Here is a 448732-nt window from a genome sequence, read left to right on the forward strand (position 1 = left end):
CCGCACGCCCAGGTCAAAGCTGACGCGGGTGCGCGTGGACGGCTTTTCGAAGATCAGCGCGACCATGCGGTTCTTCAGCGGCTGTTCGGCATCGGGCGTGCCCTTGGTCGCGCCGTTGCGCGCGTCCTTCATGGCGCGCGCGCCGTCGATGATGGCCCGCAGGTCGGTTTTCGGCGTGGTGTGGATGTCGAGGAAACTGTTCATGATCTGCCTGTGGTGTCGCGTCCGGGGATGAGGGGGGTCGATCCGCTCAGGCTCGTCGATGCGCGCGCGTGCCGCGTTCGGCCGCACAGGGTGCCAGCGACAGGGTCAGGGGTCCGGGTCGTGCAAGCGTCACCATGATCGCGGCACTTGACCGGGCCGCGCCCGCCGGGTCAACCCCCCTGGCGGCAGGACGGCGGGCCGTCGGGCCAGCCCGCGAGGGACTGGCCCTTGCCCGCAGTGAGACCAAGCACCCTGAGCAAGAGTGTCATGGAACAATCGACCAATCGTTTCCGACACAGACTGTCTAAAAAGCCCGCCAGTCTTGCCGCTCACCCCGACCGCGTGGGCCGGTCGAACACCTTGCGGCCCATCAGGCTGCCGACCAGATCGACCATCATCCGCGCGGTGCGGCCCTTTTCGTCCAGGAACGGGTTCAGCTCGACCAGATCCAGCGAGGTCATCAGCCCGCTTTCGTGGATCAGCTCGCACACCAGATGCGCCTCGCGGAAGGTGGCGCCGCCGGGAACCGTGGTGCCGACCGCCGGCGCGACCGAGGGGTCGAGGAAGTCCACGTCCAGGCTGACGTGCAGCATCCCCCCCGCCGCCCGCACCGTGTCCAGGAACGCGCGCATGGGCACGGCAAAGCCGAACTCGTCCAGCACCCGCATGTCGTTGACGACGATGTCGGTCGCCTCCAGCGCGGCATGCTCGGCCGGATCGACGCTGCGGATGCCGAACAGGCAGATGTTGGCCTCGGGGACCGGGGCGGGAAACGGCGGAAACGCGTCGAACCCCGCCCGCCCCGCCAGATAGCCGACGGGCGTTCCGTGCAGATTGCCCGATTCGGTCGTCTCGACGCTGTGGATGTCGGAATGGGCGTCCAGCCACAGCACGAACAGCGGACGCCCGGCCTGCGCCGCATGTGCCGCCGCCGCCGCGGTCGAGCCCAGCGACAGCGAATGATCGCCCCCCAGAAAGATCGGCAGGCCCCGCGCCAGCGCGGCGCGCCCCTCGCCCGCCAGCGCGCGCGTCCAGCCCAGCACCTCGGGCAGGTGATGCACGCGGGCGTTGACGCTGGCCTCGGACCCGAGCGGGCCGGGGTCCAGATCGCCCAGGTCCTCGACCGTGTGGCCCAGCGCCGCCAGCGTCTGCGGCAGGCGCGCCACGCGATAGGCCGCCGGTCCCATCAGGCAGCCGGGCCGCTGCTGGCCGCTGTCAACCGGCGCGCCGATCAAGATGCAATGGGTCATGGTGGTCCTCCTGCGGGTGGTGCGGGCGGCGGGACTTGAACCCGCACGGCCTGCGGCCCAGGGAGTTTAAGTCCCATGCGTCTACCGTTCCGCCACGCCCGCGCCGCGTCAGGGGTAAGCGGCGGCGGGCGGCGCGGCAAGCCCCCCGTTGTCCCGGCGCGGCGGCGCCCCTGCGTGATGCGGCACCGGCGCCGGTTCCCCTGCCCGCGGCAAGGCGCTAGAACGCCGCCATGACGCTGCGGTCCGCCCTGCCCTTCTGGATGTCGCTGGCGCTGGTGCCGCTGGCGGTGCTGGCCGCCCTGCGCGGCGGCTGGTGGTGGGCGCTGATGCCCGCCTGTGCGTGGTACCTCGTCACCGCGCTGGACGCGCTGCTGGGCCTGAATACCGACAACCCCAACCCCGACACGCCCACCGCGCAGCTGCGCTGGCACCGCGCGATCACCGTGATCTGGGGTCCCGTGCAGGCGGCGGTGCTGTTCTGGGCGATCTGGTACGCCACCCGCGCGCCGCATCTGGGCGGCTGGGAAACGCTGGGGCTGTTTTTCGGCCTGGGGGTGATGTCGGGCACCATCGGCATGGTTTATGCCCACGAGCTGCTGCACCAGAAACCCGCGTGGGAGCGGGCGCTCGGCGACCTGCTGCTGGCCATGACGCTGTATTCGCATTTCCGGACCGAGCATCTGCTGGTCCATCACGCCTGGGTGGCGACCCCGCGCGACGCGGTCTCGGCGCGCTACAACGAGGGGTTCTTCCGCTATTTCGCGCGGGTTCTGGCGGACTGCCCGCGATCGGCGTGGCGCGCGGAAACCCGGCTGCTGGCGCGCGCCGGGCGGCCCTGGTGGGACCGGCGCAACCCGTTCTGGCGCTACGGCGCGCTGCAGGGCGCGATGCTGGCGCTGGCCGCGGGCTTGGGCGGCTGGCTGGGGGTGGCGTTGTTCGTGTTCCAGGCCTTCGTCGCCGTCTGGCAGCTGGAACTGACGAACTATGTCGAGCATTATGGCCTGACGCGGCGGCACCTTGGCGGGGGGCGGTACGAACACGTCCTGCCGCGGCACAGCTGGAACGCGGGCCACAGGGCGTCGAACTGGCTGCTGATCAACCTGCAACGCCATTCGGACCACCACTACAAGCCCGACCGCCGGTTTCCGCTGCTGCAGACCTATGGCGCCGACCAGGCCCCGCAACTGCCGCAGGGCTATCCGGCGATGACCTTCGTGGCGATGGTGCCGCCCCTGTGGCGGCGGCGGATGAACCCGCGCGTACGGGCCTGGCGGCGGCAGTTCTATCCCGACATCGCGGACTGGGGCCCCTATAACCGCGGCGAGAACCCGGTGCCGCGCAAGGCGCTGTAGCCATAAGAATGCCCCGCGCAGGCAGACCCGGCGGGGCAAGTTCGCGCCCCGGGCGGCCGGGGCTTGCCCCCGCGCGCCCGAGACACCGGCAAAGCGGTCGTCAGCCCGCGGCGGCCAGTTCCGCGCGGATCTGCTGGCGAAGGATGTCGATCGGGATCATCTGCCCGTCGCGGCGGAAATGCCAATAGGTCCAGCCGTTGCACGACGGCGCGCCTTCCAGCGCGGCGCCGACCTGGTGGATGGACCCGCGCACGTCGCGCCCGACCAGCGAGCCGTCGGCGCGCACCCGCGCGCTGTGGCGGGCGTTGATGGACACCAGCTCCTCGCCCGGGCGCAGCATGCCGCGTTCCACCACCTGGCCAAAGGGGATGCGGGGTTCCGCGCGCTTGCTGCCGGTCGTGGCCAAGGCCGCGGCGTCCAGGCGGCGGACGCGCGACAGGCGGCGCTCGGCGACGGCGCGATAGCTGTCCTCGCGCTCGATCCCGATCCAGTCGCGGCCCAGCATCTTGGCGACGGCGCCGGTGGTGCCGGTGCCGAAGAACGGGTCCAGCACCACGTCGCCGGGGTTGGTCGTGCCCACCATGATCCGGTGCAGCAGGCTTTCGGGTTTCTGCGTCGGATGGGCCTTGGCCCCGTCCTCGCCCTTGATTCGCTCGGCCCCCGTGCAGATCGGCAGCGTCCAGTCCGAGCGCATCTGGATGCCCTCGTTCAGCGACTTCAGCGCCTCGTAGTTGAAGGTGTATCGCGCGCCTTCGGTCCGGGACGCCCAGATCAGCGTCTCGTGGGCGTTGGTCAGCCGCTTGCCGCGAAAGTTCGGCATCGGGTTCGACTTGCGCCACACCACGTCGTTGAGCAGCCAGAACCCCTGGTTCTGCAACTCGGCGCCCACGCGGAAGATGTTGTGATAGCTGCCGATCACCCAGATCGCGCCGTCGGGCTTGAGCAGCCGGCGCGCCGCCGCCAGCCAGGCCCTGGTGAACGCGTCATAGGCCGCGAGGCTGCCGAACTGGTCCCAGTGGTCGTCCACCGCATCGACCTTGGAATTGTCGGGCCGGTGCAGGTCGCCGCGCAATTGCAGGTTATAGGGGGGATCGGCAAAGATCAGGTCGACCGAGCCTTCCGGCAGCCCGTTCATCACCTCGATGCAGTCCCCGCCCAGGATGGTGTTGAGCGGCAGGGCCGCGGCGGGCCGCGCCGGGCGGGTGGTCAGGTCGGTGTTCATGGTCTCTGCCTCGGGTCCCGGCCGGCGGTTCTTGTGCCGGTCCTGTCGAGGCCAAGATGAGTCATGACCGATTCGCCGTCAAATACTATTTTGAATCAGCCGTTTAGGTTTAGCTGTGGACACAATATCTTGTTGATGGACGGAAATCCCCGCCTATGGAGGGGAGTGACGCCCCGTTCCACCAGCGCCCGTTTGTGCGCGGCGGTGGGATAGCCCATGTTTTTCTCCCACCCATAGCCGGGATGCTGTTGCGCCAGATCCATCATGATGCGGTCGCGCGTCACCTTGGCGACGATGCTGGCGGCGGCGATCGACAGGCTGATCGCATCGCCGCCCACGATGGCGCGCGCCGGGCGGTCGAGGCCGGGGGGAATGCGGTTGCCGTCCACCAGCACGACGCAGGGCGGCCGGCGCAGGGCGGCCACGGCGCGGCGCATCGCCAGATGCGCGGCGTGATGGATGTTCAGCGCCTCGATCTCCTCGACGCTGGCGTGGCCGACGGCCCAGTCGGCGCAGACCATGATCCGCGCGGCCAGCCGGTCGCGGGCGGCCGGGCTCAGCTTCTTGGAATCGTCCAGGCCCCGCGGGATGCCGCGCGCGGGCAGGATCACCGCCGCCGCCGTGACCGGCCCGGCCAGCGGGCCGCGCCCGACCTCGTCCACGCCGCAGACCAGCGTCGCCCCCTCGGCCCAGCAGGATTTCTCGTGGTGCAGGGTGGGACGCCGGGCGCGCGACCGCCGCGGCGCGCGCCCCGGGGCCGGCGGCAGGGTGTCGGGAAACAGGTCCGTCATGGCGTGATGGTGACGGGGTCGATCGCCACCTCCTCGAGGTTGCAGCCCCCGCCTTCGCGGTCGATGACCAGGAAATCGGCGGCGCGGTCCAGCGGCGTCAGCACCCCGTGCCAGACGCCCGCGCGCAGGTTGACGCCCATGCCCGCCGGCACCAGGAAGGCCAGCGGCGCGCCCGGCCGGCCGCCCGCGTCGGGGGCCACCACCGACAGCCACGGGTCCGGCCCCAGCGGCATGAACGCCTGCGACCCCAGCGGATGGCGTTCCAGCAGCGCGCAGTCGTAAGGCAGGCTGACCGGTGCGCTGCGAAAGATCGAGATCGCCGCCTCGCCGCCGCCGCGTTCGACCGTCGCCAGCGCATGGTGGCGTTCGCAGCGCCCGGCGTTGATCAGCCGCGTGGGCGCGTCGCGCGGGGCCAGCAGGTCGCCGAAGGGCGCGAATGCGCGGGCGCTGATCGGGACGGCGCGGATCGTGGTCATGGGTGCCCCCTAGCCGGCAGGCTGCGGGGTGCGGGGCGGCGCGCCGCGGCGTCGGGGCGGGCCGTCACCGCCCGGCCCCGCCCGCCCCGAACCACAGCGGCGCGTGGCGGTTCACGTCCTTGTAGAGCAGATAGCGGAACCGCCCCGGACCGCCCGCATAGCAGGCCTGCGGGCAGAAGGCGCGCAGCCACATGAAGTCGCCCGGTCCCACCTCGACCCAGTCGCGGTTCAGGCGATAGACGGCCTTGCCTTCCAGCACGAACAGCCCGTGTTCCATGACATGCGTCTCGGCAAAGGGGATGGACCCGCCGGGGGCAAAGGTCACGACCGTGATGTGCATGTCGTGGCGCAGGTCGTCCAGGGGGACGAAGCGCGTCGTGGCCCAGCTGCCCTCGGTCTCGGGCATGGGGCTGGGGGGGATGTCGTTTTCGTTGGCGATCACGGGATCCGGGGGCGTCAGCCCGGCGGCGGGCTGCCACAGCTTGCGAAACCAGTGGAACCCCGCATTGCCGGGCGTCGCGTTGCGCACCCCCCAAGGCACGCCCGGGGGGATATAGGCAAAGCCGCCCGGCGTCAGGCGATGGCGCGCGCCGGCGAGGGTCACGTCCATCTCGCCCCCGGTGACGAACAGCGCGTGCTGCACGCGGGGGTCGTCGTCGGGGGCGTTGCAGCCGCCGCCCTCGGACAGTTCCACGACATACTGGCTGAAGGTTTCGGCAAACCCGGTCAGCGGGCGGGCCAGCACCCACATCCGCATCCCCGTCCAGCCGGGCAGATAGCTGGTCACGATGTCGCGCATCACGCTGCGCGGGATGACGGCATAGGCGTCGGTCAGGACGGCCGTGTCGGTGGTCAGGCCGGTCTGCGGCGGCAGCCCCGCCACCGGCCCCGCATAGCGCGAGGGGGGCGGCGCGGCCGCGGCCTCGCCCGGAATGGGCGCGGGGTTGCCGCCGGGTGTGGTGTCGTCGATCATCCGTCTTTCCTTTCCGTCGCAGCCGCGGGGCCGTCCCGCGGGGGCCGTCCGCCCCCGCACCCCCGAGGATAGTTCAGCAAGGAAGACAGCCTGGTTCTTCCTTGCCCAAATATCCCGGGGGGGAGCCGTCCGGCACGGGCGGCGGGGGCAGCGCCCCCCTTACCCCAGGGCCGATGTCAACCGCAGGTCCGCGATGCGCATGACCTGCCGTTCCGCCTCGGCCCGTTCCGTGGCGCTGTCGTTGTCCACGCGGGCGGCCATCGCGCGCATGATTCCCGCCCTGTCGTGATCGCGCACCGCGATGATGAAGGGGAACCCGTGGCGCGCCACATAGGCCGCGTTCAGGCGCGTGAAGTCCGCCCGCTCCGCGTCGGTCAGCGCATCCAGCCCGGCGCTCGCCTGCTCGGCGGCGCTGTCGGCCGTCAGCCGCCGTGCCGCCGCCAGCTTGCCCGCCAGGTCGGGGTGGGCGCGCAGCACGCCCAGCCGTTCCTGGTCGGACGCGGCGCGGAAGACCCGCGCCATCGCACCGGCCAACCCCGCGGCGCTGTCATGCGCGGCGCCCATCTCGCCGTCCCAGACCCGTTCCGCGATCCAGGGCGAATGCTCGTAGATCCCGCCAAAGCGCGCCACGAAATCGTCACGCCCCATCTGCGAGGGCCGTTCGGCCGCGCGGAACGGATGCGCCCCGGCCCAGTGCCGCGCGATGTCGAGCCGGGTCGCGAACCAGACGCCGTCGTGGGCGCGGGCGTGGTCCAGAAACCGCCGCAGCCCCTCGGCCCGGCCCGGGCGGCCCGCAAGCCGGTTGTGCAGCCCGATCGACAGCATCCGCGGCCGCCCCTCGCCCCCTTCGCGGTACAGGCAGTCGAAGCTGTCGCGCAGGTACAGGAAGAACTCCTCGCCGTTGGTGAAGCCGCCGTTGGCAAAGCGCATGTCGTTGGCGTCCAGCGTATAGGGCACCATCAGTTGCGGGCGGCCCTGGTGGACGTGCCAGAAGGGCAGATCGTCGGCATAGCTGTCGGCCAGGTATTCGAAGCCCCCTTCCTCGCAGCCCAGTGCCACCGTGTTCATCGACGCCCGGCCCTGATAGAATCCCAGCGGCCGCGCGCCGGTGACGTGCGTGTGCAGCGCGACCGCCTGCCGGATATGCTCGGCCTCGATGTCGCGGGGCACGTCCTTGTAGTCGATCCACTTCAGCCCGTGGGTCGCCATCTCCCACCCGGCGTCGATCATCGCGCGGGTCTGCTCGGGGTTGCGCGCCAGCGCCGTCGCCACGCCATAGCAGGTGACGGGGATGCCCTCGAGCAGGCGCAGCAGCCGCCAGAACCCCGCGCGCGCGCCATAGTCGTAGATCGTTTCCATGTTCCAGTGGCGCTGGCCCGGCCAGGGCTGCGCGCCCACGATTTCCGACAGGAACGCCTCGGACGCGGCGTCGCCATGCTCGACCGAGTTCTCGCCGCCTTCCTCGTAGTTGACGACGATCTGGACGGCGATGCGGGCCCCGCCCGGCCACTGCGGATCGGGGGGGTTCGGGCCGTGGCCTCGCATGTCGCGGCTGTATCGCATCGCTCGTCCCTTTTCCTCGCGCCGCCGCAGGGTCACGCCGGGCGCGCCGCTTGTCCAGCGGGGGCGGCGGCGCTTTCCGGCAGGCGGAACGCCTAGGCCCGAACCAGATCGCGGCCCCGCGGCAGCGCCGCCGTCAGCAGCCCCAGCACCGGCAGCACCGAGCAGACGAGGAAGACGAAGCGGATGCCCTGCGCGTCCGCGACCTGCCCCAGAACCGCCGCGGCGATCCCGCCCATGCCAAAGGCAAAGCCGAAGAACAGGCCCGCGATCAGCCCGGTGCGGCCGGGCACCAGTTCCTGCGCGAAGACGACGATCGCGGGCGCGGCCGAGGCCATGATGGCGCCCACCAGCACCGACAGGATCGCCGTCGGCACCAGTCCCACATGCGGCAGCAGCAGCGAAAACGGCAGCACGCCCAGGATCGAGAACCAGATCACCCGGCGCGGCCCCACCCGGTCGCCCAGGATGCCGCCCAGCATCACACCGGCGGCCGACCCGAACAGCAGCAGGAACAGCATCAGCTGCGCCCCGCGCGCGCCCAGCCCGAACTTGTCGATCAGAAAGAACGTGTAATAGCTGGTCAGGCTGGCCATGTAGAAGGCCTTGGTGGACGACAGCACCGCCAGCACCCCGATCGCCGCGACGATGCGGCGCCGGCCCAGCAGCGGCCCCGACGGCACCCGCAGCCCGCCCGCGCGGCGGCGCCCCTCGGCCCAGCGGCCGACCTGCCACAGCACCCCAGCGCCGGCCAGCGCGATCAGCCCCAGCCAGCCCAGCACTCCGCGTCCCAGCGGCCCGACCAGGAACGCCGCCAGCAGCGGCCCCAGCGCCTGCCCGCCGTTTCCGCCCAGCTGGAACAGCGACTGCGCCGTGCCGAAGCGCCCGCCGGACGCGGTGCGCGCCACGCGCGAGCTTTCGGGGTGAAAGATCGACGATCCCAGCCCGATCAGCATCGCCCCCGCCAGCAGCCAGCCATAGGCCGGCGCCAGGGCCAGCGTCACCACCCCGGCAAAGCTGGCCAGCATCCCCACCGCCAGCGACCTGGGCATCGGGTGGCGGTCCGTGACGATCCCCACTGCCGGTTGCAGCAGCGAGGCCGTGACCTGGAACGCGAATGTCATCATCCCGATCTGGGCATAGGTCAGCGCGAACTCGGCCTTGAGCAGCGGATAGATCGCCGACAGCAGCGATTGCAGCACGTCGTTGACCATGTGGCACAGGCTGAGCGCGCCCAGCACCAGCCAGTGGGGGCTGTCCGCGCGCGGCGCATGGTCCGTCGTCACTGCCGCCATCGTCGTCCCTCCCCTGTGCGCCCGCCTGCCCGCCCGATCCGCGCAGATCAGGCCTGCGCCGGGGCAGAGTCAACCGCTGCGGCCAGCCCGCCGCCGCCCGCGGCGGTGCCGGACTGGCCAAATGGACAAGTTCACCGGGCGGATTCGGCGTGCCTATAAGCGGTTAACCAGCAGCGGAACAACACACGATGATAAGGAAGGAACCGGACAGGGCCGGGGCGGCGCTGAACGGTGGCGCGCGCCCGAGGGGATTGCTGGCGCGGCGCGCGCTGACCTGGCAGTCGGTGCAGGGCGAGATCCTCGCGCGGATCAAGAGGGGGGTCTATCCGCCGGGCGACCTGATCCCGACCGAGGAGCAGCTGGCTGCGGAACTGGGCTGCGCGCGCGCCACGGTGAACCGGGCGCTGACCGACCTGGCCGACCGCGGCGTGGTCGAACGCCGCCGCCGCGTGGGCACCCGCGTCGCGCTGGCGATGGCGCGCGGGTCGGACATGGCGCGCCCGGTCCTGCGCGCGCTGATCGAGGGCGAGGGCCGCCGCTACGGCTATCGCTTTCTCGGCGGCCGCACGGGCACGGCCCCGCGCGCGATGCTGATCCGGCTGATGGCGCAGGACGCCGCCTGCGTGCGCGAAACGCAGGCAATGTTTCTGGCCGACGACGAGACCTTCTGCCACGAGCGGCGCTTTACCAACATGGCGCTGGTGCCGCAGATGACCGATGCGGTGCTGGCGGGCACCTGGGCCAGCGACTGGCTGTCGATGCAGTCGCGCCTGACCCACGCCGAGACGCGGGTGTCCGCGTCCACCGCCGGTCAGGAAGACGCATCGGCCGCGCTGGCCTGCCCGCAGGACGCGCCGGTGATCGTCTATGACACCTGTTCGTGGAGGGATGCCCAGCCGCTGACCACCGCACGCGTCGTCTTTCACCCGCAGGTCGTGGTTCGCAATCCGCTGTTCTGACGGCCGCCCGGCCTGATTGTCCGGCCGGCGCCGGCAGAGCGTCTTGGCTTGCGCGCCGGCCCGCAGCCGCGACCCCCGAGGTCAGCGCACGCGTCGGGCGGAATGGCGGGCTTTGCGCGCGGGCAGGGGCGCGGGCTTTGCGCAGGGGCGCGGGCGGATCGGCCCTGCGGCCATCGCGTCCGGCAGGGTCGGCAGGGCTGTCGCCGCCGCCCGGACGACGCCGCGATCCGTGGCCGTGCGCGCGCCCCGGACCCGGCGGCCGCCCCACCCGTGCCCTGTCCGGCGCTTGCCGCAGCCCCGCTCAGCCCCGGCGCAGCGCCGCGAAATCCGCGGGGCGCTTGGCCAAAAAGCCGGCGATGCCCTCGGCGGCCTCGGGCGCGGCCAGGGCGCGGGCCATCGCCGGCACCTCGGCGGCAAGCTGGCGGTCCATCAGCGCGCGCCGTGCGCCCACGATCAGCGCCTTGATCGCGGCCTGCGCCTGCGCGGGGCCCTGGGCCAGCCGCGCCGCCAACGCCTCGGCCGCGGCCTGCGCCTGACCGGGCGGGGTGGTCGCGTTGATGGCCCCCAGGGCCTGCAGGCGGGGCGCAGGCACGGGCTGGCCGCCCAGGCAAAGCTCGGCCACCAGCGCCGGCGGCAGCGCGGCGGTCAGGCTGCCGGTCAGCCCGCCGTCGGGGATCAGCCCCGCGTTCACATAGGCGGCGGTGAAGGTCGCGTCCTCGGCCGCGACGATCAGATCGCACGCCATCGCCAGCGAGAAGCCGGCCCCCGCCGCGCCGCCCTCGACCGCGGCGATGACGGGGCGGGGGCAGTCCATCACCGACCGGATCAGCGACTGCAGGTCCTCGATCGCGTCCCGGCGCTCGGCCTCGGTCATGTGCTGGCCCTGGATCAGCAGCGTCAGGTCGCCGCCCGCGCAAAAGAACCCCTCCGCCCCCGTCAGCACCACCGCGCCCAGGCGCGGCTGCGCGGCGGCCTGCGCCAGCGCACGGCGCAGGCCCGCATAGAACCCCGCCGACAGGGCGTTGCGGCGCGCGGGGTTGCGATTGACGACCAGCAGGTGGGTGCCCCGGTCGATGATGTCGCAGGTGTCGCTCATGGGGCATCCTTTGTGCAGGTCAGGGGCCGCGGCGGCCGGGGGACCCGCGGGCGTTCGGTCCGTTGTCGCGGCTGGCCGGTCCGGGCGCAAGCCGCGCCCCGCCCGCGCGGGCAGGCCGCGCCCCGACGTCACGCAACCCCGATGCCACGGGTCAAGCATTCTTGACTCCCGCAGGGTTGGCGGCACCGGCCACAATCGTCATGGTTGTGCCTGATGTGAATCGGAGACCTTGATGCCTCGCGCGCCCCTGATGCTGACCGCCGCCCCCCTTGCCCTTGCTGTGGCCTTGGCCGTGGCCGCAGCCCCCGCCCGGGCGCAGTCGGCACGCGCCATCATCACCGCCGCCGACATCGAGGCGGCGACGTTTTCCGGCGTGGGCGAACTGCCGCCCGGCCAATCGGCGCTGACCGCGCGGGTTCAGGTCCTGCTGGACCGCGCGGGCGTCTCGCCCGGCGTCGTGGACGGGTTCCGCGGCGGCATGTCCGAAAGCGCGCTGAGCGCGTTCGAGCGCAAGAGCGGCCTGCCCGTGGACGGCCGCCTCGACCCGCAGGTCTGGGCGCTGCTGCAACCCTTTGCGGCCGCTCCGCTGACCGCCGACTATACCATCACCGACGCGGACGCGCAGGGCCTGGTCGAGGCCATCCCCACCGACTATGCGAAAAAGGCCGAGATGGAGTCGATGGGCTACACATCGGTCGCGGAACGGCTGGCCGAGACGTTCCACATGGACGAGAAGTTCATCCTCCAGCTGAACCCGGGCGTCGCCCTGGAACCAGGCGCGACGATCAAGGTCACGGTCCCGGCAAAGCCGATCAGGACCAAGGTCGCCCGGATCATCGTGGACAAGGAGGCCGGGCGCGTCGCGGCCTATGACGCGGCGGGGCGGATGGTGGTGGACTATCCCGCCACGGTGGGGTCCAGCGACAACCCCTCGCCGCACGGGACCCACACGGTCACGGCCGTGGCGAAGAACCCGGACTATACCTACAACCCGAACACTAACTTTAAGCAGGGCGACAACGACAAGGTGCTGCGCGTGCCGCCTGGGCCGAACGGTCCGGTGGGCAACATGTGGATCGACCTGAGCGAGCCGACCTATGGCATCCACGGCACGCCCACGCCGTCGCGCCTGTTCGTCAGCGAATCGCACGGCTGCGTGCGCCTTACGAACTGGGACGCGACCGAACTGGCGGGGATGGTGACGCTGGACCAGACCGTGGTCGAGTTCCTGGCCCCCGGCGTGCGGATCGCCGACGTGACACCGGCGGTGCCCCCGGCCGTGGTGCCGGTCGCGGCGCCGGTTGCGGCGCCGGTTGCGGGGGGCCTGTCCGCGCCCGGCACCGGGGACGGCATCGTTGCGGGCGCACCGGCGGCGCTGTCGGTGGCCGCGGGCAAGCCCCTGCCGCGGCCCGCGGGCCTGGGCGGCGCCACCGCGCCCCTGCCGCCGCTGGCCGTGCCGGTCGCCGTTGCCGCGGACGGCATGACAGCGGGGGGTGTCGCGCCGGCCGGCGTGGTCGCCGGGGCGGCACCGATGGGGGGTCCCGCCGCAGGGCCGGCGGCCGGGGCCATGACGCCCGCGCTGGACGCGGCCGCGGTCGCCGCAGGCGTTCCTGCCCCCGCGGCCGACGATTCGCTCAGCCAGGCGCTCAGCACCGCCAGCGGCGGGATGCTGCAGGCCGCACCCGCAATGCCTGCTGTGCCGCCCCAGGATGTGCCCGCCGCAGGCACGGTGCCGGCCCCGGCCGCAGGTCCGGGGACGTGATCCGGGCCGCGGCGACGATCCTGGTGCTGGCGGCCGGCACCGGACCCGCCGCGGCGCAGCCGGTGCCCCGCGCCCCATCCCCGGCAGAGGCGCAGAGGGCCGAGGCCCCTGCCCGCCGCCCCTCGCCCGCCGCGCGCGGCCTGGCCGAGCCGCCCCGCGCCAAGCCGGCCCCGGGTGTCGCAGGCGGACCGCCCTCCCCCAAGGGGCAGGCGACCGGACCCGAGGCGGAACCCGGCCCCGCGAATGCCACCGCCCGGCCACAGTCCGCGCAGCCGCCGCTTGCCCCCGCCGGAGAGGATGCGGGGGCGACCCCGCCCGCCAACGACGGCGCGGGCGGCGTGCCGTTCGCCCCGCCGGGCGGGCCTGCGCCGGTTCATCGTGGGGCGCTGATCCCGCCGCCGTCCGACTCCGCACCCAACTCCCGTCGCCCTGGGGCGCCCCCCGTGCCCCCTGACGGCGGCGTCGCGGCACCGGGCAACCCCGCGCCTCCTGTTCCCGCCCCCCCGCCCGAGCCGTTGCCGTCCCCCGCGCCCGAGGCGCTGCGCGAGGAGGACTTCGCCTATTCCGTCTGCCGGCTCGAACTGTTCCTGCTGGGGGCTGCGGTCGCCGAGGTCGCGCCCGTGACCGACCCCGGCCAGCGCGACTGCGGCATCGCGCGCCCCGTTCGGGTGGACCGGCTCTTGCCCGGCGTCGCGATGGAGGGCGATGCAGTCCTGCGCTGCGACACCGCCCGCGCGCTGGCGCGCTGGATGGACCGGGTCGTGCTGCCTGCCGCCGGGCACCTGCCCGGTGCGCCGCGTGTGACGGGGGTGGTGCCGGGTTCCGCCTATCAGTGCCGGCCCGTGGTGGGCGACGGCGGCGCGCCGCGCCTGTCGGAACACGCGACGGGCAATGCCATCGACATCGCGGGGTTCCGGCTGGACGACGGCACGACCTTGGCGGTCGCGCCCCGCACCGGCCGGGGCGACATGACCGAGGCGTTCCAGAGCGCCGTTCAGGGATCGGCCTGCCTGTTCTTTGCCACCGTGCTGGGGCCCGGCAGCAACGACGCGCACGACGACCACCTGCATCTGGACATCAAGGCCCGGCAGGGCGGGTTCCGGCTGTGCCAATAGACCGGGCAGAGGTGGCCCGAAGGGAGCGTCAGCGGCGGCGGCGTTCCAGTTCAAGGTAGACCGGATCGAACCGGGCCAGCCGGCACAGCCCGGCCCAGTCCAGGATGTGGATCTCGGTCCCCGTCCACGTCACCAGCCCGCGGTCGCGCAGGTCGCGCACCGCGCGGTTGATGTGGATCGAGGAATACCCCAGCACATCCGCCAGTTCGCGCTGCAGCAGCGGCAGGGTCAGGCGCATGTCGCGCGCCGCGGCCGCCCTGGACAGGCGCGTGTAGATCTCGCACAGCAGATGGGCCAGCTGCGCGCTGGAGCGCAGCGCATTCGCCGCGACCAGCCAGCGCCGGTGGATCGCCCCGTCGAGGGCGGTGGACATCCACAGCAGCCGGGTCAGGTGCGGATGGCTCTCGGTGATCTCGGCCAGGTGAACATGGTCGATGAACTCGACCTCGGACGGGCCGACCGAGACGACGGAGTATTCCAGTTCGTTCAGGACGAAGTTGAGCAGGTCCATGAACTCGCCCGGGACATGCAGCGCGGTCACGACGCGCTGCGTCTCGCGTCCCGGCAGCAGGTGCTGGCGCGCCGCCATGCCGCGCAGCAGCAGCCCGCTGCGGGTGTGGCCGCAGCCGGCCTGAACGATCGTCTCGCCCGCCTCGTACCGGGCCGAGGTCGTAGGGATGTCGCGCAGGCGCGCAAGATCATCGGGGCTGAGGTCGCCGCAGCGCTGGAGATAACGGATGAAGAAGTCGATCACCGCCATGTCGCACCATGCCTGTCGTCAGGACCGGACTTTGCAAAGCCGCAGACCCCCGACAAGGGGGGCCTCGCAGACATTTGTTAAGCGTAGGCTGTCAGGCGCGGGAACGAAGACAGGGCAGCCTGCGCCGCCCCGTCCCCTTCCCAGTCGCCGCGGGTCAGCGGCGGGTGGTGTCGTCGGTGCGGCCAGCAACGGTGCCGCGCTCGTCCTCGATCTCGACCTCGGTCTTGCGGACGGTGTCGCGGACCGTCTCGACATGCGTCTCGACGTTCTTGTTCAGCGCGATCTCCTCGACGACGCGGGCTTCCTTGTGGACCACGGGGGTCTCGCTGTATTCGCGCGCCTCGATGGTCTGGTCGGTGAAGGCCGCCGCGTCGGCCGGGCGATCCACGGCGCGGCGCTCGACGTTGACGCGCTCGGAGCGCAGCTCGACATCCTGCTCGACCGGGGTTTCGGTGACATAGGACCGCACGCGGACGCGGCCGCCCTCGGTCTCGCGCTTGGCGACCATCACGCGCTCCTCGACCACGTCGATGACGCCGTCGGCGTTGGTGTCGCCCTCAAGCGCGGTGCGCTCGGTGCCCGCGCCCAGTGCGGTGCGGTCGGTGCTCTCGCCGCCGGCCAGGCTGTCGCGGCCATAGCCGGTCCAGCCTTCGGACCGCCACTCCTGCTCGCGCGCCTCCATGTCCACGGCGCCCTCGTCGTCGAGGATGTCCAGCGCGGTGTCGTACTGTTCCGCGGGAATGTTGCGCACGGTCACCAGATAGCCGCCGCGGCCCAGGCCCTCGGCATAGCTGTAGCGGTCCTCGTCGGGGAAGAAGAAGTCCCCGATGGATTCGAAGAACCCGCGGTTGTCGTCGCGGCCGGCAGCGGTGCGATCCACCGCGCCATAGCCGGGATTGTCGTTGCCGGTCAGCACCACATCGGCGATGCCCGCCGCGGCCAGTGCGGCGACGGCGCGGTCGGCCTCGGCCCGGTTGTCGAACATCGCCGACAGGGTCCGCGACGAGCCGGCGCTGGAATAGCTCTGATAGTCGGTCATGGGGTCTTCCTCTGCGTGAACTGTGAATGAGGGCCGGGCCAGAGGCCCGCTCAGGTCGCGTCTGGCTCGTCCAGCCGCGAGATGACGGCGCGCTGGCGTCGCAGCGTCACCGGAACGGCATCGTCGCTGGTCTGGACGACGCGCCGGATGTGGATTTCTTCGGTGACCACCAGCCGGGTGGTCAGGACGGCCTGCTCCTCGACGACGGGGATGATCGTCACGTCGCCCTCGGTCCGGGTTTCGGGCGCTGTCTCGACCACCCGGTTGACCGGGTGGCGCGTGACCTCGACCGTCTCAAGGCGGGTGGTGGCCGGAAGCGACGTCTCCTCGGTCTCGGTCACGAGCTGCACCCGCACGCCGCCCGTCTCGCGGCGCACGATCCGCACCTCGGCGGTCTCGGCCAGAACATCGATGACCTGCGCGCGGTCGTCGGCCCGCGCGTCCGCCGCCTGCCCGGCGGCAGGCAAGGGGCTGTCGGTCCGTGCCGCGGCGCGCGCGGCCGGGGTGTCCGGCGTGTCGGTCATGGTCGTTTCCCTGCGGGCAGCGGGGCGTCGTGTCGCCCGTGCTGCGGTTCGCCGAATCAACTTGCGACACGCCCATCGGTTCCCGCCCGTTCCGTCGGGTCGGTCCCCCTGGCCCCCGCCCTGCCCCGGTCCCTTCAGGCCGGTGCGCGCGCCGGACCGGGCGGGCGGCCCCGCGCGGCCAGCGCATCGGCCAGCAGGCGAAAGCTTTGCGCGACGCCATCGGGCGCGGCCCGGGCGACAAAGGCGTCCAGGGCGGGAAACAGCCGCACGGCCTCTTCCAGGCGGGGATCGGACCCGGCGGCGTAAAGCCCCGCCCTGATCATCAGCTCGGATTCCGCATAAGTCCCCAGCGCCGCCCGCGCCCGCTGGATCAGCCCGTTTTCCGCATCGCTGGCCGCGTGGGGCAGCGACCGCGACACCGACCGCAGCACGTCGATGGCCGGGAATCGCCCGCGCTCGGCGATGGCGCGGTCCAGCACCACATGGCCGTCCAGCACGCCGCGCAGGATGTCGGCGACCGGCTCCTCCATGTCGGACCCGGCGACCAGCACGCTGAAGATGGCGGTGATGTCGCCCCCGCCCTCGGGGCCCGGCCCCGAGCGTTCGGCCAGCGCCATGATCATCTGCGAGGTCGAGGGCGGAAATCCGCGATAGCTGGGCGCCTCGCCCGAGGCGAGGGCGATTTCCCGGTGCGCCTCGGCAAAGCGGGTGATCGAATCGGCCAGGAACAGCACGTGCCGGCCCGCATCGCGGAAATGTTCCGCCACCGCCATGGCCGCCCAGGCGCAGCGGCGGCGCGTCAGCGGCGACTGGTCCGACGTCGCCGCCACGACGACCGCGCGCGCCATGCCGGCCGGGCCAAGCACCGTCTCGACGAACTCGCGCAGCTCGCGCCCGCGCTCGCCGATCATGGCGATCACAACCACGTCCGCCCGGACCCCGCGGGCCAGCGACGACAGCAGCGTGGACTTGCCCACCCCCGACCCCGCAAACAGCCCGATCCGTTGCCCGCGCACCAGCGGCAGCAGCGTGTCGAAGACGGCAAGCCCGGTGTCGAGCCGCGCCCCCAGCCGCTTGCGCGACGCGGCCGGCGGCGGCGCCGCACGATAGGGGCGGTCGGCCGGTCCCGGCGTCAGCGGGCGGCCGTCCAGCGGCTGCCCGAACGGATCGACGATGCGGCCGACCCACGAATCGGCCGGGGCGATGGTGGGCGCGAACAGCAGTTCGGCCTGCGCCCCGATGGACAGCCCCTCGGTCGCCCCCTCGGGCAGGACATGGGCAGCATCGGGGGTCAGGCCCACGACCTCTCCGGCCAGGGCACCGGCCAGGAACACCACGCGATCGCCCAGGCTTGCCGAATGATTGAGGCCCGCGACCTCGACCACGCCGGCGCGGATGGCGCGGACGCGGCCGAAATGGCGGGCCACGCGCAGGCGGCGGATGCGGGCGGCAAGCGAGTCGATGTGGTCCAACGAGGGTCCCCCGGCTGATGCGGAAATCGCTCCGCTGGAAACGGTTTCTAAACCTTCGGGGGTTAAGACCCGGTTTATCGACGCAGGGGAGAAGCCTCTTTGTTTGGACAGATCGACACGATTCGGATGGCCCGCGACCTGGGCGCCCATGCCACCGCCCGGCAGCAGACCGTGGCGCGCAACGTCGCCAACGCCGACACGCCCGGCTATCGCGCGGCCGACCTGCGCGACTTTGCCCAAGTCTGGCGCGACCAGCCGCACACCGGCCTGCGCGCGACCCGCGGCGGGCATCTGCCGGCCGCCGGCTGGGGCACCGCTGCGGGCCGTCCCGTCGATGCGGGGGGCGAGCCCGCGCCCAACGGCAACACCGTCTCGCTCGAGGACGAGATGATCCGTGCCGCGGGCGCGCGGCGGTCGTTCGACCTGTCGCTGTCGGTCTATCAGTCGGGCCTGTCGCTGATGCGCACGGCCATCGGGCGGCGGGGCTGACCGTGGGGGATCTGTCCGCCGTCGATCTGGCCGCCTCGGGGCTGCGCGCGCAGGCCGTGCGCCTGCGCCATATCTCCGAGAACATCGCCAACGTGGACACGCCCGGCTATCGCCGCAAGCTGGTCGCGTTCCGGCCCGACCGCGATGTCGGGCGCGAGACGGGGGCGGTCGCCGCCAGCCGCACCCTGCCCGACCGGACCGAGCTGCCGCGCGTCCACGACCCCAGCCACCCGATGGCGGGCCAGGACGGCTACTACCTCGGTTCGAACGTCGATCTGGTGGTCGAGGTGGCCGACGCCCGCGAGGCCTCGCGCAGCTACGAGGCCAACCTGAAGATCTTCGAACAGTCGCGCCAGATGTCGTCGGCGCTGCTTGACCTGATCCGCCGCTAGAAAAGGGGCCCGCCATGATCTCGCTCACCTCTGCCGCACTGCAATCGGGCGGCCGCGTCGCCAGCGCCTATGCCGAGGCGCGCGCCCATGCCGGCCCGGCCCCGGGCGCAGGTCCCGTGACCGCGGCCGCGCAGGATTTCGCCCGCGTCATGGACCAGGCCGACGCCGCCGCGGTGGGCGCGATGACCGGCCGGTCCGACACCCAGACGCTGGTCCAGTCGATCGCCGAGGCGCAGATCGCGCTCGAGACGGTGGTGGCGATCCGCGACAAGGTCGTCGAGGCCTATCAGGACATCCTGAGGATGCCCGTGTGATGGACGAGACCCTGATCTTTGACGTGACGCGCCAGGCGCTTTGGATCGCGGTCCGCATGTCGGCGCCGCTGCTGGTGGTCGCGCTGGTCACCGGCGTGGCGATCGGCCTCTTCCAGGCGCTGACCTCGGTGCAGGAGATGACGCTGACCTTCGTGCCCAAGGTCGGGCTGATGCTGGCCGTGTTCTGGGTCACGATGAGCTTCATGACCTCGACGCTGGCGGGATTCTTTTCCGACCAGGTCCTCCCCATTGTCGCGGGGATGTGATGGACAACGCGATCTATGCCGCGCTGACCCGCCAGTCGGGCCTGATGCGCGAGATGCGGACCGTGGCCAACAACATGGCCAACGCCTCGACCCCCGGGTTCCGGGCCGAGGGGGTGGTCTTTTCGGAACACATGACGGCGCTGGACGGCCGCGGCGAGACGCTGTCGATGGCGAACGCCCGCGGCCGCCGGATCGACCTGACCCATGCCGCGCTGACGCAGACCGGCGGCACCTGGGACCTGGCGCTGGAGGGCGAGGGGTTCTTCATGGTGGCGACGCCCGAGGGCAACCGCCTGACCCGCGCGGGCGCGTTCCTGGCCTCGGCCGAGGGCGAGCTGATCAACGCCGACGGCCACCGCCTGCTGGACGAGGGCGAGGCCCCGATCGCCATCCCGCCCGGCACGCGCGGCATCGGCGTGGCGGCCGACGGCACGATTTCGGCCGACGGCCAGCCGGTCGGGCGCGTGGGCGTGTTCGCCCAGCCCGACCCGTCGCGCCTGACGCACGAGGGGGGCACGCTGTTTGCCGCCGAGGGCGCCGAGCCCCTGCCCGAGGCGACGGTGCGCCAGGGTTTCCTTGAGGAGTCCAACGTCAACCCGGTGATGGAAATCGCCCGCATGATCGAGGTCCAGCGCGCCTACGAGCTGGGCCAGTCCTTCCTGGACGGCGAGGACCAGCGCATCCGCGCGGTCCTGGTCGCCACCACCCGCTGAGAAAGGCCCCGCAGATGAGAGCATTGCAGATCGCGGCGACCGGCATGGCCGCCCAGCAGACACGGGTCGAGGTGATTTCCAACAACCTCGCCAACATGTCCACGACCGGCTACAACGCCCGCCGCGCGGAATTCGCCGACCTCGCCTATCAGCAGGCGCAGCGGCCCGGCACGATTTCCGGCGCGGATGGCACGATGGTGCCGGCGGGGGTCCAGATGGGCCTGGGGGTGCGGCCGACCGCCGTCACCTTCATGCCCGCGCAGGGCTCGCTCAGCCAGACCGGGGGCGATCTGGACGTGGCGATCGACGGCCTTGGCTATCTCGAGGTGACGCTGCCGTCCGGGGCCTCGGCCTATACACGCGACGGCGGGTTGAAGCGGTCGGCCGAGGGGCAGATCGTGACCTCGGACGGGTTCCCGCTGGCCGCCGGCATCACCCTGCCGCCCGAGGCCCGCAGCGTGTCGATCAGCGCCGCCGGCGAGGTCTTTGCCTATTTCAGCGACCAGGTCGAGCCGCAGAACCTGGGCCAGATCACGCTGGCGGGCTTTGTCAACGAAAAGGGGCTGGAGGCGACGGGATCGAACCTGTTTCTGGAAACCCCGGCCTCGGGCGCGCCCAACGTCGCGGTGCCGGGCGAGCAGGGCCTGGGGATGCTGCGGCAGGGCTATCTCGAGGACAGCTCGGTCGATCCGGTGCGCGAGATTGCCGAGCTGATCAAGGCGCAGCGGGGATACGAGCTGAACTCCAAGGTCATCACCGCGGCCGACCAGATGCTGGGCGCCACGGTGCAGGTGCGCTGATGGGCTGGCTGGTCCTGATCCTTGCGCTGTGGCCGCTGGCCGCCGCCGCCGACGAAAGCGTGGCCGCGCGCACCCTGCCCGCGGGCACCATCCTGACCGCCGCGGACGTGGCGCTGGCGCCGACGTCCCGCGCCGGCCCCCTGCCGCCCGACGTGATCGGCCGCCAGACCCGCGTGGCCATCTATCAGGGCCGCCCGATCCTGGCCGCGCAGCTGGCCACGCCCACGCTGGTCGCCCGCAACCAGCTGGTCACGCTGGCCTATGAAAGCGCCGCCCTGCGGATCGAGACCGAGGGCCGGGCGCTGGGCGCCGGGGGCGCGGGCGACGTGATCCGGGTGATGAACCTCTCCTCGCGGGCGACGATCAGCGCCCGCATCAATCCCGACGGCACCGTGACCGTCGCCAGCCGCTAAGGACCCCTCATGCCCCGTTTTCCGTCCCGTCTCGTGATCCAGACCCTGTGCCTGGGGCTGACCGTGGCCGCCTGCGGCCGCGTCCAGCAGATCGGCCAGGTCCCGCAGATGAGCGAGCCGCACGCCACCGCCGAGTTCCAGGCCATGGCCGAGCCGGTCGTCCCGCTGTCGGACATGCCGGCCCGGCCCGACAGCGGCGCCTCGCTGTGGGCGGGCCAGCAGATGTCGCTGGTCGGCGACCGCCGCGCCCGCGCTCGCGGCGACATCCTGACCGTGGTGATCGAGATCGACGACCGGGCCGAGATCCAGAACAGCTCGGGCCGCTCGCGCGCGGCGTCGGAAAAGGTGGGCATCCCGTCGATGATGGGCATTCCCCAGCGCATCGACGAGCTGCTGCCCGAGGGCGCGAGCATGGACGAGCTGGCCGAGGCGAAGTCGGCCTCGACCTTCAAGGGCCAGGGCAACATCTCGCGCCGCGACAAGCTGACGCTGCGGGTCGCGGCCACGGTGATCGAGACGCTGCCCAACGGCGTGCTGCACATCCAGGGCACGCAGGAGGTGCGCGTCAACTTCGAGGTGCGCGAGCTGACCGTCAGCGGCTTCGTGCGCCCCTCCGACATCTCGCGCGAGAACGAGGTGGCCTACGACCGCATCGCGGGCGCCCGCATCAGCTATGGCGGGCACGGGCAGATCAGCGATGCCCAGCAGCCCCGCTATGGCCAGCAGCTGGCCGACATCGTCCTGCCGTACTGAGGGGGACGCGCGATGATCGGCAAGATCCTGAAGCTGCTGCTGCCCGTGCTGGCCTTTGCGGGCGGCGCGGTGGGGGGCGACCTGCTGCGCGGCGGCCCGGCGTCGCAGGCCGAGGCGGCGGCAGGGGCCGAGGGCGCTGCGGGCGCAGGGGCCCAAGCCGGCCACGGCGCACCCGCCGCGGAAAAGCCGGCGAACGGCCACGATGCCCCGGCACCTACGGCACCGCACGCGGCCCCCGCCGCGGCGGGCGGCGGCCACGGCGCGCCGGCGGCGGGCGCGGGCGGGCATGGCGGCGGGGACGGCGATCACGGCGCCGGGGGCGACGCGGCGGCGTGGTTCAAGTTTCCGCAGCAGTTCTTCGTTCCGGTGCTGCACGACGGACGGCTGGACAGCACCATGGTGCTGAGCCTGACGATTGAGATGCCGCAGGCGGTCAGCGAGACGGTCTATGCCCATGAACACAAGCTGCGCGACGCGCTGCTGCGGCAGTTGCTGATCCAGGCCAACACCGGCGGCTTTGACGGCAACTTCACCGCCGACGCGCATCTGCGGGCCCTGCGCGCGGCGCTGCTGGCGGCCGCGCAGGCGGTCGTTCCCCAGGTCGGCGACATCCTGATCGGCGACATCGCCCGCCAGGAGCGCTGAGGCACGGCCGCTGGCGCGGCGGGATCGCAGGCGCTAGGCCGGGCGCATGCTTGCGGCGCATCCCCGAATCGCGATCCTGATGGCGACCTTCGACGGGGGGCGGTTCCTGCGCGCGCAGCTGGACAGCCTGGTGGGCCAAAGCGTGACCGGCTGGCGGCTGGTGGTGTCCGACGACGGATCGCGCGACGACACCCGCGCCATCGTCGCGGCCTTCGCCGCCGCGAACCCCGGACGCGAGATCGCGCTGATCGAGGGACCGCGCCAGGGGGCCACGCGCAACTTTCTGCATCTGGCCGGACAGGTGCGGGCCGGGGAATGGCTGGCATGGTGCGACCAGGACGACGTGTGGCTGCCCGACCGGCTGGCCCGCGGGGTCGCCGCGCTGCCGGCCGACGGGCCCCCGGCGCTGCATGTCTGCCGCACCATCCTGTGCGCCGAGGATCTGACGCCGCTCGGCCCGGCGCCGCTTTATGCGCGCCCCGCGTCGTTCCGCAACGCGCTGGTCCAGGCCTGCACGCCCGGCAACACGACGCTGGTGAACCCGGCGGGCGCGGCGTTGCTGGCATCCGCGGCGCAGGCCGCGGCGCAGGCCGGCGTCGTGTCCCACGACTGGTTCACCTATCAGCTGATCGCGGGCGCGGGCGGGGCGGTGATCCGCGACCCGGCACAGACCGTCCTCTATCGCCAGCACCCCCGGAACGTGATGGGCCGCAACGACACGCTGCGGGCCCGGCTGGCGCGGGCGGCCCTGCTGGGGGGGGGCGACTACGGCTTATGGCTGGCGGCCAATACGGCCGCGCTGCGGGCGGTGGCGGACAGGCTGACGGCCGCGAACCGGCAGGTGCTGCGGGACTTCGGCAAGGCGCTGGCCAGTCCCGGGCCGGTCGCGGCGGCGCGGCTGGCGCGGCTTGGGGTCTATCGCCAGACGCGCACGGGCACGGCCGCGCTGCTGGCGGCGGCAGCGGCCGGGCGGCTGCGCCAGCGCACCAGCGGCTGACGGCGCGACCGGCAGGACCGCCGTGTTGCGGGCCGTTGCGAACCGGTTGATCCTGCAGGACTGCGGCAGGGTGCAGACTGATGGGGGTCAGGCGCGGCTGGCGTGGATCGAGTCTGTGGCCAGACCTGCGCGGGCACGGCCACGCCAGCGCACCAGCGGCTGACGGCGCGACCGGCAGGACCGCCGTGTTGCTGAGGGCCGCGAACCGGTCGGTGTGTCTCGATATCAGACAGGCGCCGGCCGATCCCGGGCTGGTCACGGCGGCGCGGCGGGGGCTCTAGGGCCGGACGCGCAGGCACCGCCGCCCGGCGCGCAGCGGCGGCCAAGCCGATGACGACGTGCAATGGGCCAAGGGCGCCGCGCTGCCCGCGGCCGCCGATCCGTCGATGCTGAAGGCGTCCAACACACCGCAGGCCGATTCGGGAGGCACGTCGCGGCGGCTGAACCCATCGCCAGACGCTCGCGCACCGCGCGGTTGCGGGACGGCGGCACCACCCTCGGCGCCCCCCGACCCCGCGCGGTCGTGCGCCCTGCTGGTGGTGCCGCGGTTCAGACCAGCCGGCCGTGGCAGGCCTTGAACCGCTCGCCCGACCCGCAGGGGCAGGGGTCGTTGCGCGCGGGATCGCCCCAGGTGGTCGGGTCGTCGGCGTCGAAGCCCGGGATCGCGCCCGCCACGTCGGCGACCTCGGCGTCCTCGTGAACCGCGACAGAGGTTCCGGCCTGCTGGGCCATCTGCGTCTGGAACTGGCGCATCATCTCGTCGCGCTCGGCCTGGGTCAGCGGGCGGATGCGGGCCAGCTGCTGGGTCACGTCGCCGCGCAGCCCGTCCAGCAGGGTCTGGAACAGCTGGAAGCTTTCGGTCTTGTATTCCGACAGCGGGTCGCGCTGCGCATAGCCGCGAAAGCCCACGACCGACCGCAGATGCTCGAGCGTCACCAGATGCTCGCGCCACTTGGCGTCGATGGCTTGCAGCAGCACCTGCTTTTCGATCTGCGCCATCTGCTCGGGGCCGAACTGCTCGGCCTTCTGCACCATATAGCTGTCGGTCGCGGCGGTGATGCGCTCGCGCAGCGCGGCCTGGTCCACGCCGTCCTCGGCGCCCCATTCCTCGATGGGCAGGTCCATGTTCAGCCGCTCGATCACGGCGGCCTTCAGCCCCTTCAGGTCCCACTGCTCGGCATAGGCGCGCTCGGGCATGAACTGCGCGGCCAGGTCGTCGATGACCTGGTGGCGCATGTCGCGGGTGATGTCGGCCACGTCGTCGGACTGCATGATTTCCAGCCGCTGCGAGAAGATCGCCTTGCGCTGGTCGTTCATCACGTCGTCGAACTTGAGCAGTTGCTTGCGGATGTCGAAGTTGCGGCCCTCGACCTTGGCCTGGGCGCGCTCCAGCGACTTGTTCACCCATGGGTGGATGATCGCCTCGCCCTCTTTCATGCCCAGGCTGGACAGCACCTTGTCCAGCCGCTCGGACCCGAAGATCCGCATCAGGTCGTCTTCCAGCGACAGGAAGAACAGCGACCGCCCCGGATCGCCCTGGCGGCCCGACCGGCCGCGCAGCTGGTTGTCGATGCGGCGGCTTTCGTGGCGCTCGGTGGCCAGCACGTACAGCCCGCCCGAGGCGAGGACCGCCTGCCTGTCGGCGGCGTGCTCGGCCTCGATCCGGGCGCGCAGCGCGTCGGGGTTGGCCTCGGGGTCGGCGGCCAGCGCCGCCATCACCTTCATCTCGACGTTGCCGCCCAGCTGGATGTCGGTGCCGCGGCCGGCCATGTTGGTGGCGATGGTGACGGCGCCGGGCTTGCCGGCGTCGGCCACGATCTGGGCCTCCTGCTCGTGCTGGCGGGCGTTCAGAACGTTGTGGGGGATGCCCTCGGCCTCGAGCATCCGCGACAGCATCTCGGATTTCTCGATCGAGGTCGTGCCGACCAGCAGGGGCTGGCCGCGGCCGTGGGCCTCGCGGATCGCCTCGATCACGGCGGCGTATTTCTCGGCCGCGGTGCGATAGACGCGGTCGTGGTCGTCGATGCGGGCGACGGGGCGGTTGGTCGGCACCTCGACCACGCCCAGCTTGTAGATCTCGGCGAACTCCTCGGCCTCGGTCACGGCGGTGCCGGTCATGCCCGCCAGCTTGTCGTACAGGCGGAAATAGTTCTGGAAGGTGACGCTGGCCAGCGTCACGTTCTCGGGCTGGATCTCGACGCCCTCCTTGGCCTCGATCGCCTGGTGCAGCCCGTCCGACAGGCGGCGTCCGGCCATCATGCGGCCGGTGAACTCGTCGATCAGCACCACCTCGCCGTCCTTGACGATATAGTTCTGGTCGCGGTGATACAGCTTGTGGGCCCGCAGCGCCTGGTTGGCGTGGTGCACGATGGTGGTCGATTCCGGGTCGTAGAGGGTCTGGCCCTCGGGCAGGATGCCGGCGGCGTGCAGGCGCTGCTCCATGAACTCGTTGCCATCCTCGGTGAAGGTGGCGTTGCGGGTCTTTTCGTCCAGCTTGAAATGCTCGGGCCGGATCTCGGGCACGATCTGGTCGAGCAGCTTGTACAGCTCGCTGCGGTCCTGCGACGGCCCCGAGATGATCAGCGGCGTGCGCGCCTCGTCGATCAGGATCGAATCGACCTCGTCCACGATGGCGAAGAAATGCCCGCGCTGGGTCATCTCGTCGATCGAGCCCTTCATGTTGTCGCGCAGATAGTCGAAGCCCAGCTCGTTGTTGGTGGCATAGGTCACGTCGGCGCGGTACGCGGCGCGCTTTTCCTGGTCGCCCTGGAACGGATAGACGACGCCCGTCGTCATTCCCAGCTGCGCAAAGACCTTGCCCATCCACTCGGCGTCGCGCTTGGCCAGATAGTCGTTGACCGTCACGATGTGGACGCCCTTGCCCGCGAGCGCGTTCAGATAGGCCGGGAAGGTGGCGACCAGGGTCTTGCCCTCGCCGGTCTTCATCTCGGCGATGTTGCCCTGGTGCAGGAAGATGCCGCCCATCAGCTGCGTGTCGAAGGCGCGCAGGCCCAAGGCGCGGCGCGCGCCCTCGCGGCAGGTGGCGAAGGCCTCGGGCAGCAGCGCGTCCAGCGACTCGCCCGACTGGGCGCGGCCTTGCAGGGTGCGGGTGCGCCCGATCAGGTCGGCGTCCGACAGCGCCTGGATCTGCGGTTCCAGCGCGTTGATCTGGCCGACCAGAGGCCGGACGGACTTGACCTTGCGGTCGTTCGGCGTGCCAAAGACCTTTTTCGCGAGATTGCCGATGCCGAGCATGGTGTCCTTGTCGGGTCTGTGGCGCCGCGGGCGCGCTGGCCCACTTGCCCCGACCGATGGCCTTGCCCTATCACAGGCCGGAAAATCGGCGGCGGGCGCGCATTTTCGGTTGCGCCGGATGTAGGCCCCGCCTTCACCACTGTCAACGCTGCCGCCCGGTCAACAGACCGTCATGCGCCAGCCCGGAAAGGGAATCCCCATGAAGCCTGCGACCCGTTCGACCGCCCCGTTCCCGGGGCTTTCCGCCGCACTGGTCGGCTTGCTGGCCTGCGCCGCGCCCGCCTTCGCGCAGACGCCGGCCCCGGCTGCTGCGCCCGCCGAAGCCGCGCCGACATCGGCCCCGACCCCTGCCCCGGCCGCGGGCGCGCCGACCGTGACGACCGCCGCGCCCGCGACCGGCCCTGCCAGCGCCGAGACCGTCGTGGCCACCGTCAACGGCGAGGCGATCACCCTGGGCCAGATGATCGCCATGAAATCGGGGCTGACCGACCAGCAGACGCAGGGCCTGCCGCCCGCGGCGCTGTATGACCTGATGCTGGACCAGATGATCCGGCAGACCGCCGTGGCCCAGCTTGGCCAGGGCCAGGTCACCGCCCGCGACAAGGCCGCGCTGGAGATCGACCGGCGCGCCTATCTGTCGGGAGCCGCCATGGAACGCATCGCCGCGGCCGAGCCGACCGAGGCCGAGCTGCGCGCGATCTACGACAAGGCGTTCCCCGCGCAGGCCGAGCCGAAGACGGAATACAGCGCCGCCCATATCCTGGTCGAGACCGAGGAGGCCGCCAAGGCCATCGCCGACGAGCTGGCCAAGGGCGCCGATTTCGGCACGCTGGCCGAGGAGCGGTCCACCGACAACAGCGGCCCGAACAAGGGCGACCTGGGCTGGTTCACGGCCGACATGATGGTCAAGCCGTTCGCCGACGCCGTGGTGGCGCTGGACAAGGGCCAGGTTTCCGCCCCCGTGCAGTCCCAGTTCGGCTGGCACATCATCAAGCTGAACGACAGCCGCACCCAGACGCCGCCCGCCTTCGACGAGGTCAAGGACCAGCTTGCCCTGCAGGTCCGCCGCGACCGCGTCGAGGCCGCGATCCAGGCCGAGGTCGGCCGCGCCGCCATCGAAAAGGTGCCGGGCGTCGATCCCGCCGCGCTGGACAACGCCGCGCTGCTGGAGAAGTGAGCATGGCCAGGGGCACCCGGACCAAGGGCCGCAAGGCGGCCGGCAAGGCAGAGGCCGGGCAAGACCCCGGGCACGAGCACGCGGAGGCGGGCGGCACGCCCGCCGGGCAGGCCCCCACGGCCGAGGACCGGGCGGCCCGCAAGACCGCCCGCGCCGGAAAGGGCGCCGGGAAAGCCGCCGACAAGGCCGGCAAGGCCGCCGCCAAGGCCGTGGGCAAGGCTGAAAAGGCGGCCGCCAGGGCCGCTGAACGGGCCGACAAGGCCGCGGCCAGGTCCGACAGGATGGCCGCGCGCGCCGCGGCCCGCCCGGACAAGTCGGGCGGCGCGGGCAAGTCGGGCGGCGGGGGCAAGGCTGCCCGGGCCCGGGCGGACGCCGCGCCTGCCCCCGCCCCTGCCGCAGCGGCGGCGATGCCCGCGGCCAAGCGGTTCGCCGTCTCGCCGCTGGCGCCCGCGCGCTTTCCCGACCTGCCCGTGATCGCGGGGGTCGAGTTCGCCGTCGGCGCGGCCGGCATCAAGTACCAGGGCCGCCCCGACGTGATGCTGGTCCGCCTGGCGCCCGGCACCGCGATCGCGGGCGCGTTCACGCGCTCGTCCACCCGCGCGGCCAGCATCCTCGACTGCCAGGACAAGCTGCAGGGCGCGCAGGACACCGACTCGGGCGCGGCCATCGTGGTGAACTCGGGCAACGCCAACGCCTTCACCGGGGCCGAGGGGCAGCGCGGCGTCGATGTCGTGACCGGCGCGGTGGCCCAGGCGCTGGGGGTGCCTGCGCGGCGGGTGTTCTCGTCCTCGACCGGGGTGATCGGAGAGCCGCTGCCGGTCGAGCGGATCGTCGCCATCGTGGACGACCTGCGCGCGCGCCTGGATGCGGGCGGCATCGCCGACGCGGCGCGCGCCATCATGACGACCGACACCTTCCCCAAGGGCGCCGCGGCCGAGATCGCGGGCAACGGCGGGCCGATTCGCATCGCGGGCATCGCCAAGGGCTCGGGGATGATCGCGCCCGACATGGCCACGATGCTGGTCTATCTGTTCACCGACGCCGCGATTGCGCCCGACGCGTTGCAGCGGATGCTGCGCCGGCACATGGACCGGACCTTCAACGCGATCACGGTGGACAGCGACACCTCGACCAGCGACGCGCTGATCCTGGCGGCGACGGGACAGTCCCGTGCGCAGCCCATCACCGACACGCGCGACAAGGTGGCGCGCGATTTCCAGGCGGCGCTGGGACGGGTGATGCTGGACCTGGCCCAGCAGGTCGTCCGCGACGGCGAGGGGGCGACCAAGTTCGTCGAGGTCGCGGTGACGGGTGCGGCCAGCACCGGCGACGCGCGCAAGGTGGCGATGGCCATCGCCAACAGCCCGCTGGTCAAGACCGCCCTCGCCGGCGAGGACGCGAACTGGGGCCGGGTCGTGGCCGCCGTCGGCAAGTCGGGCGCAAGCGCCGACCGCGACCGGCTGACGATCCGGTTCGGCGACATGGTGGTGGCCGAGAACGGCTGGCGCGCGCCGGGCTATGACGAGGCCGCCGCCAGCGCCTACATGAAGAGGCCTGAGCTGGTGATCGGCGTGGACCTGGGGCTGGGAAGCGGCGCCGCGACCGTGTGGACCTGCGACCTGACGCACCGTTATATCGACATCAACGCCGATTACCGGTCGTGACGCTGCTGCTGGTCGCGGCGGTCGCGCTGATCGACACGGAGGGGCGGGTGCTGCTGGCGCAGCGCCCGCCCGGCAAGTCGCTGGCCGGCCTGTGGGAGTTTCCCGGGGGCAAGGTCGATCCCGGCGAGACGCCCGAGCAGGCCCTGATCCGCGAACTGGACGAGGAACTGGGCATCCAGACTTGGAACAGCTGCCTGGCGCCGCTGACCTTCGCCAGCCACGCCTATGACGCGTTCCACCTGCTGATGCCGCTGTTCGCCTGCCGCCGCTGGCAGGGCGTGCCGCAGGGGCGCGAGGGACAGGCGCTGGCCTGGGTGCGCGCGGCCGACCTGTCCCGCTATCCCATGCCCCCCGCCGACCTGCCGCTGATCCCGATCCTGCGCGACTGGCTTTAGGCGCAGCCCGGCCCCTGGGGTGGTCGGCTGTAACAGATCTGCGTCATTTTCGCTCAATACGAAAAGTTCCGCCTCATTTTATGGCGTGTTAATAAATTATGACATATGTTAGGCCTTACCCCTGCAGCGGGTGCTTGCAGGCGCAAGGAGGGTCGCAAGTTGATTCGCACGATTACGGTCGGCAGCTGCATCTCGGTCCAGGGCATGTTCGAGCGCGACATGGGCGATGGTCACATCGCCGTGCGCGTCGGCGACCAGACCTATGTCGGCAAGCCGGTAAAGCGCTGACGCCCACAGCCAAGCGGTGGCACAGGCGGTGACACTCGGGGCGTCCCTCGCGGGGCGCCCTTTCGCATGGCACCGCCGCATCCGGGGCGGTGGCCGGTCGCCGCCGCCATGACAAAGGGCCGCCCAAGGGCGGCCCCCAGTCGCGCGGCGGCGCGGATCACAGCTGGCGCTGCACTTCCTCGCGCTCGAAGATCTCGATGACGTCGCCCTTGCGGATGTCGTCATAGTTCTCGAACGCCATGCCGCATTCCTGGCCGGACGTGACCTCCTTGACCTCGTCCTTGTAGCGTTTCAGCGTCTTGAGCGTGCCTTCGTGGATGACCACGTTGTCGCGCAGCAGGCGCACCCCGGCCGACCGGCGGGCCACGCCCTCGGTGACAAGGCAGCCCGCGACGTTGCCGACGCCGGTGACGCGGAACACTTCCCGGATCTCGGCATAGCCGATGAAGGTCTCGCGCACCTCGTTCTTGAGAAGGCCCGACGCCGCCGCCTTGATGTCGTCCACCAGGTCGTAGATGATCGAGTAGTAGCGGATCTCGACCCCCTTCTGGTTGGCGGCGTTGCGCGCAGGCGCGTTCGCCCGGACGTTGAAGCCGATCACCGGCGCGCTGCTGGCCTCGGCCAGGCCCACGTCCGATTCGGTGATGGCGCCCACGCCGGAATGCAGCACGCGGACCCGCACCTCGTCGTTGCCGACCTTTTCCAGCGCCTGCACGATCGCCTCGGCCGATCCCTGCACGTCGGCCTTGACGACGACGGGCAGTTCGGCGACCGATTCGTCGGCCTTGGCCTTGGCCATCAGCTCCTGCAGCGTGGTGGCGGCCCCGGCGGCGGCGCGCTTGTCCTTGGCGGCCGAGATGCGGTAATCCGCGATTTCGCGGGCCTGTGCCTCGGTTTCCACCACGTTCAGCACGTCACCCGCCTCGGGCGTGCCGTTCAGGCCCAGCACCTCGACGGGAACCGACGGACCGGCCTCGCTCACGCGCTCGCCCTTGTCGTCGATCAGCGCGCGGACCTTGCCCCACTGTTCGCCGACGACGAAGATGTCGCCCTGGCGCAGGGTGCCGTTCTGGACCAGCACGGTCGCGACGGGACCGCGGCCCACGTCCAGCTTGGCCTCGATCACCGCGCCCAAGGCGGCGCGCTCGGGGTTGGCGCGCAGTTCCAGGATCTCGGCCTGAAGCGCGATGGCCTCCAGCAGCTCGTCCAGGCCCTGGCCGGTATGGGCCGAGACCTCGACGTCCTGCACCTCGCCCGACATCGCCTCGACGACGACCTCGTGCTGCAGCAGGTCGGTGCGGACCTTCTGCGGGTTGGCCGAGGGCTTGTCGATCTTGTTGATCGCCACGATCATCGGAACGCCCGCGGCCTTGGCGTGGGCGATCGCCTCGACCGTCTGCGGCATCACCGCGTCGTCGGCGGCCACGACCAGCACCACGATGTCGGTCACGTTCGCGCCCCGCGCCCGCATGGACGTGAAGGCGGCGTGGCCGGGCGTGTCGAGGAAGGTCAGCACCGCCCCCGAATCCGTCGTCACCTGATAGGCGCCGATGTGCTGGGTGATGCCGCCCGCCTCGCCCGAGACGACGTTGGCATGGCGGATCTTGTCCAGCAGCGAGGTCTTGCCGTGGTCCACATGGCCCATGATCGTGATGATCGGCGGGCGCGACTGCAGATCCTCGTCGCGGTCATCGACGGTGTCGATCACCTGCTCGACGTCCGAATCGCTGACGCGGACGGCCTTGTGGCCGAATTCCTCGATCACCAGCTCGGCGGTGTCGGCGTCGATGGACTGGTTGGCCGTGACCATCATGCCCATCTTCATCAGCGACTTGATGACATCCGCGCCGCGCTCGGCCATGCGGTTGGCAAGTTCCTGCACGGTGATCGTCTCGGGCAGCTGGACGTCGCGGACCTGCTTTTCGGCGCGATGGGCCTGGCCCAGCGCCTTGGCGCGGGCCTTTTCCTGCTTGCGCTTCATCGCCGCAAGGCTGCGGACCCGGCCGCCGTCGCCCGACAGCGCCTGGGTCAGCGACAGCCGGCCGGTGCGGCGGCTGTCCTCGGCCTTGGCCTTGGCCTTGGCGTCGCTGTCGCCGCCGACGTCGCGGCGGTCGCGGTCGGTCCGGCGGGGTGTGGTGACGGCGACGCCCTTGGTTTCGGCGCGCGCGGCGGCGGCCTCGGCGGTCGCGCGGTCGGTCGATGCCGTCTGCGCGGGCTTCGCCGTGACCTCGGCTTTCTTGGCGGCGCGCAGCGCCTCCTCGCGCAGCTTGCGGGCCTCTTCCTCGGCGCGGGCCTTCAGGGCCTCTTCGCGCTCGCGCTCCTCGCGCTCCTTCGCCTCGATCTCGGCGCGGCGGCGCTCGCGCTCTTCGTCGCGGGCCTTTTCCTCGGCGGCGCGGCGGGCATTGTCCTCGGCCTCGCGCGACTTGGCGGCGGCCAGCGCCTTCAGGCGCCGCTCCATCTCGGCCTCGGTGATGCCGGCGGGACGCTTCGAGGGGTCGGAGGCCACGGCCGCCGGAGAGTTCGGACGCGGCGGCACGGCACCCGCGGCACCCGCGGCACCGGGTTTCGGCACCACGACGCGCTTGCGCTTGGTCTCGACGACCACGTTGTGCGTGCGACCGTGGCTGAAGCTCTGCTTCACCTGCCCCGCACGACCCGTTCCGCCGCCGCCCAGACCCAGTGGTTTCTTTCCGTCTTTATCGCTCATCCGCTCTCGAATCCTTCTCGGCAGCCAAACTGCCGTCATGCCCACGCAGACCGTTCAGTCTGCTGGCGTCCCTGATCACCTTTTCGGTCAGGCCCCCACGCGCGAGCGCGCTGTGTATGACATGATCGCGCCCGAAAGCCAAACCGATTTCGGACGCCGTAAGGCATCCGAACCAGCGGCCGCCGGGCGGCGTCCACAACTTGCCCTTGCCACGGTCCGACCCGTCGCTGGCCTGCAGCAGGACCTTGGCCTTGCCGGCGGCCAGCCAGTCCTTGACCTTCTCGAACCCGGCGACGGCGACCCCGGCCTTGCGCGCCAGCGACACCAGGTCGACGACGCGGCGGGCCAGTCCCGCCTCGATGCCGTCCACCAGGTCCGGCTCTGCCCTTACTTGGGCCTTGGCACCGCGGGAAAACAGACCCTTGGCGACAGCTTTTTCCAGCGACGCACGGTCACTGGCCACCCAGAAGCCGCGGCCGGGCAGTTTCTCGGCCAGATCGGGCACCACCGTGCCGTCGGGACCGGCGACAAAGCGGATCAGCCCGAACTTGGGCTGGACCTCGCCGGTGACGATGCACCGCCGTTCCGGCGTCTCGCGGTCCTTGGGCCGTCCCCCGCGCGTCAAGCGGCGATCCGGGGCGTTACACCCCGGCCTCCTGGCTGTCGGCGCCGCCGGTCTCGGCGGGCGCGGGGTGCAGCTCGTCGGGGTCGACCCAGCCCAGCATCACGCGGGCGGTCATCACCATGTCCTGCGCCTGTTCCAGGTTGATGCCGAAGGGCTCCAGCAGGCCGTCGTCCTTGACGCGCTGGCCACCTTGGGTGGTCCAGCCGCCGGCCAGCTCCCAGTCGGCGCAGGTGGCGAAGTCGTCCAGCGTCTTGACGCCGTCCTTGGCCAGCGCCTCGACCATCTGGGGGGTCAGGCCCTCGAAGGCGATCAGGCTGTCCTCGGCGCCAAGCGCGCGGGCGGCGTCCAGCGCGCGGCGGTTCGCGGCCTCCAGGTGGTCGCGGGCGCGGGCCTGCAACTCCTCGGCCGTGCCCTCGTCCACGCCATCGATGGACAAAAGCTCGTCCAGATCGACATAGGCCACCTCCTCGAGATTGGTGAAGCCCTCGGCCACCAGCAGCTGGGCGAAGAACTCGTCCAGGTCCAGCGCCTCCATGAACAGCTGCGTGCGGCTGTTGAACTCGGCCTGCCGGCGCTTGGATTCCTCCTCCTCGGTCAGGATGTCGATGTCGAGGCCCGTCAGCTGGCTGGCCAGCCGCACGTTCTGGCCGCGCCGGCCGATGGCCAGCGACAGCTGCTCCTCGGGGACGACGACCTCGATCCGGGTGGCGTCGGGATCGACGACGACCTTGGCGACCTCGGCCGGTTGCAGCGCGTTCACAAGGAAGGTCGCCTGGTCCTCGGACCACGGGATGATGTCGATCTTTTCGCCCTGCAACTCGCCCACCACGGCCTGCACGCGGCTGCCGCGCATGCCCACGCAGGCGCCCACCGGGTCGATCGAGCTGTCATAGGAGATCACGGCGATCTTGGCGCGCGAGCCGGGATCGCGGGCCACGGCCTTGATCTCGATGACGCCGTCGTAGATTTCCGGCACCTCCATCTTGAACAGCTCGGCCATGAACTGCGGGTCGGTGCGCGACAGGAAGATCTGCGGGCCCCGCGCCTCGCGGCGCACGTCCTTGACATAGGCGCGGATGCGGTCGTTGGGGCGATAGCTTTCGCGGCCGATCTTCTCGTTGCGGCGCAGGATCGCCTCGCCGCGGCCCACGTCCACGATGATGTTGCCGTATTCCTCGCGCTTGACGATGCCGTTGATGATCGTGCCGACGCGGTCGCGGAACTCTTCGTACTGCTGGTCGCGCTCGGCCTCGCGGACGCGTTGCAGGATGACCTGCTTGGCCGACTGCGCGGCGATGCGGCCCAGCTCGACCGGGGGCACCTCGTCCACGATCTCGTCGCCGACCTTGGGGTCGGGCAGATAGGGGCGGGCCTGCTCGACGGTCAGCTGCGCCTGATAATTCTCGACGGCGTCATCCTCGACCACGGTGCGGACGCGGGTAAAGCGCGCGTTGCCGGTCTTGCGGTCGATGGTCACGCGGATGTCCATTTCCGCGCCATAGCGCGACTTGGCCGCACGGGCGAGGCTGTCCTCCATCGCCTCGATCACCAGACCGGGGTCGATCATCTTTTCCCGCGCGACCGCCTCGGCGGTCTGCAACAGTTCAAGCTGGTTGGCAGAGGTGATCGCCATCACTCACTCCTTGTCGTCGGCGTCGTCGCCGGGCTGTTCCGTTTCAATCTCGTCGAAGGCGGCTTCGTCCAGCTCGGCCCCCCTGCCGTTGCCGATCCCCGCCCCGGCTTCGGCCCCCGGCGGCAGGGTGCCCGCCTCCTTGCGCTCTTTCAGCATCAGGGCGATCAGCTCGTCGGTCAGCACCAGCTTGGCATCCGACAGCCAGTCGAAGTTCAGGCCGATGGTGTGCACCTCGCCCCGCTCCTCGATGTTCAGCAGCACCTCGTCGCCGCCCTCGCCCGTCTCGACGCCCGCCAGAACCCCCTTGAAGCGCTTGCGCCCGTCGATGGGCTGGTTCGTCTCCAGCCGGGCCTCATAGCCCTCGAAGGTGGCAAAGTCCTTCAGCCGGGTCAGCGGCCGGTCGATGCCGGGGCTGGACACCTCAAGGTGATAAGGGTCCTCCAGCGGGTCCTCGACGTCCAGCGTGGCGCTGACCGCGGTCGAGATGTCGGCGCAGTCGTCCACGTTGATCCCGCCCTCGGGGCGGTCGGCCATGATCTGCAGCGTGGCCGTGCGCCCGCCCTGAAGGCGCAGGCGCACAAGCTCGAAGCCCAGGTCCTCGATCACCGGCTGGATGATCTCGGCCAGGCGCCGGTCGATGGCGGTCTTGGCGATGAGGTCGGTCATGTCCGATCCCTGAAATGAAAAACGGGCCGTCTGGGCGGCCCGTGCAAAAGCGTCCGGTGGGCAGGGTGTGGACGCCTGCGCCGCTGTCGAGGGGGATATAGCGGGTCGCCTGCCCCGATGCAAGGGGCTTGGCGGCCACGGCCGCAGGCCGCGCGGGTGGGGCGGACGGGGACCACGCCGCGTCCCCGGCCGGGGCGACGCCCCGCTGCGCCCACCGTTCTGCATCGCGCCCGCCTGCGCGGGTCCGCCTGACGCGCCCGCGCGGCCTAGCTGGCGGTGCCGTCCTGCGCCGCGCGGCCCGGCGTGCGGTCGGAATCGCGCGGGATCAGGTCGGCCTCGGGGGCCAGTTCGTGGGTCGCGGCGGCGGCCTCCTCCATGGTGTCGGCCTTTTCGCCCTCGTCCACCAGTTCGCGGGCCTCGTCCTCGTCCTCGTCCTCCAGCTCGGGCGGGTCCTCGCCGGCCAGGAAGTTGCCGAATTTTTCCAGCCCCGGGATATGGTCGGCCAGCACCCGCAGCACGACCAGCACCGGCACCGCGACGACCATGCCCAGGATCGACCACAGCCAGGCCCACAGCGCCACGGTCAGGAAGACCACGACCTCGTTCAGCTGCAACCGGCGCGAGACGAAATAGGGCGTGACGAACTGGCCCTCGATCGCGGTCAGGCCCAGAAAGGTCAGCCCGACCATGATCGGATACCACAGGTCGTCGAACACCAGCAGCGCGACCATCGCCGACACCACCGTCCCCAGGATCGCGCCGATGTACGGAATATAGTTCAGCACGAACCCCGCGACGCCGAACAGGATCGGGCTGGGCATTCCCCAGGCCCACATCGCCAGCCCGATGGCGACGCCCAGGCCCAGGTTGACCATGGTGATCGCGCCCAGATAGGTGCCCAGCCGGTCCTCGATCTCGCGCAGCGCCAGATAGGCGGCGCGCTTGTCCTTCATCGTCTCGAAGCTCTGCACGATCTTGAGATACAGAAGGTCCCCGGCGCTGAGCATGAAGAACAGCAGCACCAGCGTGAACACGATCTGCCCGGCGATGTCGGGCCCCAGCGTCAGCGCCTGCTGCAGGGTGGACGGGCCGTTGGTGCTGTCCACCTCGACCCGGATGTCCTGCGTCGTCGTCACGGGTGCGGCGCCGCCGGGTGCGGTGGTGGTCGTCATCGTGGCGGTCGCCGCAGCGCCCCCGGGGGCCGCGACCGCGGTGGTCCTTGCATCGCCGTCGGCCGCCGTCTGCACCGACACATCGCCGGGCAGCGCGGTCGTGACATCCGCGGGCGGGGCGCCCGCCGCCGGCGCGTCCACGGCCACCTCGCCCGACGAGATCTCGTCGATCTTGGCGGCCGCCTCCTCGATGCCGCGAAAGCTTTCGCGGATCGTCTGGAACCGCTCCTCGAGCCGGGTGGAGATGGTGGCGCTGTTGTCCATCAGGTTGCTGACGGGGCCCGAGACGAGATAGCCCAGCACGGCCATGCCCAGCACCAGCCCGACGACCACGATCCCGGCCGTGGCCGATGCCCCCACGCCCCGGCGCGACATGAAGCGGCGGAACGGCACGAACACGAAGAACAGCAGGAACGCCAGCGTCACCGGCATCAGGAAGCTGCGGGCCTCGGCGATGAAGCCGAAGCCCAGGATCAGGAAGATCCCGATGACCGGCCATCGCGGAAAGCTCCCGCGCTCGCCCTCGGGGCGGACATGGGCGGGAAAGCGGTGGCTGGTCACAAGGTCGCGCGGCGGCATGATGTCTCCGGGGGTGGGCGCGTCCGAACGCCCCCGCTCGCCGCCGGTTCCGCGCGCCCGCCCGGACCGGCCGCGCGCCCCGTCGCGCCGAACGGACGGCGCCCGCGCCCCGACAGGGCGGGGCCGCGCGCGCCGCGCCCGTCAGATCGGATGATCGCCCGTGGCGTCGATGACCCGCGTGGGCAGGCCCATGTCGCCCAGCAGCTCCAGGAACGGGCGCGCGGGCAGGTCCTCGACGTTGACCATGCGCTTCACGTCCCAGACGCCGCGGGCGATCAGGATCGCCGCCGCGACCGGGGGCACGCCCGCGGTATAGCTGATGCCCTGCGATCCGACCTCGGCATAGGCCTCGGCGTGGTCGGCGACGTTGTAGATGAACACCTCGCCCGGCTGGCCGTCGCGGGTGCCGCGCACCAGATCGCCGATGCAGGTCTTGCCGGTATAGTCGGGCGCCAGCGACGACGGGTCGGGCAGCACCGCCTTGACCACCTTCAGCGGCACGACCTGCTGGCCCTCGGCGGTGGTGACGGGCTGCTCGGACAGCAGGCCGAGGTTTTTCAGCACGGTGAAGACGTTGATGTAATGCGCGCCGAAGCCCATCCAGAACCGCACATCGGCCTGGGGATAGCGCGCGGACAGGGAATGCACCTCGTCATGGCCCGACAGATAGGCGGTCTGCTTGCCGACGACCGGCAGGTCCCATTCCCGGCCGACCTCGAACATCGCGTTCTCGCGCCATTCGCCGCCCTGCCAGGAATAGACGGTGCCGGTGAACTCGCGGAAGTTGATCTCGGGGTCGAAGTTGGTGGCGAACCAGCGGCCGTGGCTGCCCGCGTTGATGTCGACGATGTCGATCGACTCGATCGTGTCGAAATACTCGTCCTCGGCCAGTCGCGCATAGGCGTTGACGACGCCCGGGTCGAACCCCGCGCCCAGGATCGCGGTCACGCCCGCGGCCTCGACGGCCTCGCGGCGTTTCCATTCGTAGTTGCCGTACCAGGGCGGCGTTTCGCAGATCCTGGCCGGGTCCTCGTGGATCGCGGTGTCGATATAGGCCGCGCCCGTGTCGATGCAGCCCTGCAGAACCGTCATGTTGACGAAGGCGGACCCCACGTTGATGACGATCCGCGCGCCCGTGCGCCGGATCAGCGCGGCCACGGCCTCGGCGTCCATCGCATCCAGCGCATGGGTGGTGATGGTGCGCCCGTGCGCGGTGCCCTTGTCCCGGATCGTGCCGACGATCGCGTCCGCCTTGGCCTGCGTGCGGTTGGCGATGTGCAGGTCGCCGAACTCGTCGGCCCACTGCGCGACCTTGTGGGCGACCACCTGGGCCACGCCGCCGGCGCCGATGATCAGGACATTGGGTTTTTCCAAGGCGTTGTTCCCTTACGAAAGCGAGGCGCGAAAGTCGTCGTAACCGAAGCTGCGAACCGTGGTGATCGTTCCGTCCAGTTCGCGGATGCAGATGGCGGGCATCGCCACGCCATTGAACCAGTTCTTCTTGACCATCGTGTAACCTGCCGCGTCCTGCACGCTGATGCGGTCGCCGATTTTCAGGGGCGCGGGAAAGCGCGCGTCGCCGAAGATGTCGCCCGCAAGGCAGGACTGGCCCGCGATCTGATAGGCGTGCGCGCCATCCTGCGGCAGTTTGGCGTTTTCGCGATAGATCAGCAGGTCCAGCATGTGCGCCTCGACGCTGCTGTCCACCACCGCGACCTGCTTGCCGGTGTCCAGGATGTCCAGCACCGTCACCTCCAGCGTGGTGGTGCCGGTGATCGACGCCTCGCCGGGTTCCAGATAGACCTGCACCCCGAAGCGGTCGGCGAACGCCCGCAGCCGGTCGGCCAGCGCGTCCAGCGGATAGCCCTCGCCGGTGAAATGGATGCCGCCGCCCAAGGACACCCAGTCGAGCTTTTCCAGAAAGCCGCCGAACTCGGATTCGATCCGGTCGAGCTGGCCCGAGAACAGGTCGAAGTCCCGGTTTTCGCAGTTGTAATGGATCATCACGCCCGAGATGCGGTCCAGCGCGCGATCCAGCCGCGCCCTGTCCCACTCCCCCAGGCGCGAGAAGGGCCGCGCCGGGTCGGCCAGGTCAAAGCCCGAGGTCGAGAACCGCGGGTTCAGCCGCAGCCCGCGCGCGATCCCCTGCGCCCGATCGGCGAAGCGGTCAAGCTGGCCCAGGCTGTTGAAGATGATCTTGTCGGCATAGCCCACCGCCTCGTCGATCTCGTGATCGGCCCAGGCGACGGAATAGGCATGCGCCTCGCCCGCGAATGTCTCGCGCCCCAGCCGCAGCTCGTTCAGGCTGGACGAGGTGGTGCCGTCCATGGACTGCGCCATCTGGTCGAACACGCTCCAGGTCGCAAAGCATTTCAGCGCCAGCAGCGTCCTGGCCCCCGACCGTTCACGCAACCGGTCCATCTTGGCCATGTTGGCGGCAAGCCGCGCACGGTCGATCAGATAAAACGGCGTCTGCGGCGTGGTCATGCTGGTCGAACCCCGGCTTGAAAAGGCAAGGACGCGATATAGGTCCGCCCCCCTGCCGTGACAAGCGCATGCGGCAGGGGCATGACGGAACGGGGGCGGGGCCGGTGCGTTCGCCGAGGGGCGCCGCCGGGCGGACTGGCGATGGCAATCCGCCATGCCTAGATTGTGACGACCACAATGACCGCGAGGAGGAGACTGAATGTCCGAGAGCGTGACCAACGACCTGCTGCATGAGTTGATGAAGGCCATGCACCAGCGGTTCGACCGGCTGGAGCACACCCTGCGCGAGCAGGCCGCCGCTGCTGCCGAGGAACGGGAGCATCTGCGCCTGCTCATGCGGACCACGGGCCGGCACGAGGACGCCTTCGCCAGCGTAAACACGCGCCTTGATCGCATCGAGCGCCGCCTTGATCTGGTGGGTCAGCCATGAACAACAATACATTGGCGCGGAGAATCCGATGACTGCCCGTGTCGAAATCTATGCGACCCAGAGCTGCCCCTATTGCCACGCGGCCCGCGGACTTCTGTCGCGCAAGGGCGTTGACTACGACCTGATCGACGTCGGCCGCGATCCCGCGCGCCGGGCCGAGATGACGCAGCGCGCGAACGGACGCCGCACGGTGCCGCAGATCTTCATCGACGGCCAGCCGGTCGGCGGGTCCGACGACATCCACGCGCTGGACCGCGCGGGCAAGCTGGACGCGCTGCTGGGGCTGTGACGATCCGCGCGGGCCTGGTCCAGCTGTCCGTCGGCGACGATCCCGACGCGAACCTGCCCGTCACGCGCGGGCTGGTCGAGGCCGCGGCCGCGCAGGGCGCGACGCTGGTGCTGACGCCCGAGGTGACGAACCTGCTGACCCCCGACCGCGCCCGGCAGGCCGCCCTGCTGCACCGCGAGGGGGACGACCCCACGCTGGCCGCGCTGCGCGCGGACGCCGCGCGGCTGGGGGTGTGGCTGTCGATCGGATCGCTGTCGCTGCTGTCGGACGACGCGGGCGAGCCGCGATTCACCAACCGCAGCCTGCTGATCGCACCGGACGGGCGGATCGCCGCGCGCTATGACAAGATCCACATGTTCGACGTCACGATCTCGGACACCGAGGCGTATCGCGAAAGCGCGGCGTTCCGGCCTGGGCGCCGCGCGGTGCTGGCCGATGGCCCGGCGCGGATCGGGATGACCGTCTGCTATGACGTGCGTTTCCCGCAGCTTTACCGCCGGCTGGCGCAGGCCGGCGCGCAGATCCTGACCGTGCCCGCCGCCTTCAACGACACCACCGGCGCCGCGCACTGGCAGGTGCTGCTGCGCGCCCGCGCGATCGAGACGGGATGCTTTGTCCTGGCCGCCGCGCAGTGCGGCACGCATGAGGCGCGCCATTCGCCGGGCGCGCGCCCGCGCCGCAGCCACGGCCATTCGCTGGCGGTGTCGCCCTGGGGCGAGGTGCTGGCCGACGGCGGCACGGACACCGGCGTGACCGTCGTGGACCTTGACCTGGCGCAGGTGGACCGCGCCCGCGCCCGCATCCCCGCCTGGGGCGTCGAGACGGGGTTCACCGGACCATGAGCGACGACCCCGCCACCGAATCGCTGGCCGCAAGCCTGTTCGCCGAGGTGCTGATCTCGGAGCAGCTGGCGCGGCACATGGTCACGCGGGCGCTGCCCAAGGGGATGCAGCTGTCGCATTTCTCGGTGCTGAACCTGCTCGCGCATCTGAACGAGGAACGCACGCCCGCGCAGCTTGCGGCCGCGTTCCACGTCAACCGCAGCGCGATGACGAACACGCTGGCGCGGCTGCAATGGGCCGGGCAGGTCCACATCCGTCCCGACTGGGACGATGCGCGGCGCAAGTTCGTGTCGATCAGCCCCGCCGGGCGCGCGGCCCGCGACGCGGCGCTGGCGTCGTTCATGCCGCGCATCGCGGACGTGGTGCGCGACCTTGGCCCAGCGCAGGTCCGCGCCGCCCTGCCCGTCCTGCGCCGCCTGCGCGAGCGGCTGGAGGAGGAGAGCTGAGCAGGCGCGCTGACCGCCGGCCGCGGCCCTGTCCTGACGCCGACCGCCTGCGCCCCAACCCCGGCCCGCCCCAGCCAGCCTGCCCCAGCCAGCCTGCCGCGGCCCCTTTTCCGCCGCGGCCCCGGCCCGCTGCCGGCCCCTGTCAGCGCCGCAGCCCGGTGATGGCGTAGTTCACCGACACATCGTCCTTGGACAGCGACCACGACCAGCGCAGCGGGTTGAACACCATGCCCGTGCGGTCCACGACGGTGATGCCCGCCGCCTCGGCCATCGCGGCCAGGTCGTCCGGGCGGATGAAGCGGCGCCAGTCGTGCGTGCCGCGGGGCAGCCAGCGCATCACCCACTCTGCCCCCACGATCGCCGCGGCAAAGCTTTGCGGCGTGCGGTTCAGCGTGGACAGGATCAGCATCCCCCCCGGCCGCAGCAGGCGCGCGCAGGTGGCGACGAACGCGGCGGGGTCGGCCACGTGCTCGACGATCTCCAGCGCCAGCACCACGTCATAGGTCGCGCCCTCGTCGGCCAGGGCCTCGGCGGTGGTGGCGCGATAGTCGATGTCCAGCCCCGACTGCTGCGCGTGCAACTGCGCCACCGCGATATTCTTCGGCGCGGCGTCCGCGCCGGTCACAGCCGCGCCCAGGCGCGCCATCGGCTCGGCGATCAGCCCGCCGCCGCAGCCAATGTCCAGCAGCCGCAGCCCGTCCAGCGGCCGCAGGCTGCGCCGGTCGCGCCCGAACTCGGCCGAGATCTGGGCCAGGATGTGGTCCAGCCGCACGGGGTTCATCATGTGCAGCGGCTTGAACTTGCCCTGCACGTCCCACCATTCGTCCGCCATCGCGTGGAACTTGGCGATCTCGGCGGGGTCGATGCTGCTGGGTGGGGTCATCGCGCGCTCCGGGGTCCTGGGGCCCGTATGGTGACGGGCGGGCAAGCGGTGTATAACCGCCTGATGGACCGGGTGGCAGCGCAAAACGCAGACGTGACGTCGCAGGGACGGGTGCAGGGGGGAACCGGCGGGCGCCTGTTTCCCCCGGTCGAGCCCTTCGACCGCCGCATGATCGACCGCGGCGACGGTCATGCGATCTATGTCGAGCAATGCGGCCATCCCGCGGGACGCCCGGTGATCGTGCTGCACGGCGGCCCCGGTGGCGGCTGCAGCCCGGTGATGCGGCGCTTCTTCGATCCCGACCACTGGCGCATCGTGCTGTTCGACCAGCGCGGCTGCGGGCGCAGCCAACCCCATGCCAGCGTTCAGGCGAACACCACCGCCCACCTGATCGGCGACATCGACGCGATCCGCGCCGGGCTGGACCTGCCCCCCGCGGTGCTGTTCGGCGGCAGCTGGGGGGCGACGCTGGCCTTGGCCTGCGCGCAGGCGCGCCCCGAGGCGGTCAGCGCGCTGGTGCTGCGCGGCGTGTTCCTGGGGCGTCGGTCCGAGCTGGACTGGTTCTATGGCGGCGGCGCGGGGCGATTCTGGCCCGACCTGTGGTCGCGGTTCGTGGCCCCGATCCCCCCTGACGAGCGTCACGACCTGATCGCCGCCTATCACCGCCGCCTGTTTTCCGGCGAGCGGGCCGAGGAAACACGCTTTGCGCTGTCCTGGATGGCGTGGGAAAACGCGCTGGCCGGGCTGGACAGCACCGCCAGCGGCCATGCGCCCCCCGATTATGCCCGCGCCTTTTCGCGGCTGGAAAACCACTATTTCGTCCACCGATGCTTTCTGGACGAGGGCCAGCTGCTGCGCGACCGCCGCCTGATCGAGCATATCCCGGCAGTCATCGTGCAGGGCCGCTATGACATGGTCTGCCCGCCGATCAGCGCCCACCAGCTGGCCGAGGGCTGGACCCGCAGCGACCTGCGGATCGTGCCCGCGTCGGGCCACGCCCTCAGCGAGCCGCGCATCGCGGCCGAGCTGGTGCGCGTCATGCAGACCATGGCCGGGATCGACTGATCCCTGTCCCCGGCCCGCCGCATCCTGGCCAATCAGCCCGCCAGCACGTCTCGCCAATCGGGGTGGCGGTCGAACTGCGCCGCGGCAAAGCTGCATTGCGGTACGATGCGCAGCCCCTCGGCGCGGGCATCGCCGACCGCGCGGGCGACCAGCGCCGCGCCGACCGACCGGCCGCGCAAGGCCTCGGGGACGAAGGTGTGGTCGATGACGATGCGGCCATGGCCTGCGCGCGCATAGGTCATCTCGGCCTCGGCCCCCTGCACGGTGGCACGATAGCGTCCGCCGTCAGCGGTGTCGTGGCGGTCGATGGTCAGGTCGTGGTCCGTGTCGGTCATGCCAGTGTCCCCGGGCTGTGGCGGTTTTCACCCCCCAACGCGCCGGGCGCGCAAACGGACGCAGGCGTCCGCCAGTCTCCGGATTAGGCAGTCCGACAGCGGGTTGGTCTGGTGACCCCGGAGGGACTTGAACCCCCAACCTGCCCCTTAGGAGGGGGCTGCTCTATCCAGTTGAGCCACGAGGTCGCCGGCCCCTTTCTGCCCGCACGCGCGCCGCTTGGCAAGGTTGCGGGCGGCGATGTCATGCGCTAACACGGGTCGTCCCGCATTGGTTGTGCCCATGACCCCCCCTCGTCCCCGCCGCCCCCTGACCCTGCGCGACGTGTCGCTGGCCTCGGGCGTCAGCGAGATGACGGTCAGCCGCGTGCTGCGCAACCGCGGCGACGTGTCGCCCGCCACGCGCGAAAAGGTCCAGACCGCCGCACGGGCGCTGGGCTATGTTCCCAACAAGATCGCGGGCGGGCTGGCCAGCCAGCGGGTCAACCTGGTCGCCGTGGTCATTCCGTCGCTGTCGAACCTGGTCTTTCCCGAGGTGCTGGGCGGCATCTCGGCCGAGCTGGACGACACCGGCCTTCAGCCGGTGGTCGGCGTCACCCATTATGGCCCCGCGCGCGAGGAGGCGGTGCTGTATGACATGCTCAGCTGGCGGCCCTCGGGGGTGATCCTGGCGGGGCTGGAACATTCCCGCGCCGCCCGCGCCATGCTGGAAAACGCGGGCGTGCCGGTGGTCGAGATCATGGACATCGACGGCGACCCCATCGACACCGCCGTCGGCATCAGCCACGACCGCGCGGGGGCCGACATGGCGGCCCACATCCTGGCCGCGGGATACCGCCGCATCGGCTTCATCGGCACCCACATGCCCGAGGATCATCGCGCCCGCAAACGCCTGGCCGGGTTCGAGCGCGTGCTGTCGGACGCGGGCGTGCCGCTGGCGGCGCGCGAATACTATCAGGGCGGATCGTCGCTGGCCAAGGGGCGCGAGCTGACCGAGCGCATCCTGGCGCGCGAGCCGGACCTGGATTTCCTGTATTATTCCAACGATCTGATCGGCGCGGGGGGGCTGATCTGGGCGCGCGAACAGGCCATCGACATTCCCGGACGGCTGGGGCTTGCGGGATTCAACGGGGTCGATCTGCTGGACGGACTGCCGATCCGGCTGGCCACCACCGACGCCCGCCGCCTAGAAATCGGCCGCCGCGCCGCCCGCATCGTCGCAGGCAAGGACCCCCGCCCCGACAGCGGGGTCATCGCGCTGGCGCCGACCTTTCTGCCGGGCGACACGATCCGCGCCGCGCGCTGACGCTCGACAAGGGGCGAAAGGCCCCTGCCCCGGCGGTCAGCCGCGCAGCGTCAGCCGGGTCATGGTGATGATCTCGCGCATGCGGGCGCGGGTCTCGGGCGGCTCGGCGGCGACGGCCGACAGCATGGCGCGCATCTCTCCGCGCAGGCCATGCACCTGGTCGATCAGCGACAGGACCAGCGCCAGCGCGTCGGCGTCCAGGTCATAGGCGTCCTCAAGCTCCATCGCCAGGGTCAGGCGGGCGACGTCGATCGGGCGGAACCGCGGCCCCGCCTCGGACTGGACGGGGCGCACGATGCCGGCCCGCGTCAGCGCGTCCAGCGCGGCGTCGGTCAGGCCGGGCAGCGCGGCCAGCAGCTCGTTCCGGGTCATCATGGCTTGCCCCCCCGCCGCGTCCCCCGCGGATCATAGGCGTGGTTCTCGCGCCAGCGTTCCAGGAACGCGGCCAGTTCGTCGTCGATCCGGGGCGGCAGCACGATCCTCAGCTCGACGTGCTGGTCGCCGCGCACGCCCCCGGGTCCGGTCAGGCCGCGTCCGCGCAGCCGCAGCTTCTGCCCGCTGGACGCGCCGCGCGGCACCGTCAGCTTGACCGGCCCGTCCAGGGTCTGCGCCTCGACCTTGGCGCCCAGCACGGCCTCGTCCAGGGTGATCGGCAGGACCGTGGTGATGTCGTCACCGTCGCGGCGCCAGTCGGGATCGTCCGCAACGGTGATCGCCAGCAGCGCGTCGCCCGGCCCGCCCTCGCCCATGCCGGGGCCGCCCTTGCCGCGCAGGCGGATGGTCTGGCCGTCGCGCGTGCCGGCGGGGATCTGCACGTCCAGCGAATGACCGTCGGGCAGGGTGATGCGGGTCGTGCCGCCCCGCGCGGCGGTCAGGAAATCGACCTCGAGCGTGTAGCGGTGGTCCTGCCCGCGCACGTCGAAGCTGCGCGCGCCCCCGCCTGTGCCCCCGAAGCCGCCGAACCCCCCTGCGCGGGTGCGCCGCGCGCCCCCTTCGCCGAACAGGTCGGCAAACACGTCCGAGAAATCGCCGTAGTTCGCCTCGGGCCGATAGGGATTGCCGGGGCCTTCCGAAAAGTCGCGGTAATAGCGGCGCTGCGGGCGTTCCTGGCCCTGTGCGTCGATCTCGCCGCGGTCGAACCGGGCACGCTGGTCGGGGTCCTTCAGCAGGTCATAGGCCGCGGACGCCGCCTTGAAGCGTTCATGCGCGGCGGGGTCGTCGTTCAGGTCCGGGTGGTCGGCCTTGGCGATGCGCCGATACGCCTTCTTGATCTCGGCCTCGGACGCGGTCTTGGCAACGCCCAGCGCGGCATATGGATCATTGGCCATCGTCAAACCCCTTTCGTCGCAGGCAAAACGTCCCGGACGTCCGCCGGGTTTCCCATAACGCCGGGGCGGCGGCGGCACCAGATCCGCAGGCGGACGCAGGGCGCGCAGGGGCTTTGCCCGTCGCCGGCCCTGACAACGCCGCGGGGCGTCCAACGCGCGGGCGTCCGGCGCGCGGGCGTCCGGCGCGCGGGCGCAGGCGGCCAGGGTCCGCCGGGCCGCGGCCCCTGCCTGCCGGCCCCGCGCGGCGCGCCCGGCCCTCACCGTGCGCCCAGCCGCTCGTCCGCCAGGGCGCCGCCGGGCAGGAACTGCGCCCGCAGCGGCAGGGCCGCCGCGCCCATCGCCCGGGCCGGGCGGCCCAGCGTGCCGGTCACGACGCGGGGCACCGCGATGCCGGCGCAGGGCAGCGTGGGCAGCGCCTGCGCCGTGGCGGCGGCCAGCCGGTCGCGCAGCGTCCCCGGCATCGCGCCGTCGACCACCACCAGCCCCAGGTCCGCCACGGCGGCCCCGGCCAGCGCCGCCTGCGCCAGCGCCCGCCCGGCCTCGCCGATCCAGGCCGCCGCGACCGTGTCGGGGATCTGCCAGGCCGCATCGTCGGCGGGCAGCCGCCGGCCCATGCGCCGTTCCAGCGCCGCGACCGCGGCGTGGTCCAGCACCTGCCCGCCGCCCCGCAGGCACAGCGACCCCATGGCGGCGGCGTTGCCGGTGGGACCGGACCGCAACTGCCCGTCCAGCACGATCCCGCCGCCCGCGAAATGCGCGACATAAAGGTAAAGAAAGTCCCGCGGCAGCGGTCCGCCGGTGCCGAACAGCAGCTCTGCCGCGCAGGCGCAGGTGGCGTCGTTTTCCAGCCAGACCGGCATGTCCAGCGCCGCCGCCAGGTCGGCCCGCAGGTCGCGTTCGCGCCAGGGCTGCATTTCCGGGCCCCAGTCCCACAGGCTGAACGGGATGCCCACGCCCAGACCCGCCAACCGGCCGCGCAGCGCGGGCGCCAGCGGGTCGAGCAGGCGGGCCGCCCGGGTCTGCGCAAAGTCCAGGATCGCGTCGGGATCGGGGTGGGCATGGTCGCGCAGAAACCGCGCGCGCACCGTCCCCGCGAAATCCATCAGCACCATCTCGGCCCGCCGGCGCCCGACCTTGAGGCCGAGAAACAGCGCCCCGTTCGGGGCCAGCGCCAAAGGCGTGCCGGGCTGTCCCACCTGTCCGCGCTGCGGCTCTCCGGGGTCGAGATACCCGGCGTCGATCAGCGCGCGGGTGATCGTGCCCACCGATTGCGCCGACAGCCCCGTGACCTGCGCCAGCGCCGCGCGCGACAGCGGGCCGGACCGGCGCAGGATGGCCAGGATCAGCCGTTCGTGGTGGTTGCGCAACCCGCCCGGCGTGGATGCCCGCATGCCCGTCCCCCCTTGGTTCATCCGCGTCCCGGCGTCACCTGAGCGGCGCCGTCGATGGGGCGTGGAACTTTTCCTCGACCAGTTCGGATCGCAGCGCGGCGTTGATGCGGCGCTTGATCGCCGCCCGCTCGTCGTTGGTCAGATAGACCGCGCGGGCCAGCGCCACGAAGGCGTCGTCGAACTCGGCCAGGGCTTCCTTTTCGCGGATGTCATCCTCGATCCGCCACAGGGCCAGGTTGACGGCGCGCAGGCGGTCCACCAGCGCGGCAAGCCCCGGCTGGTCGCCGACCGGGGCGGCCACCTCGCGCAGCAGCGCCAGTTCGCGCGCGACATTGGCCCGCGCGGCGGGTTCGGCGATGCGCTCGGCCTTGATCTCAAGGATGGTGATCTTGTCGATCAGCTCGCCCCAGGACACCGGGGCCATCGGCAGCGTCGGGGTGGCGGTCATGCCGTTCTGCGCCCCGCCGAATCGTCCAGGGCCGTCGCCACCCGGGCCATCACGCTGGCCCAGTCGCCCGGCGCCGGCTGTCGCCAGACCCGCATGGCGGGATACCAGGGCGTGCGGTCCCCCGCCACCGGCCAGCGCCAGTCGGGGTCGTGGCGCGCCAGCAGCCAGACCGGCCGGCCCAGCGCGCCGGCCAGATGCGCGACCATGGTGTCCACGGTCACGACCAGCGCCGCGCCCGCGGCCAGCCGCGCGGTCCGCACCATGTCCAGCGGGCAGCCCTGCGGGTTCAGCACCGGCAGGTCCGTCGGCGCGGCGACCAGCGTCACCGCAGGCCCCGCGCACAGCGGCGCGAACAGCGCCGGGGGCACCGAGCGGCCGGTGTCCCAGTCGCCCGCCTGCCAGCACAGCGCCAGCGTGCCGTGCGGCAGGTCGTCGGGGGCCACGCGCAGATAGGGGGCGGGCGCGTCCTGCGGCCGCGCGCGCAGGGCAAGCGGCAGCTCCATGATCTCGATGTCGCAGTCCTGCGGCGGCGCGGGACGCGCGGGGTCAAAGGGCACCAGCCGGTCGATGCCGGCGAAACCGCGGAACAGCGGGATCAGCGCGGGCTGCATCTCGACCGTGACGCGGGCCGCGCGGCGGACCAGCAGCGGCAGGAACCGCGCGAACATCAGCGTGTCGCCCAAGCCGTGATAGCAGCGCACCAGCACGGCGCGGCCGTCGAAGCCGCGCCCGTCCCAGACCCAGCGCAGGTGATAGGGCAGGTTCGGGTCGTCGCGGCCGCGCGGGTCGCGCGCGGCGAGGCTCGTCGCCGCGATGTCCCACGCCGCGGCAAAGTCGCCGCGCCGCATCGCCGCGGTCCAGGGATCGGGGCGGCCTGTCATCGGGTCGGTGAGGCCTGCGGGCGGCGCCATCGCACCGCGGCTATTCGGCGGCCTGCGCGGGCCGGGCCTTGAGCTCGCCCTGCAGCTCGGCCGCGAACCACGCCCAGGTCTGCGCCAGCCCCTCGGACAGGGGCACGCGCGGCGCCCAGCCCAGAAGCTGCGCGGCGCGGTCCAGGTCGGGGCGGCGGCGGCGGGGGTCGTCCACCGGGATCGGCCGATGGACGACGCGCGCCTGCGTGCCCGACAGCGCGACCACCTGGTCGAGCAGCTCGCGCACCGTGATCTCGGCCGCGTTGCCCAGGTTGACCGGCTGCATCCCGTCGAACTCGGCCTCCATCAGCGCGAGCAGTCCCGCGACCAGATCCGCGACATAGCAGAAGCTGCGCGTCTGGGTGCCGTCGCCATAGATCGTCAGCGCCTCGCCCCGCAGCGCCTGGCAGATCAGGTTGGACACCACGCGCCCGTCGCCCGGGTCCATGTTGGGGCCGTAGGTGTTGAAGATGCGGGCGACGCGGACCTGCGCGCGCCCGGCGCGGCCGTAGTCGAAGACCAGGCTTTCCGCCGCGCGCTTGCCTTCGTCATAGCAGGCGCGGGGGCCGGTGCAGCTGACATGGCCGCGGTACTCCTCGGGCTGGGGATGGACCTCGGGGTCGCCATAGACCTCGCTGGTCGAGGTCAGCAGGAACCGGGCGCCCGCGCGTTCGGCCAGCCGCAGCAGGTGGTTGGTGCCGACCACGTTGGTCAGCATCGTGTGTTCCGGGTCCATCTGATAGAGGGGCGGCGAGGCGGCGCAGGCCAGGTTCCAGACCCGGTGGATGCGCGGCACCTCGGCCAGCACCGACGCGGGCAGCGGCGCCGTGATGTCGTGGCGCACGAAGCTGAAGCCGGGATGGCCGGTCAGCGCCGCCAGGTTGGACGGGCGCGCGGTCTGCAGGCTGTCGATGCACAGCACCCCTTCGCCCCGGTCCAGCAGCGCGCGGCACAGATGCGATCCGATGAACCCCGCCCCCCCTGCCACGACGTTCAGCCGCCGTCCGGCGTCGCGGTGCCGCGGCAGGGCGGTGATCCTGGTCGGTTGGGTCATGGCGCTGTTCCCCCTGTGATGCGGCCGCTTATGCCGTGGCCGTGCGTGTTTCGTTGATGGCCTTGGGCTGCGCGGCACGCGCCGCGGCGGCTTCGGCCAGATGCGCGTCAAGCTCGGCCGCGCGGTGGTCGGATGAATGGGCGGCCTCGATCCGGGCGCGGGCCGCCTGCCCCATCGGCGCGGCGTCGCGGTCCAGCGCGGCCAGCACGTCGGCGGCGCTGTCGGCCAGCACGATGTCCTGCCCGGGCTGGAACAGCGTCTCGATCCCGTCCCAGCGGTCCGAGATGATGGGCGTGGCGCAGGCCCCGGCCTCGAACAACCGGACCGACGGCGACCAGCCCGCGCGGATCATGTCGGCCCGCGTGACGTTCAGGGTGAAGCGGCTGGCGGAATAGAACGCGGCGTGGTCCGCGGGCGGGCAATGCTCGATCCGCTCGACATTCCGGGGCCAGTCGATGGTGGCGGGATACTGCGGCCCCGCCACGACGAACCGCAGGTCGGGGCGCTGCCGGGCGGGGTCCAGCAGCAGCCGGTCCAGCGTCGGCTGGCGGTCGTCGCTGTAGGTGCCCAGATAGGACAGGTCCCAGCGTTTGGACACCGTTCGCGGGCCATACAGGTCCAGGTCCACCGAGCAGTAGAGCGCCCGCGCCCTGGGCGAGCCGTAGCGGCGTTCGATATGCCGCAGCGTCGGGCCGCCGGTGAAGGACAGGTAGACGTCGAAGCCGGGGATGACCTCGGGCGAGAGATATTCGTAGTCGCCCCGGTCCAGCTTGGCCAGCGTCACCGGCGTGTCGATGTCGTAGAACGCGGTCGTGCCGCGTGCCCAGGACTGGACGCGGCGGGCGACCTCGACCCCCTCGGGGACGTAGCTGCCCACGATCACCGCATCCGCGCCTGCGATCTCGTCGCGCCAGCGGTCAAGGCCGGGCAGGTCGGCATAGAACTCCAGCCGGCACCAGTCGGGGTCGGTCAGGTCGCGCTGGCTGGCGTACCAGGGCACGTCGCGCTCCAGAAACAGGATCTCGTGCCCGCGCCGGGCAAAGGCCTTGAGCAGGGCGCGGAAGGTGGTCGCATGGCCGTTCCCCCACGAGGAGGAGAGCGACAGCCCCAGGACAACCAGCTTCATGCCCGGGCCTCCTCGGGTTTGCGGGCGTGCGCCTTGAACAGCGCATCCACCTGCGCGCCGCGCAGGGCATAGGTGTGGTCCGCCTTGACCCTCGCCAGCGCCGCCTGCCCGATGTCTCGCGCGCGCTCGGGCGTCAGCGCGGCCAGATGGTCCGCCACGTCCTGCCCGTCGCGGGCGACCAGCACCTCGCGGTCGGGGGTCAGGAACAGCTCGATCCCCTCCCAGGCGTCGGTGATGAGGCAGGCGGCCGCGCCCGCCGCCTCGAAGACGCGGGTCGCGGGCGAAAAGCCCACATGCGCCATGCTGTCGCGGGCGACGTTCAGGACCGCCAGCGGTGTGCAGTTGAAGGCGTTGTGCTCATGCGTATAGACATGGCCCAGATGGCGGACATTGCCGGGCATCTGCTTGGTTTCCCAGCCGTTTCCGCCGATCAGGAAGCTGCGGTTTGCCAGCATCGCGGCGGGGCGCAGGAAGAACTCCTCGACCCGCGCCTCGCGGTCGGGCAGGCGGTTGCCCAGAAAAGCCAGGTCCGCGGCGAAGCGCGCATCCGCCGGCGCGGGATGGTGCGTGGCGGGGTCGAGCGCATTGTAGACCGGCTCGCACAGCTTGGCGCCGAAGCCGCGATATGCGTCCACCACCGGCGGGCCGCCGCCATAGGTCAACACCATGTCCAGACCCGGCAGCGCGCGGCGCACCGGATGGCTGTCGTCGGCGCGCATCTCGTCCAGCGTCGCCGCCGCGTCCACGTCCCAGAAGATCTTGAGCGCGCCGGGCTTGGCCTGGGCGATCACCCCGTCCAGCAGTTCGCGGTCGAAGACGCCGACGCCGTTGGCCTTGACCACGATGTCGGCGTGGGCCGCCTCGGCCAGCACGCCGCGCATGGCGTCTTCCGTCGCGGGATAGACGACGGACCGGCACCAGTCCGGCGGGTCGATGTCGCGGTGCTTTTGCCGGTCGAAGGCGTCGGGCTCGTAGAAGGTGATGTCGTAGCCGCGCTTGGCCAGTTCCCCCAGGATGCCGCGGTAATAGGTGGCGGCACCATTCCAGTAGGACGACAGCAGGCTCGATCCGTAAAAGGCGATCTTCATGCCGCAGACGCTCCGAGGTTGAGGCCGAGCGTTGCGGCGATGGAGAGGAGTTCCTGCGCGCGATGGGCGCAGGTGTGGCGGGCGCGGATGGTCTCCAGCCCGTGGGCCACAAGCGAGGCGCGCAGGGCCGGATCGTTCGACAGGTCGCGCAGGTGGGTGGTCATCTCGGCGCCGTCGCGGGCGAACAGGAAATCGCCGGGGCGGAACAGCGTCTCGCTGTCGTCCCACGGGGCGGACACCAGGGGGATGCCGCAGGCCAGCGCCTCGAAGACGCGGATGGTCGGGATGCCGGGCAGCATCGTCGTGTAGAACCGGCGCGGCACGTGGACCGTCGCCAAGTGGCGGGCGAAGATGTCCGGCGCCGCGGCATTGGGCGCCCAGCCGTGATAGCGCACGCCGTAAGCCGCCAGCGTCGCCAGCGCCTCGGCCGGATAGCGCACGCCGTAGATGTCGAGCGGCAGGCCCGCGTCGCGGCCTGGGCGGAACAGAAAGCGTTCCAGCTCCTCGGTCCGCTCGCCGTCGCCCCAGTTGCCGATCCAGACGAGCCCCTCGCGGTCGCCTTCCTGCGCCGGGGGATGGAACAGCCTTGTGTCGGCGGCCTCGTGCCAGGTCCAGACGCGGTCGCCCCAGCCCCAGCGGCGATAGACCTCGCTCAGCGTCTCGCCAAAGGCCAGCACGCCGTCAAAGCCCGACAGGTCGAAGGCGCGGATGGCCTCGGGGTCGCTGACGGCGCGGTGGTGGGTGTCGTGGAACAGCAGGCGAAAGCGCGCGCCCTGCTTGCGCGCCTGCCCCAGACGCGCGGCCAGCGCCGGGTCGTTCCATTCGTGCACGATGACCAGGTCGGCAGCCCCCGCCAGCGCCGCCGGGTCCGCGTCGGCGGCATAGGTTTCGACCCTCAGGTCCGGGTAATGCTTGCGGAATGGGTCCAATCCTGCCTCGCCGTGGTCACGCAGCAGGTTCTCAAGACTCCACGCGCCGTCCGGTTCCAGCGCCCGCACAGGGTGGCCCAGCGCGGCCAGTTCCCGCAGCACGCCGCGCAGGAAATGGGCGTTGCCGTGGTTCCAGCAGGACTGCAGCGAATGGGTGAAATAGACGATGTTCATGCGGCCCGGGTCCGTGTGGTCATTGCATCGCGGTAGAGGGCGGCCATCGCGGCCGCCATCGCGTCGGGGGTGTGGCGGGCGGCGCGGTCGCGCGCGCGCGCGCCCTGCGCCGCGTGCCGCGCCGGGTAGGCCAGCAGCGCGGCGATGGCCGCGGCAAAGCCCGGTGCGTCGTCGGCAGGGACGAAATCGGCCGCGCCGTCCCACAGTTCGCGGAACGTCGGGATGTCGGACAGCACCAGCGGGCAGCCGGCCTGCGCGGCCTCCAGCACGGCAAGGCCGAACGGCTCGAACCGGGCGGCGCTGACAAAGACGGGGCGGCGGGCCAGCCAGTGCGCCAGTGCCTCGGGCGGCAGCGGCCCGGTGGCGCGCAGGTGGCGCGGGGCGACGGTGGCGCCATGCGGCGCGCGCATCGCGCCGACCGCCACGAAGGGCGCATCCAGCAGGGCGGCGGCGGCGTCCAGCGTGGCGGTGTTCTTGACCTCGTCCCACAGCCGCCCGACGGTCAGCGCGCCGGCAAGGAGCGCCGCCTGCGGCAGCGGCATCGGGCGGCGGCCGTTGTGCACGCAGGCGGGCGCCGCCGCCAGCCCATAGCGGCGCGCGGTCGCGTCCGCATAGGCGCGGGTGGGCGCGACGGTGCGGGTGGCCGCGCGCAGCCCCTGCCCGATCAGCTCGGGCAGCCAGGCCAGCGCCGGGTCGAGCGCCCCTTTGCCCGCGGCGTCCCACCAGGTTCCCAGGCAGCCGTGGTTGACCGCGACCACCGGCAGGCCCAGCCCCGCCGCGGCCAGCGCGGGGCCGTTCAGATGAACAAGGTCGGCGTCCATGTCCGCGGCCAGCCGCGCCACCGCCCGCCCCGCCGCCAGCACCGGGCCCGGCCCGTCGCTCAGCCAGTCGAGCGGCAGGCCGGTGTCGATCAGGCGCAGCCCCGGCACCCGCGCGGCCGCGGCGCGCTGGCCGGCGTCGGGGGACGGGCCCAGCACCGCCAGCGTGACCTGAACGCCGCGCAGCGCGCCCGCCAGGTCCAGCGCATAGGACCAGACGCCCCCGACCGCATCGGCCGTCATCAGCAGGCGGGTGGTCACGACCGGCCGTTCATGCGCGCGCCCATCCCCGGTCTCATGCGGACTGGGCCAACTGCGGGCGGCCCACGGGCAGGTTGATCCCCCCCTCGGCCGCCAGCCACTGCGCCAGCCGCGTCACGCCCTCCTGCCAGTCCACCTTGGGCGACAGGCCCAGCGCCTGTTCGGCGGCCCGCGTGTCGGCCACGAAATACGGCTGGTCGCCCGCGCGCCAGTCAGAAAAGGCGACCTCCACGGGGCGGTCGATGATCCGGCCGACAAAGTCCAGCAATTGCCGCAGGCTGACCGCGTTCTGCGGGCCCCCGCCCAGGTTGAAGACGCGGCCCGAGACCTGCTCGATCCGGTCCCAGGCGGCCAGATAGGCCTCGACCGCGTTCGACACGTCCAGGATGTCGCGGACCTGGCAGCCGTCGCCATAGAGCGTGATCGGCTGGCCCCTCAGCGCGCGGATCAGGAAATGGGCGACCCAGCCCTGATCCTCGGTCCCCATCTGGCGCTGGCCATAGATGCAGGACATCCGCAGCACGCAGGTGGGCACGCCAAAGCTGCGGGCATAGTCCAGAACATACTGGTCCGCCGCGCCTTTGGAGCAGCCATAGGGCGTGTGGAAGTCCAGTGGGCGGGCCTCTCCGATCCCATGGGCGCGCACCTGCGCGTCGGTGGGCTGGTAGGCCTCGCCCGCCAGCGCGAAATCAAGGTCGGCGAGGTCGCCATACACCTTGTTGGTGGACGCAAAGATCAGCGGCGTGCCGTCGGCCTTGGCCCGCAGCGCCTCCAGCAGGTTCATCGTGCCGATCAGGTTGATCGTCATGTCCTCGACCGGCTCGACCATGCTGGTCGTCACGGCGACCTGGGCGGCCATGTGGAAGACGACCTTCGCCTCCTGCACGGCCGCGCTCAGGCGCGCGGCGTCGCGGATGTCGGCCCGGACAGGCTCGATCCGGTCGCCATGGCGCTGTTGCAGCCACGACAGGTTGCGTTCCACGCCGGGGCGGCTCATCGCGTCATAGACGATGACGCGGTGCCCGTCGCCCGCCAGCCGGTCGGCCAGGTTCGAGCCGATGAAGCCCGCGCCGCCCGTGACCAGCACCGGGCGCGGATCGGCGGCAGGTGAACTGCGCCCCGTCACGCGACCAGCCCCCGCTTTTCCAGCTCGGTCCGCGCCTGGTCGACCCGGTCCACGGCGGTCTGGCTCGCAACCCACTCGGCCAGTTCCGCCAGCCCCTCGCGGAAGTCGGTGTCGGCGCGGAAGCCCAGCGTTTCCGCCGCAAGCGTGGTGTCGCAGAAGCAATGCCGGATGTCGCCGATGCGGGCCTTGCCGACGATCAGCGGCTCCAAGTCGTTGCGGCCCATGGCACGGCCCAGTTCCTGCGCGACCTCGGTCACGGACCGGTCGTTGCCGGACCCGATGTTGAACGTCCCGCCCGCCGCCTGCGGCAGGGACAGCGCCTCGGCAAAGGCGCGGGCCACGTCGGACACATGGACGAAATCGCGGCGCTGTTCGCCATCCTCGAAGATCATCGGCGCCTGCCCGTTCAGGTAACGCGAGGCGAAGATCGCGAGAACCCCCGTGTAGGGGTTCGACAGCGCCTGGCCGGGGCCGAAGACGTTGAACAGCCGCAGGCACACGCCCTCGATCCCGTAGGGGGCGGACATGATATGCGTGGTGCGTTCCTGCACGAACTTGTTCAGCGCATAGATCGACGCGAGGTTCGGGCGCTTCCATTCGGGCGTGGCGACCGGCACCAGCGGGCGGCCCTGCGCGTCGGTCGGGTCCCACTGCTTCAGCCCGTCGCGGATGCCCTGGCGCTCGGCGTCCTCGACCATCTGGCCGTCGGCGTCGCGGTAAAGCCCCTCGCCATAGATCGACATGGAGGACGCGGTGACGACACGGCGCACGGGGTTGTCGATCAGCTTTTCGAACAGCACGGCGGTGCCCACGTCGTTGGTCGAGGTGTAGCGTTCCACCTCGTACATGGACTGGCCTACGCCCACCTCGGCCGCCAGGTGGATCACGCTGTCCACGCCCCTCAGCGCGCGGGCCACGGCGTCCTTGTCGCGCACGTCGCCGTGGATGAACTCGGCCTCGCTGTTCAGCGCCTCGGGGCGGGCCGCGGCCTCGCCGTGGACCTGCGGGATCAGGGCGTCCAGCACGCGGACCTGATGGCCGCGCGCCAGCAGCTCGTCCGCGACGAAGCGGCCGATGAACCCTGCACCCCCGGTGATCAGAACCTTTTCCAAATGCGCCTCACTTGCTTTTTACGAAATTGAAACCACGGGCTTGTTCTGTTGTTAAGCAGCTATGTTCCGGCTGTGCCATCATCATCTTCATCAACTTAGCCAATGTTTGGCCGTCCCTTGCAATGGGGTTAGCCGGTCATGAGCGTGCTGGTCGGCCTGGTCCGCCACGGTGCCCATGACGACCTGGGCCGCATCCTGAGCGGCAGGACCAGCGACATCCCCCTGAACGCCGCGGGGCGCGATCAGGTTGCCGCGCTGGCCGGCAGGCTGGCCGGACGCGGCATCGCGCAGGTGGACACAAGCCCCCGCCGGCGCACCGCGCAGACGGCCGCGATCATCGGGGGTGCGCTGGGACTGGCGCCGCGGACGGCCCCGGCGCTGGACGAGATCGACTTCGGCGCGTGGTCGGCCCGCGCCTTTGCCGACCTGGAGGGCGACCCGGCCTGGCGGCACTGGAACGCCGCGCGCGGTCGCGCGCCCACCCCGGGGGGCGAGACGATGGCCGCGGCCGTCGCGCGCGCCGTCGCGCATCTGGACGGGCTGGCGGCGGCGGGGGCAGCGGGCCCGGTGCTGTGCGTCAGCCATTGCGACGTCATCCGGGGCATTGCGGCCCATGCGCTGGGCCTGGACCTGGACCACATGCTGCGCTTTGACATCGACCCGGGATCGGTCAGCTGGCTGCGGGCGCATGGACAGGGTTCGTTCCATGTCATAACCCTCAACGGCCCGCATTGATGGACAGCACCGTGACAGCTTCGCAGATCGCCCGCGACGTGGACCGCATCGGCCCGTGGTTTCACAACCTGGACCTGAACGGCGTGCAGACCGCGCCTGCCCATTTCCTGGGCGACTATCCGGCCGACAAGTTCGCCCGCTTTGCGCATCTGCTGCCTGCGGACCTGACGGGAAAGACCGTGCTGGACATCGGCTGCAACGCCGGGTTCTACAGCTTCGAGATGCGGCGCCGGGGCGCGGCCCGCGTGCTGGGCATCGACGCGGACGACCGCTACATCGAGCAGGCGCGCTTTGCCGCCCGCACCCTGGGCGTCGCGGATGTCGAGTTCCGCAATCTGTCGATCTATGACGTGGGGGCGCTGGGCGAACGCTTCGACCTCGTGATCTTCATGGGGGTGCTTTACCACCTGCGCCATCCGATGCTGGCCCTGGACCTGATCCGCGAACATGTCGCGGGCGACCTGATGCTGTTCCAGACGCTGACCCGCGGTCCCGACAGCGTGGCCGAGGTCGCCGAGGATTACGATTTCGCCGAGGACGCGCATTTCCAGGCGCCCGACCATCCCCGGATGGCGTTCATCGAACGCAAGTGGGCGCATGACTGGACGAACTGGTGGGTCCCCAACCGCGCGGGGGTCGAGGCGATGCTGCGCGCGACGGGCTTCGCCATCCTGCGCGGCCCCGCCGACGAAGTGTATCTGTGCCGCACCGCCGCGGTGCCCTTTGCCGAATACGGACCCGCGGTCGTCTATCCCGCCCGCCCCCCCGCCCATCCCGACGAGGAGCCTGCGCGTTGATCGAAGCCGCGATGATCTGGAACGAGCCGAACAACAAGTCCCATTGGGACCCCGAACTCGACCCGGACTGGTCGAGCTTCGGCCAGTGCGTGCGGCTTGCGGGGCAGGCGATCCGCGACGTGAACCCCGCCGTGACCCGCGTGCTGGGCGGCATGTCGCCCATCGACCCGCTGTGGGTGCAGCGGATGGCGGGCCACGGCGCGCTGGACCATGTGGACGTGGTGGCGGTCCACGGCTTTCCGCTGGACTGGAACCTGTGGTCGATCCACGACTGGCCCGCCAAGGTGGCCGAGATCGAGGCCGTGACGGACAAGCCCGTCTGGGTGACCGAGGTCGGCGTCGGCAGCTTCGGCGCGGAAGAGGTGCAGACATTCGGCGTCCAGAGGACCGCCGAACTGCTGGTCGGCCGCGTGCCGCGCATCTTCTGGTATTCGCTGTTCGACCTGCCGCAGGAATGGGGCGCGACGACGCGCCACCGCGAGGCCGAGGGGTCGTCCTATTACCGCCATTTCTACATGGGCCTGATCCGCGCCGACGGCACGCCCAAGCCCGCGCTGGACGCCTATGCCCCCCACGCCGCCGACATGGGCCTGATGCAGTGGTTCCACTACCAGGACCCGCGCCTTGACGACGCCGTGGCCTGGATGAAGCGGCTGGGCGTGCGCCACCTGCGCACGGGCCTGTCGTGGGCCGACAGCTTCCGCCCCGACGCGCTGGGCTGGTTCGACCGGCAGATGGAGGCGCTGGCCGATTTCGACACCACCGTGACCTTCTGCTTCACGCCCGAGCATCTCGGCCCCGGCGCGCATCACACCAGCCCGCCGCACGAGCCCCAGCAGTTCGCGGATTTCTGCGCCGCGATGATCGAACGCTACGCTCCGGCCCGCGCCGTCCTGGCCCCCGCCGCCCCCGAGGCTGCCCTGACGTGAAGGACGCCATGACCGACGCCCGGAAACCCATCAACATCGCCCTCATCGGCGTCGGCAACTGCGCCAGTTCCCTTGTGCAGGGGCTGGCGCATTACGCGGGCCGGAACGACGCGTCGGGGCTGATGCACCAGGACCTTGGCGGCTATCGCGCGGGCGACATCCGCGTGGTGGCGGCCTGGGACATCGACGCGCGCAAGGTCGGCCGCGACGTGGCGCAGGCGATCTTCGCGCCCCCGAACTGCACGGCGGTCTTCGCGCCGGACGTGCCGGACACGGGCGCCGTGGTCCGCATGGGCCGGCTGCTGGACGGCGTGGCCGAGCACATGGCCGACCACCCCGAGGCGCGCACCTTCGTCCCCTCGGACGCGCCCCAGCCCTCGCGCGAGGACGTCGTGCAGGCGCTGCGCGCGGCGCAGGTGGACGTGCTGATGAACTATCTGCCCGTCGGCAGCCAGCAGGCGACCGAGTTCTATGCCGAATGCGCGCTGGATGCGGGCGTGGCCTTCGTCAACAACATCCCCGTCTTCATCGCCTCGGACCCGGTCTGGGCCGAGCGGTTCCGCGCGGCGGGCGTGCCGATCATCGGCGACGACATCAAGGCCCAGCTGGGCGCGACCATCGTGCACCGCGTGCTGACCGACCTGTTTGCCAAGCGGGGCGTCAAGCTCTGCCGGACCTATCAGCTGAACACCGGCGGCAACACCGATTTTCTGAACATGGCCAACCGCAAGCGGCTGGAAAGCAAGAAGATCTCCAAGACCGAGGCCGTGCAGGCCGTCGCCGCCGAACGCATCGCGGACGAGAACATCCACGTCGGCCCGTCCGATTACGTGGCCTGGCAGAACGACAACAAGGTCTGCTTCCTGCGGATGGAGGGCGAGCTGTTCGGCGGCGTCCCCATGAACCTGGAACTGCGCCTGTCGGTCGAGGACAGCCCCAATTCCGCCGGCGTCGCCATCGACATGATCCGCTGCGCGGCCATCGCGCTGGACCGCGGCCTTGCCGGCCCGGTCGAGGCGCCGGCGGCGTGGTTCTGCAAGCACCCGCCGCGCCAGATGACCGACGACCAGGCCTATGAGGCGGTCGAGGCCTTCATCGGCGACTTGCCCGTGGCCGCGCCCGCATCGTGAGTGCCGGGATGACCGGGGGCGCCGCCGTCCTCACCGCCGATGTCCTCGAGCGCGTCAAGGACCTGCTCGGGATCGACGTTCTTCTCGACCTCCTCGGCCGCGTCCCGGTCGATCTGCACGTCCAGCTTTTCGGCCATCGCGTGGATCACGGCGGCAAGCTTGGTCAGCTCGTCCTCGGTCAGCAGGCTGACATGCAGGGTAAAGTCGGCGCGGGCGTCGGCGCGCTGTTCCTCGCGCCGCTGGTTCATCAGCACGAACAGCGACAAAAAGATCGCCTCGGTGGACGCGACCGAGCCGATCATGCCCAGCCCCTCGCCGAAGGGCACGGGAAGGGGGATCAGGTCGGTCAGCACCAGCAGCAGGCCGCCGTAAAAGACGATATGCAGGACGATGAAGGTCATCGAGCCCGCGATGCGGGTGATGGCTTCGGCGACCTTGTCGCTCAGCGGGGCTTTCGCGTCCTCCTGCCGGCGGCGGGCGACCATCCGGGCGATGTTGCTGGTCAGTTGCTCCTTCATGCCGTCGCCGGCGGGAACGGGGTCTTCTCGGTCCATGACAGCCTTTCCAATCCTGCCTTGCACAAGGAACCGCCAGGCCGGTCGGTTCCGGGAGACGACAGATGACACAGACCATGCGCGCGGCCGTCCTTGAGGGACCGCAGCGGTTTTCCGTGACGCGGGTGCCGGTGCCCGCGCCCGGCCCCGGCGAGGTGCTGATCCGGCTGGAAGGCTGCGGCGTCTGCGCCTCCAACGTCGAGCCGTGGCAGGGCCAGCCCTGGTCCACCTGGCCGGGCGCGCCGGGCGGCATGGGGCACGAGGCCTGGGGGCGCATCGCCGCGCTGGGCGAGGGGGTTAAGGGGCTGTCGGTGGGCGACCGCGTGACGGCGCTGACCGAACGGTCCTATGCGGACTATGACGTGGCGCCCGCCGACAGGGTGGTGGCGCTGCCCGGCGGGCTGGACGGGATGCCGGCTCCGGGCGAACCCGTGGCCTGCGCCTTCAACATCTTCGCGCGGTCCGACATCCGCCCCGGCCAGACGGTGGTGATCGTCGGCATCGGCTTTCTCGGCGCGATCCTGACGCGGCTGGCGGCCGACGCGGGCGCGCGGGTGATCGCCGTGTCGCGGCGGGCCGAGACGCTGGAGCTTGCCCGCCGCATGGGCGCGGCCGAGACGATCCCGATGGATGACCACTGGCGCATCATCGAGGACGTGCGCGGCCTGACCCAAGGCCGCATGGCCGAGCGGGTGATCGAATGCGTGGGCAGGCAGTGGCCCTTGGACCTGGCCGGGGAACTGGTGGCCGAGGGCGGGCGCCTGGTGATCGCGGGCTATCACCAGGACGGGCCGCGTCAGGTCAACATGCAGATGTGGAACTGGAAGGGCATCGACATCGCCAGCGCCCACGAACGCGACCCGGCCGTCCGCATGGCCGGCCTGCGGGCGGCGGTCGAGGCGCTCGCCTCGGGCCGGCTGGACCTTGGGCCGCTGCTGACCGGCCCCTACGCGCTGGACGATCTCGACGAGGCGCTGGCCGCCACCCGCGACAAGCCGGGCAGTTTCGTCAAGGCCTGGGTGGCGCTGTGAGCGGCCCGCGACTGGGGTTCCTCGGCACCGGCTGGATCGGGCGGCACCGGATGGCGGCGGTCGCCGCGACCGGCCGGGCCGACATCGTCGCGGTCGCCGAGCCGGACGACGCCAGCGCGGCCGAGGCGCTGGCGCTGGCGCCCGGCGCGCGCCGCGTGGACGGGCTTGACGCGCTGCTGGCGGCCGGCGTCGATGGGGTGGTGATCGCCACCCCCAGCGCCGCGCACGCCGCGCAATCCATCGCCGCGCTGGACGCGGGCTGCGCGGTGTTCTGCCAGAAGCCGCTGGGCCGCACGGCGGCCGAGGTCGCGGCGGTGGTCGCCGCCGCCGAGCGGGCCGACCGGCTGCTGAGCGTGGACCTGTCCTATCGCCACACGGCGGGGATGCGGGCGATCCGCGACCTGCTGGCGCAGGATGCGCTGGGGCGGGTCTTTGGCGTGGACCTGCTGTTTCACAACGCCTGGGGGCCGGACAAGCCGTGGTTCTACGACCCCGCGCTGTCGGGCGGGGGCTGCGTGATCGACCTGGGCGTGCATCTGGTGGACCTTGCTTTGTGGGCGCTGGACTGGCCCGAGGTGACAGGCGTCCACAGCCGGCTGCTGGCCAAGGGCGCGCCGCTGGCCGACCCCGACGCCCAGGTCGAGGATTACGCCATCGCCACGCTGGACCTTGCCGGCGGCGCCGTGGTCCGGCTGGGCTGTTCCTGGGGGTTGCAGGCCGGGCGGCAGGCGGTGATCGCGGCCGAGTTCTTCGGGACCGAGGGCGGGGCCAGCCTGCGCAACGTGGACGGCTCGTTCCACGATCTGATCGCCGCGCGCCACCGCCACATCCACGAGGAGCCGCTGTCGTCCCTGCCCGACGACTGGGGCGGGCGGGCCATCGTGGACTGGCTGGGCACGCTGTGCGATGCGCCGCGCTTTGATCCGCAGGCGCGGCGGCTGGTGGACGTGGCGCGGGTCCTCGACCGCATCTACGGGCGCGCATGACGAAAGCCCGGCGCGACGGCCGGGCTTTGCAGGGTCGCGGTGGGCGGCGTCGCGCCGACGGGTCAGCTTGCCTTGCGGTTCAGCCGCGCCTCGGCCACCTGGGTCAGCTTGGCGTCGGTGGCGTGCTCTTCGTCCAGCGTCTGCTGCAGAAGGGCGGCCGCGTCGGTGCGCCCCAGTTCCTTGGACCAGGCGATCAGGGTGCCATAGCGGGTGATCTCGTAATGCTCGACCGCCTGGGCCGAGGCGGCCAGCGCCGCGTCCAGCACCGACTTGTCGGCGATGTCGCCCGCGATCTCGTTCGATTCCTTGACGATGCCGTCGATGGCCGGGCACTCGGCGCCCTTGGGCGCAAGACCCAGCATTCCGAACACCTGCTCAAGCCGTTGAATCTGGCCAAGGGTCTCCTGCAGATGCTGCTCGAACCCCTGCTTCAGCATCGGCTCGGTCGCCATCGACGCCATCTGCGGCAGCGCCTTGGCGATCTGGTTCTCGGCGTAATAGATGTCCTGCAGGGTGTGGACGTACAGATCTTCAAGCGTGGAAATATTCTGGAACAGCGCCATGATTCACTCCTCTGGGCCATGTCGGGCGGATACGGGGGGCCGCCCGGTCGCCCCCCTCAACGAGGCCGCTGCCCGATGGTTTCCGGCGGTTAACAAAAGTGGACCTGCCGCAATCGGCTGGACGCGGGGGCCGGGGACTGGTTCAAGTCGCGGCACACGCCCCGCGACGGACGAGGATTCATCATGCGCGTCGGCGTCCTGACATTCCACCGCTGCATCAACTATGGCAGCTACTGGCAGGCCCGCTGCCTGGTCGAGGCGGTGGCCGCCCGCGGCCATGACGCCGTGCTGCTGGATCACCAGTCCTGCGCCGTCACCTCGCGCGAGTGGCGCTATGCGTTCAATCCGCACGCCCCCGACCGCAGCGGCCGCGCCGACCTGCGCCTGTACGGGGCCAAGCTGCGCCGGTTCCTGGACGCGCAGGCCGCCCTGCCGCTGTCGGCGCCCTTTCCGCTGGACGATCCCGGCCGGATGCCCCCGGTCGATCTGGCCCTGATCGGCAGCGACGAGGTCTTCAACCTGCGCCACCCCTGGTACGGCGGAAAGCCGCTGTTCTGGGGCGCGGGGCTGAACGCCGCGCGGGTCGCCAGCTATGCCGCAAGCTTTGGCAGCCACGATGCCGACTGGGGCATCGACGGGCACTGGGCAGGGCTGCTGCGCGGGCTGGACCGCATTTCGGTGCGCGACGACAACAGCCTGCGGCTGGTCCGCGCGGCGGCGGGGCTGGACCCCGCGCTGGTGCTGGACCCGGTGCTGCTGTCGCCCCCCAGGGTCGCGCCGGCCCCTGATGCGGGCGGCTATGTGCTGGTCTATGGCCACCATCTGCCGGACTGGTTCGCCGCGCGCGTGCAGGCGGCGGCGCGACGGCGGGGGTTGCGCACGCTCAGCGTGGGCTATCGCGCCGACTGGGCGGACGAGAACCGGCTGGACGCCGGCCCGGTCGAGTTCGCGGCCCTGGTCGCCGGGGCCGAGGCGGTGGCCACGACCTATTTCCACGGCTGCTGCTTTGCGCTGGTGAACGGCAAGCCGCTGGTCTGCGCGCCGTCGGATTACCGCTGGAACAAGGTCCGCGACCTGACCGCGCTGCTGGGGGCGGAACGGCACCTGACATTCGCCGAAAGCGATCCCGCGCAGGTGGACGCGCTGCTGGGCGCGCCGCTGTCGCCGGCGGTGACAGGGCGGCTGGCCAGCCTGCGGGCGCAGTCGGCGGCGTGGCTGGACGGGGTGCTGGCCGCATGACGCCGCCCCCTGCCCGCCCGCCGCGCGCTGCCCCGGCCGACACCGGCACGGTTTGCGCCCGTGGGGGCCAGGCCTGCCCCGCCCCCGTCGGCCCTGCCCCCGCCAGCCCCCCTCCGGTCAGCCCGCGCCAGATCAGGCGCGCCGGGCTGTGCATCGGCTGCGGGTCCTGCGCGGTGGGACAGGGCGCGCGCGGCGTGGGCATGGGCTGGGACGCGCTGGGGCAGATCAGGCCGCACGGCCCCGCCGGGTGGGACCGCAGGCCCGACCCCGCCTTCTCGGCCCGCTGCCCGTTCTCGCCCGCCGCCGCGAACGAGGACGCGATCGCCGCCGTCCGGTTTCCCGACGCGCCCCGGCACGACGACCGCATCGGGCGGCACATCGCCTGCCATGTCGGCGCGGTGGCCGAGCCGCCGTTCCGCGACCGGGGCAGCTCGGGCGGGCTGACCAGCTGGGTCGCGGCCGAGCTGATGGCGCGGGGCGACATCGACGGCGTGCTGCACGTCCATCCGGGCGCGCCCGGCGAGCCGTTCTTCGGCTATCGCATCGCCCGCACGCCCGAGGCGCTGCTGGACGGGGCGCGGTCGCGGTATCATCCCGTGCATCTGGCGCAGGTTCTGGACGAGGTGCGGGCGGTGCCGGGCCGCTACGCCGTCGTGGGCATCCCCTGCTTCATCAAGGCCGTGCATCTGGCGCGCGCGCAGGACCCGGTGCTGGCCGAACGCCTGACCGTCACGCTGGGGCTGTTCTGCGGCCACATGAAAAGCGCCCGCTTCGCCACCAGTTTCGCCTGGCAGATGGGCGTCGATCCCGCGCGGGTGCGCGCCGTCGAATACCGCCGCAAGGACCCGGCGCGGCCCGCCAATGTCTATACCGCCGAGCTGACGCTGGACGACGGCAGCACGGTGATGCGCGACTGGTGGAACCTGGCCGACGGCGACTGGGGCGCCGGGTATTTCCAGAACAGCGCCTGCAACTTCTGCGACGACGTGGTGGCGGAAACCGCCGATGCCAGCTTTGGCGACGCCTGGGTCGAGCCCTATTCCTCGGACGGACGCGGCACCAACGTGATGGTCGTGCGCGCGCCCCGCATCCAGGCGCTGGTCGAGGCGGGGCTTGCGGACGGCCGGCTGGACCTTGCGCCCGTGGACGCCGCGTTCATCGTGGCGACCCAGGCCGCCGGGTTCCGCCAGCGGCGCGAGGGGCTGGCCTATCGCCTGACCTGGTCGCGCCGCGGGCTGCGGCCCGTCAAGCGGGTGGCGCCGTCCCGCGCGGGCCTGTCGGCGCGCCGTCGCGCGGTCTATCGCAGCCGGGCCGCGATCAGCGCCTGGTCGCACCGCATGGCGCGGCTGGCCGCCGTGACGGGGCGGCCGGGCCTTTATGTCGGCTGGGCGCGGCGCGCCTATGCCGTCTACGAGGCGTTGACCTATCGCCGCGGCCCGCTGGCCCCCCTGTTCGACCGCATCGAGCGGCGGCTGGGTCTGCGGCCGGACCCGGACTGAATCGCCGGGCGCGCGGCCGCCTCCCGCTGTGCGGCCGGCATGTCGGGACCCCGGGCGGCGTCCGGGTGCGGGCGCCGCAAGCGGACGCCGTCCCCGGCCCCATGGGCGACCCGCCCCGGCCCTGCCCGTCCGCCCGTCCGCCCGTCCGCCCGGCCCCGGGGCGCGTGCCACAGGTCCCCTTCGCCGGTCGCGCGGCACGGACAACCGTGCAGGCCGGCCGGAATGACACAGCCGGGCACGCGGTGTGCTCGCTCAGGTTTGATAGGCCTGCGCCGGTCTCTATATGGCGCCCAGGCCGCCGATGGCCGAAATCCCTGTTCGGACCCCCTGCCGCATCCACGTGCCACGCGGCCGGCGGCAGCACGGGGGCCTGTCGAATGGGTTTATACGGGGAATGACCATGGTGATTGACGCCTTCGAGGTTGATGGCTTCGCGGTCGCCTGTCACGGGACCATGTCGGGCATCGCGGCCCCGGACTGGGATGCCTGCGGCACCACCGACCATCCGCTACTGCAACATCGCCACCTGCGTATCCTTGAAGACTGCGGGCTGGCCGTGCCCGCGGCCGGGTTCCATCCGCACCACCTGCTGCTGCGCGACGCGGACGGCGCGGTCGTCGGGGCCGTGCCCGCCTATCTCAAGACCAGTTCGCTGGGTGAGATGGGCGTGGACCTGGGCCTGCCCCTGGCGCACGGGCGCGCGGCCGGGCCGTACTATCCCAAGCTTCAGGTCGAGGTGCCGATGATTCCGAACCCCGGCCCCCGCCTTCTGGTCCGCCCGGGCGCGGACGAGCACCGGGTCCGGGCCGCGCTGCTGGCCGCGCTGCGCGAGACGGCGATGCGCACCGGCGCAGCCTCGGTCCAGATCGCCTACATGACCGGCCCGGACCAGGGCGCGGCCCTGGCGGCGGACTTCATCCCCGCCGAGGGCAACGTGTTCGTCTGGCACCGTCGCGGCAAGGCGACCTTCGAGGCGTTCGTCGCCTCGATGACCCAGAACGGCCGCGTGCGCGTCCGAAAGGAGCGGCAGCAGGCCGCGGCCCTGGGCTTGCAGTTCGAGCGGCTGAACGGCGACGCGATCACGGCCGACCTCGCGCCGCGGATGTTCGCCTGCTACAAGGCGACCTATGACCGCTACGGGACCACGCCGGCGCTCAACCCCGCCTATTTCGAGGCGACGTTCCGCGAGATGCCGGACGCCGTCAGCCTGTCCGTGGCCCAAAGGGGCGAGCATTGGGAGGCCGTCCTGATGAGCATCGCGGGCGCGCGCTGCGTTCATGCCCAGTACTGGGGGGTGGCCGCCCCGCAGCAGGGATTGCTGTTCGAGATGTATTACCGCGAGATGGAACACGCGCTTTCCCACGGCATCGAGGCGATCGACTTCGGCAGCAGCGGGCACCACAAGATCCTGCGCGGGATCGGCATCGAGGCCACGCGCCACGCCCTGTGGTTCCGCGACGAGGATTTTGCGCCCGTCGCGGCCCGGGCCTGCGCCCGCCGCAGCAACGCCGCCGCCGAGGAGCGCGAGGCCGAGATCAGGAAGCTGCCCTTCCCCGACAAGCTGGCCCGCCGGGGGGTCGCCGCATGAACGCCCGTCCCACGCCGACGCGACTGCCGCCCACGCTGGTGCGGCTGACGGGACCCGCGCCCGCCGGCACGCTGGTCTTCATGCACGACCTGGGCGGCAGCGTGTTCTATGCCCGGTCGCTGGTGCAGCAGATCGCCGACCGGGTGGGCTGCGTGGGCACGCGGCTGGACGCCGCCCTGTCCGCCGACCTCGGCCAGCTGACCGTGCCCCAGCTGGGGCGGCGGCTTGCCGAGGACATCGCGCGCGCCGGCCTGCCGGGGCCGCTGCACCTTGGCGGATTTTCCTTCGCGGGCTACGTCGCCTTCGAGGCCGCGCGCCACCTTGCCACGCTGGGCGTGCCGGTCGGGACGCTGTGGCTGTTCGATTCCGAGATCCTGCGCAAGGTCCCCGGCTTCAGGCCGTGGAGCGCGCCCCTGGCCGAGACGCGGCGCGTGCTGGGCTTTGTGCGGCGCAACTGGCGGGTCCTGCTGGGCGGCGCGCCCGACCCGGACGTGCTGCACGTCTACGGCGACGTGCCGATGTATCTGCGCGAGCATCCCGCCGGGTGCCGCGACATCATCCGCGGCCTTTACCCGGCCATGATCGCGTATCAGCCCCAGCCGTGGACGGGAACCGGGCATCCGGGCCGCACCGTCGTGATCCGCGGGGTGCTGGAACGGCGCCATCGTGGCTTTCCCCCGGACCTCGGCTGGTGCCAGCTGTTGCCGCACTGCGACGTCGTGGACGTCAGCGGCAAGCACCTGAGCATGATGACCGACCCCGATGCCGTGTCGCAGGTGGCGACGGCGGTGCGCAGCGGCCTGGCCGCGGGCACGCAGGACAGTGACGAGAGGACCAGCCCATGACCACGCTTCATCCCATCCAGACCGGCGGCCACGACCGGCTGCGCCGGCAGATCGAGGCGCATCTGTCCACCCTGGGCGGCCAGCCCTTGGCCGTCCTGCACGACGGGGTCCTCGACTATGCCCAGGTCGGGCAGGCGACCGACCGCCTGCTGGCGCGGTTCCGGGCCGCGGGGCTGCGGCCGGGGGACCGGGTCGCGCTGTTCTGCGGCGACGACCGGCGGCTGATCCTGCTGGTGGTGGCGGCGCTGCGGGCCGGGATCGCCTTTGTCGTGGGCGACCCGCAGGCCAGCCGGGGCGAGGCGGACAGCCTGCTGGCGGTGTGCCGGCCCGCCGCCGTCCTGACCGACATCGAGGCGCTGGCCGAACCGGACCGGGCCGGAACGCAGCCCGACCTGCGGGTCATTCGCGTGGACGCCTGGGAGGATGCGGGCGCAGGCGACAGGGGCGCGGATGACGCGGACGCGGGCGCACGGCCTGCCCCGTCGGCCGGTGCGGCGGACACGGCCATGCTGATCTTCACCTCGGGCACCACCTCGTCGGCCAAGGCGGTCGAGATCACCTACGACAACCTTCTGGCGCAGCTCGACATCTTTGCGGACGCCTACGGCTTTGACGCGGGCATCCGGCTGTTCAACCTTCTGCCCCTGCACCACACCGACGGCCTGACGCGGGGGCCGATCTCGGCGCTGTGGTTCGGCGGCACGCTGGTGCGGCCGTTCCCCTTCTCGGTCCAGATCGTGCCGCCGCTGCTCGACCGGCTGGCGGCGGACGGGGTGACCCACCTGATCGCCGTCCCCGCGATCCTGCGCATCATCGAGCGCGTGGGGCGTGACCGGCTGGACGCCTTCCGCTTTCCGGCGTTCCGCTTTGTGCTGTGCAGCGCGGATTATCTCGACGCCGGGCTCTGGACCCGTTTCGAGGCGGCGTTCGGGGTGCCGGTTGCGAACGCCTATGGCCTGAGCGAGGTGGTCTGCGACGCGCTGTTCGCAGGACCGGGCGACGACACCCGGATCGTCGGCACCATCGGCCGCCCCGTCGGCGTGACGGCCCGTGTCGTTGACGAGGACGGAACCCCCGTCGCCCCCGGCGCGACGGGCGAGCTGGTCCTGGCCGGCCCCACGGTCATGCGCGGCTATTTCGGCGCGCCCGACCTGACCGCCGAGGTGCTGCGGGACGGCGCGTTCCACACGGGCGATCTTGTCCGCGCCCGACCGGACGGGCTTTACGAGTTCGTCGGACGCCGCAAGACGGTGATCGTGTCGGCCGGGGTGACGATCCACCCCGAGGGCGTCACGGCGGTTCTGTCCACCATGCCGGGGCTGGCCGAGGCCTATGCCTTCGGCCAGGCCGACCCCGAGCGGGGCGAGCGGCTGGTCGCCGCCGTCGCGCCCGCGCCGGGCGCCGAGGTCACGGTCGAGCAGGTCTGGGCCTTCTGCCGCGAGCATCTGTCGCCGGAACGGGTTCCCGTCGAGATCGCCGTCCTCGACCGGCTTCCGCGCACCGCGTCGGGCAAGGTGATCCGGTCCGAGCTGACCCGCGCCCCGGCCGCGCCATCCGCCCCGCCCGCCGGCGTCCCCGCCAGCGTCTATGACGTGGCCGCCCGCAGCCTGCGGCTGAACGCCGGGACGCTGTCGCCGGACTCCTCGCCCTTCAACACGCCGGGCTGGGATTCGCTGGCCCACCTGACGCTGATCACCGACATCGAGGCCACCTTCGACGTCAGGTTCTCGGCCGACGACGTGATGGACTTTGTCACGCTGGGCGACGCAGAGGACATCCTGGCACGGATGCGCGGGGGCCAATAAGGGCGCGGTGAACCGGCGCAAGGTCGGATGCGGCGGGGCGCGCCGCGTGTGCGCCCCGGTGCGCGCTCACGCGGCCGGGACATCCGGGGGCGATGGCCCGTCCCCCCGGCGCTGGTGGCCAGCACGTCCTCGGCCAGGACCGCGCCGGTGGCGTCAACGGCGCGGCGGTGCAGGCCAGGCGACCCACGCAGGTGTCGAATACCGGACATCCCGCCGGGCGATGCGCGAACCCGCATCCGAAGACCGTGCCGGTTTCGGAAGGGTGGTAGCGGAGGAGGGATTTGAACCCCCGACACGCGGATTATGATTCCGCTGCTCTAACCAGCTGAGCTACTCCGCCCCAGAACCGCGTCCTCGGGTGCGGGGGATTTAAGGCCGCCCGCGCAACGCGTCAAGCCGATTCCGACGCAGCCGCCCTGCGCGGCCCCCGGCCCCCTTTCACGTCCTGCCGTTTGCGGGCAATCAGCGGCAAGGCAAGGGGGGCGACGTGATGCGGACCATGCTGCGGGGGCTGGCGCCCGCGATGCCCGCGCCCGCCTGGCGCGAACTGCTGCGCGCCTCGGTCGGCGCGGCGGCGGGACTGGCGCTGGCCGGGCTGCTGGCGCATGCGCTGGGGCTGGACCGGGCGCTGGTCGCGCCCCTGGGGGCGACGGCGGTGCTGGTCTTTGCGGTGCCCAACAGCCCCCTGGCGCAGCCCTGGTCGGCCCTGATGGGAAGCCTGGCCGCGGCGATGGCGGCCGTTCCCGTGGCGATGGTCCTGCCCGCGCCCTGGGCCGCGGCCGCGGCGGTCGGGCTGGCCATCGGCGCGATGATCGCGCTGCGCGCCCTGCACCCGCCGGGGGGCGCGGTCGCGCTGCTGACGGTGCTGGCCTTTGAACCGGCCCGGCCGCTGGCGATGGTCGCGCCGCTGATGCTGGGCACGACGCTGCTGGTCCTGGGGGGCGTGATCTGGAACCGGCTGACCGGCCGCGTCTATCCGCTGCGCCAGCCCGAGATGGCGACGGGCGCCGTGGCGCGGCTGGGCCTGACCCGGCGCGAGCTGGACGACCTGCTGGTCCGCTTTCGCCAGGGGCCGAACCTGGGGGCGGCCGACCTGGGCCGGCTGCTGGCCGCGGCCGAGGCCGAGGCCGCCCACCACCGGTTCGAGGGCACGACCTGCGGCGACGTGATGACGCGGCCGCTGATCGCGGTCGGGCCCCAGGCCAATGTCCACGAGATTTCCGAACTGTTCGGCGAGAACGCGATCAAGAGCCTGCCGGTCGCCGATCCGGCCGGGCGCCTTCTGGGGGTGATCCAGCAGAGCGACGTGATCGCGGCGCTGCTGGCCGCGCCCCAGCGCCGCCACCGGCTGACCGCCGCGGACATGATGCGCACCGGCACGCCGCGCGTGCCCACCGCCCTGCCGGTCGGCGCGCTGCTGGACCGCCTGGCCGTGCAGGGCGCCCAGATCGTGGCGGTGATGGAGGGCGAGCGCATCGCGGGCGTCATCACCCGGTCCGACGTGATCGCGCTGCTGATGGCCGAGGCCGAGGCCCGCGCAGGCCGCGCGCCCCCACCTGATTCCAGTCCCCGCGTCCAGCCGCGCGCGCGCCCTCAGGCGCCGCGCACCACCTGAAGCAGCGGCATCAGCTGCGCCATCTCGGGGCCGTGGTCCATGCCGGTCAGCGCCTTGCGCAGCGGCATGAACAGCGCCTTGCCCTTGCGCCCGGTGGCGGCCTTGACCGCATGGGTCCATTCGCCCCAGGTCGCGTCCGTCCACGGGCGCGGCGGCAGCATGGCGATGGCCTGCGCCACGAAGGCGGCGTCCTCGGGGGCGATGGCCGGGTCCGCGCCGTCGCGCATCAGCGCCCACCACGCATCGAGGTCGTCAAGGCGGGTGATGTTGTGGCGCGCGACCTGCCAGAAGGGTTCTGCAAGACCCGCGGGCACGCCCAGCGCCTTGATGCGGTCGGCCACCGCGTCGAACGGCAGGGACTGGTTGCGCTCGCGCGTCAGGGGCCACAGGTCCTCGGCGTCGAACTTGGTGGGCGAGGCGCCGAACTGCGACAGGTCGAAGCCTTGGGCCAGCTCGTCCAGGCTCATCCGCAGCGCGACGGGCTGGTTCGACCCCAGCCGCGCCATCAGCGACAGCAGCGCCTCGGGGGCGACGCCCTGTTCGCGCAGGTCGCGCAGGGACAGGGTGCCCAGGCGCTTGGACAGCTCCTCGCCCCCCGGGCCGGTCAGCAGCGAATGGTGGGCAAAGCGCGGCGGCGTGCCGCCCAGCGCCTTGATGATCTGGATCTGGGTCGCGGTGTTGGTCACGTGGTCGGCGCCCCGCACGATGTCGGTCACGCCCATGTCCACGTCATCGACCGACGAGGCAAAGGTATACAGCACCTGCCCGTCGTGCCGGATCAGCACCGGGTCGCTGACGCTGGCCGCGTCGATCGACACGTCGCCGATGATGCCGTCGGGCCACTCGATGCGTTCCTGGTCCAAACGAAAGCGCCAGTAGCCCTCGCGCCCCTCGGCCCGCAGGCGGGCGCGGTCCTCGTCCGACAGGGTCAGCCCGGCGCGGTCATAGACCGGGGGGCGCCCCATGTTCAGCTGCTTCTTGCGCTTGAGGTCCAGCTCGGTCGGCGTCTCGAAGACCTCGTAGAGCCGCCCGGCCGCGCGCAGGCTGTCGGCGGCCTCGGCATAGCGGTCCAGCCGGTCGGACTGCCGCTCGATCCGGTCCCAGGTCAGGCCCAGCCACTCCAGGTCGCGCTGGATGCCGTCGGCGTATTCCTGCTTGGACCGTTCGCGGTCAGTGTCGTCCAGCCGCAGGATGAACGTGCCGCCCGCCTTGTGCGCGATCAGCCAGTTCATCAGGGCGGTCCGCAGGTTGCCGACGTGGATATGCCCCGTGGGCGAGGGCGCGAAACGGGTCGTGGTCATCGGCGGCTCCTTGATCGGCCCGCTCTTTCATAGGCAGCGGTTTTTGTCCATATCGGCCCCAGCCACAGGAGGGGGCGGCCATGACCGACTGGACCGAACGACAGGCACCCGACTGCGCCGCGATCGAGGCGATGGCGCGCGAGGTCTTCGCCGGGCTGCCGGCCGAGTTCGCAGGCCATGCCCAGGACGTGATCTTGCGCGTCGAGGACCTGCCCGGCGACGACGTGCTGGACGAATTGCAGATCGACGACCCGCTGGAACTGACCGGCCTCTACGACGGCATTCCCCTGACCGAGAAGTCGATCAGCGAGCCGCAGCCTTTCCCCGACACGGTCTGGCTGTTCCGCCGCGCGATCCTGGACGAATGGGCCGACCGCGGCGACGTCACGCTGGGCGCGCTGGTGGGGCACGTCGTCGTGCACGAACTGGCCCATCACTTCGGCTGGTCCGACGACGACATCGCGCGCATCGACCGGTGGTGGGAATGACGGCCCATTCCGGCACGGCCCAGCCCGGCCCGGCGCAGGCGCCGATCCTGACCGTCACGCTGAATCCGGCGCTGGACATCGCCACGGCAACCGATTCGGTCGTGCCCGAGATCAAGCTGCGCTGCGACGCGCCGCAGGTCGATCCGGGTGGCGGGGGCATCAACGTCAGCCGGGCCATCGACCGGATGGGCGGGCGATCGACCGCGCTGGTCGCCCTGGGCGGCGGCACCGGCGTGCGCCTGGCCACCCAGCTGGCCGAGGCGGGGCTGGCCGTCCTGCGCCTGGAGGCGCCGGGCGACACGCGGTTTTCCCTGTCCGTGACCGACCGCGGCACCGGCCAGCAGTTCCGCTTCGTGCTGCCCGGGCCGCAGTGGGGGCCGCTGGACGTGCGCGCGGCGCTGGATGCGCTGGGAACGTCCGCGCCCACGGGCGGGCTGGTCGTGCTGTCGGGATCGAACCCGCCCGGCGTGCCGCCCGCCTTCGCGGCAATGGCCGCGGCGCGGCTGGCCGGGACCGGCAGCCGGCTGGTCGTCGATACGTCGGGCGCGGCCCTGGCGGCGGTGGCGGCGGCGCGCGACGCGCCGGTCGAGCTGTTGCGCATGGACGACGCCGAGGCCGCGTTTCTGGCCGGCGCGCCGTTGCCGACCCGCGCCGACACCGCCGATTTCGCGGCGCGCCTGGCCGCCTCGGGCGCGGCGCGGACCGTCATCGTGGCGCGGGGGTCCGACGGCAACATCATCGCCACGCCCGAGGGGCGCTGGCATGTCGCCGCCCACAGGGTGCCGGTGGTCAGCAAGGTCGGCGCGGGCGACAGCTTCGTTGCGGGCTATGTGCTGGGACTGGCACGCCACTGGTCCGTCGCGGATGCGCTGGGCCTGGGCGCGGCCGCGGCCTCGGCCACGGTGATGACGCCTGCAAGCGACCTGTGCCACCCTGCCGACGTCGAGCGGCTGTTTGCCGAACGCGAGGTCACGCCGGTCTGATCCCCGGCGAGGCGTCCTTTCCGCCCGTGCGGCGTCATCCGCCCGCCGGCCCGCCCGCCCCGCGCCCCTGGCCGCCGCTGCTGCGCGCAGGGGCCGCGGAACCCGCCCCGACCCCGCCCGTGCGGCGTCATCCGCCCGCCCGACCCTGCGCCGCCTGCCCCGACGGTGCCCTGCATCGTACCCCGACCTGCCCTGCGCGCCCGGCCGCCGCTGCCGCCCGCAGGGGGACCCTCGGGACGCCCCCGACCCCAAATTCGCTTGACCTTTGCAGGGGGGTCCGGTCAAAGCGGCCCGACATCGAACAGGGGTCCGGGTATGGACGACAACAATCGCAACCTGATCCTCGCCATGGTGCTGTCGGCGCTGGTGATGATCGGGTGGTATGCCTTCTTCGCGCCCGAGCCGCCGCCGGCCCCCGCGCCCGAGGCTGCGACGCAGACGGTCCCCGGAACGGCGACCCCGGCCGGAACCGCCGCGGTGCCGGCGGGCACTGCCGCGCCCCCCCTGGCCACCGGCGCGCCCTCCGCGGTGACCGGCGCGGCCGACGATCCGGTCCTGGCCGCCCCCCGCGTCGCGATCAAGTCGCCCGCGCTGGAGGGATCGATCTCGCTGGCCGGCGGTCGCGTGGACGACCTGCTGCTCAGCGGCTACCGCGAGACGCTGGACCCCGGCTCCCCCTTCGTGCGGCTGCTGTCGCCCACCGCCGCGCCCCGCGTCACGGCCGAGGGCAGCCCCGTCGCGCCCGGCGGGGACGCCGCGCTGGTGGTGCACAAGCCGTATTACGCCGTCTATGGCTGGATGCCCGGCCCGGGCGTCGATCCCGCGCTGGTCCCCACGCCCGCGACGCTGTGGTCGGTGGAAAGCGGCACGACCCTGTCGCCCGGACAGCCGGTCACGCTGGCCTGGGACAACGGCGCGGGCCAGATCTTCCGCCGCACGTTCGAGCTGGACGACCATTTCCTGTTCACCGTCACGCAAAGCCTGGAAAACACCGCCGCCACCCCGTTCCAGGCCGCGCCCTACGGCATCCTTGCCCGCCACGGCCAGCCCGACACGCAGAACTTCTTCGTGCTGCACGAGGGCGCGGTCGGCATGAAGGACGGCGAGCTGGTCGAGGCGAAGTACAAGGACATCGCGGCCTTCGACCCGGCGGGCGCCGAGGGGCCGGCCCTGGTCACCGAGGTCGCGCAGAACGGATGGGTCGGGTTCACCGACAAGTACTGGATGACCACCCTGGCCCCCGCGCCGGGGCAGGCCTTCACCTCGGTCATCAAATACGCGCCGGGTGCGGACATCTTTCAGGCCGAGACGCGGTTGCCGATGCAGACCGTGGCCCCCGGCACGGTGCTGTCGTCGGCCAGCTACCTGTTCGCCGGCGCCAAGGAATGGGAACAGATCAACCGCTATCAGCGCGATTACGGCATCGACCGCTTTGTCGATTCCATCGACTGGGGCTGGTTCTATTTCCTGACCAAGCCGATCTTCCGCGTGCTGCACTGGCTGCATGGCGTGATCGGCAACATGGGCTGGTCGATCATCGCGCTGACCTTCGTGCTGAAGCTGCTGGTCTTTCCGCTGGCGCGCAAATCCTATGTCTCGATGGCCCGCATGCGCGAGATGCAGCCCCAGATGGAGGCGATCAAGGAGCGGACCGGCGATGACCGCGCCAAGTACCAGCAGGAGGTGATGGCGCTCTACAAGCGCGAAAAGGTCAATCCGGCGGCCGGCTGCCTGCCGATGCTGCTGCAGATCCCGATCTTCTTTGCGCTCTACAAGGTGATCTTCGTCACGCTGGAACTGCGCCACGCGCCCTGGATCGGCTGGATCCGCGACCTGTCGGCGCCCGATCCGTCGTCGCTGATCAACCTGTTCGGGCTGCTGCCCTTTGCGGCGCCGGCGCAGGGCACGTTCCTGCACAGCTTCTCGCTGCCGGTGCTGGCGATCGTGCTGGGGATTTCGATGTGGGTGCAGCAGAAGCTGAACCCCGCCCCCGCCGATCCGGCGCAGAAGATGATCTTCGGGTGGATGCCGTGGATCTTCATGTTCATGCTGGGCGGCTTCGCCTCGGGGCTGGTGCTGTACTGGATCACCAACAACGTCATCACCATCGTGCAGCAGTACACGATCATGAAGATGCACGGCCACCCGCCCGACCTGTTCGGCAACATCCGGTCCAGCATCCCCAAGCGCGGCGCCCGGAAGTGACCGCGCGGCTGGCCCGCATCCGCCGCCATCCGGTCAAGTCGGTGGGCGGCGAGACGCTGGACAGCGTGACCCTGACCGCCGGGCAGACCCTGCCCGGCGATCGCCGTTTCGCGGTGCTGCACGCCGACGCGGCGCACCACCTGGACGGCCCGGCCCTGCGGACATGGCTGCCGAAGTCGGCGTTCCTGCGCGGCGCGGCGGCGGCCTCGCTGCAGGCCGTGCGCGGCGGCTGGGACGGCGACGCGCTGGTGCTGACCCATCCCGACCGGCCGCCCTTGCGGTTCGATCCCCAGGGCGGCGACGATGCGCCCCTGCTGGACTGGCTGGCGCCCCTGTGGGCCGACAGCGGCAAGGCCCCGCCCCTGCGCCTGGTCGAGGGGCCGCAGGCCCTGTCGGACGTCCGGCAGCCGTGGCTTTCGGTGCTGTCGCTGTCCTCGCTGGCCGATCTGGAACGCCGCCTTGGCCGGGCGCTGGGCACCGACCGCTGGCGCGGGAACCTGTGGATCGAGGGCTGGGAGGCCTTTGCCGAACACGACATGCGGCTGCACAAGCTGCGGATCGGTCCGGTCGTCCTGAAGCTGACCGACCGCATCGAACGCTGCGCCGCGACCAGCGTGGACACGGCGACCGGGCGGCTGGACGGCGACATGCCGACCGAGCTGCACCGGCTGTTCCTGCACCGCAACTTCGGCATCTATGCGCAGGTTGAAACGGGTGGCACCATCCGCCCCGGCGACGAGGTGACGGTGCTGTGAGGGTACTATCGTGAAGGTTGCCTTTCCCCCCGCCCCCGAGCCGGGCGATGATGCCGCCGAGCGTGGCCGGCTGCTGTTCGCGGGTCCCGTGGATTTCGTCAAGGGCGTGGTCAGCATGGAGGCCCTGCCCCCCGCCGACCGCCCCGAGGTGTGCTTTGCCGGGCGGTCGAACGTCGGCAAGTCCAGCCTGATCAACGCGCTGACCGGGCGCAAGGGCATCGCGCGGGCCTCGAACACGCCCGGCCGGACACAGGAAATCAACTATTTCGCCCTGGCCGACCACAGCTATCTGGTGGACCTGCCCGGCTATGGCTATGCGCAGGCGCCGGTCGCGGTGGTGGCCCGGTGGCAGGCGCTGCTGAAGCGCTATCTGGCGGGGCGCCCCACGCTGCGCCGGGCCTTCGCGCTGATCGACGCGCGCCACGGCGTCAAGCCGGTGGACCACGAGATCCTGACCCTGCTCGACCGTTCGGCGGTGCCGTTCCAGGTGGTCGTCACCAAGGCCGACAAGATCGGCGCGGCCGCGCTGGACGAGACGCTGGCGCAGGTCGAGGCCGAGTTGCAGCGCCACCCCGCCGCCTTTCCCGAACTTGTCGTGACCTCGTCGGAAAAGGGCCGCGGCATCGCCACGCTGCGCGCGATCATCGCGGGCCTGGGCGACGTCTAGGCCTGTTCCAGCAGGTCGCGATAGCGCCGCCACAGCAGCAGCAGGCCGAACAGGAACAGCCCCACCGACAGCGAGACGACATACAGCACGCTGACATAGTCGGCCGGATAGACGCCATAGACCCCGCGCCGCAACAGGCCGATCAGATGGACCAGCGGGTTCCACCACAGGATGCTCTGGGCCACGTTCGGCATCGATTCGAACGTATAGAACACCGCCGACATCAGAAACAGCGGCCGGGTCAGGATCGACCAGGCGCGCTCCCACACGGGAAAGCGCATGATGAGAAAGCAGTTCATCGTGCCCAGGCCCGCCGCCAGCAGCCCGATCAGCGCCAGCGCCTGCATCACCGTGCCGACGTCCATCACCAGCGGCAGGCGATAGAACAGGGCGATGCCGCCGACGACGATGACGAAGACGATCAGGTGCGTGACGACGTTCAGCAGCCAGCGGGCGACCAGCGCATCCACGAAGGTGACGGCGGGATAGGCCAGCAGCGGCCGGGAATAGCGCAGCGCATGGGCCATCTTGCCGGCAATGTCGTTGTACATCGCGAACGGAATGTAGCCGGTCGCGTAGAACAGCGGAAAGTTGGTTCCGATCATCGGATTTCTCGCGCCCAGTGCGCCCTGGAACACCACCGTCAGCAGGGCGATGCCCAGGATCGGGTCCAGCAGCGCCCAGGCATATCCGCCGACGGACCGCCCGTAGGTCGTGGAAATCTCGCGCAGCATCAGCGCCACGATGGTCCGCAGCATGCGAAAGCGCGGCCTGCGGGCGGGCTGTCCGCGGCGCTGCGGCGGGGCGGAAAGATCGGGTGACGTCATGTCGGACATTTGATCGCTGAGGCTGGCCTTGGCGCCTGCGGCTCTGTATCAACGGCGATCAGGAAAAACCAGCGAAAGCGATGATGTGAGCGACAGGCCCGACCCGGCAGCCCCCCGCCAGAGCGCGGGACAGACGGGACCGGCGCAGCCGGCCGCCGCCTCTCCGTTCACCGCCGCGCCGCCGCGGCCGGTGGGGGGCGCAAGCGGAACGCCCCCGCCCGGCCATCCCGCCAACGCGCCCCGCGCCAGCGCGGTGCCTTCCGCTCAGGGTGCGGCCCCTGCCGTCGCCCCGGCCCCCACCCCGCCGCAGGGCCGCCTGACCCCGGCCGACGCCACGACGGCCGCCGCGGCCGCGCGCGCCGCGGCGCAGGCGCCGGGCGCGCAGCCCGCGCCGGGGCCGCAGGCGGTGCCAAAGGCCGCGGGCGCGGGTGCCAGGACAGCCGCCGCCGGACGCGCCGCGGCCGCAGGCGTCCCGGCCGCGGCCCCCGGACCCCGGCCCGTGCAGGCCGGCGCCGGTGCCGGCGCGCCTGCGGTGCGGGCAAGGCCGGGCGGCCCGGTGGCGCGCCCGGCCAGCCCGCCGCCGCCCGCGCTGCCGCCGGGGCATGTGTTCACGCCCGTGCGCCCGCCGGTGCCGGTCGCCACGGCCCGGCGGCGCCATTGGGGCGTTCTGGCCGCCTTCCTGCTGGTAGTGATGATCCCGACCGCCCTGTGGGGCTGGTACCTGTGGACCCGCGCCACTGACCAGTATGCCTCGACCGTCGGATTCTCGGTCCGCAAGGAGGACCAGGCCCCCTCGCTCGACATCCTGGGCGGTCTGAGCAGCCTTGCCGGCGGCAGCGGCACGGCGTCGGACACCGACATCCTCTACGACTTCATCCGCTCGCCCGACCTGGTCAGCAGGGTGGACCAGACGCTGGGCCTGCGCGAGATGTTCTCGCGCCCCTGGCCCCGGGATTTCGTCTTCGCCTTCGACCCGTCCGGGACCATCGAGGATCTGACCCGGTTCTGGCACCGGCAGGTCCGCATCTATTACGACGATTCGTCGGGCATCATCACCGTCAAGGCCAGCGCCTTCGCCCCGCAGGAGGCGCTGGCCATCGCGCAGGAAATCTTTTCCGAAAGCGAGCAGGTGGTGAACAGCCTGTCCGAAAAGGCGCGTGCCGACGCGACCCGGCTGGCCGAGGCCGAGCTGGACAAGGCCCGCCGCGTGCTGACCGAGGCGCGGCAGGCGATGACCGCGTTCCGCGTACGGTCCCGCATCGTCGATCCGACCGCCGACCTGGGCGCGCAGATGACCGTGATGACCTCGCTGCAAAGCCAGCTGGCCGAGGCGCAGGTGGTGCTGGACCAGCTGCGCCAGAACGCCCGCCCGCAGGACCAGCGCGTGATCCAGGGCGAAAAGCGGGTCGCCGCGCTGGAGGCGCAGATCGAGGACGAGCGCGCCAAGTTCGGCGGCGACACGCCCGAAGGCGCGAATTATGCCCTGCTGGTCGCCGAATACGAAAAGCTGCTGGTTGACCAGGAGTTCGCCGAAGCCGCGCACCAGACCGCCCGAATCGCCTATGAGGGCGCGTTGCAGGCGGCCCAGCGCCAGTCGCGGTATCTTGCCGCCCATATCGCGCCGTCCGCGGCCGAACGCTCGCTCGAGCCGGCGCGCTGGTGGCTGCTGGCGATGGGCGCGGCGCTGGCCATGGCCCTGTGGTCCATCGGGACGCTGGTCTATTACAGCGTGCGCGACCGACGCTAGGCGCGGCATGATCCAGCTGGAGAACCTGACCAAGATCTATCGCACCCGCGGGCAGCGCAGCGTCGTGGCCGACCGGCTGAACGCCGTCTTTCCGACCGGCGCGTCGGTCGGGCTGCTGGGCCGCAACGGCGCGGGCAAGTCCACGCTGCTGCGGATGATCGCGGGAACGACGCTGCCCACCTCGGGGCGCATCCGGTCGGATGGCACGATCTCGTGGCCCGTGGGCTTTGCGGGCAGCTTTCACCCCGACCTCAGCGGGTCGCAGAACGTGCGTTTCGTCGCCCGGGTCTATGGCGTGGACAGCGACGAACTGGTCGATTACGTCGCCGATTTCGCCGACCTGGGGCCGCGGTTTCACGCGCCGTTCGGCACCTATTCGTCGGGGATGCGATCGCGGCTGGCGATGGGATGCAGCATGGGCATCCGCTTCGACACCTATCTGGTGGACGAGGTGACCAGCGTCGGCGACTCCGAGTTCCGCGAGAAGTCGCAGCGCGTCTTTGCGGACCGCATGGCGGCCTCCTCGGCAATCGTGGTCAGCCATTCCATGCCGATGATCCGGCGGCTGTGCACGATGGGCGCGGTGCTGGACCGGGCCCATCTTTACGTCTTCGACAGCGTGGACGAGGCGATCGCCTATCATGAATATGTCATGGGCGTGCCCGACACGGTCGGGGACTGACCGCTCAGCCGGTCAGCAGGCCGGAAATCTCGGCCACCTTGTCCGCGACCAGCGCCGCGTCGCCGCGGCTTTCGACGTTCAGCCGCACCACTGGTTCAGTGTTTGAGCGGCGCAGGTTGAACCGCCATCCGGGGTATTCCAGGCTGATCCCGTCGGTGTCGTCGCGCCCCAGCGCCCCGGGCGCGAAGCGGGCGATCACGCGGGCCAGCGCCGCATCGGGGTCGTCCAGGCGAAAGTTGATCTCTCCCGACGAGGGAAAGCGCGCCATGCGGTCGCCCACCAGCGCAGCCAGCGGCTGCCCCGCCGCCGACATCAGCGCCGTGACGACCAGCCACGGGATCATGCCGCTGTCGGCAAAGGCGAAGTCACGGAAATAGTGATGGGCCGACATCTCGCCGCCATAGACGGCATCCGCCGCGCGCATGGTCTGCTTGACGAAGGCGTGGCCGGTCCTTGACTGCACCGCCTGCCCGCCCGCGGCCGCGATCACGTCGCGGGTGTTCAGCACGACGCGCGGGTCGTGAACGATGCGCCCGCCCGGTTCGCGCGCCAGGAACGCCGCCGCCAGCAGGCCCACCACATATTCGCCGGGGATGAACCGGCCGCCCGCGTCGAACAGAAAGCAGCGGTCGAAGTCGCCGTCCCAGGCCACGCCCATGTCCGCGCCCGCCGCCCGCACCGCGTCCGCGGTCACAGGCTGGTTCTCGGGCAGCAGCGGGTTGGGGATGCCATTGGGAAACGCGGGGTCGGGCTGGTGGTGCAGCCGGGTGAACCGCAAAGGCGCGCCGCGCCGGGCCAGCGCGTCCGCGATGGCGTCGAAGCCCGGGCCCGCGACGCCGTTGCCGGCATTGACCAGGATGTGCAGCGGCGCAAGCCGCCCCGCGTCCACGAAATCGCACACCGCCGCGGCATAGGCGGCGCGGGTGGCGCGCGCGTCGATGACACGCCCCGGCGCGGCGGCGGGGGGAAATGCCCCCGATCGCGCCAGGGCCGCCAGCGCCGCAAGGTCGCTGTCGGGGTCCAGCGGCGCCGCGCCGGGTCCCACCAGCTTCATCCCGTTGTAGTCGATGGGATTGTGCGAGGCGGTGACCTCGATCCCGCCGCCCGTGCGGTGGTGGGCGGTGGCGAAATACATCTCCTCGGTGCCCGCAACGCCCAGGTCCAGCACCTCGGCCCCGCCCTCGGTCAGGCCCCGGATCAGGGCGGCGGCCAGAGCCGGGGAGCTCGCGCGCCCGTCGCGGCCCACCACCACGCGCGCCGCGCCGGGACGCGCCGCAAAGGCGCGGCCGACGCGCCAGGCCACGTCCTCGTCCAGTTCGGACCCCAGCCGCCCGCGGATGTCGTAGGCCTTGAAACAGGTGATCTCGCGCGCGCTCATGATGCCCCCGGCTTGCTGCCCGACAGGCTTGCCGCGCCGCGGCGCGGGCCGCAAGCCTCAGCCCTTCGGCGGGTGGGCGGCCGGATGGGGCTGACGGCCGCGCGACCCTGCGCTAGACCGGGCCGTTCACAGACCGGAGCCGCCGCCATGACCCCCGCCCAAGCCCCCGTCCAGCCGCCCGTCAACGGCGCCGGCGCAACCGCCGCCGAAAGCCGCGCGCTGATCGCCGCCTATTACGACGCGTTCAACCGCGGCGACAGCGCCGCGATGCTGGCGCTGGTCCACGACGACCTCGAGCATCACGTCAACGAGGGCGAGATCCGGCGCGGCAAGGACCGCTTTGCCGCCTTTGGCGCGCATATGGCCGCCAGCTATCGCGAGACGCTGACCGACATCGTCGTCCTGACCAGCGAGGACGGCACCCGCGCCGCCGCCGAGTTCGTGGTGAACGGCGAATACCTGCGGACCGACCCCGGCCTGCCCGAGGCGCGGGGCCAGCGCTATGTCCTGCCGGCGGGGGCGTTCTTTGCGCTGCGCGACGGGCGGATCGCGCGGGTGACGACCTATTACAATCTGGCCGACTGGATGCGGCAGGTCTCATGAGCCTGATCCGCACCCTGACCGGCCCGGACGTGGCCGCGGCGCTGGACGACCTGGCGCGGCTGCGGATGGCGGTGTTCCGGGACTGGCCCTATCTCTATGACGGCGACGCCGCGTACGAGCGGGACTATCTGCGCGCCTATCAGGAACCGGGCGCCGTGGTGATCGCGGCCTATGACGGCGACCGCATGGTGGGGGCCGCGACCGGCGCCCCGATGGAGCACCACGCCGCCGCCTTTGCCGTCGCGTTCGAGGACCGGCCCGAGCGGCTGCAGGATATCTTCTATTGCGCCGAATCGGTGCTGCTGCCGGACTGGCGTGGCCGGGGCCTGGGGCACGCGTTCTTTGACGGGCGCGAGCATCATGCCCGCAGGCTGGGCCGGCGCTGGTCGGCCTTTTGCGCGGTGATCCGTCCCGACGACCACCCGGCGCGGCCCCCCGATTACCGCCCGCTGGACGAGTTCTGGCTGCGGCGCGGCTATGCCCCCCTGCCGGGCGCAGTGGCCCGGTTCAGCTGGCGCGACCGGGGGGATGCGGCGGAAAGCGAAAAGGCGATGCAATTCTGGATCAAGGCGCTGTAGCGGGCGATGACGCGCGGGCGCAGACGCCGCGCGGGTCCGCGGCCCCCTGCCGGCGTGGTCGCCCATTCATGCGCCTGCCAACCCCTGCGCCCCTGCCCGTGCACTGCGTCCCCTGCCCGGTTCCCTGCCCGCCCCGTGCCCCTGCGTGCCCCGCCCGTGCTGCGTGCCACCCGTCCGCACCCGCTCTGAAAGGCCCCTGCCATGACCCGCATCGTCCGCATCGCCGCCGCCGCCTATCCGTTCGACTGGCTCGACGACTGGGCCGCCTATGCCGCCAAGATCACCGCCTGGGTCGCGGACGCGGGCGACTGCGACCTGCTGGTGTTTCCCGAATACGGCGCCATGGAGCTGGCGTCGCTCGGCGGCCGCGTGATCGCGGGCGACCTGCAGGCCTCGCTGCACGAGGTTGCGCGGCAGGGCGCGGCCCGCGACGGCCTGCACGCCGAACTGGCGGCGCGGCACGGGTGCCACATCCTCGCGGCCTCGGGGCCGGCCTTCCAGGGCGCGCGGCCGGTGAACCGCGCCGTGCTGTTCGGCCCGCAGGGCCGGATCGGGCACCAGGACAAGCAGGTCATGACACGGTTCGAGCGCGAGGACTGGGACATCGCGCGGGGCGAGGGGCTGCGGCTGTTCGACACCCCGGTCGGCCGGCTGGGGGTGGTGATCTGCTATGACAGCGAGTTTCCCCTGCTGGGCCGCGCCCTGGCCGAGGCGGGGGCCGAGATCCTGCTGGTGCCCAGCTGCACCGACACCGTCGCGGGCTTTCATCGCGTGCGGATCGGGGCGATGGCGCGGGCCCTGGAAAACCAGTGCGTGGTCGTTCAGGCGCCCACGGTCGGGCCCTGCGACTGGAACCCCGCCATTGACGAGAACCGCGGCCGCGCCGCGATCTATGCGCCGCCGGATGGGCTTTGGCCTGACAGCGGCATCCTTGCCCAGGGCGACATGGACGCGCCCGGCTGGGTCAAGGCCACGGTCGATCTGGACCGCGTGGCCGAAAGCCGCCGCGCGGGCCGGGTGCTGCCGTTCGCCCATTGGCCCGAAAGCGCGGGCGTCCCAGTAAACGACGCCTGACGCGACCCCGCCCGCAGCCGGTGCACGGAAGCGGCCGGCGCGCGGCGCCGAGTGGGAATCAGGCGCGGCGCGGGGTCAGGCGCGGCGCGGGATCAGGCGCGGCGCGGGGGTCAGGCGCGGCGCAGGCGCGGCAGGTCCTCGGCCACGGCGCGGCGGCGGGTCAGGAACGCGTCCGTCCGCTCCAGCGGCAAGGGCGGGGCGATCGCAAGGCCCTGGACATGGCTGCAACCGATCTGTGCGGCAAAGGCGTGCTCGGGTCCGGTGTCGGCACCGCAGGCCAGCGTGTCCAGCCCAAGGTGGTCGGCCAGCGCCAGGATCGCCAGGATCATCCGCTGCTGCCCCGGGTCGTGGTCGCACCCCAGCAGAAAGCTGCTGTCGATCTTGACCCGCCGCACGCGCAGGCGGCGGATCGCCTGAAGGCTGGCGTGGCCCGTGCCAAAGCCGTCCAGGTCAAGGCGGCATCCGGCCTCGGTCAGGCGGTGCAGGTTGGCCGCGACAGGACCCGCGCCCTCCAGCGTGCCGGCCGTCTGCTGCAGCGCGATCACCAGGCGCGAGGGCGCGACCTCCTGCCGGTCCAGCTCCCACAGCAGGGTTTCGGCCAGGCGCGGCTGGCACAGTTCGGCCTGCGCCAGATCCAGCGAGACCGTGCCGACGTCGTGACCGGCGCGGTCCCAGTGCCGCAGCGCGCCCAGCCCCTGGGCCAGCACCGCGCCGGCCAGGGCCAGCCGGTCGGACGAGGTCAGCGCGGGCCGCGCGTCGGCGGGGTTGAGCAGCCCGCGCAGCGGGTGGCGCAGGTGGGCCGACGCCTCGAACCCCGTGACGGCGCCGGTGTGACAGCAAAGCTGCGGCTGGAACCGCACCTCGACCCCCGCGGGGTCCAGCGGCCTTTGCGGCGCGGCCGGTTGCGGCGGCGCCAGCCGGCCGGGTTGCGGCTGCGCGGGGGCGGCGCGTCCGGCCAGGACCGGCGCGATCCAGTCGATCAGGGGCACCGCCCCGTCGGGCGCGGCGCCGGCCAGATGGCGGCGGCCGCAGTCGAACAGCGCGGCCGGGCCGACATGGGCCGGGCCGCGGACCAGCACCGCCGCGATCACCGGCGCGACCGGCAGCACGGGCAGGCCGAAGCCCGCGCCGCACAGCGCCCGGACCCTTGCCGCCTGCCGGACGGCGTGCCGGCACTGGCGCGGCGACAGCAGGGCGCACAGATGCCCGCCGTTGTCCGATTGAAGGGTGGGCGCCAGCCGGAAGTCGGCCGCAAGCCGCGCGGCGATCTGCGCCAGCACTCCCGCCACCGCCACCGGGCCCAGGCAGCGCGACAGCGCCGCCCGGTTCTCGATCCGCAGGACCAGCGCCAGACGGTTCCGGTCCCCGCCCCGCACGCCCGGCGCCCACGCCGCCAGCAGCCCCAGAAACCCGCCCATGATCGCCCCCGAATCCCGTTCTCGTCAGGGCGTCCTAGCAGCATTCCCTTTTCGTTCGGTTAAGGCCTCAGCGCAGAATGGGGATGGCCCCCGCCGTTTCGCCATTGCCCGTTTCGCCATTGCCCGTTCCCCCATCCGCCGGCGTCGTGGCGAGCGCCGCGAAATCGAACAGCGCCGGGTCAGGCAGGTGCGAGGGGCGCACATTGGTCAGCGCCCGGAACATCACCTGACGCCGGCCGGGGCTGCGGGCCTCCCACTCGTCCAGCAGCTTCTTCACCTGCATCCGTTGCAGGCCTTCCTGGCTGCCGCACAGGTCGCAGGGAATCACCGGATAGGCCATCGCGCGGGCAAAGCGGTCGCAGTCGGCCTCGGCGACAAAGGCCAGCGGGCGCAGCACGGTCAGGTCGCCGTCCTCGTTCACCAGCTTGGGCGGCATGGTCGCCAGCCGGCCGCCGTGGAACAGGTTCATGAAAAAGGTTTCCAGGATGTCGTCGCGGTGATGGCCAAGAACCACCGCGCGGCAGCCTTCCTCGCGCGCGATGCGGTACAGGTTGCCGCGCCGCAGGCGGGAACACAGGCTGCAATAGGTGCGCCCCTCGGGGACCTTGGCCTTCACGATGGAATAGGTGTCCTGATAGTCGATCCGGTGCGGCACCCCGCGGTCGGTCAGGAACGCGGGCAGCACCGTCGCCGGAAAGCCCGGCTGGCCCTGGTCGAGGTTGCAGGCGAGCAGATCGACCGGCAGCAGCCCGCGCCATTTCAGCTCGTGCAGCACGGCCAGCAGCGTATAGCTGTCCTTGCCGCCCGACAGGCAGACCAGCCAGCGGTCGCCGGGGGCGATCATGTGATAGGTGTCGATCGCGGCGCGCACCTCGCGCACCAGGCGCTTGCGCAGCTTGCGAAACTCGGTCGAGGACGGGGCGCCGCGGAACAGCGGGTGGATCTCTGCGGTCGCGGCGTCGTCGTCGGGATCGTCCAGCATCTCGATGTCCTTTGCAGGCGTCACGGCGCAAGCCCCGTAGCGCGGAAGACGAACGCCAGCAGGGCGATCAGCGCCACCGCGGCGGCCAGCGTCAGGACGAGGCCCGCCACCACCCGGCGGGGGCGGCGGCTCATCGTCCGCTCGCCTTGTCGCGGGGCGGCACCGGGTCATAGCCCGATCCGCCCCAGGGATGACAGCGCCCGATCCGGCGCAGCATCAGCGCCGTGCCGCGCACCGCCCCGTGACGCTCCAGCGCCTCGAGCGCATAGGCCGAGCAGGTGGGCTGGAACCGGCAGCCGTGCCCGATCCAGGGGCTGAGCAGAAGGCGATAGCCCCGGACCGGCAGCGCCACGATACGCGCCAGGGGCGTCATGCGCGCCCCCGCCGGGCTGCGGGTGGACGGCTGCGGGTCGCGTCGTCGGCGTGGACCCGCGACAGCGCCTGCGCCAGATCCTCGCGCAGGGCGGCGAAGTCGCGGCTGGCCGTGGCCTCGGGGCGGCCGACCAGCACATAATCCCAGCCGGGGCGGCCCGCGCGGGGCAGGATCTCGCGCGCCAGCGCCCTCAGGCGCCGCTTGGCGCGGTTGCGCGCGACGGCGTTGCCCAGCTTCTTGGAACAGGTGAATCCCACCCGCAGCGCGGCGGGTCCCGCAGCCTCGCCCGGCGCGCGCGGGCGGGCCTGCAGCAGGAAACCGGCCGTGCCCTGCCGGCGGGCCGAGGCCGCGCGCAGGAAATCGGCCCGCTTTTGCAGGATGGTCAGCGCGACACGCGGCGGTGCGGCCGCCGGCAACGACAAAGACCCGGCCGGGCCCGCGTCGGGGCCGGTCGGGTCGGTCTGCGGCAGGATCGACGTGCCGGCCATGGGGCCAGCCAGGACTGCGACCCGATCCGACGGGATCAGGCCGACAGAACCTTGCGGCCCTTGGCCCGGCGGGCGTTCAGGACGCGGCGGCCGCCCTTGGTGGCCATGCGGGCACGGAAACCGTGCCGACGCGCGCGAACCAGGTTCGACGGCTGGAATGTGCGTTTCATCGTCTTGCTCCGTGACGTGCGCGCAGGGTATGGGCAGACAGCCCACCGCAAACGCGCCGGTGATGCGAAGCCAGCCCATTAGGCGCACGATCCGGCCGAGTCAACCGCCTCGTGGGGGCGGCGGCATCGAAGGGCGCGCATAGATCGGCGCGCGCAGGATCGTGGCAGGGAACCGGCACCTGTTCACGTTTGTTTGAACAGACCAAGCCGGTCGGCCCGCCGCGTTTCCCGGCGGGCGGCAGTGCGGCGATACGGGACGTCATGAACTTCAACACCCTCTCTGGCCGCTTCGCTTTCCTGACGGTCGTGTTCGTGCTGTTGGCCGAGGTGCTGATCCTCGTGCCGTCGGTCACGAACTATCGCCGCGACTATCTGGAAACGCGGCTGGAACGGGCGCAGATCGCCAGCCTTGCGCTGCTGGCGACGGACGAGTCGATCGCGGCCGAGCTGGAAAGCGAGCTGCTGGAGAACGCGGGCGTCTTCAACGTCGTGCTGCGCCGCGACGACATCCGGCAACTGGTGCTGTCGTCGCCCCTTCCGGGGCCGATCACCGCGACCGTGGACCTGCGCGACGCAAGCTACTGGACGGCCGTGCGCGACACCATGCACCGGCTGCGCAACCCTGCGCCCGAAATCATCCGGGTGATCGGCGCGCCGGTCCGCCAGGGGGGCCAGCTGATCGAGATCACGATGGACACGGCCCCGATGCGCGCTGCCATGATCGAGTTCGCGCTGCGGCTGCTGGCGCTGTCGGCGGCGTTTTCCGTGCTGACCGCGCTGCTGCTGAACCTGGCCGCCCAGCGGCTGATCGTGCGCCCGATCCGCCGCGTCATCGGCCATATGACCGCCTATGCCGCGGCCCCCGACGACGCGCGCACCATCATCAGCCCCGCGGCCTCGATGGCCGAGGTCCGGGCGGCCGAGACCGCGCTGGCGGCCATGCAGCGCACCGTCACCGCCTCGCTGAAACAGCGCGAGCGGCTGGCCCAGCTGGGGCAGGCGGTGGCCAAGATCAGCCACGACCTGCGCAACATGCTGACCACGGGGCAGATCCTGGCCGACCGGCTGGAATCCAGCGCCGATCCGGCGGTGCGGCGCGCGGCGCCCAAGCTCGTCGGCTCGATCAGCCGCGCCGTGAACCTGTGCGAGACGACGCTGGCCTTCGGCAAGGCCGAGGAGGCGCCGCCCGCGCTGTCGCTGTTCCACCTGTCGCCGCTGGTCGCCGACGTGATCGAGGCCGAGCAGCTGGCCGCCGAGGCCGCCGATTCCGACGCGCGGGTCGAGTTCATCACCGACATTCCCGCCGGCCTGACCATCCGCGCCGACCGCGACCAGCTGTACCGGGTGCTGGCGAACCTGTCGCGCAACGCCCGCCAGGCGATCGCGGCCACCCGCCGGCCGGGCACCATCGAGATCGGCGCCGGCGAGGACGAGGCGCACTGGTGGCTGCGCGTCGGCGACACCGGCCCCGGCCTGCCGCAGAAGGCGCTGGACAACCTGTTCAAGCCGTTCACCGGCGGCATCCGCAAGGGCGGCACTGGCCTGGGCCTGGCCATCGCCGCCGACCTGGTGCGCGCCCACAACGGCCGGCTGGAGCTGGTCCGCACCGGAGACGACGGGACCGAGTTCATGGTCCACCTGCCCCGCGGCATGGCCGCCTGATCCTGCGGCGGCGGCGTTCGCCGGGACCGCGACTTTTCCCCTTGCGGTCGTGGGGCGTCTTGGATAGTTAGCCGCCCTACGATGGACCCGTAGCTCAGCTGGATAGAGCACCAGACTACGAATCTGGGGGTCGGGCGTTCGAATCGCTCCGGGTCCGCCATCTCTTCCCCCTGTCCTTGCGCTGCCTGTCCGGCGCCGCCCCTCGGGCGGGCGGTTGCGGGCCGGGATGTCGGTCGCGCGCGGCACCGGCCCGTTGTCCCGGCGCGGACGGCGCGGCAGGTTGGCGGCCCTGGCACACCATCGGAAGGGTCCACCATGACCACGCACAGCGCCCGTCACGACCCGCCTGCCCCCATCCCGGCCCGGCCCCGCCACGGACGGCGTGGGGCGTTCGCACCGGATGCCGTGGCCCGGGCCGGCACGACGCACCCGCGGGCCGCGCGATGAGCGCGCCGATGCGCGACCATCGGCTGGGGGTTGCTGCGGTCCTGTTCGCGGCGCTGGTCTGGGGCACCACGGGCACCGCGGCGACGTTCGCGCCCTCGGTCGGGGCTGCCGCCATCGGGGCCGCCGCCATGGGCCTTGGCGGGTTGATGCAGGCGGCGTGGGCGGGCCGAGGCATCCGGGACAGCCTGCCCCGTCTGGCCCAGTTGCGTGGGCTGGTCCTGCTGGGCGGGGTGGCCGTCGCCGTGTATCCGCTGGCGTTCTATGGCGCGATGCGGCTGGCCGGCGTCACTATCGGCACCGTGGTCACGATCGGGTCCGCCCCCCTGCTGTCGGCGTTGATCGAGGTGCTGTTCGACCGGTCGCGCCTGTCCGCCCGCTGGGTGGCGGGGGCGCTGATCGGCCTGTCGGGCCTGCTGCTGCTGGTGGCGTCCCAAGGCGGCGCGCCGCCCGGCGGGGCGGCCGGTCCCGCGGCGACCCGGGGCATCCTTCTGGGGCTGCTGGGCGGGTTCACCTATGCGCTGTATTCCTGGACCGCGCGCCGGGTCATGCTGCGCGGGGTGCGGTCCGACGTGGCGATGGGGGCGACCTTCGGCGTGGGCGGGCTGCTGCTGCTGCCCGTGCTGCTGGCCACCGGGGCGCCGTTCCTGCTGTCGTGGACCAATGCGGCGGTGGGCCTCTACATGGCGGTGGTGCCGATGTTTCTGGGCTATCTCAGCTTCGGCTTCGGCCTTGCGCGCATTCCGGCAAGCACGGCGACCACCCTGTCGCTGATCGAGCCGGCGGTGGCCGCGGTGCTGGCCGTTCTGATCGTCGGCGAACGGCTCAGCGTGCCGGGGTGGCTGGGCGTCGGCCTGATCGTGTCCTGCCTTGCGGTCGTCACCGCGCGGGTCCCGCCGCCCTGGCTTTGGGCGAGGTTCGCGGCCCGGCGATGATCCCCGCCGGCGCCGGGCGCATCGGCGCGGCCAGAGGGGCCGCGGCGGGTCCGATCCGCCGCGGGTGCGCCGACGGCGGCCCAGGGGCTGGGCGGCCGGCAGGCAAGGGGCCCGGCCTAGTCCCTGGCCGTCTTGGGCACCGGCATGGGGGGCGTGCCGTAAAGGCGCGGATCGACCGGGCCCAGCGCGCCCACATCCTCGGACAGGGGGCGGGGGTCGGCCAGATACTCGAACGCGCCCTTGCCGTCCGGCGTGGTCCCGGCGGCCCAGCGCCCCTGGCTGCTTTCCGTCCCGCCCGAGCAGTTCCAGAACTGATAGCTGACGCGCTGATCCTCAAGCGACTGCGGAAAGTTCGACGGGCATGGCGTCTCTTCCAGCCCGTCGGCCTGCAACTCCTCGATGGCGGCCAGCCACTGGTTCTGGTGCATGGTGTCGCGCGCGATCATGAAGGCCAGCATCCTCTTGACGCCCGGATCGCTGGTCAGGTTGAACAGGCGCGACACCTGCAGCCGTCCCTGGCTTTCGGCCGTCACGTTGAAGCGGAAATCGGCCAGCAGGTTGCCGCTGGCGATGGTGTATTTCGCGTTCCACGGATAGCCCACGCTGTCGGCCGGCATCGCCCCCGATCCCGACACGATCGCGTGCTGGGGGTTCATGCCGGCCATGATCACGTCCTCGATGCGCGATCCGCCCATCACCGCGCCGACCAGGCTGTTGCGGGCCGCATCCTCCTGCGCCTCGACGGGCGAGTTCTCCAGCAGGCGCGCGATCATGGTGGCCAGCATCTCGACATGGGCGATCTCCTCGGTGCCGATGTCCATGATCATGTCCTTGTATTTGGCGGGGCCGCGGCAGTTCCAGCCCTGGAACAGATAGGTCATCATCACGCTGATCTCGCCCCACTGCCCGCCCAGAGGCTCTTGCAGCATCTTGGCAAACAGCGGGTCGGGCCGTTCCGGCCGTGCGTCGAATTGCAGATGGTTGGTGCGGAAGAACATGCGCAAGCTCCTTTGCCTTGCAGATCGGGATGTGCCGGCGGACGCGCGGGTGCGGCCGCGCAAAAAAGCGCGGCGCGTGCAAGGTCCCGCGCGGCCGTGACGACGACCCAACCCGCACAGGGCGCCAGGGTTGCGGCGGCTGACATGTGTTAAGGACGCCCCACCGCGGCGCAGCCCGGCCTTGTCCGCGAGCGACCGCCCCGCGGGCGGGGATCGCCCCGCACGGGCGTCCGTCCGGCCCTGCGCGCCGTCAGCTGCAGAACATGTGGCGCATGACGTGCAGCCCCGGCCCGGCCGGGGCCGGCGGGGCCAGCGTCTGTTCCATCGCCGCCGCGCCCGCGCGGCACCGCCGGTTCATCGCCGTGGGCGAAAAGTCGAACGCCTTGGCGCCGATTTCCCAGTCGCCGCCGTCATAGCCCAGGTGATGCACCGCGACCGCCACGCCGGCCTGTTGCAACGCAGGCGACAGCGTTTCGACCAGCCGTTCCAGCGCGTGGCGGCCCTGGGCCGCGAACAGCAGATCCTGCGACCTGCGGGCCACCGTGTCGGGCGACACCGCCCGCTGGGCGGTGGGCGGCCACAGGTCGATCGCCCAGCACAGCGTGTCGCGCGCCGGCGCCTCGCGGAACAGCGCCCGGATGGGCAGGTTGGCCGACAGGCCCGGATCGACCAGCAGCCGCCCGCCGATCTCGACCGGGGGGAACAGCACGGGCAAGGCGGTGGTGGCCATCAGGTGGTCCACGGTCAGCCGGGTCTCGGCGCTGTCGAAGACGACGTCCTCGGCCGTCTGCTGGTCCAGCGCGTTGACGATCAGCCGCGTGCCGCCATCGTTCAGCCGGTCAAAGTCGATCAGGTCCAGCAGCGCGCGGCGCATCGGTGCGGTCGAATGGATGTGGTCGTCGTCGGGGGCCAGCGGGTGCATGGCCCACAGTCCCGGCAGGGTGGGGCCGAACAGCCGCGGCCGCCCCCCCAGCAAGGCGCGCATGGCCGCGGCCTGCCGCAGCGCGCGCAGGTCGGACAGGGCCGACCTGTCCGTCGCGCGCTGCCAGAACGCGCCGATGCGGTCAGGGGCCGTCTCGGGCGGCCCCCCCAGCCACAGGCCCGCCATCACGGCGCCGATGGACGCGCCCGCGACGCGGCTGACCGGCACCCGCGCCCGCACCAGCGCCTCGATGGCGCCCATGTGGAATGATCCCAGGGCATTGCCGCCGGCAAGACAGACCCAATGGTCCGGGCTGGGATGGTGTGCCATCGTCGATCCTTGCGTGTTGATCCTGCACGGGCGCAACCCGCAAGGGGCGATCGGGTTCATTCGGGCGGGTCGGGATGGCGCCGGTGCGGTGCCGAGGCCGGGCCGCCGGGCGTCGGGCGCCGGCAGCCCCGCGGTGGCCTGCATGTTCTTTGCGCGATGGAACGCTTGAGGCTTTCCGTCGCACCCGGGATGCCACATATTCTGGTGCAAGTGTCAGATCGCAGAACGGTAGAGGTCGGATGGACGAACAGGGCAGTCGCAATGCCTCCGGCATCGTGGGATGGCGCCTGGTGGTGGATGCGCGGCTGGCGGACATCGCCGCCGGATTCGGTCTGGCGTCCCCGGCACTGGGCCGCGCCATGTCCGAGGCGGCGCTGTCGCCGGGCAAGCGGTTCCGCGCCATGGTGCTGCTGATCGCGGGCGAGGCGACGGGCGGCGTGACGCCCGCCCTGATCGACGCGGCCTGCGCGGTCGAACTGGTGCACACCGCCTCGCTCGTCTTCGACGACCTGCCCTGCATGGACGATGCGCAGGCACGGCGGGGCCGGCCCGCGACCCATGTGGTCCACGGCGAATCGCGCGCGATCCTGGCCGGGATCGCCCTTGTGACCGAGGCGATGCGGCTGTTGACCACGGCACGCGGCGCGGATGCCGAAACGCGCGTCCGGCTGGTCGCGGCCCTGTCCGGGGCGCTGGGCCCCGCGGGTCTGAGTGCGGGCCAGGACCTGGATCTGCACGCGGCCAAGAACGCCTCCGGCGTCCAGCGCGAGCAGGACCTGAAGACCGGCGCGCTGTTCACCGCCGGGTTCGAGATGCTGGGCGTGATCCAGCGGCTGGGCGCAGACGACTGCGCGACCCTGGCCGCGCTGAGCCGGACGCTGGGCCGGGCGTTCCAGTCCTATGACGACCTGCTGGACGTGCAGGCCGAGGCGGGCGCGCTGGGCAAGGACACCGGCCGCGACGTGCAGGCGGGCGGACCCGCGCGCGGCGTTCTGGCCGTGCGCAGCCTGCCGCAGGCGCAGGCGCATTACGACGGCCTGCGCGCCGAGGTCGAGGCCCTGCTGGGCCGCTGCGGCTTTGACAGCCTGTCGCTGTCGCGGCACATCGCCCAGGTCCTGCCGGTCCGCGCCAGCCGCGCCGCCTAGGCGCGGGGCCGGGTCCACAGCCCGTCGCGCGGGGCCGCGCGGGGCCTGGCGCGCGAAAGGCCCACATCCGCCAGCCCCCGCAGCGCAAGCCCCGCCTTGGCCGTGCCCGAGGTGCCGATGCGCTGGCGATAGGCCTGCGGCCCGCCGCGGCGGATGCGGGTGCCGATGGCGCGATAGATCCGCGCCGCCGCCGCGATCGACCAGGCGCAGCGGGCGGGCAGCGCAGGCAGGCCGGCAAAGGCGGAGGCATAGTAAGGCTCGGCCGCATCCAGCAGGCGCAGGATGACGGCGTAAAGCGCGGGCGAGGGGATGTCGCCCTCGACGGTCGCCCCGGCCTCCTCCAGCCAGTCGCCGGGCAGATAGACGCGCCCGATCCGGGCGTCGTCGATCACGTCGCGGGCGATGTTGGTCAACTGGAACGCCAGACCCAGGTCGCAGGCCCGGTCCAGCACGCCTGGGTCGCGCACGCCCATGACGCGGGCCATCATCACACCCACGACCCCCGCGACGTGATAGCTGTAGTCGAGCGTGTCGTTCAGCGTGCGGTAATTCCGCCCCGCCACGTCCATCGCAAACCCGTCGATCAGGTCCAGCGGCCAGCGGTCGGGGAAATCGTGCCGCCGCGCCACGGCCCGCAGCGCGGCGAAGGGCGGGCTGAGCGGCCCGGTCCCATGCAGCGCCTCCAGCGTCTCGGCCTTGAGGCGCGCAAGCCGCTCGGCCGGGTCGCCCTGCGCTGCGGGCGCGCTGCCAAGCTCCTGCCCGTCCACCACGTCATCGGCGTGGCGGCACCAGGCATACAGCATCACCGTATCCTCGCGGATGCCCGCCGGCATCAGCTTGGCCGCCGCCGCAAAGCTTTGCGAGCCCGCCGCGATGGCGGCCTGCGATTCGGCGACAGGCACCGTCATGCCGCGCCCGCGTCGGCCAGCATCACGCCGGCCGTGGCCTTGGCCGACCCCACGACGCCGGGGATGCCGGCGCCCGGATGGGTGCCCGCGCCCACGATGTAGAAGTTGCGGATGCTGCGGTCGCGGTTGTGGGGGCGGAACCAGGCGGATTGCCGCAGGATCGGTTCCACCGAAAAGGCGCTGCCGTGATGGGCGTTCAGTTCCGACGCGAAATCGGCCGGCGAGAAGATGCGCTTGACCCGCAGGTTGGCGCGCAAACCGGGGATCAGCCGGTCTTCCAGGCTGGCCAGGATGCGGTCGGCATAGGCCTCGCCGTCCGCCGCCCAGTCGATCGCCGCGCGGCCCAGATGCGGCACGGGCGCCAGCACGTAATGCGTGGACATGCCGGGCGGCGCGAGGCTGTCGTCGGTGACGCTGGGCGAATGAAGGTAGAGCGAGAAGTCCTCGGCCAGCTTCGGACCGCGGAAGATCTCGTTCACCAGCGCGCGATAGCGGGGGCCGAACAGGATCGTGTGGTGGGCCAGCCCCTCGGGGCGCTGCGACAGGCCGAAATGGATCACGAACAGCGACATGGACCAGCGCTGGCGCTTGAGCAGCGCGGCCTTGGCCCGGCCCCGCCGGGTGCCGCCCAGCAGGTCGCGATAGCTGTGCATCACGTCCGCGTTGCTGGCGACCATGTCGGCGGTCAGGCGGGTGCCGTCGGCCAGCGTCACGCCAGTCGCGCGCGACCCGTCCGTCTCGATCCGCGCGACCTTGGCGTCCAGGCGCAGCGTGCCGCCCAGGCGTTCAAACAGCGCGACCATGCCCGACACCAGCGCATTGGTGCCCCCCTTGGCGAACCACACGCCGCCGCGCCGTTCCAGCGCGTGGATCAGCGCATAGATCGAACTGGTGGAAAACGGGTTGCCCCCCACCAGCAGCGTGTGAAACGAGAACGCCTGCCGCAGATGCGGGTCCTTGATGAAGCGCGCAACGATGCCGTGGACCGAGCGATAGGCCTCCAGCCTGACCAGCGCGGGCGCGGCCTGAAGCATCTGCCCCAGTTTCAGGAACGGAACCGTGCCCAGCCGGACATAGCCTTCCTGATAAACCTTTTCGGCATAGTCGTGGAACCGGCGATAGCCCTCCAGGTCGGCGGGGTTGAAGGCCGCGATCTCGCGTTCCAGCGCGTCGCCGTCGTTGACATAGTCGAAGCGTTTCCCGTCGGGCCAGAGCAGGCGATAGAACGGGTTGACCGGCAGCAGGGTCACGTCGCGGCTCATCTCCTGCCCCGACAGGGCCCAGAGTTCGCGCAGCGCATCGGGGTCGGTGATGACGGTGGGGCCCGCGTCGAAGACATGGCCCTCCTCGCGCCACACATAGGCGCGCCCGCCGGGCTTGTCGCGCCCTTCCAGCAGGGTGGTGGCAAGGCCCGCCGATTGCAGGCGAATGGCGAGCGCGAGCCCGCCGAAGCCCGCGCCGATGACGATGGCGGTGCGAGGAGAGGTCACGCGGTGTCCTTCAGCAGCGGCGCTTCGCGCAGGCAGGGCCAGGCGTCGCGCAGGGGAATGGGCGGCTTGCCGGAGACGATCCGCAGCCGGTCGAGGGGCGTCAGCCGCCCGGCATAGAAGCGTTCGATCAGCGGCTCGGGCAGGCGATAGAAGCGGGACAGGACACGGTGGCGTTCCCCGGGCGCGCAGCCGCGGAACAGCATCCGGTTCAGCAGGCGCAGGAAGCGGTCGTCCGCCGCGCGGGCCAGCGCATGCGCGCGCACGGCGGCAAAGACGGCGGCGGTGGTGGGCTCAGTGGCGGCGACCACGTCCGCCACCCGCGCGGCGACCGGCAGGGAATAGCCGGTGACGGGATGGAACAGGCCCGCGCGCAGTCCGACGGGCACGGCCCCGCCCCGCGCGTCGGCCCACAGGCCACGGGCGTCATGGGCCAGCGCGATGGGCAGGACGCCCCGCTCGCGCCGAACCTCGCGGCTGGTCCAGCCCTTGTCCCTAGCATAACCGGCGATGGCGCGGGCCAGCGCCGCCTCGTCCAGCGCCGCGCCGTCGCTGTAGCGGGTGTCCTCGACCAGCAGGCGCGTGGGGGAAAAGGGCAGCAGATAGACGAAGCGATAGCCGTCCTGCTGGGGCACGGTCGCGTCCATGATCAGCGGGCGGGTGACGCCGTGCGGGGCGTCCATCTCGAACTCCAGCCCGACGAACTTCTGGTAGCCGGTGACGAGATGGCGCGAGGGCGCTGCGCCGCGCCCGTCGATGACACAGGGGGCCTCGATCCGCTCGGCCCCAAGGGTCGCGCTGCCCGCGTCCAGCGCGGTGATCGCGGCATTCCAGCGCAAGGTGACGCCGGGCGTGTCCGCGAGAAGCCGTGCCAGCCCCGCGCCGCTGACCGAGGCATAGCCCGCGCGCAAGGCGCGGGCGTGGTCGGGAAAGCGCACCTCCTGCCCGTCCCAGCGGCAGCGGATCGCCGGGGCAAGGCGGCGGTGCCAGGCCAGCCGCAGGTCGGGGTCGTGAAAGGACCAGGTGTGCGCGTCGGACGGGCCGGCTGCGCGGTCGAGCATCAGGATGCGCGTGCCGGGCCGCGCCTCGGCCACGGCCAGCGCAATCAGGGCGTTGGCAAGGCCCGCGCCTGCAAGGATCAGGTCGGGCCTCATGCGGCGGCCCGATGCGACAGGCGCGCCTCGACCAGGTCGGCGGCGCGGGCGACGCCGCCGGCCGCGGCGATCTCGGCGGCCGGGGTGGCAAGCGCCGCGCGATACGAGGGATCGGACAGCACCGCCGCCAGCGCCTCGCGGATCGCGGCGCGGGTGGCGCGGCGCGGGGGCAGGACGCGGGCCGCGCCATGAAAGGCCAGACGCGCGGCGGTGGCGGGCTGCTCGAACGCCAGCGGGATCGCCAGCATCGGCACCTGCGCGGCCGCGCAATCCAGCACGGTGTTCATCCCGGCATGGGTCACGCAGGCGGCGGCCCGCGCAAGCACCGCGCGCTGGGGGAAGAAATCGCGGATGATGGCGCGGCCGGGCAGCGCCGCTGCCTCGGCGTGGGTCAGCCCACCGCAATGGGCCAGCGCCAGGCAGACATTCAGGTCGTCCGCCGCCCCTGCGATGGCGGCCAGCAAGCGCCGCCGCCCGCCCTGCAACGTGCCCAGCGAGGCAAAGACCAGCGGCCGGCCGCCGGTATCCAGCCTGAATGCGCCCGGCGCGCCGTCCCGCAGCGGCCCGACCGCCCGCGCCCCCGGCCCGGGCGCATGGGGGAAATCCAGCGAGGACACCATCTGCCGCAGGTCCAGGTCGGGCGAGATCCAGTCGTCGATCCGTTGCCGCACGGCCAGGCGGTGGTCGCGGCAGCCCTGCGCCAGCGCCCGCGATTGCAGCACCATCAGCGCGTCGGCCACGCGCCAGCCGCCGCGGTTGCGCCGCCTGCCCTCCTCTCCGGCAAGCCAGGGCCAGTCCACGAAGGGCGGCGGGATCGCCTCGTCCCGGTCCAGCGGCAGGGCCGAGGCCAGCGTCACGCGGGGGAGGCCCGCCGCCTCGGCCGCAAGGCTTGCGCCCGGCTCGGCCTGATCGGCGACGACAAGATCGGGGGCCATGCGGCCCAGCGCGTCCGGCCCCTGGCGGACAAAGCCGCGCGTCGCCGCTGCCGTGGCGCGCAGCGTGCGGATCAGCCCCGCCCCGCGCAGGTCGGGATCGCGGGTGCCCAGGCTGACAAAGCCCACCCGCTCGTGCGCCGCCAGCGGCTTCAGCCCCTCGCCGCCCAGCATGCGGCAATCGTGTCCGCGCGCCGCCAGCATCCGTGCCAGCACCCCGTGAACGGCGGCGTGGCTGGGCAGGGCGGGCAGGCAGAACGCGATGCGGGCCATGGGCGGCCTAGTCCTCGGCCCGGTCGGCGCGCCAGGCGTCGCGGTGCTGCGACTGCCGCTTTGCCAGCACGCCCGACGCCCTGAGCCGCGCCTTGAGGTCGTCCACCGGCGGCGCATAGACAAAGCCGAAGGACACGCAGTCGTCGCGCCCCTCGACCGCGTGATGCAGCCGGTGCGCCTGATACAGCCTGCGGAAATAGCCGCGGCGGGGCACATAGCGGAACGGCCAGCGCTGGTGCACCAGCCCGTCGTGGACGACGAAGTAGATCACGCCATAGACGCTCATCCCCACCGCGACCCACCACATCCACGGCCACCAGCGGCTGCCGATCACGAACAGCACGATCGACAGGGCCGCAAAGACCACGGCGTACAGGTCGTTCTTCTCGAACGGGCCGTGGCGATCCTCGTGGTGCGACTTGTGCCAGCCCCAGCCCAGGGGGCCGTGCATGATCCAGCGATGGACGGAATAGGCCACGCCCTCCATCAGCGCGACGGTCAGCACGACGATCAGCAGGGGGCCGAGGACGCTCATGCCCGGCGCCGGCGGGTCGAGGGCAGCCGCCACCAAGGGACCGAGGGGTGCAGGTGATGCTCGTGGTGATAGCCGCCGAAGTGAAAGCAGGTCAGCAGCGACAGCGGATCGCTGAGACGGGTGGACCGCGCGTTGTGGCGGTCGGGGAATGCGTCCTGGCCGGGCCGGTGCGGCAGCCAGGTGCCGAAGACGAACAGCTGCATGGACGCGAGGATCGAGGGGACCGCCCAGAACGCCACATAGGCCCAGCGCGGCCCCAGGATCAGCGCATAAAGGATGGTCGCGCCGCCCAGCACCCAGAACTCGCGCCAGCCGAAATAGGTGCGCACGAACTGCGCGTACCAGGTCACCGGCCCGCCCCGGCCAAAGTCGGGGTCGTCGTCGGTGCCCGCGTGCCGGTGATGGGCCATGTGCTTGACGATCAGCTTGCGCCAGGAAAAGCCGGCATAGAGCAGCAGCGACAGCGACCCGATGGCCCTGTTGAGGCGGGGATGGCCGGGCGCCACGGCCCCGTGCATGGCGTCATGCGCCACGATGAACAGGCCGACCGACAGCCAGGTCAGCCCGACAAGGCACAGCAGCGCCAGGCCGGGTGCTGCGGCGGCGTCCAGGCGCCAGACCGCAAGGGCGTGCAGGGCCAGCCACGCGCCGATCACGCCCACGGACAGCGCAAGGCCAGCCAGGGTGCCGGCACCGGGACGGCGGAACGCTTCGGGCATGCCGGTCTTACCTCGGTCGCTGTGTTTCGCCTGTTCCAATCTATGTCATCGCGCCCGCGGTTTCCAGACGAGGCGCCGGTTCGCCGAGGGTTGCCCCCTCGTCCAGTGGCGCCCGACGCAGGGCGGTCAGGTCGGCCGATCCGGTGCAGAACATCGCGATCCGAAGCTGTTCGATCACGCCGCCCAGATGCCCGGCCAGCGCCTCGGGCCCGCTTTGCGCGGCAGGCAGGGCGCCGGCCGCCTGCCCGGCCAGTTCCGCGCCCAGGCGGATCGCGCGCGCCACGTCCAGCCCGTGGCGCACCCCGCCCGAGGCGATCAGCGTCGTGCCCGGCCCCATCAGCGGCGCCATGCCGGCGACCGCCCGCGCGGTCGGGATGCCCCAGTCGAAGAACGGTGCGCCGATTTGCCGCAGCCGGTCGTCGCCGCGTTCCGCCTCGACCCGCGCCCAGCTTGTGCCGCCGACGCCCGCGACGTCCAGAATCACCACGCCTGCGTCCAGCAGCCGCCGTCCCACCGCCGCGGACAGTCCCGCCCCCACCTCCTTGACGCCCAGGGGCACCGGCAGGGCGCGGGCCAGCGCCTCGATCCGCGCCAGCAGGCCCGAAAAATCGCGGTCGCCGCCGGGCTGGATCGCCTCTTGCAGGGGGTTGAGGTGCAGCATCAGGCCGTCGGCCTCCAGCATCTCGACCGCGCGCCGCGCCTCGTCGGGCCCCATGCCGCGGTTCAGCTGCACCGCGCCCAGGTTGCCCAGGATCGGCACGTTCGGGGCCCGCGCGCGCAGTTCGCGCCCCAGCCCGCCCGCGCCCCGCCCCTCGATGGCGATGCGCTGCGATCCCACGGCCAGCGCCAGCCCCAGCGTGCCGCAGGCCTCGGCGATCGCCAGGTTGATCCGCGCCGCCTCGGCCGTGCCGCCGGTCATCGCCGACACCATCAGCGGCGCCGACAGCGCGCGCCCCAGGAACACGGTGCCGGTGTCGATGGCGTCAAAGGACAGTTCGGGCAGCGCGTCGTGGACAAAGCGCACAGCGTCGAACCCCGTGCCGCGCGTGCCCTGCACGCCGCGCCCGTCCGCGACGATCGCCAGATGCTCGGACTTCCGCTCGCCGATGCCGTCCATGCGTTCCCCGTTGCCCTAGTGCACACGATACGCGCGCACGAACCCCTGCACCACATGGTCAAGAAAGGCATCGCCGTCGAGCGGGTAGAGCGCGGCGCCCCCCAGTTGCGTCTGGTGCAGGGCGCCCATCAGCAGCGGCGAGGCCAGCGCCAGCGCGGCCATGCGGGTGTCCACGGCGCGCATCTCGCCGCGCGCGACATGCGCGTCCAGCCGTTCGGTCAGCGCGATCACGAACGGCTCGAACATGGTCTGGATGAACGCAGGCCCCAGCAGGTCGTCGCGTATCCCCTCGACCATGCCCATCGCCAGAACGCCGGCCACGCCATGCCGGGTCAGGACGGTCCAGGACAGCGCCGCCGCATCACGCACCGAGGTCGCGAAATCGGGGCCGGGCACGCGGGTCGCCTCGAACTGGCCCTGCCCGCGCTCGCCCGATTGCTCGAACACGGCCAGCACGATGTCGTTTCGCTTGCCGAAATAGTGGTTGAGGGTCGAGACGCTGCAATCCGCGGCCAAGGCCAGTTCGCGCAGGGTCGGGCGCATCGCACCCGGCTGAAGCAGGCGCGTCTTGATGCGGTCGAGCAACTCGGCCCGCCGCTGGTCAAAGCGTGCGTTGCGCGCCCCCTTCGTCCTCACTGCCCGTCTCCTCTGTCTGTCCCGGCGCGCCGGCCCCTCAGCGCAGCACGAGCCTGGCGGTGCCAAGGACCAGACCGTCGCTGATCACCAGCGCCCCCGCAATCTCGACCAGCACGCCGGCGGTGATGACGAGCCAGCGCGGACAGCCGTGCGCGGCAAGACTGCCCCCCAGCACGAACGCGCAATCGCTCAGCGCATTCACGATGCTGTCCCCGCGATAGACGGCGGGCCCTTGCGGGGCGTTGAACAGCGCGATGACCGCCGGGGTGTTCTCGACGATCTCCCACACGCCGCTGCAGGCGATCACCAGCAGCAACCGGCGGTGCAGCGGCCAGTGCGGCCGCAGCGCCGTCGCCGCAAGGTATAGCGCGGCACCCGAGACCGCGTGAAGCGGCGAATAGAAATCCATCACATGCTGCGAGTTGTGGGCCGACAGCAGGCTGCCGTTCCACCACTCCAGCGGCACCGCCGCAGGCAGCGCGTCGCGGCCCAGCACGACCAGCCACGCCGCGACCAGGCCATTGACCAGCACAAACCCCAGGCACAGCGCGGCCACGGACCGCGCGGCGGGCGGCAGGGTCCGAACGCCAAGGGATGGTGACGGCATCAGCCCCGCCCGGCCGTGGGTGTGATCGCAATGCACGTCGGACGGCTCTCCGGTTCGGGCCCGCCCGCATTGGCCGCTCAGTCGGCCCTCAGCACGGCGGCGGGTCTTACGGTCAACGCCCGCAGCGCGAAGAAAAGTTCCGCCGCCAGCGTGGCCAGCACCCCGCCCGCGACCAGACCGACCGCGTTGGACCAGATCACCGCATGGTCGATGTCCAGCACGAACCGCGCCACCGCCCAGCCGCCCGTCACCCCCGCGGCCAGCGCGGTCAGGCCCGCCACAAGGCCCAGGATCGCCGCGCGCAGCGCAAGGCTGGCCAGGATCACCGCCCGGCTGGCGCCCAGGGTCTTGAGGATCGCGGCCTCATAGCGCCGGGCGCGCGCGCCCGCCAGCGCGGTCCCGACCAGAACGGCAAAGCCCGTGACCAGCGTGGCGGCGGCCCCCCAGCGCACGGCGACGGCGATGCCGGCCAGCAGGTCCGACGCGCGGTCGATCGCCTCGGCCACGGGGATGGCGGTGACGTTGGGCCAGCGGTCGGCGACGGCGCGCAGGATCGCGCCCTCGGTGCCCGGGGCGGCATAGACGGTGGCGATCCAGGTGTGCGGCGCGCCCCGAAGCGCGGCGGGGTTCATCGACATGACGAACCCGATGCCTGCGTTGCGGAAATCGACCTTGCGGAACGAGGCGACGGTTCCGGTGATGTCGCGCCCCATGATGTTGACGGTCAGCGTGTCGCCCAGGGCCAGCCCGATCTCGGCCCCCTCGTCGGCGGAAAAGCTGATCAGCGGCGGGCCGTCATAGTCCGGCGGCCACCAGTCGCCCGCCGTGATGGTCGTGCGGGCGGGCGGGTCGTCGGAATAGGTGACGCCCCGGTCGCCCCGGATCACCCAGTGATCGCCCGCGACCTCGGCCGCGGGACGGCCGTTGATCTGCGCGATGACGCCGCGCAGCATCGGCGCGGCCTCGACGCGGGTGACGGCGGGATGGCCGCGCACCAGCGCGTTGAAGCCGTCGATCTGGTCGGGTTGCAGGTCCACGAAGAAGAAGGACGGCGCGACGCCCGGCATCTCGCGCGCGATGGCGGTGCGCAGCGTGCCGTCGATCTGCCCGACCGTCGCCAGCACCGCCAGCCCCAGGCCCAGCGACAGCACGACCGCCGACGCCTCGGCCCGGCGGGTCCGCACCGCGCCCAGCGCCAGCCGCAGCGCGGGACGGGTGCGGGCCAGCGGCATCAGCGCCCGCGCCAGCAGCGGCGCGGTCAGGGCCGCGCCCGCCAGCAGCGCCAGCGTGGCCGCGATCGCCCCCAGCGTCCACCACGCCAGCCGCCCGTTGCCCGAAAACGCGACCGCCGCCCCCAGCAGCGCCGCCCCCGCGGCGCCGATCAGCATCAGATAGCGCGCCCCCGGCAGGCGGCGGGCGGGCGCCACGGCCGAGCGGAACAGCACGGCCGCCCGCGTCTCGGCCGCCCGCGCCAGCGGCCACAGCGTAAAGACCAGCGCCGCCAGCACGCCATAGACGGCCGCCTCGGCCAGCGGGCCGGGATAGACGCCGAAGGCCGCGGGCATCGGCAGGCGGGTCTGGATCAGCGGGGCCAGCGCCAGCGGCAGGCCCGCGCCCAGCACCAGACCCGCCGCGACGCCGATCGCCGTCAGCACCCCGACCTGCAGCAGATAGATCAGGAACACCGTGCCCCGGCTTGCCCCCAGGGTCTTGAGGGTGGCGATGACGGGCACCTTTTCGTCCAGATAGGCGCGCACCGCCGCCGCGACGCCGACCCCGCCAACGGCCAGGCCCGACAGCCCGATCAGCACCAGGAACGCGCCCAGCCGGTCCACGAAGGTGGACAGCCCCGGCGCGCCGTCGCGCGCGTCGCGCCAGCGCGGGGCCGCGCCCTCCAGCGCCTGCGTGACCTGCGCCTGCGCCGCGTCCAGGTCGGTCCCGGGCGGCAGGCGCAGGCGGTACTGCGTCTCAAACAGCGTGCCCGGCCCCAGCAAGCCGCTTTGCGCCAGATCGGCGGTCCGCACGATGGTGATCGGCCCCAGCGCCAGGCTTTCGCCCGCGTTGTCGGGGAAGCGGTCCAGGATCGCCGTCAGGGTGAAGTCCTGCACGCCGAGCCGAAAGCGGTCCCCGACCGACAGCCCCAGGCGATCCGCGAGCGCAGGTTCCATCACCGCGCCGGGCAGGCCGCCGCCCGGCGCAAGCGCGCGGTTTAGCGCGATGGGCGGTGACAGCGCGACGGTGCCGACCAGCGGATAGGCGTCATCCACGGCCTTGACCTGCGTCAGCGCACGCTCGGCCGCGCCGCCCTGCCCGACCGTGGCCATCGACCGGAACTCGGCCGTCTCGGACACCGCCTGCGCGATGCCCTCCAGCGTGGCGCGTTCGGCGTCGGTGGCAAAGCGATAGGTCAGCTCGACCTCGGCGTCGCCCCCCAGCAGCGCCGCGCCGTCGCGCGCCAGCCCCGCCTGGATGGCCGCGCGCACGGTTCCGACCGCCGCCAGCGCCGCCACCGCAAGCGCAAGGCAGGTCAGGAAGACGCCAAAGCCCCTCAGCCCGCCGCGCAGTTCCTGCCGCGCGATGCGCCAGCACAGGCGCAGGTCCCCGCTCATCCTGCCGCGCCCTCGAGCCGGCCGTCGCGCAGGCGGATCGTGCGGGCGCAGCGGGCGGCCAGGTCCGGGGCGTGCGTGACCAGCACCAGCGTCGTGCCGGCGTCGCGCACCATGCCGAACAGCAGGTCGGCGATCTGCCGGCCGGTCGCCTCGTCCAGGTTGCCGGTCGGCTCGTCGGCCAGCAGGATCGCGGGCCGGGGCGCCAGCGCCCGGGCCAGCGCCACGCGCTGCTGCTCGCCCCCCGACAACTGCGCGGGATAGTGATGGGCGCGCTCGCGCAGGCCCACGGCCGCCAGCCCGGCCATCGCCTGCTGCTCGGCGTCGGGGCGGCGCGCCAGTTCCAGCGGGATCGCCACGTTTTCCAGCGCGGTCATGGTCGGGATCAGGTGAAAGCTCTGGAACACGACGCTGAGGTGGTCGCGGCGGAACCGCGCCAGCGCATCCTCGTCCAGCGCCGTCAGGTCGCGGCCCAGCGCGCGGACCCGCCCGGCGGTCGCCTGTTCCAGCCCCCCCATCAGCATCAGCAGCGACGACTTGCCCGACCCGGACGGGCCGACCAGGCCGACCGTCTCGCCCGCCGCCACGCCCAGCGTGATGCCGCGCAGGATCTCGACGGGGCCGGCGCTGGACCCCAGCGTCAGGCGGACGTCGTCAAGGGACAGAACAGGGTCCGGCATGGCAGGTCCTTTGCGCGGGCGGGTCATGGACGGCAACGTTTCATCCGGCCCCCCGGTGCCATCGCGGCCGCGCGTCACTAGATCATGGGAAACGGAAAAAAGGGACCCGCCATGTTCGTTCGTGTTCTGGGTGCGATGCTGGTCGCGGCGCTGCCGGCCGTCGCCATCGCCCGGCCGGTGACGGTCGCCGCGCTGGGCGACAGCCTGACGCAGGGATACGGCCTGCCGCAGGATGACGGGCTGGTCCCGCAGTTGCAGGCCTGGCTGCGCGGGCGGGGGGCCGACGTGACCATCGTCAACGCAGGCGTGTCGGGCGACACCACCGCGGGCGGGCTCAGCCGCGTGGACTGGACCCTGACGCCGGACGTGGACGGGCTGATCGTGGCGCTGGGCGGCAACGACCTGCTGCGCGGCATCGACCCGGCGGTGGTCCGCGCCAACCTGGGCGGCATCCTTGACGCCGCGCGCAAGGCCGGGGTGCCGGCGATGCTGGTCGGGATCGCGGCCCCCGCGAACTATGGGCCCGAGTATCGGGCGGCGTTCGACGCCACCTTTGCCGACCTGGCCGACAGCCATGACGTGCCGCTGATTGCGTCGCTGCTGGCGCCGATCCTGGCCGCCCCCGATCCGCGCGCGGTCATGCAGGCCGACGGCATCCACCCCGATGCGGACGGCGTCCGGCTGATCGTCGAGGCGGCGGGGCCGCAGGTGCTGGGGTTCGTCGCGGCCCTGGGCGCCTGCCCGGCGGGATGCGCCGCCGCGCCGTGACGCCACGGGGCCGGTCAGGCCGACGCGCGGGCCAGATACTCCGTGACGACGGGGCGCAGGTTGCAGGCGCCCTCGTCGCGGGCGGCGTCGATCAGGCCGCGCAGCGCGCACAGGTCGATCCGCCGGATCAGCGCCTTGACCGGCCCCACCGACGCCGGCCGCATCGACAGCCGCCGCAGCCCCAGCGCGGCGAATGTCGCGGCCTCGGCCGGGCGGCCCGCGTCCTCGCCGCAAAAGCTCAGCGGAACGCCCGCCTGGGTGCAGCGGTCCACGATCTGCGCCAGCAGCGCGACGAAGGGGGTGCTGAGCGTGTCATAGCGGCGGCGGACGCGCTCGTTCTCTCGGTCGGCGGCAAAGAAGAACTGCTTGAGGTCGTTGCCGCCGATCGACACGAAGTCGCAGGCCCGGAAGAACGCCGGCGAGGCGAAGGCCAGCGACGGGGTTTCCAGCATGGCGCCCACCTTGATCCCGCTGGGCAGCGCATGGCCCATCGCGCCCTCACGCTCCAACTGGTGCATCAGCATGGCGCGGGCCTGCGTGAACTCGCTTTCCTCGGCGATAAAGGGGAACATGACCTGCAGTTCCCGCCCGGCGGCGGCGCGGATCAGGGCCTGCAACTGCATCTGCAGCACGCCGCGCTTGTCGAGGCCCACGCGGATGGCGCGCCACCCCATGGCGGGGTTCGGCTCGTCCTGAGGCTTCATGTAGGGCAGGACCTTGTCGGACCCGATGTCCAGCGTGCGGAACACCACCGGCTTGCCGTGCGCGTTGTCCAGCACCCGGCGATACATGGCCGCCAGCTCGTCGCGGCGGGGCACGCGGGTGCGGGTCAGGAACTGCAGCTCGGTGCGGAACAGCCCCACCCCCTCGGCGCCCGAGCCTTCGAGGCTGGGCAGGTCGCCCATCAGCCCGGCGTTCATGTGCAGCTCGACCCGGCAGCCGCACAGCGCCGTCGCCGGCAGGGTGCGCAGGTCGGCATAGCGGCTTTGGGCTGCCGCCTGCATGGCGATCTTGTCGCGGAAGGCGGCGGCCACCGACTCCTCGGGGCGCAGGTGGACGATGCCCGTGTCGCCGTCCACCAGGATGGTGTCGCCGTTCAGCGCCTCGGCGGTGATGCGGGTCGCGTGGATGACCAGCGGGATGGACAGCGCCCGCGCCACGATGGCGGCATGGCTGCCGACGCTGCCTTCCTCGAGGACGACGCCGCGCAGGCGGCGGCCATAATCCAGCAGCTCGGCGGGGCCGATGTTGCGCGCGACCAGAACCGGGTTGGGCGGCATCTCGGCCCCGGTGTCGCGCCCCTGCCCGGTCAGGATGCGCAGCAGCCGGTGGGCCAGGTCGTCCAGGTCGTGCAGCCGGTCGCGCAGATAGGGATCGGGCGAGGCTTCCAGCCGCGCGCGGGTCTGAAGCTGTTCCTTCTCGACCGCCGCCTCGGCGGAAAGGCCCCGTTCGATGTCGTCCATCATCCGCCGCAGCCAGCTGCGGGACTGGGCGAACATCCGGTAGGTTTCCAGCACCTCGGCGCCCTCGCCCTTGGGCATGGCGTTGGTGCTGAGCATCTCGTCCAGCGACCGGCGCAGCATCGCCATCGCCTCGGTCAGGCGCGCGCGCTCCTTGTCGGGATCGTCGCCGACGGGGTTGGTCACCACCACCCGCGGCTCGTGCAGCCAGACCTGACCCTCGGCCGCGCCCTCCTGCCCGGCCAGGCCGCGGATCATCGCGGGAAAGCGGTGGGTCGAGGGCTGGGCGTCGTTGCCCACGAAGGCGCCCAGCTCGGCCATCTCGGCCAGCACCATGGCCACGACCTCAAGGCCGTAGATCTCGTCCTCGGTGAACTCGCGCGCCGCGCGCGACTGCACGACCACGACCCCCAGCTTTTCCCCGACGCGCTGGATCGGCACGCCCAGGAACGACGGGAACACCTCCTCGCCGGTTTCGGGCATGAAGCGGAAGCCGGGTTCGGCCGGCGCGTTGGCGGTGTTCAGGGGGCGGCCGGTGCGGGCCACGCGGCCGACCAGCCCCTCGCCCAGCCGCAGGCGGGTCTTGTGCACGGATTCGGGGCGCAGCCCTTCGGTCGCACACAGTTCCAGCGTCTGGGGATCGCGGAACAGATAGATCGAGCACACCTGCGTGCCCATCGAATCGGCTATGTGGTGGGCAATGCTGTCCAGCCGCGCCTGCCCGTCGCCGGGCGCGGCCAGCGTGTCGCGCAGTCGGCCCAGCAGCTTGCGAGAGTCGCTTTCGCCCCGGTTCGGCATCGGCCCGTCAACCCTTCCTGGTCAACCTGATGTGACGGCAGGCACGGCCCTGCGGCCACGTCCCGCCCGCCCCGCGGTCCTCATCCGGCGCGCTCAGGCCTTGTCCAGGTCAAAGGCATCATGCAGGGCCTGCACGGCCAGTTCCATATAGCGCCGGTCGATCAGCACCGAAATCTTGATCTCGCTGGTGGCGATGACCTTGATGTTGATGTTTTCGTCGGCCAGCGCCTTGAACATGCGCGCGGCGACGCCCGCATGGCTGCGCATCCCGATGCCCACGACCGACACCTTGGCCACGTCGTCGTCCACGCTCAGCTCGTCATAGGCGATCAGCCCAGCGGCGCGGGCATCCTCCATCGCGCGGCGGGCGCGATCGACCTGGTTGACGGGGCAGGAAAAGGTCATGTCGGTGACCGCGCCCGGATGATCGTCGTAGTCGCGTTCGGAAATGTTCTGGACGATCATGTCCACGTTGACGCCGGCCTCGGCCAGCGGCGCGAAGATGGCGGCGGAAATGCCGGGCCGGTCCTCGACCGTGACCAGCGTGATCTTGGCCTCGTCGCGCGAATAGGCCACGCCGGAGACGACCTTGGATTCCATGATCTCATCCTCATCGCAGACCAGCGTGCCGCTGGTTTCATCGGTATCCTCGAAGGACGACAGCACCCGCAGGCGGACGTTGTAGCGCATCGCCAGCTCGACCGAGCGCGTCTGCAGAACCTTGGCGCCCAGGCTGGCCAGCTCCAGCATCTCCTCGAAGGCGATGCGGTCCAGCTTGCGGGCCTTGCGGCTGATGCGCGGATCGGTCGTGTAGACGCCGTCCACGTCGGTATAGATGTCGCAGCGCTCGGCCCCGAAAGCGGCGGCAAAGGCCACGGCGGTGGTGTCGGACCCGCCGCGCCCCAGGGTCGTCACGCGCCCGTCCGGGCCGATGCCCTGGAACCCGGCGATGACGGCGACCTTCATGCCTTCGGCAAACTTCTGGTCGATATTGGCGCGCGGGATCGACACGAAGCGCGCCGATCCGTGCTGCGCGGTGGTGTTTATCGGCACCTGCCAGCCCTGCCAGCTGCGCGCGGGCACGCCCATCGCCTGCAGGCGCAGCGCCATCAGCCCGGCGGTGACGTTCTCTCCGCTGGCGACGACGGCGTCGTATTCGCGCGCGTCATACAGGCGCGAGGTCCCCTCGACCCAGCCGACCAGCTCGTTGGTCTTGCCCGACATGGCGCTGACGATGACGATCACGTCATGGCCGCGCTCGACCTCGCGCTGCACCTTGCGGGCGGCGTTCGCGATGCGGTCCAGGTCGGCCACCGAGGTGCCCCCGAATTTCATCACCAGAAGCGGCATCGACGGCCCCCTGCCAGGATCAACCGGACGGCTTCTAGGGCCGGCGCCCGCCATTCGCAAGTGGCGCCGCAGGCCGGTTCAGTTCACCCGGCGCTTGCGCAGGAACGGCAGGGGGGTGATCGGCACGCCCTCCTCGAGCAGGGCGCGGGCCTCCTCCAGCGGGGCCTCGCCGTGGATGGCGCGCTCGGGCTTGCGGCCTTCGTGCATGTCGCGGGCCTCGGTCGCAAACGCATCGCCCACATAGTCCGAGGTTCGCTCGACATGGGCGCGCAGCTCGGCCAGCCGCTGCTCGACGGTGCTGGCGGGGGCCTTCAGCGGATGCGCCTCCTCGTCGGCGGCGCGCACGGGCACCGCCGGGGCCATGGGCGCCTTGGCGATGCTGGTCGAGCCGCAAACCGCGCAGCTGACCTGCCCCCCCGACAGCAGCGCGTCAGAGCCGCTGGCCGACCGGAACCAGCTGTCGAAGTCGTGCCCCTTGTCGCAGCGCAGCGCATAGCGGATCATCGTGACGGAAACTCCTGTCCCTGGCGGCAAATATCGGCCCCGCGCGGCCGCCGTGCAAGGGGCCGCGGGGTCGCACGGGGTCACGCGGGGTCGCGGGCCGCGCGGCCGTCAGCGCCCGAGCAGCGCCAGCAGCCGGGCCGTCAGGGCGGCGGGATCGGGCGCCTCGCGGTCCAGGGTCGCGCGGGCGGCGGCCCCCATGGCGCGCGCCGCGGCGGGATCGTCGGCCAGGGCGCCGACCGCCGCGGCCAGGGTCGCCCCGGTGATCGCGCGGGCCGCCCCCGCGGCCGCAAGCCGCGCGAAATCCTGCGCAAAGTTCGACACGTCCGGTCCGTGCAGCAGCGCGCAGCCGCAGGCCGCCGGCTCCCACGGGGTATGGCCGCCGCGATCGCTGAGCGATCCCGCGACAAGGCAAAGGCCCGCCGCCGCGGCCGCGGGCCGCATCACCCCCAGCCGGTCGATCAGCGTCACCGCGGCGTCCGGGTCCGGCCCGTCGCGCCAGCGCGCCAGGGACAGGCCGCGCGCGCGCGCCAGCGCGGCCACGGCGTCGGCCCGTCGGGGATGGCGCGGGGCCAGGATCAACCGCAGCCGCGGCCGCGTCGCGCGCAGGGCGGCATGGGCGTCCAGGACGATCTCGTCCTCGCCCTCGTGCGTCGAGGCGGCCAGCCACGTCGCGTCGCGCCGCGCATCGGGCGCGACCGGCGGCCAGGCGGCCGGTCCCATCAGCTTGAGGTTGGTGCGCGGCGCCAGCGCCTGCGGCCGCAGCCCCAGCGCGGCCAGCCGCCGTTCGGTCGCGGCGTCCTGCGCCGACAGCAGGTCCAGCCCGCCCAGGACGGGGGCCACCAGCCCGCGCATCCGCGCCCAGCGCGCCGCCGAGCGGGCCGACATCCGGGCCCCCACCACCGCCTGCGCGATCCCGCGCCGCCGGGCCGAGGCGGCGCGATTGGGCCAGATCTCGTTCTCGATCGTCACGACCAGGGCGGGCCGGGCCGCGTCCAGGAACCGCTCGACCGCCCCAGGCACGTCCAGCGGCGCCAGCCGTGCGGGCAACCCCCAGCCCTGCGCCACGGCCCGCCCGGTCACGCTGTTGGCCGTGACCAGCACCGGCACCGCGGCGGCAAGATGCGACGCCAGCACCCGGGCCGAGTTCAGCTCGCCCACCGAGGCCCCGTGCAGCCAGACCCCGCCCGAGACATCGGGCGGGCCTGCGTCCAGCACCATGCGCTGCCGCGCCTCGGGACCGGCAAGCGGCGCGGCCCCGCGCAGCACGGCACCCGCCAGATACGTTGCTGCGCGATAGATCATGCGGGGGTTCCAGGCTGTCGGGCGATCGGTGCGACCAGGGGATGCGCCAGGATGGCCCGGGTCGCCGCGCCCGCCAAGCCTTGCGGATGTCGCGGGTTGATGGTGGAGGCGGGTACCGGAATCGAACCGGTCTTCACGGATTTGCAATCCGCTGCGTAACCTCTCCGCCAACCCGCCGCCGTGAGGTGCGCGACAGATAAGGCAAAGCCCAGGGCCGCGCAAGCGGATCGCATGAGGTGGCCGGGCGCGCGGCGTTGGCGCGGACAGCCGCTTGCGCGCGGGCGCACCAGGGCCGGACCGTCCTGGACGCCCCTCGCCAGCGCCCCCGCCCGCAGCCCGGCAAAACCGGACCGGGCAGGCCTGCAAGACAGGCGCGGTGTCCCCGCGGCCTGCCCCGCGTCGGCGCGCGCGGGTGGCCTCAGCGGCCCCGGACCCGCGCGTTGCGGTTGCCGATCAGCTTCAGCCGCAGGGCGTTCAGCTTGATGAAACCGGCCGCGTCCTTCTGGTCATAGGCGCCCGCGTCGTCCTCGAACGTGACATGCGCCTCGGAATACAGGCTGTGGTCCGACCAGCGGCCCACGCAACTGACCGAGCCCTTGTAGAGCTTGAGCCGGACGGTGCCGGTCACGTGCTCCTGGCTCTTGTCGATCAGCGCCTGCAGCATCTCGCGTTCCGGGCTGAACCAGAAGCCGTTGTAGATCAGCTCGGCATAGCGCGGCATCAGGCTGTCCTTGAGGTGGCCCGACCCGCTGTCCAGCGTGATCTGCTCGATGCCCCGGTGCGCCTCCAGCAGGACGGTGCCGCCCGGCGTCTCGTAGATGCCGCGCGACTTCATCCCGACGAAGCGGTTCTCGACGAAATCCAGCCGGCCGATGCCATGCGCGCCGCCCAGTTCGTTCAGCCGCGTCAGGATCGTCGCCGGCGACAGCGCCTGACCGTCGATGGCCACGGCGTCGCCCCGCTCGAACGCGATCTCGACATACTGGGGCCGGTCGGGCGCGTCCTCGGGGCTGACGGTGCGCTGATAGACATAGTCCGGCGCTTCCTCGGCGGGATTTTCCAGCGCCTTGCCCTCGGACGAGGTGTGCAGCAGGTTCGCATCGACGCTGAACGGCGCCTCGCCGCGCTTGTCCTTGGCAATCGGGATCTGGTTGGCTTCCGCGAACTCGATCAGCTTGGTGCGGCTGGTCAGGTCCCACAGCCGCCACGGCGCGATCACCTTGATCGCCGGGTCCAGCGCATAGGCCGACAGCTCGAACCGCACCTGGTCGTTGCCCTTGCCGGTGGCGCCGTGGGCCACCGCATCGGCGCCATGCTCATGCGCGATCTCGACCAGCCGCTTGGCGATCAGCGGCCGCGCGATCGAGGTGCCCAGCAGGTAAAGCCCCTCATAGACGGCATTGGCGCGGAACATCGGGAAGACATAGTCGCGCACGAACTCCTCGCGCACATCCTCGATGTGGATGTTCGAGGGCGCGATGCCCAGCATCTCGGCCTTGGCGCGCGCGGGCTCCAGCTCCTCGCCCTGGCCAAGGTCGGCGGTGAAGGTGATGACCTCGCAGCCGTATTCGGTCTGCAGCCATTTCAGGATGATCGAGGTGTCCAGCCCCCCGGAATAGGCCAGGACTACTTTCTTGGGCGCCTCGGTCATGGCGGTCTCTCCGTGCGGACATGATCGCCGGCGGGGATAGGGCGTTTTGCCCAGCGTCACAAGGGCAGGCGGCGGACGCCCCGCCAGCGGCGGATGCCGCGGCGCGGGCGCGGGCGCGGGCGCGGGACCGGGCGGGACGGGGCGCGGCCCCGCGCCGGCTTGCCATGCGGCCCGGATGCGCGCACATCAAGGCGATGCAGACGCCCGCCCCGATCCCACCGCACGCCGGTTCCGGCCCGTTCGCCGACGCCGTGGCCGATGCGGCGGCCGCTCTGCGGCCGCTGTTCGAACCCACGCCCCTGCAGCGCAACGCCCTGTTGTCGGACCGCTACGGCGCCGACATCTGGCTCAAGCGCGAGGACCTGACCCCGGTGCGCAGCTACAAGCTGCGGGGCGCGCTGACGGCGATGCGCAAGGCGCTGGCGCTGCGGCCCGGCGCGCGTTTTGTCTGCGCCAGCGCGGGCAACCACGCGCAGGGCATGGCCTATGCCTGCCGCGAGTTCGGGGCGCAGGGCACGATCTTCATGCCCGTCACGACGCCGCAGCAGAAGATCCAGAAGACGCGGATGTTCGGCGGCGATTCGGTGCACATCGAGCTGTTCGGCGACTATTTCGACCAAAGCCTGCGGGCCGCGCAGGCGATGGCGCAGGACAGCGGCAGCGTGTTCCTGTCGCCTTTCGACAATGCCGAGGTGATCACGGGCCAGGCCACCGTCGGCCACGAGATCCTGGACCAGGGTCCGCCGCCCGATCTGGTGGTGCTGCCGGTCGGCGGCGGGGGCCTGTCAGCCGGCATGGCGCGGCTGTTGTCCGAACGCGCGCCCGCGACGCGCTTTGCCCTGGTCGAGCCTGCGGGCGGCGCCAGCCTGCACGCCGCGCTGGCGGCGGGGCAGCCGGTGACCCTGCCCACCGTGGACAATTTCGTGGACGGCGCGGCGGTCGCGCGGATCGGCGACCTGCCGTTCGCCACCCTGTCGCGCTTTGTCCCCGCCGACCTGGTGCTGGCCCCCGAGGACCGGGTCTGCGCCACCATGCTGGAGATGCTGAACGTCGAGGGGATCGTGCTGGAACCCGCGGGCGCGCTGGCCATCGACGCGCTGGCCGAGCTGGCGGCGCGCGGGCAGCTTTCCGGGCGGCAGGTGGTCTGCGTCTGCTCGGGCGGCAACTTCGATTTCCAGCGCCTGCCCGAGGTGCGCGAGCGCGCCCAGCGGCACGCGGGCGTCAAGAAATACTTCATCCTGCGCCTGCCGCAGCGGCCCGGCGCGCTGCGCGAGTTCCTCAACCTGCTGGGGCCCGACGATGACATTGCGCGGTTCGAATACCTCAAGAAATCGGCCCGCAACTTCGGCTCGGTCCTGATCGGGATCGAGACGACGCACCCCGCCAACCTTGCCGCGCTGAACGACCGGCTGCGGCAGGCCGGGCTGGACTGGCGCGACATCACCGGCGACGTGGTGCTGTCCGAATTCCTGATCTGACCGCGCCTCAGGCCACCGCCGCGCCGGCCTGGCCACCCAGCACGCGGTCCAGGTCGCGCATCAGGATCTGCCTTGACATGGCATAGCTGTCGGTCAGCGCCGCCGTGCGGACCTGATCCGCGCGGCCCCGCATGACCTGCGTCTCGCACGACTGGCAAAGCCGGCCGAGCTCGGCCAGGCCGATGGTCTAGGCGCTGCCCTTGATGACATGCAGCCGCGTCCCCAGCCCCTCGGGCGGGACCGTGTCCAGCCGCATCACGGCGTCCTCGATCTCGTCCAGAAACAGGTCCAGGATCGCGCGGAAGTCCGGGTCCCCCAGGTCGCGATGCATCTCGCACAGTCGTTTCCAGTCGATCATCGCAGGCCCCGCACCAGGTCTGCCCCGCTCTAGCAGCGCCGGGTTGACGCAAGGTTAACGCAGGCCCGGTCGCCCCTTAACCGCCGGTTTACCCGACCCGGCTAATGGTTGCGCATGAGTCCGTCGAATCGCCCTGTCCCGCCTGCCGCACGCGATCCGGGCCGCCCGCCTCCGGCCCGGCGGCGGCTGGTGCTGGTGGTGGACGACAGCCGCGCGCACCGACGCCTGCTGTCGGTGCTGCTGACCCGCGCGGGCTATGACGTGATCGAGGCCCGCGACCCCGATCACGCGCTGGACGTGTGCCGCACCCGAAAGCCCGACCTGATCGTGTCGGACTGGATGATGAACGGCATGGCCGGGCCCGACCTGTGCCGGGCGCACCGCGCGATCGACCGGCCCGGCTATGGCTATTTCGTGCTGCTCACCTCAAGGACCGACAGGGCCGACATCGCCTTGGGCCTGCAATCGGGCGCGGACGATGTCCTGACCAAGCCCGTGTCGGGGACCGAGCTGCTGGCCCGCCTTGCGGCCGGCGAGCGCGTGATCGACATGCAGGACCGGCTGGAGGCCACGAACCAGGCCCTTCAGACCACGCTTGCCGACCTGCGCCAGGCGCAGGAGGTGATGACCGGCGACCTGCGCGAGGCGCGCAAGCTGCAGCAGGGGCTGGTCCGGGAACGCCAGCGCCGCTTCGGGGCCATGCGGGCGTCGCTGCTGTGGCGGCCGGCGGGGCTGATCGGGGGCGATCTGGTGGGCTTTCGCCAGCTGGACGACGACACCGTGGCGCTGCATGCGGTCGATGTGTCGGGCCATGGCGTCACCGCGGCGCTGTTCACCGCGCGGCTGGCCGCGCAGCTGGACGGGCTGGACCACCCCGACCGCCCGACGATCCCGCCCCCGGCCGAGGTGGTGCGCTCGCTGAACGCCATGATCCTCGACAGCCTGCGCACCGACGCCTATGCGACGATCGTCTATGCCCAGATGCAGCTGTCCACCGGCGCGGTCCGGCTGATCCAGGCCGGGCATCCGCATCCGATGCTGCAACGCGCATCCGGCGCGATCGAGCGGATCGGCCAGGGCGGCATGCCCGTCGGCCTGTTCGAGGACGCGCAGTTCGACGAGGTGACGCTGACGCTGGCCCCCGGCGACCGGCTGTTCATCGCCTCGGACGGCATCACCGAGGCGATCAGCGCCCGCGGCCAGCAACTGGGCGAGGAGGGGCTGCGCGCCATGCTGCAGATCAACGCGCCCCTGACCGGCGAGGCGCTGCTGGAATCGATCGCGTGGTCGGTGTCCGAGTTTTCGGGCGGCCAGCGCGCCGACGACGTCTCGGCCATCCTGGTCGAGCATCTGTCGGGCGCGCAGCTGATCTCGCTGGCGCGCGAGGAGGGCGGCGCGGGCTGACCGCGCGACCCCCGGGCGGCCGGGCCGCGTCAGATCAGCAGCACCTGGGTGCCGATCTTCGTCAGGCCGAACAGCTCCTGGATATGCTCGTTGTAAAGCCCGATGCAGCCGTTCGACGACTTGCGCCCGATCTTGCGCGTGTCATGGGTGCCGTGGATGCGATAATACTGCCAGCTCAGCCACAGGGCGTGGGTTCCCAGCGGGTTGTCCGGCCCCGCGGGGACAAAGTCCGGCCACTCGGGGTTGCGCTTCTTCATCTCGGGCGTGGGCGACCAGGTGGGGCCCTCGACCTTCTTGATGATCTCGGTGCGGCCGCGGCGGGTCAGATCCTCGCTGACCGGAATCGAGGTCGGGTACAGCCGGAAGGTCGCCCCGTCCTCGGACCAGTAGCTGAGCGCGCGCGACGTCAGGTCGACCAGAACCGCGCCGTTGGTCAGGTCGGTGAAATAGGGGCGCCAGTCCTGCACCCGAAAGCTCGAGATGTTGCGCCGGCTGTCCTGCTGCGAATCGTACTGGACCACGCCCGCATCCGGGGTCGCGCCCGCGACCGGCGCACCCGCCAGCGGCTGACCCGTATAGGGGTCGATCGCCTGTGCCGAGGCCGCGCCGGCAAGACCGGCCGCGCCCATTGCGACCGAGGTGGCAAGGAAGGCCCGCCGGTCAAGGGCGGGCGGCGTCGTGTGGCGCATGGCTGTCTCCTGTAAGCCGGGCCGCCTGGCGCGGCCTTCTGGGCATCTCTGGCTGGCGGATTAGGACCGCTTCGTGGGCGGAGCAAATCAAACCGCTGTCATGTCCGCAGATCCCCCGACGCTGTTGCGCGACAGCCAGAGCTGCCGGTCCGGGGCGGCACGCGGCGGACCGAGTAAACCCGCCGCCTGCAACTGGCAGTTGCCCGCCGCGTTCGCCGCCCGGCGCTTGCTGGTGGCGCTTACGGGCGGCCGTCCAGCCGCACGAAGTCGAGAACGCTGCCCTGGCCCTCGGCGACCTGAGACCAGTCGTCCGCCTGGAAATCCACCACCAGCGTCGCCCCGGTCGGATAGCGGCGAAAGTCAGGGTCCAGCGGCGGGCGGGCGGGCAATTTCTGTGCAAGCGCCGCGATGCCGGGGTTGTGGCCGATCATCATCACCGTGGGCGCGCGCGCGGTGCGCAGCACCTCCAGCATGGTGTCCGGCGCGGCGAGATACAGCCGCCGGTCGGCGTGGACCGCCGGGCGCGTTTCGAACACCGCGCCCTCGACCAGTTCCCACGTCTCGACGGTGCGGCGGGAATCGGAACACAGCACCTCTTCGGGGTGATGGCCGCGGCTGGCCAGCCAGTCGCCCAGGGCACGGGCCGTCCGGCGGCCGCGCGCGTTCAGCGGGCGATCGTGGTCGGGAACCGTGGGGTCGTCCCAGTCCGACTTTGCATGGCGGGTCAGGATCAGGCGGCAGTGTCCGTTCGGCGTCATCACTACCCTTTCTGGGTCCAACTGCGGCAAGACTGCCATCGCCCCCGCAGTGCCGCAAGCGCCGCGTGTGCGCGCGCGGCCCTTGCGGTCAAAGCCCGCTGTCGCCCTGGCGCAGCCCGTGCGGCTTGACGCGCGCCTCGCTGGACCGGATCAGGCTGCCCGCGCCCTGTTCGGTGAACAGTTCCAGCAGGGTGGCGTTCGGCACGCGCCCGTCCAGGATGACGACGGCGCGCACGCCATCCTCCAGCGCCTTCAGCGCGGTCTCGGTCTTGGGGATCATCCCGCCGGCGATGGTTCCGTCGGCGATCATGGCGCGCAGCTGGTCGGGATGGATCTGCGTCAGCACCTGCCCCGAGGCGTCCTTGACCCCCGACACGTCCGTCAGCAGCAGCAGCCGGTCGGCCCGCAGCGCCCCCGCGATGGCCCCCGCGGCGGTGTCGCCGTTGACGTTGAACGTCTCGTTGTCGGCCATCCCCGTCGCCACCGGCGCGATCACCGGGATCAGCCCGGCCAGATAAAGGTCGCGGATGATCTGCACGTTCATCTCGATCGGGCGGCCCACGAAGCCCAGTTCGGGGTCGTCGGCCTCGCACACCATCAGGTCGTCGTCCTTGCCGGAAATGCCGATGGCGCGCCCGCCCGCATCGTTGATCGCCTGGACGATGCGCTTGTTGACCAGCCCCGACAGGACCATCTCGACCACCTGCACGGCCTCGGCCGTGGTGACGCGCTTGCCGCGGACAAAGCGGCTTTCGATCCCCAGCCGGTCCAGCAGGTCGTTGATCATCGGTCCGCCGCCGTGGACGACGACGGGGTGGATGCCCACCTGCTTCATCAACACGATGTCGCGGGCGAATTCGGCCATCGCCGCGTCGTCGCCCATGGCGTTGCCGCCGAACTTGACGACCACGACGGCGCCCGCATAGCGCTGCATGTAGGGCAGCGCCTCGGACAGGGTGCGGGCGGGGGCGGCAAAGTCTCGGTCCATGTTCTGCTGTCTCATCCGGCGTCCCTGATGGGTTCGCGGGGCAGGCTATGCCGCATGCCCGGCAAGGTCCAGCCGCAGCGGCGCCCCAGGCCCGCGCCGGTCAGCCGAGCACGTCGTCGCCGGTCAGCCGCGCCAATCCCTCGATCCGCACGATCAGGTCGGCCAGCCGGTCGCCGTCCAGGTCCGCCAGCACCTGAACCCCGCCCGCGACCGCAAGCCACCGCCATTCCGCGCGCCCCGCGCCAGAGAACGCCGCCTGGTCCAGCCAGGCGCCCCAGATCGCCGACAGGTCCAGCCTGTCGCTGCCCGACTGGAAATCGGCGATCCGGTCGGGGTGCGGCGGGTTCCCTGGGCCCGGCGCGGGCGGCAGAAAGCGGAACGCGTCCGCGCCCTCGCCCCCGTGCAGCACATCGCCGTCGCCGCGGGCGAACAGCAGGTCGTCGCCGGCGCCACCCTGCAGCAGATCCGCGCCCGCCCCGCCCGACAGGCTGTCCGCCCCCGCGCCGCCGTACAGCGAATCGGCCCCCTGCCCGCCCGACAGCCAATCTGCGTCAGCCCCCCCCAGGATCACGTCGTCGTCCATTCCGCCAAACAGCGCATCCTGACCCGCCCCGCCGTCCAGCGCGTCACGGCCCCATTCCCCCAGCAGCCGGTCGTTGCCCTCGCCACCGAACAGGCGGTCGTCGCCGGTGTTGCCCCACAGGCTGTCGTGACCGACAGCGCCGCCGAGCGCGTCGTTTCCCGCGCCGCCCATCAGCCGGTCGTCGCCCAGTTCGCCGTGCAGGGCATCGTTTCCGGACCCGCCGTCGGCCGCGTCGTTGCCCGCACCCCCGTAGACCCTGTCGTTGCCCTGGTGCGCGCGCAGCGTGTCCGCGCCGCCATCGCCCGACAGGACGTCGCCGCCCAGGCCCCCGCCCACAAGGTCGTTGCCCTCGCCGCCCGCCAGCGTGTCGGTTCCGGCCCCGCCCAGCAGCGTGTCGCCGTCATCCCCGCCAAACAGCCGGTCCCCCCCTTGGCCCGCCGACAGCAGGTCAGCGCCTTCCCCGCCAAACAGCGTGTCCGACAGCTCGCCCCCCCGCAGCACGTCGGTCCCCCAGTCGCCCGCCAGCATGTTGCGCCCGCCCTGGCCGTGCAGCGTGTCGTCGCCCAGGCCCCCGCTCAGCCGGTCGTGGCCCGCGCCGCCGCCCATCAGGTCGTTTTCGGAATGGCCCCGCAGGGTGTCGTCCCCGTCGCCGCCCAGGATCGTGTCCTCGCCGGCGCCACCAAGGACAAGATCGTTCCCGCCGCCCGCCTCGACCCGGTCCCGCCCGGCCCCGGCCGAGACGTGATCGTTGCCCCCGCCGGGCCGCAGCGTGTCGGCACCCGCGCCCGCGGCCATCACGTCGCGCAGCAACCCGCCGATCATCAGCGTGCGGCCCGTCAGGTCGATGAACACGTTGCGCCCCAGCGCGTCGATCAGCACGTCGTCGCCCGCGCCGCCCTGCAGCCGGTCGTCGCCCGCCCCGCCCGCCAGAGTGTCGCGGCCCTCGCCGCCGTCCAGCAGGTCGGCGCCGTCGCCGCCGTTCAACTGGTCGTTTCCCGTGCCGCCCAGCATCGTGTCGTTGCCCGCGTCGCCCATCAGCCGGTCGTCATCAGCCTCGCCGAACAGCTGGTCGTGGCCGTCGCCCGCAGCCATCACGTCGCCGCCGGCGCCGCCGCGCAGCGTGTCGTTGCCGGAATTGCCCTGCACGGTGTCCCCGCCGCCATCGGCCGTGATCCGGTCGGCGCCCGCCCCGGCCATGATGCGGTCGCCCGAGGCGCTGCCCAGCACCGTGTCGTTGCCATCCATCCCCCAGACCGTCGCGCCCCCGCGTGCGGCCAGAACGTCGGCGCGGGGCGAGCCCACCAGTTCCAGCGCGATGGCCGGCGGGGCATAGTGGGCCACGGGAAACAGGGAATTGTCGAACAGCCCGGGCAGCAGCGTGCGCCCGTCGCCGGAATAGACGTCGATCACCGTCTCGCCGAAGCGGATCTTGATGCCCCAGGTCTGGGGCGTCATGCGCAGCTGCAGGGTGGACCGGATCATGCCCAGCATGGACAGGTCCAGCCGGTCCACGCCCATCTCGAAGTCCTTGACCGCGACACGGCCGTCCACCGGCAGCGGGACGAACAGGTCGGCGCCGCGGCCGCCGTACATCGCGACCGACTCTGCCCCCGCGATCAGGATGTCGTCGCCGTCCAGGCCCTTGATGATGGTGGTGCCGGCCCCGCCCTGGATCAGGTCGTCCCCCGCGGTGCCGTCGTGGCGCCCCTCTCCGACGGAACGGGTCTGTCCGCTCTCGCCGGGGTCGATGACGAACTGCGTCAGGCCTCGTTCCGTGGCAGAGCCGGCAAAGACCACGATCCGGCCGTCCACGACCTGCGCGGCCAGCGCCGAGACGTCCGCCAGCGCAAGATCGGCGCGGTCGGCGATGGTCTGCAGGTGCAGCAGCCGCCCGTCGGGTGTCACGGTGAACAGGCTCAGCCCGTCGTCGGCGCCCCCCGCGATGACGAAGGCACGGCCGTCCAGCGACACCGCCTCCAGCACCGTGGCGGCCTCGAACCGCGTCGTGCGCTCGTCCAGCACGTGATCGACCGGGACCAGCCCGCCGCCGGGCGTGACGCGCAGGGTGGTCAGCGACGAGCTTCCGGCGCCGCTGACCACCAGGAAATGCTGCCCGCCCACCTCGACATGGGCAATGTCGCGCGGACCGTTGAAGCCGGCGCCGCGCGCGGCGCCCAGGAATTCGCCGTGCCCCAGCGTGCCGTCGGGCAGGATGCGGTGCAGCGCGATGTAGTTCCCGCGAGTCGAGGCGGTGGCGATCAGGTCCAGCGAGCCGATGCGGATCGCCACCACGCGGTCGACCTGCGCATCGGCCGGCAGGCCGTGGGGCGCGGCAGCCCAGTCCACCCGCCCCAGCCGGCCGTCGTCCAGTTGCCGCCAGATCGAAAAGGCCGCCAGGTCATGGCAGGTCACGGCCAGCATCGACAGGCCGGACAGGGTGGTCAGGCTGTGTGCGGTCAGCACGTCGGCCGGCAGCGACGCCAGGTTCAGGGCGTCGTCCGCCGACCCCAGCGCGCCGTCCTCGCGCAGCTGGCGCACCGCGGCAGGGGCGCCGTACAGGCCGGCGGTCAGCAGGCTGATGCCGCCGGGGCGGTCGATCAGCACCGCCTCGGGGTCGGCCTGGTGGCGCAGGCCGGAACCAAAGGGGTGGCTGGCCACCGTGACCACCTGCCGGTCGGGATCGGCCACCCACCAGACGGTCTGCCCGCCCCCGGCATGGGTCACGCCGTACAGCATCGTCCGCCCGCCCACGACCCCCAGGGTCAGGTCGGTCAGGTTCTGGACGAACCCCGCGCGGGGGCCGCCCAGAATGGCCACAAGGCGAACATCGACCATTCCCGTCCCCCAACGTCATCGGTCCGGGGTGCAGAATGCGGCCAAGGTCTTTCAGGTCCATGAGTTTCTGCCCACGAAAGGCCGCAAAGTGCCGGGGATTTTAACGGTCGCCCAATCCCTGACTCTCAGGCCCCGCGGCCTCGCGGCGATAGGGGCCGAAGGCCGCGGTCTCGGCCATGTCGTCGCCCACCGCCGCCGTCTCGTGGCGCAGATAGTCGGCGATGGCCGCGCGAAAGCCCGCGTCGGCGATCCAGTGGACCGAATGGATCTCGCTCGGCAGATAGCCGCGGGCCAGCTTGTGCTCGCCCTGCGCGCCGGCCTCGACACGCGCCAGCCCGTGCGCGATCGCCCAGTCGATGGCGCGGTGATAGCACAGCTCGAAATGCAGGAACGGGTGATCCTCGACGCAGCCCCAGTAGCGGCCGTACAGCGTGTCCCGCCCGATCAGGTTCAGCGCCCCGGCGACGGGGCGTCCGCCGCGTTCGGCCAGAACCAGCAGGCAGTCGTCGCGCATCGTGTCGTGCAGCGCGTCGAAGAACGCCCGCGTCAGATAGGGCCGCCCCCATTTGCGCTGCCCGGTATCCTGATAGAAGGTCCAGAACGCATCCCAATGCTCGGGGCGGATGTCGTCGCCGCGCAGGCTGCGGATGGTGCCGCCAAAGGCCTGCGCGCGGTCGCGTTCCTTGCGGATCACCTTGCGCTTGCGGCTGGACAGCTGCGCCAGAAAATCGTCGAAGCTGCGATAGCCGCGGTTTTCCCAGTGATACTGGGTGGTGGTCCGCGACAGCCAGCCCTGCGCCTCGGCCAGCGCCCGCTCGGGCGCGGTGCAGAAGGTGACATGGGCCGACGACAGCCCGGCCTGGTCGGCCACCTGCGCCATGGCGGCCAGCAGGGCGGCCCGGACGCGCGCGTCCTGCGCGATCAGCCGCGGCCCGGTGGCCGGGGTAAAGGGCACCGCGCATTGCAGCTTGGGGTAATAGCGCCCGCCCGCGCGGTGCCAGGCCTCGGCCCAGGCGTGGTCGAAGATGTATTCGCCCTGGCTGTGGGCCTTGAGATAGCACGGCGCCACCCCGACCACGGCACCGTCCCTGCGTGCGACCAGGGGACGCGGCAGCCATCCCGTCCGCCCGCCCACGGACCCCGAGCGTTCCAGCGCCAGCAGGAAACGATGGCTGGTGAACGGATCGCCCCCGTCCCCGCAGGCGTCCCAGTCGGCCGCGGCGATATCCTGGATCGAGGGCAGCAGGGTGACGGTCAGTTCGGCCATTGTCGTCATCTAGGCACGCTTTGCCCGATCGCAACGCCCGGCGGGCGCACGGTTCCCCATGCGCCCGCGGGTCCTGTCCCGGCTGCCCCCGCGGGGGCAGGCCGCGGGCCCAAGGGGCGCGCGGCCCCCCGGCCGTGCCTCACGCGCGGACCAGCGCCTCGTAGTCCTCGGCGATCTTTCGGGTGGTCGCGCCGACCTGGAAGTTCCAGTCCTCGCCGATCTGCGCCACCGGCGTCACCTCGGCCGCCGATCCGGTCAGGAAGCATTCCTGGAAGGTCGCGACCTCCTCGGGCAGGATGTGGCGTTCGTGGACCGGGGTGCCCTGCTCCTTCAGCATCGCGATGATGCTCTGGCGGGTCAGCCCGTTCAGGAACACGTCGGCCAGGGGGGTGTGCACCTCTCCGTCGCGGACGAAGAAGACGTTCGCGCCCGTCGCCTCGGCCACGTAGCCGCGATAGTCCATGAACAGCGCGTCCGAGCAGCCCTTCTTCTCGGCCGCGTGCTTGGACATGGTGCAGATCATGTAAAGGCCGGCGGCCTTCGCGGCCGCCGGGATCGTCTCGGGGCTGGGGCGCTTCCACTTGGCGATGTCCAGCTTGGCGCCCTGCCATTTGGCGTCGCCGTAATAGCTGCCCCATTCCCAGGTGCAGATCGCCAGCCGCACCGGGTTGTGGCTGGCCGCGACCCCCATGTCCGGCCCCGCGCCGCGGAAGGCCAGCGCGCGCACATAGGCGTTGTCGAAGCCGTTGGCGTCCAGCACCTGCCGCTTGGCGGCGTCGATCTGGTCGGCGGTCCAGGGGATGTCCATGTCGATCAGCTGGCCGGATTTCAGCAGCCGTTCCGAGTGGTCGTGGCCCCTGAAGATCTTGCCGTCATAGCAGCGCTCGCCCTCGAACACGGCGCTGGCGTAATGCAGGGCGTGGGTCAGCACATGCACCTTGGCGTCGCGCCAGTCGACCAGTTCGCCGTCCATCCAGATCTTGCCGTCGCGGTCTTCATAGCTGCCTGCCATGTCGCGGTCCCCCTGACCTTCTTTGCGATTGTTACGCAGCCCCGCCAGAAACACGGCAGAAAGTTGCGCTCTGCGGGCAATCGGTAACGATTGATTCTTGGAAAGTCAACAAGACTGCCCTATTACTTGGTGGCATCGGAAAAGGGCGGCTGGCGGCCGCCGGTGGTGGACCAAGGGGGACCGGGGGCAATGCAGCAGGCAGGCGCGGGACGAAGCTTCGGGGCGGGCCAGGGCAGCAGGCTGGCCGCCGGGCCGGGGGGCGAGACGCTGCTGTTCCTGACCGACGAACAGCTGCGCCGCGGGATCGAGGCGATGTACTTCGCCTATCGCGCCTTCACCTCGGACCCCGACCTGATGCTCGAGGAAATGGGCTATGGCCGCGCCCACCACCGCACGCTGCATTTCATCAACCGCGATCCGGGGCTGACGGTGACGGCGCTGCTGGACGTGCTGGGGGTGACAAAGCAATCGCTGAACCGCGTGCTGCGCGGGCTGCTCGACGATGGGCTGGTGGAAAGCCGCGTCGGCCGCCGCGACCGGCGCGAACGCCAGCTCTACCTGACCGACAAGGGCGCGGCGCTGGAAAAGCGGCTGTCGGAATCGCAGCGCGCGCGGATGCGCGCGGCCTATCGCGCGGCGGGGCCGCAGGCGGTGGCGGGGTTCCGGCAGGTGCTGGAATCCATGATGGACCGCGACACGCTGCGCCAGTTCCAGTCGCTGCGCGACCTGCCCGAGGGCAAGGCATGACCGGCGCCCCCGACAGCCACATCCTGGTGGTGGACGACGACGAGCGCATCCGCACGCTGCTGCGCCGGTTCCTGGTGCGCAACGGGTTCCTTGTCACCACCGCGCGCGACGCCGCGCAGGCGCGCAGGCTGCTGGCGGGGCTGGATTTCGACCTGATCGTGCTGGACGTGATGATGCCGGGCGAGGATGGCTTTGCGCTGACCCGCGACCTGCGCAAACGCGCGTCCACCCCGATCCTGCTGCTGACGGCGCGCGGCGATACCGACGACCGCATCACCGGCCTGGAATCGGGCGCCGACGATTACCTGCCCAAGCCGTTCGAGCCGCGCGAGCTGCTGCTGCGGATCGCCGCCATCCTGCGGCGCGTGCCCGCGGCCGAGGCGCGGGGGCCCAAGTACCTGGCGCTGGGCCCGCTGCGCTATGACGCGGGCAAGGGCGAGCTGATGCAGGGCGACAGCCACATCCGCCTGACCGGCAGCGAGCAGACGCTGATGCGCCGCCTGGCCGACACGCCGGGCGAGGCCGTCAGCCGCGCCGCCTTGATCGAGGAACTGGGCCGCGACCCCGACGAGGGCGGCGAGAACAGCGAGCGCGCCATCGACGTCCAGATCACCCGCCTGCGCCGCAAGATCGAACCCGACCCGCGCGAGCCGCGCTTTTTGCAGACCGTGCGCGGCACCGGCTACATGCTGGTGCCGGACTGAGGCCACAGCCCCCAACCCTCTGCGCATCCCTGGCCTGTCGCCCCTGCGGGTGCGGCCGGACGCTCAGGCGTCCAGCAGGCGGTGCAGATAGTCGCCGTACTCGTTCTTGGCGAACATCCTGGCACGGGCGGCCAGCTGGTCGCGGCCGATCCAGCCCTTGTCGAAGGCGATCTCCTCGGGGCAGCCGGACTGCATCCCCTGGCGGTTTTCCAGCGTGCGCACGAAGTTGCCCGCGTCCAGCAGGCTGCCGTGCGTGCCGGTGTCCAGCCAGGCATAGCCGCGGCCCATCTTCTCGACGACCAGCGCGCCCTCGTGCAGATAGGTTTCCAGCAGGGACGTGATCTCCAGCTCGCCCCGCGCCGAGGGGCGGACGCCCCGCGCCCGTTCGGGGGCCGTGCCGTCCAGGAAATAAAGGCCCGTGACGGCATAGTTCGACGGCGGGACTGCGGGTTTTTCGATGATCTGCACGGCCCGGTCCCGGTCGTCGAAGGCCACCACGCCATAGCGTTCGGGGTCGGCCACCCGATAGCCGAAGACCGTGCCGCCGCCCGTCCGCGCGCCGGCGGCCTCCAGCAGCTCGGTCAACCCGTGGCCAAAGAAGATGTTGTCGCCCAGCACCATCGCGGACGGCGCGCCGGCCAGGAACTCCTCGGCCAGGATATAGGCCTGCGCCAGCCCGTCGGGGCGGGGCTGGACGATCCAGGTGAACGCAACGCCCCACTGGCTGCCGTCGCCCAGCAGGCGCTGGAACTGGGCCTGGTCGTCGGGCGTGGTGATGATCGCGATCTCGCGGATGCCCGACAGCATCAGCACGCTGATCGGGTAGTAGATCATCGGCTTGTCGTAGATCGGCAGCAGCTGCTTGGACAGCCCCATGGTGATCGGGTAAAGCCGGGTGCCCGACCCGCCGGCCAGGATGATGCCCTTGCGCTGGGTCATGCAGAAAGCTCCTTGATGACAGGGTCCAGGCTGACGCGCCAATCGGGGCGCGCGATGCCGAAGTCGCGGGTGATCGCCGCGCAGTCCAGCCGCGAGTTCAGCGGCCGGCGTGCGGGCGTGGGATAATCGGCGGTCGGAATGTCCACGACCTCGGCCGAAAGGCCGGACCGGGCCAAAATCGCACGGGCGAACTCGGCCCATCTGACGTCCGGCGCCCCGGCGAAATGGTAAAGCCCGCCCTTGGCAGGGTCGGCCGTCATCTGTTCGGCCATCGTCAGCACCGCGCGGGCGATGTCGCGGGCGGCGGTCGGCCCGCCGACCTGGTCGGCCACGACGGTCAGGCGGGGGCGTTCCGCGCCCAGCCGGCGCATCGTCCTGACGAAATTGCTGCCGTGGGCCGAGAAGACCCAGCTTGTCCGCAGCACCGCCCATTGCCCGCCCGCGGCCGCGATGGCGCGTTCGCCGTCCAGCTTGGTGGCGCCATAGACGCCCAGCGGCGCGGTCGGCGCATCCTCGGCCCGTGGCGCCTCGCCCGAACCGTCGAAGACATAATCGGTCGAGATATGGACGAACGGCACGCCCAGGTCCGCGCAGGCCGCGGCCATCGCACCCGGCGCGTCGGCGTTGACCCGGCGCGCCGCATCCGGTTCCGCTTCGGCCCGGTCCACGGCCGTCCAGGCGGCGGCGTTGATGACGGCGCGGGGCCGCACGGCGCGGATCAGCGCGGCGCAGGCGGCGGGGTCCGAAAGGTCGGCGTCCTCGCGCCCCGCGAACCGCGCGCCGGGCGCGAGGCGCGCCAGTTCGCGCGCGACCTGCCCGGTGCGGCCGAAGACCAGCAGCCCGTCCATCACGCGACCCCCAGCCGCTGGCCCACGCCCTGCCGGTCCAGCAGCGGGCGCCACCAGCCGGGGTTGGCCAGATACCATTCGACGGTCAGGCGCAGCCCCTGTTCCACCGTCACCGACGGCCGCCAGCCCAGCTCGGTGCGGATGCGGGTCGGGTCGATGGCATAGCGGCGGTCGTGGCCGGGCCGGTCGGGCACGAAGGTGATCAGCCGGTCGTGGGGCGCGCCCTCGGGGCGCAGGTCGTCCAGATGCGCGCAGATGGTGCGGACCAGGTCGATGTTGCGGGCCTCGTTCTCGCCCCCGATATTGTAGCTGCGCCCGACCGTGCCGCGGTCCAGCACCGTCAGCAGGGCATCGGCGTGATCCTCGACATACAGCCAGTCGCGCACGTTGCCGCCGTCGCCGTAGACCGGGATCGGCTGGCCCGCCAGCGCCCTGAGGATGACGACCGGCACCAGCTTTTCGGGGAAGTGATAGGGGCCGTAGTTGTTGGAACAGTTGGTCAGCACGACCGGCAGGCCATAGGTTTCGTGCCAGGCGCGCACCAGATGGTCGCTGGCCGCCTTGGAGGCCGAATAGGGGCTGCGCGGGTCATAGGGCGTCGCCTCGGTGAACTGGCCCGTCTCGCCCAGCGAGCCGAACACCTCGTCGGTCGAGACGTGGTGAAAGCGGAACCCCTCGGGCCGGCCCTCGCGCGTCCACCAGGCACGCGCGGCCTCCAGCAGGTTGTAGGTGCCGGTGACGTTCGTCTCGATGAAGGCGCCGGGGCCGTCGATGGACCGGTCCACATGGCTTTCCGCGGCCAGGTGCAGGATGGCGTCGGGCCGGTGCCGGTCCAGCACCCGGTCCAGCGCCGCCCGGTCGCGGATGTCCACATGCTCGAAGGCATAAAGCGGGCTGCCGGCCACGCTGGCCACGTTCTCGAGGTTGGCCGCATAGGTCAGCGCGTCGAGGTTCACGACCGCATGGCCGCGGGCCACCGCCTGCCGCACCACGGCCGAGCCGATGAACCCCGCGCCGCCGGTCACAAGGATCTTCATGCCGTCACCTCGAACGGGGATTGCCAGTCGGCAAAGGCCGGGGCCGCGCGGTCCTTGTCCGACAGGATCGGGTCGGGGACGCCCCAGTCGATCCCGACGCTGTCCCAGCGGACCCCGCCCTCGGACGCGCGGTCGTAATGCGCGGTGCATTTGTAGCAGATCTCGGTGTCGTCCTCGCGGGTGACGAAGCCATGCAGGAATCCCGGCGGAACCCAGATCTGGCGGGCGTTCGCAAAGCTCAGCTCGACGCCCACCCAGCGGCCATAGGTCGCGTACCCGCGCCGCGCGTCCACCACCACGTCATAGAGGCTGCCGCGCCCGCAGCGCACCAGCTTGCCCTGCGCGTGCGGCGGGGCCTGGTAATGCAGCCCGCGCAGCGTGCCGGCGCGTGCCGACAGCGAATGGTTGTCCTGCACGAACTCGGGCAGGTGGACCCCGGCCTCGGCCAGGGTGCGCCGGTTCCAGCTTTCCGCGAAAAAGCCGCGCGCGTCGCCGTGGCGGGCGGGCGTCAGGATCAGCACGCCGGGAAGGGAGGTGGTCTCGATCTGCATCTCGGTCCCTCGGATTCGTTTCGCGTCTGTTGGCATTTTTCGCGGCCAAGGAAAAGCGGCGGCTGTGCAAGTCCCTGCCAGCGCGCTAGTTTCGCCCGTGGATTGAGCGGAAGGGACGCAGCCATGCGGATCGTGGGCGGCAGGTTGCGCGGACTGAGGCTGGCGGACGTGGGCGCGGGCGACCCGGCCGGCCACCTGCGCCCGACGACCGACCGCGTGCGCGAAGCGATGTTCAACCTGATCCAGAACAGCCATGGCATCGCGCTGGACGGCGCGCGCGTGCTGGACCTGTTCGCGGGCACCGGCGCGCTGGGGCTCGAGGCGCTGTCGCGCGGCGCCGGCCGCGTGGCGTTCGTCGACGACGGCACGGCCGCGCGCGCCCTGCTGCGCGCCAACATCGAGAAGGCCCGCGCGATGGGCGCGACCGACATCTGGCGGCGCGACGCGACGGCATTGGGGCCGAACCGGGGCGCGCCCTATGACGTGGTGTTCCTGGACCCGCCTTATGGCGCGCGGCTGGGCGAGGCGGCGCTGGCCTCGGCCCTGGCGGGCAGCTGGATCGCCCCCGCCGCCCTGATCGTGTGGGAGGAGGACACGCCCCCCCTGCCCCCGGCCGGGATGATGCCGCTTGACCAGCGCCGCTATGGCGACACGCTGGTTACGCTGCTGCGGGCCGCGGGCTGAGGGCGCCAGATGAAACGGCCCCCGCCGCGATGGCAGGGGCCGTTTCCTGAACCTGTCCGGCTCGCGTGCGCCCAGGGGCGCACCGTCTCACGATTCCAAGGATCCGCGGGGCGGGTCCTCAGAGTGCGCCTTCGCGCTGTGCCTTTTTACGGGCCAGCTTGCGGGCGCGGCGGACGGCCTCGGCCTTTTCACGGGCTTTCTTGACCGACGGCTTTTCGAAATGCTGCTTGAGCTTCATTTCACGAAAGACCCCTTCGCGCTGAAGCTTCTTCTTCAGGGCACGAAGCGCCTGTTCGACGTTGTTGTCGCGAACGCTTACCTGCATGTGGTTGTCACCACCTTCCTAGGTTAGAGTTGATCTTGATTGCAGGACGGGGCCGCTTACACCATCAGGCCCCGTCCTGTCCAGCCCGGAGACCTGAGCATGACCGACGACCGCGACCGGCTGATCGACGCCGCCCTGACCCATGTCCCGTTCGAGGGGATGAACCAGCGCGCCATCGCCGCGGGCGCGCGCGACCTGGGCCTGTCGCCGGATCTGGCCCGCGCGCTGATCCCGCAGGGCGGCGCGGGGCTGGCCGCCGCCTATCACCGGCGCGGCGACGCGGCCCTGCGCGAGCGCCTTGCGTCCGCGCCCGTCGCGGGCCGGTTCCGCGACCGGGTGGCGGCGGCGATCTGGGAACGGCTTGCGCTGTCGGACCCCGAACTTGTGCGCGCGGGCGCGGCGGTCATGGCGCTGCCGCAGAACGCGGCGCTGGGCGCGCGGCTGACCTGGGAAACCGCCGACACGATCTGGACCGGGCTGGGCGACACCTCGGCCGACGTGAACTGGTGGACCAAGCGCGCGACGCTGGCCTCGGTCTGGGCGGCGGTGGTGCTGTACTGGCTGGGCGACCATTCGGACGGCAAGGCGGACACCCGCGCCTTCATCGACCGGCGGATCGAGGGGGTCATGCGGATCGAAAAGCTGAAGGCGCGGGCGCGCAAGCTGCCGGGCGCGGCGGCGCTGGCCGATCTGGCGACCGGCTGGATCCGCAAGCCTGCCCCGTCCCGCGCCCCGGGCCGGTGGCGCGCGCGAAAGGACCGCGCATGAGCGGCGAGGCGATCAGGCTGGGCCTGCCGCCCGAGATGGACGTGATCGAGATCACCGGCCCCGGCGGCCCCGAGGTCCTGACCCCCGCCCGCCGCCCGCTGCCGGCGCCCGGCCATGGCCAGATCCTGATCCGCGTCGCCTTCGCCGGGGTGAACCGGCCGGACGTGCTGCAACGCATGGGCGCCTATGCCCCGCCCCCCGGCGCGTCCGACCTGCCGGGCCTGGAATGTTCCGGCCATGTGGCGGCCATCGGTCCCGGCGTCACGCGCTGGCGGCCGGGCGACGCCGTCTGCGCGCTGCTGCCGGGCGGGGGCTATGCCGAGTATGCGCTGACCGCCGCCGACCACGCCCTGCCGGTCCCGACGGGGCTGTCGCTGCGCGAGGCGGCCTGCCTGCCGGAAACCTGCTTCACCGTCTGGTCCAACATCGTGATGCGCGGGGGGCTGCAGGCGGGCGAGCGCTTTCTGGTCCACGGCGGGTCGTCGGGAATCGGCACCACCGCGATCCAGATCGCCCGCGCCCTGGGCGCGCGCGTCTGGGCGACCGCCGGCAGCGCCGAGAAATGCGCGGCGGTCGAATCGCTGGGCGGCACCGCCATCCACTATCGCACCGAGGATTTCGTCGCGGTGCTGCGCGCCGAGGGCGGGGCCGACCTGATCCTGGACATGGTGGGCGGCGACTATATCGCGCGCAACCTCAAGGCGCTGGCCGACGACGGGCGGCTGGTCTTCATCGCGTTCCTGGGCGGCCCCAAGGCCGAGGTGAACTTTGCCCCGGTGATGACGCGGCGCCTGACGATCACCGGATCGACGCTGCGCCCGCAGTCGGACCTGGCCAAGGCCCGCATCGCCGAGCAGCTGCGCCAGCACGTCTGGCCGATGGCCGAGACGGGCCGCCTGCGCCCCGTCATGGACCTGGAGTTTCCCCTGGCCGACGCCGCCGCCGCCCACGCCCGGATGGAAGGCGGCGCGCATATCGGCAAGATCGTCCTGCGGGCCGGGGGCGCGTGAGCCAACGGCGACGACAGGCGCGGCTGATGATCCCGCACCACCGGCCCACAGCCGCGCCCGGTCTGGTGCGGCGTGGTCTGCCACGCTCAACGGCGGTCCCGCCTGTTGCGTGACCCCGCCTGTCCGGACAGATCCTGACCCTTGGCCAGGGCGCGTCGCCTGCCGGCAAGCCTGCGGGGACGGGGCACGGCCCAGGTCAGGGGACGCCTTCAGCGGCGGCGGCTCAGCCGGGCGCCTCGACCAGCATCCGGGCGCCGCAGTCGCGCCGGATGTCGGGGGCACAGGCGCGCGGGTCCATGGCCCGCGTCAGGCAGATGCGGACCTCGTCCAGCCGGCCGTCGTCGCAGGTCACGGTGATCGCGTCGCGGGTCAGGCGGGGGTTCACGTCGATGAACGCGTCCTCGATCACCGCGGCGTCCAGCCGCACGTCGCGCGGCAGCATCGCCAGCACGGGCGGGATGCGCACGCCCCCGGCGGCCGCGCGGACCGTGCGATAATAGCCGGCCGCCGACAGGCCCGAGCAGCGGCCGTGCTTGCGCCACTGGTGCCAGGCCAGCCCGCCCGACCCCATGATGTCGGCCATCGCCTGGCTTTCGCGCCGCGAGGGGTCGCGCTCGGCCGTGTCGCAATCGGCGGGCCAGCCGCGTTCGTACTGCGGCCACAGCCCATGCACGACGAACCCCGTCCGCCGCGCCGGATCGCACTGCGCCGCCTCGCCTGCCCGGCCCGTGGTCGCGCACCACGAGGGCGACCAGCTGAGCGCCAGCACCTGATAGTCGAACACCCCCGCGCGGTCGGCCGGCTGCGCCGGGGCCGCGCCGGGCGTCAGTGACAGGGCAAGGGCAAGCGCCAGGGCTGCGATGCGGATCATGGGCGCCACCCTAGCCGCCGGTCGGGCGGCGAAAAAGGGGGTTTGAAACCGGCCGCCATGGCCGTATATGAACAGCCAATTCCCCCGAAATTGAGGAATGGCACCCTGCCGCCCCGGTTTCCCGGACGTGAGAGATATTGCGAAGGAGCAATCGATGAACAAGCCGCTGATGGCCAAGGCCACCGCCGTCTGGCTGGTCGACAACACCACCCTCAGCTTCAAGCAGATCGCGGATTTCTGCGGCATGCACGAGCTTGAGGTGCAGGGCATCGCCGACGGCGACGTGGCCGCGGGGGTCAAGGGGTTCGACCCGGTGGCGTCCAACCAGCTGGACGAGAGCGAGATCGCGCGCGGCCAGAAGGACCCGACCTATACGCTCAAGCTCAAGCACAACCCCGCCGCCGAGGGCGAGGAGCTGCGCCGCGGCCCGCGCTATACGCCGCTCTCCAAGCGCCAGGACCGGCCGGCCGCGATCCTGTGGCTGGTCAAGTTCCACCCCGAACTGGCCGACGCGCAGATCAGCCGTCTGGTCGGCACGACCAAGCCCACCATCTCGGCCATCCGCGACCGCAGCCACTGGAACATCAGCAACATCACGCCCATCGACCCCGTGGCGCTGGGGCTGTGCCGCCAGTCGGAACTGGACGCCGCCGTGCAGAAGGCCGCCAAGTCCAAGCCCGAGGTGATGAGCGACGACGAGCGCCGCAAGCTGGTGTCCACCGAAAGCAGCCTTGCCATGCCCGACGAGCCGCGCCTGCCGTCCTCGATCGCGGGGCTGGAAAACTTCAGCCTGACGCGCGACGAGACCCGCCCCCCCCGCGACCTGGACGCCGACAGCTTCTTCAACCTGCCCGAGGCGGACGACGAGGACGAGGACGACGAGAAGTGAGGGGCAAGGGCGGTTGTGCCTTGCCTGTGCTTCGTGTCTAAGTTGCGTGACCTGTGACGGAGGGGTGCTGCCGGCAATGCCCGCTGGCGTGACCTGACACGCAAGACGGTGGTGCATGCAATGACCGGCCGCATGATCTCGGAACCGCTTCCGCATGAGGGCTGGTCGCGCCAGGTCCTGTCGATCCCGGACGCGATCATCGTTCCGCCGGTCGAGAACGCGCAGGAGTTCGGCGTCTGGGGTCCGGGCGGCGACTGCGCCCAAGCCGCCACGTGGCGGAACGACAAGCGGCTGGCGCTTCCCTTGTCGCGTGCGCCGGACCCCGCCAGTCGCCTGAAAGGCCGCCATCTCTGGGGCGGGATATTCTACGGCCACTTCGGGCACTTCATCGTCGAATCGATCTCTCGTCTCTGGGCGCTGGAAGGCGCCGACGTGCAAAGCGTGATCTTTGCCCCGCGCCACGAGGCCTTGAAGGATTTCCGGGGCTACCAGGCCGGTATTCTGGAATTGCTTCAGTTGGATGTTCCCGTCGCCATCCTGAGGCAGCCGACGCGCGTCGAAGAACTTCTCGTCTCGGGACAGGGATTCGGACTGGGCAAGATTTCCGTCGGGACGCCCGAGTTCAATGCCATGATCAGGGCAATGGCGGATCGCATCGAGCCGGATGGTCCCACCCACGTCTATGTGTCGAGGACCCGGTTCAATGGAAACGGCGGCGTTCTGGCCGAAGCGGCCATAGAACGGAACATGGTCGCGAACGGATACACGCCGGTCTATCCCGAGAAGATGTCCGTGGAACAGCAGCTCAAGCTTTTCAAGGCGGCCCGGAAAGTGGTCGGGCTTGATAGTTCCGCGTTTCACATGTTCGGATTTGTCGCCCGCCCGGATCAGGAGGCGGCAATCATCCTTCGCCGCAGCCATGACGCCTATCTGCACCTCGTCGCGCAGCTTGAAAGCGTGATGGGCAAGCCGCCCGTAATTGTCGCTGCGGTTCTGGCGGACTGGATGACAGAGCGGCAGAAGATGGCGAACCATGTCACATGGGGCGAAATCGACCACGCGGTCCTTGCCCAGAGATTGGAGCAGGACGGGTTCATCGCGTCCGCCAAGGACTGGACCGCGCCGTCTGCCGATGAACTGCACGCGGCGATAGAAGCAGCCTCGACCAAAAGCCAATCCTGTGTTGTCCGCCGCGCGGCGCGCACGTGATGGAACCCAAGGGAAGCAACCGATGCAGATAGTTGGCGTTTGCCGTTTTTCGATGCTGGGCCGGGGCGACTGGAAAGCATACCGCAATCAGCCCGACGAGGCGCTGGAAACCATCTATGCGGAAAAGGCTGCCGAGCTTTTCACGCCGGAAAGGATGGAGGCGCGGTTCGCGACATTCCTCAACCTGACCCTGGCGTCGGTCGCGGCGCAATCCGATCAGGACTTTCGATTCCTCGTGATGTCCTCCGATCGGATGCCGGCACCGTATCAGGATCGCCTGCGGGCGATGTGCGCGGCCTTTCCGCAGGTGGTCCTGCGCTTTCTGCCGCCGATGCACGTTTCCGAGGCGCAAAAGCAGATCATGGCCGAGGAAGGTATCGAGCTGGCCGACTGCTTGCAGTTCCGTCTGGACGACGATGATTGCGTCTCGCGTGAATTCGTTCGCCGCCTGCGCCGGGTGGGCCGGATGAACGAAAAGCAGGCCATTCTGGGCGTCAGCTTCAGCCAGCAGTATTACTGCGTGACGGACGGCCCGACCCGCGGCGTTTACAACTGGTATAGCCCCTTCTTCAGCGCGGGCGCGACGATCAGGCACCCGCGGCACACGGTCTTCGACTATGGCCATTTCCAGATTCCGCGCCGGATGTATGCGATCACCGACCCGCATTTCCCCAATCTCGTGACGCACCGTGGCGACAACGACACCCCCCGGCATGCGGCTGAAATCCTCAAGAAACGGGGAATGTACCCGGCCCCCGCCGATGAGGTTGCCGATGTGTTCGCCAAGCATTTCACCTTCATCACGCCCAAGGGACTGGCCGCATGCGGCCTTGACCACCTGATCCAACTGGATGGATCGCCCCAACGCGAGCGTCGCGCCGCATCGGCGTAATCGCCCTGACTGCCACCGGCGACCATCCGTGCCGGTCACGGCCTGCGGACGGCGCAGGGCTGATCTGACAGGCGCGTCGGCAAGTCCCCAACGCAACCGCAAGGCGGTGTGGCCTCAGCCGGCGTCCGCCGGGCCTGCCATCCTCACCAGCTCATACACCAGGTCCAGCGCCTCGCGGGCGCTCAGGCTGTCGGGGTGGACGGCCCGCAGCCGGGCCTCGACGGCCGAGGGGCGGGGCGGGGGCGCGGGGGCGGCGGCGGCGGCGCGGAACAGCGGCAGGTCGTCGATCAGCGCGGCGGGGCGGGCGCCGCCCTCGCGCGCGCCCGATTCCAGCGCGGCCAGGATCGTCCGGGCGCGGTCCACGACCGAAGGCGGCAGGCCCGCCAGCCGCGCCACCTGCACGCCATAGCTGCGGTCGGCCGCGCCGCGGCGGACCTCGTGCAGGAAGATGACCTCGCCCTGCCATTCGCGCACGGCGACGGTGGCGTTGTCCACGCCGTCCAGCCGCGCGGCCAGCTGGGTCAGTTCGTGGTAGTGGGTCGCAAACAGCGCCCGGCAGCGGTTGGCGGCGTGCAGATGCTCCAGCACCGCCCAGGCGATCGACAGCCCGTCCCAGGTCGCGGTGCCGCGCCCGATCTCGTCCAGGATCACCAGCGCGCCCGCGTCGGCCTGGTTCAGGATCGCCGCGGTTTCCACCATCTCGACCATGAAGGTTGACCGCCCCCGCGCCAGGTCGTCGGCGGCCCCCACCCGGCTGAACAGCTGCGTGACAAGGCCGACATGGGCGTGCGCGGCCGGCACGAAGGCCCCCGCCTGCGCCAGCACGGCGATCAGCGCGTTCTGCCGCAGAAAGGTGGACTTGCCCGCCATGTTCGGCCCGGTCAGCAGCCAGATCGCCGGGGTGTCGCCGGTCGTCAGGGCGCAGTCGTTGGCGACGAAGGGCTGGCCCTTGCGCTTGAGCGCGCGTTCCACGACCGGGTGGCGGCCGCCCTGGATCACGAAGGCGCGGCTGTCGTCCACTAGCGGGCGCGTCCACCCCTCGCCCGTCGCCAGATCGGCAAAGGCCGCGGCCACGTCGATGTCGGCCAGCGCGCGCGCGGCCTGGCCCACGGGACCGGCCGCGTCCAGCACGGCGCGGGACAGGCGAGCAAAGATCGCGCGCTCGATCTCCAGCGCGCGGTCGCGGGCGTTCAGGATGCGGGTTTCCAGTTCAGACAGCGCGACCGTGGTGAAGCGGATCTGGTTGGCCGTGGTCTGGCGGTGGATGAAGCGGTCCGACAGGGGCTGTGCCAGCATCCGTTCGGCGTGGGTCGCGGTCGTCTCGATGAAATAGCCCAGGACGTTGTTGTGCCGGATCTTCAGCCCGGGGACGCCGGCCTGCTCGGCATAGTCGGCCTGCATCCGGGCGATGACGCCGCGCCCCTCGTCGCGCAGGGCGCGCGTCTCGTCCAGGTCGGCATCAAAGCCCGCGGCGACGAACCCGCCGTCGCGGGTCAGCAGCGGCGGCTCGGCCACCAGCGCGTCGTCCAGCAGGCCGATCAGCGCATCGTGGCCCACAAGGTCGCGCGCGGCGTGGGCCAGCAGCCCCTCGGCGCCCTCCAGCAGCGCAGCGATCTGCGCCGCCGCCGCCAGGCCTGCGCGGATCGCGCCCAGATCGCGCGGCCCGCCCCGGTCCAGCGCCAGCCGCGAGATCGCGCGGTCCATGTCGGGCACCCGCGCCAGCGCCGCGCGCAGGTCGGCCGTCAGTCGCGGGTCGTTCACCAGCCACGCGACCGCCGCCTGCCGCGCATGGATCACCGCCAACTCGCGGCTTGGCGCGCTGATCCGCCGGTCCAGCAGCCGCGCGCCCGGTGCCGTCACGGTGCGGTCGATGGCGGCCAGCAGCGACCCCTCGCGCCCGCCCGACAGTGCCTGCGTCAGTTCAAGGTTGCGCCGGGTGGCGGCGTCGATCTGCACCACGCCCGCGCCGCTTTCGCGCACCGGGGGCAACAGCCGCGGCATCCGGCCGCGCTGCGTCAGCTCGAGATAGTCGGCGATGGCCCCCATTGCCGCCAGCTCGGCCCGCGAAAAGCTGCCGAAGCCGTCCAGCGTGTCCACGCCATAGGCCGCGCACAGCCGCCGCACCGCCGCGGTGCTGTCAAAGCTGCCGGCGGCCAGCTCGGTCAGCGCGACGCCCGCGTCGGCCGCAAGGTCCTCCAGCCCGCTGCCCTCGGCCACCAGCAGCTCGCGCGGGGCGTGGCGGGCCAGCTCGGGCGCCAGCCGCGCCAGCGGACAGGGGGACACCCGCAGCGCCCCGGTCGAGATGTCCACCCACGCCAGCGCCGCATCCCCGCGCAACGTGGCGAAGGCCGCCAGAAAGTTGTGGCGCCGCGCCTCGAGCAGCGATTCCTCGGTCAGGGTGCCGGGCGTGACCAGCCGCACCACGTCGCGGGCGACGACGGATTTCGCGCCCCGCCTGCGCGCCTCGGCCGGGTCCTCGATCTGCTCGGCGATGGCCACGCGAAAGCCCTTGCGGATCAGCGTCAGCAGATAGGATTCGGCGGCATGGACGGGCACGCCGCACATCGGGATCGGCTGGCCCAGATGCGTGCCGCGTTTCGTCAGCGCGATGTCCAGCGCCGCGGCGGCGGCCACCGCGTCGTCAAAGAACATCTCGTAGAAATCGCCCATGCGATAGAACAGCAGCGCGCCGGGGTTCGCCTGCCGGATCGCAAGATACTGGGCCATCATGGGGGTCGGCTGGTCGGTCATCGGGGGCCTTGGATCGGGCTTGTCGGGCGCGGGACGGTTCTTTCTAGTGGCACCCGGACGCGATGGAAACCAAGGGGACGGCAATGGGACACGGCTATGACACGGGGCGGCTGAACCTGCCGTTCGTCGGGATCTCGACCTTTGGCAAGCGGCCCTATGTCGGGGACTGGTCGGCCATCGACGCGGACGCCGCGATCCTGGGCGCGCCGTTCGACTTCGGCACGCAGTTCCGGGCAGGCGCCCGCTTTGGTCCCCGCGCGGTGCGCGAGGCCTCGACCCTGTTCAGCTTCGGCCACGCCGGCGCCTATGACCACGAGGACGACGCGACCTATCTGGGCGCGGACGTGCGGATCGTGGACATCGGCGACGCCGACATCGTCCACACCGACACCGAGACCAGCCACGCCAACATCGAGACGGGCGTGCGCGCCATCCTGGACGCGGGCGCGCTGCCGGTGGTGATCGGGGGCGATCATTCCATCAACATCCCCTGCATCCGCGCCTTCGAGGGGCGCGGCCCGATCCACATCCTGCAGATCGACGCGCATCTGGATTTCGTCGACGTGCGCCATGGCGTGCGCCACGGCCACGGCAACCCCATGCGCCGGGCGGCCGAACGGGGCCATGTGACGGGCCTGACCCAGCTTGGCATCCGCAACGTCAGCTCGACCGCCCGCGACGGGTACGAGGCCGCGCGCGCCATGGGCAGCGACATCCTCTCGGTGCGTCAGGTCCGCGCGCTGGGGACGCAAGGGCTGCTGGACCGCATCCCCGCGGGCGCGCGGCTGTACGTCACCATCGACATCGACGGGTTCTGCCCATCCGTCGCGCCGGGCACCGGCACGCCCTCGCACGGGGGGTTTCTCTACTACGAGGTGCTGGAGATCCTGCAGGGCGTCGCCCGCCGCCACGACATCGTGGGGGTGGACCTGGTCGAGGTCGCGCCCGACTATGACCATTCGGGATCGACGGCGATCCTGGCGGCGCAGGTCCTGCTGAACCTGTTGGGCTTCATCTTCCACGCGCGGGCGATCCGTTAGGGCACGCGCCGTGGCCCTGCGGCGGTGCCGCGTCCGGGCGCCGCCGCAGGGCCACGCGGCGGCAGCATGGCGCAGGCGGGCCGCGGCCCTGCCCCATGAAAAAACCCGCGCCCAAGGCGCGGGTTCATCCGGTCCGAAGCGGCCTGAGGATCAGGCGGCGGCGGGGGCCGCGGCGGGCCGGGTCCCGGCGGCGGCTTTCGCCTGGGCCACGATGGCGTTGAACGCCTCGGGCTCGTGCACGGCCAGGTCGGCCAGCACCTTGCGGTCCACCTCGATTCCGGCCTTGGACAGCGCGGCGATGAAGCGGGAATAGGTCATCTCGGCATCCACCGCGCGGACGGCGGCGTTGATGCGGGCGATCCACAGCGCGCGGAAGTTGCGCTTGCGCACCTTGCGGTCGCGGGTCGCATATTGCAGCGCCTTGTCCACGGCCTGGGTGGCGGTGCGGAAGTTGCGCGAACGGTTGCCGTAATAGCCCTTGGCGGCGTCAAGGACCTTCTTGTGGCGGGCATGGGTGACCTTGCCTGATTTAACGCGGGACATGGTTCAGATCCTCTCAGCGGTCATAGGGCATGTATTTCTTGACGATCTTCGCGTCCGGCTCGGACAGGATCATCGTCCCCGTCACGTCGCGGATGAATTTCGTCGAACGCTTGATCATGCCGTGGCGCTTGCCCGCCGGACCGGCCTTGACCTTGCCGCTGGCCGTCATCGAGAACCGCTTCTTCGCGGCCGACTTGGTCTTCATCTTCGGCATTTTCGTCTCCTTGTCAGAGTGATCGTGCGACTCGGCAATGCCAATCGGCCGGCCGCACGGGGTCGAAGCGCGCGCTATAGCGGCGCGCAGCGGCAAAGGCAACCGATTACAGCTGGATCTGGCCGCCGACCAGCCGCTGCCAGGCCAGGCCCAGGTCCTGGACCCGGAACGGCGTGGGGTCCATCCACGCGCCCCACAGCATGGCCGCAAGCCCCGCGACAAAGGCGATGGCCGCCGCGCGCGGCGGTTCCGTGCGCGCCAGGGCGGCAATCGCCAGGATAACGGACAGCGCCATCAGCGCGGTGCCGGTCAGAATCAGGATGTCGGACATGGGACCACCGAATACGTCGTTTGTCCTGCGGCCTTATTCCGGGTCGGTGCTATAGATCAACCGCTCGTCGCACGGAGCGACCCTAAGTATGTTGGTCGATCCGCTGGTGTTGAACGGAACCCCGGCCAGAACGACGATCTGGCGGGTCTCGTCGGCGAACTCGAACTCGCGCGCGGCCTTGGCGGCGTTCACGACGGCCTGCTTGAACCGGCTGAGCTCGGGGACCAGCACGCAATGCGTGCCCCAGACCAGGCACATGCGCCGCAGAACGCCGGGCAGCGAGGTCAGCGCCAGGATCGGCACGCGCGGCCGCTCGCGCGCGGTCAGCCGGACGGTGGTGCCGGACTGGGTATAGGCGCAGATCGCGGCGATGTCGGTGGTCTCGGCGATCTCGCGCGCGGCGACGGCGATGCTGTCGGCGACGGTCTCGCGGTTGTGGATGCTGCGGGTGCTGTCGATGATCGTGCGATAGGTCGGATCGCCCTCGACCGACCGGGCCACCGCGTCCATGGTCAGCACCGCCTCGACCGGATAGCGGCCGGCGGCGGATTCGGCCGACAGCATGACCGCGTCGGCGCCCTCGTAGATGGCATTGGCGACGTCGCTGACCTCGGCCCGCGTGGGCATCGGGCTTTCGATCATGCTTTCCAGCATCTGCGTCGCCACGATCACCGGCTTGGCACATTGCCGGCATTCGGTGACCAGCCGTTTCTGGATCGGCGGGACCGAATGCACCGGCAGTTCCACCCCCAGGTCGCCGCGCGCCACCATGATTCCGTCCGACACCTTCAGGATCTCGGCGAAGGCCTGCACCGCGGCGGGCTTTTCGATCTTGGACAAAATCGCCGCGCGCCCGCGGGCCAGGTCGCGCGCCTCGATCACGTCCTCGGGGCGCTGCACGAACGACAGCGCCAGCCAGTCCGCGCCCAACTCGCAGGCGAACTCCAGGTCGGCGCGGTCCTTGTCCGACAGCGCGGCCAGCGGCAGCACGACGTCGGGCACGTTCACGCCCTTGCGGTTCGAGATGGTGCCCCCGGCCGTGACCACGCAGTCGGCGAAGGCGGGACCGCAGGCCTGGACGCGCAGCCGGATCTTGCCGTCGTTGACCAGCAGCCGCGACCCCGGCGACAGCGCCGCGAAGATTTCCGGGTGCGGCAACTGCACCCGCGCCCCCGTGCCCGGCGCGGGGTCCAGGTCAAAGCGAAAGGCGTCGCCCTCCTCCAGGTCATGCGCGCCCGCGGCAAAGACCCCCACGCGCAGCTTGGGGCCCTGCAAATCGGCCAGCACCGCGATCGGGCGGCCCGTCTCGGCCTCGACCGCGCGGATGATGTCATAGCGCGCCCGCTGCTCGGCATGGGTGCCATGGCTCATGTTCAGGCGGAACACGTCGGCGCCGGCGTCGAACAGCGCCCGGATGGTGGCGTGGTCGCCCGACGACGGGCCCAGTGTCGCCACGATCTTGACGTTGCGGTGTCGTCTCATCCCGTCCCCCATCGGCTGCGGCCCGTTAGCGTTAACCTCTCCGCGTTATGTCGGAAAGCGCGCCACGCGGCAACTGGCGCCGGGCCGGGCACGCGACTATAGCAGGGGCGCAATGGATGACAGAGCCATGACGGATCAGGCGTTTGTGATCGCGGGCGGCGACCGGGCGGGGCGCTGGCTGGTCACCTGCGACCACGCCAGCAACCATGTGCCCGACTGGGTCGGCGGCGGCGATCTGGGGATCGCGCCCGACGACATGGCCCGCCACATCGCCTGGGACGTGGGGGCCGAGGGACTGGCGCGCGCGCTGGCCGACCGGCTGGACGCCCCGGCGATCCTGTCGCGGTTCTCGCGGCTGGTGATCGACCCCAACCGGGGCGAGGACGACCCCACCCTGCTGATGCGGCTTTACGACGGCACCGTGATCCCCGCCAACCGCCGCGCGGACGCAGCCGAGCGGGAACGCCGGCTAGACCGGCTGCACCGCCCCTATCACGCGGCGCTGGCGGGGCTGGCGGCGGCGCACCCGGCGCGGGCGATCTGCGCCGTCCACAGCTTCACGCCGCAGCTGCGCGGCCGCCCGCCGCGCCCCTGGCTGCTGGGCATCCTGTATTCCCACCGGGATGAACGCCTGGGACCGGCGATGGTGCAGGCCTGTCGCGATCAGGGCTGGGTGACGGGCGCCAACGAACCCTATGCCGGTCATCTCCAGGGCGATTCCATCGACCGCCACGCGCTGTCCCACAGCCGCCCCAACCTGCTGATCGAGGTCCGCAACGACCTGATCCGCGACGCGGCGGGCCAGACCCTGTGGGCGGACCGGCTGGCGCCCCTGCTGCAACGGGTGCTGGCCGACAGCGGGCTATAGCACGCGGGCGTTCTTCCTTGCAAAAAATATCCCGGGGTCCGGGGCAGCGCCCCGGTTCGGGACGGCCGGGATCGCGCCCCCGCGGTCAGGCGGCCTTGACGTCCTGCGCTGCGGCCAGCACGGCGTGCAGCGCGACGGGGTCGTCGTTGGCGCGCAGCTTGGCGCGCAGGTCGGCGTCGCGCAGGGTGCGGCTGACCAGCGCCAGCGCCTTCAGATGCTCGACCCCCGGCGAGTCGGGGGCCAGCAGCGCGAACACCAGATCGACCGGCTGGCGATCCACCGCGTCGAAGTCCATCGCCTTGTCCAGCCGCAGGAACAGCCCCGCCACGCGGTCCAGCCCCGGAATGCGCGCGTGCGGCAGCGCGACACCGTGACCCACGCCGGTCGCCCCCAGGCTTTCGCGTTCCTGCAGGGAATCCAGCGTCCGCGCCGCGTCCAGCCCATAGGCGGCCGCGGCCATGTCCGCCAGATCGTGGAACAGGCGCTTCTTTGAACTGACCTGAGCCTGCGACCGCACGGCCGCAGGGGAGAGAATGTCACTGATGCGCATCGTGGCCTTGACCTCATCGCCCCCGACGGGCGGCTTGACGGCCGGCCGCGGCAGGGCGGCCGGCGTTTCATTCATGCGGCGCGGGTTCCCCGTGCCGCAGGGCCGGGGTCACGCCAGGTTGCGCGGGTCGATCCAGCCCACATTGCCGTCGTCACGGCGGTGGACGACATTGACGCCGCCATGCTTCTCGTTCCGGAACACAAGCAGGGGCGCGCCCGCCAGTTCCATCTGCATCACCGCGTCGCCCACCGACAGGGTCGGCACCCGCGTCTCCATCTCGGCCACGATGATCGGCTGCAACCCGGTCTCGCCCTGCGATTCCCAAGTTTCCTCGTCGGCGTCGAGCACATAGCTGGCTGCCCCCGCGTATTCAACCGGCTCGGTCCGGTCCTGGTGGTGGTCCTTCAGCCGGCGCTTGTAGCGGCGCAGCTGCTTGTCCATGCGCTCGCGGCACTTCTCGAACGCGGCATAGATGTTGTCGGCGTCCTGACCCTTGGCCTGCACGGTCAGGCCGGTGGACAGATGCACCACCGCATCGCAGATCAGATTGTGCGCATCGCGCGAAAAGATCACCATGGCGTCGGTGGGCCGCTGCGAATACTTCGCCACGGTCTCGTCCACTTCGGTCTTGACGTGCGACTGCAGCGCCTCACCGACATCGATCTGCTTGCCACTGATCTGATAGCGCATCTTGCATCCTTTCCCTGCGCCGCGGGGCCGGCGCCACGGAATGCGGCGCGCTGCTGCGGCCCGGCAGCCTGGACAGCGTGGCGCATCGCGCGGGATGCGGGATGCGCCCGCATCTGTGCAGTTGAGTGCAGCGCGCGAAGGCTGTCAACGCCTTGACGTGGCGCCCGATCCGACAGGTGGCGACCCGCCCCCGCAGCGTGCCCCGGACCCGCGCATTCCGGCCCGCCGCGGCCTGCGGCTCAGCCCATCGAGAAGCCTTCGCCCAGATAGACCTCGCGCACCTGGGGGTCGGCCACGATCTCGGCCGCGGTGCCCGAGCGCAGGACATGGCCGTCGTGCAGGATATAGGCGCGGTCCACGATCCCCAGTGTCTCGCGCACGTTGTGGTCGGTGATCAGCACCCCGATGCCGCGGGTCTTCAGGTCGTGGACCAGCACGCGGATCTCGCTGACCGCGATCGGGTCCACCCCGGCGAAGGGTTCGTCCAGCAGCAGGAACGCGGGGTCCGAGGCAAGGCAGCGCGCGATCTCGACGCGCCGCCGCTCGCCCCCCGACAGCGCCAGGGCGGGCGCGGCACGCAGATGGCCGATCGAGAAATCGCCCAGCAGCTCCTCCAGCCGGTCGCGGCGGCGATGCGCCTGCGGCAGCACCACCTCCAGCACGGCCATGATGTTCTGCTCGACCGTCAGGCCGCGAAAGATCGACATTTCCTGCGGCAGATAGCCGATGCCCATGCGCGCGCGCCGGTACATCGGCAGCCGCGTGGCGTCCTGGCCGTCGATCAGCACCTGCCCCGCGTCGGGCACGTTCAGCCCCGCGATGCAGTAAAAGCAGGTGGTCTTGCCCGACCCGTTCGGACCCAGCAGCGCCACGACCTCGCCCCGCGCCAGCGTCAGCGACACGTCGCGGATCACGGGGCGGCTGCGCCATGCCTTGCGCACCCGCAGGACCGCAAGGCCGGCGCCGGACTGGGGTGCGGCCATCAGTTGCCGCCGGGCTGCAGAACGCTGCGGACGCGCCCCTGCACCTGCGCGGTGCCGTCCGACAGGTTGACCTGCATCCGTTCGCCCGACAGGACATTCTGGCCCTGCGTCATCACCACGTCCCCGGTCAGCGTCACGGTGCCGGTGGCGACGTCATAGACCGCCTCGGCCGCCTCGGCCGCGTCGGGGCCGTTGACCAGCGTGACGCCGCCGGTGGCGGTCAGCGACTGGATCGTCTGCTGGCCGCCCGCGGCATAGGTCACCGTGACCTTGTCGGCGCTGAGCCGCATGGCCCCCTGCCCGATCAGCACATTGCCGGTGAACACCGCCTGCCCGCTGGACTGGTTCACCGTCAGCGTGTCGGACGTCATCTCGACCGGGGCCGAGGTGTCGGCCCGGGTTCCGCCAAAGGCGATGGTCTGGGCCGCCGCGGGACCCGTCAGCGCCAGCACGGCGGGCAGGGCGAAAAGGGTGATGATACGCAGCATGGCGGGCCCCTGACCGGATCACGGCTGGTATAGCAGACGGACGCCGCCGTTCAATTCAAGAACATGCGCGCCCTCCGGGCCCCGCGACAGCACCATGCCCCCTGCCGTCAACCGGCCGAACGGGGCCAGCGCCGCGACCTGCGCGGGCGCCGACAGCCGGTCGGTCGCGGTGTCGGCGGTCATGGCGGGGGCGGTCAGCACCCAGCCCGACGACAGCGTCGCCCGCACCCCCTGCGCCAGGGTGATGCGCCCGGTGTCCAGCGTCGCGGCCCCGGCCGTCACCGACGCGGCCAACCCGTCCGGCGCCCGCCAGTCCAGCATGACCTGGCTGGCGCTGCCGCTGTCGCCCGCCGGGTCCGCGCGCGCCGCCCGCAGCGTCAGCGTCGCGCCGCCCGCGGTGACGCCGGCATAGTCGGGCGCGGTCATGCCCGGCCGGGCGGTGCGGTCGCCCGCGGCGCCGTCCGCGTAGGGGATCGCCCTTTCGGGGTCGGGCGAGCGGCCCAGCAGGAACAGCCCCGACAGGATCGCCAGCGCCGCCAGCGGCAGCAGCACGCGCAGCCAGCGAATGACCCGCGTGTGGTCCATTCAGACGATGCCGGCGCGCAGGCAGTCGTGGATGTGCAGGATGCCCGCGGGCCGCTCGTCCCGGACCGCGAACAGGCAGGTGATCTTGCGGTCCTGCATCTGCGCCAGCGCGGTTTCGGCCAGCGCGTCGGGGGCGATGGTGCGCGGGTCGCGGGTCATGACCTCGGCCGCGCTGCGGTCGAGCAGCCCGTCCATGTGGCGCCGCAGGTCGCCGTCGGTGATGATGCCGACCAGCCGGCCGTCCGCGTCGGTCACGCCGGTCACGCCAAAGCCCTTGGCGCTGATCGTCAGCAGCGCGTCGGCCATGGGGGCGTCGCGGTCCACCAGCGGCATGTCGGCGTGCATCAGGTCGCCCACCTTCGCCAGCCGCGCGCCCAGCTTGCCGCCGGGGTGAAAGGTGCGGAAATGCTCGGGCGTGAACTTGCGATGCTCCATCAGCGCGACCGCCAGCGCGTCGCCCAGGGCCAGCGTCATGGTGGTCGAGCTGGTCGGCACGATTCCGGTCCCGCAGGCCTCGGGCGCGGGGGGCAGCAGCAGCGCAACATCGGCCTGGCGCAGCAGGGTGGACCCCTCGCGCCCCGCGATCCCGATCAGCGGGATGGAAAAGCGGCGGGTGTGGGCGACGATGTCGGCGATCTCGGGCGTCTCGCCGCTGTTGGACAGCACCATCGCCACGTCGCCCGCCGTCACCATGCCCAGGTCGCCGTGGCTCGCCTCGGCGGGGTGGACGAACTGCGCGGGCGTCCCGGTGCTGGCCAGCGTGGCCGCGATCTTGCGTCCGACATGGCCCGACTTGCCCATGCCCGACACCACGACGCGCCCGGTGGCGTCCAGGATCAGCCGCATGGCGTCCACGAAGGGCTGCCCCAGGCTGTGTTCCAGCAGGGTCAGCGCCTCGGCCTCGGTGCGGACGACGCGGCGGGCGGTGGCCAGATAGGCGTCCATCTCGGCCGGCCTAGTGATGGAAGATGTCGTGGTCATCGCCCCAGCCCAGCAGGTCCAGCCGGGCGCGGGTGGGCAGGAAGTCAAAGCAGGCCTGCGCCAGTTCGGTCCGCCCCTCGCGCGCAAGGCGCTGTTCCAGCGCCAGCATCAGCGGATGCAGATGCAGCACGTCCGACGCGGCATAGTCCAGTTGCGCCGGGGTCAGCACCTCGGCCCCCCAGTCGCTGGTCTGCTGCTGCTTGGAGACGTCCACGCCCACCAGTTCCGACAGCAGGTATTTCAGCCCCTGCCGGTCGGTGAAGGTCCGCACCATCTTGGACGCGATCTTGGTGCACCAGACCGGCGCGGTCAGCACGCCGAAGGCGTTGTAAAGCACGGCGATGTCGAAGCGGCCGAAATGGAACAGCTTCAGCACCGCCGGGTCGGCCAGCATCCGTTCCAGGTTCGGGGCGGACCGCTGGCCCTTGCCGATCTGGACCAGATGCGCGTGGCCGTCGCCCGACGACAGCTGCACCAGGCACAGCCGGTCGCGGCGCGGGTCCAGGCCCATCGTCTCGGTGTCGATGGCCACGACCGGGCCAAGGTCCAGCCCCTCGGGCAGGTCGTGCTGGTGCAGGTGAACGGTCATCGCGGTCCTTTCGGGGTTGCGCCGGGTTAGCCCCGCCGGCGCCCCCCCGTCAAGGAATCGCGGCGGGGAAGAAGGGGACGGGGCGACGGCTCACGTCCCCTCGCCCCCGGTCGCCCCCCAGCATTCGCCGGTCACATAGGATGCCTCGTCGCTGGCCAGCAGCACATAGAGGGGCGCGATCTCGACCGGCTGGCCGGCGCGGCCCAGCACGGAATCGGCGCCGAACTCGGGCAGCTCGTCCTTGAACTGGCCGCCCGACACCTGCAGCGCGGTCCAGAACGGGCCCGGCGCCACGGCGTTCACGCGGATGCCCTTGGGCGCAAGCTGCTTGGCCAGCGCCTGCGCGAAGGCCCGGTTGGCCGCCTTGGTCTGGGCATAGTCGAACAGGTGCGAGGACGGCGAGAACGCCTGCACCGACGAGGTGATGATGATCGAGGCGCCCTTTTTCAGATGCGGCAGCACCTGCTGGGTGATCCAGAAATGGGCGTAGATGTTGGTCTTCATCGTGTCGTCGAACTGCTTGGACGTGATGTCGGCGATGGACTTCTGCGCCTGCTGCATCCCGGCGTTCAGCACCAGCACCTCCAGCCCGCCAAGCTGGCGGACGGCCTCGTCCGCGACCGCGCGCGCCGCCGCCTCGTCGCTCAGGTCTGCGGGCAGGGCGACAGCCTTGCGGCCCTCGGCCTCGATCAGCCGGATCACGGTCTGCGCGTCCTGTTCGTCCTTGGGGTGATAGGCGATGGCCACGTCCGCGCCCTCGCGCGCAAAGGCGATGGCGGCGGCGCGGCCGATGCCGCTGTCGCCGCCGGTGATCAGCGCGCGCTTGCCCGTCAGCCGGTCGCGGCCCTTGTAGCTTGTCTCGCCGTGGTCGGGCTGCGGCGTCATCTTTTCGGCCAGCCCCGGCCAGGGCTGCTGGTCGTCGGAATACGGGTTCAGCGGCAGGTCCGGGTTCTCGATCGCGCCGGCGCGGTGGGGGGGCAGAACGGGATCGGTCTTTTCCTGAGACATGGGAGGGGGCCTTTCGCGCGGGGGTTCGGCGATCAACGTCGTGCCCCCGCCTGCGTTCCCTCGTCCGGCCCGGCGCAGGGGGGCGTTGCCGCCCCCTGCCGGACAGTGGGATGGGATGAGTTCGTCATCCCCCCGGGCGCCATGCCAATGTCGCCGCCCTGATGATCAGGTTGGAACACATTCGTGTGGCTTGGATCGCTTATTTGCGAATGTCGATCACGCTGACCGCTTTGTCGCTATCGGTCACAAGCCAACCGCCGAACGTGCTATTGCTGACGGACAGATCGAACGGAAGGCCGTTGAATACGAGGATCACGGTTCCTGATTCGCAACTGCTGGTGCCGACAATTATCGGCCTGCCGTCCCTTTCGGTCACGCCCTGCGAGGTGACAGTGCAGGGCCGCGGCCCCTGGAAACCACGGATAGCTGCGCCCATGCCGAGAATGACTGCGGCGGCGCTGATGACGATGGTTCGGACTTTCACGGGGGCGCTCCATGGAAGCAACGGCAGGTTTCTACGAGCTAGCCTCGTGGATGATTGATACCACAAGAGGGGAACGCGCCCCCGCCTGCGTTCCCTCGTCCGGCCCGGCGCAGGGGGCGCTGCCGCCCCCTGCCCGCCTATTCCGCCGGCACCGCCGCCAGGTCGCCCGTGTCGGCCAGCGGATGCTTGAGATGCGGCAGCATCTCGCGCGGGCAAAGCTGCAGGAAATGCCCGCGCTCGCGCTCCCAGTCCGACAGGATGTCGGCGGCGCGCCGGCTGCCCGTCTCGGCCAGGTGCCGCTCGATCAGGCCCTTCAGCTGCGTCTCCCAGTGGGCCTGGGTGACGGCGCAGGTGACCAGCGTCTCGTCGTTCAGATACGAGGGCGCCACCCCGTCGGGGTCATAGAGATACGCCATCCCCCCCGTCATCCCCGCGCCGAAGTTCGCGCCGATGCGGCCCAGGATCACCGCGACGCCGCCGGTCATGTACTCGCAGCCGTTGCTGCCGCAGCCCTCGATCACCACCGACGCGCCCGAGTTGCGGACCGCAAAGCGTTCGCCCGCCCGGCCGGCGGCGAACAGGAACCCGGCCGTCGCCCCGTACAGCACGGTGTTGCCGATGATGGTGTTGTCGGCGGCCACCAGCGGGCTGTCCATCGGCGGGCGGACGGTGATGATGCCGCCCGACAGGCCCTTGCCCACATAGTCGTTGGCGTCGCCCGTGACCTCGATCTTCAGCCCCGGTGCTGCAAAGGCGCCCAGCGACTGCCCGGCCGATCCGGTCAGACGGACCGTCAGGTGGTCGGGCTGCAAGCCGTTGCGCATCCCGTATTTCTGCACGATCAGGCTGGACGTGCGGGTGCCGATGGTGCGGTGGGTGTTGCGGACCGCATAGGACAGCTGCATCTTCTCGCCGTCCTCGAAGAACCGCGCGGCGTCGCGGGCGATTTCCGCGTCCAGCGTGTCCAGCACCGCGTTGCGCGGGCGGGTGCGGTCATAGACGATCTTGTCGGACCCATCGACGGTGATCAGCAGCGGGTTCAGGTCCAGATCGTCCAGATGCGCCGAGCCGCGCGACACCTGCGTCAGCAGGTCCGCCCGCCCGATCACCTCGTCAAGCGACCGCGCGCCGATGGACGCGAGGATCTCGCGCACCTCCTGCGCGTAGAAGGTGATGAGGTTCACGACCTTGTCGGCGGAACCCGTGAACATCGCCCGCAGCCGTTCGTCCTGGGTGCAGACGCCGACCGGGCAGGTGTTCGACTGGCATTGCCGCACCATGATGCAGCCCATGGCGATCAGGGCGGCGGTGCCGATGCCGTATTCCTCGGCCCCCATCATCGCCGCCATGACCACATCGCGGCCCGTCCGCAACCCGCCGTCGGTCCGCAGCGTGACGCGGTCGCGCAGGCGGTTCATGGCCAGGACCTGATGCGCCTCGGTCAGCCCCATCTCCCACGGCAGGCCCGCGAACTTGATCGAGGTCGCGGGGCTGGCCCCGGTGCCGCCGTTGTGGCCGGAGATCAGGATGATGTCGGCCTTGGCCTTGGCCACGCCCGCCGCGATGGTGCCGACGCCCGACCCCGCCACCAGCTTGACGGTGATCTTGGCGCGCGGGTTGATCTGCTTGAGGTCATAGATCAGCTGCGCCAGATCCTCGATCGAGTAGATGTCGTGATGCGGGGGCGGCGAGATCAGCGTGACCCCCGGCGTCGAATGGCGAAGCCGCGCGATCAGGCTCGTGACCTTCATCCCCGGCAACTGCCCGCCCTCGCCGGGCTTGGCGCCCTGGGCCACCTTGATCTCCAGCTCCTCGCAGGCGTTCAGGTATTCGGCGGTGACGCCGAAGCGCCCCGAGGCCACCTGCTTGATCTTGGCGCAGGGGTTGTCGCCGTTGGGCAGCGGATGGCTGTGCGCCGGGTCCTCTCCGCCCTCGCCCGAATCGGACTTGGCGCCGATCCGGTTCATGGCGATGTTCAGCGTCATGTGCGCCTCGGGCGACAGCGCCCCCAGCGACATGCCGGGCGTCACGAAGCGCTTGCGGATCGAGGTGATCGATTCCACCTCCTCGATGGGCACGGGCTTGCCCAGCGCCTTGATGTCCAGCAGGTCGCGGATGTGGATCGGCGGGTTCGCCCGCATCGCGCCGGAAAACTGCTTCCAGATCTCGTAGGACGCCTTTTCGCAGGCGACCTGCAGCAGGCGCATGGTGTTGGCCTCCCACGCATGCTTTTCGCCGGTCCGCCGGGCCTTGTAGAACCCGCCGATGGGCAGCAGATCGCCCGCCGGCGCGTGCCAGCCCTTGTGGTGGATGTCTTCCAGCTTGGCTTGCAACCCGTGCAGACCGATGCCCGAGATGCGGCTCTGCATGCCCGGGAAGAACTCGGCCACCATGGCGCGGCTCAGGCCCACCGCCTCGAAGTTCAGGCCGCCGCGATAGGACGACAGGACGGAAATCCCCATCTTCGCCATGATCTTCAGCAGGCCGCCGTCGATGGCGTCGCGATAGCGGCGCATCGCGTGGATCAGGTCGCCCTTCAGCAGGCCGCGCTCGATCCGGTCGGCGATGGTGTCCTGCGCCAGATAGGGGTTCACCGTGGTCGCGCCGCAGCCGATCAGCACGGCGAAATAATGCGGGTCGATGCATTCGGCGGACCGCACGTTCAGCGAACAGAAGGTCCGCAGCCCCTTGCGCGTCAGCCACGAATGGACCGCGCTGGTCGCCAGGATCATCGGCAGGCCGATCCGGTCGGGCCCCTGATGCTCGTCGGTCAGCACGATCTGGCCCGCGCCCGAGCGCACCGCGTCCTCGGCCTCGGTGCGGATGCGGGCCAGCGCCTCGGCCATCGCCTCGGGCCCGGCGCCGTCCGGGAAGGTGCAGTCGATCCACGTCACCGCGTCGCCGAACATCCGCACGACCTCGGCCAGTTCGCCACTGGCCAGGAACGGCGTCTCCAGCAGCGTGATGTCGGTGTGCTTGGACGATTCATCCAGCACGTTCTTGAGGTTGCCGAACCGCGTCTTGAGGCTCATCACCCGCGTCTCGCGCAGGCTGTCGATCGGCGGGTTGGTCACCTGGCTGAAGTTCTGGCGGAAGAAATGGCTCAGCGGCCGGTACTGCGCCGACAGCACCGCGGGCGGCGTGTCGTCGCCCATGCTGGCCAGCGCCTCCTTGCCGTCCTCGACCATGGGCGCCAGCACCGTCTCGATCTCCTCGACGGTATAGCCGGCGGCGATCTGGCGGCGGCGCAGCGCGTCGCCGCGGTGCGTCACGGGTTCGGGCAGGTCGGCCAGCATCGCGCCGGGCTGGACCACCTTTTCCACCCAGTCGCCAAAGGGCTGGCTGGCGGCCAGGCGGTCCTTGATCTCGCGGTCGTGGTAAAGGCGGCCGTCCACCATGTCGACGGCGATCATCTGCCCCGGCCCCAACGCGCCCTTTTCGCGCACGGTGGATTCCGGGACCGGCACCATCCCCACCTCGGAGCCCGCGATCAGCAGGTTGTCGGTGGTCACGACATAGCGCATCGGGCGCAGGCCGCTGCGGTCCAGCCCCCCGCAGACCCAGCGCCCGTCGGTCATCGCCAGCGCGGCGGGGCCGTCCCACGGCTCCATGATGGAATTGCAATAGGCGTACATGTCCGCCCAGGCCCTGGGCATGTCGGTGGTGGCCTTGGACCAGGCCTCGGGGACCATGATCGACTTGACCATCGGCGCGTTGCGGCCGGACCGGACCAGAACCTCGAACACGGCGTCCAGCGCGGCGCTGTCGGACGACCCGCCCGGCACGATCGGCTTGATGTCCTCGGCCATGTCGCCGAACGTCGCGGACGCCATGCGGATCTCGTGGCTTTTCAGCCAGTTGAGGTTGCCCTTCAGCGTGTTGATCTCGCCGTTGTGGGCCAGCATGCGGAACGGCTGGGCCAGCCACCACTGCGGGAAGGTGTTGGTGGAATAGCGCTGGTGATAGATGGCGAAGGCGGACTCGAACCGCGCGTCCTTGAGGTCGGGATAGAACTCGGCCACCTGCTCGGCCAGCATCATGCCCTTGTAGATGATCGACCGGCAGGACAGCGTGCAGATGTACATCCCCGCGATCTGGGCGGCGACGGCCGCGCGCTCGATCCGGCGGCGGATGATGTACAACTCGCGCTCGAACGCCTCGTGGTCGATGTCCTTCTCGCAGCGGATCAGGATCTGCTCGATCTCGGGGCGGGTGGCGTTGGCCTTTTCGCCCAGCACGGCGGTGTTCACCGGGACGTGGCGCCAGCCGTAGATGTAATGGCCCATCCGCAGCACCTCGGTCTCCACGATGGTGCGGCAGCGTTCCTGCGCGGAAAAATCCGTCCGTGGCAGGAACACCTGGCCCACGGCGATCAGCTTTTTCGGATCGGGCCGGTGGCCGGTGCGATGGACCTGGTCGTAAAAGAACGGCACCGGGATCTGGACGTGGATGCCCGCGCCGTCGCCGGTCTTGCCGTCGGCGTCCACCGCGCCGCGGTGCCAGACCGCCTTCAGCGCGTCGATGCCGTTGTCCACCACCCGGCGCGAGGGCCGGCCGTCGATCGACACCACCAGCCCCACCCCGCAGGACGAATGCTCGTCCTCGGCCCGGTAAAGCGAGTTCTCGGACATCCACGCGCGGCGGATCTCTTCCTGCTGCTGCCAGTCGGTCATGTCGCGGCCTTTCGGGTTGCGCGCTGCGTCATCAGCATGTCGCAGTCATATTCGGGGGTGGTCGATCCAAAGCCCGGCTGTCCGGGCGCGATCAGGCGCATGGGCGTGTCGTTGCTGTCCTGCGTCTCGCCGGTCCAGTCGGTCGCCGTCTCGATGCCGCCGTAAAAGCGGCCCTGCTGGCGGTTGACGAACTGGCTGCCGTGGCGGTCGATCAGCAGGTCGCCCGTCTCGGAAAAGGTCTTCAGCGTGAAGGTCGTGACATCCAGGGCCACGCCGGAAATCGTCACCGTCTCGCCGGTCAGGCGATCCTCGCCGATGTGGCGCAGCCGCTCGCCCGTGTCGGACCGCGTCCAGAAATCGAAATCGTCGCGTCCGGTGCGCAGCAGCGTGGTCAGGCTGGCGTGGTCGGCCGCCTCCTCCTCCAGCCGGTCGGTCACGCCCGACACCAGGTCGGTGCTTTCCAGCCACCGCGTCTCGGCGTCGATGTGCGACTCCAGCACGCGGCCCTCGCGGGTGAAATACGTCACCCGCTGGTCGCCCGGCGCATCGCCGTCGCAGCGGTAATGCTGCGCCACCATGCAGGATCGCTGCTGGACGGTCAGCTCAAGCCGGCAGCCGGCCGGCGGCGTCCACGTGGCCGCGGCCGCCGGGCTGCCAAGCGCCATCGCCAGCGCCGCAAGGATGACGCCGGGCTTCACTGCGCCGCCATGCGCCCGGCGGCGCCCAGTTCGGCGGCGATGGCGTCGGCCGCCTCGCGCCCGTCGCGGATGGCCCAGACGACCAGGCTTGCGCCCCGCACGATGTCGCCCACGGCCCAGACACCGGGCAGGCTGGTCCGGTGGCTGCGGAAGTCGGCCTTGATGGTGCCCCAGCGCGTCACCTCAAGCCCGTCCACGCCCCACAGCTTCGGCAGGTCCTCGGCCTCGAACCCCAGCGCCTTGATGACCAGGTCGGCGGGCTCGTCATAGTCGGCGCCCTCGATCGGCTCGGGCGTCTGGCGGCCCGACACGTCCGGCGCGCCCAGGCGCATGCGCGTGACCCGCAGGCCCGCCACCGGCCCGGTCGAGCGGTCGGTGTCCGTCACGATCCGCGCGGGCGACAGCTTGGGGTTGTCGCCGATGCCGTCGCCGTCCACGTCGCCGCCGGCGTTCGCGACCTTGGATTCGTCGGCCACCGCCGCCTCGCCCGGGACATGGCCGGTGAAGGCGTTCGGGGCGGACAGCCAGACGAACTCGACGCCCTCTTCCTCGGCGTTCTGCACCTCGCGCTGCGAGCCGGGCATGTTGGCGCGGTCGCGGCGGTAGAGGCATTTCACGCTGGTCGCGCCCTGCCGGATCGCGGTGCGCACGCAGTCCATGGCGGTGTCGCCCCCGCCGATGACCACGACGCGCTTGCCGGCGGCGTTCAGCTCTCCGTCGGCAAAGTCGGGCACCTCGTCGCCCAGGTCGATCCGGTTGGAGGCCGTCAGATAGTCCAGCGCCGCCACGACCCCGCGCGCAGGCGCGTTGTCGAGGTCGAGGTCGCGGGTCTTGTAGACGCCGGTGGCGATCAGCACCGCGTCGTGCTTGCCGCGGATCGCGTCGAAGCTGATCGTGCGGCCGACATCGGCGTTCAGCACGTATTCGACGCCGCCCTCCTCGATCCAGCGGGTGCGGCGCTCGACCACGGGTTTCTCCAGCTTGAAGCCGGGGATGCCATAGATCATCAGCCCGCCCGCGCGGTCGTGGCGGTCGTAGATCGTGACCTGGAACCCCTGGCGGCGCAGCCGCTCGGCCGCGGACAGCCCGGCGGGCCCTGCGCCGATGATGCCGACGCTTTCGGGGCGCTCGGCCAGCGGGCGGATCGGCTCGACCCAGCCTTCCTCCCACGCGGTGTCGTTGATGTATTTCTCGATGGCGCCGATGGTGACGGTGCCGTGGCCCGACTGCTCGATGACGCAGTTGCCCTCGCACAGCCGGTCCTGCGGGCAGATGCGTCCGCAGATTTCCGGCAATGCGCTGGTTTCCTGGCTGCGCAGATAGGCCTCGTGCAGGCGCCCCTCGGCGGTCAGGCGCAGCCAGTCGGGGATGTTGTTGTGCAGCGGGCAGTGCGACTGGCAATAGGGCACGCCGCACTGCGAACAGCGGCTGGCCTGCTCGGCGGCCTTGGCGTCCGCGAACTCGCGGTAGATCTCGTGGAAATCCTCGGCGCGCTCGTCGGCGGCGCGCTTTTCGGGCATCTCGCGACCCAGGGTCACGAACTTCAGCATCGTCTGCATGGCCATCGGCTGCGTCCCCCGGTCGAATCGCTCGGGACGGCATTAAACCACGGCGTTAGGGGGATAAAGTCAGCTCGGCTGACCTATTGTGCAGAAAGTTCCGGCCCCTCAGCATTTGCTGGCGTGGCGCCGCCCAGAATTGGGTCAGCACTATTTACCAACCTGCCGAAAGCGCCAGCAAAACCACGCTGCCCACGATGATGCGCCACCACGCGAACAGGCCATAGCCATAGGCGGACACATAGCTCAGCAACACCCGCACCACCACCAGCGCGGACAGGAAGGCGCAGACAAAGCCAATGGCCACGTTCCCCGCCGCCGCCGCGTCCAGAAGGTCCCGGTTGATCATCAGGTCATAGGCAAAGGCGCCGGCCATGGTCGGCATCGACAGGAAAAAGCTGAACTCGGCCGCCGATCGCTTGTCCGCGCCCAGCGCCAGCGCCCCCACGATCGTCGCGCCCGACCGCGACACGCCGGGCACCATGGCCAGGCACTGGATCGCCCCGATGCCCAGCGCCATGGACAGCGGGAAATCCTCGGCCGCGCGATAGCGGGGATTGACGGCCAGCCGGTCGGCGAACAGCAGAACGATCCCGCCCAGGATCAGCATGACGGCGATCAGCACCGGCGTCTCGAACAGCACGCGCTTGATGACGTCATGGGCCAGCACGCCAACGACCATCGCGGGCAGGAACGCGATCAGCACCGCCGCGATGAAGCGGCGCGCGCGCGGGTCGCGGGGCGCCGCCGCAAAGATCGACCACAGTCGGCCCGCATAGACGAACAGGATCGCCAGGATCGCGCCGAACTGGATCAGCACCTCGAACGCGCGGCCGGGGCTGTCAAAGCCCAGGAAATGCCCCGCCAGCAGCACGTGCCCCGTCGAGCTGACCGGAATGAACTCGGTCAGCCCCTCGATCACGCCGAGGGCTGCAGCAACCAGCGTGTCCGAGGACATCAGTGTTCGCGCAGGTTCTTGGCCGATGCCTTGATGGCGTCGTACTGCCCCGACGGCCGGAACCGCCAGAGATACCCGGGCACCACCGCCGAGGCGGCGACCGGCTCGATCCCCAGGTCGGCAAAGCCCTTGACCCCGGTCCCGACCCTGTTGGGCACCCGCAGCAGCCGCGCCTGGTCGCGGGTGATGATGCGGTTGGTGACCAGCCCGCCCGTGACCCATTGCACCGCGTCGAAGACGCCGCCCATGATCCCGGCCATCCAGTTCGGCAGGCCCAGGATCGCGCGCCGGCGTCCCGTGGTGTCCACGACCAGCCGGGCGATCTCGCGCATCGTCATGACATCGGGGCCGCCCAGCTCGTAGATGCCGGGCTCGGCCACGCCGCTGGCCGCCTTGAGCGCGGCGCAGGCCACGTCCTCGACATAGACGGGCTGCATCTCGGCACTGGCGCCGGGCAGCGGCAGGATCGGCCCCAGCCGGGTCATGCTGCCGATCCGGTTGAAGAACTTGTCGTCCGGCCCGAAGATCACCGAGGGGCGCAGGATCACCGCGTCCGGCCGATGGGCCAGCACCGCCGCCTCGCCCCGTCCCTTGGACGCGGCATAGCGGCTTTTGCTGTCGGGATCGGCGCCGATGGCCGAGACATGGACGAAATGCGGCACGCCGCGCTGCGCCGAGATGCGGGCGATGCGCCCCGCGGCCTCGTCCTGGACGGCCTCGAAGGTGTTGCGCCCCTGGCGCACCATGATGCCCACACAGTTGATGACCGCGTCCGCGTCCATCATGGCCGCCGTCACCGACAGATCGTCGCGGACGTTGCAGGGAACAGGCTCGACCTGGCCCACGTTGCCATAGGTGCGGACCACGCCGGCCAGGTTGGGGCGGCGGCACGCCACGCGCACCCGCCAGCCGTCGCGGGCCATCAGCCGCGCAATCTGACGGCCGAGAAAGCCCGAACCGCCATAGATGGTGACCAGTCTCGACATGCCCTGCCCCCGGTCTGGCGCCGCGCCGACGCCCGGAATGGAAATACACCGCGGTGATAGCGGACGCCCCGCCCGGCAGCAAGCCGCCGCGCCGCGCCAGGGCCTGCCCGGCGGCGGCCCGCCGCCCGCGGGCTGCGCGACCGGTGCGCGACGGCGGCGATTTTCTTGTGCGGGGCTGTTGACACCCCCCGCCGACCTCTCTAAATCCCCGCCTCACGCAACCGGCCCAGGTGGCGGAATTGGTAGACGCGCACGGTTCAGGTCCGTGTGCCGCAAGGTGTGGAGGTTCGAGTCCTCTCCTGGGCACCACGACTGCGATACAAAGTGCCGGATTTCATCCCGTTGGATGGTCCGGCTCTTTTTTTGTCTTCCACGTGATTTCCCCGGCCGCGGGACCCTGGCGGGATTGACGCCTTTCTCGTTTGCAGGAAGCGGCTCGATTTGCCGGGAAAGGCCTTGGGGCTGCCTGGACGTGGCCTGCCCCACCAAGAGGGTCCATTTTCGATGTCCGTGTGCGACGGGTCTGGACTTCATCCCGCCTTTGGTCCGCGGGGTCATGGGGCCTTCCGGTCTGGTTTCGCTTCGGCCGCAGAGGCGCTCGACGTCGAGCCTCCACGCGCTGAGTGCGGTCGCACCTCGGTCTGGCCGATCTTCGATCACCGATCCGGCTTCTGCCTGAGTGCACGCAGGTCCACCTTCACTACAACCCGGGACGTCACCCGTCGCCGGACCACCATCCGCCGGGCCCGTTCCTGCGTCCTGACACGTCGTGCAGACGCTACTTTTGCATCAGTGGCACTCTTACCCTTCAACTGGGGCGAGAGTTCCGTTAACAGTTCTGCCGGGCTGGACGTGCTGCATCCTTTCCGAGGTATAGATTCGATCCCATGATTACGTTCGTCGTCGATGAGCGCGTGCGCGGACTCGCACACGACCTTCTGCCCCGCGACGTTGATGTCGAGTTCATCGATCTGGCGGATGATGCGGTCAGATTTGATCACCTCATGCACCGGCCCCTTCTGGCTGCGGTTGCGCTTGCCGGCCATGGCAAGGCCTTGCGTGCCGCGCTGGCGGCGTGCGTGCCTGCACGGCTCGCCGTGGTCGAGCTGGACCCCGAGCAACCCAAGGCCGGTGGAACCGAGTTGGTGCGGTTGCTGATGGCTGAGGTTGCGGCCTCCTGTCGTCAGATCGGCGAAGCGCGTGCGGTCGCGGCGCAGATGCGCCTGGAAAGCATGGACCTCGCAACGCGCCTGCGCGAGATCGAGGCCCTGCTTCATGGCCTCGGCAGCCCCCAGTTCTCAAAGGCGCTGAGCTGGCAGCCCGGTGGCTCCCTGCTGACACTGACCCCCGGACAATCGGTCGGGCAGGTCCTGCCGATGAGTGCGGTCAGCCTGACCGCGATCGACCTGTGGTTCCCGCAGGTGGTGATGCCGGTGGTCGACGATCTGGCCGTGACCATAGAGGATGCCGCGGGACAGGTTTATCCGCTGCAGCCGGTCAACCCGGACATGGGGCTTGAAACCGGCTGGTTGCGTTTCGGGCTGGCCGAGCCGATCCCGGGCGTGGGGCGAGATTGTCGGGTGACGCTGACCTGGTCGGGTGAGGGCAGCATCTCTCTGGGTCTGAGCCAGGCGGTTCCCGATCCGCGTTTTCGTGCCACGCCCAGCGCGGGACGCGGCCCTGACGAGACCCTGGCCCTTTGCGCCTGGCAATCCCTGGGGGGTATCCGGCTGCCTGCCTGTGCCCCGGCCTTTTCCAGCGGCCGCGCCGTCTCGATCCTGAAGGCAGAGTTCATCAGGGCCTCGGCCCTGCCGCGCCCCCAGCTTCTCGCCATGCCTGTGCTGGCGACCGACCATGTCTCGACCGCCTTCTGGGAAAAGGAGGATGCCATCCTGGTCCATCCGTCCCGCAGCGGTCCAGCCTGTGCGATCATCCGCGGGGTCGATCTGGCCGGCCTGTCGCATCTCTCGGCCCTGGTGAATGTGGGGCATGCCCGGGCGCCCAGCCTGAACTTCGCTCTCGGCGTCGCGCCGCAGGGGGCCGTCGATGAGGACGGCCACTGGCAGCGTCGTCTCGGCCCCTGGCTGACCGGGATGCCCGCGCAGAGCTGGGGTCAGGCGCATTGCCTTCCGGTCGAGCCGATTACCGGCAAGGCCGATATCCTTCTGGCGACATCGCTGGCGACGGATGTCCCGAACGATCTCAGCTGGGGCCTGTTCCGGGGCTTTCGCTTTTCACACGGCAACGGGGCGGCAAGTTGCGCGGCTGCCCGAGATGAGGCTGCCGCGGAGGACAGGGCGGTGCAGGCGTGAGCAAGGGCAACCGCGTCTTCACTTCGGTCAGTGCGGCAAAAGCCCGCAGCACGCGCCTCCGGCCGATCAGCGTCGTCATTCCGATCAAGGGTCATCCCGTTCTGCTGGACGATGCCATCGCCTCGGTCCGGCGCGAGATGCAGGCCGGTACGATTCAGCGCCTGATCGCCGTCAATGATGGGTGCAGCTATGCTGAAACGATTGAAAGCCTGACCGCCTGGCAGGCCCTTATGGGGGACGGCCTGCGGGTTCTGCATTGCAAGAACGCCGGGCTGAGTGCCGCCCGCAACCGCGGCATCGAGGCCGCATTGAAGGCCGATCCCACGCTTGAGGCGGTCTTTCTGCTGGATGCGGACAATATCCTGGCGCCGGGTGCCGGCGCAGCCATGCGCCGGCTGATCGACACCCAGCCGCAGGCCGACTGGTTCTATCCCGATTTCGACTTCTTCGGACAGAACGGGCATTACATCACGGATCGCCAGCATGAGTTGCTGTTCCACGCCCACATCAATGTCTGCGAGGCCGGGAGCCTGATCCGCCGGCGGGTCCTGGATGCCGGAATCCGCTTCGACGAGACCATGAGGCGCGGCTACGAGGATTGGGATTTCTGGCTATCGGCCGCGCAGGCGGGCTTTCGCGGCCAATCCGCGGCCCAGCCCCTGCTGCTGTATCGCAAGCGCCCCGCCAGCATGCTGAGCAATTCGCATGACCTGGATCGCGAGCTGCGCAGCTATCTGGAACTAAAGCACGGCTGGCTGTTCAACACGCCAAAGCTGCTCGAGCTGGAGGCATCACGGTTCCCGCGCTTTGCGGTGATCGAGGGAGACGGAAACACGGTCCGGCTTCAGACCGATCCGGGACAGAGCCGCGAGATCACCTTGCAGGAACTCGAACGCCAGATCATGGCGCACTTTGCCGAGCCCTTCGCCAACCATGCCCCTGCCTATCTGGTCTTCCTGCGCGAGGGCGTTTCAGCCCGGCTGAAGGACCATCGCCTGCTGCACAGCTTCTTCTGGAATGCAGAGCGCCGCTGGGTCCGCGCCGAGGACCGGTCGGACTTCGATCTGTTCTATCTGGACGCCTCACCAGGCGGTCACACGATAAGCACGGATTGCGGCAATCCCGGCCGGCTTGCGGACGGCGTCGTGATCGACCTGAAGGCCGTCTTCGACCTGGCCACGGTCTCGGACGAGGAGGCGCTGCGCCGCATCGACAAGGCGCCCTCGGGCTTTCGCGTACGCAGCTGGGCCATGGCGCTGGAGGGCCTGGCGCGGCTTGACCGCAGGACGGCCAGCGGGCCCGAACTGCTGCGCAGCTTCGTTCTGCAACTGAGCCGCAGCCCGTTCCGCGCCGCGTTGAGCCAGCGCTGGGAATGGCGCGACCAAGGGGGTGCCGTGGATCGCGCCATGGCCGTCCGGATCCCGCGCAAGATATCGGGCGGAGGCGTGGTCCTTCCGATGCTGAAAACGCCCGGACAGCGCGACATCGCCTTTGTCCTGCCGATCTTCGATTTCGGCGGGGTCGAGAAGGTCGTGGCCTCGATGGCACGAGAACTGGCGCATGACGGTTATCGTTGTCACCTGGTCGTGGTCAGTGACCGGCCGATCCATCCCGATGGCTGGGCGCTGCAGGCCTTCACCACGGTGAACTGGATGCCCGATCCCAGCGCCATCGACTGGACAGGGCCCGAGTTCATGGGCACCGCCGAACCGAGTTGGGGCAACTGGCATGAAAAGGCCGACCTCATCGGACTGCTCTCGTCGATGGATGTTGTGATCAACGCCCATTCGGGCGCGCTGCACAAGGTGGCCGATCACCTGCGCCGCCGCGGGATCACCATGATCGGTCACGAGCATCTGCTGGAGCGCAGCACCTATGGCCGGAATTACGGCCCGCCGAACCTGGCCCTGGCGTATGAACATGCCTATGACCTGATCCTGACCTGTTCCGAGACGCTGCGGATCTGGATGCATGGCCATGGCATTCCCCGCGAGAAGCTTATGGCGGTGGTCAATGCGCCCGGCTATCCGCTGCCCGCCAGCACCGCCCGCAGGGTGATGGACGAACGCGCGACGCGCGACCCTGCCGCGCCATTGCGCGTCCTGTTCCTGGGACGACTGGACCCGCAAAAGGGCGTGCACCGGCTTTCTGCGATCTATCACGCGCTGGCGCTGCGGGCGCCACAGATCAGCCTGACCATCGCCGGTGGGTCGGTCGTGGATGCCGACGGAGCGGCGTTCTCGTTTCCCCGGGAAACCCGGAGGCTGGGCCCGGTCCGGGGCGCGGACGCGCTGACCCGCCTGCTGGCGGAATCGGACGTGATGGTCCTGCCCTCGCATTACGAGGGGCTGCCGCTTTCCGTTCTCGAGGCGCAGCGATGCGGTGTCGTGGTGCTGGCGACGGATGTCGGTGCCATGCACGAGGCGATACAGCACGCTGAAACGGGGTTCATCCTGCCGGAAGCTGCATGCGAGGACAGTTTCGTCCAGATGATCACGGCCCTGGACAAGGACCGCGCGCGTCTGGCGCAGGTTTCGCAGAATGCGGCCCGCAGGGCCCGCGACTGGTCGCTGGCTGTCACGCCCTTGTTGGCGTGGCTGGATAGACTCGACGGTGCCGTGGTCGCTGAAAAGATCAAGACCAAGCCATTACATGTGCGTAGGAGCATGACGTGACGACTTTGTATGATGCCGCAATGCGTAATTTCCAGGCGGCAGCCGATATTCTGGTATCCCTCCAGTCCAGCCGTCTTGATTTGATCGGAGAGGCCCGAACCGGGCTGATCAGCCGTCCCCGCCTGTCCATCAGAGCGGGTTACAACGACGTGACGCCTTTCTTCGGCGTCTGTCTGCCGACAAGCGGCCAGGCAGAGATCATCGCCGGTGAAAGCGGAAAGGGAATCGAACTGCGCTGCAGCAGCGCAGATTGGATGACGTTCGAGGGCACATTGCCGCGCAGTCTGAGCACTGAATCCTGCTACGTCGAGATTCAGGCCTCTTCTGGTCGACCGATGGTGGCCGACGTCTTTGTCCGCGACTTTATCGAAGATGGGGCCACCAGAGATTCGGGGCATCGGGAATGCCATATCGCCATGGACGCGGTGACGATCTGCAAGCTGGAGCTCGCGGAAAAAGCCGATGACGTTACCGGGCGTCGCGTGATCCTTCACCTGCGCCACCCGACGTCTCGCCTGGTCCTCGATCGCCTTGCAATTACCATGATTTGATGAGGCCGTGTTGTCATCGACAGCGGTTTTTCTGCAATCCGAGCCCTTTGGACCATATGGATGAATATTGATTTCTACTTTATGGACAAGGCTGGAATTGTTGCGGTTGCGGGCTGGACAACAGAGCTCAGGCCCACACTGCGCCTGCATGTTGATGGCGACGTCCTGATCCCCCTCGCGGTCACGCGCCATGTGCGACGCGACCTGCGCAGCAGCGAACCCATGGGGTTGATCGCGCTTTTCGATCTTTCCGGTCTGGACGGCCATACAGATCCCGAACAAGCGACGATCCATCTGGCCGATGGCGCCGAGTTCAGCGAACTGCACAATCATCGCCTGCGCGAAGATGGGGGGCGCCTGGTCGAGATCGGCGTCGACGAGGTGTTCTTTGCGCTGCTGCGTCTGATGGCCCAGCGCCGTCTGGTCCTCTCGGACGCGCGCATCGGACGTGAGATTCAGGCCCGCCTGCGCCTCGCTCCCTCGGCTGCGCGCGAGACCGAAAGCCACGGTCTGGCCGTCGACAGCTGCCAGATGGCAGCGACCGGCCAAGGCGCCGTGATCGGCTGGTTCATGCCCGCGCAAGCCTCGGCCGAGCCGCTCTGCGCGCTGGCCGTTGCAGACGAGTCGATCGTGCCCGTCGAGATGCTTGCCGACAGCATGGCGCGGGCCGACCTGTCGGGCTATGCGCCCCGCTATCGGTTCACCGGCCACGATGGCTACTGCGGCGGATGGCGCTTTTCCGACCCGCCCAAGGGCGCTGCGCGCCTGTTGCTGATGATCCCGGGCGACGATTTCCGGCCCGGCGTCTGGGTTCCGGTCGAGACCGTCCCGGCCGCCGATCTGGCCCGGCAGGTCACGCGGGCGACGCTGGGGATCGAAGACGTCGCGGACCGCAGCCGGCTGCGTCGCGCCATGCTGCCCCCCATCCTGCCCGTCCCGCGCCTGGCCGCGCCAGGCGAGACAGCGCACCAGCGCGGCGACACGCTGCTGATCCTTGACCATGATCTGGCGGACAGCGATCTGCGCGATGTCCTGCGCCACGTCGAGCCGCATCTGCCGGGTCGTTTGTCTCTGCAGCTTCTGCGCGCCCGCCTGTCGCCGGTTCTGCAGAGCGCCGTCGATGGTGCCGCGCGCGAGGCCACGGTCGGACTGCACCTGCATGGCGTCTCGCTGAGCATGACGCAGCCCGAGGTCATGCCGGACCGGGTCATCTTCGCGCGCAGTTCCACGCTGTTCCAGTTCGACCCCGGACCGATCTTTGCGCCCCGATCCGCGCGGCCCCGTGTCACGTTGCTCGATCCAATCGGCACGGTCCTGGCGACCCCGGACGCCCAGGCCGAGCGTTTCGTCCGCGACCTGCTGCCTTTCGTTCTGTCCATGCCGGCCGCGCCCTTCTTCGCGCTGCTGGACCAGGTCCCGGACTGCTTCCTGACCGAAGAGGCCCGCCTGCGCCTGCTGGCCGAGGCCCTGATCCTGCAAGGAGCGGCCGAGTTGGACCGGGCCGATATCCATTGCTTCTTCGAGGGCAGGACCGGTCCCCATTGTGAAAGCTTTCCCGACGGCCGCGACTGGCATGCCTTCGACGCCCAAAGCCGCCAACTCATCGAGGAGGCCAGCGCATGAGCCGCACTGTCATCGTGTCCCATTCGCACCCCAATCTGCGCTATGGCGGGGGTGAGGTCGCAGCCTATCGCCAGTTCAGGTATCTGCTGGCGCAAGACGAGGACGTCTTCTTCGTGGGCTCGACCATCGGTCCCGAGGACAGCGCGAAGTTCTTCGGCTCCAGCCAGCAGGTCATCAGCTTCGGTCCACGCGATTTCTGCCTGCGCGGGCGCGGCATGGATGCCTTCACCATGGAGCATCCCGAGATCCGGGACGAGGACTGGATCTTCGAATTCCTGCTGGCCCTGCAGGGGGACGTCTATCACTTTCACCATTTCTGGAACATCGGGGCCGGCACCATCCGCCGTCTGCGTGCGGCCCGGCCCAATGCGAAATTCATCTGCACCCTGCATGAGCTGACGGCGATCTGCGCCAATCACGGCCAGATGGTGAAACGCTCGGGCGAACTCTGCTACGCCGCAAGCGAGGTGGCCTGCGCAGCCTGCGTCGCCCGTCCGCCGATCGATTTCGTGCTGCGCAAGACCCGCATGATCGAGATGCTCGCCCTGTTCGACCACCTGCTGTCCCCCAGCGAGTTCCTGCGGATGCGGTTCGAGGACTGGGGGATCGCTCCGGGCCGGATCGCGGTGATCGAGAACGGCCTTGACCATCACGGCAGCTTTCCCCCGGAAACCGAGGCCGAGCTTCTGGCCAAGTCCGGCCGCTTTGCCTTTTTCGGCCAGGCGACGCCGACCAAGGGCCTGGACGTGCTGATCCGCGCGGCCGCGCTGATCGAGGCGAGTGGCGCGTCCTTCGATCTGCCCTTGAGCATCGAGGTTTACGGCGTCGACAAGGACGGCTTCACGCGCCTGTGGCCCGATCTGGACGTGCCGGCCTGCGTCCAGTTCCGCGGCCGCTATCGGCCCGAGGATTGCGTCGGCATCATGCGCACCTATGGCTGGATCATCATCCCCTCGGTCTGGTGGGAGAACTCGCCCGTCGTGATCCAGGAGGCGCGGGCGGCCGGCACGCCGATGATCGCCTCGGACATCGGCGGCATGGCCGAGAAGACGGCCGGTTGGGGGCTGCAGTTCCGGGTCGGAGACCCCGCCGCGCTGGCCGCCGCGATCCTGTCGGTGCATGGACGGGCGGATGTGCTTGCGGAGCACAAGGCTCGCATTACGAAGCCAATTAATCTTCGGGATTTCGACGCAGAGCGGTCGAGGATGTGCGAGATTCAGAAAAAACCATTCCCCAGCGTGCAGGCAGAAACAATGAAGGCATGTTGAGTTTCATCCGGTGTGACGCATCGCCTCTTCTATCTTTGACGCGAAGAAATTGGTGCTGCTAAATTTATCCCGCCCATAGCAAGGTTCTGCCACCACGCAGGACAGACGCTCTAGGCAGTTAAGTCGACATATAGGTAAAAGATGCGTGAGCTAATTATAATCCGAACTCACTTCTATTGCGAAGCAACAGAGAGATTATACAACTACCTGAAAAGCACATCGGATCGCGATGTGGCTTTCATCTGCGACGAGACAAATGGGGCGGTTGAAGTTGGCACTGGTAAGTTAAAAATTTCTATTTCAGAAAAATCTTCCAAGGACATGAAGTTACATGTCCCCCAAAAATTTGGATGGCTTTGCGGTGATTATTCTCTTTATGCGGCATCTCATCTTCTGGGTGCTTATGACAGATACTGGCTCATCGAATCAGACGTAAGGATTGGCCTCGATTCAAGCGCAGAATTTTTTGATAGATTTAATGACGAATCAATTGATTTCCTGGCATTTCACATGTTCAAGGCTAAACAAGATTGGTTCTGGCATAGTCCGATGTGCTATTTTGAGCCGGATGTGTATGCGTGCCTGTTTCCCGTCGTGGGAATAAGCAAGCGCGCTGTTCGGTTCGCGTATCAAGCCCGAAAGGAAATGTCAGAGACATTCGAGGACATCGTTCCGCCAGATGAAATTCGCCGGTGGCCTAATGACGAGTCGTTCCTGATGTCGACCCTTATGGCAAATGGATTTAACTGCAAAAGCCTGGACGCGGGGTCAGTCAAGTACAGGACAAATGACTCCTTCAATGTCGGCCTTCCAAAGTCTGAAAAGAAAATTTCAGAACAGGCGCCATCTGGGTTGTTTTATCATCCAGTGCACTCAAAGGTCAGGTTTGTCTCCAAAGCGAACACATGGCTTGATACCTATACCCACAACAAAGCGACAAAAAAACGGCTTAAGGATGTTTTCCATTCTGACTTTCTCCAAGATTTGAGAGTGGAGGCGTCAGACGACGAATTTCTCAAATTTGAGAGACGGCTTTTGGAAGCCATCCAGAATGCTTCTGGCTAACCCAGTTCTGCCATCATACTGCAGCGGCAACATTTGCTATACCTTCGGGGATGCAAACTTTCGGTCTAAACTAAGATAACCGTCAGGACGCACCAGAATAGTTCCGCTCTGCAGGCGGGCATCCCCGAATGTTGTGGGCGATAGTACAAATTCCGAAAAGCTCAACTGAGGCACATCACCTGGGTACCAGAGGAAGAGTGCCTCTCTATTCTCATCAAGATAACGCTGACCAGCAAGCAAGGCTGCGCGTGTTGGGACATGCTTCGCTGACAGGTGGGTGATTGCAAGATAGGTAGGCTCAGGTGAGCCATCGAATACCTTGGATCGGATTTCTCCAACTTGTGCGGAGAACTGTTGTGCCGTGCGGGCCTCAGTTTCCTGAACTGCAGTCACTGTATCTTTTAAGAATACATGGGCAGGAGACATCATTCTAGATACGCGAAAATCTCCGCGCACCTGAACTCTATCATCGATAAGGTGTGTTGGAAACGCTGCTTTAAGCTCAGATTTGCTCGAATGGCAGCTTCGCAGCTCTGCCATGCCAATCATGCTGTCCAAAGAAGCATCTAGTAGAACCGGTGCGCCCTGCCCGTTTTCGCAAGTGCTAAACCAATCGAGGAATTTCCAGTTCCAGATTTCGCTGCTATGCCCGGATATCCAGAGATATGGCTTTCCTAGTGCCGCAGCAAAGATAAGCCCATGCAGGCTTTGCGAGAGGACAACCTCAGCCTCAGCTATTTGCTGCAAAGGCGCAAGGCTGTCATCCATCATATCAACAACACAAAACTCTTTGCTGCCGCGGGCGCTATCCCACTTTTTGCTGTGAAAGCCTGTGTGATGCGGTACAATCGCTGCTCGGTATTTGGGATTCAGGGGAGTATCGATCAAATCGCCCACGAGAATGCCAGGATCGCCCAGTGGAACCTCGGGAAGCTTGTACCCCAATCCACGCAGGTGCTCTACTGTCTTGCGCCCGCGAAGTGCGTGGATCTTTGCCGGATCGATTTCAGGAATATGTGCTTTGGGATCAAGAACTCCAGACCCCCAAATGGTCGATTTTCTATTGGCCATGAAGAAAATACTTCCTATGGCCAAGAGATGCTCTTCCCTAGCTTCGCCGATTCGCCCGGTAAGACCAAAGCTCTTGTTTAAGATATAGCTTGTGACAGCATCTCCGCAGTTGCGGATCACATTATAATACCTGAAGGGTATGGTCCGCTGATCGGCGGGTGCATCCAGGCTGGTCAACGGGTCTCTTTCTTGGGGATGGTTCTGCATGTCACGTAGTACCCTTGCTGGGTGGTTCACTGGGCGGATCACAACCAAGGGCTGTACCGAGAGTCATGGCGAGAAGACGCTACCTTGCTTAGGAGGGCGTTTCAAGATGATTACTGGAGAGAGCTTGGCTTCGGCTTCTGACCTGTGTCCGGTCCACTGGGCCTAGCCTAGAGCAACGGTCAAGTCATGGACACAGCCCTTAAGATATCATGCAGGCCTTCGATCAAGCAGCAAACAAAAAGGATAACAAATGAACCCCCACCTCTACCCGTCCCTGCATATCCCCAGGGATGGTTACGTGTTCGTTGTAACGTATGGCCGCTCAGGCTCCACGCTGCTGATGAAGTTGCTGAACTCCATTCCGGATGCGTGCATTCGGGGCGAAAATGGCAATACTCTCACCCCCCTTCTCAGATCCATACATGACCTGCGGCACAGCCACAACGTGAACGTTCGCCGTGCCCAGATGAAAAAACCACCGGAAGAGAGGACCCATTACTGGGCAAGACTCATCGGGACCGTGGACGATCCCTGGTATGGCGCAGAGAACATCAATGTGGGCGTCTATGCCAGATCGATCCTGGATGCATTTGTCAGAACGGTCCTGTGCCCGCCGCAGCAAGTCTCCCTTCTCGGCTTCAAGGACATTCATTTCTACAAGGCGGGCGAACACTTTGAGCCGGCAATGAGCTGCATGCTGAAGTTTTTCCCAAGAAGCAGGATCATCTTCCTGACAAGAGACCTGGATGAGGTGTCGAATTCCGGGTGGTGGAAAGAGATGGACAAAGACGCCGTCCTGGGAGAGCTTGGGGGCGCCAATGATCGTTTCCGTTCCTTCCACAGGTCCAACAAGGAGGAAACGATGATCTTCGATTACAAGGAATTCTCCGATCCGGCTGGGGGCGTCGAAAGGATCTTTGATTTTGTGGGCGCAAGGTTCGACAGAGACAAGGTGGACAGAATACTGGATGTCCGCCTGAATCACCTGAAATAGACGCGCTCTCTTTCGCAAGGTTTCTGACCATCGCTCTGCCCCGACCATGGCCTGTCCCGGGCGCGCCGTTCTGACGCACGGTGCGGCCGAATTGGGTCCTCGCGCTTACGGTGGTCTTCCGCCAGTCTTGGCCCGGTGCGTCCTTCGGCGTCAAAGGGGGGCGACAGACGGTCCCCGCCCGCGCTTACAACCTGCGGCGGGTTCACGTGGCTGCCCCGGTCTGCGGTCGAGAAGACCGCGATGTGCAAGGTCCCGTTCAGCCGCATCGCGGCAAGAGGCGCCGAGCGAAGCCGCCCCGGCGCCCGATCCCTTCAGCCGGGCGATCTCAGCAGTTCGGCAAGCTACGGCGCCCCCCTTCCTCCTGCCGCTGGCACCTGCCCGGTTCCCCCCACTCCCGGAAAGTGGCCCCAGCCTCAGCCAAGTGAGCGCCGGAGGTCGCGGCACCCGGCTCCATCGAGGCGTCACAATGCTGTGTCCTTCGCAGCCGCAGGCCGCCAACACAGCCACTCCCGCGCGGATTCTACCTCAAGAACCAGAAAACAAGGGTTGCTCAACTAAAAATTGTTGACCGAATCAGGCCGCCCTCGTATCGCGGCCTCACACGTCTACCCCATCCCGAACTGTGTCCATTCCTCTGTCGATGCGCCAGATGCTCTCCGGCAAAGGGGGGAGGGCTGGTGGGCGACAAGATGTTGAAAGTAGGTAGCAATGCCCATCACCGACCAGTCCGTCAACTACTTCAAGGCGCGGGGTCCGATCACGATCGGAACCGGGACGACAGGCGCCAACACCACCACCTCCGGGGGCTTCAATCCGGGGCAGGTGAAATACGACGACTCTAACGGCAGCAAGAATGGCAACACCATCCTGTCAAGCCCTGACGCCAACAATGACGGCATCCTGGCGGTCGGGGATCTCTTCACCGTCAGCTCGACCGCTCCTAACGGGAACACGGAGTCCATCCAGCTGACCCTGTCCGGATCCGGGACCTATACGACCACCATCAACGGCAGCACCGTGACAAGGAACGTGCTGATCGGAACGACCACCACCGGGACGCCGACGTAATACGTCGTCTTCCCCAATGCTGACGCCCCGACTGTGAACGGCCAGCTCACGTCCAACATGACGATCTACTCGGGCGGCTATAACAGCCTGACGGGCCAGGTGGGGCTCGTCTGCTATCTCAAGGGAACGAAGATCCTGACCGATCATGGTCCTGTCGCCGTCGAGGATCTGCGCGAAGGGGACAGCGTCGTCTGCCGGTTCGGCGGTCTGCGCCCGATCCGCTGGATCGGACGGCAGCAGTTCGCAGGCCCCCGCGCCGCCGGGCGTGAGGCGATCCGCTTCGCCCCCGGCTCGATCGGCAATGGCATGCCGCAGGAGGACCTCTTCGTCTCTCCGGGTCATTCGATGCTGGTCGGCGAGACGCTCGTCCTGGCCTCCACTCTCGTCAACGGACTGTCCATCACGCGCGAGACGCCGCGCGACGAATGGTCGTATTTCCAGCTTGATCTGGGCGACCATGGCCTTGTGCTTGCCAACGGCACGTGGTCGGAAAGCTTTGCGGACTGCGGGGATTTCCGAAGCATGTTCGACAATGTCGCCGAGTTCCGCGAGCGGTTCCCGGATCATTGCGCCCCCGATACGCCCGCCCTGTGCGCCGAGCGCCCCGCCGGAGGGGTCAAGCTGCACGCGGCGCTGGACGTGACCGCCCGGCGGGCCCTGGCCCTGCAGCAGCCGGTGGCCCCCGGACGCCTCGAGGGCCGGATCGAGGCCGTCGCCGCGGCCTGCCATGTGACCGGATGGGCGATGGATGCTGATCATCCGGGCAGGCCTGTCCTGCTGGAGGTGGTCCTGGACGACGAGGTGATCGGCGAGACCTGCGCCTGCGGCCCGCGGCCGGGCGCCAGGGATCAGGGCCGCATGGGCTTTGTCTTCGACGGACGCCGCCGCCTGTCCGCGGATGAACTGCTGCGACTGGTCGTCAGGCGCAAGCAGGACGGGCAGGTCCTGGCGCCTGTCACCAGCACCCCGGCCGGTCCGTTGCACGGTCATCTGGATCTCATCACCGACACGGGCCGGCTCTCGGGCTGGGCGCGGGACAAGGCCGATCCGCAACGCCCGGTGATGCTCGAGGTTGTCCTCGGCGACGAGGTTCTCGGGGCTGTTCTCGCCTGCCGTCCCCGCACTGACCTTGAAAAGGCCGGTCTGGGCGACGTGGCCTTCGTCTTCGATGCGAACAGGACCCTGGCGTCCGAGGAGATCGGCGCCCTCTACCTGCGGCGGGCCGGCGACGGGGCACGGCTGAAGCAGTCCGAAGGAACGAAGTTCGCGCCGTCCAAGGTGGCTTGATCCAACAAGACCGCCTGTCAATCGGTCGGGCCGCCAAGAGCATTCCCCGCGGGGTGGCGGCCCGCCCCCAGGCATCCGAAGCGTGCGCGTCGGGCAGACCCGCAGCCGCGTTGCCTGCGAAGGGGCGCCATCGCCCGCACCGCGGCGCCCCTCCGCAGCAGTGTCGCACGGCGCGGGCGGACCCAAAGCGGCCGTCCGGGGGTTGTGGCGGGATCACCAGATACAGGAGCGATCCATGTCACAACTGATCGTCATCGGGTTCGACCGAGAGGCCGACGCCTTCGAACTGCGCCAGGAGCTGATCAAGGCCCAGGCGGAATACCTCATCCGGCTTGAGGACGCGGTCGTCGTCACGCGCCCCACGCAGGGCGAATACCAGTTGCACCAGGCGGTCAGCCTGACCTCGGTCGGGGCGCTGGGGGGCACGTTCTGGGGCGGGCTGCTTGGGCTCTTGTTCCTGAACCCGCTGCTGGGGGCGGCGGTCGGCGCGGCGTCCGGAGCCGTCGCGGGCAGCCTGTCGGATTACGGAATCAACGACGACTTCATCCGCACCATCGGCAAGACCGTCCCCCAGGGCAGCGCCGCCGTGTTCATCCTGGCGCGCGATCTCAACGCCGACAAGCTGCTGCCGCGGCTGCAGAAATACGGCGGAAGCGCGCGCGTGATCCAGACCTCGCTGAGCGACGCCGACGAGGCGAGGCTGCGCCAGACGATGCAGGGCACCGCGTCGCAGGCGGGCGCCGGCAACCCGCAGGCTGACGCGGGTCAGACCGGCACCGCGGGCGCTGCGGCCGCCGTCGCGCAGGGTGGCGCGCAGGGGGGCGCGCAGTCCCCCGCCGCGCCGGTTGCAGGCGGCGGCGCGCCCGGCGCGGCGGGTTCGGACGTGAACGACACCACGTCCCGCCACTGACCGGGCGACAGCGCCACAGACCCGCGCCGCCGGCACCCCGCCGCGGCGCGGTTTCTTGACGGAATGCCCGGCGCCGTGACACTGGGCGCCATGACCGCGCCCGCGACGATGCCCGCCCCGGCCGACGCCCCCGCCGCCCGCCCCCTGCGCCGGCGGTGGCGGCTGGCGCGCCGCGTGCTGCGGGGCCTGCGCTGGCTTGCCTGGCGGTTCGGCGCGCTGATGCTGGCGATGGTGGTGCTGTTCTGGATGGTCAATCCGCCGACCACCTGGACGATCATGACCGAGGCCAGCCCCGCCGGGCCGGGCGACGCCCCGCGCCGCTGGACCCCCGCGGCGCAGATCGCCCCGGTCATGCTGCGCGCGGTCGTCGCGGCCGAGGACGCCAATTTCTGCGGCCACTGGGGGTTCGACATGGCCGAGATCCGCCGCGTGATCGCCCGCGGCGAGGACCGCGGCGCCTCGACCCTGACCCAGCAGACGGCCAAGAACGTCTATCTGTGGCAGGGGCGCAGCTGGGTCCGCAAGGCGCTGGAAACGCTTTATACCCCGATGATCGAGATGGTCTGGTCCAAGCGCCGCATCCTCGAGGTCTATCTGAACGTGGCCGAGTTCGGCCCCGGCGTGTTCGGCATCGACGCGGCCGCCCGGCATCATTTCGGCACGACCCCCGACCGGCTGACCGCGCCGCAGGCGGCGGCGCTGGCGTCGGTGCTGCCCGCGCCCAAGTCGCGCCGCCCCCGCCCCGGATCGGGCCAGGCGCGCGCCATCGCCGACGGGGCCGAGACGATCCGCCGCGACGGGCGCGCCGCGTGCTTTCAGGCCACCGGCGACTGACCGCCGCCGGGGCCACGCGCTGCGGTTGAACAGCCGGTCCCGCTTGCGTATGACCGCACGGACCCATCGCAGGCAGTTCCCATGAATACCCCCACGACCCCCCGGCTGTACCACGTCGCCCTGTCGCCCTATTGCCGCAAGGTGCGGCTTGTGCTGGCCGAAAAGCGCATCGAGGTCGAGCTGGTCGAGGAACGCTGGTGGGAGGCCGGGTCCGAGGTCCTGCGCCGCAACCCGGCCGGCAAGATCCCGGTCCTGCGGATGGACGGACGGCTGATGGCCGAAAGCCAGGCGATCTGCGAATATCTTGACGAGATCGCCCCGACGCCGCCCCTGATGCCCGTCGCGGCGCTGGACCGCTATGAGGTGCGCCGCCTGTGCGCGTGGTTCGACGACAAGTTCAACGCCGAGGTGACGCGCCCGGTGCTGTCGGAACGGGTGTGGAAAAAGGTGATGAAGGCCGGCTATCCCGACAGCAAGCTGGTCAAGTCGGGGCTGCGCGCGGTCAAGGATCACATCGACTATCTGACCGGGCTGCTGGAAACCCGCAAATGGCTGGCCGGCAGCACGCTCAGCCTGGCGGATTTCACCGCGGCGGCGCATCTGTCCTGCCTCGACTACATCTCGGACGTGGACTGGGACCGCTCGGCCACGCTGCGCGACTGGTATGCGACGGTGAAATCGCGCCCCGCCTTCCGGTCGCTGCTGGCCGACCAGGTTCCCGGCATCACCCCCGCGCCGCATTATGCCCAGCTTGATTTCTGATCCGGCCGCGGGGTCGCGGCGGGCGCCCTCGCCCGACGACCCCGCCACCCTCAAGCAGGCGTTGCAGGCGCAGGCCCGGACCGAGGGCTTTACCGCCCTGCGGGTCACGACCCCCGACGCGATCCCGCAGGCGGCGGCGCGGCTGGCCGCCTTTGTCGCGGCGGGCCGCCACGGGCAGATGGGCTGGATGGCCGAGCGCATGGGCTGGCGGGGCGACCCGTCCGCGCTGTGGCCGGGCGCGCGATCCGTGGTGATTCTGGCCGAGGCCTATACCCCGCCCCACGACCCGCGCGAGGACCTGACCCGCACCGACCGGGGCGCGGTCAGCGTCTATGCCCAGGGCCGGGATTACCACGACATCGTCAAGGCGCGGCTCAAGCGCCTGGGGCGCTGGCTGATCGACCGCGCGGGGGGCGAGATCAAGGTCTTCGTGGACACCGCGCCGGTGATGGAAAAGCCGCTGGCGCAGGCGGCAGGCCTGGGCTGGCAGGGCAAGCACACCAACCTGCTGTCGCGCGACCTGGGCAGCTGGTTCTTTCTGGGCGCGATCTTCACCACCCTGCCCCTGCCGCCGGACGCGCCGGAACCCGACCATTGCGGCAGCTGCACCGCGTGCCTCGACGCCTGTCCGACGCAGGCGTTCCCCGCGCCCTATCAGCTGGATGCGCGGCGCTGCATTTCCTATCTGACGATCGAGCACAAGGGCCCGGTCGATCCCGCGCTGCGTCCCATGCTGGGCAACCGCATCTACGGCTGCGACGACTGCCTGGCCGCCTGCCCGTGGAACAAGTTCGCCGTCGCCGCGTCCGAGATGCGCTATCACGGGCCGCATCGCGCGCCGCCGCTGGCCGACCTTGCGGGCCTGGACGACGCGGGCTTTCGGGCGCGGTTTTCCGGCAGCCCGATCAAGCGCATCGGCCGCGACCGGATGGCGCGCAACGTGCTGTATGCCATCGGCAACAGCGGCGCGCCGTCCCTGCGCGGCGTGGCGCAGGGGCTGACGGATGATCCCGACGCGGGCGTCGCCGATGCGGCGCGCTGGGCCGCGGCGCGGCTGGCATGAACCCGCTCAGGGGCGTCCTGCTGAAGCTGGGCAGCGTCTTTCTGTTCACCCTGATGGCCGCGATCCTGAAGGCCACGGCCGTCAGCGTGCCCGCGGGCGAGCAGGTGTTCTTCCGGTCCCTGTTCGCCATTCCGGTGATCCTGGCGTGGCTGGCCTGGCGGGGCGAGCTGACGACCGGCCTGCGCACGCGCGATCCCATGAGCCATGCCTATCGCGGCATCGTCGGCTCGATCGCGATGGGCACCAGCTTTGCCGGGCTGGGGCTGCTGCCCTTTCCCGAGGCGACGGCGCTGGGCTATGCCATGCCGCTGCTGACGGTCATCTTCGCGGCGATGTTCCTGGGCGAGACCGTCCGCGCCTTCCGGCTGGGGATGGTCGCGGTGGGCCTTGCGGGGGTGCTGATCGTGCTGTCGCCGCGCCTGTCGGCCGCCGCCGACGGCGTGTCGCTGGCCGAGACGCTGGGCGCGGTGCTGACGCTGATCGGGGCGGCCTTCGGGGCGCTGGCGCAGATCTTCATCTCGCGCATGGTGCGGACCGAGGCGACGACGGCGGTGGTGTTCTGGTTTTCCGTCACGGCGACCGTGCTGTCGCTGGTCACGCTGCCCTTCGGCTGGGTGCTGCCCGACGCGCGCACGGCGGCGTTGCTGATCGGCTGCGGCGTGCTGGGGGGCGCGGCGCAGATCATGCTGACCTCGTCCTATCGGTTCGCGGACGCCTCGCTGGTCGCGCCGTTCGATTACGCCTCGATGCTGATGGCGCTGGCGATCGGGTGGTTCGTGTTCGGCGAGGGCGCCTCGCCGCGGATGCTGGCGGGGGCGGCGGTCATCATCGCGGCGGGCGTCGCCATCATCCTGCGCGAGCGTCGCCTGGGGATCGAGCGCGCCCGCCGGGCGGCGACCCCGCGCTAGAGCGCCCTCAGGGCCGGTCGGCAAAGCCGAAGGCCACATAATCGCGCAGATAGGCGGCCTTGGCTGCCTTGCGCAGGCCGGGGTCGTCCAGCACCGCTGGCAGCGGCGCGGGGCGCGGCCCGTCGGCGTCCAGACCGACCGTGCGGGCCAGAAAACCCAGTTCGGCCGTCATCCGGTCCTCGCGCACGACAAGGTCGGGGGCGGCGAAGCGGGCGAACCCCGCCAGCACCTCGGACTGCGTGGCCCAGCCGGGATGCGTGGCCAGCGTGGTCTGGCCCAGCAGGGTGCGGCGCAGGACATCCAGGAACGGCGCGAACAGGGCGGCGCGGGCGGCATCGTCCAGCCCGCCCAGCGCGTCGTCCGGGGGCAGCGGCACCCGGTGGATGTCGCGCAGCGTCTGCCGCAGGTCCGGCGCGCGCGCCGCCAGCACCGCGCCAAAGGCGTCCCAGGCGCGCGGCAGCGGATGGCGCAGCACGGTGAAGGCGCGGTGGCCGGGATGGGCGCGCTTCCACTGGCGCAGGCTGTTCTGGGTCAGATCGCCCGCCGTTGCGCCCAGGCCCGCCAGCCAGTGCCCGACGGCGTCGGTGGGGCCGCCCCGGACCGGCATGAACAGCAGCCCCGCCCCCGCCTCGGCCGTCTGGAACGACGGAACGGCGGGACCGCGGCGCGGCTCGAAGCTGGGGATTCGGTGCAGCTGGAACGGGTCCGCGGCCATCAGCTCGGCCTGCATCTCGGGCAGGTTCGTGACCTTCTCGGCCATCTCGCGCGGGTTCTGGGGCACCTGGTCCTGCGCCGGCTCGACCCGCTCCAGGTCGGTGCGGCCCAGCCAGTGCGCCAGCCCGGTCATCACCGCCGGGTCGCGCAGATCGTCATAGTTCAGCCAGAACGCCGTCTGGCCACGGCGTTGCAGCCCGTGCTGGATGCGGTCCAGGAACCCCTGTGTGGCCGCCAGCGACTGGCGGAAATCCGCGGCGTCGAACTCGACCCGGGCCGGGGTGGGGGTTTCGGACTGGTTCAGCTTCCACTGGTTCGTGGCATAGGCCAGCCGGGTGGACACCCAGCTGTCCACGGGATTGCGGGTCAGCACGATCTTGGCGCAGGTCGGATCGTCCATCACCGGCTCGAACACGCGCGGGTCGTGGTCGTGGAAATAGCGGAAGCCCTTGACCTTGCGGGCCGCGACCATGTGGCGCCACAGCCGCAGCGGGTCGGCGTCGCGGTCGGCCAGCGTCATGCCGTACAGATCGCCCTGGTCGGGCCAGCCGACGAAATAGGGGTTATACGCCTCGCCGAAGCAGGCCAGGTCGTGGGCGTTCAGCGTCGCTTCCAGCAGGTTGGACCCGGTCCGCATGCCGGCGAAGATGACGAAGCTGCGGAATGTCATGGACGCTCTCGCGCGGCCGAACGGGCGCTGCGGCGGGGCGATGCGGTTGCCGCGGTGGCCGGTGTCGGGACTGCGGCCGGGCCGGGCGGCGGGCAGGCCGATCCAGGGGGGCCGGCGGGGATGGCGGCGGGCGGGCACCGGCCGGACGCACCCCCGGGCATCGGCACGGCCGCGGCCTGCGCGTCGCGCGTGCCCGAGGTCACCGCCCGCAGCGTCCGCAGGTCGCCCATGCGGCGCGGCCGCAGCCCGGCGTTGGCCAGCCGCCGCAGCAGCGGCACCACGCCCGCGACGTTGCGCATGGCCGGCAGCGGCAGGCCGGGCGTGCCCTCGACCGCGGTCAGGCCGTGCACCATCTGGCGCAGCGGCACCTGTGGCTGGGCTATGACATCGGCCAGGTTGAAGCGGCTGACCCGCGCCTTGACCCAGACCGAATCCAGCACCGACAGGAACTCGATCTCGGCGCGCTGGATCAGGGCGGCGGCGCGGCGGATGTCGTCGAACGGCATCCCCGAGTTCAGCATCGGCACGATCCAGGCGCCTGTCGCCACATGGATGCGCGCGTTCGGGTCGGTCGCCATGAACCAGTTCAGCGACTGCCTGTCGCGGGGCGAGAACAGGAACCCGATCTCGGTCGGCGAGGACCGGATCAGCGAGGTCAGGAACCCGCGCGGATCAAGGTCGCGGACTGCGGCGCTGTCCGACAGCGCCCCCGGCCCGATCGCCTCGTCCTGAGCGAACTCGACCTGGTCGGGGGCCAGCAGGTGGCGGTGCATGGTCAGCCCGGTCCCGGCCTCCAGCCACTCGGCCAGGCCGGGGAACAGGTCGCCGAAGCCGTAGATGACCGCATAGGGGCGCGCCGTCTTGCCGTTCTCGGCGTCCTTGCGGGGAAACCGGCTCTGCATGTAAAGCCCCGGCCGCCCGCGCAGCCGGCGGTCCGCGGCGCGGTCCAGCAGCGCCTCGAGCCGGTCGGTGTGGGGCTCGTGGTCAGCCACCTCGCCGGGCGAGGCGACCGGGAAATGGTCATACAGCGCCTGCGCGCCGGGCCAGATCTTGCGGGCGACAAAGGCGCGCGACCCCACCAGCAGCGGCAGGTGGTCATCGTAGAACACATAAGGCTTGCCCTGGGTGTCGAACTTGGCCAGCGTCAGCGACCGGCTTTCCACGTCGATGGAATGGCGGCGCACCAGCGTCTGGAAATAGCTTTCGTCAGGCACCCAGACGCGGCGGAAATAACGGTCCCACTCGGGTCGTCGCGGATCGCCCAGGATCGCACGCAGCGTTTCGGCCGTCAGGCACCACCACTGAGAGCCGAGATGCGGCACCAGCCCCCGGGGGATGGGGCGGCTGACCTTGAAGCGGCGCTGCAGCGCGACATAGCGGTCGAACAGCCGGCGCTGGCGGCGATAGGAAAACGGGAACCGCAGGGTAAAGCGTTCCTCGTTCAGCCCGCCCACGGTCCAGCCCACGTCCCGCGCCGTCACGCTTTCGATGAAGTCGCGCCCCTGGTGCCGGGCCAGAAAGCTGCACAGTTCTGACACCGGCCGCAGCGGCAGGCAGGCGCCCGAGACGGCCATGACGTGGGTCAGGTCGGGGTGGTTGTCCAAAAGCAGCCGGGCTGCGTCCAGCGTCGCCTCGACCAGGCTGAAGGTGCCCCATTCGCACGGCCGCCTGCGGGCATAAAGCGCGCCCGTGCCGTCCAGCGCCGCCTGCATCCCGGCCACGGCGCCGGGCGGGGCCTTGGCGTCCACGTGGATGGCGATGCGAGCGCCGCCATCCGTCCACAGCCGCGCCATGCGGGCGGCCAGTTCCAGGTTGTCGTGGCACAGCATGGTCACGCCCAGCCGCACGGGCGCGGGCCGGGCGGAAGGGGGTGCCGTCACAGGCTGAGGCATGATCGTCACACCCAGTTCCCGCGAGAGATCAGCCCCAGATCCTCGAGCTGTCGCCAGTTCTGGAAGCGCTGCGACTGGTGGGTCCAGAAATCGGGGTCGTCCTGCAACCCGCGATGATAGGCGCGGTATTCCTGCCCGTCGGCGTAATGCTGGCCGCGCTGCAGCTCCTCGGCGGACTTGTCCACGAAGGTGGACAGGAACTTGGCGTGCAGCAGGATGCCCGAGGCGCGCTCGCCCCCGTCCTCGTCATAGACCATGTTCAGCGCGCGGGGCAGCAGCATATGGGTCGAACTGACATAGACGAAGGGGCGTTCCCACCGCACCAGCGGGATCTTGTTCAGCGCCGGGGCCTGTTCGGGGCGATCCCCGAAGAACGCCCGCGTCCGCGGCCCGCCCTGGATCCACAGATTGCCGTACAGGCCGTTCTTGCGGATCGTGTAGTTCGCCGGATCGAACCAGGCCGCGATGTCGAAGGGGTTGGCGCCTTGCGGGTAAGGCTCGGCCGTGACCGGGCCGCGCGGATACATGTCCAGCAGCATCGCCGGAAACGACTTGACGGCAGAGCTGTCCAGCCAGTCCGTCAGCGCCCGCAGCGGGCGCGTGTCGCAATGCGGATAGACAAGGAATTCGTCGGGATCGACGGTCAGGCACCAGTGCCCGCTGCCATGGCGAAACAGCAGCCAGGCGATCCAGTCCATTCCAAAGCGCGACGCCTTGTAGCTGTCGGTCGTCATCCACAGCGAGACGTCCGGCTGCGCCGCCAGATACGCGCGGCTGCCGTCGTCGCTGTCGTTGTCCACGAACAGGAAATGGTCGATGCCCAGCCTGCGGTAATAGTCCAGGAAATAGGGCAGGCGCACGCCTTCATTGCGCTGGGTGACAAAGGCCAGGATCGAATCGGGCCCGATCGCGCTGGTGCGGTCGGCCACGGGCGTCAGCCGGCCGCGGCGGCGGATGGCGCGGCCCAGGTACCACTGCCGGCGCGCCCGAAGGCGCAGCTTGCGTCGATAGGACTTCCACCACCTCGGCACGTTCGCGTCCCTTTCGGCCAGTCTTCATGCCCGTGGGGACACGGCACCGATTGCCTGCCAGGCGCGGGCAAAATGATCGTTCCATGTCGGAACCGCAAGGGGGGACAAACGCTGCGGTTGACCCGCCGACATTTCTGCAACCGCCAAGGCCCAGTCCTGCGCATCGTCCGGGGCCAGCCAGCGGGCCGCGTCGCCCAGGATTTCGCGTGCCGCCGGCAGCGGCGACGCAAGGACCGGCACGCCGCGCGCGCCCGCCTCGGTCAGCGGCAGGCCAAAGCCTTCGGCCCGGCTGGGCATCAGCAGCGCATGGGCCCGGTCCAGCAGCGCCGCGACCGCGCCGTCGGGCAGGCCCGACAGCTCGCGCACCGGGCCGCCCCGCGGCAGCGCGTCCAGGCGGGCAAAGGTCGCCTCGTTCCGCCAGCCGCGGCGGCCGACGATGAACAGGCGCGGCATGGCCTCGGGGGGGCAATGCCGGGCCAGCAGGTCCCAGGCGTCCAGCAGCAGCGCGTGGTTCTTGCGCGGCTCGATCGTGCCCAGCGCGACGAAGAACGGGCGCGACAGGTCCAGATCGGGCGGCAGGGCGCCGGGGTCCGGGGCGGCAAGGCTGGTGCCGATGGGGGCCACGGCCAGTGCCGCGCGGTCGGCCAGGCCCAAGCGGGCGCGCCAGCGGGCGATGTCGTCACGCGCCGCGGTCGAGATCGCCAGCACCAGATCGGCCTGCCCGACGCCCGCGGCAAAGCGGTCGCGGAAGGCGCGCGACTGCCCCTGCCGGGTGAATGCGGGATGATCCAGCGGGATCGTGTCGTGGATCAGCACCACGCGCCGCGCCCAGCCCAGGTTCGCCCACAGCGCCGCCGACAGGTTGGCGTGCCCGACGCTCAGATAGACCGGCTGCGCCCGGGGCGGGGGGGCCTGCGCGGCGCGGGGGGCCAAATCGGCCCTGGGGTCTGGGCCGGCCCGGCCCGCCGCCAGCGCCCGCCGCACGGCGCGCCCCAGGCCCCGCCCGGCGGGGCCCCTGCTGGCCAGCGCCATGCGGGCCAGCGCCGTTTCGGCCTGCGCCCGCGCGCCCGTGCGCCCCAGCAGCCGGTCCAGCGCGCCCGCGGGCGGCAGGGCCGCGCCGCCGGTCCAGTCCAGCAGCGCCGCACCCGCCGCGGGCGGCAGCAGCCGCTGGCGGCGCCGGATGCGGGCCAGCAGCAGGTGCGGACGGTCCTGCAGATGCGCCAGCCATGCCGCCTCGACCCGGTCGATCCCGGTCAGCGGCCCCTGCCCCAGGCGCGAGATCAGGCGGGTGACGTCAAGGACGACGGCCGGGTCAGCCGCCATACCCGCCGGTCTGGTGCCAGCGCCAGGCGTCGCCGATCATCGCCGGCAGGGTCGAGCGGTCGGGCCGCCAGCCCAGCACGCGCCCCGCCTTTTCGCTGCCCGAGACCAGCTTGACGGCATCGCCGCCGCGGCGCGGCCCCTCGGTCACCGGCACGGCGCGGTTGGACACGTGGCGGGCGTTGTCGATCACCTCGCGGACCGAGAACCCGTTGCCGGTCCCCAGGCAGAACACCTCGGTCCCCCCGCCCTGCGGGCCACGGCCCGCGCGCAGCCAGTCCAGGCCCAGCACATGCGCGTCCACAAGGTCCATGACATGGACATAGTCGCGCACGCAGGTGCCGTCCTGCGTCGGGTAATCGCTGCCGTGGATGGTCAGCGCCGGCCGCTTTCCGTCGATCGCGTCCAGGATCAGCGGGATCAGGTGCGTCTCGGGCTGGTGGAACTCGCCCACCTGCGCGTCGGGGTCGGCGCCCGCGACGTTGAAGTAGCGGAAGATGACCGAGCGCAGCCCGTCGGACGCGCCGAAGTCGCGCAGCATGTCCTCGATCGCGCGCTTGGAGGCGCCATAGCTGTTCAACGGCTGCTGCGGCGTGTCCTCGTCCAGCACGACGCCGTCGTGGTCGCCATAGGTCGCGCAGGTGGACGAAAAGACGAAATCGCGCACGCCCGCGGCCAGCGTCGCCTCGATCAGGGTCAGGCTGGCGCAGACATTGCCGCGCCAGTACTTGCCGGGCTGCGCCATCGCCTCGCCGACCTGGCTCAGGGCCGCGAAATGCATCACGGCGACGGGGCGGTGCTGCGCGAACACCTGATCCAGCCGCGCGCGGTCCATCAGGTCGCCCGGCTCGAAGGGCCCGAACTTCACCGCCTCGGCCCAGCCGGTGCAGAGGTTGTCATAGGTGACGGGGACATAGCCCGCCGCCGCCAGCGCCTTGCAGGCGTGCGAGCCGATGTAGCCCGCGCCCCCGGTCACCAGAATCCGGTCGGTCATGATTATTCGGCGGCCTTGCTCATCGCCAGCACGTCCTGAAGGTAATCCAGGAACTCGGCCCGCAGCTCTTCGCGCGCCAGGCCAAAGGCGACAGTGGCCTGAAGGAAGCCCGCCTTGGACCCGCAGTCGAATCGCTGCCCGCGGAAGCGCAGGCCATAGACGGCGCGCCCGGCGTCGATCTCGTCGGCGATGGCGTCGGTCAGCTGGATCTCGCCGCCGGCGCCCTGCTTGAGCTTGTTGAGGTTCTCCATCACCGTCGGCGCCAGGATATAGCGGCCGATCACCGCAAGGTTGGACGGCGGGTTCTGCTTGGGCTTTTCCACCAGCCCGCGGACGCGGACGATGGCGCCCATGTCCTCGGCCACGTCCAGCACGCCGTACGAGCTGGTCTTGTCCGTCGGCACCTCCATGGTCGCGACCATGCTGCCGCCGGTCTCGGCATGGGCCTCGATCATCTGCTGCAGGCAGGGCGGCTCGCCCTGGATCACGTCGTCGGTCAGCAGCACGGCGAACGGCTCGTCCGCGACAAGGCGGCGGGCGCACCAGACCGCGTGGCCCAGGCCCATCGCCTTGTGCTGGCGGATATAGGCGATGGCGCCGGATTCCATGTTGGTGTGGCGCAGCAGCTCCAGCAGGTCGTCCTTGCCCGACTTGCGCAGGGTGTTTTCCAGCTCGTGCGCGTGGTCGAAGTAATCCTCCAGCGCGCCCTTGCCGCGCGAGGTCACGAAGATGAACTCCTTGATCCCGGCCGCGCGCGCCTCGTCGATCGCGTACTGGATCAGGGGGCGATCGACGAGGGTCATGATCTCCTTGGGGATCGACTTGGTGGCCGGCAGGAACCTGGTCCCCAGGCCAGCGACTGGGAAAATGGCCTTGGTGACCTTGCGCGTCATGATATGCTCCGACTTGAATGGGGCCGTACGGAAACGCGCCGGCCGCGGCAGCATTATCCACGCCGGGCAGGCGGCTTCAAGCACGCCGGGGATTTCCGCTCAGATGATGCGCGCTTCCTGGGCAAAGTCCAGCCTGCGCGGCACCCCGCGACCAGCGGTCATCGGCCGATCCGGTCGAGGCGCGCGAACTCGCGCGCGGCCCGGCCCGCCAGGCGTCCGGGCATCACGGGGGGATCGCCGCGGCAGGACGGCCCCCACAGCCCGCCGCGCTGTTCCCACCATCCGCCCGGCGTCAGGCCGCTGCGGTGCGGCAGAACCGTGGGGGTCAGCAGCAGCAGCGTCACGATCTGCCCCTCGGCGGCGGCGGCGCGCGCCCGGGCCCGCAAGGCGCGCGCGTGCCAGTGCCAGCCCACAAGGCGCAGGCACGCCCGCGGCCGCCCCGACAGCCGCGCCGACAGCCGCCCGTCCGCCGCCTCGTCCCTGCCCTGCGCGTCGTCCGCGGCGGTTTCCTGCGGCAACGGCCCGACCGGCAGGGGCGGCGCCCCGTCCGCCGCGGCCAGGGCCAGCCCCCGCCGCCAGCCCGCCATCAGCGGCCCGACCGCCAGCGGGTCCAGCCGGCCGGCAATCATGTGACGGACCAGCCGCGCGCGCTGCGCCCGTTCGGCGGGACCGGCCGTGCCGCCGTGTCGCGCGACGAACAGGCCCTGCGACCGGCCCAGCTGCGTCAGGTCGCGGGGCACCGCCTGCGGCCCCCGCGCCGAATCGGCGGCCAGGCCGTGGACGACCTCGGCCTGCGGCACAATGGCGGTCAGCGCCTGCGGCCAGCGCACAGCCATCCGCAGATTCACGTCGCTTTCGTCCAGGTGATAGGGAAAGGCCGGATCGAACCCGCCGATGTCGGCCAGCGCCGCAGCGCGAAACGCGCAGTTGGTGCCGATGGTGCCGACCGGGCCGGTGGCATCCGGGGCCAGCAGCATTGCCCCGTCGTCCCGCGCCGCGACCGGCGCGCCCAGGCCGTCGCGGGACATGCGTTCCGCCCGCAGCTGCCAGGCCAGCCCGTCCGGCCCGCGGGTAAAGCCCGCCGCCGCGATCACGCGGGGATCGGCAAAGGGGGCGGCCAGCGCCGCCAGCCAGCCCGGCTCGGCCACCGCGTCGTCGTCGATGAACGCCACCACCGGGCTGCGCGCCCGCGCCAGCCCCAGGTTGCGCGCCTGCGAGATGTTGGGCCGGTCGAATGCCACGCGGCGGACGGGCAGGTCCGGGCGCTGGCGCAAGCTGGCCGGATCGGCGACCAGCACGATCTCGAAATCGGGATGCGATTGCAGCGACAGCGCCGTCAGGCACAGCGACAGCTGTGCCGGCCGATGCCGCGACACCACGATGACCGAGACGGCAGGGGCAGCGGCGGGGGCCGCCGCGCAGGGCGCGCGGCCGTCGCCGGCCGTCACGCCATGCCCATCTGCCGCATCATCGATTCCAGCCGCGGCACGTCGCTGGGGTTGTTCAGCTCCCAGAACTGGCGGCCGCGCGCCTCGACCTCGACGCACAGCACGCGGCGGCCCTGTTCCAGAAAGCGCAGCTGCTCCAGGCCCTCCAGCCGCTCCAGCGTGCCCTCGGGCCAACCCGGATAGGCGGCCAGCGCGTCCGGGCGATAGGCGTAGACGCCGACATGGTGAAACACCGGGCTGGGCGCGTCGGGCGCCACCGCGTCGGGAACGAAGGGAATCACCTCCTTGGAGAAATACAGCGCCCCGTGGTCGGCCCCGAACACCGCCGTCGTGCCGCCGACCCGGCCGGCGGCGCGGTCGGCCAGCAGGTCGGCGCGCATCGCCCCCGAACAGCGCAGCACCGGGGTCGCCACCTCGGCGCCGGGGGCCGCGCGCAGGCCCGCCACCAGATCCTCGACGAACCAGGCGGGCGTCAGCGGCGCGTCGCCCTGCAGGTTGACGACGATCTCGGGGGGCCGGGGCAGCTGCGCCAGCACCTCGGCGCAGCGTTCGGTGCCGTTGCGGCAGCCGGTCCCGGTCATCGCCACCTCGGCCCCGAAGCCCGCGGCGTGGTCGGCGATGCGGGCGTCGTCGGTCGCGACGATCACGCGGTCCGCGCCCGCGACCGCCATCGCCGCGTCCCAGCTGCGCCGGATCAGGGTCCGCGCCTGCCCGTCCGCGCCGGTCAGCGCCACCAACGGCTTGCCCGGATAGCGCTGCGAGGGATAGCGCGCGGGGATGACGATGACGACCGACACCCCCGGTCAGCCCTGCGGATGCAGCAGCACGCCCGGCGCATAGGCGATGAAGAACGGGTTCTCGAAGCCGGGTTTGCCGTAGGTCAGCGGGCTGTGGTCGTCCAGCCGGACCACCTCTCCGCCCGCGCCGCGCAGGACCGCGTCGCCCGCGGCGGTGTCCCATTCCATGGTCCGCCCGAGCCGGGGATACAGGTCAGCCTCGCCCGTGGCCACAAGGCAGAACTTCAGCGACGATCCCGCGCTGGTCATGTCGCGCACGCCGTATTGGGCGATATAGTCGTCGGTGGCCGCGTCCCGGTGCGACTTGGAGGCCACGACCATCAGCCCCCGGTTGTCGGGGGTGGGGTTCACGCCGATCGGGTGGACCTCGCCCGGCTGGGCGCCGAACGGCCCCCGCTCCTCGACCGAGCGGCCGTCGGCCAGGGTGTAGAACAGCCGGCCCCGCGCCGGGGCATAGACGACCCCGTGCAGGGGCACGCCGTCGCGCACATAGGCGATGTTGACGGTGAAGTCGCCCCGGCGCTGCACGAACTCCTTGGTGCCGTCCAGCGGATCGACGATCAGAAAGGTCGAGAGCGTCTGCCCGTGGGTGTCGGCCTGTTCCTCGGTCACCAAGGGCACGCCGGGGAAGGCGGCGCGCAGCCCGGCCGCGATCAGCGCGTCGGCCGCCTCGTCGGCCTCGGTCACGGGCGAGGCGTCCGATTTCGCCCGCACGTCGAAGTCGGGACCGTCATAGACCTGCATGATCCGGGCCCCGGCCTCCAGCGCCAGTCGCCGCATCTCGGGGACGAGTCGATCGAATTGCATTGGTTTTTCCTCGCGGTTCCGGTCGGGCGCGCCCGCCAGGACGGCAGCGGCGATTGAATCGGGGCGTCAGGGAACTTATGGTGCGGGGCGGCGCGATCGGCAAGCCGGCGGCCGCCCGCCGCCGTCCCCGCCGCCCGCCACGAAGGTGCCCTGCCCCATGTACGCCCCCCAGCGCCGCAACCGCACCCTGGCCGACGCCGCCTTCACCACGCTGGCGCTGATCTATCACCAGGCGGTCCACAACGTCCGCAAGACCCACCGCAGCGCCGTCATGGCGATCGTGATGGCGATCGTGCAGGCGCTGATCATGGTGATGGGCTTTTACGCGATGTTCTGGATCATCGGCGTCAGGCGGTCGCCTCTGCGGGGGGATTTCATGATCTACCTGATGTCGGGGATCTTCCTGTTCATGGCCCATGTGCAGACCACCGGGGCGGTGGCGGGCGCCGGCAGCGCGACGCAGGCGATCATGAAGCACGGGCCGATGAACACCGCCGTCACCATCTGCGGCGAGGCGCTGGGCGTGCTGTACCTCAAGCTGGTGTCGATCCTGACGATCCTGGGATTCTATCACCTGGCCATCACCCCCGTCGAGATCGAGAACTGGCGCGGGGCGCTGGCCATGCTGATCCTGGCCTGGTTCACCGGCGGCTGCATCGGGTTGATCTTCCTGTCGATCCGCACCTGGTGGCCCGAGGCGGGCAAGATCGTCACCCAGATCTTCCAGCGGGTGAACATGATCGCGTCGGGCAAGATGTTCGTGGCCAACGCCATGCCGGGGTTCCTGATCGGGATGTTCGACTGGAACCCGCTGTTTCACATCATCGACCAGGCGCGCGGCTTCATCTTCATCAACTACTCGCCCCACCACACCTCGGTCGCCTATCCGGTCTGGGCGGGTCTGGGCCTGCTGATGATCGGCCTGATGGCCGAGTTCGTGACCCGCAACGCCGCCTCGGTCAGCTGGTCGGCCGGACGCTGAGCCGGACTTCCCCCGCGCTCAGGCGCCCGCCACCCGCAGGGTCAGGTTCACGCGGCCGCCGCCCGGCACCAGATCGCTGCTGCCGGGGCGGATGCGGTCGATGCCGTGGTGGATCAGCCGCGCGTCCCCCGAAAGCGCCAGCACGTCGCCCGACCGCAGCCACAGGCTTTCGGTGCGCCCGCCGCGCGCCACGCCGCCCAGCCTGAACAGCGCCTCGTCGCCCAGGCTGACCGACAGCACCGGCTGGGTCAGGTCGGCCTCGTCCCGGTCCTGGTGCAGACCCATCCGCGCCGCGCCGCGATACAGGTTGACCAGGCAGGAATCCGGCGGCCGCGCCTGCGGCAGCAGCCGCGCCCACAGCGCCAGCAGGGCCGGCGGGATCGGCGGCCAGGGCCGGCCGTCGTCCTGCGCGGGGGCGTAGCGATAGCCGCGCCGGTCGCTGGTCCAGCCCAGCGCGCCCGCCGCGCTCATCCCCACCGACAGGGGTCGGCCCCAGCGGGTGACCGGATGGCGCGGGGGCGCCGCGGCCCAGATCGCCTGCACGTCGCGCATCAGCGCGGCCTGCGACGCCGCATCCAGGCAGCCCGGCCAGACCGTCGCGCCGCGCACCGTCAGCGGGTCCGCCCCGCTCACGGCCTGAGCCCCCCGCCACACGCAATCGCACCCGGCGTCATCATCTGCCCCCCTTGCCCGCGCGCCACGCCGCCGCGCCAAGCCCTAGCCGCGCGGGCGGTGGCTGTCATCCCGCCACGCATGGGCCGACAGGGCGGGACGACGCGGGCCCGGCTTGCCGGAACTTCCCGATCGGCCCGCTTGCACGCCCAAAACCGCACCCTATATACGCTGCGAAGCCGGCCGGGGCTGCCCGGTCATCCACCACCCACGGGATTTGGGCGCGGGGGCCGCGGACGGACCCGCATCCGACCATCGCCGCAAGAAAGGTTTACGCATGGCCAAAGTCATCGGCATCGACCTCGGGACCACGAACAGCTGCGTCGCCATCATGGACGGCAGCCAGCCCCGCGTGATCGAGAACTCGGAAGGGGCGCGCACGACGCCCTCGATCGTCGCCTTCACGGAAAGTGAACGCCTGGTCGGCCAGCCGGCCAAGCGCCAGGCGGTCACCAACCCCGAAAACACCATCTTCGCCGTCAAGCGCCTGATCGGCCGCCGCGTCACCGACGCCGAGGTCGAGAAGGACCGCAACCTCGTCCCCTACAAGATCGTGGACGGCGGCAACGGCGATGCCTGGGTCGAGGTGCGCCGCGAGAAATACTCTCCCGCGCAGATCAGCGCGATGATCCTTCAGAAGATGAAGGAAACCGCCGAAAGCTATCTGGGCGAGACCGTGTCGCAGGCGGTCATCACCGTTCCGGCGTATTTCAACGACGCCCAGCGTCAGGCCACCAAGGACGCGGGCAAGATCGCAGGCCTCGAGGTGCTGCGCATCATCAACGAGCCGACCGCCGCCGCGCTGGCTTACGGCCTGGACAAGAAGGACAGCAAGACGATCGCGGTCTATGACCTCGGCGGCGGCACCTTCGACATCACCATCCTGGAAATCGACGACGGGTTGTTCGAGGTGAAATCGACCAACGGGGACACGTTCCTCGGCGGCGAGGACTTCGACATGCGGATCGTCAACTACCTGGCCGACGAGTTCAAGAAAGAGCATGGCGTCGACCTGACCCGCGACAAGATGGCCCTGCAGCGCCTGAAGGAAGCCGCCGAAAAGGCCAAGATCGAGCTGTCGTCGTCGTCGCAGACCGAGATCAACCAGCCGTTCATCAGCATGGACAAGAACAGCGGCACGCCGCTGCACATGGTCATGAAGCTGACCCGCGCCAAGCTGGAATCGCTGGTGGGCGACCTGATCAAGGCCACGATGAAGCCCTGCCAGGCCGCGCTGAAGGATGCCGGGCTGGCGAAAGGCGACATCGACGAGGTGGTGCTGGTCGGCGGCATGACCCGGATGCCCAAGGTGATCGAGGAAGTCACCAGCTTCTTCGGCAAGGAACCCCACAAGGGCGTCAACCCCGACGAGGTGGTGGCGCTGGGCGCGGCCATCCAGGCGGGCGTGCTGCAGGGCGACGTCAAGGATGTCGTGCTGCTGGACGTGACGCCGCTGTCGCTGGGCATCGAGACGCTGGGCGGCGTGTTCACCCGGCTGATCGACCGCAACACCACGATCCCGACGAAGAAGTCGCAGACCTTCTCGACCGCCGAGGACAACCAGAACGCCGTGACGATCCGGGTCTTCCAGGGCGAGCGCGAGATGGCCGCGGACAACAAGATGCTGGGCCAGTTCAACCTCGAGGACATTCCGCCCGCGCCGCGCGGCATGCCGCAGATCGAGGTGACGTTCGACATCGACGCCAACGGGATCGTGTCGGTCAGCGCCAAGGACAAGGGCACGGGCAAGACCCAGAACATCACCATCCAGGCCTCGGGCGGACTGTCGGACGAGGACATCGAGAAGATGGTGCGCGACGCCGAGGCCAACGCCGAGGCCGACAAGTCGCGGCGCGAGCTGGTCGAGACCCGCAACCAGGCCGAAGGCCTGATCCACTCGACCCGCAAGTCGCTGGACGAGCATGGCGACAAGGTGGACAGCTCGACCGTCGAGGCGATCGAACTGGCCGTGGGCGCGCTGGAGGAAAGCCTCAAGTCCGAGGACGTCGGCAAGATCAAGGGCGGCATCCAGAACCTGACGGACGCCTCGATGCGTCTGGGCGAGGCCATCTACAAGGCCAGCCAGTCGGGGGCGGACGCGGCGGACCGCGACACCGGCGCGCCGCGCGATGTGGACGACGACATCGTGGACGCCGACTTTGAAGACCTGGGCGACAACAAGCGCAAGTAAGTCGCGCCCCTGATGCGACCGGCCCGCGTCCGCGTGGGCCGGTTTTTCTGTGATGGCGCGTGACGCGCCGAACCGGACACCGTGATTCCCATGGCAAAACGCGATTTCTATGATGTTCTGGGGCTGTCGCGCGGGGCGACCGCCGACGAGATCAAGAAGGCCTATCGCGCCAAGGCCAAGGAGCTGCACCCCGACCGCAACAAGGACTGCAAGCACTCCGAGGCCTCGTTCAAGGAGGTGAACGAGGCTTACGAATGCCTCAAGGACCCCCAGCGCAAGGCAGCCTATGACCGCTTCGGCCATGCCGCCTTCGACGGCGGGATGGGGGGACCGGGCGGCTTTGGCCGCCAGCCGCAGGGCGACTTCGGCGCGGCGTTTTCCGACATGTTCGAGGATCTGTTCGGCGAGTTCGTGGGCGCGCGCGCCCATGGCGGCGGACGGGCGCGGGCCACGCGCGGGCAGGACCTGCGCTACAACCTTCGCGTCTCGCTCGAGGATGCCTACAGGGGGCTGGACAAGACGATCTCGGTCCCCGGCTCGCTTGCCTGCAGCGACTGCAACGGCACCGGCGCCGAGGGCGCGGTCGAGCCGACAAGCTGCCCGACCTGTTCCGGCATGGGCAAGGTCCGCGCCAGCCAGGGGTTCTTCACCGTCGAGCGCACCTGTCCGACCTGCAACGGCCAGGGCCAGATCGTCAAGAACCCCTGCAAGTCCTGCCACGGCGCCGGGCGCGTCGAGCAGGAGCGCAGCCTGCAGGTGACGATTCCCGCCGGGGTCGAGACCGGCACCCGGATCAGGCTGGCGGGCGAGGGCGAGGCCGGGATGCGCGGCGGGCCGCCCGGGGACCTCTACATCTTCGTCGAGGTGGCCGAGCACCCCATCTTCATCCGCGACGGCCGGACGCTGGCCTGCCAGGTCCCCGTCGGCATGGCCACCGCCGCCCTGGGCGGAGAGGTCGAGGTGCCGACGATCGACGGCGGCCGGTCGCGCGTCAGGGTGCCGCCCGGCAGCCAGACCGGCCGGCAGATGCGGCTGCGCGGCAAGGGCATGCCCCCCCTGCGCCACGGGGCCGGCCTGACCGGAGAGCCGGGCGACATGCTGATCGAGCTGACCGTCGAGACGCCGGTGAACCTGACCGCCCGCCAGCGCGAGCTGCTGCGCGAGTTCGAGGCGATCGAGGCCGACAACAACCCGCAGACCGACAGCTTCTTTACCAAGATCAAGAGCTTCTGGGACGGCTTGGGCGGCTGAACGGTGCCGCGGGCGCCGGGCTGGGCGCGCAGGCGCCCCCCCCCCCGCGGCCTGATCGCGCCGGCCGGGCGTTAACGCCTGCTTAACCCGGCCGTGCCACGCTGGCCCCATGTCCGGGAATCACGCCTTTCACGAAGCCTCGCCCTCGCTCTTCGGTTTCGCGCCGGCCGAGGACGACGTGGTCGAGGCGCCGGCCGCGGCCCATCCGTCGCGGGCGGGCCGGGCCCCCAGCTATATGGCCGACCACCGGGCGCGCCTGCGCGAGCGGTTCCTGCAGGGCGGCGCTGCGGCGATGCCGGATTACGAGCTGCTGGAACTGGTGCTGTTCCGGGCCGTCCCGCGCCAGGACATGAAGCCGCTTGCCCGTCGCCTGCTGGACCGCTTCGGCGATTTCAACCGGGTGCTGTCGGCCGAACCGGCCCGGCTGTTGCAGGTGGAGGGCGTGGGCCAGGCCGTCGTGACCGAGCTGAAGATCGTCGAGGCGGCCGCCCAGCGGCTGGCGCGGTCGCGGGTCATCAACCGCCCCGTGCTGACCAGCTGGGACGCGCTGGTCGATTATTGCCACACGGCGATGGCCCATGCCGCGATCGAACAGGTCCGGGTGCTGTATCTGGACCGCAAGAACGTCCTGGTCGCGGACGAGGAACAGGCCCGCGGCACCGTCGATCACGTCCCCGTCTATCCGCGCGAGATCGTCCGCCGCGCGCTGGAACTGAACGCCAGCGCGCTGATCCTGGTCCACAACCACCCGTCGGGCGACCCGACGCCCAGCCCCGCCGACATCGCCATGACGGCGCAGATCGTGGCCGCCGCGGGCACCATGGGCATCGTCGTCCACGACCACCTGATCATCGGCAAAAGCCGCGACCTGAGCTTTCGGTCGCAGGGCCTGCTGTAGGCGCGCGGTTCCCGTGCGGGCGGCGCCCGCTCAGCCCTCGCCTTTGCCGCGGCGGTCTGCCACGCTGAACCAGCCGCAGGGGATGCCATGACCGACCTGATCGCCGCCCTCGACCTGCGCTGCCCGGTGTTCCAGGCCCCGATGGCAGGAACCTCGACCCCCGCCCTGGCCGCGGCGGTGTCGAACGCGGGCGGGCTGGGGAACCTGGGGCTGGGGGCGATGACCGCCGCGCAGGCGGCGCAGGCGATGGCCGACACCGCCGCGCTGACCGACCGCGCGTGGGGCGTCAACCTGTTCTGCCACCGCCCCCCTGTCCGCGATTCGGCGCGCGAAGCGGCGTGGCTGGACCGCCTCGCCCCCCATTTCGCGCGATTCGGCGCGCGGCCCCCCGCCACGCTGCGCGAGATCTACGTCAGCTTTCCGCAGGACGACGCCATGCTGGCGGCGGTGGTCGCGGCGCGTCCCCGGCTGGTCAGCGTTCACTTCGGCCTGCCGCGCCCCGACCAGATCGCGGCGCTGCGCGCGACCGGCGCGGTGCTGGCCGCGACCGCCACCAGCCCGGCCGAGGCGCGGGCGATTGCGGACGCAGGCCTGGACGCCATCGTGGCCCAGGGCTGGCAGGCGGGCGGGCATCGCGGCATCTTCGACCCCGACGAGGCCGAGGAGGCCGACGAGCGGCTGGACACGCTGGAGCTGGTGGCGCGACTGGTCCCGCTGGGGTTGCCGGTGATCGCGGCGGGCGGGATCATGCAGGCGTCGGACAGCCGCGCGGCGCTGGCCGCGGGCGCGGTTGCGGTGCAATGCGGCACGGCCTTTCTGCGTGCGCCCGAGGCGGCGACCCCGCAGGCCCACCGCGACGCGCTGGCGGCGGGCAAGACGGTAATGACCGCCGCGATTTCGGGCCGGCCGGCGCGCTGCTGCGTCAACGACTTCACCCGGATCGGCGGGCGTGGGGCGGGGTATCCGATGACCTATGACGCCGGCAAGGCGCTGAACGCGGCGGCGCTGGCCGCGGGCCACGGCGGATACGGCCCGCACTGGGCGGGCACCGGCGCGGCCCAGGCGGTGGCGCGGCCCGCGGCCGAAACGCTGGCGGCCCTGCGCCCCTAGGGCCGGACAGGCCGTGCGTTCGCGGGCGCACCCGGTCGGCCCTGACAGGGCGGCAGCCGGACCCGCCTGTGCTTGCGCGTTCGCGGGCGCACCCCGTTGCGTAGCCCTGCCCCGCCGCGCGCTCGCGGGCGCATCCTGCGCCGGGATGACCTGCGCCCCTGCCCCGTTGCGTCCCTGCCGCCCCGCGCCCCTCAGCGCGCGACGAACTCGTCCACGCCATAGCCCTGCAGATACAGCAACGCCGTCAGGTCGCCGTGGTTGATGCGGATCGGGGCTTGCGCCGCGACCACGGGCTTGGCGTGCAGCGCGACGCCCGCGCCCGCGCGTTGCAGCATGCCCAGGTCGTTCGCCCCGTCGCCCACCGCCAGCACGTCGTCCGGAGTCAGGCCGCGCCGGGCGACGATGGCGTCCAGCGCCTCGACCTTGGCCTCGCGCCCCAGGATGGGCAGCGCGACCCGGCCGGTCAGCCGGCCCCGGTCGTCCGACAGCAGCACGTTGGCGCGCTGCTCGTCAAAGCCCAGCCGCTCGGCGACCGGCCCGGTGAAATCGGTGAACCCGCCCGAGACCAGCGCCGTCCACGCGCCCTGCGCCTTCATCGTGGCGACCAGCGTGCGCCCGCCGCGGGCCAGGGTGATGCGGCTGTCCAGCACCTCGGCCACCACCGAATCGGGAAGCCCCTGCAGCAGGGCGACGCGCTCGACCAGCGCCTCGTGAAAGTTCAGCTCGCCGTTCATGGCCCGCGCCGTGATCGCGGCGACGCGTGGCCCGAACCCGGCGACGTCGGCCAGTTCGTCGATGCATTCCTGGTCGATCATGGTCGAATCCATGTCGGCCAGCAGCACCGCCTTGCGCCGGTTCGCGGTCGGCTGGAGGACCAGGTCAAGACCGCGGGCGTCCATCTCGGCCCAGACCGCCCCCAGGTCGGCGGGACGTTCGGCCACGGGGAATTCCGCCGCGATGCCGGGGTCCAGCCACAGCGCCCGGCCACCGTCCCAGCGGCGCTGCAGGGCGGTCACGGTGTCGTCGTCCAGATCGGCGCGCTCGGGCGCGGCAAGGATGCTGACGGTGTACATGGCCCCCCCGAGAAGATGTCGCCGCCCGCTTACGGGCAAACGCGCCGTGCCGCCAGCCGTGCGGCGCGTCCGCATCCCGTCGCGCGCGCAATTTCGCACTTGCGGCGAATCACGCGCGGCATTACCCCCGCGGGTGGGACACACCGCCCCAACGCGGTGCTTTTTAGCTGGAAGGCTAACCATGCTCGATTCGACCACACCGGCAACGCGGCCGGCAAACCCGCGTTTTTCCTCGGGCCCCTGCGCCAAGATCCCCCATTTCACGCTGGACATGCTGGCCGACGCGCCCCTCGGGCGGTCGCATCGCGCCGCGATCGGCAAATCCAAGCTGGCCCGCGCCATCGACCTGACGCGCGATGTGCTGGGGGTTCCCGCCGATTACCGCATCGGCATCGTGCCCGGATCGGACACCGGCGCGGTCGAGATGGCGATGTGGACGATGCTGGGCGAACGCCCGGTCGAGATGCTGGCCTGGGAAAGCTTTGGCGAGGGCTGGGTCACGGACGCCGTCAAGCAGCTGAAGCTGGACGCCACCGTTCGCCGCGCCGACTATGGCCGGATCGTCGATCTCGCGCAGGTGGATTTCGACCGCGACGTCGTCTTCACCTGGAACGGCACCACCAGCGGCGTCTGCCTGCCGAACGGCGACGCGATTCCCGCCGACCGCGCCGGGCTGACGATCTGCGACGCGACCAGCGCCGCCTTTGCCATGGACCTGCCGTGGGACAAGCTGGATGTGGTGACCTTCAGCTGGCAGAAGGTGCTGGGCGGCGAGGGCGCGCACGGTGTCCTGATCCTGTCGCCGCGCGCGGTTGCCCGGCTGGAAAGCTATGTTCCCGACCGCCCGCTACCCAAGATCTTTCGCCTGACCAAGGGCGGCAAGCTGATCGAGGGCATCTTCACCGGCGAGACGATCAACACGCCCTCGATGCTGTGCGTCGAGGATTACATCGTGGCCCTGGAATGGGCGCAGTCGGTCGGCGGACTGGACGGGCTGATCACGCGGTCGCAGGCCAATGCGCGCGTCGTGGCCGAGTTCGTGAACGGGCGCGACTGGATCGAGAACCTGGCAGCGGACCCCGCGACGGCCTCGACCACCTCGGTCTGCCTGCGCTTTACCGATCCGCGCATCCGCGACGCCGCGGCGTTTGCCAAGGCCGTCGCCAAGCGGCTGGAGAAGGAAGGCGTGGCCCTTGATATCGGCGCCTATCGCGACGCCCCGCCGGGCCTGCGGATCTGGTGCGGATCGACGGTCGAAACGGCCGACGTGGCCGCGCTGATGCCGTGGATCGACTGGGCGTTCCAGCAGGAACTGGCCGCGCAGGCCTGACGCTGCCGGGGGCGCTGCCCCCGGACCCCCGGGATATTTCCACAAGAAAGAACAGGGCAGACGAGCGCGTGGCGCCCTGCCGTTCACAGGAGCATGACAATGGCACCCAAGGTTCTGGTTTCCGACGCGCTGAGCGAAACCGCCGTCCAGATCTTCCGCGACCGCGGGGTCGAGGTGGACTACATGCCCGACCTGGGCAAGGACAAGGACAGGCTGGCCGAGATCATCGGCAACTATGACGGGCTGGCGATCCGGTCCGCGACCAAGGTCACCGAAAAGCTGCTGGAGCGGGCGACGCGTCTCAAGGTCATCGGCCGCGCGGGCATCGGCGTGGACAACGTGGACATCCCGGCCGCGTCGAAAAAGGGCGTGATCGTGATGAACACGCCCTTCGGCAACAGCGTCACCACCGCCGAGCACGCGATCGCGCTGATGTTCGCGGTGGCGCGGCAACTGCCCGAGGCGTCCTTCAGCACCCATGCCGGCAAATGGGAAAAGAACCGCTTCATGGGGGTCGAGCTGTTCAACAAGACCCTGGGCCTGATCGGGGCGGGCAACATCGGGTCCATCGTGGCCAACCGCGCGCTGGGGCTGCACATGAAGGTCGTGGCCTATGACCCTTTCCTCTCCGAGGACCGCGCCCGCGAGATCGGCGTCACCAAGGTCGAGCTGGACGAGTTGCTGCGGCGCGCCGACTTCATCAGCCTGCACGTGCCGCTGACCGACAAGACCCGCAACATCCTGTCGGCCGAAAACCTGGCCAAGACCAAGCCCGGCGTCCGCATCGTCAACGCCGCCCGCGGCGGCCTGATCGACGAGGCCGCGCTGGCCGAGATGCTGAGGTCGGGCCATGTCGCCGGCGCGGCGCTGGACGTGTTCGCCGAGGAGCCCGCCACGAACAGCCCGCTGTTCAACCTGCCCAATGTCGTGGTGACGCCGCACCTGGGCGCCTCGACCAGCGAGGCGCAGGAGAACGTCGCCCTGCAGGTGGCCGAGCAGATGTCGGATTACCTGCTGACCGGGGCGGTCCAGAACGCCCTGAACATGCCCAGCGTGACCGCCGAAGAGGCCGCGATCATGGGCCCCTGGATCAAGCTGGCCGGCCATTTGGGCAGCTTTGTCGGGCAGATGACCGACGAGCCGATCAAGGCCGTAAACATCCTGTACGACGGCGTCGCGTCCACCATGAACCTGAACGCGCTGAACGCCGCGGTCATCGCGGGCGTGATGAAGGCCGCGAACCCCGATGTGAACATGGTGTCCGCCCCGGTGATCGCCAAGGAACGCGGCATCCACATCGCCACCACCACCCAGGACAAGTCCGGCGTCTACGACGGCTATATCAAGGTCACGATGGTGACGGGCGACCGCGAGCGGTCCATCGCCGGCACGGTCTTCAGCGACGGCAAGCCGCGCTTCATCCAGATCCGCGGCATCAACGTCGATGCCGAGATCGGCGAGCACATGATGTACACCCGCAACCGCGACGTGCCGGGCGTCATCGGCACGCTCGGGATGACGCTGGGGGGCCTGGGCGTGAACATGGCGAACTTTACCCTGGGGCGGGCGGCCAACGGCGGCGACGCCATCGCCATCACCTATCTGGACGAGCCGCTGCGCGACGACGTGCGCGCGGCGCTGCTGGCCACGGGCAAGTTCGAGCAGGTGCGGCCGCTGCGCTTTCAACTGTAAACACTGGACAATCACAAAACCCCCGGCCCACTCTGCCGGGGGTTCGGGCACGGGGGAACGCCATGCGGATCTATGCCATCGGCGATATCCACGGCCAGCTTGACCTGCTGCGGCAAGCCCATCGGCGCATCGCCGACGACGGCGGCGAGGATGCGACGATCATCCATGTCGGCGACCTGATCGACCGCGGCCCGCAATCCTGCGGCGTCGTCGACCACCTGATCGAGGGGCAGGTTCGCGGCCGCGACTGGGTGGTTCTCAAGGGCAACCACGACCGCATGCTGCCCGCCTTCCTGCGCGATCCCGACTGGGTCGATCCGGGCATCAGGTCGGGCCGGCCCTGGATTGCCCATGACAACATGGGCGCAGCCGCGACCCTTGCGTCCTATGGAATCGCCGACGCGGGCCAGCGCGAAGTCGCCGCCGTTCACGCCGAGGCGCTGGCCCGCGTTCCTGCGCATCATGCGCGCTGGCTGGACGCGCTGCCGGCCTGGCACCTGACACCGCGGGCGCTGTTCGTCCATGCCGGGCTGCGCCCCGGCGTCGACCTGCGCGACCAGGTCGAGGACGACCTTCTGTGGATCCGCCAGCCCTTCGTCGAGGACCACCGCGACCATGGCGTGCTGGTCGTGCATGGCCACACGCCGGTCCGGCGGCCCACGCACTATGGCAACCGCCTGAACCTGGACACCGGCGCGGCCTATGGCGGGCCGCTGAGCGCCGTGCGGCTGGACGCGGACGGGATCTGGTGGCTCAGCGACGCGGGTCCCCGGCCGGTCGTCCCGGGTGCGGACGACAGGGCCGATGGCGGGGAAATGTGACTCAAGGTTGAGTGATCCTGCGCGCCCGACGTGGACGCGCGTAGACTTTCGACAACGATTGGCCTATCTACCTCAGCCATCACGAATGCAGGGCGCGCAAGATGCGACAGGCGAAATACAACATCGGGCAGGTGGTCCGCCACCGGCAGCATCCCTTTCGCGGCGTGATCTTCGACGTGGATGCCGTCTTTTCCAACACCGAGGAATGGTATCAGTCCATCCCCGAGGACTGCCGCCCGTCCAAGGACCAGCCCTATTACCACCTGTATGCCGAAACCGAGGCGACCTATTACGTCGCCTATGTCTCGGAACAGAACCTGGTCGCCGACCCCTCGGGCGAGCCGCTGGAGCATCCCCAGCTGATCGGCCTGTTCGGCGAATTCGACGACGGCCGCTATACGTTGCAGCACGGGCTGAACTGACGGCGCGCCACCGCGCGCCGCACGTCCCCGCGCCATGTCCCGCACACCCCCGACCCTGCGCGTTCGTCGCGGCCCGGCCCTATCGTGCTGACCGCCGAGGTCGTGGCGCTGCTGGTGGCAGCCGCGGGCGTGGCGGGGTTCGTCGATTCCATCGCCGGCGGCGGCGGGCTGATCACCGTGCCCGCGCTGATGCTGGCGGGCCTGCCGCCCGACCAGGCGCTGGCCACCAACAAGGTGCAGGGCAGCTTCGGCGCGGCCACCGCCGCCGCCAGCTATGCCCGCAGCGGGCTGGTCGACCTGCGCGCGCAACTGCCGACCGCCGCGCTGGCGTTCGGCGCCCGCGTCGCGGGCGCGGCGCTGGTCACGGCCATCCCGACCGGGGCGCTGCGCGTGATCCTGCCCGTGGTGCTGATCGCCGTCGCGCTGTTCTTCGCGCTCAAGCCCGGGCTGGACGACACCGACCGCGCGGCCCGGCTGACGCGCGGCGCGTTTGCGCTGACGGCGGTGCCGGTCGTGGGCTTTTACGACGGGCTGATCGGGCCGGGGGCGGGGGCGTTCTACATGCTGTCGTTCGTGATGCTGGCGGGCTTTGGCGTGCTGCGGGCCACGGCGCACACCAAGCTGTTGAACTGTGCGTCCAACCTGGGCGGGCTTGCGGCCTTTGCGCTGACCGGGCAGCCGCTGTGGCTGGTCGGCCTGGCGATGGGCGCGGCGCAGATGGCCGGGGCCTGGGCGGGATCGCGCGTGGCGATGCGGATCGGCGCGCGGGTGATCAAGCCGCTGCTGGTCGTCACATCGACCGCGCTGGCGCTGCGCCTGTTGTGGCAGATGGCCTGAAGGGGCGGCGCCCCGCCTGCCAGCGGGACGCCGAATCGTCGGGGAACGGCAGCGGCGGCCGGGGTCGCGCGCTGGAACAAGACTGGCATGGCAAGGTGACAGCGCCGTGACGCGGCGCGGGCGCCGGACGGCGTGGGCCGGACGGGGGGGACCGGACGGGGGCGGGCCTTCAGGCCGCGAACCCCGGGGCCTGCCGCAGCTCCGCGACCGCGGTGCCGCGCCAGTTCCGCAGCGGCCCGGTCAGGCACTGCGCGACCACCGGATGATCGGCCGCCAGCAGCCCCAGGCGGACCAGCAGCGCGGTGATCGCGGCCTCGGACCCGCGGGTGCCGCCGTCGGCGACCTTCAGCGCGATGCCCAGGCCCCGGTCGGGGGCGATCGCGACGAACACCGCCTCGGCCCCGGTCTTGACGGCGACCCGCCCGCCCATCGCGCGCATCAGGGCAGTGCAGGCGCGCCCTTCGCCCGCGACCAGTTCGGGGTGCGCGACCATCGCCTGCACCAGCCGGGTCATCGCCTGCCCGCGCAGGCCGGTCCCGGGATTGGCGAACGCGGCCATCGCGCGGGCCAGCCCGGCGACCGTGGTGGCAAAGTTCGGGGCCGAGCAGCCGTCGATGCCGTAGCCCGCGACGGGCGCGCCGGTCACAGCCTCGGTCGCGTCCAGGACGGCCTGCTGCACGGGATGGTCGATCTCGTGATACTCGGGGCCCGCGCCCAGGTGCCGGGCCAGCGTCAGGAACCCCGCGTGCTTGCCCGAACAGTTGTTGTGCAGCTGGCACGGCGCGGTGTCCGAGCAGGTCAGCCGCTTCGCCTCAAGCCGGTCGTTGGGCATGTGGACGCCGCAGCGCAGGTCCGGCTCGGCCAGGCCCAGCGCCGCCAGCCAGCCGCCCACGCGCGCGACATGATCGGCCGCCCCCTGGTGGCTGGCGCAGGCCAGCGCCAGATGCGCGGGCGTCAGCCGCGCGGCATCGGCCGCGCCGCTTTCCACCAGCGGCAGGGCCTGGATCATCTTGCACGACGAGCGCGGGAAGATCACCGCATCGGGGTCGCCCCAGGCCTGCACGACGCCCGCACTGTCGCAGATCACGACATGGCCGCGATGCACGCTTTCCAGCAGGCCGCCCCGCCACAGCTCGATCAGATCCGCCGCCGCCATCCGGTTTTCCTTTGACATTCGCGCGATTTCCCTCTTGCAGGTCTTTTGCCCTGCGGGACTTTTCGCTTATCTTCGCGCCGGGCGGTCGACAAGACCACCACCAGACGCGACACCCGCGATCAGACGGGGCAGGAGGCAGAGAGCATGACCATCCATACGATCCGCAGATTCGGCTTGGCGGCGGTGACGCTGGCGGCCCTGGCCTCGCCCGCGCTCGCGGCCGAGCCCAAGGTGCTGGGCAGCGAGGGGGACTGGACCGCTTTTGGCGGCGACGCGCCCAAGGAATGCTGGGCGGTGTCGCCTCCGAAATCGAGCCGCAACACCGACGCCGAGGGCAACCCCAAGGAGGTCACGCGCAGCGACATCCGCCTGTACATCGCCTATCGCCCCGGCCAGAACGGCGAGGTGTCGTTCCAGGGCGGCTATCCCTTTGCGCCCGACAGCACCGTCGAGGTCGATGTCGGCGGCACCAAGTTCAAGCTGTTCACCGAGGGCGAGAACGCCTGGACCGGATCGCCGGACGAGGACGCCAAGCTGATCAGCGCCCTGCGTGCGGGGTCCAGCGCGGTCATCTCGGGCCGTTCGGCGCGCGGCACGCGCACGGCCGACACCTTCTCGCTGTCGGGCATCACCGCCATGACCAACACCGCGCGCGAGACCTGCAAGTAAGACGATGCGCCCGCACCCTGCCCAAGGGCGGGGACTTGTGCTATGGCAGGGGCCGCCCCAGATCAGGGCGGCCCCGACTTTTTTCCCGCTGACCCGGACCATGCCCATGACCCCGCCTGCCCCCCGCGCGACCCATCCCGGCGCGCCGGCCACCCAGACGCCGGCAATCGACGCGGCCCGCGCGCAGGTGCCGATCACGCAGGATGTCCTGACCCTGCCCCGCGCCCTGCCCCCGGCCGAGCGGATCAACATCGTCGGGCTGACCCGCGACGGCCTTCGCGCCGCGCTGATCGCCGCCGGGACGCCGGACCGCCAGGCCCGGATGCGGGTCGGCCAGATCTGGCAGTGGGTCTATCACTGGGGGGTGCGCGACTTTGCGCAGATGACCAACCTTGCCAAGGAGTATCGCGCCTTCCTGGCCGCCCGATTCGAGGTCGCGCTGCCCGAGGTCGTCACCCGCCAGGTCAGCGAGGACGGCACCCGCAAGTACCTGCTGCGCATCGCCGGCGGGCACGAGGTCGAGACGGTCTACATCCCCGAGGACAACCGCGGCACGCTGTGCGTGTCCAGCCAGGTGGGCTGCACGCTGACCTGTTCGTTCTGCCACACCGGCACGCAGAAGCTGGTCCGCAACCTGACCGCGGGCGAGATCGTGGGCCAGTTGATGGTCGCCCGCGACGACCTGGGCGAATGGCCCGAGCCGGGCGCCCCCAAGGACGAGACCCGGCTGGTCAGCAACCTTGTCCTGATGGGCATGGGCGAGCCGCTCTACAATTTCGAGAACGTGCGCGACGCGATGAAGGTGGTGATGGACGGCGAGGGGCTGAGCCTGTCGCGCCGGCGCATCACCCTGTCCACGTCCGGCGTGGTGCCCGAGATCGCCCGCACCGCCCAGGAAATCGGCTGCCTGCTGGCGGTCAGCTTTCACGCCACCACCGACGCGGTGCGCGACCGGCTGGTGCCGATCAACAGGAAATGGAACATCGACGACCTGCTGGGGGCGCTGCGCGACTATCCGCGCCTGTCCAACAGCGAGCGCATCACCTTTGAATACGTGATGCTGGACGGCGTGAACGACAGCGACGACGACGCGCGCCGGCTGATCCGGCTGATCCGCGGCATCCCGGCCAAGATCAACCTGATCCCGTTCAACGAATGGCCCGGCGCGCCCTATCGCCGCTCCTCGTGGGAGCGGATCGAGGCCTTTGCCGACATCATCTACAAGGCGGGATACGCCAGCCCCATCCGCACGCCGCGGGGCGAGGACATCATGGCCGCCTGCGGCCAGCTCAAGTCCGCCACGGAACGCGGCCGCAAGTCGGCGGCGCAGGTCGCGGCCGAGGCAGGGATCTAGCGCCGCGGGACCGCGGCCGCGTCCTGCCCCGGCGGGACCGGGCCAACCGCGCGGTGCGCCCCAGTTCCGCTGGCCTCACGGCCGCTTGCCTTGCCCCCTGTCCCCGCGGGGCGTAGAACCCGCCCGGACCGATCAGGCACAGGGACCGTCATGACCCATCCGAAACCCGTCGTGCTGTGCATCCTGGATGGCTGGGGCCTCTCGGACCGGCCCGAGCAATCGGCCCCCGACGTGGCCCATGTCCCGAACTTTCGCCGGCTGATGGCGCAGGACCCGAATGCCACGCTGGTCACCCATGGGCCCGACGTGGGCCTGCCCAGCGGGCAGATGGGCAACTCCGAGGTGGGGCACACCAACATCGGCGCGGGCCGGGTGGTGGCGATGGACCTGGGCCAGATCGACCTGGCGATCGAGGACGGCAGCTTTTTCGACAACCCGGCGATGCGCGCCTTTGTGGACCGGATCAAGGCGGCCGGCGGGGTTGCGCATCTGATGGGCGTGGTGTCGAACGGCGGCGTCCACGGCCATATCGCCCATGTCGTCGCCGCCTGCCGCGCGGCCGCGGCGCAGGGCGTGCCGGTGGTGCTGCACGCGATCACCGACGGGCGCGATGTGCCGCCGCAATCCGCGCTGGGGTTCGTGACGGAACTGGCGGGCGCCCTGCCCGCGGGCGTCACCGTGGGCACGGTCATCGGCCGCTATTACGCGATGGACCGCGACAACCGCTGGGACCGGGTCGAGCGCGCCTTTGCGGCGATGGTGCGCGGTCAGGGGCTGACGGCCCCAGACCCCGCGCAGGCGGTGGCCGACGCCTATGCCCGCGGCGAGACGGACGAGTTCATCCAGCCCACCGTCCTGCCCGGCTATGCGGGCGCGCGCGACGGGGACGGGTTCTTCTGCCTGAACTTCCGCGCCGACCGCGCGCGCGAGATCATGGCGGCGCTGGCCCAGCCCGGCTTTGCCGAGTTCGACGTGACCGGCCGACCGCGCTGGTCGGGGGTTCTGGGGATGGTGGATTATTCGGCGCGCCACGACGAATACATGACCGCCGCCTATCCCAAGCGGCAGGTGGCCAACACGCTGGGCGCCTGGGTGGCGGCGCAGGGGCTGCGCCAGTTCCGCCTGGCCGAGACCGAGAAATACCCCCATGTCACCTTTTTCCTGAACGGCGGCAAGGAAGCGCCGGAACCCGGCGAGGACCGCGTCATGCCCGCCAGCCCCAAGGTCGCGACCTATGACCTGGCCCCCGAGATGGCGGCGGCCGAGGTGTCCGACCGGCTCGTCGCCGCGATCGGGCAGGGCTATGACCTGATCGTGGTCAACTATGCCAACCCCGACATGGTGGGCCACACCGGCAGCCTGCCCGCCGCCGCCCGCGCCTGCGAGGCGGTGGACCGGGGGCTGGGGATGATGCTGGACGCGCTGGACCGCGTGGGCGGCGCCGCCGTGGTGATCGCCGACCACGGCAACTGCGAGACGATGATCGACCCCGCGACCGGCGGCCCGCACACCGCCCACACGACGAACCCCGTCCCGGTGATCGTCCATGGCGGCCCGGCGGGGGCAACCCTGCGCGCGGGCGGGCGTCTGGCCGACGTGGCGCCCACGGTGCTGGACCTGATGGGCCTGCCCCTGCCGCCCGAGATGACCGGCCGCAGCCTGATCCAGCGCCCCCTGTTCCCGCGCCGGGACCTTTGCCGTGCGGCGGCGCTGGCGCTGATGGCGCTTGCGGGCAGCGCGTCCGCGCAGGCGGTCGTGACCGAGGGCGGGCACCAGGCCGTGACCACCGCCGCCGGCCAGCCGGCCGAATCGCCGACCCCCGCCGAGGCCGCGGCCCGCCAGGCCGCCGCCGCCGCCGACCGGCTGCGCGCCGCGATGGGCCAGCTCGACCAGGCGCTGACCGCGGACGATCAGGTGGTGGCCCTGACCGAGGTGATCCGCGCCTATGAGCTGGGCCAGGCCGCGCTGCGCGACGGGCTGCGCCGCGCCGCCCTGCGCGAGGCGCAGGTGCGCGCCGAATTCGACACCCGCCGCGACCGGCTGTCGCGTGTCCTGGGCGTGATGACCGCCATGCAGCAATCGCCTGAAACCCTGATGCTGCTGCACCCTGCGGGTCCCGCCAGCACCGCGCGGTCCGGCATGGTGCTGGCGGCCGTCGCCCCCGCCCTGCAGGCCGAGGCCGACAGCCTCAAGGCCGGGCTGGCCGAGATCGCGACCGTCCGCGCGATCGAGCAGGCCGCCGCCGACACGCTGGCGCAGGGCCTGTCCCAGGTGCAGGAGGCGCGCCGCCTGCTCGCCTCGGCCGTGACGGACCGCTCCAGCGTGCCGGTCCGCTTCGGCGAGGACCCGGCCGAACTGACATCGCTGGTGCGCTCGGCCGAGACGCTGGACAGCTTTGCCGAAGGCATCGTCGGGATGGAGGAGGACATCGGCGCCCCGATGGCCGATTTCGAGGCCGCGCAGGGCAACCTGCCGCTGCCGGTGCTGGGACAGGTGGTGCGCGGCCACGATGACCCCGACCCGAACGGCGTCCGGCGGCCGGGGCTGACCATCGCGACGCAGCCGGCGGCGCTGGTCACGACGCCCTGGCCCGCGACCATCCGCTATCGTGGGCCGCTGCTCGATTACGGCAATGTGATGATCGTCGAGCCCGCGCGCGACTATCTGTTGGTGGTGGCGGGCCTGGCGCGGGTGTTCGGCGAAACCGGCGACGTGCTGGCCGCGGGCGAGCCGCTTGGCCTGATGGGTGGCAACGAAGGCCCGGCGGCCGAGTTCGGCGCGGGCTTTGTCGCCTCTGCCGCAGGCGACTCGCCGCCCACGGATGCGCCGCAGCTGTATGTGGAACTGCGGCACGGCAAGGAAACGCTGGACCCCGCCGAGTGGTTCGTGATGAATCCGGTGATCACCGCCGATGCGGCCGCGGCCGGGAACGGTTCAGACGAGGTCAGGACAACCGAATGAAGAACTATCTGATGGCCGGGATCGGCGGAACGCTGGCCGGCATCCTGGTGACGACCCAGCTGGCCGGCCCGCTGATCGCGCAAGAGGCGGGCAAGAACGTCTCGATCTATGAGCAGCTGGACCTGTTCGGAAGCATCTTCGAGCGGGTGCGGCAGGATTACGTCGAGCAGGTGGACGACAAGACCCTGATCGAGGCCGCGATCAACGGGATGCTGACGTCGCTGGACCCGCACTCGTCGTTCCTGTCGGCCAACGACTATGAGGACATGCAGACCCAGACCCGCGGCACCTTCGGGGGCCTGGGGATCGAGGTCGGGCAGGAGGACGGGCTGGTCAAGGTCATCTCGCCCATCGACGGCACGCCCGCCGCCGAGGCCGGCGTCAAGCCCGGCGATTTCATCACCCATGTCGATGGCGAGCCGCTGATGGGGCTGAGCCTGGACGAATCCGTCGAGAAGATGCGCGGCCCGATCGGGTCGGAGATCACCATCACCATCCTGCGCGAGGGCGAGACCGAGCCGTTCGACCTGAAGATCACCCGCGACACCATCAAGCTGACCGTCGTCAAGACGCGGGTCGAGGGGCAGGCGGTCGTGCTGCGCATCGCCACGTTCAACGACGAGACCTATGACACCCTGAAGGCCGAGATGGAAAAGGCCATCGCCGAGGCCGGCGGCATCGACAAGGTGACGGGCTTTGTCGTCGACCTGCGCAACAACCCCGGCGGGTTGCTGGACCAGGCGATCCAGGTCAGCGACGCGTTCCTGGACAAGGGCGAGATCGTGTCCACCCGCGGCCGCAAGCCCGAGGACAGCGAGCGCTGGAACGCCGAGGCCGGCGACCTGGCGCAGGGCAAGCCCATGGTCGCGCTGATCAACGGCGGCTCGGCCAGCGCGTCGGAAATCGTGACGGGCGCGTTGCAGGACCACCGCCGCGCCATCGTCGTGGGCACCAAGTCGTTCGGCAAGGGCTCGGTCCAGACGGTGATGCCGGTCACGTCCGACAGCGCGATCCGCCTGACCACCGCGCGCTATTACACGCCGTCAGGCCGGTCGATCCAGGCGATGGGCATCAACCCCGACATCATCGTCGAACAGCCCCGCCCCGATCCCGAGGCGGCCGAGGAGGACGCGCCGAAAAGCGCGTCGAACTTCAACACCTCGGAAAGCGACCTGCGCGGCGCGCTGAACAACGATTCGATCAGCGACGAGGAAAAGCGCCAGATCGAGGAAGAGGCCAAGCAGGTCGAGGCGACCGCCAAGCTGCGCGAGGAGGATTACCAGCTGGCCTATGCCGTGGACATCCTCAAGGGTCTGGCCGCGGTCGAATACCGCGCCGCCGCCGTGCCCGAGGCGGCCAAGCCCGCCGTCACCGGCGAGGACGCGACCAGCGAGGGCGCGCAGGCCGACCCCCCGGCCACGGACAAGCCCGCGGCCGACAAGGCGGACGCTGCAGGCGAGGACGAGGCGCCGGTGACGGATCCGGTTGACGCCAGCGCCCCCGCCACGGACGCGCCTGCGGCCGAGACCGCCGCGCCCCCCGTGCGCCCCGCCGAATCGCGGCCATGAGCGGCGCGGCCTTCGACCCCTCGGAACTGGGACCGGCCGGCCTGCCCTATCGCCCCTGCGCGGGGGTGGTGCTGGTCAACGGCGTGGGGCAGGTGTTCGCCGGGCACCGCATCGACAACCCCTCGGATGCCTGGCAGATGCCCCAGGGCGGCATCGACCCCGACGAGGACCCCCGCGCCGCCGCCCTGCGCGAGCTGCGCGAGGAAACCGGCATCGATCCCGCCTGCTGCGAGGTCCTGGCCGAGACGCCCGACTGGGTGCGCTATGACCTGCCCGACGAGCTGGTCGGCCGCATCTGGAACGGCCGCTTCGGCGGGCAGCGGCAGAAATGGTATCTGATCCGGTTTGCCGGACCCGACGACCAGATCGACATCGCGACCGAGCACCCCGAGTTCGATTCCTGGCGCTGGATGACCCCCGCCGAGATCCGCGACCGGATCGTGCCGTTCAAGCGCGACGTCTATGACCGGGTCTTCGCGGCCTTTGCGCCGTGGCTGGACGCCCCGCGCGGGTGACCCGGCCAAGGTCGCGCCCTGCGCGCCCTTGATCCCCCGCCGCCGGGCGCTAGGCTGTGGCCGATCACGCCCTTGGGGGGACAGACATGCTTCGTTTGCTGATGACCGCCGCCGCCGTCGCGGCCCTGACCGGCCCCGCGCTGGCCGCATCGGACGCGATCCGGCTGGGGATGGTGCTGGAGCCGCCGAACCTGGACCCGACCGCCGGAGCCGCCGCCGCCATCGACGAGGTGGTCTATTCCAACCTGTTCGAGGGGCTGACCCGCTTTGCCCCCGACGGCACCATCGTGCCGGGCCTGGCCGAAAGCTGGCAGGCGTCGGACGAGGGCAAGACCTATGACTTCAAGCTGCGCAGCGGCGTCACCTTCCATGACGGGCAGGCGTTCGACGCCTCCGACGTGGTGTTTTCGCTGGACCGGGCGCGCGCGCCCGGCTCGACCAACGCGCAAAAGGCGCTGTTCGAGGGCATCGCCGCCGTCGAGGCCGTGGCCCCCGACCATGTGCGCGTCACGCTGGCCGCGCCCGACGGCAACTTTCCGTGGAAGATGGCCTGGGGCGACGCGGTGATCCTGGACCCGGCATCCGCCGCGACCGCCGCCACCGCCCCGGTCGGCACGGGCCCGTTCCGCCTGGGGGAATGGATGCAGGGCGACCACATCACCCTGACCGCGTTCGACGGCTACTGGGGCGACAAGCCCGCGCTGAAGACCGCGACCTTCCGGTTCATCTCGGACCCGACGGCGGCGTTCGCGGCGCTGATGGCGGGCGACATCGACGCCTTCCCGCAGTATCCCGCGCCCGAGACGCTGGAGCAGATCAAGGCCGATCCGCGCTTCAAGGTGATCGTGGGCACGACCGAGGGCGAGACGATCCTGTCGATGAACAACCGCAAGCCGCCGCTGGACGACCCCCGCGTGCGCAAGGCGATCGCGCTGGCCGTGGACCGGCAGGCGATCATCGAGGGCGCGATGTTCGGCTATGGCACGCCGATCGGCAGCCATTTCGCGCCCCATCACCCCGACTATGTCGATCTGGTCGCGGCCTCGCCCCACGATCCCGACCGCGCCCGCGCCCTGCTGGCCGAGGCGGGGGTCGCGGACCTGACGCTGCGACTGGCGCTGCCGCCGCCGCCCTATGCCCGCCGCGGGGGCGAGATCCTGGCCGCGCAGCTGCGCGACGTGGGCATCCAGACGCAGACGACGAACATGGAATGGGCGCAGTGGCTGGAGACCGTGTTCAAGAACGCGGATTTCGACCTGACCATCATCAGCCATGTCGAGCCGCTGGACATCGGCATCTATGCCCGCGACGGCTATTACATCGGCTATGACAACGCCGAGTTCCGGGCGCTGATGGCGCGGCTGGATGCGGCCATCGACCCTGCCGAACGCAGCGCCCTGCTGAAGCAGGCGCAGGAAAAGCTGGCCGCCGACCACCCCGCCGCCTATCTGTTCCAGATGGCGCGCACCGGCGTCGCCGATGCCCGGATCCAGGGGCTGTGGCAGGATGCGCCCTCGCCAGCCAACGACCTGACGCAGGTGCGCTGGACCGACTGACCCTCAGCCCGGCCGGCGCCAGCCCGCCGGCCGGGCGAACAGCACCAGATTGCCCGCCAGGGCAAAGGCCAGTCCGACGAACCCCGTCCAGTGCCAGCGATATCCCTCGACCACGGTCGAGATGGTCAGCGCGATGACCGGAAACAGCACCGTCGCATAGGCCGCGCGTGACGACCCGATCCGCGCCACCAGCATCAGGTAGGTCGTGAACCCGATCACCGACGCCGCCACCGCCAGATAGACCAGCGCCATCAGATAGCGCCCGTCCGGCGGCGCCACGACGGGCGTGCCGGTGGCCGCGATCAGCGCCCCCAGGATCAGCACGGCATAGCCCATGCCCCAGGCGTTGGCCGACATCAGCGGCACCCCCGCCATGCCGTTGCGCCGCGACACCATGTTGCCCCAGGAAAACAGCAGCGTTCCCAGCATCGCCAGCCCGACGCCGTGCAGCGCCGCCGGGTCCGCGGCCCCCATCAGGTCGCGCGCGAACAAAAGCCCCACCCCCGCCGCGCCCAGCGCCGCCGCCAGCGCCACGCGGCCGGTGATCCGCTCGCCGAAGAACAGGCGCGCGTTCACGGCGTTGAAGATGGTGGCCAGCGAGAAGATCACCGACACCAGCCCCGACGGGATCCGCCCGGCCGCGGCGTAAAAGCACAAGAAGTTCAGGCTGAACAGGCACAGCGCCTGCAGGATCAGGAACGGATGGTGGCGCGCCGCCGGCCAGCGCAGCCGGCCCGACAGCGCCAGCGCCCCCAGCAGGATCGCCGCCGCCAGCAGGAATCGGTACAGCACCGACACCAGCACCGGCACCGGCCCGACCTGCATGCGGATGCCGATCCAGGTCGTGCCCCAGACCAGCACGGTCGTGGCGAACAGCAGGGCGTTGGTCATGCGTGCGTCGGGCCGTCAGTTCTTCAGCACGATGCAGCGGCCCCCGACCGACTTGAGCCGGTTGCAGAACGCGAACGCCTCGGTCCGGGACGAATAGCCGACCTGCGCGGTGTAGATGCGGCGCGTCCCGCCGCTCAGCGACTTGCGGACATAGCTGACGCGCTTGCCGCCAAGGATCGGGCGCAGCTGGCGGTTCAGCCGGCTGACCTGCGCCTGTGCGCCAGACTGCTTGGGGTGAGAGGCCACGATCACGCCCCACGGCCACACGCGCGACGGCGTGCCGAATTCCTTCAGCGTCCGCTTTGCCGCCAGCGTCACGCAGGCATCGCGGAACGGCTTGTCCTTGTCCAGCCGCAGGTCCAGCGAGGCCGCATCGGGCGGGTTGTCGCGCCAGGCCCAGGCGTTGTGGCCGGTGATCGCCTCGACGTAATCCTGCGTCTCATAGGGCAGCACATGGCCGCCGTTGCTGAACCGCGCCGCCCGCGCCTCGCCGCCGTTATAGGCGATGGCGGCCAGGCCCATGCTGCCGAACCCGTCGATCAGGTCGCGCAGGTAATCGGCCGAGGCATGGATCGCCTTGGCCGGGTTCATCGGATCGTCCAGCTTGCGCAGGCGGGCCGTGCCCGGCATGAACTGCGCGATGCCCAGCGCGCCCACGGGCGAGATCGCCTCGGGCTCGAACAGGCTTTCCTTCCACAGCAGGCGGGCCAGGAAATTGGGGTCCAGCCGGTTCTCGGTCGCGGCGCGCTCGATGGTGGTGCAGACGTCCGCGACGTAGCTGGCCGCCTGGATGCAGCTGCGCCCGTCTGCGGTGCAGCGGCGGGTGGTGCTGTCCTGGGATGTGCCCGCTTTCACAGCGTCGGGATCGGGCGCGGCGGCGGCGGACGGTTGGGCCTTGCCGGGCGGATCGGAGTCGGGCTGATCGGGGGCGGGCTGATCGGGGGCGGGCTGATCGGCAACCGCTGTGCCCGCCTCGGCCGGGGCGGCCGGATCGGCGGCGGCAAGCGCCTGACCGCGCCCCGGGTCCGGCAGGGCCGCTGGCGCGGACCCCGCGGGCAACACCGCGCCTTGGGGACCGGCGGCGCCCGAGCGTTCGGCCCACGCCGGCGCGGCCAGCGCCAGCGCCATACAGATCAACGCAATCGCACGCACGCCTGCCCCCACGCCACTGTCCCGGCCCAGCGTTAGCAACTGCCGGTCAGGTTGTTAACCCTCGCCGCGCAGCACCATCGTCTGCGACCGCGCGCGCCGCCGAGGCCTTGCGGGCCGCCCGCGCAGGAGCGGTCCGGTTTCGCGCCCCGGCTCAGCCGGCCGGCACGGCGCTTTCGACCGGAGAGGCTGTGGCAGGCAGCGCCGCGGGGATGGGCTGCGCCGCCGCGGTGGGCTGCGGACCGGCGGGCAGCAGATAGCCGTCGGGCGTCTCGACAAGCGGCCCTTCCAGCGCGGCGCTTTCGGCCGGGGTGCGCACGCGCACCTGGGTGCCCATCGGCGTCTGCTCGAACAGGTCCATGATGTCCTGGTTGAACAGCCGGATGCACCCGGCCGAGGTCGCCTTGCCGACCGACGACGGGTCCATCGTGCCGTGGATGCGGTACATCGTGTCGCGGCCGCCCTGGTACAGATACAGCGCGCGCGACCCCAGCGGGTTGCCGATGCCGCCCGGCAGGCCGTCGCGCACGGCGCCGTACAGCTCGGGCTCGGTCCGCACCATGTTGGCGGTGGGTGTCCAGGACGGCCACTGGGCCTTGCGCCGGATGGTGGCGTTGCCGGCAAAGCCGGTGCCCGCGCGGCCCACGGCGATGCCGAAGCGCGTCGCCTCGCCGCCCTCGTGGACCAGATACAGCACGCGCGCATAGGGATCGACGACGATCGTGCCGGGCGCATCGCCGCCGTTGTAGACGACGCGCTGACGGCGGTTGCGTTCGGTCAGATAGGCGGGCTTGACGGCCGCGATCTCGATCGGCTCTCCCCCGGGGCCGGTGTCGGTGCGGGCCTGATAGATGGCGGGCACGGTCCCCGACGCCGAGGGCGGGGCGACGGCGGTCGTCGGCGCACAGGCCGCAAGGCCCAGCGCAAGCGCCAGCATGACGGGTGCGAAACGCATCGGGATTTCCTTCAGACGGTCAGGACCGCGGCCGGCAGAGCCTGCGGCCCGAGGGGTGGCAGCGTGAAACGCCGGCAGCGGACGGGGGCAGGCCGCGCGCGCCGACTCGGATGGGTTCGTTACGCCGCGCCGCCGCCGCAACGTCAAGCAAAGCAGCGCAAAAAACGCGCCGCGTGGCAGAAATGCGTCAAGGGCCCACGACACCAGTTCAGCGCATAAGGCCATGCGGGACTGGATGAAAGTGACCAAAATGTCGCGGGCCGTCCAGCGCATCAAGTTCCCGTGCGGCCTGCCGGAACCGGGTCGGGCACCAGAGGTTGTCTGCGCAGGACGGGCGTGCGGGATCGGCGCCCTCGCAATCGAAAGGACAGCTTTCATGGGCTTCATCATCGCCATCATCATCGGCGCCATCGCGGGCTGGCTGGCCGGCCAGATCGTCAAGGGCCACGGCCAGGGGGTCGTGATGAACATCGTCGTCGGCATCGTCGGCGCGCTGATCGCCAACTTCCTGTTCCCCGCCTTCGGCTGGAACATCGGCGCCGCGCCCGCCACCGCCGACAACGCCGTCGTGGGGACCAGCATCCTCGGCTCGATCATCTTCTCGACCATCGGCGCGGTGATCCTGCTGCTGATCCTGCGGCTGTTCAACCGGTCCTGATCGCCCCGCAGCGCGACCCCGGCCGGGCCTCTGCGGACCCCTTGGCCCCCGCCCGACCGGCGGGGGCCCTGGCATGGCGGCAAGTGCGCACCTGCGCGTGGGCCTTCCGCCGCCGGACCTCAGGACTGCCCGATCTGGCGCAGGATGTCCGGGCCGATGTCGATGGCGTGCCGGGGGGCCAGCGCGGCCTGCATCGCGGCCCGGTCCTGCTCGGTCAGGCAGTCCCCCTGATAGCCCACCGCGCGGCCCCGGCCCACGATCCCCGCAACGCCCGACCACAGCGTGGCCCGATCGCTGCCGCTGACGGGCAGGCTGGCACGCGCAGTCACCACCAGCGCGCCGGGCCGCGGCAAGGCGCCGGGCAGGCCCGCCCCGTAGCATCCGATCGCCTGGTCAGAGGTCAGCACGACCGCCTCGACCCCCCGCCCGTCCATGATCGCCCTCAGCCCCAGCAATGGCGCACCGCCGCGCGCGTCGCTGCCCGCAGCCCCCTTGCCGTGATGTCCCGCATCCGTCATCGGCGCCCCCCTTTGGACCCCGCGCGGCCCAGGGCCCAGCATGCGCAGGCGCGGGACCGCGTCAATCCGGCCCGCCGCCGTCGGACCTGCGGCTGCGCGCGGGCCTTGCCGGCGCGCAGCCACATGTTTCCCCCTCGCCCCGTTGTCGCCGCCGTCGCTGCTGCTAGGGTGGCGCCATGCCGCCGCAGTCCCCGACCCTCGCCCCGTTCCGTCACAAGGCCTTCCGCACCCTGTGGGCGGCGACGCTGGTGTCGAACTTCGGCGGGCTGGTGCAGGCGGTGGGCGCGGCGTGGCTGATGACGCAGCTGACCCAAAGCGCCACGCTGATCGCGCTGGTGCAGGCGTCCAACACGCTGCCGATCATGCTGTTTGCGCTGGTGTCGGGGGCGCTGGCCGACATCTTCGATCGCCGCCGCCTGCTGCTGGCGGCGATCGGGATCATGGCCGCGGGCTCGCTGCTGCTGGCGGTGGTGGCGTGGCTGGGCTGGCTGGCCCCGTGGAGCCTGCTGGCCTTTACCTTCGTGATCGGCGTGGGGCAGGCGCTTTACAACCCGCCCTGGCAGGCCAGCATGGGCGACCTGGTGCCCCGCGCCGACCTGCCGGCGGCGGTGACGCTGAACTCGGTCGGGTTCAACCTGATGCGGTCGGTGGGGCCCGCGGCCGGCGGGCTGATCATCGCGGCCTTTGGCGCGGCGGCGGCGTTCGCCGTCAACGCCGCCAGCTATCTGCCCCTGCTGGGCGCGATGCTGCGATGGACCCCGCCGCCCCGCCCCGTCCCCCGCACCGCCGCGCCCGAGCCGCTGGGCCCGGCGCTGGCGGCGGGGCTGCGCTATGTCGCGCTGTCGCCCAACCTGATGCGGGTGCTGGCGCGCGCGGCGCTGTTCGGCGTCTCGGCCGTGGCCGTCCTGGCGCTGCTGCCGCTGATCGCGACCAGCCACCCCGAGGGCGGCTCGCTGATGCTGGGCCTGCTGCTGGGCTGCTATGGCGTGGGGGCGATCGCGGGGGCGGCGCTGAACACCCGCATCCGCGCCACCCTCAGCAACGAACGCGTGGTGCGCCTTGCCTTCGCGCTGTTCGCGCTGTCCTGCTTGGTGCTGGCGCTGACTGACAACGTGTGGCTGCAGGGCCTGGCCCTGATGCCCGCGGGGGCAAGCTGGGTCATGGCGCTGTCGCTGTTCAACGTGACGGTGCAACTGTCCACGCCGCGCTGGGTGGTGGCGCGCGCGCTGGCGCTCTACCAGACGGCGACCTTTGGCGGCATGGCGGCGGGGGCGTGGCTGTGGGGCGCGGTCGCGGGCGCGCGGTCGGTGGACGAGGCGCTGCTGGGCGCGGCGGCGCTGCTGGTGCTGGGGGCGCTGGCCGGGCACTGGTTCAGCCAGCCGGAATACGGGATGCTGGACCTGGACCCGGTGAACCGTTTTCGCGAACCCTCGCTGGCGCTGGACCTGCGCGGGCGGTCGGGGCCGATCATGGTCATGGTCGATTACCGCATCGCGGCGCAGGACACCCCGGCGTTCCTGCGGCTGATGGCGCTGCGGCGCAACATCCGCCGCCGCGACGGGGCGCGCAACTGGGCGCTGCTGCGCGACCTGGAAAACCCGGAACTGTGGTCGGAATCCTATCACATCGCCACCTGGGACGATTACGTCCGCCACAACCTGCGGCGCACCAAGGCCGACAACACCGTGACCGAGGCGCTGGGCGCCCTGCACCAGGGCGAGGGCAGCCCCCAGGTACACCGCATGATCGAGCGTCACAGCGTCAGCCCCGCCGACGACCTGCCGCTGATCGGCAAGATCGAGGTTCCGGGGTCATGACCGAGCCTGCCGCCCGCGTCCCCGCCCGCGTCCCCGTCCCCGCCCTCGCCCGGCCCGCGTCATGCGCCCGTTGATTCGCCGCCTGATCTCGCTGGCGGTCAGCCTGCTGGTCGCCTCGGCGGTGATCTTTGCGGTCGTGGACCTGGTGCCGGGCGATCCGGCCAGCTTTGTGCTGGGAACGGGGGCGCGGCCCGACACGGTCGCGGCGCTGCGCGAGCAGATGGGGTTGGACCTGCCCTGGCCCGTTCGCTATGCGCGCTGGCTGGGGGGCGTCGTGACGGGGGACCTGGGCACCAGCCTCGCCTACAAGACGCCGGTGGCGGACATGATCGCGGACCGCGTGCTCGTGTCGCTGCCGCTGGCGCTGATGGCGCTGGTGCTGGCGGTCGCAGTGGCCTTTCCGGCCGGGATGTATGCCGCCAGCCGCCGGGGCCGCGCGGGGGATGTCGCGGTGATGGGCGGCACGCAACTGGGGATCGCGCTGCCGAACTTCTGGTTCGCCATGCTGCTGGTGCTGGTGTTCGCGGTCCGCCTGCGCTGGCTGCCGGCCGGCGGGTTTCCCGGCTGGGGCCATCCCCTGGCCGCCCTCAAGGCGCTGATGCTGCCCGCCATCGCGCTGGCGCTGCCGCAGGCCGCGATCCTGGCGCGGGTGCTGCGGTCCGCCCTGATCGAGACGCTGGAGCAGGACTATATCCGCTCGGCCCGCGCCAAGGGCCTCAGCCGTGGGCAGGCGCTGCGCCGCCACGCCCTGAGGAACGCGCTGATCCCGGTGCTGACCATCCTGGGGATGCAGTTTTCCTTTTTGCTGGCGGGCGCCATCATCATCGAGAACGTGTTCTATCTGCCTGGACTGGGCCGGCTGATCTTTCAGGCGATCAGCCAGCGCGACCTGGTGGTGGTGCAGTCGGCGGTGCTGGTGCTGGTCGCGGCCGTGATCCTGGTGACGTTCCTGGTCGACCTGGCCTATGCCGCCGTGGACCCCAGGCTGCGCGGCCGATGAGGGCGGGGCTGATCCTCGGCGCGGTGCTGACCGCCCTTGCCATCGCGGCGGCGCTGCTGTCGTTCGTCTGGACGCCCTTCGACGTGACCGGCGTCAGCATCGCGGACAAGCTGCGCCCGCCCTCGGCCGCGCATCCGTTCGGGACCGACCACTTCGGGCGCGACATCCTGTCGATGGTGATGGTGGGGGCGCGCACCTCGCTGGCGGTGGCGCTGCTGGCGGTCGGGATCGGCATGGGCGCGGGGGTGCCCCTGGGCCTGCTGGCCGCGGCGCGCGGCGGCTGGGTGGACGAGGTCGTGATGCGCGGCAACGACCTGGTGTTCGCCTTTCCCTCGCTGGTGATCGCGATCCTGATCACGGCGGCCTTCGGCCCTTCGGCGGTCAACGCCATCCTGGCCATCGGCATCTTCAACATCCCGGTGTTCGCCCGCGTCACCCGGGCCGTCGCCCTGCCGATCTGGACGCTGGACTATGTCCGCGCGGCGCAGGTCGCGGGCAAGGGCCGGGCGCGGATCAGCGCGGAACACATCCTGCCCAACATCGCCAGCCTGCTGATCGTGCAGGGCACGATCCAGTTCAGCCTGGGCATCCTGGCCGAGGCGGGCCTGTCCTATGTCGGCCTTGGGGCGCAGCCGCCCACGCCCAGCTGGGGCCGGATGCTGGCCGAGGCGCAGACGATGGTCACGCTGGCCCCCCATGTCGCCATCGTGCCGGGCGTCGCCATCGTCCTGACCGTCCTGGGGCTGAACCTGCTGGGCGACGGGCTGCGCGACGCGCTGGACCCGCGGCTGAAGGCGCGGCTGGCATGATCGGCGTGAACGGGCTGTCGGTGCGGCTGGGCGGGCGGGCGGTGCTGGCGGATGTGGACCTGTCGCTGCGCCCCGGCACGATCACCGGGCTGGTGGGCGAAAGCGGGTCGGGCAAATCGATGACGGCGCTGGCGATCATCGGGCTGCTGCCCGACGGCGCGAAGGCGTCGGGCGCGGTCATGCTGGACGGCCGCAACCTGCTGGACCTGCCCGAGCCTGCGCTGAACGACCTGCGCGGGCGCCGGATCGGGATGATCTTTCAGGAACCCATGACGGCGCTGAACCCGCTGATGACCATCGGCGACCAGGTGGCCGAGGTGCTGGTCCGCCATCGCGGCCTGGACCGGGCGCAGGCGGCCGCGCGGGCGCGGGACCGGCTGGACCGCGTGGGCCTGCCCCTGCCCCGGTTTCCGCTGGGGCTTTATCCCCACCAGCTGTCGGGCGGGCAGCGCCAGCGCGTCGCCATCGCCATGGCCATTGCGCTGGCCCCCGACCTGTTGATCGCGGACGAGCCGACGACCGCGCTGGACGTGACCACGCAGGCGCAGATCCTGGACCTGCTGCGCGGCCTTGTGCGGGACGAGGGGATGGCGCTGCTGCTGATCACCCATGACCTGGCCGTGGTGGCGGGCATCGCCGATCGGGTCGCGGTCATGCAGGCGGGCCGCATCGTGGACGAGGGCCCGACCGAGGCGCTGTTTCGCGCCCGGACCCACCCCTATACGCGCGCGCTGTTTGCCGCCGCGGCCCACCAGCCCGACCGCGTCCAGGCCGCAGCCGGCGCAGCGCCCATCCTACGGGTGACCGGGGCCGTGCGCGACTATACCCTACCCCGCCGCGCCCCGTTTGCGCCGCATCCGGTGCTGCGGGCGGTGGACGGGGTCAGCCTGACCGTGGCCGACGGCGAGGCGGTCGGGCTGGTCGGCGAATCGGGCTGCGGGAAATCGACGCTGACGCGCGCGATCCTGGGGCTGGACCGGCTGCAGGCGGGGCGGATCGAACTGGACGGCGAGCCTATCAGCGACCGGATGCCCGCGCGGCTGCGCGCCCGCGTGCAGGTCGTGTTCCAGGACCCGCATGGCAGCTTTGACCGGCGCTGGCGGGTGGACCGGCTGGTGGCCGAGCCGTTCCACCTGACCGGCCGGCCGCACGACTGGCGCGACCGGGTGGCCGACGCGCTGGATCAGGTCGGGCTGTCCCCCGACGCCATGGCCCGCCACATCCACGAGTTTTCGGGCGGCCAGCGCCAGCGCATCGCCATCGCGCGCGCGCTGATCATCCGCCCGCGCCTGATCGTGCTGGACGAGGCGGTCAGCGCGCTGGACGTGCAGGTCCGCGCGCAGGTGCTGGACCTGCTGGCGCGGCTGCGGGCGAGCCACGGCCTGGCCTGGCTGTTCATCAGCCATGACCTGTCGGTGGTGCGGGCCATCGCCGACCGGGTGCTGGTCATGGACCGGGGCCGGATCGTCGAGGACGGGACCACGGCGCAGGTCCTGTCCGACCCGCGCCATCCCACGACCCGGCGGCTTGTCGCCGCGACGCCGGTCATTCCGCCGGACTGGGTCGCCTGACCCTTGCGGATCGGCGGCCGCCGCCTACCTGAAAGACAACAGGAACGGAGGACAGCCATGCAATGCCCGGTGGACGGCGAAACCCTGGTGATGAGCGAGCGCAGCGGCGTCGAGATCGACTATTGCCCCAAGTGCCGCGGCGTCTGGCTGGACCGCGGTGAACTGGACAAGATCCTGGCCCGCGCGACCGCCGATGACCAGCGCCCCGTGGTGATGCAGGCCCCCGGCGGCCCGGCGATCGACCCCACCCATCAGCCCCCCGCGCCCCCCTCGGCCGCGCCGGTCCTGCATGGCACGCCGCCGTTCGCGTCGGGCGAGCCCGACCGCCGCAGGGATGACGACGACCGTTACCGCGGCGAGCGCCGGCGCGACGATGACGACCGCCGCCGCCATGAGGACGACCGCCGTCGCGACGACGGCTATCGCGCGGATGACCGGGGATACCGCCGCGACGACGATGACGACTATCGCGGCAAGAAGAAAAAGCGCGAATCGTTCCTGTCGGACCTGTTCGATTTCTAAGGGGGCGTTGCGCGTCGTCGGTGTGGGTCCACGCCGGCCGCGCGCCTCCAAATCGACAGGCCCCGGCCGTGGGCACGGGGCCTGCCTCTCCTCCCCCGATTGACGGCTGGGCCTCCCCGCCTGGCCGTCCGGGTGTTTCGTGTCAAGGATGCGAGGCGATCAACTCTGCCTGCCGCACGATCACTTGTGCCTGACGGACAGACGCGATGTCAACCAGTCTACCTTTGTATACCGCGGCGCCGGCGCCTGTGCGCTGGGCATGCTCCATCGCGGCCAGGATCTCGCGCGCCTCGGTGACGGCGCTTTCGCTGGGCGAGAACACCTCGTTGGCCAGCGCCACCTGGCTGGGGTGGATGGCCCACTTGCCCACCATGCCCAGCGTCGCCGACCGCAGCGCCTGCGCCCGGAACCCGTCCTGATCGCTGAAATCCCCGAACGGGCCGTCCACCGGCAGGATGCCATGGGTGCGGCAGGCGGCGACGATGGCGGCCTGCGCCCAGTGCCACGGGTCGGACCAGTATTTCTGCCCCGCACGCGCCATGTAATAGTTTTCCTGCGTGCCCCCGATGCCGGTCGTGGCCATGCCCATGCTGGCGGCGAAGTCGGCCGCCCCCAGGCTCATCGCCTGCAGGCGCGGCGATCCGGCGGCGATCTCCTCGACGTGGCTGATGCCGGCGGCCGATTCGATGATGACCTCGAACGCGATGGGCTTGCTGCGGCCGCGCGCCCGCTCGATGGCGGTCACCAGCGCGTCCACGGCGTAAAGATCGGCGGCGTTGCCGACCTTGGGGATCATGATCTGGTCCAGCCGGTCGGACGCCTGCTCTAGCAGGTCGACCACGTCGCGGTACCAGTAGGGCGTGTCCAGCCCGTTGATGCGCACCGACAGCGTCTTGGTGCCCCAGTCCACGTCGCCGATCGCCTCGATGACGGTCTTGCGGGCCTGTTCCTTGTCATCGGGGGCGACGCTGTCTTCCAGGTCCAGGTTGATCACGTCGGCGGCCGAGGCGGCCATCTTGGGAAACAGCGCGGGGCGAGAGCCGGGCCCGAACAACTGGCAGCGGTTCAGGCGGGCCGGTGCGGGCGGCTGAAGGCGAAAGGACATGGACGGCTCCCTGGAAGGATGTTTCGCGTGATCTGCGTCCGCTGATAGATTGTTGCCGCACCTGCATCAAGCCGCGGATGCGGGCGCAGCATGGTCCCGGGCCCGTGGGCGGTTGACCGCCCCGCCGGTTTCGCGCAAGCCCGTGCCACCACCGTCACAGGAGCGTCCGCATGACCCGCACCGTCTTTGTCAACGGCCAGTATCTGCCCGAGGATCAGGCCACCGTCTCGGTCTTTGACCGCGGGTTCCTGATGGCGGACGGCGTGTATGAGGTCGTCAGCGTCCTGGACGGCAAGCTGCTGGATTTTGACGGACACATGAGGCGGCTGGCACGTTCGCTGGACGCGCTGGAGATCGCCCACCCGATGAGCGACGCCGACTGGCTGGCCGCGCACCGCCGGCTGGTCGCCGAGAACGGGGTGACGGACGGGCTGGTCTATCTGCAGGTCACGCGCGGCAATCCGGGGGACCGCGATTTCGCCTATCCGCCCGCCGGCACGGCGCCGACGGTGGTGATGTTCACCCAGTCCAAGCCGGGGCTGGCCGACAACCCGCAGGCCGCGACGGGGCTGCGCGTCGTGACCGTGCCCGACATCCGCTGGCACCGCCGCGACATCAAGACGGTGCAGCTGCTGTATCCCAGCATGGCCAAGATGGAGGCCAAGGCCCGCGGCGCCGACGACGCCTGGATGGTCGAGGACGGGTTCGTGACCGAAGGCACGTCCAACAACGCCTATATCGTCAAGGGCGGCGCCATCGTCACGCGGGCGCTGTCGAACGACATCCTGCACGGCATCACCCGTGCGGCGGTGCTGCGATTCGCGCGCGAGGCGCAGATGACAGTCGAGGAGCGCAGCTTCACTGTGGACGAGGCCAAGGCCGCGGACGAGGCGTTCATCACCTCGGCCAGCGCCTTTGTCATGCCGGTCGTGGCCATCGACGAGGCGGCCGTGGGCACCGGCGCGCCCGGCCCGGTCGCCCGCCGCCTGCGCGAGATCTATCTGGAGGAAAGCCGCCATACGGCCATATGAAACGACAAGGGCCCGCCGATCCGGCGGGCCCTTTTGCCAAAAGGTTTCAGGAATCAACCGATGATCGTAGGGCCGGAGGGACCAACGACCCCACCCGTCAAACCCGCTGGCCCGCCGACAACGCTGCCTATGACGGCTCCCGTCGAACTGCTCCGGGCCACGAGGTCGATGTTCCCGACATCATTCGCATCGGTGTCCTGCAGCACGGCCAGAACTTGGCCGTTCACGACCAGTTGGGCATTCGCGCCCGCTTGCACGACCTCGACATCGGGGGGACTGTCGGTCGTGCCGACATAGTTCACCACGATCCGGTCGTCGCCCTGCCAGTCCGCAATCCGCGCGGCGGACTCCAGTCCAGCGTCCATCACGAAACGGTCGGACCCGTCGCCGCCGTCGCCGCTGTCGCCCGCGCCCAGCGTCAGCTCGTCGTCGCCATCCCCGCCATACAGCACGTCCGCCGCGTCCGAGGTGTCGTCGAAGGCGGCCATGGTGTCGTCGCCCTGCCCGCCCCGGATCGTCACCTGGCCGCCGTTCGCGGTCAGCAGGTCGTCGCCTTCCCGGTCATCGTCCTCGTCGTCGCCCCACAGCTCATGGGTGCCGCCGTTGACCGTGATGGTGTCGTCGCCCGAGCCGCCCCACAGCGTGTCGCTGCCCTCGTCCGCGCCGAGGTCGAGGTCGCCGTACACGTCGTTGCCGGCGCCCAGGAACACCTCGTCGTCGCCGTCCTGCGCAAGGACGAGGTCGTCGCCGGTGCCGCCATAGATCGCGTCGTTGCCGCCGCCGCCGCTGACGGTGTCATCCCCCTCCCAGGCGCGGATGACCTCGTCCGCGGCGGTGCCGGTCAGGGCCTCGTCATCGGCGCTGCCATCGATCACGTCGCGCCCGCGGATCGGATCGTCGGGAAGCGGCTCAAGCTCGTCGTCGTCCGACGACGACAGCAGGCTGCCGATCCCGGCCACGCCCAGCACCCCAATCATCAGCAGAAACATCTGGTTCATCGGTCCGTCCCCGTTGCCGCGCCTTGCGGATCAATGCCCCAGAATCTGGCTGAGGAACAGCTTGGTCCGTTCGGATTGTGGATTGTTGAAGAACTCGTGCGGGGTGTTCTGCTCGACGATCTGGCCCTGGTCCATGAAGATCACGCGGTTGGCCACCGCCTGCGCAAAGCCCATCTCGTGCGTCACGCACAGCATGGTCATGCCGTCCTCGGCCAGTTCGATCATCGTGTCCAGAACCTCCTTGATCATCTCGGGGTCAAGGGCGCTCGTCGGTTCGTCGAACAGCATGACCTTGGGTTCCATGCACAGCGACCGGGCGATCGCCACCCGCTGCTGCTGGCCGCCCGACAGCTGGCCGGGATACTTGTGCGCCTGTTCGGGGATGCGGACCTTTTCCAGATAGCGCATTGCCGTGGCGACCGCCTGCCGCCGCGGCACTCGCCGCACCCAGATCGGCGCCAGCGTGCAGTTCTCCAGCACCGTCAGGTGCGGGAACAGGTTGAAGTGCTGGAACACCATCCCGACCTCGGACCGGACCTGGTCGATGTGCTTGAGGTCGTTGGTCAGCTCGATCCCATCCACCACGATGCGGCCGGACTGGTGCGCCTCCAGCCGGTTGATGCAGCGGATCAGCGTCGACTTGCCCGACCCGGACGGGCCGGCGATGACGATGCGTTCGCCCTTGTGGACGGTCAGGTCGATGTCGCGCAGGACGTGGAACGTGCCGAACCACTTGTTCATGCGCTGGATCTCGATGGCCACCTGGTCGCTGACCGTCAGCGGTCGGCGGTCGGCGCTGCGGTCCGGGTGCGGGTCGGTCATGGCAGTCCCCCTCAGCGGTGGTCGCGCTTCAGCCGCTGTTCCAGATACATGGAATACCGCGACATGCTGAAGCACAGGATGAAGAAGATGGCGCCGGTGAAGATATACGGCTCCCAGTAGGCGCCCTTCCAGGCGAAGGTCGCGCGGATCGTGTCGGCCATCTGCTTGAGCGGGTCGAACAGGCCCACGAAGGTGACCAGCGTGGTGTCCTTGAACAGCCCGATGAAGGTGCCGACGATGCCGGGGATGGAGATCTTCAGCGCCTGCGGCAGGATGATCAGGCGCTGCGCCTTCCAGTAATCGAGGCCCAGCGCGTCGGCGGCCTCGTACTGGCCGACCGGCAGGGCGGCCAGACCGCCGCGGATCACCTCGGCCATGTAGGCGGCGGCGAACAGCGTCACCATGATGATGACCCGCAGGATGATGTCGAAGTTCGTGCCCGGCGGCAGGAAATAGTTCAGCAGCAGCGAGGCCACGAACAGCAGCGTGATCAGCGGCACGCCGCGGATGAACTCGATGAACATGACCGCGAAGGCCTTGACCACCGGCATGTCGGACCGCCGCGCCAGCGCCAGGATGATCCCCAGCGGCAGCGACATCACGATGCCCGCGACCCCGATGGTGATCGCCAGGACAAAGCCGCCGAAGGCACGCGATTCGACCTGCGGCAGCGCCACCGGCAGCACGCCCTGAAGGACGCCCGCCACGGTCCCCGATGCAAACATCCACCATCCGGCCGCCGCCAGCACGCCCGCGGCCACGGCGAACAGGCCGAACCGCGCCAGCACCCGCCAGACGGCAAAGCCCACGACGAAGCCCGCCAGCACGCAGGCCGGCCCCCAGGCCGACCCGCCCCACAGCAGCCACACGGCTAGGAACGGAAACAGCAGGCTGAACACCAGCGCCCCGCGGTGGGCGTATTCGTTCAGCGCCGTCAGCCCGACCAGTGCGGCCGCCAGAACCGCCAGCACGCGCGGGGGCGCCCCCAGCAGGACGCAGAACGCAAAGGTCAGCACCGCCGCGACCGCCATGACCGTCCAGCGCAGGCCCCGGCTTTCAGTGAACAGCACCGGCGCGATGGCAAAGAACATCAGCCCGAACGCCGCCGTCGGCCGCCAGTATTCCGACGGCGGGAAGAAGCCGAACAGGAACTGGTTCCAGCGTTCCCGGATCACCGCAAAGCAGCCGCCGGTCGCGCCCTCGCCCCAGCGTTCGGCGATGATCTGGCGACACTCGGCCATGCTGGAGGCGTTCCAGACCGAATGGCTGAACCACGGCCAGAAATGCGACACGAGGAACCACACGACCGCCAGTCCCAGCAGGGTCAGGATCGTGTTCAGCGGGCCCGAGAACAGGTTCTGGCGCAGCCACAGCACCACGCCGGACTGGCGCATGGGGGGTGCGGCCTGCGGCAGCATGGTGTCGCGGACATAGGCCACGGTCTGGGCGTGAAGCTCGCTCATCTCACCGCTCCTTCAGCCGGACGCTGGCGTTGTAGACGTTCATCACGCCCGAGATGACCAGGCTGAGCGCCAGATAGATCGCCATCATCAGCAGCATCGATTCCATCTCGCGCCCAGTCTGGTTCAGGGTCGTGCCGCCCAGCGTGGCACGCAGGTCGGGATAGCCGACCGCGATCGCCAGAGAGCTGTTCTTGGTCAGGTTCAGGAACTGCGAGATCAGCGGCGGAATGATGACCCGCAGCGCCTGCGGCAGCACCACCAGGGCCATGATCGGCCGGGCGCGCAGGCCCAGGGCCGCGGCGGCCTCGGACTGGCCGCGGCTGACGGCCATGATGCCCGCGCGCACGATTTCCGCGATGAAGGCGCCGGTGTACAGCGACAGCGCCAGCAGCAGCACGACAAAGCCGTTGTCCAGGTTCATGCCGCCGGCAAAGTTGAAGCCGCGCAGCTCGGGCGTGACCAGGTGCAGCCCGAACAGCCGCGACAGCGCGATCAGCGGCACCAGATACAGCGCCAGCGTGATCCACCAGGTCACCGGGCGGATGCCGGTCGCGTCCTGCCGCGCCTGCGCCCGCGCCCGGACCCAGCGGTGGATCAGCCAGGCCGCGGCCAGCGCCACCAGGAACGCCAGCAGCGGCGCGCTGAGGCTGAGCGGCCCCAGCACGACCGGGCCGGGGTCGTGGTCCACCCGCAGCGCGGGGACCGAGGTATAGCGGTTGGTGGGCGCCACGCTGTCGAACAGGATCATGCTGGCGCTGGCGGTCCCGTCCGCGGCGGGCCGGTAATCGCGCGGCGCGGGCATCGCCTCGGTGAACACGGCCATGATCACCAGGATCCACAGCAGCAGGGGGACGTTGCGGAACACCTCGACATAGACGGTCATCAGGCGGCTGACCAACCAGTTGCTCGACAACCGCAGGACGCCCACCAGCACCCCGATGATGGTGGCGAACAGACAGCCCAGTGCCGACACCAGCAGCGTGTTCAGCAGGCCCACCCCGGCGGCCCGCAGATGCGTCGAATCAGAGCTGTAGGGGATCAGGCTGAACGGGATGTCATAGCCCGACCGATTGCCCAGAAAGCCGAAGTCGAAGGTCTTGCCCATCCGGGCCAGGTTCTCGACCGTGTTGCTGACCAGCCAGGCCGCGAACAGCATGACCAGGATGAACACGCCCGCCTGAATGGTCAGCGACCGGTATCGTCGGTCGCGGACCAGCATGGACAGCCGGAAGGGGGGATCTTGCCCGGCGGGCAGGTCGGTCATGCAGTCGCTCCCTGTTGCCGTCGCGCGCGGGCTTTGCGCCCGTCATCGTTCCGCCCGTGCCCGCCACGGCGGACGCGGGACCGCTGCCGGCGCGCGGGGGCGATCCCCGCGCGCCCGCGTGCCTTACCGGAAGGGCATCGCGTACATCAGCCCGCCCTGCGTCCACTGGGCGTTCAGGCCGCGCGCCAGCCCGATCGGGGTCTGCTCGCCGATCGTCGCGGCGAAGATCTCGCCATAGTTGCCGGAGGCGGCGATGGCGCGCTTGGCCCAGTCCTTGTCCAGCCCCAGCATCTTGCCATAGTCGTCCGAGGCGCCCAGCAGGCGCTGCACCTCGGGGTTGGTCGAGGATTTCGCCAGTTCCTCGAGGTTGGCCGAGGTGACGCCGTACTCCTCGGCCGCGATCAGCGCATAGAGCGTCCAGCGCACCACGTCGCCCCAGTTGTTGTCGCCGTGACGCACCGCCGGCCCCAGCGGCTCTTTCGAGATGATCTCGGGCAGGATGATGTGGTTTTCCGGGTCGGCGAAGGCCGCCCGCGTCGCCGCCAGCCCCGAGGCGTCGGTGGTGTAGGCGTCGCAGGCGCCGGCCATGTACTGCTGCTCGCCCTCGGCGTTCGAATCGATGTTGACCGGCTGATAGGTCATGTTGTTGTGCTTGAAATAGTCGGCCAGGTTCAGCTCGGTCGAGGTGCCGGTCTGGATGCAGATCGTGGCCCCGTCCAGTTCCTTGGCGCTGGTCACGCCCAGATCCTTGCGGACCATGAAGCCCTGCCCGTCGAAGTAGTTCACCCCCACGAAGTCCAGCTTGAGGTCGGTGTCGCGCTGGAAGGTCCAGGTCGAGTTGCGCGCCAGCACGTCCACCTCGCCCGACGCCAGCGCGGTGAAGCGCGTCTGGCCGGTGGTGGGGATGTATTTCACCTTGGAGGCATCGCCCAGCACGGCGGCGGCCACGGCCTTGCAGACTGCGATGTCGAAACCCGACCAGTTGCCGTTCGCATCCGGCGCGGCGAACCCGACCAGTCCGGTGTTGACGCCGCAGTTCAGGACGCCGCGCGCCTTGACGTCGGCCAGGGTGTCGGCTGCGGCCATCCCGCCGATCAGCGCCGCCGCGGCGACAGTGCCAAGGAATACCGTGGTTTTCATGTGAACCTCTCTGTTTCCCGACTTCTTGGGTCGGTGTCTGGACCGTCAGGCGGCCCGTTGGACCCGCCGCCATGCGTGGCGGGCATAGGCGGTATGATGCTGATCGCATCCCGTGCGTCAAGGGCGACGCAGCCGCGCCGCCCTGCGCTGCCCCGCGATCAGTCCCCCGATGCCTGCGCGCGCAGCAGCATCAGCAGCCGTTCGGCGGACTGCATCGCCGCGCGCCGGGCGGCGGCGGCAGCCTCGGCCTCGTCGTCGGTGCCCCATTCCTCGGTCTGGAACACCTCGTCCAGGCGGGACAGGTCATGCGCCTCGGCCGCGGTGATCCGGCCGTCCAGCACCGCCAGTCCCAGCACCAGCGAGCCGGGCAGCGTCACAAGGTCATGCAGGGCGGTCAGTTCCCACGCCGACAGCGCGGCGAGGCGGGCGCGCAGCGTGGCCAGGGCGGCGGCGTCCTGCGGAACGGGAATCACGCCCTGCGTGACCCTCAGGGCCGCGCCCTGTGCCGCGATCCAGTCCAGCAGCGGGTCCCACGCGGCCGCCTGGCGCGCGGCCAGTCGCTGCTGATGATCCGCGCGATAGCACAGAAGATCCGTCGCGCCGTACTCGGCCAGCATGTCGGCCACCGCGTCCACCTGCGGCCCCACCTTTTCCAGCGCCGCGTTGGCGGCGCGGGTCAGCGGCATCGAGAGGGGGTCGATCACGTCGGACTGCGCGTCCCATTCGGCGACGATCGCCTCCGCCAGCGGGCGGCTGGGCAGGACCAGCGGCTGCTTGCCGGGTGTGCGGACGGGCCGCCCGTCCAGCGTGACCTGCCAGCCGCCGGCCACCGGTTCCACGGCCGCGGTCGTCCAGAACCGGCGCGCTTTCCATTCGCTCATGCGCTTACCTCGCGATTGGCCTCATGCGTCCTCGAAGGGGTCGGCGGGCATCTCGTTCTCGTGCCAGCCCAGCGTCTTCCAGGTCCGCGCCATGTGTTCGGGCAGGGGCGCGGTCAGGGTGATGCGCTTGCCGGTGATCGGGTGGTCAAAGCTGATCGAGCGCGCGTGCAGGTGCAGCTTGCGGCTGATCTCTCCGCCCAGTTGCGCGCCCCAGCCGTCGCCCAGGTTCTCCTGCCCCGAGCCGCCGTATTTGCCATCGCCGATGATCGGGTGGCCGAGTTCCGCCATATGCGCGCGCAGCTGGTGCGTGCGGCCCGTCACCGGAACCAGCGCGCACCAGCTGACGCGGCTGCCCAGGCTGTCCAGCACGGCATAGTCGGTCGTCGCGCGCTTGGCGCCCTCGGTCTGCTCGACGCGGGCGGGGTGGACGCAGATCATCTTCTCGCCTTCGCCGCCGCGCCCGTGACCGGCCGCCTTGACCAGCCCGAAGCGCACGGTTCCCATGCGGGGCGAGGGGACGCCCGCCACCGCCGCCCAATAGATCTTGCGCGTGGTCCGCCCCCGAAAGGCCTCGGACAGCCGCCGGGCCACCCGATCGGTGCGCGCCAGCAGCAGGACGCCCGAGGTGTCCTTGTCCAGCCGGTGCACCAGCTTGGGCCGGTCCTTGTAGCCGAACATCAGCGCCGCGGTCAGCCCGTCCACATGGCGGTCGCCCTGCCCGCTGCCGCCCTGCGACGGCAGGCCCGCGGGCTTGTTCAGGGCGATTATGTGCTCGTCGCGCCACAGCACCGCGGCCTGGATCATCTCGGCGTCCGTCTCGCGCAGCGACGGGCGCTCGGCCGCGGCGGGGGCGGCGTCCGGCAGCGGCGGCACGCGCACCTCCTGCCCCGCCTCGACGCGGCTCGCGGGCTTGACGCGGCCGCCGTCCACGCGCAGCTGGCCCGTGCGGCACAGCTTCTCGATGGCGATCTGGTTCAGTTGCGGGAACTTGCGGCGCAGCCAGCGGTCCAGCCGCTGCTCGCCCTCGTCGTCGCCCACGCGGATCGTCTGCACGCCGCTCATCCCGCGATCCCCCGCCCGATGGAAAGCCCCGCCGCGACCGCCGCCAGCGACAGCCCGACCGAGACCGCGACATAGGCCGCCGCGCCTGCGTGCTGCCCCCGCTGCCACAGCCCCAGCGCATCCAGCGAAAACGCCGAGAAGGTGGTGAACCCGCCCAGCACGCCCGTCATCAGCAGTGGCGACCAGGCGGCGCCCCGCCCGGCCAGCAGCACGGCCAGCAGGCCGATCAGGAACGATCCTGCGACATTGACCGCCAGCGTCGCCACCGGAACGCCGGGGCCGAACGCCGCCAGCGCCGCACGATTGACGCCGTGGCGCGCCACCGCGCCCACCGCCCCGCCCAAGGCCACCTGAAGAGTTGGGTTCATCATGCCGCTGACCTGTAGGCGCGGCCCGCCAAAGTCAACCGCCGCGCCGGGCGCGCTGGCTGACGAACCAGTCCAGCCGCTTCTTCAGCTCGCGCTCGAACCCGCGTTCGACCGGGATGTACAGGACCGGGCGCTTCATGCCCTCGGGGAAATAGTTCTGGCCGGAAAACCCGTCCTCGGCGTCGTGGTCATAGGCATAGCCCGCCCCATAGCCTTGGTCCTTCATCAGCGCGGTGGGCGCGTTCAGGATATGGGCGGGGGGCGACAGGCTGCCCGTCCGCTTCGCCTCGGCCCGCGCGGCCTTGTAGGCGGCATAGCCCGCGTTCGATTTCGGGGCGAGCGCCAGATAGATCACCGCCTGCGCCAGCGCCAGCTCGCCCTCGGGGCTGCCCAGCCGCTCGTAGAGCGCCCAGGCGTCCAGGCAGTGGCGCTGGGCGGCCGGATCGGCCAGCCCGATGTCCTCGATCGCCATGCGGGTGATTCGGCGGGCCAGATAGCGCGGGTCCTCGCCCCCCTCCAGCATCCGCGCCAGCCAGTAGAGCGCCGCGTCCGGGTCCGACCCCCGCACTGATTTGTGCAGGGCCGAGATCAGGTTGTAATGCTCGTCCCCCGCCTTGTCGTATTTCGCCGCGCGCCGCATCAGCCGGCGGGCCAGCTCGTCGGGCCCCAGCGGCGCGGACACCGCCCAGGCCATCACCTGCTCGATCAGGTTCAGGGCGGCGCGGCCGTCGCCGTCGGCCATCTCCAGCAGCGCATCGCGGGCGGGGCCGGTCAGCGGCAGGGGGCGGCCCAGCGCCTGCTCGGCGCGCTGCGCCAGACGCTCCAGATCGGCCAGGTCCAGCCGGTTCAGCACGATCACCTGCGCGCGGGACAGAAGGGCTGCGTTCAGCTCGAAGCTGGGGTTCTCGGTCGTGGCGCCGACCAGAAGGATGGTCCCATCCTCCATGTGCGGCAGAAAGCTGTCCTGCTGCGCCTTGTTGAAGCGGTGGATCTCGTCCACGAACAGCAGCGTTCCCCGGCCCTGGCGGTGGCGCAGGCCGGCTGCCTCGAACAGCTTGCGCAGTTCAGGCACGCCGGAAAAGATGGCCGAGATCTGGACGAAGACGCGGTCGGTCTGGTCAGCCAGCAGCCGCGCGATCGTGGTCTTGCCCACGCCTGGCGGGCCCCACAGGATCAGCGACGACAGGCTGCCGGCCGCCAGCATCGCCCCCAGGGGGCCGTCGGGCCCAAGCACATGGGCCTGACCGATCACGTCGGACAGGCGGCGGGGCCGGATGCGGTCGGCCAGCGGCCGATGCGCGGGTCCGGGCGCATCGGGTGGCGGCGGGATGGTATCGAACAGGTCTGCCATGACGGGCGGATGGTACGCCGCCCGTCGCTGCGATGGTATCCCCTGGCTTGCCCACGCCGGCGCCGGTCAGTGCAGCTTGCCGGCCAGGTTGATCGAGACGCACTGGTTCTGCTCGCCCTCGATCGACATCACCCGGCCGATGGCCTCGGCATCCAGCCCGCAGCGCCCGTACCACCGCGGCCAGGTCGCGCCCGTCAGCGCGATCAGCCGTGTGGCGCCCATCTCGCGCGCGGTCCGGGTCATGGCGCCGGCCATCTGCATGTGCACCTTGCGGCGGATCGCCATGGGGGTCGCGTGGTTGACGAAGACGCGGGTGCATTCCCAGACTTGGGGATCGACGGGCGCCTCTGCGTACAGCAGGTCCTGCGGGATGGTGCCGCCCAGCACGCCGCGCTGCGCGTCGCGGATCATGTAGGAATAGACGCCGCACTGCGCCGTCGTGGGCGTCAGGCGGAATCCGCCCAGCACCTGGCCTGCGCCGTCATGAACCGCCACCCAGCGGCTGGCCGGGGTGTCGTACTGGTCGAACTCCATCCCCTCCGACTGGGGCAGGTCCCAGTTCTTCTGGACAATGAAGCTTTGGCAACGGGCACGGAACAGGTTGGCGAACAGTTCGCCGTGGTTGTGAAGATTGCTGAACGAAAGCGTGGTGGTCTGCATGGGTCTTCTCCTGGGTTGGGGGGTTGCCCTCCGGAGCGACCGCGGTATCCAGGGCGAGTCCTATAGCAGACGGTATTCCTTGGCCCTTTGCAGCGCCTCGGCCGTGGTCTTTGCCATCAATCGCTCGCGCGCGGAGATGAGACGAGCCTTGAACGCGCTTTCGGTGATGCCAAGCTTGGCAGCCGCTGCCGCATGACGATCGCCCTCCGCGATACACCGAAGGGCTTCTTGCTGAGCCTTCGTCAGGCTCTCCGGCGGCTCGGTAATGTCATGGAGCCGGCGTACGTGGGCCGAGATCGTCTCGATCTCGTCATCCGTGAACTCGCGCGCGTTGTGCGCGAAGCTGGAAATCGTGCGCGACTTGATCGGCCCGCAAGAGACGGTGATGCCGTAGGTCAGTCCAAACGATGCAGCGTCCTTCATGATGCCGAACGGGTCGGGGATCGGCATGGTGGACCAGCGCGTCGCGCCGGTCGTGGAAAACCCCCAGGCGATCGTGGGGTCGCGCAGCGCGTAGGCGTTTGCCGAATAGTGGTCCGACCATCCCTTGGGGTAGGTCTGGAACTGCATCAGGGGTGCTGCGAACCGGATGTGCATGCCCACGAAATATCCCGACGGCGCAAGCTTGCGCATGCGGGCTAGGATGGCGTTTATCTCGGCTCGTCCTGACATGGCTTTTTAGACAAATTGCCTGATCTATGGTCAACGCGGTAAAAGGGACTGCGGTACTATGTGCGCCGAAGAATCTTACCGCCCACCGTTAACACGAAAAAACCTGCCATGGCAAAGCCGTGGCAGGTTCTGGTCCTAGCGTCGAAGCGTGAAGATGTGGTTAACGGATCACGCGGTCGTAAAGTCCTCGGCCTCGGCTTCGGCCTCGACACGGGCGCGATCCGCCGCGCCCTTGGCCGAGACGTCGCGATCGACGAACTCGATGATCGCCATCGGCGCCATGTCGCCATAGCGGAACCCGGCCTTCAGGATGCGGACATAGCCGCCCTGCCGGTTCTGATAGCGCGGGCCGAGAATCTCGAACAGGCGCGCGACATACTGGTCCTGCTTCAGCTGGGCGGCGGCCTGGCGGCGGGCGTGGATGTCGCCGCGCTTGGCCAGCGTGATCAGCTTTTCGATGATCGGACGCAGTTCCTTGGCCTTGGGCAGGGTCGTTTTGATCTGCTCATGCTCGATCAGGCTGCCGGCCATGTTGGCAAACAGCGCCTTGCGATGTTCGTGGGTGCGGTTGAGGCGGCGATAGCCGCGGGCGTGGCGCATGGGTGACTCCTACAGTGTTTTGCTTTGTCCGGCGACCGTGCGTGGCGGCCGCTCTCCTTGGGGCGGAATGCCCGGGTCCTTGGGCAGGGCGGGACGAATCCCGCCCTGCCGAATGTCGAGGGGCGGGGGTCCGCCCCGCCGCGACCTCAGAACTGGTCGTCGAACCGCTTGGCGAGGTCCTCGATGTTCTCCGGCGGCCAGTCGACCACGTCCATGCCCAGGTGCAGGCCCATGCCTGACAGCACTTCCTTGATCTCGTTCAAGGACTTGCGGCCGAAGTTCGGGGTCCGCAGCATCTCGGCCTCGGTCTTCTGGATCAGGTCGCCGATATAGACGATGTTGTCGTTCTTGAGGCAGTTGGCCGACCGCACCGACAGCTCCAGCTCGTCGACCTTCTTGAGCAGGCGCGGATCGAACTCCAGCCCGCTTTCGGAATCGAGGCGGTTCGCCGCTTCCGGCTCGTCGAAGTTCACGAATACCGACAGCTGGTCCTGGATGATCCGCGCGGCATAGGCCACCGCATCCTCGGGCGACAGCGAGCCGTCCGTCTCGATCTTCATGGTCAGCTTGTCATAGTCGAGCACCTGCCCCTCGCGGGTGGGCGTGACCTCATAGCTGACGCGCTTGACCGGCGAAAAGATCGCGTCGATCGGGATCAGGCCGATGGGCGCATCCTCGGGACGGTTCTTGTCGGCGGCGACATAGCCCTTTCCGCTGGCGACGGTCAGTTCCATGCTCAACTCGGCGCCCTCGTCCAGGTGACAGATCACGTGGTCGCGGTTCAGCACGGTGATGCCGGCCGTCTCGCTGATCTGGCCGGCCCTGACCTCGCCCGGGCCCTTGGCCGACAGGGTCAGGCGCTTGGGACCGTCCACGTCCATCTTCAGCGTGACGCCCTTGAGGTTCAGGACGATATCGGTCACGTCCTCGCGCACGCCGGCGACGCTGCTGAACTCGTGCAGCACGTTGTCGATCTGGACGCTGGTGATCGCCCCGCCCTGCAGCGACGACATCAGCACGCGGCGCAGCGCGTTGCCGAGGGTCAGACCGAAGCCCCGCTCCAGCGGCTCGGCCACGACAGTGGCGACCCGCCCGGCGTTCGCGCCCGGACGGATGTCCAGCTGCGCGGGCTTGATCAGCTCGGCCCAATTCTTGTGGATCATGCGATTGCCTCCATTCCAGTTTCCGGCCCCATGTCCAGCGGCCGGAAACGCCCGAGGTAAAATGCGAAATCCGGCCCGCGCAACGCAGCGCACGGGCCGGCCAAAGGCGGTCCGGTCAGACGCGCCGGCGCTTGGGCGGACGCACGCCGTTGTGGGCGATCGGGGTCACGTCGCGGATCGCGGTGATGTTGAAGCCGACGGCGGCCAGCGCGCGCAGCGCCGATTCGCGGCCCGAGCCGGGGCCCTGGACCTCGACCTCGATGGTACGGACGCCGTGTTCCTGCGCCTTCTTGCCGGCATCCTCGGCGGCCATCTGGGCGGCATAGGGGGTCGACTTGCGCGAGCCCTTGAACCCCATGGTGCCGGCCGAAGACCAGGCAATGGCGTTGCCCTGCACGTCGGAAATCAGGATCTTGGTGTTGTTGAACGAGCTGTTCACATGCGCCACGCCCGTGGCGATGTTCTTGCGTTCCTTGCGCTTCATGCGCGTCTTGTCGCGTGCCATGGTCCTGACCCCTTATTTCTTCTTGCCGGCGATCGGCTTGGCCGGGCCCTTGCGCGTGCGCGCGTTGGTGTGGGTGCGCTGGCCGCGCACCGGCAGACCGCGGCGGTGACGCAGGCCGCGGTACGAGCCGAGGTCCATCATGCGCTTGATGTTCATCTGCGTCTCGCGGCGCAGGTCGCCCTCGACCGTCAGGTTGGCGTCGATGTACTCGCGGATCTGCAGGACTTCGGCGTCCGACAGGTCGTTGATGCGGCGGGCGCGGTCGATGCCGACGGCCTCGCAGATCTGCTCGGCGAACATCGGGCCGATGCCGTGGATATACGTCAGTGCGATGGGGACCCGTTTCCCCGTCGGAATGTTTACGCCAGCAATACGAGCCACGCGTCTTTCCTTTTCGTTGCGGTTCCGTCACGCCGGAACCTTTTTTCACAACCAATGGCCCGAAGGCTGCGCCATCGGGCCAAAGCCTCACCCCGCATGGGTGATTCTCAGATGAGATGCTTGCCGGTATAGGATCGGACGGGCAAGGTCAACCGCCCGACCGGGCGGCCGCCGCGGATCAGCGTCCCAGCCCGTCCATGATCGCGGCGACCTGTTGGCCCACCTCGGCCATGTCGGCCATGCCGTCCACCGGCCGCAGCTGCTTGCGGGCATAGTAATAGCCGATCAGCGGCGAGGTCTTCTTGTAGTATTCCAGAAGCCGGGTTTTGAGAGACTCGGCGTTGTCGTCGGCCCGCCGCTTGAGGTCGGTGGACCCGCAGTGGTCGCAGACGCCGGGCGCGGCGGTCGGCCGCGTCGTGTCGTGATAGACCTCGCCGCAGTTGCCGCAGGTATAGCGGCCGCTGATGCGATCGACCAGCGCCGCGTCATCGACCTGCATCTCGATGACCGCGTCGATCGACTGCCCCATTCCGTCCAGCAGCTCGGTCAGCGCGTCGGCCTGCGGCAGCGTCCGGGGGAAGCCGTCGAAGATGAACCCCGCCGCGCCGCCGGTCTCCAGCCTTTCCCGGATCAGCCCGATGACGATGTCGTCGGTGACCAGCTGGCCCTTGTCCATGACCTCGGACACGCGGCGCCCCATCTCGGTGCCCGAGCTGCGCGCCTCGCGCAGCATGTCGCCTGTGGACAGCTGCACCAGGCCCCGTTCCTCGACCAGCGTGCGGGCCTGCGTGCCCTTTCCGGCGCCGGGCGGCCCCAGCAGGATGATGTTGATCGTCAAAACCGTCACTCCCCCTCGGTTTGTCGTACGCCGCCCGTTGCGTCAGCGGCGTGCGGGCGCCTTGCGTGGCTTGGCCTCGCCGGGCTTGCGCTTGCCCCGCAACTGCGACCGCTCGATCAAAGACTCATACTGATGGGCAAGCAAGTGGCTTTGGATCTGGTTGATCGTGTCCATCGTCACCGACACGATGATCAGCACCGAGGTTCCGCCGAAATAGAACGGCACGCTGAACTGGCTGCGGATCACCTCGGGCAGCAGGCAGACGGCGGCCAGATACAGCGAGCCGATGACCAGCACCCGGTTGACGACATAGTCCAGGTATTCCTCGGTCCGCTTGCCGGGGCGGATGCCGGGGATGAAGCCGCCCTGGTTCTTGAGGTTCTCGGCCACGTCGTCGGACTTGAAGGCCACGTTCTGCGTGTAGAAATACGAGAAGAAGACGATCATCGCGGCGAAGAATAGCAGATACAGCGGCTGTCCGGGACCGAAATAGGCCAGGATGGTGGACATCACCGGCCCCGTCTCGTTGCCCGAGAAGGTCGAGATCGTCACCGGCAGCAGCAGCAGCGAGCTGGCGAAGATCGCCGGAATGACACCGGCCGGGTTGACCTTGATCGGCAGGTGGCTGGACTGGCCGTCATAGATCTTCATGCCGACCTGGCGGCGGGGATACTGGATGCGGATCTTGCGCAGCGCGCGTTCCATGAACACCACGAACGCCATGACCACGATCACCAGCGCGATGATCCCCAGCACCACGGGCGTCGAGATCGCCCCCGACCGCCCCTGGGCAAAGAACTGCGCCAGCGAGCCGGGGATCTCGGCCAGGATGCCGACATAGATGATCAGCGAGATGCCGTTGCCGATGCCGCGGGCGGTGATCTGCTCGCCCAGCCACATCAGGAACATCGTGCCGCCCACCAGCGTGACCACCACGCTCAGTCGGAAGAACATGCCCGGATCATGGGCCAGCCCGCCCGCCTCGAGGCTGACGGCCAGGCCCCAGGCCTGGAACAGCGCCAGCGCCACGGTGGCATAGCGGGTGTACTGGTTGATCTTCTTGCGGCCCTGCTCGCCCTCTTTCTTCAGCTGCTCCAGCGAAGGGACCATCGAGGCGAGAAGCTGCACGATGATCGAGGCCGAGATATAGGGCATGATGCCCAGCGCAAAGACGCCCATGCGCCCCAGCGCGCCGCCGGTGAACATCGACAGGATGCCGCCGATGCCGGCCTGCGCGTCGGCCATGAAGTTGCGCAGCGCCGCGCCATCGATGCCGGGGACCGGGATATAGGTGCCCAGGCGATAGATGATCAGCAGGCCGAGGGTGAACCAGATCCGCTGGCGCAGTTCGGTTGCCCTACCCAGCGAACCCCAGGACAGGTTCGCGGCCATCTGTTCAGCGGCTGACGCCATGACGGACCCTCGTTCATCGCGCGGCGATGCGGCGCGGAAATCGTGACAGCGCCGCCGGACCGTCTTCCGGTCGGCGGCGCTGGGAAAACTCAGTCGCTATCTATGGGGCACGCGCGCGCCCTTCAACAGCTATTCCGAGGCTTCGGCGGCTTCGCGCACCGGGCGGGTCAGGGTCAGCGTGCCGCCGGCCTTCTCGACCGCCTCGGCCGCCGCCTTCGACGCACCGGCCAGCGTCAGGCGCAGCGGCGACGTCAGCTCGCCCTTGGCCAGCAGGCGGATGCCGTCCAGCTTGCGCTTGGTGGCGCCCGCGGCGATCAGCGCGTCCTCGGTCACGTCCGCGCTGGCGTCCAGCCGGCCGGCATCGACCATCGCCTGCAGCTGGCCCAGGTTGACCACGGCGAATTCCAGCCGGTTCGGCTTGGTGAAGCCGCGCTTGGGCAGGCGGCGATACAGCGGCATCTGGCCGCCCTCATAGCCGCCCAGCGCCACGCCCGACCGCGAGGTCTGGCCCTTGATGCCGCGGCCGGCGGTCTTGCCCTTGCCCGAGCCGGGGCCGCGCGCCACGCGCTTTTTCTTGCGGTTGGCGCCGTCGTTGTCGCGCAGTTCGTGCAGTTTCATGTCGCTTCTCCTTGGCCGGACGCGCCCCCGAAGCGATCTGGGCGGACACGGCATGTCGTGTGGATGAGTCGCGCCGCCATGCGGCAACGCGCGTCCTTATACCGCACCCTGCCAGGCGTCAAGCGACACGGCCCCGCCGGGTCAGAACTCCAGCCAGGTGCCCAGCTTGACGGCGGTCTCGCCCGGGCCCGACAGCGGCGCGATCACCCCGACCTCGACCTTGGCCGGACCCGCCAGATCCCGCACGACCGAGATCGCGAACGCGCTGGCAAAGCCCGTGTCCTTGCGGTCCTCGACGCGCAGCTGGTTGACCAGCATCATCGCCGAGGTGGCGCGCCAGCCCAGCGTCAGCGCGGCCTTGGCCTCGGTCTCGGCCGTCAGATAGGCCAGCCCGGTGGCGCCCGCCGCCGCCAGCGCGCGCACCTCGGCCTCGTCCCTCAGGGTGCCCGTGACCTTCAGCCGTGCCTCGAGCGCCAGCCAGCCGCCACCGGGAATGCGGCGCAGGACCGGCACGGCATCAAGGCCCCGGCCCCAGGCGGCGGCGACCAGCCCGACGGGCGCGACCGTGCCATTGCGCGTGATCGCGCCGGCGCCCAGCGACACGGTCCAGCGGTCCGGCCTGTCCGTCCGCCCCAGCGCGCGCTGCATCCACATCAGCGCGCCGGTCTCGCCCGCGTTGCTGCGGCCCCCCTCGATCCCCAGCGTGCTGCGCGGCGTCAGCCCGTATTCACCGTAGAGCCCGGCATAGCTGTTGCCGTCACGGTCGCGTTCGGCCGCCAGCGACAGGAACACGCCCTTGACCTCGCGCGGCCAGGGGCCGGCCGCGGCAGGACCCCCGATCAGCACCGTCAGCAGGACAAGGCAAGTTGCGGCGCGCACGGCAGGCCCATGCAAGGAAGATACCGCCGTGATGCTGCCAGCGAAGGGTTAGCGAAAGGTTAACGCCGGCTGGTCCGTGGCAAAGGAAAACGCCCCGGATCATCTCCGGGGCGCGTGCGTTGTTCTGCGAAGGGGCGCTGCGCTCAGCCGCGCTCTTCGACGATGACCGCTAGGTGCGGAATGGCCGCCACCATGCCGCGCACGGCCGGGGTGTCCTCCAGCTCGCGGGTGCGGTGCATCTTGTTCAGGCCCAGGCCCTTCAGGGTGGCGCGCTGCTCCTTGGGCCGGCGGATCGGCGAGCCGATCTGCTTGACGACGATGGTTGCCATGCTCAGGCCTCCACGGTTTCGGCGACAGGTGCGGCCGGCTTGTCCTGCGACGGCAGGATGTCGGCGACCTTCTTGCCGCGGCGCTGCGCGACCGACCGGGGCGAGGCCTCGGCCTTGAGCCCGTCGATCGTGGCGCGGATCATGTTGTAAGGGTTCTGCGACCCCAGCGACTTGGCCACGACGTCCTGCACGCCCAGCATCTCGAACACGGCGCGCATCGGGCCGCCGGCGATGATGCCGGTCCCCGGAACGGCCGTGCGCATCACGACGCGGCCCGCGCCATGGCGGCCCTCGATGTCGTGGTGCAGGGTGCGGCCATCGCGCAGCGGCACGCGGATCAGGCCGCGCTTGGCCTGTTCGGTCGCCTTGCGGATCGCCTCGGGCACCTCTTTGGCCTTGCCCTTGCCGAAACCGACGCGGCCGCGCTGGTCGCCGACCACCACGAGCGCGGCGAAGCCGAAGCGCTTGCCGCCCTTGACGGTCTTCGAGACGCGGTTGATGGCGACCAGACGGTCGGCGAATTCCGGGGTCTCGTCCCGATCGCGACGGTCGTCACGGCGACCTCCGCGGTTGTCACGTTCTGCCATGCGGCATTCCTCTTTCGATCTGGCGCAAAGCCCGCGCCGTGTTGTGCCGATCCCGGTGGGCGGTCCGGCATTGGGCCCGCCCCCGGATCATCGGGGTGGCGTCACCGCCACCCGCAGTCATCAGAACTTCAGCCCGGCCTCGCGGGCCGCGTCGGCCAGCGCCTTGATCTTGCCGTGGAACAGGAAGCCGCCGCGGTCGAACACGACCTCCTCGACACCCTTGGCCCTGGCGCGTTCCGCGATGGCCGCGCCGATCTTGGCGGCCGCCTCGACGTTGTTCTTGCCCACGACGCCCAGATCCTTCTCCAGGGTCGAGGCCGAGGCCAGCGTCAGCCCTTGCGCATCGTCGATCAGCTGGACCGAGATGTTCTTGGACGAGCGGTGGACGGACAGGCGGGGACGGCCACTGGCCATCGCCCGCAGTTTGTTCCGGACGCGCAGACGGCGCTTCTGGAACAGCTCTCGTTTGTTCAGTGCCATGTGCGTGATCCTTACTTCTTCTTGCCTTCCTTGCGGAAGACCTGCTCACCCTTGTAGCGGATGCCCTTGCCCTTGTAGGGCTCGGGTTTCTTCCACTCGCGGATGTTCGCGGCGACCTGGCCGACGGCCTGCTGGTCGATGCCTTCCACAATGATTTCGGTCTGCTTCGGCGCGTTGACGCTGACGCCGTCGGGCGCGTCGAAGATCACGTCGTGGCTGTAGCCCAGCGCCAGCTTCAGGGACTTGCCCTGCATCGCGGCGCGGTAGCCGACGCCCTGGATCTCAAGCTCGCGCTTGAAGCCCGTGGTGACGCCGGTGACGAGGTTCGCCACCATCGACCGCGACATGCCCCACTGCTGGCGCGCCCGCTTGGACGTGCCCCGCGGGGTCACGGTGACCATGTTCTCGGCCACCGCCAGCGTCACGTCGTCGGTCGCCGTGAACAAGCGGGTGCCTTTCGGCCCCTTGACCTCGATCGTCTGACCCTTGACCTCGGCCGTCACGCCCTGGGGCAGTTCGACCGGCTTCTTACCAATCCGAGACATTCTGCCCTCCTTAGAACACGGTGCAGAGGACTTCGCCGCCGACATTGGCGTTGCGAGCCGCTGCATCCGACATCACGCCCTTGGGCGTCGAGACGATGGACACGCCCAGTCCGTTGCGGACCGAGGGCAGTTCCCGGGCGCCGGCATAGACGCGCCGGCCGGGTTTCGACACGCGCGCCAGTTCACGGATGACCGGCGTGCCCTCGAAGTACTTCAGCGAGATCTCGAGCTCGGCATGGCCGGCCGTCGAGGTCACCGGCTCGTAGCCGCGGATATAGCCCTCGGCCTTGAGGACATCCAGAACCCAGGCGCGCAGCTTGCTGGCCGGGGTGCGGACGGTGGATTTCCCGCGCATCTGCGCGTTGCGGATGCGGGTCAGCATATCGCCGAGCGGATCGTTCATCGACATGTCGGCCCCCTTACCAGCTGGATTTCACAAGGCCGGGGATCTGACCGAACGAGCCCAGCTCGCGCAGCATGATCCGCGACAGTTTCAGTTTGCGATAGTAGGCCCGCGGACGGCCCGTCAGCTCGCAGCGGTTCTTCAGCCGCGTCGGCGACGAGTTGCGCGGCAGTTCGGCCAGCTTCAGCGTGGCCTTGAACCGCTCTTCCATCGGCTTGGACTGGTCGTTGATGACGGTGTTCAGAGCAGCGCGCTTGGAGGCGTATTTCGCCACCATCTGCTGGCGCTTCTTCTGACGTTCGATCATGGATTTCTTTGCCATATCAGATTCCTCGCGCGATCAGCTGGTGAAGGGCATGTTGAAGTGCTTCAACAGCGCCTTGGCTTCGGCGTCGGTCTTCGCCGTGGTCGCGATGATGATGTCCATCCCGAGAACCTCGTCGACCTTGTCGAAGTTGACCTCCGGGAACACGATGTGCTCCTTGAGGCCCATCGCGTAGTTGCCGCGCCCGTCGAAGGACGAGCCCTTGACGCCGCGGAAGTCGCGGACGCGAGGCAGAGCCACGTTGATCAGGCGGTCGAGGAACTCGTACATGCGGTCGCCGCGCAGCGTCACCTTGCAGCCCAGCGGCATCTCCTCGCGCACGCGGAAGCCGGCGATCGACTTCTTGGCGTGGGTGATGACGGCCTTCTGGCCGGCGATCAGGGACAGCTCCTCGGAGGCCTGCTTGACCTTCTTGGTGTCCTTGACCGCTTCGCCGACGCCCATGTTCAGGACGATCTTGTCCAGGCGCGGGATCTGCATGTCGTTCTTGTAGCTGAACTCTTCCTTCAGCGCCGCGCGGATGCGGTCGCGGAACTCGGCCTTCAGACGCGGGGTATAGGTCGCTTGATCCAGCATCAGATCACGTCTCCCGTGGTCTTGGCGAAACGCACCTTCTGGTCGCCTTCCATGCGGAAACCGACGCGAGTCGCCTTGCCGTTCTTGTCCATCAGCGCCAGGTTCGACAGGTCGATCGGCATGTTCTTGGGAACGCGCCCGCCCTGGCTGGTCTGCGACTGCCGGGTGTGACGCAGCGCGATGTTCACGCCGTCCACGATGGCCTTGTTGACCTTGGGCATGACCTGGGTGATCTCACCGGTCTTGCCCTTGTCCTTGCCGGTCAGCACGACAACCGTGTCGCCCTTTTTCAGCTTGGCGGCCATCACAGCACCTCCGGCGCAAGCGAGATGATCTTCATGAAGTTCTTGGCGCGCAGCTCGCGCACGACCGGCCCGAAGATGCGGGTGCCGACCGGCTCGCCCTGGTTGTTCAGGATGACGGCGGCGTTCGCGTCGAAACGGATCGAGGTGCCGTCCTCGCGCTTCACTTCCTTGGCGGTGCGCACGACGACGGCCTTGCGGACGTCGCCCTTCTTCACGCGGCCGCGCGGAATGGCTTCCTTGACGGAGACGACGATGATGTCGCCCACCGACGCATAGCGCCGGTGCGATCCGCCCAGAACCTTGATGCACTGCACCCGGCGTGCGCCGGAGTTGTCAGCGACATCCAGATTGGTCTGCATCTGGATCATGGTATGCTCCCGACCTTTGGGGACCGGTTGCAGTCCCGGCCCCAGGGTTTCGATATGTCACGACCGGGCCACCGACTGCGGCCCGGTCAGGGTCTTGGTGTCAGGCTTCGGCCTGCAGCGCGGTCTCGTCGGTCAGGACGGTCCAGCGCTTGGTCTTGGAAATCGGCGCGCATTCGATGATGCGGACCGAATCGCCGACCTTGAAGGCGTTGTTGACATCGTGCGCCCGATATTTCTTGGACGAGCGGACGATCTTGTGCAGCACCGGATGCTTGAAGCGGCGCTCGACCAGGACCGTGACGGTCTGTTCGTTCTTGTCGCTGGTGACCTTGCCCTGAAGAATGCGTTTCGGCATGGCGGCCCCCTCAGTTCGACTGCGCCGCGGACGCGGCTTGCTGGTTGATCACGGTCTTGACCCGCGCGACGTCCCGGCGCACGGCGCGCATGCGGGCGGTCGATTCCATCTGGCCGGTGGCCTGCTGGAAGCGCAGGTTGAACGCTTCCTTCTTCAGCGCGACCAGCTGCTCGCGCAGCTGCTCGGGCGTCTTGTCTTTCAGTTCCTGCGCTTTCATGGCGCGTTCCTTTCAACATCACCGGAGAGCCCCAGTCGCCTGGGCCACCCTGATTCCCGGTGGAGTTCGAGATGAAGGACGTCCCATACAGGGGGCGGGCCGGCATGGCAAGGGAAAACCCGGCCCCGCAGGTCCATGGAAAAGGCCCCGCCGTTGCCGGCGGGGCCTGATGCAGGCGGGTCGTTCGCGCGACCTTACCAGTCTTCGCGGTGCACGATGCGGGTCAGGACCGGCAGCTTCATCGCGCCGAGGCGCAGCGCCTCGCGGGCGATCTCGTCGTCCACGCCGTCGATCTCGAACATGATGCGGCCGGGATGGACGCGGGCGGCCCAGAAATCGACCGAGCCCTTGCCCTTGCCCATCCGCACCTCGGTCGGCTTGCCGGTGACCGGCAGGTCCGGGAAGATCCGGATCCAGACGCGGCCCTGGCGCTTCATGTGGCGGGTGATCGCGCGGCGGGCCGCCTCGATCTGCCGCGCGGTGACGCGCTCGGGTTCGGTCGCCTTCAGCGCGAAGCTGCCAAAGTTCAGGTTGAACCCGCCCTTGGCCTCGCCGTGGATGCGGCCCTTGTGCTGTTTGCGGAACTTGGTCCGTTTCGGTTGCAGCATTTCCCTGACTCCTTAGCGCGCGTCGCGGTCGCGGCGCGGGGCGCGCGGCGACGGACCGTCCTGCGCCTCGCTGGCGCGGCGATCATGGGCCTGCGGATCATGTTCCATGATCTCGCCCTTGAAGATCCACACCTTGACGCCGATGATCCCGTAGGGGGTCTTGGCCTCCGACAGGGCATAGTCCATGTCGGCGCGCAGCGTGTGCAGCGGCACCCGCCCCTCGCGGTACCATTCGGTCCGCGCGATCTCGGCGCCGCCCAGGCGGCCGGCGACGTTCACGCGGATCCCCAGCGCGCCCATCCGCATGGCGTTCTGCACCGCGCGCTTCATCGCGCGGCGGAACGACACCCGACGCTCGAGCTGCTGGGCGATCGACTCGGCCACCAGCTGCGCGTCCATTTCCGGCTTGCGGACCTCGACGATGTTCAGGTGCAGCTCGCTGTCGGTGAAGTTCGCCAGCTTCTTGCGCAGGGTCTCGATCTCGGCGCCCTTGCGGCCGATGATGACGCCCGGACGGGCGGCATGGATCGTCACCCGGCACTTCTTGTGCGGACGCTCGATGATCACGCGGCTGACGCCGGCCTGCTTGGCTTCCTCGTGGATGAACTCGCGGATCTTCAGATCCTCGAGCAGCAGGTTGCCATAGTCCTTGGTGTCGGCGAACCAGCGGCTGTCCCAGGTGCGGTTGACCTGCAGGCGCATCCCGATGGGGTTGACCTTCTGTCCCATTACGCGAGCTCCTCGGCAGCAGCTTCAGGGGTGGTGGTGGCCTCAGTCTGGCGGTTCGACGCGGTCCGCCGGGTCGCCGCGGCCTTCTTGGCGGCATCGGCGGCGGCGACGTCGATCTCGCGCACCTTGATCGTGATCTCCGAGAACGGCTTCATGATCTTGCCGAACCGGCCGCGGGCACGCGGACGGCCACGCTTCAGCACCAGGTTCTTGCCGACCCACGCCTCGGCGACGACCAGGCTGTCGACGTCCAGGTTGTGGTTGTTCTCGGCGTTCGCGATCGCGGACTGCAGGCACTTCTTGACGTCGCCGGCGATGCGGCGCTTGGAAAACGTCAGGTCGGCCAGAGCCTTGTCCACCTTCTTGCCGCGGATCATCGCGGCCACCAGGTTCAGCTTCTGCGGCGAGGTGCGAAGCATCTTGGTCTTCGCCATCGCTTCGTTCTCCGCCACGCGGCGCGGATTTTGTTCCTTACCCATGGGGATTACTTCCTTTTCGCTTTCTTGTCGGCGGCGTGACCGTAATAGGTCCGGGTCGGCGAGTACTCGCCGAACTTCTGCCCGATCATCTCCTCGGTCACGTTGACCGGGATGTGCTTGTGGCCATTGTAGACGCCAAAGGTCAGGCCGACGAACTGCGGCAGGATGGTCGAGCGGCGCGACCAGATCTTGATGACGTCCGAGCGGCCCGAGTCGCGTGCCTTTTCCGCCTTGCGCAGGACATAGGCGTCGACGAAGGGGCCCTTCCAGATAGAACGTGCCATGGATTAACGCCCCTTCTTCTTGGCGTGGCGCGACCGCAGGATGTACTTGTCGGTCGACTTGTTCGAACGGGTCTTGTTGCCCTTGGTGCCCTTGCCCCAGGGCGTGACCGGATGACGGCCGCCCGAGGTCCGGCCTTCGCCGCCACCGTGCGGGTGGTCGATGGGGTTCATCGCGACACCGCGGACGGTCGGACGAACGCCCATGTGCCGCTTGCGGCCGGCCTTGCCGAGGTTCTGGTTGGAATGGTCGGGGTTCGACACGGCGCCGATGGTCGCCATGCATTCCTGACGCACCAGACGCAGCTCGCCCGAGGACAGGCGGATCTGCGCATAGCCGCCGTCACGGCCGACGAACTGGGCATAGGTGCCCGCGGACCGCGCCAGCTGGCCGCCCTTGCCGGGCTTCAGCTCGACGTTGTGGACGATCGTGCCGATCGGCATGCCGCTGAACGGCATCGCGTTGCCCGGCTTGATGTCGGCCTTTTTCGCCGCGACGACCTTGTCGCCCACGGCCAGGCGCTGCGGCGCCAGGATATAGGCCTGCTCGCCGTCCTCGTACCTGACCAGCGCGATGAAGGCCGTGCGGTTGGGATCGTATTCGATCCGCTCGACGACTGCCGTCACGTCGAACTTCGTCCGGCGGAAATCGACGATGCGGTAGAGCCGCTTGGCCCCGCCGCCCTTGTGCCACATGGTGATGCGTCCGGTATTGTTCCGGCCGCCCGTCTTGATCAGACCCTGGGTCAGGGTCTTGACGGGGCGGCCTTTCCAAAGCTCCGAACGGTCGATCAGTACCAGCCCGCGCTGGCCAGGCGTCGTCGGTTTGTACGACTTGAGTGCCATGGTTTCTGTCTTCCGTTGCCTTGGACCGATGGTCCGTTTCAGTCAAAAGGACCGGCGGCCCCGTCGCAGGGGCCGCCGGTGTGTCGCGCGCTCAGAGGCCGGTGTTCACGTCGATGCTGTTGCCAGCCTCGAGCATCACATAGGCCTTCTTCACGTCGTTGCGGACGCCGGGACGGCCGCGGAACTTCTTGACCTTGCCCTTGGTCACGACGGTGTTGACCGCCTTGACCTTGACCCCGAACAGCGCCTCGACGGCGGTCCTGATCTCGGGCTTGGTGGCCGACATCGCCACCTCGAAGGTGACGGCGTTGGCCAGCTCGTTCGCCATCGTCGCCTTTTCGGTGATGATCGGCTTGCGGATCACGTCATAGTGCTCCGGCTTGGCAGTGGTGGTGGTCTGGGCGCTCATTTCAGGCGGGCCTCCAGGGCTTCGACACCCGCGCGCGTGATCACCAGCGTGTCGCGCTTGAGGATGTCATAGACGTTGGCGCCCATCGAGGGCAGCACATCGACGCCGTCCAGGTTGCGGGCGGCGCGGGCGAAGTTCTCGTTCACGTCGGCGCCGTCGATGACCAGCACGCGCTTCCAGCCCTGTTCCTTGACCGCACGCGCCAGCACCGCGGTCTTGGCGTCCGCCAGGTCCAGGTTGTCCAGCACGACCAGTTCGCCCCGCGCGGCCTTGGCCGACAGCGCGTGCTTGAGGCCCAGCGCGCGGACCTTCTTGGGCAGGTCGAACGCATGGCTGCGCGAAACCGGACCCTTGTAGGTGCCGCCCTTGCGGAAGATCGGCGCCTTGCGGGACCCGTGGCGTGCGCCGCCGGTGCCCTTCTGGCGATAGATCTTCTTGGTCGAGTAGCTGACATCGGACCGGCCCAGGGTCGAGTGGGTGCCGGCCTGCGCCTTGGCGCGCTGCCAGCGCACCACGCGCTGCAGGATGTCGGCCCGCGGCTCCAGCCCGAAGATGTCGTCGGCCAGCTCGATGTCCCCGGCCTTGCCCGAGGCGAGCGAAATCACGTCGAGTTTCATTTGCTCTCGTCTCCGTCAGAGGCCGTGGCTTCACCCTCGGCGGCGATCGACGCATTGGCCTCGGCCAGCGCGGCGTCCTGCGCGGCCGCCTCGGCCTGCGCCGCGGCCAGACGCGCGGCTTCTTCCTCGGCAGCGGCCTGGGCCGCGGCTTCGTCCGCCAGGCGCTTGGCCTCGCGTTCGGCCGAGCGCAGCGCGGCGGGATAGATCACGTTCTCGGGCGTGGCCTTCTTGACCGCGTCCTTGATCGTCACCCAGCCGCCCTTGGACCCGGGAACCGAGCCCTTGACCATGATCAGGCCGCGCTCGCTGTCGGTGCGCACGACCTGCAGGTTCTGGGTGGTGACGCGCACCGCCCCCATGTGGCCGGCCATCTTCTTGCCCTTGAACACCTTGCCCGGGTCCTGGCACTGGCCCGTCGAGCCGTGCGAGCGGTGGCTGACCGACACGCCGTGCGAGGCGCGCAGGCCGCCGAAGTTGTGCCGCTTCATCGCGCCGGCAAAGCCCTTGCCGATCGAGGTGCCGGCGATGTCGACGAACTGCCCCGCGAAGTAATGCGCGGCGATGATTTCCTCGCCCACCGGGATCAGGTTGTCTTCAGACACGCGGAATTCCGCGATCTTGCGCTTGGGGGCCACGTTCGCCTTGGCGAAATGGCCGCGCATCGGGGCCGACACGCGCTTGGCCTTGGCCTCGCCCGCGCCAAGCTGAACGGCGACATAGCCGTCGCGGTCGGTGGTGCGCTGCGCGACGACCTGAAGGTTGTCGATCTGCAGCACGGTGACGGGCACCTGGCGCCCGTCGTCCAGGAACAGCCGGGTCATGCCCAGCTTCTTGGCGATGATACCTGTCCGCATGATCGCCCCCTCAGACCTTGATCTCGACGTCCACGCCGGCGGCGAGGTCGAGCTTCATCAGGGCGTCCACGGTCTGCGGCGTGGGATCGACGATGTCCAGCAGACGCTTGTGCGTGCGGATCTCCCACTGGTCGCGGGATTTCTTGTCGATGTGCGGGCCGCGCAGGACGGTGAATTTCTCGATCTTGTTCGGCAGCGGAATCGGGCCGCGCACCTGCGCGCCGGTCCGCTTGGCGGTGTTGACGATTTCCAGCGTGCTGGCATCCAGCACGCGGTAATCGAACGCCTTGAGCCGGATACGAATGGTCTGGCTTTGCATCAAAGCATCCCTCGGTCGGGGATTTCAGTCGAGAGGCTGACCGCGCACCACGCGAGGCCAGCGTCGGACCCTATAGAAAAACTGCAAGGCCGCCCCTGTGGCGGGCGGCCTGCGCAGGTACAGCCGATTCTGTGTGTCCGGCAGCGATGGGGGCTTATGCCGGGCAGGCGCGGTCCTGTCAAGCTATCCTGGGGCTTCCCTGTTGCGCCGTGCTGCCTCTCTGCTCTGTTTTGAAAAGCCGTGACGCAAACGCTGCAAACCATCCCACTCCGTCGGCTCGGGTAGCCGCAAGCGCGGATCCGATAGCCCCAGTTGCCGCAATGTGTAGCCGTGCTTGCCGAAGTTGCAAAGGCCGCAGGCGATGACGACGTTTTCGGCATTGGAGCGCCCGCCGTGACTGTGCGGCACGACATGGTCATATTGCAGCCATAAAGCGGCAAAGCCCGCGTGCTGACGCCGCAGGTCGCGGCTGTCCCACGGAACGGCGTCAGGATAAAGCGCGTGCGCAATCTTGCGGATTGTCGCGTCGATCACGGGCAGGCCGCAGTACCTGCATCTATAGCCGTCACGGGCGAGAACTTCGGTGCGCACGGCGGCCGCAATGCCGCGATCGCGGTCGCGCTGCTCTTTGGGAACCACGCAGCTGTCGCCCGCCGGCGCGGCATCGACGACATTCTTCTCGACGTCATACCAGCAAGGATTGAGCCAGAAGAACACGGCCAGAGTGTCCGCTGCCCGAAATCTGCGCCGGGCTTTGTCGGGGTCACCGGCAAGATGCGCGTCCACCGCGGCGGCAAGGTTGTCGCGTGCTGCGAAGACTGCCGGAACCGGATCCTTGATGCAGGTTTTCATGCATGTCCGCAGTGTTCCAATTCCGCCGCAAGTCAATCCGGAACACAGCCGTCGTGCAATGCGAAGCGCGTGTTCATCAATTGGAAGTGCCGCTGATCACGGCGCAGGGCCCTATCTTCCTGCCTCACGCAAAAGGCCCGCCCCTCTGCGGGACGGGCCTTGTGGTTTGAGTCAATCGGGGGTGCACCCCACTCTACGGGCCTCGTCGAGCGGGGCCGAAACCCCGCCCCCGCCCCTTGCCTCACTCGAGGATCTTGGACACCACGCCTGCGCCGACGGTGCGGCCGCCCTCGCGGATGGCGAAGCGCAGCTTCTCCTCCATCGCGATCGGCGCGATCAGTTCGACCTCGAACTTCAGGTTGTCGCCCGGCATCACCATCTCGGTGCCCTCGGGCAGCTTGACGGTGCCGGTCACGTCCGTCGTGCGGAAGTAGAACTGCGGCCGGTAGTTGGCGAAGAACGGCGTGTGGCGCCCGCCCTCCTCCTTGGTCAGGATATAGGCCTCGGCCTCGAACTTGGTGTGCGGCTTGACCGACTTGGGCTTGCACAGCACCTGCCCGCGCTCGACCCCGTCGCGGTCGATGCCGCGCAGCAGCACGCCCACGTTGTCGCCCGCCTCGCCCCGGTCCAGCAGCTTGCGGAACATCTCGACGCCCGTGCAGGTCGTCTTCTTGGTGTCGCGAATGCCCACGATCTCAAGCTCGTCGCCCACGTTCACCGCGCCGCGCTCGATCCGCCCCGTCACCACCGTGCCGCGGCCGGAAATCGAGAACACGTCCTCGATCGGCAGCAGGAACGGCTGGTCGATCGCCCGCTCGGGCGTCGGGATGTAGGCGTCCACCGCCGCGATCAGCGCCCGGATCGAGTTCTCGCCGATCTCGGGATCGCGGCCTTCCAGCGCCGCCAGCGCCGAGCCCTTGACGATCGGGATGTCGTCGCCGGGATAGTCGTAGGACGACAGAAGCTCGCGCACCTCCATCTCGACCAGCTCCAGCAGCTCCTCGTCGTCGACCTGGTCGACCTTGTTGAGGTAGACGACCATGTAGGGAATGCCCACCTGGCGGCCCAGCAGGATGTGCTCGCGCGTCTGCGGCATCGGGCCGTCGGCCGCGTTCACCACCAGGATCGCGCCGTCCATCTGCGCCGCGCCCGTGATCATGTTCTTCACGTAGTCGGCGTGGCCGGGGCAATCCACGTGCGCGTAGTGGCGCGCCTCCGATTCGTATTCCACATGCGCCGTCGAGATCGTGATCCCGCGCGCCCGCTCCTCGGGCGCCCCGTCGATCTGGTCGTAGGCCTTGAACTCGCCAAAGTACTTCGTGATCGCCGCCGTCAGCGTCGTCTTGCCGTGGTCAACGTGACCAATCGTCCCGATGTTGACGTGCGGTTTCGTCCGTTCGAATTTTGCCTTTGCCATCGCAAAGCTCCTTTGTCGTCACGGTGCGTGCCAGCACGCACCCTACAGGGTGGGTAGGGTGCGGGGTTTCCCCCGCACCGCCGATCAGGCGTATTTCTTCTGGATCTCGTCCGAGATGTTCTGCGGCACGGCCTCGTAATGGTCGAACTGCATCGTGAACACCGCGCGGCCCGACGACATGGAGCGCAGGTTGTTGATGTAGCCGAACATGTTGGCCAGGGGCACCATCGCGTCGATGACATTGGCGTTGCCGCGGCTGTCCTGCCCGCGGACCATGCCGCGCCGGCTGGTCAGGTCGCCGATGATCGAGCCCGTGTATTCCTCGGGCGTGACCACCTCGACCTTCATGATCGGCTCCAGCAGCTTGGCGCCGGCCTTCTTCAGACCCTCGCGCATCGCCGCACGGGACGCGATCTCGAACGCCAGCACCGACGAGTCGACGTCGTGATAGGCGCCGTCCACCAGCGCGACCTTGAAGTCGATCACCGGGAAGCCGGCCAGCGGACCCGAGTCCATCACCGACTTGATCCCCTTCTCGACGCCCGGGATGTATTCCTTGGGCACCGCGCCGCCGACGATCTTGGATTCGAACGAATAGCCCTCGCCCGGCTCGGTCGGGGTGATGATCAGCTTGATGCGGGCGAACTGGCCCGTGCCGCCGGTCTGCTTCTTGTGGGTATAGTCGATCTCGGCCTGCTGGCTGATCGTCTCGCGATACGCCACCTGCGGCGCGCCGATGTTCGCCTCGACCTTGAACTCGCGCTTCATGCGATCGACCAGGATGTCGAGGTGAAGCTCGCCCATGCCCTTCATGATCGTCTGGCCCGACTCCAGGTCGGTCTCGACGCGGAAGGACGGGTCCTCGGCGGACAGGCGCTGAAGGGCGATGCCCATCTTTTCCTGGTCGGCCTTGGACTTCGGCTCGACGGCGATCTCGATCACCGGCTCGGGGAAGGTCATGGTCTCAAGGACCACCGGCTTGGCCGGGTCGCACAGCGTATCGCCCGTGGTGGTGTCCTTCAGCCCCGCCAGCGCGATGATGTCGCCCGCGAAGGCCTCGTCGATTTCCTCGCGGTTGATGGCGTGCATCATCATCATGCGGCCGACGCGCTCGCGCTTGCCCTTGGTCGAGTTCATCATCTGGTCGCCCTTCTTCAGCGCGCCCGAGTAGATGCGCGTGAAGGTCAGCGAGCCGACGAAGGGGTCGTTCATGATCTTGAACGCCAGCGCCGAGAAGGCTTCGGAATCGTCCGCACGGCGGATGATGTTGCGCGTCTCGGTCTCGTCATCGGGCGAGAAGCCCATCAGGTCCGGCACGTCCAGCGGCGACGGCAGGAAGTCGATGACCGCGTTCAGCAGCGGCTGGACGCCCTTGTTCTTGAACGACGACCCGGCGGTGACCGGGAAGAACGTCAGCGACAGCGTGCCCTTGCGGATCAGGCCGCGCAGGGTCTCCTCGTCGGGCTCCTCGCCCTCGAGATACGCCTCCATCGCGGTGTCGTCCATCTCGACGGCCAGCTCGATCATCTTGCCGCGCCATTCGTCGGCCAGATCCCTGAGCTCGTCGCGGATCGGCTGGCGAACCCAGCTTGCGCCCAGGTCCTCGCCCTTCCAGACCCATTCTTCCATCTTGATCAGGTCGATGATGCCTTCCAGCTTGTCCTCGGCGCCGATCGGCAAGGCGATCGGGCAGGGGGTGCCGCCGGTGCGCGACTTGATCATCTCGACGCACTTGAAGAAGTCGGCGCCGATCTTGTCCATCTTGTTGACGAACACGATGCGCGGCACCTTGTAGCGGTCGGCCTGGCGCCAGACGGTTTCCGTCTGCGGCTCGACGCCGGCGTTGGCGTCCAGCAGACAGATCGCGCCGTCCAGAACCGCCAGCGACCGCTCGACCTCGATGGTGAAGTCCACGTGGCCGGGCGTGTCGATGATGTTGAAGCGGTACTTGGTCTGGTTCGTGCCTTCGGTGGTCGGATCCTCCTGGCGCTGCCAGAAGGTGGTGGTCGCGGCGGAGGTGATGGTGATGCCGCGTTCCTGTTCCTGCTCCATCCAGTCCATGGTCGCGGCGCCGTCATGCACCTCGCCCAGCTTGTGCGACTTGCCGGTATAGAACAGGATCCGTTCCGTCGTCGTGGTCTTGCCCGCGTCGATGTGGGCCATGATCCCGAAGTTGCGGTAGTGGTCGAGTGCGTAATCGCGCGCCATGATCAATCCTTACCAGCGATAATGGCTGAACGCCTTGTTGGCGTCGGCCATCTTGTGGGTGTCTTCGCGCTTTTTCACGGCAGTGCCGCGGCCGTTGACGGCATCGGCCAGCTCGCCAGCCAGACGCTCTTCCATGGTGTTCTCGTTGCGCTTCTTGGACGCGTCGATCAGCCAGCGGATCGCCAGCGCCTCGCGGCGCACGGGGCGCACCTCGACGGGAACCTGATAGGTCGCACCGCCGACGCGGCGCGAACGAACCTCGACCGACGGCTTGACGTTGTCCAGGGCCTCGTGGAACACCTCGATCGGCTCGCGCTTCAGCCGGCCCTGAACCCGGTCGAGCGCGTTGTAGACGATCGTCTCGGCGACGGACTTCTTGCCGTCAACCATCAGGTTGTTCATGAATTTGGTCAGCACGCGATCGCCATACTTGGCGTCGGGCAGAACTTCGCGCTTTTCAGCGGCGTGACGACGGGACATTGTTCAAACCCTCACTTCGGACGCTTGGCGCCGTATTTCGAACGACGCTGACGACGATCTTTGACGCCCTGGGTATCCAGAACACCGCGCAGGATGTGATAGCGGACGCCGGGAAGGTCCTTGACCCGGCCGCCGCGGATCAGCACGACGCTGTGTTCCTGCAGGTTGTGCTTTTCGCCGGGGATATAGCTGATGACCTCGAACCCGTTGGTCAGCCGCACCTTGGCGACCTTCCGCATGGCCGAGTTCGGCTTTTTCGGCGTGGTGGTGTAGACGCGCGTGCAGACGCCGCGCTTTTGCGGGCAGGACTGCAGGTGCTGCGATTTGGATCGCTGCACTTTCGGCTGCCGCGGCTTGCGGATCAGCTGTTGGATCGTCGGCATTCGGTTCCCCGTCTTGCTTTGCGATACTCGCACCCGGGCCTTGGTGCGCCACTTCTCGACAGCGTTCGCGCCCATCGCGAAACGCCAAACCCATCCAACCCCATCAAAGGGCAGGACGGGTTGAATTCCCAAGGATCGGGGCAAGGCTCGGCCCGGATCGTGACCCTGAAGGTTCTGGGCCCCGGACGGTTTCCCGGCGGGTGTCGGCGCGTATAGGCAGAATCGCGCCGCCTGTCAACGCCACGCCCCCGGCCCCGCGCCGCGCTGCCGCCGCACGCCCCTGCCCGTCCGTCAGCGGCCCCAGTTCGGGCGGGCCGCGCCGGGCAGGGCGGCCTGCCGCGCCGCCGCGTCCAGCGCAGGCAGGTCGATGCGGAACCGGCGGCGCAGCAGGCCGGCCATGTCGCCCGGCGGCTGCGCCCAGGGATAGTTCGGCCCCAGCGCGCCGGAATCGTTATCGTGGTGGACGACGCGCACGAACATCGCCCGGTCGTGCAGTCCCACGCCGTTCATATAGGTCCCCATCCGCCAGTGTTCAAAGTCGATGGCCGATTCGGCGGCGTCGGGGCGCACATAGGTCAGCAGCGCGACGCCCGTGTTGTGGACATGGCGCGGCAGCGCGGCCACGCCGGTTTCGGTCGCCTTCAGGATGATGCCCTTCATGTAGTCGCAGGACACCCGCCCGTCGCGATTGAACAGGGGCCGCACCAGCCGCAGGTCGCGCCGCGCCGTGGCGATGAAATCGACCGACACCGCGTCGTCGTCATCGTGCTTGAAATAGCCGATCGCGTCGGCCGAGGCGTCCACGTGCGGCCGCGTGGCGCGGTTGCAGGCGGCGCGGTGATGCTCCAGCGGCGGCACCAGCGCAATGCGGATCTGCGGCATATGCGCGGCGACGGCGTGCAGGCGCGACAGATACGGCTCGGGCAGGTCCGGGCCGGTCATCACGACCAGCGTGAAATCGGGATCGGTCTGCGCCTGCCACGCGGGCAGCGCCACGCGTTCGAACCAGAACCAGCGCCGGGCCAGCCGCTCGGCGTCGTACAGAAAGGCGCGCCGTTCCGCGAGGGAGGCGTGGTCCACCTGAAAGCCGCGCCCGCCCAGATAGGAAAACCGGCACAGGCCCAGGAACTGCACGCGGGTCATGGCCGCTGCGCGCGCAGCCGCGCCTCGCGCAGGATGGAATAGATGCCCGCCCCCACGACCAGCGCGGCCCCGATCCAGGTCCAGCGGTCCGGCCATTCGCCGAACACCACCATCCCCAGCACGATGGCCCACAGCAGCGAGGTATAGCGGAACGGTGACACGAACCCCACGTCCCCCACCCGCATCGCCGCCACCGCGGTCAGATAGCCCACCGTCAGGAAGGTCACCGACAGGCCCAGCGCCGCCGTCTCGGCCGCGGTCGGCCAGCGCCAGCCGGTCTCGGCCGGCATCAGCGGCGCGCCCAGCGTCACGATCAGCGCCGCATAAAAGGCGATGGTCCCCGACCGCATCGCGGGGCTGAACCCGCGGGTCGCCATCTCGCGCACGACGATCAGCAGGACCGAGGCCAGCGCGACCAGCGACCACACGGTGAAGGCCGAGGTGCCGGGCCGCAGGATGATCAGCACGCCGGCCAGGCCCACCGCCACCGCCGTCAGCCGCCGCCAGCCCAGCCGCTCGCGAAAGACCAGCGCGGCGGCCAGCATCAGCAGCAGGGGCAGCGATTGCAGGATCGACGAGATGTCGCCCAGCGCCAGATGCTGCAGCGCCATCAGATACAGCAGCGTCGAGGAGATTTCGGCCGCGCAGCGCAGCGCCAGCAGCCGGCGGTCGCGCCGGGCGGCGGGCCACCAGTCCACTCCGCCCTCGCGCCGCGCCATCAGCCACAGGATCGCAGTGACCATCACCCCGCGCAGGGTCACCGTCTCAGCCAGCGACAGCGTCTGGGTGACGTATTTCATGGTGGCGTCGTTGCACAGGAACGCGGCCATCGACAGCATCATCAGCCCGGCGCCGCGCAGGTTCTCGGCCCCCGAGCTTTCCGCGGGCGCAGCGCGGGTGGCGCGCCCGCGTGAGAGAGAGGGCGCAGGCTGCGTCGCAGGCAGGGGACGGGTGGGCATGGCGGTCCGGGCTACGGGGGGCCGCCCAGCCTTACGGCGCGCCGCCGCCGAAGGGAAGCGGCGCGCGCAAGGCGGCCGCGGGTGTCAGGACCATGACCCGCGGTGCGCTGGGGTCCGGGTCAGGCGTTGTCGCTGCCGCGGCCGGCCACACGCTCCTCAGGGTCGGGCCGCTCGTCGGCCAGCTTCTCACGCCCGACCGATCCGGCCTCGCCCGCGCCGGGACCATGGTTGGCGACGTGCTGGTGGCCCTGTTCGTTCTGGACATGGCGCGAATCGAGGCCCCGCTGGTCCGAATGGCGCGAGGTGTCGCGGTTCGACAGGATCTCGGTGGTCAGCACGGTGTCGCTTTCGGCCGGGGCCATGCCGCCCGAGCCGTCGCCCTTGCCCTGATCCTGCTGACCGGCGCCGAACTTTTTGCTGCTTGCGTTCGCCATGGGCTTTCCCCTGCCTGGGTCCGCGCGTGCGCGGAGGTTCGCAGGCCCAACGATCCGCGCGGCGGGGACGTTCCCGCCCCCTGCGCGGCGGCGGCGCGTCAGCCCAGGAAGTCGCCGATCAGCCGGGCCACGTCCTGCGGGCGTTCGGCGGGGGCGAGGTGGCCCACCTGCGCCAGGATCTCGGCCCATCCCCTGCGCACGCTCCGGGCGATGTCGTGCTGCAACGCCGGCGGGGTGGCCACGTCGGCCTCGCCCCCGATAACCAGCACCGGGGCGGCGATCTCGCCCAGCCGGTCACGCAGGTCGAACCGCGCCAGCGCACCGCAGACCTGCCGATAGCCCGCGTCCTGCGCGGCGCAGAGCGAGTCGAGCAGCGCCGTGGCCGTGGCGGGGTCGCGGTCCAGGAACCCCGGCGCGAACCAGCGGTCCGCCGACGTCTCGCGCAGGGCGCCGACGCCCTGACCCGCGACCAGCGCGGCGCGGTCCCTCCAGCCCTGCGGCTCACCAACCTTGGCCGCCGAGTTCAGGATCACGGCGCTTGCGATGCGATCCGGTGCATCCACCAGCAGTTGCAGGCCGATGCAGCCCCCGACCGAGACCCCGGCATAGTGGAACGCCGCGCCCGGATCGCCGCGCCCGGCCTGCACCGCGTCGGCGGCCGCAAGGACGCCGCGCGCAAGATCGGCCATGTCGATGTCGCCGTCCGCGACCGGCGAGCGGCCGTGGCCGGGCAGATCGACGCCCACCACGTCGAGCCGGTCGGCCAGCCGCCGCGCCGCGTCCGCCCACAACGCCTGCACCGAGGTGCCGAGCGACGGCCCGACGACCAGCAGGGGCCGCGCGGCCCCGTCGGTGGATCGGTCGCCCAGGCGGGTGGTGACAAGCGTGGGGGTCATCGGATGTCCTTTCCTGCGGTCCGCCCTGGGCGGTCCTGTCGGGGATGGGTCAGCGTCGGCCATGGCGCGCGCGTGTTCAAGGTGGCGCGGCGGCCGCGCGCGGCAGATCACCGGCGGCCCAACGCGGGGTCGGCGGCGGCCGACAGGGCCTCTGTCTGGTCAGCCCTGACCGCCTGCGCCCCGGACCCGGCGCGCCTGCAAGGCCCGCCCGCCACGCAGGCGCAGACACGCTGCGCTGCTGCCCGTGTTGGACATGAAAAGGCCCAGCGCAGCGGCCGGGCCTCTCCCATCATCGGTTCCGGATCACTCCTCGGGCGAGGTGATGATCTCGTCGCCCTCGGCCATCGCCGGTTCGGGCGCGGGCTCGGGGGCGGCCAGGGCCGCCGCGGCCTCGGCCTCGGCCCGGCGGGCCTCGATGACCTCGGCGTCGCGGTCCTCGGCGATGCGCTTGATCCGCGCGGTGGCCCCGCCGGTGCCGGCCGGGATCAGCCGGCCGACGATGACGTTTTCCTTCAGGCCCACCAGCTTGTCGCGCTTGCCCTGGACGGCCGCCTCGGTCAGCACGCGAGTCGTCTCCTGGAACGACGCCGCCGAGATGAAGGACCGCGTCTGCAGGCTGGCCTTGGTGATGCCCAGCAGCACCGGTTCCCCGGTCGCCGGACGGCCGCCGCGCCCCACGATCTTGGCATTTTCCTCGACGAACTCGTCGCGGTCCACGTTCTCGCCCTTGAGCAGGGTCGTGTCGCCCGAGTCGAGGATCTCGATCTTCTGCAGCATCTGGCGGACGATCACCTCGATGTGCTTGTCGTTGATCTTCACGCCCTGCAGCCGATAGACGTCCTGCACCTCGTCGATCAGATAGTCGGCCAGCGCCTCGATCCCCATGATCCGCAGGATGTCATGCGGGGCGGGGTTGCCGTCCATGATGTACTCACCCTTCTGCACGAAGTCGCCTTCCTGCACCGGGATGTGCTTGCCTTTCGGCACCATGTACTCGACCGGCTCCAGCCCCTCTTCCTTGGGCTGGAGGATGATGCGGCGCTTGTTCTTGTAGTCCTTGCCGAACTTCACCGTGCCGTCGATCTCGGCGATGATGGCGTTGTCCTTGGGACGGCGCGCCTCGAACAGCTCGGCCACGCGGGGCAGACCCCCGGTGATGTCCTTGGTGCGCGCGCCCTCGCGCGGGATGCGCGCGATGACGTCGCCGGCCTTGATCTCCTGCCCGTCCTCGATCGACAGGATCGCGTCCACCGACATCGGATAGCTGACCGGGTTGCCCGCCTCGTTGCGGACCGGCTCGCCGTCCTCGCCCATGATGATGATCTCGGGCTTGAGGTCGTTGCCTTTCGGCGCGGACCGCCAGTCGGTCACGATCTTCTGGGTCATGCCCGTCGCTTCGTCGGTCTCGTCGCGGACCGACAGGCCCGACAACAGGTCGACGAAGCGCGCGATACCCGCCATCTCGGCGATGATCGGCAGGGTATAGGGGTCCCATTCGAACAGCTTGCCGCCCCGCGCGACCTTGTCGCCGTCGCGGACCATCAGCTTGGACCCATAGAACAGCTTGTGGCTGGCCAGCGCGGTCCCCTGGTCGTTCATGATGTGCAGCTGCATCGAGCGGCTCATCACGATCAGCTCGCCGTTGGCGTTTTCCAGCACCGCCTCGTTCTCGAAGCGCACGGTGCCGTCCTGGTTGGCCGCGATGAACGACTGCTGCCCGCCCTGCGCGATGCCGCCGATGTGGAAGGTCCGCATCGTCAGCTGCGTGCCGGGTTCCCCGATCGACTGCGCGGCGATGATGCCCACCGCCTCGCCGATGTTGACCAGCGTGCCGCGCGCCAGGTCGCGACCATAGCACAGCGCGCAGACCCCGTCGTCCGCCTCGCAGGTCAGCGCGGACCGGATGCGGACGGACAGGATGCCCGCCGCCTCGATCTCGTCGGCCTTGCGCTCGTCGATCAGCTCGTTCTCGCGGACCACCACCTCGTCGGTGCCGGGGGCCAGCACGTCCTCGGCCGCGACGCGGCCCAGGATCCGCTCGGCCAGCGGTGCGATGACCTCGCCGTCGTTGATCGCGGCGGACGCGGTGATCGCCCGGTCGGTGCCGCAGTCATGCTCGCGGATGATGCAGTCCTGCGCCACGTCCACCAGACGCCGCGTCAGATAGCCCGAGTTCGCGGTCTTCAGCGCGGTGTCCGACAGGCCCTTGCGGGCGCCGTGGGTCGAGTTGAAGTATTCGAGAACGGTCAGGCCTTCCTTGAAGTTCGAGATGATCGGCGTCTCGATGATCTCGCCGCTCGGCTTGGCCATCAGGCCGCGCATGCCGCCCAGCTGCTTCATCTGGCTGACCGAGCCCCGCGCGCCCGAATGCGCCATCATGTAGACCGAGTTCGGCTCCATCTCGGCGCCGTTCTCGTCGCGCTTGCTGGACGAGATGGTGGCCATCATCGCCTCGGTCACGCGGTCGTTGCACTTCGACCAGGCGTCCACGACCTTGTTGTACTTTTCGCCCTGGGTGATCAGGCCGTCCAGATACTGCTGCTCGAACTCCTTCACCTGATCCTGGACCTCGCCCACGATCTCCCACTTGGAATCGGGCACGACCATGTCGTCCTTGCCGAACGAAATCCCGGCGCGGAATGCCTCGCGGAAGCCCATCGTCATGATCTGGTCGCAGAAGATCACCGATTCCTTCTGGCCGCAGTAGCGATAGACGGTGTCGATGACCGTCTGGACGTCCTTCTTGCGCAGCAGGCGGTTGACCATCTCGAACGGCGCCTTGGCGTTGCGCGGCAGCAGCGCCCCCAGGCGCAGCCGGCCCGGCGTCGTCTCGTAGCGCTTGATGACCTCGTTGCCGTCCTCGTCGATCTGCGGAACCCGCGCGGTGATGCGGGCGTGCAGATGCACGGCGCCCGCGGCCAGCGCGTGCTCGACCTCGTCTACCGAACCAAAGGCCATGCCCTCGCCCACCATGCCCTCGCGCTGCATGGTGGTGTAGTAAAGGCCCAGCACCATGTCCTGCGACGGCACGATGATCGGCGCGCCGTTGGCGGGCGACAGCACGTTGTTCGTGGACATCATCAGGACGCGCGCCTCAAGCTGCGCCTCGAGGCTCAGCGGCACGTGCACGGCCATCTGGTCGCCGTCGAAGTCGGCGTTGAAGGCCGAGCAGACCAGCGGGTGCAGCTGGATCGCCTTGCCCTCGATCAGGATCGGCTCGAACGCCTGGATGCCCAGGCGGTGCAGCGTCGGCGCGCGGTTCAGCAGCACGGGATGCTCGCGGATCACCTCGTCCAGGATGTCCCAGACCTCGGGGCGTTCCTTCTCCACCAGCTTCTTGGCCTGCTTGACGGTGGACGAATAGCCCTTGGCCTCAAGCCGCGAGTAGATGAACGGCTTGAACAGCTCCAAGGCCATTTTCTTGGGCAGCCCGCACTGGTGCAGCTTCAGCTCCGGCCCGGTCACGATGACCGAGCGGCCCGAGAAGTCCACGCGCTTGCCCAGCAGGTTCTGGCGGAACCGGCCCTGCTTGCCCTTCAGCATGTCCGACAGCGACTTCAGCGGGCGCTTGTTGTTGCCCGTGATGACGCGGCCGCGGCGGCCGTTGTCGAACAGCGCGTCCACCGACTCCTGCAGCATGCGCTTTTCGTTGCGCACGATGATGTCGGGCGCGCGCAGCTCGATCAGGCGCTTGAGGCGGTTGTTGCGGTTGATGACCCGGCGATACAGGTCGTTCAGATCCGACGTGGCAAAGCGGCCGCCGTCCAGCGGCACCAGCGGGCGCAGTTCCGGCGGGATGACCGGGATCACGGTCATAACCATCCATTCCGGGCGGTTGCCCGATTCCAGGAAGGATTCGACGATCTTCAGCCGCTTGATGATCTTCTTGGGCTTCAGCTCGCCTGTCGCTTCCTTCAGGTCCTCGCGCAGCTGATCGGCGGTGGCCTGCAGGTCGATCGCGGCCAGCATCTCGCGGATGGCTTCCGCGCCGATGTTGGCGGTGAAGGCGTCCACCCCATACTGGTCCTGCGCGTCCATGAACTCTTCCTCGGTCAGCAGCTGACCATAGGAGAGGTCCGTCAGACCCGGCTCGATGACGACGTAGTTTTCAAAGTACAGGATGCGTTCCAGGTCGCGCAGCGTCATGTCCAGCATCAGGCCGATGCGCGAGGGCAGCGACTTGAGAAACCAGATGTGCGCGACGGGGGCGGCCAGCTCGATATGGCCCATGCGCTCGCGGCGCACCTTCTGCAGCGTGACCTCGACGCCGCATTTCTCGCAGACGAGGCCACGATACTTCATGCGCTTGTACTTGCCGCACAGGCACTCGTAGTCCTTGATCGGTCCGAAGATGCGCGCGCAGAACAGCCCGTCGCGCTCCGGCTTGAACGTGCGGTAGTTGATGGTTTCCGGCTTCTTCACCTCGCCGAACGACCAGGCGAGGATCTCCTCGGGCGAGGCCAGCGAGATCTTGATCTCGTCGAACTGCCGCGGCGGGGCGACGGGATTGAAGGGATTGTTGGCGAGTTCCTGGTTCATCTTCAGTTCCTATGAATGACGCGAATGGCGAAGCGGTGCGTGGAAACCGCGCACCCTACGGCGGGTAGGGTGCGCGGCCCGCGCAGCGTTATTCCCCGTCCTCCGCATCCAGGAGTTCCATGTTGAGGCCCAGACCCCGGACCTCCTTGACCAGCACGTTGAACGATTCCGGCACGCCGGCCTCGAAGTTGTCCTCGCCCTTGACGATCGACTCATAGACCTTGGTGCGGCCCGCCACGTCGTCCGACTTCACCGTCAGCATTTCCTGCAGGGTGTAGGCGGCGCCGTAGGCTTCAAGCGCCCAGACCTCCATCTCGCCCAGGCGCTGGCCGCCGAACTGGGCCTTGCCGCCCAGCGGCTGCTGGGTGACCAGGCTGTAGGGGCCGGTCGAGCGGGCGTGCATCTTGTCGTCGACAAGGTGGTGCAGCTTCAGCACGTACTTGACGCCGACCGTGACCGGGCGGGTGAACCGCTCTCCGGTGCGGCCGTCGAACACCACCGACTGCCCCGAGGTGTCGAACCCGGCGCGGCGCAGCGCGTCGTTCACGTCCGCCTCCTTGGCGCCATCGAAGACCGGCGTCGCGATCGGCACGCCGCCCCTGACGTGCTCGGCGTGCTCGATCATCGCCTCGTCGCCGATCTGGCCGAACGCGGCGTCGAACGTCTCGTCGCCATAGCCGTTGCGCATCGCCTCGCGCACCGGGGTCATGTCGCCGTTCGCCCGATAGGCCTGCAGCGCCTCGTCGATCTTTATCCCCAGGCCGCGCGCGGCCCAGCCCATGTGGGTTTCCAGGATCTGGCCCACGTTCATGCGCGAAGGCACGCCCAGCGGGTTGAAGACCAGATCGACGGGGGTGCCGTCCGCCAGGAACGGCATGTCCTCCATCGGGACGACCTTGGACACGACGCCCTTGTTGCCGTGACGACCGGCCATCTTGTCGCCGGCCTGCAGCTTGCGCTTCACGGCGACGAACACCTTGACCATCTTCATCACGCCCGGGGGCAGGTCGTCGCCCTGGCGGACCTTCTCGACCTTGTCCTCGAACCGGGCCTCCAGCGCGCGCTTCTGCACGTTGTACTGGTCCTGCAGCGCCTCGACCTCGCGGGCGGTCTCCTCGTCGGACACCGCCAGCTGGAACCACTGGCCGCGCGACAGCGTGTCCAGCAGGTCCTGCGTGATCTCGCTGTTGGACTTGACGCCCTTGGGACCCTTGACCGCCTTCTGGCCGAGGATCAGCGACTTCAGGCGCGCATAGATGTTGCGGTCCAGGATCGCCATCTCGTCGTCGCGGTCACGCGCCAGGCGCTCGACCTCCTCGCGCTCGATCTGCAGGGCGCGCTCGTCCTTGTCGACGCCGTGGCGGTTGAACACCCGGACCTCGACAATGGTGCCATAGGCCCCCGGCGGCAGGCGCAGCGAGGTGTCGCGCACGTCGCTGGCCTTTTCGCCGAAGATGGCGCGCAGCAGCTTTTCCTCGGGCGTCATCGGGCTTTCGCCCTTGGGGGTGATCTTGCCCACCAGGATGTCGCCGGGCCCGACCTCGGCGCCGATGTAGACGATCCCGGCTTCATCCAGATTGCGCAGGGCTTCTTCGCCCACGTTCGGGATGTCGCGGGTGATCTCCTCGGGCCCCAGCTTGGTGTCGCGGGCCGCCACCTCGTATTCGTCGATGTGGATCGAGGTGAACACGTCGTCGCGGTGGATGCGCTCGGAGATCAGGATCGAGTCTTCGTAGTTGTAGCCGTTCCACGGCATGAACGCGACGATCACGTTCCGGCCGATGGCCAGCTCGCCCTGGTCGGTGGACGGGCCGTCGGCGATGACCTGGCCCTTCTGCACCTTTTCGCCGACCTTGATCAGCGGGCGCTGGTTGATGGTGGACGACTGGTTCGACCGCTTGAACTTGCGCAGGCGATAGATGTCCACGCCCGCGTCGCCCGCGCCCAGGTCCTCGGTCGCGCGCACCACGATGCGGCTGGCGTCGACCTGGTCGATCACGCCCCCCCGGCGCGCCATGATGGCGGCCCCGGAATCGCGGGCGACGATCGCCTCCATGCCGGTGCCGACGAACGGCGCCTCCGCCCGCAGCAGCGGAACCGCCTGACGCTGCATGTTCGACCCCATCAGGGCGCGGTTGGCGTCGTCGTTTTCCAGGAACGGGATCAGCGCGGCGGCCACAGACACAAGCTGCTTGGGCGACACGTCGATCAGATCGACCGCCTCGACCGGGTTCAGCATGAAGTCGCCGGCCTGCCGGGTCGAGATCAGCTCGTCGACGAAGTTGCCCTCGGCGTCCAGCGTCGCGTTGGCCTGCGCCACCGTGTGGCGCATTTCCTCGGTCGCGGACATGTAGATCACCTCATCGGTGACCTTGCCCTCGACCACGCGGCGATAGGGCGTCTCGATGAAGCCGTATTTGTTCACGCGGGCGAATGTCGCGAGGCTGTTGATCAGGCCGATGTTCTGGCCTTCCGGCGTCTCGATCGGGCACATCCGGCCATAGTGGGTCGGATGCACGTCGCGCACCTCGAAGCCCGCGCGCTCGCGCGTCAGGCCGCCCGGCCCCAGCGCCGACAGGCGGCGCTTGTGCGTCACCTCGGACAGCGGGTTGGTCTGGTCCATGAACTGCGACAGCTGCGAGCTGCCGAAGAACTCGCGCACGGCGGCGGCGGCGGGTTTCGCGTTGATCAGGTCCTGCGGCATGACGGTGTCGATCTCGACGCCCGACATCCGCTCGCGGATCGCGCGCTCCATCCGCAGCAGGCCGATGCGGTACTGGTTCTCCATCAGCTCGCCCACCGACCGCACCCGGCGGTTGCCCAGGTGGTCGATGTCGTCGATCTCGCCCTTGCCGTCGCGCAGCTCCACCAGCCCGCGGATGCAGGCGATGATGTCGTCGTGGCGCAGGGTGCGCTGCGTGTCCGGCGCGTCCAGGTCCAGGCGCATGTTCATCTTGACCCGGCCCACGGCGGACAGGTCATAGCGCTCGGAGTCGAAGAACAGGCTGTTGAACAGCGTGCTCGCCGCCTCGACGGTCGGCGGCTCGCCCGGACGCATCACGCGATAGATGTCCATCAGCGCGCCGTCGCGGTTCATGTTCTTGTCGGCCGCCATGGTGTTGCGGATGTAGGGGCCGACGTTGACGTGGTCGATGTCCAGCACGGGCACGTCGGTGATGTCGTTGTCCAGCAGCACCTTCAGCACGCCGCCGGTCAGTTCGCCCGCCTTGTCGTACTCGGCCGTGATCTCGTCGCCGGCCTCGGCATAGATCAGGCCGGTCTCCTCGTTGACCAGGTCCTTGGCGATGAAGCGTCCGATGATCCGCTCGAACGGGACCAGCAGATGCGTCACCTCGCCCGACTCGATCATCTGCTTGACCTGGCGCGGCGTCACCTTGTCGCCGGCCTTGGCGATCACCTCGCCGGTGTCGGCGTTCACCAGGTCATAGGTCGGCCGGGTGCCGCGCACGCGCTCGGGGAAGAACCGCGTGACCCAGGCGCCGGCGTCGCCGCGCTTGCCCTTCTTCAGGCTGTAGATGACCGTCTCGTAGAAGGCATCCATCATGCCCTCCTGGTCCATTCCCAGCGCATACAGCAGCGTCGTCACCGGCAGCTTGCGGCGGCGGTCGATGCGCGCGAACACCAGGTCCTTGGCGTCGAACTCGAAGTCCAGCCACGACCCGCGATAGGGGATGATCCGGCAGGCAAAGAGCAGCTTGCCCGAACTGTGCGTCTTGCCGCGGTCGTGGTCGAAGAACACGCCGGGGCTGCGGTGCATCTGGCTGACGACCACCCGCTCGGTACCGTTCACGATGAACGTGCCGTTCTGCGTCATCAGGGGCATGTCGCCCATGTAGACGTCCTGCTCCTTGATGTCCTTGACGGACTTGGCGCCGGTGTTTTCATCGACATCGAACACGATCAGGCGCAGCGTCACCTTCAGGGGCGCGGCATAGGTCATGTCGCGCTGCTGGCATTCCTCGACGTCGTATTTCGGACGCTCCAGCTCGTACTTGACGAACTCCAGCGTCGCGGTCTCGTTGAAGTCCTTGATGGGGAACACCGACTGGAAGACGCCCTGGATGCCGTCGCCGTCGTTGTGGCCCTCGCCCTCGCCCGAGGACAGGAACAGGTCGTAGGAGCTTTTCTGAACCTCGATCAGGTTCGGCATCTCCAGCACTTCGCGGATATTGCCGTAATAGCGCCGGATGCGCTTCTGGCCGACATAAGCTTGCGCCATGGGATCTGCTGCCTTTCGTCATCGCGGGCGGCGGATCGTCGGGGCACGATCCGTGGCACGCTTACGAACATCAGGGGTTGCGGTTCCATTCGTGCCGCGCGTCCCACCGCGCCGCTCCCGAACCGCGAACTCGCCCTGAAGGATACTCGGCCTGCCACCCCCGCGCCCTGCCGTGCAGGGTCAAGATAGGGGCTTCCAAGCGTCCTTCAAGACGGGTTCGGCAGGGACCGGGAAACCCGAACCCTGCCTGCATCTCGTGCAATCCCGCAGGGGGATTACTTCAGTTCGACCTTTGCGCCGGCCGCTTCCAGCTTTTTCTTCATCTCTTCGGCGTCGGTCTTGTTGGCGCCTTCCTTGACCTTGCCGCCGGCCTCGACCAGGTCCTTGGCCTCTTTCAGGCCCAGGCCGGTGATCGCGCGCACTTCCTTGATCACGTTGATCTTGTTGGCGCCGGCTTCGGTCAGGACGACGTCGAACTCGGTCTTTTCCTCTTCGGCCGGGGCCGCGGCGCCCGCGGCGGGACCGGCCATCATGACGGCGCCACCGGCGGCCGGCTCGATGCCGTAGTCGTCCTTCAGGATGGTCTTCAGTTCCTGCGCTTGCAGCAGGGTCAGACCAACGATTTGTTCGGCGAGTTGCTTCAGATCAGCCATTTTTCCGTTCTTTCCAGATGTTGTTCCAACGTCGCGGCACGGGACCGCTCGACGGGACGGGATTGCCTCAGGCGGCCTCGCGCTCTTCCAGAGTCGTGAGGATGCCCGCGATGTTGCTGGCAGGTGCGCCGATCGCGCCTGCGATGCTGCTGGCCGGGGCGCCGATGCAGGCGACGATCGAGGCGATAAGCTCCTCGCGCGACGGCATCTGGGCCACGGCTTTCACACCGGCAGGATCAAGGGCCGAATCGCCCATCGCACCGCCCAGGATGACGAACCTGTCGTTCGTCTTGGCGTATGCGTCCGCAACCTTGGCCGCAGCCACGGGGTCGTCGGAAAAGGCGAGAACGGTCATCCCCGTCAGGTAATCGGCGATCGAGGCCGACGGCTTACCCTCCAGGGCGATCTTGGCGAGCCTGTTCTTGGCAACGCGGACCGCAGCCCCCGCTTCGCGCATCTGCGCGCGCAGGGCCTGCATCTGGGCAACCGTCATCCCCTCGTAGCGGGCAACCACCACGACGCCAGAGCTTTCAAAGATCTGGCCGAGTTCCTCGACCACCTGTTCTTTTTGGGCTCTATCCACGGTTCACTCCACGTTGGGGGTTTCCCCCCGGCTCTCTTGGCCGGTCGCCGGGTGGCGGCCGGTCGGGTCCTTGGGCGATGGACCCGAGATCGCCCGAAAGGTGGAACCTCACGGAAAAACTCGACTTCCATCTCGGGAAGGACTTAGCGGCGTTCACGCGCCGGCCCTCCGTCTCGGACAGACATCCCGAATCGCGTTCCGGGATGGAACCGGCCTGTTACGACAGCACGACGGGAAACCCAAGGGCTTTCTGTCCCGCGCCCCAGGGCCGGGCGAGGGGCGGCCGCGAGAGGCCGCCCGACGGTCGTCAGCCCTGCGCGGTCGCAGAGGCCAGGTCCAGCGACACGCCCGGACCCATGGTCGAGCTGATCGAGACCTTTTTCAGATAGGTGCCCTTGGCGCCCGAGGGCTTGGCCCGGTTCACCGCGTCCACGAAGGCGCGGATGTTCTGGGCCAGCTTGTCGGTGTCGAACGAGGCCTTGCCGACGCCGGCGTGGACCACGCCCGCCTTTTCGGCCTTGAACTGGACCTCGCCGCCCTTGGCGTTGCCGACGGCGCCGGCCACGTCCATGGTCACCGTGCCGACCTTGGGGTTCGGCATCAGGTTGCGCGGGCCCAGGATCTTGCCCAGGCGGCCGACCAGCGGCATCATGTCGGGCGTGGCGATGCAGCGATCAAAGTCGATCTTGCCGCCCTGAATGGCCTCCATCAGGTCCTCGGCGCCCACGATGTCGGCGCCGGCGGCCTTCGCCTCGTCGGCCTTGGGGCCGCGGGCGAACACGGCGACGCGGACGTCCTTGCCGGTACCGTTGGGCAGCGTCACGACGCCGCGGACCATCTGGTCGGCGTGGCGCGGATCGACGCCCAGGTTCATCGCGATCTCGACGGTCTCGTCGAACTTGGCGGTGGCGTTGGCCTTGACCAGCGTCAGCGCCTCCTCCAGCGGCAGGTTCGACTTGCCCTCAAAGGCGGCGCGGGCGGCGGCCTTGCGTTTTGCGATCTTTGCCATGGATCAGCCTTTCACCTCGATACCGATCGACCGGGCCGACCCGAGCACGATCTGCATCGCGGCCTCGACGTCGTTGGCCGACAGGTCCTTCATCTTCGCTTCGGCGATCTCGCGCACCTGGGCGACGGTCACCGTTCCCGCGGTCGTGCGGCCCGGCTTGTCGGACCCCTTGGCGCGGTTGCGCTTGCCCACCGGCTTCAGGCCGGCGGCCTTCTTCAGCAGGAAGGCCGCGGGCGGCGTCTTGGTCTCGAACGTGAACGACTTGTCGGCGTAATAGGTGATCACGGTCGGAACCGGGGAACCGGCTTCCATCTCCTGCGTGCGGGCGTTGAACGCCTTGCAGAATTCCATGATGTTGATCCCGCGCTGACCCAGCGCCGGGCCGATGGGCGGGGACGGGTTCGCCTGCCCCGCCTTGACCTGCAGCTTGAGGCTGCCGACGACTTTCTTGGCCATCTGGCCTTCTCCTTCTCATCACGCCCGCGCGTCGCGGGCCGACTTAGCGGTGCGGTCCGGGCCGTGGCCCTCGCCTCCCGCGGCTAGCTCACGAAGCCTTGGCGACCTGCGTGAATTCCAGTTCCACCGGCGTGGGCCGGCCAAAGATCGACACGGTGACCTTGATGCGGCTGCTCGCGTCGTCCACCTCCTCGACCAGGCCCGAAAAGCCCTCGAACGGGCCGTCGGTCACGTTCACCTTCTCGCCGACCTCGAAGCGGATCAGGTTGCGCGGCGCGACCTCGCCGCCGTCCTTGCCGGTCCGGTTCAGCATCGCGTCCACCTCGTCGTCGCGCATCGGCTGGGGCTTGCCGTGCGCGCCCAGGAATCCGGTGACGCGGTTGATCGAGTTCACCAGGTGGTGGGTGCGGTCTGACAGTTCCATGTGAACCAGCACATAGCCGGGCATGAAGCGCCGCTCGGACGTGACCTTCTTGCCGCGCCGGATCTCGATCACTTCCTCGGTGGGGACCACCACATCGTCGATCAGGTCTTCCATGCCCTTTTCGGCGGCGGCCTGACGGATCGCCTCGGCCACCTTCTTCTCGAAGTTGGACAGGACGCTGACCGAATACCAACGCTTTGCCATCGCCTGATCGTCCCCTGCATTACCTGCGCGGACCCGGACGGGCCCGCCTGCGCCATGCCGCGGGCCAAAATTCAAACGGCGCGCATACCGAATCGATGCACGCCGCTGGCCGGGCAGGTCGGGCGGGCATAGCCCCCCCGCACCCTGATTGCAAGCGTCAGCCGACCGCGTTCAGAACCGCCGCCAGCCCGCCGCGGATCAGCAGGTCCACGATGAAGAAGAACAGGCTGAACACCGCGGCCATGACAAAGACCATGATGGTCGTGGTCGTCACCTCGCGCCGGCCCGGCCAGGCGATCTTGGCGGCTTCGGCACGGACCTGGCTGATGAACTGGGCGGGGTTGGTCATGGTCATCCCTTGCGTTGCAGCGCGTCAGATAATCGCTGCGCCCTGCGATGGCAAGCGAAACGCCCCCGGCCGCCGCACCCGCCCGGCGGGGCGCCGCCTGCCCCACGGACCGCCGCGGCCGCGGTCAGGGCGGGGTCAGCAGATCGACGCCCGCCATCGCGGACAGGCGCGCGCAATCCTCGGCATAGGCGGCGGCGCACAGGCGCGCGGTGGCGGGGTCCACCACCTGCAGCGCGCGCTCTCCGGGCTTGCGGGGGAACTGGCGCGCGGCGCGGCGGGCCATGCGCGTCAGGTCGGCATCGGTGTCGTACATGGCGCGCTGGCGCACCGCATCGAAGGCATCCTGCGACATCGAGACGTTCACGGCCGGCAGGTCCGGGGCCGCCTGCGCCAGCCCCGGCGGCAGAAGCCGCTCGAAGATCACCGGCCGGATCGCCGGATAATCCTCATAGCGCCATACGGTCAGTCCGGCCACGCCCGGCACCGACAGCAGCCGCTCGGCCAGCCCCGACCACGACAGCGCCTCGGGGCGAAAGCCGTTCAGGTAATCCTCGAACAGAAGCTGCCGCCCGCCCATGACCTGCATCGCAAAGGCCGAGGTCAGGAAAGCCGACGGCTCGCGGATCGACAGGCACAGCCGGACGGGCCGCCGCCGCAGCATCAGGGCCAGCGCGTCGATGCGCGCGTGCGCGTTGGGATACAGCACGCTGCCCGGCCCGAACAGCCGGTCCGACCGGATGCCGCCCAGGATGTTTTCCTCGGACAGCAGGACCTGCGGCCAGATTTCCACCATGCGGTCGATCACATGCGCGATCGCCTGCTGGTCGCCGCGAAACGGATTGCCCCTGCGCCCGCCAGCGCCCGCCCCCTGCCCCGCGCGAAAGGGGCTCGGCGGGGTGGCAGCCTCGTGCCGGGCCGCCATGCGGGCCGACATTCGGCTGAGGCCGCCGGCCAGTTCGCGCCGGCCGCGCCAGTGCGCCACGTCGCTGTAGACCATCCCGGCCGCCAGCAGCGCCGGGATCATCGCCCGCAGGGTCGATTGCAGATGCGTCGTGGCGGTCTTGTGTGCGCCGACATGGACCGTCAGGGACATGAATGGCGTCCGCCTTGTGCGCTGTCGGGATACGCGGGCCTGGCAGGGGCAGGGGGACTCGAACCCACGACCCTCGGTTTTGGAGACCGATGCTCTACCAACTGAGCTATACCCCTAGGCCGCGGTCCCGATTACGGCAGGACGAGCCGCCGCGCAAGGGGCATGCGCGGCGACCAGCCGTTCAGCGTGCAAAGCGGATGTTGCAGTTCTTCTGCATGTTCGCCTGTTCGATCGCCTGCATCTCTCCCTTGAGCCGGGCCACCTCGGCAGCCTGCGCGCCGTCGCCCTTGATGAAGAACAGGGCGGGCCAGAACAGGACTGCGCCGACGCCCACGGCGACAGCGTCATTGCTGGCCTTCTTGTCCTGGGCGACGGCGGCCGCGGCCGCGCGGTTCGCGACGCTTTGCGCCTCGACCGCCAGTTGCTGGCAACTGAGTCCCTGATACAGGGACGGCGACACGAAACTGGCCGCGATCTGATCCGATTTGCCCGCGCACGCCGCGGTCGACAATGCCGTGGCAGCCACCATGGCCGCCTTGCCTGGCTTGAACCTCATGAAACCCTCCGTCGCTGATGAACGACCCAGGTCCTAGCGGAGTGACGTTTCGATGCGCTTAACGGGCCGGCTGGAAATAGTCTCGATCTGTACGGCATTTGACCCAATTCGGCGACGGACGAACGGCGACAGACCCGCCCGCCTTATTCGGCCGCCTCCGCCTCGTCCGCTTGCACCAGGAACCCGCCCGACTGGTGGCGCCACAGCCGCGCGTAAAGCCCGCCTTGCGCCAGCAGCGCATCGTGGGTCCCCATCTCGACGATGCGGCCGGCGTCCAGCACGACCAGCCGGTCCATGGCCGCGATGGTGGACAGCCGGTGCGCGATGGCGATGACGGTCTTGCCGGCCATCAGCCGTTGCAGCTGCGTCTGGATCGCGGCCTCGACCTCGCTGTCCAGCGCGCTCGTCGCCTCGTCCAGCACCAGGATCGGGGCATTCTTCAGCGCGACGCGGGCAATGGCGATGCGCTGGCGCTGGCCGCCCGACAGCTTGACGCCGCGTTCGCCCACATGCGCGTCCAGCCCCCGCCGCCCGTCGCTGTCGCCCAGACCCGGGATGAAGCCACTCGCCTTGGCGGTGTCGGCCGCGGCGGCGATCTCCTCCTCGGTCGCCTCGGGACGGCCATAGGCGATGTTGTCGCGCACCGAGCGGTGCAGCAGGCTCGAATCCTGCGTCACCACCCCGATGGCCGCCCGCAGGCTGTCCTGCGTGACGGCGGCGATGTCCTGCCCGTCGATGGTGATGCGGCCGGATTCCACGTCGTGGAACCGCAGCAGCAGGTTGACCAGCGTCGATTTCCCCGCCCCCGACCGGCCCACCAGCCCGATGCGCTCGCCGGGCGCGATGTCCAGCGTCAGCCGGTCCAGAACCGCCAGCGGCCGGTCGGCGGCATCCGCGTCATAGCGGAACGTCACGTCCTGGAACCGCACCGCGCCCGCCGTCACCGCCAGGGGCGCGGCGCCGGGCCGGTCCACCACCATGCGCGGCAGCGAAAGGCTGCCGATGCCGTCGCGCACCGTGCCGATGTTCTCGAAGAGCGCCGCGAACTCCCACATGATCCAGTGGCTCATGGAATTCATCCGCATGGCCAGCGGCACGGCGACGGCGACCGCCCCCACATCGACCGACCCGCGCGACCACAGCCACAGCCCGATGGCGGTCGTGGCCGCGACCAGCGCCGCGTTCAGCAGGTTCAGCGTGATGTCCTGCGCCGCCGCCAGCCTCATCTGGCGATAGACGGTGGCCAGGAACGCCTGCATCGAGGCGCGGGCGAACGCCTCCTCTCGGGCGGAATGGCTGAACAGCTTGACCGTGGCGATGTTGGTATAGGCGTCCACGATGCGCCCGGTCATCTCTGCCCGCGCACCCGCCTGCGCCTCGGCCGCACGGCCAAGGCGCGGGATGATGACCCACAGCAGCACGCCGTAGCCCGCCCCCCAGGCCACGAAGGGCAGCGCCAGCCGCCAGTCCTGCCCGCCCGCCACCACCAGCGCGCCGATGAAATAGACCAGCACATAGACGGCGACGTCCATGACCTTCATCGCCACCTCGCGCACCGCCAGCGCGGTCTGCATCAGCTTGGTGGCGATCCGGCCGGCGAACTCGTCCTGGAAATACCCCATCGACTGGCGCAGCAGATAGCGGTGCGCCTGCCAGCGGATGCGCTGGGGAAAATTGCCCAGCAGCGTCTGGTGCATGATCAGCGCGGTCGCGATGTTCAGCACCGGCAGCACGACCAGCAGCACCGCCGCCATCAGGGCCAGCCGCGGCCCCTCGGCCGCCCAGAACCCCGTCCGCCCGGTCTGCGCCAGCCGGTTCACCAGATCGCCCAGATAGCCGAACAGCATCACCTCGAACGCGGCGATCAGCCCGGACCCGACCGCCAGCGCCACCAGCCACGGCGTCGCGCCCTGTGCATAATGCAGCACGAACGCCGCCAGCCCCCGCGGCGGCATCCGGGGCGGATCGTCGGGATAGGGGTCCAGGCGGTGCTCGAACCAGCCAAACATCGGCGCCTCGGGGGCATGCAACGCGGTCAGGCGACAGGCCTCGCGCGCACCGGGGGCGATGTCAAGTTCGCCGGGAACGGCGCGCGGGGTGCCGCGTTGGCTGGGCGAACCTGATGTGACATGCGACGAAAGGACAGCCCATGGCAGAGATCAAGAACCTCAAGGACCTGTATCTGGACGGGATCAAGGACCTGTACAGCGCCTGCAAGCAGTCGATCCCGGTCACCGAGGACATGGCCCGCGCCGCGAAGAATGCCGATCTGAAAAGCGCGCTCGAGGCCAGCGTCAAGGGCACGCGCGAGGGCATGGCGTCGATGGAAAAGCTGGCGGCCGCCCACGGCGCGGACGTGGCGGGCGAGCATTGCCGGGGCATGGAGGGGCTGGTCGAAGAGGCGCGCAAGCACGCCCTGCAAGGCCAGTTCGCCGACGAGGACGTGCAGGACGCCGCGATCATCGCCCAGTACCAGCGCCTCGCGCATTACGCGATCACCGGCTATGGCACGCTGAAGGCCTGGGCCAAGCGGCTGGACCTGTCCGACGACGCCAAGGTGCTGGATAAGGCCACCGCCTCGACCTACGAGGGCGACGAGCACATGACCAAGATCGCGGTCAAGGGCGGCGTGAACAAGGCCGCCGTCTGAGAGGCCTTGCGCCGTTCGGCAGACAGGGGCGCGCCGTTGGTCACGCAGGCCGGGGCGCGCCCCTTTTCGTCAGGGCCTGAGGTATCTGGCGAACGCGTCCAGCGTGCGCTGCCACGCCAGTTCGGCGGCCTGCGCGTCATAGCGGGGCGTGGTGTCGTTGTGAAACCCGTGGTTGGTGCCGGGATACACATACGCCTCGTAGGTCTTGCCGTGCTGCTTCAGCGCGGCCTCAAAGGCCGGCCAGCCCGCGTTCACCCGCTCGTCCACCTCGGCGTAATGCAGCAGCAAGGGGGCCTGGATCTGCGGCACCTCGGCGGCCTCGGGCTGGCGGCCATAGAACGGCACCGACACGGCCAGATCGGGATAGGCCACCGCCAGCGCGTTGCATACGCCCCCGCCATAGCAAAAGCCGACGCAGCCCACCTTGCCCGTCCCGTCGGGATGGGCGCGCAGGAACTCGTAGGCGGCGAAGAAATCCTCCATCAGCTTCTCGGGCGGCAGGCTGGCCTGCATCTCGCGGCCCTGGTCGTCGTTGCCGGGATAGCCGCCCAGCGACGTCAGCCCGTCCGGCCCATAGGCCAGGTAGCCGGCCTTGGCGACGCGCCGCACCACATCCGCGATATAGGGGTTCAGGCCCCGGTTCTCGTGGATCACCAGCACGGCGGGCAGCGTGCCGGTGGCGTCCGCCGGGCGCGCCATCAGCCCCTCGATCCGGCCGGTCCCCTCGGGGCTGTCATAGCCGGCGGTCTCGGTGCGGATGGCGGGGTCGTCGGGCGCGACCTGGGCGGCCAGCGCATAGTTGGGCGACAGCGCGTCCAGGATCATCGTCGCCGTCACGCCGGCCGCGGCATACTGGCCCGCCTGCTTCAGAAAGTCCCGCTTGCTCATCTTGCCGTGGACATAGCCGTCGAAGATTTCCAGGATCCGCGGATCGAAATCCGCGGCGCGCTTGCGTCCGTCACTGCTCATGGCGTTCCTCCGTTCACGTGCGGACCAGCGTAACCCGCGGGCGCGCCGCGCAGCCTCACGAAGGCGTCATCCGTGCGGGCACCCAGCGGCGCGGGCGGCAGCGGGGGCGAAGGATCACCGGCCCCGCCCGCCCCCCGGCGTGATCTGGCGGCGCGGGGCGCGCGCCCTGCCCGATCGTCAGCCGCCCGCCAGGTCGCGGGCGATCGCGGCCATCCGGTCGTCGGGCAGGCGCGGCGGGACGGAATAGCCACCGGGGCCATCGGCCAGATAGGCCTGCGAGGACACGTCGTGGACCTCGTGCATGGGCACGACATGGGCATGGGCGTGGGGGACGTGGATGCCGGTGAAGACCATCGCGACCCGCTCGACCCCGTAAAGCGTCTTCATCCGCCGGGACAGGGCCTGACAACGCTCCATGACCCGGGCGGCGAGCGGCGCGGGAATGTCCTCGAACCAGACGTGGTGGGCCTTGGGGATGACCAGTGTATGGCCCGGCCGGATCGGATGCAGGTCCAGAAAGGCGATGATCTCGTCGTCCTCATGCACGACATGGGCGGGCAGTTCGTGCCGCGCGATCCGGCAGAACAGGCAGTCGTGGGTCATGGCAGCATCCTTTCGCCGCAGGTCGGGCGTCGAACCGCAGACTGGGTCATCGCTGCGCGGGGCACAATCCGCTGCGTCGCGGCACGCGCGCGCCCCACCCCGACGCATCGCGCGGACGCGGCCGGTCCGCTGCCGGCCCTGCGCGTCCCGCCTTCACCGGCTGTCGGCGGGTGCGGTGGATCACGCGCGCGTCCGCCGGATCAGCGGAAACAGTGCAAAAACAAGCTGCGCCGCCAGCCCAAGCACCCCTGCGGCCGTCGCAAGCGAGCGCAGGAACGCGCCCGGCGTCATGCCCAGGACCACCGCCACCCCGGTTTCGGCCAGCCAGAGCAGCGCAAGCGCGGTCGCGCCCATCAGCAGGCGGTCCCCGACGCCTTGGCCAACGGCGATCCTGCCCAGCACCGCGCCGCAGATCAGCCACGCGGCAGCCAGCATCACCGGCACCTCGACAGCCACGGCAGCGGTCGCGCCGATCGCGGGCACAAGGACCAGAATCCTGACCACGCCCAGGACGCTGCCGACGGCAAAGACCGCCGCCGCATAGATCAGGCCCGCACGCATTGCCGTCATCGCCGTCATTGCCGCCTTGCCTCGGATTGCAAAAGGGCCCCGACAGGGACCCTTCCTTGCGGTGTCACCACCGTCCTTGCCCCATGGCGCAGGGCCTGGACCGTGCATGCAGACAGCAGGCGGGGCCGAAACCCCGCCCCCGCCCCTTGCCTCACTCGAGGATCTTGGACACCACGCCTGCGCCGACGGTGCGGCCGCCCTCGCGGATGGCGAAGCGCAGCTTCTCCTCCATCGCGATCGGCGCGATCAGCTCGACCTCGAACTTCAGGTTGTCGCCCGGCATCACCATCTCGGTGCCCTCGGGCAGCTTGACGGTGCCGGTCACGTCCGTCGTGCGGAAGTAGAACTGCGGCCGGTAGTTGGCGAAGAACGGCGTGTGGCGCCCGCCCTCCTCCTTGGTCAGGATATAGGCCTCGGCCTCGAACTTGGTGTGCGGCTTGACCGACTTGGGCTTGCACAGCACCTGCCCGCGCTCGACCCCGTCGCGGTCGATGCCGCGCAGCAGCACGCCCACGTTGTCGCCCGCCTCGCCCCGGTCCAGCAGCTTGCGGAACATCTCGACGCCCGTGCAGGTCGTCTTCTTGGTGTCGCGAATGCCCACGATCTCAAGCTCGTCGCCCACGTTCACCGCGCCGCGCTCGATCCGCCCCGTCACCACCGTGCCGCGGCCGGAAATCGAGAACACGTCCTCGATCGGCAGCAGGAACGGCTGGTCGATCGCCCGCTCGGGCGTCGGGATGTAGGCGTCCACCGCCGCGATCAGCGCCCGGATCGAGTTCTCGCCGATCTCGGGATCGCGGCCTTCCAGCGCCGCCAGCGCCGAGCCCTTGACGATCGGGATGTCGTCGCCGGGATAGTCGTAGGACGACAGAAGCTCGCGCACCTCCATCTCGACCAGCTCCAGCAGCTCCTCGTCGTCGACCTGGTCGACCTTGTTGAGGTAGACGACCATGTAGGGAATGCCCACCTGGCGGCCCAGCAGGATGTGCTCGCGCGTCTGCGGCATCGGGCCGTCGGCCGCGTTCACCACCAGGATCGCGCCGTCCATCTGCGCCGCACCCGTGATCATGTTCTTCACGTAGTCGGCGTGGCCGGGGCAGTCCACATGCGCGTAGTGGCGCGCCTCCGATTCGTATTCCACATGCGCCGTCGAGATCGTGATCCCGCGCGCCCGCTCCTCGGGCGCCCCGTCGATCTGGTCGTAGGCCTTGAACTCGCCAAAGTACTTCGTGATCGCCGCCGTCAGCGTCGTCTTGCCGTGGTCAACGTGACCAATCGTCCCGATGTTGACGTGCGGTTTCGTCCGTTCGAATTTTGCCTTTGCCATCATGGCCTCCTGGTCGTCGGGCGGCCGGCTGGACGACGCCCTGTCAAAACATCGCCGCGACTTATAAGGGCGGGGGTGAAAAATCAAGGCAGGGCGCAGGGGAACCGGGGAAATGGATGGACCGCGTGAACAGACCCGACCGTGATCCCGAAGCCTTTCTGCGCGGCCTGTTCGCCGCCGCCGTGGCGGCCGCCGATCCGATGCGGGTCGTGCCCGCCGCGCTGCCGCCCAGGCCGCCGGGCCGCGTGCTGGTGGTCGGCGCGGGCAAGGCCAGCGCCCGCATGGCCGAGGCGGTCGAATCCGCCTGGGGCCCGTGCGAGGGGCTGGTCATCACCCGCACGGGCCACGCCCGGCCCACCCGACGCATCGAGATCGTCGAGGCCGCCCATCCGGTGCCCGACGCGGCCGGCGCCGCGGCCACGGCGCGGATGCTGGACCGGCTGGCGGGGCTGTCGGCGGACGATCTGGTGCTGGTGCTGATCTCGGGCGGCGCGTCGGCCCTGCTGGTGGCCCCTGCGCCGGGCGTGACGCTGGACGACAAGATCGCGCTGAACGCCGCGCTTCTGGCCTCGGGCGCGCCGATCGACCGGATGAACACCGTCCGCAAGCACATCAGCCGCGTCAAGGGCGGGCAGCTGGCGGCGGCCGCCGCGCCCGCCCGGGTGCTGGCGCTGCTGATTTCCGACGTGCCGGGCGACGACCCGGCGTTCATCGGCTCGGGCCCCACGGTGGGCGACGCCTCGACCCCGGCCGAGGCGCTGGCCGTTCTGGACCGCTGGCGGGTGCCCGCCCCCGACGCGGTGCGCGCCGCGCTGTCGCGGCCGACCGGCGTGGTGGCGCCCGGCGATCCGCGACTGGCCCGGGTCGAGAACCGCATCGTCGCGGCCCCGGCGCTGTCGCTGGCCGCCGCGGCCGGGCTGGCGCAGGCGGCGGGCGTCGTGGTCGAGTCCCTCGGCGATCGGGTCGAGGGCGAGGCCCGCGACATCGCCGCCGTCCATGCCGCCCGCGTGCTGGCCCTGCCCCGCGACCGGCCGCGGCTGCTGCTGTCGGGGGGCGAGCTGACCGTGACCCGGCGCGGCGACGGCGTGGGGGGACCGAACGCCGAATACGCGCTGGCGCTGGCCTTGGCGCTGGACGGGGCGCCCGGCCTCCATGCCCTGGCCTGCGACACCGACGGCATCGACGGCGCGGCCGAGGTCGCAGGCGCGGTGATCGACCCCGGCACGCTGGCGCGCGCGCGGGCGGCGGGGGTGGACCCGGTGGCGGCGCTGGCGCGCAACGACGCGCATGGCTTCTTTGCCGCGGTCGGCGGGCAGGTCGTCACCGGTCCCACGCTGACCAACGTCAACGATATCCGCGCCATCCTGGTCCTGCCGGGCTGACCCGGCCGCAGGCCCGATCAGGCGCAGGGAACCACACCCCTTGGCGCGGCGTTCTGTTAACGGCGGGGTGCGCCCCTGCGCCCCAAAGCCCTTCGGAGGAAACCCATGTCGATGATGAAATCCCTCGCCCGCGTTGCGGCCGGCGTCATGCTGGCCAAGGGCGTCGGCACCATGATGCGCCAGGCGCAGCAATCCGGCGGCCGTCCGGCGTCCACGCGCCAGACCGGCGGCGGCATCCTGGGCGACCTGCTGGGTGGCGCGGGGGGCACCGCGGGATCGTCCGGCGGCATGGGCGGCGGCCTTGGCGGGATGCTGGGGCAGGTGCTGGGCGGCCAGGCTGGCGGTGCGGGCACGGGCCGGCGCTATGGCGGCCCGCAATCGACGGGCGCCAGCGGCGGGCTGGGCGGCATCCTCGATCAGCTGACTGGTCAGTCGGGGACCGCGCGCACCGGATCGGCCACCGGCGGAATGGCCGGCGGCGGCTTGGGCGGCCTGCTGGGCGGTCTGGCCGGCGGCGCGGCGGCGGGGTCGCTGGGCGGGATGCTGGGCGGGCTGATGAACGGGCCGGCGCAACGCGGCGCGCAGCCGCAGAACGACGCCACCTTCGGCGAGCTGTTCAACGACGCGCTGGCCCGCGGCGACGAGCCCGAGGTCGCCCCCACCCCGGAACAGAACGCCATCGCCGGGCTGATGCTGCGCGCGATGATCCAGGCGGCCAAGGCCGACGGCAAGATCGACGAAAGCGAGAAAGAGCGGCTGATGGGCCAGCTTGGCGATCTGGACGAGGCCGACCGCGCCTTTGTCCGCGAACAGATGGCCGCCCCCGTGGATGCCCAGGCCCTGGCGCGCGAGGTGCCCAAGGGCATGGAGCCGCAGGTCTACATGATGTCCCTGATGGCCATCGACTTCGACAGCCGGGCCGAGGCGGAATACCTGCATGGGCTGGCAGAGGCCATGGGCCTGGACCAGCAGCAGATCAACGCCATCCACGAGAAGGTGGGCGTGCAGAACCTCTACGCCTGATCGCGGCCCGATCGCCAAGGCCGGCCGGTCCCCCACGGGGCCGGCCGTTTGCCGTTTCCCCCGCCAGACCGCTGGTCTAGCATCCCCGCCGAACGACACCGGAGGGGACGATGAAGCGCCGCACTTTCCTGACCACCGCAACCTTGGGCGGGGCCGCCGCCACGCTGGCCGCGCCGGCCCTGGCGCAAGCCCAGCCGCAGGTGAACTGGCGCTTGACGTCGAGCTATCCGAAAAGTCTGGAAACGCTCTACGGCATCTCGGCGCACCTGTCGAAACGCATCGCCGAGATGACGGACGGCGGCTTCCAGATCCAGGCCTTCGCCCCCGGCGAGATCGTGCCCGGGCTGCAGGCCATCGACGCGGTGGGCGAGGGGACGGTGGAATGCGCCCATTCGCTGGGCAGCTTCAAGATCGGGGCCGACCCGACCTGGGCCTTTGACACCTCGCTGCCCTTCGGGATGAACTCGCGCCAGCATGTCTCGTGGCTGTACTATGGCGGCGGACGGGAACTGGTGAACGACTTCATCCGGTCGGCCAATGTCCTGTCGATCCCGTCGGGCAACACCGGCGCGCAGATGGGCGGCTGGTATCGCAAGGAGATCAACTCGATGGCCGACCTGCAGGGGCTGAAGCTGCGGATCGCGGGCCTGGGCGGCACGATCCTGTCGCGGCTGGGGGTCGTGCCCCAGCAGATCGGCGGCGGCGACCTTTACGCGGCGCTGGAACGGGGCACCATCGACGCGGCCGAGTTCAGCGGCCCCTATGACGACGAAAAGCTGGGGCTGAACAAGGTCGCGCCGCATTACTATTACCCCGGCTGGTGGGAGGGGACGGCCAACGTCGGGCTGTTCGTCAACCTGGACAAGTGGGCCGCGCTGCCAAGGCATTATCAGGCCGCGCTGGAGGCCGCCTGCGCCGAGACGATGGCGCACTGCCTGGCCAAGTACGACGCCTACAACCCCGACGCGCTGATCCGCCTGATCGGCGCGGGCGCAAAGCTGCACGCCTTCCCCGACGACGTGCTGCAGGCGGCATTCGCCGAATCGCGCAAGGTCTATGAGGAATTCGCCGCCGCGAACCCGGCCTTCAGGACGATCTACGACCAGTGGCTGCCCTATTGGCAAAAGCAGCAGCAATGGTTCCGGGTGGCCGAACTGCCGTTCGACTATTTCACCTCGGGCAAGGCGCAGATGTAGGGCTGCGGGTTCGCGCGAAGGATCAGGCCCGGCGGGCGGCGCCGTGTTCCCGCGCGCCCCCTCAGGGCGCGAGACGGTTCACGCAGGCCACGACCCAGCCCGCAGGGCGCGCCTCGATCACCGTCAGCGACAGGGGCGCGATGCGGAAGGCAAGCGCCCCGGCCATGCTGCCGGTGGCGCACGCAAGGGCCGCGCGCACGGTGCCCGCGTGCGCCACGACCGCGACGCGCCCGCCGCGGCGGGCCAGATCCTGCAGCGCGGGGATGGTCCGGTCGCACAGCGCGGCGAAGCTTTCGCCCCCCGGTGGCGCCGTCCGGGCCAGTTCGTCCGCGCCGATCGGCCCCAGGTCGGGCAGATGGGCATAGGCCGCCCCCTCCCACGCGCCGAAGTCCTGTTCCCACAGGCGCGGGTCCTGATCGACATCCGCCCCCGGCCACAGCGCCGCCGCAGTCAGGCGGCAGCGCAGCGCGGGACTGGCGACGATGCGGTCCACCGGCCCGGCCAGCGCCGCCAGGGCCGCGGCAGCCCCCGCATCCACCACCGCCGTGACATCGGTGCGCCCCGTCAGCCGGTTGCGGTCGTCCGCGGGCGCGTGCCGGATCAGCAGCAGCGTCGTCCCCTCGCACGGGGACGCAGCCTTCGGATCGGCGGCGGGGTCGGCGGAGGGGGCCAAGCAAAGTCCTTCGGTCGTCGGCGTGCCGCGTCTTGCGGGACCGCGACGCCGGGAACAAGGGCCGCGCGCCGCGGTCGCGGCCGAGCGGGCCAGGCCTTGCCACGGGCGCGGCGCGCGGATGCGCGGCCCTAGCGCGCCTGCGTGCGTCCCGCCTGCGTGCGTCCCGCCTGCGTGCGCCCCGCCTGGAGGCGCAGCCAGCTGTCCGCCACCAGCCACAGCGCAGCCATCACCCACAGATCCACGGCCAGCAGACGCGGCCATCCCGCGCCGGGCGGCGTCATCGCCATCGCATCGCCCACCACCGACAGCAGCACGCAGGCCACAAAGCTGACCAGCCCGCCGCGGCCGATGACCGCCAGCGCCCGGCCCAGCCGCGTCGCGGCCAGCCGCCCCAGCACCCCCGCCAGCGGCACCGCGACCAGCCAGCTTGCGGCGACGATGGCGACGACGCGCACCGCATCCAGCCGCCACTTGTCCACCGGGCCGCTCAGTCCCCACAGCGCGTCGCGCAGCGGCTGCAAGGGCGGCACGGCATGGCCCCAGCGCGCCGTCCAGCCCAGCAGGGTCCCATACAGCATCACCACCGCCGCCAGCACCGTCAGCAGGCGGGCATGGCGGCGCAGGACCGGCATGAAGCGGTGGCGGAACGCCCCCATCGCGACGCCGGCGTGAAACAGCAGCTGCCAGCCGAAGGGGTTGAACAGCAGCCCGCCCTCGACCCGCTGGTTGGGCAGGGCGGCGTTCAGCGGGATCGCGACGGCCCACAGCGCCAGCGATCCGGCGGCAAACCGCCACGGCCAGCGCAGCAGCAGCGGCACCGTGACCGGGGCCAGCGCCAGCAGGATGACATACAGCGCCAGCACGTCCAGCAGGTTCGGTTGCATCCACAGCAGCCCCAGCGTTCCCAGATAGCCCAGCGGGTTGTCGATCACCCAGTTGCCGTATTCGAACCAGACGGCGGTGTGGACCAGCCCCGCCTCGCGCAGGACGCGCGACAGCAGCGCCAGCAGGACGCCGCCCGCGATCAGCGCCAGCCACACCTGGCCCGCGCGGCGCAGGAACCGCCATTGCGCGGCGGCCAGCCCCTGGCGCGCCTGCACCTTGATCCAGACCATGCCCACCAGGAACCCCGACAGCAGCACGAACAGCTCGGCCGCATCGAAGATGGCATAGTTCGTCAGCGTAAAGCGGCGCAGCACGCCGATCGGCATGTGGTCCAGCATGATGCAGACCAGCGCATAGCCCCGCAGCATGTCCAGCGCGGCGATCCGTCCAGGGCCCTGCGTCATTCCGGCAGGGCGGCCCAGCGGTCCAGCAGCGCAGGCTCGCTCAGCAGCGCCGCGCGCTCGGCGCGGTCCAGAAAGTCCAGCGCCTGGCGCTGCGACACTGCGGCGTCGATCTTGGCGGCGGCGGCGATGGCGGGCAGGCGCTGCGCCGCGGGCCGGTCGGGCAGCGGCGGCAGCAGCGCGACATGGGCGGCGCGCACCGCCTCGTCGCGCCCCAGGGCCAGGGTGGCGTCGGCGGGCGGCCGCAGGCGGCGGGCGTGGGCCACGGCCGCGGACAGGATGGGCGGGGGGCTGCGTTCCTCGGGCGTCACCAGCAGGCCCGCCAGCCGCGCCCAGCGCCCCAGCACCGCCGACGCCGACCAGCGCGAGGTCAGCGGCGCCAGGATCAGCCCGGCCAGGATCGGCGCCAGCCAGATCAGCTGGCCCGGCGACAGCAGCGCCAGGATCACCAGCGTGACCAGCCCCACGGCGACGTGCAGCCAGTGGCGGCGCAGCACCAGCGGCCACGGCGGCATAGAGCCCTTGCGGACCTGGCTTTCCCAGCCCGAGTTCCGCCCCTGCAGGATTTCCAGGATCTGGCGGGTCTGGATCAGCATCTGGACAGGCGCGATCAGGGCCGACATCACCGTCTCGAACAGGGCCGAGGCCAGCACCCGCGACCGCCCGCCCGAGGCCGCGGCCAGCGGCCGGCGCCAGGCCCGGCCGATGGCCAGGACCTTGGGCAGCAGCAACAGCGCCATGGCCGCGGCGAACAGCCATTTCATCCGCGCGGCGTCAAAGGTCGGCCAGTCGGGAAACAGCTGAAAGGTGGACGGGAAATACTGCGGCTGCGACAGGATCACATTGGCGGTCAGCGCCATGCCGACCAGGATCATCGCCAGCCAGACCGGCGACATGACAAAGCCCAGCACGCCGATGACGAAATGGACCCGGCTGACCCAGGTGAAGCCGCGCGCGCCGATCAGGCGCAGGTGCTGCAGGTTGCCCTGCGCCCAGCGCCGCTCGCGCACGGCCATGTCCAGCAGCGTCGGCGGGCTGCCCTCGTAGCTGGCGCGCAGGTCCCAGTCCAGCCGCACCGCCCAGCCGGCCCGCGCCAGCAGCGCGGCCTCGACGAAATCGTGCGACAGGACGGTGCCGCCCCAGGGCGGATCGCCCGGCAGGTCCGGCAGTCCGCAGCACTGGGCGAATGCCGCGACGCGGATCATCGCGTTGTGGCCCCAGAAATTGCCGTTGTCGCCCGACCAGGCGGCGACCCCGCGCGCGATGGGCGGGCCGTAGAAGCGGCCGGCGAACTGGGTCACGCGCGAAAAGATCGTCTGCCCGCCGGTCAGCATCGGGATGGTCTGGATCAGCGCCAGCGCGGGATCGGCGGCCATCCGCGCGCTCATCGCGGCGATCACCTGGCCCGAGACGACGCTGTCGGCGTCCAGCACGACCATCTGGTCATAGCGCCCGCCCCAGCGGCGCACGAACTCGGCGATGTTGCCCGCCTTGCGGCCCGTGTTCTCGATGCGGCGGCGATACCAGACCGGAACCGGGGCGGCGGCGCGCAGGGCCGCGACGGCCAGCGTCTCGTCGGCGAAGAACGCGGGGTCGCGGCTGTCGGACAGAACGAAGATCTCGGCCCGCGCGCCCAAGCCCGCCGCCGCAAGCTCGTCGGCCAGCGCCGCCAGCAGGCCCATGCAGTCGCCCGCATCCTCGTGATAGATCGGCATCACCACCGCGACACGGGCATCGCCCGGATCGTCCGGGGTCTGCGGCTGACGCGCCACGAGCCCCGCCAGCATCGAGCAGAAGCTGAAGCCCACCCAGGCGAAGGTCAGCGTGAACAGCCCCAGCAGGGCGTATTGCAGCGGCTGGATGCGGTCCCCGAAGACCAGCAGCATCTGCCAGCAGCCCAAGCCCGTGACGACCGCGGTGCCGCCAAAGGCGATCAGCCGCGCCGCGCGTACCGCAGGCGCGGCGGGCTGGCGCGCGGGACCCTGCGGCGGGTCGGCGCGGAAATCCTGGACCGGCATCGACAGCGGCGATTCAGGCGGTACCGCGGGCGGGGGCGCCGGCGGGGGCGGGACCGCATCGGCCATGCACGACGGGGCCGCGGACAGGGCCGCAGGCGCCGTGGCAGGCGCGGCCGCTGTCACCGGCGGCTGCGGGGGCGCGCTGTTCATCCGTTCACCCCCGCGTCCAGCGCGCCAGCCACGTCTCGCTCAGCGCGCCGGTGGGACCATTGAGCACCGCCGACAGGTCGGCCAGCTCGGCCCCCTCGTCGCGGAACTCGAACGCCAGCCGCAGGACGCCCTGGTCGGGCAGGCGCATCAGATAGGGATGCTCGATCGTTCCCGCCGAGGCGGTGACGGCCGCGACCGGATCGTCGACCCCCTCGAACAGGATCAGGTCATAGTCGATGACATAGCTGCGCGCGCCGCGGCCGTTCACCGAAACCCCGGTGCGGGTCTGGCGCACGCGCGCCAATGGCGCGTCGTCGGGCGGCAGCGCGCCGAAGATCAGGTCATAGGCGACATCGTGGCGCTGGCCCGCGACAAGCGGCGCGGCCGGCTGCCAGAAGCTGACGATGTTGTCGTTGAACTCGTTCTGGACCGGGATCTCGACCAGGGACACGGCCCCCTTCCCCCACAGCCCGCGCGGCACGACCCAGGCCGAGGGCCGCAGCTCGTAGCGCGCCTCGGCGTCCTGGTAATCGGCAAAATCGCGCATCCGCTGCGCAAGGCCAAAGCCGCGCGGGTTGTCGTCCACGAAGGCCGACATCTGCAGCGTGGGCGGGTTGATCAGCGGGCGCCACAGGCGCTGGCCGGTGCCGGTCACCATCTGCAGCCCGTCGGTGTCGTGGACGGCGCTGCGATAGTCGTCCTCGCCCGCCCCGTCGCCCGGCCCGAACCAGAACATCGACGTCAGCGGCGCGATCCCGACCTGCGGCAGATCACGGCGCGGGAACAGCGCGGCGCGGGTGGCGATGACGGTGTCCTGGCCCGGCGTGATGATGAATTCATAGGCGCCGGCGACCGAGGGGCTGTCCAGCAGCGCCTGGACGGTCACCGCCCGGTCGCGGGGGCCGGGGCGATGGATCCAGAACTCGCGGAAGGCGGGAAACTCCTCGCCCTCGGCGCTGCCGGTGCCCAGCGCAAGGCCGCGCGCCGACTGTCCATAGCGCGCGCCCCGCGACAGGGCGCGGAAATAGCTGGCCCCCTGGAACACGGCCAGTTCGTCCAGATGGTCGGGCCGGTTCAGGTTCGCGCGCAGCCGGAACCCCGACCAGCCCATGTCGCCGGGCGCGGCCGCCGCCGCATCGGGCGGGAACGAGATGGTGTCGAACTGAAAGACCGACGGGTCGAAGGGCAGCGCCCGGACCGTCCCGTTCTCGACCAGGTTGATCGCGACCGGATCGGTGTACAGCATCCCCGGCGGCAGCAGGTCCAGCCCGAAGCCGGGCAGCTTCCAGGGATCGGCCTCGCGGCGGAACCGGATGCCCCGATAGGCGTCATAGCCCAGGTCCGCAAAGGGCGCGGTCAGGTTTGCGACCGGCCGCGCGTAATCCTTTCCCGCCAGTTCGGCCGCGCGCTCGGCCACGCGGTCAAAGCTCCAGGCGGGGGCCACCTCGGCGGGGTCGGTCGGGGGAATCGCGGGGGGTGCGGCGTCCTGGGCGAACAGGGGACGGGCGCCGCCGGGCGTCAGGCCCAGCGTCGCGGCAGCGGTCAGTGTACCAAGGAACAGGCGACGCTTCACGGGCAGGTATCCGACGGTCGGGAAACGCGCCAGCCTTAGCGCAGGTCCCGCAGCGCGGCAACAATCTTGCTGCCGTCCGTGGGCATCGCCCCGCCTATGCCAGCAGCGCCGGCAGCGTGGCCCCCAGCAGCGCCAGCCCGCCCGGCCGCCACCCCAGCGCCGCCAGCCGCGCGCAGCCCATCACCGACAGCGCGCGCGCGTCGGCACGGGGCGGCGGGGGATGCGGACAGCCTGTCAGCCGCTGCACCCGGGCCAGCAGGTCGTGGCGGTCCAGGACAAGGTCCGACACGTTGAAGACGCCCGTGGCCGCGCGCTCCAGCACCAGCAGCGCCGCATGCGCAAGGTCCGCGCCATGCACCTCGGTCGCGACGCGGGGCACGACGGGGCGCCCGGCGCGATAGTCCGCAAACAGCGGCGCCCATTTGTTGGCGCGCCCCGGCCCATAGACGCCCGTCGCGCGCAGCGCCGCGCCGCCCGGCGGCAGGGCGGATTCGGCCTGTGCCTTGACCTGCCCGTACAGGCTGTCCGGCCGTGCCGGCGTGCCGTCGGGCAGCGCCGTGCCGGCGGGCCAGCCGTCATACACGGCGCGCGAGGACAGGAACACGACGCGCGCGCCTGCGCGCTCGGCGTCCTCGAACAGCCGCAGCGTGCCGTCGCGGTTGGCGGTGACAAACGCCGCCGGATCGTCCCCCTCTCCGCCGCGGTACCGGCCGGGCGCGTGGGCCAGCGCGGCATGGATCACCGCGTCGCAGCCGTCCAGGGGCGCGGGCTGCCCCAGCCGCCAGCCGGGCAGCGGATCGACCGCGTGGCCCGCGGCACGCGCCGCCTGAACCATGACGCCGCCCACGATGCCGGTCGCGCCGGTGACGGCGATCCTCATGGGGCAGGATCGGGCAGGCCGCGGCTGTCCGGCACCGGGCCGTCGCCGGCATAGGCGCGCCACAGCGCGATCAGCGGGCGCAGCCGGTCGGCCTTGGCGTGGTCCTGCCACGGTTTTTCGTATTGGAAATGCAGGATCTTCACGTCGCGCCAGCGCCACAGTTCGGGCATGGCGAACCAGACATATTGCAGCATGTTGCAGAACACCGGCAGCCCGTGCCAGTCGGGGAAATACTGTTCCAGAAAGGTCTGGTCGGTCCGCCGCCAGAAGGCGCCGGGCATGTCCAGCCGCGCCAGCATGTCGTCAAACGTCGCCTGCGACGGCCGCGCGGTGAACACGCCCGAGTTCAGGCGGTGAAAATCGGCCAGGCTTTCATAGACGTTCGGCGCGGCGCAGAACTGCGGATAGTCGAACAGCCTGTCCACGGTCTGCAACACCAGCGCGTCGGCGTCGATGAACACCACGCGCCCGTAGTCCAGCTGCCACAGCCGCAGCTTGGCGAAATTGTCCAGCGGCGTGTGGAAGGGGGGCTTCTCCCCCTTGGTGAAGGCCGCGCGGCCGTGCAGCGCGTCGCGGGCGTGGGCGGCGTTGAAGGCGGCGCTGGTCGGCAGCAGGTCGCAGCGCACCAGCCGCGCGCCCAACGCCGACAGCGGCGCAAGGTCGGCCGCCGCCACGTCGGTGTGCAGCACGCAGATGTCCGCGTCCGTGCCCGACAGCACGATCGACCGCACCAGCGCCCGCGCGCCCAGCGCATAGTCGGCGTTCGTGACCAGCGTGACATAGGCGCGGTCGGACCGCGCGGGGCGGTCCGGGGTCAGGCCCTGCAAGATCAGACCGCCTTCAGCCGCTTGCCCTCGGGGTCGTGATCGACGCGGCGGGCGATGTCCTTGGTCCAGGCGCTGACGGCGGGCACGCGCGAGCGGTCGATGCGATGGGCGTATTTGCGCGCCACGTCCACGACCTCGGACAGCAGCCCTTCCTGCAGGGTGGTGGGGTTCAGGCCCAGCGACAGGAACTGGTCGTTCCGCACGATCAGGTCGTTCTCGTCGGCCTCCTTGCGCGGGTTGGGCAGGAACTTGACCTCGGCCCCGGCCAGCTTTGCCACCAGATGCGCCAGGTCGCGGACGCGGTGCGTCTCGGTCATCTGGTTGAAGATGCGGACCCGCTCGCCCGCCTGCGGCGCATCGCCCAGCGCCAGTTCCACGCAGCGCACGCTGTCCTGGATGTGGATGAAGGCCCGCGTCTGCCCGCCGGTGCCGTGGACCGTCAGCGGATAGCCGATCGCCGCCTGGATCAGGAAGCGGTTCAGCACCGTGCCATAGTCGCCGTCGTAATCGAAGCGGTTGATCAGCTGTTCATGCCGGCGCGTCTGGTCGGTGTGGGTGCCCCAGACGATCCCCTGGTGCAGGTCGGTGATCCGCAGGCCGTCGTTCTGGGCATAGAACTGGAACAGGATCTGATCGAGGCTTTTCGTCATGTGATAGACCGATCCGGGCCGCGTCGGATACAGGATCTGCTGCGCCCGCTTGCCCGCAGGCGTGTCGATCTCGATGTCCAGATACCCCTCGGGGATCGGCGCGCCGACGCTGGAATAGCCATAGACCCCCATCGTGCCCAGGTGGACCAGATGCGCGTCGATGCCGGTTTCCACCAGCGCCGCCAGCAGGTTGTGCGTGGCGCTGACGTTGTTGTCCACGGTATAGACCTTGTGGCGGTCGGTCTTCATCGAATAGGGCGCGGCGCGCTGCTCGGCGAAATGGATCACGGCGTCGGGGCGCACATCGGCCAGCCATGCCTTCAGCCGCTCGTATTCCTTGGCAAGGTTGAGCAGGTGGAAATGGATCGTGTTGCCGCTTTCCTGCCGCCAGATGCGGCAGCGTTCCTGGATCGAATCCATCGGCGTCAGCGACTGCACGCCCAGTTCGGTGTCGATCCAGCGGCGCGACAGGTTGTCCACGATGTGGACCTCCTGGCCCAGGTTGGACAGGTGCAGCGAGGTGGGCCAGCCCACGAAACCGTCGCCGCCAAGAACCGCGATCCGCATGTCGATCTCCTTCATCCAGGTGCGCGGGCGGGGTTAGCCTGCCGGCGCGCGGCTGTCGAATGAAGATATGACGACAGCCTGACGGTTTGGCGACAGCTTGCCTGCATCACAGCGCAACGTGCCACGCGCGCACGCGTTCCCGCCGCCCGGTGCGACCGTCCGGCGGGCGTGGGGCGGGTCAGTAGTCGCGTTCGTAGAACACGCCGATGGTGCTGCCGCCATCGCTGCCGACCGCGCCGCGCGCGGTGATGGCGTCGCTGATGTCCAGGTTCAGGTTGATCGTGGACTTGCCCTCGGCATCCACGGACAGGTCGGTATAAACGTTGCGTGTCAGGTACTTGCCCGCCCGGACCGAGACGTTGCCCTGGTCGTCGGTGGCCAGGTCCAGATCGTCCAGCCCGACCGAGTTGCGAAGGCGTCCCACGATACCCTCGCCGCCGCGCCCGGCCAGGACGGCCAGCGCGTTGGCCAGCTGCGCGGCCTGCAACGGGCTGATCGTGTCCAGGCCGCGGCCGAACAGCATCTGTGACAGCACCTCCTCCTCGGGCAGGTCGGGGACCGATTCAAAGGTGATGTCGGGATCGCGGATCTCGCCGTCGATGATGATGCGGGTGACGATCCCGTCCTGTTCGGTCTCGGCCACCAGGCGCAGCACGGGGATCAGGCTGCCCTGCAGCTCGACCAGCCCCTCGGTCATGTCGAAGCGCTTGCCCAGCAGGTCCACCCGGCCGCGGATCAGCTGGAACTGCCCGACGGGCACGACGGCGTTGGCCCGCCCGGTCAGGCGCAGCGCGCCGCCCAGTTCGGCGTCCACGCCGCGGCCGCGCACGAAGATCTGGTTGGGCGCGGTGATCGTCAGGTCCAGCCGGGCCGGCACCGCGGGCGGCGTCGCCGCGGGCGCCTGCATCCCCGCCAGGCGGCTGTCCACCGACGGGAACGGCAGCAGCCCCGCCTTGGCGCGGGTCGCCCGGACCGGGGGGCGGTCGTTCAGGTGGGTGATGTCGGGAATGGCACGCGCGCCCCCCAGCCCTGTCGAGGGGATGCGGATCTCGGTCGTGCCCAGGCGGATTGCGCCCGCGATCAGCGCGCCCTCGGCGGTGGCGCCACTGACCGTCAGCTCGCCCGAGGCGACGGTCTGGTAGAGCGTCGGGTCGCGCAGCACGACGCCGTCCAGCCGGACGCGCAGGTCCAGCCGCGGCGCGCCGCCGCGCAGGTCGATGGGGCCGGTCACGGTCAGTTGCCCGCCGGCCGCAATGGCGCCCCTCGCGTCCACCCGGATCAGCCCGCCGTTCAGGTCGGCGGTCGCGGCCAGACGCTCGATCCGCAGGCCCAGCTTGGGGTCCGACAGCCGCGCGTCGGGCAGGCGGATCTGCCCGGTCAGGTTTTCCAGCGCCGGCGCGCCGCGCAGCCGCAGGTCGAAGTCGACCGCCCCCTCGACCGAGCGGACGCGCAGCAGCGGGTTGACCAGCGCCGCATTGCTGACGCCCGACACGCGCAGGTCCGCGGTCGAGAAATCGCGCGCCGCCGTTCCGGCGATCTGCGCGCGGGTGCCCCCCGGCGCCGTCGCCGCCAGGTCGAAGCCATAGTCGCGCGCGCCCTGCCGCACCGTGCCGGTCAGGGTCGCAGGCCCCGGAAAGCCGGGCGCCAGCAACGCGAGGTTGCTCAGCCTGGCGTCCACCCGCAGTCCCGTGGCGGGGTCGCCGCCCGCGGTCAGGCGCAGCTGCCCGTTGCGGGCGTCCAGCCGCTCGACCGTCAGCGCGCCCGAACCCGCGCGCCGCGCGGCCAGGTCGAACTGCGTCTGCCCCGCCAGCAGCGCGTCGGCCGTGGGGTTGCCCACCCGCAGGCCCGACGCGCTGCCCTGCGCCGACAGGCGCAGGCCGGTGCCGTCGCTGCGGGCGCGCCCGCTGGCGTTGATCGCCCCGCCGAAGCCGCGGCCCAGAAACGCGATGCTGTCGGCCCGCAGGTCGGCGGTGACATCGGTGCGCCCGCCGCCCACCCTGCCGCGGGCCACCGCGTTCAGCCGGGCGTTGGCGATGGTCGCGGCGTCGATGGTCACGACGTCGCCGCGCTGGATCGCGCGGACGGTCAGCCGCGTCTCGCCCGCCAGCGCGGCGTCGGCCTGCGCCTGGCCCAGCGACAGGTCGCGCGCCACCCCGTCCACGCTGATCCGGCGCGCGCCCGTGCCGTCGCCCACGACGCTGCCGCTGGCCCGCAGCGACCCGCCCCAGCCCAGGCCCAGCGAGGCCAAGTTCCTCAGATCTGCCTGCCCGCGCAGGTCGGTCTTGTCGGGACCGATCACGCCGGTCGCCAGGATCTCGGCCTGTTGGTTGACCAGCCGCAGCGTGTCCAGCGTGATGCGCTGTCCCTGCTGGCTGCCGCGCAGGCGGATGTCGGTGATGCCGGTCAGCGCGCCATCGACCTGCGCCTGGCCCAGCGACAGGTCGGTGCCGCGCCCCGACAGATCGAAGACGCGCTGCCCGCTGCGGTCGCTGACGCTGCCGTCCAGCGTCAGCCCGCCGCGCCAGCCGCGGCCGAACGCGGCCAGCGACCGGATCTCGGCCATCCCCGTCAGGTCGGTCACGCCCTCGCCGACCACGCCCTCGACCGTGGCGGTCATCTGCTGGTTGGTCAGGTCCAGGTCGCGGATGGTGACGACGCCCGACGTCTCCTCGGCCGACAGAACCAGGCGGGTGGTCCCGGTCAGCGCCCCGTCCACATCCTGCTGGCCCAGGCGCAGGTCCTCGCCGGTGCCGGTCATCTCGATGAAGCGCACGCCGTCCGCCTGCCGCGCCGTGGCCTCGGCCTTCAGCGCGCCCGACAGGCCGCGCCCCAGCGCGCCCAGGTCGGGGATGTCCAGGCTGAGGCGCGCATCCAGCGCCTCGGCGCCCAGGACGCCGGTGCCGTCGGCGGTGATCTGCGGGTTCGCCACCCGCAGCGTGTCGATGACAAAGGCGCCGTCGCGTTCCTGGGCGATGGCGGTCAGGTCGGTGCGTCCGCGCAGCAGGCTGTCCAGTTGCGCGACGCCAAGGGCAAGGTCCGTCGCCTCGCCCGAGACGGTGACGCGGCGGCTGCCCGGCGCGCCCGTCACCGCCGCCTCGGCGGTCAGGCTGCCCGCCATCGCCGGGTCGGCGTCGGTCAGGCTGGACAGGCGCAGGTCGGCGCGCAGGTCGGTGGCGGCGCTGCTGATGACGCCGCGGGCGGCGGCGGTCAGGCGCCGGGCATCGACGGTCAGGTCGCGGATCTCGATCCCCTGGTCATCGCGGCGCACGCTGGCGGTGATGGCCGCGTCGCCCGCGAGCAGGCGGTCGAGTTGCTCCTGTCCCATGGTGATGTCGCTGCCGGTCACCTCGGCCTCGACGTCGAAGCCGCGGCTCAGCACGGTATAAAGCCCGGCGACATGGGCGCTGGCCTGCCCGGTCAGCGGCCGCCCGGCCAGGGTGGACAGGTGCGACAGCTGCTCATAGGCGGCGTCCAGCTCGCCCGAGAGGGTGATTCCCGACCGCAGACCGTCGGCCCGGATCGTGCCGAAGACGCCGAAGTCGCGTCCCCCCAGCGTGAACCCGGCCAGTTCCAGCGCGTTGCCGGGTGTCAGGTCGAACCCCGTCTCGCCGCTGATGGTCGTGCCCAGCGCGTCCTGCAGGCCCTTGTCGGCCAGGGCCAGCCCGTCGGCGGCAAAGCGGATCTGGCCCAGGACCTGTTGCAGGTCGCCGCCGTCCAGCTGCACGCTGCCCGATCCGTCCAGCGTCAGCGCGCCGATGCGGTCGCCGTTCTGGACCAGGTCGCCGACCCGCCCCTTCAGCGTCCAGCCGTCGCCCTGCGCGGCGTCATAGCTGATCTGCAGGCTGCCCGAGCGCACGTCCGTCGCCTCTCCGCCGAACGGCAGGCGCACCGGCAGGCGGGTCGCGCCCGCGTCCTGTCCCAGCGTCAGCAGCACGACGACCGACTGCGGCGCCCCCGCGGGCGTGGTGGTGACGGACCCGGTCAGGTTCAGCGCCTCGGTATCGACCAGCAGCACCGGCAGCGACAGCCGCCCGTCCTGCCCGCGCCAGCCCTCGGCCAGCAGCTGCGAGCGGGCGCCGAAGAAATTGCCGTGGTCGGGCGGCAGCAGGCTGGCCACGTCGCCCGACAGTTCCAGCCGGAAGCCGGTGCCGGGGGTGCCGTCCTCGCCCGCCTGCGCGCGGGCCGAGGCGCGCCCCGTCACCCGGTCCTGCCCGTCGGTGGCCAGCCGGATGCCGGCCGCGAAATCGGCCAGCGGCCCCTCGCCCTTGATCTCGGCCGCGACCGAGGGGCGGCCGTGCAGGTCGATGGCATTAGCAAACAGCCCGCCCTCGGCCTCGTCCAGCGTCAGGTCCAGCTTGAGGGTCGTCGTCGCGTTGGAATAGGCCGTGTCCAGCGCGAACACGCCCCGCTTGCCGTCCACGCGGTCGATCGCCAGCTGCGCGGACCCCTCGCCGCCCGCCAGGGTCATCCGGCCGTCGATCGACACGACCGCCGCCTCGCCCAGCACCGGCTTGCCCAGTTCGACCCGCGCGGCGGCGATGCGCGCGATGTTGATGCCGACCGGCAGGGTCGGCAGGGCAAAGTCGCGCACCTCGGCGCGGGGGCCGGCCTGCTCCTGCCGGGGCAGGCGCGGCAGCAGGATCTCGGCGGCGGACAGTTCCTGGATCTCGATGCGGCGGGCAAACAGCGCCGAGCGGTTCCACTGGATCGCGCCGTTCCGCAGGGTGATCCAGACGCCGTCGGCGTCCGCGATGGTCAGCTGCTGAAACGTCGCGCGCGACGACAGCGCCCCCCTGAAGCCGGTGATCACCACCTGCCGGCCGGCCGAGGACAGGTTCTTTTCCAGAAAGCGGGTGATGAAGCCGCGGTCGTCCTCGACCTCGGCCGACAGTTCGGCCGTGGCGTCGGCGATCCCCCCGGTGGGGGCGGCGTCGGCCTTGGCCCAGGGGGCGGGGACCAGCCCGCCTGCCCACGCCAGCACAAGCAGCAGGATCAGGGCGGGGGCCAGCAGGCGGGTGAGCCGTCTCATCAGAATGCCTGCCCCAATCCCAGATAGACCTGAACGCCGCTGCCGGTGTCGCCCTGCACGGGGGCTGCCACGTCGAATCGCAGCGGGCCGATGGGCGTCGTATAGCGCACGCCGACGCCCGCGCCCGCGTGCCAGTCGCTGTCGTCGCCGAATCCGCTGTCGGCCCAGACCCGGCCGGCATCGGCAAAGGCGGCCAGCCCGATGCGCTGGCGCAGCTGGACGCGCAGCTCTCCGGTCAGGTTCACGATGCTCATGCCGCCCGTCTGGATCGGGCCGTTCGGGCCGGGGATGACCGCGACCCCCAGCGATTCGAAGGGCTGGCCGCGGACCGACCCGCCGCCGCCGGAATAGAACAGATAGTCGCGGGGGGTTTCGGCAATGTCGGGCCCCCAGACCGACCCGGCGCGCGCCCGCCCGGCCAGGGTGAAGCGGTCGTCCGCGCCGAAGCTGCGGTATCCGCGCGCCTCGGCGTCCGCGCGCAGGCCCGAGCCGGTCGTATCCTCAAGCCCGGCAAAGGGGGTCAGCGTGCCCGACAGCCACGTGCCCCGCTTGGCGTCGGTGGGCTCGTCCCGGCGGTCCCAGGTCAGCCGCGTGGGCAGCGCGACCACCGTGAAGTCGGTCGTGCCGGTGTCGTCCGTCACCCGGGATCTGCGGTATTCCAGCGAGACGTCGCCCGTCAGCCGCTCGCTGGGCAGCCAGGTCACGCCCGCGCCGATCACGCCCAGGTCCTGGTCGTAATCCTCCTCGCGCAGGCGCTGGGCCTGCAGCAGCCCATAGGCGGTCAGGTCGGGCCGGAAGGTCGCCGGCCGGTCCAGCCGGACCGAGAACTGATAGTCCCGCCCCGAGGTGCCCGAGCCGATGTCCTTGGACTGGGCGTCCACCCGCAGCCGTTCGCCCCCGCCCAGCAGGTTGCGGTGCATCCAGTAGCCCGACACCAGCGCGCCGTCGGTGCTGGAGATCTCGAACCCCGCGCCGATGCGCCGGGGCTTCTGCTCGACCACGGTCAGGGTCACGTCCAGCGTGTTGCCGGGGCCCAGCGTCTCGGCCTCGTCCAGGGTGATGGCGGAAAAGACGCCCGAGCGTCGCAGGCGGCGGCGGACCGTCTCGATCTCCTCGGGGTCATAGCGCGCGCCTGACGGAAACCCCGCCATCGCATACAGCCGCTGGGTTCGCAGGCGGCTGTTGCCGGTGGCCCGCAGGGTGCCGAACGTCACCGCGGGGCCGGGCGCCAGCGCGATGCGGCTGTCCACGGCCAGCGTGTCGTGATCGGCCACGATGTCGGTCGCGGCGACATCGGCCTTGGCATGGCCCACGTCGCGCCAGCCCTCGACCCCGGCGGTGGCGGCGGCCTTCATGTCCGACGTGCGGGCGACCTCGCCCCGGCGATAGCCGTCGGGCAGCCTGGTGCCCGGCGCGACCGGGGCGATGTCGGCGCGGGCATAGCGGAACCGCGGCCCCGTCTGGATGTCCACCACCACCTGCCGCACAACCGCCGGGGCATCCAGCGGCGCGATGCCCGCGGCCTCGGCCCCGTCCAGGCGGATGTCGATCACCGCGTCGTACAGCCCGGCGTCGTACAGCGCGCCCAGGATGCGGGCGTAATCGGCGCGGGCGGCGGCCAGGATGTCCTGGCCGGTGATCCGCCCCTCGGTCAGCGCCTCGGTCAGCAGCGAACTGTTGCGGATCTGGCGTTCCAGCGCGGCGTCGCCGTTCGACAGCCTGAACTGCAGGTCGATGGGCGAATTGGCCACCGGATCGCCGCCGCCGAACAGCCGCGCCAGCGGCGCCAGCGGCGAGGAGGCCGCCGAGCCTGCGCTGCCTGCGCTGCCCGACCCCGATCCGCCCGAACCGGACTGCGCCAGCGGCGCGCCGGCCGCCAGGCAGCCCGTGGCAACGACCGCTAGTCCTGTGGCAAACCGCCCCGCCATCACTGCCCCGCCCGCCGTCTTGTTTTGCCGCAGTCTTGCCCAGAGCGGGTGGGGAATCCAGTGGGCGCTGCAGGGGACAGGCGTTTGTGATGGGCCGCCCGCGCCGCGCGGCTGACGCAGGGTCAGGTTCAAGACCTCACGCCATTGTCAAGCCCTCACAGGCAGGCTGCGCCAGATTTCCGGAACCCGCAGCGAAAATGCCGCGTTGGCCCGGTGAACCGCGACGAGACACCGTCGCAGACACCCTGCGAAGACGAAGGGACAGTGCCATGAAACCGCTGCGCGTCGCCCTTGCCGCCCTGCTTGTCGTCCTGCCGGTCAGCGCGGCGCAATCCGGCATCGAACAGCCGGCCCCGCAGGCCCAGCCGGTCAAGGGCTGGTCCGCCGTCGCCGGGATGAGCGGGGCCGAGGTGCTGCACATGGCGCGCGGCCTTCCCAAGGGGGCGGACGCCGCCGCCGATCAGCCGTGGTGCGACAGCGCCGCCGCCGTCCAGCAGTCCCTGAACGCCGAGTTCGACGAGCGCATGGTGACGCGCCGCGCCGATGGCACCCAGCTGTGGGGGTCGGACCTGATGGGCACCTGGACGGTCGTGCTGGCGCGCGCCGACCAGACGAACTGCATCATCGCCTCGGGCATCGGCTATCAGGACGGCGCGAACCCCGGCACCTACTACGCCCAGGTGGGCCTGAGGGGGTAAGCGGGACCGATGCCGCGTTGCTTTTCGGGGCGGCCTGTGACAAGGCCGGCCGCGACACCTTCCCCTTCCCTGCAGGCTGACCGATGACCTCGACCCCGACCGACGGCGATTTCCTGGTGCGCGACCTCGCCCTGGCCGAGTACGGCCGGAAAGAGCTGGACATCGCCGAAACCGAAATGCCCGGCCTGATGGCGCTGCGCGCCGAATACGGCGCGGCCAAGCCCCTCGCGGGCGCGCGCATCGCAGGCTCGCTGCACATGACCGTGCAGACGGCCGTGCTGATCGAGACGCTGGTGGCCCTGGGCGCGGACGTGCGCTGGGCGTCGTGCAACATCTATTCCACCCAGGACCACGCCGCCGCGGCGATCGCCGCCGCCGGCATTCCCGTCTTTGCCGTCAAGGGCGAGACGCTGGAGGACTACTGGGCCTATACCGACCGCATCTTCCAGTTCCCCGAGGGCGCGAACCTGATCCTGGACGACGGCGGCGACGCCACGCTGTACATCCTTCTGGGCGCGCGCGTCGAGGGCGGAGAGACCGCCCTGATCGCCGCCCCCCAGTCCGAGGAGGAGGAGGCGCTGTTCGCGCAGATCCGCACCCGCATCGCGCAGACCCCCGGCTGGTTCGCCCGCCAGCGCGACGCGATCCGCGGCGTCAGCGAGGAAACGACGACCGGCGTTCACCGCCTGTACGACCTGCACAAGCAGGGGCTGCTGCCGTTCCCGGCGATCAACGTCAACGACAGCGTCACCAAGTCCAAGTTCGACAACAAGTATGGCTGCAAGGAAAGCCTGGTGGACGGCATCCGCCGGGCCACCGACACGATGATGGCGGGCAAGGTCGCCGTCGTCTGCGGCTACGGCGACGTGGGCAAGGGCTCGGCGGCGTCCTTGCGCGGCGCCGGCGCACGCGTGAAGGTGACCGAGGTGGACCCGATCTGCGCCCTTCAGGCGGCGATGGACGGGTTCGAGGTCGTGCGGCTGGAAGACGTGGCCGCCAGCGCCGACATCTTCGTCACCACCACCGGCAACAAGGACGTGATCCGCATCGAGCACATGCGCGAGATGAAGGACATGGCCATCGTCGGCAACATCGGCCATTTCGACAACGAGATCCAGGTGGCGGCGCTGCGCAACCACAAATGGACCAACGTCAAGGACCAGGTGGACCTGATCGAGATGCCGTCGGGCAACCGCATCATCCTGCTGTCGCAGGGGCGCCTGCTGAACCTGGGCAACGCCACGGGCCATCCGTCCTTCGTCATGTCGGCCAGCTTCACCAACCAGGTGCTGGCCCAGATCGAGCTGTGGACCAAGGGCGACGACTATCGGCCCGGCGTCTATATCCTGCCCAAGGCACTGGACGAAAAGGTGGCGCGCCTTCATCTCGACAAGATCGGCGTCCGCCTGACGGAACTGCGCCCCGAGCAGGCGGACTATATCGGCGTTCCGGTCGGCGGGCCGTTCAAGTCGGATCATTACCGGTACTGACATGCTGATGCTGTGGCGCTGCGCGGGAATCCTGTCGGTCGGGCTGGCGCTGGTCGGCACGGTGCTGCCCGTGATGCCGACGGTTCCGTTCCTGATCGTCGCGGCCTATGCGTTCGACCGGTCCTCGCCCCGGTTTCACGCCCGCCTGATGGCGCATCCGGTCTTTGGCCCGCAGATCGGGAACTGGCGCCGCCACGGCGCGATCGCCCGCAACGTCAAGATCGTGGCGACGCTCAGCATGGCCGCGGGTCTTGCCGTGACCTTCTTCATCCTGCCGCGGCCGTTCTGGCTGGTGCAGCTGGCCGTGATCTCTGCGGTGGCGCTGTACGTCGTCAGCCGGCCCGCGCCGCCGCCCACGGCCTGACCGGCCCTCAGCCCATCCGGGCCTTGATCGCCGCGACATGTCCGGGCGCCGCGCCCAGCGCGGCGGCGGCCAGCGCCTCGGCCGTGTCCATCAGCACCTCCGCCCCGGCCAGCCGGTCCACCAGTCCCCAGCTCAGCGCCTCGGCCGCGTCGATGCGCTGACCCGCCATCAGGATCATCCGCGCCCGCGACGGCCCGACCAGCGCCGCAAGACGCGGCGGATCGGACGGCTGCGGCAGGAAGCCCAGCGCCATCACCGGATAGAAGAACCGCGCCTCGGGCACCGCGACGCGCAGGTCGCAGGCCAGCACCATGCCCATCGCGCCGCCCGCCGCCGTGCCGTTCAGCGCGGCGATGGTCAGGCAGGGGGCCGCCGCAATGGCGCCCGACAGCCGTTCCCAGGCGGGCGACAGCGCAAGCCCCGCGCGCGCCGCATCCAGGTCGGCGCCCGCCGAGAACACCCGGCCCGTCCCGGTCAGGATCACCGCGCGCGCGTCCCCGGCCGCATCGAACGCCTGCGCCAGATCGTCCAGCATCGGCTCGGTCAGGGCATTGGCCTTGTCGGGGCGGTCTAACGAAATCGTGACCAGGCCGTCACGGGGATGGTTCACGCGGATCATCGTTCACTCCTTGGACGCGCAGCCCCGCTGTGGCAAGTGTTGCGCACCCCTGTTGCCGGAAAGGTATCGAGATGTTTCTGCGGATGACAAGCTCTGCCGCCGCGCTGCTGGCGCTGACCGCGCCCGCATTCGCCGATGTGACGCCGGCCGAGGTGTGGCAGAACTGGGTCGCGTACTATCAGGCCAACGGCTATGTCGTGACCGAGGGCAGCCGCGAACAGGCGGGCGAGACGCTGACGATCCGCGACGCCACCCTGGCCTATGCCGCGCCCGGGGATGAGGGCGCCATGACCGTCACCATTCCGCAGGTGACGCTGCAGGCCACCGGCGACGGCCGGGTCCGCACCACGGTGGCAGAGCAGTCGCGGGCGATCATCCGGTTCAGGAACGACAAGGACCAGCCCGTCACTGCCGAGGCGACGGCCACGCTGAAGGGGGCCGAGGTCGTGACCGGCGGCACCGCCGCCGACATGACCCACGACGGCAAGGCGGCCGAGGTTCTGGTCGCGCTGGACAGGCTGGTGACGCCCGAGGGCGACAAGACGGTCCCGCTGACGCTGACGCTGCTTAACACCACCTATCGCCACCGCGCCGTGGACGGGTCCAGCCTGGCGATCACCGCCTCGGGCGCGACCGAGCGGGTCGCGCTGGCCGGGACCTTCACCGACGAGGGCCCCGAGATGCCCGGGACGACGCGCTTTTCGGTCAGCTTCGACGGCGTGCAGGGCTCGGGGCAGGCGACGATCCCGAAGGGCGTCCAGATGGGGGCGGGCGGCGACATGAACGCGGCGCTGAAAGCCGGGCTGGATGTCGCGGGCACGCTGACGATGGCGGCCATGGACCTCAGCTTCGATCATGCCGGCAAGGACGAGACGGGCGCCGACCAGTCCGTCGCCGGAACGACCAGCGGCAAGGGCATCGACGCCGCCTTCGGGCTGTCGGCGGGGGGCATCAGCTATCAGGCCAGCGGCGATGCGCTGCAGGCCAGCATGACCTCGGGCGATCTGCCGGTCCCGCTGGGCTATGCGATCAACAGCGTCAGCACCGACATCCAGGTCCCCGTGATGCAGTCGGACACGCCGGCGCCGTTCAAGTTCGCCTATTCGCTGGGCGGCCTGACCCTGGACGACGGGATCTGGGGGATGCTGGACCCCAAGGGACAACTGCCGCGCGACCCCGCATCGCTGGACATCGACGTGACCGGGCTGGTCCGGGTGATGGCGGACCTGTTCGATCCCGCGACGCTGAACGCCTCGGATGACGCGGACGACGGCGCCGCGGCGGATGGCGGGACCCAAGCGCCCGCCAGCGGCGCAACCGGCGGCACCGCCGACGGCGCGGCCCCCGATGCCGCACCCGGCACGCAGGATGGCGGCGCGCAGGACGCTGACGGGGACGACGCCTCGTCCGAGCCGTCGCCGATCCAGCCGACCGAGGTCACGATCAACAAGCTGGGCGTTCAGGCGCTGGGCGCGCGCATCGACGCCTCGGGCGCGCTGGCGGCCACGGCCGGCGGCAGCATGGACCAGCCGGTCGGCACCATCACCGCCCGGATGGAGGGGCTGAACGCCCTGCTGGACAAGGCGGTGGCGATGGGCCTGGTCGAGCAGGACCAGGTCGCGGGCTATCGCATGATGCTGGCCGCCTTCGCCAAGCCCGCGCCCGAAGGGGGCGACGCGCTGGTCAGCGAATTCGAGTTCAAGGAAGGCGGCCAGATCTTTGCCAACGGCCAGCAGGTCCAGTAAGACCGCTGGACGGACGCATTCGCGGGGCCGGGCGCAGTCTGGCCCCCCTTTTTTCATTTCCACGGCCGCCGGTGGCGGCAAGGCGGGCCCATGACCGGCGCATCCTCTGACCTGCAGGCGCTGACGCGGGCGCTGCTGGACGCGGCGCGCGCGGCCGGCGCGTCCGAGGCGGACGCCATGGCGGTCGAGGGCGAATCGCTGTCGGTCAACGTGCTGGGCGGCGCGCTGGAACACGCCGAGCGCGCGCAGGGCGTGGAAATCGGCCTGCGGGTGCTGATCGGCGGGCGGCAGGCCAGCGTCTCGGCCAGCGAAGTGTCGGAGCGCACCATCGCGGAAATGGCGGCCCGCGCCGTCGCCATGGCGCGCGAGGCGCCGGTGGACGACAGCCTGGGGCTGGCCGACCCCGACCAGCTGGCCGGCACGACCGACATGGCCCGCGGGCTCGAACTGGACGACGACAGGCCGCCCCCTGCCCCGCCCGAGCTGCTGGACCGCGCCCTGCGGGCCGAGGCGGCGGCCCTGGCCGTCGCGGGGATCAGCATGGTCGAATCGGCCAGCGCCGCCGTCAGCCACCGCCGCCTGTGGCTGGCCGCGACCAACGGGTTCTCGGGCGGCTATGGCCGCAGCGGCCATTCCCTGTCCGCCGTCGCCATCACCGGCGAGGGCCTGGGGATGGAGCGCGACTGGGCCGGCGAAAGCCGCGTCTGGGCCGCCGACCTGCCCCCGCCCGAGGAGATCGGGCGCCGCGCGGGCGAGCGGACCGTGGCCCGCCGCGGCGCGCGCAAGCCGCCGACCGGGGCGTTTCCCATCCTTTACGACGAACGCGTCGCCTCGTCGCTGATCGGGCACCTGCTGTCGGCGGTGAACGGGGCGGCGGTGGCGCGCGGGGCCAGCTGGCTGCGCGATGCACTGGACCAGCCGGTGCTGCCGCCCGGCCTTGACCTGACCGAGGACCCGCTGCTGCCGCGCTATCCGGCCTCGCGCCCGTTCGACGCCGAGGGGCTGGCAACGCGCGCGCGCGCCATCGTGGCGGACGGCGTGTTGCAGGGCTGGACGCTGGACCTGGCGACCGGGCGCAAGCTGGGGATGGCGTCCACCGCCAGTGCCGTGCGCGGGATCTCGTCGGCGCCCTCGCCGGGGGTCAGCAACGTGACGCTGTCGCCGGGCAACGCCACGCCGCAGGCGCTGGTGCGCGACATGGGCCGCGGGCTGGTGGTGACGTCGATGCTGGGCGCATCGGTCAACCCGACGACCGGCGACTATTCCCGCGGGGCCGCGGGGTTCTGGGTCGAGAACGGCCAGATCGCCTATGCGGTGAACGAATGCACCATCGCGGGCAACCTGCGCGACATGCTGATGCGGATGGTCGCGGCCGACGACCTGCCCGAGTGGCGGCCGCACCGGGTGCCGTCGCTGCTGGTCGAGGGGATGACCGTTGCCGGCGACTGACCTCGCCCTGCTGGTCGAGGCGGCCGAGGCTGCGGGCCAGGTCGCGCTGCGCTATTGGCGGGGCGCGCTGAAAAGCTGGGACAAGGGCGGCGGCGCCGGTCCCGTCAGCGAGGCGGATCTGGCCGTCAACGACCTGCTCGAACAGCGCCTGCGGGGGGCTCGCCCGGCCTATGGATGGCTCAGCGAGGAAAGCGCCGACGATCCCGCGCGGCTGGATGCGGCGCGCTGCTTCATCGTGGACCCGATCGACGGGACCCGCGCCTTCATCGCCGGGCAGGACGGGTTCGCCGTCGCGCTTGCCGTGGCGCAGGGCGACAGGGTCACGGCCGGTGTGGTGCATCTGCCCGCGCGCGGCGTGACCTATGCCGCGCGCGCGGACGGGCCGGCCACCCGCAACGGCCACAGCATCGCCCCGCGCCCGGCGGCGCTGGAGGGCGCGACGGTGCTGACCAGCAAGGCGGCGCTGGACCCCGTCCACTGGCGCGGCGGCCTTGTGCCCCCGATCCGGCGCGAGTTCCGCCCGTCGCTCGCGTGGCGGCTGTGCCTGGCGGCCGAGGGGCGCTTTGACGCGGCGCTGTCGATGCGCGCGGCGTGGGAATGGGACATCGCCGCGGCCAGCCTGATCGCCGAGCGCGCAGGCTGCGCCGTGACCGACCGGCGCGGCGGCGCGATGCGATTCAACCAGGCAAGGCCGCTGGTGGACGGGCTGGTCGTCGCCGCACCCGGCCTGCACGCCGGCCTGCGCGCGGCCATGGCCGCCGACGACAGCACCCCGGCCACCGCCGCCGACGCCCGCGACGCGGCCCGCGAGGCGGGGGCCGAGATCGCCGCCCCCGCCGGCCCGGCGCCGGCGACACCGACCAGGCCCGCCCCTTCGGCAAAGGACCCGCAATGAACCGGCTGCCCCCCGAAACCCGCGACCGTCTGGCCGACGCGATCACCTTTCACCCCGCCACGGCCGAGGCGCGGCTGTTCCGCGAGGCGCTGGGCCGCTTTGCGACCGGGGTCACGGTGGTCACGGTGCAGGGACCGGACGGCCCGCTGGGGATGACGGTCAACAGCTTTACCAGCGTGTCGCTGAACCCGCCGCTGGTGCTGTGGTGCCCGGCCCGCGCCTCGTCGCGCCATGACGCGTTCGTGGGCGCGCGGGCGTGGTCGGTGCACGTGCTGGGGGCCGAGCAGCTCAAGATGTGCCTGCGATTCACCCGGGGCGGCGCGCAGTTCGCCGGGCTTGACCCCGCCGTGACCGAGGACGGCGCGCCGGTGCTGGCGGGCGTGGCCGCGCGGTTCGACTGCCGCGCCCATGCCAGCCACGACGGTGGCGATCACACGGTGCTGATCGGGCAGGTCGCGCGGGTCACGGTTGCGGGGCCCGACGACCATCCGCTGGTCTTTGCCGCCGGGCGGTTCGGCGCGTTCCATCCCGACATCGGCTGACCCTCAGCCCACGGGCTCAAGCTCGATCGCGGGCAGCGGCTCCAGCGGCGGCAAGGGGTCCAGCGGGGCCGAGAAGATCGGGTCCAGCCGCGGCGCGGTGGTGGCGACGGTGGCGCCCGGCCCGCCCAGAACGGCGATCTGGCGCGCAAGCTGCGCGATGGCCTGGTTCTGCGCGGCGGCGATGGCGCCGGGCGCGGCGACGGCCGTGGTGCCGCGCCCGCCAAGCCCCCCCAGCCCCGCGCTGCCTGACGCGCGCTGTGCGACCGGCAGCGGCACTGCGATGTCGAAGCGGCGGGCATGGTTGGCCCCGCCCGCGGCGTCGTTGGCGACGTAATAGGCCCCGCTCAGGCGATAGACGCCGTCGCGCTGCGCCAGGGCCTTCTCGACCCGGACCTCAACCCGCCGCCGGGGCGGCTCGGCCAGCGGCCACGGCTCGGCAATGACGGTCGCGCCCGACAGGTCCGAGATCGCGCGGGCCAGCGTCAGGGTGAAGGCCCGTTCCGGCGTGTCGGCCCACAGGTTGCGGGGGTTCGACCGGATGGCCCCGTCGGCGGTCTGCCACGACACCTCGCCCGCCGCGGCATATTCGGGCAGCGACACGTCCTTCAGCTCGGCCGTGCCCAGGGCGTTGCTGACCTGCGGGCCGGCGCTGGGCGGGTCGATCAGCCAGCGGCCGGTCTTTTCCGGGTTGGAACAGCCCGCCAGCAGCGCGGCGGCCAGGATCAGGGGCAAGGCGTGGCGCATGTCTATCGTCCCAGCAGGAAGGCGCGCGGATTGCGCTCGATGGTGGTGGCAAGGCTGCCGAGGCTTTCGGCCGCCCGGCGCAGGCCGCGCAGCGTGTTGACCGTTTCGGTGTTGAACGCGCCGCGCTCGCCGTAGGTGGCGATCACCGCCTCGGCCCGCGCGGCCAGTTGCTGGAACCGCTGCGACAGCTGCGGCAGGGTGTTGGCGGCGCGGGCGATCTCGTCCATGGCGCGCCGGGCCGAGGCGAGCGCCGCGTTCAGGCTGCCGGCGGCGTTGCCGTCGCGCAGGTCGTTCAGCAGGCCGGACGCCGCCTGAAGCGTGTCCGACAGGTTGCGCGGCAGCTGTGCGGCGTCCTCGGTCCCCAGCATGGCGCGCAGATCGTCCACCACGCCCTTGCCCGCCTCGCTGATGCCCGACCAGTCGAACGTCTCGACCGCAGCGGCGGCGGCGTCGATCCGGTCCACCATGGCCGGCACGTCGGCCGCAGCCTGCCGGATCGAGGTGGCGGCGGCGCCCGCGTCATCGACGAACTGGCCGATGCGCGCGCCCACCTTGTTCCGGGCCAGGTCGGCGGCGACCGTGCCGATGTCGGCGGCGGCCGTCCCCACGCGGTCCACCGCGGTGCCCAGCTTGCCGGGAAGCGCCTGCGCGGCCTCGGTCCCGATCAGGCCGCGCACGTCGGCCAGCACCTGCTGGGCCTGCGCCCCGATCGCGGCGAAATCCACGCCGCTGACCGAGGTGGCGGCGCTGTCAAGCCGGTCGATGATCCCCGGCAGCTTGTCGGCCGCCCCGTTCAGCTTGTCGGCGATCTGGTCGGCCTTGTCGGTCGCACCCGCGATGTTGGCCACCGCGCCCGAGGCGCGCAGCTCCTGCACGGCCGTGCGCAGCTCGGTCATCGTCACCTGCGCCTCGTCGATGGTCTGGCGCAGCGATTCGGGGATCGCGCGTGTGTCCTGCGAACTGGCGATGGCGGTCACGCTGTTCATCATGTCGGTGGCCGACTTCAGCAGTTCCTCGAGCTTGAGGCTGCCCAGGCGGTTCACCAGCCCCTGCGCGGTGGTGGCGATGTCCGACAGGTCCGGCGGCGCGGACGGCAGGACCGGGAACGGCTTTGCGTCGGCGTCGATCTGCGCGGGCGGCGCATCGGGCAGCTCGATCAGCTCCACCATCAGCGAGGTGCCGAAGATCCCCGCGCCGGTCACGCGCGCGCGCAATCCCTGCGCCACGCGTCCGGCCAGGAAGGTCAGCGCGTCCGAGGGGCCCGCGTCCTCGGGCAGTCCCAGGCGCTGCGGCGACAGGGCGATGGTGATGTCCTGCAGGACCTGCCCCGCCTGCCCTTCCTCCCCCGGCACGACGCGCACCGACAGGCCGCTGACGCGCCCCACCGTCAGCCCCTGGAACTGCACGTCCGCCCCCTCGGCCAGACCGCGGACGGCCTCGTCCATCAGGACCGTCAGGCGCAGCTCGTCGCCGGGCGCGGTGGCGAACAGGCTGTTCTGCGCCGTCTGCCGGTCGGGCTGCAACTGGAACACATGGCCCTGGGCGACCGGCTGGCCACCCGACGACAGGGTCGCGAACTCTGCCCCGCCCTGCACCAGCGAGGACACGGAATTGACGTTCAGCGACACGCCCTGCGGCCCCAGCGACACCGAGAAGCCTGCCGTGTCCCAGAACACCGTCGCGGTGGTCAGGCGCTGGTCGTGGGGCGCTTCGATGAAGACATCGGCCTGGACGCTTTCGTCGGTGTCCGACAGCCGCAGGTTCTGCATCCGCCCGACCTGCAGGCCGCGATAGAAGATCGGCGCGCCCTCGGTCATGCCCTTGGCGTCGGCCGAGGACAGGACGACCCAGGTGCCCTGTTCGTTGCTGCGGGTCAGCGGTGCGCGGTCCAGCCCCTCGTGGACGACCAGCTCGGCCGGCCCGGGCCGGGCGTCCCAGTAGCCCTCGATGAAGGCGCCGGTCAGCACCGTGTCCAGGCGCGAGATGCCCTGCGCCGACACCTGGGGCCGCACGATCCAGAACTCGGCGGCGTCGTCGATGAACTGCGCGACGTCCTTGTCCACGCGGATCGAGACCACCACCCGCTGAAGATCCTGCGTGAAGCGCACGGCCTCGACATTGCCCACGGTGATCTCGCGGAACTTCAGCGCGGTTTCGCCGGGGGTGATGCCGGTCGCGTCGGCAAAGGCGACCTGGACCAGCGTGCCGCGCCCGGCATAGGCGTTCCAGGCCAGCGCCATCGTCACCAGCAGCGCGATGATCGGCACCGCCCAGATCACCGACACGCCGGCGCGTGCGGCGCGGGCCGCGGTGCGCCGCACCGGGCTGGCCGGACGCAGGGTGCCCGGACCCGAGGGGGGGCGGGGGCTGTCGCCGTCGGGGCCGGACCCCGCGCGGGGGTCGGTGACGGGCGGCGGTCTGTCGGTCATGCGGCGGTCCTGTCCCTGCGGGTCCGCAGCGGCAAGCCGCGCCAGATCAGCCGCGGGTCAAAGCTTTGCGCGGAAAGCATCGTGAAGGCAACCGACAGCGCAAAGCTGACCGCCGCCGGCCCCGGGTGGACGGTCGCGACGAACCCCAGCTGCACCAGCGCCGCCAGGATGGCCACGACGAAGACGTCGATCATCGACCAGCGCCCGATGAACTCGATCGCCTCGAGCGCGCGCAGCCGCGTGTGCGCGGCCTCGACCGAGGCGGGACGGCCGGCGACGTGGGCCAGCCAAGCGATGACCACGAACTTGCCGATCGGCACGACGATCGAGGCCACGAACACGATCGCCGCGACCCCGTAGCTGCCGTGATGCAACAGCTCGATCACGCCGCCGATGATGGTGGCTTCCGAACTGCCGCGCAGCCCGGCGAAGGTCTGCGTCTTCAGCATCGGCAGCAGGTTCGCCGGGACATAGAAGATCAGCCCCGCGGCCAGCCACGCCCAGACCGCCTGCAGGCTGCGCCGGTCGGGGGGGGTCAGCCGTGCCCCGCAGCGGCCGCAGGTGGTGGCGTCCTCGGGCCAGACCCGGCCGCAGCCCCGGCAGCCGACCAGCCCGGCGCGGTGGGCGGTCAGGACCGGCGCGTCCTCTCGTGCGGCCAGGGCGTCGCTGGCGGGCGCGGCCGGTCGGGGTGGGGTCGGGGCAGGCGCGGCCGGGGCGGGCGCGGTCATAGGGCGCCGCCCCCCTGGACGGCGGCGTCGCCCGTCTGGGGCCGGGCGGCGTCGGGGATCGCAGGACCGTCCCGCCGCTCGGCGCCAGCCCCCTCCTCGCCTTCGACCAGGGCGCGCCGGGCCGCCGTCCGGGCCGTGTCGGGGACGACCTCGCGGCCGTCGGTGAACGCGCCGCGATCCTCCAGCGTGTCCCAGATCGTCGTCGAGCAGGTGAACACGTCACTGGCCGCGCCGACCACGATCAGCGCGCAGAACGCCCAGAACGCCGGCCCCAGGCTGACCGTGGCCAGTCCCGCCACCTTGACCAGCGCGACCGACGTGCCGATCACGAAGATCTCGGCCATGGACCAGGGGCGCAGGATCTCGGACAGGCGGAAGGCCGCGCCGGCATGGCGCGCGGGCAGCCCCTGCCCCCGCATCGGCAGCAGCACATAGACCAGCAGCGCCGCCCGCAGCGCCGGCAGCGCCACGATGAAGCCCAGCACCGCCACGGTCAGCGGCATCAGCCACCCCTGCGAGAACGCCAGCGCCACCCCGAAGATCGACGTGGCGTTGCCGAATCCCATGCGCGAGATTTCCAGGAACGGAAAGAACACCGCCGCGACCATCAGCACCATGGACGTGACCGACAGCGCCACGATCTGCGTGAACGCGCCCTCTCGCGGGCGGGCCAGCACGCTGTGGCAGCGCACGCAGCGCGCGGTCTCGCCGGGCGTCAGCTCGGTGTCCACATGCAGCGCGTCGCAGCGCGGACAGGCGATCAGCCCCGCGCCGGTCTGCACGTCATAATGCCCCGCCTCGATCATGCCCCGCAGGATAGGGCCGGGCCGCCGCGGCGCAAGGGCGGCCCCGCGCAAGGCTGCGTGAAAGGGCGCAGCCGCCCCGCTTGCGACTGGCGCAGCCTCTGCTAGCGTCGGGCCAAGTGAGGGGGAGCGCCATGACCCATGACGTCATCATCGCGGGCGCGGGCAGCGCGGGCTGCGTTCTGGCCGCGCGCCTGTCGGAGGACCCGCGCCTGCGCGTCCTTCTGATCGAGGCGGGCGGGCGCGACAACTATCACTGGATCCACGTGCCGATCGGCTATCTCTACTGCATCGGCAATCCGCGCACCGACTGGATGTACAGGACCGCCCCCGAGCCGGGTCTGCACGGGCGGTCGCTGCTCTACCCGCGCGGGCGCGTTCTGGGCGGGTGCAGTTCGATCAACGGGATGCTGTATCTGCGCGGGCAGGCCGCCGACTATGACGGCTGGCGGCAGATGGGCTGCACGGGCTGGGGCTGGGACGATGTCGAGCCGCTGTTTCGCAAGTCCGAGGATTACTTCGCAGGCCCCTCCGAGCATCACGGCGCGGGCGGCCCCTGGCGGATCGAGACGCAGCGGCTGCGCTGGGACATCCTGGACGACTGGGCGCGTGCCGCGCAGGCCGAGGGCATCCCCGCCAGCGACGACTTCAACACCGGCGACAACGAGGGCGTGGGCTATTTCAAGGTCAGCCAGAAGGGCGGCTTCCGCGTGTCCGCCGCCCGCGCCTTTCTGCGCCCGGCAAGGCGGCGGCCGAACCTGACCGTGATGACCGACCGCCAGGTCCGCCGCGTCGTGTTCGAGGGCGACCGCGCCGTGGGGGTCGAGGTCTTTGCCGACGGTGTCGCCGAGGTACTGCGCGGGCGCCAGATCGTGCTGGCGGCCGGGGCCATCGGATCGCCCCAGATCCTGCAGCTGTCGGGAATCGGACCGGGCGCGCTGCTGGCCGACATGGGCATCGCCGTGCGCCGCGACGCGCCCGTAGGCGAGAACCTTCAGGACCACCTGCAGCTGCGCTGCGCCTGGAAGGTGTCCGAGGCGCGCACCCTGAACCAGCTGGCCCGGCGCTGGTGGGGCAAGGGCATGATCGGCGCCGAATACATGCTGCGCCGGACCGGCCCGATGAGCATGGCGCCCAGCCAGCTTGGCGCCTTTGCGCGGTCCACCCCCGACGTGGCGACGCCGGACCTGGAATGGCACGTCCAGCCGCTGAGCCTTGAGGCCTTCGGCCAGCCGCTGCACGACTTTCCCGCCATCACGGCCAGCGTCTGCCACCTGCGCCCGGAAAGCCGGGGCCATGTCCGCATCGCCTCGCCCGACCCGATGCGCCACCCGGTGATCCAGCCCAACTATCTGTCCACCCCGGGCGACCGGCTGACCGCCGCCCGCGCGATCCGCATGACGCGCCGGATCATGGCGCAGGACGCGATGGCCCGTTATCGCCCCGAGGAGTTCAAGCCCGGCCCGGCCGCGCAGACCGACGCCGAGCTGGCCGATGCCGCGGGCCAGATCGGATCGACCATCTTCCACCCCGTCGGCACGGCCCGGATGGGCGCCGACGACGGCGCGGTCGTCGATCCGCGGCTGCGGGTGCGCGGGGTGCACGGGCTGCGGGTGGTGGACGCCTCGGTGATGCCCGTCATCACCTCGGGCAACACCAACGCGCCCACGATCATGATCGCGGAAAAGGCCGCCCTGATGATGGCCGAGGATTTGCGCGGCATTTGACCCGTTAACCCCTGCCCCCCGGCCCGCCTGCTAAGGTGCGGATGGGCGACGTGGGACGGGGGGTGGCTGATGGCCGCGGGCAAGGGCAACTCGCCCATCATCATCAAGCGGATCACCGTGTCGGGCGGCGGCGGGCACCATGGCGGCGCGTGGAAGGTGGCCTATGCCGATTTCGTGACGGCGATGATGGCGTTCTTTTTGCTGATGTGGCTGCTGAACGCCACCACCGAAAAGCAGCGCCAGGGGCTGGCCGACTATTTCGATCCCACCATCCTCAATTCCCCGTCCGGTGCGGCCGGGGGAATCGACGGCGACGGACCCCCGCAGACCCCCACCGAGGCCGCGCAGACCCAGGATTTCGAGGCGACGGCCCGCGCGATCCAGAACCGGCTGACCGGCAGCGGCGCCGAATCGATGCAGCGGGTGAACCTGCTGCGCCACGTCGTGACGCGGATGACCGACGAGGGGCTGGTCATCGAACTGGGCGACATCGTGGACGAACCCCTGTTCGTGGACGAAACCGCCGAGCCGACGCCCGCGCTGCGCGAGCTGACGGCGATCCTCGCCGCGGTGCTGGGTAATGTCCGCACCCCGGTCGCGGTCGGCGGGCACGTGCGGGCCTATCCCGAGATGATGGTGGACAATCCGTCGTGGCCGCTGTCGGACGGGCGCGCGCATGGCGTGCGGCAGTTGCTGGCGCAGGGCGGCATGGACCCGGCGCGCATCAAGCGGGTGACGGCCCATGGCGACCGCCGCCCCCGCGACGCCAATCCGATGGACCCGTCCAACAACCGGGTCGAGGTCATTTTACTGAGATAGGCGGACAATCCGCTGGCGCGTTAGGGGGATGTTAAGCCCTGCCGCGCACTCTGGCCGCACCAACGAACCAGTCAGGGTGACGTGCATGTCGATCTCTTCGTCCCTCAACGCCGGTGTCGCCGGATTGGCCGCGAACGCCACGCGCCTGGCGGGCATCGCCGACAACATCGCGAACTCGGGCACATTCGGATACAAGCGGGTGAACACCGAGTTCGAGGGGATGGTGGTCACCGCAGGCCCTGCCTCGGGCACCTATTCGGCGGGCGGCGTCAGGGCGATCTCCTCGCGCGTGGTGGACGAAAAGGGGGGGCTGGTCACATCGGCGAACGCGCTGGACCTGGCCACGGCGGGGCGCGGGATGCTGCCGGTGATGCCGTCGGTGCTGCTGGGGGCCGGGCTTGGCGACCGGCCGATGATGATGACGTCGACCGGATCGTTCCGCCCCGACGCCGAAGGCGTGCTGCGCACCGATTCGGGCCTGGTCCTGCTGGGCTGGCCGGCGAATGCGGACGGCACGATCCCGACCAGCAACCGCGATTCGGTGGGGGCGTTGCAGCCGGTGATCCTGAACGGCAACCAGACCTCGGCCGACCCGACCACGACGATCAGCCTGGGCATGAACCTTCCGGCGGTGGACACGCGATTCGGCGCGGAGGGTGACGCCCTGAGCACCCGGGTCGAGTATTTCGACAATCTCGGCGCGCCCGAATCGCTGGACATCACCTTCACGCCGACGGTCGCCGGCGCGGTGGGGCAGTCGAACACCTGGACGATGGTGATCCGCGATTCCGCCATGGACCCGGCCTCGAACGTCATCGGGGAATACACGCTGGTCTTCGACGACAGCCCCGCGCTGGGCGGTACGCTGGCGTCGGTCACCTCGGTCAGCGGGGGCGCGTACGATCCCGCCACGGGAACGATGGCGCTGACCGTCGCGGGCGGCCCGATGACGGTGGGGATCGGCCTGCCGGGGGACCGGGACGGGATGACGCAGCTGGGCGCCAGCTTCAAGCCGACCAACGTCACCAAGGACGGCTCGCCCGTCGGCAACCTGACCACCGTCGAGGTTGACGAGAACGGCTATATGCACGCCACCTACGACACGGGCTTTGTCCGCACGATCTATCAGATCCCGCTCGTGGACGTGCCCAACCCGAACGGCCTGGTCGCGCTGAGCAACCAGGCCTATCAGGTCTCGCCCAGCTCGGGGTCGTTCTTCCTGTGGGACGCGGGCGACGGCCCCACCGGCGCTGTGATGGGTTACGCCCGCGAGGGATCGACCACCGACGTCGCGGCCGAGCTGACCGACCTGATCCAGACGCAGCGCGCGTATTCGTCCAACGCCAAGGTCATCCAGACCGTGGACGAGATGCTGCAGGAAACCACCAACATCAAACGCTGATCGGGGGGCCGCAGTCGCGCGGTGTAATCGGCCATGAGCCTGTCGAACGCACTCTCGGTCGCCCTGTCGGGGCTGACCGCCGCCTCGCGCGGGACCGAGGTGGTGGCCACCAACCTCGCGAACGCGATGACGCCCGGATTTGCCCGGCGCGAGCTGCACCTGTCGCCGCAGGCGCATGCCTCGGGCGGCGGCGTGCAGATCGACGGGGTCGCGCGGGTGATCCGCAGCGCCGTCCTGGCCCAGACCCGGATCGCAGACGCCGGAACCGCCCGCGCCGATACGCTTGCGGCGTTCCACGCCACGCTTGCCGGCGCCTACGGGGTTCCGGGCGACGCCGGGGCGCTGACGGCCCGCCTGGCGGATCTGGACGCCGCCCTGATCACCGCCGCGGGCCAGCCGGAAAGCGAGGTCCGGCAGTCGCAGATCCTGTCCACCGCGCAGGCGCTGACCGGCACGATCAACCGCATCTCGGACCAGATCCAGCAGGCGCGCGGGGCGGCCGACCAGGCGATCGCCGCCGATGTCGACCGCCTGAATCAGGGGCTGACCCGCGTGGCCGCGCTGAACCGGCAGATCGCCGTGCAACTGGCCAGCGGCAACGACGCCAACGCCCTGCAGGATGCCCGCCAGACCGAAATCGCCGCCATCGCGCAGATCGTGCCCGTTCAGGAGGTGGCGCGCGAGGGCGGGCGCGTGGCCCTGTTCAGCACGTCGGGCGCGGTCCTTCTGGACAGCTCGCGACCCGTGAGCGTCGGATTCGCGCCGGCCGGGCCGATCACCCCGCAGATGACGGCCGGCACGCCCCCGCTGTCGCGCCTGATGCTGGACGGGGTCCAGATGACGGCGGGCCAGATGCGCCTTTACGACGGCGGGCGCCTAGGGGCCAACTTCACCATCCGCGACGAGGCTGCCCCCGCGGCGCAGGCGGGCTTGGACGCGCTGGCCCGTGACCTGCACGACCGCCTGGCCGACCCTGCCGTGGACCCGACGCTGGTCGCCGGCCAGCCGGGACTGCTGACCGACGACGGGCAGATCGCCACGGCCGCAACCGAGGCGGGCCTTGCCGGTCGCCTGCGCCTGAACGCCGCGGTCCAGCCGGACCGCGGGGGTGCCCTGTGGCGGCTGCGCGATGGGCTGGGCGCGGCCGCGCCGGGCCTTTCGGGCGACTCGACCCTGCTTCAGGGGCTGCGGGGGGCGCTGGCCGGTGCCCGCACGCCCGCGTCCGCCGCGCTCTCGCCGGTGGCGCGCACCGCCGCGGCCTTGGCCGGAGAGCTGACATCGGGCGCGGCCAGCAACCGCCTGGCGGCCGAAGCGCGGCAGTCGGCGGCAGGCGTTCAGTCCGCCGCGTTCGAGGCGATGATGCAGCAGGACGGCGTTGACAGCGACCAGCAGATGGAAAGCCTGCTTCGGCTCGAGAACGCCTATGCCTCGAACGCCAAGGTGCTTCAGGCCGTCGACGAGATGCTCCAGACGATCCTGAGGATGCCATGACCCCCAGTTCCATCGGCGACCTGACGCGCGCGACCTCTCTGCGGCAGGCCAATGTCCTGCTGAAGTCGCGCCTGAACACGCTGACCCAGGAGGCCACGACCGGGGTCAGGTCGGACATTCCCGCCGCGCTGAACGGAAACCTGGGCCCGCTTGCCCAGATCGAGACGCGGCTGACCAGCATCGCCGCCTGGCGCCAGAACGCGACGGGCGCGGCGGCAGAGCTTGCCGGGCTGCAAGAGGCGCTGGGTGCGATCCAGGACATCACGTCAGAGATGGGACCGGTGCTGCTGGGCGCGGCAGGCAGCGCGGATGCCGCGACGCTGGACCTTCGCGCGGGGCAGGCCGCCGCGGACCTGCGGGCGGTGGCAGGCTTCATGAACGTCGACCTGGGCGGCCGGTACCTGATGGCGGGCGCGGCGGTCCGGTCTGCGCCGATCGTCGATCCGGGCCGGATCCTGGCCACGGCGCGAACCCTCGTGTCGGGCCAGCCCGCGACGGCGGACGTCGTCGCGGCGGTGGATGCGTGGCTGGACGCGCCGCCGGGCGCCGGCGGATTTGCGGACGCGCATGTCCCGGGCGGGCTGGGTGGCCCGGCCCCGGTCGCGGTCGGGGCGGACACGATCGTTGCGAACCCTGTCACCGCCCTTGATCCTTCGCTGCGCGACACGCTGAAGGGGCTGGTCCTTGCCGCCCTGGCCGGGGATGCGGGGCTGGGCTACACGCGCCAGCAGAAGGCCGACCTGATGGCCGCGGCGGGGCAGCGGCTGTCCGGGGGCAACCATCACCTGACCCTGTTGCGGGCGTCCGTGGGCCTGACGCAGGACACCGTCGAGCAGGCGGACACGCGCAACGGGGCCCAGCAGACCGCCCTGTCGCTGGCGCGCTCGAACCTGGTGGCGGCCGACCCGTACGAGACGGCCTCGGCCCTGACGCAGACCGAAGGCAACCTGCAGACCCTTTATGCCCTGACCGCGCGGCTGTCGCGCCTGTCGTTGACGGATTACCTATGACCCGCATCCTCCGCCTGACGCTCATCCTGCTGATGCTTCCTGCCCTGGGTCTTGCGGCCCCGGTCCGCATCAAGGACCTGGCGACGATCGACGGCGTGCGCGGCAACGACCTTGTGGGCTATGGCCTGGTCGTCGGCCTGAACGGCACCGGCGACAGTGTCCGCAACGCCCCCTATACCGGGGAGATGCTGGCCGGCATCCTGGAACGGCTGGGCGTCAACGTCACCGACGAAACCTTTCGGCCCAAGAACGTGGCGGCGGTCATGGTGACCGGCACGCTGCCCCCCTTCGGCCGCGCCGGCAGCCAGATCGACGTGACCGTCTCGGCCATCGGCGACGCGAAAAGCCTGCTGGGCGGCACGCTGGTGATGACGCCGCTGAATGCCGCGGACGGGCAGGTCTATGCCGTGGCCCAGGGCTCGATCATCGCGGGCGGGGTCTCGGCCCAGGGGGACGGCGCCAGCGTCGTGCAGGGGGTGCCGACCGCCGGCACCATCCCGTCCGGGGCGCGGGTCGAACGCGAGGTCGATTTCGATTTCTCGACGATGGCCAGCTTTCGCATCGCGCTGCGCTCGGCGGATTTCACGACCGCGGCGCGGATGGAAAAGGCGATCAACGACGATCTGGGCGACGGCGTCGCGACGCTTCTTGATTCCGGCACGATCGCGATCGACTCGGCCAGCCTGGGGCGGGTCAACCCGGCCCGGCTGGTGGGCCGGATCGAGAACATCGCCGTGGAGCCGGAAAGCAAGGCGCGCGTGGTGGTCGACCACAAGTCGGGCACGATCGTGATGGGAGAGGATGTCCGCATCTCGCGCGTCGCGGTGTCGCAGGGCAATCTGACGCTGCGGGTCCGCGAGACGCCGATGGTGTCGCAGCCGAACCCGTTCGCCCCGGGAGACACGGTGGTGGTGCCGCGCACCGATGCGTCGGTGACGCAGGAACCCGGGATCGGCTTTGCCGAGGTCAGCGGCGAATCGTCGCTGTCCGACGTGGTCGCGGGGCTGAACGCGCTGGGCGTCAGGCCGCGTGAACTGATCGACATCCTCAAGGCTGTGCACGCCGCCGGGGCGCTGCACGCAGAGTTCGTTGTGAACTGAAGGGCCGCGCACCAGCCGGCGTGCCACCCCCCCGCGTCGAACCTGCACGGCGGGGCGGCGCTGCGGGCGGGACCGGCGCTATGCCTGCACCGTCTCGCCCGGTTGCACAGGCCGGCCGTCGACGGTCAGCGCGATCTCGCCCGAGGGGACACGCACCGCCGCGATCTGCCAGCTGCGTCCCGCCAGCCGCAGCCGCGCGGTAAAGCCGGGCCAGTCCTGCGGCAGGCGGGGATCCAGCACGAATCCCTCGGGGCGACGGGTGATGCCCAGCAGCCCCTCGACCGCAGCGCGATACATCCAGCCCGCAGAGCCGGTGTACCAGGTCCAGCCGCCGCGACCCAGCTTGTCGCGGTCGGCATAGACGTCGGCGGCCACGACATAGGGCTCGACCCGATAAGTTTCGGCCGCGGTCGGGTCCAGCGCATGGCTGATCGGGTTGATCGCGTCAAACAGCCGGTGCGCGCGCGTGCCGTCGCCCGACCGGGCCAGCGCATAGACCATCCAGGCCGCCGCATGCGTGTACTGCCCGCCGTTTTCCCGCACGCCGGGCGGATAGGACTTGATGTATCCCGGCTCGGCCGGCGTGTCGCGGAAGGGCGGCGTGAACAGCCGCATGACCTGGGCCCCGCGCACGAACAGCTGGTCCAGGGCCGCATCCACCCCCTGGCGGGCGCGGTCGGCCCGCCCTGCGCCGGAAATCAGGGCCCAGCTTTGCGCGATGGAATCGATCCGGCACTCGGCGCTTTCGGCCGAACCCAGCGGCGTGCCGTCGTCGAAATAGCCGCGGCGATACCACGCGCCGTCCCACCCGTGGGTGTCGAGGGCGCGCACCACGTCCTTGCGGTGGGCCAGCCACGCCTCGGCGCGCGCCGTGTCGCCGCGCAGGCGGGCCAGCGGCGCAAAGGCCGCGATGGTGTCGCACAGGAACCAGCCAAGCCAGACGCTCTCGCCGCGACCCTGTTCGCCCACGCGGTTCATGCCGTCGTTCCAGTCTCCTCCCAGGATCAGCGGCAGGCCCCGTTCGCCGGTCCGTGTCACCGCCAGATCGAGGGCTCGCGCGCAGTGGTCGTAAAGCGCCGCCACCTCGCCCGAGGGCTGAGGCGGAAAGAAGCGGTCGTGCTCGCCGGGCTCCAGCGCGGGGCCGTCGATGAACGGCACCGCCTCGTCTAGGATCGCGCTGTCCCCGGTGGCGCGGACATACAGGGCGGTGATGTGCCCCAGCCAGACCACGTCGTCCGAGATCATCGTCCGCACCCCGGCGCCTCCGCGCGGCAGCCACCAGTGCTGGACATCGCCCTGCGGGAACTGGCGCGAGGCGGCGTTCAGGATCTGGCGGCGGCACAGCGCAGGGTCCTGCAGGATCAGGGCGCTGGTGTCCTGCAACTGGTCGCGGAACCCGAAGGCGCCCGAGGCCTGATAGAACGCCGTCCGCGCGCGAATCCGGCAGGCCAGCGCCTGATAGGGCAGCCAGGTGTTGACCATCAGGTTCAGCCGCGGGTCGGGCGTGTGCACCTGCAGCGTGCCCAGCGTCTCGTCCCAGTCCTGCCGGGCCGCCGCAACCGCCCGCTCGGGCGCCTGCGGCGCACGCGCGGCCTGCAGCACCCCCGCCAGATCGGCTGCGGGCGCGTTGGCCAGGATCACGGTCGCCTGCGCCGTTTCCCCGGGGGCCAGGGCCATCGCCCAGCGGATCGCAAGGCAGGGGTCGCCCTCGGCGTGCAGCCCCTGGGCACTGCCGGGCGTGTGGTCGCGCTCGGTGGGGCCGACCGGATCGGCCGGCGCGCCGACGGGCCAGTCGGCCAGCGCCGCAGGGCGCCCCACCGGGCCGCCGCGTCCCAGGAACCCGGTGCGCGAGCCGCAGAACCGCTGGAGCGGCCGGTCGCAGGCCAGCGCCGTCACCCGGTCGCCGAAATCCGTCGAAAAGGTGTTCTGTCCCAGCAGCGCGTCCAGGTCGCGGTCGAACCGCGTCTGCACCATCGGCGCGGTGCGGGTCCGGTCGCTGCCCAGCACCAGCTGGGCATAGGCGATGCCTTGCAGGTTCAGGCGCCGATTGGTGCGGTTCGTGACCGCCAGCCGCGTCAGCCGCGCCGGCCCGTCCGGGGACAGGGTCATCACCGCCTCGACCGCGACCCAGCCGTAATCGGCGCTGAAGCGGGAATAGCCCAGCCCGTGGGCAGCCTCGTGCACGGCCGTGGGGTCGGTGGACAGGGCCAGGAACGGCGTCGCCACCGCGCCGGTGTCGGGATCGTGGATCAGGATCGCCTCGCCCGGCGGGTTGCTGACCGGGTCGTTCGACCAGGGCGTGACCTGATAGTCGCGCGAGTTCACCGCCCAGGTGAAGGCCGCGCCCTCGGCCGAGACGTGAAAGCCGAAATCCTCGCGCGCGACGACGTTGATCCAGGGGTGCGGGGTCTGGCGGTCCTGCGTCAGGCGCAGCACGTATTCGCGCCCGTCCGGCGCGAAGCCGCCAAAGCCGTTCCAGAACTGCAACGGCGAGGTCGAGGGCGGCAGCGGCGCGGGCACCACGGCCGGCGGTCGGGAACGCGGCAGCGCCGCCTGGGGCCGGCGGGGGGGCGAGGCCTCGCGCAGCCGGTCCATCTGCTCGGACAGCTTGCCGTTGCGGGTGTGCAGCATGATGCGGGCCGCCGACACCAGCGTGTCGAAGCTGGCCTTGCTGATCTGGTCGCGGCGCACGGCATGGACGTGGCGCGGCGCGGACGGGCCTGCGACCTGCTGGGCGGCGTCGCACAGCGCGCGGATCGCGTGCTGCAGGTCCTGCACATAGGACGAGGCGCGTTCGTTCAGGATCACCACGTCATGGGCCACGCCGCGGGCGCGCAGGAAGGCGTGCATCCGCAGGGCCTGGCGGACGATGGGCAGGTCCGCCTCGTCGTCGATGCGCAGCAGCAGGATCGGATCGTCGCCCGAGATGCCCATGGGCCACAGCTCGGCCTGCGTCCCCAGCTCGGTCCGGCGCTTGGGGGTCGCGGCCATCCGCAGGTCGGGCCAGATCAGCAGCGCGGCATAGGCGCGGAACAGCTTGGCCTCGTCCAGCGTGACGTCCAGATGGCGCAGCTGGACCTGCGAATAGGTCCAGGACAGGCGCAGCTCCTGGTCGAAGACCGCCGGACGGCTGTGATGGGTGGCCAGGCGGTCGCGGTCCTCGGCCGTCTCGGCCACCAGCGTCCAGAAGGTCAGCGCGACCGACTTGCCCGCCGGCACGCGCACCCGGCGCCGGATGGCGAAGATCGGGTCCAGCGTGTGGCCCTGCGCGCCCGACAGGGTGGCGCCGGGGGCAAAGGCGGCGGGATCGGCCAGCGTGCGGCCGCGGCCCAGAAACGCGCGGCGATCCGTCTCGGCCTCGGCGGCGGGAACGATGGCCTCGTCCGAGGCGGCGACCAGGTGGGCCAGGTAATAGGCCTTGCCGTGCGGATCGCGCGGCCGGCGCTCGGCCACGATCAGCGAGCCGCCGTCGCGGATCTGGGTGTGGACGAACATCTTGGAGAACGCGGGATGCGCGCGATCGGACGCGGGCTTGTCCAGCACGATTTCCCCGTACGACGTGACCTCGATGGTGCGGTCGCTGCCCGAGCGGTTGCGCAGGGTCAGGCGGCGGCCGTCGGCGTTGCCCTCGGCCGCGGCGATGACCTCCAGCCGGCTTTCGATGGCGTTGGCGGTCTTGAAGAACTCGGCCTTGTGGTCGGAAAACACGGCCGAGCTGCGCTCGTCGTGCCCGCCGCCCGGGGAATGGGTCGCCGACCACCATTCGCCGGACTTCACGTCCCGCATGAAGATGTGGATGCCGCCGTCGTCGGTGGTGGCGTCGGGCGTCCAGCGGTTCAGCGCGATGGCGCCGAACATCGACCCCCCCGCCCCCGTGGACGAGATGATCGTGGAGAACGCGCCGTTCGACATCAGCGCCACCTCGCGCGGGGCCTGGCCGGGTTCGTCCACGGCGGTCTGGGTGTCGCCCGCCCCCAGCATGGACCCGCGCCCCAGGCCCTTGGTGGACGGCGCGCGGGTGACGGGGGTGATGTCGCGCGGCGATTTTTCCTGCAGCAGCAGCTCGGACGCGCGGACCACGGGATCGGCATGGAACCGGTCGCGGTGGACGCCGTCCAGCACGGTGTTCGCGATCGCCATGATCGACATGCCGTGGTGATGGGCCATGACGTTGCGGACGATGGAATGGGTGGCGGGCGCGCGCAGCCGGTTGGGCGCGAAATCGACCGCATCGTAGAACCCGTAGGGCCCCTCGGCCCCCATGGCGCGCAGCCGCGCGAGGTTGCGCACGGCGGCCTGCGGGCGGATCTGCGCGGCCAGGATCGAGGCATAGGGCGCCACGACATAGTCGCCGCCGGTCCGCTTCAGCGCCAGGGTCGGCACGCCGAAGGCATAGTACTGATAGTTCATGTCCCGGTCGCGGGCGTTGAACGCGCTTTCCGACAGGCCCCAGGGCAAGTTGTGGGCGCGCCCCCAGTCGATCTGGACGTCCACCGCCATCTGGTTGGAATGGTTCAGGATACCCCCCTGCCGTTCCTTCAGCAGCAGGGGCGGCATCAGGTATTCGAACATGCAGCCCGACCAGGACAGCAATGCCCCCTGGTGGCCCACGGTGGCGAAGGGGCGGCCCAGCCGGGCCCAGTGTTCCTTGCGGATGTCGCCCTTGGCGATGGCCAGAAAGCTGGTCAGCCGCGCCTCGGACGCCAGCAGGTCATAGCTGGATTCGTCGAGCTGCTCGTCGTGGGGACGATAGCCGATCGACAGCAGCATCTTTTCGGGATGCACGAACAGCGTGAAGTCCATCTGGAACGCCAGCAGCCGCGCCCGCTCGGCCAGCAGCGCGACGCGGGTGGCAAAGCTGTCCATCGCCACGCGGCCCTCGGGGGCGGGGGTCAGCACGTCGGCGCTGTCGCGCACCAGCGCCTGCGCCCAGGCCAGCACCTCGGCCGCGGCGCCATCGGGGGTGGCGCCGTCCAGCTCGGTGGCCAGACGCAGGATCTCGGCCGCGCGGCTGTGCATCTGGTCGATCGCCACGGGGTCCGACAGCGGCCCGCCCGCGGTCTGGGCCAGCGCCGCGGCAAACCCGCCGATGGCGCCGTCCAGCGCGCCGCGCAGGTCGCGCAGCGCGCGGCGGTCCTGCGGCAGGACGGCCAGTTCCATCTGCAACAGCCCCAGCGTGTCGCCGAGGCCCCCCGCCCGGCGGCGCCGGATCGAGGGCGCGTCGCTGGCCCAGTCGCGCAGGCCCGCCGCCAGCGCCACCAGCAGCCCCGCCAGGTTGCCGCTGTCCACGGCCGACAGATAGGGCGCGGGCAGCACCGCCAGCGTGCGGGTGCTGTACCAGTTGAAGAAATGGCCGCGGAACCGCGCCATGCGTTCCATCGTGGTGATCGTCGCGTCGATGCGCGTCAGCGCCGTGTCGAGACCGATCCAGCCCATGTCGTGGGCCGACATCACCGACATCAGGTAAAGCCCGATGTTGGTGGGCGAGGTGCGCTCGGCCAGCTTCGGCTCGGGCGTTTCCTGCCAGTTGTCGGGCGGCAGGTGGTGGGTGTCGGGCCCCACGAACGTCTCGAAATACCGCCAGGTCCGGCGCGCCACGCGGCGCAGGTCGGCGGCGTCCGCCGCGTCCAGCACCAGCCGGTCCTCGGTCTCCAGCGGGCGCGAGGCGCGCGCCATGATCCACGGCGCGGCGATCCAGATGCCGCCCACGACCAGCGCCACCGGCAGGGCGGTCGGGTTCAGCGCCGCCGTGGCCAGGATGCCCGCCCCCCCGATCAGCGGCGAGGCGATCATGTGGCGATAGGCCGCCCCCAAGCCCCCGCCGGCGCGGCCCGCGTCGCGCGCCGTCGTCCATTCCAGCAGGTGGCGCCGGCTGACCCCCATCCGCCACAGGGTGCGCCCGATGGCGTCCAGCGCCGACCAGGCCCGGAACGCCACCGTTGCCAGCCGCAGCGCCAGCTGCGTGACATAGGTCAGCGCATCGCCCAGCATGTGGCGCAGGTGATAGTCCCACGACACGCCGTACTGCGGCCGGAACACGCGCAGGTCCACTTGCAGGATCGGCACCAGCGCCGCCAGCAGGATCAGCGCCGCTTGCCAGACCATGGCGTCCCCCCCGCGCAGGACCAGCCAGCCCGTCACCGACGCCCCTGTCCAGCCCACCGCCACCAGCGAGCGGCGCAGGTTGTCCAGCATCTTGAAGCGGGCCAGCCCGTCCAGGCCGTTGCCCGGCGTCAGGATCATCGGCAGCAGCTGCCAGTCGCCGCGCATCCAGCGATGCTGGCGGCTCGCCTCGGTCGCATAGCGGATCGGGAAATCCTCGACGACCTCGACGTCGGTGACCAGGGCCGCGCGCGCCAGGCTGCCTTCCAGCAGGTCGTGGCTGAGCACGGCGTTTTCCCGGATCCGCCCGGTGACGGCGGATTCGAAGGCATCGACATCGTAGATGCCCTTGCCGGTGAAGCTGCCGCGGTCGAACAGGTCCTGATACAGGTCCGACACCGTGAACACATACGGGTCCAGCCCCCGGTTGGCCGAGAAGATGCGCTGGAACACCGAGGCGTCGGCCCCCGTCGTCAGCGACGGCGTGACCCGCGGCTGCATGATGCCGTGGCCGCGCACGACGGTGCCGTCGGGCCCCAGCACCGGGCGGTTGACGGGGTGCGCCATCTTGCCGGCCAGCGCCGACACGGTGTCGCGCGGCAGGCGGGTGTCGCTGTCCAGCGTCACGACATAGCGGATGCCCTCGGGCGGGGTGGGGCCGGTGGACAGGAAGCTGGTGCCGAAATGGCCCCGCAGCAGCATGTTCAGCTCGGTCAGCTTGCCGCGCTTGCGTTCCCAGCCCATCCAGACGCCCTCGGACGGGTTGAACTGCCGGCGCCGGTGCAACAGGAAGAACCGCCGCACGCCGCCGTGGTCATAGCGGTCGGCCAGCGCGTCGATCCGGTCGCGGGCGTGGTCCAGCAGCCGGCGATCGTCGGGCATGGTCTCGGCGGGCGCGTCGCGCCAGTCGGTCAGCAGCGCAAAGCTGACATCGCCCAGGGGATTGGCCAGATAGTGCGATTCCAGCATGTCGGCCAGTTCGTCCACGGCGTCCAGGCTGGTGATCATGCCGGGGATCACGACAAGGGTGCGCGCCTCGGGCGGGACACCGGCGCGAAAGTCATACGAGGGCAGCCGCTGCGGCGGCACCGTCCGCGCCGCCAGGAACCCCAGCGCCTGCATGGCGGTGTCGGACGCGGGCAGCACCGTCAGCCCCAGCAGCAGCGCGACCTGCCAGCCCGCAAGGCCCCCGTCGGGCAGCAGCCAGCCCATCGCCGCCACCAGCGTCGCGGTGATGGCGATCAGCGGCAGGACCAGCATCCACAGGCCGACGCGGCGCAGGCCCGCCAGCCGGTCGCGCCAGGTTGGCCCGTAGCCCGCCAGCGCGCGGAACGCGACCTGCTCCTCTCCGACCAGCAGATGCCCGACCTCGACCCGCTCGCCCGCGGGGGTGCCGGCGCGGCGCCCGGCCTCGTCCAGGGCGCGCTGCGCGACCTCGAGCTCGGTCAGGTCGGACCGCCGCGCGATGCGCTCGATGGCCGAGCGATAGCCGGTGCGCGTCCCCTGGTCGAGCCGGGGGTATTCCGAGCCGGCGGCCAGCAGGGCGTCGACCACGCTGACGCCCTCGAACCAGTCCAGCCAGTCCACTTCGCCCATGCGGCGCAGGCTGCGGACGATGTTGCCCACGGTGACGTTGCCGCTGGACTGGCGGGCGTATTCCGTCTGGATCGCGCGTTCCGCCGCCTCGGGGCCGCCCAGCCTGCGTTCCAGCGCGGCCAGCGCCGCCTGCGCGTCCGGGCCGCCGTCGCGCAGCCGGTACAGCAGCTGCGCGGCCACCGTCTCGTCGCCCACGCGGCCGGCGTGGCGGTCGATCACGGCCGCGGCGGCCCCGGGACCGATGGCCTCGGCCAGCTCGTCGGCGATGGTGTTGGCGGCATTGCGCCGGGCGCGGGCGGTGGACACGCGGTCGGCCAGCCGCCGCAGGTTTTCCACCAGCACATAGCGCAGGAACGTGGGCACCGCCCACAGTTCGGCGATGTCCAGAACGGCGACCGACTGATAGCCGCGCAGAAAGGCGGTCAGGTCGTCGCGGTCCACGTCGGAGTTCGTCAGCGCGACGAAATACCACGCGATCAGCAGGCTGCGGGGCGCACTGCCGCCGCCAGACAGCGCCACCCCGGGCAGGCGACGCAGGAAGTTGCGGTTGAACCCCTGGCGCAGCTGGCGCAGGTTTTCCTCGACCATGTGGTGGTTGTCGATCAGCCATTCGGCCGCCGGCGTCACCGTCTCGCCGCGCTCGGCGGCAGCCACGGCCTCAAGGTAGTTCGTGCGGATCGCCTGCTGGTTGTCGATCAGCCGCTGGATCGGGCGCGCCGGCGCGTCCGCAAAGTCGGGGCGCGGGGTCAGCGCCAGCTCGCGCCCGGCCTCGTACATCGACCGTCCGGTCCACAGGTCGAAGCGGATCGGCTTGAGCGTCGGGGTCCAGTCCGAGCCCCGCATCCCCTTGCCCGACCCGCCCTGGCGGCGCGCGGCGCGGCGCCTGCGCGGCGACAGACGGCGGCGGGGCGAAGAGGGGAATGAGTTCGACATCTGGACGTCCGCCTTCGTTGGCCCGGACCTGCGGGCGTGCAAGGAAAAGCACAAAACCCCGCCCGCGCCAACGCCCCAGCCCGCGGTTCGTGCCCGGCGGTCCGGCGTGCCCCCTGTCGCAGGCGCCCCGCTTTCGCTATGGCCGCCTCAGGACAGCCAGCGACAGGGCCCGCCATGACCCAGACCACGACCATCCCCACCACCCCCATCGAGGGCCAGAAGCCCGGCACATCGGGACTGCGCAAGAAGACCCGCGTCTTCATGCAGCCGCACTATCTGGAAAACTTCACGCAATCGGTCTTCGACGCGATCGGGGGGATCGCCGGCAAGACGCTGGTGCTGGGCGGCGACGGTCGGTTCTGGAACGACCGGGCCGCGCAGGTGATCCTGCGCATGGCGGCGGCCAACGGCGCGGCGCGGGTGATCGTGGGGTGCGGCGGCCTGCTCTCCACGCCCGCGGCCTCGCACCTGATCCGGCTGCGCGGCGCGGACGGCGGCCTCATCCTGTCGGCCAGCCACAACCCCGGCGGCATCGACGAGGACTTCGGCTGCAAGTTCAACGGCCCGAACGGCGGCCCCGCGTCCGAGGCCGTGACCGACGCGATCTTTGCCCGCAGCCTGGCGATCGACCGCTATCGCATCACCGAGGCGCAGGACGTGGACCTGTCCACGCCGGGCGAACGCCGACTGGCCGGCATGACGGTCGAGGTGGTGGACCCGGTCGCCGATTACGCCGCCCTGATGGAACGGCTGTTCGACTTCGACGCGATCCGGGCGCTGTTCGCGGGCGGGTTCTCGATGCGCTTCGACGCGATGCACGCCGTGACCGGCCCCTATGCGGTGGAGATTCTGGAACGCCGCCTGGGCGCGGCGCCCGGCACGGTGGTCAACGCGAACCCCCTGCCCGATTTCGGCGGCGGCCATCCCGACCCGAACCCGGTGTGGGCGGCCGATCTGGTCGCGCTGATGATGGGCGAGGACGCGCCCGATTTCGCCGCCGCGTCGGACGGCGACGGCGACCGCAACATGGTGCTGGGGCGCGGGGTCTATGTCACGCCGTCCGACAGCCTGGCGGTGCTGGCGGCCAACGCGACGCTGGCCCCGGCCTATGCCGGCGGGCTGGCGGGGGTCGCGCGCTCGATGCCGACCAGCCGCGCCGCCGACCGCGTGGCCGCGGCGCTGGGGATCGAACGCCACGAGACGCCGACCGGGTGGAAGTTCTTCGGCAACCTGCTGGACGCCGGCCGCGTCACCCTCTGCGGCGAGGAAAGCGCCGGCACCGGGTCCGACCATGTGCGCGAAAAGGACGGGCTGTGGGCGGTGCTGCTGTGGCTGAACATCCTGGCCGCCCGCCGCCAGTCGGTGGCCGAAATCCTGGCCGAGCACTGGGCCCGCTTCGGCCGCGACTATTACAGCCGCCACGACTACGAATCGGTGCCCACGGCGGGCGCGAATGCGCTGATGGACCGGCTGCGGGGGATGCTGCTGGCGCTGCCCGGCCAGACGGCGGGGGGGCTGACGGTCGCCGAGGCCGACGACTTCACCTATCACGATCCGGTGGACGGCTCGGTTTCAAGCCGTCAGGGGGTGCGCGTGACCTTCACCGACGGCAGCCGTGTCGTCTTTCGCCTGTCGGGCACGGGGACCGAGGGCGCGACCCTGCGCGTCTATCTGGAACGCCACGCCCCGCCCGGCCAGCCGCACGACCTGGACCCGGCCAAGGCGCTGGCCCCGGTCATCGCGGCGGCCGAGGCCCTGGCCCGCATCGCCCAGCACACCGGCCGCACCGCGCCGGACGTGACGACCTGATGGACGGCGGATTGCCCGCAGGCGATGGCCCGGCGGGGCCCGTTCCAAGGCCCCGCGCCGGCGCCGTCCTTCCGTTGGACGGGGTCGGCTCCGACGCGGGGGGCGTCGTCCGGCGCCGGGTCCGGCGCGCCGCGATGATCCGGTGCAGTCAGACGCCGCCGCCGGCGCGATACGCACCCGCGTCCGAAGGGTGCACGGACCTTCCCGATGCCGCCTTTGTGCAGGGAGCGGGCGGAGCGAACATCCTCCGGGCCAGCGAGCTCTGCTCGCGCAAACAGGCCGGACATCCGAGAGCACGCGATCGGGTCGAAAGTCTGCTACCATCCTGACAAGAGGGGGGCCGTCCACATCTGCAATCTCTACAGCCAGACCCGCGCGCAGGACGCGATCCGTCAGTTGTTCGGCGGCTCGGCCTTCACCGACACGACCGGCAACCTTCAGCCCGGCAGCGTCTGGCCCGACCAGCTTGCGCCGGTCGTGCGGCACACGGACGGCGGGCTGGAGCTGGCCCGCGCCCGTTGGGGGATGCCCTCGCCGCCCTCGGTCCTGAAGACCGCGCGCGATCCTGGCGTGACGAACGTGCGCAACACGGCCTCTCCGCACTGGCGGCGCTGGCTTGGCCCCGCGCATCGCTGCCTTGTGCCGCTCACGTCCTTTGCCGAGCCGCAAGGGGCTGGACGGGGCAACCAGTGGTTCGCGCACGCGGACGACGCGCCCATGTTCTTTGCGGGGATCGAGGTCCGTGGCTGGACGTCCCTGCGCAAGGTGAAGGACGGCGAGACGACCGACGACCTGTTCGCGTTCCTGACGACCGAACCGAACGCCGAGGTGCGCCCGGTGCATCCCAGGGCGATGCCGGTGATCCTGACGCGGCCCGAGGACTGGAACACCTGGCTGACCGCGCCCTTCGACATCGCCGGAATGCTGCAACGGCCGCTGCCCGACGGCACGCTGAGGCTGACCGAAGCCCCGGTCTGAGGCAGCGGCAGGGCGGCGACCCGGGGCCGTCCGTTGGGCGGTTCCTGGCCCCAGGGCGGTCCCGCGCCCTGTCCTGACGGCGCGGCATAGGACGCCCGTGCGAGCGACCGCAGGCGCGACAAGGGCGAGCAGCGGAAAGGAGTGTCACGGGGAAGACTGGTGGAGCCGAGGGGAATCGAACCCCTGGCCTCATCATTGCGAACGATGCGCTCTACCAACTGAGCTACGGCCCCACAGGCGCGCTGTTTGGCGCGCGCGCGGGGGGTTGTCAAGCGGGACGGCGGTCATTCACAGCCGATCCCGCCGCGGTCCAGGGGGCGACCAGAGCCGATCTCGCGCGCGCAGCCGCCCGACCCCGCTTTCAAGCCGTCGCGCCGCGCACCCAGTCGGCCAGCTGCGCGGCCGGGCGCGCGCCGGCCAGCCGGGCGGCCTCGCGCCCGTCGCGGAACAGGATGAACGCCGGGATGCCGCGGATGTCGAAGCGGACCGTTGCGTCGGGATGGCTCTGGGTGTCGATCTTGGCCAGCCGCGCCTGACCGGCCAGCAGCCCGGCGGCGCGCTCGTACTCGGGCGCCATGGCGCGGCACGGGCCGCACCACGGCGCCCAGAAATCCACCAGCAGCGGCAGGCTGTCGCGCCGCGCGGCCTTTTCCAGCGTCGCGAGGTCGATGGCCACCGGCGCGCCCGGCATCAGCGCCGCGCCGCAGGTGCCGCATCGGGGCGACTGGCCCAGCCGGTCGGCCGGCAGGCGGTTGCCCTGCCCGCAGGACAGGCAGGTCAGGGTGTGGGACGACGTGTCGGAGGAGGGCATCGGGGCGCGCCTTTCACATCACTTTGCGTGAACATGATAGGCGCGCCCCAAGCGATCAAGTCACTCGGCCGCCTGGGCGTAAACCTCAAGCGGAGGGCAGGTGCAGATCAGGTTGCGGTCGCCCGCCACGTTGTCCACGCGGCCGACCGGCGGCCAGTACTTGTCCACCCGGAACGCGCCGGGGGGAAAGCAGCCCTGCTCGCGCGAATAGGCGCGATCCCAGTCGGCGACCAGATCCTCGACCGTGTGGGGGGCGTGGCGCAGCGGGCTGGCGGCGGCCTCGATGCGGCCCTCGGCGACCTCGGTGATCTCGTCCCGGATCGCCATCATCGCGGTGATGAAGCGGTCCAGCTCGGCCTTGGTCTCGCTTTCCGTGGGCTCGACCATCAGCGTGCCGGCGACCGGCCAACTCATGGTGGGCGCATGGAAGCCGTTGTCGATCAGCCGCTTGGCGATGTCGTCCACGGTCACGCCGTGTTCGGCAAAGACGCGGGTGTCCACGATGCATTCATGCGCCACCCGGCCGCGGTTGCCCATGAACAGGATCGGATAGGCGCCAGCCAGCCGCGCGGCGATGTAGTTGGCGTTCAGGATCGCCACCTTGGTCGCCTGCGTCAGCCCCGCGCCGCCCATCATCAGCACATAGGCCCACGAGATCAGCAGGATCGAGGCCGACCCCCAGGGCGCCGCGCTGACCGCCCCCGTCCCGTCGCGCGGGTCGGCCGGCAGGTGCGGCGCCAGATGCGCCTTGACGCCGATCGGTCCCATGCCCGGCCCGCCGCCGCCATGCGGGATGGCAAACGTCTTGTGCAGGTTCAGGTGGCTGACGTCGCCGCCGATCTCTCCGGGCTTTACCAGGCCCACCAGCGCGTTCATGTTCGCGCCGTCGATATAGACCTGCCCGCCATGCTCGTGCGTGATGCGGCAGACGTCGCGGACGGTGTCCTCGAACACGCCGTGCGTGCTGGGATAGGTGATCATCACGGCGGCCAGCCGGTCGCCGGCCTTGGCCGCCTTGTCCGTGAAATCCTCGAGGTCGATGTCGCCGTTGGGGGCGGACTTGACCACCACGACCTTCATCCCCGCCATCTGCGCGGAGGCCGGGTTGGTGCCATGCGCGCTGGTGGGGATCAGGCAGATGTCGCGATCCTCGCCGTTGGCCTTGTGATAGGCGGCGATGGTCAGCAGGCCCGCGTATTCCCCTTGCGCGCCGCTGTTGGGTTGCAGCGAGAACGCATCATAGCCGGTGATCGCGCACAGCTTGTCGGTCAGGTCCGCGAACATCCGGTGATAGCCCGCGGCCTGGTGGGGCGGCGCAAAGGGATGCAGCGCGCCGAACTCGGGCCAGGTGAGGGGCATCATCTCGGCGGCGGCGTTCAGCTTCATCGTGCAGGACCCCAGCGGGATCATCGCCCGGTCCAGCGCCAGGTCGCGGTCCGACAGCCGCCGCATATAGCGCATCATTTCCGATTCCGCCCGGTTCATGTGGAACACCGGATGGGTCAGATAGTCGCTTTCGCGGATCAGATCCTCGGGGATCGCGGGGTCGGTCGCAGGCTCGGCCGCGTCAGAGATGCCGAAGGCGTCCAGCACGCGCGCGATCACGTCCGGGTCGGTCGTCTCGTCCAGCGAGATGCCGACGCGGTCGCGGCCCACCCGGCGCAGGTTGATCCCGCGCTGTTCGGCGGCGGCCAGGATGCCCGCCTGGCCCACCCCCACCCGCACGGTGATCGTGTCGAAGAAGGCGTCGGGCTGCACGTCCGCCCCCGCCTCGCGCAGGGCGCGGGCCAGCGCGACGGTATGCAGATGCACCCGCTGGGCGATGGCGCGCAGGCCCACGGGGCCGTGGAACACCGCGTAGAACCCCGCCATGACGGCCAGCAGCGCCTGCGCCGTGCAGACGTTCGAGGTGGCCTTTTCGCGGCGGATGTGCTGTTCGCGCGTCTGCAGCGCCAGCCGATAGGCTTGCCGCCCCGCCGCGTCGACGCTGACGCCGACGATGCGGCCGGGCATGGCGCGCTTGAGCTCGTCCTTGCACGACATGAAGGCCGCGTGCGGCCCGCCATAGCCCATCGGCACGCCGAAACGCTGGGACGTGCCGACCGCGATGTCGGCCCCCATCGCGCCCGGCTCCTTCAGCAGGCACAGCGCCAGCAGGTCGGTCGCAACGATCGCCACCGCGCCCGCCGCGTGCAGCGCGGCGCAGTCGGCGGTCAGGTCGCGGATATGGCCGAAGGTGCCGGGATACTGGAAGATCGCGCCGAACACCTTGCCCGGCTCGCAGTCCTCGGGACGGCCGCGGACGATCTCGATCCCCAGCGGCTCGGCCCGCGTCTGGATGACCGCGACGGTCTGCGGGTGCAGGTCGTCGGCGACGAAGAACGCGGTCGCCTTGGACTTGGCCGACCGGTGCGCCATCGCCATGGCCTCGGCCGCGGCGGTCGCCTCGTCCAGCAGGCTGGCGTTGGCGACCGGCAATCCGGTCAGGTCCGAGATCATCGTCTGATAGTTCAGCAGCGCCTCGAGCCGCCCCTGGGCGATTTCCGGCTGGTACGGGGTATAGGCGGTGTACCAGGCCGGGTTCTCGAAGATGTTGCGCTGAATGGCGGGCGGCGTGACCGTCCCGTGATAGCCTTGCCCGATCAGGCTGGTCATCACCCGGTTCTGGGCCCCCACCTGCCGCATCAGGTCCAGCAGCTCGCGTTCCGACAGCGCCGGCCAGTCCAGCCCGCCGTCCTGGCGGATCGAGGCCGGGACGGTCTGCTCGATCAGCTCGTCCAGCGTCCGGCAGCCGAGGGCCGCCAGCATCTCGTCCATCTCGGCGGGCGAGGGGCCGATATGGCGGCGGTTTGCGAAATCGTCGGGATCATAGGTGGTGGGGGTCCAGCGGGTCATTGCGGGCTCCGTCAGGCGTCGTGGGAAAAACAGGTCAGCCGATCAGCGCCTGATAGGCCGCCTCGTCCATGAATCCGTCCATCATCGAGGCGTCGGTCGGCTTGATGCGGAAGAACCAGGCCGTCATGGCGTCATCGTTGACCGCGCCGGGGCTGTCGGCCAGCGCGCTGTTGACGGCCGTGATCGTGCCCGCCACCGGGGCGGTGATGTCGGACGCCGCCTTGACCGATTCGATCACGACGATCTCTTCGCCGGCCTCGACCTCGCGCCCTTCCTCGGGCAGTTCGATGAACACGACGTCGCCCAGCTGTTCGCTGGCATGGGCGGTGATGCCCACGACGATCTCGTCGCCGTCAGCGCGCAGCCATTCGTGGTCCTCGGTGAATTTCAGCATGGGCCGACCTTTCAGCGTTTGTAGGTTTGGGTGACAAAGGGCATGGGCGCGATCCGCGCGGGCAGTCGCTTGCCGCGCAGTTCGGCATAGACGGTCGCGCCCTCGGGCAGATCGACGGGCAGGATCGCCATCGCCACCGGGCCGCCGACGGACGGGCCGAACCCGCCCGAGCTGACGGTGCCGATCGGCTCGCCCCCTTGGGCGTCTGCGAACAGGGGCGCGCCCTCGCGCACGGGGGCGCGGCCTTCGGGACGCAGGCCGCGGCGGGCGCGGGTGGCGCGGCCCAGTTCGGGCAGGATCACGTCGTCGCCGGGGAACCCGCCCGCGCGCGCGCCGCCGGTGCGGCGGACCTTGGGGATCGACCAGCCCAGCGCGGCCTGCGCGGGGGTCACGGTCCTGTCCATGTCGTGGCCGTACAGGGGCAGCCCCGCCTCCAGCCGCAGGCTGTCGCGGGCGCCCAGGCCGATCGGCGCGACCTCCTCCATCGCCAGCAGCGCCTGCGCCACGGTGATGGCCGCGTCGGCGGGGATCGAGATCTCGAACCCGTCCTCGCCGGTATAGCCCGACCGCGAGATCCACAGGTCGCGCCCCTGGAAGGATACGTCGCAGACATCCATGAACTTCATCGGCGGCATGTCGGGCAGCAGGCGCGCCAGCGCGCCTTCGGCACCCGGACCCTGCAGCGCCAGCAGCGCGCGGTCGGCGACCGGTTCCACCGTCACGCCGTCCAGCGTCCGCAGATGGGCGATGTCCTGGTCGGCGCAGCCCGCGTTCACCACCAGCAGCAGGTGGTCGCCCTTGTTGGCGATCATCAGGTCGTCCAGAACGCCGCCCTGCGGCGTGGTGAACAGGCCATAGCGCTGCCGGCCCTCGGGCAGGCCCACGATGTCGGCGGGCACCAGCGTCTCCAGCCGCGCCGCCACGTCCGGCCCGCGCAGGATCACCTGGCCCATGTGGCTGACATCGAACAGCCCGGCGGCGCTGCGGGTGTGCAGATGCTCGCCCATCACCCCCATGGGATACTGGACCGGCATCTCCCAGCCGGCAAAGGGCACCATGCGCGCGCCCAGCGCCAGGTGCAGGTCGTAAAGCGGCGTGCGTCGCAGATCTTCGGTCACGGCATCCTCCCGGCGGCCCAAACGGCCGCGTTTGCGATGCCCCCTCTGTCCTTACCCCGGATGGGGGCGCCTGAGATCGTTATCCCTTCGGCGGGCCTTGCGGCCACTCTTCAGAGTCTGTCGCGGAAACGGTCTTTTTGCCTGAGAGTTTACCGGGGCGGTTGCTCCTTCGGCCCTGAACGACGCCAGCGTCTCCCGGTTTCCGCCTTTCGTCGTAAAGGGGCGCGCCCCCGGTTGGCAAGAGGCTTGTTCAGCCCGGGCGCGGAAACACGAAGGCGCGGTCACGGCGCAGCATCAGCCACATCGGCGTGCCGGGATCGGGCAGGAACACCGCCGGGACCGTCGCGCGCAGGGTCGAGCCGTCGTGGTCCATGCGGAACTCGACCAGCGATTCGCGCCCCAGGAACCGGGCGCGCTGGACCACACCATGCGCGGCCGTGCCGTGTTCGGGCGTCGGCGCCGGACCCCGGCCGCTGCGGTCGAAGTCGATTCGCAGATGCTGGGGGCGCACCACGATCTCGACCGGGGTGCCGTCGGCCACGCCCGGCGTCAGAAAGTCGCCAAAGGGCGTGTCGGTCAGCGCGCCGTGCACCGTGCCGGTCAGGATGTTGACGTCGGAAAAGAACGCCGCCGCCTCGCGGTCCACGGGGGCGTTGTACAGGTTGTAGGGCGCGCCCCGCTGCACGATGCGTCCGTTCCGCATCAGCAGGATCTGGTCGGCCATCCGCATCGCCTCGTGCGGCTCGTGCGTGACCAGCAGCACGGCCGTGCCCTCGTCCTTCAGCAGCGCCAGCGTCTCGTCGCGGATGCCGTCGCGCAGCCGCTCGTCCAGGCCCGAGAACGGCTCGTCCATCAGCAGGATGCGCGGGCGCGGGGCCAGCGCGCGGGCCAGCGCCACGCGCTGCTGCTCGCCCCCCGACAGGGCATGGGGATAGCTGTCGATGTGGCTGCCCATGCGGACGCGGTCCAGCAGGTCGACCACCCGCGCCCGGTTCGCCGCCGCCCCGCCCCTGAGCCCGAAGGCCACGTTGTCGGCGACCGACAGATGCGGAAACAGCGCGAAGTCCTGAAACATCAGCCCGATGGCGCGGCGTTCGGGCGGCACGCGGAACGCCGTGTCGCAGACCAGACGGCCATCGACGAAGATGCGCCCGCGGTCCTGCATGTCCACGCCCGCGACGATCCGCAGCGTCGTGGACTTGCCGCAGCCCGAGGGGCCCAGCAGGCAGGCGACCTGCCCGGCCGGCACGTCGAACGAGACGTCGTCCACGACCGCCTGCCCGTCGAAGACGCGGCTCAGGTTCTCGACGGCAAGGCGCGGAGGAGAGGGGGGCTGGCTGTGGGGCACCGGCAATCCGATCCATTCGGTCGGGTATGCCTAGCAGCCTATGGCGGAGGGGTAAAGATTTGCGCCGCGATCCGTTACCCGATGCGACCTGTGAAGGTCAGGTGGAAGCCGCCGTCTTCCTCTACCTCGAACCCTTCATAGGTAAAGACGCCGACATAGCCGGCGCGGTCGAGGCTACCGGGCGCGTCGCGCTGAACAATGGCGCGATTGCCGCTCGAAAGCGCAGCAATCAGTTCCCGATAGCGTTTCCCGTCACGCTTCACTCCCTGCATTGAATCTCGATAAAAGCTGCTACCCACTCGCCACGACGAATGCAGAACAGGCAACCGCTCGCCCTTCCACTCGGCAAACCAGTTGCCCCTGGATCCTCTGATATCCTTCAAGCCTGCCGCCCTTCAGATCGTGACGTTCAGCGCGCCGCCGTCCAGCAGCAGGTTCTGGCCCACGATGAACCGCGCCTGCTGCGAGCACAGGAAGGCGCAGGCGGCGCCGAAATCCTCGGCCCGGCCATAGGTCCGGGTGGGGATCGTCGCCTCGCGCTGGCGGCGGGCCTGGTCGGGGGAAATGCCCTGGACCTGCGACACGCCCGCGTCCAGCGCGGTGGCGCGGTCGGTGTCGTGGATGCCCGGCAGCAGGTTGTTCACGCAGACGCCCTTGTCGGCCACCTGCCGCGCCATGCCGGCGACAAAGCCGGTCAGGCCGGTGCGCGCGGTGTTCGACAGCCCAAGCTGCCCGATGGGCGCGCGCACGGCGGCGCTGGTGATGTTCACGACCCGGCCCCAGCCGCGGTCCATCATGCCCGGCACCAGCGCCTGCATCAGCGCGATCGCCGACAGCATGTTGCCGTCCAGGGCGCGGATGAAATCGTCGCGGTCCCAGTCGGTCCAGTGGCCCGGAGGCGGCCCACCGGCGTTGGTCACGAGGATGTCGGCCGCGCCGTCCAGCGCCGCCAGCACCGCCTGGCGCCCCTCGGCGGTGGTGATGTCGGCGGCGACGGGGTGCACCGCGACCCCGTGGCGCGAGGCGATCTCCTGCGCGGTCTGCATCAGGGCATCGCGGCCGCGCGCGTTGATGACCAGATCGACGCCCTCGGCCGCCAGCGCCTCGGCGCAGCCGCGGCCCAGCCCGCGGGAGGCGGCGCAGACCAGCGCCCTCTTGCCCCTGATGCCCAGATCCATCGCCCGTCCCCCCTGCATGCCGCCCCGCGCAGGCAATCGCGCGGGGTTGCAAAGGTCAAGCGGGCTCGTGCCGCGATGCCCTTGCCGGTCAGGCCCCGCGCGCCGTCAGAAGCACAGGATCTCGGCCTCGGCCTCGGCCCGGCGCAGGGTCGCCAGAATCCCCTCGGACGTCGCGCCCGAGCGGAACAGGCCGGCGCGGTCGCCGGTGACCTGCCGCATCCGCAGCACGGTTTCGGCCGCGACATAGTCGTCATGGCTCAGCACGTCGGCGATGGCGTCGATGGCGCACGAGCAGCGTTGCAGCATCTCGGGCGTCTCGCCGTTGGTGCCCATGCAGATCAGCACGTATTCGGCCCGGGTCGCGGTCGGATAGTCGTTGACCGCCTGCGCAAGGGCCGGACCCGCCAGCAGCGCGGCCAGCGCCGCCCCCGCAAGGACCGCCCCCCTCATTGCAGCGCCAGCGCGTGGACATAGGGGGCGGGCGCGATGGGCGCGACGCCCGGCGGCGCAGGCTGGGGCATGGGCACCGCCACGGGTGCCGCGGTGCGCGCCACCATCTCGGGGATCGGCTGGCGGGGGTCCGCGCCCATGCGGAACCGGATCTCCAGCGTCTCGAACCCCTGCATGCGGGCCCTGTTCGGATCATCCGCAAACGGGCGCAGCACGACCTCGCGCGCGCCCTCGGCACCCGTCACCTCGCCGCCGCGGAACACGGCGTCCTTGATCCGGTTGCGGATGTAGTCCGGGCTGCCCCCGGTCAGCGCCGCCATGTCGCGCGCGGTGCTTTCCAGGAAGAACGTGACCACCGGGTCCCCGCCCGAGGTCGGGAACGGCCCGATCCGGCGGCTGCGCTGGGTGGATTTCTGGTCCAGCTGCAACACCGGCTTGCCGTCGGACGGGTCGAGCGCCTGCGACAGCGTCAGCGACCCCCGGTCCTGGGCGGCAAAGCCCGGCACGGCAGGGCCGTCGTGGGTCATCGACCAGACCAGCGTCCGGTCGCCCAGCGCCCAGGGTCCCCGGTCGGCAAAGACCAGATCGCCCGCCTCTCCGGCGCGGGCGGCGCCCGTCGCCAGCACACCCGCCAGCACCAGCGCCGCAGCGCCGATCCAGGAATATCGCATCGTCATCCCTTCCCTCCCGCGCCCTGCCCGGGCGCCCCTCTCGTGCGGCCGCCGCGGGGGCGGCCGGTCAGTCCATCACCTGCAGCAGCATGGCGCGCAGGTCGTCGGGGCGCACGGGCTTTTCCATCAGCGGCACCCCCGCGGCGGCACAATTCCGCGCGATGGCGGGATCGCGCTGCGCCGTGACCATGATCGCCGCGACGCACTTGCCCGCGGCGGCGCGCAGGGCCGCGATCGCGTCCAGTCCCGTGTCGCCCCGGTCCAGGTCGTAATCGGCCAGGATCACGTCGGGGGGGTCGTCCTCGCCCATGGCGGCCAGCGCCTCGGCGATGCCGCCGGTCGCCCGCGCGACCATGCCGAAGCGGTCGGCGAGCAGCAGCTCGTAGGCGCGGCGCATGGCCGCGTCGTTTTCCACGACCAGCGCCACGCGCGAGCGCAGGCGGCGCGCGTCGTCGGCGCCGGATGCGGGGGCGCGCTCGGCCTGACCGTCCGCGGGCGGCAGGCCCACGCGGAACACCGCGCCGCGGCCGGGCTGGCTGTCCACGGTGATCGGGTGGCCCAGCTTGGCGCAGGCGCGGCGCACGATGGACAGCCCCAGGCCCATGCCCCCCGGCCCCCCCTCGCGGCCGACGCGCTGGAATTCGTCGAAGATGCGGCCGCGGTCGGCGGCGGCGATGCCGACGCCGGTGTCGCGCACCTCAAGCCAGAGCCGTCCGCTCCGGCGGCGCACCCCGACCAGGACGCCGCCCGTCTCGGTGTACTTGATGGCGTTCGACACCAGGTTCTGCGCGATGCGGCGCAGGAACACCGGGTCGCTGTCCACCATGGCGGTCGTCGGCGCAAAGCTCAGCCGCAGGCCCTTGGCCCCGGCCATGGGGGCGTATTCGATGGCCAGGCGGCGGAACAGCGCGTCAAGGTCCACGGGCCTGCGCTGAAACTCGATGCGCTGGCTGTCCAGCCGGCTGATGTCCAGCACGGCGTGCATCAGCTCCCCGACCGATTCGAAGGCGCCGGCCAGATGCGTCGTCAGCTCGCGCTGGACGGGGTCCAGGTCGGTGTCGCTCAGCGCCGACAGAAACAGCCGCGCGGCCGACAGGGGTTGCAGCAGGTCATGGCTGGCGGCGCGCAGGAACCGCGTCTTGGACCGGTTCGCCTCCTCGGCCGCGGCGCGGGCGACGGCCAGGTCGCGGTTCTTTTCCGACAGGTCGGCCAGCGCGCGTTCAAGGTCGCGGGTCCGCGCCAGCGCCTCGCGTTCCAGCGCCAGCGCGGCCTGGAACATCGACCAGGCCGAGCCGCGCGACTCCTCCAGCCGGTCCACGCGCCCGATCAGCACCTGGGTGATGCGGGCCAGCTTTTCGGCCTGCCGGGCGGGGCTGTCGTCAGGACGCAGCATCGCCCCCGCCCCCGCGCGCCATCAACGCCAGCCCGACGAAGGTCTGGTTGACGTGCATCCCGGCGTGCTGCTCGCCATAGGTGTTGAAGCCGGCGACGCGGTAGCGGGCGAACAGGCTGCCCATGCGGTCGGCCATGCCCGCGCGTTCGACCGCCAGCCGGCGCAGGATGCAGTCGAAGCCCAGCACCATCAGCGGCGGCGCCGGCAGGCCGTCCAGCACCGCGCCGAAGCCCTGCGTGACATCCTCGGCCCGCCCCAGCGTCAGCACCGTGCCCGCGTCGATCGAGGCGAGAAGCTTCAGCCCCCGCGCCGCCGTCGCCTCGCTGATCGCGCGGACATGGTGACGCCGCCCCATCCGCAGCAGCAGCGGGTGCGAGGCGAAGTCCGCCGGTTCCAGCGCGGCAGGGTCAAGCCCGGCCAGGCGCGCGTATTCGTCGGCCGCGGGTTCGGCGTTCAGCTCCAGGATCGTGCCGGTGCAGGGGTCCGCCGCGGTGACGACCGCGCGTTCGGGCGTGGGGCTGAAATGGGCAAAGCTGACCTCGGCCACCGCCAGCGTCGTTTCGACCAGCACGAACACCGCCCCGCCGGGCACCGGCTGGCCGTTCAGGATCTGCGTCGTTGCCCCGAAATCCAGCCCGTCGCCCGCGGACCCGCCGACGATGGGGACATCGGGCAGCGCCGCATCGAGGGTCGCGGCCAGCACATCCTCGTGCCGCGACAGGCCGTCGGCCAGCAGGACGCCGAACAGCGCGCGGCGCGGATCGGGCGCAAGGTCCGCATGCAGCATCCGCAGCGTGGCCAGCCACGCCGACACGGGAATGTCGCCCTGGTTGCGAAGGGCCACGGCCGCGGCCCGGAACGTGGCGCGGGGAAAGCCGATGGCCAGCACCGTTCCGCGCTGGTACCCGCCCGGCCCGATCTCTCCCGCCGACGAGCAGCCCGCGATCGTCACCCCCGGCAGCGCGGCGTGCAGCCGCGCGGCCATCGGCGCCAGCGCCCCGCGGGGCGAGCCGAAGAGCAGCACCAGCGCCGGATCGCAGGGGGCAAGCCCCGCCCGCAGCACCTCGGCCCCTTCGGGGGCGTCGGCCTGCACCGTGACCGACACGGGCCCCGCGCCAGGCGCGGCGGCGTCGCCGCCTGTCGGGCCCAGGGCGTCGGGGGGACGTGTCACACCGCCTCGAACAGCCGGGCGCTGTTGGCCAGCAGCACCGCCTGGGTGCGGCGGCGGGCGTTGATCTTGGACATGATCGCGGTGATGTGCGTCTTGACCGTCGCCTCGGCGATCGACAGCTCGTAGCTGATTTCCTTGTTCGCCTTGCCCTGGCAGATCAGCCGCAGGATCTTCATCTGCTGGGGCGTCAGCGTGGCAAAGCGGCGGGCAAGCTCGGCGCGCGCCTCGCTTTCGTCCCCCGCGGCCTCGGGCTCATAGCTCTCGGGGGTGACGCGCTCGCCCTCCCACATGCGGCGCAGGCTGTCCACCAGCGCCTCGCGGCCCAGCGCCTTGCTGATATAGCCCTGTGCCCCCGCCGCCATCGCGGCCGAGATCATGGCGTTTTCCAGATCGGCCGAGATCATCGTGATCGGCACGTCCGGCAGCTGCCGGCGCAGGGTGACGATGCCTTCGGCGCCCCGCGCGTCGGGCAGGTTCAGGTCCAGGATGACCGCGTCGGGCGCGCCCTGGCTGCGGATCTGTTCGACTGCGGCGGCCAGGCTGCGCGCGGTGCGGATCGTCTTGCGGCCAAAGCTGATCTTCAGCGTCAGGGCCAGCGCGTCGCACATCAGCGGATGATCGTCCACGATCAGGATGTCCTTGACGCGGTCCGCCGACAGCCGGGGCAGCGCCGCCGTCCCCCGGTCGGGCGCGGACGGGCGGTCGGGCGCGGGTCGGACGCGTGCGGCGCCTTCGCCCGCACGCGGGTCCTGCGTGGCACGTGTGGTCATGGTGTCCTCCTCGTGACCGGCGCCCACCCTCCCGCGGGGCCGTCACGCCCGACAGTCTAGAGCCGCCACCGCCCCGCGCAAGACCTTTGGCCGATGACGGGCGCGCTGGTGCTGCGGCCTATGTCGCATTGATCGGCGCCCCGCCCCATGCCAGCCTGCATCCGGTTTTCCCGAGGACATCCCCATGACCCTGTTCCGCCGCCTTGCCGCCGCCGTCGCGGTGGCGCTGACCGCCACCGCCGCCACCGCCCAGACACCGCCCCCCGCGCCCACGATCACCGTCGGCACGCTGGAAAACGGCACCGTCGCCTGGGAGCTGGAGACGATCCGCGCCCGCGGGCTGGACGCCGCGAACGGATTCGCGCTGAAGGTCCTGCCGCTGGCCGGCAATCCGGCGACGCAGGTGGCGATGCAGGGCGGAGAGGTGGATACGATCGTCTCGGACTTCCTGTGGGTGGCGCAGCAGCGCGCGCAGGGGGCGGACTTCACCTTCCTGCCCTATTCGACCTCGGTCGGCGGGGTCATGGTCAGGGGCGACAGCCCCGTCCGGACGCTGGCCGACCTGAAGGGCGGAAAGATCGGCATCGCGGGCGGGCCCGTGGACAAGAGCTGGCTGATCCTGCGCGCCTGGTCCCGCCAGCAGACCGGCGAGGACATCGGCGCCGTGACCGAGCAGGTGTTCGGCGCGCCCCCCATGATCATGAACGCCGCCGAGACGGGCGAGGTCGATGCCGCGATCAACTTCTGGCACTTTCAGGCCAAGATGGCGGCCCGTGGCATGCGCGAGATCGTCAGCGTGAAGGACGCCGCCCGCGACCTGGGCCTGGACCCTGCGACGCCCTTGCTGGGCTATGTGCTGCGCGACGGCTGGATCGCCGAAAACCCGGCGCTGGCGCAGGGACTGGCCCGCGCCTCGGCCGAGGCCAAGGCGATCCTGGCGCGCGACGACGCCGCGTGGGACGCGCTGCGCCCGATCATGAACGCAGACGACGACGCCGAGTTCGCGGCCCTGCGCGACGGCTGGCGGGCCGGCATCCCGCCCTCGCAGACGGTGGACCCTGCGGCGGCGCAAAAGCTGTTCGCGGTCATGGCCGAACTGGGCGGGGACGAGCTGACCGGGGGGCTGACGGAGCTGCCCGCGGGACTGTTCTGGTCGGGCCGCTAGGGCGCGCAGTCGCGCCATGCCACCGCCCGGACCCCGCGCCGTGACCTTGGCGCCCCCCTCTGCGCCCCCCTCTGCGCCACGGGGGGCGCAACCGCACGCCGGGGCGCGGCGCGGCCGGGTGCCGGGGCTGGTGCCGGGCCTTGTGTCCTTGGGCGCGCTGCTGGCGCTGTGGGCGGTCGCGGCGGCGCTGACCGGCAACCCCCGCCGCCTGCCCGGCCCTTGGGCCGTGGGCCATGAGCTGTTCGCCATCGCCGCCAGCGGCGAGCTGTGGTTTCACGCCGGCATGACGCTGTTCCGCGTCGCCCTGGCGTTCGTCGCGGCGATGATCCTGGGCGGCGCGCTGGGACTGGCGATGGGCCGGTCGCCGCGGCTGGACCGCTGGCTGGACCCGACGCTGGTCATCCTGCTGAACATCCCCGCGCTGGTCATCATCGTGCTGGCCTATATCTGGATCGGCCTGAACGAGACGGCGGCGATCCTGGCCGTCGCGCTGAACAAGATCCCCGTCGTGGCCGTGATCCTGCGCGAGGGGACGCGCGCCCTGCGCCCCGACCTGGACGACATGGCGCGGGTGTTCGCCATGTCGGGGCCGGCGCGGCTGCGCCATGTCGTGCTGCCGCAGCTTGCCCCGCATCTGGCCGCTGCCGCCCGCACCGGCGTCGCGCTGATCTGGAAGATCGTGCTGGTGGTCGAGTTCCTCGGCCGCTCGAACGGCGTCGGCTTCAAGATCCACCTGCTGTTCTCCAGCTTCGACGTGGCGGGCGTTCTGGCCTGGTCGCTGGCCTTCGTCGCGGTGATGCTGGCCATCGACGCCGGGCTGCTGCGCCCGTGGGAGGCCCGCGCCAACCGCTGGAGACAGGATGCGCCTTGAGCTGACGTCCAGGTCCTTCGCCGGCCGCCCCGTGCTGGGCGCGCTGACGCTGGAGGTGCGGCGAGGCCAGCGGGTGGCGATCCTGGGCCCGTCGGGGATCGGCAAATCGACGCTGCTGCGGATCGTCGCGGGGCTGGACCGCGACTTTCAGGGACGGCGCGCGGTGCCCGAACGGCTGGCGGCGGTGTTTCAGGAACCCACCCTGCTGCCCTGGCGGCGGGCGCTGGCCAATGTCACCATCCCCACCGGCGCGGACCGCGCGGCGGCGCTGGCGCTGATGGATCAGGTCGGGCTGGCCGGCAAGGACCGGCACTTTCCCCGCCAGCTGTCGCTGGGCCAGCAGCGGCGGCTGTCCCTGGCGCGCGCCTTTGCCGCGCGCCCCGACCTGCTGCTGATGGACGAGCCCTTCGCCTCGCTGGACGCGGACACGGCGGGGCGGATGCTGGACCTGACGGCGGCCCTGCTGGACGCCAGCGGGGCCGGGCTGATCCTGGTCACCCACGACCCGGCCGAGGCGGCGCGGCTGGGCGCGCAGCCCCTGACCCTGTCGGGAACGCCCGCGCGACTGGCCTGAGGGGCGAGCGGTGCGCCGGCCCTGCGCCGACGGCCGGGCAGGCCGCGACCCCGGACCAGCCGGAAAGCGGCGCGCCTAGAGCGCCGTCCAGCCCCCGTCCACGCTGATGGTGGTGCCGGTCAGCTGGGCTGCGGCGTCGCTGCACAGGAACACGGCCGTCCCGCCGATCTGCTCGACCGTCACGAACTGCCCCGAGGGCTGGCGGGCCAGCATGACCTTGGCGATCACGTCCTCGCGGCTCATGCCGTGGGTCTTCATCTGGTCGGGGATCTGCTTTTCGACGATGGGCGTCAGGACATAGCCCGGGCAGATCGCGTTGCAGGTGATCCCCTCGCCCGCCGTTTCCAGCGCCGTGACCTTGGTCAGCCCGACGACCCCATGCTTGGCCGCGACATAGGCCGCCTTGTAGGGGCTGGCCGTCAGCCCGTGGGCCGAGGCGACGTTGATGACCCGCCCCCATCCCTGCGCCCGCATCATCGGCAGGGCGACGGCGGTGGTGTGGAACGCGCTGGACAGGTTGATGGCCAGGATCGCGTCCCATTTCTCGGCCGGGAACTCGGGGATCGGGGCGACGTGCTGGATGCCGGCGTTGTTGACCAGGATGTCGCAGCGGCCGGCCTGCGCGATCAGCGCGCGGCACTGGTCCGGCTTGCTCATGTCGGCCTGAAGATAGCGCACGGCGACGCCGTGCCCGGACGCCAGCCGCCGGGCCAGGTCATGGTCCTCGGCCGCGTCGGTGAAGCTGTTGATGACCACGTCCGCCCCGGCGGCCGCCAGCGCCTCGGCCACGCCCAGGCCGATGCCGCTGTTCGATCCGGTCACCACGGCCAGTTTTCCGGCAAGAATCCTGTCGCCCATGCCCTGCACCCCTTGTCGTTGCAGCCGCAGCATAACGCCAACAAGCACGCCGGCCAGCCCTCATGGGGGCTGGTCATGCAACCGCAAAGTGAGTAAGGAAAAAAAACGCCCGCACGAGGCGGGCGTCAAGTCATGAGGCAGGTTTCATACAGGCAAGAAACCTATCGAGCAGTGGCTTCGATATACGCCTTTCACACTCTGAGTCCAAGGGGTCCGTTTGCCAGGCGGTTCGCCCGTGGATAGGGATGGTTAATGACCCGGCGTCAGACCGGGCCGGGCGGGGGCTGGCATGGCGCGAATCCACATAAATCTTAACGATTACGCGATCACTGTTGCTCTGCGCAGGGTGGTTTTGCTTGTCGCATGTGTTGCAGGGATGCCGCTGGCAAGCCTTGGCGCGCCGGCCCATGCCATTGCAATGTATGGCGAACCCGGTTTGCCACAGGGCTTCTCTCATCTGCCCTACGCCAACCCCGAGGCCCCCGGCGGAGGGGTGATTCGGCTGGCCGAGCCCGGAACCTTCGATTCGCTGAAGCCCTGGGTTCTGAAAGGCAACCCCGTCTGGGCGGTCGGCACCCATGTCGTGGAAACGCTGATGTTCCGGTCCATCGACGAGCCGTTCACCCTGTACGGCCTGCTGGCCGAAAGCGTCGAGACGGACCCCGACCGCACCTGGGTCGAGTTCACGCTGCGCCCCCAGGCGCGGTTTTCCGACGGCACGCCGGTCACCGTCGAGGATGTGATGTGGTCGTTCGAGACGCTGGGGACGACCGGCCACCCGCGCTATCACGGGGCCTGGAAGAAGGTCGCCCGCATGGAGCAGACCGGCCCGCGCAGCGTGCGCCTGACATTCGCGGTGGCCGACCGCGAACTGCCGTTGCTGATGGGGCTGCGGCCCATCCTGAAAAAGGCGCAGTGGCAGGGGCAGGACTTCGGCGCCTCGGGGCTGGAGCCGCCGATCGGGTCCGGTCCCTATGTCGTCGAGCATGTCGATGCGGGGCGGTCGATCACCTTTCGCCGCGATCCCGACTACTGGGGCAACGACCTGCCGGTGAACCGCGGGCTGAACAACCTGGATGTGATCCGCTACGACTATTTCGGCGACACCGCCGCCATGTTCGAGGCGTTCAAGGCCGGCGACGTGACCCTGTGGCGCGAGCTGAACGGCGCGCGCTGGGCCGGCGAGTACAATTTTCCCGCGGTGACGGACGGGCGGGTGGTCAAGGACGAGATTCCCCACCGCCGCCCCTCGGGGATCATGGGGCTGGTGATGAACAGCCGCGCCCCGGTGTTCGCGGACTGGCGCGTCCGGCAGGCGATGATCGAGGCGTTCAACTTCCGCTTCATCAACAGGACGCTGACCGGGGGCACCGATCCGCGCATCACCAGCTATTTCTCGAACTCGCCTCTGGCGATGCAGCCGGGTCCGGCGACAGGCCGGGTGGCCGAGCTGCTGGCGCCGTCCGCCGCCGACCTGCCGCCCGGCACGATCGAGGGCTATGCCCTGCCCGAGGGCGCCGAGCGGTCGCTGGACCGCAAGGGCATCCGCGCCGCCATGGCGCTGCTGGAACAGGCCGGCTGGACCGTCCGGGACGGCCGGCTGGCGAACGCCGCGGGCGAGCCGTTCCGGTTCGAGATCCTGCTGAACCAGTCGGGCAGCGCCATGCGGTCGGGCAGCGAGGTCCAGAAGATCGTCGACATCTACCTCGAGGCGCTGAAGCCCCTGGGCATCACCCCGCGCGTCACGCTGCTGGACAGCGCGCAATACGTCCAGCGGACCAACAGCTTCGCCTTTGACATGACCTGGTACGAACGCGGCCTGTCGCTGTCGCCGGGCAACGAGCAGGCGCTGTACTGGGGGTCGGCCAGCGCCACCGAGCCGGGCAGCAAGAACTGGATGGGCCTGCAAAGTCCTGCCGTGGACGCGATGATCGAGGCCATGGTCAACGCCACCTCGGCCGAGGATCACGCGGCGGCCGTGCAGGCGCTGGACCGCATCCTGACGGCAGGGCGCCATGTCATCCCGGTGTCCTTCTCGCCCGTCAGCCGGATCGCCCATGCGGCCAACCTGCACCACCCGGCGCGCCTGCCCGCCTATGGGGACTGGCCCGGCTTCATGCCCGAGACCTGGTGGGCCGACCCGCCCCGGTGACAACGCAGGCCGATGGGCGCAGGCTGGCAGGCGGGAACCACCACACGCAGCCGTTGTTTCCGCCATGGACGATGGCCCGCCGCCATCAGGGACACAAAGGGGATGACCGCCGATGAAATGGGCGCATGTGCAGCAGAACTGGTCCGCCTTCTACGAGGCGATCAAGGAGAAATGGGACGCCGTGGACGAGGCCGACCTGGACGAGATCGACGGCGACCAGCGCGCCTTCGTCGCCTATATCGCCGAGGTGAGCGGGCTTGAGCCGGCCGAGGCGCGCGACGAGATCCGAGAATGGCTGACCGGCGAGATCCCGTCCGATGTCGTCATGGACCCCATCCACGACAACCACTCGATCGCGCTGTCGTCCAAATACGTGGGCGAGGGCGAGGACGAGTTTTCCGACGATGCCCGCTTCGGCGACGACGACGACTATCCCGACGACGGCGACCGCTAGGGCCGCCACCAGACCGCCGCGCAGGCGCCGGTCAGACGGGACGGATCAGCTTGCGTTCCAGAACCCGCAGCACGACCCCCAGGTCGTGCCCGCGGCGCAGGATGCGCCCGTCCATGCCCACCACCGCATACATCCCCTGCGCCCCGCGCAGGCGGGGCCGCTTCTCGATGCGATAGATCGGGGTCTCGGCGGCGCGGCGAAAGACCGAGAACACCGCCACCTCGCGCAGGAACGACAGCCCATAGTCGCGCCATTCCCCGGCGGCGACCATCCGGCCATAGACCGACAGGATCACCCCCAGCTCGCGCCGGTCAAAGGCCACAACGTCAGGGGCATCAGGGGCGGGCGCGGGCGTGACAGGCGGCTGGATCGTCATGACGCGATGGTGACAGGCTCGCGCGCGTCGATCAACCGGCCTGTCGCGGGGCCTGCAACCGGCCCCGCGGCGAACTCAGTAGCAGCCGACCTTGGCGATGCGGCCGTCCGCGCCGACCTCGACGTTCAGGCGTTCGGGCCGGAAATCCATCGTGACCGGATCGCTGGGGCCGATCACCCGGCTGCCGGCGGGCAGCAGCATGCTCTGCAGCACGGATTGCGGCTGGCCGACCAGCCCTTGCAGGGCCTGCGCCTTGCACAGGTCGGCCTCCTCTGGCGGGGTCGCGGGCGGCGGCGGCACGCAGGCAGCCAGCAGGACCAAGGGGATAACGGCAAACAGTCGGGTCATGGCGATCATCCGCAATCGATGTTCTGGATACGGCCCGCGGCGTCCAGCCGGAACACGATCCGCAGCGGGTCGTATTCCTGCGGCTCGATCCCGCGGTATTCGACGACACGGTACTGGCGCGTGATGCCCAGCGTCGGGATGACGGTGCCCGGCTGGCCCAGGGCCGCGACATAATCCCCGGCGTGGCAGGCATCGGGTTCGCGCGACTGCAATCCCGCGACACCCGTGACGGGCATGGCGACCGGGGCGGGATCGACCACGACCACCGGATCGGGAGAGGGCGCGGGCACGCAGGCCGCAAGCGACGTTGCCGCCAGGGTGACTAGGATCAGGGTCTTCATGGGTCTATCGTTCGTCCGTCGGCGGATTCTGGTGTTCTGATCTCATAGCAGGGCCGCGCGGGCGGCGGAACGGGGCGCGGACGCGCGGCCCGCGACGCGCCGGGGATGTTGCGCCCGTGCATCGGCCCGGGGGCGCATTGCCCGCGGTTGGCAATCCGCGGCGACTGTGCATGATGGCTGCGATCCTTGTCGCACAGCATTGTGGGGTTATCCATGTCGTCGTTCCGCGCCTCTGTCGAGCAGATGTTCACCCACGCAGCCAGTCTGCTGGACCTGCCGCCGGGGCTCGAGGAAAAGATCCGGGTCTGCAACTCGACCTATACCGTCCGCTTCGGGGTGCGGCTGCGGGGCGCGATCCACACCTTCGTCGGCTATCGCTCGGTCCATTCCGAGCATCACGAGCCGGTCAAGGGCGGCATCCGTTATGCGATGAACGTCGATCAGGACGAGGTCGAGGCGCTGGCCGCGCTGATGACGTACAAATGCGCGCTGGTCGAGCTGCCCTTCGGCGGGTCCAAGGGGGGGTTGCGGATCGACCCGCGCGCCTGGGACGAGGACGAGCTGGAACGCATCACCCGCCGCTTCACCTACGAGCTGTCGCGCCGGTCGCTGATCTCGCCCAGCCAGAACGTGCCCGCCCCCGACATGGGCACCGGCGAGCGCGAGATGGCCTGGATGGCCGACGCCTACAAGCGGCTGCACCCCGAGGACATCGACGCGCGCGCCTGCGTGACGGGCAAGCCGATCGGCTTCGGCGGCATCGCCGGGCGCATCGAGGCGACGGGGCGCGGCGTGCAGTACGCGCTGCGCGAGGTCTTCCGCACCCCCGCCGTGCTGAAGCAGGCGGGCCTGGACGGCACGCTGGACGGAAAGCGCGTCGTGGTGCAGGGCCTGGGCAACGTCGGCTTTCACGCCGCACGGTTCCTGTCCGAGGAGGACGGCGCCCGCATCATCGCGGTGGCCGAACGCGACGGGGCGGTGATGAACCCGGCCGGGCTGAACATCGCCGACCTGCAGGCGCACCTGCGCGCGACCGGCGGCGTGCGCGACTTTCCCGGCGCCACGTTCGAGCCGGACGGAACCCGGGCGCTGGAACTGGACTGCGACATCCTGATCCCCGCCGCGCTGGAGGCGGTGATCCACGAGGGGAACGCCGCCCGCATCCGCGCGCCCCTGATCGTCGAGGCCGCGAACGGCCCGATCACGGCCGAGGGCGACGCGATCCTGCGCGAGGCCGGCAAGGTCATCGTGCCCGACATGTACGCCAACGCCGGCGGCGTCACGGTCAGCTATTTCGAATGGGTCAAGAACCTGTCGCACATCAACTTCGGCCGCCTCGAACGCCGGCAGGAGGAGGCGCGCCATCACCTGCTCGTCGCGGAACTGGAACGCATGTCGGACGACCACAGCCTCGGCTGGACCCTGTCGGAAGGGTTCAAGCAGCGCTACCTGCGCGGCGCGGACGAACTGGAACTGGTGCGCTCGGGCCTGGACGACACGATGCGGGCGGCGTTCCAGCACATGGTCACGATCTGCGACGCCGACGCGCGCGTGCCCGACCTGCGCACCGCGGCCTATATGGTGGCGATCCGGCGCATCGCGGCGACCTATCAGGCACTGGGGCTGTAAGGGCGGGCCGCCGCGCCGCTTGCGCGCCCCGCCCCGGATGCCCTATAGCTGCGGGCAGCGCGGGTGTAGCTCAATGGTAGAGCAGCAGCCTTCCAAGCTGAATACGTGGGTTCGATTCCCATCACCCGCTCCAACCGCGCGCCGGAACAACCGCCTGGCTTGGGGGGTTGAGCGCGCGGATGGCTGCGCGCATCGCGCAGGACCAGTGAAAGGGTGCCGATGTCCCGCAATGCCCGCCAGCGCCTGTCGTTCTTTCTTCTGATCGGCGTGACGCTCTATGCTTCTCTCGTCGGCGGCTGAGGGGCGGCGCATGGCACGACGTTTCCGCGGCCCCTTCTCGCCCGAGCCAGCGTCGCTGGACGGATCGCGCGACGCGGGGCCACAGGCCCTGCCGCGCCCCGCGCCCGGCGACCTGCGCCATCCCCACGAATCCCGCACCCGCTGGATCACGGCCGCCGCGGTGCCGTTCCTGCTGGGCGCGTTCTTCCAGGGCGACGCGATGGGGATGGCCACGAACCTGGCCGGATTCGGCATCACCGCCGCCGCGATGTGGCTGACGCGCGAGGGGTTGCAGGCCGAGGCCGCCTATGACGCCCGCCGCGTGGCCCGCCGCCCGGCGATCCCGCGCAAGCTGTTCGGCGGCATCCTGACCGGCCTGGGGCTGGCGGTGGGCGCGGCCGAGCCCGGGGCCTTCGCCGGCGCGGCGGTGCTGGGGCTGACCGGATCGGCGCTGCACTGGCTGGCCTTCGGCCCCGACCCCAGGCGCGACAAGGGGATGGAGGGGGTGGACGCCTTCCAGCAGGACCGTGCCGCCCGGATGGTCGCCGAGGCCGAGACGCGGCTGCGCGCCATGTCCGACGCCATCCTGCGCGTCGGCGACCGCCGCCTGGAAGCGCGGGTCGCGATGTTCGCCGCCACCGCGCGGGCGCTGTTCGACCGGGTCGAGCAGGACCCCGGCGACCTGACCGCTGCGCGCCGCTATCTGGGGGTCTATCTGCAGGGGGCGCGCGACGCCTCGGTCAAGTTCGCCGATCTGTACGTCCAGACCCGCGACGAAAAGGCCCGGCGGGATTACGAGCTGCTGCTCGACGACCTGGAGCGCAGCTTTTCCGCCCTGACCCAGCGGCTGCACGCCGGCGGGCGCACCGACATGGACATCGAGATCGAGGTCCTGCGCGACCGCCTTGCGCGCGAGGGCGTGCGCCCCGCCCTGGAGGATGACCGGGACCCGACCGCGGACGATCTGTTCCGCACCATCCTGCGCGACCCGACGCCGCGCTGAATGCCCCGCTTTGCGCTGCGGATCGAATACGACGGGGGACCGTTCGCGGGCTGGCAGGCGCAGGCCGACCTGCCGTCGGTGCAGGGTGCGGTCGAACGCGCGCTTGCGGCGCTGGACCGGGGCTTTGCCGCGGGCGCGCGGATCGCGGCCGCCGGGCGCACGGATGCGGGCGTCCACGCCACCGGACAGGTCGCGCACGCCGATCTGGTCCGCGACTGGGACCCGTTCCGGCTGGCGCAGGCGCTGAACTGGCACCTCAAGCCCGCGCCGGTCGCGATCCTGACGGCCGCGCGCGCGCCCGACACGTTCCACGCGCGCTTTTCGGCCATCGCGCGGCATTATCTGTTCCGCCTGCTGGCCCGGCGCGCACCCGCCACCCACGACCGCGGGCTGGTCTGGCAGGTGGGCCAGCCGCTGGATGTCGCGGCCATGCGGCAGGGCGCGGCGCATCTGATCGGGCGGCATGACTTCACCACCTTCCGGTCGTCGATGTGCCAGTCGGCCAGCCCGGTCAAGACGCTGGACCGCATCGCGATCACGGCGCATGCGGTTCCCCACGGCACCGAATACCGCTTTGCCCTGTCGGCGCGGTCGTTCCTGCACAACCAGGTCCGGTCGATCGTGGGCACGCTGGAACGGGTGGGCGCCGGGGCCTGGCCCGCCGACCGCGTCGCGCAGGCGCTGGCGGCGTGCGACCGTGCGGCCTGCGGGCCGGTCTGCCCGCCGCAGGGTCTGTACCTGACCGGCGTCGATTACCCCGACGATCCGTTCGGGGTCAGCGACGAATAGAATAGCGGAAACTAGCTGGTCGCTTCCTGACCTGTCATCGACGACCAAAGACTACGCAAGCCAGTTTCAATATCTATCAGGGTCGAAAAGCCTAGATGCGTCCTTGCCAGACGCAGGCATCCATACGACAGCATGACATCACCATGTCGCGCAGCAGCGTAATGAATCTCATTCTGTTCCCGCCCGGAGATAATATCAAGAATATCCGCGACTTGCCGGACGGTAGTCGCTGTGCCAGTGCACAGGTTGAACACAGCCGGCCTTCGGGATGTTCCCAGATAACTTCCCGCCCGGATTATTCCTTCGACAATGTCGTCGACATGAATGAAATCCCGGCTTTGCAATCCCTGGCCAAAGATCGTATGTGGAGAATTAGCAATGCGGTTCGCCGTGAATTTAGTAATGACGCCCGCGTAAGGAGACGTTAAATCCTGTCGCGCACCATAGACATTGAAGAATCTAAGGCCAACGGTTGGAAGTCCGTAAGCTTCAGCCATCGCGCGGGCCTGATGCTCGCAACCAAGTTTATCGGCGGCATAGGCGGACACGGGCATCGGCGTACAAGTTTCCTGACAGAAACCGTGCGGCTGGTTTCCATACACCGCCGCTGACGAGGCATAGACAACGGGAATATTGCCGGCCCGCGCTGCCGCGTGAAATACATTCATCGCGCCAATCAGATTGACCTTGTGACTTCCGAACCAATTTAGGGTGCATTCCTGCACTGAAACAATCGCTGCAAGATGAACAATACTGTCCACCTGCGCAACGACATCAGCCAAAAGATCGGTATCCAATATGTCACCGACAATTAGCCTTGCGCTCTTGTCAATATTCGATCTTTTCCCGGCAGAAAGATTGTCATAGACAATGACATCTTCGCCGTCTGCCACAAGGCGGTCGACAAGATGGCTGCCGACGAACCCGGCGCCACCCGTCACCAGTACCCTTCTGGTCAAGCGTTTCTCCACATTCCTATAAGCGGCTGTCTGACTCGATGCAGATCAACTGCGGCCCCTGCGACGGATGCGCTCGTCCTTTTGCGTTATCACGATCAATAGGGTCCTCCACATGATCCATAAATCCAACGGCAGAGACTGGTTTCTCTGATAAATCATGTCAAGTTTCAGTTTGGTCGGAAGGCATCGCCGCGAATACGCCGCCTCGGTCGCGTCAGCTGTCTTGCACCGGGCCAGAATGCGCGCCTCGTGTCGATGATAGATCAGTGTTGCCAGTCCAGTGACGCCGGGGGGACACCTTAACACCTGACCGTAAGCTTCGGGAAAGCGATCTACATATTCCCGAATGGTGGGGCGTGGTCCGACAAAGCTCATATCGCCTTTCAAGATGTTGAACAGCTGCGGCAGCTCGTCGATCCGGCTGCGTCGCAGGAAATGACCAAGAGGTGTGATCCGCCAGTGTTTGTGCGCGCCTGTCACCCCGGAATCGTCGTCGATCAGCGTCATGGTGCGGAACTTGAGCAGGCGGAACGGCTCGGACGGCGCGCGCATCCGATCGGACACGTAGAGCACCGGCCGCCCCTGCGCCACCGCCAGCGCGATCGCGACCGAAAGCATCACGACGGACAGCGGGATCAGAAGGCACAGCGCAAGGGTCACGTCGAACAGCCGCTTTCCGGCCGTCATCCCGATGGCGCGGCTGCCCGGGCGCGCCGACCAGAGTCCACGCGGGCGGGCCAAGCGGTGAAGCTCGCTCGCCTCCAGTGTTTCCCAGTCGTGGTGAATCGTCACTCGTTGCACCTGCTCTGCTGCGCGCACCGGCGATCTCGCGACCGTCCGGCTAACACGATATGTCCGCCAAGCCAACGACAGGGCTGCGGATTTTCTTTTTCCTTGTTGCTTTTCCGCCGATCGGACAGTCTGCGCGGGCCTGCGCCGGATGCAGGTGTTGCCGGGATGCGACATGCGGAAATTTCTGGTCGTGCTGGACGACAGCAAAGAGTGCCTGAACGCGATCCGTTTCGCCGCCCTGCGCGCTGCGCGCACCGGCGGCGGGGTGCAGGTGCTGGCCGTCATTCCCGCCGACGAGATCCAGCACGGCTTCGGCGTGGCCGAGGTCATGCGGGCCGAGGCGCGCGACCGCATCACCGCCCATTTCGAGGTCTTCGCCAAGTGGATGCGAGACCGCCCCGGCGTCGAGCCGGAACTGGTCGTGCGCGAGGGCGATCCCGGGACCGAGCTGATGGCCCAGATCGCCGCCGACCCCGAGATCGGCGTCGTGGTCCTGGCCGCCTCGACCGAGACGACCGGACCGGGGCCGCTGATCACCCGCCTGATGCGCGACCTGTCGTCGCTGCCGTGCCCGCTGACCATCGTGCCGGGCGACATCTCGCGCGAGCGGCTGGAGCAGATCACCTGACGCGCGGGCCGCGCACCTTGACTTTGCACCCCCCGGGCAACCATATCACTCGGGTATCAGGAGCGTGCGATGTTCATCCAGACCGAGACGACGCCGAACCCGGCGACGCTGAAATTCCTTCCGGGCGACACCGTGCTGGACAGCGGAACGGCCGATTTTCCCACCCCCGAGTCGGGGGCCGCAAGCCCGCTGGCATCGCGGCTGTTCGCCGTGCCCGGGGTGGCCGGGGTGTTCCTTGGGTCCGATTTCGTCACCGTGACCAAGACCGACGCGGCGCTGTGGGACCAGATCAAGCCCTCGATCCTGGGCGCCATCATGGAACACTATCAGTCGGGCGACCCGGCCCTTGCGACGGGTGGCACGGCGCAGGCCGCGGGCGGCCATGCCGCGCACAGCGGCCCCGACGCCGAGATCGTGGACCAGATCAAGGAACTGCTGGACACCCGGGTCCGCCCCGCGGTGGCGCAGGACGGGGGCGACATCACCTTCCACGGCTTTGACCGGGGCGTCGTCTATCTGCACATGCAGGGCGCCTGCGCGGGTTGCCCCTCCTCGACCCTGACGCTGAAGATGGGGATCGAGAACCTGCTGCGCCACTATATCCCCGAGGTGCTCGAGGTGCGCCCTGTCGCCTGAGGCAGGCGCGGCCCCGCCCGGCGTGCGTGGATCGCTGACCCTTGGCTTCGACACGTCGGCCGCGCATTGCGCGGCCGCGCTGGTTTCCGGCGGCCGGGTTCTGGCGCAGTGCTGCGAGCCGATGACCCGCGGACAGGCCGAGCGCCTGTTTCCCCTGCTGCAGGATCTGCTTTCGTCGCAGGGATTGGGCTGGTCCGACCTGACCGCGATCGGCGTCGGCGTCGGTCCGGGCAATTTCACCGGCATCCGCATCTCGGTCGCCGCCGCGCGCGGCCTGGCGCTGTCGCTGGGCATTCCCGCGGTGGGGATCACCACGACCGAGGCCGCCGCCCTCGACCTGCCGCGCCCGTGCCGCGTCGTGGTCCCGTTGCGCGGCGACGAGGTGCTGTGGCAGGATTTCGGGCATGCGCCCGAGGGGCCGGTCCCGGCGCCCCTCGGTGCCCCGCCCGCGCAGGGTGACGCTGCCGCGCTGGGCGAGACGCTGACCGCGACGGGCCAGGGCCGTCGGGGTGGGGCCGGGGCGCAGGCGCTGACGGGCACGCACGCCGCACCCGCCCCCGGGCCGCGGCCGGATTTCCCCGCGCAGTCCGCGCCGGCGCCTCGGGGGTCAACGCCGAATGGCGGGGCGCAGGCCGGCCCGGCGCAGGGCCTGCGCGACGCGCTGCCCCCCGGCCCGCCGGTTGCCGAACCCCTGTGGCCGCAGGCCGCGGCCATCGCCCTGCTGGCCGAGCGGCGGGCTGCTGCGGGCAGCGCGCTGCCACGGCCTGCGCCCGTTTACCTGCGCCCTGCCGACGCGGCACCGCCCCGCGACGCAGCCCCGGCGCTGCTGCCATGACGCCCGAGGCGCTGGCCGCGCTGCACGCGCGCTGCTTTGTCCGTCCGCCGCCCTGGACGGCCGGGGCCTTCGCTGCGCTGCTGGCAAGCCCGGGCGTGTTCCTGCTGACCCATCCGGCGGGCGATCCCCCGGCCCCGGGCTTTCTGCTGGGCCGGGCCGTGGCGGGCGAGGCCGAGGTGCTGACGCTGGCCGTCGATCCCGCCGTCCGCCGCGCCGGGGCGGGCCGGACCCTGATCGCCGCGTTCCTGGTCGAGGCCCGCCAGCGCGACGCGCGGGAGGCGTTCCTGGAGGTCGCGTCCAACAACGACGCCGCGCTTGGCCTTTATGCGGCGACCGGCTGGCAGGCTGCGGGACGCCGCCCCGGCTATTACGGCCCCGGGATCGACGCGCTGGTCCTGCGACACGCGCTCGCCTGAGCGCAGGGATCGCCGCGGCGCGCACGGCGCTGGGCCGGGTGGGCAGCCGCCTGTCAACCGGCAAGTCCGGTCTCAACGACGCGCTGTGTCCACTCGGTGCAAGTGCCGTAACGAATTCGCCCGGCCCTCTGGCCACGGCCGAAATCGGCCCCCGCTCCGACCCGGCGGCTCACCCGTCCTTCCGCTCGGCGTCGCGGCGGGCCTGCGCCTTCAGCGTCTGCCCCAGGGCGCCCAGCGCCTCGGCGCGGCCGAACGCGCGCGCGGCGGTTTGCCGGGCCGCCTCGTATCCGGGGCGCATCGCGTCCAGGTCGACCTGCGCGCGCGTCAGGGCCTCGGCACGATAGCCCACCAGCGCGTGCGCCACCCGCCACTCGTCCAGGCTTGCCCCCGGACTGCTGCTGGCGGCGGCGGCCAGGTCCTGGCGTCCGGCCTCGAGGCGCTGTTCGGCCGCGACCACCTGGCTGCGATACACCGAAAAGCGCCGCAGTTCGATGTCGGCCTTCAACCGCGCCATGGCCTCGAGCTTGCCGAGCGTCGCGATGGTCCGGCTCATCCGCGGCCTGCCCCTCTCCGGCCGCCCGGACGGGACGTTCCCGCGCCGCGGGCTTGGCCCCGTGCTGCGCCCGAGTCCGCCTGGGGGGCCCGGCATCCTTGCGGCCGGGCGCGCCCGTGCTGTCCCCTCACGACTCGGTCCCTCCCTCGGGCGAGCCGCCCCAGCCCTGCCGCGCCTTGACCCGCATGGCCTCGGCAAAGCGGATCGCGGCGGCGACCGGGCCGAACTGATCGCGCGGGATCTCGTCGCCGATGCGCACCCCCGCGTGCAGCGCGCGGGCGCAGGGCGGGTCGGACCAGACCGGCACCTTGTGGCTGCGCGCGCGCTCGCGGATGCGGGCGGCGACCTCGTCCACGCCCTTGGCCAGGCACACCGGGGCCCGGCCGCTGCCGCGCTTCCATTCCAGCGCCACCGCATAATGGGTCGGGTTGACGATGACGACATCGGCCCGCTCGACATCCGCCAGCATGGTGCCCAGGGCCAGGTCCACCGCGCGCTGGCGCCGCGCGGCGCGCAGGTGGGGGTCGCCTTCGCTCTCCTTGTACTCGTCCTCGACCTCCTTGCGGGTCATGCGGTTGCGGCGCCGGAACTCGAGCCATTTCCAGACCAGGTCGATGCCCGCGAAGGCGGCCGCCACGCCAAGCGCCAGCACCAGCGCCTGTCGCACCACCACCGGCAGGGCCGCGATCCAGGCGCGCGGGTCGCCCTGCGCGGACTGCATGATCCGGTCCGTCAGGTCCGAAAAGATCATCCAGCCACCCAGCGACACCGCCGCCACGCGGGCCACCGACATCAGAAAGGCCAGCAGGGCCTTGCCCCCGAACTTCTGGCCGAAGTTCGCGACCGGGTTGATCCGCTTGATGTCGGGCACAAGCCGCGACGGGGTGAAGACCAGGCCGCGCTGCAGCACCAGCCCGACCAGCACCAGCCCGGCAGGCACCGCCGCAACCGCAAGGACGCCAAGGGCCGCGTGGCCGGCCAGCGCCAGCGCGGGCGCGCCCGCGTCTGCGGGCCACGGCTCGGCCCCCAGCAGCCGGGCGCCCATCGCCATCCCGCCCGGCAGCAGCATCCCGCCGCCCAGCGTCAGCGCCAGGACAAGCCCCAGCCAGGACAGCGCCGTATTCACCTCGGCAGACCGCGGGATGTCGCCCTTTTCGCGCGCCCGCCGCAGCTTCTGCTCCGATGGCTCGTGCTGGCGGTCGGCGTCGTCCTCGCTCATGCGCCCTCCCCCAGCGAAAAGCCCAGGACGTGATCGGCCCACAGGCCCAGGACCGAGGGGGTCACGATCGCCAGCGCGATCAGCGCCACAAGGATGGCCGCCGGGGCCAGCAGGAACACGATCGGCAGCGCCGGCATGACCCGCGCCACGACCCCCGACAACAGCTGGAACAGCAGCCCGCCCAGGATGAAGGGCGAGGCCAGCACCATGGCCAGCGCAAAGCTGTCGGCCAGCAGCGGCACGATCATTCCCACCACGTCGCCGGCCTGCGGCCAGGCGCCCGGGGGGCGCAGCTGGAAGCTGTCGGCCAGCAGCCGGCAGACCATGACCGGCAGACCCAGCGCGAACAGGGTCGCCAGCCCGGCCAGGTGCAGCAGGTTGCCGATCGGATGGGGCGGCATGTCCTCGGAGATGCCCAGGATCTGCGACAGCGAGGCGTTTTGCGCCAGCGCCGTGGCCGCGATGTCCAGCGCAAAGGCCAGCAGGCGCACGAACAGCCCCAGCATCGCGCCCGTCGCCATCTCGGCGGCGACGGCCACGATCGGCAGCCCGTCCGGCACGGCCGCCGGCTGCGCGAACAGCGGCGTCAGCGCCATGGCCACGGCCACCTTGACCCGCGCGGTCAGCAGCCGTTCCCCGAAGCCCGGCAGGGTCAGCAGGCAGGCCTGGATGCGCGCATAGGCAAGCGCAAGCCCCAGCAGGACGCCGGGCGCGGGCAGCGCGGCGGCCGCGTCGGCCAGCCCCGCCGGGCTCACGGCTCGACCGTGGCGACCAGGCGGACCTGCGCCGCCGGATCGACCTCGTCCATGCCCAGCACCGGCCAGCCAATCCCGGCCGAGGCCACCACCGCGCGCACCATGCGCCGGCGATGATCGGGGACCACCAGCGCCGGCTGGGTTTCCGCCGAGAGCGACGCCGCCGCGTGGCGCAGCTGGTCGGCCAGGCGGCGCACCAGCGGCGGCGTCAGGGCCGAGGACCCGCGCGGCGCCTCGGCCTCGGCGCGCTGGAACTCGGCCTCCCACTGGGCCTGCATCTGCACCACGTCCAGGCGCGCGTCCGGGCCGCCCAACTGCTCGGTGATCTGCCCGCGCAGGCGCCGGCGGACCACGTCGCAGGCCAGGTCGGGGTCGGTCGAGCGGCTTTCGTAGATCGCCTCGATGATCAGGGGCAGGTTGCGCAGCGAGACGCGGTCCTCGAGCAGCTGGCGCAGCACCGCCAGCAGCAGGTCGGGCGAGACCTTGTCGGGGATCATGCTGTCGAACACCCGCTGATAGCCCTGCGCGCGGGTCTCGTCCGACAGGCCGCGCAATTCCTGCATCAGGCGCTGCATGGCGGCCAGGGTGAACAGCGCCGGCAGCTGCGCCTTGACGGTTTCCATCAGGTGGGTGGACAGCACCTCCATCGGGGTGACGACCGTGGCGCCGGCCATGGCCGCCTGGTCCTGGCGGCCCGGGTCGATCCAGCGGGCGGCGCTGTCGTAGACGGGCTCGCGCGTGGGCTCGCCGCCCAGCGGCTCGAGCACGGGGTCCGCGCCGAGCGCCAGCACCTGCCGGGGATGGAGGGACCCGCGCGCCCGCACGACCCCGTGCACGCGGATGACATAGTCGCCGCCGCCGAACCCCGCGCCGTCCGTGATGCGGACGTCGGGCAGGATCACCCCATAGCTGCGCGCGATGTGGATGCGCAGGTTGTTGATGCGGCTGCCCAGTCCCTTGCCGGGGTCCAGCGCGCTGGCAATCAGGTCGGGGCCGATCTCGACGCAGATCTCGTCGGTGTCCAGCACGTCGCCGATCCGGGGCCGGCGGTCGGGGCTGTCGGCCGCGGCGGCGGGCGCGGGCGCTGCGGGCGGCGGGCGGGTCGCGTTGCGCCAGGCAAACCCCGCAGAGACGCCCGCGATCGCCAGAAAGATCAGGGTCGGCATGCCGGGCACCATCGCCATCACCGCCATCCCCCCCGCCACCAGTGCGGGCGCGTGCCAGCCGTCGGTGAACTGGCGCGAGATCAGGTCGGCGGTCGGCTCGCTCGCCCCCCCCCGCGACAGCAGCAGCGCCGCCGCCATCGAGGTGATCAGCGACGGAACCTGGCTGACCAGGCCGTCGCCGATGGTCAGCTGCGAATAGGTGGCCAGCGCCTCGCCTGCGGGCAGGCCGTGCGACACGATCCCGATGCCCAGGCCCACGAAGAAGTTGATGGCGGTGATCGCCAGCCCCGCCACGGCGTCGCCCTTGACGAACTTCGACGCGCCGTCCAGCGAGCCGTAGAAGCTGATCTCGCGCTGGTCGTTCAGGCGGCGGCGCTTGGCCTCGTCGTGGTCGATTGCGCCCGAGTTCAGGTCGCCGTCGATGGCCAGCTGCTTGCCCGGCAGCGAATCCAGCGCGAAGCGGGCCGAGACCTCGGCCATCCGTCCCGAGCCCTTGGTGATGACCATGAAGTTCACGATCGAGATGACCGCAAAGATCGTCAGCCCGACCATCAGCGAGCCCCCGGCCACAAAGGTGGCAAAGCCGTTGATGACCTCGCCCGCGGCATCGGAGCCGGTGTGGCCCTCGGTCAGGATCAGCCGCGTGGACGAGACGTTCAGCGACAGGCGCATCAGCAGCGACACCAGCAGCATCACCGGAAAGGCCTGGAAATCGGTGGGCTTGTCCACGATGCAGGCCATGACCAGGATCAGCATGGCCGTTGCGATCGACAGCGAGATGCCCATGTCCAGCAGGCCCGCGGGGATCGGCACGACCATCGACATCACCACCCCGACCAGCGCCGCGGTGATCGCCAGTGGCCGCACCTGTCCCGCGCCCGCAGCACCCTTGGCGGGCCGGACGGCGGTCATGGCGCCCCCTGCGGTGCGGTGGGCGTGGCAGGCACGGCGGGATCGGGCGGGGCGCGGCCGGGCACGGCGGGCGCCGTCACCCAGTCCACCGGGCGCGCAGGGTCCTGCAGCAGACCGCTGCGGCGCAGGTGCACCAGGACCAGAAGCCGCTGGTCGGGCGGCAGGGCTTCCAGCTGCAGCAGATAGCCCGGCGGCAGGCCTTCGCCCGCCAGCAGGCGGCCGGTGGCATCGTCGATGATCGCGGCGGCCCCGGGGGCGATCGCCTGCGACAGCGCAAGGACGAGCGCGGCGATCATCATGCGGCCTTCTTCATGTCGCGCAGGGCGTTCTCGACCTCGGCAAAGCTGGGCCGCAGGTGGTCGGGCGCGGCCTGCCTGCCGACCTCGACGCACAGGTTCGTCGCATGCTGGTGAAGCCCCGCGATCAGCACCGCCTTGATGACGTCATAGAAGGCCAGGTCCTGATGCTCGGCGGCGGTCAGGCGCTGCGCCAGCGGGGCCACCAGCCCATAGGCCAGGAACACCCCCAGGAACGTCCCGACCAGCGCGCCGCCGATCATGCCGCCCAGCACCGCGGGCGGCTGGTCGATGGCGCCCATGGTCTTGATGACCCCCAGCACCGCGGCCACGATCCCCAGCGCGGGCAGCGCGTCGGCCATGTTCTGAAGGGCGTGGGGAACGTGCATCGCCTCGTCCTTCATCGACGCCATGCGCCGGGTCAGCATGTCCTCGACCTGATAGGGGTCGTCATAGTTCAGGCTGGCGGACCGCAGCGTGTCGGTGATCAGCGTCACGGCGCTGTCGTCGGCCAGGATGCGGGGATAGGCCGCGAAGATCGTCGAGCCGTGGGGGTTCTCGATATGCTCCTCCAGCTCGACAGGGTTGGTGCGCGCCAGCTTGAGCAGCTGGAACAGCAGGCAAAGCAGGCGGGTGTTGTCGTCCTCGTGCCAGCGCGCGCCCTTGAAGGCGCGGATCAGCCCCGGCAGCGTGTGCTTCAGCGTCGCCCCGTCGTTCGACAGCAGGTACGACCCGACCGCCGCGCCGCCGATCATCATCATCTCGAAGGGCAGCGAATGGGTGATGACGGCCATCTTGCCGCCCGCCAGGATATAGCCGCCGAAGACCATGGCGAAGGTCAGCACGATTCCCACGATCCCGAACATCGGCTACTCCGTCTGCAGGCGGCGCGCGCCCATGTGCGTGGTCAGGATCGCGGCCTGTCCGGGCTCGATCGCGGCGATGATGCGGGCGCCCGTCTCGGGCTGGACCCGGATCAGGATCTCGGCGGCGAAATCGGGCGGCAAGGTGGCCAGCACCGCCGCCGCCTCGGCCGGCTTCATGGCGTCATAGACCGCGATCAGCCGCTCGATCCCCTGCTCGACCCCCGCGCGCCGGCTGGCGGTTCCGTCGGCCGCCGCCGCCTTGGCGTCACGCAGCTGCACCAGCCGGGCCTTCAGCCGCTGCTCGGCCGCCGCGATCTCGTCCTTGCGGCGGTCGAGGTCGGCCAGCGCACGGTCGATGGCGATGCCCCGCAGCCGCAGGGTGTCGGCCAGGGCCACCGCCTCGGGCACGTCGCCGCAGCCGTCCAGCAGCGCGGCCGGCGCAGCGACGGCCGTCATGCCGGCGTCGAGGTCGAGCACGCGGGCGGCCTGCACGCCCACGGCGGCCGCCAGGGCAAGGCCGGTGACGATCAGGATCGGCCTAGACATCGGCGGCCTCGGACGGCTGGGGCAAGGGGGCCTGGGCCGACCTGCGGCGGCGCAAGGGCCGCCGCTCGGGCGGCTGCTGGTGCAACGCCCACAGCGCGCGTTCGGTCCGGGCACGCTCGATCTGGGTCGCCAGCGCCCGCGTCGCGGCCGTCGCCTCGGCCTTGGCGCCGCCAATCGCGGCCTCAAGGCGGTTGACCTCGGCGGTCATGACGGCAATCGCCCCGCCCAGGCCGGTTTCCAGGTCGTTCAGCCGGCGCAGCCGCGCCGACAGGACGAAACAGAACGCGGCCAGCACCGCGCCGAACGCCGCAAGGGCGATGTCCACAGCCAGGTCCAGTGTCATTGTATCCTGAACTCCGTGATCAGCAGGTCGCGCAGCGCCGCATCCCCCAGGACAAAGCGGGCCCGGGTCGCCAGTTCGAGACGGATGATCTCCAGTATCCCGCGCCGCTCGAACGCGGCGGGCTCGATCTCGGACAGGAAGCTGTTGAAGGCATCGCTGATCCGGGGCATCAGCGCGCGGGCCTGCGCCTGGGACGCGGGCTCGACCTCGATCATCGCGGTCAGCGCCAGGCTTTTTTCCTGCGGCCCCGGCAGGGTCAGCACGATCCGTGGCACGTCCACGAAGACGACGCCGGGTCCCGCGGGGGCGGCGTGCCCGGCCGGGGGGGACGCGCCGCCGACCAGCGCCAGTGGCGACCACAGGCCCAGGTACGTCGTGGCCAGCCCCCCGGCCAGCGCGCCGCCCGAGATCAGAAGCGGCAGCAGCCGTCCCATCCGGGAAGGGCGCGGCGCGGCGTCGCTGGTCTGGCTGATGTCGGTCATCTGATTCTCCGCCTTGTGAGCAGAGGGATAGCAGGCCGGCACTAACCGATTCTTAACGCCGCCCATGCCATCACGGTCCCGTCGCCAGGAACGGGCGATTCGAGGGAGTGGCGGATGCAGAAGCTGGCCGAATACTGGAAGGACCGCACGGCGGGGCAGAAACAGGCGCTGGTCGCGGCCTTCCTGGTCACGTTCCTGGGCATCGCGGGGTTTGCGTGGCTGGGCAACCGCACGTCCCTGGCGCTGCTCTATTCGGGACTGGACCCCGCGCAGGCCGGAGAGGTCATGGCGGCGCTGGACAAGACCGGCGTCCAATCGGAAATCCGCGGCGACGCGATCTGGGTGGATGCGGGCCAGCGCGACCGGCTGCGCATGACGCTGGCGGGCGAGGGGCTGCCCGCCGCGGGCGCCGCCGGATACGAGCTGCTCGACGGGATGTCGGGCTTTGGCACAACCTCGCAGATGTTCGACGCCGCCTATTGGCGCGCGAAGGAGGGCGAGCTGGCCCGCACCATCCTGGCCGTCCCGCAGATCAGGTCCGCGCGCGTCCACATCGCCGTGCCGCCCAGCCGCGGATACCGGCGCAGCGAGGCGGGATCGGCGTCGGTCACGGTCGTCACCGACGGCACGGCACTGGACGCACGGCAGGCGCGGTCGCTGCAATTCCTGATCGCATCGGGCGTGCCGGGGATGGACGCGGACCGCGTCAAGGTGATCGACAGCGCCCGGGGCGTTGTGTCCACAGGCGAGGAGGTCGCGGCCGCCGACCGGGCCGCCGAGATGAAGCGCAACGTCGAGCGCATCCTCGAGCCGCATGTGGGGCCGGGCAACGCCATCGTCGAGCTGAACCTGGACCTGGTCACCGAGACCGAGCAGACGACCGAGCAGCGCTTCGACCCCAGCGAACGGGCGCTGATCTCGCAGGAAAACGAGGAGACGTCCGACCAGTCCACCAACAGCGACGGGGGCGCGGTCACGGCGGCCTCGAACCTGCCGGACGGCAAGCAGGCGGGCGCCGAGCAGAACAAGAGCGCCAGTTCCGAAACCCGGCAGCGCCAGAACTACGAGGTGAGCAAGGTCACCCGCGAGATCGTCCGCCAGCCCGGCGCGACGCGGCGGCTGACCGTGGCCGTGCTGGTCAACGGCACGGCGCAGGCGGGACCCGACGGCACCCAGACGCTTGTCCCGCGCGACGAGGTCGAGCTGGACTCGCTGCGCGAGCTGGTCGCCTCGGCGGTGGGCTTCGACGAAGCCCGGGGCGACGTCATCACTGTGAAATCCCTGCCCTTCGCGGCGCTGGGGCAGGATGGCACGACCGCAAGCGCGGGGGGGCTGATCGACCGGCTGGCGCTGAACGACCTGGCGCGGCTGGCGCTGGTCGGCCTGTTCGCGCTGGCGCTGGCGATGCTGGTGCTGCGCCCGATGCTGAGGGCGCGCGCCCAGGCGGGGTCCGGCCCGTCCGCACAGCCGCTGCTGGACATCTCGGGACCGGGTGCTGCGCCGACGCCGGCGATGCTGCCGCTCGCCCCGGCCGCGCGCGAAGCCGAGGCGGCGCTTGCCCGGCCCGCGCTGGCGCTGAACGCCCCCGAGATCGACCGTGCGGGGCCGTCCGCGGACCCCGTGGCGCGTCTGCGCGCGCTGATGCGCGAGCGGCATGAGGACAGCCTGCGCGTTCTGTCGGGCTGGATCGAACAGAAAGAGAATGCGTGATGCTGGTGCAGCTTGAACGGTTCGACCGGGTCCGTGCCGGCGCCGTGCCGGTGGCCCGGTTCGAGGCCGCCGATCTCGAGGCCGCCTATGCGCGCGGTCTGTCGGACGGCGCAGGCGCCGCGCGCGACGAGGCCGCCGAACGGTTGATGGCCGCCCTGGCCGAAACCCGGGCCGCGCTGGCCCGAAGCGAGGCGGACCGTGCGGATGCGCGTCGCGTGGCCGTGCAGTCGCTGGCGCCCGTGCTGGATGCGCTGGTCACGGGCGTCCTGCCCACGGTGGCACGCGCGCGGCTGCAGGCGGCCTTGCTGCACGAGTTGACGCGCCTGGCCGACAGCGCAAGTCCCCTGCAAGGGGTGGTGCGCTGCGGCCCGGACCTCGCGCCCTTCGTCGCCGCCTGCGCGGGCCGGCCGGGCCTTGCCGGGCTGACGGTGGACGACAGCGGGCCGCCGGGCACCGCCGAGGCCTGCGTGATGGGCGGTCTCATCGTGTTCGATCAGCAGGCGGTGGCACAGGACCTGCACCGGCTGGTCGCCGAATTCCTGGAGGGAGCGTAACCATGGACGAGATCGCAAGCCTGATCGCGACCGATCACATCCAGGTCGAGATCACGATCCGGCTGGGGCAGATCAGGTTGTCGGTGGCCGAGCTTGGCGCGCTGCGGCCCGACGACGTGCTGCCGCTTGACCATGACATCGGCGAGGGCGTCGACATCTGCATCGGCGACAAGGTCGTCGCCCGGGGAGAGCTTGTCGACGACGGCAGCGGCGAGGGCCGGCTGGCGGTCCGCGTCCTTGGCCACGCGCCACGCGGATGACGGCGCGCACCGCGTGGGGGCGCCCGTCACGACCGGGTCGGCGGCGTTTCGGGGCCGGGCGGCTGTCCCGGCTGCATCAGGCAAAGGGCCGCGCGGTCGGCCTGGGCCTTGGCGTCCTGATCGGATGGGCGGCGCTGGCCGGGCCTGCGGCGGCGCAGGCTGCCGCCGATCCGGGCAGCCCCCTGAACGGGCTGGGCGAGAACGCGATCCTGCTGGTCGCGGGACTGACGCTGCTGTCGCTGGCGCCAGGACTTGCGATCATGGTGACCTGCTTTCCGTTCGTGGTCACGGTGCTGTCGATCCTGCGCCAGTCGATCGGGCTGCAGCAATCGCCGCCCAACATGCTGATCGTCAGCCTGGCGCTGTTTCTGTCCTGGTACGTGATGGACCCGGTGCTGCGCGACGCCTGGCAGCGCGCCGGCGCGCCGCTGCAGGCGGGCGAGATCACACTGGCCGAGGCGTTCGACCGGGGCGTCCCGCCCTTTCGCCGATTCATGGCCGACCGCACCGCCCCCGAGACGCTGGGCGCGCTGGCCGAGGTCGCACCGCCCGGCCTGGGGGGCGCGGAGGTGTCGGATCAGGCCCGGATGGACCCCGACACGGCCCCGCTGCCGCTGCTGGTGCCCGCCTTCATGCTGTCCGAAATCCAGCGCGCCTTCGCCATCGGCTTCATGGTCTCGCTGCCGTTCCTGATCATCGACCTGGTGGTGTCGGCCGTGCTGATGTCCATGGGGATGATGATGGTGCCGCCGACCGTGGTCGCCCTGCCGTTCAAGCTGGCGTTCTTCGTGGCGGTCGATGGCTGGGGGCTTGTCGCGGCCGCGCTGGTCCGCGGATACCAGCCATGACCGCGCGCCCCGGGACGCGCGCCCGTGGGCGCGGGCCTTCCGCCGCGGGCGGCCCGCAGCGGGCGGCGGGCGGCGGGTCGGGTCAGCCCGTCCGCGCGGGCCGTTCAGTCGGGGCGCACGCGGGCGGCGGTGCCGGCGGCAAAGGCCTCCAGCCGGGCGCGGGCGGCCTCCTGCGTGTTCACGACGCCCGCGACGGCCGCCTCGGCATAGGCCGCGTCCAGCGCGCTCATGTTCTGCATGTGGGACACGGCCGAGCAGATGGCAAAGTTCGACAAGGGCGGGTTGCGGGCGGCGGCAAGCGCCAGCTCATGCGCCTTGGCCTCGCTGTCCTCGACCAGATACTGCGCCAGCCCCACGTCCACCGCCTGCTGGCCGCGATACAGCCGGCCGGTCAGCATCATGTCGATCATCCGCGCCTTGCCGATCAGGCCCGCCACGCGGATCGTCGCGCCGCCGCCCGTGAAGAGGCCGCGCTGCCCCTCGGGCAGGCCGAAATAGGTGCCGGCGTCGGCCACGCGGATATGGGCGGCGGACGCCAGCTCAAGCCCGCCGCCGACGACCGCCCCCTTCAGCGCCGCGATGATCGGCACGCCGCCGTATTCCATCTTGTTGAACGCCTCGTGCCAGCGCAGGCAGATCTGCATGAACTCGGCGGCGCTGCGGTCGGCCTGCCAGTGTTCGACCAGATCCAGCCCGGCGCAGAAATGCGGCCCCGCCGCGCGCAGCACGCAGGCGCGCGCTCCCGCCCGCGGCAGCGCGGTGAACACGTCGATCAGCTCGTCGATCGTGGCGGCGTCCAGCGCGTTGCGCTTGGCCTCGCGGTTCAGCGTCACGGTGGCAATGCCGTCATCGTCCAGCGTGACCAGCAGGGTCCTGAACGTCAGGTCGGAGAGGGGGCGCATGGATCAGCCTTTCGGGATCAGGTGGATGACGACGGGAAGGGTGGCGATTCCCGCCGCCGTGGACAGCAGGATCGCCGCCGAGACACGCTCTTCGGCGACCCGGAAATGATGGGCGAGGATGTAGACATTGCCCGCCACGGGCAGGGCCGCGGCCGCCACCATGACGCCGGCGGCGACCGGATCGACGCCCAGCCCCCAGGCGGCGGCCCCCACGGCGACCGGGTGCGCCACCAGCTTGGCCGCCGACAGCCCCACCGCCGGGCCGATCCGGCGGGCGGGGCCATTGGCCAGCGACGCGCCGATGGCAAACAGCGCGCCGGGCGTCGCCGCGCCGCCCAGCAGCGACAGGAACTCGGCCGCGGGGGCGGGCAGGGGCAGGCCGGCCGCGGACCAGGCCAAGCCCGCCAGCATCGACACGATCATCGGATTGGCCGCGATGCCGCGCACAAGCGGCAGCAGCATCCGCAGCCCGATCCGGCCGTGGCGAGCGGCGGTGATGATCAGCGTGATCAGCGTCGAGAACACGATCATGTCGAGCGTCAGCACCATCAGGACCGGCCCGACGGCGGCCGGACCCAGCAGGACGACCAGCATCGGCACCCCCAGAAAGCCTGTGTTTCCGGTCATGGCCGTGTGGGCCTGCATGGCGGCATCGGCGGGCGGGGCGCCGCCGCGGCGCGACAGGGCGAAGACCAGCGCCCAGACCGCCCCCGACCCCGCCAGATAGGCCAGCACGAAACGCGGATCGAACAGCGTCGCCAGGTCCAGCGTCGCGGCAAAGCGGAACAGCATGGCCGACAGCGCAAAATAGAACACGAACCGCGTCAGCCATGCGGTCGCCTCGGCCGGAAACAGCCGCAGCCGCCCGGCCAGCCAGCCCGTCCCGATCAGCGCAAAGAACGGCAGGGTCTTGAGAAAGATCGCCAGCATGGCACCCCTTTCCCGGCCACCCCTTGTCGCGGCCCACAAAGCATCGGGGCGACCCGGGCGCAAGCAAGGGCCGCCGGGACTGCGGTCGATGCCGGCAGGGGTCCGCGGCGCCCCCTGGGGGACAGCGGGGCCGCGCGGCCCGGTCATGGCCCCCGGCGGCGGCGCGATGCCGGGGGGCGCGCGCTCAGCGCCAGCGCGCCGCCTCGGCGGTCAGCGGGTGGTTGGGATGGCGGCGGGCAAAGCCCTGCCACGCCTCGGGCGTGCCGGCCAGGCGGGCGGCGTCGAAGGCAGCGATCACCCCTGCCTCGCCCCCGGCTGCGGCGCGGCCTTGCGCGGGGTCGTCCGGGGTGCGGCGCGCGGCCAGCGCCGCCCGGATGCGCGGGGCGCTGGCGTCGTCGGGATGGCGCGCCAGAAACAGGATCAGCGCGGCGTTCGAGCCGTCGGCCAGCGCCGCCTCGGCCTCGGCCCGTTCGGGCGCGCCGGCGGGGGCGGGCGGCGGCAGCGGGTCCGAGCGGTCGGGCCGCATCCCCTGCACGCCGGGCGGCGGGGGATCTGCGGGGGTCGCGCCGGGTTCGGCGTCCGGGGTGCTGCCCGCGGCCAGGCATCCGGCGGCCAGCAGCGTGGCGATCAGCGAGGGGTTGCGCATCGGGGAACCTTTCCATCTGTCGGGCGCGGCGGACGGCGCCGCAGCAAACGGGCGCGGCGGATGGGCCGCGCCCGGATTGTCAGGGCAGCGGGGTCAGACGATCAGCAGGTCGTCGCCCAGCAGGAGCTTGTTCGCCACGTTCTCGACCAGCAGGGTGTTGCCGCCGCCGAAGTTGAACAGCACGTCCCCCGCCACGTTCGTCGCATAGGACAGCATCTGCGCGACGGTCCGCGCGCCGCCGCCCCACAGGGCGTCGTCCAGCCCGATCGTGTCGATGTTGTTGACGAAATCCGCGACCCGGTCGGCCCCGCTGCGAAAGATCAGCGTGTCCGCCCCCAGACCGCCCCACAGCGCGTCGTTGCCGACACCGCCGTCCAGCCGGTCGTTTCCGTCCTGCCCGGCCAGCCTGTCGCTGCCGGCCGCCCCCAGCAGCCGGTCGTTGCCCAACCCGCCCCGGAGCGTGTTCGCCCCGGTGTTGCCGGTGATCTGGTTGGACAGCGCGTTGCCGGCCCCCGACAGGTTCGCCCCGCCCAGCAGGGTCAGGTTTTCCAGGTTCGCCCCCAGCGTCAGCGTCGCCGAGCTGCGGACCGTGTCCACGCCGCCGCCCGCCGCCTCGGTGATCAGGTCGAGGCCGTCGGTGACATAGGTGTCGTTGCCGCCCGCGCCGATCAGCGTGTCGGCCCCGGCGTTGCCCGCCAGCCAGTTCTGGCCGGCGTTGCCCTGGATGCGGTTGGCCAGCGCGTTGCCGAACCCGTCGGTGTTGCCGGCGCCGGTCAGGACCAGCCGCTCGACATTGGCGGCCATGGTGTAGCTGACCGAGCTGTAGACGCTGTCGGTGCCGGCGCCAGCCCCTTCCACGATGGTGTCGCCGCCGTTCACAAAATAGACGTCGCTGCCGAAGCCGCCGACCAGAATGTCAAGGCCGGAGCCAGCGTTCAGGGTGTCGTTGCCCGCCTCCCCCAGCAGGCTGTCGTTGCCGGCATCGCCATACACCCTGTCGTCGCCCGCGCCCGCGACCAGCGTGTCGTTGCCGCCGCCGCCGTTCAGCCTGTTGGCGCCCGCCGTTCCGATGACAGAATCCGCGCCATCGCCCAGGATCAGGTTCTCGAAGTTCACGTAGAGCTCGCTGCCATAGTTCGAACTGCCAGTGGTCAGGTCCAGCACATAGGGGCCGTCCCAGCGCGCCGTGTCCAGCAGGTCGACGCCGCTGCCGCCGTCCAGCGTCTCGCCACCCAGTTCGGCGATCATCGTGTCGTTGCCGTCCAGCCCATAGTAGCTGTGCGCTTCGCCGTCCGAGATGACGACGTCGTTGCCCGAACCGGCATAGAACAGCTCGATCCCCAACAGCGAGCCCACGACGGTGCCGCCGCCCGTGCGCGTCTCGCCCAGTTCGAAGTCGAAGACATGGCCCACGGTCAGGCTGCTGACGCTGAGCGTGTCGCTGCCGGTGCCGCCGTCCAGCACCGCATCGACCTGGGTCGCATCGCTGCCGTTCAGGTAATCGTTGCCGTCCCCGCCATACAGCGAATCGACGCCCCCTTGGCCATACAGCCAGTCGTTGCCGGTGTAGGACCAGATATAGTCGTCTCCGTCGCCCCCAAGGTTGTAGTCGTTGTCCTCGGCGCCATACAGCGTGTCGTTGCCGTCGCCGCCATACAGGGAATCGGCGCCGGTGCTGGTCCAGATATAGTCGTTGCCGGCGTTGCCGGTCATGACGTTGCCGGCCGCGTTGCCATACAGCGTGTCGCTGCCGCTGCCGCCGGTCGCGTTCTCGATCAGCGAGCGGGTGTCGCCCTTGTACAGCAGCGCGTTGTAGACGTTGCCGCTGGCATAGTTGCCCCCGCCCAGGAACGCGCGCTGCGTGGACGACAGCAGCGACGACGATCCCGGCGCAAGGTTGACCGTGACGCCCGTCGTATAGGACGACAGGTCATAGGTATCGATGCCGCCGCCGTCCCAGATGGTCATGAAGATGCGGTTCGCGCCGGGCGTGATCGCCGCCGACCCGTTGATCAGCGTGTCGCCCGAATCCGGGTTCCACTTGTAGGTCGTGGCGCCCGCGTTCGAGTTGAAGTCCGCGCCGTACATGTGCTGCAGGGCGGCGATGTCGTACATCATGTAGGTCTGGGCATAGCCGAACTGCTCGTTCGTATAGCCGGTCAGCGGAGCGCCCACATAGCTGCGATAGGTCATCACCGTGTATTCCATCGCGTCCAGATAGGACGGCATCGCGCCGAAGCCGCTGCCTTCCTGGCCGTGCTTCAGTCCCAGCGAATGGCCCAGCTCGTGCAGGATGGTGTGCCAGTGATAGTTGCCCATCACCGGCGTGCGCCCCGAGCCGCCGAAGAACGCGTCCCCCCCGGTGCTGCCGTTGTTGGGATAATAGGCATAGGCGGTGCCGGGGTTGGACGTGTTGGCCATCCGGATCGTGCCGGCGCTGTCGGTCACGGACCAGTCGATCGCTAGGTTGGTGAACGCCTCGACCGCAAAGCCGCGGGCGGCGCCCGGCTGGGTGTAGGTGGCCTCGTTCAGCGCGAAATGGGCGGCGCGCTGCTGGTCGGCGTTCACCATGCCGAAGTTCGACAGCGCCTCGGGATAGCCCGCGCCATAGTCGCTGGTCGCGTTCGGAAAGGAATAGGTGATGTAGCCGTCGGCCCAGCGGCTGCCGATCAGCAGCCCGTCGATGCCCTGGTTGCCGCTGGCGGCAACCGCGACCGTGGTGTCGCCGGACCCGTTCTCGACAGGGCGTTCGGCACGGGCTACCGCCCCGTCCGAGCGCAGGCCAAGACCGGGGTCCGACAGATCGTCGAACAACCCGCCCGCCAGCGACAGCGGGTCGCCGATCAGTCCGGGCCGGGCGATCAGCGGCGGCAGGTCGGGACCGGCCGCCGCGTCCGCCGGGGCGGGGGCATCGGGTGCGGGGGCCGCGGGCAGAAAGTCGATGGCCCGTGACGAGAGAAGCGAGTGGACGCGAGAGCGTGACATGGTGATCCTCGTTTTCCAAGCAGGGTTTCAGGACAAAGGCGGATCGCCAGCGCCGCGACGCAGGCGGGAGGCAGGCCGATGGCCCGCGTTCAGGACCGGTGCCCCGTCTGATCGGCCCGCGGCGGTGTCGCCGCAATGGCTTTCTGCGGGGCGCGGCGGACGGTCGCGCCGCTCAGGGCGCCATGCCGGCCAGATGGTCGGCCACCGCCTGGGTGATGGGCTGGCCGGTGGCCTCCTCGACCCCCAGCCACGATCCCGCCGGGTCGATGTCGAGGAAGCGCAGCGACCCGTCCGTCGCCCGCCGGAATCGCAGCGTGGCATGGATCAGGCCCAGCCGGGCCAGCATCGCGTGCACCGCCGTCTCGACCGCCTCGGGCAGGGTCAGGGCCCGCGTGCCGCCGCCCTCGCGGCCCGCCGCCGTCTCGGCGGCAAAGGCGCGCTCGCCGATGACCGTGACGCACACGTCGCGGCCGGGAATACGCTCCTGCAGGATGGCGGGCGCCTGATGCAGGCTGTCCAGCCGCCGCCAGCCGGCGGCGCGCAGCCGCCGGGTGCGGCGGGCCGCCCGTCCCTGGCCCGCCAGGCCCTTGCAGACCACGTCGCCGATCTGCTCGGCAAAGGCGCGGGCGGTCTGCGGGCAGTTCGTGATCAGCGTCTGCGGCGGGTTCAGCCCCAGGTCGGCGGCCAGGCGCAGCTGCCAGCTGTCGCGCCGGGCCGCGGCGTCGTGCGCCGGGGGGTTGATCCACTGCGCGTCCATCGCCAGCCACATCCCGGCCACCGCCTCGTCGCAGCGGGCGGCGCAGCGGGCGGCCAGGGTGCCCGCGCCGACCCCGCCAGAGGATGCAGGACTGCGCCACCAGGCGGCGCGAACGCGGTCCAGGTCGATCACCGCGCCGCTGTCGTCGCCATAGCCCAGATGGCTGCGGCTTCCGCCATAGCGCAGCGCCAGCCGCGCGGCCTTCGGGAACTGCGACAAGTCCAGCATGCGGGCCGCGGCGCCGCGCCGGTCCAGCCGGTCGATGACGGCGCGGGCATGCGGGTCGGCGGGGGCGGACAGGATCAGGATCATGACCACCCCCCGGCGTCGGGGTCTGCGCCCCGGAACGGAAACGAGGGGGGTCGGGTGACATGGTCCGACCCCCCGTCGGTCGCCGCGAGCCCCAGGACAGCCTGCGGCAGCCGAGCCGGTGAAGGGATGGGCAAGGGCCGCGCGGCCAGCGCAGCCAGGGCAAGGGCCAGCAGCGCGTCATCCGCGTCGCCAAGACAGCGCGCGGCGGGCACCGGCCCGTCCGAATCGCCGAGGACGCCTTGCGGGCGGGCGAGGCCCGGGCCATCGGGTGCCGCGGTCGCGCGAGCCGGCGCCGCAGGGCTGGGGCGCGGGGCGGATTGGCCGTTCGACATGGGAACATCTCCTCTCGCCTGGGCGGGCGAATCACTCGGCCGCCCTGCCCCAGCCTGCGCGGACCGCCGTGAGGTCCGCGTGAGGCGGCCGTGAGGCCCTGGCGCGCCCCGTCATAGCCCCGTCACAGCCGCGTCGCAGACCCGCCCGTCACAGCCCCGACCGGGTAATCCCGATCAGCCCCGCGCTGCGCAGCGTGGACACCGGATAGTCCGGGTCGGCCATCAGCTGCAGGGTGAAATCGGGCTCCAGCCGGCGCAGGTCGGCCAGGGCGGCGGCCGCACCCGCCTCGTCCCCGCGGTGGTGGCGCAGGGCCGCCAGAAAGCGCAGGGACGGGCGGTTGTCGGGCGCATGGGCCAGGGCCGCTGCGGCCAGCCGCTCGGCCTCGGGGAAGCGGCCCAGCCGGATCTGCGCCACGGCCCGGCGCAGCAGCCAGCTGGCCTGCCCCACCATCGCCATCGGGCCGGTCGCGGACTTCATCGCCATCGCCAGCGCCTCGGCGTGGCGGCCCGCATCGGTCAGCGCCTGCGACAGCACATGGCGGGCCAGGTCGTGTTCCGGTGCGATCCGGCAGGCCATGCGCGCCAGGTCCAGCGCGCCCGCCACGTCGCCGCGCCACGACCGCAGCATCGCCGCGACCGCCAGCACGGTCGGATCGACCGGGGCCATCGCGCGGGCGCGGGCGGTGAACTGCTCGGCCTCAGCCAACCGGCAGGCGGGGTCGGCGGTCTGGCGCTCGATGATTAGCGTATAGCGCAGCCAGGACCGCATCGACAGGCCCACCGCGCTGTTGCCCAAGGGCTGGCTATCGGCCAGCCGTTCGTCGGCGGCCAGCAGCCGGTCGCGCGCAAAGCTGAACAGGTCTGCCAGCGGGAATACGGGCTGCGCCGCGTCCAGGGACTGCGCGGCGGTCTGGATCATCGTCAGCGCGACCGCCGCCGTCGCGCTGCGGGTCGAGGCGGCGGCCGTCTCGCGCCGGATCGGATAGCGCTGCGCCCACAGCTGCGCCCCGCTGGACAGATCGCGCAGCACGATCATCAGCGTGATGTCCGGCCCCGACGTCATGCACAGCGCCTGCGCCGACAGGCCCTTGGTGCCGGGCGGCGCGGGGGCGGCCAGCAGGCGCGCCGGGATCAGCTCGGCCGCGCGGGCGGCGGCGTCGCTCAGCACGATGCCGGCGATGGCGCGCGCCTCGTCGTCGGTGCACTGGGGTTCCAGAACGACAAGCACCGGCCGGGGATCGGCGGCGGCGGCCGGCAGCGGCAGCGCGCGCAGGGCCTGTGGGGCGGGCCGGTCCTCTAGCGCCAGGCGCGTGTCGCGCAGCCAGTCCTCGAACTCGGGGTCGGGGATGTCCAGCCCGGCGGCGAACTCGGCGGTCTCGCCGTCCGGGCCGACGACGGGGCGCAGATCGACCGCCACCCGCGCCGGGTCCAGTCCCAGCCAGCCGTCCCCCGTGACCAGCGCCGTTGCGTGCGGTCCCAGCGCCGCGCGCAGATCCGACAGCAGCCGCCGCAGGCTGTCGGACCCGTGGCGCTGGGACCGCGTGCTCCACAGCCGGTCCTGCAGGCGGGTGCGCGGCAGGCGCAGGTCGGGCGCGGTCCCCAGCAGCGCCAGCAGCGCGCGCATGCGCGCGCCGTGCGGGGTGACGTCCGCGCCGTCGCGGGTGCACAGCGTGACCGGCCCCATCAGTCTGAGCGTCAGATCCATCGCGCGAAACCCGTCCGAAAGATCAGGCCTTTATGCTAGCATCCCGGCGGCCGAGTCGTCACCGGATTCCATGCGCCGGGGAAAGGACACCATGTCGCTGGACAATGCGCACAACGCCCATAACGCCCACAATGCCCATAATGCACACAACGCCCATGCCGCCGCGGCCGGGATTTCGCCGGCCGAACTGGCGCTGGCGCTGATCCAGGCGCGCGACGGGATCGTGACGGGCGCGGCCCTGGCGCCGGTCGCACCCGCCGCGCCCGCCCTGCCGCTGGCCGACCGCCTGCGCCGGATCGAGCCCGGCTTCGCCGTGGCCGCCCTGCTGTCCGAGGCCGCCGAGGCGCTGGTGCTGACGCCCGCCACTGATGCCGCGCGGGACCGCCAGACCCTGGGCGCGCGGGCCGCGGACGGGACCGCCGCCGACCTGCTTGTGCTGCGCCGCCCGACCGACGCCGATCTGGCGGCCGAGGCGCAGCTGGTCGCAGGATACGCCGACCTGCGGGCCGAGCGCCTGGCCGAGATCGGTGTGCAATGCGTGGGGCTGATGCCGTTCTTTCAGACCATCCTGCCGCTGGGGCCGTGCTGGACGCCGGCGGTGGCCGTGCTGGCCGGGGTGGCGGCCGACCTTGCCACCGCCATGGTCCAGCGGCTGAAGCTGGGGTTTGCCCTGCCGCGCCCGCATCTGCTCAGCCCCGAGGTGCAGCCGATGATCGCCTGCCCGGCGCACGGCGCCTTTCCCAGCGGCCATGCGGCGCAGGCCTTTGCGCTGGCGACCGTGCTGGACCTGCTGACCGGCGAGGGGCGGGCCGAGGCGGGTACGCTGCGCGAGGACAGCCAGCTTTACCGCATGGCCGCGCGGATCGCCGTCAACCGGACGGTGGCGGGGGTGCATTACCCGGCGGACAGCGCCGCGGGCGCGGTGCTGGGCGTCACGCTGGGCCGCTGGCTGGCGGCCCGCGGCGGGATGCGCCCCGACTGCCCCGCGCTGGCGCTGGACAGCGCCGCATGGGGCGAGGGCGCGCCCGGCGGGTCGCGCGACTTCCACCTGCCCCGGCTGGTCGAGGCGATGAGCCAGGGCCGCGCCCTGCGCCGGACCGGCACGGTGGCGGTCGAGGCCGCGCCCCTGATGTCGGCGCTGTGGGCGGCCGCGGCGCGCGACTGGGGCCAGCGATGGAGCTGACCTGGACCCCCGCCCCGCCCGCCGACAGCGCCCGCGTGGGTCACGACGGCACGCCGTTGACCGACTATCTGCTGCATCCGCCGCCGGTGCCGGGCGCGCCGCCGCTCGTGGATGGGCCGGACCTGCCGCGGCTGTGGCAGCCGCGCCGGGCCAGGGTGGGCGCGCCGGACCCGGCCGACCAGCGCCGCGCGGCGCTGCGGGCGCTGATCGACGCGGCCTTCGGCCCATGATCGCGCGCCAGAGCCTTGCGCTGTTCGACGAGGTCGTCGAGCGCCTGCCCGCGCTGGCCCCGCCCGATTCGCTGGTGGCGGGCGACGCGCCGCCCGCAACCGACCAGCGTTACCTGTCGCCGCAGGCGATGCCGGACGATCCGGCCGCCTGCGCCATCGTGGCCGTGATCGACCACGCGATCCCCTTTGCCCACCGGCTGCTGACCACCGGCCGCGGCCACAGCCGGGTCGCCGCGGTCTGGCTGCAGGACGCCCCTGCCCGCGACCGCCGGCCCGACATCCCCTTCGGGCAGGAACTGCGCGGCACGATGATCGACGCGCTGCGCGGCCTGGACGGGACCGGGGATGGCACCGGGCCGGTCCGCGACGACGAGGCGGCGTATCGCGCCTGCGGCCTGGTCGATCCCGGCCGCGGCGCGGGCGCCGACCTGTCGCGCGCCGTCAGCCACGGCGCGGCGGTGGCGGCGCTGGCCGCGGGGTTCGATCCCGCCGACCCGGCCGGACGCGCGCATCCGGTGATCGCGGTGTCGCTGCCCGATTTCAGCGTCGCCGACACCTCGGGCAGTTTCTCGCCGCTGTTTCTGCAGGCGGCGGTGGTCTATGTCGTCGCCCGCGCCCGCGGGCTGGCGCGCAGCCTGCGCGCGGCCCGGCCCGGGGTGCGCCCGCCGCTGGTGGTCAACCTGTCGATGGGCCTGGCCGCCGGGGCGCGCGACGGCAGCTCGCTGATCGCGCAGTTGCAGGATGCCATCGCCGCCGCACCCGGCGGCGACCTGGGCGCGGTCCATTTTGTGCTGCCCACCGGCAACGGTCGTCAGGCGCGCGGCCGGGCGGTGCTGACCCCCGGGCAGTCGATCGGCTGGCACCTGCCCCCCCAGGACGCCACCCCCTCGGCCATCGAGCTGTGGGGGCCTGCCCAGCAGGCGCCGGGCACCCCGGTCCGGGTTCGGATCGCGCTGCCGGACGGCCGCGCAGGGGACACCGGGGCGGCGCCGGGCATGGGCCACCTGACCGATCCCGCCGGCCATGTCCTGGCGCGCACCGTGCTGCAGGACCGCGCGGTTGCGCCGGGCTGGGTGCGGCCCTGCCTGACGATCATCGTGCCGCCCACGCTGCCCTCCGTGCCCGGCACCGCCTGGGCGCCTGCGGGCCACTGGTCGCTGACGCTGCTGCCCGGCAGCCCGCAGCCGGTCGAGGTCGCCGTCCAGCGCGACGACGCCGTCGCCGGGTTCCGCGTCCGCGGGCGGCAGTCGCGGCTGGTCGATCCCGCCAGCCCCCGGCGCGACGCCAGCGGGCGCTGGCCGGGGGCCGACCCCGCGCCGCCGGACGGGCTGATCCGGCGCAACGGCACGTCGAACAGCTATGCCGGCGGGCTGCGCCAGATCCGCGTGGGCGCCTCGGTCGCGGTGCCGCGGGGTGGCCTGGCCCCGTACAGCGGGTTGCTGGACGATGGCCGGCCCGGCGACGTGACCGCACCCGCCGACCGCAGCGCCGCGCAATGGGGCATGGTGGTGCCCGGCATCCGCGGCGCGGCGCGCACCCGGCTCAGCGGCACCAGCCTGTCGGCACCGCAGCTGACGCGCTGGCTGGCGGCAGCGCTGGCCGCGGGGCACACGCTGCCGGACCGGGCCGCAATTCAGGATGCGGTGGGGGACCGGCGCGACGGCGCCACGCCGGACCTGGGCCCGCCTAAAGGGCTGCCTTGGCGAACCGGGCTGACCGGCTAGCGCCACGCCATGCTGCATTGCAGCAAAATCGTCCCATGGCGTCTTGCCATCTGTGACTGAACATCCATATACCATCCAGACAGATGGTGATATAATGGCACGACAGACACGCACGCCCCCTGACGACAAGAAGATCACGATCGACCCGGGTCACGTGACTCTTCGGCGGAACGGCCCGCTGGTGCAGGGCGGGTTCTATGCCAGACAGAGCGATTCTGTCCGCACCGCCCTTCCCAACCACTCGGCCGCCGACTCGGATGCCGTGGCGCGCTTGGTGGAACGCCGCGCGCCGGACAGGGGTCGGCGCGATGTCACCCGCGTCAAGCCGGAAGGGCGGGGGCCACACCCTGCATCCGAAGGTCGCGGGGCTGGCCCGCGCCACGATCGGACCGATCACCCTCCCCGGCGCGCTGCAGGCGCCTGCCGGGGTCAAGGCGGCCCCAAAGGACCGCATCCGCTGACGCCACAGCCGAAAGGATCTTGACATGCTGACCCGGGATTTCGCGACGGCCATGCGCCGGGCGCTGGACCAGACACGCGCCGGCGACCCCGCCGCGGCAACCCGCACCATCCAGGACGCGCTGAACGGGCGGCCGTCTGCCGCAACGGTGCCCGCGGCCGGGTTGCTGCCCGGGGTCGAGAATGCCGAGGTGATCACGGAGGCCGCCCCCCCGCGTGCCCCGCGTGCCCCGCGCGCCGCAGCGGCAGACGCCCCGGCAACCCCACGCCGCCGCCTGCGCGACGTGATCGGCGCGCTGGCCAAGGGCCGGAAGGGGCTGGACCTGCGCGCCCTGCGTCCCGGGCCGGCCACCCCCCGGCCAGAGATCCTGCCCGACATCGCCCCCGGCGCCCGGTGGGAGCGGCGCGACTTCGCCTCGGCCCACGGCAGTCGCGCCTATCACCTCTACGTGCCGGCGGCGCTGACGGAGGGTCCGCAGGGGCTGGTCCTGATGCTGCACGGCTGCACGCAGGACGGGGCCGATTTCGCCGCAGGCACGGCCATGAACGCCCAGGCCGAACGGCACGGGCTGATCGTGGTCTATCCCCACCAGACCCGCGCCCAGAACCCGCAGGCCTGCTGGAACTGGTTCCGCCCCGGCGACCAGCGGGCCGACGCGGGCGAGGCTGCGATGCTGACCGCGCTGGCCCGGCAGGTCGCGGCCGAATTCACCGTGCCCGCCGACCGCGTCTTTGCCGCCGGCCTGTCCGCGGGCGGCGCGATGGCGGCGATCCTGGGGCAGGTGGCGCCGCAGGTGTTTGCCGCCGTCGGGGTCCACTCGGGCCTGCCCGCGGGCGCGGCCAGCGACGTGATGGGCGCGTTTGCCGCCATGCGCGACGGCCCGGCCAGCGTATCGCCGCCGGCGACCCGGGTGATCCAGTTCCACGGCACCGCCGATGCCACGGTCAGCGCGGTCAACGCCGACAGGCTGCTGGCGGCCGCCCGGCGTGACGGCGCCCCGGCACGGCGCGACAGCGGCCACACCGGCCGCCCCTGGCAGCGCACGACCGTGGGCCCGGCCCATGCGCCCCGGGCCGAGGACTGGCGAATCGAGGGGCTGGGCCACGCCTGGTCGGGCGGAAGCGCGCGCGGCAGCTACACCGACGCGACCGGCCCGGATGCCTCGGCCGAGATGGTGCGGTTCTTCCTCGCCCGCTGACCCCGCGCGGCTGGGCGCGACATCCTGGCAACAGGTGCACCCTCTCGCCGTTTTGGAGTTTTATTCTGCACGTCTACATCGTAAGGTTGCAGCACGCTGCGCCGCAGCACGGGCTGAAGGGACGATGAAATGCGCAAGATCATGATTGAAACCTGGATGATCGTCAGCGCCATTGCGATCACGCTGTCGGTCAGCGTCAACGAACGCACGCATCGCCCCCACTGACGCGCGCGCCCTGCCCCTCGGGGCGCGTGACAATCCCTGCGCCCTGCCCCAGTCTTGCCGGGCAAGGAGGGCGCGCGATGACCGATCCGTTCTTTTTCCCGGTGTCCGGGTTCGACCTGCCGCGCTATGCGGGCATCCCCACCTTCATGCGGCTGCCCCATGTCGGACTGGACGATCCGCGCATCCGCCAGGTGCGGGTGGGGCTGATCGGCCTGCCCTGGGACGGGGGGACGACCAACCGCCCCGGACCGCGCCATGGACCGCGGCAGCTGCGCGACGCCTCGACCATGATGCGGGCGGAAAACGGCGCGACCGGCGTGCGCCCGTTCGAGGCGATGGCCTGCGCCGATCTGGGCGACGTGCCCCCCAACCCCGCCGACCTGATGGACACGATGGCCCGCGTCACCGCGTTCTATGCGCGCGTCGTGGCGGCCGGCATCACACCCGTCACCGCGGGCGGCGATCACCTGTGCTCGCTGCCGATCTTGCGGGCGCTGGCGGCGGGCGGGCCGCTGGGCATGGTGCATTTCGACAGCCACACCGACCTGTTCCACAGCTATTTCGGCGGCACGCTGTACACCCACGGCACGCCCTTTCGCCGCGCGGTCGAGGAGGGGCTGCTGGACCCCGTGCGCGTGGTCCAGATCGGCATCCGCGGCACGACCTATGACCGCGAAGACCGCGATTTCGCCCGCGCCGCCGGCATCCGGGTGATCCCGATCGAGGAGTTCCATGCCCGCGGGCTGGACGACGTGATGGCCGAGGCGCGCGAGATCGCGGGCACGGGGGCCACCTATCTCAGCTATGACATCGACTTCGTCGATCCGGCCTATGCGCCGGGCACCGGCACGCCCGAGGTCGGCGGCCCGACCAGCTGGCAGGCGCTGGAGGTCGTCCGCGCGCTGGACGGCCTGAACCTGGTCGGCTGCGACCTGGTCGAGGTCTCGCCCCCGTTCGACCCGTCGGGCGGGACCGCGTTCCTCGGCGCGTCGATCCTGTTCGAAATGCTGTGCGTGCTGGCCCGACGGCCCGCTGCGGGACGCCCGCCCGCCCCGCACGGCCCGGCCCAGGGCGCGGCGATCTAGCGCGCCGCCGTGTGGCGCGCAGGGCGCGGTCCGGGGCGCGTCGCGGCCGCTGGGGATGCTGTCCCTGTGGGCAAGGCGGCCCGTCCCAGGACGGCAGGCGGCGCGGCGCGATCCAGGGTGGGACCGTTCGGCGCGCAGCCTTCGTTCGCGTGGACGCCGGACCGTTCAGCCGTGCGGGATGTGATTCGCCCAGCCCGCGGTGCGGTCGGGACTCTGCACGGGGCGGACGACGCGTCGCAGGGTGCCCGAACTGGCGCCGGCAAAGCCGCGGCACGGCAGGGTCCCGCCGCCGCCCGGGGCGCGCGACCCTGTCCTTGTGACGGGCCGCAGCCCGTGTCTGCCTTTGCGGCCAACCCGTGCGCCACCCGACGCCCTGCAGACCACCGGCCGCCCTGCTCTTTCCCCGCGCCCGCTCTTCCCCCCGCCCCCTCGGGCCGCTAGGTTCGTCAGCGATGATCCCTTCGCCGCGCCTTGCCACCCTGCCCGACGCCGACGAGGACGCCACCGCAGGGCTGGCGCGCGTGCTGGCCGCCGTGCTGGGGCCGGGCGACTGCCTGCTGCTGGACGGTCCGGTCGGGGCGGGCAAGTCGCATTTCGCGCGCGCCCTGATCCGCGCGCGCCAGGGCGACGCGGCCGAGGACGTGCCCAGCCCGACCTTCACGCTTGTCCAGACCTACGAGGCCGACGGGACCGAGATCTGGCACGCCGATCTTTACCGGCTGGGGGACGCGTCCGAGCTGGTGGAACTGGGCCTCGACGAGGCCCTGGGCAGCGCGATCACGCTGATCGAATGGCCCGACCGGATGGGGGCGCCGCCCGCGGGCGCGCTGACGGTGGCGCTGGACCCCGCCGGTCCCCACCGGCGCCGCATCACCCTGTCGGGCGATCCTGGCCGCTGGGCCGCGATCCCGCGGCTGGTTCTGATCGCCGGGTTCCTGCACCGTGCCGGCTGGGCCGGCGCGCGGGTCGCCCCGCTGGCCGGGGACGCCTCGGCCCGGCGGTATTTCCGCCTGACCGCCGAGGATGGCGGCACGGCGGTGCTGATGGACGCGCCGCCGGGGTCCTGCGGGCCTTACCTGGCGATGACCGGCTGGCTGCGCGACCGCGGCTTTCACGCCCCCGCGGTGCTGGCCCAGGACCCGGACGCGGGCCTGCTGCTGATGCAGGATCTGGGCGACGATCTGGTCGCCCGCGTGCTGGACGCCGACCCCGCGGCCGCGCCGGCCGTCTATGCGCGGCTGGCCGACCTGATCGCGGATCTGCACCGCCACTCGCCGCCCGCGTTCGTGCCGGCGCTGGACGGCCCGGCGCTGGCAGAGCAGGTCGAGCTGTTTGCGGCATGGTATTGCCCCGCGGCGGGCGCCCCGGGGGCGGGCGTGGGCGTGGGGGCGGTGATCCTGGCGCTTTACGCGCAGCTGTGCGCCCAGACCCCGCCCGCGCTGTCGCTGCGCGACTTTCACGCCGAGAACGTGGTCTGGCGGGGCGACGACCCTCCCGGCCTGCTGGATTTCCAGGACGCGGTGGCGACGCATCCGGCCTATGACCTCGCCTCGGCCCTGCAGGACGCGCGCCGCGACGTGGATGCGGGGGTCGAGGCCGCGGCCCTGGCGCGATACCTGGCCGCAACCGGACACGACCCGGACCGCTTTGCCGCCGCCTATGCGCTGCTGGGGGCGCAGCGCGGACTGCGGATCATGGGCATCTTTACCCGGCTGTGCCTGCGCGACGGCAAGCCGCGCTATCTGGCGTTCATGCCGCGGGTCTGGGCCGCGATCGTGCGCAACGCGGCGCACCCGGCGCTGGCGCCGCTGGCCCTGGCGCTGGCGGGCGTGCCCGCGCCCACGCCCGCCCTCATCGAAAGGATCGCCGCCCGATGCGGAACCCGCCCGACGCCCTGATGCTGTTTGCCGCCGGCCGCGGCACCCGCATGGCGCCGCTGACCGACACGACGCCCAAGCCCCTGATCCCCGTGGGCGGGGTCACGCTGCTGGACCGCGCGCTGGCGCTGGCCCGGGACGGCGGCGCGCGGCGGATCGTGGTCAACACCCATCACCTGGGCGACCGGATCGCCGCGCATCTGGCGGGATCGGACGTCGTCCTCTCGGACGAGCGCGATCTGCTGCTGGACACCGGCGGTGGGCTGCGCCGGGCGCTGCCGCTGCTGGGGGCGGGGTCGGACGGGACGGCGGTCCTGACCCTGAATCCCGATGTCGTGTGGACCGGGCCGAACCCTGTCGCCGCCCTGCGCGCCGCCTGGGACGGGGCGCGGATGGACGCGCTGCTGATGCTGGTGCCGGTCGACCGCGCGCAGGGCCGCGTCGGCGGCGGCGACGTCTCGTGCGCGCCCGACGGCCGGATCACGCGCGGCGGGCCGCTGGTCTATACCGGCGCGCAGATCGTCCGCCCCGGCCGGCTGGCCGAGATCGCGGCCGAGGTCTTTTCGCTGAACGCGCTGTGGGACCTGCTGATAGCGGAGGGTCGCGCCTTTGGCGTGATCCATCCCGGCGGCTGGTGCGACGTGGGCCGCCCCGAGTGCATCGCCCTGGCGGAAAGGATGCTGGATGGCTGAGATGCGCGGTCTGTTCACGCTGCCGCCGGGGGTCGATTTCGCGGCCGAGACGGTCGCCGGGCTGATCGCGCGCATGGCCGGCCGCCCCCCCGAGGAGATGGCCCGCGTCACCATCCACGCCAACTCGGGCCGGACGCTGGCCGCGGTGCGCGCCGCGTTCGACCGGCACGGCGCGCTGCTTTTGCCGCGGATGCGGCTGCTTGGGGACCTGGGGGCAGCGGATGCGCCACTGGCACCCGCCTTGGCGCGGCGGCTGGATCTGGCGCGGCTGGTCGATGCGGGGCTGGGGGCCGACAGCGGCCAGTCGGTGCCGGCGCTGACCGAGTCACTGGCCGCGCTGATGGCCGAGATGCAGTCCGAGGGGCTGGACGCCGCCGCGCTGGACCGCGTCGAGGCCGCCGACCACGCGGCGCATTGGCAGCGCGCCCTGGCCTTCCTGCGGATTGCCGCCGCGTTCCACCTGTCCGGCCCGCCCATCGACCGCGAGGCGCGCCAGCGCGCCACCGCCGAACGGCTTGCGGCCGATTGGGCGGCCGGGCGCAACCTGCCAGACGGGCCGGTGATCGTCGCGGGGTCCAGCGGGTCGCACGGGGCGACGCGGCTGTTCATGCAGGCCGTGGCGGCGCTGCCGCAGGGGGCGGTGATCCTGCCGGGCTTCGACGCCGACACGCCGGCCGATGTGTGGGACCGGCTGGCCTCGGGGGACGAGGATCACCCGCAGGCCCGTTTCGCACCGCTGATCGCCGCCCTGGGTCCGCCGCGCCCGTGGACCGACGCGACCGCCCCCGATCCCGCGCGCAACCGCCTGGTCAGCCTGGCGCTGCGCCCCGCCCCCGTCACCGACAGCTGGGTCGCGGAAGGTCCCACGCTGGGCGACCTGAGGCCGCTTGCCCCCCGCATGACGCTGATCGAGGCCGACCAGCCCGCCGACGAGGCCGGCGCCGTCGCCGCCCTGATCCGCGATGCCGTGGACCGCGGGCAACCCGTCACCCTGATCGCCGCCGACCGCACCCTGACGCGCCGGGTGACGGCCGCGCTGGATCGCTGGCGCATCATCCCCGACGACAGCGCGGGCGTGCCGCTGCCGCTGACGGCGGCGGGGCTGTTTCTGCGCCACATCGCGGCGCTGTGGGGCCAGCCGCTGGGCATGGACAGCCTGCTGGTGCTGCTGAAGCATCCCCTGACGGCCACCGGCGCGGGCGAGAAGGTCCGCCGCCAGCACCTGCTGATCACGCGCGAACTGGAACTGCACCTGCGCACGCATGGTCCCGTGTTCCCGGACGGCGCGGCGCTGCGCGACTGGGCAGGCGGCGACGCGGCCAAAGCCCCGGTGCGCGGCCCCTGGGTGGACTGGGCCGCCGCCACGCTGGACGACAGCCGCGCCCGGACCGGGGCGCAGGACGGCACGGGGAAGGGCGCGGCGGACGGGTCCGTCGGCGGGCCGGGGTGGGGCGCGGCAGGGGCCGCGCCGCGCCCGCTGGCCCTGCGGCTGGCCGACCTGCGCGCGCTGGCCGAGGCCTGGGCGGCGGGGCCGGATGGCAGGGCCGAGACATCCGGGCTTTACGCCGAGAAACCGGGCGAAAAGGTCCGCGCCGTGCTGGACCACCTGGCCGCCCATGCCGCTGCGGGTCCGCCCCTGACCGCGGCCGAGTTCGCGCAGCTGCTGCACGAGCAGTTGCAGGCCCACGCGATCCGCGAGGATGTCGCCGCGCACCCGCTGGTCCGCATCCGCGGCCCGCGCGAGGTGCGCACCGAGGCCACGGGCCTTGTGATCCTGGGCGGCCTGAACGAGGGCGGCTGGCCGCAGGCCCTGGACCCGGACCCCTGGCTGTCGCGCCCCATGCGCCGGCAGGCGGGCCTGACCCTGCCGGAACGCCGCATCGGGCTGGCCGCGCACGACCTTCAGATCGGCCTGGGCGCCGATGAGATCGTGCTGACCCGCGCCCGGCGCAGCGACGACGCCGAGACGATCCCCTCGCGCTGGCTGAACCGGCTGGTCAACCTGATGTCGGGACTGCCCGCGCAGGGCGGGCCGCAGGTGCTGGAGGCGATGCGCGACCGCGGGCGCCACTGGCTGGCGCTGGCCGCGACAATCGCGAAACCCGCGGCCGAGACCCCGCGCGCGCCGCGGCCCGCGCCGGTGCCGCCCGCGCCGGCGCTGGACCGCCTGTCGGTGACGGGCATCCGCACGCTGATCCGCGACCCCTATGCGGTCTATGCCCGCCATGTCCTGCGGCTGTCCCCGCTGGACCCGCTGCGGCCCGTCCCCGATCCCGCCGGCCGCGGCACGGTGCTGCACGCGATCATCCAGCGGTTTCTGACCCCGCCGCCCACGGCGCTGGACAGCCCCCAGGCCCTGCGCGAGCGGTTGATGGAGGCGGCGGACGCGGTGCTGGCGGCCGAGGTGCCCTGGCCCTCGACCCGGCTGTTCTGGCACGCGCGGCTGGCGGGGATCGCGGATCGCCTGGCCGCCGACGAACGCGAGCGGCTGCAGACCGGCGCCCCCCTGGTCGTCGAGCAGCGCCGCGACTGGCCGCTGCCCGGCCTGCGCTTTACCCTGACGGCGAAACCCGACCGCATCGACCGGCTGCAGGACGGGCGGGCGGTCGTCTATGACTACAAGTCCGGCCCGCCGCCCTCGAGCCCCAAGGTCGAGCGGTTCGACAAGCAGCTGCCGCTGGAGGCGCTGATGGTCGAGGCCGGGGTCTTCGGCCCGCCCATGGCCGTGGCCGACCTGCGCTATATCCAGCTGGGGGGCGAGGGGAAGACCTCGTGCATCGGCTGGAGCGAGGCGATGCGCGACGATACGCGCGCAGGGCTGGCGCGGCTGCTGGCCGGGTACCTGGACGGCACCCACGGCTTTACGGCGCGGCTGGCGATGGAGAAGGACAGCGATCCATCCGACTATGACCACCTGTCGCGGCGCGGCGAGTGGTCGGCGACCGAGGCCGCGCAACGCATCGAGGTGGGACGATGAACGACCGGGTGACGGGCGCAGGCGACGATCCGGCGCACGCCGGGGATGACGGTGCGCGTGCAGGGCAGGAGATTGCGCCCGCAGGCCACGCTGCCGCGCGCGCAGACCACGGCGGCGCGCACGCATGGCACAACGGCGCACGCACCGGGCACCCTGCCGCGGACGCGGGGACCGATCCGACCCTTGCCGGCGACCTCGATGCCGCGACGCTGGCGCAGCACCGGGCCGCCGATCCCGCATGCAGCACCTGGCTGACGGCGAACGCGGGGTCCGGCAAGACCAGCGTGCTGACCGACCGGGTGGCCCGGCTGCTGCTGGGGGGCACGCGGCCCGAACGGGTGCTGTGCCTGACCTACACCAAGGCCGCCGCGACCGAGATGCAGAACCGGCTTCTGTCCCGGCTGGGGCAATGGGCGATGTTGGACGACGCGGCCCTGACCGGGCGTCTCGACCGCATGGGCGTGCCGCCGGGCGCCGACCTGGCGGCGGCGCGGCGGCTGTTCGCGCAGGCGATCGAGACGCCGGGCGGGCTGAAGGTCCAGACGATCCACAGCTTTTGCGGGGCGATCCTGCGGCGCTTTCCGCTGGAAGCGGGGGTGCCGCACGGTTTTGCCGAACTGGACGACCGCAGCGCGGCCGGGCTGCGCGCCGACATCATCGAGCAGATGGCGCGCGAGTCCGCGCCCGAGATGGCCGACCTGCTGGCCCTGCAATCGGATCACGATCTGGACCGCTTCCTGGCGGGCCTGCGCGACTTTGACGCGCCGCCCTGCCCCGCCAGGGTCTGGGACAGCTGCGGCCTGCCCGCGGGCCTGGATGCCGCGCGGCTGCTGGCCGACTGTTTCCCGCACGGCGAGGCGCATCTGATCGCGGCGCTGATCCCCTTGCTGCGCGCCGCGGGCGGCACCATGGAACGCGACGCGGGCAAGCTGGACGGCGGCCGGTGGGACGCGCCGGGCCTGGACGAGCTGCGGCGGCTGGAGTCGGTCTTCATCACCGCCTCGGGCCCGAAGGCGGGCCAGGCCAAGATCGGCAACTGGCCGACCAGGGCCCTGCAGGGCGGCAGTTGCGCCGCGCTGATGGGGCAGATCGACGCGCTGATGAGCCGGGTGGAGGCCGCCCGCCCCCTGCGGATCATGCTGGACCACGCGCAGCGCACGCTGGCGCTGCAACGCTTTGGCCATGCCTTCTGCACCCGCTATGCCGCCGCCAAGCGGGCGCGGGGCTGGCTGGACTTCGACGACCTGATCGACCGCACCGCCGACCTGCTGGGCCGGGCCAGCATGGCGCAGTGGGTGCTGTTCCGGCTGGACGGCGGCATCGACCACATCCTTGTGGACGAGGCGCAGGACACCTCGCCGCGCCAGTGGCAGGTGATCGAGCGGCTGACGGCCGAATTCACCGCAGGCGAGGGCGCCACCGACCGGCCCCGCACGCTGTTCGTGGTGGGCGATCCCAAGCAGTCGATCTATTCCTTCCAGGGGGCCGACATCGCGGTCTTCCGCGACCGGCACCAGGGATTCTCGGACGCCTTCGCGGCAGCGGGCAGCCCGATGCAGGACGCGGCGCTGCGCCATTCCTTTCGCTCGTCCCCGGCCATCCTGTCGTTGACCGACGCCACCTTTCGCGGCCCGGCCGCCGAGGGGCTGGGCGAGGTGCCGCGCCATATCGCGCACCGCGCCGCGATGCCGGGGCGCGTCGATCTGTGGCCCCCGGTCCCCGACCCCGAACAGCCCGCCGACGGCCGGTGGTTCGACCCGGTGGACCGACCCGCGCCGAACGCGGCAGGCCAGGTGCTGGCCCGCGCCGTCGCCCGCGCCGTGCGCGAGATGGTGGGCCAGCCCTTTCAGCCGCGCGAGGGGGGCGCGCGCCCGATCCGGCCCGGCGACGTGCTGATCCTGGTGCAGCGCCGGTCCGCGCTGTTTCACGACATCATCCTGGCGCTGAAGCAGCAGGGCCTGCCCGTGGCGGGGGCCGACCGGCTGAAGCTGGCGGGCGAGCTGGCGGTGGCCGACATCCGCGCCCTGCTGTCGGTGCTGGCCACGCCCGAGGATGACCTGTCGCTGGCGGCGGCCCTGCGCTCGCCCCTGTTCGGCCTGTCCGAGGACGATCTTTACCGGCTGGCCGCGCCGCGCAAGGGCCTGCTGATCGAGGCGCTGCGCCACTCGCTGCACGCCGAGGCGATGGAGATCCTCGAGGATCTGATGCGGCGGGCCGACTTCCTGCGCCCGCACGACCTGATCTCGCGCCTGCTGATCCGCCACGACGGGCGCGCGCGGCTGATCGCGCGGCTTGGCCCCGAGGCGCAGGACGGCATCGACGAGCTGCTGGGACAGGCGCTGACCTATGAGACGGCCGAAGTGCCGTCGCTGACCGGATTCCTGGTGTGGCTGGCCACCGGCGACATCGAGGTGCGCCGCCAGCCGGGACCGGGCGGCGGCGGGCTGGTGCGGGTGATGACCGCGCATGGCGCCAAGGGGCTGGAAAGCCCGATCGTCATCCTGCCCGACTGCGCCGCCCGCAAGCGAGAGCCGACCCCGCCGCGCACCATCCTGCCCGAGGCCGGCACCCCCGCGCACTGGCGCGGCAGCGCCGCCGAACGCCCCGACCGCGTCGCCGCCTGGGCCGAGCGCGACCGCCGCCGCGCCGAGGAGGAGCGCCGCCGCCTGCTGTATGTCGCCATGACCCGCGCCGAAAGCTGGCTGGTCGTGGCCGCGGCCGGCGAGACCGGGACCGGGCTGGACAGTTGGCACGCGATGGTCGCGGCAGGGTTCGACGGCGCACATGGCCTGTCGGAAACGCCCCTGCCGACGGCCTGGGGACAGGGCCGGCGGCTGGCCTTCGGGGACTGGCCCCTGGACGCAAAGGCCGGCGACAGGGCGCCGGGCGATGCCCCCGCCCTGCCCGGCTGGGCGCTGCGGATCGCGCCCCGCATGGACCACCCGCCCGCGCCGGTCGCCGCAACCGCGCTGGGCGGGGCCAAGGCGCTGGCGCCAGCAGGCGCGGCCGAGGCGGGCGGCGACGGCGACCGGCAGGCCGCGATGCTGGCGGGCACCCGCCTGCACCTGCTGCTGGAACACCTGCCCGGCCGCGAACGCGCCGAATGGCCCGCGCTGACCCGGGCCGCGCTGGCGGGCGCCGAGGGCGGGCTGCCCGGCCGGGCCGAGCTGGCCGGTCTGCTGGCCGAGGCCGAGGCCGTGATCGACGCCGAGCCGCTGGCCCACGCCTGGGACCCGCCCGGCGCGACCGTCCTGCGCGAGGCGGCGCTGACCGCGCCCCTGCCCGGCGGCCGGGTCCTGTCGGGCAGCATCGACCGGCTGATCGTGACGGCCGACCGGGTGACGGCCATCGACTACAAGTCCAACGAGATCGTCCCCGACACGCCGGACGGGGTGCCCGCCGGCATCCTGCGCCAGATGGCCGCCTATCGGCACGCGCTGCGCGCGATCTGGCCGGGCCGCCCGGTCGAGACGGCGATCCTGTGGACGCGCAGCCGCAGCCTGATGGCCCTGCCCGACGCAGCCCTGGACACGGCCTGGGCCGAGGCGCTGGCCGGGCTGGGCGGCGCGGCCCCGTCGCCCGGCCTTGACCCGGGGGATCGCGCTTCATAGCTGTGATCCAACCCCGCCGCCCCGCGCGGCCCGTATTCCAGGAGCATGCCATGTCCACCATGAAAGCCACCGACGCCGATTTCGACAGCATCGTGCGCCAGTCCGACGTGCCGGTCGTCGTCGATTTCTGGGCCGAATGGTGCGGCCCGTGCCGTCAGATCGGCCCCGCGCTGGAGGAGTTGTCGGCCGAATACGCCGGCCGGGTGAAGATCGTGAAGGTCAACGTGGACGAAAACCCCGACGCGCCTGCCACCCTGGGCGTGCGCGGCATTCCCGCACTGTTCCTGTTCAAGGACGGGCAGGTCGTGTCGAACCGCATGGGGGCGGCGCCCAAGGCCTCGCTGAAAAGCTGGATCGACGAATCGATCTGACACGGCCGCGCGCCGTGAGATGAACGGGGCGGCGGGTCAGATCGGCCAGCCGCCCTTTCGCATGGCCGACCGGATGCGGTCGGCGGCGTCGGGGGCACCGGCGTCGATCGCGCGGTGCTTGAGAAACCACCACAGATAGGCCGCGAAATCCGGCGCGTGGCCGGGGGCCGCGTCCAGTGCCGCGGGCGCGCCAAGGTCCGCCACGTTCAGCCCGATGTGGTGAAAGTCGATGGCCGCGAACAGCACCGCGGCCTTGCCCAGCAGATAGCCGTCGAAGGCCACCGCGCTGTTCATCGTCGCCACGAAGGCGCAGTCGCGCAGCCGCGCCATCGTGTCGCCGCCCACGGTCAGGTTCCGGTGCCTGCGCGCCAGCCGGTCCAGCGCGGCGCGGTCGGCGCGGTCCGGGGCCTCGCGCGGGTGCAGCGTGGCGATGACCGGCCGCCCGGTGGCGCACACCGCGTCCAGCATGGCGACCGGGCTCATGGTCTGGAACGAGCGTTCCTGCCGCAGCCGGCCCTGCAGGGGCACCAGCACGTGATCGCCCCGCACCGGGTCCGGCCCCGGCAGCACCCGGCCCCGCAGCCGTCCCGCAAAGCCGCGGGCGGCGCCGGGGACCGCCGCGGGATCGAAGCGCGCCCGCGCCACCGCGAATCGCCAGCGTTCCACGCAAGGCTCGATGGTCCAGAACGGATAATGATAGGCCCGCCGAAAGCTGAGCGTGCGCGGCGTGTCCGGGCGGCGCATGTGGACCAGGGCGTAACTGTCGGGGTCCACCGCCTCGGCCGCGTCGCGCCAGTCCACCGCCCAGCCCGCGCCCTGCACGGCATGGGCCAGGACGCGCATGAACGGGAACGTCCCCGCCCGCGCGGTGTCCAGCATCGAGCCGTCCAGATAGACGCGCAGAAGGGGCCGTGTCATGGCGCGCAGGCTAATGCGGCCGCACGCGTTGCGAAAGCCGCGCCGCGCGCCTATCTGAGCCGCAATGCGAACGGAGGCTGCGATGAGCGACGACCGATTTCCCGGCTGGCACGGCACCACGATCCTGGCGGTGCGCCGCGGCGGGCGCGTGGTCGTGGCGGGCGACGGCCAGGTCAGCGTCGGCCAGACGGTGATGAAGGGCACGGCCCGCAAGGTCCGCCGCCTGGCGCAGGGCGGGCGCGACGTCGTTGTGGGCTTCGCCGGATCGACCGCCGACGCCTTCACCCTGCTGGAGCGGCTGGAGAAGAAGCTGGACTCCGCCCCCGGCCAGCTGCAGCGCGCCTGCGTCGAGCTGGCCAAGGACTGGCGCACCGACAAGTACCTGCGCAACCTGGAAGCCATGCTGATCGTGACCGACGGCGCGCAGATCTATGTCGTGACCGGCGCGGGCGACGTGCTGGAACCCGAACACGACGTGGCCGCCATCGGATCGGGCGGCAACTATGCGCTGGCGGCGGCCCGCGGCCTGATGGACAGCGACCTGGACGCCGAAGGCGTGGCCCGCCGCGCCATGCAGATCGCCGCCGACATCTGCGTCTACACCAACGGCAACCTGACGGTGGAAACGATCGGCGGATAAGGGGCCCGTGCCCGCCCGTCCGCGGCCGCGGACCTGCCCGTGAACCCCTGGACCAAGGCGAAAGACCCATGACCACCCTGACCCCCCGCGAGATCGTCAGCGAGCTTGACCGCTTCATCATCGGCCAGGCCGAGGCCAAGCGCGCCGTGGCCGTGGCCATGCGCAACCGCTGGCGGCGCCAGCAGCTGCCCGACGACCTGCGCGACGAGGTCTATCCCAAGAACATCCTGATGATCGGCCCCACCGGCGTCGGCAAGACCGAGATCAGCCGCAGGCTGGCGAAGCTGGCGCAGGCCCCCTTCATCAAGGTCGAGGCGACCAAGTTCACCGAGGTCGGCTATGTCGGGCGCGACGTCGAACAGATCATCCGCGACCTGACCGACGCCGCCATCGTGGACACCCGCGAACGCATGCGCGAGGCCGTGAAGGCGCGCGCCCACCAGGCCGCCGAGGAGCGCGTGCTGGAGGCCGTCGCCGGCGAGGGCGCGCGCGAGCAGACGCGCGATCTGTTCCGCGGCAAGCTGAAGCGGGGCGAGCTGGACGCGACGGTGATCGAGCTGGACCTGGCCGACGCCTCGAACCCGCTGGGCGGGCTGGAGATGCCGGGCATGCCCGGCATGCCGGTCGGCGGCATGATGGACCTGTCGGGCCTGATGAAGGCGTTCGGCGGGCGCCGCGTGCGCCGCAAGGTGACGGTGGCGGAATCCTATGACCTGCTGATCGCCGAGGAGGCCGACAAGCTGCTGGACGACGACACCGTCAAGGCCGCCGCGCTGGAGGCCGTGCAGCAATCCGGCATCGTCTTCATCGACGAGATCGACAAGGTGGCCGCGCGCCAGGAAACCCGCGGCGGCGACGTCAGCCGCGAAGGCGTGCAGCGCGACCTGCTGCCGCTGATCGAGGGCACGACCGTCGGCACCAAGTACGGCCCCGTCAAGACCGACCACATCCTGTTCATCGCCTCGGGCGCGTTCCACGTCGCCAAGCCCAGCGACCTGCTGCCCGAACTGCAGGGCCGCCTGCCCATCCGGGTCGAGCTGCGCGCCCTGACCGAGGGCGATTTCGTCCGCATCCTGACCGAGACGGACAACGCCCTGACCCGGCAATACACCGCGCTGCTGGGGACCGAGGGGGTGACGGTCGATTTCACCCCCGACGGCATCGCCGCGCTGGCGCGCATCGCCGCCGAGGTCAACGGCAGCGTCGAGAACATCGGCGCGCGGCGGCTGTATACCGTGATGGAGCGGGTGTTCGAGGAGCTGTCCTTTACCGCGCCCGACCGGGGCGGGCAGGCGGTGACGGTGGACGCGGCCTTTGTCGAGACGCAGATCGGCGACCTGGCGCGGTCGGCCGACCTGTCGCGCTATGTGCTGTAAAGGGAAGGGCTGACCCGCCCGCTGCGGCGTGACCTGCCGGGGCGCGGCGTCCCCCGGCCCGGCGCCTGCGGCGACGATCGGGGGGCGGCCGCCGGGGCTCGCTGCGCGCCCACGCCCTGGCCGGCCACCTTCTCCGGAACCGCAGGCGGCGCCGCCCGTTGACTGGCAACCTCAACCGGAGTCCTGCCATGTCCAGCATGTTCAACGGCCTGATCGGCCTGATCATCTTCGCCCTCGACGTGTGGGCTATCGCCTCGATCATCAACTCGAACGCGGCGAGCCGGTCCAAGGTGATCTGGGTGATCGTCGTGGCGGTCCTGCCGGTCCTCGGCCTGATCGCCTGGTGGTTCGCCGGGCCAAAGGCGAACTACAAGGGCCGGGTGTGACGCAGGCGTGACCCGCCCCGACCCGACGCGCAGGCGGCCCCGCGAGGGGCCGTGCTGACCGGCGGCGGATGGTTTGCAGGCCCAGCCGCGACGGGCCGCGCGCCCTTGCCGACGCCTGGCCGGGACGCGTCCGACAGGGGCCCACGCTAGTCCCCGTGACGGACCCGAATCAGATCGTCCACCGCAAAGCCGTTGTCACGGGCGATGCCCGTCAGGCGCCCATAGGTCGCCTCGTCCATCGCAGGCTGCCGCGCAAGGATCCACAGATAGCCGCGGTTCGGCCCCGACACGACCGCCCAGCGGTAATCGGGGTCCAGCGCAAAGACGTGATAGCCGCCCGGAAAGCCGGGAAAGAACATCACCGCAAGGCTGGCCGTCGCGGGGTCGCCCAGGAACCGGGCGGTGCCCTCGACCGATTTCCACTGGCCGTTCTTCAACCCGCGGTTCACCACGCGGACCGTGCCGTCGTCGTTCAGCGCATAGCTGGCGCTGACGTCGGTCATCCCGCGCTCGAACCGGTGGTCCAGGCGCGCGATCTCGTACCACTGGCCCATGTAGCGGTCGACCTGAAAGCCGGTGACCGGGGTGATCCCCGCGGGAACGCGGGTCATGACGGCGCGCGAGCAGGCGGCCACGGCCGCCAGTGCGGCAAGGCCCACGGCAAGGGTGCGGAATCGGATCATCGGCGGGACCTTTCGCTGGCGACGCAGGGCCAACGCGCGACGGCGTGGAAAGATGCCGCGATCAGAACGGCACGGGGGCGGAAAACGTCATGGTGACGTTGCTGTCGGGGTGGCGCAGGCGCAGGGTTTCCGCGTGCAGCATCAGCCGCGGATGGTCCGCGGCCGCCCCCGCCGCATACAGCGGATCGCCCAGGATGGGATGGCCCAGGCTTGCCATGTGGACGCGCAGCTGATGGCTGCGCCCGGTCAGCGGAAACAGCCGGACACGCGTTTCGGCCTCGGTCGCGCGGATCACGCGCCAGTCGGTCTGCGCGGGGCGGCCCTGTTCGGGGTCGATCCGCTGGCGGGGCCGGTTCGGCCAGTCCACGATCAGCGCCGCATCGACGCGGCCCGACGCCCCCTGCATCCGCCCCCAGACCCGCGCGACATAGGATTTCTTGACCTGCCGCCGCTCGAACTGCTGGCCCAGGTGGCGCTGGGCGTGCGGGGTCAGCGCAAAGACCATCACGCCGGACGTGTCCAGGTCCAGCCGATGCACCAGCAGCACGGTGGGAAAGGCCGCGCGCAGGCGGGCGATCAGGCAGTCGGCCCGATCCTCGCCCCGGCCGGGCACGGACAAAAGGCCCGCGGGCTTGTCCACGACCAGGATCTGGTCGTCGTCGTGGATCAGGCGCGGCTGTTCGGCCGTGGGCGCATAGACAAAGCTCATCGCACGACCAGCCGCAGGGCCAGAGCGCCGAACAGCACGGCGGCGGCCTTGTTCAGCACGCCCAGCCGCGCCCCCAGGCGCATGCCCAGCCAGCCGCCGGCCGCGCCATAGGCCATGGTGACCAGCGTTCCGGTGAACGCGAAGATCAGCCCCAGCGCCAGCAACTGCTGCCACAGGGGTCCATAGGCAGGGCTGGTGAACTGCGGAAGGAAGGCCAGCAGGAACAGCAGCGGCTTGGGGTTCAGCAGGTTCGAGAGCATCCCGCGCCGGATGATCGTCCACGGCCGCACCGATCCCCGCGCGGTCGGGTCGGGGGGCGGCGCGCGCCAGGCCTGCACCGCCAGCACCGCCAGGTAGGCCGCGCCCAGCCACCTGATCGCCGTCAGCGCGCCGGGATGGGCCGCCACCACCGCGCCCAGGCCCAGCGTGGTCAGCGCCACGTGGACCAGCACGCCAAAGCCCACGCCCAGCCCCGCCAGCGCACCCGCCCGGGCGCCCCCCTGCACCCCGCAGGCGGTGGCGAAGAACACGTCCTGACCGGGGGCGACGTTCAGCACCAGCCCGCCCGCGACAAAGCCGGCCAGCTGCGGCCACGGGATCGCGGCCAGCGTGTCCCAGATCAACGGCGGTCCCTCACTGCGCGGGGTCCTGCGGCAGGCCGTCGGCGATGTCGTAGTAGTCGCCCTTGTCGGCGACCCAGATGTGGCGTTCCAGCCGCAGGCCCGTCGGCGCCTGAATGCAGCCCAGCGCGACGTCGGTGTCCCCCCGCCCGATCGCGCGCCAGAACATCGAGCTGCCGCAGGTGGCGCAAAACCCGCGCTCGGCCCTGTCGGACGACCGATACCAGCGGATGTGCTCGGCGCCCTCGATCGTCAGGCGGTCGTTCGGGACGGGCACGGCGGCCCAGACATGGCCCGACCAGCGCCGGCACTGGCCGCAATGGCAGGCCGCGACGTCGGGCAGCGGCCCGCGCATCGTGGCCCGGATCGCGCCGCACAGGCACGCGGCGCGGCGCTCAGAGCTGTCCGAAGACGTCATGCAGGATCCTTTCCAGAACCGCGGCGTCGGCCGCGTCAAAGGCGCCGGGCCGGTCGCTGTCGATGTCCAGCACGCCGATCAGGCGCCCGCCCGCGCCGATGACCGGCACCACGATCTCGGACCGGGTCGAGCTTGAGCAGGCGATGTGGCCGGCAAACGCCTCGACGTCCGGCACGACCTGGGTCTGCCGGCTGCGCGCCGCCGCCCCGCAGACCCCGCGCGAAAACGGGATCGTCAGGCAGCCGTGGCCGCCCTGATAGGGGCCGATCTTCAGCACCTCGGGCGCGGTCACGCGATAGAACCCGGTCCAGTCGCAGCGATCGTCGGCGGCGTGGATCTCGCAGGCGAGGGTGGCCATCAGCGCGACCTCGTCGGTCTCGCCGTCGGTCAGGGCGCGGATGCGGGCGGTCAGGGCGTCATCGAACATGGCCGCAGGTTAGCGCGTCGCAACGGGGGGCGAAAGACGCGGCGAGGGCCGGGCATCGGCCACCTTGGGCCGCCCCGCCGCCGCGGTTGCTGCGGGGGCGGCCGCGTGCCAGACCCGGGCCATGACCCTGACCGCGCGCATCCTGTCCCTGGTGCTGGTCGTCCAGCTGGTGCTGGCCGCCGCGGTGGGCGCGCTTCTGGCCGGCAACGCGCGCGCGGCGGTGGCGGCCGAGGTGGACGGCTCGATCCAGGCGGCGCGCGCGCTGGTGCTGGCCAGCGTCGCCACCCTGATCGACGCCGTGCCCGGCCCGGTGCTGGTTCCGGCGCTGGCCGAACGGCTGGTGCAGCCGCGCCATGCGCGCATCACGCTGTATGACGTGCAAAGCGGCCGCACGCTGGTCCCGCCAAGCCGTCTGGCACGCCCGGGCCCCGCGCCCGCCTGGTTTGCGCGCCTTCTCGCGCCCACGGGCCACGCCAGCGAGCTGCCGATCGTCGAGAACCGCAACATGCGCGGGCTGGCCGTCATCTCGGCCGATCCGGGTGTCGAGATTGCCGAGATCTGGCGCGATGCCCGGGCGCTGGCGCTGGTCATGGCGCTGGCCGCCGCCGCACAGGTGGGCCTGACGGCGGTGGTGCTGCGCGCCGGGCTGCGCCCTTTGGGCCGGCTGCGCGCGGTGCTGGCGCGGCTGGCGCAGGGCGACCTGACGGCCCGGGCGGACCGCGTCTCGGTCCCCGACCTCGCGCCGCTGGCCGCCGACATCGACCGGCTGGGCGGCGCGCTGGCCGCCGCGCAGGCTGACCGCGCGCGGCTGTCGCGGCAGGTGGTCGGGCGGGGCGACCAGGAACGCAAGGCGGTCGCCCGCGACCTGCACGACGAATACGGCCCCAACCTGTTCGCCCTGCGGGTCGAGGCCGCGGCCATCCGCGACGCGGCCCCCGATCCGGCCCTGCGGGCGCACGCCGAAACCATCCTGGCCATCGCCGACGACATCCGGCGGGTGAACAGCGCGCTGCTGTCGGGGCTGCGGCCCATGGCGGTGGGGCAGCTGCCGCTGGCGGCGGTGCTGGCCGACATGTTCGACGACCTCGCCGCGCGCCATGACCGGATCGACTGGACGCTGGATCTGGACCCCGCCCTGCCCGAACCCGACGAGGCGACGGCGCTGACGATCTATCGCATCCTGCAGGAGGGCACGACCAACGTGCTGCGCCATGCGACCGGGGCCCGCACGGTGACGGCCAGCGTGGGCCACGGCCCGGCCGGCTGGACGGTCCGGCTGGCCGATGACGGGCCCGGAACGGGGGGCGCCGCCGAGGGCAACGGCCTGTCGGGGATGCGCGAACGCGTGGCCCTGCTGGGCGGCACATTTGCCGTGCAAAGCGGTCCGGGCGGTGCGACATTGACCGCCACCCTGCCTGCGGATGCCTGATGCCCGAGCCTGCCTCCCCTGTTGGCGCCCCTGCCGCCTCGCCCGCGCGCGACGACGCACCCGCCGGTGCGCCCCCGGTGGCGATGGTGGTCGATGACCATCCGATCACCCATCTGGGCTGCGGCCGGCTGCTGGCGGACCTGGGCTACGGCCCCGTGCTCAAGGCGATGTCGGGGGACGAGGCGCTGGCCCAGCTGGACGCGGGCCACCGGCCGGCGCTGGTGGTGCTGGACATCGTGCTGCCGGGCGCGGGCGGGCTGGCGCTGATCGCGCCTATCCTGGCCCGCGCACCCGGTGCGGCGATCCTGATGTTTTCCATGAACGACCAGCCCGGATTCGCCAGCCGCGCGCTGGCCGAGGGCGCGCGCGGGTTCCTGTCCAAGAACGCCGCCCCCGAGGAGTTTGCGGCCGCCGTCCGCGCCGTTGCCGCGGGCGAGGTCTATCTCTCCCACAAGCAGGCGCTGGCGCTGGCGACGCAGGGGCGCAGCCGGGCCGCGACCCTGACCGACCGCGAGACCGAGGTGCTGTCGCTGGTCGGCCAGGGCCGGTCGCTGCAGCAGATCGCCGATGCGCTGGGGGTCAGCTACAAGACCGCGGCCAACACCACCTCGACCCTCAAGCGCAAGCTGGGCGTGGCCAGCATGACGGGCCTGATCCGGATCGCGGTCGAGGGCGGCTAGACCGCCGCCACCCGTCGCGCGGCCGCAAGCTGGCGCACCCCCACCGGGACCAGGATCGCCAGCCCGATCAGCGTCGCCGTCCAGTCGGGCGCGACCAGCAGGACCGCGGCCACGGTCAGGGCCAGCCGCTCGATCATCAGCAGGGACGCGAACATCCAGCCGGTAATCGCCGCCGACAGCGCCCAGATGCCCAGCACCGCGCCCCCGAAGGCCAGCACGAACGCGTTCCACGTGAAGCCGTCGGTCACCAGCAGCAGCGCCGGCTGGAAGGCGAAGACGAACGGCACCAGCGCCTTGCCCATGGACAGCCGGAACGCGGTGTTCCCGGCCTTGAACGCGTTGGCCCCCGCGATCCCCGACGCGGCATAGGCGGCCATCGCCACCGGCGGCGTCACGTCGGCCAGCACCCCATAGTAGAAGACGAAGAAATGCGCGACGAGCGGCTGGACGTTCAGCAGCCCCAGGACCGGCGCCGCGACCGCCACCATGATGATGTAGTTGGCCGTGGTCGGGATGCCGCAGCCCATCAGCACGCAGACGACGGCCGTCAGCAGCAGGGTGAACAGCAGGGTCAGGGACTGAAGGCCCATCACCTCGAACGGCAGGATGGCCAGCACGCTCGAGACGGATTCCGCCCAGCCCGCCGCGACGCCCGTGACCATGTAGGCGATCTTGAAGCCGACGCCGGTCAGCGTCACCACCCCGATCACCACGCCCACCAGGGCCGCCGCGGCGGTGACGGCCAGCGACTGCTTGGCCCCCAGGACGAACCCCTCGTAAAGGCCGTGCGCCGCGCGGCGCAGTCCGGTCGCCAGGCCGTGGGCCGACAGCTCCTGCCACAGCAGCACGACGATGCAGGCGATGATCGACCAGAACGCCGCGGCAAAGGGCGTGCGCCCCGACAGCAGCACGGCGATCAGCACGATCAGCGGCACCACGGTCAGCCAGCCGGCGCGCAGCACCTTCCAGGCGTTGGGCAGTTCCGACGGGTGCAGGCCGCGCAGGCCCAGGCGCTTCGCCTCCAGGTGGACCTGGACCAGCACGCCGAAGAAATGCATGAACGCGGGCACGATGGCCGCCGTCAGGATCGTGGTCAGCGGCAGGCCCAGGTATTCGATCATCAGGAACGCGACCGCGCCCATCACCGGCGGCGTGATCTGCCCGCCGGTCGAGGCTGCGGCCTCGACCGCGGCGGCGAAGTGGCGGGGATAGCCCACCCGGATCATCGCCGGGATGGTCAGCGCCCCGGTCGTGACCGTGTTGGCGATGGACGAGCCCGAGATCGAGCCCAGCAGCGCCGAGGACAGCACCGACACCTTGGCGGGCCCGCCGGCAAATCGGCCTGCGGCGGCCGAGGCCACGTCGATGAACAGCTGCCCCAGCCCGATCCGCGTCGCCATGACGCCGAACAGCACGAAGTGGAACACATAGGTCGCGATCACGCCCAGCGCGGTGCCGTAGATGCCCTGCGAGGTCAGGTACAGGTGGTTGACGATGTTGGACCAGCTTGCCCCCGGATGGACCAGGATGCCCGGCATGTTTCGCCCGAAATACGCATAGGCGATGAACAGGATGGCGATCACCGGCAGCGGCCAGCCCATCGACCGGCGCACCGCCTCGAGCAGGACGACGATCAGGATCGTGCCCATCGTGATGTCGGTCAGGTTCGGGTTGCCGACCCGGAACGCCAGCTGGTCATAGATCCACGGCACGTACAGCGAGGCGGCCGCGCCGGCGATGGCCATCGCCCAGTCGATCAGCGGCAGGCCGAGGAAGGCGCCCGGCCCGCGCACGGCCTGCTGCCGGCCAAAGGCGGAAAACGACAGGAACACCAGAAACAGCGTCGCCGCCATGTGCAGGCCGCGATGCACCGTCGCCTGCGGGATGCCGAACCCGGCGGTGTAGAAATGATAGCAGCTCAGCAGGAACAGGATGCCGCCGGCCAGCGCCGCGACCGGCCCCAGCAGGTCGCGAAAGCGCATCTCGGGGTCGTATTTCTCCTCCAGCGCCTGCAGGGCGTCGGCGTCCAGCAGGTTGGGCTGGTCGTAATGCTGCGGCTGCTGCGGGTCGTGCCGGGGATCTGTCATGATGCTGGTCCTTGTGGGCAGGCGGGGCGCGGGATCCTGCGACCCCGCGCCCCCCGGTTGGCGGCTTACTTCAGCAGCCCTGCTTCCTTGTAGAAGCGCTCGGCGCCGGGATGCAGCGGAATGCCCACGCCTGCAAGGGCGTTTTCCTTGACGATCTGCTTGCCCTTGGCGTGGCCCGCGTCCAGCTGCGCGCGGGTGGCGTCGTTCCACAGCGCCTTGGTGATGCCATAGATCAGCTCGTCGGGCTGGCTGGCCGAGGTGACCCACTGCGCGCCCACGGCGATGGTCGGCACGTCGGCGGTCGTCCCCTCGTAGGTGCCGGCGGGGATGATGTCGGTGGCGAAGAACTTGTTCTCCAGCACCTTGGCGGCCACCTCGCCCTCGATCGGGACGATCCTGACGTCCTGCTGGCTGGCCAGTTCGGCGATGGCGCCGGCCGGATAGCCGCCGACGAAGAAGAACGCGTCCATCGCGCCGTCCTTCATGCGGTCGGCCGCCTGGTCGGGCTTGAGGTATTCGGGGGTGATGTCGCTTTCGCTCAGCCCCGCGGCGGCCAGGATCAGCTGCGCGTCGACCAGCGTGCCCGACCCCGGCTCGTCCAGCGACACGCGCTTGCCCTTGAGATCGGCGACCGAGCTGATGCCCGACGCCGCGCTGGCGACCAGGTGGATCGATTCGGGATACAGGTTGGCGATGGCGCGCAGCGTGTCGGCGGGGGGCTTGCCCTCCCAGATGCCGGTGCCGGTCTGCGCCCAGGTCGCCACGTCGCCCTGTGCAAAGCCCGATTCCAGCGTGCCGCCGACGATGGCGTTGACGTTGGCGACCGATCCGTTCGACGCCAGCGCGCTGGCGACCAGCCCCGGCACGCCGCAGGCGCCGCCATCCTCGCAGGGCCGCGACCCGGGCGGGGCCGAGATGGCGTTCGCCAGAAGGCCGCCGATCGGGTAGTAGGTGCCCGACGTGCCGCCCGTCCCGATGCGGAAGAACGTCATTTCTTGCGCGGCGGCCGCGCCGGTTGCGGCCAGCACCGCGGCGGCCGCAAGGCCCAGGATCTTTCTGGTGAACATGATAACCCCTGTTGTCGAACGTCCCCGCCAGCGTAACCCCCGCGCGCGGGTGGGCACAACCGCCCATCACCCTGCGACAATCTGTCCGAATCCGTCGGCGCGATGTCGGATTCGGCGCGTGTGCCGCCGCGCGGCGGGTGCAAATCTGGCGCGATGTCGTCGTTCAATGGAGCCGCCATGTTGGACCCCGCCCAGACTCTGGCCCGCATCCGCGCCCGCCGCCCCGCCTATTCGCTCGACCGCGACCTTTACTGCGATCCGGGCGTGTTCCAGACCGACCTGGACCAGATCTGGTACAAGGAATGGCTGTTCGCCATCCCGTCGGCCGAGATCCCCAGGACCGGCAATTACGCCACCCTGCAGGTCGGCGCCTATCCGGTCATCATCGTGCGCGGCGCCGACAAGGAGATCCGTGCCTTCCACAACGTCTGCCGCCACCGCGGCCAGCGGCTGTCGGCCAAGCCCTGCGGCTCGGCCGCCAAGCTGGTCTGCCCCTATCACCAGTGGACCTATGACCTCGACGGCCGGCTTCTGTTCGCCCGCGACATGGGGCCGGACTTCGACGCCGGCCAGTTCGGGCTGAAGCCCGTTGCCTGCCGCAACGCGGGCGGCATGGTCTGGATCTGCCTGGCGGACGCGCCGCCCGAGTTCGACCGCCTGCACGGCATCCTGAACGACTATCTCGCGCCCAGCGGGCTGCTCGACGATGCCAAGGTCGCCCATTCCTCGACCATCGTGGAAAAGGGCAACTGGAAGCTGGTGATCGAGAACAACCGCGAATGCTATCATTGCTCGGGGTCGCACCCCGAACTCTGCCGCACCTATTCCGACGATCCCCTGATGACGGTGATGGAGGGGCCGCAGGCCGCATCCCCCGAGATCCTGTCCCACTGGGACCGCTGCGACGCGGCCGGGATTCCGTCGCGCTTCGTCAATGACGCGCACATGCAGTGGCGGCTGGCCCGCGTGCCGCTGATGAACAACGCCGAATCCTTTACGATGTCCACCAGGGCCGCGGTCAGCAAGCGCATGGGCACCATCCCGTGGAACGACGCCGGGTCGCTGATGTTCTATCACTTCCCGTCAAGCTGGCACCATTTCCTGCCCGACCACGCGATCCTGTTCCGCCTTTTGCCGATCAGCGCCACCGAAACCGAGGTCACGTCGAAATGGCTGGTCCGCAAGGACGCGGTCGAGGGGCAGGACTATGACCTGAAGGCCCTGACCGAGGTCTGGACCGCCACCAACGACGAGGACCGCCGCGTGGTCGAGGAGAACCAGGCCGGGATCCTGTCCCCCGCCTATCAGCCCGGCCCCTATTCCCCCCGGCAGGAGGAAGGCGTGATCCATTTCGTCGACTGGTACTGCCGCCGCATGACGGAACGGCTGGGCGGCGATGCGGCACAGGCGCTGGCGGCCGAATGACGGGTCCGGTCACGCGGCCGCTGTCCGGCCCCGCCTGGACGGATGCCGAGGCGCTGGAATGCGCGATGGTGGTGCCCGAGACCGCGGACACCGCCACCTTCACCTTTCGCGCGCCGTCGGGGGCGTGGTTCGATTACCAGCCCGGCCAGTTCCTGACGCTGGACCTGCCGCTGCCGGGGGGCAACGTGCAGCGGACCTATACGATCAGCTCGTCCCCCTCGCGCCCGCTGTCCATCGGGATCACGGTCAAGGCGCAGACGGGCAGCCTGGCGACCCGCTGGATGCTGGACCACCTGCGGCCGGGGATGCGGATCAGGGCCTATGGCCCGGCGGGGGTGTTCACCAACCACCGGCACCCGGCGGGGAAATACCTGTTCATCTCGGCCGGGTCCGGCATCACGCCGATGATGTCGATGACGACCTGGATGTGGGATTCGGGCGAGATGCCCGACATCGTCTTCGTCCATGCCGCGCGCACGCCGTCCGAGATCATCTTCCGCCAGCGGCTGGAAGGCATGGCCGACCGGGTGCCGGGGTTGCAGCTGCGCTTTACCGTCGAGGAGACGGACCCGTTCCGCGCCTGGACCGGCTATCGCGGGCGGCTGAACCAGATCATGCTGGGCCTGATGGCCCCCGACTATCTGGAGCGCGAGGTGTTCTGCTGCGGCCCCGAGCCCTTCATGCAGGCGGTGCGCGACATGCTGGGCGCGCTGGGCTTCGACATGGAGCGGTATCACCAGGAAAGCTTTGCGGCCCCCGCCCGCAACGAGGCCGAAGTGCCGGTCCTCGACGACGTGGTTCCCGACGAGACGGCGCGGGCCGAGGTCGTGTTCGCCCTGTCCGGCGTCAGCGCGCCCTGCACGGAAACCGACACGGTGCTGGCGGTGGCCAAGGCCAGCGGGCTGAACATCCCGTCCGGCTGCACCTTCGGCCTGTGCGGCACCTGCAAGGTGATGAAGACCGAGGGCGAGGTCCACATGGTCCACAACGGCGGCATCACCGAGGACGAGATCGAGGAGGGCTACATCCTTGCCTGCTGCTCGCACCCGATGGGGCGGGTGGTGGTCGCGGTGTGACGAGGCGGCTGCCCCCGTGACCGGGCAGGCACCGGCGCGGCCGGACCGCGCCGAGGCGACGCCCCCCGCGCCGGCGTCCTGTGACGGAAGGTTGCGTCCCGGTGCCAGCCCGTCGCGGCGGACCGGCGCGTAAGGCGGGGCTAGGATCACGGACCCGGCGGCACCGGCGCCCACATCACGTCGTCGATCCGCGGCGCGCCGGTCGCCAGCATCACCAGCCGGTCGAATCCCAGCGCGATCCCCGACGCGGGCGGCATGTGGGAAAGCGCGGCCAGGAAATCCTCGTCCAGCGGATAGCGCTCGCCGTAAACGCGGTGCTTTTCGTCCATCTCGGCGGCAAAGCGGCGGCGCTGTTCGGGGGCGTCGGTCAGCTCGCCAAAGCCGTTGGCCAGTTCCACCCCGCAGGCGTAAAGCTCGAACCGTTCGGCCACGCGGGGGTCGTCGGCGGCGCGCCGGGCCAGCGCCGCCTCGGGCACGGGATAACGGTCGAGGAGGGTGGCGCGCCCGTGGCCCAGATGCGGCTCGACCCGTTCGACCAGCACCCGGCTGAGCAGGTCGGACCAGGTATCGTCGGCGGCGTGGCGAATGCCGGCGCCGGTCATCTGCGCGGCCAGCCCGTCGCGGTCGGTGGTCCCGTCCGGCGCGACCGTCGCCAGCAGGTCGATGCTCGCGTGGCGGGCAAAGGCCTCGGCGACGCTGACCCGTTCGGGCGCGGCCAGGGGATCGCAGGTCCGGTCGCGAAAGCGCAGTGCGCGCGCGCCCGCGCCCTCCGCCGCCAGCCGCAGCAGCGCGGCGCAGTCGTCCATCAGCACCGTGTAATCCTCGCCCGCGCGATACCATTCCAGCATGGTGAACTCGGGGCTGTGCAGCACCCCCCGCTCGCGGTTGCGCCAGACACGCGCAAAGGCCGCGATCCGGGTCTCGCCCGCCGCCAGCAGCTTCTTCATCGCGAACTCGGGCGAGGTGTGCAGGTACATCCGCCGCGCGATGCCGTCATGGCCGATGGCCTCGGTCGCAAAGGCGTGCAGATGCGCCTCGTTGCCCGGACTGGCGGCCAGGGCGGCGGGGTCCACCTCGGTGAAGCCCTGCGCGTCCAGCCAGCCCCGGATCGCGCGCTGGATGCGGTTTCGCGCCAGCAGGACGGGGCGGCGGTCGGCATGGCGGGCGGGGTCCCACCAGGGGGCATCAGCGGGCATCGAGCGGGCCTCTGGCGATGTCGCGCGGAATGCGCTAGAGACCGCGCCGATATGCCAAGCCTCCCCAGATCGCAAGAAAGTCGCCCGTGAAAGTCATCGCCTCGACCCTGCGCAAGGGCAATGTCGTCGAACTGGACGGCAAGCTCTATGTCGTCCTGACCGCCCAGAACTTCCACCCCGGCAAGGGCACGCCCGTGACGCAGGTGGACATGCGCCGCATTTCCGACGGGGTGAAGGTGTCCGAACGCTGGCGCACCACCGAACAGGTCGAGCGCGCCCATGTGGACGAGCGCGCCTATGACTTCCTCTATGAGGACGGCGAGGGATTCCACTTCATGGAACCCGAATCATACGAGCAGGTGGTGGCGCCCGCCGACATGATCGGCGACCAGAAGGTCTATCTGACCGAGGGGATGCGCGTCTTCCTGCAGACCTTCAACGGCGTGCCCATCGCGATGGAGCTGCCCCAGAGGATCACGGTCGAGATCACCGAGACCGAGCCGGTGATGAAGGGGCAGACCGCCTCGTCGTCCTACAAGCCTGCCATGTGCGACAACGGGGTGCGCGTGATGGTGCCGCCCCACATCGGCGTGGGCACGCGGATCGTCATCAACACCGAGGACAACAGCTACGTCGAGCGCGCGAGGGACTGAACCGTCCCGGCCTGCCCGTCCTCGACCGCCCGTCCCCGACTGCCCGTCCCTGCCGCCCCAAGCGGAACCCGCCGCCATGTTCAACGCTGCCCGGCAGATGCGGACCCCGGAACGCCCGCCGCTGCATTTCGACGCGATCATCCTGTCGCCCCCTCCGGGGTGGGAGGGGTGGGGGCGGTTGCGCATGACGGCGCTGAACCACGCGACGGTCGCCGCCGACCTGGACCGCGTGTGCCGGCCGCTGCGTCTGGGCGGGCGGATCATCACCCTGATCGAGGCGGCGGAATACGACGGCGAACGCCAGCAGGAAACCTGGGCCAGAACGCCCCGCGGCGGCAGGATGCGCTGTTCCGACATCACCGAATACCGCGTGCCCCCCGCCCTTGACGGACGCCCCGGAACCACCAGCTTCGAGGCGCTGATCCGTCCCGGCAAGGGGTTGGGCAAGCTGGGCTACAGGGTCCACTATCGCTGGACGGACCGGCCCGCGGACGGTGAAAGCTGCCGGGTCATGCCCTGACCGCTCAGCGGACCTCGATGCCCTCGCCCTCCTCGACGCGGCCCACGACCGCCGCCAGCGGATAGCCCGCGGCCCGGATGCGCGCGACCGTGCTGTCGGCGGCGTCCGGGGCGACGGCGACCAGCAGCCCGCCCGAGGTCTGCGGATCGGTCAGCAGCGCGCGCTGCCAGTCGGGGCAGTCCTCGGGCAGCGTCACGTGATCGCCGCAGGCGGCCCAGTTGCGCCCCGACGCGCCCGTCATGAACCCGGCCTGCGCCAGCGCCGCGGCCTGCGACAGCAGCGGCAGGGCGGCGGCGTCCAGCACCAGCCGCGTGCCCGACCCGCGCGCCATTTCAAGCCCGTGGCCCAGGATGCCGAAGCCGGTGACGTCGGTGATCGCGTGCACGTCGGGGTCCTCGGCCAGGTCCGTGCCCACGCGGTTCAGCAGCGTCGTGGTGGCGACCATCTCGGCCAGCCCGGCCGCGTCCAGCGCGCCCTTCTTGATTGCGGCGGAATAGATGCCGACGCCCAGCCCCTTGGTCAGGACCAGCACGTCGCCCGGCCGCGCATCCGCGTTGCGGCGCAGCTTGGACGGATGCACCAGCCCGATCACGGCCAGCCCATAGATCGGCTCGGGCGAGTCGATGGAATGGCCGCCCGCGACGGGAATCCCCGCCTCGGCGCAGATGGACGCGCCGCCCTGCAGGATCTCGCGGATGGTGGCAGCGGGCAGCTTGTCGATGGGCATCCCCAGGATCGCCAGAGCCATGATCGGACGGCCGCCCATCGCATAGATGTCAGAGATCGCGTTCGTCGCCGCGATGCGGCCGAAATCGCGCGGATCGTCCACCATCGGCATGAAGAAATCGGTCGTCGCGATCACCGCGAGCTCGTCGCTGACCTGCCAGACCGCGGCGTCGTCCGAGGTTTCGGTCCCGACCAGCAGCTGCGGGAACGCCTGCGTCATCGGCTGGTCGGCCAGCAGTTCGCGCAGGACCGCGGGCGCCAGCTTGCAGCCGCAGCCCCCGCCGTGGGACATCTGCGACAGGCGGATCGGGGTGTCGGTCATCGCGCGGCTCCTTGCAGGGTGCCATCTTACAGGCCCCCCGACACGGGGCTTGTCAAGGGCGGCCGATGCGCGCTTTGCTGTCGCAATCATGCCACCTGTCGCACCCCAACCCCGGCCGCGCCTGAACATCGCCTTCGTTCTGGCGCGGCGGTTCACGCTGTCGGCCTACGCGAACTTCGTCGACGTGCTGCGCCTGGCTGCGGACGAGGGGGACCGCTCGCGCCCGATCCTGTGCCGCTGGGCGGTGATCGCGCCCGACCGCACGCCGATCCCGTCAAGCTGCGGCACTCGGGTGGAACCCGACGCCCGCCCCGAGGACCCGGCGCAATACGACTATGTCGTGGTGATCGGCGGGCTGATCGGCGCGGTCCAGCCCCTGCACCCCGACCTGACGGCCTTTCTGCATCGCGCCGCGGCCGCGGGCGTGCCGCTGGCGGGCGTCTGCACCGGCGCCTTCATCCTGGCGCGCGAGGGGCTGATGGAGGGCCATCGCTGCTGCGTCAGCTGGTTTCACCACGACGACTTCCTGTCCGAGTTCGACGGGCTGCGCCCGGTCAGCGACCAGATCTTCGTCGTGGACGGCAACCGGCTGTCCTGTTCGGGGGGCGTCAGCGCGGCGCATCTGGCGGCGTTCGTCGTGGACCGCCACATCGGCCGCGCCGCCGCCCGCAAGAGCCTGGCGATTATGATGATCGACGGGCCGCAGCGCGAGGATCATCCTCAGCCCGGCCTGCCGCTGGAACTGTCCACCGACGATCCGCTGGTGCGCCGCGCGCTGCTGGCGATGCAGCAGCGGCTGGACAGCCCCCCCACGGTCGCCGCGCTGGCCGATCTGCTGGGGGTCGGGCGGCGCAAGCTGGAACGCCATTTCTCGGGCGCGCTGGGCCTGTCCCCGGCCGAGGCGAGCGTCCGCATCCGGCTGGCGCAGGCGCGGATGCTGCTGGAGCGGACCAGCCGCACCGTGACGCAGATCGCCGACGAGACGGGGTTCTGCGACGCCAGCCACCTGATCCGGGTGTTCCGCGACATCGAGGGCCAGACCCCCGAACGCTGGCGCCAGCGCCTGGGCGAGACGCGCGATGCCGACCAGCCCGCGGCCATCGCCTGACCCTTCACACGGCTGTGTATGCGGGGATCGGTTGACTTGCGCGGCCCTGCGGCCGCAGACTGGACCGTACCTATCTTGGTGGACAGGCAGAATACGGAGGATCGGATGAACATCGACCTCTCACGCCGCAGCTTTCTGAGGCTGGCGGGTGCGGGTGTTGCGGCAACGTCGCTGGGGGCCCTGGGCTTCGGCGAGGCGGAGGCGGCGGAACTCGCGCATGTGCGCGACTTCAAGCTGACGGCCACCACGGAAACCCGCAACACCTGTCCCTATTGCTCGGTCGCGTGCGGCATCATCATCTATGCGCGCCCCGACGACACCGGCAAGCGCCGCGTCGTCCACATCGAGGGCGACGCCGACCATCCGACCAACCGCGGAACGCTGTGCCCCAAGGGCGCGGCGCTGAAGGATTTCGTCAACGCGCCCACGCGCCTGACCCAGCCGATGATCCGCAAGCCGGGCGCGGCCGCGTTCGAGCCGATCGCCTGGGACGACGCGCTGGACCGCATCGCCCGCGCGATCAAGGACGACCGCGACGCCAACTTCCTGGCGACGAACGAGGCGGGCGTGCCGGTGAACCGCTGGACCACGATGGGGTTCCTGGCGGCGTCGGCCACGACGAACGAAACGGCCTGGGCGACCTACAAGGTCGTGCGGTCCATGGGTGTGGTCGGTTTCGACAACCAGGCGCGCGTCTGACACGGCCCCACGGTGTCCAGTTTGGGCCCGACCTTTGGCCGTGGAGCGATGACGAACTCCTGGACCGACATCAAGAACACCGACCTGGTCATCGTCATGGGCGGCAATGCCGCCGAGGCGCATCCCTGCGGCTTCAAGTGGGTGACCGAGGCCAAGCACCAGCGCGGCGCCAAGCTGATCGTCGTGGACCCACGGTTCACGCGCACCGCGTCGGTGGCCGACTACTATGCCCCGATCCGGCCGGGGTCCGACATCGCGTTCCTCATGGGCCTGATCCGCTACATGATCGAGAACGACAAGGTTCAGTGGGAATACGTCAAGGCGTTCACCAACGCGTCCCTGATCGTCAAGGACGAGTTCGGCTGGGCGGACGGGCTGTTCACCGGCTATGACGAGGAAAAGCGCGACTACGACAAGTCGAGCTGGGACTATGTCATCGGCGACGACGGCTTCGCCGTCACCGATCCCACGCTGCAGAACCCGCGTTGCGTGTGGAACCTGCTGAAGGCGCATGTCGATGTGTACACGCCCGAGATGGTCGAGCGCATCACCGGCACGCCAAAGGACCGGTTCCTGAAGATCGCGGAAATGATCGGGGAATGCTCGTCTCCCACCAAGACGATGACCTCGATGTACGCGCTGGGCTGGACGCAGCATTCCAAGGGCGCCCAGAACATCCGCGGCATGGCGATGCTGCAGCTGATCCTGGGCAACATCGGCGTGCGCGGGGGCGGCATGAACGCGCTGCGCGGACATTCCAACATCCAGGGGCTGACCGACATCGGCCTGATGTCGAACCTGATCCCGGGATACCTGAACATCCCGACCGAGCGCGAGGCGGACTGGGCCACCTACATGACGTCGCGGGCCTTCAAGCCGCTGCGCCCGGGCCAGACCAGCTATTGGCAGAACTATCCCAAGTTCATGGTCTCCTTCATGAAATCCATGTGGGGGGACGCGGCGCAAAAGGACAACGACTGGGCCTATCACTATCTGCCCAAGCTGGACGTGCCGTCCTATGACATCCTGCGGATGTACGAGCTGATGGACGAAGGGCGGGTGAACCTGTACTTCTGCCAGGGTTTCAACCCGCTGCTGGCGACGCCCAACCGGGACAAGGTGACGCGCGCCTTCAGCAAGCTGAAGCTGCTGGTCACGATGGACCCGCTGGAAACCGAGACCGCCCGGTTCTGGGAAAACCACGGCGCCCACAACGACGTGGACACCGCGGCCATCCAGACCGAGGTGATCCAGCTGCCGTCGTCCTGCTTTGCCGAGGACGAGGGCGCGCTGGTCAACTCGGGCCGCTGGCTGCAGTGGCACTGGAAGGCCTCGGACATGCCGGGCGAGGCCAGGAACGACGTCTGGATCATGGCGCAGATCTTCCTGCGGGTGCGCGAGCTGTACCGCACGGAAGGCGGCGCCTTCCCCGACCCGATCCTGAACCTGACCTGGGATTACGCGGACCCGAACGAGCCCCACCCCGAGGAACTGGCGCGCGAGATGAACGGGCGCGCGCTGTCGGCGGTCTACGACCCTACCGATCCGACCAAGGTTGTGGCCGAGCCGGGCAAGCAGCTGCTGAACTTCAGCCAGTTGCGCGATGACGGGTCCACCGCCTCGGGCTGCTGGATCTACTCCGGCAGCTTCAACGAGGCGGGCAACAACATGGCCCGGCGCGACAACGCCGATCCCGACGACACCGGCGCCTATCCGAACTGGACCTGGAGCTGGCCGCTGAACCGGCGCACGCTGTACAACCGCGCCTCGTGCGACCTGAACGGCAAGCCCTGGGACCCGACCCGCAAGATCATCGAGTGGGACGGCGAGAAATGGTCGGGCTATGACGTGCCCGACATCTCGCCCACGGCCAAGCCCGGCGAGGTGATGCCCTTCATCATGAACCAGGAGGGGGTGTCGCGCCTGTTCAGCCGGGGCCTGATGCGGGACGGACCCTTCCCGACCCACATGGAGCCGTTCGAGTCCCCCGTGGAGAACGTCTTCAACAAGCGGATGCGCGGCAACCCCGTGGTCCGCGTGTTCGCAAAGGACGCGGCGGATCTGGGCACCTCGGACGAGTTCCCGTTCGTGGCCACCAGCTATCGCCTGACCGAGCATTTCCACTACTGGACCAAGCACAACGTGGTGAACGCCGCGCTGCAGCCCGAGTTCTTCGTGGAGATCAGCGAGGAGCTGGCGGCCGAACGTGGCATCGAGCGGGGCGGGCGCGTGCGCGTCTGGTCCAAGCGTGGCGAGGTCTGGGCCGTGGCGCTTGTCACCAAGCGCATCAAGCCGATGATCTGCGACGGCAAGACCGTCCATGTCGTCGGAATCCCGCTGCACTGGGGCTTTGTCGGTGCGGCGCGCAAGGGGTGGGGGCCCAACAGCCTCACGCCCGTCCTTGGGGATGCGAACGTGGAAACGCCCGAGTTCAAGGCCTTCCTCGTCAACATCGAACCCGCTGTCGGGGAGGCCGTGTCGTGACGACGAACATCCAGGACAGCCCGCGCACGGCCCTCTCGAACCCGCCGGTGCAGCCGGGCCAGTCCAACCTGGGCCAGCCGGCGGTCCGGCGGTCGTCGGCCGGCGGCCCCGTGGCCGAGCAGCCGACGCCCCTGACCGAGGTCGCCAAGCTGATCGACGTCAGCAAGTGCATCGGCTGCAAGGCCTGCCAGTCCGCCTGCATCGAATGGAACGACACCCATCCCGAGATCGAGACGAACGTGGGGGTCTACGAGAACCCCCACGACCTGACGCCCGAGATGTTCACGCTGATGCGGTTTGCCGAATACGACAACCCGGACAACGGCAACTTCGAATGGCTGATCCGCAAGGACGGCTGCATGCACTGCGAGGAACCGGGCTGCCTCAAGGCCTGCCCGGCCCCGGGCGCGATCGTGCAGTACACCAACGGCATCGTGGACTTCATTCACGAGAACTGCATCGGCTGCGGCTATTGCGTGTCGGGCTGCCCGTTCGACATCCCGCGCATCAGCCAGAAGACGCATGTCGCCTACAAGTGCACCCTGTGTTCCGACCGCGTCGCGGTGGGACAGGGGCCGGCCTGCGCCAAGGCCTGCCCCACCCACGCGATCGTCTTCGGCACCAAGGAGGACATGAAGATCCACGCCGCCGCGCGGATCGAGGACCTGAAGTCGCGAGGTTACGAGAATGCGGGCCTGTACGATCCGCCGGGCGTCGGCGGCACGCATGTGATGTACGTGCTGCACCACGCCGACAAGCCCGGCATCTACAACGACCTGCCCGAAGACCCGCAGATCTCGCCGGTGGTCGAGGGCTGGAAGGGCCCGACCAAGACCGTGGGCCTTGCGGCCATCGGGCTTGCGGCGGTCGGCAGCGTCGTCATGGGGCTGTTCAGCCGCAGCGCGGTCGCCGACGAGGACGAGCACCAGGCGCAGGAGATGGTGGACCGGGCTGCCGCCGGGCTGCCCGTCGATCCGATCCCCGGGCGGGAGCAGGTCTGAATGGCACGGCGCGTCTATTCCGAACCCGGCGACCGGATCGTCTCGACGGCTCCGGTCGCGGTGAACCGCTATCGCGGCTGGACCCGGCTGAACCACTGGATCACGGCGGCCAGCCTGATCCTGCTGGCGCTGTCGGGGTTCGCCCTGTTCCACCCGTCGCTGTACTGGCTGACAGGGCTGTTCGGCGGGGGCCAGACGACACGCTGGATCCATCCGTTCATCGGCATCGTGCTGGTTGCCAGCTTCGTTTTGCTGTTCCTGCAACTGGTCAAGTACAACATCATGCGGCGCGAGGATCTGGTCTGGGCACGCCGTTTCCGCGACGTCGTCAGCGGCCACGAGGACCGCCTGCCCGAACTGGGCAAGTACAACCTCGGCCAGAAGTTCATCTTCTGGGGGATGTTCTGGCTGATCCTGGTGCTGATCGTGACCGGCATCATGGTCTGGGAACAGTATTTCGGCGGCCTTGTCACGATCCCGACCCGGCGGGTCGCGATCCTGGTGCATTCCATCTCGGCGGTGCTGATCCTGCTGGTGTTCATCATCCATGTCTTCGCGGCCATCTGGACGCGCGGCACGCTGTCGGCGATGACGACCGGCAACGTGTCGGGCGGCTGGGCCTGGCGGCACCACCGAAAGTGGCTGCGGGAACTGGCTGGACGCCAGAAGGTCGATCCGGCAGAGTGATCCCTCGCACCGGCGAAGGATCACCATGACGCAGGACATTCCGGCGAGGCCTGACATGATCGGCGGCGTTTCGACGCCGCCGTTGGCCATTCTGCCCCGCCCGGCGCGGCTGTTCGCGGCCCGCGCGGACCGCTTTGCCCACCTGGCCGAGGGTTCGCGGCTGGCGCCCTATCTGCGGTTCATGGCCGACCTGACCCGCGCCCAGGCCGACCTGGCCGGCAGCCTGCCCCCGGTGGCGCCGCTTTCCCCCGACCGCGTGGCGCTGGCCCGCGCGTCGCGGATGCCGCCCATCGACCGGCACGCCGTGCTGGACGATCCGGGGCTGGCCGCGACGCTGGACGCGCTGATCGCCGCCGCCCGCGCCATCGCGATGCCGGCGCCCGCCCGGCTGGCGCTGGACGCGCTGGCCGATGCCGCGCCCGAGGATCGGCGCTGGCTGGTGGCCAATGTCCTGGACGACGCCATTCCGGCCGACAGCGTCGCACCGCATCTGTTCGTGGCCGCCGCCGTGCAGCTGCATCTGGCGCGGCTGGCCGCGACGCTGGACTCGGGCGATCTGGTGGCAATCCGCACCGGCGTCTGCCCGGCCTGCGGCGGCAAGCCCGCGGCCTCGGTCGTGACGGGGGTGATGGGGGCCGAGGGCGCGCGCTATGCCGCCTGCGCGGGGTGCCAGACGCTGTGGAACGAGGTGCGCGTCAAGTGCCTGTCCTGCGGCTCGACCAAGGGCATCGCGTTCCAGTCCGTCGATGACGGCACCGAGGGCGCGCAGATCAAGGCCGAGACCTGCGACGCCTGCGACACCTGGGTCAAGCAGATGGACCAGCACAAGAACCCCTCGCTGGACCCGATCGCCGACGATGTGGCCAGCCTGGGGCTGGACGCGCTGATGCGCGGGGGGCGCTGGCGGCGCGGCGGGTTCGACCCCTTCCTGACCGGCTATTGATGGACGGGCTGCGCGCCCTGCCCGGCGTGGACCGGCTGCTGTCCGGTCCCGCAGGCCGCGCGCTGGCCGACCGCCACGGACGCCAGGCCGCGACCGACGCGCTGCGCGCCGCACTCGAGCGCGCGCGTGACGCGGTGCGCGCCGGGGCCTCGGTCCCGGACGCGGACGCGCTTTGCGCCGACGCGGGGACGCGGCTGGATGCGGCCACCCTGCCCGCACAGCGCCCGGTGCTGAACCTGACCGGCACCGTCCTGCACACCAACCTAGGCCGCGCCCTGCTGGCCGAGGCCGCCATCGCCGCCGCGACCCAGGCGATGCGCGCGCCCGTCGCCCTGGAATACGATCTGGCCACCGGCCGGCGCGGCGAACGCGACGCCGCCGTGGCGCGGCTGATCTGCGACCTGACCGGGGCCGAGGCTGCCACCGTCGTCAACAACAACGCCGCCGCCGTGCTGCTGGCGCTGAACACCCTGGCCGAGGGGCGCGAGGGCATCGTCTCGCGCGGCGAGCTGGTCGAGATCGGGGGCGCGTTCCGCATCCCCGACATCATGGCGCGCGCCGGCGCGCGGCTGGTCGAGGTGGGCACCACCAACCGCACCCATGCCCGCGACTATCGTGCGGCCATCGGCCCTGCCACCGCGCTGGTGATGAAGGTGCATCCCTCGAACTATCGCATCGAGGGGTTCACCGCCGCGGTGCCGGGGGACGCGCTGGCGGCGCTGGCGCGCGACGCAGGCGTGCCGATGCTGCACGACCTGGGGTCGGGCACGCTGGTCGACATGACGCGCTGGGGCCTGCCGGGGGAGCCCACGGTCGCGCGGGCGGTGGCCGAGGGCGCGGACCTTGTGACGTTTTCCGGCGACAAGCTGCTGGGCGGGCCGCAGGCGGGGTTCGTGGTCGGCTGCGCCGACCTGATCGCCCGGATCGACCGCAACCCGCTGAAACGCGCGCTGCGGCTGGACAAGATCCGGCTGGCGGCGCTGGAGGCGACGCTGCGGCTTTACCGCGACCCCGACCGGCTGGCCGAGCGCCTGCCGACGCTGCGCCTGCTGACCCGCCCGCGCGACGAGATCGCGGCGCAGGCGGCGCGGCTGGTGGCGCCGGTCGCGGCGATGCTGCCCGTTTACCGGGTGGCCGTGATCGACTGCGCCAGCCAGATCGGGTCCGGGGCGCTGCCGGTGGAAACCCTGCCCTCGGCGGGCCTGGCCCTGACCGGCGACGGCGGCGACGCGCCCGACCGGCTGGCGGCCCTGCTGCGCGCCCTGCCGCTGCCGGTGATCGGGCGCATCCGCGACGGCGCGCTGGTGCTGGACCTGCGCTGCCTTGCGGAGGACGGCGACCTGCTGGGCGCGTTGACGCGGCTATGATCGTCGGAACCGCCGGGCACATCGACCATGGCAAGACCGCGCTGGTCCGTGCCCTGACGGGGGTGGATGCCGACCGGCTGGCCGAGGAAAAGGCCCGCGGCATCACCATCGAGCTGGGCTTTGCCTATGCCGATCTGGGCGGCGGCGCGGTCACGGGCTTTGTCGACGTGCCGGGGCACGAGCGGTTCGTCCACACCATGCTGGCCGGCGCGGGCGGGATCGACCTTGCGCTGCTGGTCGTCGCGGCCGACGACGGGGTCATGCCGCAGACGCGCGAGCATCTGGCGATCCTCGACCTGCTGGGCGTCCACCGCGGCATCGTCGCGCTGACCAAGGCCGATCTGGCCGATCCGGCGCGGCGCGCGCAGGTTGCGGCCCAGATTGCCGACGCGCTGGCGGGCACCGGGCTGGCCGGTGCGCCGCTGATCCCCGTCTCGTCGCTGACCGGCGAGGGCATCGACGCGCTGCGCGACGCGCTGGCCGCGGCCGAGGCGCAGACGACCCGCCGCGCCGCGGACGCGGCGTTCCGGCTGGCGGTGGACCGCAGCTTCACGCTGAAGGGGACGGGCACGGTCGTCACCGGGACCGTGCTGTCGGGCCGCGTCGCCGTGGGCGAGACGGTCGTGATCTCTCCGCCCGGGATCGCGGCGCGGGTGCGCGGGGTCCATGCCCAGAACCGGCCCGCGCCGCAGGGGATGGCGGGCCAGCGTTGCGCGCTGAACCTGGCAGGCGACGGGGTGTCGCGGGACGCCATCCGCCGCGGCGACATGGTGCTGGCGCCAAGGCTGCACGCGCCGACCGACCGGCTGGACGCCACGCTGCGCGTGCTGGGATCGGAACCGCGGCCTGTCGGCGTGTGGTTTCCGGCCCGGCTGCACATCGGCGCGGCCGAGGTGGGCGCGCGGGTCGTGCCGCTGGTCGCGCCGCTTGCCCCGGGCGACAGCGGCCCCGTGCAACTGGTGCTGGACGCGCCCGTGGCGGCCGCGGTGGGCGACCGCTTCATCCTGCGCGACGTGTCGGCGCGGCGCACGATCGGGGGCGGGGTGTGCCTGGACCTGCGCGCGCCGGCGCGGCGGCGGCGCACGCCGGACCGGCTGGCGCTGCTGGCAGGTGCTGCACTGGCCAACCCGGCGCAGGCGCTGGCCGCGATGCTGGCGGTGCCGCCGCTGGTCGTGGACCTGACCGCGTTCGCCCGCGACCGGGCGCTGTCGCCCGATCAGGCAGCGGCGCTTGCGCGCGACGTCACGGTGATCGACACAGGCGCCACCCGGCTGGCGCTGTCGCACGCCACCGCGGCGGGTCTGGCGGCCGCCGTCGAGACGACGCTGGCCGAGTTCCACGCCGCCAACCCCGAGATGCAGGGCATGGGCCGCGAACGCCTGCGCCTGGCCGTGACCCCGCGGCTGCCCCGCGACGGCTTTGCCGCCTGGCTGGTCGGGCGCATCGACGCGGGCGCGCTGGTGGCCGAGGGCGCGTTCCTGCGCCTGCCCGGCCACACCGCCCGAATGACCCCCGAGGATGAGGCGCTGCTGGCCCGCATCCTGCCGGAACTGGGGGGCGCGGCGCGGTTTCGTCCGCCGCGCGTGCGCGACATGGCGACCGACTGGGCCATCCCCGAGGCCGACGTGCGCCGCGTGTTGCGGATCGCCGCCCGGCAAGGACGCGTCGACCAGATCCGGCCCGATCATTTCTTTCTGCGCGCCACCACGGCCGAGATGGTCCGCATCATCGCCGATGTGCAGGCTGCCGCCGCGGATGGGTGGGTCACGGCGGCGGCGTTCCGCGACCGGGTGCAGAACGGCCGCAAGGTCGCCATCGAGATCCTGGACTTTTTCGACCGGCAGGGCGTCACCTTGCGCCGGGGCGATTTACGCCGCATCAATCCCCATCGGGCCGACCTGTTCGCCTGAACGGAGGAGAATCGTCCCCGGTGGGGCGGCCGGACTTCAAATCCGGTTGGGGCAGCGCGCCTGTCCCGGGTGGGTTCGACTCCCATTCTCCTCCGCCACGGGGGGTCTGCCCGCCGCAGGGTCAGCCTTGCAGGTCCAGCCCGCGCGCGGTGGGCGGCTGCCAGGTCTTGGATTGGGGCAGCGCGCCCGCCGGGTTGGTCCCGATCATCGAGCCGCCCGTGCCCCCCGTCCACCCGGTCGAGCCGGAGGCCGGCGGCGCGGTGCCGTCGGGGCGTTCGGGAACGGGCGCGGTCGCGGGCGTGGCCACCCCGTCCGAGCCGGGCTGCGCCGCATCCCCGATCGCGCCGGCGGTCGCCTGGTCCGAAGGCGGGTTCTGCGCCGCCGCGGCCGCGGTGCCGGCGGGCACGGGCTGGGTGTCGGTGCTTTGGGCGACCATCGGGACATCCGGGGCGGCCGATCCACCCTGCGCCGCCCCGGCGGCAGCCGCTGGCGGGGCAACCGCCGCCGTCGCGGCCGCAGCACCCTGTGCGGGTGCGGGCGTGGCCGCCTGCGTGGGCGGCGACGCGCCCGCAGCGGCGTCGGTTCCGGCGGTCTGATCCACGCCGGTCTGCGCCAGCGCCTCGGTGGTGGTGGCAGGGGTCCGGGTCTGCGCCGGCTCTGTCGCCGCGGGCGGGGGCTGCGTGCTGTCAGAGGGGCCGGCCGCAGGGTCCGTGGTGGTGTCCGACGGCGGCGGCGGCGCGGTCGCCACGGTCGGCCCGCTCAGGGGATCGGCGCCGCCTTGGGTCCCCGCAGGGGCCGCATCGGCGGCAGGCGTCGCGGTCGTGCCACCAGCGGCGGCGTCCTGCATGACGCCCGCTGCACCGGGCGCCACGGTCGCGGCACCCGGCCCGGTCGCGCCCGCAGCCGGGGCCGGCGCGGCCGGCGCCAGTGTCTGCGCGGTCTGGGCCTGCGCCCCGCCGGCGAACGCCGGGACGGCCAGCAGGGCGGCGATGACGGGGGCAAGCAATGTGTGCGACATGGTTGGGTCCTCGTGCGATCCCGGTCAGGCGCGACCTGGGGCAAGGTTAGCGCCGCCCCGGCCATGCGTCACCCCCAGAACGCGGGCCGGGCCTTACGGGTTCAGATGCGACGCGATCGCGCGGCCCAGCGCGAACAGGCGCTGTTCCAGGATCACGGGCGTCTCGCACACATAGGTCAGGCTTTGCTGGCGGTCCGTGAAGATGCGCGTGTCCCAGTCCAGCGCCTTTTCCTCGGCGTCCATGGCGTCGAAATCGGGGGTGGCGGCGGATTGCAGCTGCGCCATGCGGTCGCGCCGGGCCTGGACCTGCGCCGCCAGCCGCGCCTGCTTGTTGCCATAGCGCGAGATGCCGGCGATCAGGTTGGTGCGCTGGCCGTCGATGCGGTCGAACACCGCCTGCATCAGCGCGGCCAGTTGCGCGTTGTCGGCCCCGGACGCAAAGGCGGCGATGGCGGCCTCGGCTTCGGGCAGGGGCATGCGCCGCTGAACGACCCTGTCCGCCAGGGCGGCGATGGCCGGATCGGCGGCCGCTGCCGTGTCCGGTGGCGGCGGCGGCCCGGTCCAGACCTGCCCCAGCGACAGGTGGTCCTGGCGGGGCTGGACGCAGGGCCAGTCGGGCGTGCCCTGCGCGGCCCAGGCCGCCGTCGGCCCGGCCAGCAGGGCCATCAGGAAAAACCGGCGCATCATCCCCCCTTTCGCCGCACGCCCAGGCCCCGGCCCGGGTCGTACATGAACACGGCGCCACCGAAGAACAGCGCAAGGCAGCCCAGCACCACCCCCAGCGACAGCCAGTTGACTTGAAGATACAGCCCGAACCGGATCAGTTCGACCGCATGCGTGAACGGATTCACCGCGCAGATGTCGTGAAGCAGGGTCGAGGATTCCCTCATCCGCCACAGCGGGTACAGCGCCGAGGACGCGAAGAACATCGGGAAGATGACGAAGTTCATCACCCCCGCAAAGTTTTCCAGCTGCTTGATCGCCGACGACAGGAACAGCCCCATCGCGCCCAGCATCAGCCCCGACAGCACCAGCGCCGGCAGCACCGCGACATAGCCCCAGGCCGGCGGCCGCACGTCCCAGAACCAGGCGATGGCCAGGAAGGTGTAGACTTGGATGATCGACACCAGCACGCCCGCCACCAGCTTGGACCCCAGCAGGAACCAGCGCGGCCAAGGGCTGACCAGCAGGGTCCGCATCGCCCCCGTCTCGCGGTCATGGACCATGCTCAGCGACGACTGCATGCCGTTGAACAGCTGGATCATCGCGCAGAGGCCCGGGGTCACGTAGACCTCGTAGAGGACATAGGTCTGATAGGGCGGGGTGATCGACAGGCCCAGGACGGCGCGAAACCCCGCGGCAAAGATGAACAGCCAGACCAGCGGGCGCACCAGCGCCGCCAGGAACCGCCCGCGCTGGTTGACAAAGCGCAGCGTCTCGCGCCGGGCGATGCCCGCGAACACGGTCAGCCAGCCGGTCAGGCCGGGACGACCCGGGGCGGCGTTCGCGGTCACGCCGCCACCCCCGTCAGGTCCAGAAAGGCGCGGGTCAGATCGCCGTGGGGGGCGGCGGTGGCGGCGGTGCCGTCATGCAGCACCCGGCCGCGATGCAGGATCACCAGCCCGTCTGCGGGCGTGATCTCGTCCAGGATATGCGTGGCCCACAGCGCCGAGACCCCATGGTCCGCGATCAGGCGGCGGGTCAGGGCCAGAACCTCGGCGCGGGATTTCACGTCCAGCCCGACTGTCGCCTCGTCCAGCAGCAACAGTTCGGGGTCGTGGATCAGGGCGCGCGCGATCTCGGCCCGGCGCATCTGCCCGCCCGACAGCGCCGACACGCGCGCCGGCGCGCGGTCGGCCAGATCGACCAGCGCCAGCACCTCGGCGACGCGGACGGCGGCCGGGCGGCGCGGGATGCCGTGCAGGGCCGCGTGATACATCAGGTTCTGCCGAACGGTCAGGTCGGCGTCCAGCGCGCGCGACTGGAACACCACGCCCAGCCGGCGCAGCGCCTGCGAGGGCGCGCGGCGCAGATCGTGGCCCGCCACCCGGATCGTGCCCGAGGTGTTGTTGTAAAGCCGCGTGACCAGGCTGAACAGCGTGGTCTTGCCCGCCCCGTTCACCCCCAGCAGCGCGGTGAAGGCGCCGCGCGGCACGCGCAGCGACACGTCGTCCAGCGCCTTGACCGCGCCGAAGGCGTGGCTGACGTGGCTGATCTCCAGCGCGGGGGCGGGGTCGGGACTGGTCATGGCGCGGGGCCAGCGGGCCATGCCGCGCGGGCGGCGTCAAGGCCCGCCAGCGTCACTGGATCACGAACACCGCCTGCTGCGTCTCGCCGGACGAGCCGGGGATCGACAGGACATGGCGGCCGGGGACGATGGCGACAAAGCTGATCTCGGCCTCGCCGGCGGCGTCGAACTCGATCGAGTGGACGCCCATCGGGCGGATCTCGATGTCGTTGACGATGATCTCGTTGACCCAGACCGCGCGGAAGAAATCGCCGCCCGACAGCGCCAGCTCGGCGCTGCCGTCGGCGACGATCCGGATGCGGTAATAACCGCCGGATTTCAGCGTGTAGTCCGCCTCGGCCACCGGCTTGCCCGAGGCGAGCGTCAGCGGCGCCAGATCCTCGCGGTTGGTCCGCGCCATGATCCCCGAGGGTCCATAGTCGTGATGCTGGACCGCGGCGGCGCTGCCTGCCGGGGCGGCGGCGGCGTCCTCGCCGGCGTCATCGTCATCCTCCTCTACGGCCTCGGGGGCGGCCTCGCCGGTGGGCGCGGCGGCGGCATCTTGAGGCACCGCGTCCGGCGCCGGTGCGGTCTGGGCCAGCGCAGGCGCGGTCAGTGCCGCGGCCATCAGCGCCGCGATCAGCAGTCGGGACATTTCTCTCTCCTTGTCCGATCAGTTCGGGGCGACGACGACGCCCCAGGGCTGCTGGCCCACGGGAATCGACCTGAGCGCCTTGTTCGACGCGACATCGATCACCGTCACGTCGTTGGAATTGCCGTTGGTCGTGTAAAGCTGGCTCTGGTCGGGGGTGAAGGCCATCTGCCAGACCCGCTGGCCCACCAGGATATAGTCGGTGACCTCAAGGCTGTCGCCGTCGATCACCGCCACGCGGTTGGCGGGGCCCAGGGCCACGAAGATCTTCTTGCCGTCCGCCGTGACGCGTATGCCGACGGGCTGGATCGCCTCGGGCAGCACGCCGGGAATGTCGAAGCCGATGGTCTTGGTGATCTGGCGCGTCGCGGGATCGATCACGCTGACCGTTCCCCCGATTTCCGAGCTGACGTAAAGCCGCGTGCCGTCGTCGGAAAACTGCGCAAAGCGCGGGCGCTGGTCCACCAGCACGTTGTCGGTGATCTGATAGGTCTCGGCGTCGATGAAATGCGCCATGTTGGTCGTCTCGGACGTGTTGATGACCACCTTGCCGTCGGGCGAGATGCCCATCCCCTCGGGCTCCACGCCCACCGGGATCTCGGCCAGCATGCGGTGGGTCCTGGTGTCCACCACCGTGACCAGGTTGTCGTCCTCGTTGGCGATGTAGAGCGGGTTGCCGGACGGGTGCAGCACGAACAGCTCGGGGTCCGGGCCACTGGGCAGAGTGTGGGTTTCCTGCATCGTTTCGGGGTCGAACACCCGCACCAGGTCGTCGTCGGAGGCGCAGACATACAGCTCTCGCCCATCGGGCGAGATGGCGATGCCGCGCGGGCGGTTGCCGACTGGGTAACTGCCCAGGACCTCAAGCGTGGCGCTGTCGATGACGGTCACGTCGTTGCCCTTTTCGTTGGACACGAAGACCTTGTTGGCCAGGGCGGGCGACGCGCTCAGCAGCAGGATCAGCAGGGCTGTTTTCATCGGTCCCTCAGAATTGGCAGTCGGTTTCGGGGCGGTCGATCCCCAGCGTGTCCAGCGCGGTGACCTGGTGCAGATACTGGTCCTGCGGGCTGACGCTGGCCATCAGCAGGCCGGTGGTCAGCAGGATCGGCTGGCGCAGCTGGTGGTCCCAGTCGCGGACGGTCAGCTTCTGGCCCTTGAAGCCCGCGACGTTGAACTCGGGCGACAGGATGAAGTCGCGCAGCGCCGCAGGGTCGGCGGTGCGGGTGCGGGTCGCGGCCTCGCCCACCATCCGCAGCGCGATCCAGGTCTGGTAATCCTCCTCGCGCATGGGACGCGCGGCGAGCTGCTCGAACCGGTTCTGGAACTGGGTCGCACCCCAGGCCTCCATCGCGGGGTGCCAGGTGCGCGGCACCAGACCGGCCGACCCGCCAACGGGGCGCGGGTCCCAGGTCTGATACGGCATGTAGCCGGCAAAGATCCCCGCCTCGTCGGCGGCGATCAGGATGTCGTAGTCGGGCGCGCGCTGGGTAAAGACCGGCATCTGGGCCTGCACCTGCACATGGCCCGAATCGGTGCGCCGGGCGCCGCCGGTGTCCTCGAACACGCGCTCCTCGACGATTTTGGCGCCGAACTTGGTCGCGGCGCGGCGATAGGCGTCGGCCAGGGCGCGATCCTCGGGGTGGCTGCCGGTCACCAGAAACCAGCGCGGCCATTTCTTCCACACCAGGAACTGCGCCAGCGCGTCGGCCAGCATCGCATGGCTGGGGGCGGCATGGAGGACGTTGGCCCGGCAGTCCGCCCCGCGCAGGGCGTCGTTGCGGGCGCGGGCATTCAGGATCAGCGCCCGGTCGCCCGCCCGGTCGGCCAGCGCCAGCGTCGTGGCGGCGTCGGCCAGAACGACGACAAAGCGGATGCCCTGGTCCAGCAGGGCGTCCAGGTCCGCCGCTGCACTGTCGAGGGTGGCCGCGACCTCGACCGCCTCGAAGTCCTGGCCCAGAAAGCGGCCGGTGGTGTCGTTGTCGTCGATCGCCAGCCGCGCCCCCGCAAAGGCCAGGTCGGCCGGCGGCAGGTCCAGCCGCGAGATCGGCGGCAGGCCCGCCCGATCGACGCGCAGCACGCCGACGCGGATCATCTGCGCCGCGGGCTGTGCAGCCGCCACAGCGGGGGCTGGTGCCTGCTGCGATGCGGCCGGCAGGGCCAGCCCACCGGTCAGGACCGGGCCGATCAGGGCCGCCGCAAGGACGCGGCGCAGGGCTGTCTGGTGTCGCATCGGCGTCCTCCGGCCGTCAGTGTTGGCGCTGCGACACACTGGCGCAACCCCGCATTTTGTCCCGCCCCCGGTGCCGTTCTTGCCTGCGACATAGGGATGATGGACGCGCCGGGGCGCGCGCGCCATGCTGCCCGCATGACACGCATCCGCCCCCTGCTGCTGATCCTGGCGGCGCTGGCCACCATGGCGGCGACCCCGCTGTATGGCCCGCCCCCCCAGCCCGGAACCGCCGTCTGGTACGGCCTGCACTTCATCGACACCTCGACCGAGGGCGCCATCCAGGGCGTGCGCGCGGACGAGACCGCCCGCATCGAGATGATCGAGGAGTTCATCGCCGACGATCTGACGGCCCGCGGGTTCACCCTGATCGAGCCGCCGGCCGACGCGGTGGCAGCCATCAAGAACCCCGTGAACTCGAACCGGCGCGACACCAAGATCGCCGCCGAGATGGGCGCGCGCTACGCCATCTCGGGCGAGGTGCAGAAGGTGTCGAACCTGATCCTGGCCGTGAACCTGTATGTGCGCGATGCCGCCACGGGAAAAAACGTGCGCGCCGGCGCGGTGGACATCCGCGGGAACAACGACGAAAGTTTCCGTCGGGGATACAGCTATCTGCTGAAGAACATCATCTTTCGTGAGGAGTGAGGCATGAAGCCTGTGCTGACGCTGGCGCTGGCCGCCACGCTGGCCATGGTCGGGGCGGCGCACGCGCATGGCCCCGTCCGCCAGAAGGTCGAGCTGAAACGGACGCTGGACGCCACGCCGGACGAGGTGTGGGCCGCCATCGGCAAGTTCGACGACATGGGCTGGCACCCGGTCGTCGCCCGGACCGAGATGACCGCCGACAGCGCCTCCGCGACCGAGCCTGAAAAATCGACGCGCGTGCTGCACCTCAAGGCCGACGCGGGCGACCCGACGATCACCGAGCAGTTGATGAAGTGGCAGCCCGAAAGGCGCTGCTACGGCTATCGCATCACCGCGGTGGACGTGGCGGTGCTGCCGGTCAGCAACTATTCCTCGACCCTGTGCGTGAACGACCAGGGCGGCAAGGCCGAGGTGGTCTGGAAAGGCGGCTTCTATCGCGGCTTTCCCAACAACGACCCCCCGGCCGAGCTGAACGACGAGGCCGCGGTCAAGGCGGTCACCGGCGTCTATCAGGCCGGGCTGGACGCGCTGGCGGACCGTTTCGGCGCGGCCGAGTGATCCGGGCGGCGCTGGCCGTCTGCCTGACGATGTCCCCGGCCGTGGCCGGGGACATTGCGTTCGTGACCTCGCAGAACGCCGGGTCGGTCAGCATCGTCGATCTGGACGCGGGGCGGGTCCGCGCGACCGTGCCCATCCCCGGCGCACCCGCCCCCGTGGCCTATGACCCGGCCAGCGGGCGCGCCTATGTCATCGCGGCCGAGACGGGCGAGCTGACGGTGCTGGACACGCAGGGCACGGTCCTGCACCGCGCGGCCCTGGGAGAGGGCAGCTTTGGCCTGGCGCTGGATGCGCGGGCCGGCCGGCTGTTCGTGGCGGACTGGTACAGCGCGCGGCTGCGCTGCCTGACGCTGGCGGGGGCCGAGCTGTGGTCCGTGCCCACCGGCCGCGCCCCGGCCGGCGTGGCGCTGTCGGGCGACGGGCAGGTCGTGGTGACGGCCGACCGCGACGACGACCGGCTGTCGGCCTTTGACGCGGCCGACGGGCGGGCCCTGTGGACGGCGCCGACCGGCAGCCATCCCTATGCGGTGGTCTTTCACGGCGGGCGGTTCTGGACCACCGACGTGCAGTCGAACAGCCTGACGGTGGTCGCCGCGGACGGCGGCGCGGTGCTGGGCCGGGTGGCGACGGGCGATCACCCCTATGGCGTGGCCTTTGCGGCGGACAAGGGCTTTGTCACCGACCAGTATGCGGCCACGGTGACGGTGTTCGATCCCGTTGCGCTGACCCCCGGCGGCACGATCGACGTGGGCGATTACCCCGAGGGGATCGCGGCGCTGTCGGACGGACGGCGGGTGGCGCTGGCGAACTGGGACGTGGACCGGCTGACCATCATCGACGCCGTGGCCGAGACGGTCACGGCCGAGATCGCGGTGCCCTCGGGGCCGCGGTCCTTCGGCCTGTTCGTGGGACCCGAGCCGACGCGCTAGGAGTCGTCGGGCCGGGCCGGGGCCAGCGTACCGCCGGCGGCCTGCCACGCCTCGACCCCGCCCGGAAACCAGCCGACGGCGGTGTAGCCCAGCGCCACGGCGCGCTTGGCGGCGTTCCAGCTCATCCAGCAGTCGGCCTTGCAGAAAAACACCAGCGGCGCGTCCGGGCGGCCGCCGCTCAGCCGCCCCAGCGCGGCGGCGAACGCGGTCTCGACCTGGGGGGCGAGGCGGTCATAGCCGGTGTCGGGCAGCCAGACCGCGCCGGGGATCGACTCGTGGGGCGACTGGCGCCAGACGGTTCCGGCGGGCAGGCCCGCGGGACGCCGGACGACCGGCAGCACGTCGATCAGCACGGCGCCGCGGGCCTGCCACTGGGCGGTCCCGGCGGCGTCCAGCACCGTTGCCCCCGCAAGCGTCGCAGGCACGGGCGCGCGATAGGGCTCGCCGCGGTAATCCGGCGGCTCGGGCACCGTCTGCGCCCCCGCAGGCGCGGCCAGCAGCATCGCCGCGACCAGCCACGCTCCCACCCGGCCGGTCACGGCTTCAGCGCCTTGCCATAGTCGTCCACCAGCGGCACGCCCGCGTCGTGCAGGATCGCGTCGATCTCGGCCTGGTTGCGGCGGATCAGGCTGTTCAGCTCGCGCTTCCAGTCCTGCTCGGCGGGGCGGACGCCCATGGTGATGCGATAGAACAGCTTGGGTCCCGCCTCCTCCTTGAGGAGCGGGGTGAACTGCAGCTCAGGGTCAGCCTTGACCAGCGGCCCGGCCAGCGGCCCCCACAGCACGGCGGCATCCAGCGTGCCGGCCTTGACGGCGGCCAGCATGTCGCCGACCGGGTTTTCGACCCGCCGGTCCACGAACAGGTCCCAGCCGCGCATGTCCTTGGCCAGCCCGGCGCGGGCCATGTGCGACGCGGGCGGCGTGCCGGCGACGACCCCCAGTTCCCGCCCCTTCAGCGCCGGGTCCGTCAACCGGTCCACGCCGGCCAGGTCGCCGTCCTTGCGCGTGACGAGACCATAGATCGAGGTGTAGTAATGGTTGGTGTTCTGCACCAGCTCGTCGCCCTGGGCATAGCCCATCACCACGTCGCAGGTGCCCGCCCGCAGGGTGCGGTTGATGAAGCCGCTGCCCTGCGGGAACCAGCTGTAGGCGACCGGAAGGCCCAGCTTGGCCGCCATCAGCTCGGCCAGCTTGTTTTCGAACCCCGACCCATCCTGCGCCGACAGCGGCACCGCGGCGGGATCGGCGCAGACGCGAAACGCCGTCGTGGATCGCAGCTCGGCCAGCTGCGCCTGCGCGCCGGCCGCAGACGCGACGGCCAGCGCGACCGCCAGCAGCCCGGCACCGATGCGGCGCATCCTCAACCCTCCATGCACGAGTTTTCCTGCGCGGCGAACTCGTCGGACTTTTCGGCTTTCTGGGCGGGACGGCCGCGCGGGATCGCCTCGGTGCCGCGAGCCAGCAGATAGGCATAGATATCGTCCACATAGCACCAGACGTTCTTGTTGGTGCCGAACGCGGGCATCACCTGGTTGGCCGAACCCGAGCCGGTGTTCTGCATGCCGGACGCGACGATCTGCTGGAACTGGTAATAGTCCAGCCGGTGGACGACCGAATCCTTGAGCGCGGGCGCATAGGTCGAGCCTTCGCCGTCGGGGCCATGGCAGACGTGACATTCCGCGTGATAGCGGCGATAGCCCGAGAACGACGCGTAATCCAGCACGCCATCCTCGACCTTGAAGGTCGGGATGCCCTCGGCATTGTACCAGCGGCCGTTTTCCATGGCAGCGGGGCTCAGGTCCTGCGGGCCGCCGGGCAGGTTGATCTTCGCGACGCCCGTCATGTGGCCGGGCGCGACCGCGCCCACGCCGGTCGCCACGGCCGAACCGGCGGCATTCACCTGCATCTCGACCGAGTTCTTGGTGGGATCGATCTGTGCGGGGGCGCCGCGCACGGGCGCGGCCGCGGCAGGCGCGCCGGCGCCGGCGGCGGGCGCCGATGTCGCTGCGGCGGCGCCCGCCCCCGCGGCGGCGGGATCGGCAGGCGGCGCCGCAGTCTGCGCGAAGGCGGCGCTCGCCAGCGACAGGCTGATGGCCAGCACGCTGGCCGTCATGGAAACGGTCATGGTCACACTCTCTCCCAATGCGGCGCCACCCCCTCCAGATGGAACCGCCCCGAGGTTACCCCCGGGGCGGCGTTTGTGCAGTCACACTTTCGTCGCGTGGACGAAAGTATCAGTTGGACGGCTTGGCGGCACCGGCGTCGGCCGCCGGTTCCATCGGAACGCCCCCGGTCGCGGTGGACTTGCCCGCGCCCATGCCTTCGGCCGGGGCCGAGGGATCGGCCGGTGCGGCCGCATCCGCCGCAGGCATCGCGGCGTCGGCGGCGGGTTCCATCGGAACGCCCCCCGTCGCGGTGGACTTGCCCGCGCCCATGCCTTCGGCCGGAGCCGAGGGATCGGCCGGTGCGGCCGCATCCGCCGCAGGCATCGCGGGTGTCGCCGCCGCGGTCGCCGCCGCCGGCGTGACGCTGGCCGTTTCGCCCGATCCTTCGCCCGGCAGTTCGAACACGGTCAGCTGGCCGCCGAGTTCGGTATAGTCCGACAGCGCCGCATAGCCGCCCACGGCGCCCAGGCCTTCGTTCGGGTTGGTCAGACCGGCCGCAAGACCGATGCCCGCCCAGCCGCCGACGCCAGACAGGATGCCGACATACTGCTTGCCGGCATGTTCATAGGTCATGACGTTGCCGATGATGCCCGACGGGGTCTTGAACTTGTAAAGCTCGTCGCCCGTTTCGGCATCGACCGCCTTGAGAAAGCCTTCCAGCGTGCCGTAGAAGACGATGTCCCCGGCGGTGGCCAGCGCGCCCGACCAGACCGAGAACTGTTCCGGCAGCGACCACTTGATCTCGCCCGCGACGTTGTCCCAGGCGATGAAGTTGCCCATGCCGCCATGGCTGCCGGGGGCCGGATACATCGACAGCGTCGCGCCGACATAGGGCTGGCCCGCGGTATAGGCCACGCGGAAGGGTTCATAGTCCATGCAGACGTGGTTCGTCGGCACATAGAACAGCTTGGTTTCCGGCGAATAGGCCGCCGGCTGCTGGTCCTTGGTTCCCAGCGCCGCCGGGCAGATGCCGGTGGTGTTGGTGTCCTCGCCGCCCTGGCGCGTCGAGAACTGCGCCACGACCTGCGGGCGACCGTACTGGTCGCTGTTGGGGTCCATGACGACCTCGGTCGCCCAGTTCACCGTGGGGTCGAACTTCTCGGCCACCAACAGCTCGCCCGTGTCGCGGTCCAGCGTATAGCCAAAGCCGTTGCGGTCGAAGTGCGTCAGCAGCTTGCGCGGCTGGCCGTTGAAGTCCTGGTCGGTCAGGATCATCTCGTTGACGCCGTCATAGTCCCATTCGTCATGGGGCGTCATCTGGTAGAACCACTTGGCCATGCCGTCGTCGGGGTCGCGGGCCATGATGGTCATCGACCAGCGGTTGTCGCCGGGCCGCTGCGCCGGGTTCCAGGTCGAGGGGTTGCCGGTGCCGTAGTAGATCAGGTCCAGCTCCGGGTCGTACGAGAACCAGCCCCAGACGGTGCCGCCGCCGATCTTCCACTGATCGCCTTCCCAGCTTTTCAGCGAGCTGTCGGCCCCGATCGGCTTGCCCAGATGGGTGGTCTTTTCGGGATCGACCAGCATTTCCGCGTCGGGACCGGTCGAATAGGCCTTCCACGCCTCGGTGCCGTCGGCAAGGTTCAGCGCCGTCATGCGTCCGCGCACGCCGTATTCGCCGCCCGAGATGCCCACCAGCACCTTGTCCTTGACGACCATCGTGGTGGCGGTCAGCGTCTCGCCGATCGCCGGGTCACCGATCTTGGTGGACCATTTCGGCTCGCCGGTCTTGGCGTCCAGCGCGACGACCGTGGTGTCGGCCTGGGCCAGCAGGATCGTGTTGTCGGCATAGGCGAGGCCACGGTTGACCGTGTCGCAGCACATCACCGCGATGACCGACGGGTCCTGCTGGGGTTCATAGCGCCACAGGATCTTGCCTTCGTTGGCGAGGTCCAGGGCGAAGACGTTGTTGGGGAAGGGCGTGTGAACGTACATCACGTCGCCGATCACCAGGGGCGAGCCCTCGTGCCCGCGCAGGACCCCGGTCGAGAAGGTCCAGGCGACACGCAGGTCCTTGACGTTGTCGCGGTTGATCTGGTCGAGGGTGGAAAAGCGCGTGTTGGCATAGTCCCCGGTCTGGATGGCCCATTGTGCCGGGTTGGCGATGGCGTCCTTGACGCTGTCGTTGGCCAGCGCGGCCGTACCCGACAGCAGGAACGCCATGGTGGCGCCCTTGACGAGATAGTTCATGCGTCCTCCTCCAGGTTGGACATCGGCACCGGTTGTCTCGGCACTCGACTCTGGGTGCAGCCTTCAAGCGCCCTGCCTATCCGTCAACGACGACGGGCCGGGTTTAACCGGAAAGTCTTAGGAAAACGCGGCATTCGCGCGGGACGGTTCGGCAGGATTTTTCCCAAGAAGATCAGTCGGGGCGGCCGGGCGTCAGGCAAGACGCTCGGCGTGCCAGCGGACATGATCGCCCATGAAGCTTTGCACGAAGAAATAGCTGTGGTCGTAGCCGGGCTGCATGCGGAACCAGCCGGGCTGGCGGCGGCTGATCATCGCATGGGCCAGCGCCTCGGGCCTGAGCAGGTCGAGAAACTGGTCGCTGGCGCCCTGGTCGACCAGCACCTCGCCGGGATAGCCGTGCTCGAGCATCAGCAGGCTGGAATCGTGGGCCTGCCAGGGGGCCGTGTCCTCGCCCAGATAGGCGGTGAACTGCTTGCGGCCCCAGTCCGACTGGGTGGGGTTGGCGATGGGCGAGAAGGCCGAGACCGAGCGATACCGGTCGGGATGCGTCATGGCGATGGTCAGCGCGCCGTGGCCGCCCATCGAATGGCCGGTGATGCCCTGCGCCTCGGCGTCCAGCGGAAAGGCGTCGAAAACGACGCCGGGCAGCTCGTCCACGATATAGTCCCACATGCGGAAATGCGGCCGCCAGGGGTCCTGCGTGGCGTTGACATAGAACCCGGCGCCCTGCCCCAGGTCATAGGCCTCGTCGTTGGCCACCCCGTCGCCGCGCGGCGAGGTGTCGGGGAAGATCAGCGCGAGGCCCGCGTCCGCGGCCCATTCCTGCGCCCCCGCCTTGGTCATCGCATTCTCGTGCGTGCAGGTCAGGCCCGACAGGTACCACAGCACCGGCACGGGGCCGCTTGCGGCGTCGGGCGGCAGAAAGACGGCAAAGGTCATGTCGGTGCCGGTGGCCTGCGAGCGGTGACGATACACGCCCTGCGTGCCGCCGAAGCTGCGATTTTCGGACAGGGTCTCAAGCGTCATGGGCGGTCCTTTCGGGGGCGGGATGATGGCCGCGGGGGCGTCGCCCGCCGGGGGCCAGCGCAGGGCGGGGGCCGTGGCGCGGGACCGCGGCCGGGCGGGGGCGGGCAGCGACGGCGGCCCGCCCCACAGGGTCATTCCAGTTCGTCCACGCTGCGGATCACGCGGCCCAGCAGCCCATAGTCGATGGCCTGCTGGGTGTTCAGCCAGAAATCGCGCTGGGTGTCCTTCTCGATGCGCTCGACCGGCTGGCCGGTGGCATCGGCAAAGATCTGGTTCAGCCGCTCGCGCATCAGGCGCACCTGCTCGGCCTGGATCATCATGTCCGACGAGGTGCCGCCGATCCCGCCCGAGGGCTGGTGGATCAGGAACCGCGTGTTGGGCAGGCAGTAGCGGTTTTCCTTTTTCGCCGCGACGAAGATCAGCGCCCCGGCGCTGGCCACCCAGCCCGAGCCGATGGTCCGAACGGTCGGGCGGATGAACTTGATCACGTCGTGGATCATGTCGCCGGATTCGACATGACCGCCGGGGGACGAGATCAGCATGTTGATCGGCTTGTCGCTGTCCTCGGCCAGGGCCAGCAGATGCGACACGGTGCGCTGCGCCAGCTTGTCGTTGATCGGCCCGGCCACGATGACCGTGCGCGACCTGAAATACAGCTTGCCGATCTTGTCGCCGCCCGGCAGGCCCAGGCCGCCGTCCTCGGGGTCCGCCTTGTGGCGACGATCGTCGTCATCGTCATCGTCGTCATCATCATCGTCGAGCAGATGGGGCGGAAACGCACGCAGCATCGGGAATCCTTTCAATGTCACGGCGGGGCAGCGGCCCCGCCGTGGTCTTACCTAAGCATGCCTCAAGGATCAGTAAATGACGACCGACCGGATGGATTCCCCGGCGTGCATCAGATCGAAGCCCTTGTTGATGTCCTCCAGCGGCATGGTGTGGGTGATCATCGGGTCGATCTCGATCTTGCCGTCCATGTACCAGTCGACGATCCGGGGCACGTCCGTGCGCCCGCGCGCCCCGCCGAAGGCCGTGCCCTTCCAGACGCGGCCGGTCACCAGCTGGAACGGGCGGGTGCTGATCTCGGCCCCGGCCGCAGCCACGCCGATGATGATCGACTGGCCCCAGCCGCGGTGGGTGCATTCCAGCGCGTCGCGCATCACCTTGGTGTTGCCGGTCGCGTCAAAGCTGTAGTCGGCACCCCCGATCTGATCGAAGGGCGTCTTGGTGAGGTTCACGATCTCCTGGACGACCGAGCCCTCGATCTCCTTGGGGTTGATGAAATGGGTCATGCCGAAGCGTTCGGCCATCTCTTTCTTGTCGTTGTTCAGGTCCACGCCGATGATCATGTCGGCGCCCGCCAGCCGCAGCCCCTGCAGCACGTTCAGCCCGATCCCGCCCAGGCCGAAGACGACGGCCTTGGCGCCGATCTCGACCTTGGCGGTGTTGATCACGGCCCCGATCCCGGTCGTCACGCCGCAGCCGATGTAGCAGATCTTGTCGAAGGGCGCGTCCTCGCGGACCTTCGCCACCGCGATCTCGGGCAGCACGGTATAGTTCGAGAACGTCGAGCAGCCCATGTAGTGGTGGATCGGCGTGCCGTCGAGCATCGAGAAGCGGCTGGTCCCGTCGGGCATCAGCCCTTGGCCCTGGGTCGCGCGAATGGCCGTGCACAGGTTGGTCTTGCCCGACAGGCAGGCCGCGCACTGCCGGCATTCCGGGGTATAGAGCGGGATGACATGGTCGCCCGGCCTGAGGCTGGTGACACCGGGGCCGACCTCGACCACGATGCCTGCGCCCTCGTGCCCCAGGATGGCGGGGAAGATGCCTTCCGGGTCGTCGCCCGAGCGGGTGAACTCGTCGGTGTGGCAGATGCCGGTGGCCTTGATCTCGATCATCACCTCGCCGGCCTTGGGGCCTTCCAGGTTGACCTCCATCACCTCCAGCGGTTTGCCGGCTTCCAGCGCAACGGCGGCACGGGTTCTCATCATACTGCTCCTGTTGGGCGGCCAGCGGGCGGCCGGTCATGGCGTCGGGGCCGGTGTGACGCGGCCCCTGCGCGGTGTTTCGTCGCTATCGTGTCAGGCGGCGAGCTTGCCCGAGCGCTTGGCGACATGGGTCGCGATCGCGTCCATCAGCGGTGGCGACAGGGCGTCGTAGGGCTCAAGGCCCAGTTCCCGCAGCCGGGCGCGGATCGCGGGCATGCGGTCGGGCGACACGCCCGATTCGATCACCGACGACACGAAGGCCGCGAATTCCGGCGCAGCCCACCCCTGCTGGTCGGACAGTTCGGTGTGAACGAAGTCCAGGCCGTAGAACGGATGGTCCTTGTTTTCAATCCGGCCGTACAGATGCGCGCCGCAGCCCTTGCAGGCATAGCGCTGGATCGGCGCGTCCTTGTTGACGACCTCGAGCTTGTCGGCATTCGCCACGACCTCGACCGCATCGCGGCTGACCACGGCCACCTGGCTGAAGATCGCGCCCTCGGGCTTCCAGCATTTGGTGCAGCCACAGACGTGGTTATGCGCGGTCTGGGCATTCACGCGGACCCGCACGGGATTGGTCGCGCATCGGCAGTGCAACTCGCCCCCGGCGAACCCGGCCGCGGCGGGCCGTATTCCGTTGTCGACGGCGGGATGGATCTTTACCCCAGCGGTGTCAGCCATGGTCTTTCCTCCGATAGACCCCACACGGCCAGAGGTTCGCGCCAAGCGCGCCCGCAAATCAAGTGCGATCAAGGTTGTATGACATCCCCGCAAAGGGGCCGGGGCACCGCTGGAACCGCGGCCCGCGCCACCGCTGCCGGCGGCGGGGGTGTCAGCCGGCGGTGTTCGACGACACGCCCACCTGCGCGGCGCGCAGCAGGCGGTCATGCAGCATGAAGCCGCTGCCCATCACCTGGATGATCTCGCCCGCGGTGGTGCCCGGCGCCGGGGCCTCGAACATCGCCTCGTGCGTCTGCGGGTCGAACCGTTCGCCGATGGCGGGGGCGATCACGCGGATGCCGTGGCGGGCGAACACGTTTTCCAGCTCGCGCAGCGTCAGCTCCACCCCCTCGATCAGGGCGGCGGCGGCGGCGCGCTGCTCGTCGCCGGCGGCCTCGAGCGCGCGGGTCAGCGCATCGTGGACCGGCAGAAGATCGCGCGCCAGCTTCGAGCCGCCATAGTTCTCGGCCTCGCGCCGGTCCTTCTCGGCACGCTTGCGGGCGTTTTCCGCATCGGCCAGCGCCCGCATGAAGCGGTCGCGGTAGTCGTCGCGTTCCGCCGTCACCGCCGCCAGCGCCTCGTCATCGCCGGACGGATAGCCCAGCGGATCGGCAAGCGGGTCGCCGTCGATCGGAAGGTCGGTCGGCTGGTTCGTGGTATCGCTCATCTCGTCATCCTTTCCTGTCGGACAGCACGCGCCCGACAAGCTGCGCCGTATAATCCACGATCGGGACGATGCGGCCATAGTTCAGCCGCGTCGGGCCGATCACGCCGACCGCGCCCACGATCTTGCGGTCAGCGTTCATATAAGGCGAAACCACCAGAGAGGAACCCGAAAGTGAGAACAACTCGTTTTCCGATCCGATGAAGATCCGCACGCCCTCGCCCTGCTCGGCCAGTTCCAGGAAACGGGCAATGTCGCGTTTGCGTTCCAGATCGTCGAACAGCGAGCGGATGCGGTCCAGATCGGCGGCCTGGTGCGCCAGCAGATTGGCGCGTCCGCGCACGATCAGGCGCGGGTCGGCGGCCTCGGGGTCCCAGGCCGCCAGACCTGCCGCGACCAGGTCGGACGCAAGGCTGTCAAGCTCGCGCCGCCCTTCGGTGATATGGGCAGCCACCGTGCCGCGCAGGTCCGACAGGGTGCGCCCCTCGGCCTGCGCGGACAGGAAGTTGCCGGCCTCGCGCAGCGAACTGGGGGTCTGGCCCGGCGGGGGGGTGAAGATGCGGTTTTCCACCCGCCCGTCGGCAAAGACGAGGATCACCAGCGCCCGGTCCGGGGCCAGGCTGACGAACTCGATGTGACGCAGCGGCGCTTCCTGCTTGGGCATCAGCACCACCGAGGCCCCCCGCGTCAGCGAGGACAGCGCCATGCTGACGCGGTCCAGCAGGGCGCCGGTGTCGCGGTCGTCGGGGCCGATGATCTCGGCAATCCGGGCGCGGTCCTCGGGGCCGACCGGATCGACCTCCATCAGGCCGTCCACGAACAACCGCAAGCCTAGCTGCGTCGGAAAGCGCCCGGCGGACACATGCGGGCTTTCCAGCAGCCCCATGTATTCCAGGTCCTGCATGACGTTGCGGATCGTCGCCGCCGACACTGCCATGCCGCGGGTCAGCGTGCGCGAGCCGACCGGTTCGCCGGTGTCCAGGTAGGATTCGACCACGCGCCGAAACACCTCGCGCGAGCGGTCGTTCAGGTCGGAAAGCAGACTGGGCATGGGCATGGCTGGTTGCGGTTCAGGGCAGTGGGCCTGTAACTGACGCCACAATGGCACCGGCCCGACGGCTGGCAAGGGAAAGGACGACTCATGCGACCCTCAGGCCGAGATTTAGGCGAACTGCGCGCGATTACAATCGAAACCGGGGTCATGAGCCACGCCGAGGGATCGTGCCTGATCCGCATGGGCCATACGCATGTGCTGTGCACGGCCACGATCGAGGAAAAGCCGCCGTCCTTTCTGAAGGGAACCGGTCAGGGCTGGGTCACGGCGGAATACGGCATGCTGCCGCGCGCGACGCACACGCGCAACCGGCGCGAGGCGGCGGCTGGCAAGCAGTCTGGAAGAACACAAGAAATTCAACGGCTTATCGGGCGCAGCCTGCGCGCTGGCGTGGACCGGCTGGCCTTGGGCGAACGCCAGATCGTCGTCGATTGCGATGTCATCCAGGCGGACGGCGGCACGCGCTGCGCGTCGATCACCGGCGGCTGGGTGGCGCTGCGGCTGGCAATGAACAAGCTGATCGCCGCGCGGCTGGTCACGAGCGATCCGATCATGGACCATGTCGCTGCGGTCAGCTGCGGGATCTATGCCGGGCAGCCGGTGCTGGACCTGGATTATGCCGAGGACAGCGCCGCGGGCACGGACGGCAATTTCGTCCTGACCGGAGGGAGCCGGCTGGTCGAGGTGCAGATGTCGGCCGAGGGCGCCGCCTTTTCGCGCGACGAGATGAGCCGGCTGCTGGATCTGGCCGAGGCCGGGATGCAGGGGCTTGTCGCCGCGCAGAAGGCCGCGATCGCATGAGACGGCTGCGCGAGCCCCGGCTGCTGGTTGCCACCCACAATGCCGGCAAGCTGGAGGAGATGCGGGCGCTGTTCGCGCCCTACGGAATTCATGTCGTGGGCGCGGCCGAGATGGGGCTGGCCGAGCCCGCCGAGACCGAAGACAGCTTCGAGGGCAATGCCCGCATCAAGGCGCGCGCGGCGATGGAGGCAACGGGTCTGCCGGTGCTGGCCGATGACAGCGGGATCACCGTGGACGGCCTGGACGGCGCGCCGGGGGTTCGCACCGCCGACTGGGCCGAGACGCCGACCGGGCGCGACTTTCTGCAGGCGATGACCCGGACGTGGGCGGAACTGGACGCGCGCGGCGTGCCAGAGCCGCGAACGGCGCAATTCCGCGCCACGCTGCTGCTGATGTGGCCGGACGGCGAGGAGGCCGTGTTCGAGGGCGTGGCCCCCGGCCGCCTTGTGTGGCCGCCCCGGGGGGCGCTTGGGCATGGTTACGACCCGATCTTTGTGCCCGAGGGCGGCGAGCGGACTTATGCCGAGATGAGCGCGGAGGAAAAGAACCGGATCAGCCACCGGGCCCGCGCCTTTGCCCTGCTGCAGCGTTGCCTTGCGTAGGATCACGACGGGATCGCCCTTCGAGGCCGAGTTGGGATACAGCCGTGCGGTGGTCAAGGGAAACTGGTGTTTCCTGTCCGGTGTGACCGGATACGACTATGCCACGATGACAATCCCCGACGATGCTGCAGCGCAGGCGCGCAACTGCCTGGCCACCATCGCCGATGTCCTGCGCCAGGCGGGCTTTGACATGGGCGACATCGTCCGCGTGCAGTACACTGTCACCGACCGCGCGGTTGTCCCCGACGTTGCGCCCGTTCTGGGCAAAGTCATGGCCGATATCCGCCCTGCGGCGACGATGGTGATCGCCGGGCTGATCCGCGACGAGATGAAGATCGAGGTCGAGGTCACCGCCCTGAAAGAGTGATGGAAACCGGCTGCCGGGATCGGTAAGACCCCCGGCATGCAACAACCAGTCTTCGAAGACGTCGGCGATTTCGGGGCCGACTGGCGCAACGGTGGGTTCGGGCTGTATGTCCACTGGCCGTTCTGCGCGTCCAAATGTCCCTATTGCGATTTCAACAGCCACGTCGCCTCGGCCATCGATCAGCGGCGCTGGCTGGACGCCTATCGCACCGAAATCGCGCGGCTGGGACAGCAGACGCCGGGCCGTGTGCTGGGCTCGATCTTTTTCGGCGGCGGCACGCCCTCGCTGATGGACCCGGCCGTTGTCGCGGGGGTGATCGAGGCCGCCCGCAGCGCCTGGCGCTTTGCCAACGACATCGAGATCACGCTGGAGGCCAACCCCGGCAGCGTCGAGCGCGGCCGCTTTGCCGGCTATGCGGACGCGGGCGTGGGCCGGCTGTCGATGGGAATACAGGCATTGAACGACGCGGACCTGCGCCGGCTGGGCAGGCTGCACACGGCCGCCGAGGCGCGCAGCGCGTTCGACGTGGCCCGGGCCGTGTTCCCCCGGATCAGTTTCGACCTGATCTATGCGCGACAGAACCAGTCGCGGCAGGACTGGACCGCCGAATTGCGCCAGGCGCTGGCTATGGCGGCCGATCACCTGTCCCTTTACCAGCTGACGGTCGAGCCGGGCACCGCCTTTGGTGCGCGCGCGGCGGCAGGCGGGCTGAAGGGCCTGCCCGATGACGATCTGGCCGCCGACCTGTATCTGGACACGCAGGACATCTGTGCCGCTGCCGGCATGCCGGCCTATGAGGTGTCCAACCACGCCGCGGCGGGCGCGGAAAGCCGGCACAACCTGATCTATTGGCGGCAGGGCGACTGGGCCTCGGTCGGGCCGGGCGCGCACGGGCGGCTGACGGTGCAGGGGCGGCGGTGGGCCATCGAGTCCCCGCGGGCGCCGGGAGAGTGGCTCTCCATGGTCGAGACGACCGGCGCAGGCGAACGGCCGCGCGTCGCGATCCCGATCGAGGAGCAGGCGACGGAGTATCTGCTGATGGCGATGCGGCTGGCCGAAGGGCTGGACGTCGTGCGGTTCGAGCGGCTGTCGGGTGGGCCGATGGATCCGGCGACGATTGCGCGCCTGCAGGCATTGGGTTTTGTCGAGGCGACGGGCGGTCGAGTGCGGGCCACGGCGCAGGGCCGGCCCGTGCTCAACGCGATCCTGCGGGACCTGGCGTGAGCGGTCTGGTCGTCGTCACGTCGCACTGAGCATCTGGCAGAGCCGGTCGAGCTGGTCGAGGTCGCGATAGGTGACTGTCAGCCGGCCGCCGTCCTGCCCGATGTGGTCGATCTGAACGCGCATCCGCAGATGGGCCGACAGGTCGGTTTCCAGGGCCCGCGTGTCGGCGTCCTTTTCGGATCGGACGCGGGATCTGTCTGTCTTTTCGGCGGACGCGGCTTCGGTCGCGCGGCGCGCCATGTCCTCGGTGTCGCGCACCGAAAGGCTGCGGTCGATGACTCGGCGGGCCAGGGCCACGGGGTCCGGGGTCGTGATCAAGGCGCGCGCATGGCCCGCCGTCAGCTTGCCGTCGCGCACCCAGGACTGAACCTGTTCAGGCAGATTGAGCAGGCGGAGCAGGTTCGAGATGTGGCTGCGGCTTTTGTCCAGCGCCTCGGCAAGCCGCTCTTGCGTGTGCCCGAAGCGGTCCATCAGCTGCCGGAACGAGGCGGCTTCTTCGATGGGATTGAGGTTGGCGCGCTGAATGTTTTCGATCAGCGCGACCTCCAGCACCTCGGTGTCGTCCAGGTCCCGGACCAGCACCGGAACCTCGTGCAGCTGGGCGATCTGCGCCGCACGCCAGCGGCGCTCGCCCGCGACGATCTGGTACAGTCCGCTGTCCGTCGGATGAGGGCGGACGATCAACGGCTGCAGCACACCGCGCGATTTCAGTGAGGAGGCAAGTTCGTCCAGAAGCTGCGGATCGAAGCTGCGGCGTGGCTGATCGGGGTTCGGGGTCAGCTGTTCGACAGGAACAGTCGTGGTCGATTCGGTGGGTGAGCCGGAAAGATCAACCTCCGCCATCAGGGCGGACAGGCCGCGGCCCAGGCCGCCCTTGCGGAGTTTGGGATCAGCCACGGACAGGCTCCTTCTTTCGGCGCATCAACACTTCGGCCGCAAGCGCGCGATAGGCGGCACTGCCCTTGGACGCGGGATCGTAGTGGATGACCGGCATCGCATGCGAGGGCGATTCCGAGACCCGTACGTTGCGCGGAATGACCGTGTCGAACACGACCCCGCCCAGGGTCTGGCGCGCGTCGGCCTCGACCTGCTGGGACAGGTTGTTGCGGCTGTCGGACATTGTCAGAAGCACGCCCTCGATCCGCAGGTTCGGGTTGGCGGTCTGACGGACCTGACGGATGGTCAACATGAGCTGCGAGAGACCCTCAAGCGCATAGAACTCTGCCTGCAGGGGAACGATGATGGATTCGGCCGCCACCATGGCGTTGATCGTGAGCAGGCCGAGCGCCGGAGGGCAGTCGATCAGGATGATGCCGGTGGCCTGCTTGAGATTGTCGGCAAGCAGGTGAGTGCGGCGCGCCCGTTTCGAGATGTCGATCTCGGCTGACGACAGATCGGCCGTGGCGGGGACAATCGACAGATTGGGCACGGCGGTCGCGCGCGCGGCCTTGGCCAGCGTCGTGTCCCCGGCCAGCAGGTCATAGCTGTTCGGGTTGCGGTCGCCCGCGGCGACGCCCAGGCCGGTCGAGGCATTCCCCTGGGGGTCGAGGTCGATGATTGTCACGGACTGGCCGCTGTCCGCCAGAGCCGCACCCAGATTGATCGCTGTTGTAGTCTTTCCGACGCCGCCCTTCTGGTTGGCCACGGCGACGATGATGCCATTACCCACGGCGCACGATCCCGCTGATCTGCAGGATGGCTGCGCCTGCTTCGGTTCTGCTGGGGTGCGCTTTCATGTCGAAGGTCCAGTCACGTTGCGCGACCTCTGCCTCGTGTTGCCAGTTGCGACCCTTCATCAACCACGCCGTCCCGTTTTTCGCCAGATGCCGGGCGAGATATGGCATGAGCCGGTCCAGGGGGGCAAGCGCTCGGGCGCTGATGTGGTCGGCATCGGCCGGTGGATGCTGCTCGATCCGGGCACAAAGGACCGTGCAGTTGACCAGCCCAAGGGTTCGGACGGCCGTTCGCAGGAAGGCAGCCTTGCGCTGATCGGAATCCAGAAGCGTGATGGACAAGCCGGGCCGGCAGATCGCCAGGACAATGCCCGGCAATCCGCCCCCGCTTCCAAGGTCGAGCCAGGCGCCCTGTGCGCTGTGTGCCAGGGCGGCGACTTGCTGGCTGTCGATGATGTGTCGGCTTTCCAGATCGGCCAGGGTCGACGGCGCCACGAGATTGATCGCGGGGTTCCATTTGCGGAGCAACGCAGCGTATTGCCCGAGTTGCTCCGCTTCACGTGAAGCACTCACGCGGCGGTCCGCCGCCCACGAAGCCGGGCAAGCAGAAGCGTCAGGGCGGCTGGCGTCATCCCTTCGATTCGCGCGGCGGCGGCCAGAGTAGAAGGACGGGTGTGCATGAGCTTGCCGGCAAGCTCATGCGACAGGCCGGGCAGGGACTCGTAGTCAAGATCCCCGGGGATCACCATGGCCTCCTGCCGCCGCAGTTCTGCGGCGTCGCGGTCCTGGCGATCCGTGAACTGCGCATACATCGCCTCGGTCCGAAGAAGCGACACCGTCTGGGCATCCACGTCGTCCAGATGCGCGGCCAAGGGGATAGGATCAACATCGGCCTGTCCCAGAAGGGAGAACAGGCTTCGACGCTGCCCATCCTGCCGAACAACAAGGTTCATCGTCGCAAGTTCCGACGGGGTGAATGTGAGGGAGCGTGCTTTCTCCCGCGCAACAGAAAAGCGGCGTTGCTGATCGGCAAACCGGTCTGCACGCTCGCGTCCCACGCATCCGAGTTCCAGCCCTTTTGGCGTCAGGCGGCGGTCGGCATTGTCGATCCGCAAGGATAGTCTGAATTCGGCACGAGATGTGAACATCCGATAGGGTTCGGTCACGCCCCGGCTGATCAGATCGTCAATCATGACCCCGATGTAACTTTCTGTGCGGCTGAAGATAACCTCGGGCGCGCCGGTTGCCCTGCGGGCCGCGTTCAGACCGGCCACCAACCCTTGGGCGGCCGCTTCCTCGTAGCCCGTGGTGCCATTGATCTGGCCCGCAAGGTAAAGGCCGGCGACCGCTCTCGTCTCCAGCGTCGGACGCAAGGCGCGCGGATCGATGTAATCGTATTCGACGGCATAGCCGGGCTGCGCGATCTCTGCCGCCTCCAGCCCACGGATGCTGCGCACATAGTGCAGTTGCACCTCCTCAGGCAGGGAGGTCGAGATGCCGTTGGGATAGACCAGATCGCTGTCATGGCCCTCGGGTTCAAGGAAGATCTGGTGGCTGTCCTTGTCGGCAAAGCGGACGACCTTGTCCTCGATGGACGGACAATAGCGCGGACCTGTCCCTGCGATATGCCCCCCATACATGGCCGAGCGGGACAGATTGCTGCGAATGATGTCATGGGTGGCAGCGTTGGTCTGTGTTATCGCGCAGCTGACCTGGGGTGCCACGGGTCCGCTGGACAGCAGCGACAACATCACGGGCTGCTCGTCCCCTGCCTGCTGGGGAAGCGAGTCCCAATCGATGCTGTTCCGCACCAGCCGCGGCGGTGTGCCTGTCTTCAGCCGTCCCAAGGGAAGACCCAGCGCAAGCAACGCTGCTGCCAATCCCGTTGTCTGATCCGCATGCCATCGCCCGGCCGGTCGCGCGACGTCGCCGATATGGATCAGGCCGTTCAGAAACGTACCCGCCGCGATGATCACGGCGGAGGCGGCAAGCCCGGATCCGTCCGAAAGAACAACGCCCCTGACCTGTCCCCCGTCGATCACCAGATCGGACACTTTCCCAAGCACCTGGTGAATGTTCGGGTGGGCTGAAAGATGCGCGCCGGCAGCAGCACGATACAGGGATCTGTCGGCCTGGGCGCGGGGTCCTTGTACGGCGGGACCCTTGCCTCGGTTCAACAACCTGAACTGGATCCCCGCCGCATCCGCCAATCGCCCCATGACCCCGTCCAGGGCATCGATCTCTCGGACAAGGTGACCCTTGCCCAATCCCCCGATCGCCGGGTTGCACGACATGGTCCCCACATCATCGGCCCTCAGGGTAACAAGGGCGACGTCCACACCCAGCCGCGCCGCCGCGCAGGCAGCCTCAAGCCCGGCATGGCCGCCGCCCACCACGATGACGTCGAACTGTTTCACGTGAAGCACCCTATTTTCCGATGCAGAAGCTTGAGAAGACATCGTCCAGATAGTCATCCGGGGCCACGCGTCCAACCAGTTCCTCCAGCCGCTGCACGGCAGAACGCACAGCCTCGGCCAGAATTTCCGGCGGGGCAGCAGGGGACACGTCCAGAACCCCAGCCGCATCCGCCAACGCCGCCGCTTGCCTGCGCCGCGACACAAGGCCCGCCCCGGCCACGCGCAGGGACAGCGCGTCACGAATGGCATCGAGCAGCGCAGTGACCCCATCCCCGGTCAGCGCGGATACATCCCCCTCCGCAATGTCGCTGTGCGACCGGATCGCCAGATCACCGTCCTGCCACAAGTCCTCGTCACGCGTGCCGTCCCTTGAAAGATGGATCCGCAGATCCGCCACCCTGGCACGATCCCGTGCCCGACCGACGCCCATCTGCTCCACGCGATCATCGGTCTCGCGCAGGCCGGCTGTATCCAGAAAGGTGACAGCAAGCCCGCCCAGATCGCCATGCCATTCAAGAACGTCGCGTGTCGTGCCTGCCGTGTCACTGACCAGCGCCATGTCCCGACGCGCGATCCGGTTCAGCAGCGACGACTTGCCCGCATTCGGAGGGCCGATGATCGCGACCTCGAACCCCTCGCGCAGCCGTTCGGCGGCGGGAAAGCCGTCCAGCATGGCGATAATGTCGTGACGCACTGACCCGAGCAGATCGAACACTTCGCCCGGAACGTCTTCAGGCACATCCTCATCGGCGAAATCCAGCGTCACTTCGATCAGCGCGCCCGCGCGGATCAACCGCGTCCGCAATCCGCTCGCCCAACGGCGCAGATCGCCCGCAGCCACCTGCATCGCCTGCCTGCGCTGGCTTTCCGTCTCGGCGGCCAGCAGGTCCGACAGCGCCTCCGCCTCACTCAGGGTCAATCTGCCATTCAGGAACGCGCGCCGGGTGAACTCGCCCGCCTCGGCCATCCGCGCGCCACGATCCCGCAGGGCCGCGTGCAGCCGCCTGACAATGACCGGGGCGCCATGCAGATGAAACTCGACGACCTCTTCGCCGGTAAAGCTCGCACCGCTCTCGAACCGGATCACCAGCGCGCGGTCGATCATCTCGCCGTCGGTCAGCGCACGCACCTCGGCACGCCGCGGCTCCGGCAGGGGACCCGCAAGCGCCTCGCCGATCGCGCGGGCCTCGGGTCCGCTCAGGCGAACGATCGAGACCCCGCCGCGTCCCGGCGGCGTCGCTTCGGCGAAGATGGTGTCCATGCCATCCTCAGGCGTTCATCGATTCGAAGAAATCGGCGTTCGTCTTGGTCTGCTTCAGCTTCGAAATCAGGAACTCGACGGCATCGGTCGTGCCCATGGGGTTCAGGATGCGGCGCAGCAGATAGGTCTTCTGCAGATCCTTCTGGTCCACCAGCAGCTCCTCCTTCCGCGTCCCGGATTTCAGGATGTCCATCGCCGGGAAGACGCGCTTGTCGGCCACCTTGCGGTCCAGCACGATCTCGCTGTTGCCGGTGCCCTTGAACTCCTCGAAGATCACCTCGTCCATGCGGGATCCGGTGTCGATCAGCGCCGTCGCGATGATCGTCAACGATCCGCCTTCCTCGATGTTGCGGGCCGCGCCAAAGAACCGCTTGGGCCGCTGCAGCGCATTCGCATCAACGCCACCTGTCAGCACCTTGCCCGACGACGGCACGACCGTGTTGAACGCCCGCCCCAGGCGGGTGATCGAATCCAGCAGGATCACCACATCCCGCTTGTGCTCGACCAGACGCTTGGCCTTTTCGATCACCATTTCGCTGACCGCCACGTGACGCGTTGCCGGTTCGTCGAAGGTCGATGAGATCACCTCTCCCTTGACGGACCGTTGCATGTCGGTGACTTCCTCCGGCCGCTCGTCGATCAGCAGCACGATCAGATAGCACTCGGGATGGTTCTTCTCGATCGAATTGGCGATGTTCTGCAGCAGCACCGTCTTGCCCGTGCGCGGGGGGGCCACGATCAGCGACCGCTGGCCTTTCCCGATCGGCGCCACCAGGTCGATGATCCGGGCCGAGCGGTCCTTGATGGTCGGATCGTCCACTTCCATCTTCAGCCGCTCGTCGGGATACAGCGGGGTCAGGTTCTCGAACGCCACCTTGTGGCGCGCCTTCTCGGGGTCCTGGAAATTGATGCGCTCGACGCGGGTCAGTGCGAAATATCGTTCGGTCTCGCCCGGTGCGCGGATCACCCCCTCGACCGTGTCGCCGGTGCGCAGCGAATGCTGCCGGATCATGTCGGGGCTGACATAGATGTCATCGGGGCCCGGCAGATAATTCGCCTCGGGCGAGCGCAGGAACCCGAAGCCGTCCTGAACGACCTCCAGCACGCCATCGCCGCCAATGTCGAATCCATCCTCGGCATGCTCCTTGAGCAGCGAGAACATCATCTCGCCCTTGCGCATGGTCGAGGCGTTCTCGATCTCCCATTCCTCGGCCATGGCCAGCAGGTCGGCCGGGCTCTTG

Annotated in this window: 422 protein-coding genes, 10 tRNA genes, 5 pseudogenes and 1 riboswitch (2 of these 438 cut by a window edge); of the genes and pseudogenes, 173 read left to right on the forward strand and 264 right to left on the reverse strand. The window is 70.6% G+C overall.

The annotated features are described in order from the left end of the window. From argF to DPQ23_RS00555, 3 genes are all read right to left on the reverse strand, one after another. Positions 1-204 carry the 5' portion of an ornithine carbamoyltransferase gene (gene argF, locus DPQ23_RS00545; protein WP_112872737.1) on the reverse strand. 723 nt of this gene lie to the left of the window's left edge, so 204 of the gene's 927 nt are visible here — the first part of the coding sequence; it begins with the start codon at positions 202-204; its stop codon lies beyond the left edge, outside the window. Positions 205-533: 329 nt separating this feature from the next. Next, on the reverse strand, positions 534-1454 hold the full coding sequence (gene rocF / locus DPQ23_RS00550; RefSeq protein WP_112872738.1) for an arginase: 921 nt from the start codon (positions 1452-1454) through the stop codon (positions 534-536). A 17-nt stretch (positions 1455-1471) separates the two neighbouring features. Beyond that, a tRNA-Leu gene (locus DPQ23_RS00555) sits at positions 1472-1556 on the reverse strand. Positions 1557-1684: 128 nt separating this feature from the next. Between DPQ23_RS00555 and DPQ23_RS00560 the strand changes: the two genes are divergently transcribed. Continuing rightward, complete coding sequence (locus DPQ23_RS00560) at positions 1685-2806, forward strand: alkane 1-monooxygenase (protein ID WP_112872739.1); 1122 nt, start codon at positions 1685-1687, stop codon at positions 2804-2806. Positions 2807-2906: 100 nt separating this feature from the next. Here the strand turns inward: DPQ23_RS00560 and DPQ23_RS00565 are convergent, their stop codons facing one another. The 6 genes from DPQ23_RS00565 to DPQ23_RS00590 all read right to left on the reverse strand — a co-directional run bounded on the left by DPQ23_RS00565 (position 2907) and on the right by DPQ23_RS00590 (position 9123). Beyond that, on the reverse strand, positions 2907-4028 hold the full coding sequence (locus tag DPQ23_RS00565; protein WP_112872740.1) for a site-specific DNA-methyltransferase: 1122 nt from the start codon (positions 4026-4028) through the stop codon (positions 2907-2909). A 95-nt stretch (positions 4029-4123) separates the two neighbouring features. Next, entirely contained in the window at positions 4124-4819 is a 696-nt protein-coding gene (locus tag DPQ23_RS00570) for a ribonuclease HII (RefSeq protein WP_112872741.1), read from the reverse strand. Further along, the gene (locus tag DPQ23_RS00575) at positions 4816-5295 is read right to left on the reverse strand and encodes an ureidoglycolate lyase (protein WP_112872742.1); all 480 of its coding nucleotides are present in this window, start codon (positions 5293-5295) and stop codon (positions 4816-4818) included. Before DPQ23_RS00575 ends, DPQ23_RS00570 begins: the two co-directional genes overlap by 4 nt. A gap of 64 nt (positions 5296-5359) precedes the next feature. After that, entirely contained in the window at positions 5360-6268 is a 909-nt protein-coding gene (locus tag DPQ23_RS00580; RefSeq protein WP_112872743.1) for a bifunctional allantoicase/(S)-ureidoglycine aminohydrolase, read from the reverse strand. A gap of 159 nt (positions 6269-6427) precedes the next feature. Further along, on the reverse strand, positions 6428-7831 hold the full coding sequence (puuE, locus tag DPQ23_RS00585; protein ID WP_112872744.1) for an allantoinase PuuE: 1404 nt from the start codon (positions 7829-7831) through the stop codon (positions 6428-6430). 92 nt (positions 7832-7923) lie between these two features. Continuing rightward, positions 7924-9123 (reverse strand): MFS transporter, encoded by a 1200-nt coding sequence (locus DPQ23_RS00590; protein WP_112872745.1) that lies wholly within the window; start codon positions 9121-9123, stop codon positions 7924-7926. A gap of 188 nt (positions 9124-9311) precedes the next feature. On the opposite strand from DPQ23_RS00590, the gene DPQ23_RS00595 reads away from it, so the two are divergent. Then, a complete protein-coding gene (locus DPQ23_RS00595) occupies positions 9312-10082 on the forward strand; it encodes a GntR family transcriptional regulator (RefSeq protein WP_112872746.1) in 771 nt (256 codons plus the stop codon). 301 nt (positions 10083-10383) lie between these two features. Here DPQ23_RS00595 and DPQ23_RS00600 read toward each other — a convergent pair whose 3' ends face one another. Further along, positions 10384-11178 carry an oxepin-CoA hydrolase, alternative type gene (locus tag DPQ23_RS00600; RefSeq protein WP_112872747.1) on the reverse strand — a complete coding sequence of 265 codons (795 nt, stop codon included), beginning with the start codon at positions 11176-11178 and terminating at the stop codon, positions 10384-10386. 232 nt (positions 11179-11410) lie between these two features. On the opposite strand from DPQ23_RS00600, the gene DPQ23_RS00605 reads away from it, so the two are divergent. Both DPQ23_RS00605 and DPQ23_RS00610 read left to right on the forward strand, forming a co-directional pair. Beyond that, a complete protein-coding gene (locus DPQ23_RS00605; protein WP_240602284.1) occupies positions 11411-12940 on the forward strand; it encodes a L,D-transpeptidase family protein in 1530 nt (509 codons plus the stop codon). Then, the gene (locus DPQ23_RS00610) at positions 12937-14055 is read left to right on the forward strand and encodes an extensin-like domain-containing protein (protein WP_240602285.1); all 1119 of its coding nucleotides are present in this window, start codon (positions 12937-12939) and stop codon (positions 14053-14055) included. The genes DPQ23_RS00605 and DPQ23_RS00610 overlap by 4 nt, the downstream gene beginning before the upstream one ends. 28 nt (positions 14056-14083) lie before the next feature. On the opposite strand, the gene DPQ23_RS00615 is transcribed toward DPQ23_RS00610, so the two are convergent. From DPQ23_RS00615 to DPQ23_RS00630, 4 genes are all read right to left on the reverse strand, one after another. Beyond that, positions 14084-14815, reverse strand: coding sequence for a Crp/Fnr family transcriptional regulator (locus tag DPQ23_RS00615; RefSeq protein ID WP_112872748.1), 732 nt, complete (start codon positions 14813-14815; stop codon positions 14084-14086). A gap of 154 nt (positions 14816-14969) precedes the next feature. Further along, positions 14970-15854 carry a YsnF/AvaK domain-containing protein gene (locus DPQ23_RS00620; RefSeq protein WP_112872749.1) on the reverse strand — a complete coding sequence of 295 codons (885 nt, stop codon included), beginning with the start codon at positions 15852-15854 and terminating at the stop codon, positions 14970-14972. Positions 15855-15904: 50 nt separating this feature from the next. Continuing rightward, positions 15905-16378: a DUF2382 domain-containing protein gene (locus DPQ23_RS00625; protein WP_112872750.1), complete on the reverse strand. Its 474-nt coding sequence runs from the start codon at positions 16376-16378 to the stop codon at positions 15905-15907. A 134-nt stretch (positions 16379-16512) separates the two neighbouring features. Next, positions 16513-17841 carry a FliI/YscN family ATPase gene (locus DPQ23_RS00630; RefSeq protein WP_112873282.1) on the reverse strand — a complete coding sequence of 443 codons (1329 nt, stop codon included), beginning with the start codon at positions 17839-17841 and terminating at the stop codon, positions 16513-16515. Positions 17842-17949: 108 nt separating this feature from the next. On the opposite strand from DPQ23_RS00630, the gene DPQ23_RS00635 reads away from it, so the two are divergent. The 10 genes from DPQ23_RS00635 to DPQ23_RS00680 are packed head-to-tail and all read left to right on the forward strand — an operon-like array spanning position 17950 to position 23632. Continuing rightward, positions 17950-18339, forward strand: coding sequence for a FlgB family protein (locus DPQ23_RS00635; protein ID WP_112872751.1), 390 nt, complete (start codon positions 17950-17952; stop codon positions 18337-18339). Positions 18340-18341: 2 nt separating this feature from the next. Continuing rightward, positions 18342-18731 (forward strand): flagellar basal body rod protein FlgC, encoded by a 390-nt coding sequence (flgC, locus tag DPQ23_RS00640; protein ID WP_112872752.1) that lies wholly within the window; start codon positions 18342-18344, stop codon positions 18729-18731. A 14-nt stretch (positions 18732-18745) separates the two neighbouring features. Further along, positions 18746-19045 carry a flagellar hook-basal body complex protein FliE gene (gene fliE, locus DPQ23_RS00645; RefSeq protein WP_112872753.1) on the forward strand — a complete coding sequence of 100 codons (300 nt, stop codon included), beginning with the start codon at positions 18746-18748 and terminating at the stop codon, positions 19043-19045. After that, entirely contained in the window at positions 19045-19311 is a 267-nt protein-coding gene (locus DPQ23_RS00650; protein WP_112872754.1) for a flagellar biosynthetic protein FliQ, read from the forward strand. Before fliE ends, DPQ23_RS00650 begins: the two co-directional genes overlap by 1 nt. Continuing rightward, a complete protein-coding gene (locus DPQ23_RS00655) occupies positions 19311-20024 on the forward strand; it encodes a flagellar hook-basal body complex protein (RefSeq protein WP_112872755.1) in 714 nt (237 codons plus the stop codon). Before DPQ23_RS00650 ends, DPQ23_RS00655 begins: the two co-directional genes overlap by 1 nt. Before the next feature lie 14 nt (positions 20025-20038). Further along, on the forward strand, positions 20039-20824 hold the full coding sequence (gene flgG, locus DPQ23_RS00660) for a flagellar basal-body rod protein FlgG (protein ID WP_112872756.1): 786 nt from the start codon (positions 20039-20041) through the stop codon (positions 20822-20824). Continuing rightward, positions 20824-21237 carry a flagellar basal body P-ring formation chaperone FlgA gene (flgA, locus tag DPQ23_RS00665; RefSeq protein WP_112872757.1) on the forward strand — a complete coding sequence of 138 codons (414 nt, stop codon included), beginning with the start codon at positions 20824-20826 and terminating at the stop codon, positions 21235-21237. The genes flgG and flgA overlap by 1 nt, the downstream gene beginning before the upstream one ends. Positions 21238-21246: 9 nt before the next feature. Next, the gene (flgH, locus tag DPQ23_RS00670; protein WP_112872758.1) at positions 21247-21990 is read left to right on the forward strand and encodes a flagellar basal body L-ring protein FlgH; all 744 of its coding nucleotides are present in this window, start codon (positions 21247-21249) and stop codon (positions 21988-21990) included. Positions 21991-22002: 12 nt separating this feature from the next. Continuing rightward, positions 22003-22635, forward strand: coding sequence for a hypothetical protein (locus tag DPQ23_RS00675; RefSeq protein WP_112872759.1), 633 nt, complete (start codon positions 22003-22005; stop codon positions 22633-22635). A gap of 46 nt (positions 22636-22681) precedes the next feature. Next, positions 22682-23632: a glycosyltransferase gene (locus DPQ23_RS00680; protein ID WP_112872760.1), complete on the forward strand. Its 951-nt coding sequence runs from the start codon at positions 22682-22684 to the stop codon at positions 23630-23632. Between the two features lie 549 nt (positions 23633-24181). Here the strand turns inward: DPQ23_RS00680 and secA are convergent. Beyond that, entirely contained in the window at positions 24182-26887 is a 2706-nt protein-coding gene (gene secA, locus DPQ23_RS00685; protein ID WP_112872761.1) for a preprotein translocase subunit SecA, read from the reverse strand. Between the two features lie 199 nt (positions 26888-27086). On the opposite strand from secA, the gene DPQ23_RS00690 reads away from it, so the two are divergent. The 4 genes from DPQ23_RS00690 (at position 27087) to DPQ23_RS16020 (ending at position 30411) form a co-directional block, all read left to right on the forward strand. Next, a complete protein-coding gene (locus tag DPQ23_RS00690; RefSeq protein WP_112872762.1) occupies positions 27087-28064 on the forward strand; it encodes a peptidylprolyl isomerase in 978 nt (325 codons plus the stop codon). Positions 28065-28471: 407 nt separating this feature from the next. Continuing rightward, positions 28472-29728 carry a bifunctional glutamate N-acetyltransferase/amino-acid acetyltransferase ArgJ gene (gene argJ / locus DPQ23_RS00695; protein WP_162630620.1) on the forward strand — a complete coding sequence of 419 codons (1257 nt, stop codon included), beginning with the start codon at positions 28472-28474 and terminating at the stop codon, positions 29726-29728. After that, entirely contained in the window at positions 29725-30123 is a 399-nt protein-coding gene (mutT, locus tag DPQ23_RS00700) for an 8-oxo-dGTP diphosphatase MutT (RefSeq protein WP_112872763.1), read from the forward strand. The genes argJ and mutT overlap by 4 nt, the downstream gene beginning before the upstream one ends. Positions 30124-30282: 159 nt before the next feature. After that, positions 30283-30411: a hypothetical protein gene (locus tag DPQ23_RS16020; RefSeq protein WP_276310541.1), complete on the forward strand. Its 129-nt coding sequence runs from the start codon at positions 30283-30285 to the stop codon at positions 30409-30411. A 157-nt stretch (positions 30412-30568) separates the two neighbouring features. Here the strand turns inward: DPQ23_RS16020 and infB are convergent, their stop codons facing one another. The 7 genes from infB to DPQ23_RS00735 form a co-directional block, all read right to left on the reverse strand. Further along, a complete protein-coding gene (gene infB / locus DPQ23_RS00705; RefSeq protein ID WP_112872764.1) occupies positions 30569-33118 on the reverse strand; it encodes a translation initiation factor IF-2 in 2550 nt (849 codons plus the stop codon). Beyond that, a complete protein-coding gene (locus DPQ23_RS00710; protein ID WP_112872765.1) occupies positions 33108-33743 on the reverse strand; it encodes an RNA-binding protein in 636 nt (211 codons plus the stop codon). Before DPQ23_RS00710 ends, infB begins: the two co-directional genes overlap by 11 nt. A 16-nt stretch (positions 33744-33759) precedes the next feature. After that, the gene (nusA, locus tag DPQ23_RS00715) at positions 33760-35376 is read right to left on the reverse strand and encodes a transcription termination factor NusA (RefSeq protein WP_112872766.1); all 1617 of its coding nucleotides are present in this window, start codon (positions 35374-35376) and stop codon (positions 33760-33762) included. A 3-nt stretch (positions 35377-35379) separates the two neighbouring features. Further along, a complete protein-coding gene (gene rimP, locus DPQ23_RS00720) occupies positions 35380-36042 on the reverse strand; it encodes a ribosome maturation factor RimP (protein WP_112872767.1) in 663 nt (220 codons plus the stop codon). Between the two features lie 266 nt (positions 36043-36308). Next, on the reverse strand, positions 36309-37793 hold the full coding sequence (locus DPQ23_RS00725) for an AI-2E family transporter (protein WP_112872768.1): 1485 nt from the start codon (positions 37791-37793) through the stop codon (positions 36309-36311). Positions 37794-37934: 141 nt separating this feature from the next. Next, positions 37935-39167, reverse strand: coding sequence for a saccharopine dehydrogenase family protein (locus DPQ23_RS00730; RefSeq protein ID WP_112872769.1), 1233 nt, complete (start codon positions 39165-39167; stop codon positions 37935-37937). 12 nt (positions 39168-39179) lie between these two features. After that, positions 39180-40280, reverse strand: a complete 1101-nt coding sequence (locus DPQ23_RS00735; protein WP_112872770.1) for a carboxynorspermidine decarboxylase — start codon at positions 40278-40280, stop codon at positions 39180-39182. Between the two features lie 199 nt (positions 40281-40479). On the opposite strand from DPQ23_RS00735, the gene DPQ23_RS00740 reads away from it, so the two are divergent. The 4 genes from DPQ23_RS00740 to DPQ23_RS00755 are packed head-to-tail and all read left to right on the forward strand — an operon-like array spanning position 40480 to position 42287. Then, positions 40480-40710: a hypothetical protein gene (locus DPQ23_RS00740; RefSeq protein WP_112872771.1), complete on the forward strand. Its 231-nt coding sequence runs from the start codon at positions 40480-40482 to the stop codon at positions 40708-40710. Between the two features lie 28 nt (positions 40711-40738). Beyond that, positions 40739-40999: a glutaredoxin 3 gene (grxC, locus tag DPQ23_RS00745; RefSeq protein ID WP_112872772.1), complete on the forward strand. Its 261-nt coding sequence runs from the start codon at positions 40739-40741 to the stop codon at positions 40997-40999. 2 nt (positions 41000-41001) lie between these two features. Further along, positions 41002-41841 carry a carbon-nitrogen hydrolase family protein gene (locus DPQ23_RS00750; RefSeq protein WP_112873284.1) on the forward strand — a complete coding sequence of 280 codons (840 nt, stop codon included), beginning with the start codon at positions 41002-41004 and terminating at the stop codon, positions 41839-41841. Further along, complete coding sequence (locus DPQ23_RS00755) at positions 41838-42287, forward strand: MarR family winged helix-turn-helix transcriptional regulator (protein ID WP_112872773.1); 450 nt, start codon at positions 41838-41840, stop codon at positions 42285-42287. The genes DPQ23_RS00750 and DPQ23_RS00755 overlap by 4 nt, the downstream gene beginning before the upstream one ends. Before the next feature lie 142 nt (positions 42288-42429). Here DPQ23_RS00755 and ubiG read toward each other — a convergent pair whose 3' ends face one another. Beyond that, complete coding sequence (ubiG, locus tag DPQ23_RS00760) at positions 42430-43170, reverse strand: bifunctional 2-polyprenyl-6-hydroxyphenol methylase/3-demethylubiquinol 3-O-methyltransferase UbiG (RefSeq protein ID WP_112872774.1); 741 nt, start codon at positions 43168-43170, stop codon at positions 42430-42432. A gap of 63 nt (positions 43171-43233) precedes the next feature. Here ubiG and pip point away from each other — a divergent pair, with 63 nt between their 5' ends. Next, positions 43234-44235 carry a prolyl aminopeptidase gene (gene pip / locus DPQ23_RS00765; protein ID WP_112873285.1) on the forward strand — a complete coding sequence of 334 codons (1002 nt, stop codon included), beginning with the start codon at positions 43234-43236 and terminating at the stop codon, positions 44233-44235. Between the two features lie 32 nt (positions 44236-44267). Here pip and DPQ23_RS00770 read toward each other — a convergent pair whose 3' ends face one another. Together DPQ23_RS00770 and DPQ23_RS00775 are read right to left on the reverse strand one after the other, a co-directional pair. Then, a complete protein-coding gene (locus DPQ23_RS00770) occupies positions 44268-44570 on the reverse strand; it encodes a GNAT family N-acetyltransferase (protein WP_112872775.1) in 303 nt (100 codons plus the stop codon). Positions 44571-44679: 109 nt separating this feature from the next. Continuing rightward, positions 44680-44756: transfer RNA gene (locus DPQ23_RS00775), tRNA-Arg, on the reverse strand. A gap of 94 nt (positions 44757-44850) precedes the next feature. Here DPQ23_RS00775 and DPQ23_RS00780 point away from each other — a divergent pair. Beyond that, positions 44851-45873: a LacI family DNA-binding transcriptional regulator gene (locus DPQ23_RS00780; RefSeq protein WP_112872776.1), complete on the forward strand. Its 1023-nt coding sequence runs from the start codon at positions 44851-44853 to the stop codon at positions 45871-45873. Between the two features lie 36 nt (positions 45874-45909). Here DPQ23_RS00780 and DPQ23_RS00785 read toward each other — a convergent pair whose 3' ends face one another. The 12 genes from DPQ23_RS00785 to DPQ23_RS15685 form a co-directional block, all read right to left on the reverse strand. Next, complete coding sequence (locus DPQ23_RS00785; protein ID WP_112872777.1) at positions 45910-46248, reverse strand: chaperone modulator CbpM; 339 nt, start codon at positions 46246-46248, stop codon at positions 45910-45912. Next, positions 46245-47201, reverse strand: coding sequence for a DnaJ C-terminal domain-containing protein (locus tag DPQ23_RS00790; protein ID WP_112872778.1), 957 nt, complete (start codon positions 47199-47201; stop codon positions 46245-46247). The genes DPQ23_RS00785 and DPQ23_RS00790 overlap by 4 nt, the downstream gene beginning before the upstream one ends. Positions 47202-47458: 257 nt before the next feature. Then, entirely contained in the window at positions 47459-48592 is a 1134-nt protein-coding gene (locus DPQ23_RS00795; RefSeq protein ID WP_112872779.1) for an ROK family transcriptional regulator, read from the reverse strand. 34 nt (positions 48593-48626) lie between these two features. Further along, entirely contained in the window at positions 48627-49040 is a 414-nt protein-coding gene (locus DPQ23_RS00800) for a DUF6165 family protein (RefSeq protein ID WP_170310743.1), read from the reverse strand. Then, positions 49037-49951, reverse strand: coding sequence for a glycosyltransferase family 9 protein (locus DPQ23_RS00805; RefSeq protein ID WP_205961392.1), 915 nt, complete (start codon positions 49949-49951; stop codon positions 49037-49039). The genes DPQ23_RS00800 and DPQ23_RS00805 overlap by 4 nt, the downstream gene beginning before the upstream one ends. 10 nt (positions 49952-49961) lie before the next feature. Then, positions 49962-51005 (reverse strand): NAD-dependent epimerase/dehydratase family protein, encoded by a 1044-nt coding sequence (locus DPQ23_RS00810; RefSeq protein WP_112872780.1) that lies wholly within the window; start codon positions 51003-51005, stop codon positions 49962-49964. Between the two features lie 28 nt (positions 51006-51033). Further along, positions 51034-52131 carry a CgeB family protein gene (locus DPQ23_RS00815; RefSeq protein WP_112872781.1) on the reverse strand — a complete coding sequence of 366 codons (1098 nt, stop codon included), beginning with the start codon at positions 52129-52131 and terminating at the stop codon, positions 51034-51036. Further along, positions 52128-53219, reverse strand: a complete 1092-nt coding sequence (locus DPQ23_RS00820) for a CgeB family protein (protein ID WP_112872782.1) — start codon at positions 53217-53219, stop codon at positions 52128-52130. The genes DPQ23_RS00815 and DPQ23_RS00820 overlap by 4 nt, the downstream gene beginning before the upstream one ends. Next, positions 53216-54322, reverse strand: a complete 1107-nt coding sequence (locus tag DPQ23_RS00825) for a CgeB family protein (protein ID WP_112872783.1) — start codon at positions 54320-54322, stop codon at positions 53216-53218. The genes DPQ23_RS00820 and DPQ23_RS00825 overlap by 4 nt, the downstream gene beginning before the upstream one ends. After that, complete coding sequence (locus tag DPQ23_RS00830) at positions 54319-55401, reverse strand: glycosyltransferase family 4 protein (RefSeq protein WP_205961393.1); 1083 nt, start codon at positions 55399-55401, stop codon at positions 54319-54321. Before DPQ23_RS00830 ends, DPQ23_RS00825 begins: the two co-directional genes overlap by 4 nt. A 34-nt stretch (positions 55402-55435) precedes the next feature. Then, positions 55436-56527: an SDR family NAD(P)-dependent oxidoreductase gene (locus DPQ23_RS15615; protein ID WP_112872784.1), complete on the reverse strand. Its 1092-nt coding sequence runs from the start codon at positions 56525-56527 to the stop codon at positions 55436-55438. After that, the gene (locus tag DPQ23_RS15685; protein WP_112872785.1) at positions 56524-57639 is read right to left on the reverse strand and encodes an SDR family NAD(P)-dependent oxidoreductase; all 1116 of its coding nucleotides are present in this window, start codon (positions 57637-57639) and stop codon (positions 56524-56526) included. The genes DPQ23_RS15615 and DPQ23_RS15685 overlap by 4 nt, the downstream gene beginning before the upstream one ends. Positions 57640-57777: 138 nt before the next feature. Here DPQ23_RS15685 and DPQ23_RS00845 point away from each other — a divergent pair, with 138 nt between their 5' ends. Genes DPQ23_RS00845 through DPQ23_RS00860 form a run of 4 tightly spaced genes read left to right on the forward strand, consistent with a single transcriptional unit; the run spans position 57778 to position 61230 of the window. After that, entirely contained in the window at positions 57778-58374 is a 597-nt protein-coding gene (locus tag DPQ23_RS00845; protein WP_112872786.1) for a histidine phosphatase family protein, read from the forward strand. Beyond that, positions 58374-59171 carry a TIGR04290 family methyltransferase gene (locus tag DPQ23_RS00850; protein WP_112872787.1) on the forward strand — a complete coding sequence of 266 codons (798 nt, stop codon included), beginning with the start codon at positions 58374-58376 and terminating at the stop codon, positions 59169-59171. The genes DPQ23_RS00845 and DPQ23_RS00850 overlap by 1 nt, the downstream gene beginning before the upstream one ends. Further along, entirely contained in the window at positions 59168-60100 is a 933-nt protein-coding gene (locus tag DPQ23_RS00855; RefSeq protein WP_112872788.1) for a glycosyl hydrolase, read from the forward strand. Before DPQ23_RS00850 ends, DPQ23_RS00855 begins: the two co-directional genes overlap by 4 nt. Positions 60101-60108: 8 nt before the next feature. Next, positions 60109-61230, forward strand: coding sequence for an inositol-3-phosphate synthase (locus tag DPQ23_RS00860; RefSeq protein ID WP_112872789.1), 1122 nt, complete (start codon positions 60109-60111; stop codon positions 61228-61230). Here DPQ23_RS00860 and DPQ23_RS00865 read toward each other — a convergent pair. Further along, positions 61173-61784 carry a DUF1003 domain-containing protein gene (locus DPQ23_RS00865; RefSeq protein WP_112872790.1) on the reverse strand — a complete coding sequence of 204 codons (612 nt, stop codon included), beginning with the start codon at positions 61782-61784 and terminating at the stop codon, positions 61173-61175. The genes DPQ23_RS00860 and DPQ23_RS00865 overlap by 58 nt on opposite strands. Before the next feature lie 65 nt (positions 61785-61849). Between DPQ23_RS00865 and DPQ23_RS00870 the strand changes: the two genes are divergently transcribed. Together DPQ23_RS00870 and DPQ23_RS00875 are read left to right on the forward strand one after the other, a co-directional pair. Then, positions 61850-62815 (forward strand): MDR/zinc-dependent alcohol dehydrogenase-like family protein, encoded by a 966-nt coding sequence (locus DPQ23_RS00870; RefSeq protein ID WP_205961395.1) that lies wholly within the window; start codon positions 61850-61852, stop codon positions 62813-62815. After that, the gene (locus DPQ23_RS00875; RefSeq protein WP_112872791.1) at positions 62812-63801 is read left to right on the forward strand and encodes a Gfo/Idh/MocA family protein; all 990 of its coding nucleotides are present in this window, start codon (positions 62812-62814) and stop codon (positions 63799-63801) included. The genes DPQ23_RS00870 and DPQ23_RS00875 overlap by 4 nt, the downstream gene beginning before the upstream one ends. A gap of 62 nt (positions 63802-63863) precedes the next feature. Here DPQ23_RS00875 and DPQ23_RS00880 read toward each other — a convergent pair whose 3' ends face one another. Further along, positions 63864-64364 carry a YciE/YciF ferroxidase family protein gene (locus tag DPQ23_RS00880; protein WP_112872792.1) on the reverse strand — a complete coding sequence of 167 codons (501 nt, stop codon included), beginning with the start codon at positions 64362-64364 and terminating at the stop codon, positions 63864-63866. A 183-nt stretch (positions 64365-64547) separates the two neighbouring features. On the opposite strand from DPQ23_RS00880, the gene DPQ23_RS00885 reads away from it, so the two are divergent. From DPQ23_RS00885 to DPQ23_RS00905, 5 genes are all read left to right on the forward strand, one after another. Continuing rightward, the gene (locus DPQ23_RS00885) at positions 64548-65603 is read left to right on the forward strand and encodes a polysaccharide pyruvyl transferase family protein (RefSeq protein WP_162630590.1); all 1056 of its coding nucleotides are present in this window, start codon (positions 64548-64550) and stop codon (positions 65601-65603) included. Continuing rightward, positions 65600-67102 (forward strand): Coenzyme F420 hydrogenase/dehydrogenase, beta subunit C-terminal domain, encoded by a 1503-nt coding sequence (locus tag DPQ23_RS00890; protein WP_112872794.1) that lies wholly within the window; start codon positions 65600-65602, stop codon positions 67100-67102. The genes DPQ23_RS00885 and DPQ23_RS00890 overlap by 4 nt, the downstream gene beginning before the upstream one ends. Positions 67103-67496: 394 nt before the next feature. After that, the gene (locus DPQ23_RS00895; protein ID WP_162630591.1) at positions 67497-68690 is read left to right on the forward strand and encodes a GNAT family N-acetyltransferase; all 1194 of its coding nucleotides are present in this window, start codon (positions 67497-67499) and stop codon (positions 68688-68690) included. After that, positions 68687-69535 carry a thioesterase domain-containing protein gene (locus DPQ23_RS00900; protein WP_112872796.1) on the forward strand — a complete coding sequence of 283 codons (849 nt, stop codon included), beginning with the start codon at positions 68687-68689 and terminating at the stop codon, positions 69533-69535. The genes DPQ23_RS00895 and DPQ23_RS00900 overlap by 4 nt, the downstream gene beginning before the upstream one ends. Beyond that, positions 69532-71340, forward strand: a complete 1809-nt coding sequence (locus tag DPQ23_RS00905; protein ID WP_112872797.1) for an AMP-binding protein — start codon at positions 69532-69534, stop codon at positions 71338-71340. The genes DPQ23_RS00900 and DPQ23_RS00905 overlap by 4 nt, the downstream gene beginning before the upstream one ends. Before the next feature lie 263 nt (positions 71341-71603). Here DPQ23_RS00905 and DPQ23_RS00910 read toward each other — a convergent pair. Next, a tRNA-Met gene (locus DPQ23_RS00910) sits at positions 71604-71680 on the reverse strand. A gap of 150 nt (positions 71681-71830) precedes the next feature. On the opposite strand from DPQ23_RS00910, the gene DPQ23_RS00915 reads away from it, so the two are divergent. After that, the gene (locus DPQ23_RS00915) at positions 71831-72955 is read left to right on the forward strand and encodes an HPP family protein (RefSeq protein WP_112872798.1); all 1125 of its coding nucleotides are present in this window, start codon (positions 71831-71833) and stop codon (positions 72953-72955) included. On the opposite strand, the gene gltX is transcribed toward DPQ23_RS00915, so the two are convergent. Continuing rightward, the gene (gltX, locus tag DPQ23_RS00920; RefSeq protein ID WP_112872799.1) at positions 72934-74256 is read right to left on the reverse strand and encodes a glutamate--tRNA ligase; all 1323 of its coding nucleotides are present in this window, start codon (positions 74254-74256) and stop codon (positions 72934-72936) included. The genes DPQ23_RS00915 and gltX overlap by 22 nt on opposite strands. An 80-nt stretch (positions 74257-74336) precedes the next feature. Here gltX and DPQ23_RS00925 point away from each other — a divergent pair, with 80 nt between their 5' ends. The 5 genes from DPQ23_RS00925 (at position 74337) to yihA (ending at position 79354) form a co-directional block, all read left to right on the forward strand. Then, positions 74337-74744 (forward strand): metallopeptidase family protein, encoded by a 408-nt coding sequence (locus DPQ23_RS00925; RefSeq protein WP_112872800.1) that lies wholly within the window; start codon positions 74337-74339, stop codon positions 74742-74744. Next, a complete protein-coding gene (locus DPQ23_RS00930) occupies positions 74741-75727 on the forward strand; it encodes a 1-phosphofructokinase family hexose kinase (protein WP_112872801.1) in 987 nt (328 codons plus the stop codon). Before DPQ23_RS00925 ends, DPQ23_RS00930 begins: the two co-directional genes overlap by 4 nt. Positions 75728-76042: 315 nt before the next feature. Beyond that, positions 76043-77932: a membrane protein insertase YidC gene (gene yidC, locus DPQ23_RS00935; RefSeq protein ID WP_112872802.1), complete on the forward strand. Its 1890-nt coding sequence runs from the start codon at positions 76043-76045 to the stop codon at positions 77930-77932. Further along, a complete protein-coding gene (locus DPQ23_RS00940; protein WP_112872803.1) occupies positions 77929-78687 on the forward strand; it encodes an MOSC domain-containing protein in 759 nt (252 codons plus the stop codon). The genes yidC and DPQ23_RS00940 overlap by 4 nt, the downstream gene beginning before the upstream one ends. A gap of 7 nt (positions 78688-78694) precedes the next feature. Further along, entirely contained in the window at positions 78695-79354 is a 660-nt protein-coding gene (gene yihA / locus DPQ23_RS00945; RefSeq protein WP_170310750.1) for a ribosome biogenesis GTP-binding protein YihA/YsxC, read from the forward strand. Here the strand turns inward: yihA and DPQ23_RS00950 are convergent. Beyond that, positions 79351-80181, reverse strand: coding sequence for an ABC transporter permease (locus tag DPQ23_RS00950; RefSeq protein ID WP_240602286.1), 831 nt, complete (start codon positions 80179-80181; stop codon positions 79351-79353). The two genes, yihA and DPQ23_RS00950, sit on opposite strands and share 4 nt — an antisense overlap. An 85-nt stretch (positions 80182-80266) precedes the next feature. Here DPQ23_RS00950 and DPQ23_RS00955 point away from each other — a divergent pair, with 85 nt between their 5' ends. Both DPQ23_RS00955 and DPQ23_RS00960 read left to right on the forward strand, forming a co-directional pair. Next, the gene (locus DPQ23_RS00955; RefSeq protein WP_240602394.1) at positions 80267-81928 is read left to right on the forward strand and encodes a KpsE/RkpR family capsule polysaccharide export protein; all 1662 of its coding nucleotides are present in this window, start codon (positions 80267-80269) and stop codon (positions 81926-81928) included. 7 nt (positions 81929-81935) lie between these two features. Next, complete coding sequence (locus DPQ23_RS00960; protein ID WP_112872807.1) at positions 81936-82610, forward strand: ABC transporter ATP-binding protein; 675 nt, start codon at positions 81936-81938, stop codon at positions 82608-82610. Between the two features lie 4 nt (positions 82611-82614). Here DPQ23_RS00960 and DPQ23_RS00965 read toward each other — a convergent pair whose 3' ends face one another. Further along, complete coding sequence (locus tag DPQ23_RS00965) at positions 82615-83988, reverse strand: phosphohexomutase domain-containing protein (RefSeq protein WP_112872808.1); 1374 nt, start codon at positions 83986-83988, stop codon at positions 82615-82617. 147 nt (positions 83989-84135) lie between these two features. Here DPQ23_RS00965 and DPQ23_RS00970 point away from each other — a divergent pair, with 147 nt between their 5' ends. The 3 genes from DPQ23_RS00970 to DPQ23_RS00980 all read left to right on the forward strand — a co-directional run bounded on the left by DPQ23_RS00970 (position 84136) and on the right by DPQ23_RS00980 (position 86243). Beyond that, on the forward strand, positions 84136-84591 hold the full coding sequence (locus DPQ23_RS00970; RefSeq protein ID WP_112872809.1) for a ketosteroid isomerase-related protein: 456 nt from the start codon (positions 84136-84138) through the stop codon (positions 84589-84591). After that, entirely contained in the window at positions 84588-85169 is a 582-nt protein-coding gene (locus DPQ23_RS00975; RefSeq protein WP_170310745.1) for a GNAT family N-acetyltransferase, read from the forward strand. The genes DPQ23_RS00970 and DPQ23_RS00975 overlap by 4 nt, the downstream gene beginning before the upstream one ends. 201 nt (positions 85170-85370) lie before the next feature. Next, the gene (locus DPQ23_RS00980) at positions 85371-86243 is read left to right on the forward strand and encodes a carbon-nitrogen hydrolase family protein (protein ID WP_112872810.1); all 873 of its coding nucleotides are present in this window, start codon (positions 85371-85373) and stop codon (positions 86241-86243) included. Between the two features lie 110 nt (positions 86244-86353). On the opposite strand, the gene DPQ23_RS00985 is transcribed toward DPQ23_RS00980, so the two are convergent. The 5 genes from DPQ23_RS00985 to rpmH form a co-directional block, all read right to left on the reverse strand. Next, on the reverse strand, positions 86354-87661 hold the full coding sequence (locus DPQ23_RS00985; protein ID WP_112872811.1) for an EAL domain-containing protein: 1308 nt from the start codon (positions 87659-87661) through the stop codon (positions 86354-86356). Between the two features lie 67 nt (positions 87662-87728). Continuing rightward, positions 87729-88643 carry a tRNA 2-thiocytidine(32) synthetase TtcA gene (gene ttcA / locus DPQ23_RS00990; protein WP_240602366.1) on the reverse strand — a complete coding sequence of 305 codons (915 nt, stop codon included), beginning with the start codon at positions 88641-88643 and terminating at the stop codon, positions 87729-87731. A gap of 130 nt (positions 88644-88773) precedes the next feature. Then, positions 88774-89016, reverse strand: a complete 243-nt coding sequence (yidD, locus tag DPQ23_RS00995; RefSeq protein WP_112872812.1) for a membrane protein insertion efficiency factor YidD — start codon at positions 89014-89016, stop codon at positions 88774-88776. Continuing rightward, positions 89013-89504 carry a ribonuclease P protein component gene (gene rnpA / locus DPQ23_RS01000; RefSeq protein ID WP_112872813.1) on the reverse strand — a complete coding sequence of 164 codons (492 nt, stop codon included), beginning with the start codon at positions 89502-89504 and terminating at the stop codon, positions 89013-89015. The genes yidD and rnpA overlap by 4 nt, the downstream gene beginning before the upstream one ends. Positions 89505-89539: 35 nt before the next feature. Continuing rightward, the gene (gene rpmH / locus DPQ23_RS01005; RefSeq protein ID WP_073061402.1) at positions 89540-89674 is read right to left on the reverse strand and encodes a 50S ribosomal protein L34; all 135 of its coding nucleotides are present in this window, start codon (positions 89672-89674) and stop codon (positions 89540-89542) included. Between the two features lie 261 nt (positions 89675-89935). Between rpmH and DPQ23_RS01010 the strand changes: the two genes are divergently transcribed. From DPQ23_RS01010 to DPQ23_RS01020, 3 genes are all read left to right on the forward strand, one after another. Continuing rightward, complete coding sequence (locus tag DPQ23_RS01010; protein ID WP_112873291.1) at positions 89936-91336, forward strand: sensor histidine kinase; 1401 nt, start codon at positions 89936-89938, stop codon at positions 91334-91336. An 83-nt stretch (positions 91337-91419) separates the two neighbouring features. Beyond that, positions 91420-91496: transfer RNA gene (locus tag DPQ23_RS01015), tRNA-Arg, on the forward strand. Positions 91497-91791: 295 nt separating this feature from the next. Next, positions 91792-92715: a DMT family transporter gene (locus tag DPQ23_RS01020; RefSeq protein WP_162630592.1), complete on the forward strand. Its 924-nt coding sequence runs from the start codon at positions 91792-91794 to the stop codon at positions 92713-92715. A 116-nt stretch (positions 92716-92831) separates the two neighbouring features. On the opposite strand, the gene DPQ23_RS01025 is transcribed toward DPQ23_RS01020, so the two are convergent. Together DPQ23_RS01025 and DPQ23_RS01030 are read right to left on the reverse strand one after the other, a co-directional pair. Then, positions 92832-93713, reverse strand: a complete 882-nt coding sequence (locus DPQ23_RS01025; RefSeq protein WP_112872815.1) for a manganese catalase — start codon at positions 93711-93713, stop codon at positions 92832-92834. 250 nt (positions 93714-93963) lie between these two features. After that, entirely contained in the window at positions 93964-94965 is a 1002-nt protein-coding gene (locus tag DPQ23_RS01030; protein ID WP_162630593.1) for a patatin-like phospholipase family protein, read from the reverse strand. Positions 94966-95204: 239 nt separating this feature from the next. Here DPQ23_RS01030 and DPQ23_RS01035 point away from each other — a divergent pair, with 239 nt between their 5' ends. After that, on the forward strand, positions 95205-96110 hold the full coding sequence (locus DPQ23_RS01035; RefSeq protein WP_162630594.1) for a polyprenyl synthetase family protein: 906 nt from the start codon (positions 95205-95207) through the stop codon (positions 96108-96110). Here the strand turns inward: DPQ23_RS01035 and DPQ23_RS01040 are convergent. The 11 genes from DPQ23_RS01040 to DPQ23_RS01090 form a co-directional block, all read right to left on the reverse strand. Then, the gene (locus tag DPQ23_RS01040; protein ID WP_112872817.1) at positions 96107-97018 is read right to left on the reverse strand and encodes a phytoene/squalene synthase family protein; all 912 of its coding nucleotides are present in this window, start codon (positions 97016-97018) and stop codon (positions 96107-96109) included. The genes DPQ23_RS01035 and DPQ23_RS01040 overlap by 4 nt on opposite strands. Next, complete coding sequence (locus DPQ23_RS01045) at positions 97015-98508, reverse strand: phytoene desaturase (protein WP_112872818.1); 1494 nt, start codon at positions 98506-98508, stop codon at positions 97015-97017. The genes DPQ23_RS01040 and DPQ23_RS01045 overlap by 4 nt, the downstream gene beginning before the upstream one ends. After that, complete coding sequence (gene crtY, locus DPQ23_RS01050) at positions 98505-99659, reverse strand: lycopene beta-cyclase CrtY (protein WP_112872819.1); 1155 nt, start codon at positions 99657-99659, stop codon at positions 98505-98507. Before crtY ends, DPQ23_RS01045 begins: the two co-directional genes overlap by 4 nt. Then, positions 99656-100864 (reverse strand): glycosyltransferase, encoded by a 1209-nt coding sequence (locus DPQ23_RS01055; RefSeq protein ID WP_112872820.1) that lies wholly within the window; start codon positions 100862-100864, stop codon positions 99656-99658. The genes crtY and DPQ23_RS01055 overlap by 4 nt, the downstream gene beginning before the upstream one ends. Positions 100865-100871: 7 nt before the next feature. Further along, positions 100872-101399, reverse strand: a complete 528-nt coding sequence (locus tag DPQ23_RS01060) for a sterol desaturase family protein (RefSeq protein WP_112872821.1) — start codon at positions 101397-101399, stop codon at positions 100872-100874. Next, a complete protein-coding gene (locus tag DPQ23_RS01065; RefSeq protein ID WP_112872822.1) occupies positions 101396-102118 on the reverse strand; it encodes a fatty acid desaturase in 723 nt (240 codons plus the stop codon). Before DPQ23_RS01065 ends, DPQ23_RS01060 begins: the two co-directional genes overlap by 4 nt. Positions 102119-102158: 40 nt before the next feature. Then, entirely contained in the window at positions 102159-103235 is a 1077-nt protein-coding gene (gene fni, locus DPQ23_RS01070) for a type 2 isopentenyl-diphosphate Delta-isomerase (protein ID WP_112872823.1), read from the reverse strand. A 15-nt stretch (positions 103236-103250) separates the two neighbouring features. Next, the gene (locus DPQ23_RS01075; protein ID WP_112872824.1) at positions 103251-103871 is read right to left on the reverse strand and encodes a TetR/AcrR family transcriptional regulator; all 621 of its coding nucleotides are present in this window, start codon (positions 103869-103871) and stop codon (positions 103251-103253) included. 37 nt (positions 103872-103908) lie between these two features. Next, positions 103909-104478 (reverse strand): DUF2585 family protein, encoded by a 570-nt coding sequence (locus DPQ23_RS01080; protein ID WP_112872825.1) that lies wholly within the window; start codon positions 104476-104478, stop codon positions 103909-103911. A gap of 77 nt (positions 104479-104555) precedes the next feature. After that, positions 104556-107087 (reverse strand): ABC transporter permease, encoded by a 2532-nt coding sequence (locus tag DPQ23_RS01085; RefSeq protein WP_112872826.1) that lies wholly within the window; start codon positions 107085-107087, stop codon positions 104556-104558. Then, a complete protein-coding gene (locus DPQ23_RS01090; protein ID WP_112872827.1) occupies positions 107084-107764 on the reverse strand; it encodes an ABC transporter ATP-binding protein in 681 nt (226 codons plus the stop codon). The genes DPQ23_RS01085 and DPQ23_RS01090 overlap by 4 nt, the downstream gene beginning before the upstream one ends. Before the next feature lie 111 nt (positions 107765-107875). On the opposite strand from DPQ23_RS01090, the gene DPQ23_RS01095 reads away from it, so the two are divergent. Next, positions 107876-108532, forward strand: coding sequence for an arylesterase (locus tag DPQ23_RS01095; RefSeq protein WP_170310746.1), 657 nt, complete (start codon positions 107876-107878; stop codon positions 108530-108532). A gap of 14 nt (positions 108533-108546) precedes the next feature. On the opposite strand, the gene ptsP is transcribed toward DPQ23_RS01095, so the two are convergent. The 6 genes from ptsP to DPQ23_RS01125 form a co-directional block, all read right to left on the reverse strand. After that, positions 108547-110790: a phosphoenolpyruvate--protein phosphotransferase gene (ptsP, locus tag DPQ23_RS01100; protein WP_112872828.1), complete on the reverse strand. Its 2244-nt coding sequence runs from the start codon at positions 110788-110790 to the stop codon at positions 108547-108549. 93 nt (positions 110791-110883) lie between these two features. Continuing rightward, the gene (locus tag DPQ23_RS01105) at positions 110884-112140 is read right to left on the reverse strand and encodes an aspartate kinase (RefSeq protein WP_112872829.1); all 1257 of its coding nucleotides are present in this window, start codon (positions 112138-112140) and stop codon (positions 110884-110886) included. 78 nt (positions 112141-112218) lie between these two features. Next, a complete protein-coding gene (locus DPQ23_RS01110) occupies positions 112219-112644 on the reverse strand; it encodes a DUF1178 family protein (RefSeq protein ID WP_112872830.1) in 426 nt (141 codons plus the stop codon). 108 nt (positions 112645-112752) lie between these two features. After that, on the reverse strand, positions 112753-113946 hold the full coding sequence (locus DPQ23_RS01115; protein WP_112872831.1) for a 3-deoxy-D-manno-octulosonic acid transferase: 1194 nt from the start codon (positions 113944-113946) through the stop codon (positions 112753-112755). A gap of 103 nt (positions 113947-114049) precedes the next feature. After that, positions 114050-114123, reverse strand: a tRNA-Cys gene (locus DPQ23_RS01120). Between the two features lie 241 nt (positions 114124-114364). After that, positions 114365-115597, reverse strand: coding sequence for an argininosuccinate synthase (locus tag DPQ23_RS01125; protein WP_112872832.1), 1233 nt, complete (start codon positions 115595-115597; stop codon positions 114365-114367). Positions 115598-115791: 194 nt separating this feature from the next. On the opposite strand from DPQ23_RS01125, the gene ilvA reads away from it, so the two are divergent. Beyond that, a complete protein-coding gene (gene ilvA, locus DPQ23_RS01130; protein WP_112873294.1) occupies positions 115792-117075 on the forward strand; it encodes a threonine ammonia-lyase IlvA in 1284 nt (427 codons plus the stop codon). Between the two features lie 7 nt (positions 117076-117082). Here the strand turns inward: ilvA and DPQ23_RS16025 are convergent, their stop codons facing one another. Further along, on the reverse strand, positions 117083-117208 hold the full coding sequence (locus DPQ23_RS16025) for a hypothetical protein (protein WP_276310542.1): 126 nt from the start codon (positions 117206-117208) through the stop codon (positions 117083-117085). 54 nt (positions 117209-117262) lie between these two features. Next, positions 117263-117433: a hypothetical protein gene (locus DPQ23_RS15285; RefSeq protein ID WP_162630595.1), complete on the reverse strand. Its 171-nt coding sequence runs from the start codon at positions 117431-117433 to the stop codon at positions 117263-117265. A gap of 114 nt (positions 117434-117547) precedes the next feature. On the opposite strand from DPQ23_RS15285, the gene DPQ23_RS01135 reads away from it, so the two are divergent. After that, positions 117548-118837 carry a PP2C family protein-serine/threonine phosphatase gene (locus DPQ23_RS01135; RefSeq protein ID WP_112872833.1) on the forward strand — a complete coding sequence of 430 codons (1290 nt, stop codon included), beginning with the start codon at positions 117548-117550 and terminating at the stop codon, positions 118835-118837. Positions 118838-118866: 29 nt separating this feature from the next. On the opposite strand, the gene DPQ23_RS01140 is transcribed toward DPQ23_RS01135, so the two are convergent. The 6 genes from DPQ23_RS01140 to DPQ23_RS01165 all read right to left on the reverse strand — a co-directional run bounded on the left by DPQ23_RS01140 (position 118867) and on the right by DPQ23_RS01165 (position 126969). After that, positions 118867-119526, reverse strand: coding sequence for a L,D-transpeptidase (locus tag DPQ23_RS01140; RefSeq protein ID WP_112872834.1), 660 nt, complete (start codon positions 119524-119526; stop codon positions 118867-118869). A gap of 239 nt (positions 119527-119765) precedes the next feature. After that, complete coding sequence (locus DPQ23_RS01145; RefSeq protein WP_112872835.1) at positions 119766-120284, reverse strand: SixA phosphatase family protein; 519 nt, start codon at positions 120282-120284, stop codon at positions 119766-119768. An 88-nt stretch (positions 120285-120372) separates the two neighbouring features. Beyond that, complete coding sequence (gene argB / locus DPQ23_RS01150; RefSeq protein WP_112873295.1) at positions 120373-121272, reverse strand: acetylglutamate kinase; 900 nt, start codon at positions 121270-121272, stop codon at positions 120373-120375. A 100-nt stretch (positions 121273-121372) separates the two neighbouring features. Beyond that, positions 121373-124690 (reverse strand): calcium-binding protein, encoded by a 3318-nt coding sequence (locus DPQ23_RS01155; RefSeq protein WP_112872836.1) that lies wholly within the window; start codon positions 124688-124690, stop codon positions 121373-121375. A gap of 100 nt (positions 124691-124790) precedes the next feature. Next, positions 124791-125957 carry a GNAT family N-acetyltransferase gene (locus tag DPQ23_RS01160; RefSeq protein ID WP_162630596.1) on the reverse strand — a complete coding sequence of 389 codons (1167 nt, stop codon included), beginning with the start codon at positions 125955-125957 and terminating at the stop codon, positions 124791-124793. 139 nt (positions 125958-126096) lie between these two features. Further along, on the reverse strand, positions 126097-126969 hold the full coding sequence (locus tag DPQ23_RS01165) for a branched-chain amino acid aminotransferase (RefSeq protein ID WP_112872838.1): 873 nt from the start codon (positions 126967-126969) through the stop codon (positions 126097-126099). 189 nt (positions 126970-127158) lie between these two features. Between DPQ23_RS01165 and DPQ23_RS01170 the strand changes: the two genes are divergently transcribed. Then, positions 127159-127716, forward strand: a complete 558-nt coding sequence (locus DPQ23_RS01170) for a MarR family winged helix-turn-helix transcriptional regulator (protein ID WP_112872839.1) — start codon at positions 127159-127161, stop codon at positions 127714-127716. Beyond that, complete coding sequence (locus tag DPQ23_RS01175) at positions 127713-128420, forward strand: response regulator (protein WP_112872840.1); 708 nt, start codon at positions 127713-127715, stop codon at positions 128418-128420. Before DPQ23_RS01170 ends, DPQ23_RS01175 begins: the two co-directional genes overlap by 4 nt. A gap of 63 nt (positions 128421-128483) precedes the next feature. Here DPQ23_RS01175 and rfbA read toward each other — a convergent pair whose 3' ends face one another. Genes rfbA through rfbC form a run of 4 tightly spaced genes read right to left on the reverse strand, consistent with a single transcriptional unit; the run spans position 128484 to position 131795 of the window. Next, a complete protein-coding gene (rfbA, locus tag DPQ23_RS01180) occupies positions 128484-129359 on the reverse strand; it encodes a glucose-1-phosphate thymidylyltransferase RfbA (protein WP_112872841.1) in 876 nt (291 codons plus the stop codon). Further along, a complete protein-coding gene (gene rfbD / locus DPQ23_RS01185; protein ID WP_112872842.1) occupies positions 129356-130207 on the reverse strand; it encodes a dTDP-4-dehydrorhamnose reductase in 852 nt (283 codons plus the stop codon). The genes rfbA and rfbD overlap by 4 nt, the downstream gene beginning before the upstream one ends. Next, a complete protein-coding gene (gene rfbB / locus DPQ23_RS01190) occupies positions 130207-131244 on the reverse strand; it encodes a dTDP-glucose 4,6-dehydratase (protein ID WP_112872843.1) in 1038 nt (345 codons plus the stop codon). Before rfbB ends, rfbD begins: the two co-directional genes overlap by 1 nt. After that, positions 131241-131795 carry a dTDP-4-dehydrorhamnose 3,5-epimerase gene (gene rfbC, locus DPQ23_RS01195; RefSeq protein ID WP_112872844.1) on the reverse strand — a complete coding sequence of 185 codons (555 nt, stop codon included), beginning with the start codon at positions 131793-131795 and terminating at the stop codon, positions 131241-131243. Before rfbC ends, rfbB begins: the two co-directional genes overlap by 4 nt. Before the next feature lie 123 nt (positions 131796-131918). Between rfbC and rsmD the strand changes: the two genes are divergently transcribed. After that, positions 131919-132479, forward strand: a complete 561-nt coding sequence (rsmD, locus tag DPQ23_RS01200) for a 16S rRNA (guanine(966)-N(2))-methyltransferase RsmD (RefSeq protein ID WP_112872845.1) — start codon at positions 131919-131921, stop codon at positions 132477-132479. 118 nt (positions 132480-132597) lie between these two features. Here the strand turns inward: rsmD and rpsU are convergent, their stop codons facing one another. Continuing rightward, the gene (gene rpsU / locus DPQ23_RS01205; protein ID WP_011748553.1) at positions 132598-132804 is read right to left on the reverse strand and encodes a 30S ribosomal protein S21; all 207 of its coding nucleotides are present in this window, start codon (positions 132802-132804) and stop codon (positions 132598-132600) included. 99 nt (positions 132805-132903) lie between these two features. Between rpsU and DPQ23_RS01210 the strand changes: the two genes are divergently transcribed. Both DPQ23_RS01210 and DPQ23_RS01215 read left to right on the forward strand, forming a co-directional pair. Then, on the forward strand, positions 132904-133572 hold the full coding sequence (locus tag DPQ23_RS01210) for a COQ9 family protein (protein WP_112872846.1): 669 nt from the start codon (positions 132904-132906) through the stop codon (positions 133570-133572). Beyond that, the gene (locus tag DPQ23_RS01215) at positions 133569-134582 is read left to right on the forward strand and encodes an NAD(P)H-quinone oxidoreductase (protein ID WP_240602287.1); all 1014 of its coding nucleotides are present in this window, start codon (positions 133569-133571) and stop codon (positions 134580-134582) included. The genes DPQ23_RS01210 and DPQ23_RS01215 overlap by 4 nt, the downstream gene beginning before the upstream one ends. Before the next feature lie 223 nt (positions 134583-134805). On the opposite strand, the gene DPQ23_RS01220 is transcribed toward DPQ23_RS01215, so the two are convergent. Next, positions 134806-135453: a ribonuclease T2 family protein gene (locus DPQ23_RS01220; protein WP_112872847.1), complete on the reverse strand. Its 648-nt coding sequence runs from the start codon at positions 135451-135453 to the stop codon at positions 134806-134808. Positions 135454-135607: 154 nt separating this feature from the next. Between DPQ23_RS01220 and DPQ23_RS01225 the strand changes: the two genes are divergently transcribed. The 3 genes from DPQ23_RS01225 (at position 135608) to DPQ23_RS01235 (ending at position 138443) form a co-directional block, all read left to right on the forward strand. Then, positions 135608-136342, forward strand: coding sequence for a DUF1013 domain-containing protein (locus DPQ23_RS01225; protein ID WP_112872848.1), 735 nt, complete (start codon positions 135608-135610; stop codon positions 136340-136342). A 132-nt stretch (positions 136343-136474) separates the two neighbouring features. Next, positions 136475-137551 carry a glycosyltransferase family 61 protein gene (locus DPQ23_RS01230; protein ID WP_162630597.1) on the forward strand — a complete coding sequence of 359 codons (1077 nt, stop codon included), beginning with the start codon at positions 136475-136477 and terminating at the stop codon, positions 137549-137551. Continuing rightward, positions 137526-138443: a glycosyltransferase gene (locus DPQ23_RS01235; protein WP_240602288.1), complete on the forward strand. Its 918-nt coding sequence runs from the start codon at positions 137526-137528 to the stop codon at positions 138441-138443. Before DPQ23_RS01230 ends, DPQ23_RS01235 begins: the two co-directional genes overlap by 26 nt. A 114-nt stretch (positions 138444-138557) precedes the next feature. On the opposite strand, the gene mutS is transcribed toward DPQ23_RS01235, so the two are convergent. Further along, positions 138558-141194, reverse strand: a complete 2637-nt coding sequence (mutS, locus tag DPQ23_RS01240; protein WP_112872851.1) for a DNA mismatch repair protein MutS — start codon at positions 141192-141194, stop codon at positions 138558-138560. A gap of 83 nt (positions 141195-141277) precedes the next feature. Between mutS and speB (DPQ23_RS01245) the strand changes: the two genes are divergently transcribed. Beyond that, on the forward strand, positions 141278-142234 hold the full coding sequence (speB, locus tag DPQ23_RS01245; RefSeq protein ID WP_112872852.1) for an agmatinase: 957 nt from the start codon (positions 141278-141280) through the stop codon (positions 142232-142234). Positions 142235-142384: 150 nt separating this feature from the next. On the opposite strand, the gene rplT is transcribed toward speB (DPQ23_RS01245), so the two are convergent. The 4 genes from rplT to pyk form a co-directional block, all read right to left on the reverse strand. Continuing rightward, entirely contained in the window at positions 142385-142777 is a 393-nt protein-coding gene (gene rplT / locus DPQ23_RS01250) for a 50S ribosomal protein L20 (protein WP_112872853.1), read from the reverse strand. Positions 142778-142790: 13 nt separating this feature from the next. Next, complete coding sequence (gene rpmI / locus DPQ23_RS01255; protein ID WP_112872854.1) at positions 142791-142991, reverse strand: 50S ribosomal protein L35; 201 nt, start codon at positions 142989-142991, stop codon at positions 142791-142793. Positions 142992-143097: 106 nt separating this feature from the next. After that, on the reverse strand, positions 143098-143322 hold the full coding sequence (locus DPQ23_RS01260; RefSeq protein ID WP_112872855.1) for a hypothetical protein: 225 nt from the start codon (positions 143320-143322) through the stop codon (positions 143098-143100). A gap of 33 nt (positions 143323-143355) precedes the next feature. Continuing rightward, positions 143356-144804: a pyruvate kinase gene (pyk, locus tag DPQ23_RS01265; RefSeq protein WP_112873297.1), complete on the reverse strand. Its 1449-nt coding sequence runs from the start codon at positions 144802-144804 to the stop codon at positions 143356-143358. Between the two features lie 127 nt (positions 144805-144931). Here pyk and DPQ23_RS01270 point away from each other — a divergent pair, with 127 nt between their 5' ends. Continuing rightward, the gene (locus DPQ23_RS01270) at positions 144932-145672 is read left to right on the forward strand and encodes an N-formylglutamate amidohydrolase (RefSeq protein ID WP_112872856.1); all 741 of its coding nucleotides are present in this window, start codon (positions 144932-144934) and stop codon (positions 145670-145672) included. An 85-nt stretch (positions 145673-145757) separates the two neighbouring features. Here DPQ23_RS01270 and DPQ23_RS01275 read toward each other — a convergent pair whose 3' ends face one another. From DPQ23_RS01275 to DPQ23_RS01335, 14 genes are all read right to left on the reverse strand, one after another. Next, on the reverse strand, positions 145758-146222 hold the full coding sequence (locus tag DPQ23_RS01275) for a PTS sugar transporter subunit IIA (RefSeq protein ID WP_112873298.1): 465 nt from the start codon (positions 146220-146222) through the stop codon (positions 145758-145760). A gap of 108 nt (positions 146223-146330) precedes the next feature. Further along, positions 146331-146912 carry a ribosome hibernation-promoting factor, HPF/YfiA family gene (hpf, locus tag DPQ23_RS01280; RefSeq protein WP_112872857.1) on the reverse strand — a complete coding sequence of 194 codons (582 nt, stop codon included), beginning with the start codon at positions 146910-146912 and terminating at the stop codon, positions 146331-146333. A gap of 239 nt (positions 146913-147151) precedes the next feature. Then, complete coding sequence (gene lptB, locus DPQ23_RS01285) at positions 147152-147895, reverse strand: LPS export ABC transporter ATP-binding protein (RefSeq protein ID WP_112872858.1); 744 nt, start codon at positions 147893-147895, stop codon at positions 147152-147154. Further along, positions 147895-148383, reverse strand: a complete 489-nt coding sequence (lptA, locus tag DPQ23_RS01290; RefSeq protein WP_112872859.1) for a lipopolysaccharide transport periplasmic protein LptA — start codon at positions 148381-148383, stop codon at positions 147895-147897. Before lptA ends, lptB begins: the two co-directional genes overlap by 1 nt. Positions 148384-148401: 18 nt before the next feature. Then, positions 148402-148968, reverse strand: coding sequence for a hypothetical protein (locus DPQ23_RS01295; protein WP_112872860.1), 567 nt, complete (start codon positions 148966-148968; stop codon positions 148402-148404). Further along, entirely contained in the window at positions 148969-149913 is a 945-nt protein-coding gene (locus tag DPQ23_RS01300; RefSeq protein WP_112872861.1) for a KpsF/GutQ family sugar-phosphate isomerase, read from the reverse strand. Positions 149914-149923: 10 nt separating this feature from the next. Next, the gene (locus DPQ23_RS01305; RefSeq protein WP_112872862.1) at positions 149924-150538 is read right to left on the reverse strand and encodes a ribonuclease D; all 615 of its coding nucleotides are present in this window, start codon (positions 150536-150538) and stop codon (positions 149924-149926) included. Positions 150539-150628: 90 nt separating this feature from the next. After that, positions 150629-151546, reverse strand: coding sequence for an SDR family oxidoreductase (locus tag DPQ23_RS01310; protein WP_112872863.1), 918 nt, complete (start codon positions 151544-151546; stop codon positions 150629-150631). Positions 151547-151745: 199 nt separating this feature from the next. Next, positions 151746-152030 (reverse strand): hypothetical protein, encoded by a 285-nt coding sequence (locus tag DPQ23_RS15290; RefSeq protein WP_162630598.1) that lies wholly within the window; start codon positions 152028-152030, stop codon positions 151746-151748. 137 nt (positions 152031-152167) lie between these two features. Then, positions 152168-156703: a glutamate synthase large subunit gene (gltB, locus tag DPQ23_RS01315; protein ID WP_112872864.1), complete on the reverse strand. Its 4536-nt coding sequence runs from the start codon at positions 156701-156703 to the stop codon at positions 152168-152170. Then, positions 156700-157401, reverse strand: coding sequence for a hypothetical protein (locus tag DPQ23_RS01320; protein WP_240602290.1), 702 nt, complete (start codon positions 157399-157401; stop codon positions 156700-156702). The genes gltB and DPQ23_RS01320 overlap by 4 nt, the downstream gene beginning before the upstream one ends. Then, on the reverse strand, positions 157398-158966 hold the full coding sequence (locus DPQ23_RS01325) for an NAD(P)-dependent oxidoreductase (protein ID WP_112872865.1): 1569 nt from the start codon (positions 158964-158966) through the stop codon (positions 157398-157400). The genes DPQ23_RS01320 and DPQ23_RS01325 overlap by 4 nt, the downstream gene beginning before the upstream one ends. A 148-nt stretch (positions 158967-159114) precedes the next feature. Next, the gene (locus DPQ23_RS01330; protein WP_170310751.1) at positions 159115-159921 is read right to left on the reverse strand and encodes an undecaprenyl-diphosphate phosphatase; all 807 of its coding nucleotides are present in this window, start codon (positions 159919-159921) and stop codon (positions 159115-159117) included. Continuing rightward, the gene (locus tag DPQ23_RS01335) at positions 159918-160904 is read right to left on the reverse strand and encodes a complex I NDUFA9 subunit family protein (RefSeq protein ID WP_112872867.1); all 987 of its coding nucleotides are present in this window, start codon (positions 160902-160904) and stop codon (positions 159918-159920) included. Before DPQ23_RS01335 ends, DPQ23_RS01330 begins: the two co-directional genes overlap by 4 nt. A 224-nt stretch (positions 160905-161128) precedes the next feature. Here DPQ23_RS01335 and DPQ23_RS01340 point away from each other — a divergent pair. The 7 genes from DPQ23_RS01340 (at position 161129) to DPQ23_RS15295 (ending at position 170398) form a co-directional block, all read left to right on the forward strand. Further along, a tRNA-Leu gene (locus tag DPQ23_RS01340) sits at positions 161129-161213 on the forward strand. Between the two features lie 578 nt (positions 161214-161791). Continuing rightward, positions 161792-163216: a DUF6212 domain-containing protein gene (locus tag DPQ23_RS01345; protein WP_205961396.1), complete on the forward strand. Its 1425-nt coding sequence runs from the start codon at positions 161792-161794 to the stop codon at positions 163214-163216. Beyond that, a complete protein-coding gene (locus DPQ23_RS01350; RefSeq protein ID WP_240602292.1) occupies positions 163213-165891 on the forward strand; it encodes a glycosyltransferase in 2679 nt (892 codons plus the stop codon). The genes DPQ23_RS01345 and DPQ23_RS01350 overlap by 4 nt, the downstream gene beginning before the upstream one ends. Beyond that, entirely contained in the window at positions 165888-166442 is a 555-nt protein-coding gene (locus DPQ23_RS01355) for a hypothetical protein (RefSeq protein WP_162630599.1), read from the forward strand. Before DPQ23_RS01350 ends, DPQ23_RS01355 begins: the two co-directional genes overlap by 4 nt. Before the next feature lie 222 nt (positions 166443-166664). Then, positions 166665-168065 carry a hypothetical protein gene (locus DPQ23_RS01360; RefSeq protein WP_112872869.1) on the forward strand — a complete coding sequence of 467 codons (1401 nt, stop codon included), beginning with the start codon at positions 166665-166667 and terminating at the stop codon, positions 168063-168065. After that, positions 168062-169333: a glycosyltransferase gene (locus DPQ23_RS01365; RefSeq protein ID WP_112872870.1), complete on the forward strand. Its 1272-nt coding sequence runs from the start codon at positions 168062-168064 to the stop codon at positions 169331-169333. Before DPQ23_RS01360 ends, DPQ23_RS01365 begins: the two co-directional genes overlap by 4 nt. Positions 169334-169474: 141 nt before the next feature. Beyond that, positions 169475-170398, forward strand: a complete 924-nt coding sequence (locus DPQ23_RS15295) for a hypothetical protein (RefSeq protein ID WP_162630600.1) — start codon at positions 169475-169477, stop codon at positions 170396-170398. A 36-nt stretch (positions 170399-170434) separates the two neighbouring features. On the opposite strand, the gene DPQ23_RS01370 is transcribed toward DPQ23_RS15295, so the two are convergent. Further along, a complete protein-coding gene (locus DPQ23_RS01370; RefSeq protein WP_162630601.1) occupies positions 170435-171646 on the reverse strand; it encodes a polysaccharide pyruvyl transferase family protein in 1212 nt (403 codons plus the stop codon). A gap of 280 nt (positions 171647-171926) precedes the next feature. Here DPQ23_RS01370 and DPQ23_RS01375 point away from each other — a divergent pair, with 280 nt between their 5' ends. From DPQ23_RS01375 to DPQ23_RS01410, 8 genes are all read left to right on the forward strand, one after another. Continuing rightward, positions 171927-172670 carry a sulfotransferase gene (locus DPQ23_RS01375; RefSeq protein ID WP_112872872.1) on the forward strand — a complete coding sequence of 248 codons (744 nt, stop codon included), beginning with the start codon at positions 171927-171929 and terminating at the stop codon, positions 172668-172670. Between the two features lie 708 nt (positions 172671-173378). Continuing rightward, positions 173379-173738 (forward strand): hypothetical protein, encoded by a 360-nt coding sequence (locus DPQ23_RS01380; RefSeq protein ID WP_112872873.1) that lies wholly within the window; start codon positions 173379-173381, stop codon positions 173736-173738. Between the two features lie 57 nt (positions 173739-173795). Then, complete coding sequence (locus DPQ23_RS01385) at positions 173796-175025, forward strand: Hint domain-containing protein (RefSeq protein ID WP_112872874.1); 1230 nt, start codon at positions 173796-173798, stop codon at positions 175023-175025. A 235-nt stretch (positions 175026-175260) separates the two neighbouring features. Then, positions 175261-175935 carry a DUF1269 domain-containing protein gene (locus DPQ23_RS01390; protein WP_112872875.1) on the forward strand — a complete coding sequence of 225 codons (675 nt, stop codon included), beginning with the start codon at positions 175261-175263 and terminating at the stop codon, positions 175933-175935. 90 nt (positions 175936-176025) lie between these two features. Then, positions 176026-176769: a monofunctional biosynthetic peptidoglycan transglycosylase gene (gene mtgA / locus DPQ23_RS01395; protein WP_112873300.1), complete on the forward strand. Its 744-nt coding sequence runs from the start codon at positions 176026-176028 to the stop codon at positions 176767-176769. Positions 176770-176850: 81 nt separating this feature from the next. Next, entirely contained in the window at positions 176851-177531 is a 681-nt protein-coding gene (gene fzlA, locus DPQ23_RS01400; protein WP_112873301.1) for an FtsZ-binding protein FzlA, read from the forward strand. After that, entirely contained in the window at positions 177512-178594 is a 1083-nt protein-coding gene (gene queG, locus DPQ23_RS01405) for a tRNA epoxyqueuosine(34) reductase QueG (protein ID WP_112872876.1), read from the forward strand. The genes fzlA and queG overlap by 20 nt, the downstream gene beginning before the upstream one ends. Beyond that, positions 178591-179502: a DMT family transporter gene (locus DPQ23_RS01410; protein ID WP_112872877.1), complete on the forward strand. Its 912-nt coding sequence runs from the start codon at positions 178591-178593 to the stop codon at positions 179500-179502. Before queG ends, DPQ23_RS01410 begins: the two co-directional genes overlap by 4 nt. A gap of 7 nt (positions 179503-179509) precedes the next feature. On the opposite strand, the gene DPQ23_RS01415 is transcribed toward DPQ23_RS01410, so the two are convergent. The 9 genes from DPQ23_RS01415 to cysQ form a co-directional block, all read right to left on the reverse strand. Further along, a complete protein-coding gene (locus DPQ23_RS01415) occupies positions 179510-180886 on the reverse strand; it encodes a hypothetical protein (protein ID WP_112873302.1) in 1377 nt (458 codons plus the stop codon). Next, the gene (locus DPQ23_RS01420; protein ID WP_112873303.1) at positions 180883-182778 is read right to left on the reverse strand and encodes a DUF5927 domain-containing protein; all 1896 of its coding nucleotides are present in this window, start codon (positions 182776-182778) and stop codon (positions 180883-180885) included. Before DPQ23_RS01420 ends, DPQ23_RS01415 begins: the two co-directional genes overlap by 4 nt. A gap of 5 nt (positions 182779-182783) precedes the next feature. Further along, entirely contained in the window at positions 182784-183809 is a 1026-nt protein-coding gene (locus DPQ23_RS01425; RefSeq protein ID WP_112872878.1) for a glycosyltransferase family 2 protein, read from the reverse strand. A gap of 24 nt (positions 183810-183833) precedes the next feature. Continuing rightward, positions 183834-185132, reverse strand: coding sequence for a glycosyltransferase family 4 protein (locus DPQ23_RS01430; RefSeq protein ID WP_112872879.1), 1299 nt, complete (start codon positions 185130-185132; stop codon positions 183834-183836). Beyond that, positions 185122-186123, reverse strand: a complete 1002-nt coding sequence (gene galE / locus DPQ23_RS01435) for a UDP-glucose 4-epimerase GalE (protein ID WP_112872880.1) — start codon at positions 186121-186123, stop codon at positions 185122-185124. The genes DPQ23_RS01430 and galE overlap by 11 nt, the downstream gene beginning before the upstream one ends. Positions 186124-186125: 2 nt before the next feature. After that, positions 186126-187016 carry a UTP--glucose-1-phosphate uridylyltransferase gene (locus DPQ23_RS01440; RefSeq protein WP_162630602.1) on the reverse strand — a complete coding sequence of 297 codons (891 nt, stop codon included), beginning with the start codon at positions 187014-187016 and terminating at the stop codon, positions 186126-186128. Positions 187017-187174: 158 nt separating this feature from the next. Further along, positions 187175-188464 (reverse strand): glycosyltransferase family 2 protein, encoded by a 1290-nt coding sequence (locus tag DPQ23_RS01445; protein WP_112872881.1) that lies wholly within the window; start codon positions 188462-188464, stop codon positions 187175-187177. Continuing rightward, positions 188461-189261, reverse strand: coding sequence for a 3-deoxy-manno-octulosonate cytidylyltransferase (locus DPQ23_RS01450; RefSeq protein ID WP_112872882.1), 801 nt, complete (start codon positions 189259-189261; stop codon positions 188461-188463). The genes DPQ23_RS01445 and DPQ23_RS01450 overlap by 4 nt, the downstream gene beginning before the upstream one ends. Positions 189262-189267: 6 nt before the next feature. Beyond that, on the reverse strand, positions 189268-190068 hold the full coding sequence (gene cysQ, locus DPQ23_RS01455) for a 3'(2'),5'-bisphosphate nucleotidase CysQ (RefSeq protein ID WP_162630603.1): 801 nt from the start codon (positions 190066-190068) through the stop codon (positions 189268-189270). A 157-nt stretch (positions 190069-190225) separates the two neighbouring features. Here cysQ and DPQ23_RS01460 point away from each other — a divergent pair, with 157 nt between their 5' ends. Next, positions 190226-191050, forward strand: a complete 825-nt coding sequence (locus DPQ23_RS01460) for an ABC transporter permease (protein WP_112872883.1) — start codon at positions 190226-190228, stop codon at positions 191048-191050. A gap of 18 nt (positions 191051-191068) precedes the next feature. On the opposite strand, the gene DPQ23_RS01465 is transcribed toward DPQ23_RS01460, so the two are convergent. Continuing rightward, positions 191069-191683 (reverse strand): alpha-ketoglutarate-dependent dioxygenase AlkB family protein, encoded by a 615-nt coding sequence (locus tag DPQ23_RS01465; protein WP_240602294.1) that lies wholly within the window; start codon positions 191681-191683, stop codon positions 191069-191071. 316 nt (positions 191684-191999) lie between these two features. Here DPQ23_RS01465 and dnaK point away from each other — a divergent pair, with 316 nt between their 5' ends. From dnaK to DPQ23_RS01485, 4 genes are all read left to right on the forward strand, one after another. Next, positions 192000-193913: a molecular chaperone DnaK gene (dnaK, locus tag DPQ23_RS01470; RefSeq protein ID WP_112872884.1), complete on the forward strand. Its 1914-nt coding sequence runs from the start codon at positions 192000-192002 to the stop codon at positions 193911-193913. Positions 193914-194003: 90 nt separating this feature from the next. Further along, entirely contained in the window at positions 194004-195164 is a 1161-nt protein-coding gene (gene dnaJ / locus DPQ23_RS01475; RefSeq protein ID WP_112872885.1) for a molecular chaperone DnaJ, read from the forward strand. Between the two features lie 109 nt (positions 195165-195273). Continuing rightward, on the forward strand, positions 195274-196062 hold the full coding sequence (gene radC / locus DPQ23_RS01480; RefSeq protein ID WP_112872886.1) for a RadC family protein: 789 nt from the start codon (positions 195274-195276) through the stop codon (positions 196060-196062). Positions 196063-196149: 87 nt separating this feature from the next. Further along, positions 196150-197172, forward strand: coding sequence for an NAD(P)H-dependent flavin oxidoreductase (locus DPQ23_RS01485; protein ID WP_112872887.1), 1023 nt, complete (start codon positions 196150-196152; stop codon positions 197170-197172). Between the two features lie 191 nt (positions 197173-197363). Here DPQ23_RS01485 and serB read toward each other — a convergent pair whose 3' ends face one another. Further along, a complete protein-coding gene (gene serB / locus DPQ23_RS01490) occupies positions 197364-198245 on the reverse strand; it encodes a phosphoserine phosphatase SerB (RefSeq protein WP_112872888.1) in 882 nt (293 codons plus the stop codon). A 181-nt stretch (positions 198246-198426) separates the two neighbouring features. On the opposite strand from serB, the gene DPQ23_RS01495 reads away from it, so the two are divergent. From DPQ23_RS01495 to DPQ23_RS01515, 5 genes are all read left to right on the forward strand, one after another. Next, on the forward strand, positions 198427-199575 hold the full coding sequence (locus DPQ23_RS01495) for a phosphoserine transaminase (protein WP_112872889.1): 1149 nt from the start codon (positions 198427-198429) through the stop codon (positions 199573-199575). 99 nt (positions 199576-199674) lie between these two features. Then, positions 199675-201267, forward strand: a complete 1593-nt coding sequence (gene serA / locus DPQ23_RS01500) for a phosphoglycerate dehydrogenase (protein WP_112872890.1) — start codon at positions 199675-199677, stop codon at positions 201265-201267. 62 nt (positions 201268-201329) lie between these two features. After that, entirely contained in the window at positions 201330-202088 is a 759-nt protein-coding gene (locus DPQ23_RS01505; protein WP_112872891.1) for a metallophosphoesterase family protein, read from the forward strand. 101 nt (positions 202089-202189) lie between these two features. Further along, positions 202190-202510, forward strand: a complete 321-nt coding sequence (gene hspQ / locus DPQ23_RS01510) for a heat shock protein HspQ (RefSeq protein ID WP_112872892.1) — start codon at positions 202190-202192, stop codon at positions 202508-202510. Positions 202511-202594: 84 nt separating this feature from the next. Beyond that, entirely contained in the window at positions 202595-203347 is a 753-nt protein-coding gene (locus tag DPQ23_RS01515) for a TSUP family transporter (RefSeq protein ID WP_420818560.1), read from the forward strand. 169 nt (positions 203348-203516) lie between these two features. Here DPQ23_RS01515 and DPQ23_RS01520 read toward each other — a convergent pair whose 3' ends face one another. After that, positions 203517-204503 (reverse strand): asparaginase, encoded by a 987-nt coding sequence (locus tag DPQ23_RS01520; protein WP_112872894.1) that lies wholly within the window; start codon positions 204501-204503, stop codon positions 203517-203519. Between the two features lie 144 nt (positions 204504-204647). On the opposite strand from DPQ23_RS01520, the gene DPQ23_RS01525 reads away from it, so the two are divergent. The 6 genes and pseudogenes from DPQ23_RS01525 to DPQ23_RS01550 all read left to right on the forward strand — a co-directional run bounded on the left by DPQ23_RS01525 (position 204648) and on the right by DPQ23_RS01550 (position 213126). Beyond that, positions 204648-205172: an invasion associated locus B family protein gene (locus tag DPQ23_RS01525; protein WP_112872895.1), complete on the forward strand. Its 525-nt coding sequence runs from the start codon at positions 204648-204650 to the stop codon at positions 205170-205172. Positions 205173-205278: 106 nt separating this feature from the next. Continuing rightward, positions 205279-206526, forward strand: a complete 1248-nt coding sequence (gene rlmN / locus DPQ23_RS01530; RefSeq protein ID WP_112872896.1) for a dual-specificity RNA methyltransferase RlmN — start codon at positions 205279-205281, stop codon at positions 206524-206526. Positions 206527-206676: 150 nt separating this feature from the next. Next, a pseudogene (gene gpmI, locus DPQ23_RS15300) lies at positions 206677-208191 on the forward strand (2,3-bisphosphoglycerate-independent phosphoglycerate mutase); the annotation flags it as partial. A gap of 1292 nt (positions 208192-209483) precedes the next feature. After that, a pseudogene (locus tag DPQ23_RS01540) lies at positions 209484-210812 on the forward strand (S41 family peptidase); the annotation flags it as partial. Between the two features lie 239 nt (positions 210813-211051). After that, on the forward strand, positions 211052-211570 hold the full coding sequence (locus DPQ23_RS01545) for an RNA pyrophosphohydrolase (RefSeq protein ID WP_112872899.1): 519 nt from the start codon (positions 211052-211054) through the stop codon (positions 211568-211570). An 86-nt stretch (positions 211571-211656) separates the two neighbouring features. After that, on the forward strand, positions 211657-213126 hold the full coding sequence (locus DPQ23_RS01550) for an ABC transporter substrate-binding protein (protein WP_112872900.1): 1470 nt from the start codon (positions 211657-211659) through the stop codon (positions 213124-213126). 3 nt (positions 213127-213129) lie between these two features. Here the strand turns inward: DPQ23_RS01550 and DPQ23_RS01555 are convergent, their stop codons facing one another. The 3 genes from DPQ23_RS01555 to DPQ23_RS01565 form a co-directional block, all read right to left on the reverse strand. Next, positions 213130-214017 carry a DMT family transporter gene (locus DPQ23_RS01555; protein ID WP_112872901.1) on the reverse strand — a complete coding sequence of 296 codons (888 nt, stop codon included), beginning with the start codon at positions 214015-214017 and terminating at the stop codon, positions 213130-213132. Positions 214018-214032: 15 nt separating this feature from the next. After that, complete coding sequence (locus DPQ23_RS01560; RefSeq protein WP_205961397.1) at positions 214033-215145, reverse strand: lytic transglycosylase domain-containing protein; 1113 nt, start codon at positions 215143-215145, stop codon at positions 214033-214035. 175 nt (positions 215146-215320) lie between these two features. Beyond that, a complete protein-coding gene (locus tag DPQ23_RS01565) occupies positions 215321-216121 on the reverse strand; it encodes a L,D-transpeptidase (RefSeq protein ID WP_112872902.1) in 801 nt (266 codons plus the stop codon). Between the two features lie 376 nt (positions 216122-216497). Here DPQ23_RS01565 and DPQ23_RS01570 point away from each other — a divergent pair, with 376 nt between their 5' ends. Beyond that, complete coding sequence (locus DPQ23_RS01570; RefSeq protein ID WP_112872903.1) at positions 216498-216779, forward strand: GlsB/YeaQ/YmgE family stress response membrane protein; 282 nt, start codon at positions 216498-216500, stop codon at positions 216777-216779. 119 nt (positions 216780-216898) lie between these two features. Here DPQ23_RS01570 and DPQ23_RS01575 read toward each other — a convergent pair whose 3' ends face one another. Next, entirely contained in the window at positions 216899-217297 is a 399-nt protein-coding gene (locus DPQ23_RS01575; protein ID WP_112872904.1) for a hypothetical protein, read from the reverse strand. 176 nt (positions 217298-217473) lie between these two features. On the opposite strand from DPQ23_RS01575, the gene DPQ23_RS01580 reads away from it, so the two are divergent. The 5 genes from DPQ23_RS01580 (at position 217474) to DPQ23_RS16160 (ending at position 223016) form a co-directional block, all read left to right on the forward strand. Then, on the forward strand, positions 217474-219114 hold the full coding sequence (locus tag DPQ23_RS01580; protein ID WP_112872905.1) for an MFS transporter: 1641 nt from the start codon (positions 217474-217476) through the stop codon (positions 219112-219114). Between the two features lie 61 nt (positions 219115-219175). Then, positions 219176-220114: an ABC transporter permease gene (locus DPQ23_RS01585; protein WP_112872906.1), complete on the forward strand. Its 939-nt coding sequence runs from the start codon at positions 219176-219178 to the stop codon at positions 220112-220114. After that, positions 220111-220923 carry an ABC transporter permease gene (locus DPQ23_RS01590; RefSeq protein ID WP_112872907.1) on the forward strand — a complete coding sequence of 271 codons (813 nt, stop codon included), beginning with the start codon at positions 220111-220113 and terminating at the stop codon, positions 220921-220923. Before DPQ23_RS01585 ends, DPQ23_RS01590 begins: the two co-directional genes overlap by 4 nt. Beyond that, the gene (locus DPQ23_RS01595; protein ID WP_112872908.1) at positions 220920-222494 is read left to right on the forward strand and encodes a dipeptide ABC transporter ATP-binding protein; all 1575 of its coding nucleotides are present in this window, start codon (positions 220920-220922) and stop codon (positions 222492-222494) included. The genes DPQ23_RS01590 and DPQ23_RS01595 overlap by 4 nt, the downstream gene beginning before the upstream one ends. Before the next feature lie 57 nt (positions 222495-222551). Further along, positions 222552-223016: a TFIIB-type zinc ribbon-containing protein gene (locus tag DPQ23_RS16160; protein WP_112872909.1), complete on the forward strand. Its 465-nt coding sequence runs from the start codon at positions 222552-222554 to the stop codon at positions 223014-223016. A 142-nt stretch (positions 223017-223158) separates the two neighbouring features. On the opposite strand, the gene DPQ23_RS01605 is transcribed toward DPQ23_RS16160, so the two are convergent. Continuing rightward, complete coding sequence (locus DPQ23_RS01605) at positions 223159-224121, reverse strand: L-malyl-CoA/beta-methylmalyl-CoA lyase (RefSeq protein WP_112872910.1); 963 nt, start codon at positions 224119-224121, stop codon at positions 223159-223161. A gap of 170 nt (positions 224122-224291) precedes the next feature. Between DPQ23_RS01605 and DPQ23_RS01610 the strand changes: the two genes are divergently transcribed. Beyond that, positions 224292-225152, forward strand: coding sequence for a D-amino-acid transaminase (locus DPQ23_RS01610; protein ID WP_112872911.1), 861 nt, complete (start codon positions 224292-224294; stop codon positions 225150-225152). Between the two features lie 53 nt (positions 225153-225205). Here DPQ23_RS01610 and DPQ23_RS01615 read toward each other — a convergent pair whose 3' ends face one another. The 60 genes and pseudogenes from DPQ23_RS01615 to DPQ23_RS01910 all read right to left on the reverse strand — a co-directional run bounded on the left by DPQ23_RS01615 (position 225206) and on the right by DPQ23_RS01910 (position 276749). Beyond that, positions 225206-226150 carry a calcium-binding protein gene (locus DPQ23_RS01615; protein ID WP_112872912.1) on the reverse strand — a complete coding sequence of 315 codons (945 nt, stop codon included), beginning with the start codon at positions 226148-226150 and terminating at the stop codon, positions 225206-225208. A 30-nt stretch (positions 226151-226180) separates the two neighbouring features. Further along, positions 226181-226972: an amino acid ABC transporter ATP-binding protein gene (locus DPQ23_RS01620; RefSeq protein ID WP_112872913.1), complete on the reverse strand. Its 792-nt coding sequence runs from the start codon at positions 226970-226972 to the stop codon at positions 226181-226183. Between the two features lie 11 nt (positions 226973-226983). Beyond that, a complete protein-coding gene (locus tag DPQ23_RS01625) occupies positions 226984-228435 on the reverse strand; it encodes an amino acid ABC transporter permease (RefSeq protein ID WP_112872914.1) in 1452 nt (483 codons plus the stop codon). Position 228436: 1 nt separating this feature from the next. Further along, complete coding sequence (locus DPQ23_RS01630) at positions 228437-229699, reverse strand: amino acid ABC transporter permease (protein WP_112872915.1); 1263 nt, start codon at positions 229697-229699, stop codon at positions 228437-228439. A gap of 123 nt (positions 229700-229822) precedes the next feature. Then, complete coding sequence (locus DPQ23_RS01635) at positions 229823-230839, reverse strand: amino acid ABC transporter substrate-binding protein (protein WP_112872916.1); 1017 nt, start codon at positions 230837-230839, stop codon at positions 229823-229825. A 158-nt stretch (positions 230840-230997) separates the two neighbouring features. Beyond that, positions 230998-231720, reverse strand: a complete 723-nt coding sequence (locus DPQ23_RS01640; protein WP_112872917.1) for an ATP12 family chaperone protein — start codon at positions 231718-231720, stop codon at positions 230998-231000. 21 nt (positions 231721-231741) lie between these two features. Continuing rightward, the gene (locus tag DPQ23_RS01645) at positions 231742-232782 is read right to left on the reverse strand and encodes an RluA family pseudouridine synthase (protein WP_112872918.1); all 1041 of its coding nucleotides are present in this window, start codon (positions 232780-232782) and stop codon (positions 231742-231744) included. Then, positions 232779-233153 (reverse strand): fluoride efflux transporter CrcB, encoded by a 375-nt coding sequence (gene crcB / locus DPQ23_RS01650; protein ID WP_112872919.1) that lies wholly within the window; start codon positions 233151-233153, stop codon positions 232779-232781. The genes DPQ23_RS01645 and crcB overlap by 4 nt, the downstream gene beginning before the upstream one ends. A gap of 31 nt (positions 233154-233184) precedes the next feature. Continuing rightward, positions 233185-234501, reverse strand: coding sequence for a replication-associated recombination protein A (locus DPQ23_RS01655; RefSeq protein WP_112872920.1), 1317 nt, complete (start codon positions 234499-234501; stop codon positions 233185-233187). Positions 234502-234567: 66 nt separating this feature from the next. After that, positions 234568-235161 carry an acyl-homoserine-lactone synthase gene (locus tag DPQ23_RS01660; protein ID WP_112872921.1) on the reverse strand — a complete coding sequence of 198 codons (594 nt, stop codon included), beginning with the start codon at positions 235159-235161 and terminating at the stop codon, positions 234568-234570. 60 nt (positions 235162-235221) lie between these two features. Next, a complete protein-coding gene (locus DPQ23_RS01665; RefSeq protein ID WP_112872922.1) occupies positions 235222-235833 on the reverse strand; it encodes a helix-turn-helix transcriptional regulator in 612 nt (203 codons plus the stop codon). A 168-nt stretch (positions 235834-236001) separates the two neighbouring features. Beyond that, positions 236002-236433, reverse strand: coding sequence for a 50S ribosomal protein L17 (gene rplQ, locus DPQ23_RS01670; RefSeq protein WP_112872923.1), 432 nt, complete (start codon positions 236431-236433; stop codon positions 236002-236004). A gap of 146 nt (positions 236434-236579) precedes the next feature. Next, positions 236580-237596: a DNA-directed RNA polymerase subunit alpha gene (locus DPQ23_RS01675; RefSeq protein WP_112872924.1), complete on the reverse strand. Its 1017-nt coding sequence runs from the start codon at positions 237594-237596 to the stop codon at positions 236580-236582. 115 nt (positions 237597-237711) lie between these two features. Further along, positions 237712-238101: a 30S ribosomal protein S11 gene (gene rpsK, locus DPQ23_RS01680; protein WP_112872925.1), complete on the reverse strand. Its 390-nt coding sequence runs from the start codon at positions 238099-238101 to the stop codon at positions 237712-237714. Positions 238102-238113: 12 nt separating this feature from the next. After that, entirely contained in the window at positions 238114-238482 is a 369-nt protein-coding gene (rpsM, locus tag DPQ23_RS01685) for a 30S ribosomal protein S13 (protein WP_112872926.1), read from the reverse strand. Between the two features lie 178 nt (positions 238483-238660). Then, the gene (locus DPQ23_RS01690) at positions 238661-239320 is read right to left on the reverse strand and encodes an adenylate kinase (protein WP_112872927.1); all 660 of its coding nucleotides are present in this window, start codon (positions 239318-239320) and stop codon (positions 238661-238663) included. A gap of 42 nt (positions 239321-239362) precedes the next feature. Next, the gene (secY, locus tag DPQ23_RS01695) at positions 239363-240733 is read right to left on the reverse strand and encodes a preprotein translocase subunit SecY (RefSeq protein WP_112872928.1); all 1371 of its coding nucleotides are present in this window, start codon (positions 240731-240733) and stop codon (positions 239363-239365) included. Positions 240734-240862: 129 nt separating this feature from the next. Then, the gene (gene rplO / locus DPQ23_RS01700; protein ID WP_112872929.1) at positions 240863-241351 is read right to left on the reverse strand and encodes a 50S ribosomal protein L15; all 489 of its coding nucleotides are present in this window, start codon (positions 241349-241351) and stop codon (positions 240863-240865) included. Between the two features lie 141 nt (positions 241352-241492). Next, a complete protein-coding gene (locus DPQ23_RS01705) occupies positions 241493-242230 on the reverse strand; it encodes a hypothetical protein (RefSeq protein ID WP_112872930.1) in 738 nt (245 codons plus the stop codon). A 143-nt stretch (positions 242231-242373) separates the two neighbouring features. Next, a complete protein-coding gene (gene rpmD / locus DPQ23_RS01710; RefSeq protein ID WP_112872931.1) occupies positions 242374-242559 on the reverse strand; it encodes a 50S ribosomal protein L30 in 186 nt (61 codons plus the stop codon). Between the two features lie 2 nt (positions 242560-242561). After that, positions 242562-243146, reverse strand: coding sequence for a 30S ribosomal protein S5 (gene rpsE, locus DPQ23_RS01715; RefSeq protein WP_112872932.1), 585 nt, complete (start codon positions 243144-243146; stop codon positions 242562-242564). A 120-nt stretch (positions 243147-243266) separates the two neighbouring features. Continuing rightward, positions 243267-243626, reverse strand: coding sequence for a 50S ribosomal protein L18 (rplR, locus tag DPQ23_RS01720; protein WP_112872933.1), 360 nt, complete (start codon positions 243624-243626; stop codon positions 243267-243269). A gap of 11 nt (positions 243627-243637) precedes the next feature. Then, entirely contained in the window at positions 243638-244171 is a 534-nt protein-coding gene (gene rplF / locus DPQ23_RS01725) for a 50S ribosomal protein L6 (protein WP_112872934.1), read from the reverse strand. Positions 244172-244181: 10 nt separating this feature from the next. Further along, entirely contained in the window at positions 244182-244580 is a 399-nt protein-coding gene (rpsH, locus tag DPQ23_RS01730; RefSeq protein ID WP_112872935.1) for a 30S ribosomal protein S8, read from the reverse strand. A 10-nt stretch (positions 244581-244590) separates the two neighbouring features. Beyond that, a complete protein-coding gene (gene rpsN, locus DPQ23_RS01735; RefSeq protein WP_112872936.1) occupies positions 244591-244896 on the reverse strand; it encodes a 30S ribosomal protein S14 in 306 nt (101 codons plus the stop codon). Between the two features lie 18 nt (positions 244897-244914). Beyond that, entirely contained in the window at positions 244915-245475 is a 561-nt protein-coding gene (gene rplE / locus DPQ23_RS01740; RefSeq protein WP_112872937.1) for a 50S ribosomal protein L5, read from the reverse strand. After that, the gene (gene rplX, locus DPQ23_RS01745) at positions 245475-245780 is read right to left on the reverse strand and encodes a 50S ribosomal protein L24 (protein WP_112872938.1); all 306 of its coding nucleotides are present in this window, start codon (positions 245778-245780) and stop codon (positions 245475-245477) included. The genes rplE and rplX overlap by 1 nt, the downstream gene beginning before the upstream one ends. After that, complete coding sequence (gene rplN, locus DPQ23_RS01750; protein ID WP_036717337.1) at positions 245780-246148, reverse strand: 50S ribosomal protein L14; 369 nt, start codon at positions 246146-246148, stop codon at positions 245780-245782. The genes rplX and rplN overlap by 1 nt, the downstream gene beginning before the upstream one ends. 100 nt (positions 246149-246248) lie before the next feature. Further along, positions 246249-246503 carry a 30S ribosomal protein S17 gene (gene rpsQ / locus DPQ23_RS01755; RefSeq protein ID WP_112872939.1) on the reverse strand — a complete coding sequence of 85 codons (255 nt, stop codon included), beginning with the start codon at positions 246501-246503 and terminating at the stop codon, positions 246249-246251. 10 nt (positions 246504-246513) lie between these two features. Then, the gene (gene rpmC / locus DPQ23_RS01760) at positions 246514-246720 is read right to left on the reverse strand and encodes a 50S ribosomal protein L29 (protein ID WP_112872940.1); all 207 of its coding nucleotides are present in this window, start codon (positions 246718-246720) and stop codon (positions 246514-246516) included. A 194-nt stretch (positions 246721-246914) separates the two neighbouring features. Then, a complete protein-coding gene (gene rplP / locus DPQ23_RS01765; protein WP_112872941.1) occupies positions 246915-247328 on the reverse strand; it encodes a 50S ribosomal protein L16 in 414 nt (137 codons plus the stop codon). A 12-nt stretch (positions 247329-247340) separates the two neighbouring features. After that, positions 247341-248057: a 30S ribosomal protein S3 gene (gene rpsC / locus DPQ23_RS01770; protein ID WP_112872942.1), complete on the reverse strand. Its 717-nt coding sequence runs from the start codon at positions 248055-248057 to the stop codon at positions 247341-247343. 101 nt (positions 248058-248158) lie between these two features. After that, a pseudogene (rplV, locus tag DPQ23_RS01775) lies at positions 248159-248536 on the reverse strand (50S ribosomal protein L22); the annotation flags it as partial. A 5-nt stretch (positions 248537-248541) separates the two neighbouring features. Continuing rightward, positions 248542-248820 carry a 30S ribosomal protein S19 gene (gene rpsS / locus DPQ23_RS01780; protein WP_112872944.1) on the reverse strand — a complete coding sequence of 93 codons (279 nt, stop codon included), beginning with the start codon at positions 248818-248820 and terminating at the stop codon, positions 248542-248544. Positions 248821-248823: 3 nt separating this feature from the next. After that, the gene (gene rplB / locus DPQ23_RS01785; protein WP_112872945.1) at positions 248824-249663 is read right to left on the reverse strand and encodes a 50S ribosomal protein L2; all 840 of its coding nucleotides are present in this window, start codon (positions 249661-249663) and stop codon (positions 248824-248826) included. 91 nt (positions 249664-249754) lie between these two features. Next, a complete protein-coding gene (locus DPQ23_RS01790; protein ID WP_112872946.1) occupies positions 249755-250072 on the reverse strand; it encodes a 50S ribosomal protein L23 in 318 nt (105 codons plus the stop codon). Continuing rightward, a complete protein-coding gene (gene rplD, locus DPQ23_RS01795) occupies positions 250069-250689 on the reverse strand; it encodes a 50S ribosomal protein L4 (RefSeq protein WP_112872947.1) in 621 nt (206 codons plus the stop codon). Before rplD ends, DPQ23_RS01790 begins: the two co-directional genes overlap by 4 nt. Beyond that, positions 250686-251546, reverse strand: a complete 861-nt coding sequence (gene rplC, locus DPQ23_RS01800; protein ID WP_112872948.1) for a 50S ribosomal protein L3 — start codon at positions 251544-251546, stop codon at positions 250686-250688. Before rplC ends, rplD begins: the two co-directional genes overlap by 4 nt. Positions 251547-251553: 7 nt before the next feature. Continuing rightward, positions 251554-251862: a 30S ribosomal protein S10 gene (rpsJ, locus tag DPQ23_RS01805; RefSeq protein WP_036704922.1), complete on the reverse strand. Its 309-nt coding sequence runs from the start codon at positions 251860-251862 to the stop codon at positions 251554-251556. Positions 251863-252045: 183 nt separating this feature from the next. Beyond that, on the reverse strand, positions 252046-252714 hold the full coding sequence (locus tag DPQ23_RS01810; protein ID WP_112872949.1) for an HNH endonuclease: 669 nt from the start codon (positions 252712-252714) through the stop codon (positions 252046-252048). A 241-nt stretch (positions 252715-252955) separates the two neighbouring features. Then, complete coding sequence (gene tuf / locus DPQ23_RS01815; protein WP_112872950.1) at positions 252956-254131, reverse strand: elongation factor Tu; 1176 nt, start codon at positions 254129-254131, stop codon at positions 252956-252958. A gap of 84 nt (positions 254132-254215) precedes the next feature. Then, positions 254216-256339 (reverse strand): elongation factor G, encoded by a 2124-nt coding sequence (fusA, locus tag DPQ23_RS01820; RefSeq protein WP_112872951.1) that lies wholly within the window; start codon positions 256337-256339, stop codon positions 254216-254218. Positions 256340-256348: 9 nt separating this feature from the next. Further along, on the reverse strand, positions 256349-256819 hold the full coding sequence (rpsG, locus tag DPQ23_RS01825) for a 30S ribosomal protein S7 (protein WP_112872952.1): 471 nt from the start codon (positions 256817-256819) through the stop codon (positions 256349-256351). 11 nt (positions 256820-256830) lie between these two features. Further along, complete coding sequence (gene rpsL / locus DPQ23_RS01830) at positions 256831-257202, reverse strand: 30S ribosomal protein S12 (RefSeq protein ID WP_010399029.1); 372 nt, start codon at positions 257200-257202, stop codon at positions 256831-256833. A gap of 291 nt (positions 257203-257493) precedes the next feature. Further along, positions 257494-258345: a glycosyltransferase gene (locus DPQ23_RS01835; protein WP_112872953.1), complete on the reverse strand. Its 852-nt coding sequence runs from the start codon at positions 258343-258345 to the stop codon at positions 257494-257496. Further along, positions 258342-259304 (reverse strand): DMT family transporter, encoded by a 963-nt coding sequence (locus tag DPQ23_RS01840; RefSeq protein WP_240602296.1) that lies wholly within the window; start codon positions 259302-259304, stop codon positions 258342-258344. Before DPQ23_RS01840 ends, DPQ23_RS01835 begins: the two co-directional genes overlap by 4 nt. 119 nt (positions 259305-259423) lie before the next feature. Further along, a complete protein-coding gene (locus DPQ23_RS15690) occupies positions 259424-259738 on the reverse strand; it encodes a hypothetical protein (RefSeq protein WP_205961398.1) in 315 nt (104 codons plus the stop codon). Positions 259739-259836: 98 nt separating this feature from the next. After that, on the reverse strand, positions 259837-260634 hold the full coding sequence (locus tag DPQ23_RS01850; protein ID WP_112872955.1) for an alpha/beta fold hydrolase: 798 nt from the start codon (positions 260632-260634) through the stop codon (positions 259837-259839). Between the two features lie 303 nt (positions 260635-260937). Next, entirely contained in the window at positions 260938-265173 is a 4236-nt protein-coding gene (rpoC, locus tag DPQ23_RS01855; protein WP_112872956.1) for a DNA-directed RNA polymerase subunit beta', read from the reverse strand. An 88-nt stretch (positions 265174-265261) separates the two neighbouring features. Next, complete coding sequence (gene rpoB / locus DPQ23_RS01860; protein WP_112872957.1) at positions 265262-269413, reverse strand: DNA-directed RNA polymerase subunit beta; 4152 nt, start codon at positions 269411-269413, stop codon at positions 265262-265264. A 275-nt stretch (positions 269414-269688) separates the two neighbouring features. Beyond that, positions 269689-270066, reverse strand: coding sequence for a 50S ribosomal protein L7/L12 (gene rplL / locus DPQ23_RS01865; protein WP_112872958.1), 378 nt, complete (start codon positions 270064-270066; stop codon positions 269689-269691). Positions 270067-270133: 67 nt separating this feature from the next. Beyond that, on the reverse strand, positions 270134-270649 hold the full coding sequence (rplJ, locus tag DPQ23_RS01870; RefSeq protein WP_112872959.1) for a 50S ribosomal protein L10: 516 nt from the start codon (positions 270647-270649) through the stop codon (positions 270134-270136). 307 nt (positions 270650-270956) lie between these two features. After that, complete coding sequence (gene rplA / locus DPQ23_RS01875; RefSeq protein ID WP_112872960.1) at positions 270957-271658, reverse strand: 50S ribosomal protein L1; 702 nt, start codon at positions 271656-271658, stop codon at positions 270957-270959. Positions 271659-271661: 3 nt separating this feature from the next. Next, the gene (gene rplK / locus DPQ23_RS01880; RefSeq protein ID WP_112872961.1) at positions 271662-272114 is read right to left on the reverse strand and encodes a 50S ribosomal protein L11; all 453 of its coding nucleotides are present in this window, start codon (positions 272112-272114) and stop codon (positions 271662-271664) included. Between the two features lie 88 nt (positions 272115-272202). Then, complete coding sequence (gene nusG, locus DPQ23_RS01885) at positions 272203-272742, reverse strand: transcription termination/antitermination protein NusG (RefSeq protein WP_112872962.1); 540 nt, start codon at positions 272740-272742, stop codon at positions 272203-272205. Positions 272743-272899: 157 nt separating this feature from the next. After that, on the reverse strand, positions 272900-273091 hold the full coding sequence (secE, locus tag DPQ23_RS01890; RefSeq protein ID WP_338067036.1) for a preprotein translocase subunit SecE: 192 nt from the start codon (positions 273089-273091) through the stop codon (positions 272900-272902). A gap of 124 nt (positions 273092-273215) precedes the next feature. Beyond that, positions 273216-274184, reverse strand: coding sequence for a hypothetical protein (locus DPQ23_RS01895; protein ID WP_112872964.1), 969 nt, complete (start codon positions 274182-274184; stop codon positions 273216-273218). 40 nt (positions 274185-274224) lie between these two features. Next, a tRNA-Trp gene (locus DPQ23_RS01900) sits at positions 274225-274300 on the reverse strand. 65 nt (positions 274301-274365) lie between these two features. After that, a complete protein-coding gene (locus DPQ23_RS01905) occupies positions 274366-274740 on the reverse strand; it encodes a hypothetical protein (protein ID WP_240602298.1) in 375 nt (124 codons plus the stop codon). A gap of 143 nt (positions 274741-274883) precedes the next feature. Further along, on the reverse strand, positions 274884-276749 hold the full coding sequence (locus DPQ23_RS01910) for an ABC transporter ATP-binding protein (RefSeq protein WP_112873309.1): 1866 nt from the start codon (positions 276747-276749) through the stop codon (positions 274884-274886). 140 nt (positions 276750-276889) lie between these two features. On the opposite strand from DPQ23_RS01910, the gene DPQ23_RS01915 reads away from it, so the two are divergent. Next, the gene (locus DPQ23_RS01915; RefSeq protein ID WP_112872965.1) at positions 276890-277390 is read left to right on the forward strand and encodes a YciE/YciF ferroxidase family protein; all 501 of its coding nucleotides are present in this window, start codon (positions 276890-276892) and stop codon (positions 277388-277390) included. A gap of 69 nt (positions 277391-277459) precedes the next feature. Here DPQ23_RS01915 and yghX read toward each other — a convergent pair whose 3' ends face one another. The 4 genes from yghX to tuf (DPQ23_RS01935) form a co-directional block, all read right to left on the reverse strand. Continuing rightward, positions 277460-278359 (reverse strand): YghX family hydrolase, encoded by a 900-nt coding sequence (gene yghX, locus DPQ23_RS01920; RefSeq protein ID WP_112872966.1) that lies wholly within the window; start codon positions 278357-278359, stop codon positions 277460-277462. Positions 278360-278536: 177 nt separating this feature from the next. Beyond that, a complete protein-coding gene (locus DPQ23_RS01925) occupies positions 278537-278962 on the reverse strand; it encodes an HIT family protein (RefSeq protein WP_112872967.1) in 426 nt (141 codons plus the stop codon). A gap of 180 nt (positions 278963-279142) precedes the next feature. Then, positions 279143-279532, reverse strand: coding sequence for a hypothetical protein (locus DPQ23_RS01930; protein ID WP_162630604.1), 390 nt, complete (start codon positions 279530-279532; stop codon positions 279143-279145). 151 nt (positions 279533-279683) lie between these two features. Further along, on the reverse strand, positions 279684-280859 hold the full coding sequence (gene tuf / locus DPQ23_RS01935) for an elongation factor Tu (RefSeq protein WP_112872950.1): 1176 nt from the start codon (positions 280857-280859) through the stop codon (positions 279684-279686). Between the two features lie 116 nt (positions 280860-280975). Between tuf (DPQ23_RS01935) and DPQ23_RS01940 the strand changes: the two genes are divergently transcribed. The 3 genes from DPQ23_RS01940 (at position 280976) to DPQ23_RS01950 (ending at position 284460) form a co-directional block, all read left to right on the forward strand. Then, positions 280976-282241, forward strand: coding sequence for a glycerate kinase type-2 family protein (locus tag DPQ23_RS01940; protein ID WP_112872969.1), 1266 nt, complete (start codon positions 280976-280978; stop codon positions 282239-282241). A 105-nt stretch (positions 282242-282346) separates the two neighbouring features. Continuing rightward, positions 282347-283264 (forward strand): DUF533 domain-containing protein, encoded by a 918-nt coding sequence (locus DPQ23_RS16030; protein ID WP_112872970.1) that lies wholly within the window; start codon positions 282347-282349, stop codon positions 283262-283264. A 110-nt stretch (positions 283265-283374) separates the two neighbouring features. Beyond that, on the forward strand, positions 283375-284460 hold the full coding sequence (locus tag DPQ23_RS01950) for a TRAP transporter substrate-binding protein (RefSeq protein WP_112872971.1): 1086 nt from the start codon (positions 283375-283377) through the stop codon (positions 284458-284460). A 61-nt stretch (positions 284461-284521) separates the two neighbouring features. Here the strand turns inward: DPQ23_RS01950 and DPQ23_RS01955 are convergent, their stop codons facing one another. The 9 genes from DPQ23_RS01955 to DPQ23_RS01995 form a co-directional block, all read right to left on the reverse strand. Beyond that, the gene (locus DPQ23_RS01955; RefSeq protein WP_170310738.1) at positions 284522-285133 is read right to left on the reverse strand and encodes a histidine phosphatase family protein; all 612 of its coding nucleotides are present in this window, start codon (positions 285131-285133) and stop codon (positions 284522-284524) included. Between the two features lie 128 nt (positions 285134-285261). Continuing rightward, positions 285262-286422, reverse strand: coding sequence for an OpgC domain-containing protein (gene opgC, locus DPQ23_RS01960; protein ID WP_112872973.1), 1161 nt, complete (start codon positions 286420-286422; stop codon positions 285262-285264). Continuing rightward, the gene (gene mdoH / locus DPQ23_RS01965) at positions 286419-288587 is read right to left on the reverse strand and encodes a glucans biosynthesis glucosyltransferase MdoH (protein WP_112872974.1); all 2169 of its coding nucleotides are present in this window, start codon (positions 288585-288587) and stop codon (positions 286419-286421) included. Before mdoH ends, opgC begins: the two co-directional genes overlap by 4 nt. Positions 288588-288591: 4 nt before the next feature. Then, positions 288592-290160: an OpgD/OpgG family glucan biosynthesis protein gene (locus DPQ23_RS01970; RefSeq protein ID WP_240602311.1), complete on the reverse strand. Its 1569-nt coding sequence runs from the start codon at positions 290158-290160 to the stop codon at positions 288592-288594. A 94-nt stretch (positions 290161-290254) separates the two neighbouring features. After that, positions 290255-291040, reverse strand: a complete 786-nt coding sequence (locus DPQ23_RS01975; protein ID WP_112872975.1) for an NAD-dependent epimerase/dehydratase family protein — start codon at positions 291038-291040, stop codon at positions 290255-290257. Continuing rightward, positions 291037-291870, reverse strand: a complete 834-nt coding sequence (locus DPQ23_RS01980) for a glycosyltransferase (RefSeq protein ID WP_240602371.1) — start codon at positions 291868-291870, stop codon at positions 291037-291039. Before DPQ23_RS01980 ends, DPQ23_RS01975 begins: the two co-directional genes overlap by 4 nt. Then, on the reverse strand, positions 291870-293084 hold the full coding sequence (locus tag DPQ23_RS01985) for an NAD-dependent epimerase/dehydratase family protein (RefSeq protein WP_112873312.1): 1215 nt from the start codon (positions 293082-293084) through the stop codon (positions 291870-291872). Before DPQ23_RS01985 ends, DPQ23_RS01980 begins: the two co-directional genes overlap by 1 nt. A gap of 178 nt (positions 293085-293262) precedes the next feature. After that, positions 293263-298113 carry a translocation/assembly module TamB domain-containing protein gene (locus DPQ23_RS01990; protein WP_112872976.1) on the reverse strand — a complete coding sequence of 1617 codons (4851 nt, stop codon included), beginning with the start codon at positions 298111-298113 and terminating at the stop codon, positions 293263-293265. Further along, a complete protein-coding gene (locus DPQ23_RS01995; protein ID WP_112872977.1) occupies positions 298113-300041 on the reverse strand; it encodes an autotransporter assembly complex protein TamA in 1929 nt (642 codons plus the stop codon). The genes DPQ23_RS01990 and DPQ23_RS01995 overlap by 1 nt, the downstream gene beginning before the upstream one ends. 269 nt (positions 300042-300310) lie before the next feature. Here DPQ23_RS01995 and DPQ23_RS02000 point away from each other — a divergent pair, with 269 nt between their 5' ends. The 3 genes from DPQ23_RS02000 (at position 300311) to DPQ23_RS02010 (ending at position 302593) form a co-directional block, all read left to right on the forward strand. Beyond that, positions 300311-300739 (forward strand): hypothetical protein, encoded by a 429-nt coding sequence (locus DPQ23_RS02000; protein WP_112872978.1) that lies wholly within the window; start codon positions 300311-300313, stop codon positions 300737-300739. A gap of 83 nt (positions 300740-300822) precedes the next feature. Then, entirely contained in the window at positions 300823-302229 is a 1407-nt protein-coding gene (gene ahcY / locus DPQ23_RS02005; RefSeq protein WP_112872979.1) for an adenosylhomocysteinase, read from the forward strand. Position 302230: 1 nt separating this feature from the next. Next, complete coding sequence (locus DPQ23_RS02010; protein ID WP_112872980.1) at positions 302231-302593, forward strand: YbaN family protein; 363 nt, start codon at positions 302231-302233, stop codon at positions 302591-302593. 7 nt (positions 302594-302600) lie between these two features. Here DPQ23_RS02010 and DPQ23_RS02015 read toward each other — a convergent pair whose 3' ends face one another. After that, positions 302601-303212 (reverse strand): enoyl-CoA hydratase/isomerase family protein, encoded by a 612-nt coding sequence (locus tag DPQ23_RS02015; protein ID WP_112872981.1) that lies wholly within the window; start codon positions 303210-303212, stop codon positions 302601-302603. A gap of 71 nt (positions 303213-303283) precedes the next feature. Between DPQ23_RS02015 and DPQ23_RS02020 the strand changes: the two genes are divergently transcribed. The 4 genes from DPQ23_RS02020 to ferA all read left to right on the forward strand — a co-directional run bounded on the left by DPQ23_RS02020 (position 303284) and on the right by ferA (position 307843). After that, positions 303284-304957 (forward strand): DUF2125 domain-containing protein, encoded by a 1674-nt coding sequence (locus tag DPQ23_RS02020; RefSeq protein ID WP_112872982.1) that lies wholly within the window; start codon positions 303284-303286, stop codon positions 304955-304957. 90 nt (positions 304958-305047) lie between these two features. Beyond that, positions 305048-306406 (forward strand): TldD/PmbA family protein, encoded by a 1359-nt coding sequence (locus DPQ23_RS02025; protein ID WP_112872983.1) that lies wholly within the window; start codon positions 305048-305050, stop codon positions 306404-306406. After that, positions 306393-307301: a 3'(2'),5'-bisphosphate nucleotidase CysQ gene (locus DPQ23_RS02030; RefSeq protein ID WP_112872984.1), complete on the forward strand. Its 909-nt coding sequence runs from the start codon at positions 306393-306395 to the stop codon at positions 307299-307301. Before DPQ23_RS02025 ends, DPQ23_RS02030 begins: the two co-directional genes overlap by 14 nt. Beyond that, entirely contained in the window at positions 307298-307843 is a 546-nt protein-coding gene (gene ferA / locus DPQ23_RS02035; RefSeq protein ID WP_112872985.1) for a flavin reductase FerA, read from the forward strand. Before DPQ23_RS02030 ends, ferA begins: the two co-directional genes overlap by 4 nt. A gap of 3 nt (positions 307844-307846) precedes the next feature. On the opposite strand, the gene DPQ23_RS02040 is transcribed toward ferA, so the two are convergent. The 4 genes from DPQ23_RS02040 to DPQ23_RS02055 are packed head-to-tail and all read right to left on the reverse strand — an operon-like array spanning position 307847 to position 312550. Next, positions 307847-308587, reverse strand: coding sequence for a PqiC family protein (locus DPQ23_RS02040; protein WP_112872986.1), 741 nt, complete (start codon positions 308585-308587; stop codon positions 307847-307849). A gap of 2 nt (positions 308588-308589) precedes the next feature. Continuing rightward, a complete protein-coding gene (locus DPQ23_RS02045; protein WP_112872987.1) occupies positions 308590-311016 on the reverse strand; it encodes an MlaD family protein in 2427 nt (808 codons plus the stop codon). Beyond that, on the reverse strand, positions 311013-311744 hold the full coding sequence (locus DPQ23_RS02050) for a paraquat-inducible protein A (protein WP_112872988.1): 732 nt from the start codon (positions 311742-311744) through the stop codon (positions 311013-311015). The genes DPQ23_RS02045 and DPQ23_RS02050 overlap by 4 nt, the downstream gene beginning before the upstream one ends. Further along, the gene (locus DPQ23_RS02055) at positions 311741-312550 is read right to left on the reverse strand and encodes a paraquat-inducible protein A (RefSeq protein ID WP_112873313.1); all 810 of its coding nucleotides are present in this window, start codon (positions 312548-312550) and stop codon (positions 311741-311743) included. Before DPQ23_RS02055 ends, DPQ23_RS02050 begins: the two co-directional genes overlap by 4 nt. Positions 312551-312681: 131 nt before the next feature. Here DPQ23_RS02055 and DPQ23_RS02060 point away from each other — a divergent pair, with 131 nt between their 5' ends. The 6 genes from DPQ23_RS02060 to DPQ23_RS02085 all read left to right on the forward strand — a co-directional run bounded on the left by DPQ23_RS02060 (position 312682) and on the right by DPQ23_RS02085 (position 320096). After that, positions 312682-314274 carry a GMC family oxidoreductase gene (locus tag DPQ23_RS02060; protein ID WP_112872989.1) on the forward strand — a complete coding sequence of 531 codons (1593 nt, stop codon included), beginning with the start codon at positions 312682-312684 and terminating at the stop codon, positions 314272-314274. Between the two features lie 69 nt (positions 314275-314343). Further along, positions 314344-315093: an OmpA/MotB family protein gene (locus DPQ23_RS02065; protein WP_112872990.1), complete on the forward strand. Its 750-nt coding sequence runs from the start codon at positions 314344-314346 to the stop codon at positions 315091-315093. A gap of 85 nt (positions 315094-315178) precedes the next feature. Beyond that, the gene (locus tag DPQ23_RS02070) at positions 315179-316495 is read left to right on the forward strand and encodes a flagellar hook protein FlgE (RefSeq protein ID WP_112872991.1); all 1317 of its coding nucleotides are present in this window, start codon (positions 315179-315181) and stop codon (positions 316493-316495) included. A gap of 33 nt (positions 316496-316528) precedes the next feature. Further along, the gene (gene flgK / locus DPQ23_RS02075; RefSeq protein WP_112872992.1) at positions 316529-317986 is read left to right on the forward strand and encodes a flagellar hook-associated protein FlgK; all 1458 of its coding nucleotides are present in this window, start codon (positions 316529-316531) and stop codon (positions 317984-317986) included. After that, positions 317983-318996 (forward strand): flagellin, encoded by a 1014-nt coding sequence (locus tag DPQ23_RS02080; protein ID WP_112872993.1) that lies wholly within the window; start codon positions 317983-317985, stop codon positions 318994-318996. Before flgK ends, DPQ23_RS02080 begins: the two co-directional genes overlap by 4 nt. Next, positions 318993-320096: a flagellar basal body P-ring protein FlgI gene (locus tag DPQ23_RS02085; RefSeq protein ID WP_112872994.1), complete on the forward strand. Its 1104-nt coding sequence runs from the start codon at positions 318993-318995 to the stop codon at positions 320094-320096. The genes DPQ23_RS02080 and DPQ23_RS02085 overlap by 4 nt, the downstream gene beginning before the upstream one ends. A 78-nt stretch (positions 320097-320174) precedes the next feature. Here DPQ23_RS02085 and DPQ23_RS02090 read toward each other — a convergent pair whose 3' ends face one another. Further along, entirely contained in the window at positions 320175-328727 is an 8553-nt protein-coding gene (locus DPQ23_RS02090; protein WP_162630605.1) for a glycoside hydrolase family 94 protein, read from the reverse strand. A gap of 174 nt (positions 328728-328901) precedes the next feature. Here DPQ23_RS02090 and DPQ23_RS02095 point away from each other — a divergent pair, with 174 nt between their 5' ends. Beyond that, positions 328902-330536: an alpha-D-glucose phosphate-specific phosphoglucomutase gene (locus DPQ23_RS02095; protein ID WP_112872996.1), complete on the forward strand. Its 1635-nt coding sequence runs from the start codon at positions 328902-328904 to the stop codon at positions 330534-330536. A gap of 396 nt (positions 330537-330932) precedes the next feature. Beyond that, entirely contained in the window at positions 330933-331514 is a 582-nt protein-coding gene (locus DPQ23_RS02100; protein ID WP_240602313.1) for an SOS response-associated peptidase, read from the forward strand. Between the two features lie 157 nt (positions 331515-331671). Here DPQ23_RS02100 and DPQ23_RS02105 read toward each other — a convergent pair. The 13 genes from DPQ23_RS02105 to DPQ23_RS02165 all read right to left on the reverse strand — a co-directional run bounded on the left by DPQ23_RS02105 (position 331672) and on the right by DPQ23_RS02165 (position 343713). Continuing rightward, positions 331672-331747, reverse strand: a tRNA-Ala gene (locus DPQ23_RS02105). A gap of 128 nt (positions 331748-331875) precedes the next feature. After that, entirely contained in the window at positions 331876-332325 is a 450-nt protein-coding gene (gene trxC, locus DPQ23_RS02110; protein WP_112872998.1) for a thioredoxin TrxC, read from the reverse strand. A 60-nt stretch (positions 332326-332385) separates the two neighbouring features. Further along, positions 332386-335220, reverse strand: a complete 2835-nt coding sequence (gene gcvP / locus DPQ23_RS02115; protein ID WP_112872999.1) for an aminomethyl-transferring glycine dehydrogenase — start codon at positions 335218-335220, stop codon at positions 332386-332388. Between the two features lie 34 nt (positions 335221-335254). Continuing rightward, positions 335255-335611: a glycine cleavage system protein GcvH gene (gene gcvH, locus DPQ23_RS02120; protein ID WP_170310754.1), complete on the reverse strand. Its 357-nt coding sequence runs from the start codon at positions 335609-335611 to the stop codon at positions 335255-335257. Positions 335612-335625: 14 nt separating this feature from the next. Further along, positions 335626-336732, reverse strand: a complete 1107-nt coding sequence (gene gcvT, locus DPQ23_RS02125) for a glycine cleavage system aminomethyltransferase GcvT (RefSeq protein ID WP_112873314.1) — start codon at positions 336730-336732, stop codon at positions 335626-335628. Positions 336733-336851: 119 nt separating this feature from the next. Then, positions 336852-336940, reverse strand: a riboswitch (glycine riboswitch). A 42-nt stretch (positions 336941-336982) separates the two neighbouring features. Further along, entirely contained in the window at positions 336983-338086 is a 1104-nt protein-coding gene (locus DPQ23_RS02130) for an ABC transporter ATP-binding protein (protein WP_170310747.1), read from the reverse strand. Positions 338087-338154: 68 nt separating this feature from the next. Beyond that, a complete protein-coding gene (locus DPQ23_RS15305; RefSeq protein WP_162630606.1) occupies positions 338155-338463 on the reverse strand; it encodes a hypothetical protein in 309 nt (102 codons plus the stop codon). A 12-nt stretch (positions 338464-338475) separates the two neighbouring features. Beyond that, positions 338476-339258, reverse strand: coding sequence for an SDR family oxidoreductase (locus DPQ23_RS02140; RefSeq protein ID WP_112873003.1), 783 nt, complete (start codon positions 339256-339258; stop codon positions 338476-338478). Between the two features lie 105 nt (positions 339259-339363). After that, on the reverse strand, positions 339364-339708 hold the full coding sequence (locus DPQ23_RS02145) for a hypothetical protein (RefSeq protein ID WP_112873004.1): 345 nt from the start codon (positions 339706-339708) through the stop codon (positions 339364-339366). Next, on the reverse strand, positions 339705-340379 hold the full coding sequence (locus tag DPQ23_RS02150; RefSeq protein WP_205961399.1) for a hypothetical protein: 675 nt from the start codon (positions 340377-340379) through the stop codon (positions 339705-339707). The genes DPQ23_RS02145 and DPQ23_RS02150 overlap by 4 nt, the downstream gene beginning before the upstream one ends. 67 nt (positions 340380-340446) lie before the next feature. Next, positions 340447-341772 (reverse strand): ATP-binding response regulator, encoded by a 1326-nt coding sequence (locus tag DPQ23_RS02155; RefSeq protein ID WP_112873005.1) that lies wholly within the window; start codon positions 341770-341772, stop codon positions 340447-340449. Then, positions 341759-342943, reverse strand: coding sequence for an FIST N-terminal domain-containing protein (locus tag DPQ23_RS02160; protein WP_240602315.1), 1185 nt, complete (start codon positions 342941-342943; stop codon positions 341759-341761). The genes DPQ23_RS02155 and DPQ23_RS02160 overlap by 14 nt, the downstream gene beginning before the upstream one ends. Next, positions 342940-343713: a response regulator transcription factor gene (locus DPQ23_RS02165; RefSeq protein WP_240602317.1), complete on the reverse strand. Its 774-nt coding sequence runs from the start codon at positions 343711-343713 to the stop codon at positions 342940-342942. The genes DPQ23_RS02160 and DPQ23_RS02165 overlap by 4 nt, the downstream gene beginning before the upstream one ends. A gap of 184 nt (positions 343714-343897) precedes the next feature. Between DPQ23_RS02165 and DPQ23_RS02170 the strand changes: the two genes are divergently transcribed. From DPQ23_RS02170 to DPQ23_RS02180, 3 genes are all read left to right on the forward strand, one after another. Continuing rightward, a complete protein-coding gene (locus DPQ23_RS02170) occupies positions 343898-344878 on the forward strand; it encodes an ABC transporter substrate-binding protein (RefSeq protein ID WP_112873006.1) in 981 nt (326 codons plus the stop codon). Between the two features lie 118 nt (positions 344879-344996). Further along, positions 344997-345749 carry an ABC transporter permease gene (locus tag DPQ23_RS02175; RefSeq protein ID WP_240602375.1) on the forward strand — a complete coding sequence of 251 codons (753 nt, stop codon included), beginning with the start codon at positions 344997-344999 and terminating at the stop codon, positions 345747-345749. Next, positions 345739-346323, forward strand: coding sequence for an ABC transporter ATP-binding protein (locus DPQ23_RS02180; protein ID WP_112873008.1), 585 nt, complete (start codon positions 345739-345741; stop codon positions 346321-346323). Before DPQ23_RS02175 ends, DPQ23_RS02180 begins: the two co-directional genes overlap by 11 nt. A 75-nt stretch (positions 346324-346398) precedes the next feature. On the opposite strand, the gene DPQ23_RS02185 is transcribed toward DPQ23_RS02180, so the two are convergent. Beyond that, positions 346399-347181 carry a 3-hydroxybutyrate dehydrogenase gene (locus DPQ23_RS02185; protein WP_112873009.1) on the reverse strand — a complete coding sequence of 261 codons (783 nt, stop codon included), beginning with the start codon at positions 347179-347181 and terminating at the stop codon, positions 346399-346401. 376 nt (positions 347182-347557) lie between these two features. Here DPQ23_RS02185 and DPQ23_RS02190 point away from each other — a divergent pair, with 376 nt between their 5' ends. Both DPQ23_RS02190 and DPQ23_RS02195 read left to right on the forward strand, forming a co-directional pair. After that, complete coding sequence (locus DPQ23_RS02190) at positions 347558-349333, forward strand: extracellular solute-binding protein (protein ID WP_240602319.1); 1776 nt, start codon at positions 347558-347560, stop codon at positions 349331-349333. A gap of 112 nt (positions 349334-349445) precedes the next feature. Further along, on the forward strand, positions 349446-349787 hold the full coding sequence (locus DPQ23_RS02195) for a CsbD family protein (protein ID WP_112873011.1): 342 nt from the start codon (positions 349446-349448) through the stop codon (positions 349785-349787). A gap of 31 nt (positions 349788-349818) precedes the next feature. Here DPQ23_RS02195 and DPQ23_RS02200 read toward each other — a convergent pair whose 3' ends face one another. The 3 genes from DPQ23_RS02200 to DPQ23_RS02210 form a co-directional block, all read right to left on the reverse strand. Beyond that, the gene (locus DPQ23_RS02200; RefSeq protein ID WP_112873012.1) at positions 349819-350163 is read right to left on the reverse strand and encodes a DUF2794 domain-containing protein; all 345 of its coding nucleotides are present in this window, start codon (positions 350161-350163) and stop codon (positions 349819-349821) included. A gap of 75 nt (positions 350164-350238) precedes the next feature. Continuing rightward, positions 350239-350511: an I78 family peptidase inhibitor gene (locus DPQ23_RS02205; RefSeq protein ID WP_112873317.1), complete on the reverse strand. Its 273-nt coding sequence runs from the start codon at positions 350509-350511 to the stop codon at positions 350239-350241. 5 nt (positions 350512-350516) lie between these two features. Further along, positions 350517-350852: a hypothetical protein gene (locus DPQ23_RS02210; protein WP_112873013.1), complete on the reverse strand. Its 336-nt coding sequence runs from the start codon at positions 350850-350852 to the stop codon at positions 350517-350519. A 213-nt stretch (positions 350853-351065) separates the two neighbouring features. Between DPQ23_RS02210 and DPQ23_RS02215 the strand changes: the two genes are divergently transcribed. From DPQ23_RS02215 to truA, 4 genes are all read left to right on the forward strand, one after another. Further along, entirely contained in the window at positions 351066-352481 is a 1416-nt protein-coding gene (locus DPQ23_RS02215; RefSeq protein WP_240602321.1) for a Glu/Leu/Phe/Val family dehydrogenase, read from the forward strand. Positions 352482-352540: 59 nt separating this feature from the next. Then, positions 352541-352614: transfer RNA gene (locus tag DPQ23_RS02220), tRNA-Gly, on the forward strand. 177 nt (positions 352615-352791) lie between these two features. Continuing rightward, positions 352792-353763 carry a 5-bromo-4-chloroindolyl phosphate hydrolysis family protein gene (locus DPQ23_RS02225; RefSeq protein ID WP_112873014.1) on the forward strand — a complete coding sequence of 324 codons (972 nt, stop codon included), beginning with the start codon at positions 352792-352794 and terminating at the stop codon, positions 353761-353763. After that, the gene (gene truA / locus DPQ23_RS02230) at positions 353764-354552 is read left to right on the forward strand and encodes a tRNA pseudouridine(38-40) synthase TruA (RefSeq protein ID WP_112873015.1); all 789 of its coding nucleotides are present in this window, start codon (positions 353764-353766) and stop codon (positions 354550-354552) included. Between the two features lie 11 nt (positions 354553-354563). Here the strand turns inward: truA and DPQ23_RS02235 are convergent, their stop codons facing one another. Both DPQ23_RS02235 and DPQ23_RS02240 read right to left on the reverse strand, forming a co-directional pair. Next, the gene (locus tag DPQ23_RS02235) at positions 354564-355511 is read right to left on the reverse strand and encodes an NAD-dependent epimerase/dehydratase family protein (RefSeq protein WP_112873319.1); all 948 of its coding nucleotides are present in this window, start codon (positions 355509-355511) and stop codon (positions 354564-354566) included. Between the two features lie 45 nt (positions 355512-355556). Further along, on the reverse strand, positions 355557-356477 hold the full coding sequence (locus DPQ23_RS02240; RefSeq protein ID WP_338067037.1) for a sugar transferase: 921 nt from the start codon (positions 356475-356477) through the stop codon (positions 355557-355559). Between DPQ23_RS02240 and DPQ23_RS02245 the strand changes: the two genes are divergently transcribed. The 4 genes from DPQ23_RS02245 (at position 356476) to DPQ23_RS02260 (ending at position 358818) form a co-directional block, all read left to right on the forward strand. Beyond that, positions 356476-356931 (forward strand): universal stress protein, encoded by a 456-nt coding sequence (locus tag DPQ23_RS02245; RefSeq protein ID WP_112873016.1) that lies wholly within the window; start codon positions 356476-356478, stop codon positions 356929-356931. The genes DPQ23_RS02240 and DPQ23_RS02245 overlap by 2 nt on opposite strands. 69 nt (positions 356932-357000) lie before the next feature. Continuing rightward, positions 357001-357567, forward strand: coding sequence for a NifU family protein (locus tag DPQ23_RS02250; protein WP_112873017.1), 567 nt, complete (start codon positions 357001-357003; stop codon positions 357565-357567). A 22-nt stretch (positions 357568-357589) separates the two neighbouring features. Further along, positions 357590-358402, forward strand: a complete 813-nt coding sequence (gene tsaB, locus DPQ23_RS02255) for a tRNA (adenosine(37)-N6)-threonylcarbamoyltransferase complex dimerization subunit type 1 TsaB (protein ID WP_112873018.1) — start codon at positions 357590-357592, stop codon at positions 358400-358402. Then, a complete protein-coding gene (locus DPQ23_RS02260; RefSeq protein WP_112873019.1) occupies positions 358399-358818 on the forward strand; it encodes a GNAT family N-acetyltransferase in 420 nt (139 codons plus the stop codon). The genes tsaB and DPQ23_RS02260 overlap by 4 nt, the downstream gene beginning before the upstream one ends. Positions 358819-358987: 169 nt before the next feature. On the opposite strand, the gene DPQ23_RS02265 is transcribed toward DPQ23_RS02260, so the two are convergent. The 9 genes from DPQ23_RS02265 to DPQ23_RS02305 form a co-directional block, all read right to left on the reverse strand. Further along, a complete protein-coding gene (locus DPQ23_RS02265) occupies positions 358988-359371 on the reverse strand; it encodes a hypothetical protein (protein ID WP_112873020.1) in 384 nt (127 codons plus the stop codon). Between the two features lie 127 nt (positions 359372-359498). Next, on the reverse strand, positions 359499-360590 hold the full coding sequence (gene flhB, locus DPQ23_RS02270) for a flagellar type III secretion system protein FlhB (RefSeq protein ID WP_112873021.1): 1092 nt from the start codon (positions 360588-360590) through the stop codon (positions 359499-359501). Next, positions 360587-361345 carry a flagellar biosynthetic protein FliR gene (locus tag DPQ23_RS02275; RefSeq protein WP_240602323.1) on the reverse strand — a complete coding sequence of 253 codons (759 nt, stop codon included), beginning with the start codon at positions 361343-361345 and terminating at the stop codon, positions 360587-360589. The genes flhB and DPQ23_RS02275 overlap by 4 nt, the downstream gene beginning before the upstream one ends. Then, positions 361342-363423, reverse strand: coding sequence for a flagellar biosynthesis protein FlhA (locus tag DPQ23_RS02280; protein WP_112873022.1), 2082 nt, complete (start codon positions 363421-363423; stop codon positions 361342-361344). The genes DPQ23_RS02275 and DPQ23_RS02280 overlap by 4 nt, the downstream gene beginning before the upstream one ends. Continuing rightward, positions 363420-363722 (reverse strand): hypothetical protein, encoded by a 303-nt coding sequence (locus DPQ23_RS02285; RefSeq protein ID WP_112873023.1) that lies wholly within the window; start codon positions 363720-363722, stop codon positions 363420-363422. The genes DPQ23_RS02280 and DPQ23_RS02285 overlap by 4 nt, the downstream gene beginning before the upstream one ends. After that, positions 363719-364585: a flagellar motor stator protein MotA gene (gene motA / locus DPQ23_RS02290; RefSeq protein ID WP_112873024.1), complete on the reverse strand. Its 867-nt coding sequence runs from the start codon at positions 364583-364585 to the stop codon at positions 363719-363721. Before motA ends, DPQ23_RS02285 begins: the two co-directional genes overlap by 4 nt. Before the next feature lie 3 nt (positions 364586-364588). Then, positions 364589-365131 carry a MotE family protein gene (locus DPQ23_RS02295; protein ID WP_112873025.1) on the reverse strand — a complete coding sequence of 181 codons (543 nt, stop codon included), beginning with the start codon at positions 365129-365131 and terminating at the stop codon, positions 364589-364591. After that, positions 365124-365474 carry a hypothetical protein gene (locus DPQ23_RS02300; protein WP_112873026.1) on the reverse strand — a complete coding sequence of 117 codons (351 nt, stop codon included), beginning with the start codon at positions 365472-365474 and terminating at the stop codon, positions 365124-365126. The genes DPQ23_RS02295 and DPQ23_RS02300 overlap by 8 nt, the downstream gene beginning before the upstream one ends. Then, a complete protein-coding gene (locus DPQ23_RS02305) occupies positions 365471-365956 on the reverse strand; it encodes a flagellar basal body-associated FliL family protein (RefSeq protein ID WP_112873027.1) in 486 nt (161 codons plus the stop codon). Before DPQ23_RS02305 ends, DPQ23_RS02300 begins: the two co-directional genes overlap by 4 nt. A gap of 114 nt (positions 365957-366070) precedes the next feature. Between DPQ23_RS02305 and fliF the strand changes: the two genes are divergently transcribed. From fliF to fliP, 4 genes are read left to right on the forward strand one after another with little or no spacing between them, the layout of a single operon-like run. Further along, positions 366071-367666, forward strand: coding sequence for a flagellar basal-body MS-ring/collar protein FliF (gene fliF / locus DPQ23_RS02310; RefSeq protein ID WP_112873028.1), 1596 nt, complete (start codon positions 366071-366073; stop codon positions 367664-367666). Beyond that, positions 367666-368220: a hypothetical protein gene (locus DPQ23_RS02315; RefSeq protein WP_112873029.1), complete on the forward strand. Its 555-nt coding sequence runs from the start codon at positions 367666-367668 to the stop codon at positions 368218-368220. Before fliF ends, DPQ23_RS02315 begins: the two co-directional genes overlap by 1 nt. A 2-nt stretch (positions 368221-368222) precedes the next feature. After that, positions 368223-368480: a FliM/FliN family flagellar motor switch protein gene (locus tag DPQ23_RS02320; RefSeq protein WP_112873030.1), complete on the forward strand. Its 258-nt coding sequence runs from the start codon at positions 368223-368225 to the stop codon at positions 368478-368480. Continuing rightward, positions 368477-369328: a flagellar type III secretion system pore protein FliP gene (fliP, locus tag DPQ23_RS02325; protein ID WP_112873031.1), complete on the forward strand. Its 852-nt coding sequence runs from the start codon at positions 368477-368479 to the stop codon at positions 369326-369328. The genes DPQ23_RS02320 and fliP overlap by 4 nt, the downstream gene beginning before the upstream one ends. Positions 369329-369432: 104 nt before the next feature. Here fliP and DPQ23_RS02330 read toward each other — a convergent pair whose 3' ends face one another. The 6 genes from DPQ23_RS02330 to DPQ23_RS02355 all read right to left on the reverse strand — a co-directional run bounded on the left by DPQ23_RS02330 (position 369433) and on the right by DPQ23_RS02355 (position 377897). Then, on the reverse strand, positions 369433-370230 hold the full coding sequence (locus tag DPQ23_RS02330) for a crotonase/enoyl-CoA hydratase family protein (protein WP_112873032.1): 798 nt from the start codon (positions 370228-370230) through the stop codon (positions 369433-369435). Between the two features lie 3 nt (positions 370231-370233). Next, positions 370234-371160, reverse strand: coding sequence for an AEC family transporter (locus DPQ23_RS02335; RefSeq protein ID WP_112873033.1), 927 nt, complete (start codon positions 371158-371160; stop codon positions 370234-370236). 184 nt (positions 371161-371344) lie between these two features. Then, positions 371345-371806, reverse strand: coding sequence for a hypothetical protein (locus DPQ23_RS02340; RefSeq protein WP_112873034.1), 462 nt, complete (start codon positions 371804-371806; stop codon positions 371345-371347). A gap of 93 nt (positions 371807-371899) precedes the next feature. Then, positions 371900-374791 carry a M10 family metallopeptidase gene (locus tag DPQ23_RS02345; RefSeq protein WP_112873035.1) on the reverse strand — a complete coding sequence of 964 codons (2892 nt, stop codon included), beginning with the start codon at positions 374789-374791 and terminating at the stop codon, positions 371900-371902. Positions 374792-374963: 172 nt separating this feature from the next. Further along, positions 374964-375860, reverse strand: a complete 897-nt coding sequence (locus DPQ23_RS02350; protein ID WP_112873036.1) for an MvdC/MvdD family ATP grasp protein — start codon at positions 375858-375860, stop codon at positions 374964-374966. 480 nt (positions 375861-376340) lie between these two features. Continuing rightward, positions 376341-377897, reverse strand: coding sequence for an AfsR/SARP family transcriptional regulator (locus tag DPQ23_RS02355; protein ID WP_112873037.1), 1557 nt, complete (start codon positions 377895-377897; stop codon positions 376341-376343). Positions 377898-377988: 91 nt separating this feature from the next. On the opposite strand from DPQ23_RS02355, the gene DPQ23_RS02360 reads away from it, so the two are divergent. The 11 genes from DPQ23_RS02360 (at position 377989) to trxA (ending at position 393530) form a co-directional block, all read left to right on the forward strand. Continuing rightward, entirely contained in the window at positions 377989-379080 is a 1092-nt protein-coding gene (locus DPQ23_RS02360) for a phosphatase PAP2 family protein (RefSeq protein ID WP_112873038.1), read from the forward strand. Next, positions 379071-379310, forward strand: a complete 240-nt coding sequence (locus DPQ23_RS02365; RefSeq protein ID WP_112873039.1) for a hypothetical protein — start codon at positions 379071-379073, stop codon at positions 379308-379310. The genes DPQ23_RS02360 and DPQ23_RS02365 overlap by 10 nt, the downstream gene beginning before the upstream one ends. Further along, positions 379307-381034: a hypothetical protein gene (locus tag DPQ23_RS02370; protein ID WP_112873040.1), complete on the forward strand. Its 1728-nt coding sequence runs from the start codon at positions 379307-379309 to the stop codon at positions 381032-381034. Before DPQ23_RS02365 ends, DPQ23_RS02370 begins: the two co-directional genes overlap by 4 nt. Positions 381035-381128: 94 nt before the next feature. Further along, on the forward strand, positions 381129-381518 hold the full coding sequence (locus tag DPQ23_RS02375; protein ID WP_240602325.1) for a hypothetical protein: 390 nt from the start codon (positions 381129-381131) through the stop codon (positions 381516-381518). 1 nt (position 381519) lies between these two features. Continuing rightward, positions 381520-382692 (forward strand): extracellular catalytic domain type 1 short-chain-length polyhydroxyalkanoate depolymerase, encoded by a 1173-nt coding sequence (locus tag DPQ23_RS02380; protein WP_240602327.1) that lies wholly within the window; start codon positions 381520-381522, stop codon positions 382690-382692. 302 nt (positions 382693-382994) lie between these two features. After that, positions 382995-384002 carry an agmatinase gene (speB, locus tag DPQ23_RS02385; protein ID WP_112873041.1) on the forward strand — a complete coding sequence of 336 codons (1008 nt, stop codon included), beginning with the start codon at positions 382995-382997 and terminating at the stop codon, positions 384000-384002. A 452-nt stretch (positions 384003-384454) separates the two neighbouring features. Next, positions 384455-385900, forward strand: a complete 1446-nt coding sequence (gene tsaE / locus DPQ23_RS02390; RefSeq protein ID WP_112873042.1) for a tRNA (adenosine(37)-N6)-threonylcarbamoyltransferase complex ATPase subunit type 1 TsaE — start codon at positions 384455-384457, stop codon at positions 385898-385900. Further along, positions 385876-386571, forward strand: a complete 696-nt coding sequence (locus DPQ23_RS02395; RefSeq protein WP_112873043.1) for a nucleotidyltransferase family protein — start codon at positions 385876-385878, stop codon at positions 386569-386571. The genes tsaE and DPQ23_RS02395 overlap by 25 nt, the downstream gene beginning before the upstream one ends. Then, positions 386564-389548 (forward strand): double-strand break repair protein AddB, encoded by a 2985-nt coding sequence (gene addB, locus DPQ23_RS02400; RefSeq protein ID WP_112873044.1) that lies wholly within the window; start codon positions 386564-386566, stop codon positions 389546-389548. The genes DPQ23_RS02395 and addB overlap by 8 nt, the downstream gene beginning before the upstream one ends. Continuing rightward, positions 389545-393159: a double-strand break repair helicase AddA gene (gene addA / locus DPQ23_RS02405; protein WP_112873045.1), complete on the forward strand. Its 3615-nt coding sequence runs from the start codon at positions 389545-389547 to the stop codon at positions 393157-393159. The genes addB and addA overlap by 4 nt, the downstream gene beginning before the upstream one ends. Positions 393160-393209: 50 nt before the next feature. Further along, positions 393210-393530 carry a thioredoxin gene (trxA, locus tag DPQ23_RS02410; RefSeq protein ID WP_112873046.1) on the forward strand — a complete coding sequence of 107 codons (321 nt, stop codon included), beginning with the start codon at positions 393210-393212 and terminating at the stop codon, positions 393528-393530. Between the two features lie 36 nt (positions 393531-393566). Here trxA and DPQ23_RS02415 read toward each other — a convergent pair whose 3' ends face one another. Further along, on the reverse strand, positions 393567-394448 hold the full coding sequence (locus DPQ23_RS02415; RefSeq protein WP_112873047.1) for a hypothetical protein: 882 nt from the start codon (positions 394446-394448) through the stop codon (positions 393567-393569). Positions 394449-394530: 82 nt separating this feature from the next. Here DPQ23_RS02415 and hslV point away from each other — a divergent pair, with 82 nt between their 5' ends. The 3 genes from hslV to DPQ23_RS02430 all read left to right on the forward strand — a co-directional run bounded on the left by hslV (position 394531) and on the right by DPQ23_RS02430 (position 396850). Further along, a complete protein-coding gene (hslV, locus tag DPQ23_RS02420) occupies positions 394531-395088 on the forward strand; it encodes an ATP-dependent protease subunit HslV (RefSeq protein WP_112873048.1) in 558 nt (185 codons plus the stop codon). 68 nt (positions 395089-395156) lie between these two features. Further along, positions 395157-396464 (forward strand): ATP-dependent protease ATPase subunit HslU, encoded by a 1308-nt coding sequence (gene hslU, locus DPQ23_RS02425; protein ID WP_112873049.1) that lies wholly within the window; start codon positions 395157-395159, stop codon positions 396462-396464. 188 nt (positions 396465-396652) lie between these two features. Beyond that, positions 396653-396850: a PLD nuclease N-terminal domain-containing protein gene (locus DPQ23_RS02430; protein ID WP_112873050.1), complete on the forward strand. Its 198-nt coding sequence runs from the start codon at positions 396653-396655 to the stop codon at positions 396848-396850. A 146-nt stretch (positions 396851-396996) separates the two neighbouring features. Here the strand turns inward: DPQ23_RS02430 and DPQ23_RS02435 are convergent, their stop codons facing one another. The 5 genes from DPQ23_RS02435 to DPQ23_RS02455 all read right to left on the reverse strand — a co-directional run bounded on the left by DPQ23_RS02435 (position 396997) and on the right by DPQ23_RS02455 (position 399707). Further along, on the reverse strand, positions 396997-397533 hold the full coding sequence (locus DPQ23_RS02435) for a lipocalin family protein (protein ID WP_112873051.1): 537 nt from the start codon (positions 397531-397533) through the stop codon (positions 396997-396999). Between the two features lie 61 nt (positions 397534-397594). After that, complete coding sequence (locus DPQ23_RS02440) at positions 397595-398242, reverse strand: RluA family pseudouridine synthase (protein ID WP_112873052.1); 648 nt, start codon at positions 398240-398242, stop codon at positions 397595-397597. Beyond that, on the reverse strand, positions 398239-398865 hold the full coding sequence (locus DPQ23_RS02445) for a LysE family translocator (RefSeq protein ID WP_112873053.1): 627 nt from the start codon (positions 398863-398865) through the stop codon (positions 398239-398241). The genes DPQ23_RS02440 and DPQ23_RS02445 overlap by 4 nt, the downstream gene beginning before the upstream one ends. Positions 398866-398875: 10 nt before the next feature. After that, entirely contained in the window at positions 398876-399280 is a 405-nt protein-coding gene (locus tag DPQ23_RS02450) for a GFA family protein (RefSeq protein WP_112873054.1), read from the reverse strand. After that, positions 399258-399707, reverse strand: coding sequence for a GAF domain-containing protein (locus tag DPQ23_RS02455; protein WP_112873055.1), 450 nt, complete (start codon positions 399705-399707; stop codon positions 399258-399260). Before DPQ23_RS02455 ends, DPQ23_RS02450 begins: the two co-directional genes overlap by 23 nt. Positions 399708-399828: 121 nt before the next feature. Between DPQ23_RS02455 and DPQ23_RS02460 the strand changes: the two genes are divergently transcribed. Then, positions 399829-401136: a histidine kinase gene (locus DPQ23_RS02460; protein ID WP_112873056.1), complete on the forward strand. Its 1308-nt coding sequence runs from the start codon at positions 399829-399831 to the stop codon at positions 401134-401136. Next, positions 401136-401816, forward strand: coding sequence for a response regulator transcription factor (locus tag DPQ23_RS02465; protein WP_112873057.1), 681 nt, complete (start codon positions 401136-401138; stop codon positions 401814-401816). The genes DPQ23_RS02460 and DPQ23_RS02465 overlap by 1 nt, the downstream gene beginning before the upstream one ends. Here the strand turns inward: DPQ23_RS02465 and DPQ23_RS02470 are convergent. Together DPQ23_RS02470 and DPQ23_RS02475 are read right to left on the reverse strand one after the other, a co-directional pair. Continuing rightward, positions 401813-403903 carry a TRAP transporter permease gene (locus DPQ23_RS02470; protein ID WP_112873058.1) on the reverse strand — a complete coding sequence of 697 codons (2091 nt, stop codon included), beginning with the start codon at positions 403901-403903 and terminating at the stop codon, positions 401813-401815. The genes DPQ23_RS02465 and DPQ23_RS02470 overlap by 4 nt on opposite strands. A gap of 65 nt (positions 403904-403968) precedes the next feature. Next, positions 403969-404970 carry a TAXI family TRAP transporter solute-binding subunit gene (locus tag DPQ23_RS02475; protein WP_112873059.1) on the reverse strand — a complete coding sequence of 334 codons (1002 nt, stop codon included), beginning with the start codon at positions 404968-404970 and terminating at the stop codon, positions 403969-403971. Positions 404971-405147: 177 nt separating this feature from the next. On the opposite strand from DPQ23_RS02475, the gene DPQ23_RS02480 reads away from it, so the two are divergent. Together DPQ23_RS02480 and DPQ23_RS02485 are read left to right on the forward strand one after the other, a co-directional pair. After that, positions 405148-406395, forward strand: coding sequence for an aromatic ring-hydroxylating oxygenase subunit alpha (locus DPQ23_RS02480; protein WP_112873060.1), 1248 nt, complete (start codon positions 405148-405150; stop codon positions 406393-406395). Then, on the forward strand, positions 406392-407471 hold the full coding sequence (locus tag DPQ23_RS02485; protein ID WP_112873061.1) for an FAD-binding oxidoreductase: 1080 nt from the start codon (positions 406392-406394) through the stop codon (positions 407469-407471). The genes DPQ23_RS02480 and DPQ23_RS02485 overlap by 4 nt, the downstream gene beginning before the upstream one ends. A gap of 146 nt (positions 407472-407617) precedes the next feature. Here the strand turns inward: DPQ23_RS02485 and epmA are convergent, their stop codons facing one another. Continuing rightward, a complete protein-coding gene (gene epmA, locus DPQ23_RS02490) occupies positions 407618-408667 on the reverse strand; it encodes an EF-P lysine aminoacylase EpmA (protein ID WP_112873062.1) in 1050 nt (349 codons plus the stop codon). An 86-nt stretch (positions 408668-408753) separates the two neighbouring features. Here epmA and efp point away from each other — a divergent pair, with 86 nt between their 5' ends. Together efp and DPQ23_RS02500 are read left to right on the forward strand one after the other, a co-directional pair. Continuing rightward, positions 408754-409320: an elongation factor P gene (gene efp / locus DPQ23_RS02495; RefSeq protein WP_112873063.1), complete on the forward strand. Its 567-nt coding sequence runs from the start codon at positions 408754-408756 to the stop codon at positions 409318-409320. A gap of 76 nt (positions 409321-409396) precedes the next feature. Then, positions 409397-409840, forward strand: coding sequence for a hypothetical protein (locus DPQ23_RS02500; RefSeq protein ID WP_112873064.1), 444 nt, complete (start codon positions 409397-409399; stop codon positions 409838-409840). 4 nt (positions 409841-409844) lie between these two features. On the opposite strand, the gene selD is transcribed toward DPQ23_RS02500, so the two are convergent. Then, positions 409845-410888: a selenide, water dikinase SelD gene (selD, locus tag DPQ23_RS02505; protein WP_112873065.1), complete on the reverse strand. Its 1044-nt coding sequence runs from the start codon at positions 410886-410888 to the stop codon at positions 409845-409847. A gap of 88 nt (positions 410889-410976) precedes the next feature. Here selD and DPQ23_RS02510 point away from each other — a divergent pair, with 88 nt between their 5' ends. From DPQ23_RS02510 to DPQ23_RS02550, 9 genes are all read left to right on the forward strand, one after another. Beyond that, positions 410977-411996 carry a GlxA family transcriptional regulator gene (locus DPQ23_RS02510; protein WP_112873066.1) on the forward strand — a complete coding sequence of 340 codons (1020 nt, stop codon included), beginning with the start codon at positions 410977-410979 and terminating at the stop codon, positions 411994-411996. Between the two features lie 105 nt (positions 411997-412101). Then, complete coding sequence (locus tag DPQ23_RS16230) at positions 412102-412695, forward strand: twin-arginine translocation signal domain-containing protein (RefSeq protein WP_112873067.1); 594 nt, start codon at positions 412102-412104, stop codon at positions 412693-412695. Positions 412696-412707: 12 nt separating this feature from the next. Beyond that, the gene (gene fdnG / locus DPQ23_RS02520; protein WP_205961400.1) at positions 412708-415179 is read left to right on the forward strand and encodes a formate dehydrogenase-N subunit alpha; all 2472 of its coding nucleotides are present in this window, start codon (positions 412708-412710) and stop codon (positions 415177-415179) included. Next, entirely contained in the window at positions 415176-416180 is a 1005-nt protein-coding gene (gene fdxH, locus DPQ23_RS02525) for a formate dehydrogenase subunit beta (RefSeq protein WP_205961401.1), read from the forward strand. Before fdnG ends, fdxH begins: the two co-directional genes overlap by 4 nt. Next, entirely contained in the window at positions 416181-416867 is a 687-nt protein-coding gene (locus DPQ23_RS02530) for a formate dehydrogenase subunit gamma (protein WP_112873069.1), read from the forward strand. 25 nt (positions 416868-416892) lie between these two features. Next, positions 416893-417810: a formate dehydrogenase accessory protein FdhE gene (fdhE, locus tag DPQ23_RS02535; protein ID WP_112873070.1), complete on the forward strand. Its 918-nt coding sequence runs from the start codon at positions 416893-416895 to the stop codon at positions 417808-417810. Next, positions 417810-419177 (forward strand): L-seryl-tRNA(Sec) selenium transferase, encoded by a 1368-nt coding sequence (gene selA, locus DPQ23_RS02540; protein WP_112873071.1) that lies wholly within the window; start codon positions 417810-417812, stop codon positions 419175-419177. The genes fdhE and selA overlap by 1 nt, the downstream gene beginning before the upstream one ends. After that, on the forward strand, positions 419174-421087 hold the full coding sequence (gene selB / locus DPQ23_RS02545; RefSeq protein ID WP_112873072.1) for a selenocysteine-specific translation elongation factor: 1914 nt from the start codon (positions 419174-419176) through the stop codon (positions 421085-421087). Before selA ends, selB begins: the two co-directional genes overlap by 4 nt. Positions 421088-421089: 2 nt before the next feature. Then, positions 421090-421185: transfer RNA gene (locus DPQ23_RS02550), tRNA-Sec, on the forward strand. A gap of 23 nt (positions 421186-421208) precedes the next feature. Here the strand turns inward: DPQ23_RS02550 and DPQ23_RS02555 are convergent. From DPQ23_RS02555 to DPQ23_RS02585, 7 genes and pseudogenes are all read right to left on the reverse strand, one after another. Continuing rightward, entirely contained in the window at positions 421209-422105 is an 897-nt protein-coding gene (locus DPQ23_RS02555) for a hypothetical protein (protein ID WP_112873073.1), read from the reverse strand. A gap of 93 nt (positions 422106-422198) precedes the next feature. Further along, positions 422199-422789, reverse strand: coding sequence for a hypothetical protein (locus DPQ23_RS02560; protein WP_112873074.1), 591 nt, complete (start codon positions 422787-422789; stop codon positions 422199-422201). Next, positions 422789-423619, reverse strand: a complete 831-nt coding sequence (locus tag DPQ23_RS02565; protein ID WP_112873075.1) for an ABC transporter permease — start codon at positions 423617-423619, stop codon at positions 422789-422791. The genes DPQ23_RS02560 and DPQ23_RS02565 overlap by 1 nt, the downstream gene beginning before the upstream one ends. Then, the gene (locus DPQ23_RS02570) at positions 423616-424353 is read right to left on the reverse strand and encodes an ABC transporter ATP-binding protein (RefSeq protein WP_112873076.1); all 738 of its coding nucleotides are present in this window, start codon (positions 424351-424353) and stop codon (positions 423616-423618) included. Before DPQ23_RS02570 ends, DPQ23_RS02565 begins: the two co-directional genes overlap by 4 nt. A gap of 52 nt (positions 424354-424405) precedes the next feature. Beyond that, positions 424406-424813, reverse strand: a pseudogene (locus DPQ23_RS02575) (cupredoxin domain-containing protein); the annotation flags it as partial. Between the two features lie 192 nt (positions 424814-425005). Continuing rightward, entirely contained in the window at positions 425006-425962 is a 957-nt protein-coding gene (locus tag DPQ23_RS02580; RefSeq protein WP_112873078.1) for a YVTN family beta-propeller repeat protein, read from the reverse strand. A 7-nt stretch (positions 425963-425969) separates the two neighbouring features. Continuing rightward, a complete protein-coding gene (locus tag DPQ23_RS02585; protein WP_240602379.1) occupies positions 425970-427076 on the reverse strand; it encodes an ABC transporter substrate-binding protein in 1107 nt (368 codons plus the stop codon). A 273-nt stretch (positions 427077-427349) separates the two neighbouring features. Between DPQ23_RS02585 and DPQ23_RS02590 the strand changes: the two genes are divergently transcribed. From DPQ23_RS02590 to DPQ23_RS02600, 3 genes are read left to right on the forward strand one after another with little or no spacing between them, the layout of a single operon-like run. After that, positions 427350-427859, forward strand: a complete 510-nt coding sequence (locus tag DPQ23_RS02590; protein ID WP_112873324.1) for a DUF3280 domain-containing protein — start codon at positions 427350-427352, stop codon at positions 427857-427859. A 3-nt stretch (positions 427860-427862) separates the two neighbouring features. Continuing rightward, a complete protein-coding gene (locus tag DPQ23_RS02595) occupies positions 427863-428417 on the forward strand; it encodes an SRPBCC family protein (RefSeq protein ID WP_112873080.1) in 555 nt (184 codons plus the stop codon). 41 nt (positions 428418-428458) lie between these two features. Then, complete coding sequence (locus tag DPQ23_RS02600) at positions 428459-429346, forward strand: YncE family protein (RefSeq protein ID WP_162630608.1); 888 nt, start codon at positions 428459-428461, stop codon at positions 429344-429346. On the opposite strand, the gene DPQ23_RS02605 is transcribed toward DPQ23_RS02600, so the two are convergent. The 10 genes and pseudogenes from DPQ23_RS02605 to hrcA form a co-directional block, all read right to left on the reverse strand. Further along, a complete protein-coding gene (locus DPQ23_RS02605) occupies positions 429343-429849 on the reverse strand; it encodes a PQQ-dependent catabolism-associated CXXCW motif protein (protein WP_112873325.1) in 507 nt (168 codons plus the stop codon). The two genes, DPQ23_RS02600 and DPQ23_RS02605, sit on opposite strands and share 4 nt — an antisense overlap. Positions 429850-429881: 32 nt before the next feature. After that, positions 429882-430703 (reverse strand): substrate-binding domain-containing protein, encoded by an 822-nt coding sequence (locus tag DPQ23_RS02610; protein WP_112873082.1) that lies wholly within the window; start codon positions 430701-430703, stop codon positions 429882-429884. Positions 430704-430705: 2 nt separating this feature from the next. Then, positions 430706-431470: a c-type cytochrome, methanol metabolism-related gene (locus DPQ23_RS16165; RefSeq protein WP_112873083.1), complete on the reverse strand. Its 765-nt coding sequence runs from the start codon at positions 431468-431470 to the stop codon at positions 430706-430708. A gap of 430 nt (positions 431471-431900) precedes the next feature. Further along, positions 431901-433697 (reverse strand): annotated as a pseudogene (locus tag DPQ23_RS02620) (methanol/ethanol family PQQ-dependent dehydrogenase); the annotation flags it as partial. Positions 433698-433889: 192 nt separating this feature from the next. Then, a complete protein-coding gene (gene fghA, locus DPQ23_RS02625) occupies positions 433890-434723 on the reverse strand; it encodes an S-formylglutathione hydrolase (protein ID WP_112873084.1) in 834 nt (277 codons plus the stop codon). A 131-nt stretch (positions 434724-434854) separates the two neighbouring features. Next, positions 434855-435511 (reverse strand): ATP-dependent Clp protease proteolytic subunit, encoded by a 657-nt coding sequence (locus DPQ23_RS02630; RefSeq protein WP_112873085.1) that lies wholly within the window; start codon positions 435509-435511, stop codon positions 434855-434857. 69 nt (positions 435512-435580) lie between these two features. Beyond that, complete coding sequence (locus DPQ23_RS02635) at positions 435581-436711, reverse strand: S-(hydroxymethyl)glutathione dehydrogenase/class III alcohol dehydrogenase (RefSeq protein WP_112873086.1); 1131 nt, start codon at positions 436709-436711, stop codon at positions 435581-435583. Between the two features lie 93 nt (positions 436712-436804). Continuing rightward, on the reverse strand, positions 436805-437389 hold the full coding sequence (gfa, locus tag DPQ23_RS02640) for an S-(hydroxymethyl)glutathione synthase (RefSeq protein WP_112873087.1): 585 nt from the start codon (positions 437387-437389) through the stop codon (positions 436805-436807). A gap of 151 nt (positions 437390-437540) precedes the next feature. Further along, positions 437541-438095, reverse strand: a complete 555-nt coding sequence (locus DPQ23_RS02645) for a nucleotide exchange factor GrpE (RefSeq protein WP_112873088.1) — start codon at positions 438093-438095, stop codon at positions 437541-437543. Between the two features lie 4 nt (positions 438096-438099). Then, the gene (gene hrcA, locus DPQ23_RS02650) at positions 438100-439149 is read right to left on the reverse strand and encodes a heat-inducible transcriptional repressor HrcA (protein WP_112873089.1); all 1050 of its coding nucleotides are present in this window, start codon (positions 439147-439149) and stop codon (positions 438100-438102) included. Between the two features lie 84 nt (positions 439150-439233). On the opposite strand from hrcA, the gene rph reads away from it, so the two are divergent. From rph to hemW, 4 genes are read left to right on the forward strand one after another with little or no spacing between them, the layout of a single operon-like run. Further along, on the forward strand, positions 439234-439947 hold the full coding sequence (gene rph / locus DPQ23_RS02655; RefSeq protein ID WP_112873090.1) for a ribonuclease PH: 714 nt from the start codon (positions 439234-439236) through the stop codon (positions 439945-439947). Beyond that, entirely contained in the window at positions 439944-440549 is a 606-nt protein-coding gene (gene rdgB / locus DPQ23_RS02660; protein ID WP_112873091.1) for an RdgB/HAM1 family non-canonical purine NTP pyrophosphatase, read from the forward strand. Before rph ends, rdgB begins: the two co-directional genes overlap by 4 nt. After that, a complete protein-coding gene (locus DPQ23_RS02665; protein WP_112873326.1) occupies positions 440542-440916 on the forward strand; it encodes a RidA family protein in 375 nt (124 codons plus the stop codon). The genes rdgB and DPQ23_RS02665 overlap by 8 nt, the downstream gene beginning before the upstream one ends. A 36-nt stretch (positions 440917-440952) precedes the next feature. Further along, positions 440953-442140 carry a radical SAM family heme chaperone HemW gene (gene hemW / locus DPQ23_RS02670; RefSeq protein WP_112873092.1) on the forward strand — a complete coding sequence of 396 codons (1188 nt, stop codon included), beginning with the start codon at positions 440953-440955 and terminating at the stop codon, positions 442138-442140. 15 nt (positions 442141-442155) lie between these two features. Here the strand turns inward: hemW and DPQ23_RS02675 are convergent, their stop codons facing one another. The 6 genes in view from DPQ23_RS02675 to rho are tightly spaced (at most 7 nt apart) and all read right to left on the reverse strand, a layout consistent with a single transcriptional unit that may run on beyond the window. Next, the gene (locus tag DPQ23_RS02675; RefSeq protein ID WP_112873093.1) at positions 442156-443037 is read right to left on the reverse strand and encodes a ParB/RepB/Spo0J family partition protein; all 882 of its coding nucleotides are present in this window, start codon (positions 443035-443037) and stop codon (positions 442156-442158) included. Beyond that, complete coding sequence (locus DPQ23_RS02680) at positions 443030-443809, reverse strand: ParA family protein (protein WP_112873094.1); 780 nt, start codon at positions 443807-443809, stop codon at positions 443030-443032. The genes DPQ23_RS02675 and DPQ23_RS02680 overlap by 8 nt, the downstream gene beginning before the upstream one ends. Then, entirely contained in the window at positions 443802-444386 is a 585-nt protein-coding gene (gene rsmG / locus DPQ23_RS02685; RefSeq protein WP_112873095.1) for a 16S rRNA (guanine(527)-N(7))-methyltransferase RsmG, read from the reverse strand. Before rsmG ends, DPQ23_RS02680 begins: the two co-directional genes overlap by 8 nt. Next, positions 444383-446272 (reverse strand): tRNA uridine-5-carboxymethylaminomethyl(34) synthesis enzyme MnmG, encoded by a 1890-nt coding sequence (gene mnmG / locus DPQ23_RS02690; protein WP_112873096.1) that lies wholly within the window; start codon positions 446270-446272, stop codon positions 444383-444385. Before mnmG ends, rsmG begins: the two co-directional genes overlap by 4 nt. Next, complete coding sequence (gene mnmE, locus DPQ23_RS02695) at positions 446241-447491, reverse strand: tRNA uridine-5-carboxymethylaminomethyl(34) synthesis GTPase MnmE (RefSeq protein ID WP_112873097.1); 1251 nt, start codon at positions 447489-447491, stop codon at positions 446241-446243. Before mnmE ends, mnmG begins: the two co-directional genes overlap by 32 nt. A 7-nt stretch (positions 447492-447498) precedes the next feature. Beyond that, positions 447499-448732: the 3' portion of a transcription termination factor Rho gene (gene rho, locus DPQ23_RS02700; RefSeq protein WP_112873098.1), read on the reverse strand. 38 nt of this gene lie beyond the right edge of the window; the window shows 1234 of its 1272 coding nt (coding positions 39-1272); its start codon lies off the right edge, out of view — the gene reads right to left on this strand; it ends in the stop codon at positions 447499-447501.

Source organism: Paracoccus endophyticus (genome assembly GCF_003286075.1).
GTDB lineage: Bacteria > Pseudomonadota > Alphaproteobacteria > Rhodobacterales > Rhodobacteraceae > Paracoccus > Paracoccus endophyticus.

Excerpts from the sequence above, each read along its gene's own strand:
- DPQ23_RS02440 (WP_112873052.1), bottom strand. The coding sequence starts at position 398,242 with ATGAGCTTTGTCTATGCGCCCACGGCCGAACAGCCGCGCCTGATCCAC.
- pip (WP_112873285.1), top strand. The coding sequence starts at position 43,234 with ATGGACCGGGTGGCAGCGCAAAACGCAGACGTGACGTCGCAGGGACGG.
- rplD (WP_112872947.1), bottom strand. The coding sequence starts at position 250,689 with ATGAAACTCGACGTGATTTCGCTCGCCTCGGGCAAGGCCGGGGACATC.
- DPQ23_RS02430 (WP_112873050.1), top strand. The coding sequence starts at position 396,653 with ATGTCCAGCATGTTCAACGGCCTGATCGGCCTGATCATCTTCGCCCTC.
- DPQ23_RS00880 (WP_112872792.1), bottom strand. The coding sequence starts at position 64,364 with ATGGCGCTGTTCCAGAATATTTCCACGCTTGAAGATCTGTACGTCCAC.
- DPQ23_RS02295 (WP_112873025.1), bottom strand. The coding sequence starts at position 365,131 with ATGTCTAGGCCGATCCTGATCGTCACCGGCCTTGCCCTGGCGGCCGCC.
- DPQ23_RS01020 (WP_162630592.1), top strand. The coding sequence starts at position 91,792 with ATGCGCGACCATCGGCTGGGGGTTGCTGCGGTCCTGTTCGCGGCGCTG.
- DPQ23_RS00675 (WP_112872759.1), top strand. The coding sequence starts at position 22,003 with ATGATCGGCAAGATCCTGAAGCTGCTGCTGCCCGTGCTGGCCTTTGCG.
- truA (WP_112873015.1), top strand. The coding sequence starts at position 353,764 with ATGCCCCGCTTTGCGCTGCGGATCGAATACGACGGGGGACCGTTCGCG.
- DPQ23_RS00620 (WP_112872749.1), bottom strand. The coding sequence starts at position 15,854 with ATGACCGACTATCAGAGCTATTCCAGCGCCGGCTCGTCGCGGACCCTG.
- hpf (WP_112872857.1), bottom strand. The coding sequence starts at position 146,912 with ATGCGCTATCAGATCAGTGGCAAGCAGATCGATGTCGGTGAGGCGCTG.
- selA (WP_112873071.1), top strand. The coding sequence starts at position 417,810 with ATGGACGGGCTGCGCGCCCTGCCCGGCGTGGACCGGCTGCTGTCCGGT.
- yidD (WP_112872812.1), bottom strand. The coding sequence starts at position 89,016 with ATGACGCCCCTGGCGCGTATCGTGGCGCTGCCGGTCCGGGGCTATCGC.
- DPQ23_RS02040 (WP_112872986.1), bottom strand. The coding sequence starts at position 308,587 with ATGCGCCACGCCTTGCCCCTGATCCTGGCCGCCGCGCTGCTGGCGGGC.
- rpoC (WP_112872956.1), bottom strand. The coding sequence starts at position 265,173 with ATGAACCAGGAACTCGCCAACAATCCCTTCAATCCCGTCGCCCCGCCG.
- gltX (WP_112872799.1), bottom strand. The coding sequence starts at position 74,256 with ATGACCACGACCCGTTTCGCGCCCTCGCCCACGGGGCATATCCACGTC.
- ubiG (WP_112872774.1), bottom strand. The coding sequence starts at position 43,170 with ATGACCCCACCCAGCAGCATCGACCCCGCCGAGATCGCCAAGTTCCAC.
- DPQ23_RS02210 (WP_112873013.1), bottom strand. The coding sequence starts at position 350,852 with ATGAAGACCCTGATCCTAGTCACCCTGGCGGCAACGTCGCTTGCGGCC.
- DPQ23_RS01270 (WP_112872856.1), top strand. The coding sequence starts at position 144,932 with ATGACGGATCAGGCGTTTGTGATCGCGGGCGGCGACCGGGCGGGGCGC.
- DPQ23_RS01105 (WP_112872829.1), bottom strand. The coding sequence starts at position 112,140 with ATGCCGCTTCTGGTGATGAAATTCGGGGGCACCTCGGTGGCCGACCTG.
- DPQ23_RS00850 (WP_112872787.1), top strand. The coding sequence starts at position 58,374 with ATGGACAGCACCGTGACAGCTTCGCAGATCGCCCGCGACGTGGACCGC.
- DPQ23_RS00895 (WP_162630591.1), top strand. The coding sequence starts at position 67,497 with ATGACCATGGTGATTGACGCCTTCGAGGTTGATGGCTTCGCGGTCGCC.
- DPQ23_RS02465 (WP_112873057.1), top strand. The coding sequence starts at position 401,136 with ATGCCCGAGCCTGCCTCCCCTGTTGGCGCCCCTGCCGCCTCGCCCGCG.
- DPQ23_RS01115 (WP_112872831.1), bottom strand. The coding sequence starts at position 113,946 with ATGATCTATCGCGCAGCAACGTATCTGGCGGGTGCCGTGCTGCGCGGG.
- mutS (WP_112872851.1), bottom strand. The coding sequence starts at position 141,194 with ATGACCGACCAGCCGACCCCCATGATGGCCCAGTATCTTGCGATCCGG.
- cysQ (WP_162630603.1), bottom strand. The coding sequence starts at position 190,068 with ATGCAATTCGATCGACTCGTCCCCGAGATGCGGCGACTGGCGCTGGAG.
- DPQ23_RS00575 (WP_112872742.1), bottom strand. The coding sequence starts at position 5,295 with ATGACCACGATCCGCGCCGTCCCGATCAGCGCCCGCGCATTCGCGCCC.
- DPQ23_RS02170 (WP_112873006.1), top strand. The coding sequence starts at position 343,898 with ATGACCCTGTTCCGCCGCCTTGCCGCCGCCGTCGCGGTGGCGCTGACC.
- selB (WP_112873072.1), top strand. The coding sequence starts at position 419,174 with ATGATCGTCGGAACCGCCGGGCACATCGACCATGGCAAGACCGCGCTG.
- DPQ23_RS02345 (WP_112873035.1), bottom strand. The coding sequence starts at position 374,791 with ATGTCACGCTCTCGCGTCCACTCGCTTCTCTCGTCACGGGCCATCGAC.
- infB (WP_112872764.1), bottom strand. The coding sequence starts at position 33,118 with ATGAGCGATAAAGACGGAAAGAAACCACTGGGTCTGGGCGGCGGCGGA.
- rpmI (WP_112872854.1), bottom strand. The coding sequence starts at position 142,991 with ATGCCGAAGATGAAGACCAAGTCGGCCGCGAAGAAGCGGTTCTCGATG.
- speB (WP_112873041.1), top strand. The coding sequence starts at position 382,995 with ATGACCGATCCGTTCTTTTTCCCGGTGTCCGGGTTCGACCTGCCGCGC.
- DPQ23_RS00770 (WP_112872775.1), bottom strand. The coding sequence starts at position 44,570 with ATGACCGACACGGACCACGACCTGACCATCGACCGCCACGACACCGCT.
- DPQ23_RS00565 (WP_112872740.1), bottom strand. The coding sequence starts at position 4,028 with ATGAACACCGACCTGACCACCCGCCCGGCGCGGCCCGCCGCGGCCCTG.
- rplO (WP_112872929.1), bottom strand. The coding sequence starts at position 241,351 with ATGAAACTGCACGAACTGCGCGACAACGACGGCGCCAACCGCAAGAAA.
- DPQ23_RS02590 (WP_112873324.1), top strand. The coding sequence starts at position 427,350 with ATGACACGCATCCGCCCCCTGCTGCTGATCCTGGCGGCGCTGGCCACC.
- rpoB (WP_112872957.1), bottom strand. The coding sequence starts at position 269,413 with ATGGCGCAAGCTTATGTCGGCCAGAAGCGCATCCGGCGCTATTACGGC.
- DPQ23_RS02140 (WP_112873003.1), bottom strand. The coding sequence starts at position 339,258 with ATGGATCTGGGCATCAGGGGCAAGAGGGCGCTGGTCTGCGCCGCCTCC.
- rplA (WP_112872960.1), bottom strand. The coding sequence starts at position 271,658 with ATGGCAAAGATCGCAAAACGCAAGGCCGCCGCCCGCGCCGCCTTTGAG.
- DPQ23_RS01160 (WP_162630596.1), bottom strand. The coding sequence starts at position 125,957 with ATGGCCGAACTGACCGTCACCCTGCTGCCCTCGATCCAGGATATCGCC.
- DPQ23_RS01835 (WP_112872953.1), bottom strand. The coding sequence starts at position 258,345 with ATGACCCGCGTGCAGTTCCTGGGCCTGTGCCGGTTTTCCTATCTGGGC.
- rdgB (WP_112873091.1), top strand. The coding sequence starts at position 439,944 with ATGAGACGGCTGCGCGAGCCCCGGCTGCTGGTTGCCACCCACAATGCC.
- crtY (WP_112872819.1), bottom strand. The coding sequence starts at position 99,659 with ATGAGGCCCGACCTGATCCTTGCAGGCGCGGGCCTTGCCAACGCCCTG.
- DPQ23_RS00860 (WP_112872789.1), top strand. The coding sequence starts at position 60,109 with ATGACCGACGCCCGGAAACCCATCAACATCGCCCTCATCGGCGTCGGC.
- DPQ23_RS01550 (WP_112872900.1), top strand. The coding sequence starts at position 211,657 with ATGCTTCGTTTGCTGATGACCGCCGCCGCCGTCGCGGCCCTGACCGGC.
- DPQ23_RS01505 (WP_112872891.1), top strand. The coding sequence starts at position 201,330 with ATGCGGATCTATGCCATCGGCGATATCCACGGCCAGCTTGACCTGCTG.
- DPQ23_RS01975 (WP_112872975.1), bottom strand. The coding sequence starts at position 291,040 with ATGAGGATCGCCGTCACCGGCGCGACCGGCATCGTGGGCGGCGTCATG.
- gltB (WP_112872864.1), bottom strand. The coding sequence starts at position 156,703 with ATGACCGACTGGCAGCAGCAGGAAGAGATCCGCCGCGCGTGGATGTCC.
- DPQ23_RS01085 (WP_112872826.1), bottom strand. The coding sequence starts at position 107,087 with ATGAGCGGGGACCTGCGCCTGTGCTGGCGCATCGCGCGGCAGGAACTG.
- gcvP (WP_112872999.1), bottom strand. The coding sequence starts at position 335,220 with ATGACCCGCTGGACCCCCACCACCTATGATCCCGACGATTTCGCAAAC.
- rpmD (WP_112872931.1), bottom strand. The coding sequence starts at position 242,559 with ATGGCAACCATCGTCGTCAAGCAGATCGGCTCGCCGATCCGCCGGCCC.
- DPQ23_RS00780 (WP_112872776.1), top strand. The coding sequence starts at position 44,851 with ATGACCCCCCCTCGTCCCCGCCGCCCCCTGACCCTGCGCGACGTGTCG.
- DPQ23_RS01675 (WP_112872924.1), bottom strand. The coding sequence starts at position 237,596 with ATGATCCACAAGAATTGGGCCGAGCTGATCAAGCCCGCGCAGCTGGAC.
- DPQ23_RS01260 (WP_112872855.1), bottom strand. The coding sequence starts at position 143,322 with ATGTCCGACATCCTGATTCTGACCGGCACCGCGCTGATGGCGCTGTCC.
- fliP (WP_112873031.1), top strand. The coding sequence starts at position 368,477 with ATGACGGCGCGCACCGCGTGGGGGCGCCCGTCACGACCGGGTCGGCGG.
- DPQ23_RS01135 (WP_112872833.1), top strand. The coding sequence starts at position 117,548 with ATGAGTCCGTCGAATCGCCCTGTCCCGCCTGCCGCACGCGATCCGGGC.
- DPQ23_RS00820 (WP_112872782.1), bottom strand. The coding sequence starts at position 53,219 with ATGAAGATCGCCTTTTACGGATCGAGCCTGCTGTCGTCCTACTGGAAT.
- DPQ23_RS01140 (WP_112872834.1), bottom strand. The coding sequence starts at position 119,526 with ATGCGCCACACGACGCCGCCCGCCCTTGACCGGCGGGCCTTCCTTGCC.
- DPQ23_RS02070 (WP_112872991.1), top strand. The coding sequence starts at position 315,179 with ATGTCGATCTCTTCGTCCCTCAACGCCGGTGTCGCCGGATTGGCCGCG.
- DPQ23_RS01230 (WP_162630597.1), top strand. The coding sequence starts at position 136,475 with ATGATCTCGGAACCGCTTCCGCATGAGGGCTGGTCGCGCCAGGTCCTG.
- DPQ23_RS02335 (WP_112873033.1), bottom strand. The coding sequence starts at position 371,160 with ATGCTGGCGATCTTTCTCAAGACCCTGCCGTTCTTTGCGCTGATCGGG.
- DPQ23_RS00755 (WP_112872773.1), top strand. The coding sequence starts at position 41,838 with ATGAGCGACGACCCCGCCACCGAATCGCTGGCCGCAAGCCTGTTCGCC.
- rimP (WP_112872767.1), bottom strand. The coding sequence starts at position 36,042 with ATGACCGACCTCATCGCCAAGACCGCCATCGACCGGCGCCTGGCCGAG.
- DPQ23_RS01295 (WP_112872860.1), bottom strand. The coding sequence starts at position 148,968 with ATGGACCACACGCGGGTCATTCGCTGGCTGCGCGTGCTGCTGCCGCTG.
- DPQ23_RS01145 (WP_112872835.1), bottom strand. The coding sequence starts at position 120,284 with ATGACGCCGAACGGACACTGCCGCCTGATCCTGACCCGCCATGCAAAG.
- DPQ23_RS01630 (WP_112872915.1), bottom strand. The coding sequence starts at position 229,699 with ATGACCGACCTGCCCGCCGGGCAAGATCCCCCCTTCCGGCTGTCCATG.
- DPQ23_RS01905 (WP_240602298.1), bottom strand. The coding sequence starts at position 274,740 with ATGAGGTTCAAGCCAGGCAAGGCGGCCATGGTGGCTGCCACGGCATTG.
- flhB (WP_112873021.1), bottom strand. The coding sequence starts at position 360,590 with ATGAGCGAGGACGACGCCGACCGCCAGCACGAGCCATCGGAGCAGAAG.
- yidC (WP_112872802.1), top strand. The coding sequence starts at position 76,043 with ATGGACGACAACAATCGCAACCTGATCCTCGCCATGGTGCTGTCGGCG.
- DPQ23_RS02485 (WP_112873061.1), top strand. The coding sequence starts at position 406,392 with ATGACGGGTCCGGTCACGCGGCCGCTGTCCGGCCCCGCCTGGACGGAT.
- DPQ23_RS02475 (WP_112873059.1), bottom strand. The coding sequence starts at position 404,970 with ATGTTCACCAGAAAGATCCTGGGCCTTGCGGCCGCCGCGGTGCTGGCC.
- mnmG (WP_112873096.1), bottom strand. The coding sequence starts at position 446,272 with ATGTCTTCTCAAGCTTCTGCATCGGAAAATAGGGTGCTTCACGTGAAA.
- rplN (WP_036717337.1), bottom strand. The coding sequence starts at position 246,148 with ATGATCCAGATGCAGACCAATCTGGATGTCGCTGACAACTCCGGCGCA.
- DPQ23_RS00690 (WP_112872762.1), top strand. The coding sequence starts at position 27,087 with ATGAAGCCTGCGACCCGTTCGACCGCCCCGTTCCCGGGGCTTTCCGCC.
- DPQ23_RS01030 (WP_162630593.1), bottom strand. The coding sequence starts at position 94,965 with ATGGCACACCATCCCAGCCCGGACCATTGGGTCTGTCTTGCCGGCGGC.
- DPQ23_RS02460 (WP_112873056.1), top strand. The coding sequence starts at position 399,829 with ATGACCCTGACCGCGCGCATCCTGTCCCTGGTGCTGGTCGTCCAGCTG.
- ilvA (WP_112873294.1), top strand. The coding sequence starts at position 115,792 with ATGCAGACGCCCGCCCCGATCCCACCGCACGCCGGTTCCGGCCCGTTC.
- DPQ23_RS01950 (WP_112872971.1), top strand. The coding sequence starts at position 283,375 with ATGAAGCGCCGCACTTTCCTGACCACCGCAACCTTGGGCGGGGCCGCC.
- DPQ23_RS01325 (WP_112872865.1), bottom strand. The coding sequence starts at position 158,966 with ATGGCCATGCAGACGATGCTGAAGTTCGTGACCCTGGGTCGCGAGATG.
- DPQ23_RS02360 (WP_112873038.1), top strand. The coding sequence starts at position 377,989 with ATGTCGCTGGACAATGCGCACAACGCCCATAACGCCCACAATGCCCAT.
- DPQ23_RS02510 (WP_112873066.1), top strand. The coding sequence starts at position 410,977 with ATGCCACCTGTCGCACCCCAACCCCGGCCGCGCCTGAACATCGCCTTC.
- DPQ23_RS02215 (WP_240602321.1), top strand. The coding sequence starts at position 351,066 with ATGTCGTCGTTCCGCGCCTCTGTCGAGCAGATGTTCACCCACGCAGCC.
- secA (WP_112872761.1), bottom strand. The coding sequence starts at position 26,887 with ATGCTCGGCATCGGCAATCTCGCGAAAAAGGTCTTTGGCACGCCGAAC.
- DPQ23_RS01065 (WP_112872822.1), bottom strand. The coding sequence starts at position 102,118 with ATGCCCGAAGCGTTCCGCCGTCCCGGTGCCGGCACCCTGGCTGGCCTT.
- DPQ23_RS02015 (WP_112872981.1), bottom strand. The coding sequence starts at position 303,212 with ATGATCCGCGTGAACCATCCCCGTGACGGCCTGGTCACGATTTCGTTA.
- pyk (WP_112873297.1), bottom strand. The coding sequence starts at position 144,804 with ATGAGACGACACCGCAACGTCAAGATCGTGGCGACACTGGGCCCGTCG.
- DPQ23_RS02055 (WP_112873313.1), bottom strand. The coding sequence starts at position 312,550 with ATGATCGAGGCGGGGCATTATGACGTGCAGACCGGCGCGGGGCTGATC.
- fliF (WP_112873028.1), top strand. The coding sequence starts at position 366,071 with ATGCAGAAGCTGGCCGAATACTGGAAGGACCGCACGGCGGGGCAGAAA.
- DPQ23_RS02435 (WP_112873051.1), bottom strand. The coding sequence starts at position 397,533 with ATGATCCGATTCCGCACCCTTGCCGTGGGCCTTGCCGCACTGGCGGCC.
- DPQ23_RS01560 (WP_205961397.1), bottom strand. The coding sequence starts at position 215,145 with ATGGCGCTGGCGCTGGCCGCGCCGGCGTGGGCCGAACGCTCGGGCGCC.
- DPQ23_RS00805 (WP_205961392.1), bottom strand. The coding sequence starts at position 49,951 with ATGGCGCCGCCCGCAGGCCTCACCGACCCGATGACAGGCCGCCCCGAT.
- DPQ23_RS02225 (WP_112873014.1), top strand. The coding sequence starts at position 352,792 with ATGGCACGACGTTTCCGCGGCCCCTTCTCGCCCGAGCCAGCGTCGCTG.
- DPQ23_RS02350 (WP_112873036.1), bottom strand. The coding sequence starts at position 375,860 with ATGATCCTGATCCTGTCCGCCCCCGCCGACCCGCATGCCCGCGCCGTC.
- mtgA (WP_112873300.1), top strand. The coding sequence starts at position 176,026 with ATGACCGCGCCCGCGACGATGCCCGCCCCGGCCGACGCCCCCGCCGCC.
- serA (WP_112872890.1), top strand. The coding sequence starts at position 199,675 with ATGGCACCCAAGGTTCTGGTTTCCGACGCGCTGAGCGAAACCGCCGTC.
- DPQ23_RS02370 (WP_112873040.1), top strand. The coding sequence starts at position 379,307 with ATGATCGCGCGCCAGAGCCTTGCGCTGTTCGACGAGGTCGTCGAGCGC.
- DPQ23_RS02245 (WP_112873016.1), top strand. The coding sequence starts at position 356,476 with ATGCGGAAATTTCTGGTCGTGCTGGACGACAGCAAAGAGTGCCTGAAC.
- DPQ23_RS02185 (WP_112873009.1), bottom strand. The coding sequence starts at position 347,181 with ATGGGCGACAGGATTCTTGCCGGAAAACTGGCCGTGGTGACCGGATCG.
- puuE (WP_112872744.1), bottom strand. The coding sequence starts at position 7,831 with ATGCGATACAGCCGCGACATGCGAGGCCACGGCCCGAACCCCCCCGAT.
- flgG (WP_112872756.1), top strand. The coding sequence starts at position 20,039 with ATGAGAGCATTGCAGATCGCGGCGACCGGCATGGCCGCCCAGCAGACA.
- flgA (WP_112872757.1), top strand. The coding sequence starts at position 20,824 with ATGGGCTGGCTGGTCCTGATCCTTGCGCTGTGGCCGCTGGCCGCCGCC.
- DPQ23_RS00725 (WP_112872768.1), bottom strand. The coding sequence starts at position 37,793 with ATGCCGCCGCGCGACCTTGTGACCAGCCACCGCTTTCCCGCCCATGTC.
- DPQ23_RS02380 (WP_240602327.1), top strand. The coding sequence starts at position 381,520 with ATGCTGACCCGGGATTTCGCGACGGCCATGCGCCGGGCGCTGGACCAG.
- rpsK (WP_112872925.1), bottom strand. The coding sequence starts at position 238,101 with ATGGCACGCGACAAGACGCGCATGAAGCGCAAGGAACGCAAGAACATC.
- DPQ23_RS01580 (WP_112872905.1), top strand. The coding sequence starts at position 217,474 with ATGCCGCCGCAGTCCCCGACCCTCGCCCCGTTCCGTCACAAGGCCTTC.
- gfa (WP_112873087.1), bottom strand. The coding sequence starts at position 437,389 with ATGGCTGACACCGCTGGGGTAAAGATCCATCCCGCCGTCGACAACGGA.
- dnaK (WP_112872884.1), top strand. The coding sequence starts at position 192,000 with ATGGCCAAAGTCATCGGCATCGACCTCGGGACCACGAACAGCTGCGTC.
- DPQ23_RS00600 (WP_112872747.1), bottom strand. The coding sequence starts at position 11,178 with ATGAGCGACACCTGCGACATCATCGACCGGGGCACCCACCTGCTGGTC.
- hrcA (WP_112873089.1), bottom strand. The coding sequence starts at position 439,149 with ATGCCCATGCCCAGTCTGCTTTCCGACCTGAACGACCGCTCGCGCGAG.
- DPQ23_RS01040 (WP_112872817.1), bottom strand. The coding sequence starts at position 97,018 with ATGACGGTGCCTGTCGCCGAATCGCAGGCCGCCATCGCGGCGGGCTCG.
- DPQ23_RS02045 (WP_112872987.1), bottom strand. The coding sequence starts at position 311,016 with ATGACCGACAGACCGCCGCCCGTCACCGACCCCCGCGCGGGGTCCGGC.
- DPQ23_RS01055 (WP_112872820.1), bottom strand. The coding sequence starts at position 100,864 with ATGGCCCGCATCGCGTTCTGCCTGCCCGCCCTGCCCAGCCACGCCGCC.
- rpsN (WP_112872936.1), bottom strand. The coding sequence starts at position 244,896 with ATGGCAAAGAAATCCATGATCGAACGTCAGAAGAAGCGCCAGCAGATG.
- DPQ23_RS01225 (WP_112872848.1), top strand. The coding sequence starts at position 135,608 with ATGAACAAGCCGCTGATGGCCAAGGCCACCGCCGTCTGGCTGGTCGAC.
- DPQ23_RS02585 (WP_240602379.1), bottom strand. The coding sequence starts at position 427,076 with ATGATCCGCGTCGGCGTGCTGCGCGTCGATCGGGCGGGCCTGCCGCCG.
- rpsG (WP_112872952.1), bottom strand. The coding sequence starts at position 256,819 with ATGTCCCGTCGTCACGCCGCTGAAAAGCGCGAAGTTCTGCCCGACGCC.
- DPQ23_RS01415 (WP_112873302.1), bottom strand. The coding sequence starts at position 180,886 with ATGACATTCCGCAGCTTCGTCATCTTCGCCGGCATGCGGACCGGGTCC.
- DPQ23_RS02060 (WP_112872989.1), top strand. The coding sequence starts at position 312,682 with ATGACCCATGACGTCATCATCGCGGGCGCGGGCAGCGCGGGCTGCGTT.
- DPQ23_RS02645 (WP_112873088.1), bottom strand. The coding sequence starts at position 438,095 with ATGAGCGATACCACGAACCAGCCGACCGACCTTCCGATCGACGGCGAC.
- DPQ23_RS01585 (WP_112872906.1), top strand. The coding sequence starts at position 219,176 with ATGCGCCCGTTGATTCGCCGCCTGATCTCGCTGGCGGTCAGCCTGCTG.
- DPQ23_RS01155 (WP_112872836.1), bottom strand. The coding sequence starts at position 124,690 with ATGGTCGATGTTCGCCTTGTGGCCATTCTGGGCGGCCCCCGCGCGGGG.
- DPQ23_RS01655 (WP_112872920.1), bottom strand. The coding sequence starts at position 234,501 with ATGGCAGACCTGTTCGATACCATCCCGCCGCCACCCGATGCGCCCGGA.
- DPQ23_RS00625 (WP_112872750.1), bottom strand. The coding sequence starts at position 16,378 with ATGACCGACACGCCGGACACCCCGGCCGCGCGCGCCGCGGCACGGACC.
- DPQ23_RS01090 (WP_112872827.1), bottom strand. The coding sequence starts at position 107,764 with ATGCCGGACCCTGTTCTGTCCCTTGACGACGTCCGCCTGACGCTGGGG.
- DPQ23_RS01810 (WP_112872949.1), bottom strand. The coding sequence starts at position 252,714 with ATGAAAACCTGCATCAAGGATCCGGTTCCGGCAGTCTTCGCAGCACGC.
- DPQ23_RS01335 (WP_112872867.1), bottom strand. The coding sequence starts at position 160,904 with ATGTCGAGACTGGTCACCATCTATGGCGGTTCGGGCTTTCTCGGCCGT.
- tuf (WP_112872950.1), bottom strand. The coding sequence starts at position 280,859 with ATGGCAAAGGCAAAATTCGAACGGACGAAACCGCACGTCAACATCGGG.
- DPQ23_RS02065 (WP_112872990.1), top strand. The coding sequence starts at position 314,344 with ATGGCCGCGGGCAAGGGCAACTCGCCCATCATCATCAAGCGGATCACC.
- DPQ23_RS01595 (WP_112872908.1), top strand. The coding sequence starts at position 220,920 with ATGATCGGCGTGAACGGGCTGTCGGTGCGGCTGGGCGGGCGGGCGGTG.
- queG (WP_112872876.1), top strand. The coding sequence starts at position 177,512 with ATGCCCAGCTTGATTTCTGATCCGGCCGCGGGGTCGCGGCGGGCGCCC.
- DPQ23_RS01375 (WP_112872872.1), top strand. The coding sequence starts at position 171,927 with ATGAACCCCCACCTCTACCCGTCCCTGCATATCCCCAGGGATGGTTAC.
- DPQ23_RS02595 (WP_112873080.1), top strand. The coding sequence starts at position 427,863 with ATGAAGCCTGTGCTGACGCTGGCGCTGGCCGCCACGCTGGCCATGGTC.
- flgK (WP_112872992.1), top strand. The coding sequence starts at position 316,529 with ATGAGCCTGTCGAACGCACTCTCGGTCGCCCTGTCGGGGCTGACCGCC.
- DPQ23_RS02155 (WP_112873005.1), bottom strand. The coding sequence starts at position 341,772 with ATGCTGCGTCCTGACGACAGCCCCGCCCGGCAGGCCGAAAAGCTGGCC.
- DPQ23_RS01520 (WP_112872894.1), bottom strand. The coding sequence starts at position 204,503 with ATGGCGGCGGCGGATCTGATCGAGCTGTGGCGGGGCGGCCTGCTGGAA.
- DPQ23_RS01930 (WP_162630604.1), bottom strand. The coding sequence starts at position 279,532 with ATGACGGCAATGCGTGCGGGCCTGATCTATGCGGCGGCGGTCTTTGCC.
- addA (WP_112873045.1), top strand. The coding sequence starts at position 389,545 with ATGAACGACCGGGTGACGGGCGCAGGCGACGATCCGGCGCACGCCGGG.
- DPQ23_RS02395 (WP_112873043.1), top strand. The coding sequence starts at position 385,876 with ATGCGGAACCCGCCCGACGCCCTGATGCTGTTTGCCGCCGGCCGCGGC.
- DPQ23_RS02320 (WP_112873030.1), top strand. The coding sequence starts at position 368,223 with ATGGACGAGATCGCAAGCCTGATCGCGACCGATCACATCCAGGTCGAG.
- DPQ23_RS01390 (WP_112872875.1), top strand. The coding sequence starts at position 175,261 with ATGTCACAACTGATCGTCATCGGGTTCGACCGAGAGGCCGACGCCTTC.
- DPQ23_RS01940 (WP_112872969.1), top strand. The coding sequence starts at position 280,976 with ATGGACCGCGTGAACAGACCCGACCGTGATCCCGAAGCCTTTCTGCGC.
- argJ (WP_162630620.1), top strand. The coding sequence starts at position 28,472 with ATGCCCGCGGCCAAGCGGTTCGCCGTCTCGCCGCTGGCGCCCGCGCGC.
- DPQ23_RS01665 (WP_112872922.1), bottom strand. The coding sequence starts at position 235,833 with ATGTCAGGACGAGCCGAGATAAACGCCATCCTAGCCCGCATGCGCAAG.
- DPQ23_RS02150 (WP_205961399.1), bottom strand. The coding sequence starts at position 340,379 with ATGCGATATTCCTGGATCGGCGCTGCGGCGCTGGTGCTGGCGGGTGTG.
- DPQ23_RS02470 (WP_112873058.1), bottom strand. The coding sequence starts at position 403,903 with ATGACAGATCCCCGGCACGACCCGCAGCAGCCGCAGCATTACGACCAG.
- selD (WP_112873065.1), bottom strand. The coding sequence starts at position 410,888 with ATGACCGACACCCCGATCCGCCTGTCGCAGATGTCCCACGGCGGGGGC.
- DPQ23_RS02165 (WP_240602317.1), bottom strand. The coding sequence starts at position 343,713 with ATGACCACACGTGCCACGCAGGACCCGCGTGCGGGCGAAGGCGCCGCA.
- DPQ23_RS00795 (WP_112872779.1), bottom strand. The coding sequence starts at position 48,592 with ATGCGGGCATCCACGCCGGGCGGGTTGCGCAACCACCACGAACGGCTG.
- DPQ23_RS00980 (WP_112872810.1), top strand. The coding sequence starts at position 85,371 with ATGACCCGCATCGTCCGCATCGCCGCCGCCGCCTATCCGTTCGACTGG.
- DPQ23_RS00950 (WP_240602286.1), bottom strand. The coding sequence starts at position 80,181 with ATGACGTCACCCGATCTTTCCGCCCCGCCGCAGCGCCGCGGACAGCCC.
- DPQ23_RS00785 (WP_112872777.1), bottom strand. The coding sequence starts at position 46,248 with ATGATGACCCGGAACGAGCTGCTGGCCGCGCTGCCCGGCCTGACCGAC.
- DPQ23_RS00740 (WP_112872771.1), top strand. The coding sequence starts at position 40,480 with ATGTCCGAGAGCGTGACCAACGACCTGCTGCATGAGTTGATGAAGGCC.
- DPQ23_RS00790 (WP_112872778.1), bottom strand. The coding sequence starts at position 47,201 with ATGGCCAATGATCCATATGCCGCGCTGGGCGTTGCCAAGACCGCGTCC.
- grxC (WP_112872772.1), top strand. The coding sequence starts at position 40,739 with ATGACTGCCCGTGTCGAAATCTATGCGACCCAGAGCTGCCCCTATTGC.
- DPQ23_RS01175 (WP_112872840.1), top strand. The coding sequence starts at position 127,713 with ATGACCGGCGCCCCCGACAGCCACATCCTGGTGGTGGACGACGACGAG.
- DPQ23_RS01420 (WP_112873303.1), bottom strand. The coding sequence starts at position 182,778 with ATGCCTCAGCCTGTGACGGCACCCCCTTCCGCCCGGCCCGCGCCCGTG.
- DPQ23_RS02530 (WP_112873069.1), top strand. The coding sequence starts at position 416,181 with ATGGCACGGCGCGTCTATTCCGAACCCGGCGACCGGATCGTCTCGACG.
- DPQ23_RS01620 (WP_112872913.1), bottom strand. The coding sequence starts at position 226,972 with ATGACCGACCCGCACCCGGACCGCAGCGCCGACCGCCGACCGCTGACG.
- trxA (WP_112873046.1), top strand. The coding sequence starts at position 393,210 with ATGTCCACCATGAAAGCCACCGACGCCGATTTCGACAGCATCGTGCGC.
- DPQ23_RS01300 (WP_112872861.1), bottom strand. The coding sequence starts at position 149,913 with ATGGACGCCTATCTGGCCACCGCCCGCCGCGTCGTCCGCACCGAGGCC.
- DPQ23_RS01925 (WP_112872967.1), bottom strand. The coding sequence starts at position 278,962 with ATGACCCACGACTGCCTGTTCTGCCGGATCGCGCGGCACGAACTGCCC.
- rplE (WP_112872937.1), bottom strand. The coding sequence starts at position 245,475 with ATGCTGGATCAAGCGACCTATACCCCGCGTCTGAAGGCCGAGTTCCGC.
- DPQ23_RS00905 (WP_112872797.1), top strand. The coding sequence starts at position 69,532 with ATGACCACGCTTCATCCCATCCAGACCGGCGGCCACGACCGGCTGCGC.
- rfbC (WP_112872844.1), bottom strand. The coding sequence starts at position 131,795 with ATGCAGATCGAGACCACCTCCCTTCCCGGCGTGCTGATCCTGACGCCC.
- DPQ23_RS00605 (WP_240602284.1), top strand. The coding sequence starts at position 11,411 with ATGCCTCGCGCGCCCCTGATGCTGACCGCCGCCCCCCTTGCCCTTGCT.
- rfbD (WP_112872842.1), bottom strand. The coding sequence starts at position 130,207 with ATGGACGGGCTGCTGGTCTTCGGCCGCACCGGGCAGGTCGCGCGCGAA.
- DPQ23_RS02190 (WP_240602319.1), top strand. The coding sequence starts at position 347,558 with ATGCCGCTGGCAAGCCTTGGCGCGCCGGCCCATGCCATTGCAATGTAT.
- DPQ23_RS01060 (WP_112872821.1), bottom strand. The coding sequence starts at position 101,399 with ATGAGCGTCCTCGGCCCCCTGCTGATCGTCGTGCTGACCGTCGCGCTG.
- DPQ23_RS00595 (WP_112872746.1), top strand. The coding sequence starts at position 9,312 with ATGATAAGGAAGGAACCGGACAGGGCCGGGGCGGCGCTGAACGGTGGC.
- galE (WP_112872880.1), bottom strand. The coding sequence starts at position 186,123 with ATGACCGACCGGATTCTGGTGACCGGGGGCGCGGGCTACATCGGCTCG.
- DPQ23_RS01850 (WP_112872955.1), bottom strand. The coding sequence starts at position 260,634 with ATGACCCCCACGCTTGTCACCACCCGCCTGGGCGACCGATCCACCGAC.
- tuf (WP_112872950.1), bottom strand. The coding sequence starts at position 254,131 with ATGGCAAAGGCAAAATTCGAACGGACGAAACCGCACGTCAACATCGGG.
- DPQ23_RS01215 (WP_240602287.1), top strand. The coding sequence starts at position 133,569 with ATGAGCGGCGAGGCGATCAGGCTGGGCCTGCCGCCCGAGATGGACGTG.
- DPQ23_RS01570 (WP_112872903.1), top strand. The coding sequence starts at position 216,498 with ATGGGCTTCATCATCGCCATCATCATCGGCGCCATCGCGGGCTGGCTG.
- DPQ23_RS01605 (WP_112872910.1), bottom strand. The coding sequence starts at position 224,121 with ATGTCCTTTCGCCTTCAGCCGCCCGCACCGGCCCGCCTGAACCGCTGC.
- DPQ23_RS15295 (WP_162630600.1), top strand. The coding sequence starts at position 169,475 with ATGCGTGAGCTAATTATAATCCGAACTCACTTCTATTGCGAAGCAACA.
- fdhE (WP_112873070.1), top strand. The coding sequence starts at position 416,893 with ATGACGCAGGACATTCCGGCGAGGCCTGACATGATCGGCGGCGTTTCG.
- rpsS (WP_112872944.1), bottom strand. The coding sequence starts at position 248,820 with ATGGCACGTTCTATCTGGAAGGGCCCCTTCGTCGACGCCTATGTCCTG.
- DPQ23_RS02450 (WP_112873054.1), bottom strand. The coding sequence starts at position 399,280 with ATGACGTCTTCGGACAGCTCTGAGCGCCGCGCCGCGTGCCTGTGCGGC.
- DPQ23_RS00680 (WP_112872760.1), top strand. The coding sequence starts at position 22,682 with ATGCTTGCGGCGCATCCCCGAATCGCGATCCTGATGGCGACCTTCGAC.
- DPQ23_RS01310 (WP_112872863.1), bottom strand. The coding sequence starts at position 151,546 with ATGTCTCAGGAAAAGACCGATCCCGTTCTGCCCCCCCACCGCGCCGGC.
- rph (WP_112873090.1), top strand. The coding sequence starts at position 439,234 with ATGCGACCCTCAGGCCGAGATTTAGGCGAACTGCGCGCGATTACAATC.
- fzlA (WP_112873301.1), top strand. The coding sequence starts at position 176,851 with ATGAATACCCCCACGACCCCCCGGCTGTACCACGTCGCCCTGTCGCCC.
- tsaE (WP_112873042.1), top strand. The coding sequence starts at position 384,455 with ATGATCCCTTCGCCGCGCCTTGCCACCCTGCCCGACGCCGACGAGGAC.
- radC (WP_112872886.1), top strand. The coding sequence starts at position 195,274 with ATGTCCGGGAATCACGCCTTTCACGAAGCCTCGCCCTCGCTCTTCGGT.
- ferA (WP_112872985.1), top strand. The coding sequence starts at position 307,298 with ATGAACCGGCTGCCCCCCGAAACCCGCGACCGTCTGGCCGACGCGATC.
- rpsC (WP_112872942.1), bottom strand. The coding sequence starts at position 248,057 with ATGGGACAGAAGGTCAACCCCATCGGGATGCGCCTGCAGGTCAACCGC.
- DPQ23_RS00925 (WP_112872800.1), top strand. The coding sequence starts at position 74,337 with ATGACCGACTGGACCGAACGACAGGCACCCGACTGCGCCGCGATCGAG.
- DPQ23_RS01410 (WP_112872877.1), top strand. The coding sequence starts at position 178,591 with ATGAACCCGCTCAGGGGCGTCCTGCTGAAGCTGGGCAGCGTCTTTCTG.
- DPQ23_RS02000 (WP_112872978.1), top strand. The coding sequence starts at position 300,311 with ATGAAACCGCTGCGCGTCGCCCTTGCCGCCCTGCTTGTCGTCCTGCCG.
- DPQ23_RS00965 (WP_112872808.1), bottom strand. The coding sequence starts at position 83,988 with ATGAGCGCGCGCGAGATCACCTGTTTCAAGGCCTACGACATCCGCGGG.
- flgH (WP_112872758.1), top strand. The coding sequence starts at position 21,247 with ATGCCCCGTTTTCCGTCCCGTCTCGTGATCCAGACCCTGTGCCTGGGG.
- DPQ23_RS01555 (WP_112872901.1), bottom strand. The coding sequence starts at position 214,017 with ATGACCAACGCCCTGCTGTTCGCCACGACCGTGCTGGTCTGGGGCACG.
- nusA (WP_112872766.1), bottom strand. The coding sequence starts at position 35,376 with ATGGCGATCACCTCTGCCAACCAGCTTGAACTGTTGCAGACCGCCGAG.
- DPQ23_RS01910 (WP_112873309.1), bottom strand. The coding sequence starts at position 276,749 with ATGTTTGGCTGGTTCGAGCACCGCCTGGACCCCTATCCCGACGATCCG.
- DPQ23_RS02300 (WP_112873026.1), bottom strand. The coding sequence starts at position 365,474 with ATGACACTGGACCTGGCTGTGGACATCGCCCTTGCGGCGTTCGGCGCG.
- DPQ23_RS00985 (WP_112872811.1), bottom strand. The coding sequence starts at position 87,661 with ATGGGCGGGTTTCTGGGGCTGCTGGCGGCGTGGGCGCCGGGCGTGCGG.
- DPQ23_RS01645 (WP_112872918.1), bottom strand. The coding sequence starts at position 232,782 with ATGAGCGGCGTGCAGACGATCCGCGTGGGCGACGACGAGGGCGAGCAG.
- DPQ23_RS00560 (WP_112872739.1), top strand. The coding sequence starts at position 1,685 with ATGACGCTGCGGTCCGCCCTGCCCTTCTGGATGTCGCTGGCGCTGGTG.
- DPQ23_RS01080 (WP_112872825.1), bottom strand. The coding sequence starts at position 104,478 with ATGCCGTCACCATCCCTTGGCGTTCGGACCCTGCCGCCCGCCGCGCGG.
- DPQ23_RS00800 (WP_170310743.1), bottom strand. The coding sequence starts at position 49,040 with ATGACCGCCACCCCGACGCTGCCGATGGCCCCGGTGTCCTGGGGCGAG.
- rpsE (WP_112872932.1), bottom strand. The coding sequence starts at position 243,146 with ATGGCAGAACGTGACAACCGCGGAGGTCGCCGTGACGACCGTCGCGAT.
- rplQ (WP_112872923.1), bottom strand. The coding sequence starts at position 236,433 with ATGCGCCACGCCCGCGGCTATCGCCGCCTCAACCGCACCCACGAACAT.
- DPQ23_RS01305 (WP_112872862.1), bottom strand. The coding sequence starts at position 150,538 with ATGACCGTTCACCTGCACCAGCACGACCTGCCCGAGGGGCTGGACCTT.
- epmA (WP_112873062.1), bottom strand. The coding sequence starts at position 408,667 with ATGCCCGCTGATGCCCCCTGGTGGGACCCCGCCCGCCATGCCGACCGC.
- DPQ23_RS00590 (WP_112872745.1), bottom strand. The coding sequence starts at position 9,123 with ATGGCGGCAGTGACGACGGACCATGCGCCGCGCGCGGACAGCCCCCAC.
- DPQ23_RS02280 (WP_112873022.1), bottom strand. The coding sequence starts at position 363,423 with ATGACCGCCGTCCGGCCCGCCAAGGGTGCTGCGGGCGCGGGACAGGTG.
- DPQ23_RS01525 (WP_112872895.1), top strand. The coding sequence starts at position 204,648 with ATGACCATCCATACGATCCGCAGATTCGGCTTGGCGGCGGTGACGCTG.
- DPQ23_RS01460 (WP_112872883.1), top strand. The coding sequence starts at position 190,226 with ATGTACGCCCCCCAGCGCCGCAACCGCACCCTGGCCGACGCCGCCTTC.
- DPQ23_RS02305 (WP_112873027.1), bottom strand. The coding sequence starts at position 365,956 with ATGACCGACATCAGCCAGACCAGCGACGCCGCGCCGCGCCCTTCCCGG.
- secE (WP_338067036.1), bottom strand. The coding sequence starts at position 273,091 with ATGACCAACCCCGCCCAGTTCATCAGCCAGGTCCGTGCCGAAGCCGCC.
- rplX (WP_112872938.1), bottom strand. The coding sequence starts at position 245,780 with ATGGCCGCCAAGCTGAAAAAGGGCGACACGGTTGTCGTGCTGACCGGC.
- DPQ23_RS16030 (WP_112872970.1), top strand. The coding sequence starts at position 282,347 with ATGTCGATGATGAAATCCCTCGCCCGCGTTGCGGCCGGCGTCATGCTG.
- rfbA (WP_112872841.1), bottom strand. The coding sequence starts at position 129,359 with ATGACCCAGCGCAAGGGCATCATCCTGGCCGGCGGGTCGGGCACCCGG.
- DPQ23_RS02570 (WP_112873076.1), bottom strand. The coding sequence starts at position 424,353 with ATGACCAGTCCCGACCCCGCCCCCGCGCTGGAGATCAGCCACGTCAGC.
- rplT (WP_112872853.1), bottom strand. The coding sequence starts at position 142,777 with ATGTCCCGCGTTAAATCAGGCAAGGTCACCCATGCCCGCCACAAGAAG.
- DPQ23_RS00845 (WP_112872786.1), top strand. The coding sequence starts at position 57,778 with ATGAGCGTGCTGGTCGGCCTGGTCCGCCACGGTGCCCATGACGACCTG.
- DPQ23_RS02455 (WP_112873055.1), bottom strand. The coding sequence starts at position 399,707 with ATGTTCGATGACGCCCTGACCGCCCGCATCCGCGCCCTGACCGACGGC.
- DPQ23_RS01385 (WP_112872874.1), top strand. The coding sequence starts at position 173,796 with ATGACGATCTACTCGGGCGGCTATAACAGCCTGACGGGCCAGGTGGGG.
- DPQ23_RS01565 (WP_112872902.1), bottom strand. The coding sequence starts at position 216,121 with ATGCGTTTCGCACCCGTCATGCTGGCGCTTGCGCTGGGCCTTGCGGCC.
- DPQ23_RS02355 (WP_112873037.1), bottom strand. The coding sequence starts at position 377,897 with ATGGATCTGACGCTCAGACTGATGGGGCCGGTCACGCTGTGCACCCGC.
- DPQ23_RS02205 (WP_112873317.1), bottom strand. The coding sequence starts at position 350,511 with ATGACCCGACTGTTTGCCGTTATCCCCTTGGTCCTGCTGGCTGCCTGC.
- rplK (WP_112872961.1), bottom strand. The coding sequence starts at position 272,114 with ATGGCCAAGAAAGTCGTCGGCAGCCTCAAGCTGCAGGTCAAGGCGGGG.
- DPQ23_RS00870 (WP_205961395.1), top strand. The coding sequence starts at position 61,850 with ATGACACAGACCATGCGCGCGGCCGTCCTTGAGGGACCGCAGCGGTTT.
- motA (WP_112873024.1), bottom strand. The coding sequence starts at position 364,585 with ATGTTCGGGATCGTGGGAATCGTGCTGACCTTCGCCATGGTCTTCGGC.
- speB (WP_112872852.1), top strand. The coding sequence starts at position 141,278 with ATGGGACACGGCTATGACACGGGGCGGCTGAACCTGCCGTTCGTCGGG.
- DPQ23_RS02500 (WP_112873064.1), top strand. The coding sequence starts at position 409,397 with ATGTTCAACGCTGCCCGGCAGATGCGGACCCCGGAACGCCCGCCGCTG.
- serB (WP_112872888.1), bottom strand. The coding sequence starts at position 198,245 with ATGTACACCGTCAGCATCCTTGCCGCGCCCGAGCGCGCCGATCTGGAC.
- rpsQ (WP_112872939.1), bottom strand. The coding sequence starts at position 246,503 with ATGCCGAAACGCATTCTTCAGGGCAAGGTCACCAGCGACAAGAACGAA.
- DPQ23_RS01170 (WP_112872839.1), top strand. The coding sequence starts at position 127,159 with ATGCAGCAGGCAGGCGCGGGACGAAGCTTCGGGGCGGGCCAGGGCAGC.
- DPQ23_RS01990 (WP_112872976.1), bottom strand. The coding sequence starts at position 298,113 with ATGAGACGGCTCACCCGCCTGCTGGCCCCCGCCCTGATCCTGCTGCTT.
- DPQ23_RS02250 (WP_112873017.1), top strand. The coding sequence starts at position 357,001 with ATGTTCATCCAGACCGAGACGACGCCGAACCCGGCGACGCTGAAATTC.
- DPQ23_RS01590 (WP_112872907.1), top strand. The coding sequence starts at position 220,111 with ATGAGGGCGGGGCTGATCCTCGGCGCGGTGCTGACCGCCCTTGCCATC.
- DPQ23_RS01840 (WP_240602296.1), bottom strand. The coding sequence starts at position 259,304 with ATGCCCACCCGTCCCCTGCCTGCGACGCAGCCTGCGCCCTCTCTCTCA.
- DPQ23_RS01610 (WP_112872911.1), top strand. The coding sequence starts at position 224,292 with ATGACCCGCACCGTCTTTGTCAACGGCCAGTATCTGCCCGAGGATCAG.
- rlmN (WP_112872896.1), top strand. The coding sequence starts at position 205,279 with ATGACCCCGCCTGCCCCCCGCGCGACCCATCCCGGCGCGCCGGCCACC.
- DPQ23_RS00615 (WP_112872748.1), bottom strand. The coding sequence starts at position 14,815 with ATGGCGGTGATCGACTTCTTCATCCGTTATCTCCAGCGCTGCGGCGAC.
- DPQ23_RS01790 (WP_112872946.1), bottom strand. The coding sequence starts at position 250,072 with ATGAGCGCCCAGACCACCACCACTGCCAAGCCGGAGCACTATGACGTG.
- rpmH (WP_073061402.1), bottom strand. The coding sequence starts at position 89,674 with ATGAAACGCACATTCCAGCCGTCGAACCTGGTTCGCGCGCGTCGGCAC.
- DPQ23_RS16165 (WP_112873083.1), bottom strand. The coding sequence starts at position 431,470 with ATGACCGTTTCCATGACGGCCAGCGTGCTGGCCATCAGCCTGTCGCTG.
- DPQ23_RS16230 (WP_112873067.1), top strand. The coding sequence starts at position 412,102 with ATGAACATCGACCTCTCACGCCGCAGCTTTCTGAGGCTGGCGGGTGCG.
- DPQ23_RS15690 (WP_205961398.1), bottom strand. The coding sequence starts at position 259,738 with ATGGCGAACGCAAGCAGCAAAAAGTTCGGCGCCGGTCAGCAGGATCAG.
- DPQ23_RS01025 (WP_112872815.1), bottom strand. The coding sequence starts at position 93,713 with ATGTTCTTCCGCACCAACCATCTGCAATTCGACGCACGGCCGGAACGG.
- secY (WP_112872928.1), bottom strand. The coding sequence starts at position 240,733 with ATGGCGTCAGCCGCTGAACAGATGGCCGCGAACCTGTCCTGGGGTTCG.
- DPQ23_RS02375 (WP_240602325.1), top strand. The coding sequence starts at position 381,129 with ATGGCACGACAGACACGCACGCCCCCTGACGACAAGAAGATCACGATC.
- rplP (WP_112872941.1), bottom strand. The coding sequence starts at position 247,328 with ATGCTGCAACCGAAACGGACCAAGTTCCGCAAACAGCACAAGGGCCGC.
- DPQ23_RS01010 (WP_112873291.1), top strand. The coding sequence starts at position 89,936 with ATGAACTTCAACACCCTCTCTGGCCGCTTCGCTTTCCTGACGGTCGTG.
- ttcA (WP_240602366.1), bottom strand. The coding sequence starts at position 88,643 with ATGCTGGACGATCCCGACGACGACGCCGCGACCGCAGAGATCCACCCG.
- ptsP (WP_112872828.1), bottom strand. The coding sequence starts at position 110,790 with ATGCCGAACCGGGGCGAAAGCGACTCTCGCAAGCTGCTGGGCCGACTG.
- rocF (WP_112872738.1), bottom strand. The coding sequence starts at position 1,454 with ATGACCCATTGCATCTTGATCGGCGCGCCGGTTGACAGCGGCCAGCAG.
- DPQ23_RS02315 (WP_112873029.1), top strand. The coding sequence starts at position 367,666 with ATGCTGGTGCAGCTTGAACGGTTCGACCGGGTCCGTGCCGGCGCCGTG.
- rplL (WP_112872958.1), bottom strand. The coding sequence starts at position 270,066 with ATGGCTGATCTGAAGCAACTCGCCGAACAAATCGTTGGTCTGACCCTG.
- hslU (WP_112873049.1), top strand. The coding sequence starts at position 395,157 with ATGACCACCCTGACCCCCCGCGAGATCGTCAGCGAGCTTGACCGCTTC.
- DPQ23_RS01360 (WP_112872869.1), top strand. The coding sequence starts at position 166,665 with ATGGGGTTGATCGCGCTTTTCGATCTTTCCGGTCTGGACGGCCATACA.
- DPQ23_RS00975 (WP_170310745.1), top strand. The coding sequence starts at position 84,588 with ATGAGCCTGATCCGCACCCTGACCGGCCCGGACGTGGCCGCGGCGCTG.
- DPQ23_RS01615 (WP_112872912.1), bottom strand. The coding sequence starts at position 226,150 with ATGAACCAGATGTTTCTGCTGATGATTGGGGTGCTGGGCGTGGCCGGG.
- DPQ23_RS00650 (WP_112872754.1), top strand. The coding sequence starts at position 19,045 with ATGGACGAGACCCTGATCTTTGACGTGACGCGCCAGGCGCTTTGGATC.
- DPQ23_RS02010 (WP_112872980.1), top strand. The coding sequence starts at position 302,231 with ATGCTGATGCTGTGGCGCTGCGCGGGAATCCTGTCGGTCGGGCTGGCG.
- DPQ23_RS00735 (WP_112872770.1), bottom strand. The coding sequence starts at position 40,280 with ATGACCACGCCGCAGACGCCGTTTTATCTGATCGACCGTGCGCGGCTT.
- DPQ23_RS15285 (WP_162630595.1), bottom strand. The coding sequence starts at position 117,433 with ATGATCGACTGGAAACGACTGTGCGAGATGCATCGCGACCTGGGGGAC.
- hspQ (WP_112872892.1), top strand. The coding sequence starts at position 202,190 with ATGCGACAGGCGAAATACAACATCGGGCAGGTGGTCCGCCACCGGCAG.
- DPQ23_RS02630 (WP_112873085.1), bottom strand. The coding sequence starts at position 435,511 with ATGCTGCGTGCGTTTCCGCCCCATCTGCTCGACGATGATGATGACGAC.
- DPQ23_RS00570 (WP_112872741.1), bottom strand. The coding sequence starts at position 4,819 with ATGACGGACCTGTTTCCCGACACCCTGCCGCCGGCCCCGGGGCGCGCG.
- lptA (WP_112872859.1), bottom strand. The coding sequence starts at position 148,383 with ATGCTGCGTATCATCACCCTTTTCGCCCTGCCCGCCGTGCTGGCGCTG.
- DPQ23_RS02200 (WP_112873012.1), bottom strand. The coding sequence starts at position 350,163 with ATGACGATCCAGCCGCCTGTCACGCCCGCGCCCGCCCCTGATGCCCCT.
- dnaJ (WP_112872885.1), top strand. The coding sequence starts at position 194,004 with ATGGCAAAACGCGATTTCTATGATGTTCTGGGGCTGTCGCGCGGGGCG.
- DPQ23_RS02265 (WP_112873020.1), bottom strand. The coding sequence starts at position 359,371 with ATGAGCCGGACCATCGCGACGCTCGGCAAGCTCGAGGCCATGGCGCGG.
- nusG (WP_112872962.1), bottom strand. The coding sequence starts at position 272,742 with ATGGCAAAGCGTTGGTATTCGGTCAGCGTCCTGTCCAACTTCGAGAAG.
- DPQ23_RS01915 (WP_112872965.1), top strand. The coding sequence starts at position 276,890 with ATGGCAGAGATCAAGAACCTCAAGGACCTGTATCTGGACGGGATCAAG.
- DPQ23_RS02580 (WP_112873078.1), bottom strand. The coding sequence starts at position 425,962 with ATGAAAACAGCCCTGCTGATCCTGCTGCTGAGCGCGTCGCCCGCCCTG.
- rpmC (WP_112872940.1), bottom strand. The coding sequence starts at position 246,720 with ATGAAAGCGCAGGAACTGAAAGACAAGACGCCCGAGCAGCTGCGCGAG.
- DPQ23_RS01220 (WP_112872847.1), bottom strand. The coding sequence starts at position 135,453 with ATGATCCGCATCGCAGCCCTGGCGCTTGCCCTTGCCCTGTCACTGACG.
- DPQ23_RS02095 (WP_112872996.1), top strand. The coding sequence starts at position 328,902 with ATGACCCAGACCACGACCATCCCCACCACCCCCATCGAGGGCCAGAAG.
- rplR (WP_112872933.1), bottom strand. The coding sequence starts at position 243,626 with ATGGCACTGAACAAACGAGAGCTGTTCCAGAAGCGCCGTCTGCGCGTC.
- DPQ23_RS01035 (WP_162630594.1), top strand. The coding sequence starts at position 95,205 with ATGGACGAACAGGGCAGTCGCAATGCCTCCGGCATCGTGGGATGGCGC.
- DPQ23_RS01365 (WP_112872870.1), top strand. The coding sequence starts at position 168,062 with ATGAGCCGCACTGTCATCGTGTCCCATTCGCACCCCAATCTGCGCTAT.
- DPQ23_RS02415 (WP_112873047.1), bottom strand. The coding sequence starts at position 394,448 with ATGACACGGCCCCTTCTGCGCGTCTATCTGGACGGCTCGATGCTGGAC.
- DPQ23_RS00890 (WP_112872794.1), top strand. The coding sequence starts at position 65,600 with ATGACGCCGCCCCCTGCCCGCCCGCCGCGCGCTGCCCCGGCCGACACC.
- DPQ23_RS01095 (WP_170310746.1), top strand. The coding sequence starts at position 107,876 with ATGTTCGTTCGTGTTCTGGGTGCGATGCTGGTCGCGGCGCTGCCGGCC.
- DPQ23_RS00915 (WP_112872798.1), top strand. The coding sequence starts at position 71,831 with ATGCGGACCATGCTGCGGGGGCTGGCGCCCGCGATGCCCGCGCCCGCC.
- fliE (WP_112872753.1), top strand. The coding sequence starts at position 18,746 with ATGATCTCGCTCACCTCTGCCGCACTGCAATCGGGCGGCCGCGTCGCC.
- DPQ23_RS01125 (WP_112872832.1), bottom strand. The coding sequence starts at position 115,597 with ATGACCGAGGCGCCCAAGAAAGTAGTCCTGGCCTATTCCGGGGGGCTG.
- DPQ23_RS02080 (WP_112872993.1), top strand. The coding sequence starts at position 317,983 with ATGACCCCCAGTTCCATCGGCGACCTGACGCGCGCGACCTCTCTGCGG.
- mdoH (WP_112872974.1), bottom strand. The coding sequence starts at position 288,587 with ATGAACAGCGCGCCCCCGCAGCCGCCGGTGACAGCGGCCGCGCCTGCC.
- DPQ23_RS02025 (WP_112872983.1), top strand. The coding sequence starts at position 305,048 with ATGACCGGCGCATCCTCTGACCTGCAGGCGCTGACGCGGGCGCTGCTG.
- hemW (WP_112873092.1), top strand. The coding sequence starts at position 440,953 with ATGCAACAACCAGTCTTCGAAGACGTCGGCGATTTCGGGGCCGACTGG.
- DPQ23_RS00900 (WP_112872796.1), top strand. The coding sequence starts at position 68,687 with ATGAACGCCCGTCCCACGCCGACGCGACTGCCGCCCACGCTGGTGCGG.
- DPQ23_RS01430 (WP_112872879.1), bottom strand. The coding sequence starts at position 185,132 with ATGGCGGCTGACCCGGCCGTCGTCCTTGACGTCACCCGCCTGATCTCG.
- fghA (WP_112873084.1), bottom strand. The coding sequence starts at position 434,723 with ATGACGCTTGAGACCCTGTCCGAAAATCGCAGCTTCGGCGGCACGCAG.
- DPQ23_RS02085 (WP_112872994.1), top strand. The coding sequence starts at position 318,993 with ATGACCCGCATCCTCCGCCTGACGCTCATCCTGCTGATGCTTCCTGCC.
- argB (WP_112873295.1), bottom strand. The coding sequence starts at position 121,272 with ATGGACCGAGACTTTGCCGCCCCCGCCCGCACCCTGTCCGAGGCGCTG.
- hslV (WP_112873048.1), top strand. The coding sequence starts at position 394,531 with ATGAGCGACGACCGATTTCCCGGCTGGCACGGCACCACGATCCTGGCG.
- DPQ23_RS02555 (WP_112873073.1), bottom strand. The coding sequence starts at position 422,105 with ATGTCGCACACATTGCTTGCCCCCGTCATCGCCGCCCTGCTGGCCGTC.
- DPQ23_RS02560 (WP_112873074.1), bottom strand. The coding sequence starts at position 422,789 with ATGCGCCGGTTTTTCCTGATGGCCCTGCTGGCCGGGCCGACGGCGGCC.
- DPQ23_RS02610 (WP_112873082.1), bottom strand. The coding sequence starts at position 430,703 with ATGCGCCGCATCGGTGCCGGGCTGCTGGCGGTCGCGCTGGCCGTCGCG.
- DPQ23_RS02195 (WP_112873011.1), top strand. The coding sequence starts at position 349,446 with ATGAAATGGGCGCATGTGCAGCAGAACTGGTCCGCCTTCTACGAGGCG.
- DPQ23_RS01625 (WP_112872914.1), bottom strand. The coding sequence starts at position 228,435 with ATGAGCGAGCTTCACGCCCAGACCGTGGCCTATGTCCGCGACACCATG.
- DPQ23_RS00810 (WP_112872780.1), bottom strand. The coding sequence starts at position 51,005 with ATGACCCAACCGACCAGGATCACCGCCCTGCCGCGGCACCGCGACGCC.
- DPQ23_RS01495 (WP_112872889.1), top strand. The coding sequence starts at position 198,427 with ATGCTCGATTCGACCACACCGGCAACGCGGCCGGCAAACCCGCGTTTT.
- trxC (WP_112872998.1), bottom strand. The coding sequence starts at position 332,325 with ATGCCCTCCTCCGACACGTCGTCCCACACCCTGACCTGCCTGTCCTGC.
- DPQ23_RS01275 (WP_112873298.1), bottom strand. The coding sequence starts at position 146,222 with ATGCGCATCAGTGACATTCTCTCCCCTGCGGCCGTGCGGTCGCAGGCT.
- DPQ23_RS16160 (WP_112872909.1), top strand. The coding sequence starts at position 222,552 with ATGCAATGCCCGGTGGACGGCGAAACCCTGGTGATGAGCGAGCGCAGC.
- DPQ23_RS01640 (WP_112872917.1), bottom strand. The coding sequence starts at position 231,720 with ATGAGCGAATGGAAAGCGCGCCGGTTCTGGACGACCGCGGCCGTGGAA.
- DPQ23_RS02180 (WP_112873008.1), top strand. The coding sequence starts at position 345,739 with ATGCGCCTTGAGCTGACGTCCAGGTCCTTCGCCGGCCGCCCCGTGCTG.
- rpsJ (WP_036704922.1), bottom strand. The coding sequence starts at position 251,862 with ATGCAAAGCCAGACCATTCGTATCCGGCTCAAGGCGTTCGATTACCGC.
- opgC (WP_112872973.1), bottom strand. The coding sequence starts at position 286,422 with ATGACGCAGGGCCCTGGACGGATCGCCGCGCTGGACATGCTGCGGGGC.
- fni (WP_112872823.1), bottom strand. The coding sequence starts at position 103,235 with ATGGACGGCATCGGCGAGCGGAAGTCCGAGCATCTGGCGATCGTCGCG.
- DPQ23_RS01575 (WP_112872904.1), bottom strand. The coding sequence starts at position 217,297 with ATGACGGATGCGGGACATCACGGCAAGGGGGCTGCGGGCAGCGACGCG.
- DPQ23_RS01660 (WP_112872921.1), bottom strand. The coding sequence starts at position 235,161 with ATGCAGACCACCACGCTTTCGTTCAGCAATCTTCACAACCACGGCGAA.
- DPQ23_RS01165 (WP_112872838.1), bottom strand. The coding sequence starts at position 126,969 with ATGGCAGGCAGCTATGAAGACCGCGACGGCAAGATCTGGATGGACGGC.
- DPQ23_RS00930 (WP_112872801.1), top strand. The coding sequence starts at position 74,741 with ATGACGGCCCATTCCGGCACGGCCCAGCCCGGCCCGGCGCAGGCGCCG.
- DPQ23_RS16025 (WP_276310542.1), bottom strand. The coding sequence starts at position 117,208 with ATGCGGGGCCGCGCGGATCAGGTCCGCACGGCGGCGCTGACCGACAGC.
- fusA (WP_112872951.1), bottom strand. The coding sequence starts at position 256,339 with ATGGCGCGCGATTACGCACTCGACCACTACCGCAACTTCGGGATCATG.
- DPQ23_RS02330 (WP_112873032.1), bottom strand. The coding sequence starts at position 370,230 with ATGCGCCCCCTCTCCGACCTGACGTTCAGGACCCTGCTGGTCACGCTG.
- DPQ23_RS02605 (WP_112873325.1), bottom strand. The coding sequence starts at position 429,849 with ATGCTGCTGGCCGCGCCTGCGGGGGCGCAGACGGTGCCCGAGCCGCCG.
- yghX (WP_112872966.1), bottom strand. The coding sequence starts at position 278,359 with ATGAGCAGTGACGGACGCAAGCGCGCCGCGGATTTCGATCCGCGGATC.
- DPQ23_RS00885 (WP_162630590.1), top strand. The coding sequence starts at position 64,548 with ATGCGCGTCGGCGTCCTGACATTCCACCGCTGCATCAACTATGGCAGC.
- DPQ23_RS02050 (WP_112872988.1), bottom strand. The coding sequence starts at position 311,744 with ATGACCGCGCCCGCCCCGGCCGCGCCTGCCCCGACCCCACCCCGACCG.
- DPQ23_RS00960 (WP_112872807.1), top strand. The coding sequence starts at position 81,936 with ATGATCCAGCTGGAGAACCTGACCAAGATCTATCGCACCCGCGGGCAG.
- DPQ23_RS01210 (WP_112872846.1), top strand. The coding sequence starts at position 132,904 with ATGACCGACGACCGCGACCGGCTGATCGACGCCGCCCTGACCCATGTC.
- DPQ23_RS00655 (WP_112872755.1), top strand. The coding sequence starts at position 19,311 with ATGGACAACGCGATCTATGCCGCGCTGACCCGCCAGTCGGGCCTGATG.
- mnmE (WP_112873097.1), bottom strand. The coding sequence starts at position 447,491 with ATGGACACCATCTTCGCCGAAGCGACGCCGCCGGGACGCGGCGGGGTC.
- rpsL (WP_010399029.1), bottom strand. The coding sequence starts at position 257,202 with ATGCCGACGATCCAACAGCTGATCCGCAAGCCGCGGCAGCCGAAAGTG.
- DPQ23_RS02635 (WP_112873086.1), bottom strand. The coding sequence starts at position 436,711 with ATGAGAACCCGTGCCGCCGTTGCGCTGGAAGCCGGCAAACCGCTGGAG.
- ahcY (WP_112872979.1), top strand. The coding sequence starts at position 300,823 with ATGACCTCGACCCCGACCGACGGCGATTTCCTGGTGCGCGACCTCGCC.
- rsmD (WP_112872845.1), top strand. The coding sequence starts at position 131,919 with ATGCGGATCGTGGGCGGCAGGTTGCGCGGACTGAGGCTGGCGGACGTG.
- DPQ23_RS00825 (WP_112872783.1), bottom strand. The coding sequence starts at position 54,322 with ATGAACATCGTCTATTTCACCCATTCGCTGCAGTCCTGCTGGAACCAC.
- rfbB (WP_112872843.1), bottom strand. The coding sequence starts at position 131,244 with ATGAAGATCCTTGTGACCGGCGGCGCGGGGTTCATCGGCTCGGCCGTG.
- DPQ23_RS02260 (WP_112873019.1), top strand. The coding sequence starts at position 358,399 with ATGACGCCCGAGGCGCTGGCCGCGCTGCACGCGCGCTGCTTTGTCCGT.
- DPQ23_RS00580 (WP_112872743.1), bottom strand. The coding sequence starts at position 6,268 with ATGATCGACGACACCACACCCGGCGGCAACCCCGCGCCCATTCCGGGC.
- rnpA (WP_112872813.1), bottom strand. The coding sequence starts at position 89,504 with ATGGCCGGCACGTCGATCCTGCCGCAGACCGACCCGACCGGCCCCGAC.
- DPQ23_RS02480 (WP_112873060.1), top strand. The coding sequence starts at position 405,148 with ATGTTGGACCCCGCCCAGACTCTGGCCCGCATCCGCGCCCGCCGCCCC.
- DPQ23_RS02145 (WP_112873004.1), bottom strand. The coding sequence starts at position 339,708 with ATGAGGGGGGCGGTCCTTGCGGGGGCGGCGCTGGCCGCGCTGCTGGCG.
- DPQ23_RS02340 (WP_112873034.1), bottom strand. The coding sequence starts at position 371,806 with ATGCGCAACCCCTCGCTGATCGCCACGCTGCTGGCCGCCGGATGCCTG.
- DPQ23_RS01485 (WP_112872887.1), top strand. The coding sequence starts at position 196,150 with ATGACCGACCTGATCGCCGCCCTCGACCTGCGCTGCCCGGTGTTCCAG.
- DPQ23_RS00865 (WP_112872790.1), bottom strand. The coding sequence starts at position 61,784 with ATGGACCGAGAAGACCCCGTTCCCGCCGGCGACGGCATGAAGGAGCAA.
- DPQ23_RS01345 (WP_205961396.1), top strand. The coding sequence starts at position 161,792 with ATGATTACGTTCGTCGTCGATGAGCGCGTGCGCGGACTCGCACACGAC.
- DPQ23_RS02365 (WP_112873039.1), top strand. The coding sequence starts at position 379,071 with ATGGAGCTGACCTGGACCCCCGCCCCGCCCGCCGACAGCGCCCGCGTG.
- DPQ23_RS01380 (WP_112872873.1), top strand. The coding sequence starts at position 173,379 with ATGCCCATCACCGACCAGTCCGTCAACTACTTCAAGGCGCGGGGTCCG.
- crcB (WP_112872919.1), bottom strand. The coding sequence starts at position 233,153 with ATGATGAACCCAACTCTTCAGGTGGCCTTGGGCGGGGCGGTGGGCGCG.
- addB (WP_112873044.1), top strand. The coding sequence starts at position 386,564 with ATGGCTGAGATGCGCGGTCTGTTCACGCTGCCGCCGGGGGTCGATTTC.
- DPQ23_RS02240 (WP_338067037.1), bottom strand. The coding sequence starts at position 356,477 with ATGTCGCATCCCGGCAACACCTGCATCCGGCGCAGGCCCGCGCAGACT.
- rpsU (WP_011748553.1), bottom strand. The coding sequence starts at position 132,804 with ATGCAGGTAAGCGTTCGCGACAACAACGTCGAACAGGCGCTTCGTGCC.
- DPQ23_RS01985 (WP_112873312.1), bottom strand. The coding sequence starts at position 293,084 with ATGCGGATCGCGGTTCTTGGCGGCGACGGTTTCGTGGGCTGGCCCACC.
- DPQ23_RS01895 (WP_112872964.1), bottom strand. The coding sequence starts at position 274,184 with ATGTCCCTGACGGTCCATGTCGGCGCACACAAGACCGCCACGACGCAT.
- DPQ23_RS00970 (WP_112872809.1), top strand. The coding sequence starts at position 84,136 with ATGACCCCCGCCCAAGCCCCCGTCCAGCCGCCCGTCAACGGCGCCGGC.
- DPQ23_RS01545 (WP_112872899.1), top strand. The coding sequence starts at position 211,052 with ATGAGCGGCGCGGCCTTCGACCCCTCGGAACTGGGACCGGCCGGCCTG.
- DPQ23_RS00815 (WP_112872781.1), bottom strand. The coding sequence starts at position 52,131 with ATGAAGCTGGTTGTCCTGGGGCTGTCGCTCTCCTCCTCGTGGGGGAAC.
- rplB (WP_112872945.1), bottom strand. The coding sequence starts at position 249,663 with ATGGCACTCAAGTCGTACAAACCGACGACGCCTGGCCAGCGCGGGCTG.
- DPQ23_RS01110 (WP_112872830.1), bottom strand. The coding sequence starts at position 112,644 with ATGATCCGCTATGCGCTGCGCTGCGACAAGGGGCACGACTTCGACAGC.
- DPQ23_RS02285 (WP_112873023.1), bottom strand. The coding sequence starts at position 363,722 with ATGATGATCGCCGCGCTCGTCCTTGCGCTGTCGCAGGCGATCGCCCCC.
- rplF (WP_112872934.1), bottom strand. The coding sequence starts at position 244,171 with ATGTCTCGGATTGGTAAGAAGCCGGTCGAACTGCCCCAGGGCGTGACG.
- DPQ23_RS02090 (WP_162630605.1), bottom strand. The coding sequence starts at position 328,727 with ATGTCGAACTCATTCCCCTCTTCGCCCCGCCGCCGTCTGTCGCCGCGC.
- lptB (WP_112872858.1), bottom strand. The coding sequence starts at position 147,895 with ATGGCCGCACCCCAGTCCGGCGCCGGCCTTGCGGTCCTGCGGGTGCGC.
- DPQ23_RS01440 (WP_162630602.1), bottom strand. The coding sequence starts at position 187,016 with ATGACGCGCAAGGTCACCAAGGCCATTTTCCCAGTCGCTGGCCTGGGG.
- DPQ23_RS01635 (WP_112872916.1), bottom strand. The coding sequence starts at position 230,839 with ATGAAAACCACGGTATTCCTTGGCACTGTCGCCGCGGCGGCGCTGATC.
- DPQ23_RS01995 (WP_112872977.1), bottom strand. The coding sequence starts at position 300,041 with ATGGCGGGGCGGTTTGCCACAGGACTAGCGGTCGTTGCCACGGGCTGC.
- DPQ23_RS02020 (WP_112872982.1), top strand. The coding sequence starts at position 303,284 with ATGTTTCTGCGGATGACAAGCTCTGCCGCCGCGCTGCTGGCGCTGACC.
- rpsH (WP_112872935.1), bottom strand. The coding sequence starts at position 244,580 with ATGTCGATGAACGATCCGCTCGGCGATATGCTGACCCGCATCCGCAAC.